Below are 401,046 nucleotides of genomic sequence, written 5' to 3'. Positions count from 1 at the left end.
GCCGAGATTCGACAAGCCGTGGAGGATTACGTGTACAATTACAACTACCGACGCTTTCAAGCCAAACTCAAACAGCGCGCACCGATTGAATATCGTTGCGCGCTGGCAGCATAGCTTTTTTTCATCTGTCTACTTGACAGGGGTATGACCACTAGGCGGCTTTTCTGCTGAATAATTATCTTAATATTCTCCGAGGAAGATCACCTCGGTTTCCAATTCCACCTGGAACGTATCCCAGACCTTTTTTTGAATAAACTGAATCAGGTCCTCATAATCCTTGGCTGTTGCATGATCGACATTCACAATAAAGCCTGCATGCTTCATCGAAATTTCAGCCCCACCGATGCGAGTGCCCTGCAAGTTACAATCCTGAATCAGCTTACCGGCAAAGTACCCCTCCGGGCGTTTGAATACACTTCCACAAGACGGATATTCCAGTGGCTGCTTCGATTCCCTGAGAAATGTCAATTCTTCCATCTTGCTCGCGATTTCCTGCTTGTCACCTTGGCGAAGTGTAAATTCAGCATCGAGTATAATATAATGATCCATCTTGAAGAGGCTGTTGCGGTAACTCAGCTTCATCTCTTCACGCGGGATAACGACAACCTTGCCTTCACGAGTAATGACTGTTGCCTGTTCTATCACATCAGCAATTTGGCCGCCATACGCGCCGGCATTCATGTACAGCGCGCCACCGGTACTGCCAGGAATGCCGCAAGCAAACTCCAGCCCGGTCAGGCTATGTGCCAAAGCTGCTCGGGACACATCAATAATATCCGATCCGCTCTGTGCTATAATACGCGTTTCGTCTACCTTGATCTGATCAAAGTGGCTTAACGAGATCGTTACACCCCGAATGCCCCCATCCTTGATAATTACGTTAGAGCCTTTGCCAATGACGGTCAGCGGCAGCTGATGGCTGTTCGCAATCTCTACTACTTTGGTGATCTCCTCTACCGTAGTCGGATGCACGAGAATGTCCGCTTTGCCTCCAATTTGAATAAACGTATGATTTTTTAAAGGTTCATTAAATTTCACTTTTTCTTTAGGTATGTGATTCTCAAAAATGTTCATGATTTTCTCTCCCTGCGTTCTTCAAAAAGAACATGATTCCTACATTGTAAATCGAAACACACTCCGATGACAATCTATCCTCATAATTCCCTGTACAGACCGATGAAATTCAATCGGTTAATATAATGATATTCGCCTGTTTGCTGAATAGGTACTCAAGTACACGTTAAATTACAAATGAACAAAACTTTCAGATCGTCAGGCATAAAAAAAGCAATAGCGCTGCGGATTTATCACCCGCAGCGCTTAAACATCTTACCACATATTCTTGAAATCCTCTACCTTATAAACAAGAGCCAGGTTCATTTCTGGCCATCGACTGGAATATTCGTATGGGTCAATTCCGCTGATAGCGCCCATAACCGGGTAGCTTGCTCTGGATCAATGGCGTATGGCTTCACACCGTAAAACGCACCGCCCTCGGGAGCGACTTCACTGATATCACAATCTTCACAGTACACACCGCCCATGCCTTCAAGCTTGGGCGACGTTGCCGCCCATACTTGAGTAGCCGCCCCTTGTTCAGGTGATTTAAAGGCCGGGTTCGCTACGTTGCCAGCTTCATCAATCCAACCGAGAGCAACCATCTCCTCTTTAGGCATATGGCGCTGTAATGGCGTTATAATGCCACCCGGATGAACCGCAAATGCACGAACTCCATGCTGCTTCCCAAGTCTGTCCAGCTCCACCGTGAACAAGCTGACGGCTGTTTTGGACTGGCCATAGGCCGGGAACTTCTCGTATCCCTGCTCAAAATGCATATCATGCCAGCGAATCGGCGAGAAATGGTGTCCTGTAGAGGAAAGAGACACGACACGCGCTCCACCCTCACTAATCAGAGCAGGCCATAACAGATTGGTCAAGGCAAAATGACCCAGATGATTCGTTGCAAATTGTGCTTCCCACCCTGGACCCACTCGTGTCTCCGGGCAAGCCATAATGCCTGCATTCAGAATCAACATGTCGATGCTGCGTTCGCTTGCCAGAAATCGCTCGGCAAATGCACGTACACTGGACAGATCGGCAAGATCAAGCTCATCTACCTCCACATTTTGCACATCCATCAAGGCTTCCCGCGCAACCTCAGGTCTGCGTGCTGTTACAACAACCTGTGCGCCCGCACGAACCAGTGCACGAGTTGTCTCCAGCCCCAGACCGGAATATCCTCCAGTCACAACCGCAAGACGTCCAGACAGATCCAGCCCATGTAAAACCTCATCCGCTGTACTGCTCTTATCAAAACCTGAATTCATTTTTTGCTGTAATGCTGTTGTATTTTTATTCATATCCATTCAATTTAGCTCCTTATACTCTCATTAGTAACGGTAATTGCTTTATAGTATTGATCCCGGTTGGGACTAATATAAACAGTCTACACCTTAGAGTAAACTCGAAGTCAAATGATGCCCGTTAAGAGCGAACGACGAAAAAAGCCGCCATTACGGCAGCTTTACTCTACTTCAGATGAATCTGGAAGACATCACCGACGTTACCACCAAAAACGATAAATTCGTTCTTCGGAAGCCTGGTTGTCTGTTCACCAGTTGCGATGGAGAACTGCAGCACCTGACCTTGAAGCTTTTAATCAGCTGCGATGGGACAAGATAGAAGAGCGATGGGATTTTTTCGTCCAGCGCAAAATATTGCAAACCGTTCCGTGCAGACCCCTTCTCTTGCGTGACCGCATCCAGTTTGTTATGCTCCAGCTTCTGATAATCATACGTACTCATCCCCATCTGTCCCAGTCCCGGCAAGCTAAGATATCCTTGAACCTTCACATAGGTTTTGGCATTGCGTTCTTTCACAAAGCTCACCTTCACAATTCCATTCTGAATATTGATTTCCATGGTTGCACCAACGTTCCCATACAAACCGGAGTAATCTTTCAGCTCGGCAGGCATCTCGGTTTGAACTGGCGCAAAGAAGGTGCGGATCCGGTGTAATGTTATCAATGATGCCTACTTAGCCCACTCACGCGCTCGACCAGAATCTCCAGCAATTGAAAGCCGTCATTACAATAGACCGAGTATTCACCAGGCTTGGATTTAAGACGTTCGGCCTGAAGTTTGATCAGTAATTCATCATGATTACGTGTATCTTCATCATCAAAGAGTATGCTGTTTCCATAGTGCGAACCATATAACCCCGATGAATGATTCATTAACATTTGGAACTTTAGTCTCATTTCACCAATTGAGCATGATGTTTACTTCTGATACTTTTGTTGAACCAGCGCTAAGGTTGGTTTGTAACTTACTTGATCCATTACACCACCTGACTACCCCTCCACGATATCTGCATGCAGATGCGATGCTGCTTCCACCATCACCGGAACGATGGCCTCATTCGAAATAGCAACGTATAACTCCCCCATATATAATCGGAACGGATATTGTTGTCCTTCATGCTCCCACATAAAGAAATCCCCTTCAATGGTCATCGTACTCTCCGCTCCAACAATATGAAGTACTGTCGAATAAGTGAATTCCGGCTTGGAGGCAAAGTAAGCTTTGCATTCTTCCAGAGAGATTTGTTGTTCCGCATTGTTTTCCTGCATTGATCTGGTTATTTTAAAGCGTTGATTCATTTTGTTATTCCCCCAACTTCATTTTTTGTGTTCTCTGCTTCATTTCATAACAACGTATTTTCTCATTTCGTTCAGCCTATGTCAAAGCACAGATCATGATTGTTTATTTGTAACTTGAATCTCCCAATTTGCATCATAATGAGCGCTCGTCCATACGAACGTGCTCACATTGAATATAGTATGTTATCTCATTGATAAGGAGGGAATGTCACATGACCAAGTTTCTTGATGAGAGAATGTCAGTAAATGCAGATACATTTAATTCCATCGCCACTCCTATTCCAGTCATCAATACACCTACATTATTTGCACAGATCGGGCTATTGACTGCGGGCTCAGGTTCCAATCCGAGAGTTTCTCTGGAAGGTACGATTACAGTCGAGCTTCCACGCGCTCTTTTTCAAGTCCGAATTACGATTGTACGAGGGACTGCCGCAACCGATCCTCTCATTTATTCCGCCAATCACACGTATGGCCTGGATGGATTACTTGTGCCGGAGGTTATCATGTTTTCTACCACTGACTATAATCCCCCTATTGCTCCACAGCTAACCTATACTGCATTTATCAGTACCAATCTGCTTGGTACCATCCGGGTAGGTCCCGAAAATTTTAATGGATTTATCGTTTCAGATTAAGCTTGGGTTATGACCCCTCTATACTTCCTCGCACCCCTGCCGATAAACTTCTTGCTGCTCCCGCCATTTCCGTTCAACTGGATCAAGTACGTTGAAGTTCGATGCTGCGCCACGTATTGATCAGGGGGTAACCTATGTTCCATTCCGCACTGTCGGAGAAGCTCTCGGCATTGAGATCAGCTGGGATAGCAAAAAACAGACGGTAACTGCAGTGAGTACGTCCAGAGGGAAAACAACGGAGGTTGTGCTTCAGGTGGGAAGTAAAACAGCCGCTGTAAATGGTGCCAGCGTGCAGCTTGCTGCTGCCCCTGTGCAGCGTGAGGGTCGTGTGCTCATTCCGCTCAGCTCGTTTAGCAGCCAGTTCGGTGTACGTACTGGATGGAATCAGTCTACACGAACGGTCTCTATGGTGTCACCTCAGCGGGAGATGCACCTTAGAGCATTCTATGCCGTGAAATCATATCACGAGATTGATCTGTTACCCTCCATGAATTCGGTTGCTTTTGGCTGGAGCCGGATTGATCGGGAGGAACAGTTTACACTGGAAGGCAAAGAATATCAGATTCCGCCCGCTGCTGGTGAGGTCACACCTCAATCTATCGTAGCTGGTGCCGCTGAACAGCAAATTCAGCCGAGCCTGATGGTTTATGGTCTCGATGGAAGCGGCGAATTAACGAAAATGCTGAGTGACAGCACGTTACGACAAAAATCGTTGGATGGCATTCAAGCAGCTGTACAGGAGTATGGCTTTGGCGGTGTGGTGCTTGATTTTGAGGGACTTGGCTTCAAGCTGGATGCATCCAAGCAGCAGCAGTTGCTTAATCAATATGTAAAGCAGCTCAGAGAGGTGCTTCCGTCCAACATTACCATTTCCCTGGCCCTTCCTCCGCTTAATAGTGCTTATAAAGGATACGAGTACAAAACACTTGCTTCCATCGCAGACGACCTTATCATTATGGCGTATCAATACAATCCTGTGGGGACCAAAGCTCAAGTGCCTGAACCGAACAGTCTGGTCGATCAAGCCATTCAGCTTGCGCTGCAGGCAGGTGCACCGAAAGAGAAGCTGCTGCTCGGTATCAATTTGAACAGTGAAACATCTTCTTCCGTGAATGACAAGCTTGGACTTGCCAAACGTTACGATCGTCGCTACGAACGTGTGATTCTCTTTTGCATGTAGTATTTTTCTATTTCATCATCTTGTCCACACCACCAAATAACAGCTTGACTACTGCACTCGGTCCCGGCAAACGTGGATTAAAGAGCAGCAGGATACCAATAACTGCGCTGATTGCTGTAATACCTGCTGTAATCCACCTGACCTTGTTCTCTTTACTACTTTTCCATTCGACATATATGATGGTTGCTGCCACCAGCATCACTCCCAAGACCGAGCTAAACAAAATCATGCCACTCCCTGCCTTTCCCATCTACACTTCATTGAAATGTCCTTATTTTTCATTTTCATCAGGAATGCCCTGTGGTCCAGTTGACTTTCCTGAGCGCACTACTTTGGCCTTTACCTGAATCTGCACATCAAGATCAGGGTAAATTTTGTCCCAGTTCTTCTCCTGCTTTTTCCATTGCTGCGGATAGAATCTGCGAAATTCAACAGCGAAATGGTACAAGTCTGTCCGCATCTCCTGCTGTGACAGCTGCAACGCAGCCTGAGCCAGCTCCTGAAGCTTTTTGCCCCACTCCTTCTCCAGCTCTTTCAGAATAGAAGGGTCTGTCAGGTCACCGTCCGTTGTATTCAGCACCACTTCTCCCTGGGTCTCAATATCAACCAGCATTCGCCAATGTCCGCCTGAGATTTTCGGTTTTAAATTTGTTTTAATATCTAGTGGCTGGATAGAAAAAGAACCTTTGGAGGATCGGAATTCCACGGGCATGATAATGTTGTTAAGATCTTTGGCAAGCAACAGCACACCGACGGTTAACGGCTCTGTTATTGTGCGAACATAACGATCTTTCTTATACAGGCTTAATCCTTTAATGTAAGGTGTCGTTGCGAGTTTGTCCTTTTCATCTAACGGTGGCAATGTCAGCATACGCGATAAAATGACCGATTCGCTGGGCCCTTCAATGGATTTTGCCAAATCCAGCACCGTTGTTCGTGTACCCAGCCTTAAATTAGCCATCTCACGCAAGGATTCAGCAGAGCTTCTCTCCAACGGATCTAGCAAGGCCAGTATTCCTTTGGCCGACTCTGTTGTGGAAAATACATAAGCATGCTCCCTGATCTGCGGGTATCGCAGAAAAAAGTCAATATACTCCCGAATTCCATGTTTGCCCGCATCCTCATTAATGACGATCACTTCACAGTGCCCCCAGAACATATTCCGCGGGACCTTGCGCTGCAGACGATTCAATGCCTCGGCGATATTCTGACCATCAGCTGTGCGAATTAATGTCACCCCACTTGGTGAGCCCCCGCCTCCTGTACTATCGCCCCCACCAGCTTTGCGGGGAACGAAAATCTGAGCGGTAAGCTCCACTTTATCGTCTCGATAATCGACTCCTGTTGCCAGCACAATCGCCAGATCATTAATCTCGATGCGGTCCCAACAGCCACTTAATAACGTGCAGACAATGACAGATGTGATGCAAATGTGCAGCATTCGTGCTGCTCTACCCGTTGGACTAGTTCTTCGCGTGTTTCTGCCGAACATGCGACCACCCCTTCTTCAACCATGCAATACCGTAAGTGAGGCCGGGCAGCACCAGCAGTATACAGATCGTATAGAGATTGGCAGATGCTGTAATCAGGCTGGATAAACCCGAGCCTTCCGTAGACACCCAATAAGCAAAAATTAAGGACATAAAGGACAGAGGCCATACCAGCGGTTTATAATCTTTTATGGCGAACCACTCCGCGGTTGAAGTAACCGATATATATAGAAACACCGATATTTTCACAAAGATGCCAAAAATCCATATGGCAATAATAATGGATTCGATATGCTGCAAGAAATCTGCTATTGTAATATATCTGGCAGCAATCATAACCGGGAAAACAAATGTATCCGTCAAATCCCCGATCAAAAAAAGACAGAACACATTGGTGACTGTCATCGCTATCGTTGTCAGAACTAGAGAACCGAAAAGAATGCGCACTGTTCTTTTTTTCCGATTCACGTAAGGCATTAGGAAAGCAATGACGATATATTCACTGAACCATGCCCCCGGCGCCATAGCTCCTTCAAGGACGGGGAGTGGGCCATTTTCCATAAAGGGAAAAAGCTGGGCAGGATTCAGTTCACCGATTAATAACACAAAGATTAATGCCAAAAGAACGATGACCAACGTAACAAAAACTTGTGCAGTCCTTCCCACCACTTCAATTCCGAGTCTAACATTGATTGCGCATACGAGAATCATCGTACCCATGATTACAAACATCGGAGTGCGTGGCAGCGCATTGTTCGAGATGAATTCGCCATACTCACGGACAATGATACCTGTGATATGAGGCATGTAGAGTATGTATATCAGCCCCAGCAGCTTACCGGGAATACGACCGGTGATTAATACACTGGATTGAATCAGTGTTTTTCCCGGGTACATTCGGTGCAATCCAAGCGATATAGCAATGCTGGCAATGCCGAGTATGGACCCCAATGCAGGTGTCATCCACATATCATGACCGGCGTAATGCATCGTGATTCCCGGTACAGACAGAATCGCTGTCGCAAGGATTGCCGGGAAAATCATGAACGCCAGTTGGGTTACAGATATCCTTCCTTGATCGGGTAACATGATTTCCCCTCCCTTTGATTCCTGTGTTCTACATTAACGTGTTTTGTTCCAAGGTGATGGACGCCACCATACATCCTTGACCTCCTTGGACATCGTCGGGGCAAGCGGTGACAGATAAGGTGTGCCAAACGAGCGCAAGCTGCTGAGATGGATAACGATGACGATAATGCCCAGCATAACACCAGTCAGTCCCAGTGTTCCTGCCAGGATCATGACCGGAAACCGCAGCAAACGAGTAGCGATACTGGCGGCGTAACGTGGAATCATAAAGGAGGCAATTCCCGTAATGGCCACAATAATAATCATTGGTGCCGATACTATACCTGCTGTGGTGGCTGCCTGACCAATAATCAAAGCTCCAACTATGCTGACAGCAGAACCGACCTGCTTTGGCAAGCGAACCCCAGCCTCACGCAGCGCCTCAAAAGCGATCTCCATAATCAGTGCCTCCACTAAAGCGGGAAAAGGAATCTCCTCTCTCGCCTTGGCGATGCTGAGCAGCAGTACAGTTGGAATCATCTCCTGATGATACGTCGTTATCGCTACATAAGCAGACGGAAGCAATAAAGATAATACATAAAATGAGTATCTCAGCCAGCGCAGAAACACACTCATCAGTGCATATTGATAGTAATCTTCAGGAGATTGCAGCATGGAAAACAACGTCACAGGGGCAATGAGCGTAAATGGAGTACCATCAACAAAAATGGCAAACCGACCTTCAAGCAAATTGGAGGCAACGACGTCCGGCCTCTCCGTGGCAATCATCTGTGGAAACGGGGAGTGACGTTGATCAATAATGTCCTCCTCAATGTACTGACTTTCCAGAACATCACGAACTCTAAGCTGATCGAGCCGTTTTTCCACTTCCTCGACCAGCTTGAAATCAATAACCCCTTCCACATATGCCAGCGTAACACTTGTATTAGAGCGTTCACCTATCGTGCGTGTTCGAAATTTCAGCGAAGGTGTTTTCAGCCGTTTGCGAATCAGAGATAGATTGGTTGCCAGCGATTCTGTGAAGCCATCCCTGGCACCACGTACAGTAGATTCCGCCAGAGGCTCCTCGGTGGAACGATTGGCCGCCTTGTAGAGCGGGTACGTTGTAGCTACATTGGAGCCCTCCAGCAATAACAACGCTTCTCCCTCCAGTATCGCTTCGGCAGCCTGCGTTGATGTTTCTACCGTTTTAACCGATGCCATCGGCACCTGGGCGGCTTCAATGCCAACCTCCTGTATAGGGGTTAACACCTGTCGCTCCAACCGTTCTGCATCACAGAGCCCAAAGCAATATACGCAAAGTGCCGGGGTAAAACCCGCCGTCTCGAAGGAATGAAATATGACATCCGAGCAATCAGCAAATACAGCTCGCAGCGTTTCTTCATCGTGTACAAGATGTCCTGTCAAGGGCAGATCCAGATATGCCGCTTGATCTCCCTGCTTGCCTTGCTTGCTGTCCTCGTTGGAGGAGCTGAATTTTTCATTCCCCTCTGTTGTTTGTTTCGTCTTTTGGTCTGATGCTTGTTTCGTCTCTTGGTCCGAGGCTTGCTTCGAAGCTTGATTGGCACCTGCCTTAGAGCTTTGATTCGCACCTTTCACGGGCTCTCCCCCCTTTCTTCCGTATCGTCCAAGGATTCTCAGTAAAAGATATCATTTGCTTCCGGGGCCGGAAATATGCAGTAAAACGACGAAAAGAGCCGCACGTGAGCGACTCCCTTCAAGCATATTGATATACCTGAGTAATCAAGCTAACCTTTAACAGCACCTAAAGCTACACTTCCGATAATTTGCTTCGAGAAAACCGCGAACACAACGATGATTGGTAAAATAGAAATCGCCACCCCGAGATATAACAAGCCATAGTCCATGCCATAATATCCCTGAACAAGTGCAACCAGCACCGGCAGCGGATATTTATCCAGCGAGAAAAACAATACGAGCGGGGTCAGGAAATTATTCCATGATCCGATAAACGTAAAAATACCGAGTGCCGAGATGGCGGGCCCAAGGATGGGCAGCACAATCTGGTTAAACGTCCTGAACTCACTTGCACCATCTACCCGGGATGACTCAATAATCTCGTCAGGAATGCTGCTTTCCATAAACTGCTTGATAAAAAAGACATTAAATGCATTGGCCGCCGCAGGTAAAATAATTGCCGCGTAGCTGTCGAGCAGGCCGAGTGTACTGAATAGCCGATAGACCCCGATGAGTGCCAGCTGGCCCGGAACCATCATGGTTGCAAGCAGGAACAGGAACAGACCGGTGCGGCCTTTAAAATGAAACTTGGCAAATCCATAGGCGGTCAATGCCCCGATATACAGCGACAATACCGTTGAGCTGCCAGCGATAAAAAAGCTGTTGGCGAAGCCGCGCCAGATATTGATTTTGGATGCCATATTCACATAATTGTCCAGCAGAAATGTGCCTGGCAGAAACGTAAAGCTGGAGGCAATGGATGCATTGTTATGTGTAGAATAGATCAGCATGAGGTAGAACGGAATCACACACAAAACAGCGAGGGCGATGAGAAACAGATAAATGAGGATTTTCCCCAATGTCAGCCGCTGGCGAAAAGCATGATGTTGAAGCACGGCCTCTCGCTGCCCGGCAACCTTAGCAGTTTGCATACAATCTCTCCCTCCCTATGAACGGCTCTTCCGTTTGGTCATGATGAACGATGCAACAGATAACAAAATAATGATGACAAACAGACAGAACGCTATGGCAGCTCCGTAACCAAATCTTGTGCTCTGGAACGCAACATTATAAAGGTACATTATACTGGTCATTGCGGCCCGATCGGGTCCACCGTTACCATTAGTCAGTGTAAACGGCTGATCGAAAATCTGAATGCCCCCGATGATTGACGTAATAATCTGGAACAAAATAATCGGTCGGAGCATAGGTACGATAATGTGCAGGAAGATATGCTTTTTCTTCGCACCATCAATTTGAGCCGCTTCCTGTAGTGCCGGATCAATCCCCTGCAGGCCTGCCAGATAGATTACCATCGAGTAGCCAAAGTATTGAAAGAACAGGATAGATGATACGATCAGGCGCATAAACCAAGGGTCATTTTTCCAATTGATCGGATCTTGAATCAACCCGGTCTGCACGAGAAAATGATTCAGTCCACCCGACTGCCAATCAAAAATCAGACTAACCAGCAAGCCAAGCGAAGCCGCCGTGACGATATTCGGGAAAAAATAGACTGCCCTGAAAATATCCCGTCCCTTCAGCAGCTTGTCGTTCAGAATAAATGCCAGAACAAGCGACACCGTCAGCTGTGGCACTACCGAGACACCCCAAATGAAGAGCGTGTTAAACAATGTTTTATAAAAGAGCGGGTCTTGAAGCACTGCAACGTAGTTACCGATCCCTACGAATTCCGGCGTGGTTATACCATCAAAATTCGTGAAGCTGATATACAGCGAGTACAGAATCGGATACAGTCCAAAGATAGCAAATATGATAAAAAACGGTGCGATAAAGTAATAGCCATAGTGATCCTTGCGAAGTGTTTTGGCAAACATGCGCTGTCCTCCCCATGATCAAATGTTTTTACTCTGCTATCAAGTAAGTTAAACTTACTCCACCTCTAGTTCCGGGAATCTCAGGCGCACATCACGTTTGATGCGTTTCACCACGTCCTCCTTCGTCTGGATATCACCGTTCAGATAGAGCTGCAACAGGTTTCGATAAATATCAGTATTGATAATGCCGTCATATTTGGTGCGTTCATACACCGGGACCTGCTTGGCTGCCTCCGAGAAAAACTCAAAATGCTTTTGTCCGCCCAGGTAAGCCGAGGTCAGCGAGTCTGCCAGCTCATCATTTACCACCATGTTGCTCGTAAAATAGTCCTGCTCCTTCGCAAGTCCTTTCAGAAACTCGTGATTAAAGTTGTAAAACTCAATGAATTTCCAGGCGGCATCCTTCTTGTCACTCTTGTTGTACATCGCAATATAAGTTCCTCCTGAACTGAAGGAAGACGGCCCATGGGCCAACCCCCATAACCCTTCGGTATCGGGTGCATTCGCCTTGAATGTAAACTGTAGTCCCCAAGTGGCAGCCGGATAAAACATTACTTCACCTTTTTGCATGGACGCGGCATAACCTGCACTTCCATCCTCGTATTCAGCAAGTACCCGTCGCTCACGCGCCTCACGTACCAAGTCGAGCACCTTCAGATACGTCGGATCAATAACCAGCTTTCCTTCCATCACCCAGGGAATGCCGTCGTACGAGTTCGCGATACCATTCCAGTTGGCAAGTGCATGCACCTTGTTGCCACTCTGCTCCTGCACCTTCTCTCCAATCGCAAAAATGTTCTCCCACGAATTAATCTGTGCACTCACCTTCTCCGGGTCATCCGTACCCAGATATTCCTTGGCCAGATCCCGGCGGTAATAGATTCCTCCAGGTGTTCCCTGATAACCAATCGCTCTGACATTTCCCTCACTATCCTTCTCATTGGCCTGTACAAAAGGATATTGCTCTTGGATCAGCTTGTCGGCATTATAAGGCGGCGGTGACAGATTTTCCAGATAGGGTACATCAATCAGTTCCCTGATATTTCCGTTCTCAATCATAAATACGTCCGGGGCCTTGGAGCTGGTCTGAAGTGCTGATTTGAGCTTGGTTAGATAGAAGTTGCCCGGTATATTCACAAAATTCACCTTGATATCCGGGTATTTTTCTTCAAATTTCTCAATGGCATAGCCTGCCTCATCCGTGAAACTCCAGACCGTAATTTCCTGCTGCTTTGTTTGATTGGATGCCCCCGTTTGGCAGCCCGTACACACCATGACTGCACCTGCAAGCACCATAACCGGCATAGCCCATCGCTTAAACCATCTCTTCATAAGTACCCTCCCCAAAAAGGAAACGCTTACAATTTATTTGAGTATATGAATTTGAGCGAGAGCTTTCTCCACAAATATTGTCAATCATCCTTGATATTTTGCGATATTGGACCGGTGACGCTTGCGGAATTCGGAAGGTGTGCAGTGATTGTATTTTTTAAAAAGACGATTGTACGAGTTCACATTGTTGAAGCCGTGACTGATCGCGATCTCCAGAATAGAGTCTTGACGGAACAACAGTGCCCACTCCGACTTGATAATGCGAAAATGATTCAGATATTCCATCAGCGTGATGCCCTTGATTTCTTTGAACAGCTTGCAGATATGGAATTTGCTGAATTTCATATGCTCTGCTACCTGCTCCAGCTTGATCGGCTCAGCGTAATGCTCCTCCAAATATTCACAGACCGCTTCAAGAAACTCGAACTTTTTGGATGAAACGCATGGCCAGCATGGCGCATTCTCATTCTCGGCAGCCGGAGGTGCAGTTCGCAGCAGCAGCACGATCAGATCATACAGCCGGGATACCATGAGCCAGCGATACCCGGGCTTCTGATTTTTTTTCTCAGTAGCGATGGCTTCTACATACTCACCCGGATTGTGCTGACTGTCGAACGGTATAATTGTTGTTTGATTAAAAAGCGCTCCAAGCTCCTGCATCTCCGCTTCACTGGTGAAGCTCCCGGTCAGCAGTTCAAGACGAAACAGCAGAATCGTCAGCCGTTCGGTTCCAGGCATAAAATAATGCACGTCCCCCGGCTTGATCAGAAGCATATCGCCTTGTTCCAGCTCCAGAATCTGCTCGTTCACACCAATCCGTGCCTGCTTTCCATTTACGACTACAAGCTCTACCTCATCATGCCAATGTGCAGCATAATTGAATTGTGCACCTGTATAAATTAACCGAATGGGAAAGCCGTCGGCCATGTGACCTGTTTCCAGAAAAGTAGGTACGCCCATATGCTTCGCCTCCTCTTTTTTCCACACACATCTGCCTTACGTTTCTATTCATATGCCTGAATGTACTCACCCTGCTCTCCTATTCTAACTAAAATTGGGCTGCATATCCAAATGAACAACCCTTAAAGCGCTCCAGTTAGGGGGTTGCCATTCAGACGTGATAAGATAAGTAAAGTGAACATTTGATAAAATCGGAGTGGTGGAACATGAAGTTCAGCAAATTCAAAGTGGGGCAGTGTTACAAGACGGCGGAGGTCACACTGAGCAAAGAGGATATTATGCAATTTGCGAATATGTATGACCCCCAATATATGCATCTTGATGAGGAAAAAGCAAAAAAGGGACGTTTCGGCGGGCTTATAGCCTCGGGGATGCAGACGCTGAATGTATCGTTCAGACTATGGATTGATGTGGGCATCTATGGTGAGCATATCATTGCCGGGACAGGCATGAATCAGCTTCAATTTCTCAAACCTGTATATCCGGGCGATACGCTTCACGTTGTAGCAGAGGTTATTGAATTACGTCCCAGACGAGCAGGCAACGGTACAGTAACCGTACTGCTGAGCACCTACAACCAGAAGGGACAGAACGTATTTCGGGCAGAACTGAGCGCACTGGTGGATAATTAGGCAGCAAAAGAGTCATCAACTTGTAGTCCAATATTGCCCGCATGTGCTGAAAAGCTAATAAGCCGCCCGTGGGCGGCTTTCGTCATGCGTTTGTTTTTACGAAAACGAGCTGCGCATTACTTGTCCAAGAATCTCCACACCTTTGACAATCTGCTCGTCAGACGGTGTTGAGAAATTGAGACGAATCGCATTACAAGGGTCCTGCTCATTCACCAGAAATGCATTACCAGGCACGACAGCTACGCCTTGTGCAGCCGCAGTTTTGGCATAATCCACCATCGGCACATGCGCTGGAAGATCACACCACAGGAACAGTCCGCCATCAGGGCGGGTATAGGTCACGGCGTCACCCAGATGCTCCTGCAGGTTCTCCATCATCAAGGTCGCCTTTCTCCGATAGACGTCGCGAATATGGTTAATGTGACCGGCATAATCGTATTGTGTCATGAAACGATGTGCCAGAATCTGCGGAAGCATCGCTGTATGTACATCCTCGCCCTGCTTGGCAACAACCATTTTCTCCACCACTTCATGTGGGGCTTGCACAAAACCAACGCGCAGACCCGCTGATAATATTTTGGAGAAGGAGCCTACATAGATTACAATTCCCTCTTCATCCATTGACTTGATGGTTGGCACGTCCTCACCGCTGAATCGAAGCTCGCCATATGGATTATCCTCCAGAATCATCACGCCATATTTCTTCGCCAGCTCATAGATCGCTTTGCGTTTCTCCAGACTGGTTGTTACACCTGTTGGATTCTGAAAGCTTGGAATTACATAGATCATTTTCACATTCGGCTCCGTTTGCAGCGCATGCTCCAGCTTCTCAATGTCCATACCGTCCATCTCCATCGGCACACCTGCCAGCTTCGCGCCGGAAGCCCGGAAGGAGTTCAAGGAGCCGATAAAGCTTGGACTTTCACAGATAATCGTGTCTCCTTCATTACACAGCACTTTACATGCAAGCTCAATTCCCTGCTGTGCACCTGACACAATAAAGAGCTGGTCAGACGGCTTGCCTGTGTTGAAATTACGCTCCAGATGCTGCTGAAGTGCTTCACGCAGCGGAACATAGCCTTCCGTAATGCCATATTGCAACGCAGTAACCGGGTCCTGCTCCAGAATAGATTGGGTGAAGGTGCGAATCGCTTCGATCGGGAACGTTTCCGGTGCGGGGTTGCCCGCTGAGAACGGAATGACATTTTGACCTGAAGAGGCCTTCAAAATTTCACGAATAATGGACGGCTGTAATGACGCAATCCGGTTGGAAAAAGTATAATTCATCTTCAATAACATCCTCTCGGCATCTGATCTGTCTTCTGTCTCTCCATGATACATTAGACTCTATTATACGAGTATTTTTCGATTTGCTAAACAGTCATGTATTCGTTTGGGGGCTTTTTTTTGTCATGATTACGTTGAATAACAGCAAAAAAGCCACCTCCCGGCAGCTGGATGATCTCATCTGTGAAGCTCTTCTTAACGCATGGGTCGTCTTCTCATCTGATCTTTCTTAGCTTCTCATCTCATGGAAGACAACCTCGTGGCCTTCACTACATATGATGCAAGCCGGGGAAACATTCGGACAAGAGCCGGATAGAAACGATGGGTTTTGGCAAAAGCAAGCTGTTGAATGGTTCTGGCTCTGCGCAGCAATGGGGCGAATTCCCGCTTGGCTTCCCGTGTATATCCGTTTTGCCACGCGTCATACTGTAACTCATCCTTTAAATATGCGTCAGTCCACCTTGCACACATGATTGCGGAACGAAGAGCAATCGACATGCCGTCGCCGCATAGCGGTGGAATCACCAGCATCGTATCACCAATGTGGGGGTAACTCGACCATGGTTCAGGTACAATGGACAGTTGTAGCGGTGCAACAGATACCTGTGTTCCCTGAACCGTACTGCCTTCCATTAAACGGTCGGCCAGCTTGCGGTTGGTAAGCGCTGCAGCCTGCAGAATCTCAGGCACGGACTTGCCACTCCCTTGCACTGAATCCAGTGTTAATAATGCCGCTACATTTACCATGCCATTTTCAATCGGTGAGATCCCTACATAACCACCATTGCAAAAATAAAGCTCCACTCTCGCAGGGATGCGAATGCCCCTGTAATGGGACTTTACACCGACATATATCGTTTCATCCCGTAGCCCTGCTTCGCTATGCGTTCCCCGCAGCTTTTTGCTGCCGTGGGCCCCGATAACAGCCTTCGTTTGATAACGTATATATTCGTCGCCTTGCTTGACCTCGACTTCATATTGTTTATTTTCAAGCTGCCGGGTGGCCGTAATGTTCGCTTTGGTGATGATGCTGGCCCCGGCTTCCTGCACCTGATGATGCAAAAGCTGATCCAGCACATACCGGCTTATGCCATATGCTGTACCAGGCAAGGGCGCTTCGATCTCACCGCCATCAGGCAGTATAATTGTTGCATGATCCATAAGGCTGGTTGCCTGCTCAGCTTCAAGTAAATTCAAATCTAAATGCTCCAGCATCTCTCTAGTTTCAGGTGACATAAACTCACCGCAGGTTTTATGCCGGGGGAACTGTTGCCGATCCAGCAGCAGTGTACGATGGCCCTGCCGTGCCAGCTCGATTGCACAGGCACTGCCTGCAATACCGGCTCCGATAATGATGATATCCGTTGATCTTGTCATGTTATCCCGCCTTCCTGCTGAGGGATGACAACAGAAAAACGAAATAATGGCTTCCATTCATAGGTCATCGTCTCATGATTCAAGCGCTGTCTGAGTTCCTGCCAATCCTGGCTGGTAAAGCCCTTCGCTACCGAAAGTGGTCCATCATGACGAATATAGCGATTACGCGAGATTAACCGGGTGGTGATCCAAACAGCCTTATAGGATACGGTATGACGATGAATATCGTTAATCACTACACCATATCGTGATACCCGCAGCATATGGCCCACCATATTCACGAGCTGCTCTCCTTCAAAATGATGAATAAATTGCGAGCCTGTCACAATATCCGCCGAAGCATCCGGTAGCGTAGTTAGATCCGCACGCTGTACACGAATACGCGGCTCATTCTGGAACAGCTGCCGGGCTTCCTGACAAGCTTCCTCGGTCATATCGACTAACGTAATCCGCATATCAATGCCTTGTTTCTTCGCCCATCTCAGCAACCTCTTATTTACATCTCCTGAACCCGCTCCGACATCCATCAGGGTAAGCTTTTCCGGCATGCCGATAGACTTCCACAGCTTGGCTACGCCAGACAGCGTTGGACCAGACGCAGCAAACAGCTTATTGAGTCGTCTCAGATGCCGCAGCGCTTCATGCAGTTCCTCTCCACCCGTTGAGAAATCATCCATCAGCTCTTCTTCCTTGGCCCGACGATGCAGCGTTCTAAAAAAAGACATGATTCGTCTCCTCCGTTACCGACGACAAGCACGGAACATATGTGAATTTCATCAGTTCCGCTGTAAGTCCAGGACCAAAAGCCATCGCCACCCCTTCGGTAGCTGACTGTTCACGTATTTTCATATCCATCCGCATGGCCTGAAGCACAAACAAGATTGTATTCGAAGACAAATTGCCGTAATCTCTCAAAATATCGCGGCTATACTGCGTCTGCTCCTGCCTTAGATGCATCACTTCCTGAACAGAATCTACGATTCCACGTCCACCCGGATGTATCGCCCATAGTTCCGGGAACTGTTCATTTTGCAGCAGCAAGCGCAGCTCTTCTTCCAGATGTAAACCGAGCAGCTTCGGGATTCGCGGTGACAAATGTAAATCATACCCGTAATCCGCCACTTTCCAGGTCATATCTTGCGTTGAGTCTGGTAGCAGCACCGAATATCCGATCCCCAGACTCAAATAGTCTGTGTGCCGAGCATCAGGCGTACCAACAATGGATGCGGAGGCTGCATCCCCAAAGAACGATGCTGCGAACAACGCTTCCCGATCCTGCACCGGCTGGAAATGAAGAGAGCATAACTCCACGCAGACCACCAGCACTTGAGAGCCGGGTGCACCTTGCACGACATCACGAGCCATCTGAATCGCTTTTAATCCGGCAGCACAGCCCTGAAAAATTAACGGCAATCGGTTTACTCGCGCGGATAAACCCAACTGGCGAATCAATTGCACATCCAGCCCCGGCAAATATTGCCCCGTGCAGCTGACGGTAATCAAATGAGAGATGCTTTCGGGAGATGCTCCCGCGTCCAGCATCGCCTGCTCCGCAGCCCTTACCGCCAAAGGCAGTGCTTCCAGCTGGTATGTATCCATTCGTTCCCTGGTTGTGGGAATGTCCTTCTGTTCATCCGTGGCTGAGGGCAAATAACGACAGTTTTCAAGCGCGCCAAGATAACTCGGTTCCACGGTGTATCGTGTCTCAACCCCGCAGGATCTGAAAATACGCTTGGCAAAGCGGGCCAAATCCGGGCGATCCTGCACGGAAGCAGCGATAAGCTCTGCAATGTCAGCCTGATCTACAACGTGTGCCGGTAGAGCAGTTCCCATGCCAAGAATGGCAGCATCACCTGAAAGGTGGTTTACATTTGAATTCATATGAACCTCCTGATTCGGGATATTATCAAGGCTGTGACCCCAAAAATAATATTGATCCATATAAATTTACGTCACACACTGTCTCTCGATGACTGCTTCACTTCTCGTATTTGTATATTTTATTAGCCCATCTGCTCACTCAGAAGTCTGCTTCAGTAATTTGTACGATCATATGAAAAAAAACACCTTCTAGATACAGGATGACCATGCTTCACACATGGGGCTTGTTATCTGTAGAAGGTGTTTATATATCGGTTCCTCGATTATATCAATGGGTAACGGCTTATCTAGCAAAAACCGCCTGCAACGTGTCACTCATCAAATACCATGCATCTTCAGCCATCTGGATATCGCCATGATGTGTGAAGCCGTGAGCTACGCCCTCGTATTCCTTATGAGTTACATGTACGCCGCTTGATTCCAGCTTCGCAGCGTAATTACGTGCTTCCTGGGCAAGAGAATCTCTCTCCGCAGTAATGATCAGTGCTTGAGGTAAACCCGCCAAAGAAACCGCGAGGACAGGAGAGGCCAATGGATTCTGTGCATGCTCCGGTTTCGACAGATACATGGCATTAAACATACGGGCGATATCTGCAGGAATGGCTTCTGGGAAATCCGGCTTTTCCGCCGGGTCTGTAGCTACATCGAGGACAGCATAATCAATAATCTGCAGCAGGATTGGAAGCTCATCTCCGCGTTCACGATTCAGCAGACATACGGCTGCTGCCAGATTACCTCCTGCACTATGACCGCCTATTGCCAAGAGAGAAGCATCTGCAGAGAACTGCCCCGCATGATCATGCACCCATTTCACCACATCATAGCACTCATAGACAGCCGCAGGAAATTTATGCTCAGGTGCCAGCTTGTAATCTATGTTTACCACCAGACATCCTGCACGATCTGCGATCAAACGGCACCAGGCGTCATCCCCGTCCGCTTGTCCAAGCACAAATCCTCCGCCATGCATGTTAAAAAACACAGGCAAACTTGCAGACGTATCCTTCCTTCGGTTGGGTGTATACACCAGCACCCGTGTATCTCCAGCACAGGTGGTGATGAATTGCTCTTTGACCATAACATCATATGTAAGACTTGGTTGTAAGGCTTGACCCATTCCCGAGCTCTGCTCCCGCATATGCTGCACCATTGCTATCTGCTGCTGCTCCTGATCCATTCTCATGCACTCCTTCGTATTGGTTTCATGCGATAAAAACACCTCAACCACTCCACTGCTCTATGGCACAGATTGCCTAACTTTTAACTTTATTCGCTCAGCGTTTCCTGAATCCTCTTCGGCAGCTTCTGTACAACCAGATTGTAGGAATGATCAATCATGGCATAGATGTCCTCGTTTGGTAAAGAATCATCCAGCATGACTGTATTCCAATGCTTTTTATTCATGTGATAGCCCGGTTTGACCGCCGCATGCTGCTCTCTCAGGTTTTCCGCGATAATCGGATCACACTTCAGATTGATACGACGATCTTCTCCATTCCCCTCAAACAGAAGGGCAAACATTTTGTCCGCTACCTTGATCACAGCCGTCTCGGGCCCGAACGGATATTCCTTTACGGCACCTTGTTTAGCAAGACAATAGCTCAGCATTGTTTCTGTCAACGATTCTCCCCCTCGCCGTAATCTAATACACTTTATATTATCGAATGTGCGTTTGCCTGTAAATGACATTTGGCATCATGCCAAAAAACCTTCCCCAACATTTGGAGAAGGCAGGTTATATTGTTACATCAGCTAGTTAGCCTGATTACTATGTGTTTTGGCACGGCGCTGCTGACCCTGCACCGAAGATCGGCTGTTAGTTTTGCTATGCTCCGCTTTACGCGTTGCTCCAGATGTCGGCCCACCTTTAGCATGAGACAGCTCGCTCCGTGCAGAACGTGAGCCACTCGCATGACGCTCAGCCGATTTACCACCGGATGCCGCTTTATCCCGTTTCGTAAACCACTCGGATTTCGGCTTGCGAGCAGGATTCGTCTTGGATTTACCGGGTCTGTCAGCAGCGGAACGATGCGAACCAGACTTGCCACCAGGCGTTTTGGAAGTCTGTTTCGTGGGATGCATCTGTGCAAACACAGGCATGTTGTTCATCGGATACGGATGATCCTTCACCACGGGAATAGACTTTTTAATTACTTTCTCGATATCTTTCAGGAAAGCAAGCTCATCCTGTTCACAGAACGAGATCGCCATGCCACTTTTCCCTGCCCGTCCCGTGCGTCCAATTCGGTGAACGTACGTTTCAGGAATGTTGGGCAGGTTGAAGTTGATGACATGTGTCAGTTCCTCCACATCAATGCCTCTGGCAGCAATATCGGTAGCTACTAATACACGGGTGACACCGCTTTTGAAATTGTTTAATGCCCGCTGGCGTTCATTTTGCGATTTGTTGCCGTGAATGGCCTGTGCGGTTACGTTAACCTTTGCCAAATCCCGGGTAACCCGGTCTGCTCCACGTTTCGTACGAGTGAACACCAGTGCCGAAGCAATCGTCTGATCCTGCAAAATAAGATTAAGCATGCTCTGTTTCTTGCCCTTCTCCAGCAAATATACAGATTGTTGAATACGGTCCACGGTTGAAGATACCGGGGTAATCTCTACTTTGACCGGGTTGACCAGCAGAGTCTGCACCATTTTAACAATCTCTGGCGGCATCGTAGCCGAGAAGAACAGAGTTTGTTTCTTGTTTGGCATCTTGGCAATGATCCGTTTAACATCATGGATAAAGCCCATATCCAGCATACGGTCCGCTTCATCCAGTACGAGAATCTCCACCATGCTCAGATCAATCTGCTTCTGGTTCACAAGGTCCATCAAGCGTCCAGGTGTAGCAATGACGATATCTGCTCCTTGCTGCAAGGCACGCTCCTGCACGCGTTGAGATACTCCGCCCACGATCGCAGTAGAACGAATGTCCGTATATCTGCTGTACACTTTAATATTATCGGATATTTGAATGGCGAGCTCGCGAGTTGGTGACAAAATAAGCGAACGAATTGCACGCGTTGACTTTGCCTTTTTATGGACAGAGTTGCCTTGTCTCGCTTGGCTGCCTTCACTTAATAATTGTATGATCGGCACCGAAAATGCAGCCGTCTTGCCTGTTCCCGTCTGAGCACAACCAAGCAAGTCTCTACCTGCAAGTACAGCTGGTATGGATTGCTCCTGAATGGGAGTGGGCTGGCTGTAATTTGCTTTTTTTAACCCTTCCAGTATCGGAGGGATGATGTTTAATTCCTGAAATGTCATGTTATCTCCTTCATTTACGCACATCTATACATAAAAACAAGTCTTTATGTCACACGTAACAGTTAAGGATAACATTAAAAACAGGTTCTGTATACGTCCATACGTTCATTTGATAATAAGTCCCATTAATCCGGCGAAGGTCGCTGCTTGATGAGGAGCAATAGCACATCCGGCCAGATCCTCCATTGTAAGCACCAATGCGTCGAACTCACTATCACTCAGATCCATGCCCTTCATCGCTGTTCCGGTGAATGCAACCTGATCCAGCCTGCAAGCTGCAAAGGCGATTTTCTGTAATTTCAAATAGGCGAAGTCCGCTCCGATCAAGCTACAATCCGCGTATTCGACCTGCTTGAGATGTGCAAAACGAAAGCTGCTGTAGTCTCCTATACTCTGCGTAATGCATACATTCTGCCACCGGCTGCTTGAAAAGTCTGTTCCCACCAGTTTACAGTGCTGCCACTCCGTTCGATGCATAAACGAGCTCTGCAGATTCACATTGGAAAAGTCACAGTGCTCGAATCGTACATCCGTAAACTCACATTGCTCAAGCGAAGACTCCATAATAGTCACATGGCGGAACACTACGTTTTCAAACGATACCTTGCTCGCCTCCAGCACGTCCAGCGTCACATTCTCAATCAGCCTGTTCTTGTACTCTGTTTTCGAGTCCAAAGAATAGATCGGTTCAGCTTCAAGCAGCTGCGGCTGTAATCTGGGATTCTCTATTTTCATGCCCTTCTCCTTTGGACGTATGGATTATAATTTGACTGCAATAACTCGCAGTCTGGAAATATCCAGGCTCCACTGCCCTTCATGAAGGAGCAACGGCTCTACTTTCTTTTCGACAGCCTCCATTATGGAATCCTGCTCGTCTGTGGAAATATCACGGAAAAGATAATGGGCAAAGCTGCTCATCCAGCTGCGTACCCCCTGCTGCAAGGGTCTGCGTGTATCGGTATGCTGGATGTATGACACCTGAAATCCATGCTGCTCCAGCAAGCTTGAAAACTCTCCAACACTGGGGTGATACCACGGATTACGCGCTTCCCAAGTGTATCCTCGTGCTAACAGCTCCTCCCGCACCGCATGAAGGATAATCGCCGTGTTCCCCTTCCCCGCAAACTCTGCAATCAGACGTCCTCCCTGCTTCAGTGCAGCGTGCATGCTCTGGATCACAGCAGAGGCATCTGCCGTCCAGTGCAGTACCGCATGTGAAAAGACAGCGTCATAACGCTCTATCGTTCGATAATGACATGCATCCGCTACCTGAAAGTCAAGTTCAGGATATTTAAGCACAGCTTGAGCGATGCTCTCTTCCGATAGATCAATTCCAGTGGTAATAGCCCCCAATGCCGCAATCCGGGCCGTTAATGATCCGTTCCCACAGCCCACATCCAGAATGCGCTCGCCCGGAGCTGGCTGAAGAGCCGTTAAAATCGGTGTATTCTCAAAAATGGAACGCTGTTCGGTATTCATTACATCTCTCCTTCACATTAAGGATATTAAGTATCTTTAAAACCTTAATTTATCTACGGAGAGTTGTCAATCTACTTTGATCGTTCATCGTACGAATTATATGTATATGTGCGAAAATAAAAAAAGCGCTAACGATCACCAGAGATGCTATTTGCATCATATCAGGCAATCTCTAATTCTAACGATCAGCAGGAATGTTATTCCGTCAAATATCGCCGTTTTTCAGGATCATAAGCCATTTTACGATGAAATAAGACTCCTGAGGATCGTTAGAATTTTTTTGCCCAACTAATGCCCGAAATAAGGTTTCTCATGATCGTTAGCGCTCGGAGCAGAGATTACACCAAGTCCTCTTCGATATCCCGCTAGCTCCACGTGTTCTCACTCCGCAACATACAGCATCTCCCACACTGCTGACTCTCACTCAGCACCATTCGGTACTTAGCATAATTCGGTATTCAGCACCATACAGTATTCGCCACCACCAAACCCCCGACTATTCGTTTACATTAAAGTATCCAGCCATTGGCTGCACTTTACACCGTTGCCGCTGTCTGAAATACAGCTACCGGTTCATCCTGACCCTCATTCCCTTGCAGTAGTCTAACAATATCTCGGGTCAGCGCATCTACATTTTCTTGACGAGTCGCCCAGCTTGTGCAGAACCGAACAGCACTGCGGGAAGTGTCAACCTTTTCCCAGAACGTGAACGTATACTGACTGCTGAGCTGCTGCAGCAGAGCATCAGGAAGAATCGGAAACTGCTGATTCGTCGGGGAGCTGTAGAGGAACTCTACCCCGTGCTGCTCAAGAGTATCATGGATTCTCACAGCCATGTCCACGGCATGCTTCGAAATCTCCAGATACAATCCGTCTTCAAACAGCGTCTCAAACTGAATACCCAGCAACCGGCCTTTAGCCAGCAAGCCGCCTTTTTGCTTGATGATGTAACGAAAGTCACGCTTGAGCGCATCGTTCACAATCACAACAGCCTCGCCCATCAATGCGCCAATTTTGGTGCCGCCAATATAGAATACATCACACAGACAAGCAAGATCTGCCAGAGTCATATCACATGCCTTGGATGCCAGAGCATACCCAAGACGCGCTCCATCAATAAAAAACGGCAGCTCACATGCCCGGCTTACTTCATATATAGCCTCAAGCTCGGCCTTACTGTACATCGTACCATTTTCAGTCGGTTGAGATATGTAGACCATGCCTGGCTGAACGCTGTGCTCGGGTGACGATTCCTGCACATGTGCATCATAGACCGCCTTTACCTGTGCAGCTGTAATTTTCCCATCCAGGCTTGGTACCGTCAGCACCTTGTGACCTGTAGCCTCAATCGCTCCCGTCTCATGAACCGCAATATGACCAGATACCGCTGCAATGACTCCTTGATGCGGACGAAGAATGGACGCAATGACTGTGGTGTTCGTCTGCGTACCCCCTACGAGAAAATGGACATCTGCCCCCTCGTTGCCGCAAGCCTGCCGAATCAGCGTGCGCGCTCGCTCACAATGTGCATCCGTCCCGTATCCGCTGGTCTGTTCCATGTTTGTCTCCATCAATCGCTGCAAAATGCGTTCATGCGCACCTTCGTTATAATCACATTCGAATCTAATCATCGTACTGTCTCTCCTGCCTTCTTGTTCAGCTTCTCTTGGATGTTCATCATGGAGGCATATACCTCTCGAATCTCTTCTTCATTCAAGTTTTGCATTAGTTTTACAATCTGCTCATCAGACCGAGCGTTAAGTTCAGCGTACAGCTCCTGCCCTTTATCCGTCAGACGAATCAGACTGACCCTGCTATCTTCCGCGGAATCCACCTTGAGCAGTAGTCCTTCCTTTGTTAATTTAGTAACAATCCGGCTCATATAGCTGCGATCAATCGTGAGGGTGTCCACGAGGTTATTGGCGATGCTCTCCCCGCGAATCCCGATCTCGATAATGACCCGTGCTTCGGCAAAAGAATACCCTGTCCCGAGAATGTGCTTATCCAGCACCCCGAGTATATTCGTATAGAACCGGTTGAAACGCCGCATATCTGCTAAAATCTCCGGTGAAATATGCTCAGAGTTCATATCGGAGCCCCCTTTTAGTGGACATTGTCAACATTATACTAATCAGGTTTGTGGACATTGTCAACAATATTCTTATGTATGTTTTCTCGACGATAAAATAACAAAAAAAGCCGCACCATGTGCGGCCTCAGCTAACGATTTCAATCCACGATGAAGCGGAAACAGAGCCATATCCGTCTCCAGCATGTTATGAGTGATTATGCTGCACTTGATGCAAACGGCTGTAAATCCCCCCAGCAGCCACTAACTGCTCATGATTGCCTTGCTCGGCAATACCGTCAGTATTTACTACGATGATGCGATCCGCATTTTTGATTGTGCTCAGCCGGTGAGCAATTACGAGAGTTGTTCTGCCGACAGACAATTCAGCGAGCGATTGCTGAATGAGCGCTTCCGTTTCCGTATCAAGAGCAGAGGTTGCCTCATCCAGAATCAGAATTGGTGGATTTTTGAGGAACATACGTGCAATGGACAGACGCTGCTTCTGACCTCCCGACAGCTTTACGCCCCGTTCCCCGATAATTGTGTCCATGCCGTCAGGCAGGCTCCGAATCAGTTCCTCCAGTGAAGCGCGTCGTGCCGCATCCCAGATCTGATCCTCTGTCGCTGTCAGATCACCATATGCAATATTTTCTTTGATCGTACCCGAGAACAGAAATACATCCTGCTGTACGATCCCGATCTGTTTACGCAGGGAATGCAGCTTGATATCACGAATATCAACACCGTCTACGGTGATCCTGCCCTTCTGCACTTCATAAAAGCGCGGTAGCAAGCTGCAGATCGTTGTTTTACCTGCACCGGAGGGTCCAACAAAAGCAACCGTTTCACCCGGACGCACCGACAAGCTGATCTGATTCAGGATGCGACGGCTCGATTCGTAGCCAAATGACACATTTTCGAAGCGGATCTCTCCCTTTACCTCATGTAATTCAACCGCATCTTGTCGATCTGCGATGTCAGGCTCCGTGTCGATGATCTCCAGATACCGTTTGAAGCCTGCGATGCCCTTGGGGTAGCTCTCAATTACCGCATTAATTTTTTCAATTGGCCGGAAAAATATATTGGATAGCAGCAGGAATGCCATGAAATCTCCCATATTAATTTTGCCGTCAATGTAAAACCAGGCCCCGGCGATCATCACAAACACGGTGACAAGACGCATCATCATATAGCTGACTGAGATGCTTTTGGCCATCGTCTTGTACGCAAGCAGCTTGGTCAGACGAAAATTGGCGTTATCCACTGCAAACAGCTTCTTCTCGTGCTCTTCATTGGCGAAGGACTGAACGACACGCATGCCCCCTACATTGTCTTCAATCCGTGCATTGAAATTACCAACATCTCCGAACAATCTTCGATACGTCTTGGTCATACGACCACCAAATACGATGATAACCCAAGCCATAACAGGAATAATGATAAATGTCAGCAGAGCCAGCTCCAGATTAATGTTAGCCATTAGCCAGAATGATCCAATCAGTGTCATCACAGCAATGAATACATCCTCCGGGCCGTGGTGCGCGACTTCACCGATGTCATTAAGATCATTGGTAATATGACCAATCAGATGACCTGTTTTGCGATTATCGAAAAACCGAAAGGACAGCTTCTGGAGGTGAGCAAACATTTTCTCCCGCATATTTGTTTCAATATTAATGCCCAGCATATGCCCCCAGTAAGTGACAACATAATTTAATAGCGAATTCAACGCATAAATACTTAGCAGCACAACACATGCGAGTAAAATAAGCGGCCAATCCTGCCCGGGCAGGAGCTCGTTAATAAATTTACTGACAGCAAGCGGAAATGCAAGCTCCAGCAAACCTGCAATAACCGCACAGCCAAAATCAATTAAAAACAGCTTTTTATACGGTTGATAATACGAAAAAAAACGACGAAGCATTCCTATTCACGCTCACTCTCCACATTCAAATTCGTTTGTACAGTGAATATCATTTTATACATTCTTCCAAAACATGTAAACCCGTTCTCTCATCCACAGCCAAAAAGCCTTCTCCACATCATAGAGAAGACCTTTCGTATAATAATCCCAACAATACGAATTAACGTTATCATGTTCTTATTTTATTTGTTCAATGAAACTTCAAACACTGAATCAGGCTCACCTGCAAATACGATACGGCCGTTTTCAGGTAAGACAACCTCATTCTTCCCACTGATCACAGTATGATGAATACAAGCACCTCTTTGATCATACACAGCGAAGGAGCCCGTGGCAGGCATCTTCACTGTCATTACCTTACCGCTAACCGCAGCCGGTACCGAGAACCATCTCGCATAACCGTCCAACTGAATCGTTACTCTGGATTGCTTGCCGCTGTATAGTGATTGTACTATACCTTCACTGGCATATACGGGACCTGCTGCCGTAATATACTCGATTCCGTTTTGGCTCAAAAACTGGATATCCGTTGTATCCCGACCAGCCAGACCGGGAATCTGGACTTGATTCACTGCCCGATTAGCTCCAATGATTTTACTGCTGCCAACATACCCTGGAACTTGCTTGTCGAACTGCATAGGAATAATTGTTGAAGCATGCAGATAGGCCATTGAAGTATATTTTTCATTGAGCAAATAGTACGTATTCCCCTCACGCTGATTCCATGCCGCCTGAATCTCGCTCGACAATTCATTGCTTTCGAGTTTTTGCGCCGTATATTCCGAGAAAGCGAGCTGACCTAACCCTCGTATGGACATATAGGACCGGGACCACAAGTAGATCTGACCGTTAGACTCCTCAACAAACTTTAACTTTTGTGTTCCTTCCTTGTTTACAAATGTCCCATCGGACGTGTAGATATATTGATCCGAAGTACTATTTGAAGCAGAAGAAATCAGCAGTTGCCCAGACGGATTCACCTCCACCTTCTTCACCGGTTTATTGCCGCCATAATTCCCTGCATACTTTAACAACTCTTCAGGCATATCAGCCTTTACAGGTACTCCAAACGTTTTTGCCGGCTTGCGTTCTTGAATAATGTCCTTGGCCTCCAGTGCGCTGAGCAACAGTTCGCTCGCTATCGTTTGATCCAGCGCACTTGAGCCTCCTGAAGAGGTAACGGCTGCCGCCAGGTTGTGCTCTGGAAGTACGACCAGAGATGAATGGTATGATACCGTATCTCCACCTTTTGTAACCGCCTTGATGCCGTATTCACTGAATGGATACAAGTCCACGCTATCCCATCCTAATCCGTAAGAGATAGACGCATCACTGTCCTCTGGCCACATGCCCTTTTTGTATTCTTTTTGTTCCATGGCCTGTACTGATTTGCTGGATAAAATGCCCTTGACCTCTCCAGTGAAGATTTGTGAGAATTTCACCAGATCTTGAGCCGTGGAATAGATGCCTCCTGATGCAATGATATTATAATTCTCTTGTGGAAGCTGGCCTTCATATAACGGCGAATAGATTCCTGCCATATCTGCCGGGTTAACCACATCTTGTGGTGTTTTCGTATGCTCCATGTTCAGAGGCTCTGTGAAGTGCTTGTGTATAAAAGCCGTAAAACTCATGCCACTCACCCGCTCAACCAAAATCTCAGCTAAAGTAAACCCGTCGTTCGTATAAACGGAATACGCACCAGGCTCTGCCTTCAGATTCTGTGCAGTCAATTGTTCTAAAAAGGTATCATGCGCAAAGGTATCATTGTCTCCATACAGCGATGCATTGTGGCTCGAAGTGCCCAGAAGACCAGCCGAATGGTTCAAAAGCATGCGTGGTGTGATTTGCTTATATCGCTCATCTTTCATCTTGAATTCTGGAATATAGGATGTCACTGGCAGATCGAGATTCACCTTGCCTTCATCCACCAGCTTCATTACCGAAGCTGTAAGAAACATTTTACTGGTTGACCCTATGCCATAGATCGTATCGGATGTAAGAGGAACTTGCCCTTGCAAGTCATTCTTGCCCGTCTGCCCGGAGACAACAATCTCTCCTTGATCCATCAGTGCATACTGCACACTTGTGATCCCATATGTCTCGGTAAGAGACTTGGCCTTCTCGATCACCGTTTGCTTGGTTTTTTGATAGGTTAGATCACTACTGTTCGTATTAGAAGATTCAGCCATAACCGTCCATGGTGTTAACAGGGTTATCACCAGACTGAGCGCGGTGATTGAAGTTCGTCTCTTGATGACTCGTTTGATCATGCTCTTACGCATGCTCCGTTTGTCCTCTGTATCTTGTATGTTCATTCACATCTCCTCCTGATTTGTGTATGCTGCATCGTTCAATTATCCCTCGGGCACAATTACAACTCGCTTGATTCCACGAATTTCACTTCCGGATACTTGCCGTTTGGCCCCTGAATCAGATCACCTCCCGTTCCTTTCAGATACGTATTGAAAAAATCGAGAACATACTGATTTACGATATTTGATCCTCTTTTACCGTCTATATCTCCTGTAATGCCTGTCAGTTTAATCAACGGGGAATAGAATTGCAGATCTGTAAAATTAAAATGCTCGGTGCCCTCTACATAAATCGCATTCCCCCCTTGCCTGATCACATTTTTAATAATGTGCAGTTCATCTGAAAGCTGTTTATTCACCTCATCATTTACCTTGTTATGCGACTTTTTCTTTTTAAAATCGACTAGCCAATCTTTAAAACTTCCCGACCGGATGAACATAAACGGCTTGCGTATATCCTCTCTGTTCACCACTTCAATTAATGACCCGTCCATATTAATTCCGGCCTTGATTCGATCATCCACATAAGCTGTATTAAACGCTGTTGCGCCACCAAAAGAATGCCCCATCACACCCATGTGACTTACATCCATTTTCCCTTTAAATTGACTCTCGATTGCACCTGAATTAAGCTTTTCCACTTGATTGATGACAAACTTCACATCTTCAGTCCATATCTCCCCGATTGTTCTGCGTTCATCTATTGTTTTGACCTTGGTTTTATAATCCGTTACACGGCCATCCGGGAAAATAGTAGCAAACGTGCTATACGTATGATCAATAGTTACCACGATATATCCATGACTGGCCAGATTCTCCGCCTGTGATGCATGCAGAACTCTACTGGTTCCCATACCATGTGATAACAGCACCAACGGATACGGGCTTGTTGAGGGTACTATTTCTGCATTTTCATATGTGTTGGTCCTGCTGTACTTCCAATAATCGAATACAAACTCAGGAAGGTGCAACGAGTTCGCGTAGGTCTGAATATATTTCTTGAACATCTCTTTATCTTTTGGAAAAAGAAATTCACTCTTGCTGTTATCTTTGCGTTCAGCAGGGTACCAGATCTGAATCATGAGCTCTCTCTTATCACTTTGATCCGCAGTCAAAACCTCATCTCTGCTTAGATCCGTCCAATGAAAGGTTTGAGTGCCCACTTGCTCCGGGCCATCCGGTTTTGGCAAATGAAAGACGGGCATGTATACGGATAAACCGACAGATACCACCATAAGCACAACGATGATGGAGGCCAAACTGTATTTCAACAGCTTCCCTAATTTGTAGTTCCTGCTCTTCTGAAAATACCTTGATGAAACGATGACTATGAGCAGACCTGTCGTGATATATATCAAGAGCATCTGCCATCTGTACCCCTCGCTTAACAGGTGCACTACAAATATAACGCTGCTCCCCATGGCTATAGCCAAGTCTGTTTTCTTTGTATTTCTTCCAACAAATAATACATTCATCATTAAAGCGAAACAGGATAGAACTAAAAGCATTTCAAATAATCGCATTTGTATCCCTCTCTTTTCTCAGATGCCTGGCTTCATCAAAGCCGCCAATCTATGTTGCTGCATCAGCTTCTAAGCCGATTTTAATCCTCAAACATGTACTGCCCATGACGTCTCTATGAACTAAACATGAATAAAGCAAAAAAATGCTGCGCTTATCTACAAGCGAACTTGTACATAAACGCAGCCTTCTGAAATCTCATGAAACGTATTCACAACTGGAAAAGTGAAGCTATTCGGCCGTTGGTGGGCTGGTTGGCAAACTGATGATAAACGTTGTTCCTTGACCCACTGTACTAGTCACCCGGATATCCCCTTGGTGTAACGACACAATCTGTTTGGTGATAGCAAGCCCCATTCCGCTGCCATCATATTTACGACTGTGAGAACGATCTGCTTTAAAGAACCGCTCAAATATACGTTTTTGATCCTCCAATGCAATACCAATCCCCTGATCCGATATTTTTACCGTTACATTTCTGATATCTCGCTCCATCCTGACGTGAATCACACCACTATCTTCTGAAAACTTAATTGCATTGCTGAGCATATTCGTCCATACCTGATTCAATTGATCATGATCTGCGAGAACAGGAACCTTCTGCAAATGCAGCTCAAAACGAATATGCCGAGCAGACCATTGAGGCTGTAATGCAACGATAACCCGTCTGATCTGCTCATCCAGATCACGTGTAGACAGCTGTAGCTGATGAGACTGTGATTCAAGCACACTAAGCTTGAGCAGGCTATCGCTCATTTTGGACATCCGCTTTGCTTCAGAAATAATAATGTCAAGATACCGCTCTCGATCCTGGTCCGGTAAATCTACATTTTTCAGAGCCTGGGCATACCCTGATATGGATGTGAGCGGTGACTGCACCTCATGTGAGACGTTGGCTACAAACTCTCTTCTCATCTGCTCCAGTTGCTGCAAATCCTGCATCATCTCTTCAAAGCTGCGAGCAAGTGTGCCCAGTTCACTCGTTTGCTTAATATTTAGCCTTACATTAAAATCACCTGCTGCAATACGTTTCGTTGCCCGGGTCAACGTTTTGATCGGCCTGACCAGAAATACGGAGGCAATCAGGATGATCAGGCTTCCGGTAGCAAGGGATGAAAGAGCAAATATTGTGCCCCATGTGATTACAGTAGAAGCAGCCGGTGGTGACAAGGTTTCCAGAAACATGGCCCGGGTCCCGCTCGTGGTCTGAACCTGCAACCCTAGTAGCACTGTACCCAAGCCACTGGGAGTCAGCTCCAAAACGTTCCCAGCCAGCACCTTCTGTATCTGCTCCGCCGTCACTGGAATCGGCCGGTGATCTCGTTCCTTGCCAAACGTAAGGAGCTGACCGGAAGGCTCATACATGCGAATATAGTACAAATCCAGCTGCTTCATCTTGTTGATGAATGCATCAGCTTCCGATAACGGAAGGGTTTGGTATATTTGGATGACATCCTGACCAAAGTTACTTATGTTGATCTGTGCATTCTTATTTAGTCGATCTTCAAATATCCAGGTCGATAAGAAAAAAGCAATCAACGTCCCGGCAATTACAGAAACCAGGAAGGTCACAACAACCCGAATGTACAGCGACTTAATCATGCTTGACCTCAAGCCGATATCCTAATCCCCGAACTGTCTCGATCTGAAAATCGGAAGTCTTCGCAAAACGTTCGCGTAAACGCTTGATATGTACATCCACCGTTCGATCATCACCTGTATAGTCGAGCCCCCAGATCTGATCTATTAACTGTTCTCGCGTATAGACTTGTCCCGGTGTGCCTGCCAGCTTGAACAACAGTTCGAATTCCTTGAGCGGCAGGGTTAAGGACTCTTCACCAGCGATGACCTTATAGCTCTGACGATCCAGCGTAACGTTGCCAAACTGTATCAGGTGTGTGGAGCCAATTTTGTAACGCTTCAGCAACGCCTTGACACGTGCCGTTAGCTCCAAAGGGTCAAACGGTTTTGTTAGATAATCATCCGAGCCCAATTCGAAGCCCTTAACCTTCTCCCAGGTCTCACCTCTCGCCGTTAACATGAGCAATGGCAGGTCAGCATTCAATCTCCTCAATTCCTTACAAAGGCTCCATCCGTCCATCACCGGCATCATAATGTCCAAAACGACCAGATCAACGGGGGTTTGCAGGTAGAGATCAAGCGCCTGTTTCCCGTCCACAGCCTCGACAGTGGTAAACCCATCATTTCTAAGAAACAAACAGACAAGCTCACGTATATTCGCATCATCGTCTGCAACTAATATGGTAGCCATATACTTCTTTCTCCTTTGACTTGTGATATACGTTTTTAATCGGCATCCCCCAGCGATATCGTCAGCATGATATGTTTTTTTATGACGCCTTGAATAGGCACATCATGTGAGCCTGTTTCCCGAAAGCCTGCTTTCAGAAGAACACGGATAGAACCTTCATTATCGGGCACAGCACCAGCCACGAGCTGCTTAATATCCGTCTCTTCTTTGGCGAACTGTAAAAGACGCTTCAACGCTTCACTCATATATCCTTGACCATTGTGCAGCCGATCTGTTGCATATCCGACCATCCAGGTGGCTGCGCCATTCAGTTCAATGAGAAAAAGTGAGATTTCACCCACCAATTCATCCGTATCATTTAGAAAAATACCGAAAGAATACCGTTTTCCAGCTTTTCTTCTCTCAAGCCAGTCCTGAATCAGCTCGGTCTGTGCCTGTAAACTATAAAATGCCTCATCTCGTTTATTGGCGGTAATCCTTTCGATCTGTTCTCGATTGTGAAGCTGAAAATGTTGGAGCAGTACAGCATCTTCTGCCGTCCAAGCTCTTAAATAGATTCGGTCAGACTCATACTTCATCCTTAATCCTCCTGCAGCCAGCGTGAAAACGGCTTAATCTCCAAGCTGCTCCAGAGCCAGCTCCAACTCGTTAAGCTGTGCTGTCAATGTATTAACCAGCGTTTGCGCGGCTTCGAGTTTAACTTGAATAGCCTGTCTTTCCGCAGGCTCTAGGAATAGTTCACCTTTGTGCAGCTTAGATGTATACTCGGTCCATTGCTGTTTATATTGTTTCAGACTTTCGTCAGCAGTAGCCTGCTTTTCTTTTACTTGTGTAATCTGATGCTCCAAATGCATGATTTCAGACAGACTAGCTGCACCGGATAAGCGTTGAGAATACGTCATTGGTGGACTCCCCCTTTATCGCATCAACTTTTCATTCGATCTCCATCGCTTTGCTCACATCATACGCTTCTATATTCATATCGAGCTCCATTCCAATAGCCAATTTTGCCAGCTGACTGCCGATATAAGGGCCCATCGTCAAGCCGGATGCCCCTAGTCCATTGGCTGTAATCAAACCCGGTCTTCCCTTAACATGCCCCAGCACAGGCAGAAAACCTGGCGTGAATGGACGAAAACCGACACGCACCTCATCGAGTGTACTAAGCGCCAGTTCCGGTGCAAGCTCCAGTCCTTTGTTCAAAACCTCCTGCATACCGCCCGCTGTAATCCGTGTATCATATCCCTCGACATCGTTTTCGTGTGTTGCACCAATGACCATTTTCTGTGCCTTAAACGCTAGTAAATACTGGTCCGAAGGAGGCATAATGACAGGCCACCCACCTGTATCTGCTTCATGAGCCGTACGCAAATGTATAATCTGAGCCTTCTGGTAGTGTACTTTAAAATGAATGCCTAACGGCTTCATCAGCTCATTGCCCCATGCACCCGTGCAGACAACAACCTGATCTGCCCTATGATGCTCCGTATTCACTATCGCTCCGATTACTCGTTCTCCTTCAGTAGCAAGGCAGGCATCACCTTGAATTACACGCGCTTCATGCCTTTGAGCTGAGCGAATCAACGCATCACGCAGTGCTCTCCCGTCGACGCGGGCACCTCCACTAATGTACACCGAATGATAACCTTCCCCAAGCAAGGGGAAGCGTTCACGGGTTTCTGCTTCATCCAGACAAGTGATTGTACCGATCTCCGGTGCATCCTGCCTGCGGAGCATGGCCCGCTCAGCCATCTTCTGAATCTTGTTGATATCGGTATGAATGCTGAGTGCACCTGTCTGTGCGTATCCCGTATCCGTCTCCCCTTCGCGCTCCAGCCCGGCAATAAGCTCGGGGTAGTAACGCGCACCCGCCTTTGCAAGCTGATACCAATCCTGATTCCGGCGTTGGGACAGCCACGGGCAGATAATGCCTGCTGCCGCGTCCGTGGCTTGCCCAGCGTCTTTCCGATCTATAAGCAGAACCTCCACGCCTGATTTCGCCAAATGATAAGCAGTGGAGGCTCCTAATATTCCCGCTCCGATCACGATAACTTTCTTCAATATAAGCATTCCCTTCTTGATTCGTACAAAGTATGACCTTCATTCATAAACTCATTCCCTATAGCGTATCTGTTTCACATTCCATTGGCAAGACAAACACCGCTCAGCGCAGGTTCAATCCACTGCAAACGAAGCGTTGGATATATTTAAAATAATTCCATTTATGTAATATAATTTCTCTTAGTTTATTACAGGCTTCTGTTCTTGTTCTATCCAAGCTCTGCGCATAAGACCCTTTAACGAAGAGAGGAATAATTCAACAATGTCGCAACCTAACACGGAGAGTCCGCTGGAATCCGATATGCCCCTTATCATCACAGGGCAGAACCGGTTGACCGTTAATGAATTAATAGATTGGAGCCACCGTTCACGGGATTACACCATCGTACAGTGCATCGGAGGAACAGGGCGCATCGCAGCAAAGAACCAGGAGTTCTCCATTCGAAAAGGAACCACCCTGATCATGTTCCCGGAAGTCACATATCATTATAACAATCCAAGCAGTAAGCTACGATTTGAGTGCCTTTCCTTTAATGGCTACATTGTTCCAAGATTTCTACATTCCTTGCAGATCGGTGAGCTTCGGGCTTTCAAGCTGGATGGCATGCTCGGCATTCTGCTGCGTGAAATCACCATTGCGTTGAAGTCGAGACATCGAGACCAGATTTGGCACGGCTCCGCACTTCTCTACATGCTTCTGGTCAGGCTGACCATTGACGGTGAACGATACAGCGAGGTTGAACGAAATGAAGGCCGCTTACGACTGGCAGAACTTGTTGCTTTCATCAAACAGAACTATCAGCAAGACCTGTCTCTCTCCATACTGGCTAATCAGATGAAGGTGACTGAGCAGCATTTGAACCGGATATTCAAGAAGGAGTTTCATATGACACCTCTTGAATATCTGGTTCGCTACCGTTTGTTAAAGGCCAAGGAAATGCTTGTACAGCAGAAGGATATCACAGCACATGATATCGCGAGGGCTGTCGGTTTTAACAGTGCAAGTTATTTCGGTTCAGTATTCAAAAAATATGAAGGAATTTCCCCCATTGAGCTGCGCAAGCAATTTCAAGGATAGAAAATCACAGTAGAAGGGACAAACTCAGAAACGTGCAGTCAAGTCCGGCTGGGTCATGCTTACCGATAAAAAGTGACATGTGCAGCCTGTTCCCGTTGGTGACTGCGCAACAACTCCTGCCCGAAGCTCTCCTTCCATCGACATGCCAAAATATCGAATCAGCTTCCATTCTTCCCCGTCGGGGGAGTAGAAAAAGGACATGCAGCCCTCTACTTTTCTTATACGCAAATACGGATTAGCTACAGGAACCTCCATCGAATTACAATCATCTGATGACCCATCTCGTGTAACAACGGAAACGATCGTTGCTGCTTTACCGTCATATTCAAAACACAGCTTGCACCAATTGCGTTCATCGACCATAACCATCAGGCAGCCGGAATCATATTGATGTTTCATATCCACTGTCAGCTGCGCGGTCATCTCAAAATCACCCGATACAGGCATCGACAGGAACGGCGCAGTCGCTCTTATATGCTTGCCTGCCGGGTCCTGAAAGAAATCAGAGTCTGCTTGTGCTTCTACGATCAGTCCACCTTGATCTGTATAGGACCAGTTGCACGGCTCATTGATCCAGGTCAGCTGTCCTCTTGCTTCACTTGCCATTACATTCATCATTAAGTCCTCCCAAAAATATGTGTGATATACTGTATTTTTCCTGTATTATACATTCGGTTTCTATACAGAAAAGCCCTTCTTCTACATATTTTTGTAGGAATTGATCGCTTGGGGATGCTGCTTTGGGTCATGTAAAAACAGCATAATAATCATCAATACGATGTACAAACCCAGAATAACACTGAACAGCCATAATGGATTGTAATGGTACAGTAGTCCCGTCAGATACCCGGAAGGGATCGCGGTTAGCGTCATGACCGTCTGTACAGCCGAAAACATATCGGCCTTCTCATGCGTGCCCAGTCGGTTCATCAGCAGCGAATCGCGATACGTTTGCAGAATAAAGTTTCCCGCTGCAAGCACAATGAGTGTGAGAAATAGCATCGCTATATTTCCGGAGGGTATCAGCAGAAATAACACGGCACCCACAGAGCTGAGCACAATGGAAAAGCTGACATACTTTTCTTCCGAACGCCGTCTCAGACGTGGAATAATAACCAGATATAATAACATCACGGTGATTGCTGTTACTACGGGAATGAAGGAAATGACACGATCATCAAAGCTCAGCTGCTCCTTGAAATAAATCACCTGAAAAAAATTCAACTGCAAAACGAGATTGGACAGCACTGTAATTAAAATGATCGGCAGCAATCTGCGCTTGTAGCACGACCGCCCGAACAGACGCAGACTGGCAACAAGGCTGCGAAATACACGGGTGTTGTTATGCAGCCCCATGAGTTCCTTACCCACTTGAGTTTCTTCCGTGTAGCGGTTACGTATAAGAAACATGGCCGTCATTAACAGGCCACCTGCAAAATAAATGCTCGCCAGCGTTGGTCCAATACCAAAATCCGCAATAACAACACCAGCAATGGGCGTTAACACCCCCGCACCCGTAATCATCATATTCAAAATGGCAAATACCTTGGATCGTTTATGCTCCTCCACATCTTCGATGATCAGGCAATTGAACGAGACGGTAACAAACTTCGAGGTTGCATTCAGCAGATAAGCGATGAGGAACAGCCAGAAATTTTGTGAAAATGCCCAGATGAACATGGGGACACTCCAGGCGAGCAGATCAAAGATCAGTGTCGTTCGTTTACGACCCAGTTTATTGGTCACAGCCCCTGCGAACAGCTGAAAAATGAAGGCAAAATAAAGATTCACCGAATTGATGATGCCAATCTCAATGTCGGACAAGCCTGCCTCTTTCATATACAAAGGTGCGTAGAACAGGACTATCGTTCCTGGAATAGCCCACACTGGCTCAAGTAAAATGGAATACCGCGGATTTCTCGGCAAATCCTGTAGCAGCTTCACTCCATATCCCTTCTTTCTCTCTGCGAATCTCCCCGCCGTGACCAGTAGCTCGGCATATAGATGCACCAAATCCTGAGCAAAACAGGTCATATGCCACTGTTCACAGCGGAGAACCCGCAAATATCTACATGCTTACAGAATGAGAGCTGTTTTCACCGAATTCATCGGCAGCTTCTCGCCACTGCGAAGATCATATCCCATCGTTCCACTAAATGCCTGTTCATAATCAGTCAAGTACTCCTTGGCGGTTACCATTTGCTCCAGCTCCGGGATGCTCTGTGCAAACTTCAAGGCTGTACTAATCATGGAGTGCACAGCTACCGCACCAATGATGCTAAGTCCGTCGTTAATCACCTGAGTTGATTTGAATGTCACTTCATAACTATCGTCATACCCCATCGGAATAATGCGGCCACCTTTAGCGATAAGCTCCAAGCCAACATGAAGCTGGTTGCCGACAGCATCCACAATGATATCGAATTTTTTATTGTTATTGATCTCGTATACTTTCTCAAGGGTAAGTTCCTCCGGGTAACAAGCATAATCTGCAATGCCTTCAGCAAATTGCTTGCGATAAGGATCTATTTCCGTACCCACGGTGAGTCTTGCCAATCTTTTGCTCACCAGCTGACACAACGAGCCAATCGCTCCTGAACCAAGCACGAGCACAGAATCGCTGGGCTTCACGCCTGCTTTCATGAACGTTTGCAGGACGCAGCCGAGAGGTTCAATCATCATTGCCGTTTCCCAGCTCATCGTGTCAGGAATGGGATAGATATACTTTTCGTCTCCGACAAAATATTCAGCAAAGGTCCCGTGTGTTGTCATGCCTACCTGATAATCATCGAAATTTTCACAATAGATGAATAACCCTTCCCGACAATAAGAGCAGTGACCGCAAGCTTGAGTCGGATCCACAAGAACCCGGTCCCCGACGCGAATACCATGGACATCTTCTCCGACCTCAACTACAGTGCCCACGCCTTCATGACCGATAACCGTGCCTTTACTCGCAGCCACTTTACCTTTGACAATATTCAGATCCGTGCCACAGATGCCTGATCCATAGATTTTCACCTTGACTTGATTGGGTTTCTGAATGTTAGGCTCCTCAATGTCCTGCAATTCCACCTTTTTCAAATCCTGATATACGAGTGCTTTCATGGGTTCTCCTCCTGGTCATATAAATGAATTAACGTGCTCCTCCGTCATGCATTGGTAGCTTCAGATGCTCTCGCTTTTGCTTTTCTTTCCAGTCTGACAATATTTGGAGCAGCGCTTCCTCCACCCAAATCAATTCCTCCCGTGTATGCGTATCAGAGAAAATAAAATAACCTTTCGTAAAGATGCCGTAGTAGGCCATTTTCTTCACCATAAATTCACGGAACGGGTCAGTTTGAAAGTTTTGCTCGTCTATTGACTGAATATAGAAGCTTGCATAGGTTCCCTTCAGAGCTAACTCATCGGTAAGACCTAGCAATACCAGCTCAGATTCCAATCGCTTCATGATTCGGGTTGCCGGTTCGCGCCAGGTAGGCCACACTTTGGTATTTTTCATCAGCCGTTCGCACGCAATGGCCGCTGCAAGGGCTATCGTTTCACTGGAATGTGCGTTGCTGAATCGAACCTGGCCTGCAAGGGACATCATGTGCTCAGGTCCCAGCACAGCTGCAAGCGGAAGTCCATTAGCCATGCCTTTGGATAGGCAGAGCAAGTCCGGCCAGATATCATATTCGCCTGCAGTCGCCTGCTTGCCCATCCGTATACCCGAAGTAACCTCGTCAAAAATAATAATGATGTCCTTGGAGGAACATAACGTCACTACGTCAGCCAGCTCCTCCTTCTCCCACTCATTCGGACACAGAACGATACACGCCACATCCTCCTGAGATGAAATTTGTTCCCTGATTTGCTCATAAACAGGTTTCTTGATCCAGATCGTGGAGCGCTCAATATCCTTCGGAATGCCACGTTCCTTCGTCTGGCTACCGTAGTAACCGTATGCTGACCAGTCATGCCATCCATGATAAGCTGTTGCAATCACCTTGCTTTTACCATTCGCCGCACGGGCGATACGAACCGCGCCACTTACTGCATCTGCTCCGCTTTTGGTGAAACGCAGTGATGCATAGCGCCCCTCAAACCGCTCCAGGATCAACTCGGCACATTCCAGCTCAATATCTGCAGGAATGGAGAAGCTTGTCCCCTTCTTCAGCTGGTGAATAACGGTGAGTTGGATTTCACGTCTCGCATGACCCCAAGGTGCTGTTCCCATGGCCATCTCACAATCCAGCCATTCATTACCGTCAATATCTGTAAAGCGGGAATGGTAGGCTTCTGCACAGCAGACGGGTGTATGGCCTGGAAATAATCGTTCCGGCGCTTTGGCTAGTGTACTGCAACCGCTCGGTATAACCCTTTCGACCTGTTCCAACCATTCCAGATTCCGTGTGAATTTTGTGGCATTGTCCAGCGTACTCATTTTATTATTCACTTTGAAGCACCTCCCATTTCGCGATGTTTGGTCAACTACACAATCGTGGCTTAACGCACTTTAGTGCCAGGCCAGCAGCCATCGTAGATCCGATCCATCGTGATCACATTGCCATACAGATCTATGATTAAATCCTTGGCCCGATGAGCATGCCTCATCTCGATCCAGTAACGGTTCTCCAGCAAACGCGCGAAATTGTCTACCAGGAACAGCAGTCGATTCTCGCTATGAATCAATTCCTTGCCTAACACTTGCGGCAGCCAGATCGCTCCATTCGAGTTGAATCGGTTGGAGTAGTCCCGAATCTCGGCAAGAGGTGCAATCTGAGCCTCTTCTAGCTGGCTCCAGAAGGTATCTGCATCACTGCGAACCTCGGCAAGGTCTATGCCAACCATGGGAAGATGCGCATAGTCGCGCTGTTTATCGAGCTGCACCTTCAGATGGCTGAACATAAAGGGCCATACATCGGCCTCAATGTGGCTTCCCCACTTTTTCCAAAATCGTGCCAGATTGTTTTTACGGTTAAAATTGCGATGAATGCCGCTGCTGCGTTCCCAGTGATATGCCTGAATTTGCGGATTTATGACGGTGTCGTACCCTGCTGCTCTGGCCCGCATCTGATAATCAAAATCTTCGTATCCGTTAAAAAATTTCTCATCAAGGTTGCCAATCGTCTCATACACTTCTCGTTTCATGCCAAACATGGCAAACACAACGAGCTGCACAGAGAAGGTCTCCTTCGGAATATCTTCAGGAGATGCATTAAGGAACAAGTGCCGTCCAATCGTATCCGCAAATGCAATTCCGCAATGCTGCACTCCTCCGGTTTGTGGATATAACAGAACCCCTCCAATCATGCCGATGGTCACATCCGTGTCCAGCGTTTCTTTCATCATCGGTTGCCAATCGGGCTGGAGAATGGTATCTGAATCGAGGAAAAAAATATACTCTCCTTCAGCAAGACTCAACGCTCTGTTAATAGATACGGCACAGCCAAGTGGAAAATCATGCTGAAGAATCTCGATCGTTACTCCCTCTCTGACCTCCTGTTTGAGCTTGTCCAGATGCTGAAAGACAGCCGAGCCGGAACCGTCATTAATGAAGATAATCTGAGTTGATGGACATACAGTCCGAAGCAGTGAGTCGGTGAACAGGTTCAAAATGTTATAGTCCTGATTAACGGGTACAATAATCGTATAAAGCATGTAATCCCTCCAGATTATGTTGGTGTAAGTACAACAAAATAACAATGGAACCTGAACAAGTGCTGCGATATAGTGATCTGCCCGCTATCGACCTCCTTCGCTCTTTTTTTGTATTATTTTGGATTAATTATGAATACAATAGAAATTTATATCTTTTTGGGGCAGAATTAAATCTCAAATTCTGAACACTGTTAAATTCTGAATCCTGGTCCATTAAATATCTGAATCTTGGTTAATGCAAAAAAGCACCTCTGATGCCTTCTCCCGCATATTTGAACGGAAAACACATCAAAAAGTGCTCTATGAAATAACGTATGTTCGCTTCTTAATTCCCCGCTCGCGCGGTCAACCATTCTGATTCTTTCGCTCCCAGGTTGGCAATAAACTGGTGCAAAGCATGGGAGATCCATTTACGCGTATGAATGACCAGCTGAATCTCCAGTGTGAATTCGGTATGCTCCAGAGGTAACACGGTTAATTCCCGTCTGCGGATTTCGTCCCGTGCAGTCATCTGCGGCAGCAGAGAAATGCCCGAGCCTGCCATAATGCTGCGTTTAATTGCCTCAGGACTCCCAAGCTCAAGGCCCACCTTGTAGGCAATTCCATTTGTTCTCAGCACCTTCTCCAGCAGTTGTCTGTAGTTGCACGAATCCTCTGGCATAATCCACTCCTCATCGGCCAGATCACTCAATACTACCTTGGACTTAGCCGCAAGCGGATGATCCGAGTTGACGATAAGCACCAGTGGCTCCTCGCGAATTGTGATCCATTGCAAACCCGTCTCCGGTGATGCATTCGCCAGAATAAGGCCAACGTCCGCTTCTCCTTCTCTTACTTTTTGCAAAATGAGATCCTCACGATCCGTCTGTAGCCGAATCCCCAGCTCGGGATATTGTTTACGTGTCGTCTGTATAGGCACCGGCAGAAAATAGGAGGCAAGCGAGTCCATCGTTGCAATCGTAAGTGAACCGCCGCCTTGCTTGGTCAGCTTTTCCTGTGAATGTTCATATATTTCGAGCAGTTGCCCGGACAGCTTGAATAGCTCTTCTCCAGCGGAGGTCAGCCGGATTTTATTGTTATTATAACGTTCAAACAATTTGACCTGATAGATTTTCTCCAGCTTCTGAATCTGGGTTGTGACACTGGATTGTGCATACCCCAGCTCTTCTGCTGCTTTGGTAAAGCTTTGACGCAATGCCACCTCTCGAAAGGTTTGAAAATAATTTAAATCCATAATGGCTTCCCTCACATCATCAAAATTATTGATAACACCCATCATCTATTATAGCTAACTATGATACCTTTTCCCATGGTAAAGTGAATGAAATGGAATTCCAACATACATTTGGGGGTTATACGATGTTAACCGAACAACAGATTAAAGGTATTTATATCCCTGTCATTACGCCTTTTACCGACGATCATGAACTCGATCTGTCTTCATTTCAAAACTACATCAAAGTTATGGCAAACAGCGGCATTCATGGCTTGGTGATTAACGGCACGACTGGAGAATCACCTACAGTGACATGGGATGAGGTAGAGCAGCTGGTGAAGGCAGCCAAGGAGACACTGAGCAGCATCAACTCGTCCGTACCCATAATGGTTGGAACTGGAACCAATGATACCGCTTCAACGGTGGCAAGAACAAAGAAAGCTGCTGCACTCGGTGCTGACGCTGTTCTTGTCGTTACTCCATACTATAACAGACCAACGGAAGAGGGCATTTACGAGCACTTCCGCATGGCAGCCAGCGTGGGCATCCCCGTGATGGTATACGAAATCCCGGCGCGTACAGGGGTTAGAGTTTCCATTGAGATGATGAAAAAAATCATGAGCATTGATGGCGTTATTGGTCTTAAAGATAGCACAAATAACCTTGACCTCATGACCGAACTGGTACGTTGCGGCTCGAAGCCCATTTTGTGTGGAGATGATACCTTCTTCTACGATATGTTAACGAAAGGCGCAGCCGGCGGTATGATGGCTTCAGCCAGCATCAACCCGGAACGTTTTCTGGAAGTATACAATCGCTTTGCAGCAGGTGAAAAGGAAGAAGCCTATCAGCTCTTTACTCCTTTGCTGCCATTCATCAAAAACCTGTTTGAGGAGCCCGCTCCAGCTATGCTGAAGCACCTGCTTGCCAAACAGGGCATAATCGCTTCTGCTCAGCTGCGTCTGCCTTTGATGCCCGCATCAGAGCAGCTCATTGCAAAAATTGCACTCTAAAGTTCACACTTCGACCTGTACCTTTCGTAAATATCTATAGATATAAAAACACAAAATAAAGCCACAGCTTCTGCTGCGGCTTTTGTTCTGTCCTAGGCTTACGATACTTTGAAATTCACTCCACAGCACATTGCACTTACGTTAAGCTTTCCTTGGTGCATGATCATTCATTTCGCAACAAAGCCATGATACAACGTGTCCACTACAAGAGCAGGCGCCGCGTTTCTGGCTAGATTGCCGCTAACCACTTGCTGCCATGTCAGAAAGAGTACAGAATAAAGCACTTCAAAAATCCACGTTTTATCCATATCCGAACGGAAAAAACCTTTCTCTTGAAGTACCCCGATGGCATGCAACACCGGCTCTCTCAGCTTCCAATATGCCTCTTCAATATCTGCGTTATAGTTGACGGTTGCATCGTGCGCCAGAAAATACATTTTGTCCCCCAAGGGGATCAGCGCTTCAATCAGCTCGGGGATATATTGTTCCGCCCGATCTTCATGCAGTTGGACATGTTGCAACGTTTCGTTAACAACCTCAATCGCCCGCATCGCCAGATGAATCATCAGCTGCTCACGACTCTCGACATACCTATGTAATGTTGCAATTCCGATGCTCGCCGCTTCAGCGATGTCGTTCATCGACGCATTCGGCTTCTCTATAAGTAGTTTGGTAGCTTCATCCAATATGGTATTCATTCGGTTTTGCTTGAATGACAACTTCTCTTTTTTCATAGCGAACTGCACCTCAGTACCATTATAATATTACCTTTATTTCGGGACTTGGATAACCAGATCTCCTAAACATAAGACAAGCTCCATTATATCATAATCTATAGCCAAACTTACGTCTGAGTAGTCATATCACATGTTATGAAGACAATCACAAGTCAACAGCAGACTAATCCACCTTGGCACCGTAGGAGCGTGCAAGCAGCACCGCTTGTTCGCGATCAATGCGTACCCCTTTCCAATCCAGCGATTTCAGATCTATTCCATCCAAAGTAGCCCCTCTCAGATCAGCCCCCTGCAGCTTCACCCGACTCATGGACACCCTTGTCAGATCACAATCACGCAGGTCGGCTTTGGTGAGGTCACTCTCGCTCAGATCAGCTTCAAAAAAACGGATGCCGCGTAAATCCTGTTTACCAAGCCGAGTATGTCTTAGATTCGTATAAGACCAGTCGCCCTTCGTAAGGGTAATGCCGTCCATCTGCGCACCGGAGAAGTCTGATCCTGTCATTTTGCAGGCAGTGAATTTGGAAGCAAACAGGTTCGCACCACCAAACATACAGTTCTCAAACGCAGACTCCATATGTATTGATCCATTCATGTACACTCCCTTGAAGTCACATTCAATGAAACGACAATGACTTGTCTCCACCTCTTCCATGGAAGCATTCATGAAGGTACAGCTCTCAAACACACAGTTCATCAGCTCTCCGTAACGCAGATCACGTCCTTCAAAGTGAACCGAATGATACTCTTGATCCTTGTATTGATACATTAATCACACCTCGTTTGATATGAAGTTGAAGTTGCATGCAACCTGTCGTTGACGTCACATGCCTTTGTCGAATCCCTTCATTCTACTATACCATACGGATGTCAAGTCTATTACATTTACACTAGCAATTTAGACATTCGGTACATGGATACGGCTGGTTTGATGATTTCTCCGACCTTCTGATATCCAAGACGTTCATACAGCTTGATTGCACCGGCATTCTCCTGTTTGACGGTTAAAGAGGATTTGGCGAAGCCTTGCAAAACCGCCTGCTTCTCTGCATGAAGAATTAATTCAGTTCCAAGCCCCAGTCCTCTGCTCTCCGGCAGTGTGGCAATCGTTCCGATATGATATTCATCATTCTCTCCTTCTTTTAACGTTAGCATCGTATAACACTCTTTCCAGTTACGAAGGTTGTATCCAATGAGGTTCCATTTGTGTAAATTGAACAGTTGGGAGAACGTTGGCATCGCGAGTCTATTCATGAGTGTTGTCGGATAACACATAATCATACCGAGTGTTTTGCCCTCCCGAACCGCTTCATAAGCATATTCGTGACTAAAACGATTATTCCGAGCCCTCCATAGTTGTTGAAAGGTTTTATCTATAGTCGCAGATTCTCTCGAACCGGCCAGGGAAAATTTCATATAATCAAGCGCCATTTCTGTTAATTTTCCTCCAACTTTAGACTCTGGACTTGCTTTTTTAATGATGGTTTGGCTCATAACTCTCACTCCTGTAATTTTCTCTTTGTATGTGTGTTTAATATTTAGCAGACGTCTGCGGGGGCGTTATAGCTTCCACGATGACATTCACCGCTTGGATGGTTAAGCCTGTAAAATGCTCAATCTGCTCGATGACTTTATACTGCAATTCTCTGCATACCTCATGTACCTTGCTGCCGTAACGCATAATAACTCGCACATTAATCTCCACAAGGTCATCTTTTCGCCGAATAGCTATGCCATTCGTCAGGCTGCGGCCGCTCCATATTTTGCTGATGCTTTCAACCAAACCGGCAGACATCGACGTGATCTCACAGGTAGCGCTGGTAATTTCACCAACCATTTTGGAGATAACGTCATCCGATATTTGGATATGACCTATCGTTTGCTTCAGTTCCATATGAATCACCTCTGCATTATTTGATAGTATAATGTATCATTTAATTAAAATATATATCATCCTATATTCAAAATCAAATTTTTTGCACAAAACAAAAAAAACCGCAAGCTTCTGCGGTTTCGAGTTCTACAAATATTGTTTAAACCAGGCCTTCACCTGTTCAAAGCTGTCCACCCGTAATGAAGGCTTGCCGCTTTTCAGCAAAGAGTGGTTGGAGCCTGGATAACGGATCAGTTTTGTTGTTTTTCCATAACGCTTCAGCGTCGTATAGAGCTCTTCAGCCTGGGCAATCGGTGTTCGATAATCCTGTTCACCGTGCATAATTAACAGTGGCGTTTCGATCTGGTGTGCATGAGCCAGCGGAGATCGGGACCACAGGTATGCTGCATGCTCCGCCGGATTGCCCCCAATTACCCCTTCAACATAAGAGATGCCGATATCACTTGTTCCGTACATTGAAAGCCAGTTGGAAATACAGCGCTGTGTGACTGCTGCCTTGAAGCGGCTGGAATGAGCGATAATCCAGTTCGTCATGACGCCTCCATAACTGCCGCCTGCCACACCCATACGTAATTCATCCAGCTTATCATTCGTTGCAAGCGCATAATCCACCGCTTCCATCAAGTCTCGATAATCTCCACCTGCAAAGTCTCCGCGGCATGCCCTGGCAAAATTCTGCCCATATCCTATGCTTCCTCGGGGATTAATCCATAAAACGGCATACCCGTCAGCCAAAAGAGTCTGCATCTCATGGCTGAACGTTCCGGCATACATTGCGTGCGGACCACCATGAATCTGCAAAATCAAAGGGATTTTCCCCTCAGATCTTACATCAGGTATAGCCAGCCAGCCTTGAATCAACCAGCCGTCTGATGATGTGAATTCAATTCTTTGGGGTACGTTGACCAGCTGCCCAGCCATAAATTCATCATTTCGGCGGGTGAGTTGCTTCATTTGTCCAGTTTCGACCTCCACGATGTATAGCTCTCCCGGATGCGAGTCCGTCAACGCCGCGACCACCAATGTTTTCTCATCTGCCGCTATCGTATATTGATACACATCCTTCTCACCTGCCGGGGTAACTACTTCGGAGCTTCCGTCTGCATGAACTCGATATACATCCACATTACCGTCATGCGTGCCCAGAACGTAAACACCTTGCTGCGGAAAAGATTGACTGATTACTGGCGAAGGTGAAGCACTGACCGATTTCATGTCGCTTAAAGCCGCATTGCCAATATGCATATCTAGTTCAGGCGCCATTAGCCTGGGTATGCCCCGCTCCAACGAGATAGTAAACAGTTGGTTGTGACTTCCGCTTCCATATTGACGGTCACTGGCAATGAGAATGAGCTGCTTCCCGTCAGGCGTAAACGAATACTGACTGATCTGGAGACTGGAATCTGTAACTTGGTAAGGCTTGGCTTGCTTCGCATCATCTATAGAGATAATATAAACGTCTGTGTGATAGAGCAGATCCGGGTCTAGATGCTCTTCCTTGGTTTGCTTGGACATAAATGCGAGCTTCAGACTATCAGGAGACCATACCGGCATATTAACGCTCCAGTAGCCAGAAGTCATCTGTGTGATTTGTCCACTGTCAATCTCGTAAACAAATAAATGGGTGTATTGACCATCCCACCAGCCTGCTCCTTCAGCCTTTGGCGTAGTTCGTTCATAGACCTTACCACGGAGTACAGAAGCTGGTTCGACAGCTAATACTGCATTTGACTTGTTCAGCGATTCATCGTCTACACATCCATCGCGATGTTGAGCCTTGCTTGATTGAATTTTACTGGTAAACGCAATATATTTCCCATCGGGTGACCAAACATAACTCATGATTTTACGTTCAGGAGATATGAGCATTACCGCTTCCGGCTCTCCCGTCTGAAGGGCCCACAGCCCTTTGCCAGCCTCAGCCGAACGCAGGAAAGTCAAGCTGCTTCCGTCGGGTGACCATGCAGGGAAGCTGTCTTTTGTGCCCCCGGTCAACTCAACATCTTCCGTTCCATCCAGTGAGATTCCCCGAATCTGTGTGTGATATTCATTTTTCATCTGATCAATGGTCTGTTCAACGTAGGCAACCTGTCCGTTTGAACTAATCACAGGCTGACTAATCCACCGATAATGATACAGGTCCTCCGGCATAATCTGGCCTTTGTTCATAACCCTAACTCCCTTCCGTTTTATTTATGAGTAGACTCCGTTCGAGGATCGAGCACATCTCGCAGCCAATCACCGAGGAAAATAACGCCCAGCACAGTAAACGTAATCGCAAGCCCAGGGAAAGTAGCAACCCACCAGCTTGTAGCTACATACTGCCTTCCATCACTTAACATGCCTCCCCAGGATACGTCCGGCGGTTTGATCCCCAGTCCGAGAAAGCTGAGCGAGGCTTCCATAATAATGGTTGTGCCCACATTCATACCACAGATGACGATAAAGGATGATAATACGTTAGGCAGAATATGCTTTAATATCAACCGACCATTTTTGGCTCCAATGGATCTCGCAGCAAACACGAAATCTCGTTCTTTGATACTGAGCACTTCACTTCGGACTACACGGGTGAATGGAACCCAGTTCGTTACACCTATCACCAGGATTAATGTTGTCATGCCAGGTCCTACAATGGCCATCACAACAAGCATGAACAGAATCGTCGGGATTGCCATAAATGCATCGCCCACCCGCATAATGATGGCATCCACCCATTTTCCATAGAATCCTGAGATCAGGCCCAGAACCGCCCCAAGTATACCGGAGACAATGACTGCCCCCATACCCACAATGAGTGATACACGAGCACCATACACGATACGGCTCCACATGTCTCTGCCCAGGTTGTCGGTTCCCAGCCAGTACTCGGCTGTCCCGCCTTCAAGCCAGGCAGGCGGTTTGAGACGGTTCAGCGGACTAACGGCTGCCGGATCATGACTTGTGAGCAGAGGTGCGGCGATAGCAATCAGGACAACCACCAACACCAGCACAGCACCGAATAATCCGGTCTTGCTAATCAGCAGCTGCTGCCATATGGAACGAAAGCCAGCAAATGTCTGTTTATGATTATGGTCTTCTCCGCTATGGTTATTGCTCGTTTCTGCCCCCTGAATGGACACTTCTTTGCTGTCTCTCATGAATCGCACCTCCTTCTTAGTCATATTTGATACGTGGGTCCAGCAGTCTGTAAGATACATCCGTCAGAATGTTGACGAGCACCACGATCAATGCAATCACAAACACGGCCGCCTGTACGATAGCCATATCATGTGTATTCACGGCTACAACCAGCAACTGACCGAGACCTGGCCAGGAGAATACCGTTTCGGTAATCAACGTACCGCCAATCAAGCTGGTAAACTGAAGGCTCATAATGGTTACAACCGGAATCAGGCCGTTGCGAAAAGCGTGCCTAACAATCACGGTCAAGCGACCAAGCCCTTTGCTGCGTGCTGTGCGAATATAGTCCTGATTCAAAATTTCAAGCATGCTGGAGCGAATCAGTCGTGTCATCTGAGCTGCCAAACCGACACCCAGAGTAAATGCGGGCAGAATCAGATGTGACAAGCCGCCCCTACCCGAAACAGGCAGTACGCCCAGCATGACTGAGAATAACAGAATAAGCATAATGCCCATCCAGAAGTTAGGCATTGCCTTGCCAATAACCGATATGCCCGAAATAAGGAGATCGGTAAATGTATTTCGTTTCACCGCAGAGATCACGCCCAGGGGCACAGCCATTAATACGGCAAAAAACATGGCCGCAGCAGCGAGCTCAAAGCTGGCTGGCAGTCGCTCCAGTACAAGTTCAAGCGCAGGCTGTCCGTAACGGAAAGATTGACCGAAATCACCCTGAATCGCATTGCCCAAAAACTTCACATATTGTGTGTACAGAGGCTGATCCAGGCCCAATGCCTGCGTTAAAACGGCCCGATCTTCCGCTGTAGCTGTCTCGGGCAACATGAGAGCAACAGGATCACCTGTGACTCGAACCAGCACAAATACGATTAAGGACACAATAAAAAGCACCGGAATAATCTGTAATAAAGATTTAAATACGTATTTGCCCACTCCCGGTTCACCTCCCTTTTTCAAAAAAAGAACGGCAGGAACTTGTTCATCCAGTCCCTGCCGTTCACGGCTTACTCATGCAATGACAGGTGGTATAAGCCTGATGTTACTTTGCAGCAGGTGTAATCTCGTCAGCGTAGAACATCTCATCACTGCGCGGCGCAAAGCTCACTTTGTCATTGGTGCCATAGACGCCTTCCATCTGATACAGATACACAGCCGGACGCTCTTCGGCAAAAATTTGCTGTACTTGCTGGTACTGCTTCTCACGGGATTCAGGGTCCATGTTCACCAGAGCAGATTGCAGCAGCTTCTCTACTTCCGGATTATTGTAATCCGATTCACCTTTGGCTTCTTCCACCATGTAACGGTTGTAGTTATTCGAAGCATCGAACAAAGAGTTACCAATACCAATCATGAAAATTTCCTTGAAGGATTTGGAGCTGTAACGCTCGCTGAATGCACTTGGCTCAAGCACGTCCAGATTGATTTTGAATCCAGCTTGGTCAAGCATCGCTGCTACGACTTCAGCCTGTTCCTTGTACTGGGAGGATACGGAAATGGTCATCGTTGCTTGCCCTTCGGCATAACCCGCTTCCTTCAGCAGCTGCTTCGCCTTGTCCAGATCATACAATGACGTTTTGTACAATGACGGATCGGCACCAAAGTTGCCTGGTGTCACGGAAGTCCGGGTAACGATACCTGCTCCGCCAGCAATGCTGTCAACAATGCCCTGTTTGTCAATCGCCAGATCAATCGCTTCACGCACTTTAGGATCAGCTGTAATGCTGCCTTCGGTCTGACGGAAGATCAGCTGAAGCACGCGCTGGATCGGTGCTTTCACAATTTTTTTGTCTGCTTCGCCTTCAATACGGGCAATGTCAGTAGACGGGATAGCGGCTGCAACATCAACACCGCCAGCCAGCAATTCGGATACACGGGTAGATGCTTCAGGAATGACACGGAAGACAACCTCATTCCACTTCGGCTCACCACCGAAGTATTTGTCATTTTTCACAAGCTCGACACGGTCATCTTTGGTCCACTTACTGAATTTGTAAGGCCCTGTACCTACCGGCGCTTTCAGGAACGTATCCATGCCCTTGTCTGCAATATATTTTGCAGGCAACATGCCGGCACCCATTTTGGACAAGCGATTAAGAAGCAACGGGTCTGGTCCTTCTGTAATAATGTCAACGGTATGCTCATCTACCGCTTTAACTTCAGCAATGTTTTTGAAATAACTGTTTTGTTTCAATGTGTTGTCTTTGGCTACGCGCTCCAAGGTGAATTTCACATCCGCTGATGTGAATGGATCACCATTGTGGAAGGTCACACCTTCACGCAGCTTGAATCTCCATGTCGTATCATTCACTTGCTCCCATGATGTAGCGAGTGCAGGTACTTTTTTCTGCTGGCTGTCATTTTTGACCAAATAATCAAACACATTTACAAGCACAGCTTCGCTGGCTGTATTGTTGTTGTTGTGCGGATCGAAGCTTTCAATATCTGTTGCCGCCGCAATTGTTAATGTGCTGCTGGCTGCTGCTCCACTGCTGCTTCCCTCTGAGGCTGTATTGTTCTCCGTTCCTTTGCTGCCTCCACCGCAAGCACTTAACACCATCACCACTGCCAGCAAGGTAATCCATAGACCTGTCCATTGTCTCTTTTTCATTATGATGCTTCCCCCTTAGAAGTTGTATTTCTTGCCAGAAACTCAAGTGCTACTGCGGATAATAAACCTACGCCATAAGGCATAACCTGCTCATCCAGATCAAACATCGGATGGTGAAGCGGATATCGTGTGCGGTTCTCTTCATTGCCCGAACCGAGCCGGAAAAACACACCTGGCACCTGCTCACAATAAAAAGCAAAATCTTCACCGCCTGTAGACGGCTTGATATAACTCCATCCCTTCTGCGCATTCACCTCTTCACAGACATCCGTCAGCAGGTCAACCATGCCCAGATCATTCACAACGACAGGATAACCGTCACCATAGATCACTTCACATCCGGCACCAAACGAACTGCATACACCATTTACCACTTGTTTGATCAGATCAGGCATTCGCTCACGTAATGCCGGTGATAAGGTACGCACAGTACCCACCATCTCCACTTCGGGTGCAATTGCCGTTCCCATGTATCCTCCGTTAATTTTACCTATGGTCACCACAACAGGCTCCAACGGATCAACCATACGGCTGGCTACATTTTGCAATGCGGTAATGACTTGCGCAGATACAGCAATAGCATCAATGCCTTCATGCGGACGGGCAGCATGTCCACCTTGACCATGAATCTTGATCACCAGCCGATCAGCTGATGCAAAGGCAACCCCCTGGCTCACGCCTACAGTTCCTGTATCCTGACCGGGAGTCATGTGCAAGCCCGCAATGGCATCCACTCTGGGATTCTCCAGCACTCCGTCCTGTATCATCGCCCTTGCACCCGCAAGACCCTCTTCCGCAGGCTGAAAAATAAACTTGATATTGCCCGACTTTGGTCTTCCAAGACTTGTAAGCAGTTCGGCTGCCCCCATCAGAATAGAGGTGTGTGCATCATGACCACAAAGATGAGCCTTGCCTTGAACTGTCGAACGGTATTCAACATTCTTCTGATCCTCAATAGGCAGAGCGTCCATATCAGCACGCAGTGCAAAGGTAGGTCCATCCGTCTCTCCGCGAAGCAGACCTGTCACACCGGTCCGTCCCACATGACGTGTTACCTCCAGTCCAAGCTGCTCCAGATGCTCAGCTACAATCGCAGAAGTACGATGTTCCTCATAACCAATCTCCGGGTGGCGATGCAGATCTCTGCGCCAGGCACTTAACTTGGCTTGCAGCGGTTGCGCAAGCTCTATTAATTCGGATTGTTTCATTTATACTTCATTCCTTTCCTTTTCCTCAGACTCAGACACCAGCCGGGCATAGATTGCATCGGCCGAAAACTCGATATGCCTTTTCATCGTCTCCCGTGAATTCATGCTATCCCTAGACTTCAGCGCTTCGAGAATTTCCATATGTACCTCGTAGTTCACTGAACGAATTTGCTCATTATAAGGCATCAGATCAAGCGCCGGGTTAATCTTGGTTCGGATCTGCCTCACAGCTCTTTCGCAGTAGGGATTCCCTGAAGCTTTAGCTATGGTCAGGTGGAATTTAACATCCAGTGCCCTGAACCACTCACGCGTACAGTCCGGCTCAATACTTTGCTTCATATAGTCATACAGCAGCTCAAGCTCGCCTGCGGTGATCCGCTCAGCAGCCAGGAAAGCCGCTTCCGGCTCAATGATTGTGCGATATTCAAACACCTTGAGCATGTGAGCCCAATCCCGCTTGATCTCTTCTCTTGTACGTTTATGGGAGTTAGCTGTCAGTGGCAGGACAAATGATCCACCTTTAGCCCCCACTCTTTTCTCGATTAATCCCTTATCCTCCAGTGCAGAGAGTGCTTCGCGTACAGTAATACGGCTTACATCAAACATCTCCGCCAAATCTCGCTCCGACGGGAGCTGCTCTTCACTCATCAGCTCTTTTAAAATGATAGCTTCCTCGAGCTGTTCCCGAATAAATTCACTAACCTTTTTCGTTGATACTTTTTCGAAACGAAAGGAGAATGGATTAAACATTTGAACACCCCGATCTGTTTATGGTCTAGACCTTATACCATTAATATAATTCCGACTAAACTGATATGCAATACTTTTTTCATAAACAACAACATTTATTTCGTTTTCCGCTTCAAATCCACTCTCTTCATGTCGAGATACACCTGGTGAACAGAGTATAAAAGGGCTGCTGCTACTGTGCAAAGCCTCATTACCATAGTGCAGGCACTTGTTCATTACACTAACAAAAATGAGTTAGCGTTCTGTCTGCTTGCAGATGGGACGGCTCCTCTGCTCTCTATACTTCTTAACAAATGCACAAAAAACCCCTTCCCTTGTGAAAGGGACAGAGGTTTGGGAATAGCGAATCAGTTATTAAAGTAAACTGCTTTGCCCGTCCGTGCAGACTCGTAGATGGCCTCCAGAATCTGTGAAACCACCAGCGCCTGTCTGGGTGTAACCACCGGCTCGATATCCTTGTCGATCGCTTCGATCCATTTTCTCATCTCGATGTCCGGCGCATCTTCAGAAGCTCCTTCATAGAAATCAACACCGCCCGAGCTTAGTTCAATCTCGTTAGTGTACAGGCGACTGAACTTCTCACCATTAATTCGAAGTCCATTTTTCATGTCCGCACCTGCTTCGGTACCACTCAGGCTGCATTTGGCCTCATCCACATCCAGAGAGTTCAATGCCCAGCTGGATTCCAGCATGATGGTTGCCCCATTTTCCATCACGATCATACCAAAAGCCGAATCCTCAACCGAGAACTGCTGAGGGTCCCAGGGGCCCCATGCATTCGCCGCATTTTCTCTCTGGGAAAGTTCGTGATGTGTCGTGCCAAGCACCACTTTCGGCTGATAATTATTCATCATCCACAACGTGAGATCCAGTGCATGTGTTCCAATGTCGATCAACGGGCCCCCGCCCTGCTTCTCTTCATCCAGAAATACACCCCAGGTCGGCACAGCTCTTCTTCGAATGGCATGGGCTTTGGCAAAATAGATCGAACCAAGCTCACCTGCATCACACAGCTGCTTCAGATACAGACTGTCCTGACGGAAACGGTTATTGTATCCGATGGTCAACTTTTTCCCCGTACGTTCTGCGGCTTCCAGCATAAGCTGCGCTTCTGCTGCCGTCTTTGCCATCGGCTTTTCACACATGACATGTTTGCCTGCCTCAAGCGCCGCTATGGAAATCTCCGCATGGGAAATGTTCGGTGTAAGCACATGCACAATATCCAGCGAAGCGTCCTGCAGCAGCTCCTTATAATCCGTGTATACCTCTGCCCCTTCGGAACCGTACTGCTTCTTCGCCTGCTCTGCACGCTCCTTTACAATGTCACAGAAAGCAGCCAGTTCAACGTTATCCAGCTTACTCAGGCTCGGCAGATGTTTGCCATTTGCAATGCCCCCACAGCCGATAATTCCAATACGATATACTTTACTCATCCTGATCACCCTCACTTTAGTAATGGTTATATTATTTTACGGAGATTGGTTGCTTCATTTTGCGAAAAGCCGACGGGGTCATCCCGAGACGCTTGCGAAACACAGCATGTAAGTAGTTGGCGTTGTTAAAGCCGGAGGCCAGTGCAATCTGCTCAATGGAGGCATTGCTCTCCTGAAGAGTATGGCACACTGCGCGCAAACGAATATCTTCCAGCACGCGGCTGAACGGCATATCTGGCTGCACCTGGTAGAAGATACGTTGCAGCTGACGACTGCTGATATGCAGCTTCTCGGCGACATGCTCCAGTGTTACAGCCGAAGCATGATTAGCCTCCATGTATTGCACTGCAAAATCATAACGATATGCCGTCATGTCCCGCACAGGTGCTTCAGCCCGAATGCCGCCGTTATCATACGCGCGAACGGTTTTGAGCAGGATGCTGACTACCAGCTGCTTGATCGAGGTATAATATCCGACCATTTTATGATCGCAGGCTTCATAGGCTTCAAGAAAACACGACATCGCACGGTGATAGTCCTGAACGGGAATATGTGGCAGTGTGCTCAGCTTTTCAATCGTCTCCTCCGATTCCGCAGCCTCCCATGGATCGACATGCTCTCGAGGCTTATGTACAATGTCCACGTGAAGACATAGCTCATCCATATCCTCCTCCGCGTCCGCCTCCTGATAATGAATAACACCAGGTCCGGTCAGATATAACATGCCTTCAGATAATGCATGAGACTGATCATCAATAATCACCTTGCCTTTGCCTCTGGGGATCAGATGGAATTCATATTCCGCATGGTTATGAAAATCCACAATACGTCCCGCTGGAAACGTCGTCAGATGGAAACGCAGCACACGAATTTCGTAATGTCCCCATACCACGATAATATCAAGCCGTTCCAGCAGATCCTGCCGGTCGAGCATTTTCCCATACGGATATAGACTCAAGACCCCTTCCTCCTTAACCTGATCTAGCTCTCCAGCTCATCGAGAGCAACACGTCGGCCTTCCTTCGCTGAACGATTCGCTGCTTCCATCAGGCGAGTTAACTCCATCGCCATATCCAGGTTATCGCTGGCTTCTGTATCCTGCTGGATATGCGACACCCATTGATTGAATGCGCTTTCTACATTTTCGGCAACAGGAAGCTCTGTCCATTCGCTATACGCTTTCTCCCCTTCCTTCGTGCGAATCAGCAATTTATCCTCAGGTGTACCATACAGCATTGTGCCCTGTGTACCATGTACCTCAATAGTAAATGGCGAATAGCTATTCACAAACCCCGCCTCCACTACTCCAATCGCTCCCGAATCGGTCGATAGTGTTGCCACTGCATTATCCTCAACTTCTTTGCCTGTAATATATCCAAAGCTTGCGTTTACCCCGGTAACTTCCTGATTCAGAAACAAGCGGGTCAAGTACATCGGGTGACAGCCCAGATCAATCAAAGCCCCGCCCTGGCAGTCCTGCAAGCTGTAGAAATGCTGTGGCAGCCAGTCTGTAATTGCGCCATCGTGAGATAACCGCACCCTTACATACGTAATTTGTCCAAGCATTCCCCGTTCAAGCACTTCCTGAATCGTAGCCGTATAACCAGCATAGAGACGCGGTAAAGAAACCGTCATTTTCACCTGATTCGCCTGAACCTCTTTCAAAATAACATTGGACTCCGCTTGTGTAGCTGCAATGACTTTTTCGGTAAAAATATGTTTGCCTGCCTTGGCGGCGGATGTAATGACTTCTCCATGCAGACGTGTTGGTGCATCTACAATAACCGCATCAATGTTATCCTGAGCCAGCATATCGTCAAGAGATGCATAAAAGGGAACCTTCAGCCGGTCAGCCGCTTCCTGCCCCCGCTTTGCATCTTCATCCCAAACAGCCGCCATAACGGTATCCTGATGCTCCTGTACTTGTTTGATGTAATCCCATGCATGAACATGCCACAAGCTGATTTTACCTATACGAATGGTCACGAATGTCTTCCCTCCATAGTATACAATATTCTGACATTTACCTATAAGGTATCATATGGTGCATCTATTTTTAATCGAAACTCACGACAATAAATATATAATATTACGACATATGTTTACATAAATAATACTAAAGCTGTTTATACCAATTCCTCGCTCATCTCTAGCAACCCCAAAAAGGCCAGCCAGTAATTACTGGCTAACCTGAAAATACGAGAAGCCGCATATTAGCAGCTTCCCGTATTTTGGAATGCTCAAGCTTCATACTAATGATGACGGGCCCTTCACGGACTTAACACAGTTGATATCCCTGGGTAACAATCTTATGTCCCGATACCATCTGTAGCTTCTCTTCCAGCGTATCCTTTACCCGTTCAAGCACATCACTCTCATACACGGCAGTACATTCGAAACCTGTCTGTGCCTGTAGCTCAGCCGACTCAGCAGTTAAGTTAAACCAACGCGCAATAACATCACCCGTTTCTTCAGCAATCTTGAAGGTGGAAAAAGCGAGTGTGGAATGTTCGCTGTTCCAGTCAAGCCACTGCTTGTACGGTGGTAATGTCGATTCGCCTGCCTTGACTCCATCTATCGGCAGAGCTTCCTTGGCGTACGTATGAGCAAGAGTCCCGAGTTGCACCGTCGTCCATGGTATAGGGTACACATAGGCGCTTGCGCAAGCTCCAGACCTCGCTGCATCTCCTGCAAACGGAATCAGTGCATATTCCACTGATTGGGGCCCTTGGCACTGGGCTTCCGGTGTCTCGAATACCCCCCAATCTCCCAGCTCGGACGAAGCGCGAAGCAAGGTGACAGCAATTGTGCTCCCTGAGGACGTCTGCAAAATCTCGTATTCATTCAGCCCTTTGTTAGCAACCATCAGTCCTGTTGCTTCATCCGTCACATATACGAATGCCTGCTGATGCTGTGCATTGCTTGGGTTCACCCACTCCTTCGCCGGAGTGTTCGGCCGTTTGGCGACTTCAAAGATGGAATCAGCAGAATGACTGTCGGTCACCAGGCCGGACGGAAATAATGCACGCAGACGATGATCCCTTGCCTGATTATTAAACTCAGTTCTCACTTTGACCATATCACTCTCTGCTTCAAGTGTATACGTTGTGGTGATTGTGAGAGGAACCGTATCCTGAACACGCTGCGCCTTGCGCTCCGTAAACGGAATCATATACCGCTTCTCCTGCTCAAACAATTCATCTGCCCCGGCCGGAATGTGCCAATGCAGCACACTTTCCATGACAGCACGATAAGGTGTATGTTCCAGGAGACGCAGCTCGGCTTGGAGGTGCTCCGTAGTAATTGCCTGCTCCCCATCCGGCTGGCGATACACATATTCATTACCGATATCACCCGTATTCTCATAGGCATTCAGTCCAACATATTCCTTACCTGATCGTTTATCCAACAATGTAACCGTTCCGTTATCCAGCACGGCCAGACGCAAATATTGATTTTCCATCACATTTCCCTCAGCCTGAACGCCGTTCACCGAACTGCTCTTCTGTTCTCTGGCCGGTACCAGACCATAGGTCTGATAACCAAGAGCGGGAACCTGCCTCGCCTGGAAAGTCACCTTAACTTTACGGGCCATATATGGCTGTCGGAAACGGTCTTTGGGCAGCTCATAACCGAAGTGAACCCCGAGATCAACAATCTCTGCCTCATAAATATTGCCTGCTGAATCGACGATCTGATATGCTGGCAGCGCGGCTTCTTCAAGTTTGCGCGCAAGCGCCTGCGGATTCGGTCCTTCCGGGAAAAAGGCTTTATCTACAATCAGCTCCTGCTCAATGATGCCATTTCTTGTCCATCCCGCTGTATTCAGAACGGTGAACAGCACCGCATCCTCTCCCCAGGCTTCGCTCGACTTTACATCAACGGATTCGCCAATGGCCTGAGCCGTCTGGGACACAAGCTTCTCGGCCAGCTGTCTGCTTTTGGCAAACCGGGTCACCATCTCGCGGTGCACCTCATCCACACTGCAGCCACAGATGCTGTCATGTGGATGGTTCTGCATAAGCATCTTCCACGCATGAGTGAGCAGATGATGCGGGTATGCTTTGACGCCCGCAGCATGCGCCATCGCTGCAAGGGGCTCCGCTACCTTTTCCAATAACGTCTGTCCTTGCTGATTCAACTGTTTCAGATACACACGCGCCGAGGCCGTATTCACCAGCGTTCCCCAACCGTCCGTGTGCTGACTGCGGAGCTCACCTTGGATCGTCGCCAGATTGTCCGGGACATGCCGGGACACCGCCTCGATGTAGTCATCGAAATTGGAGTGTACAAAATGAATATCAGGATACAGCTCAGAGGCGGTTCGAAGTGCCGCAGGCAGGTCCGTCTGTATCGGCTGGTGGTCACAACCATTCATGAAAAGCAAATGCGGTGTTGATGCGAATTTCTCGGCATCCTGCAGATTTTTGTCCCAGTACACTTTCGCTTGCTCCGGGTCCACAGGCACTTCCATTCCATTGCAGTACCAATTCGCAAACAGAATACCAAGCACCTCCGAGCCATCCGGTGAACGCCAGATCATCTCTGAATAAGGGGATTCATACGCTTCCGCATCCACAACAGCGTTGTTGAATCCGGTAGGCTTTACCCCGCGCCCGAAGATGGCATTCTGAATGTCCGCCTGCTGCAAAATCTGTGGAGCCTGTCCCATATTACCGAAGGAATCCGGGAAATATCCGGTTTTGGAGATCACTCCGAACGGTTGGGCATCCCGATGCCCAATCAGCAGATTCCGCAGGTTGGCCTCACTGCTCGTCAGAAATTCATCCTGTAACACGTACCACGGTCCAAATTGAATGCGTCCTTCACGAATGTAACGATCCAGCCTCTCCTGCTGGTCCGGTCTAACCTGTAAATAATCCTCACGAATAATCGTCTGCCCGTCCAGATGAAAATAACGATATTCCGGGTCCTGATCAAGCGTATCCAGCAGCGTATCCATGAGTTCAACCAGCAACACATGATGATGCTCATATGGCATGTACCATTCCCGATCCCAATGCGTGTGTGAGATCAGATGTGCTGTTTTGGGGTTTGTCATCTGTGTTTCCTCCTATCCTTTTGTTGCTCCGCCCATGCTGAAGCCTTTGGACATATACCGCTGGGAGAAGATATAAAGTACAACGGAAGGCATCGTGTATAACATCGAGAAGGCAGCAAGTCTGCCGTACTCTACCATGCCGTGACTGCCGAAGAATTGATAAATCGTAACAGAAGCAGGCAGTTTCTCCGGGGTCTGAAGCAGTATATACGGTACAAAAAAGTTGCCCCAGCTGCCTGAAAAGGTAAAGATGGCGATCGTGGCAATGCCTGGCAGCATCAGTGGAGCGACAATGCTGCGCAAGCCTCTCCAGACGGAAGCACCATCAATCCACGCGGATTCCTCCAGATCAATCGGAACCGAATCCATGAAATTCTTCATCATCCAGATTCCATAAGGCAGAGATGAAGCGGTCAGAAACAGCATCGTGGCAATGATGGAGTTCTGCATTTTGAAGAATAGAAACATCTGAAACACGGGAACCATCACCGCTGTAATCGGCAAAGCCGTCATAAACAGAATGGATAACAAGAAGCTTTTCTTAAACCGCATCTCGTAGCGGGACAACGGATAGGCTGCCAGTACAGATACAGCAACAACAAGTATCGCCTGCCCTCCTGACAGAACCAGACCTACACCGAACGAGCGCAGATTGCTTTCATCACTAAGAACATCCTTGAAATTTTGCAGCGTCCAGGTTGAAGGCATCTTGATGCCTTGCTGTGCATTGGGATCAAAGGATGCGAGAATAATCCAGAGCAGCGGCAATAGAAAGCAAAGGCCGAGGAAGACCAGAATGCCATACTGGATTTTACGTTGAATACCGTGTTTGACCATCATAAGCACACCTCCTTCATCATTACACTTTCACTTTCATGGAACGGATATAGAACAGGCTGGCGATAATACCGATAAAGAGCAGCACAAGCGATATTGCCGTTCCGTAGCCAAATTGATAGTTTACAAACGCCTGATTATACATAAAGATAGGCAAAGTCTGCGTGGATGTGCCCGGTCCACCACCTGTCATCGTATAGATCAGGGTAAACACACCTAACGTCTGCAATGTCACTAGCATCATGTTGGTTACAATAGAGCCTTTCACCATCGGAATGGTGATATGGCGAATAATCTGAAATCCGGTGGAGCCATCAATAATGGCGGCCTCCTCGACTTCTTTAGGAATATCATCCAGTGCCGACTGGTACACCATCATGGAAAACGCCGTTCCGTGCCAGATGTTGGCGATAACGACACTGACCATCGGGAAGCTGAACAGCCAGGAGATGGGGCTCACGCCGAACCAGCCCAGTATCTGATTCAACGAACCGTTATCACTGAAAAAGGCAACCATACAGAACGCCACAACAATCTCAGGCGTTACCCAGCCGGCGATAACGATAATGCCGATGATGCGGCGAAACGTTACATTTTTTTCTTTCATAAGCAGGGCAAGGATAAAGCCAAGCACGACCTGACCGATAACCGCAGAGAAGATCAGAAATACAAGCGTACGCCACACGCTGATTCGAAAATCCGGGTCCTGAAACATGTTTACAAAGTTCTGAAACCCGACGAATTCCAGATTTTTGGCTGCTGCACCGGTCAAAGCCATATTGGTGAAAGCGAAACAGATTGTTAATACAATCGGTACGATAAAAAACACCAGCAGCAGTGTTACGGAAGGCATCAGAAACAGAAATGCTCCCGGGGCTTTTCTTTTCATAGGTCACTCTCCATTCGAAACGGAAAAAGGGGAGTTGTTCGCTCCCCCTCCGAATATATCACTGTTTTTCACCCAACATCTTGTACCAAAAACTTATTTCTCTTCAATATGCTCGGCTCCAACTGAACGTGAGACATTATCCTTGAACTGTTTGATCGCATCTTCTGGCGTCAGTTTACCGGAAGCGATGCTCTCCACAATGCTTTGCAATTGCGCGGATACCGCCGCATATTGATCGTTTGTCGGGCGGAAGTGAGCAACATTCAGCAGCTCTTGCGCTTCCTTCGTATATGGACGATCCGTGTATCCTTGTACTTCTGTGGAATCACTTCGTGCACTCAGACTGCCTTCGGCAACCACACGTGCTGTTGCATTCTCCTTATTCATCAGAAACTCCATAAACTTCCAGGCTGCTTCCTTGTTTTTCGCTTGAGCCGGAATCGACCATGCCCAGCCGCCTGACATTGTAGTTGCTCCCGGCTCCTGACCATTCTGTGTCGGGAATGGCGCAAATCCAATTTTGTCCTCCACATTCGGAATTGGAGCAGCTCCATTCTCCGCCCATGTCGAACCCGCCCAGCTTCCGTCTACCGCCATCGCAAGCTTGCCTTGCGGAAACTGCTGCTGGAATGCTATGCTTCCGGCTTGTCCGTTAAGCGCCACTTGCATGGTAGGTCCTGTTTTATCCTTATTGAACACTTGATCAATGAATTTGAATGAATCCAGCAAGCCAGGGCTGTTCACGATCCATTTCTTGGCAGCATCGTCATACAGCGTGTCGGTAGTACCGTACAGCAACATTTCCAGCGTCTGCATCGTAACGCCTTCACCGTTTGCTTTGCCCACAATGAGATTAAGAGGTGTTACGCCCGGAAGCTTCTGTTTGATTGTGCGAGCAGCTTCCAGCACTTCATTCCAGTTCGCAGGCTTGAATGGAACAGGTAGTCCCGCTTGCTGGAACAGCTCTTTGCTGTACCAGATGCCGCGTGTATCGGAGGTTGCCGGTATACCGTAAACTTTGCCATCCTGCCCGGTGACTCCGGCCTTCAGGTTGTCAATGATTTTGCCATTCCAATCGGACCATCCTTTCACCTGCTCGTCCAAAGGCTGCAAATAACCTGCTGCTGCATCCGATTTAAGGATGGAGGTATCCTCGGCAATGACGTCAGGCGCAGTATCCGGCGACTTCATCTGTAATACCATTTTGGAGGTGTAATCGCCTTCGCTTGCAAGCACTGGTGCAATGTTGATTTCGATATCGGGATTGTCCTTCTCAAATTGCTCTACCAGTCCAGACTTGAAAAATTTCGTAAGTGTGTCCTCCGACCCCGAGGAACGGAATGACACGGTCACTTGTTTTTTTCCATCGCTGGCCGTGCTTGTGGAGGGGCTGCCGCTCGAGCAGGCAGTCGTCAGAATAAGCAAAGAAGTCATTACAGCTGCCACTGGCATTTTCATCGAAAATTTTCTCATGTCTTGGTCTCCTCTTGCCCGGAATTATTCAATTCCGAACGATATGATATACTCGCAGGTTCTCTTCTTTCCGCTTTACAGCTTCTCTTTCTCCAATTTAACTAAAAACAGCTATGTCTATGCGTCAGTCAGCCGTATAGTTCCGGCTCCTATCAGCTATTTCTTAATGCGGAAGCCGCAGTAATCCATAACAAGCTCGCTGTATAACATGTTGGACCAGGAAAACCACGGGCGTGTATACTCATGCGGATCGTTAGCCGAGAAGCCCTCATGTGTCAGCCCCGTGCCTGCATCCGTCTGCTGGATAAGCTCCAGCATTGTCATTTTCTCCTGCTTATCCGCGGAGGTTAATCCCTGCATGGATAAAGCGATATGCCAGATATATCCTTCGGGCGTGTGCGGACTTCCAATACCGGAAGCAGCCGAGCCTTCATAGAAATAAGGGTTCTGAGCGGACAAAATAAATCGGCGTGTATTCTGATAGATCTCGTCATCTTCCGTAACATAACCAAGATAAGGCAGAGACAGCAGACTTGGCACGTTGGCATCATCCATCAGGTTGTAGTTGCCTTGGCCATCCGTTTCATACGCGTAGATCGTTCCATATTCGGGATGCTCCACCATACCGTATTTTCGAATGCCCTCATCAATCTGTTCTGCAAGCTCCCTGGCTGTTTCAGCCATTGCATTGTCCTGCAATACCTTGATCGCTATCTCCTGCACATATCGCAGTGCCACAACCGCAAACATATTCGATGGAATCAGATAACCATATTCACAACGGTCATCACTTGGACGGAAACCAGACCAGGTCATGCCCGTGTACACAGTCTCTGTTCCGCGCCCTTCTCTGCTCAGCGTGTCTGTCTCAGGTGCGTCTAAACGCTGGAATGTGTATGGAGAACGAGTCTCATGATGCTGCTCCACTTGCCATAAAGCCATTATCCTGCTCACAGCATCGCGGAACACCGTATTAAACTGATCGACTCTGCCTGTGTTTCTCCAGAGCAAGTAACTAAGCTGAATCGGATATGCCAATGAATCAATCTCATATTTTCGTTCCCAGATCCAGTCATTCATTTCCGTAAGATCCGTTTGATGTCCGTTACCGCTCTCTGTCTCGTTAAAAGCGTTTGCATAAGGGTCCAGCAAAATGTATCTCAGCTGCCTTTCGACCAGCCCTGCAATCATGTCCGACAGCTCCTCATCCTCGGATGCAAGAATGAGATACGGTCTGACCTGCGCCGCAGAATCTCTGAGCCACATCGCAGGAATGTCCCCGGTAATCACAAAGGTTGTGCCATCGTCCTTACGCTGAATTGTGGTTGTTAATGTATTGGTAAAACAGTTTCCGAACATCTCCACAAGCTTGGGATGATCCGGCAGGTAAGCCTTTACTTGATTGATCATCTGCTGAATGGAAGGAGAAATATCCTGTTCTTTTCTCGTTGTCTCCATAGGTCCTCCTTTTGTAAAAGCCTAAATATTGAACCGCTTTCATTATCCTAAAACGAATTAAATGTTATGTCAATATATTTATTTGTATATCATCATGTTATTTAATAAAAAACACATTAAATGATATGTTAACTTTTGTAAGTAAAGGTAATCTAATCTGCATAACCGTCAAAAAGAGACTTCGTCACCGAAGTCCCTTTCTAATAAATGTAGCTTGCATCTATTTATTTGGACTGAAATACTGCATGTTCCCTTACCTTGCCAGTGGATGTTCCCTTCACGAGCATTGCAGGCAGCACGATGCGCTTGACACCGCCTGCTTCCTGTCCCTGCATATGCTGCAGTACCATATTAAATGCCTGCTCTCCCATGGAAAACTGGTTTTGCTTGAGATGGGTGATTCGGCTATGTCTATCCGTGTGCGGACTGTCAAAGCACAGAATGGACAGCTGCTCCGGCACGCGCATTCCAACCTGCTCCGCGGCTTCCAAAGCAAGTAAAGCAATGTCATACTCAGCAGCAAAAACGGCAGTAATCTGCGGATGCTTCTGAAAATGTGCAACCAGTGTCTGCACATCACGAACCTTGGCTTCAGGATCAAATTCACTAGGCAAGGATGACAGCATAGATTCTACCCACAGCTCGCGGTTCACCAATATTCCCTGATCATTATGGGCTTCAATAAAGCCTTCAATCCGTTCCTCAATCGTCGTTGTATTCACTGGGGGCTGCGTCAGAAAAGCGATATGCTGATGCCCCAATTCAAACAAATGTGCAGTGCCTTCTCTCGCTGCTCCAACATTGTCCGTGCTGACAGAAGAAGCTGGAATGCCCTTCAAATAGCGGTCGATCATTACAAACGGAAACTTGCTAACGACCAGCTTCAAAATTTCGTCGCTGAAATACTCTCCCTGCGCCGGGAAAATAATCATACCATCTACCCCGAGCTCCAGCAGCTCTCGAATGCACTGCTCCTCCTGCTCGGGTATGCCAAAGGAACGCCTGAGCACCAGAAAGCTGTCATGCTGCCGCGAAGCCTCCTCCATCCCGTACAACAGCTCCGTACCATACATATCACTGAAATTGGTGATGACCAGACCGATCAGCAGCTTGCGATTCGGCTCTTTCCCGGTCATCGGTGAAGCACTACGCCCAAGTCCATCCAGGGTTACAGCAGTATCCGCTACGAAGGAACCACGTCCAGGCTGGCGAACAATCAGCTGCTCATTCGCCAGCATCTCCAGCGCTTTCTTCGTTGTAATGCGGCTTACACCAAACTCGTCACATAACTCTTTTTCCGATGGAACACGATCTCCAACTTTATATTGTTGTAGCTGGATTCGTTCTCTCAACGATTCAAAGATCTGTTCATACATCGGCTTGGAAGCCGAGTCTTTCCCCAATACAAGCACCTCCATAAACACCTTAACTGCATAAGTCTTATATCCTAATATATCATGTTATATCATTAAAGTGAAGAAAAGATCCATATTATTGTATGTATGCGTACTTTTATCCTTGGAATAGCTCATTCATTGGAGCTCTATACAAGTTGAACTAACGATTTTACACATTCCACTCCGATGACAGAATAACCTTCTAATCGCTGTTATCCCCAGATTTTTTCGATCCCCCTCTCCGTTCTCGTGTAAATGAATCGTTTAACTGCTTGGACAAAAAAGAAACGGCACAGGACTTTTCCCATACCGTTCGGTTCAGATTCATTTTTACTCAGAGTTTTGTGTTTGGGCTAAACTTAATGACATTGCTTTGTTAACATATATTAAATTCAAGATTGCAGATTGTTTTGGATACTGTATCTGCTATGTTATTTAAAAATATAGATTCTCTTTGAAAAAGTATACCCGAGATTCCCCCAGAGAAAATATGAAATAACACCAACAATTAAACTAAAAATGTAAAGGTTTGAGTAAACTGCTATCAAAATAAATATCATGGATAAAGATATTGTTATCGCGCTTAAATTTAGCAAAACTCTATTTGAAGGGAGTGGCGTATTTTTTTTGGGTAATGGTAAAAATGCTGGATATAACCCAACCAAAAATCCAAGAACACAAAGAGGTAACATTGGATTCACAAGCCTTATTAAGCTACTGTTTGGATACTCAATAGTTAAATATATTTGATAACGTATAGAAAAATGCAAAGCATACAATAGAATAACTAGAAATAATATAATTTTAAAAACATTTATAATAAGATTTGATATCTTCAACACCGCCTTCAAAGCAAAATATTTAATTAATATACCATATTTTGTTATTACTTTAAAGGAATGAAAAGTAAATTTAGGGAGGTATATATATTGCCGATGCAAATTATAGCTACATCAAGCTTATTGGTAATTATGCGGGACACTTCGAAGTTCGTTTTACTGGTACAGGTAACTGGTATATGCATAATACATATATTGGTGACTCTCATTATTGAGTATACGCAATTGATTAAAATAGGCTGTCTCAAAGTCATAATGTGGCTAGGGACAGCCTATTGCTTTTGGGGCCAAACTTAGCAGTGATATTTGGTTCAGAGTCAGCGCATGCAACTACGCGCCGTGCTTCAAAGCATGCCAAAATGGAGTATAAAGACACGTCAAAGGCCCTGTGATCCTGCATACTAAATGCAATCTTCCTGTGAAGCTTATTGTCGCAACCGAGATAGCTGACTATTTTAAGCATAGACGTCATAATAATTTGTATTTGTGACACCTCATCGTTCCAGTAAAAAAAACGGCACCCTGTTTCCAGAGTGCCGGTTTTAGTTTCTACTGCTGTTATCCATGTATCACCGATTCAGCTTTTCAGCAGCGTGCTGCATCTTCTTCTTGTTCCGAACGTTCACATGCACGCCGATTGGTTCAGGACTCCAAGATGTCAGCAGCACGTGTATCTGAATTTGCATCCGCTGGTGCTGTTTCAGTCCCCGTTTCTTCTTCTACAGCAGGCGTCCCTTGTCCCGGTTCTACTCCTTGCGGGGCACTAACGAACAAACGCCCTGCTGCCTGAGCCTCGACTTTGTTTCCAGCTTCATCCTGCGCACGAATCACAATGATTCCGCCTTCAAGCACAAGAGATGAAGGTGCTGTATATGTGCCCGAGTACAATCCTGGCTCCGTTTCCACGAGCGGAACTTCCCCCGCAGCTTCCGCGTTCAGATTCAGCGGCAGCTGAATTCGGAACGAAGCTTGCAGTCCAGGCTTGCTTTTGAACGAAACGGTAACACTCTCTCCCGATGTAATATTTACGTCCTCCACAGGTGTAATATCCCTCAATTCGGGTGCATCCGTCTCGACAAATATGGTACGTGTTACCGTTGTTTTATTGCCCGCAAGATCGGTTGCTGTAATTGTAATTACATTCTCGCCTTCATTCACCAATACGCGATGACTAAACTTCTTGTCTCTGTCCACTTGCACGGTCTGACCATTCACCGTGACCTTGTCAAGGAAGGTTTCAGCAACACTGCCTGTCACATGAACCACTTCGGTATTGATCCGACTTCCTTCCGCGGGACTGACAATCGTCAGCTGCGGTTTCGTTTGATCGAGAATAAGGATTACGGGAAGCGACCGTGCTGTCACTTTACCATCAATGATCGCTTCAGCTGTAATGACATTAACCCCTGCCTTTAATTTCACTCCAGATGAGAATTTGCCATTGTTTACGGTTGTGGTTCCTGCGGCATCTTTCCCATTATAAAACTTGATCTGCGCCCCGGAAGCAGGAGATGTTCCCGAGATCGTATAGGTGGACTGATTCGTGTACGTATTCACAGGCTGCGTAAGCACCGGGGCGTTGACCGGATATTTAACAACCGCACGAATCATGTAATTCCCCTCTTCAGCAGGTGATGCGCTCCATGCCCCACTTACACGTTGCCAGCTCCGAGCTGCATATTCTCCATCTTCATCGGTGGCTAGACCAGGTGCACTTGTACCAGCCAAGGTTTGGATATAGACAATATAGAAATCACCTGTCACAACCACAGGCTCAGGGAACTCGACTGTAGTCCACTGATCATTACGCAGCGCAGTGCCATCGAACGGACCGGCGAGCAATTGGCCAGGCGCACCAGCTGCTCCAGTTGCATCGTACACAGCATACTTGAACGCTGTTCCACCAGGTACAGGCCATTCAGTATTCCAGAATCGGAATGAGGCTCCTGTTACTTGTGCCGTCTCCATCTCAGGAGTCATGCGAACAGCCCAGGCGTTATTCGCTGCATTAAATGCTCTTGCATTCTCTGCTGACCCATCATCGTAAGCAATTTCACCAGGGAAACCGATGAACGGCTTCAAGGCAACGTCCTTCTCTGCTGTGCCGTTTCCAGGTACGGTTACAGTAACCGTTTGGCTGTAATAATCTTTCGCCCGAACCGACAAGGTATAACTTCCTTCCAGCACTTGCAGCGCGAATCGCCCATCTGCTCCAGTACGAATCTCTGCAACCTTGGCGTCTTCAACCACAAGCACCGAAGCATCAGCTACAGGTTGGCCTGTTCGCTCATCCTTCACAACACCTTTAATCTCCCCGTAAGGAATCTCTTCCAGATTAAAGTTGGCTTTGGCTCCTGTACCATCCGAGATGGTCACCGTTTTCGTTTGCGGATAATACCCGTATGCTTCAGCCTTTAATGTGTATTCTCCAGCAACATGTGTGAAGCTGTACTTGCCTGTGGACGAATCGGTTTTCACAGAACGCCCGGTTTCTAATACAGTAACGGTTGCGCTGGCCGGCAGACTCTGCGGCTGAACCACGCCTGTTCCCGGTTTTTCAACAGCCGGCTCCTGCGCTTTGGTTTTGTTGAATTCCGCTTTATCTGTTCTTGTAATTTTGTACCACGGGTTATCGTAAGCTGGTTTAGGCTTGTCCGTAGCCAGCACAACAGCATCATCCGACGTAACGGTCTCCGCTGTTACACCCAGCACCCGGAAATCATCAATAAACCATCCTGTTTTTACAACACTGTTATCTGAGGTTAAACGGAAACGGAATTGTACTTCATGGCCAGTCAAAGCACTCAGTCCATAGAAAACAGGCGTCCATTGTTTTCCGTTTGTGTTATGCGAGAACTTGCCGAGCTCCGTCCAGGTCGCTCCTCCATCCTTGGTTGCTTCGACATATCCGAAGTCGTAACCGCTCTCGATCTCATACCAGTGATTAAACGTCAATGTTGCACTGGATGCATTCGTCAGATCAATAACTGGTGATACGAGTGAGTAGTTGGATCCATTCTCATACGTGTTATCCAGATCGGTTGCCCATACGTTAGGCGGAGATACCGCACTCATCGGGCCAGTTTTCGGAACACCTCGTTCCCACTCATCCTTCGTTCCCGCATGTGTCCAGCCATTATCATCATCTCCATCAAACTGGTCGATATAGATATCCTCAGGCACTTCGACCTCGATGGAAACTTCATTGGATTTATCACTTTCATTGCCGCTATAATCCAGTGCAGCTACAGTGTAATAATACGTTTTGTCTGACGCTGTCGTCGTATCTATATACGATGTGCTTCTTGCGGTGCCTATTGGCTCATCATATGAACCCGCCGATTCAGAACGATAAATCACATAAGATTCAAGATCCTCATCGTCAGAACCCGTCCAGTTCAGCGTTACATTACCCAGAATATCCGACGATGCCGTAAGTGCTGAAGGCGCTTCAGGCGCGATGTCGTCCAATTCCTGCACTGCAAAGTCATCAATATACCAGCCCGCTTTCTGCACAGAACCGTCACTGGTCAGATTAAACTGGATAAATACCTGCTGACCGGCATAAGGACGCAGGTCCACATACTGTGTTCTCCATTCACCGCTTGTGCCCGTGTAGCTAAGCAGCTCCTCAAATACATAATCACTAGACTCGGAAGCGATATATACCTTGCCAAAGTCGAGATTATTCTCCAGATCGTACCAATGCTTGAATGTTAACAAGGCACCTTCAGGACTCTCGGTCAGGTCAATCGGCGGAGCAGTCAAATAAGCATTGCTGTTCGGCAGATATGTGCCCTGCAGATTTGTCGCTATAACCTTATCTCCCGAATACGCCGCCCGCGGCCCGCTTACAGGTTTGCCCCACACCCATGTGCTTCCCGTACCACCGGTAGTAAAGCCGAGCTGGTCCTCTTCAAAGTCCTGCAAATACCCAGGCCGGACCCCGTTGGAAACCGCTATGCTATGAACCGCACTCTCAAAACCGTTATTGCCGTAATCATTCACCCGAATATAGTATTCCACGCCCGCAGGCTCAATGAGAAAAGCCGGGATGGTCGCCGTATATGTGCCATCCTTGCTATCTCCGTTAATCAGTTTCATCGGCAGGTAAATGTACTGCTTTGTGCCTTTGGTTCTGGCAAAGGCTTCAACAGATACCACCGCCACATTATCCGTCACATGAGCCGTAAGTGGAATGTCCAGACCTGTGAAAGCCGAATTTACAGGTGTATGCTGCAGCACCGGCTCTTCCAGATCATCTCCGGCTGTAACCACTCTTCCGGATACGGTACCGATGCCTTCGAGGACCGAACCGACGGCATCCAGCGCATTAATAATTCCATGTCCGTAACCGTTGTTCGGGGATACCGGATACTGGCTGTCGGTTCGTGGTATAGCTGTATCCATAATAATCTGCTCCAGTTGATCCACAGTAAGCGAGTGGTTCGCTTGAAGCAGCAATGCAGCAAGTGCCGTCGTATGCGGCCCTGCCATGGATGTGCCGTTCCATCCACCTTCATATGTACCTCCCGGCACGGCTGAACGTATGTTCACACCAGGGGCGGATACCTCCGGTTTAATCTCATCATACGGAGATGGACCCAGTAGTGAGAAGGAGGCTAAATTCCCGTTAATGTCCGTTGCACCTGTAGCAAAGCTCTCAGGATAGTTTGCAGGGTTGGCTACCGAACCGGGGCCGCCCGGATTCGTCAATCGCACGTTGCCCGCAGAGAACTCGGGGAAAATCTGGGCATCGCGCCAAGCCTGAACCATGGGACGAAACCATTCATCCAGACCTGCTCCACCGCCCCATGAATTGTTCACAACGTCGGGCGCAAGCTCAGGATGCAGATTGCCATCAGCATCCACTGGAGCAATCAGCCACTGGCCACCATCGAGAATAATCGCATCCGTAGTTTCTGGATTGAAAATACGTACTCCGATCCACTTCGCACCGGGTGCAACGCCGATGTGATTCGTGCCATCTGCTTCAGAGCCAACCATCGTTCCCATCGTGTGAGTTCCGTGTCCATCTGCATCAGCAGGAAGTGTAGAGCCGCTGTGCGGATCATACCAACTCAGCTCAGGATCAACAACATTGCCCGAAGCGTCCAGTCCACGCCACTTGCTACGCAGTGCCGGATGAGTGTAGTCCACCCCGCTGTCCAGATTGGCAACCACGATGCCTGTTCCGTCAATGCCTCGCTCCCACACAGCAGGCGCATTGATATAATCAATGTTCCATTCTACATTTTGCGTCTGCTTTTTCACCTTGGAGTCGGCTTCTTTGACCGCAGCGGACTGTGCAGCTGTTTCGTTGACATCTGTGTCCTTAACCGCAGCCTCCTTCGCCGAGGATTGTACCGCACCCTTCGATGGAGCAGCAGCTGAAGTCTGATTCTCAGGCTGCTTGCTGACTTCCACCTTTTGCAGATAACGTGTTTCATTTGGCAGAATCTTCTCTACCTCTGGCAGCAGGGCAATCTGCTCCATCACTTCTTTGGTACTCGTAACCGCAAGAGAATTGACGATAAAATAGCTTTTATATTCTTTGACTTTGCCTGAATTGACTTCCTTCTCTAGATAGTGTTCAATTGAATATTGCGTCCGCGAAGCCGTTTCACGCAGTGTGCTAACCACGGAATTACGTACAGACAGCTTGGTTGCCGACGGAGTTTCTTTGGCAATCGTAGCCTTCTGCATCGCTTGTTTGGATACTGCTGCGGTATCCACCTGCTCCTTCATTTTGACAAGATAAGTGACATACTCACTGCCCTCGAATTCTTTGGTTAACTTTGCATTCACTTTGGAGGTTGAAACCTCGGCCATACTGGACTTCATATCCATTTTAGATGAGCTTCTATCTTGTGCAGCAACCGGTTGTACAATTGAAAATGCAAGGAGAAGCGACAGTCCCATAGAGACGGGCTTGCGTAATCGTTTTAACTTTATCAAACTTTTCCACTCCTTTTACCCGGTTTTATAATTTGCTCTAGTGCAATTACCCTTCTCTGTGAATGAACTCACAAGATGATGGAACGGCAAAATGTCCAGTAATCAGGTCATGCCTCTTCTGTTTATGTCACATACAGCCTCACCCCCTTTGCAGTTTCAATGAAGGAAAATAAGGAAATAGAACCCTTTTAATTGTCCATTGGTCAAAAGAAAGGCTCAGAAAGTCATAGGATCATAGATCACATGTGAGTTACAACATCGCAGGCTTATGCAGTATCGTGAGAGAGTAAATGGAGTGTCTATAAGCATTCTTGTGGAGGATATTCAGTAGCGTTAGCAGAACGCTTGCCAAGAAGTGGTGAGTGAATCCGGGTAAACATAACGGGTTGGTCAATCGTATGTATCGACATTTTCCTATAAAAGTTAATTTTAACTCTAAATTGGATTTTATTAGTATAGTATAGATTTAAAGATTGATATGCACAAGTACTTTCTTGAAAAAAATAGAAAATAAGTCTTTTTCATGCTTTCAAATGCCTATTTTCATCAAGAGTGCTGCCTACCGCTTTCGCATATGCGAAAACTTTATGGAATCTTAACCTATTTAAACTGTGTCCAATTATCTATATAGTTACAATTTTCTTTTACACGCTAACCGAAAGGACAGAACTAACAAAAAGCACGGAGCACTTGTCTAGAGATAACGGCAAAATGCTAATTCGGAAGCACAGGCTTAGTGATCGAACAAAAAGAACCGACGTATCCGCCGATCCTCGTCATATTCACTGCTGCATTAGTTACCCTTAATCCAGTTCAATCTTGAATACCACAGGGGCTTTGGATTTCACACCCGTTGCAGTTATGGTCAGTGCATCTTCATTTCGCTCCCAATGTAGTTGTTCTTCATGCCCCAGCACCTGAACCCCTTGAATCATTCCGTGAAAATGTGTAGAGCCTTCCTTCAAGGCTTTAATATGCACTACGCCGTTGTCCGGGTAGACCAGCACCGTGGCATAAAGATAATGGTCTTTCACCGTAAAGCGAATATCCTCACTCGTAAAAGCCTTGGTATGCCCGTCCGTAAACTGCCCTTCCTTCACCTCCGTCGGCCCTTCGCCATAGGTGCGCCAGAACGATGTATCGTAGATTGCCTCACCGTTCATATCCAGCCATTTGCCGATGCTTAGTAAAATGTCACGATCTTGTTCGGGAATGGTTCCGTCTGCTTTCGGACCGATATTCAGCAAGAGACTTCCATTTTTGCTTACGATGTCCACGAGATCCCGTATAATCTCTTCTGCTGTTTTGTAGTGATTCTGTTCGGTGTAACACCAGGAATTTCGTGCGACGGCTGTGTCTGTTTGCCAAAAATAAGGCTTGAGGTCCGCGAATTGTCCACGCTCCACGTCGGGAACAGCTGTGCCAAACATATACGCTTCATGCTTGTAATTGATGGCCACCGGGATGCCCCATTCCTCGCCTTTGTTGTAATAATACGCCGCAAATTTTTTGAGATAGGGCTTGAAGGCAGCATTTTGAATCCACCAGTCAAAGTAAAAAATGCTTGGTTGATACGCATCCACCAGCTCGCAGCATCGAATGAGCCAGTCCTCCAGATACTCTTCTGAAGGCGGCGAGCCGTATAAGTCCTGATGATCCGGCTCCGGCATCGCCGGCCAGTAGAAATCTCCACGCTGCATCGGCTCCCCGATGTCGGACTCAAACTCTTTTCCGTGGGACATAAAGAACCAATGCTCGGCACGATGAGAGGATACACAGAAGGTCAGTCCCTGCTTCTCATACGCCTCCTTCATCTCTCCAAGCAAATCCCGTTTGGGTCCCATTTCATATGTGTTATAGTGAGAGATAGAGCTCTTGTACATCTGGAAACCGTCATGGTGCTCTGCCACAGGCATAATATATTTGGCACCTGCCTTTTTGAACAAAGCAGCCCACGCATCTGCATCAAAATGTTCTGCCTGAAACATCGGAATAAAGTCCTTATATCCAAAGTCGCGATGCTCTCCGTAAGTTGCGAGGTGATGCTCGTATGCTTTGGAACCCTGAATGTACATATTACGTGGATACCATTCATTATCATAAGCCGGAACTGAATAGACGCCCCAATGGATGAAAATGCCGAATTTCGCCTTTTGATACCATTCGGGCACGCCAAATTGACGAAGTGAAGTCCAGTTATCCTTGAATTTCCCGCTGGCAATCTTGGCCTCGATATGCTGTAAATATTCGTTTTTGTTCATGTACTGTTCTCACCCTTCCCTTATTGGCTACATCTGTATTGTAGTGTGACAGGGATGTGATGCGAATGCAGAACATTAACCATTAGATGGACGATAATAACCTTCAGGGAGAGGTGCGCATGGATCATCAAACACTGCTCGCCAACTACTTATCCAACCTTCAGGTTGATCTGTACATGGTGAACTATAACCGCTGTGGACCGGGTTGGAGAGATCTCGACTATACGCCGGACTATAGCAAATTGTACTGGATCTGCGAGGGTGAAGGCTGGCTCAAGATCGGGGATCAGGAGTATTATCCCAAACCGGGACAGCTTTTTCTGATGCCGGAGGGGGTCACGCAGTCGTATTCCTCAATCAGTGACCAGCCTTTCCTTAAATACTGGTGTCATTTTTCTGCCAAGGTTGGAGGCATCAATCTGTTTCAGATTCTCAGGTTTGCACATTTTGTAGAGGTGAATCAGCCTGTACAGTTCGAGGACACGTTCAAGAGCATGCTGATGTATGCGAATTCAGGCGAGGTTTATGCTCATATGATGGCCAAAAGCAAACTGACAGAGCTTCTCTCGCATTACATCATGAGCCTCGATCTCGAGCAGATTACCTATCTGAACGTGCCTGTTGTAGAAAAGCTTTCGACCGTGCTCACCTATATCGACACCAATATTGAAGATAACATGTCCGTTCAGGATTTGGCCCAGATGCTGCATATGCATCCGAACTATTTCATTCGTTTTTTCAAGCAACAGGTCGGCATGCCGCCTATTCATTACATTACCAGCAAAAAAATAGATAAAGCCAAAGAGATGCTTCGTTGCACCTCTTTGACCATGACCCATATTGCCGATAATCTCGGATTCAGCGATTCCTACTACTTTTCCAGACAGTTCAAGAAACATACCGGGTTGAATCCGACCGAATATCGCAAGCAAATGACAATCACGACAACCACATGAAGTCAAAATCAATTTATGAGCGAAAAATCCCCCACATTTCGTTTATGGGTTAGATGCATACTTAAAGCATGCTTACTGCTCCCACTCAAATTAATGCACAAACAACCTCCTGTCATTCGTTCAGGAGGTTGTTTCGATGAACACGACTATTTCCACTCTCTCTTTCGAAGATAGGCTTCGAAAATAAATGTTCCAAACGGAAGCAAGCCTGCGGCTACACCCATGATCCAGCGTGAAACCTTCCACTTTTTGACCAGACCGAGATGCACCAGGGCAATCAGATAAAGCGGAAATAAAATACCGTGAATCATACCAAGAACAGCTACAGCTGAAGAGATATCGGCAAAATATTTCAGTGGCATGGCTATACATACAAGCAGCAGCAAGGATACCCCCTCCCATATCCCCGCAATTCTGAACCGGCCTGTAATTGTGTTCATTCGTTGATTCCTCACCTTTCTGCAGCTTTATTTGTGAAATATGTAACTTACAACATTGAGATTTACAACGCTGTATCTCCATGCATACAACGTATGTAAGCTCGTTCTAAGTATAAGGCATGAGCAGGATTGCGTTTTACTTTAAATTTGAATAATTATTGAATTGACGAGCCCCTCTGCGCAGAGGCGGCTTTGAAACTCGGTTTAGTCCACTTATGTTGTTTTACGTTCAATCAATCGGTAATCCAGCGCTGTCGGCATCAGCTCCAGCCTCTCCTTGCCGAGCACACGCCACAGGTGGTAAAACGCCTGCTTCGCTTGCTCAGCAATCGGATTATGAATCGTCGTTAATTCAAGCACTCGTGACAATTCCGTATCATCAAAGCCAACAATGGCGAGCTGCTCTGGGACTCGAATACCCTGCCTACGCGCCTCACTCATAATGCCTATCGCAGCATAATCATTAGAGCATAGCACGGCCTGCGGCCTCTCTCCTTGTTCCATCATATGGCGGAAGGCCGCCTCACCGTCTGAAGAAGAAAACACCGAATACTGATAAGCTTCTCGCCAAACAGGCAAACCTCGGCTGTTCATGAACTTCTCGTAGGCTTCACGTCGACTATGCGTATTCAAACTGCCACTTCGGCCAAATACATTGGCAATGCGTATGTAGCCCTTGGATACCAGGTGCTCTAGCGCCAGCCTGTACCCTTGAGCCTGATCCATCGCAACTGAAGGAATGTCGTCATTCCCCATCCGCTGCCACGATATGATCGGTCCATAGTGCATATAACTCTTCAATTCATGTGGATCATTAACACAGGTTACAATAAGCAGACCATCCACTCGTTTACTCCGCAAATCCTCGAAAGCCTGCATCTCGGTCTGCTGATCCCCACGCGACATGTACACAATCGTTTGAAAACCATAGTCCATCGCCGTATCCATAAACTGATTAATGAAGGTCAGGCTAAGCTCGTCAATCATCGCTGTAACGATGCCGATCTGTTTGGTTTGTCCCGTAGACAATGACACTGCATTTCGATTCGGAATATAATCCAGTTCATTCATAATTTCAGTAATAATGCGTCTCGCTTCATCGCTAACATGAGGTGAACGATTGATCACGCGGGATACTGTGGCCCTTGAATAGCCGGAACGTTTTATAATTTCATCAAATTTGGACATGCCGATGCTCCTTTTCTACGAACAAACTGCCATTCCTAGTATGCCTTAACTGCTCAGCAAAAGTAAAACTTGACGTGTAACCCGTTACAACGTTTAAGCTTTTTCTAACAGGACGAGTACATTCATGGCGTCCAGAATGAAATTTATGAAATGGAGCGATATACTTGAGCAAATTATTGAACCAAACCTATTCATTTCCCGAAAATTTTCTATGGGGCGGCGCTATTGCGGCCAATCAGGCAGAAGGTGCTTACAATCAAGGGGGGAAAGGTCTCTCCACTCAGGACGTAGCACCCAAAGGGGTTATGGGCCCCATCACGGATGAGCCTACAGCAGACAACATGAAGCTGATCGGCATTGATCTGTATCATCGCTATCAGGAAGATGTGAAGTTGTTTGCGGAGATGGGGTTCAAAGTATTCCGCACATCCATCGCTTGGTCCCGCATTTTTCCAAAGGGTGATGAATTAGAACCGAATGAAGAAGGCTTGCAATTTTACGACAATCTGTTTGATGAATGCCTTAAATACGGAATCGAACCTCTCGTTACATTATCACACTATGAGACACCGCTACATCTTGCTAAAGAGTACGACGGCTGGGTGAACCGGAAGATGATTGCTTTCTATGAGCGCTATGCGACCACTGTTTTTAACCGTTATAAAAACAAGGTAAAATACTGGCTCACGTTTAACGAGATCAACTCCATTCTTGAATTTCCGTTCATGAGCGGCGGGATCTACACCCCTAAGGACAAGCTGAGCAAGCAGGACCTGTATCAAGCCATCCACCACGAATTGGTGGCAAGTGCATCAGCCGTTAAGCTGTGTCATGAGATTATCCCGGACGCGCAGATCGGCTGTATGATTCTAAGTATGCCAACATACCCTTTGACTCCGAACCCTGACGATGTGATCAAGGTTATGGAATATGAGCATAGCAACTATTTCTTCGGTGATATGCATGTGCGCGGCCGTTATCCCGGATATATGAAGCGTTACTTCCGCGAAAACGGAATTGAGATTCATATGGAGGAAGGCGACCAGGAAACGCTGCTGAACACCGTGGATTTTGTCTCCTTCAGTTATTACATGAGTACATGTCAGACAGCCGATCCTGCCAAACAAATCGCTGGTGAAGGTAATCTGATGGGCGGTGTGCCCAACCCGTATCTTGCCGCTAGTGAATGGGGATGGCAGATTGACCCGCAGGGACTTCGTTATGTACTGAATATGTTCTATGACCGTTACCAGAAACCGCTCTTTATCGTTGAGAACGGGCTTGGTGCCGTAGACGAATTAACCACAGGTGCTGACGGTGAGAAAACAGTTGAGGACGACTATCGCATTCAGTATCTGAATGACCATCTCGTTCAGGTTGGCGAAGCGTTGGAAGACGGTGTGGACATCATGGGTTATACCTCATGGGGATGCATTGATGTTGTCAGCGCTTCCTCTGCCCAGCTGAAAAAACGTTACGGTTTCATCTATGTTGACCGTCATGATGATGGCTCAGGTACATTGGAGCGTTACCGCAAAAAATCCTTCCACTGGTATAAAGAGATTATCGCCAGCAATGGAAAAAGCCTGAAGCGTTAAGCTTCAGGGCTTAGGTTACAGACCTTCTTACAGGAGGAGCGTCAGGAAAGCTGTGATCGCTAACTTCACGGTGTTCCTGACGCTCGGTCTTCTGTTCGAAGGTCTTTTTTCTGACTTAGAAACTATTGTTTGCCTCCGCACATGTCAGCTTCAATTGTTCAGGCCATAGCATGAACATGCTTTTCTTTCATGTTGACTGCAAGCACGGCGGAACCCAGTCCGATACACACCAGGATTGAGCCAACCCACCCCGTATTCATAATAGAAGAATGATCAATGACGAGCCCGCCGATATAGGTCCCCAGCGCAATACCTGCATGTGCTATACCCGAGTTAGTGCTAATCAGAATTTCCGAGGTTTCCGGTGACGTCTTGATAATCAGACTGTTCTGTACAGGAGTTACAGTCCAGCTCAACGCTCCCCAAATACTTAACAGCAACAGAAAAGGAATCAATGGCAGACCGGTACTAAACGGGATCACAGCCATACTTAACATGAAAGGAATGAGCACCATCACAATTGCTTTGGCTGGATGCAGACGGTCCGATAACATGCCTCCCATCCCTCCTCCTGCAACGGCAGCGAGTCCAAACATCATATAGATCAAGGTAATCGCCGTTGGACTGGCGCCTATGGCAGCCTGAAGAAACGGTGTGAAATACGCATATAACGTCAAGTGCCCCGCTAGTACAAGCAGTGTCGTCATATGAATAGCCAGCATTTTCGGATTCCATAACGCCTTGAGCTGATTTTGAAGACTTACCGCGGGAGCAGGCTGTACACGATTCATCGCCACACCAATGGCTACCATCACACATACAGTCAGAACGGCAATCAGTATAAACACTTCACGCCATCCAAAGGCGTTGCCTACAAAGATACCAAGAGGCACACCAAGAATCAGCGACGCACTCCCCCCCATTGTAATTGTGCCAACCGCACGTCCTTTATACTCGGGCTCCACAATACGAGAAGCCAGCGTCAGAGACAGCACAAAAATAAGTGACCCGGCGGCAGCTCCCAGCATCCGTCCGGCCATCAACATGTAAAAGTTCACACTACAAGCGGAGATCAGATTACTGATCAGAAACACAAGCAGCGTGTACATATATACTTTTTTTCGCTCGAAACGCGCCGTCACATTAAGCAGAATTGGAGCAGACAACGCATAGACCAGTGAAAAGATTGAAATTAAATATCCTGCTTTTGCCAGAGACAAATGCAAATCCGTTGCAATCAGATCCAGAATGCCGCCCAGAATCAGTTCAACCGTTCCCACTACAAAGGCTGCAATCGCCAAAACATATACCTTTTTATTCATTGTTTCGAATCCCCCTAACAAGTTACAACTACGATAGTAACCCAATAAGAAAGAAAGATCAATGTATACTTTCAATATTTTTCGAAAACCTAGCAAAAAAACTATTCTGCAAGAGAATAGTTTTTAATAGATCAATCGGGTCAGCAGGCGTTCCATTTCTTCATCCTGCAGCAGCTGTTCCCCATATTTTTTCGTAATCTGTGTCAGGGCCACATCATGATAGAAATAATCGGTCATCGCTTTAACAATGGGCTTGGACATCGTTTTGATCGCTTTCCACGATTCATGCTCAACACCGGCAAACAGCAGATACATGTGATCCACAATAAGCAGCTGTGAGGGCTCAGGGGCATCGAGCAGCGGGATAAGTGAATATTGGCGAGTAAGAGAGCTTTCCAGGCCGCCTACGGCAAGCACTTCTACATACACTCCCTGTCTCTCCTTCTTCTCCAGCAGCTCGCGATATCTCTCCATGCTCTCGTTCCATGCCAGAAAAAGAATCGACGAATCGGCCTCCTCAAGCAGCTGCTCGATGTTTGAAGCGATGGAGGACTCATCCTTTAAAGTCCAGATATGTTCATCCGTGAACGTTCGCTTGATTTTATATTGTTTCAGGGCTTCAATGTCATTTTCAAAATCAAGCTTGATCTTGTGAATGACCGTCTGCAGATCAACCGCCATGTACAATTTCTTCTTTCCGTCCATTGTAGTAAGCACGATGCCCTTATCTATCAACCGATTAAGCACTTCATAGATTTTGGCCTTGGGCACATTCGAGGCGCCTACAATCGTTGTTGCATCAAGCGGTTCATCCTGCGCCATTATAGCCTCATAGACCTGACTTTCATATTGGGTAAATCCGAATTTTTGCAGCATATGCAGTTCAAGACGTCCCTTCTGTTTGTTCTGCGCTTTCCGTTAACCTGTAACTGATAGCTCAACCTGTTTATAGTTTAAATCCCGGCCCTTTGGCTGTCCAGTTTCCCTCTGCGGTCTTAATCAAACGGCCTTTTTTTCAATATAACGTTCTCCCGACCGATTAATGCTTATGACCCGCATAGTAAATTACCATGCTTAGTTGGTTGGTACTTCGCCCCGGATTAAAGTATGTATGCGACTGATCTGCCTTGAAACGGATCGAATCCCCCTGTCGCAACGTGTGTTCTGCTTCCCCTACTCTAATAGTAACCTCCCCTTTACATACCGTGATGAATTCCTCTGCTCCTTCAACATGCGGCTCAGCACTCAACGATGCTTGCTCATCCATCTCCATCATGTACATTTCAAAACGCCTTCCCTCTTCAAATGAGAAATGTGGATAAATCCGAATGCGTCCCTCATCCTCCTGTAATACTTTGATATGCTCCTTCATGAGCACGGTTGTATCCGACTTCGGTTCATCAATTAGGGTTGTGAATGAGATTTTCAATCCATTCGCAATTTTCCATACTGTTGCGATGGACGGATTGGATTCACCTCGCTCAATCTGACCAAGCATGGTTTTGCTTATACCTGACAATTCGGCTACCTTGTCCAAGCTCAGTTTTCTTTGTTCCCTGATTAACTTCATGTTTCGGGCCAGAATCAAATTAATATTTTCCATCAACATCCACCTCACTCAAAATAATATAATTATTGTGCTTTATAGAGCACATATTGTACAATCATAAAGAACAAACGCTATAACGCACTTATTGTGCATTATAACACACATTCTATTCATACAAGGAGGACATATGGATCTCTCAGCTATAATCACTTACGCCATGGTGGCTTCGTTTACACCTGGACCCAACAATATCATCTCCATGACACATGCAAGAAATCAGGGATTCCGAAGCACCTTTCCTTTTATCAGCGGAGTTGCTGCCGGATGCCTTCTGATCATGTTGATGTCCAGTTATTTCAATCTTGCTCTCTATCACTATATTCCGAAGATCACGCCCGTTTTAAACGTATTCGGATGTATCTACATGCTCTATCTGGCCTTCATGATCATGAAGAAAAATGCGTCCACTGGGCGTGAGAGCAAGAGCGAGCAAAGAAAGCATTTTTCCTTTTGGTTCGGATTCACCCTCCAGCTGATTAATCCCAAAGTGATCTTATACGGGCTGACAGCTTTATCGGTGTTTGTTCTGCCCCATACTCAGTCCCATCAGCAGTTCCTGTACTACTCGCTCCTGCTCACACTGATCGGTATCAGTGCGAATCTAAGCTGGGCTTTGGGCGGACATTTGCTTCAGCAATTTCTGTTAAAATACGAACGCCCTTTTCATATCTGCATGGGTCTGCTGTTAATCCTTACCGCGTTCTCATTGATAAAATAAAACAAAAGCGTTCACTCGTCTGCCGAGCTGAACGCTTTCTGCGATTACTCCTGATTTTATCTCCACCAGGGTCTGGTTGTGATCCCTTGTGCGTTGACTACCACCGTCTCGCCTATTTTGGGAGTAGCTATACGCACATGAGCCGTTCTTGCCGCACGGGTGACCCGCTCTGCCGGTTCATTCCAGGCATGATACGCAAGTGTAAATGCTCCCCAATGAATCGGAATCAATAACTCCCCGCCTACATCCAGATGAGCTTGTACCGTTTCCTCAGGCATCATGTGAATGTTGGACCAGCGCTTGTCATATTGACCGCATTCCATCAGTGTCAGATCAAAGGGGCCATACTTGCTTCCAATTTCCTTGAAATGAGGACCATATCCACTGTCACCGCTGAAAAACACCTTTGTTTCCTCTCCAATAATAGCCCACGAGCACCAAAGGGTCGAATCCCGATCCAATAGACCTCTTCCGGAAAAGTGTCGTGCCGGGGTACATGCAAATGTTAACCCCTTGAAGGTAAATTCATCTCCCCACTGATGCTCTGTGATCTGATCCGCAGGCACGCCCCACTTGATTAACCTTTTGCGCACACCAAGTGGAACGATGAAACGTTTGGTTTTATTTTTCAATCTGCGAATCGAAGAAACATCAAGATGATCATAATGATCATGGGAGATCACGATGGCGTCCAGTTCAGGAAAGTCCTCGGGCTGCATCGGCAGCTCGCGACTGAAGCGTTTCGTTCCGGCCCAGGATACAGGTGAAGGACGCTCACCCAGCATAGGGTCAAAGAGCAGGCGATGTGCCTCTATCTCAAGCAAAAAAGCGGAGTGTCCAAACCATGTCACCTGTGGATGCTTGGAGGCCTCCGACGTTATAGGATGCGAATATCGCTCAACGGGTATGCTTCCAGACGGCCTGCGCTCCACATTTTTACGCAAGGAATCCCGCAATATGCTGGTTAAGGACTTGATGCTCATTCCGGCGGATGTTGGAATCTGATTTTCGTATTTCGTCATGTGCAGCCCTTCCGATCCTCGTATCTCACGGTTGGCCCGTGGAATATCATTATTATCTTCTCATCTTAATTCATCGCGTGGCGATATTCAATTTTGTACCAAACAGACACAATTGGAGCAGTTAAGCTAGAATTAAGACCCCGTTTTCACTCGTATAAGACTGAGCCTATATGATATAGAAAAAACAAGAGAGAGTGTGAGAGCATCCATGAGCAAAAAATGGCGTACAAGACTTGTTAAGTTTCTACTCTTTGATCTGTTCCTGATTATTGTTTTGCTAGGTTCCGGTGTGATCTATCAGCAGGTCGGTGCATCGCAAGATGAAAAATCATTTACACCACCTGGCAAACGGTATGAAGTAGACGGCAATAAGATGCACCTGTATACGGGAGGAAAAGGCGATGTAACCGTCGTGCTTGCCTCAGGCTGGGGAACAGCTAATCCATATGTAGACTATTATCCTTTATACGAAAAGCTCGCCCCAAATGCAAAGTTTGCTGTGTATGACCGCTTCGGGTATGGCTACAGTGACAAGACCGATAAAACGCGCGATGTAGATACGGTTGCTGATGAACTACACGAATTGCTACAGGTTTCCGGGCAAAAGCCGCCTTACGTGCTTGTCGCTCACTCCCTTGGCTCATTAGAAACACTTCGTTTTGCACAGAAATATCCCGATCTTGTCAAAGGCATTGTCATGATTGACGGTGGAAGTCCTGAATACTATGAAAAGGATTCGGATAACCCCGCGGACACTATTGGTGGTTTCGGCAATCAATTCCGCATCAGAAGCGGGCTTTTCCGACTGATCATGCAAAATCAACAAGTGGTTGATACATCAAACGCCAATCGGAATGAACTAAAACTGGTGCCCGATGATCTGAAAAAAGCAGATCAAACAGCACTTCTGCTGAACTATGGCAATGCTGATACGGTCAATGAGTTACGCGAGCTGCATGCGAATGCCCAGGCTGTTATGGCCAATAAAAAGCCGTTTCCCTTTCCTCTTACGATTCTGACCGCAGATTATTTTGGTAAAGCAGAACCCGATTGGACAAAAACACAAACTGAATTCAAGTCCTGGTCCGCATTATTCAAACAAGTACATGTCAAGGATACCGAGCATTACATTCATCAATACCACCCGGACATCGTAGCCGATGAGATTTTGGATATTGTTAAGAAATAACCGCCCAGGTGGACTGCGGAGCAACATTATCATCTGAAAGCATACTATTAGTGCATAAGCAGAAGAGCGATGCCCCCTACATACGGGGAGCATCGCTCTTTTTTAATCTTGCATTTAGTGCGTCGCGCTTTGTGATTTCTCAGCTGAGCCTACCTTTACTCTTTTTACAAATACGGCAATGAGTAGTCCAGCCAGGGCCAGAATCAATGCAAAGACAAACGCATTCTGCACACCAGATGTGAAGCCTGCCAGAATATTTTCAGGACTCTGTGGATGATCCACACCCTTCAAGTAACGCGCCTGACCTGCACTGAGAATACTTACTGCAACAGCTGTACCGATAGCACCTGATACCTGCTGCAAAGTATTCATAATTGCTGTACCGTGCGGGTAATATTGACGCGGCAGCTGGTTCAGACCGTTTGTTTGTGCAGGCATCATCACCATTGAAATACCAATCATCATGAATACATGCATCATAATAATGTTGATCAGCGGCGTTGTTGGCTCGATCGTAGTGTACAGGAACAATACAATCGCAACAATAGAAATACCGATAATAACCAGCCATCTCGGACCAAATTTGTCAAACAAACGCCCCATGACCGGAGATAAAAATCCATTCAACAAACTGCCTGGCAGTAGAACCAATCCTGCAGTAAGTGGTGTAACCGCCATACCCTGCTGCAAATACATCGGCAATACCAGCATGGAGGACAGAATCATCATCATACAGATAAAGACCAGTAGCAGTCCCAGGGTAAACATCGGATACTTGAATACTCGCAGATCCATCACAGGCTCTTTCATACGCAATTGACGTATGCTGAACAAGAGCAATGAAACTACACCAACCACCAGCGTTGCAATGACAATCGGACTAGTCCAGCCACCTCCCGCTTCTCCATGTCCGCCGGCACTGCTGAAGCCATATACAATACCGCCAAAACCGAGTGTTGACAGCACAATAGACAGCACATCAATTTTGGGCTTGGTCAATTTGGAAATGTTCGGAAGGAACATCAAACCGCACACCAGGGAGATCAGGAAAAAGGGTAATGAAATCCAGAAAATCCAGTGCCAGCTCAAGTTGGCCAAAATCAGCCCTGAAATACTCGGACCACTTGCCGGTGCAAACATAATAACTAGGCCGATCAGGCCCATAGCCGCACCACGCTTCTCAATTGGAAAAATAACCAGAATGGTGTTAAACATCAGCGGCAGCAATAGTGCTGTTCCCACTGCTTGTAGCACACGGGCTACTAACAAAATTTCGAAATTCGGTGCAAGTGCAGCAACCAATGTGCCCGCAATGGAAAACACAAGCGAGGTCGTAAACAGCTGTCTGGTCGTAAACCATTGCAGCAGCAAACCCGACACGGGAACCAGAATACCAAGCACAAGCAAATATCCTGTAGTTAACCATTGTATCGTTGTTGGTCCAACCTCAAGCAGACCCATTAACGGTGTCAAGGCTACATTCAGAGCAGTCTCACCAAATAAACCTATGAATCCGCTCAGCAGCATGGCGAACAAAATCGGGAACACCTTATACTGTTGTGTTTCTTGTTGATTCTTTTCTGATCCAGCTTTCATGGAAGCTTCCAAAGTTCCATCCTCCTCAATCTTATCCAACGGTTTCTTTTCTCTCTACTCTTGAGATAATTTACTGTTTCTGTTCAGCATTCTTTGCTACAACTGACAAATAATCAGCAGCCGTCAGCAGGGGCTGTTTATCCTGATTGGTCAGACTGATAATCAATGCACCTTCCATTAGGGATACGACCAGCATTGCGGTTTCTCGAGCCCTCTCCTCACCAATGCCGTCCTGTATGAGATGACATGCAATAACCTCCTGCCAGCCAGCAAACACATCCTGTGAAGCAGCTCGCAGCTGTTGACTGATACATGAAGTTTCTACAGCAGCCCAGAAGCTGAACGGATAGAATCCCGTATAACCTGAAGCTTCAGCTTCATTGGCTGTTTCATAGATGAATTGCCTGATTCCCTCCGAGGTTGTTTCATAGGACTGGAACGTTTCCTGGAACTTCTGAAGAACATAAGCATTGGTCGTTTGAATACATTCGAGAGCCAGCTCCTCCTTACCCTGTGGAAAATAATGATATAACGAACCTTTCGGCGTGTTACTCTCCTTAATGATCTGATTCAGACCGGTCGCATGATATCCTTGTGAAAAAAACAGTCTGGCTGCTGTGCCAATAATAAGATCTCTGGCATTCGACTTTTCACTCAAAGAAAGCCACTTCCTTCAATAAATTATAACAATCGGTCTATATAATTAAAATCGCTTAAAGACGAGATGTCAATGATTTTAATTAAAATTTTACAGAAAGATAACAACCTTCTTTCAAAACAAAGCAATGAAGCGTTTGACTGAACATGAGCTCTTTGTATAAAAATGCATGTGAATACTTCTCTAGTCCCACGGAATACACATAGTAAACAGGATTCATAATGCATTTGCATTTATTTTCAAAAACAAAGGAGGAGATGTTATTGTCTGTATTGATAACAGGCCCTATTGATAACACCCCTGTTAATGGAGTTAGGCCTACGCAGACTGTATCCATCAAGATTGAAAATGAAAATCCAGTATCGGCAGCCACGGTGCTCATTCAAGGCTATGTACTTAGTGGAGTACGTACGTTGTATGTGAGTGAACAAATTACGATTTTGCCAAACGCTGTACTGACACGCAATTATTATGCTGACCTGGACAGTTTTGATTATGTCATTACCGTAACAGAACCTAGTCCTGAAAGTGTGCTTGTTTCCTTCTGGGGCAAGAACAGTGCCGGAGCGCTGATTGCCGCCCACCGGCTCGTATACTCCGAATTGTTCGGGAGCGAAAACGCGGTTGGAATTACAGGGGCGACGGGGGCGACGGGGGCCACAGGCAATACGGGAATCACAGGTGCTGCGGGTACAACAGGTGCGACTGGTGCGACAGGGGCGACTGGTGCCACTGGTGCTACGGGCGTTACAGGTACTACGGGCGTTACAGGTACTACGGGCGCGACTGGAAGTACCGGAATAACTGGCGCAACGGGCGCGACGGGAAACACAGGTGAAACGGGCGCGACTGGAGATACAGGACCTTCCGGAGGTCCTGAGGGACCGACAGGCGCGACTGGTACGACAGGAGCGACTGGAGCCACTGGTGAAACGGGTGTAACCGGGGCGACTGGAGATGTCGGTACAACGGGGGCGACCGGCCCTACTGGACCTACAGGTGCGACGGGGGCGACTGGTGCTACCGGGGCGACTGGGGCTACTGGGGCCATAGGTGTGACAGGTGCCACCGGCTTCACAGGCGCTACAGGTACATTTGAACCTAATCCGTTTAACGTATATGTCTTGCAGGGAGCAGTTGGAGGAAACGGGACACAAGCCAGTCCATTTGGAACGATTCAACAGGGGGTAACCGCCGTTTCACCAACAGGTACAGTTCATGTCCTCGGTGCAACATATCCAATTACATCAAACATTACGATTAATAAGGCCGGAGTAACTCTCCAGGGTTACCCGAATACAATCATTCTCCTGCAAGCCGCCGTCATCCCATTTACCATCATCGGAAGCGGAGTAACGGTAGACGGCTTCACAATGACAAGTGACAACCCCTATGCAGTAGAGTTTATTCAATTAGGAGGTACCAATCATACCGTGAAAAATAATACGATATTCGGTCCTCCCCAAGCCGGCCCGTCTACGGGGTGGATTGTCAATCGTGGGATTGTAACCCAAATTGGCAACATGACCGGACTCATCGTAAGAAACAATATCTTCTACTCCCTGCGTCAACCAGCTTACTTTAATCCAAATACTACGGGAGAGATCATTAGTAATGTCGTTTATAATACACGCGGATTTGTCAATGATCAGGCCGTTATGGTGTTCTCCGGCAATTCTTGGGGAAGTCCTCAGAATGCAGTAGACATCGCTTTGCTCGTGGGAACCATCACTGGCCCTCCTTTTGATCCTATTACTGCACTCAGTGCAAACAACAGTACGGCAACCATACAGGATTCCAGATAGAACGATACAATTGATGAAAACCGTCAGCATCATACCATGCCGTGGGATGGATGACTCGCTGACGGTTTCCCTTTGAATTGAAGTTACCTTTATTTTGTTCCAGAGTCCCACGCTTCAAAATTCAATTCATTATTTATACTCACCGCCGTTAACGAGCCTAACGAAGCGGCTGTAATCGCTTGATACAATTCGGATGCAGCATCTCCCGCACTGAAAACACCTGGCACAGACGTTTTTCCTTGTGCATCAACAACGATGGTCCCCGAATCTGTCACCTCACATCCAAGCCCCATAGGAACCTCCGAACCCGCCTGGAGTTTGGGCTGAAAGAATATTCCTGTACAAGAGATCAGGGTTCCATCCTCCAGCTCAACTGCACGAACCATCCCTTCTTGAGACAAAATCGAGTGAATAGGCGCTTCATAAACCTGAACCCCATGCCGAGAAAGCTCTAACATCTGTTCTTCTGGCAAGGTCACATCTCCGTTTGTACACAGTACATAATTCTTGGTCCAGCCAGCGATTAATTTAGCCATGTACAACGCCTTTTCCGCACTCATAATCATGACTAGCTTCTGATCCTGCAGCTCCCATCCATCACAATAAGGGCAGACAAAAGCACTTTTCCCGTAAACCTCTGATAATCCATCAATGTGCAAAGGCTGGTCCCTTTTACCAACAGCAAACAAGATTTTTCGGGCGTAATAAGCTTTATCCTCAGCCGTTTTGACTATGAATGCTCCATCCTTCCCGTTCATCTTAATTACCGTATCGGATGTAAATTGCACAGAAGGATAGGCCTTGATGTCTTCTGCAGCATATTCACGAAATTGCTGAGGACTAACCCCATCTCTCGTAAGAAAACCATGCGTCTCACGCGTAACCCAATTGCGAGGTTTCTGATTATCTATAACAAGCACATGCTTTCTAGCTCGGCCGAGCACCAATGCAGCGTTCAAGCCTGCTGGTCCTCCCCCCACAATCACTACATCGAATTGATCCTGATTTTCATTCATTCCAAAACACCCTTTCCAGATATTTAATATCTTTAATTAAACAACAAAAGATTGCCTCCACTCTGCATTAAAGCCAGCCATGTCACATGGGAAGGTTGGAAGGACTGTGATAATTCTAATAGCATGACATGCTTTTATTAAATGAAAGTCCTTTTTCATCATTCTAAACAAGTCTATTAGAGATATCTTATATCTACAATACAATGTTCATTATGTATTTGCAATATGTTTATTCTATTTCTACAATGAATACATGACAATCCAATGAAAAAGAGCTCGTAGCACAGAATTGTTGTTTTAACAATTAAAAAAGATCTTGTTTTTAAATTGTTCACAATCAATTGACATTATTTTAAATACTAAAACGTTATTCAAAGCACAACGTGATTTGGATGATATAATAGGTACATATAATATGAAGTTTACACAAGTATATATATTAGGAAGTGAGTATTTGAAAGCATTGAATAACGAACCACAGACGACAAATATTAGCCTTGAGTACAACTCGATTCCAAAAGTATTTTTCGATACAATCAAAATTGGAATCATCAAGTCCAACTTGATTGCCATGTTTGCAGGTTTAAGCTTAGCTTTATATGTATTTAATGCCTCTGTTCTTGCCAATATTGTCCCGATTGTGCTGTCTTTCCTCGGATCTTCCTTGATTATCGGGGCAGCCGGAGTGTTTAACAATCTGTATGACCGGGACATTGATGCAATAATGGAGCGTACCAAAAAACGTCCTACGGTAACTGGGCGGGTCGATACCAAGTCAGGTTTGATTCTAGGTATTACCATTACGTTAATTGGGGCGGTTATGCTGTATATTGCTTCACCCTCAGCCGCTGTTTTTGGTATTTTGGGATTGCTGCTGTATGTGTTCCCTTATACGATGTGGACTAAGCGTACAACGATCTATAATACCGAGGTTGGCAGTCTGTCAGGTGCAGTTCCACCACTGATCGGTTGGGCAGCCATTTCTCCAGACCTTGGCCATTTCGAAATCTGGGCACTGGTTGTAACGATGTTATTATGGCAAATGCCTCACTTCTACGGCATCGCCATTCGCCGTTTTGATGAATACAAAGCTGCTGGTGTCCCTATGCTGCCTGTAGTGAAGGGCATTGGACGAACTTACGTTCAATCTAACGTATATCTTGTATTGCTGCTACTTTCAAGCTTCTTGTTTTGGCCAATGAGCCCGTTTATCGCTATTGTAGCTTTTCTGGTGACTCTAGCTTGGCTGATTCTAAGTGTCACTACTTTTGATCCGAAAGACACCAAGAAATGGTCCCAGCGGATGTTTATTTTCTCCATCAACCATATCACCATTATCTTCCTTGTTATCATTGCTTACTCTTTGATTGCTCAATTGATGAGATAAGATAGGTACAGGGTTTGGGAAAAAGAATGAACACAAAACCGTACAGAGCATTGCCTGTAATCAGGCATGAATCTGTACGGTTTTGTGTTTTACCAGGCGTATAACGTGCTTGAAAACGCTAATAAAGCAAATTTTGCCTCAGGCATACTAGAGCTGGAGCACTTCAGTAGGCTTCAAGACACGTCCCAGGCAACATTTATGCTCACCCAGCCTTTACAGGCATTTGCTCTCCCTGCCACAGCAGTTGCATCTCTTCATTGCTCTCAAGCAGCTCCACCAGATTCCCTTCGGCTTCAATACGTCCATCCTTCATGACGATAATATGATCCGCTTTGGTTAAAGCAGCTTTGCGGTGAGATACAGCAATACAAGTGACATCATTCTCCTGAAACAATCCCTCCCACACCTTTTGCTCCGTTTCTACATCGAGGGCACTGGACAGATCATCGAAGATAAACAGGTCTGCCTCCGTCATTAACATTCGCGCAGTTGCTGACCTCTGAATCTGCCCGCCGGATAACATGACACCTCTTGGTCCCACCGGAGTCTCCAGTCCTTGATCCAGTTGTTGAATATCTTGATCCAGAACTGCGAGACGAATGGCCTTTTCCATCGCCTGATCTGTTTCTCCCACCTTGCCTTGCACAATATTCTCCCTGAGTGTATCACTGAAAAGCCTTGGAACCTGAGGAGTATATGCGGCTCTTGGCGGCATAAGAAATGTTGCTGGATCTACATGCTCTCCATTCCAGACAATCTCGCCCTCTTGCTTGGGCAACAGTCCTAGCAATGTTCGAACAAGCGTTGATTTACCAGATCCGATCCGCCCGGTGATGACCAGAAATTGGCCGCGTTTCAGCTTGAAATTAATGTCATGTATTCCGTTTGCAGATGACCCATACCGATAACTAAGATGTTTCACTTCAAGCTCATGAAACTTCTCGTTCATGTTTCTTCGTTCATGCTTCAGCTCTGGTGGATCTTCATACAGGTATATTTCCCTGCTCTCCATAATCTGATCCTCTTCGCCTGGACGAAATAATGTACGCATGCGGTCATACGATACCTTGAGCCTTTTATGCTGGAATACCATATACCCGAACAGTGAAATACTAAATCCAATGTTAACGAGATAACTGGTAAACAGAGCAAAATCTCCAACCGTGAAGTGGCCTGCCTTCATCTCGGCAGCACACATCAGCAGAATGAGCCCCGTACAGATGCTTAGCACATGCTGATTGAGCGATTTCATCCACTGTTTAAACAGACTGTCGCGCAAGGCTGCTTGACGACGTTCTTCATTCAGCAGATTAAAACGTGCTGCCACATTCTCTTCGGCCTGACCGAGCTTCAGCGCCTGCACAGCCCCGAAGGTCTCTGCAATAAAACTGGTAATACGACCTGTAGCTTCCCGGTTCACTTGCGCATACTTCCTTGCGCGGTTGCCTGAAAGGTTGTTGAGAAGTGTCACGATAACCAGGGGCAGCACAGCAACCAGCGTAATCTTCCAGTTAATGTTCGCCATAATGATAATTGAGACAACTGCAAAAACGAGCCGTCCCCAAAAATCCACCCAGGATTCAATGTATTCGACCACTTCATCGACGTCGTCGCGAAAACGGCTCATTGCCTCGCCTGGCGATGCAGGTAAATTCCGTCCAGGCCAGCGCATGATGCCAGCAAGCATGTTGGTCCGTAAAATAGCTTGAATGTGATACATATACGTCACCCAAGCGTAAAATGCTACAAAAAACGTTCCCACCCGGGTTAATCGAAACAGCGCGATTACAATTAAAGGTACAGCAAGCCACATGTAGTCGACCCGTCCCGTCGCTGTTCGATCAAAGAACCACTGCATACCCAGTCCCATCGCAAGCGGAAGGGAATGAAACACACACCATAACAAACCATTGATAAAAAACAAATAAGGCTTATAACGAAACAAACGCCCTATAAATCCTGTTACATTCATGCCAGTTCCTCCTCTCGGCCTGTAACCAGAAGCCGTGCATAGTGAGAGGACGAATCATTAGCCAGCTCCTGTCTATCTCCGAACTCCAGCAGCTTACCCTCACCCAGCACCATGATTTTGTCTACTTTCTCCAGTGTGGCAAGACGGTGCGCAATAATAATTCCTGTAGATCGCTTCATTAATTCATCTATGGCAGCCTGAAGCATGCTCTCAGTGGCAGCGTCCAGCCGTGAGGATGGCTCATCCAGAATTACCAGACTCGGCTCTGTGAGAAACACACGGGTTAAAGCGAACAGCTGGGCTTCTCCTGCGGATAAAGAGGCTCCTCCTGCATGAAGATGTGTATCCAGTCCATCAGGCTGTGTATCAATCCAATGATGCAGTCCTAACCGTTCTGTCGTTTGTTTGATCATCACATCAGACACTTCTGAATTAAACAAGGTTAGATTGTCACGCAGCGTTCCGTCAAACAGCTGTACATCCTGTGTAACCATCCCTACCCTGCGATAGAGTGCCTGCATAGATAGCTTGGTAATGTCTGTTCCCCCAATGTGAATTGTTCCTTGATCCAGATTGTACAGACGCAGCAATATACGGCTCAGACTTGATTTACCGCTGCCGGTACGGCCGATGATGCCTAGACGCTCTCCCGGCTTCACCTCAAACGTAATATTTTGAAGCACTGGCTTCTCTGCATTGTAACTGAAATGAACTTGACTGAATTTCAGTCCAAGTGGTCCGTCAGGAAGCTGTTCTTCTGTTCCATCCTCAATCTCGCTTCGCATGGATAACAGCTCTCGGGAACGAAGCATGCCTGACTTCGCCTTCTGGAATTCCTGTACCTGATCGCCAAGCAGCTCGATAGGCTCATTCAGCATCTGACTGTATTGGTAGATTAGAAACAGGGTGCCCAAGCTGATCATGCCTTCAATGTAGTAGTGAACTCCAAGAAGCAGCACCACCGTAACCGAAATAATAAACATAATGACCGTTGTATTCCATGGAACAACCCGCAGCAGCCACGCTTTTCGTCCTCTGAGGAAGACAGCACGCATGGTGCGGTAAAAGCGATTCATTACATACGGCACATGTCCGTTGGCCTGCACATCCTCAATACCGGCAATACGCTCCTCGATCAGACTGAACAAGGAGGCACTGGCGGCACGCTCGTTTTTGGAAGACTCCACTCCGAGGTTGCGGATAATGACCATGAACAGTATAGATAACAGTGTGAACGCCGTCATAACGATCGCTATCGGCACATTAATGGTGAACATAAACCCTAGAATGCCTGCCAGCAGCACAAAGCTTCCAATGACCTGAACGATAAACATAGCGAAAAAATTGGAGATACTTGTCACGTCTCCATCTACTCGTTCGATCATCTCGCCGGGTGTTTTCACATTATGAAAACGCATATCCAGCCTGAGACAATGCTTTAGCAAATCTCCACGCATCCGGTTTGTAGCCCTCCAGGCAACATCATTACCCAAATAACTTACAGCTATGGTAATGAGCTGATTCATAACAGCAACAAGCAGAAAGAGTGCAGCCAGCTTGATCAAGTCACTCAGAACACCTTCCGTTGCAGCTGTATCAATAAATCGCTGTATGATTTGTGGATTAAGCAGCTGCAGCCCTGTTGACGCAAGCAGCATAATCAGGAGCACTGCCAGCTTTCCCTTGACCGGTTTTAAATATTGCAGCAGCCATGCCATCGAGCGTTTCTCTGTTTTGGGCATCGCCCTCACCCCTTCAAATTGGACCGTGTCTTGAAGCGTATTGAAGTGCATTTTGTACCAACTTGTCGCCCTCTGCTGCGTCACTTTCCCATGACGTATCTCTGCACGCCTGCGGAAACTTCCTGGCTCGGAACGAAAATTCAGCAACACCTGCTTCCTTCAGCGTTTTCAGGCACGCCCTAGTTAATATTTAGCCCTAGTTTGTCATGCTCGCCTTGCCTTCGTTCGCTATGATGAATCATGCAGCAGCTTGCTGTAATCCATAATGCCTTGTGCGGAAGCTAATTGTTTACATCGTTTTACCATCGTACACTCTCCCTTTCTTGTCCTTAAATTAAGTCATGAACAACCACATGTGCTTATAAATGCTCGCGGATTTCTGCTCCTTTCCATGTGAAGCGTTCAGGAGGAATGCAAAAAAGCCATAGATGAATGAAGTTCATCTACAGCTTGATATGAATGAAAAGTCAGCAAGGACAGGTAAGTTCCAGCTTCTTCTCCGCATCTCAGTATGAATGAGCGTCCAGACAGGGTAGCAATGAGCCTGACTGTCCAAACGTGGTCAACACTCTACCCGAATAACGTCGATATGCTCATGCATATTCAATTATCGCAATGCGTACCTGTCGTAGCTGACCGTTCATTCGTTATCCCACCCGTTTCACATATTTGTTGTTTATTCTATTCGCTCATTCTTTATACGTCAACATAATTATTAACTGAATTGTTATTTACTTCATCCTTAGGCTCCCATTTGAACAGACTCGGTGTGCTGCTTTTCTCTTATAACAAGGCGTTTATGTGCTATAAGTAAAAAAGGAACGCCTATTGCCGTAGTCAACGCGATTGGGATAAATACGGATAGGCCATCCGCCGCACCAAACTGACTTAACAACAGTCCACCCATCACCGGAGCCACTACATTGCCGATATTATTGAAACCGATGGTGCCAAAATATGTGCCTTTCCATTCTGGCTTTGCAATGCGATCAATCAGCATATCCATCATCGTAAACAGCAGCACTTCTCCTATCGTGAATAGAATAACACTAACCATCATCAGAACAATTCCTTGCGCTACACCAAACAGCAGCAGGCTCGAAGCAACAAGCAGATTACCCGATATAAGCGGTATAAGCGGCGGTGCATTGCGGAATGTGCGCACAAGTGGATACTGGACAACAAGCACAGTAACAGCATTCAACGAGAGCATATATGAGAACAGCTGGCCCCCATTTTCAAAAACAGGACTTCTCGCCAAATACTGCGCAAGTGTGGAGCTAAAGTGACCATATCCTAGCACACAAAAAGTCGTACCGATCAGCACTGGCAGGAATACACGATCCCGCCCGGTTGTCATTAGTGCTTCTCGCAGACGAGGTGCAATAACCTCCAGACGCACGGGCAGATTCGCATGATGCAGCCTGAATTGTAAATACAAGATCAGGCCATACACGATATATACCAATCCAGAGATGACAAAAGGAAACGTAGACTCCGAGGACCCAAGCTGGAATCCGATAATGGGTCCAAATACAACACCCAGGTTGATCGCAGCATATCTCAGATTAAACACCAGCAGCTTGTTCTGCGGCGATGTAATATCTGATAAGAGTGCTCTGGACGTTGGCTCAAATACAGCGCGGCACAACCCGTTTAACGTATTGGCAACAAAGAAGACCCACAGATGCTCTGCTATCGAGAAAATAAAAAATACGGCGGCCCAGCTGAATACCGACACCAGCATTACGATTTTACGACCGATCCGGTCAGAGATATATCCCCCATAAAAGCTGACCAGAACTCCGGCGAGCGAGCTTACTGCAACAGTGACGCCCGTTTGAGTCGGGGTTGCTTCAAGCACGCGGGTCAAATAGATGGACAGAAACGGAATGCTCATCGACGTGACCAGCCGTCCAAACATCGTTCCAATAATAATCGTCCAGGCCAAGGGGTGAATTTGCTTTAAGTATGTCTTCATCTTCATGTCTCCCATCTTGCTGCTCTTCTCTCTATCTCTCTTTTTATTTTGTGAAAATAGATGAATTCCGTCATCCTCATAGGTATAATTGTATGGATAAAAGGGGGAAGTAAAAGTGTAAACATTCGTTGTTACTTTTCACCTTTATGAAGGAGCGGTGTTTGTGGATACGATCTATACTCATTTTCTAAGACTGGCTGACGCCGAGCAGCTTACATTCAAGGTGAATGAACCCGTCCGTGTGACGATTGATACGCTCTCCGCTGTGCTGTGCTGCACTCCCCGCAATGTCAAATTTATTCTGCGCAAGCTGGAGCAGCAGCGCTTTATCAAGTGGCATCCAGGACGTGGCCGCGGGCATCATTCCGAGCTGACACTGCTGAGAAGTCTGAACGAAGCATTGGAGGTGCAATTCACCGAACTTCTGTGCAGAGGCAAGCTGAAAGAAGCTATCGAGCTGATCGGAAGTGTGCGAATCGACGATGTGCTGCGGGAGAAACTCATGCTTACGCTGCATCAACAGATGGGCTTTCGCAGTCACGTGGAAACAGACTCTGGACAGGATATTCTTCGCATGCTGAGATCACGTCAGCTTGGCGATCTGGACCCTGCTTCTGTGTACACATCCTTTGAGACTTATTTGCTGGGTCAAGTATGTAGCACACTGATTTCATACGATGCTAACACGGATACCTTTCTGCCGGCGCTCGCCCATGCATGGGAATGCAGCAGTGATCACCGGGAATGGGTCTTTTATTTACGTAAAGGCGTTCGGTTTCATGATGGCCGTGTGATGACATCTCAGGATGTCCAGGCTTCCTTGAACCGGTTGTTCGAGATGAACTGTTCCTCTCTGTGGCTGTACCGTGATATTGAGCGGGCAGAACGTATTGGCGATTATAACATCCGGTTTGTGCTGAAACGGGCCAATCGTTTCTTCCTTCATCTGTTCAGCTGTATTCGCATGACCGTGCTGCCTGCTGATCATGATTCGAACCGGACGCTGGTGGGCACAGGTCCATTTCAGATCATGGAGATGAGTAAGGATGTCATTAAATTAAGCGCCTTCGACGGTTATTATGGCATTCGACCTCATCTGGATCAGGTTCACATCTGGTTTCTTCCCGAGTCCGCTTCCAATGACGGTTATTACGATCTCCCCGTTAGCGACCGGCTTAACCTGACTGAAAGCAATCCACAACAGCCTCAATTTATTGACTATCCTTCACTTGGGTGTCAGTATATGCTGTTCAATTTTCATATCCAAGGCTTACATCATCATCTCGCCTTCCGTCAAGCGATGCGTATCGTGTATGATCCGCTCACACTGGTGAATGACTTGGGCAAAAATCGCATTACACCTGCCAGCAGTTTTCTGCCCTGGCGAAGTGCTACCGAGAACTGGAAAGCTGCATCTTTGCACGATGCCAGAGCATTGCTCGAACAATCCGGTTATGATGGTGAGTCCTTCATGCTGTCCTATAAAAAGAATAAGGACTCCGATGTGGCGGAGTGGCTCCAGCGCCGTGCACTTCAGATCGGGCTCAAGATTGAGCTGGAGCCGTTTGATGATTATCTGGATGTCGTGAAGGCTTCACACGCACCAATCGTTCTAAGAGAAGAAATACTGGAGGATGACTGGCAGTATGGCATGATTCATTTTTTCAAAAACCAGTCCAACTCCTTGCATGATTACTTAACGCCCGAGTATCAAGCAATATTGGATGAGGTGTTAGATCCTTTTCCCCAGCTTGCTCAAGCTGAGCGCACGTTACTTCTGGAGCAGGCTGAAGGCTTGCTACGAGAGAACGGCTGGTTGTTACACGGATGTCATATGAACAAAAAGGCCCAGCTGCATCAGAGCATCTATGGCATGCAGACGTCGGAGTTCGGTTTTCTCGATATCTCCAAGCTGTGGATCAAAAATCCGTAACATTGCATTCGCCAGCAGCCGCAGGACGTGGACATTAGGACAAAGACATCACAACCCCCTCGCACCGTTGCAACGGGAAGGGGGTTGTAGATATTTTGATATTCTCGTATTGTATTATCATTTCGTTCACCTTAACGTTCGCGGCCAACAAGATAGTCCAGCAGATATTTGAGGAAAGGAATCGGTTGCGGCATCCGGCGCAAGGCATCATACGCGAAACAATAGTGTTCCCACATGGCCTTTTGTGCCCCCTGTTCTCCTAAAATAGATACAAAGGTGGAGTTATTATTGCGTTCATCCTGTCCTGCCGGTTTGCCAAGCACTCGTTGATCCCCCGCATAATCCAGAAGATCGTCCCTGATCTGAAAGGCAATGCCTGCATGATACGCAAATGCCTTGAGCTCAGCGATCTCCTCATCCTTCACTTGAGCCAGAATCGCGGGCATGACCAGAGCCGCCTCGAAGGCAATGCCTGTTTTGTAAAAGCAGATCGCATTCAGCTCCTCCAGCGTCAGGGACTTCCCTCTTGACCCCAGATCCATAGCCTGCCCCGCGCACATGTCCTCCGCTTTGACAGCAGAATATTGAATCAGCTTCAGCACCGCTTGCTCATCAAACCCCTGTAACGAAGACTGCTCACAAATGGCTCGCTGGATCAGGAATAGCCCGGTCAGCTCTGCAGTCGAGCTATTATGGAGCTGATGAAGCGTTGAACGCCCTCTTCTTGTGGAGGCATTGTCCTGGGTGGGCAGATCATCAAAGATCAGTGAAGCTGTGTGCATGTATTCCATAGATCGTAAAAGGGGCATTAAGGACGACTCACGCAATCCGTACTGCTCCACGCCCATCACCCATGTCAGAATTGGACGCAGACGTTTACCGTCGCCCTGCAGGCTGTAATTCGCTGCATCAATAAGTACACCTTTCATATCTGGTCCTTCACCGGGTTTGCTGATCTGCAGCTCGACATTAATCCGTTCACGAACCGTCTGAAGCGTTTGCTGGAACATTTCCTTCTGCTGCTTTTCGTTATTAAGCTGCTGTACCACTTCATCACGTAACAATTTGTCCAGAAAATCCACATCATGCGCTTTGCGCACCATCTGCTGCACGATCTGATTGAATTCTGGCTGTCCTCCTGCAAAAATATCCATAACCTCATCATATTTTGCCTGCCCAAGCCGTTCTCTACAGCGCTTTAGCCCATTGATGGCACGATCCAGTATCACATCACAAGATTTGGGATTGGACTGGTAAACCTCATGAATCAAGTAAGAGATAACAGCCCAGTAAAGCTCATACGGATTAATCAGATCAGGACGAAGATCGCGGTATTTCAAATAATACGTGTAAGGTGTCACTGCCCCATCCCGCAGATCATCAAACATATCGGCAAAATCATCCGCAAGCTGATTATATATCCCGTAATGGAAGGTGCGCAGATCAAAGCCTTCATCCTCCGCCGCGCTAAGAACAGAACGTACGATTAACCGGGAAGAAGCCGATTTAATGATGATTGGAATGTATAACGCCTCGTTGGAGTAGTGTGCATTGGATATTTTTTTAGCACGGTCAATCTCTTGGGATTGAAAGAAAACATAGGATTGTTCGAAAAAAGTTTGCTGCATCTCCACACGCTGATAGCTCCGAATATATTCAAACGCCTCTCGAAGCTCAGCATGGACATATCGAATCACTTCAAGCTGCGGGCCCTCCCATTCTTCTATATCCGGTACAGCACCTGTAAGGAGCGCCTTCTGAATCATGGAGGAGTATTGTTCCTTCTGCTGTGCGTTCAGCACCTGAGAATCGAGAAGATCATCTACAAAAGGATACGTCAGCCCGTAGGAATAGCCAAGCCGAATCGCTGCATCCAGCCTCTGGATTCGTTCCTCCCTTGGCGTCTGCTCCGTCAACTCGTCATACACATGTAGTACAACGCCCAGTATAATTTTAATTAGCTTTCGCTGTGCCTGTGCGGCATCCAGTTCCTCTGGAATATTGGCTGCCACATGTTTTAATTTGTCCATCACCCAAATGACAGCTTCTTCAACCTGTTCTCGCTGGCCCCATCGGTACAACGCTACAGGACTGATATAATCTGGCTGAGGCTCATGTTCACTTGCAGTCTTCGTAAAATATTGTTGAGTGTCCTTGACTGTACGGCGAATGTTTTCTTGGGTTTTGGGCGAATCCAACGCCTGCCCGAGATCGCGCATATAAATATAGGAAATGCTTCTGTCCAAATAATCCTCCAGCTTGCCCGCCACATTCAGCCAGTGCATATATTTCTGAACATTTCGTGTGTCCGGCTGTCTTTTGCCTGGTAACCAGGACAACCAGTCGAATGGGTGAATATGCTTCTTCTGCCACACGCTGAAGTCTTCAGTGAGTACAGTGGTATGTGTATTGTTCAGCAGCCGCTGTGAGAGAGTAGTAAAATATTGAGACGCCTTCTGCTCCGCAAGCCGATAAGCTGCACTAGCTTTTGCATTCGTGGCAGCTTTATCGTTAGTCTCATCTACAAGCAAGTTATTCATCGGTAGCATCCCTCAACTTCGGTTAAAGTTAAACATGGTCCGGTCATGTTCATATCCTATATACGGGCACACAGCCTTTTGGTTACGCTAATTAAAAATAGAGGACCAGACTTTAAGCGCCGTTATAGCAATCAGCACCAACAAAGCGTACCTGAGGAAACGAACATTGATCATGGAACTTACTCTGGAGCCAAGCGAAGCACCAATCAGGCTTCCGAGCACTGTATAAATAATCGGCTCCACAGGGATATCTCCGGCAAATATTTTGCCAATTACACCACCGATGGCAGAGATGAACACAATAGCCAGTGATGATGCGATAGTCGTCCGCACCGGGATTTGTAAAACCGTAAGCATGATCGGAATAAGCACAAACGCCCCGCCAGCTCCGACAATTCCTGATACGATACCAACGGCAAATGAGGTGCTCGCCGCAACAATTTTATTAAATGATAAAGGCTCGTTGACATCCATTCTGCCCTTGCTGGGAATTAGCATCAATACAATAGCAATCACAGCGAGAATGCCATAGACCAGATGAATCATTCGTTCATCCAGCATACCTGAGATAAAGCCGCCGATCAGGCTCCCTGCCAGAATGCAGCTTCCCATAACCAGCACCAATTCAGGATGAATGACTGCTCCACCCGCTTTATCGGTTTTTACTTTTCTGCGGAATGCGAGTACACCTGCCAGTGAAGCGAAAAACACCTGAAACATGCTAATCGCCGACACCTGATGAGCCGTGAAAGGTGCAAGGCCAGCCATCTCAGGTACATAAAGCAAAAGCGGGAAGTTAATAATTGCTCCTCCGATACCCAACAGCCCCGAGAAGAATGAACCGATCAGACCCAGTATAAACATGATGAAAAACAGCAGAAGATCCATCGGTTATACGCTTCCTTTCAGATGATATTACAGTGAACTGAAATAAAATCACATAAAATAAAATTACATCGCAAAACAGACAAAACGTATACATCATACTTGATTTCAGGTATAATACTTTAAAACCAAGTAAATTAATCAGAAATGAGTGATTAAGCATGTTCAACGTGTTGAAGACACTTTTCGTTAATACCTGTCCTCGTTGTAACGAAAAATTACAAACACACCACGATGCGCTATGCTCTGTTAAAGCCTGCACTCATTGCCACTACAAAGAAGAAAGCTATAGCTCCCTTGGGGTCCGTATTGTATATGACAGCACCACAAATGGATAAAAAAAGAGACACATATGCTATTCTAGCACGAACCGGGAAATTACGGGATAATTCGACATTTAGAGGTTTGTATTGTATGTATAGAAAAAGGCACCGAATGTATGCATTCGGCGCCTTTCTTGTGTTTGATCCCATTTATTTGGTTTTGAAACTGAGGAAACCATCGTCAACAGCTACCGTTGTGCCATTCATCGCACTCGCTGCATCACTAAACAGGAACGTGACTACACTTGCCACTTTTTCCGGCTGAATCAATTCTCCACGCATGTGCTGCGTTGCCAGTGCATCCTTCATCGCTTTGTCATTCCCTAATATCGGGGTTTCAATAAAGCCAGGCGCAACCCCAACAACACGAATGCCGTGCTCAGCCAATTCCAGTGCACCAGACTTGGACATCATTACCACCGCCGCCTTCGCAGCATTGTAATTGAAGCTTCCTACAGCTGCCACACTTCCGTAGATGGAAGCCGTGTTCACAATGGTGCCCTGCACGTTCAGCTCTACCATTTTCTTTGCACCATAGTACATGCCGTAGTATACGCTATGCTGATCAACATCAATGACTTTATGATAGGATTCCGGGTCCATCTCCAGAAACGGCTTTACAAGCCCAATGCCCGCATTGTTAAAAATGCCGTTGAATGTACCGTATTTCTCTACAGTCCAGTCAATTAACGCTTTAACTTCATCACCTTTGGATACATCAACTTTATAAGCTCCAGACTTGCCACCAGCTGCTTCAATCTGAGCCGCAACCTGCTTGGCTCCCTCCTCGTTGAAATCTGCGACAACAATCGTTGCCCCTTGGGCAGCAAGCTGCAGTGCTGTTTCTTTTCCTATTCCGCTTGCTCCACCTGTGATAACAATTACTTTCCCTGTATGTTCAGACATAATATAGCTCCCCTTCGTTATATTATTTCGATATAAAGTGAGTAAAAGTTAGTTTATAACTTTTACTCACACAACTATACTAATCTGTTTCTCTTTTGTCAAATCGCACAGCCATCATCATTATGTAGTTTTTCTTTTTAATGAGCAATTATTCAAATAAAGACGAGTTAGTCCTCACCGGTCAAGATTACTCGTCTTGTTATACTATTATTTAAACAAACTATACGCTTTGCAAACCGCTAAGCGCTTCCCTCAAGCTATTCATGTTGTTGATTTATTCAGGAAACCCCGTCTTTCGCCAGTTCCCTTGCGGTGAAACCCTGCCACCCCGGACGCGATTGCAAATGTGTCTGCAAACCACTGCATAACGATGTATAATAGGAGAATCACACGATAAAGGGATGTCATCCTATGCTTCAAGCCTTGAATCAACGCTTGAACCGCATCATGCCACTGATCACTCCCAGCAGTATCATCATTGGTGTGTTATGCGGCAGTTATCTATCTTCGTACACGTTTTTGTCACCATGGCTCTTTGCCTTCATGACTTTTGCTGGAAGTATCAGTCTGAGCATACGCGATTTTGTGAATGTGCTGAAGAAGCCACTGCCTTTGTTTGTTTGCTTGCTGATCCTGCATCTGGCGATGCCACTTGTAGCGCTGGGCACAGGCCATCTGGTGTTTCCAACGGATGCCTACACTATTACAGGCCTTGTTCTCGCTGCGGTCATTCCCACTGGAATTAGCAGCTTCATATGGGTGAGCATCTACCGTGGGAATATCGCACTTACGCTTTCTATTATTCTTATTGATACCTTACTTGCTCCTTTTGTTGTGCCCGGCGTGTTATCTCTGCTTGTGGGTACAAGTGTCTCCCTGGATATCGGAGCCATGATGAGCAGTCTGTTCTGGATGATCGTATTCCCATCCCTTCTGGGGATGCTCCTGAATGAGTGGACCAAAGGACGCATCGTTCCCGTATGGGGACCGCGGCTGAATCCATTATCCAAGCTGTTCATGGCTTCCGTTGTGGCGATCAATGGCTCGGTTGTCGCACCCTATCTGGCTGACTTTAATCTCAAGCTGGCAGGTCTGGCTGTAATCATTGTCTTTCTTGCTTCCTTCGGTTATGCAATGAGTTATTTTATTGCGAAGTGGCTTGGCTGGAACGAAGCAGACCAAGTGGCCCTTGTCTTTAACGGAGGCATGCGCAACATTAGTGCTGGTGCTGTACTTGCAGTCACTTATTTTCCACCACCGGTTGCTGTGCCCGTTGTGCTTGGAATGGTATTTCAACAGATGCTCGCCTCTCTTTCAGGATATCTCCTTGGCCGTCGCTCCCAGCTTCTGCACAACTCGGATAAAACTTCGGCGGCGTAACCAATATCAATATATTAGAAAACGCCGATCCAATGGGTCGGCGTTTTTGATATTGCTCTGTTGCTATTGGAGCTATGAGCTAAGATGTTACTTGGGTAAAGCTTAATCGTTTAATCTTGAAAATTCTGCTGATATGCCTAGAACGATAAGAATGATGTAAATAACGATTCCGATAAGTGCCCACATTAATGTTGCTTTTGCATAGTTTGCCTTGGATGGATTTGAACCGCCGAAAGCCCAAACAAATAACATAATCAGGTTAACAAGCGGGATCATCATAAGAAACAACGTAAGCATCCAACTTCCAAAACTAACGGGCTGCGAAGCCGGTTTATGTATCGCTTGATTAGGAGCTGCTTGCATAAAATAAAGGTCCTCCCTTCTATTCATTATTGTAAAATCTATATGTTGGTTTTCCATTCAAAAAAACACTGAATGAATTGCCATTAGTAAAAATACCTTATTTTTCTGTAATTTACAATGCAATTTTTTCCATGTTTGCAATTCTATCTCCCCCTTAATTTTGGAAAGCAAAAGCGAAAAGAAGCCGACACGATGTCGGCTTCTTTTGCTTACATTTTTCGTTGATACACAGGTTCAGGGCAGATGTTCCTTTATTTCGGTTGGATATATCCTTCGGCTTTGAGCAATTCAGCGATCAACACTGCACCGCCCGCTGCTCCGCGAAGTGTGTTATGGGACAGCCCCACAAATTTGTAATCATATAACGAATCCTCACGCAAACGACCTGTCGATACGCCCATACCGCGCTCGATATCACGATCCAGCTTCGTCTGTGGTCTGTTCTCTTCTTCAAAATACGTAATGAATTGCTTTGGTGCACTTGGCAGCTCAAGCTCCTGCGGACGGCCTTTGAACTGCTGCCAGCGCTCGAGAATTTCATCTTTGCTTGGCTTTTTCTCAAAGTTCACAAAGACAGTAGCCAAATGTCCGTCAGTTACGGGTACACGAATACATTGTGTCGTAATCAGTGGTGCAGACGCTTTAACAATCTGATTGTTCTCTACACTTCCCCAGATCCGAAGCGGCTCCTGCTCACTTTTCTCTTCTTCGCCACCAATGTAAGGAATTACGTTATCGAGCATTTCAGGCCAGTCCGTGAAGTTTTTGCCTGCACCGGAGATCGCTTGATACGTGGAAGCAACCACTTGTGTCGGATTAAACTCACGCAACGCGTGCAGAGCTGGCACATAACTCTGGATAGAGCAGTTTGGTTTCACTGCAATAAAACCGGTGGTTGTACCCAGACGTTTTCTTTGGGCTTCAATAACAGCCAGATGACCCGGATTAATCTCAGGGATTACCATCGGCACGTCAGCTGTCCAGCGATGAGCCGAGTTATTGGATACGACAGGTGTGCCTGTTTTGGCGTAAGCCTCTTCCAGCGCCTGAATTTCATTTTTTTTCATATCCACCGCACAGAAAATAAAATCAACCTGGCTCGCAAAAGCTTCAACCTGGGATGCATCCTGCACAATAATGTTTTTCACCGGTTCAGGAATCGGAACCGCAAGCTTCCATCTTCCTTGGACGGACTCTTCATACGTTTTGCCTGCCGAGTTGGCACTCGCTGAAATTGCGGTTACTTCGAACCATGGATGCTGATCCAGCAGGTCTACAAAGCGTTGACCCACCATTCCTGTTCCTCCGACAATACCGACTTTTAATTTTGCTGACATGGAATCATCATTTCCTTTCGATTTAAGTTAGATCGTCTGTTGTTGTCATCGTACATGGGATACTGGAAGCTTTCATTCCTCTATCCTTCACACTATTCAGGCCAGTTCAAAGCGTGTAATCACAGCTCCGAAAAAACCAAAAAATCCCATCCCCAAGACAATGTCTCAGGGACGAGATTGAACACTCGTGGTACCACCCAGATTCGCAAATATGTCGCCATATCCGCCTCTTCAAGTACAACCATGAGAACCTTCTTCCTGATGTCAGGCTGCTTCTCCTCCGGTTTGTACTCCAGCTCTGTAACAGGAGCTCCTGTCACACCATCCTCCAGGGAAACAGATTCCGATGTGCTGCTCAGAGTCTTTATTCGATAAAAGCTTCTTTGCCCCTTTTCAGCTACCGGAGCTCTCTGATGAAAGAATGGGTTTTATCTACTCGTCTCTTCTTCGCATTTGATATTGCGATTATAATATCAAAATTACAGTACGGAAGTAAACAACTATTTTTCTTTTCTCTGCGCTTGCGCCATAAATTCTTCTTTCGTCAAACCAAATAAAATGAGATCATGATATCTGCCATCGGTATACACCACTTGGCGCCGTAACCCCTCCTGCACACATCCAAGCTTCCGCATCATTGCGGCAGAGGGCTCGTTGCCCTCAAGGACCGCGTCATTAAATTTGTTCAGCCTGCGTTCAAAGAAAATGCATAACATTCAACGTACCTAAGAGAACAGTTCAATAACTCATGCAATTATATCCAAAAAGATAGAATCAAAATAGCCTCCGTACGGAGTATTTCCGCCGAAGGCTGTATATAGATGATGCTTGTTTGTTTCAAATATAAAGAACCATCATTCCATTCTCCCAGGATACTGCGGCTCGTGCACATCATCTGGTACCGTTTCATCAAAAACATCCTGACCCGGATAATCCCGAACCTCTCCCTCATGCAGCTCATGATTCTCATAATCAAAACGGTGCGCAGTCCTTTGATCCACCCGCCAAGGGGAGCTCTTGCCAAGAGACTCAGATAACAAGGATGAGCCGTAGGGGCCTTCCGGGAACTCCTCAAGAGTAATGTCATTCCGCTGCGATTCCACGGTCGATACGTCCGTATACTCCTGCCTGTCCTCCTGCAAAAACTTTTCCTTCATCACTCGTGCCTCCCATCGTCTTGAGATGATCAACGCATCTTTAAGATGAGCGAAACAGGAAGAGCTTATGCATTTTTCTTGGAAAACACTGCGTTTCAAGTGCCGATCCTCAACGAATCTGCACAACCCTCCACGCGGTCAGAGCCATCGCATGGATACAAGCATTGCAAACACCAGCAGACCCATGATGCCAATCCGGGTATCCCGCCTGCTCCAGACCAGAAGGGAGGAACGAGCGCCAAACGCGTTGTTCTCTCTCACCTTACGCATCTCCATCGCAATCGTCATATCCTCTGCGCGCTGAAACAAAGCCATGAGCAACGGAATAACCATGGGCCCCAGATCCCGTATGCGCACTGCATTTGGCTTCATAGCTGCTTTCCCCCGCGACCTGACAATCAGGGAAAATCGCTGCCATTCACTCCAGATCATCGGAATGAACCTGAAAATTAAAGATACAGCCAGGGCAAACGACGCAACTGGCAACTTGATCCTTCGACCATAAGCCATCACCCAGTTCAGTCCTTCAACCATACGACCATACGGTGTGGTCAACGAGAACCACAAGCTTGCCAGGGTTACAATAAACAAACGATACAGGTTCAGTAGCGTTCCTTCGGCCTGACTCAAGGAAAAACCAAGCTGCATGCCACCTTCACCGGTAGTTAGTGTGCTGCCCGATAACGCCGTGGACAGGACAAAAAACAATACGAGCGGCTTCATCAGCTTGATGCAACCCATTAACATCTGACGCGGCAACACAGCCAGAGCACCTGCCACCGGAATCAAGGCTAAGGTCAGACCAAGCCAGTTCTGCTGAAGCATCGCTGCGGTCACAAGCAATACGTACAATACCCATTTTAGACGCGGGTCGAGCACACTATATGCTTGGGCTTCAGCTACGGTGTGCGGGATTCGGGAAGAAGCTGCATGGGGAGCTGCGGCTACTGCCATTTCCTTCACCCCATCCTTCGTTTCGGAACCCGCTGCAAAGCCCCTATCACTTGTCAATTGATCATTAACATGCTCTATCTCTGGCATAACAAAACCAGCAGCGGAGGCCTTTTCCTCCCCTGATCGAATAATGGCTTCAGCCATCTCTTCTGCCGTCATCGCTGGATAAGGAAAATCCATCCCAGCAACTCGTAGCTGCTCTGCAAGGCGCATTGAAGGAGGCAAACCCATTCCAGCCTGCACCAGCAGCTCAGGATGTGTGTGTAATTCCAGCGGCGTAACATCCGCAATCAAGCGACCTTCTTGTAGCAAAAGCACCCGGTCTGCATGCGGCAGAAACGTATCCAGATCATGTGTAGCAATAACCGCTGCACCACCTGCCATGCGATGCTTATCGAGAGAATCCAGCAACAGCCTCACGCTCCGCGCCTCAAGGCCCGCGCTGGGTTCATCCAGCAGCATCCAGTCTGGATTAGTTACCTCACCTAGCGCAAGTCCTAGTCTTCGCTTCTCACCACCGCTGAGGGCAAAGGGCGAACGCTCCAGTTGGAACCGCCGCTCCCCCTGATCCCCACGTGGCGGGTCCCAATGCGCCAAGGTAGCTTCAATCCGTCGTTCGCGCTCGGCTGCATTCAAACGATATGGACGTATGGAGTACAGCATCTCTCGCTTGATATCACGCGCAAACAATTGCTGCTCCGGAAATTGAAATACAAGTCCGATCTGAAGCAGCACCGATTGAGGCACTCTGCCATCACGCCAGATTGGTTCACCCTCCAGTCGTATATCACCGGAATCGGGCGCTTTCAGGCCAGCCATAGTTTGCAGCAGTGTTGTCTTGCCTGAGCCAGTGCAGCCCAGAAGAAGCGTAAGCTCACCCCGTCGCAGTGTGACTGTAACGTGATCCAGCAGGGTGCGTCTGGTCTCATCCGAGACACGCACGCAAATATTCTTCAGTTCCATTACCAGCGAGAAACCTCCTTTGCAAGCTGCTCGGGCCTTAAAGGCATAACATGCTGCAGCTTCCCCTGCTGCTTCAAGATCAGGCACGTCTTTACTGTAAAAGGAGGCTCCAGTCCCAGCTGCTCACAAGGGGATTGCAGTGCTTTTTGCTGCAGGACATCGCCTTGTATACTCGCTTCTGCTGTTAAGGGATAAAAAAAAGCCATCGGTGTGCCGTCATAGACACATCGTCCTCTATCCATAGCGATGATCCGATCACTAAGAGTGGCTTCCTCCAGATGATGCGTGATCCAGATTACCGCTGTGCCTTTGCTCGTTACGGTCTGAACAATATGTTCCAAGCGATCTCTCGCATCAGGATCCAGCATTGCTGCAGGCTCATCCATAATCAACACATCCGGCCTGGCGGCAAGTGCGGTTGCAATGTTAAGCAGTTGCTTCTGTCCACCAGATAACTGTGCCACGGCTGTAGCAGGAGCATGGTGAAGACCTACAATATGCATAGCTTCCCTTCTGCGACTCTCCTTGTCCTGATTGGATATATGTAAATGCGACAACGCAAAATGGAATTCTTCCTCAATGGTGTCTCCCAGCACCTGTGCATCAGGCTGCTGTAATACCCCGCGAATGATTCGCTTCGCCGGAATATTCCGTTCTCCACCGGACAAGGGTATGAACCCCATCAGTATGCCGGCAAGGGTGCTTTTTCCGCTCCCGTTCGCACCAACAATACTTAACCATTCCCCTGCTTTAAGTGCAACGGAGACCCCGTCCAGCGCTTTCTTCACCTCACTGCCCTCAACAGTATAGTAAACACTTACGTCTTTTAAAGAAATGATAGGCAACTTGTCTTGCATTTCAAAATTAGTCCTTTCCCGATCTGAAGTTATGTGATAATATGCTAATCGTTAACCAAATAATATTTTTAGGTTAACAATAATTTTATCAAAATCGAAAGGATTGTTCAAACATGAAATTATCTTTGCGAGGCATCGTATTCAGCGCGCTCATGGCGGCTATACTCGTTATTTTTGGATACATAAGTATTCCCCTTGGATTCTCACCTGTGCCGATTACATTGCAAACCTTAGCTGTCATGCTGGCAGGAGGACTGCTGGGGCCGCTTTACGGATTTCTCAGCATTGCCTTGGTCGTTGTGCTTACTGGACTTGGTTTTCCTCTCCTGCATGGCACAGGTGGACTTGGCGTCCTGCTCGGGCCTACCGGAGGATATGTAGTTATCTGGCCGTTTGCCGCATTACTCATCGGACTGTTGCTTTCCAAAGTGCAAATTCGCGGCTTTAAAGGGTATTTCCTTGCTTTTATCATCATTGAATTGTTTGGAGCTCTGTTAATCTATGTTACAGGTGTCCCTTGGCTCGCTTACCGTTTCAGCATGTCCTTATCGGATGCGATGATTCAAGGCTTCTATCCTTATATTATTGGTGATCTGATCAAGGCGGTCTTTGCCACACTCATCATTGCTCCGGTTCGCATGGTGTATCCGCCTCATCGCCTGACAAGTCATATGCATTCTAATGTAGTTAAGGCGAGCTAATGATCATTAGCCGCCTTCAGAATATGGCAACCAAATCAGTACAGAAAAACCGCCAAAGTGAGCCTTTGGCGGTTTGTGGCATTTCTTATTCGCTGATCTTTATCTCGTTCTGCTCTGCCTGCTTAGGAAGCATAAATTTTCAACAGCATATCCTTGCTGCTCACCTGTCCTGAAGCTTGCGGAAGGACATCGTTGTAGTCTGCGGAGTTGGTTACGATAATAGGCGTTACCGTATGATAACCTGCGGCTTTAATCTGCTCAATGTCAAATTCCAGCAGCAAATCACCCGCTTTCACTCTGTCCCCTTCCTCGATGTAAGAGATAAAATGCTGCCCATCCAGCTTGACCGTGTCTACGCCTACATGTACCAGAATCTCGGCTCCTGAATCGGATACGACAGCAAGGGCATGTTTCTTTTTGAAGGCAACGGTTACTGTACCATCAAAGGGAGCCACAACCCGACCTGTCGATGGCTCAATTGCAATCCCTTTTCCCATAGCGCCAGAAGCAAACGCCGGATCTGGAACCTCAGACAAATCTACAATCTTACCTTCGATTGGACTTAATACTTCTTGATCCGTCTTAGAGATAGCTTGAGCAGATGGCTTGGAAGCGTCTTTGTTCGATGCAGTTCCAGCAGCTTGAGCTGTATTGACCTCCGTCTTTGTGTCTTCATCATCCACAGGGTCTTTGAAGCCCATGATATACGTCAAGACTGCAGAAACGATAAAGGACGCGGCAATACCCATGATCATGCCAGGGAAACCTTGTCCACCTGGTCCATAGAAGATTGGCAATGTCAGCAAGCCCGGCGCACCGGAAGCAAATGCCTGCGTACCCGCCTGACCGATAATTGCACCACCGACTGCACCACCAATAACACCAGCAATAAACGGACGTTTCAGCGGCAGTGTTACACCGTAGATTGCGGGTTCAGTAATCCCGAACAATGCTGTAAGTGTAGATGATCCTGCGAGTGTTTTCAGTTTTTTATTTTTCGTTTTGAGCATTACACCGAATGCGGCGCCCGTTTGGGCAAAGACCGAAGCGGTTGCAGCCGGTTTCACACCATCCTTGCCGTATACAGCAATGTTGTTGATAAATACAGGAATCAGACCCCAGTGTACGCCGAAAATAACGAGCAGCTGCCAGCTTGCACCCATGATCGCTCCGGCAAGCAGCGGACTGAATCCAAATGCAGCAACGAGCGCGTCAGCGATGCCATTACCAACGTATACGCCAAATGGTCCAAAAACAAGTAATGTGAGCGGAACCATGATTACAAGCAAAAATAGTGGGGTAACAAAGTTTTTGATACTTTCATGCAGAAGCTTGTTGAAAAGCTTCTCCAGCTTGCTCATGACAATGACGGCTAGAATAATCGGAATAACCGTGGATGAATAGTTCATCAGCACCACCGGAATACCAAAGAAATCCGTTGGTGTGCCTTCTGTTTTCAACTGAATAATGGTTGGATAGATTAACGCTCCAGCAATAGTTAAGGCCACAAACATATTCCCCTGGAATTTGCGTGCCGTTGTAACCGCTAACAGCAAGGGCAGGAAATAGAACAAGCTGTCTGCTGCCGCATACAGAATGATATATGTCGTTTCTGTCTTTTCCAGCCAGCCCACGTTGTTGGCAATGAGCAGCAAGCCTTTTAGAATACCGGCTCCCGCCATAACACCAAGAAGCGGTGCAAAAATGCTCGATATGACGTCGATAATACCGCCAAGCCCTTTGACCTTTTTGTTGCTCTTTTCTTTATTTGATGAATCATCCAGAATATTGCTGATCTGACCAATCGCCTCATAAACCTCTGGAACCTTGTTGCCTACAACAACCTGGAATTGCCCGCCGTTCTCCTTCACGGCAATGACACCTTCCGTTTTCTCGAGACCCGCTTTATCGGCCTTGGAATCATCCTTTAATACGAACCGCAATCGTGTTGCGCAATGAACGAGTGACTCGACATTTTTTTCACCGCCGACCCGTTCCACAATCTCTCTGGCCAATTTCTCTTGACTCATGATATGCCCTCCCCAATTTTATCCAACAGGCCGTACACCGATTTTTTGCACACAAAAAACCTAAGCCTTGCGCAAGTGGAGATACATATCCCAACATGCACATGACTTAGGTTTTGCCTGCATAACCAGTAACAATCCCAGTTAAATCGTATTTATTTCCTGTTAACAACATAATAATATAATATAACCATTTATGTCAATCATTAAATGTTAGCGATTCACGACACGTTCCATGTGCACCGTGAGATACAGCTTCTCCTCATTAGTCAGCTCATGATCGTATTCCTTTTTCACAAACAGCGCTATTTTCTCTACACACGCCGCCGCATCTGGATGTTTCTCCTTAATCATGTCATAGAAATGATCGTAGTCTTTGTCATAGTGTGTGCCATTCAGCACACGCTGTGAGAAAAATTTGAGATGTGTGATAAAGCGGAAGTAGCTGAGCGACTCCTCATCAAACTCCATTTTAAAATGATACTTGGCAATATTAATAATCTGCTGGATAAACTTTGTAATATTCATTGTGGTGATGACTTCTTCGTTCATCTCGGCATTGACGATATGCAGTGCAATAAAGGCAGCCTCATCCGGTGGAAGCTGGATCTGCATGCGCTTGTTAATTTCTTCAATCGTACGCAGTCCCAGCCCGAACTCCGCCTTGTACAGCTGCTTGATCTCCCACATTAACGCGTTTTTGATCTCAATGCCTTCATGATATCGTTCAATCGCGAAATTAATATGGTCTGTCAAGGATACATAGATGTTCTCATTCAGTTTACGACCCAAGCTGTCGCTCGCATGTGCGATCATTTCCTCCACAATTTCAACCAGCTCCATCGGAACCTCTCGCAGCAGCATTTTGAAGTTATCGGATGTCTGTTTATTTTTCAAAGCAAATACTTTTTGAATGCGGGTCTCGTCTACTTTATCTCCCGGCTTTTTCTTAAAGGCAATCCCACGTCCCATCACCACAAGCTCTGTACCGTCGGCCTGATAGATGCTAATGACGTTGTTATTGATAACCTTTGCTATCTTCACTTCAATCCCCCCGTCAAGTTCCACTCTCTAGTCGCGCTGATATATCCATTAATGAGCATAACAAAAAAACCTGGAGCATCACAAAATAAACAAGACATGACCGTCTGCTTCTTTTGGTGCTCAGGTTTTGCCTACGTGTGGTGTAGTAACAATCCCAGAAACGATATATTTGCGTCAAGTATACCTTGAACCGCAATAGATGTCAACGCTTTCAATGAGCAGACATCAAGAAGTTACATGGATCCATGCAACTTCCGATGTGGAGCAACCTACAGATGTTTACGTCACAGACTACTCGTCTCCAAGCTCTGTGCCGCGGGATGCAATGACATTTTTATACCATTCAAAGCTTTTCTTTTTCAGACGAGTCAATTCACCCTTGCCTTCATTGTCACGATCCACATAGATGTAACCGTAGCGCTTTCTCATTTCACCAGATGATGCGCTGACGATGTCAATCGGCCCCCAGCTGGTATAACCAATGATGTTACAGCCGTCCTGAATCGCTTCACCCATCTCGGCCACATGGCGTTTCAGATAATCAATGCGGTACGAATCATCAATCTGCCCAGCAGCATTAACCTCATCGTTCGCACCAAAGCCGTTTTCCACCACAAACAGCGGTTTCTGATACCGGTCATGAAGCTGGTTTGCCGTAATACGGAAGCCTTTCGGATCAATGGTCCATCCCCACTCGGATTTGGCCAGATACGGGTTGGCTACCGAGCCAAAGACGTTTCCGCTAGTCATGTTTTTAACAACTTCAGGATCGGTACTGGTGGTACGGCTGGAATAATAACTGAATCCGATGTAGTCTACCGTATGGTTTTTCAAGATGTCTGCATCCTGCGGCTCCATCACAATATTCAACTGGTTGTCCTTGAAGAAACGTTTGGCATAACCCGGATATTCTCCGCGTGACTGTACATCAATGAAGAAATAGGACTCTCGATCCTTCTCCATCCCCTGATAAACATCTTCAGGATTACATGTGTACGGATAGAAGCTTCCTGCTGCAAGCATACATCCAATCATCGCGTCCGGGATGATCTCATGACAAGCTTTAACCGCAAGAGCACTTGCAACCAGCTGGTGATGCGCCGCTTGATACTGAATTTCTTTGATATTATCACCCTCGTTAAAGGCCAGTCCTGCGCCTAAGAACGGAAGGTGAAGCAGCATGTTGATCTCGTTGAACGTCATCCAGTATTTCACCTTGTCTTTGTAACGGGCAAATACTGTTTTGGCATATGTCTCAAACAGCGTCACCAATTGACGACTTCTCCAGCTGCCGTATTTCTCAATCAGATGGACAGGTACATCAAAGTGAGCCAGCGTGACAACCGGCTGGATGCCATGTTTCAGAAGCTCATCGAACAGATCATCGTAAAATTGTAATCCTGCTTCATTCGGCTGCGCGTCCTCACCCGTTGGGAATATGCGTGCCCAAGCGATAGACACACGTAAAGCTTTGAAGCCCATCTCTGCAAACAGAGCAATGTCCTCACGGTATCTATGGTAGAAATCAATGGCTTCATGGGATGGGTAGAACTCGCCTTCAAGCGGTGTAAAGGCAGGAACATGACCCTTCATAATATTTCTGCGCTTCTCTCCAGTTGGCAAGAGATCAACAATGCTCAGTCCCTTGCCATCCTCAAGGTACGCCCCTTCTGCCTGGTTGGCTGCAATAGCTCCCCCCCACAGAAAATGTTCAGGAAATTCAAATGTCGTCATCCATATTCTCCTTCCAAATATATAGTGCAATGATCCGCTAGTCTCTATCGTTCAGCTGTATCACTAGGTAAATAGAAAAAACCCGAACCAGCCTGTATACACTTTGACATGTATCACAAGCCAGCTCAGGTTATGCCCGTATTCGGTAACATTCCCAGACTACATTATGCGGATTGGGTAAAACTTTACCAAGAAACAGGAAATCTGTCAACATCACAAGTCATGCACAGAGGCATTCTCCCCTGTTCACAGACCATAGAAAGCTGCACAATTATCACCAAAAATCATCTGCTTCTCTGCTGCTGACAACGTGTTAACATGCGTCTGAAGCAAGTTGTGTACCTGAGTATATGTCCCGGCCACTGTGCATACAGGCCAGTCCGAACCATACATTACCCGCTCTGGTCCGAATGCTCGCAGAACCGTATCCAGATAAGGTGTAACATCTTCTTGTGTCCACGTGTTCCAGTTTGCTTCGGTTACCATACCAGACAACTTGCAATGTACATTTGGATGTACTGCAACTGCTTCTATCGCTTCCTTCCACGGGGACTGAATACCGGCTTTGATATCAGGTTTAGCCAGGTGATCAATGACAAAACGCTGTCGTGGAAATTTATGTACCAGCTCCGCGGTATAAGGCAGCTGCTCCTTGGATACGAGCAGATCATAGGCCAGATTATGTTGCTCAAGAAGTGCAATTCCACTCTGAAAATCCTCACGCAGTACAAACTTCACATCCGGCTCATCCTGTATGACATGACGGACACCCTTCAACCAAGGGTTAGAGGCATACCTCGCCAATTGAGCAGCAGCATCCTCCGAACATAAGTCTACCCAGCCCACAACGCCTTGAATGAACTCATGTTTATCCGCCAGCTCCAGTAGCCACTCGGTTTCCTCCAGATTTTGCCGTGCCTGCACAGCTACACAGCCGGATACTCCGGCCTCTGTGAGGATTGGCTCCAGATCTTCCGGTAGAAATGAGCGCCTGATCACACTCATCTCTTCTCCGATCCATCCATACTCGCGGACATTATAATTCCAGAAATGTTGATGTGCATCCAGTTTCATGATATGTACCCTCCTGTGTCGCCATCGTTTGCCTTGAATCCAATGCTTCAACTATAAATATAAAATAAACCCAAGCAATAAGCACCCATTTCTCCATAACAATTAAACATTGAATAACGTACAAGTCAGCTTTCATACCTTTACAGTAATGAGAGTTGAGGAGGAATTTGACATGTTTAAACGTGTAGACCGCCTTGCCATTGAGCTGCCCATTTCGAAAAATCCAGACCCCAATGGTGCTAGTGCAGTACAGGAATTGCTAGGCGGTAAATTTGGCGAGATGTCCACACTGAACAATTACATGTATCAATCATTTAACTTCAGAGGAAAGTCCAAGCTGCGTCCCTTCTATGATATTGTCGCCAGTATAACGGCCGAAGAATTCGGTCATGTTGAACTCGTTGCTAATACGATCAATCTAATGCTTGAAGGCACGACTTCTCCGGGTGCACCGGACACCACGCCTCTCCGTGTAGGTAAGGATCTGCGAATGACCTCACATTTCATAGAATCCGCACAAACGGCTCTGCCCTATGATTCCATGGGAAGACCATGGGATGGTTCGAATGTGTTTAGCAGCGGCAACCTGATTCTCGATCTGCTGCATAACTTTTTTCTGGAATGCGGGGCAAGAACGCACAAAATGAGAGTATATGAGATGACCGACAACAATACAGCTCGTGAGATGACTGGTTATCTGCTTGTGCGTGGCGGAGTACACGTTCTGGCTTATGCCAAAGCGCTGGAGATTGCAACAGGCGTAGATGTAACCAAGCTGATTCCGATCCCTTCTCTCGATAACAAAGCCTTTGACACCACACACAAATGGGAAGCGATGGGTGAACAGCGCCGGCTGTACACGTTCAGTGACAAGGATTACCAGCAGATCGCCCAGATTTGGAAAGGTGTACATCCTACCGATGGCGGTAAACTGGAAGCCTTTGCGGGTTTACCGGGTTACAGCGGGCCGATTCCCGAGCTTCCAGACCTGCCGGAGGAATTCGCTCCCGGCATATCCCCAGAGGATTTTTTACAGATCGCAGAACGTCTGAAACGAAGTGCAGGACTCTAATCACAAAAGAATAAGAAAAAGAAAAAGGAAAACGACTGGAGGATATCTCCAATCGCTTTCCTTGCTTCTGTCTAATCTGGTGTTTAATCGAGACATGTCTCATACACTTCATTTGTACGTTATTGCGGCTCGGTAAACTCTACCTCCACCACTTTTTTTCCATTCGCTTTAACATGTCCGCTTGATATTGCTCTCACCGAAGAAATCATTTCGTTACCGTTCGGGATCAGGACAGGTGTAATCTGTGGCAGGCCGGCACTCTGAATAATATCGCTATCAAACTCAATTAATAGCTGTCCCTCAAGCACAGAGTCTCCGCTTTTCACATGGGCAACAAAGCCCTTACCTTTCAGTCCAACCGTATTAATACCAACATGCACCAACAATTGCACCCCTGTCGCGTGCTCCAAAATAACAGCATGTTTACTCTTATCCATGATATGGGCAACGACACCATCAAACGGAGCATACACTTTACCTTCTGATGGCTCTATGGCAAAGCCTTCTCCCATATGTTTTTCCGAAAACGCCGGGTCAGGCACCTGCTCCAAAGCAACAATTGTACCGTTGACTGGTGATGCGATCTCCAGCCGTTTCAGCTTGGGACGAGATGTATCGTTACCCGGAACTGCACCAAGGGTTTGAACATCCGAAGGAGCGCTCTTTCCACTGCTGTCAGAGACGCTGGATGCTTCTACCACGGGTTGATCTGTATAACCAAAAAACCAGGTCAGTGCAAAGGCAACGGCCATCGCTGTAACATTCGCCACAATATACAAAGGCAGTTGACTATTCAGATACAGCAGGGTCCCTGGGATGACCGTGACAGCCATACCCGTTCCTTGCAGATGGAATAACGATGCAATAAAGCCGCCCACTGCGCCCCCGATCAGACCCATTACAAACGGTTTCATATAACGCAGATTTACACCAAAGATCGCTGGTTCAGTGATCCCGAGAAATGCAGATAATGAGGACGGCAGCGCAAGCGCTTTGAGCTTCGTATTTTTCGTTTTTAAACCAACAGCCAGACAGGCTGCTCCTTGTGCAGCCATAGCACACGTAATAATGGCATTGAACGGGTTAAACCCCGTTTTCTCCAGCAATTGAATTTCCAGAAAGTTGAAGATATGATGCACACCCGTAACCACGATAATCTGATGGAAAAAGCCGATAATAATACCTGCGATGCCGAAAGGTAAATCCAGCACAGCTGTTGTGCCATGCAGCACCCATTCTTCAAGTGAGTGAAATACCGGACCAATCGCAAACAGTCCAAGTGTAATCATAACCGTTAGCGTAATAAATGGCGTCAGAATCAAATCCAGTGCCTCTGGTACACGTCTGCGCAGCATCTTTTCAAACTTTGCACCGATCAAGCCGACGAAAAATGCTGGCAGGACCGAGCCTTGATATCCGACAACCGGGATAAACCCGAACATATGCAAGGGCTGTGCCGAGCCATCGGCTACAGCATAAGCGTTCGGCAGCGCTGGATTGACCAGCATCAGGCCGAGCACAATGCCGAGAACGGGACTTCCGCCGAATACACGGAATGCAGACCAGGCGACAAGTGCAGGCAAGAACGCAAATGCCGTATCCGTCAGAATCTGCGTAAAGAGCAGGAAGTTTGGTGATATATCCTCTGGTGTTGCACCAAACCAGGCCAGAATTTCATTTTGTGTAAGCAGCCCACGCAGCCCCATAAACAGCCCTGTTGCAACAAGCACAGGAATAATTGGAACAAAGACGTCGCCAAACGTGCGAACAGCCCGCTGGAACGCATTGCCTTCCTTTTTCCCCTGACTCTTTACCTCATCCTTCGACGTTCCTTCAATGCCAAGCCTCTCAACCTCTTCAAAGATTCGATTCACTGTTCCAGTACCGAAGATAATCTGATATTGCCCGGAATTGAAAAAAGCACCCTTGACCTTGTCAATGTTCTCGACCTTCTTCTGATCAATCTGCTCTTTATCCTTCACCATAATGCGAAGTCGTGTCGCACAGTGTGCAAAGGAAGCAATATTGTCTTTGCCCCCGATGGCCTGAATAACCTCTTGAGCAATTCGTTGATTGTCCGACATGCTGTCTCATTCCTCTCCCAGTTAATCTAATAATCCCACTTGACCGCTGAAAATTCAGCCCTTCCCCCGTATGCAAAAAATCGAATATCCGTACTGTCACAGCTCGGAAAAATTCGGCTCGTAAACACCTCTTGCCCGTTGTTGACAAATAGTTCAACCGAGGACGAATCTACAAACATACGCAGTTGAATTACATCAGCCTTCAGCGTACATTGACGAATCGTTCCATTGGCTTCGGACAGCGCTGCTCCCGATTGACTGCGATCCAATATCAGCTTGTGCTGCAGCCGATTATACTGAATGACTGTTTTTTCTGTAGCGCTCGCCCGGAATTCGATCCCAATGCGTTCTGCACCCTTCAGTTGAATCTCGCATTCAAGTTCATACGTGATACCGTGAAAATGTGCGACAGCCTTGCACTCATCGTCAAGCCTAACCTTCGCCGAGATTCCCTGTTTCTCTCTGCGAAGCTGTTCCATTTCTGCAACAGGCTGCTGGATCAGCTTGTTATCTTGAATGGACAATTGCCGCGGTATCGTTATACAGTGCGCCCAGCCACTGTTATCGGTGGGATATGCCAGATCGGGAAGTCCCATCCACGCTACCAATATTCGTCTGCCATCAGGTGAAAGCATCGTTTGTGGAGCATAGAAGTCAAAGCCACGGTCCAGCTCTTGAAAATCACCATGGGCAAAAGCTCTCGTTTCCAAATTCAAAGGCGGTCCCATGAGGTACCCGGATTGATAAATGTTCTGGTATAAATCTTCCTCCGCCTGAATGCCCTGTGGTGAGAAGATCAGTACTCCTTGCCCATCCAGTTCTATATAGTCCGGGCATTCCCACATGTATCCCAAAGCTGGATATCTCGTATTGATCTCGCCAAGAAACTGCCACTGCTTCAGATCAACCGAGCGATAGAGCACTGTACATCCCGTCTTATCCGTACGCTGAGCTCCAATTACACAATAATAAGCATCTCCACGCTGCCACACCTTGGGATCTCGGAAATGCTCCGTATATCCAGAGGGTACTTCACGAATGACAGGTTGCTCATATTTGGTGACGACATTCTCCTCATCCATAACCGCCAAGCACTGATACGGATGTCTGATCCAATTTTCATCCCGCGTGTTGCCGGTATAAATCATGTTCAACCTGCCGTCCTTCTCCACCGCACTGCCTGAATACGCACCATGAGAGTCATAGCGGCCCCCTGGCTCAATTGCAATACCGATATTCTCCCAATCGACCAAATTGCGTGAACGGGTATGGTACCAATACTTCATGCCATGCTCTGTGCCAAGTGGAAACCATTGATAGAACAGATGATAGTAACCGTTGTAATAAGAAAATCCGTTAGGATCATTAAGCAGACCCGTGACAGGCTGAATGTGGTAGCTTTGTCTCCAGGGACATACTGCAATCTGCATCTCAAGCTTTGCTATTTCTCCAGGCTCGGCCTGCTCAATCCGCCGATAGAGCTGCGATCTAGTCATTTTCATATGTCATCTCAATCTCCATTCATGCTGCAAAATCATAAGCCCCTCGAAAGGAACCGGTTCCACAAAAGATAAAAAAAATAATTCCATGCAATGCTTACCGCTGTCCTTTATCCTCATTTCAGATTCAGAGGATGTTTTGGAACCGGTTCGATGGAATTATCATAAAGGATCATTTTATAATTTGTCAACGCTTTCTCGGGAAATCAGTTCAACATCCAGAATCGTCTTCAGTCTCACGCTCTGCCCTTCTACAAGCTGGCTAATGTGACCTGCCGCAAGCTTTCCTGCCTGGGAATAATGATATTTCACCGTAGTCAGTGTTGGATGAATCATCTCCGTAATATCATAATCACCGAACCCTGTCACCGATAACTGCTGCGGAATTGAAATGCTCCGAGAAAATGCTGTTTTCATTACGCCCATTGCAATATTGTCTGTCGCTGCGACGATCAGCGTAGGCATGTTTTTTCCCAAAATATTCTCGGCCGTTACGACTGCTTCTGACATCTTAAAGCTGGTCTCATAATATCTAACGTTACAGTCATTGCACTCGGCAATAGCACGCTGAAATCCACGTTTGCGATGTATACCTACAGCTTGGTCTTTCTCGCTAACTCCGAGGTAAACGATGTCCCGGTGTCCCTGTTCAATGACGTGTTTGCCCATGACATAACCAGCCTGATCATCGTGATGAATCAGACTGTGCAGCGATTCGTGCTGCTGTCCCACGAGTAATACCGGAATTTGAATGTCCTCAATAGCTTTCAAATGAGCATCGGTGATTTCAGCCGCCAGCAGAATAATTCCTGACACCTTTTGTCTGGCAAAATCATAAATGGCATCAATCTCGCGCTGCATGTCCTGACTTGTATTGGCAATGAGCATCTGATAGTGGAGCTGTCTCAATTCCTCATCAATGCCCATCAAAGTCTGGGATGTTGCATACGAATCGAGACGCGGAACAACCGTACCGATAATACTCGTTTTTTTCGCTTTCAGACTTCGTGCAAAGGTATTCGGAACATAATTGTATTGTTTAATGATACGCTCAATTTTCTGGCGGGTATTCTCACTAACCGAGCCGCCATTTAGGAAACGGGACACGGTGCTCTTCGCCACACCTGCCATCTGAGCGATATCCGCAATCGTTTTATTCATCAAGAAACTCCTCTGGGTCTATATAATTGTTCATATATGTATTATAACGCGAATCACAAGGCTCAGCGAATACGAACAAGAATCTTATACCCAAAAGCCCGGCATATGCCAAGGTTCACACAGCATTGTGCCCCATCGGATACCGGGCTTGCACAGTTGTCAAACCTCAATAATAATTGGCAGGATCATCGGTCTGCGTTTCGTTTGCGCGTAAATATAATGACCGATCTCGTCCTTCAGCTTACGTTTGATCACATTCCACTGATTCATGCCAGCACCCGTCAATTCTTCCATTCGGCTGATCACCCGCTCATGAAGCTCCTTCATGAATTGCTCTGAATCCTTTACAAACACAAATCCTCTAGAGATAATCTCGGGGGGAGCAACCATATGCTTCTCTGTTTTGCTTAGTGTGGTGACGATGACCAGCATACCGTCCGACGATAGCTGCCTGCGATCCCTGAGTACAATATTGCCCACATCACCGATAAGCAGCCCATCGACCAGACTGTTGCCTGAAGGGATTTTAGGACCTAAGGAGGCTGCGCCATCCCTGTACTCCACCATCTCTCCGTTGTTCACAATGAAGACGTGACTTGGTTCAATACCGACAGATTCAGCAAGCAGCCTGTGTTGATACAGCATACGGAACTCACCATGAATCGGAACCAGATAATCCGGTTTCATCAAGGTGAGCATCAGCTTCAGTTCCTCCTGACTGCCGTGACCTGACACATGCATGCCTGCTGCTCCACTCGAGCCATAGATGACACGTGCTCCCAGTACATACAGGTTGTCAATCACATGCGCCAGGTTTCGTTCATTCCCTGGAATAGCACCCGCAGCAATAATTACAGTATCGCCAGATTCAATGCTGACTTGCGGATGTTTGCCAGCAGCGAGCCGGGACAACGCCGCCATCGCTTCACCCTGGCTTCCCGTGCATAACACAACAACCTGCTCGCGCGGAAATTGTCCAGAATCCGCTGCCTCAATTAACAGCCCTTCTGGCACATCCAGATATCCCAGTTCACTTGCCACACTCACCACGTTAATCATACTCCGTCCCAACAGCGCCAGCTTGCGCCCGGTCTGAAATGCAGCGTTCACAACCTGCTGTACTCTGCTGATATTAGAAGCAAAGGTAGAGATGAATACCTTTTGCTTGGCCCGGATAAACGCATCCAGAATGTGATCTCCAACCACACGCTCCGAAGGGGTAAACCCTGCTCTTTCCGCATTCGTACTCTCCGAGAGAAGCACATGCACTCCCTGCTTGCCTATCTCGGCCATCCGGTGCAAGTCAGGAAATGGACCGTTCACAGGAGACATGTCGAATTTGAAATCCCCGGTATGTACAACATTGCCCGCAGGCGTCTGAAAAAAAATCCCCAGACAATCCGGGATGCTGTGACTCGTCGCAAAAAAAGATATCTCCATGCTACCCAGCGTTAACCGGGAATTCGCATCAATGGTATGCAGATCGGTCTGTCGCAGTAGGTTGTGCTCTCTCAGCTTCAATTCGATCAGCCCACATGTCAGTCTGGAGGCGTACACGGGAATATTCATTTGTTTTAACAGATAAGGTATCCCGCCGATATGGTCTTCATGTCCGTGGGTGACAACCAGAGCCTTCACCTTTTCGAGGTTTTCGAGCAGATATGTGACATCTGGAATGATAAGATCAATGCCTGGCATCGTCTCATCAGGGAATTTGGAGCCACAATCAATCACAACAATGTCCTGATCGTACTGGATCAAATACATATTCTTTCCGATCTCGTTCACACCGCCAAGTGCAGCGATATACAGTTTGTTATGGGCCAGCTTCAAAGTGCATTCATCCTCCTAACATAGAAGTCCTCGATTTGTTGTCTATTTCCAGTCTCCATTTCTTGTCTATCCCTAGTATGGAAAGAAACGCCTTGGTTATGCACATGTGAGCGTGTACGCCAAAAAACCACTTACGGAACTTTCCTTCCGCAGTGGCTCATTCACAGAATCACTATCTTTTAAATCCCAATATATTACTTTTTATGCTATAAAATGATATAATGACAATAAAATAAAGGGGGTGAATATATGAAAAAGAAATGCACTCTACTTGGAATGATCGCTGTCTTGACTCTTTCAATGTCTTCGCTTATCTCGGCAGCACCTTCTGAGCCTGTAGGTCCTCATGGGACTTGCCCGCTTCCGCATAAGGCATGCGCGGAACCTTATTAATATTTTTTTGAATTTAGCTGGCTAGGATTACTAGCCAGCTATTGAATTTCAGCTTTGATGTTGATCTACGCTGTCATTCTTTCAAAAAGGGATTCACTTTAAGCGTATAACAAGGTTTCCCAATATTTCACCTTGATTGAAGAACCTCCTGCTCGTAAGATTTGACTTCCTTGATCCATTGTTCACGAACAGGCACGCCCTGCTGGGCGCAATAATAGTCCCACACTGCACCAAACGGATAAGATTTGAATTCTTCCGTCAGCGCAAGGCGTGTCGTATAATCACCTGCCACTTCCGCCTGCTTTAGCGCATCCACTGGCTCCAGCATCGCCCGTAGCAGAGCCTTGATTGTATTACGCGTACCAACAACCCATGCCGCTACGCGGTTAATGCTGGCATCAAAGAAGTCCAGGCCGATGTGTGTCGTACCGAGTAGCTCATGCCGTACCAGTTCACGGGCGATTTCAAGCAATTCATCGTCCATAATAACTACGTGATCACTGTCCCACCGCATTGGACGGCTGACATGAAGCAAGATGCCGCTTGTGAATAAGGCCAGCGAGGACAGCTTGCCTGATATCACTTCTGTCGGATGGAAATGCCCTGCATCCAGGCAGATCAACGTATTATTTTGCAGACCATATCCCATATAGAACTCATGTGAGCCCACAACATATGCCTCTGAACCAAGGCCAAACAGCTTACTCTCAACTGCATCCAGATTGTGCTTCGGATTCAGCGGCTCAGCAAACACTTCGTCCAATGAATCCTTCAGGCGTTTGCGTGGCGACATGCGGTCTACCGGGTTATCCTTGAATCCATCCGGTATCCAGACGTTCGTTACACAGGTCTGTCCCAGCTGCTCGCCAAAGTAAGCGCCAATTCGTCTTGATGCCTTGCAGTGATCAATCCAGAATTTGCGGATCTCCGGGTCAGGGTGACTGAGCGTGAAGCCATCGCTTGATTTTTCATGAGAAAAACACGTCGGGTTAAAGTCGAGTCCCAGTCCCTGCTCTTTGGCCCACTTCACCCAGTTCTCGTAATGCTTCGGCTCGATCTGATCCAGCTCCACCTGCTCGTCTGTATCGGTGTAGATCGCGTGCAGATTCACTTTGTGTTTACCAGGAATAAGTGCAAACGCCTGCTCCAGATCGGCCCGTAGCTCCGAAGGCGTTGTTGCTGCTCCCGGATACTGACCTGTAACGGATATGCCACCCGTCAATTCACCCTCCTGGTTCAAAAACCCTTTCACATCGTCTCCTTGCCAGCAGTGCACAGACACTTTAATGTCTGCCAGCTTGTTGAGCATCGCATCCGTATCAATACCATGCTGTGCATATAAAGCCTTGGCCGCTTCATATGCCTGTTTCACCTGCTTATCCATCCGCCAAACCTCCTTATTAACGTGTGAATGCTGCGGGTACACCGCCATCAATGGTCAGCATACAGCCGGTTGTTTTTTCCGATTTGGATGAGGCGAAGAAAGCAATCCCCTCCGCAATATCTCTCGGATATATATTGACGAGCAGTGTTGTACGTTTACGATAATATTCTTCCAGTTGATCCGGCTCAATGCCGTATGCTGCGGCCCGTTCGTTTCTCCAAGATCCGTTCCAGATCGCTGACCCTTGCAAAATCGCATCCGGCAGAATCGTGTTGACACGAATGCCATATTCTCCGCCTTCCGCTGCAATACAGCGAGCCAAATGTGCTTCCAGTGCCTTGGCCGAGCTGTAAGCCGAAGCGCTTTTACCTGCATATACCGAGTTTTTGGAGCCGATGAAGACCATGCTTCCACCAATGCTCTGCTCCTTCATCAATTTAAATGCTTCGCGAGCGACCAGGAAATAACCGGTGCCCAGCACGCTGATGTTCAGGTTCCATTCCTTCAATGAAGTTTCATCAAATGGACTGGACGTCGCAAGACCAGCATTGTTCACAATGATATCTACACCACCGTATTGCAGAGCCGATTCAGCATAAGCAGCCTGTACTGCTTCCTCATCCGTGACATCCATCTTGAGTGCAAATGCGCGATTGGCACCATATTGGTCGTTAATTTCCTGTGCAACCTTCTGTGCACCCTCCAGATTCAGATCGGCAAGCACCACATGCGCTCCCTCCGATACCAGTCTGCGTGCAGTTTCACTGCCAATACCGCCTGCGCCGCCAGTAATAAACGCTACCTTACGTGAAAACTCGGTTTCTGCCGGGGCCAATGACAATTTGTACAGCTCCAGCGGCCAGTATTCAACATTATAAGATTCGTTTGCACTCAGTGAAACAAATTGTCCAAGGCTGGTCGCTCCGCGCATAACCGCTATCGCCCGGTGATATAAGGCACCGCTTACTTGAGACAACGCCCAGCTCTTGCCAGTATTGATCATGCCTACACCCGGAATGAGAATGACACGCGGGGCCGCTTCAAACATCACGTCGCCTTCATTTTTGTTGCTTTCAAAATATTGCTTGTATTGCTCCTTGTACGCAGCAATGCCTGCGGTCAGCTTGGCTTTGAGTCCATCCAGATCTTCCGCATCTGGTGTCCAGTCAATATAAAGTGGCACTACTTTCGTATGCACCAGATGATCCGGGCAGGCTGCACCAACCTGGGACAATTGAGCCGAATCCACTCCACCTGCAAAAGCAAGCACGTCGTCCTGATCATCAAAGGACAAAATCATCTTTTTGCTGTCCGATACCGCTCCGCGAATCACAGGCATGACCCGAGCAGCAATCTGACGACGAATGTCTGCCGGAAGTGCCGGATTTTTAACACCGCCAAACAGCTTATCTTCATTCACACGTGCCTCGATAAAGGCTTCCGCTTCATTAATCATTTTGATCGTCTGCGCGTAGCATTCCTCCGAGGTTTCACCCCATGTAACCAGACCATGCTTCTCCATTAGCACAAGCTCGGCATTGGGATTAGCGAATACGCTTTCAGCAATCATTTTGGAGAGTGTGAACCCCGGACGAACATAAGGGACCCACACAAAACGGTCACCATATATTTCACGCGCCAGCTCTTTCCCGTTATCTGCACAGCACAGGCTGATAATGGCATCTGGATGAGTGTGGTCGACATGTTTGTATGGAAGGAACGCATGCAGCAGCGTTTCGATGGAGGCACGCGGATGTTTGGCATCAATCATGCAATGTCCAAGGTATTCCACCATCTCTTCATCCGACATCGAATCACGCTCCATAAGAGGGCCAATATCCTCAAGTGCAAGTCCAGTAAAATGCTTGGCCTCCATGGAAGCCAGATCGGAGCCGCTTCCCTTCACGTACATCACTTCGACATCACGCCCGCGAAAATCCTTCACCGTTGTTTTGACAGAGGTATTACCGCCATAAATATTGCATACCCGGCGATCCGTTCCGATTAGATTGGAACGATAAACCAACTGCTCCAGTCCTGTCCTTTTCTCCGATGCCTGCGCTTCATTCCATAAACTCTGTACCATGTGTTCCCCTCCGATAATGTTTGTTTTCTTCCTGAATTGAGTTTATCATCTTTGTTTTATTTTGAAAACAAAAGATTTATAATAACAAACAAAAACATTCAAAAATTTATTTAGATTATTGTTTTATAGCGCAGGGAAGCCCCTATATCCATTCTTATGGAAAAGAGGTTTCTCGAGCTCTGATTGAATCTCAGCATAACGCCAGAGTAACCCGATAATGCGGAACGATACGAATCTATTCGTTTTCAATAATAATGATGCGGTACACTTGCAGCTTCGACTCGTCCTCAATGCGATCAATGACGGGATAAGGATACACTTTGCCTGAGCTGCCCTGATAGATTCGTTTTTCCAGAAACATCGGATTTGGATCCGGCTTGCCTGTACCGTACGTTGGAATTCCTCTCTGCTGCTCCCACACTCGAGCCTTTAATGCTGCAGAAACCTGTTCCAATCCCACTCACTCCTTGCCTCGTAATAGGTTGATCATACGCTGGCAGCAGCGAGTGTAACATTGACATTCAGCGGTTCTTCATGGACGATCTTCGGAATGTTCGCTCTGCTATGGAATGCAATAAAGCATCATGATAATCAAAGAGAGCACCATGTCACTGCTGGTTGCAGTGACATGGTGCTCTCTTCTTTACATACTCAATTGGTGGAATCCGTTCTGTTCACTCTCTACTGGCGTTCCATGTTTATTTACGTCTTGCAAAATCCACAAATATAAACTTGTCCGGCCGATGTCGTGACTCGGTATACTGGAACTGGCTGGTGTCCTCAAGATAGACCTTGCTTCTGACAACAACAACATTATGAAACCCTTCCAGATCCAGCAGCTCCCGGTCCTCCGTGGTAGGCTCCTCGACCAAAATTTCTTTTTGGGCATAGGAGATGGATAACCCCAGGCTCTGCTCAATATATTCGTAGATGGAATCTTGGCAGATGTCTTCGTTAAGCCCGGAAATTAAGCGCTGGCTAATATAATCTTTGTCCAGAATAACCTGCTCCCCATCCACCTTGCGAACACGATTAATCTGCCACACTTGCTGCTTCTGAGCAAAACCCGTCTTTTGACCCAACGCCTGATCCACCGCTTGTTCTCGGAAAAGCTTTACAACCGTCTGTGCACGGTGTCCCATCTTTTGCGCCAATTCTTTAAAGCTGACCAGTCCTGATACAGGGAAGTCAATTTTACGTATATCCAGTACAATGGAACCTTTACCCTGAATCTTCTGAATATACCCTTCCTCGTACAGCATCTTGAGCGCTTTACGTATCGTTTCCCTGGATGTTTGATATCGTTCTGACAGATCCAGCTCCGATTGAAGCAGTGTTCCCGCCTCAATGTCTCCATTCCGAATACGTTCCGCAATATCTTCGTATATTCGGATAAATTTATTGTTCATTTTTCATCACCATAGCTCATTACCCTTTTTATCATATTGGCAACCTATACAAAATGAACGAACACAGATGTTATTTGTTCAATTTATACAGTCCAATCATACCATTAAAACATACTCATAGGGAATCTGTGCTGTCAGCTATAACCTGCATCAGCTTGTTTAAACGGAAGATCAATGCAGCTGCCTCAGCTCTGCTTAATGCCTGTAGAGGACGAAAACTACCATCTTCATACCCGTTAATCAAGTAGATGCCAGCGAGCTCCTCTACCTCATCTTTGGCCCAATCAGAAATGTCGAGCTGGTCAGTAAACGTTTTACGCATCGTCAATGGTTCAGCCCGAAGCTGACGAACCACATTGGCAACAATTTTGGATGCCTGCTCGCGTGTCACCAGAGCATACGGAGCAAACGTACCGTTCCCCATCCCTTGCACCACATTATGCTCAGCTGCAGTACTGATCTCTGGAGCAAACCAGTCGGTACGATGCACATCCTGAAATCCGTGTGAGTGGTTCATCGTAACATTCAAGCCCAATAAACGTACAATGAGTGCAGTAAACTCCGCTCTGGTAATGGGACGACGTGGTTCGAAGTGAGTGGCACTTACCCCCTGAATGATGTTATGGTCAGCCAGCCACGTAATCTGATCCTTATTGAACGTTTGGCTGATATCCACAAAGATCACCCTTTGGGCTGCTTGGCCCTCGGCATGATGATTCAACATATTTTTCTCCTTGGCGTCCTTATCATCCTGCGCATCATCTTTCTTGATGTCCTTGCCGATATCTCCGTTTGTACCTGCACTCCCTCCACTTGAAGGCACTGCCGGGTACCGCCCAGTTGTCGCTGCGGCTATTTGCTTCTCACTCATTTCACCAGCTTCATTTTCTGTCCAGGCAGATATCTCATAATGCTGTTCTGCTTGTAATCCACTCCAGACATAATTCCTATTTTTGCCGCGATAGATCTCCTGCCCCTTATATCCGAGAACGATGATCTCATTTTGAGTATCCAGCTTCCACGTAATGACGATTTGTTCCGACCCTTGTGCTTTAGCGCTGACGGATTCAAGAGACGCTGGCAGCGTTTCAAACTCTGGCACCTGCGTACCTTTTCCCTCACCCGCCTCATTATAAGGAACAAGAATATAATCCTCATACGTTGTTGCACTTGTTAATTCGGCGAGTTGCAAGGCCGTTTCCGTTGTAGCTGCAACTTCTTTTTCATCCCGATAGAGCCTGTACCCCTCCACACCCGGTACAGGCTCCCAGATGAGCATCGCACCAGAGGTTGATCGCTCCTGAATTACAGGTGGCTTATTTAATTTATCTGGCAAAGTCATGGCATGAAACGTATATCCGCGATCACTTGTACCAGAGATATTGACAGCTCGAATGTTGTAGCTATATTTCGTTCCCGGCTCAAGCCCTGCATCCTCGTACCTGGCTTCACCAGCGTGTATTGTTGCAATTTCCACTCCATCTCTTTCAATCAGATACTGCTCTGCACCGGCAGCATGAGCTTGCTCCAACAGGAGATGAACCTGATTGTGCGTCGATTCATACGATACTTTTTCCGGGATACCTGGCTTGGTTAATAAGGAAATGATCTTGAGGGCGGATGCCGATTGCTCATCATTCTCCGTATGCATCTCCAGCTGATACTCTTTGCCCGCCTCCAGACCATCCACGACATATTTCTGATCCCGTCCCCGGTAAAGCTCCCTACCATCCAGTTTAATAACAAAAATTTCATTTGTGTAAGGAAAGCTCCACTCCAGCCTGACATGATCTGATTCTGGAAGCATCCGCACATCTAAGGAATCAATCCGGGGAAGTGTATACCATGACGCGCTGGAAATGGCCGTACCTTCTCCCGCAGCATTGTACGGAATGACTTTTACATTGTCATACAACGCTGCACTGGCTAAGCCTGTCAAGACAACCTCCGTCGTATCCTGCTCATGTACTCTCTTGACTTCCCTATCGTCAATACGAATAATGTAGCCTTCCGCACCTTGTACCTTGGGCCAGGAAAGTGATGCCTGCTCCTCTTCAATATCATATGCATGCAACGTATCAGATACCGTTGCCGGGAGCATTCCCACTTCGAGTTCAAAACCGTCCTCACTCTCTCCTGCCCTATTCAATGTATAGATGGAGTAGTTATAATGCTCTCCTGGCACCAATTCACTATCCTCATATTCTCGCTGATCTGCGTCTATCCGACCTATTTCAACACCATCACGACAAATCACAAATTGCTCTGCCCCGCGAACAGCATGATCAGATAAATCCAGCTTTACTGTGCGATCTGTAACCTGTACTACACTTACGCTCTGAGGAGCTGCCGGTTTGGTTAACGTTTGGATCTCGATCGGTTTGGAGCGCTGCCCTTGTTCATTGATTGCTGCAAGCTCCAATGGATACACCGTTCCATCCATCATACTAGCGAGATGCACTTTCGGCTCGGATACACTTGTGATCTCGCCCGTCTCCATATTTCGAATTTCATAAGCAACGGCTCCCTGTACTGCTTTCCAGCTTATATCTTGTGAATACGTGCCAGCCTTTACTTCTACTGTGTCTGCTGCAAGCGGCAACGTTTGTGTCATCGTTCTTATCTTGAGCGGCGAGCCAGAACCGCTGGCATTCATCGCTCGGATGGCATACGTATACACTGTACCCGGCTTCAATCCTTCTTCGACATACAGACTTTCGCTCGCATCCATACGGGCAACCTCTCGCCCGTTACGTTCGATCACATATTGGTCGGCTCCCACTACACCCGTAAGAGTCAAATCAAGAGAAAGTCCCGTCTCGGTCACATTGCGAACATCTATCCTTTCTGGTGCAGCGGGCAATGTCAGCAACGATACGTCAACTGCTTCCGAACGGGTAGACTGCCTGTTCATTGCATATAACTCATAATGCTGCAGGGTTCCAGCTTCAAGACCTGTAATGGTAGCCTCCGTCTGCATACCTCTATATATTTCCGTATGATTTTGCAAAATGACGTATTCGGAAGCCCCGCGGGAAGCGGACCATAACAGCTTGCCACCATGTACACCGGATATCACCTCAATTGCCGTTGGGCGAGACGGCTTGGACAGCCGTACAAGCTCGGCAGCAGCCCCTACACCCGAAGCATTCATTGCCAGAACCTGCAGCGTATATCGCTCCCCAGGAAGTAGGCCTTCCGCTCTGTATTCCAAGCTTGAAGTTCTTCCTGCCTCAACCCCGTTAATCATAACAATGTACATCTCTGCCGTCGGAACAGCCTGCCACTGAATACCAATCTCCGTCTCTTCAGTAGAGATGACCTGTAAGCCCTCCGGTCTTCCCGGAAGGGTCAGAAGCTTGCCTACTGCCGATTCACTATATCCGGAAGTGTTGCCAGCCTGAACTTCATACTTATACAAACTGCTGTTTGATAAATGCTGTACCGCAAGCTGAGTGTCCGAAACTTCATAGGTGTGTCCATCAATCACAACCCGGTACTTATCAGCTCCAGTTGAAGCCTTCCAGCTCAGAATCGCTCCATGCTCCGTAATCTGCGCCATATGAAGACCTGATGGACTTTCAGGGATTGTTGTACCCGTTACCGAGCTGCGTCCCCCTTGTCCACTTCTGTTCACCGCCTGTACTTCCAGTTGATACACAGTTCCTGGATTCAGATCAGTCAATCTCCATTCGTTATCATCTGCTGATGCCTCTCCTGCTTTTTCACCATCCCGCCACAGTATATAAGCTTCTCCCCCTCGAACAGGCTCCCAGTTCAAAGTCAGGCTTGTATTGGTGGACTCTGAAACATGTAATTGCTTCACCTTCTCTGGTAACGTTCTCAGCATTGGCAAGCTTGCAAGCGGACCCTCACCTGTCTCGTTGACCGCAGTTAGTGTGTAGCTGTAATCCGTCCCGCTCTCAAGTCCGGCATCCTGATAATGAAGCTTTTCTCCCTCGTAGAGTTCAGCCCCATCTCGTGAAAGTTTATAATACACTGCAGATGTAACCGACTCCCACATCATGGCAATATCCCGCTCACGAATCTGCACAGCTGCAAAATCACCTGGTGCAGCAGGCAGGCTTAGAAAGCCGGCCTCACTGCTCTCCCCAGTTCCGCTCTCATTCATCGGTATAACTGTGATGGTGTGAACCACTCCCGGAACCAGATTGCTAATATAATCGAGACTGCCTGGATCAGTAATCGTTTGATCAAAAACAATGCTGCCTTGAGCATCAGTGGCTGTGATTCGATACGCTTCGGCCCCCGGAACATGATCAAACTCCAGTTGGGCCAGATTTGGTTGTGAATCTACTTTTTGGATACGCAACTCTCCAGGAGATGGCGGTAATGTTAATGCTTTTATAATTGCTGGCTCACTTATTCCCGTATGATTTCTCACTCTCACTTCATACTCATACATATGTCCGCCTTGCAGAGAATCATTGACAAGACTATGGTTAGGATAATCAAGCACCCAGGATTGGCCTGTTGTTCTATTTCTGATTTCGTACTGGTAACCTGCCGTATACGTGTTACCTGACGGTAAATCTACTGCAAGTTTTATCGACGTTTCCTTCAGATCGCTGATGCGGACTGTAATTGGCTGATCGGGCTTCCGCTGAATCTGATAGGGAGCTGAAGTTGTCTGATATGTATTGCCTGCTCTATCCGATGCCTTCGCATGGATATACCAGATGCCTTCAGTAGTTAGAGAAATATGCTGTTGATCGGATTGAGCCTCAAGCCAGTTCGCTGGAGCCTGCGCCTCATTTGTAATTTGGTAAAATCGCTGCGTTTCGTCAATCCCCGAATGAGTGTCATCAAATTGTACAATCGATGTGATGTCCTCATCTGACCAAGATGCTCCTTCAGGACTAAAGCTGATGCCCGGCGGAGTCTTATCCACATAAACGGATCTGCTAACCTCCTCACTTACATTGCCCACCGCATCTCTGGCGCGAGCATAGATCACAGTTATCCCATCTGTACTGACCTTGCCTGAATCTCCGGTAGCATAGGCCCCATTATCCAGCCGATATTCATATGTAATCTCCTGTTCATCTATACTTCCAGAGAGCATAAACTGAACATCCTCTATACTCCAGCCTGATTGACGAACATGAATGACCGGTTCGGTTGGAGCCGTCTTGTCAATTCGAGCTGTAGCCTGAGCAAGAGGGCTCACGTTGCCTACACGATCAAGCGTCCGGGCATAGATGACCGTCTCCCCTTCATCAGAAAGAGTCACTTCTCCTGAATAATCAATCCAAGGTCCTTGTTTCGTTAACCGATACTGCGTTTTACTTGTTCCGCTCCCATCATCGGTACCGCTGGTAATGACAAAATATACATCCTGATTCGTCCACCCATCTTCACTTAATTGGATACTTGGTTGCTTAGGTGCAGTTTTGTCAATTCGGGCTATGGTTGACGTTAGTGCGCTCACATTGGAAGCCCGATCTATACTTCGTGCATAGATTTCAGTTATGCCTTCTTCATTAAGCGTAAACGGTGTCTGATAATCCACCCATTCTGTGTGCTCTCCTATTTTATATTGTGTCTGAGCAATGCCACTGGCTTCGTCCATGCCCGCAGTCAAGGTAACAACAACCGCATCTCTGGTCCAATCCGACGGATTAACACGAATCATTGGCGGGGTCGGGGCTGTCCGATCCACTTTCACCGTTACACTGCTTTCCTGACCGATGTTGCCAAACTTGTCGATGCTTCGTGCAGCGATGACTGTGTGTCCTTCATGTCCGACCGTAAATGGAGCGCTATAATTTTGCCATTCTCCTGCGGTACCGATCTTTACTTCTGTCTTCTGAGTGCCACTCCCTGCATCCGTTCCTGCTGCAACAGCGACTTCAACCTCTTCCTTCGTCCATGTTGACGGACTCATCGTGATCGAAGGAGCAGACGGTCCGGTGGTGTCTTTCAGAATCTGTCCCGCAGAAATAAAATTCGTCTGCACACCTTCGTTGTTTAAAGCAGCTACGTACACTTCATACACTCCGTCTTCCAGTCCTGTCAGAGCCACAGATGTCTGGGTTGAAGTTGTGGTTGCCGTATGAAGTACCTGCCCCTTGCTGCTGCGGGCCTCCAATTTATACACTGTGCCTGCGGGGTTTCCGTTGCTATTCCAAGTTACAACGGTGTTGTTGCCCGTTTGGGATGCCTTGGCCTCCACAGGCGGATTAGCATGTGTATATTGGGAGGAAGTGGTGGAATAACCCGTATAAGCTCCGCTTGAATTTTTGGCACGTACCGCGAAGGTGTAATTTGTATTTGGGGTCAGACCCGTCACCTGTTTGCTATTCGCTGTGCTGGTATCAAAGATCTGATTCGTTGTAATATTTTTGAGCTCATATGTCACCGATGCGTCATTCACTTTTTTATCCCAGTTCACCGTCAGGTGGTTGTCATGAACTTGGGTGTACGTTGGAATACCGGGCACAACGAAGCTTCTTATCAGAAAGTTAACCGTGCTTGCTGAAGATACTCCTCCCTTATCGTCCATAACCCATACCTGCAAATAATGCGACCCATCCAAAAGTGTATCCGGCAGTGTATATCTGGTGTTAAAGGCCTGATCCGTCCCGGTTGCAGTCATCTGTGTCAGAATATTTTCAGGGCCTCCGTCAATAGACCATTTCACTGTTAACAGATCGCCTGCATCATTATCACGTGTGGTGCCCGAAATCTGGAGCTGTTCCCCTTTATAGTAGGTTTGGCCCGATGCAGGTGCCGTTAAGCTAAAAGAAGGCGGAACGTTCTGTGGCCCGATACCCACAATAGTTGAAAATTTACGTGATGCCTGATTGGCCGTTGATCTGGCATCCCACCAGAACTGTGCCGCTGTATCACTCGCATTTACAGTTTGTCCAGGTAAATAAGCCGAGGGTGCTGAGCCGCCAGTAAGCTGGGCGCTGTCCGGGCTTTGGTACTGTCCCATAAATATGCGGTCCGCATTAACGACATTGTATGTATTGGCATAAAACGCGGTAACCTGCACACCCCCGCTGTAATTCCTCCAGCCATTTTGAATCACCTCGAATGGAGAGGCATCATTGCCATTAACCATCGTATCCCAATAAAAGGTTCCCCCCAGGTTCAGCGTAGATCCACTTCGATTAATCGCCTCCAGCTCCACTTTCATATAACCGCCTTGAGATGTTGCATTCACGATGGATACACGCAAAATGTACTCTACATTATCCTTCTGTCTGGACATCTCGATTACATTGTTGTTGATGCGATAATAATTTAGCGGCAAAGATTTAAAATTCACTGCAATGCCATTGTGATCAATAATTGTGGACACGTTCCCCGTATCGCCGCCGTAAAAAACATTCGTATTAGGCAGTAATACAATCCGATACTTGCCATCACTGTTCATTTCCACCTTGACCTTGGAGGATTGTATTGCCTTCAGATTGGAGGTATCTGACACAATTCCAATACTCTCCACTGCTGCAGCCAGCACTGAAGAGCCAGCTTCCCAGCTCGATATGAACGCTTGAGGGGACAATAATGCAAATGCAAGCACCACTTTAGTCATCTGATCAGCCTGTTTTCTCATACGTTTCCTTGAATTCTTCAATACCTGCTCTCCTTTGGTGTACACAAAAAAAGGAGGCACCCCAACCAAGGATCAATGTCCTGAGTTGGGGTGCCTCCCCTAAAGTGTCATTTTTTTATTGATTATAGCGATTCCATTCCTGAATGTAAATAGCTGGAATATACTTTTGGAAAAGTATACTCTTGATGCCAGTCCTACTTGTTATCTCTGATTTTGACTAAGGCTTCGTCTAAAGCAAGTATAACTTTGTCACACCATTGATCGAACTCAGGATCATCAATCTGTAATTCCGGGTGCTCCATGATGTGCCTGATTGTGCTGCGAATTCCTTGATCCGCCCTTGTGGTTGCTACAAATTCAGGGACGAGACGTTTCAGCTTGCTGTTGTCAAATACAACTGTATTCGCTTTATCTCCAAGCAAGCCGCCGCGAAGATCCAGGCCACTGCTGGCCGCCAAAAACTCGGAGGGCACATGAACAGCATGCAGCTTGACGCCAAGCGCATCCGCAATAATCTCATGGATCTGGTTCCATGTGACAGACTCATCCGAAGTGATATGTACAGCTTCACCAATCGCATGAATGTTGCCCATCAATCCGATAAAACCTTTGGCAAAATCGGTATGATGTGTAATCGTCCATAACGAGGTACCGTCACCGTGAATGATCACCGGTTTATTTTCCAGCATACGCTTGAGAACCTGCCAGCTTCCCTTCGCACCATGTACGCCAAGGGGCACCGATTTGTTGCTATAGGTATGGCTCGGACGAACAATCGTTACAGGAAAGCCTTCATCCCGGTATAATTTCAACAGATAGTCTTCACAGGCAATTTTGTTTCGGGAGTATTCCCAGAAGGGGTTGCTTAAAGGCGTGCCCTCGGTGATTCTGTAGTCAGATAGCGGGGTCTGATATGCCGATGCAGAGCTGATAAAGATAAACTGCTTTGTTTTGCCCTTGAACAAACGATAATCTCTCTCCAGCTGCGACGGCACAAAGGCAATAAAGTCTGCAACTACATCAAATTCCAGATCGGCGATCAGCTCAGCTACACGGCTCTCATCATTAATGTCAGCCTGAAGCACCCGGACTTCTGCGGGCAAATCATCATTATGGTTACCCCGGTTGATCAAATACAATTCACAGTCCTGCTTCGCAAGCATCTCTGTAATCGCCGTACTTATGGTGCCTGTGCCTCCAATAAATAGCGCTTTCATATTTGCACCTCCAGATCGTTTTGGCTCCCTCGTTCATGATAGCATGCAGTAGAAAAAGGAGCAAAGTTCGATTGACCGAACCCTGCTCCTGTGATGCAAATCAAACCACCTTGATCGTTCCGTAAATCATATACATTCCGCAGTGAATTTCGTATTCTCCCGGCTTGACGTTCTGATCCACTGTGTAATAATTGTCTCCCTTTTGCATATACAGGTCCATGCCTAGCTTCTCTGCAGCCACAGATTTAACGTGAGTCACGCTCCGGGTCAGAATGAAATTGATTTTCGTAGGCACTCCGGCTTTCACCTCAATCACATTAGGCTCGAATCCATCGTTGCTTACGTTGACATCAATGACCTCATATCCTTTCAAATCCTCTGGTGTCTCGGCTTGAGCAGTCGCTGCTTTGCCTGAGCCCGGGGATACGTCCTTACCCATAAAATATACAAAAAACGATCCAAGCAGAGCAACCACGGCCACACCCAAAGTTAATAAAGGCCATGCTTTCTTAAACCAGCTATTCATATAAACACTCCTTATCCCTTTGTCCCATCTTCATTTCAGAGGTGGATGGATGTACTTTACAAGCATACCCCATTCGCCACTTAATGAGAATGCCCCCTCTGGGCTATTCCCCGACTAACCTGTGAACAAAATGAGAAAAGACCTGATTTCTCAGGCCTTTTATGATATTGCGCATAGACAGCAAGTTACAGCAGAACCCTCAGGAATATAAAGGACTACTCTGGCCTTCGCTTCTTCTCATTCGTATTTTTTTAATCAACTCTGGCAGAGCGACACCGATTAACACGATGATCACACCAAACCACTGCAGACCGCTAACATGCTCATGTAACACGAACGAAGATAACAGCACCGCAACCGGAAGCTCCACCGCACCCAGAATGCCTGCCATATCTCCACCGATGTGTGGCACTCCGATTGCAAACAGTACAGGCGGGATAAAAGCGCCGAAGAATCCCAGCAACAATCCAAACACGAGCAGCTGACTCCAGATCAATCCGTTAAAGAGGAATGTCGGCGGGAAAAGAATACATAAGAGAATCAAGCCACCTGTAACCATCCAGGCACTGCGAAATGCCGGGTGTGCAGAAGGAACAGCTTTACCGCTGAATAGCACAAACAAGGAATAACTGACCGCTGCCATTAGCCCGAGAACAATACCTAGACCGCTGAATTCACCAAGCCCCTGCTCCAGAAAGCCTGCTGCCAGCAGTGTACCGCCAAACAAAATGATAAGGGTCAGAAACGTTACTTTATCCGGGCGCTGACGCTTGCTAATCGCCTGAATCAGTACGCTGATCCACGTGAATTGAAAGAGCAGAATAATAGCAAGTGAAGCCGGAATATAACGCAACGATTGATAATAAACAAGCCCGGTAATGACGGTGGGTGTACCGGCCGCCATCAGCAGCAGACGCTGCTTCCAGGTCAAACGTGTAAACACAGTTGAAGCCGACGAGGCCGACGATTGTTCATTACGTTGTAAACCGCGTTTGGCTCTGCGTCCAGCTCTGAAACGAGTGTATAAGGCCAGCATCCAGGACAGAATAAAGCCGGTGATCAGCTGTGTTCCCACCACTTCGCCAAGCTGGTATCCCTGCCCGTAAGCCAATACAACAATCGTAGATAGGATGCCGTAACTCATCGCCCCTGCCAGGACGGACAAATAATATTTCATATTTCAATAAACCTCCTGATCTTCCAAAAAATACTCCCCAAGCTGGGTTAAGTAAGGTCACAACGATGCATCTGTCCAAAATGCAAAAAATCCTAACTCCGTGCAAGGAATACGTTGATTCCTTGGCATCGTAGTTAGGAAGTATAGGCTTCCCGTAGAGACCCTCGCCCTGTGTACACTATCGGCCTGCGAGGTTATACGAAATAAAGTATGCAATTTGAAGTATCGCTCATGTGACGACTTTTCATATATTACATGTGGAGTGAGATCATGTCAACCCCAATTCACCACATCACCTTGACGGCCTCAGCACGATCCCACTCCAGTGTCTTCTGAAGCCCTGCTTTTAACCCTTCAACATCCAGCCCATCCACAGCAAAGGCTTCCCGAATCAAGGACGGTGCGATAAACTCATCATATTTACCAAGATAAGGTGCTTCGTCCTCCGCTAACAGTGCAGAAGCGTCTTGCGCCATACGGCATTCACTCATCATCTCGGCTAACAACGCTCGTTCATCCACTTTACCCGAAACGACAAAATAATATGGCTCCATCGGCACGACCGAACGCAAAGCCAGCCTTTCCGACAGATTATGCTTCATCAGCCGCTCCAGTGTACGGAACGCCTTGCTGCCTACCCACGGCAATACATACATGGAATCCCCGCCTGCCGGAATGACAACCTGCTTGAGCAAGCCGCTCTCGCGTGCAAGGCGTCTTGCACGCTCCAGGCGGTTGACGGCTTGGGGTGACAGATACGGGTAGATGACAGATTCGGACAGCACCTCACGCATTTTTTGAACAACAGCGGTATGAACATCTCCCCCGGCCCCCAGCCACAGCGTATCGACTTTGCCTTTTGCCGGCTTCACATACACGGCCTTATGCTTGTGATCCACCTCTTCAACCTTCCACAGCTTGCCCGCGAGCGAGAAGCAGTACCCCGGCGGCGGAACCGTTGTAATAGACCCGATCTCCTCCGATCCGTTCAGCACTTTATGCTCCTCGTCGTCCTTGAACACAGCATAGAAACGGTAGTTGTTCACAATTTTCTCACCCGTAAGTCCGATAATCAGCGTCTGCTCCTCGGTCCATTGTAGATGATCTGTCTCAATCAGATAATGGAGAAAGGTTTGATACTGATCCGGAGTAATCTCTGAAAATGGCGCCAGAGTAAGAATAGCTGCTGCAAGCTCTCTGGGCTCCGCCTCGCCCATACTTTTCAGCATACTCATCGTCTGGTGATACAGGACACCTATGGGCATTTTACGAGCCTCCAGCGGCTCTACCCATTTCGTTTTAACATACAGCTCAATCACCGCAATGGCACGCATTAATGTCCATGGCATGCGGGCAGGTAGCTGTGCCTCCTCGTCCTCCTCCTCGGGGCAGACAAAAAGCATTTCCGAGGCCATGTCATCACGTCTTCCTGAACGGCCCAGCCGCTGTACAAAGCTCGACGCACTGTAGGGCGCCCCAAGCTGAACGACCCGCTCCAATTCGCCCAGATCAATTCCCAGTTCAAGCGTAACTGTCGCCGCTGCCACAGCGGGACCAGCACCTGTGCGCAGCGCAGCCTCCGTTTCTTCTCTCAGCATCGCAGAGATGCTTCCATGGTGCACATGGAACACATCCCGCTCCTCTCTGCGCGCAGCGACACGTCGCATCTCCAGAATCGTCACTTCCGCATCAGTGCGGCTGTTGGTAAAGATTAACGCTTTTTTGCGATGTGTGCTCTCATATATAAAGTCATAATAGGCTTTACGCGCATGATGCAGCTGCTCGGCCTGCTCTTCATTCTGTGCATCCGGGAATGAAAAATGCTCCACGCGCAAACGCAGCTTGCGTCCACCCGGTGAAGAGATGACTTCCACGCCTTGCCGCGTCCCCGCAGCCAGCCAGGCAGTAGCTGTATCATAATCACTCAATGTGGCTGACAGCCCTACTCTGCGTGGAGCACATCCGGCCATACGTTCGATCCGGGCCAGCTGACTCAGCACCTGGATGCCACGATCCGCTCCCATAAAAGCATGTACCTCATCAATGATAACGTATCGCAGATCGTGAAAAAGTGCAGGAATTGCATTCGGCCGATTCATCAGTAAGCCTTCCAGCGATTCGGGTGTGATCTGCAGCACCCCTGACGGGTTCTTCATCAGTTTGGTTTTCTCCGCCTGAGGTACATCTCCATGCCAGTGCCAGACAGGGATATCGCCTTCGGTCAACAGGTCTTTGAGACGTTCAAACTGGTCATTAATGAGTGCCTTCAGCGGCCCAATATAGAGAATCCCCACCGACTTGGAGGGCTGATCGTACAGCTCGGTTAATGCAGGGAAAAAAGCAGCCTCCGTCTTGCCCGAGGCCGTGCCTGCCGCAATCAGCATATGATGTGAGGTGTGAAAGCAAATATTGCACGCCTCGATCTGGGCAGGACGCAAGGCTTCCCATCTTTTTTTATAAATAAACTCCTGCACAAACGGCGCCAGTCTGTAGAATGGATTGTCACTCATAGCTCAAACTCCGCCAGAAAATCATCCAGCTCATCCCCTTCGGTTAAACCCGTTCTTCCCTGAATGGAGGCTTTGGCCTGTGCTGTTCGCTCACCTAACAGCCGCTCATAAGTGACTTCAGGATTCTGATGCAGCGTATGCAGCACATCCATAAAGTCGCGTACCACTTCCCGTGTTGTCAAAAGCTCCTCCGCTCCCAGACGGTTCACCGCCATTTGCATAAAATCAACTAATTGTTCATCGCTCAAACTCGCTTGGTACGTAAAATGAAGCGCATGAATCTGGCGCAGCTTCTGCAATAAAATCAAAATCTCTTCATGCGAAAGCATCGCGAGCTTGATGATTGGCCCGGTATAATTCGCATAGGCACTTGCCGCATAACGACCGTCAACAAGTCTGGAACGCAGCGCTTCATAGCTGTACAGACCGCGACGTTCATCCTCTACAAACTGTGGGGTTCCTCCCACAAAAACACCAAGGTGCTCTGCCTTGCCCTGCATCGTATCATTAAACATGGTGAGCAGCTTCTCATAATTGCTTTGCCGGGAAACGCTATTTGTAATCTTATACAGATTCACCGCTTCGTCGATGAAGAGCAGCAGACCCTTGTAACCGATACGTGCCGTAAATTCAGACCATAATTTGAAATAGTCGTACCAGTTGTCATCATCAATAATGACGCCAACGGACAGCTCCTTTTTCGCCTCCGTTTTGGTCGCATATTCCCCCCGAAGCCAGCGAAGTGCCGACTGCTTCTGGTCATCATCCGCATGTTTGTAACCATTCCAGTACGCTGCCAGCACCTTCGCAAAATCAAAACCGTGAACCAGATTCTGCATTTCACCTGCCACCATAAAAATCTGCTTTTCTACCTCTACTGGAAGGGCAGGATCATCAGGACGCATATTCAGGTTACTCATTGTCGTTTGTTGCAAACCTGCAATCCATTTCTGCAAAATAGGCTCCAGCGCCCCCCCATCAGGGCGTGTACGGGTAGACAAGCGTGTCATCAGCTCCCGATACGTGGCCAACCCCTGGCCTTTTGTACCCACAAGCCTGCGCTCAGGGGATAAATCCGCATCCGCAACAACAAATTCACGATCCATCGCATAGTTACGAATCATTTGTAGAAGAAAGCTTTTACCGCTGCCATATCTGCCTGTAATCAGCTTAAAGGCAGCACCGCCTTCAGTGATATTATCCAAATCCCGCAGGATGGCCTCCACTTCCGGCTTACGTCCGACAGCAATCTGCTCCAGCCCGATGCGTGGAACAACCCCCGCCGTTAAAGAATTAACGAGTGCGGTGGTTAAACGCTTTGGTATTTTAAGTTCGGGCATGCTCGGGTTGCCCATTTTAAGTTCTGTCACAGCTCACACCTCTTCACATGTTCAAATACATCCATATAATCAGGAGCAATCCGATCCCCGTCAATGAGCAGATCACCAATCGTCTCCATTGCAATATCATTGATTTCATCCAGTAAAAGTGCAGGCATGGTGCCTATCTCATTCGCCAGACATATCAGCTCAGCATCCACCCGATCCCCAAGCAGCACATGAATGGCCTTCACATGCCGTGGCTCCAGCTGCTCCGCAAACTCATGCCATTCTTGCTGCAAGCTTGCTTCGGCAGACTCGTGCCATTGCAGTTCGATCTTTGCCGAGGATATGTCGTCTTGCCGCTGGAGCTGCACTTCTGACTCTGCTGTATCTTTTGCTTGAGCTTGAAGCAGCTCGTTCATCTCTGCTCCCTCATCTGAGGCTGCAGCTATTGCCTTGCTTTGTTCCTGATTCGGTTCATCATGTTGCTCCATGGACCATGGCGCAGCAACCATCTGCTCCCGATATGGTTCAATAGCTTCTGGTTCGAAAGCAGCGGAAGCAGCATCATATTCGGATGGTGCAGTTTCCTCAATAGTCAGTGCCCTGCGCACATATTCACTGTCCTCCTGCAAGGAGGCTAGCTTTGCCGTATCAATCTGAATGACTGGTGCATGCTCAGCGTCGGTTTGTTCCAGCGAATACATTTTCTCTATGTACCGCTCAATCACGCGGGCAAGCTCAGGTTCCAATGTTTTGCCACGCAGCCGACCTCTGAACCCTAACAGCTCTCGAAGCTTGTTCTCCGTACAGCGATACATTCGGGTTAACCTTTGCACAAAATCCTTCTGCTCGCCAAGCGGAAAATAGGTGAACGAAACGGATCTGCCGTAGATGGATTCGTCATATACCGCTTTGCGAAACAATGTACGCTCTATCGTTAGCTCAGCCTCCGGGTTCATCTCCGGCAGCAGTCCATGTGACCGGGTTCGCTTCAAATATGCATGCGCTACAGCCATGACTTGAGGAATGAACCGTTCCATCACCTCTTTGCCCCCATCCCGATAAAAGGTGTTGAGCGAGATATCATAGTCATAATATCGTTGCAGCATTTCCAGCGTAAGAACAGGAGTATTTTCTTGCAACATCCGCTGTAACTCCTTGTCCAGCACGGGGGCCGGCAAATAACCGCCAGCGAGCTGCATAACCTCTTGCAGCCGTGGCTGAAGCTCATGAACGAGTACAAAATCAACCATCCACTCCTGCATATACGGGTTTAGCTGAGGGAGATGTTCACGATAATGAATCCACAGCTGCTTTAATTGCTCGTAGCCCTGCTCGGGATACAGCCAGCCTATGCCATTGATCAATTCATAGATATGAACAAACAGATAGGAGAGGTCAACATCAAGATAATTCCCCTGACGGACCTCTGTTCTCCAGTACAAATACCATCTGAGCTGCGCATCATTCATCACGCCATAGGTTGGCCAGTAGCTCATAAACGGAACAGGAAGAGTCTCTTCTTCGGTAGTCTCTGCCAGCCTTCGCGCTTCCTCCACAAATCGCTTCTCCGAAGATAACACGGAGCCGGGCAGTACACGCGGTTCACGACTCCGGGGTGCCAAGGTAGAGCGATCGGGTATGCGAACGGATGCAGGCTCTATTTCATCACTCATCTCAATTTCCATGAATTCCAGCTGTTCAGAATGATCTCTCATCGGAATGGAACCCACCTCTTTCACAACAAAATACGAACACGTGTATCCATACGCATCATTATAACACTTGTCCGTGCTCTGTGGGCGACAAATTAATACATTCTTTTGACACTAAAAAAGAAGGCATGTCTGCCCTCTTTTCAATGTATAATTCACCTTCTAATGGTACAAGCAGCGCATTCATTTTTCTTGATATTCCGTTCGGACGTCTCGCTTACCTTGCCATATTAATCCACTGATCCAAAAGACGAAATGTCTCTGAAGCCGTATGCACGATAATGTCATGATCTTCGGGTGCATGAATGGATTCCTGAAGTAACCGCATAAACTCGCCCCATCTTATTCGCGTCTCCGCACCATAAGCATTGAAATATTGAAGTCCACGCTCCGCTTCTATAGGCAAAAATTGTGACAAACGTTTGCTCAATATCTGACCTCCATTCGTTGAGCCTTCAATCACATACATATACCCGAACAGTCGGGCTGGCGCTGATATATCGGGAAGCTCGGTGCTACGTGGAAGCTGCCTGATCTGCTCCTCGCTTGCTCCAAGACTTAGCAAATCCTGCTCCAGCAAGCTTGCCTTTCCTCTCACAGTCATATCCAATCCTGTCTCTGCCCAGAAAGGCAACCTCACTGCCTGCTCCTCCAGCGGCTTCAGGAATCCGTAAAATTTCTCAAGGTACTCTCTATATTGGTCCATCGTTATCGTGCGATCCATCATAGCTTTCGCGTAAACATTCTGTTCCACTTGTCTATGGTGATGTGCTGTCTCCTGCTTCAGACGTTCCATAATCGTAGTTGCCGTCATATCAAGATCCCCTTTCCTTCTGTAATTCCTTACTGCCTGAACTATCAATCTGGCATAAAACCCTATTATTCAAAGACTCTATGTAAGTATACTTCCTCTTCTACCAGAAAACTACATGCCTTCAACTGGTATGGTCGGCACCATTTGTAGTGCTTTTAAGAGTCGCCGGCTGAAAACTAAACCATCCGATTACCCGATATATCACTGGTTTTTATATGTAAAAATGGTACACTAACGCTATATCCTTATATTGGAGGAAGGAAGCTGATAGACATGACGGATCAAATCTCAACCAAGAAATCGAAGGAACTTCAGGTGCAGAATGTTATACTTCACCTTACGCAAGGCATAACGCTGCCAGAAAACACAGTGGACCAGCTGATTACGGGAACTCCAAGTCAAGTTATTACGGGTATTGTTGTCACATTTATGCCCACACACTATGTCATTGAGAAGGCCATTCAGCAAGGAGCCAACCTGATTATTGCCCATGAATCCCCTTTTTATAATCATCATAGTGCTACCGATTGGCTTGCAGACGACCCCGTCTACATGCACAAAAGAAATATGCTTGATCAAGCAGGCATTGCCCTATTTCGCTGTCATGATATTATTCACCGCTACAACCCGGATGGCATTACGGATGGACTTATCCAGGAGCTCGGATGGAATACATACTTGAGTCAACGTACAGCAGACACAGATATCGTTGTATTTCCGAAGGGAACTACGGTTCATACTGTTGCGCAGCAGCTCAAGGAACGTCTGGGCATAAATTATGTTCGCATTGCGGGAAATCCTGAAATCGCTTGCACTCGTGCTGCTGTCCTGGTTGGATTCCGCGGTAACGGACATGTCACGATTCCTCTTATGCAGAACGAACAGGTAGATCTGATTATTGCAGGGGAAGGGTTTGAGTGGGAGACGCCTGAGTACATTCGTGATGCTGTGCAGCAGGGCACATCAAAAGCTCTGATCATGGTGGGACATGCCGAGAGTGAAGCACCGGGCATGAAGCTTCTTGCAGACAGACTGGCGATCGCGTTTCCAGCGGTTGAGGTTTCTTTTGTAAAGGAACGCCCGGTGTTTGAGGTGATTTAATACGTTGAGAGTGATAAGCTGATTGGATAAGGTGAAAGTGTTCTGCTGGATCACTGGGCTTTTTTTCTCATACCTCCCCATGCTCCCACACTTCTGCACAAGGTTACTGGAGTCAGCTACTATCTACAGATCTCGCCTTCCGGGCTTACGCTAGATATCGTCATTCTTCGCTCATCCAACCATGCTTCCCTTCTGCTATTATCTGCTTCTCAGCCTTCTTTGGCCTAACACCAACCTGACCCACCTGCTTCAGCATGCAGCACCCGGTTCCAGCACTTCCCGAACTCATATCCTATCCGTTCTGGATTTTACCAAATCTTTATAGTACGCTAAATGCTGTGAATTTCAGATTCAGGACATTTGTCCTTGGCGAATATGATGAATTTATCTTTTAATAGAAGTCGAAGTCTTGCAACGAAGGAGCGTACGAAGAAGGATGAGAGGAATTATTTTTGCCGTGCTGGGCGGAGCCTGTATTACACTGCAAGGGGTTGCCAACGCCAGAATCAGTACAGATATAGGTACATGGCAAGCCGCTACCATTACCCAATTGACGGGGTTTATTATTGCCGCTATCATTTTGCTGTTTACACGGGATACCAACGTACAAGGAATCAAACAGGTCAAACCGATGTATCTGGCTGGCGGAGCTTTCGGAGCCGTCATTATTTTCAGCGAGGTGACAGCGATTCAGCAGATCGGCGTGACCTTCACGATCTCGGCTCTGCTGATTGCACAATTGTTTTTGACGTTTTTGATCGACAGCAACGGATGGTTCGGCGTGCTTAAGCAAAAGATGAAACTGCCGCAATTCATTGGCATCGCATTAATGATCACCGGCGTCATCATTATGAAGCTGTAAATCCGAAGGAACGCAGGGGTGAAACCATATGCACGAAATTCATAATACACAGCACATTATGCACTATTTGAAGCAGTATCAACTGGAGATGGTCTTTCACGAGAACCTGCGGTCACATATGACCCTGTGTCAATTTGAAAAATGCGAGCTCATTTGCCGCGAAGGCGAAGCTTCTGAATACTTATATGTACTGGTTGAGGGGAAAATCAAAATTTTCACCACCTCCCCGCAGGACAAAACACTGGTGCTCTGCTTCAAAACACCACTCGAGGTGGTCGGGGATATCGAATATGTTCGTGAAAGCAACACGGTGAACACCGTTCAAGCGGTGTCGCCTGTTGTTATGCTGCGCATTCATTACCGCTGGCTCACCGAGCTGGCCAGTGATTATGCACCTTTATTGCAATTTTTGTTAAAGATCATCTCACACAAGTTTTACATTGATTCGAACTTCTCCAATTTTAATCTGATGTACCCGGTGGAGGTCCGATTAGCCAGCTATTTGCTTTCGATTTCGACGGATGAAGGCGGCACGGTCATACATGAGGAACTGGATGCCTTTAACCTGACGGACATAGCCAACCTGATCGGAACCAGCTATCGACACTTGAATCGGGTGATACAGAAACTCTGTTCAGATGGGTATATTGAACGGCATCAGGGATTGATTCAGATTAAAAACCGCGCGGGCCTGCGTGACATTGCGGGTCACAACATTTATGAATAAGGAGTCTGACTACACGTATGATCATCACTGGAGTTTTGCTAGCACTTCTGGCGGGTGCACTGGTAAGTCTGCAAACGATATTTAATAGTAAAGTCAATGAACGCACTGGGTCATGGTCCACTACAACGCTGGTGCTGTTTACGGGATTTATCGCTTCTTTTCTGATCTCCCTGCTTGTTGAAGGGAAACATACATTCAGTCTGCAGCATATGCAGCCGTGGTACTGGCTCAGCGGTGCAATCGGCGTTGGTGTTGTATTCTGCCTTGTACAAGGCATGAAGCTGCTGGGCCCGACCTATGCCATTTCCATCGTGTTAACCGCTCAGCTGAGCTTTGCCTTATTGTTTGATTCCATGGGCTGGCTGGGTCTGGAGCAAATTCCATTCTCTTGGAACCAGCTGCTCGGTGTACTCGTCATTGTTGGCGGCATTGTGCTGTTCAAGTTTGGCGGGCTGAAAAAGGAATCATCCGATTCATCGGATAAGTCACCTCACACAGTTCCGAGCAAATCCTGAGAATAACACAAAAAGAGTGCCTGACCGATCCCGCTGAATGGATTGGATAGGCACTCTTTTCGTTTAAATTAAAATGTACGTAAGATTGTAAAATCTGCTTGCTTACACAAACTCCACGTTATGATACACCTGCTGCACATCTTCCAAATCCTCGAGCGCGTCGATCAGCTTCTCGAACTGAGCTTGTGCATCGGCAGGCAATTCAATGTGGTTTTGCGCCAGCATCGTCAGCTCGGCTACCGTGAACTCTGTCACGCCAGCAGCCTTGAAGGCTTCCTGTACCGCATGGAATTGATCCGGTTCTGCGTATACGATGACCGCTTCGTCTTCATCCACGATGTCACGAACATCTACATCTGCCTCCAGCATGATCTCCAGCACTTCTTCCGCATTTTTACCTTCGATACCGATCACCGCTGTTGGATCGAACATATAGGCAACAGAACCGCTGACACCCATGTTGCCTCCATTTTTGTTAAACGCCGAACGCACTTCAGGTGCTGTACGATTTACGTTATTGGTAAGAGCATCCACAATGACCATGGCACCGTTTGGTCCAAAGCCCTCGTAGCGCAGCTCCTCATAGTTCTCATCGCCGCTGCCTTTCGCTTTTTCCATCGCACGGTCAATGATTGCTTTAGGGACATTATACGTTTTGGCACGCTCCAGAACGACCTTCAGTGCACGGTTTGCTTCCGGGTCCGGCTCGCCCTTCTTGGCCGCTACATAGATCTCAACGCCGAATTTGGCGTAGACCCGGCTAGTGTTTGCATCTTTTGAAGCTTTCTTTTCCTTAATATTATTCCACTTACGACCCATATCGTTTCCGCTCACTTTCAACATGTAATCTGCATTCTACTTTGTCATTATATCTCGTTGTGTCTTGTTCAACAAGTTCACTGCCATGAAATCATGGGAATACTTACGGCGATGATCCCACCGCTTCTACGGTCTGACGAAGCAAAAAGCACTCCGTAAAGGAATGCTTCGTTCAGGACACATCAAGTTATGCGTGGAACTGTCTACCGTCCAGCACCTCAGGTACATAACCTGCACGGATCACAAAGTCTCCAAAATGCTCGCCCTCATTACGCTCTTTGGCATATTGATGAATCATCGGTGTCAGCGTCTCCAGAATCTCATTTTCACCGATATTTTCACGATACAGCTTGTTCAGACGATGACCCGTGAAGCTGCCGCCGAGGTAGAAATTATACTTGCCCGGTGCTTTCCCGATAAAAGCAATTTCGGCCAGCATTGGTCTGGCACATCCATTTGGGCAGCCCGTCATACGAATGACAATCTCTTCATCTCTCAGGCCTGCTTCATCCAGCACAGGCTCCAGCTTGTCAATCAGCGACGGCAAGTAACGCTCGGACTCAGCCATGGCAAGGCCACAAGTCGGAAGTGAAACACAAGCCATAGAGCTTCTGCGCAGCGCAGAATAATGAGCACCATCCGTCAGATTATATTGCTGAATCAGCGCTTCAATCTTTTTCTTTTTCTGGCTGCCAATGTTGCCAATAATCAGGTTCTGGTTTGCCGTCAGACGAAAATCACCTGTGTGTACTTTGGCAATTTCACGCAATCCCGTCATAAGCGGATAACCGTCCACATCCTTGACCCGACCATTCTGAATGAACAGGGTGTAGTGCCATTTGCCGTTGCTGCCCTTCACCCAGCCATAGCGATCTCCGTTATGCTCAAAATGATACGAACGTGCCGCTTCCAGACTCCAGCCCAGACGGCTGGTCAGCTCCTCGGTAAACCATTCCAGACCGCGGTCATCCACTGTATATTTGAAACGCGCATGCTTACGGACCGCACGATCCCCGTAGTCCCGCTGGATCATCACCGTTTTTTCAGCGACATCAATCATCTGCTCTGGCGTACAGAAGCCAATCACCTTGGATACCTGAGGATATGTCTTCGAATCCCCATGCGTCATGCCCATGCCCCCACCGACCGACACGTTGAAGCCTTTCAGCTTGCCGTTCTCTACAATCGCGATAAATCCGAGATCCTGTGAAAATATATCCACGTCGTTGGAAGGAGGCACTGCGATCCCAATCTTGAATTTACGCGGCAAGTACACCTTGCCATAGATCGGTTCAACCTCTTCATCGGATTCCTGGGAGTCAATCACTTTCTCCCCGTCCAGCCACAGCTCATGATAAGCACGAGTACGAGGGTCCAGGTGGTTGCTCACCTGACAAGCCCATTCATACACTTCAGCATGAACTTCAGACTGGTTCGGATTCGGGTTGCACATCACGTTACGATTCACGTCTCCACATGCAGCCAGTGTGCTGAGCAGGGAATCGTTGACCTCACGAATCGTATTTTTGAGATCCCATTTCAATACACCATGGAGCTGAAACGACTGACGAGTGGTCAGACGAATCGTCCGATTCGCATATTTATGGGCCACACGGTCCATCATCAGCCATTGCTCTGGCGTTACAATACCGCCGGAAGCTCTTACGCGCAGCATGAACTGGTAAGCAGGCTCCAGCTTGGATTTGTTGCGCTCGTTACGCAGATCACGATCATCTTGCATATAACTGCCGTGGTGCTTCATCAAACGGTTGTCGTCTTCAGGAATAGACCCTGTAATGCGATCAGCCAGTGTCTCGGTGAGACTGCCACGCAGGTAATTACTTTTGATCTTTATGTCTTCCACATCGCTGTTTGTGCGCTGCGGGTTAAGTAAATGGTTATAAGCCATGCTGCTTGCTCCTCTCGTCTCTGCAGAAAATACGCCTTCGGCTCAGCCGGGGGATTAATACACGTCCCGCTGATAACGCTTCTCGTGTTGCAACCGTGTCATGTAGTCCGCTGCCTGCTCAGGCGACAGGCCGCCTTCCTGCTGCAGAATGGTTATCAACGCTGCATGCACATCATGGGCCATTTTTTTCTCATCACCGCAGATGTATATGCTTGCTCCTTCTTGAAGCCATTGATATAACTCTTTGCTGTGCTCCAGCATGCGATGTTGTACATATACTTTCTGTTCCGTATCACGGGAAAAGGCCACGTCCATCTTGGTCAGCACGCCATCTTTGAGCCAGCGCTGCCACTCTGTCTGGTAAAGGAAGTCTGTAGAGAAGTGCTGATCTCCGTAAAACAGCCATGCTTTGCCTTCCGCACCGATTTCTTCTCGTTCACCAAGGAAGGCTCGGAATGGGGCGACCCCTGTTCCAGGTCCCACCATAATGATTGGTGTATCCGGGTTTTGAGGCAATTTAAAGTTCGGATTATGCTGAATATATACAGGTAATGTATCACCAGCTTGGATTCGTTCAGCCAAATGCACCGAGCATACCCCGTACCGCTCTCTACCGCGTGCTTCATAACGCACAGTGCGAACCGTTAGATGCACCTCGTCCGGGAAGGACTTGGAACTGCTCGCGATGGAATACAAACGTGCGGGTATTTTACGCAGAACTGCCAGAAACGCCCCCGCATTAATGCCCTTCAAGGAATAATCCTGAACCAGATCCAGCAGATCACAGCTGTTCATGACATTACGGAATTCCGAGTCATCCGCCAGCAATGCGGCTAACCCACTCTCTGGATTCAGCTTGGCAAGCTGCTCCACCACCGGTTTGGTCACTGCAGTAATCTCGTAATGACGCAGCAAGGCTTCATAGACAGATAACTGGTCTCCATTTTTGTTCACGGTAACACGTTCGTCTGCCTTCCAGTCCATAGCTGCAATCAATTCGTCAACAAGACGTGGATGATTTTCCGGGAAAACCCCAAGGCTGTCACCCGGCTCATAATCCAGATTAGAGCCTTCCAGAGACAACTCAATATGACGCGTCTCCCGGTCTGATCCACGGCCATTCAGGTTCAGATTTTCTAATACCTCGGCCTTGAACGGATGGGTACGGTTGAATTCGGATTCCCCACTGCTGACCGCGGCTGTGATAGCCTCACTGCTTACTGTTCCCGTAGCAGCAGATGTACTGCTCAGCGAAGCCAAAACATCATTCATCCACTCCGCAGCCGGCTCATCAAAATCAACATCACAGTCTACCCGTGGAACCAGCGCTGTACCGCCTAATTCCTGAAGTCGCTTGTCGAAATCCTTACCTGTCTGGCAGAAAAATTCGTAAGACGTATCTCCCAGCGCTAATATGGAGTAACGAAGCCCGTCGAGCTTGGGTGCTCGCTTGCTATTCAGGAACTCATGGAACGAAATCGCATTATCCGGTGGTTCCCCTTCACCATGTGTGCTGACGACAATCAGGAGATTCTCAATTTTTTTCAGTCCGTTCGGCTTGAAATCTCCCATGGAGGACAGGCTCACCTGCAATCCTTGTTCCTCCAGCTTTTTGGCAATTTTTTTGGACAATCCAATGGAGTTGCCTGTCTGTGAACCGTATAGTACCGTAACCTCACGGGATACGACCGGAGCGCCAGCTGCTGGAACGGGTTCAGCCTGCAAGGCCAAACCCGTCTGTGGTGCTGTCGCTACACCAGCCTGAAATGCCGCAATATATCCGCCAAGCCACAATCTTTGTCCGTCCGTTAATGTAGGAATAAGACGATTGAGCAATTCTACCTGCTCTTGATTAAAAGGGCTATTTGTCACTTGAAGTTCCACCATCTGCCACCTCACGCATTGCTTCGATTTTAATTCCTACTAAATTGATCATATTAATTTCTTCTATCTAGAACCTAACACACCGAAGGTTAAGGGTCAATTTCAATGATTTTATACCATTTATCAGTTTCTCTAATAAAGGAACAAAACGTACGAAATTCGTGGTCTGCACTACAAGAGTTTCATTCCTCTGCAGAGTACAACGACTATGACAAAGAAGCTTGCTTCAACCTGAAGCTCAGGCCAAAGCAAGCTTTTGTCTATTTTACAGGTACATCCTGCATTATATAGTGGCGCTACGAAAGTCTAGCATGGCTATACAACAATAGAGCAATGCATCGTCACTTTTTCCAGACAAGCTTGCTCATCATCGCATAGAGCAGTGCGGCAGACTCTGCCCGATTGGCTTCAGCCGCAGGTTTAATCTCACCCTTATACCCACTTACGATGCCCAAATTCAGAAGTACGGCTACACTGTCCTTTGCATAGGAATGGATCTTGCCTTCATCCCTGAATTCAACAAGCTCTCCTGTAGATGCCTTCTGCGCTTCAAGGTCAATGACTCCGCCCGCTTCAAGTGCTCTCACCGTTAACACCATCATCTCCTGACGGGTGATCGTAGACTCTGGCAGAAAACGTCCATTTCCAGCTCCATTTGTAATGCCCAGGGATCGTGCAACATTAACTGCATTATAATATGAAGACTGCTCGGCTACATCCTTAAATGGATCAGCAGATGCCGCTTTTAGTCCCAGCGAAGACACGAGCCATTGCACAAATTGTCCGCGTGTCATATCCTCTTTCGGATGCAGCTGCTTTGTTCCCTCGCGGTCTGTCGCATCAACCACGCCTCGAACAGCAAGTGCCTCCATCGCTTTCTGTGCCCACGGTACATCTGTCACATCAGTATATGGTTCTTCCACAGCCACAACAACGTATGCACCATTTAAAGAAGTGGAGGAATCGGAAAATACAACCTCACCACGCTTTTCATCATAATAGCTTTGTGGCAGTGGCGTGATGTCACCGTTTGGCCCAATGTACATTGCGATAACTTTATCTGTGAGGATCTCTTTCGATGGAGCGTACGGCAATTGCAGTGAGATGTTGCGATCCGGCACGAGTGCTTTATCATTCAGACTGAGCTCAAGCTGCACGCCTTGCGTTGTACCCAAGCGATCCGCAGCAGCTTGTGGCAGTGCTGCACGAACGAATCGCACAGCAACGGTGCCTTCCCGTGTTGCATTCTTAACGAGCAAGTCAGCAGGAAGCTCAACCGCGCCAAACTCTGACACGATCCTGAATATACTGGATACCTTCTGCTCCAGCAATGATGATACTGGCAACGTCATCTCATAAACAGCCGCCTTTGAAGCCGCCTTCAGATTAAATTCAACCAGGCGTGTGCCATCTCCCGTCAGCGGCGCGGCTTTCACTGCCGCTTCAATAACAGTGGCGTCCACCTTGGACTGCGCGACCCCATTGGAATCCACAGAGGGCTGCAGCTCTAGAATCGCGCGATCCGTTCCTGTCTCAGGAGACGCCGATGACTGTCCTGAACCTGAGCTGCTGTTCCCTGTCTGGCTGTTATTGCTACCTGAATTCGAACCATTTCCACTCGTACCGCCTGAGCTATTCCCCGTTCCGCCACCTGAACTTCCTCCCGAATTGCCCCCTGACTCCCCACCCGAGTTACCGCCAGGTGATGTGGTGCGTGCGGGCACCTTAACTGATAAAGGAATGGTTAACGCCTTACTTCCATCCGAAGTGCGTGTGATCTCCAGTTCAATCTGAACTGTCGTTTCACGTGCTGGCAGAGTTATCGTGCCATCTAGCTGTATAATCGACGGTGCTGTAGTGGAGTGAATGGATGCTGTAAAACCTTGCGGCAGCTCAGGCAGCTTTATTTTGGAAGCGACCGTTGTTGGCTGGTCAAGGGTTTTAATGCCTGAAGCCACCTCCGCTGCCGACTTCAGGGTCGTTGTGACCGAATACGGATCAGACAGTCCTTTAAGTGAAACACCAGCCTCGTCCAGCGCCTCGACTTTATAATAGTATGTCGTATCTTCGGTCAGCCCTAAATCGGTGTACTCCTGCAGCGAGCCAGAATAGATCGTCTCATAAGTGCCCTGCTCCTGATTCGAGCGATAAAGCTTATAGCTTGCTGCGTCCGGAAGTGCATCCCATGCGAGCGTCACACTGGAAGAAGTAGCAGAAACGCTATGCAACCCGCCATTACCGTATACAGGAGGTTTTGCATCTGCTTTTACAACCATGATCCAACTGATCATCGGGTCCTGGGACGCCGTATTGCGCACGGTGATGTCAATTTTGCCGCCCGACACCTCTATGCCTTTATGGGCTCTGACACTTGCAGGAATATACGTAACTGCTCCTGTGTTTGTACCGTTAATCAGAAAATCCGCACGGCGTGAGTTATTTGTCCACGGGTCGTTGAATCCTGCGTATACATCATATACACCATTCTGGACTTCAAAGCTGTAGGTCAGATCCTTGCCTTTGGACGAGTTGCTAACATTACCTCCGTTTAAATAACGCACAGTCGAGAAAATATCTCCCCCATTCGAACCGGAGGGCAGTGCATCCGCACTGACATATCCCCATGACCGCCCATCTGTCGGAGCATACATCTGATCCACCACTCCCGGATGAACCAGCGTATCTGTCATGTAATCACTCATCAGTTTGTAATCCGCTGTCTCATAACCACCACTGTTCACAAAATATAAGGTGTGGTCAGGGATGACATAGACACGGACTGACTGCGTTTTGTTGTTATACTCAGGTGTCGTGATCTGCAACGTGAGCGGACCCGGCTTGGCAAAATCCTCAGCAGTCATTGCCCGATGATTAATCGTCCAAACCGCTGGCGTTGACACCAGCTGATCACCGTCACGTACCTTTACGGTAGAAGGCAAAGTCGGAACTTGACCAAGCTTCACTGCTTCTGGAAGCTGGTCTACAATATCCACCTTACCCATAGAATTCAGTAAATCTGGTGTCCAGCTGTTATACCATTTGATCGCGATATCCGACCCGATGCCAAATTCAATCGGCAAAAACACATACTTGGCTGCATCATTCGCGAAATTACCCCCGTTCCAGATATCCCCCACATAAATAAACTTGCCCTTCGCCGGGTCAACCGGAATAACTGATGTCGCCTGTGTGCCAAACGCCTTTCCAGGATCAGGGTCACTTGAAAGTGTACGGACAAACGGATTGCTCATTGCCGACCACGGTCCGAAGATGTCGTCTGCAACCGTAACTTTGTTCTCATTGGGAGCCCACCCTGTAGCCCCTGATGTTAAAATATAATATTTCCCCTGATATTTAAACATCGCCGGCGCTTCGCGCTGTCCACCGGGGAACACACGCACATAGTCAACACCATATTGCGCTTGATACACGCTATCGCGAACCGGATTGCCTTTATCGTCCGTACGCCCTTCCTTATGCCAGCCTGTGACATCACTGTAATCATCGGTCAGCTTGGAAATATAGAGCGTCAGATTTTCCTCGCTGGAATAGATCAGATAACCTGTGCCGTCATCATCCTTGAACAGTGTCATATCACGAGCCATGCCCTTGTCACTCGGAAAGTAGTCCTTCTCACCTTCTGGAGCCATGTCCATCCGATAACTTTTCTGATATACAAAGGGTCCTGTTGGTGAGTCACTGATTGCATAACCCGCCTTCGCCTTACCGTAGTTAGCATTGTTGTTATATGGGTCCTTGTCTCCATCCATATGGGCCCACATCACATATTTCTTCGTTTTATCATTGTAAATCACTTTCGGCCGCTCGATGATTCGTCCCTTGCGAATGTCTGCCCAAATATCCACACGATCCTCGCGCCCGGCATACAGCTCTTTAATTAGCGGGTTCGTGTCAAAATCATCCATGGACTGCAGCATCGTGAGAGCCATGCCTTCGTCTGTCCAGTTGAGCAAGTCCTTGGAGGAATACACACGTACGCCCATAGCGGGCCAGCCGCCTGTATGATATTCGCCATACCAGTAGTATTTTTCGGTTTGTTCATCGTAAAAGAAACCTGCACCATGGGCATCAATCGGTTTGCCGTTCTGATCCGGCCACAGCTGCCCTGGCGTTATACTTGTGCGCACTGTGGATACACCCAACGGCATGGAAGCAGGCGTATCCTTGCCGTCCACGTTGGCCTGAATCGTATAGAAGTAACCCGTGCCCATCGTCAGACCGGTATCTTCCATCGTAGTCGCGTTTCCTGTATAGACTTGCTGATACGTTCCTGAAGCACTTGTCGCTCTCGACACGGTATAGATGACTTTTGAGCCTTGCAGGCCGTCCCACCCTAAGGAAACGGATGTATCTGTTACAGCGGAGACAGCAAAGCCCGCAGGAGAATCGAAGCTGTACGTTTGTGCTTCCACTGTGCTATATGACGATTCACCCGCAGCATTGGTAGCGGTCACACGATAGCTGTAACTTTTTCCAGGCACAAGTGCCTGATCGGTAAACGACAAGTTATCGCCCTCGTATACCTGTTCATATAATTCCGTCCCTTGCTCGGCACGAGTGACCCGATAACCCGTCGCTTTATTCACTGCATTCCAGGTCAATTTGACACTGCTGGATGTGAGTGCTGTTGCTTTGAGATCAGCTGGAGCCTGCGGTGCTTCAGCCGCTGTTTTGGCTTCAAGCGGAGCTGACCATTGCGACTCGGTTAACCCTCCATAGTTGTAGGCAAGCTTGTAATAATAGGTTGTATCCGAGCTTAACCCTTCATCCACATAAGTAGATGATGTTACCTGATTTACTAGAGCGTATCCCCCTTCTCTGGTGTTTGAACGGTACAGATGGTACCCTGATGCACCTTCAATCTCTGGCCAATGAAGTGCAATAGAAGATGCCGTCACTCCATCACTTGTCAGCTCAGCTTCATTCACACGCGGCGGCTCCGCAATGACCACATCATCAATATGTACGGTCTGCCATTTGTTGCGAATGCCAACAGTACCTGTTGCAATGGAGGCATCATCCAGATCAAACACCAATCGGTCCGTTCCGTTATCGACAATGTAAGCACGAATGGATGTGCCTGAAAGCACCGCTTTGAGCGTGTACCACGTATTTTTGCTGAACGTATAGTCCATCGATTGTAGCGTAGTATCCTGTCCATTTATTTTTTTGGTAAAAAAGAGTTTATTGTTAGGCACCTGCATTTGAAAATAGTAATAATTGCTCTTGTCCTGAAAGCGCGGCAAAATGCCGGGGAACCCCTTACCTTCTCCTGTGTAAAAACGCATCGTCACCGTCTTGTCGGCGACTGGCTCTCCGGTTGTAATGAAGCCTTCACCCGTATCGCTTTGGAAAAGAACCTGATTGGAGCCATCCGCCGGATCGGATCTGACTTCCCAAGTGCCCGAGATGACATTCCATTCAGGTGAAGCTGTATAATCTCCATCGGAAAAATCATCCTGTATCCATATACCGGTATTCGAGGCTCCATCTGCGTGGGCTCTGTTCGGGTACATGAACGGTCCTGATGATAAGAGCAGTGCAGCAGATAACAGGACTGAAATTGACTTGTTCAGTTTATCCAATATCGATTCGCTCCTTTGCAATTTTAATGAAACCGGTTTCATTAAAAACAAAAAAAAGACCTGTTTTTATCTGCCAAGCGCAATTACGTAACGTTACGGAATTCCGTATCTTTCTTGCCCATGCATATTCAAACAGGATTTTGCCTACAAAATGTAACCGCTTTCTAAACATAGAATATCGTTTGCTTTTCAGACTGTCAACCATTCTTTTGTCCTATTTCCACTCAACACTCACATGACAAAAAACGCGTATCCCCCTGCTGTTAGCAAGCAAAATACGCGTCCTCGTTATGCTATAGCTGTTTAATAAGCTACTTTATATGTTGGTTCAAGCCGTTTGTATATTAGAATACTTTTGTTGTCCAGGACTCACAGTTCCAGGTGTCTGTTACAACATCACGGTAAAATTCCGGTTCGTGCGAGATCAGCAGGATGCTGCCCTTGTACGCTTGCAGTGCACGCTTCAGCTCATCCTTCGCATCAACATCCAAGTGGTTGGTCGGCTCGTCAAGGACCAGCAGGTTAGTTTCGTTGTTGATCAGCTTGCACAGTCGCACTTTGGCCTTCTCTCCACCACTAAGCACAGCAACTTTACTCTCAATGTGCTTGGTCGTAAGTCCACATTTTGCAAGAGCAGCACGCACTTCAAACTGGGTGTAGGAAGGGAACTCCTGCCAAATTTCTTCAATACATGTATTATAGTTGGCTTCCTTCATCTCTTGCTGGAAATAGCCGATTTCAAGATTTTCACCACGCTGAACGCTTCCTTCCAGAGGCTGAATTTCCCCCAGGATGCTGCGCATCAGCGTTGTTTTACCGATACCGTTGGCGCCGACCAGTGCAATCTTCTGCCCACGCTCCATCCGAAGATCCAGCGGTCTGGACAACGGCTCGTTATATCCGATCACAAGACCTTTGGTTTCAAAAATAAGCTTGCCGGACGTTCTTGCATCGCGGAAGTTGAACTGCGGCTTCGGTTTTTCTTTGGCCAGTTCGATAACATCCATCTTGTCGAGCTTCTTCTGTCTGGACATCGCCATGTTGCGGGTCGCTACGCTGGCTTTGTTCCGCGCTACGAAGTCTTTCAGATCGGCAATCTCTTGCTGCTGACGCTTGTACGCCGACTCCAGCTGCTGCTTCTTCATCTCGTAAACTTCCTGGAAGTGGTTGTAATCGCCCACATAGCGGGTCAAATCCTGATTTTCCATATGGTAAATGAGGTTGATGACACTGTTCAGGAATGGAATATCATGCGAGATCAGAATGAAGGCATTCTCATATTCCTGCAAATAACGCTTCAACCACTCAATGTGTTGTTCATCCAGATAGTTTGTCGGCTCGTCCAGAAGCAGAATATCGGGCTTTTCCAGCAAAAGCTTGGCAAGCAGAACCTTTGTCCGTTGTCCCCCGCTCAGATCATTTACATCCTTGTCCAGACCGATATCGGTCAAGCCCAGACCACGCGCGGTTTCGTCCACTTTGGCATCAATCATGTAAAAATCCTGATTCGTCAGTGTATCCTGGATCGTACCAACGTCCTCCAGCAGCTGCTCCAGCTCTTCAGGCGTAACCTCGCCCATTTTGCCATACATTTCGTTCATTTCCTGCTCCATGTCGAACAGGTACTGGAATGCACTGCGCAGTACATCGCGAATCGACTGTCCCTTACTCAGCACCGCATGCTGGTCGAGATAACCAACACGCATCCGTTTGGACCATTCCACCTTACCCTCATCCGGCTGCAGCTTGCCTGTAATAATATTCATGAAGGTCGATTTACCTTCACCATTCGCCCCGATCAGACCGATATGCTCACCCTTGAGCAGGCGGAATGACACGTCGTTAAAGATGGCACGATCACCAAAACCGTGACTTAATTTTTCTACATTTAATATACTCATTCATGGCACCTTTTCTATATAGACTTAATTCTTTGTATATTATAAGCGTTATCTCCCGTACAACTCAACGTCCTATTTTAAAATTGTTATATTTGCCTTATGCCTGCGTATAGGGTAAAATTTTGCCTTAGCTGAAATGCAACCATTATATAGAACGGAGCTCTACCATAGAGCATCAGGTGAATGCGATGATTGAAGTAAGACAGTCCAAGCTGGGCGACGGCGGTGAGTTTAATCGCGGAGTGTTCGCCACAGAAGATATTACCAAAGGCCAGTTAATCCATCAGGCACCCGTTGTGCCTTATCCGAATGAGGATCATGAGCATATCGAGAAAACCATTCTGGAGGATTACGTTTTTGAATATGGTGCTAATCATACCGCCATCCTGCTGGGTTACGGCAGCTTGATTAACCACTCGTATGAGCCTAACGCCACGTACGATATTAATTTTGACAATCATACCTTTGATTTCTATGCTTATACCGACATTAAGGCTGGTGAGGAAATTCTCATCAACTATAACGGTGAGGAAGATAACATGGACCCGCTATGGTTCCTGGATGATTATGAAGAGCGTATGCGGGAATTACAGGAGCAGGAAGAAGCAGAAACGTCGCCTAAAAGCGAACAAACAGATGCAGACAAGCAGTAGCAGAAAAGCGTAAAGATGGAAAGTCGTCATGCATGGATACGGATGGCTGATTCATCCCTTTTCCACATGCACTTGAGGTTCAAGCATTATACAGAGCAAAAGAAGCAAGTTTCCTTAGGAAATTTGCTTCTTTGTATGCATGAAAATATCTCGACCAGTCACTAATCGCAAATCGGCGGATCGGCATGCAGGTCTTCATCAGGTGCAGTATAGGCCCATCGTGTAAAAGCAACCTCGAACCCGGCTCGCTTGGGCGAGCAAAGGAACGGCCCAGCCTGCTTGTGCTCGGGATAAGCAAATCTTGCCACACGTATCGTACGCCATGGGTGTTCATCCGTCCGCGCGCGAATCACGACGGACTCCTGATGGTATGATGCTCGAATCGTAACAATTCGTGCTCTCCACTCCGGTACAGGAGACAGCGACCAATCCGAAAACCGATCGGTTACGACGGCTCCAACATGTACAACACCATCATTCACTTCAACCCCCGCTTTGATCCATTGATGCTCTGCATGCCACAACATTAACCCTGCCTGATCATAAAGTTCAGTGAAGGAACTCAGATCAAACGATACCTCTACTGCCTCTGATCCGTCCCAGGGAGCAAGCATCGCATGTCCATTCCGATGGCAGAAGCCGTAAAACGTCTCTTCCCAAAAATCACTGCCCTCCTGCGCCTGTACAAGCAAACATTCCCCGTCATGCTGTGCATGAACCGGCTCGGTTGTCCATTTCCCTTGATGAAGCTGAACAAAATTGGATGACATCGTGTTGTTCCACCCTTTCTTGTATGGTATGTAAATGTCTACGTGCATGTATAACCTATTCGACATCTGTAGTGGACTTCCCTCGTACTGAAAAAGCGAACCATGTTTTCACTTTCGACAAAGTGGTATACTACCACTAGAAACACAACATATTTTTCCGATTCATAATCATACTCATCAATATAGGAGTGAAACGATATGCATATGCAAATTACAGATCTGGCAGCCCAACGTTTAAGCGAAAGCCTGAACGATCAGCCCGGATATTTCAAAGTATTTTATGATATGGAGGGCTGCGGTTGTAACGGAGTGGTGGTGCTGTTAATTGTAGATGAACCGGCTGCGCTGGATGAGCAAATTGAAACAAATCTCGTTCCGTTCTACGTTGACCCCAAGCATCAGCTCAATCTTGAATCCAGCATGAAGCTGGATGCACAGGCAAACTATCCCGCCTACACGCTGAGCAGTGATTCAGGTGTAATCAGCAGCAATCTCCGGCTTCGTGATGCGCGTGCAGCCGCTGTCGGAACCGGAAGCGCTTCTGACGCTTGCATGTTATAAATAAAAGCAGATGTGCCGGGCTTTTCATGCACAGGTACAGCCCACACAGGACTACTATGTCCAATTTTTAACGATCTCCAGAAGTCTTATTTAGCCTAAAACGAGCTGTTTGAAAATCTAACGATCCTCAATAACGTTATTTCAAGTGAAAGCTACCTTCGGGGCCGAAAAATGGGGCTATTAGGCTCCAATAAGCTCTCTGGAGATCGTGATTTTTTTTGCAAACCCGCATGATTTAGCTTAACCTTTTCCCCCAGCGCCATGTCATAACAACACATCCAGAGCAATCTCCAGTCGTACGACGATTCCCCTTCTGAGCGGCATCGAATTCGACGAGAATCACCAGGGGGTGACGTTGACAGCAAGTGACACCGATATCTCCATTCACCCTTTTCCAATTCACGCTTCTCTATGCTGATATATATCCGGCATCTAGCTCACGCTCACGATTCTATGTTTCTGCTGCTCACTCTACTACATTTGTTTACAAGTCGGAAACATTTGGAGAACCTATGGATATATTCCTCGAGTATACTTGGTTTATAGATTGATATATTCCAAGGAGGAACATCCAACATGTCATCATTTACTCGTAAATCCATCATATCCACGATGCTGCTCGGCTCTGTGCTTGCAGGCACAGCCTTTACAGCACTTCCGATGAACCAGCCGCTTATTCCTGTCGCTTCAGCCGCAAGCTCAAGCTTCTCCCAATTTCTGCATGACAATGCACCAAGCCGTACCGTCACCACAAACAGCAAAGGTGTTGCTACCGTAACCAATCTCTCCAGCACGGTTGTGCTTGTAAATAAAAAAAGAAATCTGCCCTCCACTTATGAGCCTAACGATCTGGTTGTACCTAACATTCCCTTCAGCTTCTCTGGCTCCAGTCCGAAAAAGCAAATGCGCAAGGTCGCTGCATCGGCTATAGAGAAGCTGTTTGCCGCAGCGAAAAAGGATGGCATTGATATCAAGGCCGTATCCGGTTATCGCTCATACGCTACCCAAAAATCAATTTTCGACCGCAATGCCAGCATTAAAGGTGAGGCTGTAGCGAATAAAACCAGTGCCCGCCCCGGACAGAGTGAGCATCAAACCGGGCTTGCGATGGATATTTCCAGCGCTTCAGCAGGGTATGACCTGCAGCAGAGCTTTGGCAATACCAAAGAAGGCAAATGGCTGAAAGCCAATGCCCACAAATACGGTTTCATCATTCGTTACGGCAAGGATCAGGAGAAATTAACCGGGTACTCTTATGAACCGTGGCATGTCCGTTACGTGGGAGTATATATTGCTGGCGAGATTACCAGCCAGAAGCTGACATTGGAGCAATATCTGGAACGGGGAAAATAAGAAATTATCGCCATCAGGAAGAGGGGGAACTACTCCCCTCTCCAAATTCTGATCTAAACTCCGGCAATACGCCGGAATAACAGCGGAAGCCGTTTAACCCCTTCAGTTCCCGCCCACGAACTTGCCCCTGCGATCAAATCGTTATGGCACACATAAAGGGCCATTTTGTATACAAGATAACCCAGTACGAACTCCACTACCAAAAACCGCTTAACGGCAGAGGATTCGATCACATATACGCGAAATTCTTGATGCTTCCATGCCGACTTTAATCTGCGGACGAATGCTTCCATGACTCACCTCGGCTTTTTATTTCTAGCGTATGGCGAGTACATCTTGTCTTATTCAAAAATAATACTTACATAAAGTAATTAAGTATGTTATATTCACTTTAGAAACAAGCAAACTATACATAAGTGAGGGAAACAACCATGAGCGAACTGGATCAATTGATTAAAAATCGTAGATCGGCTGTTATTTTTGAAGAAGGCATTGAAATTTCAGAATCGGAACTGGAAGACATGTTTGCCTTGAATAAATTCGCACCTTCCGCATTTAATCTGCAGCATACACATTACCTTGTGTTGACCGGCGCAGATCAAAAAGACAAAGTATATGAAGCTTCGCAGCAATATAAAGTGAAAACGGCATCCGCAGTGATCGTCGTGCTCGGTGATGTTAATGCACACCATCATATTCGGACCATCAACGAGGGACTGCTCAATCTGGGCGCCCTGACACCATTCCAGTATGAACAGGAATCGCAAAGTGTGACGGAATTCTATGAAACGCGCGGTAGATTTTTCCAACGCGAGGATGCAATTCGCAACGCCAGCCTGTCAGCTATGCAATTCATGCTGATCGCACAGGATCGCGGCTGGGACACCTGTCCAATGATCGGTTTTGATGCCGAGGAGCTCCAGCAGAGCCTGAACATTCCTGACCATTACGTACCGGCGATGCTGATCACCATTGGTAAAAAGTCGGAAGCCAAGCAGCGCCCGCGCGGATATCGCAAGCCAATTCACGAATATGTCAGCTTTAATAAAATGAACGCTGAATAAATGATGATGTGAGTGAATCAAGTGATCGAAATTTGAAATGAATGTATGGAAATGTTTAAGTTCATCTTGTTATGAAGTTGAGTGGAGTTACCATAATGAATTGATGAGAAAAGCCACGTAATGTGGCTTTTTTGGCGTTACATACATTCCCTTGTTAGCCTTTGTTTGATCTATTTTGTCAAAAAAGATTATGCAAATATTTTTATAACATGTTAGCATTCTTCAAGTAAGCTACTTTACATAAAAAGGGATGATATTTGTGAGCCTGAATGAGATGTATGTTGAACACCTTGCCTCCGCCACAATCGCTTATGTACGTCAAGTTGGACCCTATGGGCCCTCCAATGGTGAGGCAATGGAAAAGCTTAAACAATGGGCAAGTCGAAATCACTTGCTTGATGAACAGGCCACTTTACTTGGTATTCCTCAGGATGATCCGTCATCAACACGACCACAGCACTGCAGGTATGACGCGTGTATCGTGCTAGATCAAGATTTTAAGTTTGAACATTTCGAAAAAGAGCATGGTCCTGCAGTTCACATAGGCACCCTGGCGGGAGGACAATACCTGATCTTCACGGTTCCGCATACGGCTGAAGGCATTCAGAATGCCTGGAATGACATGATTTCACATGTGCATGCCAGGGGGTTTCAGTTGGATCTTAAACCTATTATCGAGAGGTATCGTCCCCATCTGCTGGCTCAGCATCTATGCGAGCTTTGCATTCCTATAACAATGGATTGAACATTTTTAATATTCGAAGTTGCTCACTTGAGCATTACACATAATGGGATACCTTTCTCATCCAATCAAATCCATTCACGCTGTATTCAGATAGTAAAAAAAGTGACTTCGAATTCGAAGTCACTTTTTTTACCGCTGCGATTAGATGATGATGTTTATATTACCTCACTTACGATCCGATCCGAGGTATCTTTTTATCTCACGTCTAACACTTGCCATTCATACTTGTCTGTCATCACTTAAAATGCCCAGTTCCCTTTGCGGAATAACGGTTCAATCGTGCCGTCCTGCAGCTCTCCGTCGATATCCAGCTCCGCAGAACCAATCATGAAATCGACATGTGTGAGACTGACGTTACACTCATGCTTCAGTAGCTCCTCATTGGACATCGTTGTACCATCCTTCATATTAAACGGATAGGCACTTCCGACCGCCAGATGGCAGGATGCATTTTCATCAATGCCGGTATTGTAGAAGATACGGTTCAGATTGGAGATCGGGGAATGATGCGGCACAAGAGCCACCTCTCCCAAATAACGTGCGCCTTCATCTGTCGAAAATAAATTCTTCAAATGCTCTTCACCTGAAGCCGCTGTGTATGCAACAACCTGACCATCCTTAAACGTAATACGCATCTGATCAACCAGCTGCCCGTTCAGGTTCAGTGGCATGGTGCTGCTCACATAACCGTTCACACCGCTGCGCTTGGGCATTGTGAATACCTCTTCGGTCGGCATGTTCGCTACCGTATACACACCTTGTTTGTTTTCACTGCCGCCACCGCCCCAGATATGGTTGTTCACGAGTTCGATCTTCAGATCGGTTCCTGGTGCGCGATAGTGCAGGCTCTTGTAATTTTTCTGATTCAGCAACTCACTCATCTTGTTCAGCGTTTCCAGATGCTCTTTCCAATTCTGCACAGCATCTCCGCCATCCACACGATTCATCTTGAAAATAGTATCCCACATCACACGAATGCGATCCTCTTCAGGAATATCGGCAAATACCTTGTTCGCCCACGCCTTCGTTGGCGCCTTGATCAGACACCAGCTGATCTCATGGTTACGTGTGTATTTGGCATATCCTTTGCGCGCTTCTGCTGCTGCCTTGGTTGCACGCGACACTTTGGTAGCCTCAATACCATTGTACAGATCCGGGTCCGGTACTTTGATCGTCAACGTAGCCCCGCCAGCTTCAGCGAATCGTTCCATCATGTCGCCTTTCCAGGCAGGATAATAGTCAAAGCTGTCGTCCGAGCCATGCTCAAACCGGCTGCGTGTAATTGTGTCGTCTTCCAGATCAACCTGTACATAATTCGCTCCCGCAGCGTACGCCTTTTCAACAACCAGACGGGTAAACTCCAGTGTTTCTACAGGAGCTGTCACCAGCAAATCTTGTCCCTTCTGAATGTTGACACCTACTCTGACCACCAGTTCAGCGTATTGCTCCAATGATTTTGCAAAAGACTGCTCAAATGAACTCATATGTTTACTCACTCCTGCTTCATTTAGGTTCTACATGTTGCTATCCGTTGCGCTTTTCCTGCTCACGAAGTTCGATCCGGCGAATCTTGCCTGAGTTGGTCTTTGGCAAGTCCGTCACAAATTCAATTTTACGCGGATATTTATAAGGTGCGGTCCATTCCTTCACATGTCTTTGCAGCTCATGTGCAAGTTCTGGCGAAGCCTGGGAGGCGTCTCTCAGTACAACAAAAGCTTTGACAACATTGCCGCGAATCTCATCCGGGCTTGCCACAACTGCACATTCCTTCACGCTGGCGTGTTTCATGAGCGCTTCCTCCACCTCGAACGGCCCAATCGTATACCCCGAGCTGATGATAATATCATCACTCCGACCCTCAAACCAGAAATATCCTTCCTCGTCTTTGCTTGCCCGATCACCTGTGACAAAATATTGGCCGCGCTGATTCGCTTCCTTACGCCCTTCATCTTGATAATACGCACGGAACAGGGCGGGCATGTCCTTATGCACTGCAATATCTCCGACTTCACCCGCAGGTAGCGGCTGCCCGTCTTCGCCGATGATCTCAATGAGCCCCGGAGTAATTGACTGCCCCATCGAACCGATACGTACAGGCGCATCCTTCAGACTGCCGATTAAGAGTGTGCTTTCCGTCTGTCCGTAACCATCCCGAATCGTCAGGTCGAAATGACGCTGGAAAATCTCAATCACTTCCTGATTAAGCGGTTCGCCAGCAGATACTGCACTGCGCAGATGGGATAAATCATAGTGACCAAGATCATCTGTCTTGGCCATCAGACGATATTCTGTTGGTGTACAGCAAAGCACGTTAATCTGATGCTCCTGCATCAGCTCCAGATAACGCTTGGGCTGGAATGAACCGTTGTATACCAAACCTGTCGCCCCTCTACCGAGCACGGACAGGAAGGGACTCCAGATCCATTTTTGCCAACCTGGTGCTGCTGTTGCCCATACGGTATCCGACGGCTGAATGTCCAGCCATAATGATGATGCTATGCGCAGGTGAGCATATCCCCAGCCGTGACTATGCACGACACCTTTCGGATTGCCCGTTGTACCCGACGTATACGCCAGAATAGCCATATCATCACGATGTGTCTGCACAGCGGTCATCTCTTCCGGCTGGTTCATCATCAGTTGATGTACATTAACCCAGTCTGCCCCCGGTACGTTGTAGTCTCCGTTTGGAGAAGCTACGATGCGGTGTGCAAGCGCTGGCAGATCGGAATTCATTTTTTCCACTTCAGCCGTCGTTTCAGACCACACAATCACTGCACGAGCGGACGAATGCCGCAAACGGTACTCCAGATCCTTGGCACGCAGCATCTCGGATGACGGAATGACCGCAATACCCAGCTTCAAACAAGCGATATATATAACATAGGCGATAATTCGGCGTGGTACCATGACCAGCACCCGATCACCCTTCACTAGTCCAAGCTCACGCAGCCCTCCAGCCAGACGATTAGCCTGTTTCAATAATTCACCATACGTGATCTCTTCTACTTCCTTCTGATCGCTGAGCCATCTAAGTGCAATCCGGTCTGGCGGGTGGTTCTCCATCTCGGATGTCAGGTTATAGGTTTCAGGCGAAATCCACTGTTCAAAATTCACATGGAGCCTCTCCTTTGTCATTCAAATATATATAAATTAAACTAAGCATGATTTGCACAGACACTCCGATGACAGAATAACCTTCCAATCGCTGTTATCCCCAGATTTTTTGATTATCTTTTAACAATGGTTAAAATCAGGTGATAAGCGTATGCTCCCGATGTAGCTTTCTTTCAGAAAGCTTTCAGGCGACCGCTTCGCTTTTCCAGGTTTTTTCTGTCCTCTCCGTTTCAGTACAAAAAAATAGTTCAATTTATATAACATCTTTATATTATACATTAAATCCTAGGACCAGGTACTATGAACAACATAACTTTTTTTATAAAAGGGAACAAGGCTCTATCTCACGAACTCCTTCCGACCGAATCAACAGTTCTTACTGGCATATATGCGGAAGGTGTTAGCACCTCGCTCTCAATTACAATTGCCATCAAGCCCGTCTCCGTTTTTGTTTCATGCCATTCCCCTTTTTCCCAGAAAACAGCTTCTCCTGCCTTCACATGCACAGCATCATTTTCTCCGCTTCTCACTTGCCCTGCTCCCGATACAATTGCCATCAGCTGCGGGCAAACCGCCTCATGGTATCCTACAACACGATTAGCCGATAGATGCATGCAGCCTACATGTGCGTTCTCGCTTGTCTGAATGATACGAGACATCACAAAGTCGGAATCGAATCTCGTGATCTGTTTACCGCTCTCTGGATCAAAACGATAGATCTGCATTACAACATCCCCTCTATAATGACGAATTATTCCAGTATAAAGATAATCCAGCATCAGCGCCACTTCTTCCTTCTTCCTCCGTTCAAAACAAAACACAAAAAAAGCACCTCCTCTCCCGAAAGAAAAGGTGCTCGTTGTTCTCGCTATAGAATTACCAAGGATAATTACCGATTCCAGTCAAGGCAGCTTCGATTTCGTTCAGCTCTTCAGCCGTGAGTTCAGGAGCCTTGAGCGCGGCCACGTTCTCTTCAATCTGGGAGACCCGACTTGCTCCGATTAATGCAGACGTGACCCGATTTCCGCGTAACACCCAGTTGAGTGCAAGCTGGGAGATCGTCTGTCCTCTACGTTCTGCCACCGCCTGCAGCGCTTCAAATTTGGCGATGCGTTCATCGGTGTACGATTCTTTTTTCAAATTACCTGTCGGATTCGCTCGTTCTGCCTTGATCTTGTCCACATATTTATTGGTTAACTGCCCGCGCCCGAGCGGACAGAACGCAATGGAGCCTACGCCTTGCTCGTGCAGCACATCCTGCAGCTCATCCTCGATCCAGCGATTCAACATTGAATAGTTCGGCTGATGAACCAGACATGGTGTGCCCAGACGGCGCAGAATTGTCACAGCTTCCCGGGTCTGCTCTGCATTGTAGTTGGACAAGCCGACATATAGTGCTTTTCCTTGCCGTACGATATGATCCAGTGCTGTCATCGTTTCTTCCAGCGGTGTCTCCGGGTCTGGACGATGATGATAGAAAATATCGACATAGTCCAGTCCCATACGCCGCAGGCTTTGATCCAGACTCGCAATCAGATTTTTGCGGGAACCCCATTCACCATAAGGACCGCTCCACATATGATAACCTGCTTTTGACGAGATCAGCAGCTCATCCCGGTAGGCACGCAGATGTTTGTGATAGATTACACCAAAGTTCTCTTCCGCTGAGCCCGGAGGAGGGCCATAGTTGTTGGCAAGATCAAAATGGTTGATGCCCAGATCGAATGCACGCAAGATCATCTCTTCCTGAATATCCAGCGTACGGTTGCCGCCAAAATTCTGCCATAACCCGAGCGCAATCTGCGGCAGTTTAATGCCCGACTTGCCTGAGCGTGCATAGTGCATGTCATCATATCGTTGTTCATTTGCAATATAGGGCATATTGTTCACTCTCTTCTGTAAGGTTGGATTGATCCGTTGACACCCTTTTATCTTAGTCATTTTATCAGGGGAACGATATGGCTTATCACTACAATGATATAGAAAAATGATCGTTATCAACCTGGGTTGACTTTCAATAAAGCACCAATTAATCCGCCATATATGTTAAAATGCAAGAATCAACGCACACATACAGGAGTGACCATCATGATTACGTATATGTTCAAAAACACTCATTTTCAGGAGCTGCAGCTGCTTCATTATGGAACAGAGGTGTGTACACCCGGCCACCACTTTGGTCCAGCCATGAGAGATTATTATAAAATTCACTATGTATTAAACGGCAAGGGCACGTTTGAAGTAGCGGGCACTACCTATCATCTGCGCAAGGGCCAAGGCTTCCTCATTGTGCCTCACTCCGTAGTGCACTATCAAGCGGATCTGCATGATCCGTGGGAGTATAGCTGGGTTGCCTTTCAGGGCACGCATAGTTCTTCCTTTCTTGAGCAGGCTTGTTTAACTGAGCAGCAGCCGATCTTTGATCTTGGTGACGAAGACGATGAGATGCGCTCCTGTCTGCACCGAATCATTCATTCCCGCACGACCCACAAGGGATGGGAGATCAGCATGACCGGCTGGTTATATCAGTTCTTCGCTATTCTGATTGATCATGCACATACCGCAAACCTGCAACCCGCTGTAGAGCATGGCAAAGACATGTACGTTACACAGGTGATGGATTTTATCGAAATGAACTACGCTAATGCGATTACAGTTCAGTCTATCGCCTCGCATATCGGTTTACAGCGCAGTTACTTATGCTCACTCTTCAAAGACCAGATCGGCAGCAGCATCCAATCCTATCTTGTGCATTACCGCATGCGCAGAGCAGCCGAATTAACGATGGATCTGAACCTCAGCATCGGTGATATCGCACGTTCCGTCGGTTACACAGACCAGCTTCTTTTCTCCAAAATGTTCAAAAAGGTTATGGGCGAGGCTCCAACCCATTATCGCAAAAAGAAAGCAGCAGCTTCTCTGTAGTTATCTACAAAGAGCTGCTGCTTGAAATAGAACACATTTACACGTAGTCAAAACCAATGACACGTTTACACGTTGTCAGGCATTGCAATGCCGACAACCTGCACTTTAACCTCCTTCACCATCACACCTGCCAGCTGCTCCACGGCCTGCTGTACATTGTGCTGCAGATCGTGGCACACTTCATGCATTTTGCTGCCATACTGCACATTAATACGGAGTTGAATCGACGCTTCATCATTTTGAATATGTACGTCAATTCCCTTTTGCATACTCTTGCCGCTGATGCTTTTGGCAAGTCCCTCCGTCAATCCAACATACATGGATGATACGCCTTCCGTCGTCTGTGCTGCCATAGCTACAATTTTGGACACAACATCATTGGAAATATGAATTGTTCCCAGCTGAGCTGGAGGTGCAATATATTCCGCTTCCGGAGCATTTTTCTCGATAATTTCAGACATAAGTTCCTCTCCTTATGATCTTTTATTTTTAATTTGTAAGCATGGGTGCTGTCCCTTCTATTCTACCATGGTTTGCGAGCAGTTACATTTCCAGCATCAGATAACGATTAATACGAGCTTAACTACACAAAGAAGCCCTGACCTCCCGGCCAAGGCTGATACAAAGTAATAAATGTACAAGATAAATTTGATGTTTCACACAAGCTTTGAACACATATGACGCAGATAACGCAGCATACCAGTGCAAAGAAAACAATCTGCATCGAGACAAATACTATAAAAATTTGAAGGCTATATTCCAGTACAGAAGCCGGCTAAGCCCCATTTTACCAATCATACGATACTGCGCCTCATCCCGCTCCAGATCGGCATACAGTCTAAAATAGGTCCAGCTTGCCGCGAAGGTGAAGAACACAATACCGATCAAACCGCTTACAATAAGAATAATGCCGGCAGCATCTGCACTTGTACATACTGCCCTAGCCAGATCATGACACAGCATTATTCAACGAGCATCGAGCTGTTTGCGCCAGCTTCGAATATCTGCATTTAACTGCTTAACCTCTCCGGTTGCTTGCTGATCATCAGCCAGCTTGTACTGCTGTTTTAATGTGAGAATACGGTACACACTTTCATCAATACGCGATTCCTTGATTTTGCCTGACTTCACTGCACGGATCAATGTATCAAAAATCGTCTTGGCACGTTCATAGCTATGAGCCACCAGCAAAATATCACTTCCCGCCTGAACGGTTGCCACCGTTGCTTTTTCTAACGAATAATTTTTGGCAATAGCACCCATGCTCAGATCATCTGTAATCACTACACCTTTATAGTTGAACTTCCCGCGCAGATGTTCTCCAATGATCACACTCGACAGCGATGCCGGATAGTCCGGGTCTACTTTGGGAAACAAAATATGCGCCACCATAACCGCTTCCGCCTGATCCTTCACTGCGGCCTGGAACGGAATCCATTCCAGTTTTGCAAGCTGCTTCTCCGTTTTGTTCACCACAGGAAGGTCCAGATGGGAATCCACCGACGTATCTCCATGACCGGGGAAATGCTTAACGACCGGTATGATGCCTTCCTGCCGTAGTCCCTTCATTTCGGCCAGTCCCATGCGAGTAACCAGATCGGCGGTTGTGCCAAAGGAACGGTCGCCAATCACCGGATTTTGGGGATTGCTGTTAATATCGAGCACAGGAGCAAAATCGACATTAAATCCGGCAAGCTTGATCTGTCTCGCCAGCAATGCCCCCATCTGCTCGGCAAGGGCAGGATCATTGGTTTTGCCTACTATGCGATTGGAAGGGATGGCTTCAACCGTATCCGGCATACGGCTCACCTTGCCGCCTTCTTGATCCACACTCATCAGCATAGGCACCGGGTTGGATTGATTCGCCTGTTTGATTGATTGCACAAATGCTGCGGTGCCTTTCAGTGTCGTCACATTGTTCGCATAGAAAATAACGCCGCCCACCTTCTGATCTTTAATCATCTGCTTGGCTTGTACATCCAGCGTTGTGCCCTGCACACCAGCCAAGATCATCTGTCCCACCTTCTCGTCCAGACTTAACTGTTCAAGCTGCTTCCTGACCGGGTCTGCTGCTTCCTGCGCTTCATTCTTGGAGCCTCCCTGCGTTCCCTCCTGAGGCGCCGCCGTATCGTTTCCCGAAGAAGATGTATTCGGACTTGTCGTTGCGTCGCCGTTACTGCTCCCGGCAGGAGAAGGTGTTGCAGTCTGACCACACGCTGCTAAAAGCGTAATGATAACTACGAGCAGACACAGCATCTGCATTCGTTTTAGAATTCGGTTTATATGTCGTGCTCTACTTGTATACTTGTTCAAGGATATTGGCCTCCTCTTGTCCCTTGTAAATTCATTCGAAGCTTGAGACTGGCTCACGGCTACCTTACCATAAGGTGCATCAATTTCAAAATAGGTGTTCGGTACGAAAATAATTGTATCTTTGAGCATGGAGGTGTGGTACTTATCGTTGTTTAAACGAAGCGGGCGCAAACGAATCTTGGAGCAGAAACAGGGATGCGGAGGAAGTGATTTTCTATTGTGAATTTTTCATATGTTGAAATATTCATTTTTAAGTTCAAAGATCGTTCGAAAATCGCATGGAAAGAAGTGCCTACATCTACATCTACAGCAAAAAACCGCCTTACGGCGGCTTTCGTTCCCATATCATACATGTTATTGATGGATATTTCGTTATAACATTTTCTACAATTATATAATTTGATTCGTTAAATCAATATGCTCATTCTGTTGTGAATTTTTCATGTAATGAAATTTATTAACGTTTTAATTTAGTACAGTCTCGTTAAAGCTTCGTTTGTGAATGGAATAATATCGGAGGTGCGTCCTTCCTTCACTTTGAGCGGCCATTCTGGATCACTGAGCAGCACACGCCCCAGAGCGATCAGGTCAAACTCCCCATGCTCCAGCTTCTCGTTTAATACATCAAGATGTGCATCTCCAGTCCCTTTGTTCTCCGCTGTCCGCTCCACAAATTCTGCCTCAAGGCCTACGGAGCCTACGGATATGGCAGGTTTTCCAGTGATTTTACGAGTCCAGCCTGCAAGGTTAAGATCCGAACCCTCGAATTCCGGCAGCCAGAAGCGCCGTGTAGAACAGTGGAATATATCTACACCAGCCGCACTCAGCGGCTTCAGAAACTGCTCCAGCTCTGCGGGTGACTCAACAAGTCGAGCCTCGTAACTCCCCATTTTCCACTGTGAGAAACGAAGCACAATCGGGAAATCAGGTCCTACGACAGCCCGGCATGCCTCGATAACCTCGACCGCAAACCGTGTCCGGCTAACCAGATCACCGCCATATTTGTCCGTTCTTCGATTGGTCTGTCCCCAGAAAAATTGGTCGATCAGGTATCCATGCGCACCATGCAGCTCAATACCGTCAAACCCGATGCGTTTGGCCTCGGCTGCCGCTTGGGCATAAGCCTGAACCAGCTCCTGAATCTCTACCTCGGTTAATGGCTCATATGCAGCTTCACCCGCCATGCTGACACCCGAAGGACTTACAGGATGAGCGTCCGGATTAGGCAAATCTCCAGCACGACGTGCCGTACCGACATGCCATAGCTGAGGCATAATTTTACCGCCAGCCTCATGCACAGCCTTGACCACATTAGCCCAGCCCTGTAAAGACTGTTCGCCATGGAATAGCGGAATGCTCTCCCCACTGACGGAAGCAGGATGATTAATGCCCGTGCCTTCCGTAATAATCAACCCCACACCACCCGCCGCTCTACGACGATAGTAGTCGGCCACTTCGGGCCCAGGCACACCGCTCGGGGAAAATCCGCGTGTCATCGGTGCCATAACGATTCGGTTAGGCAAGGTAAGCTTGTCGGAAGTGAATGGTTTGAATAAAGTTGAAGATACATTCATGATTTAGTCTCCTTTGCTATGGGAAGTATACTTTTCTCACTTACCTTGAAATGTGACATGCTTCGGATGAATACAGCAGTCATACGCCTGTCGACTGTCATGAATCTTGTTCTTTATCCATTTTATAGATTCTTATTTTTATTTTCAAACAAATTTCTCACGTACAAGGTTAGACAAAAAAAAGAACAGCCCTGTACAAGCCGCTGTTGAATAAGCTAAATGTCACAAACTGCCTTGCACAGAAGGAGTACAATCTGCACCTCTCGTGGTCACCAATAATGTGGATGCAGCATAGTATATAATCCATAATATTCCTTCTTTTTCAATTTGAGTTTACAGGGATATTCGCCCGTTTCACCCGCAAAAGCTTTCCAGAAGAAGGAGACAAAACGTCCGGGTCCGTGCCCAGCCCAAAATAAAAATCTCCACCATGCTCCTCGAACGACTTGGCATACGTATCCTGGGTAAATCGTAAAATTTCACTCCATGTGTTCAGATCACTGCTTTGATAAACACGGCTTACGTAAAGGCTGGTTTGCTTCCTTGTATACGTGAGCACATACACCTTATCGTCACGCACCAGCAAATCAGTAGGTAACGCATTGGGATCAGGCAGCATGACACGTCTCGCCTGATTAATATCCGTCATCACATTCAGTGATTTAGGCAATAGCTGCGAATCATTAAATATACTGCCTGCGATATACACGAGTTTGTCTTTATAGTTAACATTTTTGCCGATTTTGTTATAAGGAGTTGTACCTTGCTGGTACGTCAGCCCTGGAAGTATTTTACTTCCGTAAACGACCACATCTCTTTTCTCCAAACGTTCATTAATCTCAAGCAGATTCGTCTTGTCACCCCATAAGTTGTTCGCAGGGTACATCATCGTTGAAGCATATAATTTACCCTTGATTTGAAACATCGTATACACTCTGGCACCCATACCGTTAACTGTAGCAAACTGTTGCCAGCTTTCCCCGTCATCATGGGAGATCAGTACGAGCGGTTTTTTCTCGGTGCCCAGTGCAGCAAAAAGCTTGCCTTGATAAGAAGCCATATCATACACATGCACACCTAATGGCAAATTGCGATACTTGGTCCAGACCTCTCCATCCAAGCGATAGAAATTGCCCCAATCCCAGCTCTCGCCGTCGGAATCATTGCCCGGAATGTACAGCTTGCCATTGAGCACTTTGTAGATATCAATCTGCTCTTCATCCACAACCTTTTTGGTTGAAGGCAAGATGCTCGGATTGCTGTTAGTGACCGACTGTGTCTGAATTGCTGCGCTGGCTGTATCGTAATAAATGACAGGTATCGGCCCCGCGTTCTGCGCCGGTCCTACATTACTGCTGTTTCCATGACCCAGATAGATTCGGCCCTTGTAGAGCTGCATGTCCCAGACGTTGTTCGCGTAAGGCGACTTCTTAAAAGGCCTGTCGAGTAGTTCAAGCTTGTTTGTCACATCTGCCGACTGTAATGGTGCACTTGCCACATGGACGGTACCTCGCTCGTTTGAAACAGGTCTTGCCGCCGGTGCAGCCGCCTTGTGCTTGGCACTCCCCATAAACATCCAACCTGCTCCGGCGAGAAAAGCCAGTGCGATGGCTGTCCATGTTACTTTCCTTTGCATGTCCGTTCCCTCCTCCAACATGATGGCTCACGTTAATATGAAACGATACATTTTGTATCCTTTTATAGTATGTAAAATGTACTGAAACTGCAACAAATTCCGCCCTTTTTAGCAAAAAAAGTAGACACTCCCATCCAAAGATGAAGGTGTCTACCTAGGTTATAATCAACTCAAACTCAAGACCTACTCGGCCTTAACCAGAATTTTCACTTGATTTTTCTCTTTCAGCAGCGCTTCAAAACCATGCTCCACAACGTCATCCAGAGCAATTCGTTTAGTCACCAGCTTGTCTGCCGGGAAGAAGCCCTTTTCCATCAAGCTGATTACAGCCGGGAACACATCGCGATAACCGATAATACCGTTCACCGTGCGCTCTTTCATGACAACAGAATTCGGCATAATCGGCGCTTCCTGTTCAAAAATACTCACAATCATCAATTCGCCACCAATTCGCGTTGAATCAATTGCTTGCTGCAGAACACGTGGAACACCCGTTACTTCATAAGCCACATTCACCCCGCCCTGCGTGCGCCGATGAATCTCTTCAACAACATTATATTCTGTAGGATCAATGACGATAGCACCCAGTTCCTCTGCTTTTGCTTTGCGTTCTTTCGACAGCTCCACGACATAAATATCGGAAGCCCCGGACGCTTTAAGCGCTTCGATCACAAGCAGACCGATTGGACCTGCACCAAACACTGCCGCAGTATCACCCACTTTCAGTTTGCTCTGACGCACAGCATGCAAAGCTACTGCGGAAGGCTCAACCAAAGCCCCTTGCTCATAGGAGATTGATTCAGGAATGGGATGCAACATGCTCTCGGCTGCAGTTACATATTCGGAAAATCCACCACCGCCTCCTGCAAGCCCCAGAAATCCCATCTTGTCACACAGATTGTATCTGCCCTGTTTGCATGCTTCGCAATGACCACATGCATAGATCGGCTCTACAACTACACGATCACCAACCTGAAAACGAGTTACGCCTTCTCCCACCTCAACAACTTGTCCAGAAAACTCATGTCCCATAACGATAGGCGCTTTCTCCCCTGTTAGAGGATGTGGATCTTGAGCAGGGATAAAAATAGGGCCGGCTGTGTACTCATGCAGATCGCTACCGCAGATCCCGCACCACTGTACTTTTATTTTCACTTGGCCTTGTTCAGGCTGAGGTTCAGTAATATTTTCCAAACGCAAATCTTTAACACCATGCCAACGTAATGCTTTCATTCAATTCATCTCCCAAATGATTTTTCAGCATATTCGGAAACGTTTCCGTAAATTAAATATGTCACATTTGAGATACGCTGTCAAACAAATTCCCTTGCAAATATGTCAAAACTGTGAGGAAACGCAGTAGCCGCGCCTTGATCTGAAGCTAAAATACTCGCTTATTTCGAACATCCATTTGCTTTTTCGTTTATTTTTGATAATTTATTAGAAAAATAAACATAAAAATGCATCATTTTACATGGTTTTCGTTTTGCAGGCGGGCTGATGCCCTTTACCAATGGTATAATCAAGTTATATGCCTACCTTGCAAAACATACATAAGCCGAAAATACGGAATCGTTTCCGATGAAGTGAGGTCAAATACAAGTGAGTAAAGAACAGAAAATCACGATTAAGGATGTCGCTGAACGTGCCGGTGTAGGAATTGCAACGGTATCCCGGGCCATCAACAATGCGGAAGGGATTAGCAGTGCAACACGAGATAAAGTGATGCAGGCCATTGAAGAGCTGGGATTTGTGCCCAACACCTCTGCACAGAGCCTGAAAATTCGGCAAACGCACCAGATTGCACTCGTTGTTCCTGATATCCGCAACGCCATCATCCCGGAAATTTCCTGGTCTGTGGAGCAAACTGCAAAGCAGCATGGATATCACATCGTGCAGATCAATACTGCGGGTAATGCAAGAACGGAACTCGAAACGATACGTAATGTAAAAAAGCTGCACGTGGACGGTCTTATTTTCATGCCGCTGGCCTATCCAAAAACGTTACCTGCACTAATTAACAAAGCTTCGATCCCGATCTCGATTATTAACTACGGCAAAAAACTGGAGCCAGGCATTCAGGCTGACATCGTGTCCTTATCACAGCCTGAAGGTAAACTCGTCATGGAGCATTTGTTTAAAATCGGACGCACCCGTATTGCCTATGCCGGCGCCCCTAAGGATATCATTGAAGAGCGCTATCGCGCTTACGAGCAGGCTGTGGGACATGTGGATATTTCACTCGTTTATTTCGGGGAAGACTTCTCATTAGCTACGGGAGCAAGTGCAGCCGACTACTTTTACGGCTTAACCCATATGCCGGATGCGGTGTACGCCATCAATGACATGGTTGCTATTGGGCTTGTGAATCGCTTCAAGGAGCTGGGCGTACGTGTGCCGGAAGACGTTGCTGTGGTGGGCGTGGATAACAATCAATGGACAACCGTTTCCTCACCTCAGATCAGTTCGGTATCCATTATGGGCGAAGAAGTGTCTCGGCTTGCTACCGAACTGCTGCTCAAACGAATTCGCGAGATGAGTACGACGGATTATGAGCACATTCAGTTTGAACCACGCCTGATTGTCCGCGAGTCCAGCGTAGCCATGATTCGCTCCTCATTGCGTTGAAGGAACTTCCTATGACAAACAAAAGAGCGCTTAGTCGAGTCAGTACAACGACTTGACTAAGCGCCGTTTTTTTGCATTCAACGAACAGGGAGAGTCCTATTTCACCCTATTGCTTCATGTTTTCGACAATGGAAATTGAATCGTAAATGCAATGCTGAGATGCAGTATCTTACTCTTACTCTTACTCTTACTCTTACTCTGATACAGTATATCGCTCAAGCATAGCTTTAAGCCTCTCATTACGACTTTCCAGAAAAGCCTGCATGTATCTTTGCAGGATAAGCCGTTCTACAGCCCATCCGAGCACTCCAAGTGGCGCTTCAAATCGCAGTGTGTCTCTCATACAGGTCTCCTGCTCCCCGCACACGCTGAAATGATGCTCATGACACATGCTCTTGAACGCTCCCTTCTGCATCTGATCAACAAACAGGTAAGGGCGATCATACGCTGTGATACGTGAAGTTAGCGTTTGTCTTATTCCAAAATGTACAGCCTCAAAGGTCACTGTATCTCCAGGACCAATCCTGCCGTTGGTGACACCAGCAATCGCTCGTTCCTGCGTATGCTTCCATACTGTACGGGTATGTACATCAATATCACGTGCAGTATCAAAGCAAAGTTCTATCGGAGCATGTATTCGGGTCACTGTGGTCACTTCGATCATTCGCAAGCCTCCTCTAACACGCTATTGCAGCACAGATAATGCCGCCTGAATGCTTTGCTCTACAAACTGACGATCCGGGCCTGATTTCATCAATACCGTTAATCCAATCATAGACATCACGAGTGAGTGTGCCGCAAGACCTGCATTAAGGTGCCCTTCCAGCTCTCCGCTCCGCACCCCTCTTTCGACAACCTCTCTGAAAATAACGGCCAGGTACATCTGATGCTCCCGTGTTAAGACTGCAAATTTGGGCTCGTGAGGAGCAAGTTCAACCATTGTGTTGATACAAAAGCACCCGTAAGCAGGATCACCGGCCCGGCCCTCGGCTGCAATCTGCTCAAAAACCTCTCGTATTGCTTCTATGACGGATTCTCCATGGCCCAGCCGTGCTCTAATCTCTGCCGCATGAACGTTCGTATATCTACGAAGCACACGTTCAAACAACTCCTTTTTATCGCCAAACGCTCCATACAAGCTGGGCCGCTGAATCCCCATCGCTGTAGTTAAATCTGTGAGTGACGTCGCTTCGAACCCTTTAACCCAGAATACGTGCATGGCAGCGTCAAGCGCCTCATCTGTGTTAAACTCCCGTTTTCTAACCATAACACCGCCCCTTTATTTATCGAACAGTACATTACTATTTTAACTCGAATTATACAAAAATCAAAATGATAATCCTTCATCCCCCTGTGCCATTATGTGTTCTCATTAAGAAAGCAGGCTTGTCCTTCCCTTATTTTACAATCTTATACTCATATTTCTCTACCTTGCTGTCCCAATATCAACTCTAAATCTCCTATCTAACATTATGCGCCAGAAATTCCTTGATTGACATCTTTAGAAAAAAAATATAGTGTTAATCCCGATTATAACATACTGATCAGTACATAATAGAAGGGCAGGTCTTTCGAATGCAAACCCCGCTTCAAAATTCACAATTATCTACACCCAAAAAACAAGGTATAACCCGCACACTCGCTTGGGTATTTGCGGTGTGTAGCGGCCTATCTGTAGCCAATATCTATTATGCGCAGCCCTTGCTGGATTCTATTGCCCGGGATTTTGATCTGTCTACTGGAGTGATTGGCATCGTAATTACGGTTACACAGATTTGGTATGCTCTCGGTCTGCTGTTGCTTGTTCCGCTTGGCGACCTTATCCCTCCTCGCAAGCTGATCATTGTGCAAATGTGTCTTTCGGCCGTTGCCTTATTAGGCGCAGGCACTGCTGCTTCACATGCTGTTCTATTCACAGCTCTTGCCGCGATCGGTTTATTAGCCGTTATTACACAGACATTTGTTGCGTATGCAGCCCATCTGTCAGCCGAATCTGAGCGGGGAGCGATCGTCGGCCGGGTGACCAGCGGTATAGTTATCGGCATTTTGCTTGCAAGAACTGTCGCAGGTGTAATGAATGACTGGCTTGGCTGGAGATCCGTTTATTTATTGTCAGCCAGCTTGACTTTAATCAGCGTTGTCGTCTTAATTCACATGCTTCCGAAGCAATCATCCAGCCCGTCCAAGCTCAGCTACTTGCAGTTGCTTCGCTCCACCCTGCAATTATACGCAGAGTTGCGTATACTTCGTATCCGCGGGCTACTTGCCATGCTCATATTTGCGGCCTTCAGCATGTTCTGGACTTCCATCGTACTGCCGCTCAGTGCACCCCCGATATCGTTGTCACATAGTGCTATTGGGGCGATGGGCTTTGCGGGTATTGCAGGCGCACTTGCCGCCGCGAAGGCAGGGAAACAAGCGGATCGCGGATATGGTCAGAGAACAACAGGCCTTGCACTCGTTATTTTAGTCTTGTCCTGGGCATGTATCGGAATGTTACACACTTCATTGTGGTTCCTCATCGTGGGTATTATTGTACTCGACCTTGCTGTCCAGGCTGTACATGTCACCAATCAGAGCTTGATCTATCAGGTCAGACCCGAAGCCCAAAGCCGCTTGACTGCATCCTATATGATCTTCTATTCCATCGGTAGTGCAGCTGGCTCCATCATATCCACTCAAGGATATGCCTACGCAGGCTGGACAGGCGTTTGCTGGTCAGGTGCAGCTGTGAGCACCCTCGCTTTGCTGGTTTGGCTGATAGATCGCAAATCCGATTGTCTTGCTTGACTCCTAACATGAGTTTGATGATCCTTGAACACATCAAACAGCTCAAACAAGCCTCTTATCGAATGACACGAGGCTTGTTCACAGGATTTATTTTATTGAACCCACGCCATTGGAGACGTCATGGAACACTTCATTGCAACGTTACTAGATCAACAGCTCATGGATTGAAAGAGAACGCTCCTTGGACAGATCGCGGTATTCTTCGGACTCCACTTTAATTAGCGGCTTGAAAATATCGGAAGCATTGTTCATGACAATGACACCTTTTTCCCCATTGCTCAGCAGCACCTGCTTACCGATAAAGTTAGGCAGCAAATGCTGCATTAACGCCTGAACCGCCTTCTCGTTTAATTTACCAAAACCCATCCCGTAAATATCTCTAAGATTGTTAATCAGGTTTGGATTACTTGCTCCATGATTGCCGGATCGCATGCCAATATAAATATCTGCTACAGAGACGATTTGAGTATAAGGGTGTATCTCGCCCTTTCCAAGCTGCATCGGATAGCCTGAGCCGTCTTCCCGCTCATGATGCTGCAAAGCGACCAAAGCAGTCGCTTCATCTGTCATGGAGTTTTTGATAATTTCATGTCCATATATCGTGTGACGCTGTAGTTCAAGCTGCTCCTCCGGGGTCAGAGCCTCTGTTTTATTTCGAATCCGATGAGAGACCTTACATTTTCCGATGTCATGCAAATACCCCCCGCGGCTGATCTTATAGCTTTCGGCCTGGGAATACCCCATCCAGTTTGCGATATAAAAGGATAACAGACCTACCTGGATGGAATGGGTATAGTTGTTCACGTCATCTCGCTCCAGCATCATCAGGAGATGCACAACGTCCTTTTGCTCATCAAGCCCTTCGACCATTGGCTGCAATGCATCGTCAACCATGGATACGTTAAATTTGCCTACAGTCAGCGCTTCCAGAAAAGCATTTTGATAATTATGTACAGTCTGAAGGAATTGAGGCTTCATCTCTTCCTCAGGCAGTTGTTCTTTAGTGCTCGCGCTGGTGCTGGCGCTTGATCCAGCTGCATGTTTCAATGAAGCTGCAAAAAATTCTGCTTCGCTGATCTCTTCATTACGCGCTTCGATATCTACGTAATCTACCCGATGCTGCATAAGCAAGGTAATATCCTCGCTTCGAATCACAGTCCCCTTCCCGAGAATGTGCAGTCCTGCTTCGCTGAACGTATCTGCTGTCAGACGGTCCCCGTCCTGCAGGTTCATAATATGGATTCTCAATCGGAACTCCCCCTGAACACATGATTATAGTTAACAGCTCCCGGATGGAACGGGGCCAAGACATACCTATACTTCTTAATATCGTTTAAATTCCAGATTTTTTACATAGTCCAAACGACCTTAATCATATAGATAAATATGAACAAGTGAGACTTTATCCTTATAGGTAAAACGTCGATTTGTCCCGGTTATTTAAACACGAAGAGGGCTCTGATCTGCTCTCCAGACTTTTCCACAACATCAACGCATAAAAAAGGAAGTCCAACCTGGTTCGGACTCCCTGTACTTCCTGTTACAAAGTGCTGTTACAGTTTAATGGATTCGAGACTTGCACCCTTTGCAAAAAAGCGTTCGATACCCTTCTCTACAGATGGATCGGCAACAAGTGGTGGAGCCTGATGGGGCTTCACTCGTGCATCAATAATGACCTGGTCACAGCCCCAGTGCTTGTGAGCATAACTGCTGTTTACCCCATACATATCATGGGATGGATTACTACGTGTGAAGGTAGCCCACAGAAAATTGTTAAGATTTGCACTCATAAACGCGCTGTCGTCACACACGATAATCATCGGACAAGTCTCCAGCCCGCCATGCTCCTGCAAAGCAGCCGCAAACTCTTGCATCTCTCGCGCGGTATGTTCATAAGAAGTGAAGGCCGTAGCCTGAACGGAAACTATGCCAGGCATGATGAGCTGTGCATTTTCGTATCCGCGCACATTCTTTAAGGCTTCCGGCACTTCCCTGCACAGCTCACGAATCTTGTCCCCATATGCAGCCATCACTACTTTGCTGCCGCTATTGAGTCCTGTTCCTGAATAATCCAGCGTATCTATCGTCGTATGGGTATAGAAATGAATATCACGCTGCAAATCGATACGCTCCAGCATATAGGTCAGGAACTCCACCTCTCGATGTGTATCCAAAGGTTGCTTGTCCTCAGCTGTGATGAAGAGATACTTCGCCAGACTGAGCTGACCTGTACCCAGAATACGATTGGCAATGGTCAGAAGCTCTGTCGGTTGCTTCACATCGGTATACGGGGTATAACGCTCACTGCCTATCGCAAACAATAACGGATGCACACCAGCAGCATCTACAGCGTGAACCTCCTTTACACCCGGAATTTCCTGCTTGATCGCATCTCCGGTAATCTCATGAATCAGATCACCAAAGGCGGTATCCTCCTGCGGCGGACGACCTACAACCGTAAACGGCCAGATTGCATTCGGTTTGGCATATACTTTATGCACACGCATCAATGGGAATTCATGTGTCAGGCTGTAATACCCCAGATGATCCCCAAACGGCCCTTCCGGCTTTGTCTCGCCAGGGTAAATCTCCCCCGTAATGACAAAGTCCGCATCATTACTGATGCAGTAGCCATCCCTATAGCTGTAACGAAAACGGCGGCCGGCCAGCAGACCTGCAAAGGTCATCTCGCTCAGTCCTTCAGGCAGCGGCATTACCGCAGATAGCGTATGTGCGGGCGGCCCACCGATGAAAATGCTGACTTTGAGCGGTTCACCTTTTTTCACGGCTTTAGCCTGATGTATACCGATTCCCCGATGAATCTGGTAATGCAAGCCAATCTCCTTGTTCATCTCGTAATCATTACCACTCAGCTGCACACGATACATGCCCAGATTGGAATTCATAATGCCCGGTTTGTCTGGATCTTCCGAATACACCTGAGGCAGCGTCACAAATGCGCCTCCATCCATGGGCCAGTGCTTGATAAGAGGCAGATCGGAGATCTGGATCTCCTGAGCTGACACAGGAAGACTGATGGATTTCTGCTTAGGCAAGGCCTGCCAGGCCGCAAGTCCCGTACTTATATGTTTCAGTGGGGTTTTGAGTGCCTTCATCGGATCGTCCCGCACGGCCATAACACGCTGAACACCTTCTAGTGTATCGCGAAACATGAACTTACTGCGTTCAACTGTGCCGAACAGATTGGAAACGGCTTTGAACCTGGAACCTTTTACATTTTCAAATAATAGCGCCGGGCCCTTGGCTTCATGTACCTTCATGTGGATCGCAGCCATCTCCAGATTCGGATCGACCTGCTCCTTCACCCTGATCAGATGTCCATGCTGCTCCAGATCGTTAATGCAATCTTCCATATTACGATATTTCATCGGATGGCTCCATTCTGTTTATAATAGAATAGCTTGATTATGTTCATATATTCACATACACGTACAATGCGATATGACAAAAGCGCCTGCTGTAACAGGCTGTATGCCTTCTTCTGTTCTAACTATATTAAAATATGCACTGCACGTCTCTTCTATTTTATCAAATGATCTGCCGGTAAACAAAGAAAACTATACAACAAATGCAGAACACACCTCGGTCCCGGTTTATCGGAACTGGCAGCTCTGCATCATTAACAGCCTTACCTCTCATTACGTTATTGCTGCTCATTCTCACGAAGCATCATAAGCACAATCGCTTTCGCGGAATCGTTATCACCATCTCCGTACCTTCACCCACAGCACTTGTGACATCAATGGTACACTCATGCAGGTTCAATATTTTGATGACAATGGATAAGCCTAGTCCGTTGCCCTTGAGAGAGCTGCTCCGCGCCTTATCCACCATATAAAACCGATCGAAGATATGTGGCAATGCCTCCTGCGGAATACCTTTTCCCGTATCCCGAATGTGCACGTTCACACCAGAGGGCCCTTCCCTCATATCAACATATATACTTCCGCCTACATCTGTATATTTGATGGCATTGCCTAATATATTTTGCCAGACCTGATCAAACAAATCTTCATCTGCCTCTATGGTGCAGGGTAACAGCTCCAGCTCCATATTTACATTTTTCGTTGACCACTGCGGCTCTGCCAGCACAATAATTTTTCGCAATTGCTCATCCAGTTGAAACAGCCTGAAGCTCGTGGGATGATGCTCGGAATCCAGCGACGCCAGGCGAAGCAGATTATCGCTAAGTCTCGACAACCGCAAGGTCTCCTCGTAGATAATCTCAAGGTGCTCCTTCTGCTCCTCGGGAGGAATCAGACCATCCTGAATCGCCTTCGTAAAGCCCCGAATCGAGGTCAGCGGAGACTGCATTTCGTGAGAAACGTTACTGACAAAGTCCTCTCGTATTGAATCAATCTTTTGCAGTTCTCTCGCCATCTGGTTAAAGCTCTCCATCAATTCTCCGAATTCATCATGATTCCTGTACTTTAGCCGCACGGTGAGATCCCCTGAAGACATTTTTTGTGCCGCAGCTGTCAGCTGTTTGATGGGCTTGACAATAAATCTCGACATCAGCAGAATGAATAGGCTGCCAATGATCAGCACGGTTAACAGAGAAGAGAGAAGGGTTTGTCTTAATGTATGAAACAGGGGGGAGAAGTCATTTTGAATCAATACGGCATCCCCTTCACTCCGCCCCGGAACCCCTACTGTAGCTACACCATTTTGATTTTTGAAAATGACTGCCTTCGTTCGGCCAGGTTCAAATAAAGTCCTAACCTGCTCTTCAGGTAAAGAAGCAAGCACCTCACTTTGCTTGTTCACCAGCGTAATGTTCATGCCATACTTTTCAAACACTCGTAAGCCCGTTTGCAATTGATGCGGATCATCCATGAGAAGAATCAATGCTGCAACATCCTCTGCTACATTAGACATAGCGTCGTTTGGCGTATTTTTTCCAAAGTCATTTTGCACAATAAAGGTTAACACCAGACTGACGACAACAATGCCGATAAAAGTAGCAACAATGCGAAAACGTAAACTGTTCCTTATAAATTTCATGTGAGCTCCAGTCGATATCCCAGTCCACGGACGGTTGAAATCGTAAATTGCGAGACCGATTCCAGCCTTTCTCTCAAACGTTTAATATGCACATCCACGGTCCGCTCATCCCCTTCATAATCCATGCCCCAGATATCATATATGAGCTGATTACGAGTACATATTTTACCCGGCTTGCTGGCGAGCGAAAATAACAGCTCACATTCCTTTTTTTTCAGATCAATCGTGCTTCCGTTTGCTTCCACGGTCAAACGATCCAGATCAATCTTCACTCTGCCAAGCTGAATGATATGCGACAGACTTTTATTATATCTTTTCAATAAGGACTGTACCCGCAGAACCAGCTCCACAGGATCAAACGGTTTAACCACATAGTCATCCGTACCAACACGGAAGCCTTTAACCTTGTCTCGGGATTCTCCCTTGGCTGTCACCATCAGAATGGGAATATCCATATAGGAGCGAATATCCTGAGTCAATTCAATTCCGTCCATCCGGGGCATCATCACATCCACGATTACCAGATCAACCTTGGTGGTGGATAGCAGGTTCAGTGCCTCCTCCCCATCAGAGGCTTCCAGCACGGATAGCTGATTTTTCTCAAGATAAATTCGGATCAATTTACGGATATGCGCATCATCATCCACGACAAGAACGGTGTTCATCTGTACATGTTCCTTCCCGACATAAACTTTATTCGTACCGTAGAGATTCCATGGGGTCCAGCTTTGCAGCTTTTGAAGATGGCATCAGGCCAGCTATTACGCTAATTCCTGTGCTTACAGCGAAGCCAAACAGCATATAGCTACCCGATAGATGAATTAATTCTGCCCCAAACGCTTGTTTGAGCAAAATATTGAGCACATAACTGATGCCAAGTGCCGCGATTACCGCAATAATACCACTAAATGCACCCAACAGGGCAGACTCGGAGAAGAAGATTCGCCGAATATCCTTTTTCCTTGCACCGATGGCTCGTAAAATTCCAATCTCTTTGGTCCGCTCCACGACACTGATGTATAACACAACCAGAATCATAATGCCTGATACAATCAGCGATATGCCTGCTATACCTGCCAGTACGATGGTCGCCATACTGACGTATGTTGTGATATTCTCCATTATTTTGGCCATCTGAGAACCTGTAAACCCTGCATCTACTGCCTCTTTATTAATATCATTGACATATTTCATATCAGTTGCATAAGCATTCACCTGAATAGGACCTATTGTAATATTATGATCTGAATATAACTTCTCAAGTGTTTGTGAAGAGATGTATCCTGGCGTCTGCTGCATAGGTGATCGCGGCTCTGCTGCATCATACAACCCGGAAACCGTCAATTTTTTCTCTAAAGTAACCGGTTTATGATTCGCATCCATATCAGTGATATATAAGGTGACTGTCTTACCAAGCATGGAGTCAGCCTGGTTACCGCTTAACTGATCAGCAGCAGTCTTCGGCAGTAACATTTGATTATCGGCAGGCAGCGCTCCCTTTACAAGCAAAGCAGGGTCGAACGAATCGGTAAGGGTTGTAAGCTGTGCGAGTGCCCTGCTTTGCTCGTTATACAAAAGGGTTGATTTTCCTGTAATGGAAGTGATCGTTTCAACATGCTCTACATTCGGGAACCGTCGTATCGTTTCGATGTCATCCTTGGTAAACGTTTCTCCCGGCGCCATTAAAGCCTGTGGGCCCCGCAAGTCCTGGGATGTCGCACTTGGTTTCGTAATATCCACCAGTAAAGGGTCCATACTGGCATTAATCTCATCGTTCATATAGGTGGTGATGCCATTACCGAGCGATAACATCAGAAGCACACTTAATATCCCGATAGAACCACCTAAAGCAACCAACACATTTCGTTTCATGTTAAGTTTCATATTTTGGAGTGCCATTCGAAAAGATGCGAACAGACCAAGACTGCGGGAGGAGGCATGCTCCGACTTGTTTACTGCATCGGAGCGTTCTCTTAATTGAATGTCCTCTGCAATGCTTCCCTCCTCCATCCTCACAATTCTTGTGCCGGAATCTGCAACTTTCTGGGAGTGGGTTACCGCCAAGACCAGTACCCCTTTTTGCGCAATGTTATCCAGCAGCCTCAGAATCTGATCTCCATTCTCCCGATCCAGCGCCCCTGTAGGCTCATCTGCAAGAATAATATCAGGATTATTGGATAAAGCACGGGCAATAGATACTCGCTGCTTCTGTCCCCCGGACAGCTGGTTAGGGCGTTTGTGCAGATGCTCTTTCAATCCGACTTCAGTCAAAATATCAATGGCTCGCTGTGTTCGCTCCTTAACATCGGTATCTGTCATCTGCATCGCAATGGTCACATTTTCAATTACGGACAGATGGGGAATCAAATTAAAATTTTGAAACACAAAGCCGACATTGTTTTTACGATAATCATCCATCTCTTTCTCGGTCATCTCACTCAGGTTTTGCCCCCGAACCACCACGTTCCCCTCGTAATCGGAGTCCATTCCCCCAATGATATTCATCAGTGTGGATTTCCCGCATCCCGATTCACCAAGAATTGACACAAACTCTCCAGTCTGAAAACTCAGGCTCAAGCCATGTAGAACAGGCACTTTTTCTTTGCCGTATAATGTGTATGATTTACGTACATTTTCTACTTCCAGTATTCTCATGTATTCTTCCACTCCTGTTTCTGTAAAATAAAATCTTGCTTGTGAACACATCCTATCACTCGTTTGTGAACTGATTATGAACTGGAGCATCGGAGCACAAAAATGCACCCGCAGCGGCTTGAAGTACATCTTCAAGTCACCACAGGTGCATGGATTACAGAATCAACAAAGTAAAAGCTTATTTGATATCACAAAAAATTAAATCAATCCCGCTTTGGTCAGCAAACGCTTCACCATCGATGCTGTCTGTGCACGGCTTACGTCTGTATCCGTCATCAGCTTACCATCAGCCCCCTGTACCAAACCTTGCTTGATGGCCGATGCTACAGATTCAGCAGCCCACGGCTGAACTTTGTTACCATCGCTGTATTTCCCAAGCAGATTCGCTGTTTCAGAAGCATCCGCTTGCGCCAGCTCCACCAGCTTCATAGCACGTGAAACGATGGTCATCGCTTCAGCTCGGGATATTTCGCTGCTCGGATGGAAGCTGTAACAGTTCCTCCCTTTGTGTTATTGATTCAAGCAAGACAATTTTTAAATTCCCTCAACAATACGCTTCGCTCGCACATTTACCTCACGGTACAGCTCATCCTCATCCAGCGTTAGCAGCTTTCGATCACGCATCAGGATCTGTCCATCCACAATCGTGGTATGCACATCCGCTCCATTCACACTATAAGCCACCAGTGACTCCACATTGTGTATGGGCTGGAGATGAGGTTTGGCAAGGTCAATCAAAATAAGATCGGCTTTATATCCAGGCGCCAGCATGCCCACTTCATCGTGAACCGACAGCAATTTTGCACTGCCGCGGGTTGCCATATGCAGCACATCAGGCGCAGGCAGACGTGTTGGATCACCGTAATCCAGCTTTTGCAGCCAGCATGCCGCCTTGATCTCCTCAAACATATCGAGTGTTGTTGCGCTTCCTGCTCCATCTGTGCCAAGCCCCACCGTAATGCCTTCGGTCCTCATCGCTTCAATCGGTGCAATGCCGCAACCAAGCTTGAGATTACTCACCGGATTATGAGCCACACCACCGCGCATGCCCTTCAACCTGCGAACATCACTTGCGCTAAGATGAACCGCGTGAGCCAGCAGCACATGGGTCTGCTCAAACATACCAGCTTCCACCAAATACTCCGTTGGTGTCATGTTATAACGGCTGTGAATCTTCTGCACTTCTTCTATCGTTTCCGCGAGATGAATATGCAAGGGAATATCGTCCCTCACCGCCATCGCAATCACTTCACGCAGCGGTTCCACCGGACAAGTATACGGAGAGTGCGGCCCAAACATCGTCGTAATCCGCCCATTCGCTTTTCCTGACCAGCGCTGCACCAGGTCAACCGCTTCCTTCAGTCTGCGGCCCCCATCTTCCTCCATAAAGACCATTCCACGTGTCAACGATGCACGAATGCCTGTCTCCAAAACCGCTTCTGCAATTTCATTCATGTGAATGTACATATCTGCAAAAGCGGTCGTTCCCGAACGAATCATCTCCGCTATGCATAGTTTGGCCCCCCAATAAATATCTTCGGGTGTCATTCTTGCTTCCGCGGGCAGCATCTTGCGGTCCAGCCAGTCCATCAGCTTGAGATCATCGGAAAAACCACGCAATAGGCTCATCGGCGAATGCTGATGTGCGTTCACCAGACCGGGCATGGCAAGTTTACTGCGACCATCCAGCACATCATCTCCGGGCTGAACAGCAATATGACCTGCGATCTGCACAATTCGATCTCCTTCAATACGAATATCCCCCATAAAGGGGGATTCGTTATCTTGCATCGTTAGAATTGTAGCTTGCTGAATCAAAATACTCATATCACACACATCTCCTCTGGATTGGCTGTATTTATTGCTAATCCAGCGTAAGGCTTGACGCAGCGGTAAGGTCAATCATTTTAAGCGGGCAATCGACACTTGCTGAAAAATACGTATAAACGGCTCAGGATCAATCTCAACCATATACGGGAATACACCCGTACTGGTATGCAGATAGAAGAAACCACCTTCATCCCCCATCCGGCGGAAAGACATGTCAAACACTTCAGTAATAAGGAACTCCCTGTACTTGGTCACGATTCGATCCGAATAAAGGGTCATGGTACGGGCGTTCATCTCAATCTCTTGCGCAAGGCCAGTCACTTCTCGCTGTATTCTGTAATACGGCAATACGGCGATATGATCCATGTTTCCCCTCCAATCGTGCTATAGGTCATAGTTCCATCATAGCAGATTGGAGCTCGCGGGCAAAAATGACTTTATCCCTGATGCTTTTCAGAATCATTCAGCTGATCTTCGTAACTACCTTCAACTGCTTGGCAAGCTCATCCTGAATATCCTTCAAAGTGAAACACTGCTCCACATGATAAACACCTGCCTGGTGAGGGGTAGCATAGACTCTTTTTGCCACAGCTGCAGCCACGTCTGCGGTTACCACAGCTTCCTTATCACCTACGATACGCTGTTCCACATGGGTGTACTGCCCATTTTTCCAGCCTGTAACATCCACCTTTACCGCGAACATCGGTTCACCGCCTGGTATCCAGGCAAAAGCGTTGACCGCTGCCTGACGAACCCAAGGCAACCGTAGCAGTTTAAGCAGTCCCGCCCGTCTGGAAACCGACAGCGCTCTTGTAATCCAGCGGGAATCCAGACACAGTCTGGTTGAAACGTTGGGAATATGCAGCGTTCGAGCGACAGCCCGTTGATCCGAAAACGGGAATCGGTACGCCATTCGCTGCCCCAGTCCATCTCCAAAATCAATCTTCTTCCCACCGCTGAGACTCTGAACGGGGACAAGCTCTCCTTGCCGCATAACATCGTATGTGATGCTCATATGATCCACAGTCCATTCAACTGCAGCTTTGCCATGCTTCTCTCCAAGCCCGAGCATTATGGTGATATCCGCTTCCTGCATCTGATCCAGATGTGCTGCGGCCTCACGTACAAGCAAATTTGTGATGCCCGGAGATAATCCCACACTGAGAATCGCCGTGGAGCCTGAAGCTTGCAGCATGGAATGCAATCGCTCCACCTGTGTCAAAAAATCAGCTTTAGCAGAAATATCTACATAATCCGTTCCAGCCTTGGCACAGCTTTCAACAAACCGGGTATCGTGCTGATCGACGCACATGATGACCATTTTAACGTTTCGCAGCATGCCCGAGTCCACCGATTTCGTAATATCCAGCTGTAGTGGTTTAACAGCTCCACCCGTTTGACGGCTGAATTGTTCGGCTCTTTCCCGCCTTGTACCCGCTGCCCATACTTTGCCCGGAAATTCCGCCGCCAGTTGAGTACAGATCATCTGTCCTACTTGACCGTACCCGCCAATGACCCAGATCTGATCCTTCATGCTCGTCCGTTTCTGTTCAGTCTCTGATCGCATAATATGCCTCCACCCAGAACGCTCCGAAATAACGTGTCATCCCGCAAAAACCGCATTCTCCAAGCAGTTCCACCATGAGTTCGCCGGATACAGGGTCAGACTGTTGACCGAGTGAAGCCGTAAATCTCTCCCATTCCTCAGCAAGAATACCCGCTTGCAGCATATGCTCCCTCCACGCCTTCATCATGACTGGATAGGCCGGAGATGCAAGGTCCGCGTCAACTGCCGCAATGATTAGAGGTGCGCCAGGCTTGAGCCTTTGGGCCAGATGCTGCAAAAATGTTTTTTTCGCCTCCATCCCCTGGATAAAATGAAGCATAAGCATACACGTTGCACCATCATATAAGACTGTCGCGGGCAACTGTTCAATCGTGCCTTGAAGCAGTGTAGTCCGTCCCGTGATCCCGGCTTCCTCTGCCTTTTGCTGTGCCAGCTTCAGCATCCGGGAAGACGTATCCATGCCTGTCAGCTGCCAATCCAGATGATTCGCACCAAGCAGCGCAAGCTCCTTGCCGCCTCCGGCACCCGTGACGAGGATGTGAATATCGTTGTTATTTGTAATCGAAGCCGCAAGCAGCTGTTCCATCATATGGTGCATGTGATCGTAACCGGGAATTTTGAGTGTTATAGATTGTTCATATCGACCCAGATCTGCCGCGTCCCAGCTCATAGCCTGGCTTCCTCCCAAATGTGTAACTTTGTCATATATATGTTCTTTCATCGCTACTGCACCCCTCTGAATAGGAAGTTAGACTTGACTCTACATTCGTCTAATTTCATTATAAAAGGAAGCGAGCAGACCACCATCCCAGAAGTATGGGATATAGAAAAACTCGGATAACCAAGAGAGAAGAAGAATCGGGAAGGAGCGAATCCGCTTGTCAAGCTTGCTTACTCACCAGAATCTAAACCGTATGACTTCACTTGAAAAAGGAAACTGGACCTCCCGTACCTACCGGGAAGCTGTATTGAAACAAATTAAAACAGTCATCACTTACGATGCTTACTGCTTCAACACCGTAGATCCTTCGACACTTCTCTCCACAGGCGCAGTCACAGAGGATGGCATAGAAGCTATTCATAAACAGCTGTTTCTCAATGAATATATGGAAGATGACATCCATAAATATGCGGATTTGATTCAATCCGGCCAGCATACCGCGATTTTACAAGCTTCACTTCCAATGCGCTCTGAGCCCAGCTCTCGTTATACGAATATTTTGTTGCCTGCCGGAATCGGTGATGAGCTGCGCGCCGTTTTCGTGGATCACGGTGCTTGCTTTGGACATCTCACGTTATATCGCAGACAGAACTCTCCTGCCTTCTCGGAAGAAGAACGTTTGCTTATGCAGCACTGGGCAGCCTCAATTGCACTCATGCTTCGCACCACTCGCCTGTCCCTTACGGACGAGCTGACAGGTAAAAGTCCCGAGGAGCCCGGCATTATGCTGCTAGATACGTCATTTGAACCTGTCATGAACAATGCTGCCGCACGTTACTGGTTATCGGAGCTGCATCGACTGGAGCAAGTTGGACCCGATGTGCTTCCGAGGCCCATCCGTGCAGTATGCTCTCATCTGCTGCAATCGGATCGTATAGGAACGAGGACGGTTACCGAAGCAGGTGCGGAAACTGATTATGCCGGGAGTGGTGCTGGAAAAGATACTGAAACGAGCGCCAGTACTGCTTCCACATTCGGTCATACAGCTTATCCTTTGTCCAAAGTCTGTGTTCAGCTGTTAGACGGACGATATCTCCTGCTTCATGCAAGTTGGATGCAGCAGCCAAAAGACACTCAGCCCGCCATTCAGCGCGAGCATATCGCAGTTTGGCTAGAGCAAGCTCTGCCTCAGGACGTACTGCCCCTCCTGTCCGAACGTTACGGATTATCTGCACGGGAGCGCGAACTGCTCGCTTACGTACTGCGCAGTTTTTCTTCAAAAGAAATTGCGGCGGCTATGCATATCTCGGTATACACCGTTCAGGATCATCTCAAGTCCATCTTTGCCAAAACAGAGGTGTCCTCACGCCGTGAATTAATCTGGCATTTTGTTTCCCGCTTTCAATTATCCGGGGAACTGTAGTGATAAAACTACAGGTATATAGAGAAGAAGCCTATCCCTAAGGACAGGCTTCTTCTCTATGATTTAGCAGGTTTGGCCGGTTTCGCAGTAGGTTTGGCAGAAGCAGCATTTTTGTTGCTGCTGCCATTTTTCTTTGATTTAGTGGCCAGTTTATTATCCGTTTTTGCCATAGTCGGGCTCACCGCCACCGCTTCCTGAGGATGCTCCACTGGATACAGTTTACGGAACAACAGTGTCTGCAGCACCAGGAATGATCCGCCTACCGTCCAGTACAGTGGCATCGCTGCCGGTGCGGACAACGAGAAAAACGCCATCATGAGCGGAGAGATGTACCCCATAATTGCAAACTGTTTGCGCTGCTCTGGCGCCATATTAGCCTGCGATATTTTGGCCTGAATCAAATAGATCACCGCTACAACAACGGCCAGCACATAGTCCGGCGCACCCAGCTTGAACCATAAAAACGAATGGGACGACAGCTCTGGCGTTAGCCGGATAGCGGTATAAATACCTGACAGAATTGGCAGTTGAATTAACAAGGGCAGACAGCCAATATTAAGCGGATTAAACTTGTGCTTTTTGTATAAAGCCATCGTTTCTTCAGACAGCTTCTGTCGGTCGGCTGGGTCATTTTTGCCCTCATATTTTTTCTTGAGCGCATCCATCTCGGGTTTCATCGCGTTCATAATCACTCGTGTCCCCTGCTGGGACTTGGCTTGACGCATCATCAACGGCAGTAACGCAAGACGAATGACCAATGTAATGATGATTATCGCTACCCCGTAGCTGCCGTTAAATGCACTGGCAATATGCTGAATCAGGTAAGACAACGGAAATACGATGTAATGATTAAAGAATCCCGGTGTCGAAGAATTTATCTCTGATACGTTATTACTGCAGCCGGCAAGCAGCATGACTGCGAATACCATCACAATCAGGCCATAGATCCGTGCCCTGCCAGCCGTGAAAGTGAACCCCTTGTTTGTCTTATGTTCCATATATATCCTCCTCGTTGATGGGCTGATTCACGTTTCAACGAGGAATAACAGTCTGGTTCATCTTCATCCGGTGCTTCTTTTCGTCTGACCATGCGACTCCAGTCTTCCGATCTGTGCTGTCTATTCAAGCCCAATGCCGGAAACACAGGTTCAATGCCATCCCCGGCGCCGCCCTCCATCCAGTACTCTGTCATGCCGCAGTGTAGGTGGGCAATATAAGCGTAACTGACTGTGAAGATAAGCCCAATCGAGAATATATACGGCAGTAGTTCATGTAATTCAAACAAGAGATTCACCCCCTTCATACGTTTATTTTTACATTATAGCACTTACATATGACGTTTGCACAAAGGAACTGATGGCAAATGCAGACGCTGGTCTATTCCGTTCATCATTTGGACAATTTCAGCTGTGCTCGATACCTCGCCAGATTAAGCAGCACTGGCTGTACAATTGTACCTGAAGACTTTATTCTCTCCATCATGGAAATACCTCCAACACTCTATCTGCTTTGTATTTTAGATGATAATATAGGAAGATAAGTATGAAGATGGATGAATAAAACTTCTTATTTTATGAAGTAGACTGGAAAAAGCGTCGAGGAGGACGGTTTTGTTGAAACTTCATCAGCAATATTTGCTGCTTCACAGCCAGCTTGGGGATACAACCGAGCATACACTGACACTCTCTGATCTCGCCGAATTGCTGGACTGCACCCATCGGAACACGCTGACGATTGTGAAAAAAATGGCTAACCTGGGCTGGATTCATTGGCATGCCCAGCGGGGACGCGCACGGCGTTCGGTTCTGTCTCTGCTCGTTCCAGCGGATCAGATTGCCGCTGAATATATGATGCAGACGATAAATCGCCGGGAATTACAGGAGGCTGCCGATCAGGTCAGAGCGTTCTCCGGCTCACCGTCAATGCAGTATTATCTCAACCAGTGGCTGCTCGGTTATACAGGCTATCATACCGAGGCGGGGACCAGCAATGAATCCATTGATACGCTCCGTCTTCCCATTCGCCAGCAGCTTCACGCACTCGACCCGCTATATATCAACCTGCTTGCCGAGTCATTTGTAACCAGCCATGTGTACGATGGTCTTGTGCAGCGGGATGAACACGGGCAGATTTTGCCTGCTCTAGCACATACGTGGGATGTGTCGGATGACAGCCTGACATGGACTTTTCATTTGCGGAAAGGGGTTCATTTTCACAGCGGCAGATCTCTCTCTGCTTCCGATGTTGTCTTTACATTTGAACGACTGCAATCGACAGCACGCCGGACACTATATCGCGAGGTCAGTAAACATATTCATTCGGTTGAAGCAGCCAGCCCTTTAACTGTACGTTTTCAATTGAATACACCGCATGAATTGTTTCTGTCCTTCTTGACAACCAGCCGCGCAGTCATTGTGCCTTCAAGCCAGAGCGCTCATACAGCGATGAATCAATCAGAACGTGAACACATGCAGTCACGACAGTTACCAATTGGTACAGGGCCCTTCAAGGTGACCTTGTGGGATAATCATATGTGCAGATTGGAGGCATATCCAACGTATTTTCAGGGCAGAGCGCTCATTGATCGGGTGGATATTTTACAAATTCCATGGAGCACCTCAAAAACTTCTCACAAGAGCAGTCAGGACTTGAATACCACCGCAGATGAAAATATTGAGTCACCCTTCTTCCACCTTATGCACAATCCATCTAATGCATCCGGCACGGGCTGGACAGAAGCAAGCTCGGGCGTGTCCGTGACAAAGCTGCTCACATGCAACACCCAAAAGCCCGGACCGTTAAACGATCCGGGTGTACGCGCATATTTACAGCGATGCATTGATCTGATACAACAGCCAGTTTCAGAGACAAGTAACACGGAACACAAGACGGATGTAATCTCAGAGCCACTCGTTGGTACCACGGACCTGATGGACTCCTTTGTCCGCTCACCTGACAAACAAGAGATTGTCCTGAACATTGCCACCATTCCGCAATATCGACTGGACGCGGAACAGCTTGCATTCGCTTTGGAGCAATTAGGCTTTTCATGCACCATCCATACGGGTGACATGGAGCAATTCAAAGGCGATTGGCGACTGGAATCGGACCTGATTCTCTTCTCACTAATTCAAGATCGGGACGAGGAGCTTCGCAGATACGATCTGTATGCCACCTTGTCCGAGCATCTGGAGCCTTTTTCGAAGGAAATGGTTAAACACATGTTACAAACCGTCGCTATATCTCCACTTGCTACCAAACGCAAGCAGACACTGGATGAAGTTGAAGGCTATCTGGTTAGTGAGCATCTGATGTTCAGCCTTTCTCAAAAGCCTGTTGAAACAGCCTACCTGCCTTCCGTTCGCGGATTGTCATTCAACAGCCAAGGCTGGGTTAATCTACGGCATATCTGGTTTCCCTCGAAGGAGCTGGAGTGAAAATGTATGCCAACCTGAAGTAGGAGTATTAACAGACTGAACAACCGAGTGCGGGCAGCTTGGGACAGTTATGCTCTGCCTTGTATCCGGGTATGGTTTCCGTTACCGCTTATTGAAACCGTGTCCTTGCGGCGATAGACACCAAGAAGCAGTTCGACCATGGCATAATTAAAGAACGAAGTTATACTACAACTACTATAGCCAATAAAAGGGATTATGATAGAATACTACTCATATCTTGTTTTCATTTCATCAGCACCGTTAGCAACAGAGCATTAATTGATATCACGAATGAAGGAGACACGGGCTCATGAGCAAAAGTAAACTGATTTTCTTCCTCGGCGGAGCGGGAAGTGGCAAAACAACGCTGGCCAAAGCTCTTTCCCGCAAATATAAAGCCGCCTTTCTCGATATGGATATCCTGCTTCGCCCTGCCGCTGAAGCCATCATGACACTTCAGGGTCTCGACCCGTCAGACCGCGACTCACCAGAGTATAAAGCGCTGTGCCGTGACCTCGGATATCGAATTACGATGGACGCAGCTTTGGATAACGTACAGCTTGACGTCGATACTCTCGTCATTGGCCCCTTCACCAAAGAGATTGAAAATCCCGATTGGATCCAGCAGGAACTGGCACGGATTGGGCGCTCTCTGGATGATACGGACGTTCGGGTTGCTTACATCTATTTGCGGGACGTAGCACTCTATCATGAGCGTATTACCGGAAGACAATCTCCCCTAGATGAGTGGAAGCTGGCAAACTGGGGAGCGTTCAGTGCGTCCCTTGCCCGCAAAAACGTAGCCTGGCCGCTGCCTGCTGAAGCTGTAGCGTATATCGACAATTCCAGCGACGATGCTGGCATCGCCTTTGCTGAACTGGAACGGCGTATGTACAAGTAATCATGCAGGGTTACTTTTCAAGAAAGACTCGGCTCGTAACAGTTGTCACTAGCATCAGCCATTTCAGAACATCCTGAAAGGACGTGTTTAAACATTGGGTAGTGAGCATAAACTCATCATTTCTCCGTTAACTGCGGACCGCATCGAGGATATCCATAAGACAAATGATACGTTCACGCTATTTGGTAAAGTGGTTCCCCATTTACAAGCAGGAACGTGGTCTTATACAGAAGTTCTTTGGGATGAAACGCGAGAAATACGTTTCCCGGAGGATCAGCTCAATTGGAGTGAATATATAAATCAAGACGATAAAATTTTGTTCTTAGCGTATATGAATCATACCTGCGTAGGACAGATTAGAGTGATAAAGGACTGGAATCGCTTCTGTTATATTGAAAACATTGCGACTAAACAGGAGTATAGAGGCAGCGGAATCGGAGCGTTGCTCTTGAATAAAGCAGAAGAGTGGGCAAAAGAAAAAGAGCTTATAGGAATGTCCCTTGAAGCACAAGATGATAATCTGGGCGCTTGCAGATTTTATGTCAAACAAGGCTTCATCCTGGGTGGAGTTGACACACTCAAGCAGTCATACACTCCTAATATTGAAGCCACTTTATACTGGTACAAGTTATTCAAGTAGAGCAGACTTGGATTCCTAATTACTAGATGTCGTGTCAGGTAGATTGTAGCGGAAAACAAAGCAAAAGGACCAGTCTCTTGCAGCCTGTAAGGCTAAAGATTCTGATCCTGCTCTATTTCTGCTTATCTCTGACGTTCGGCAATACGAGCTACAATAAGGTTATGGCTTTCATCAATCTCCTCAGGCGTGCAGGCAGCTTTCAGCTCATATACCTTCACAGGAGAGCGATCAATGATATCCAGAAATGCATCGAAGAAGCTCATATCTTTACTATGAATATAAGGGCACCAATGATCGGACAAGCCTACCGTTTCATGGATGTGCACACCCACAACGTGATCAATCAACGCATTGGCCTCGCGCACGTTATCATAGAGCCCCATTCGGTCCATCATCATGCCATGACCGATGTCGTACCATAGCCCAAGGGGAGCTCCCTTCATCTGACCAATAATCGTGCCGGCTTCCTGCAGTGTAGGCATCTGATAACAGCGGGAACGGGTTTCAATGCCAAAGCTTACACCGTACCCACGCTGCTCCGATACATTACACACCTCTTCCAGGCTCTCCTGAATCCGCTTGAGATAGTGCTGACTTCCCGCCTCACGCTTTTCCAGCATCTCCTGCCACAAGGCCTGATAGGCCGGCGAATCCTTGCCTTCATCGTGATAGATTTTTTTCAAGGCCTCATCAATGTTATACGCAAACGGCACTTCGCCCGGATGCACAACAACCGCCTTGGCACCGTAGCGATGAGCATACTCGGCCGAACGTAATAGCAGTTCAATCGCTCGTTTGCGCCGCGGCTCATCATCGAATCCAAGCAGCACCGAATCTGTGCCATAGTCTGGATCAGCTACATGCGGGAAGGTGTTATGCACACTCGATATGCCCACTTCTCCGCGCTCAATCATCGGTTCAATCGTCCGCAGCAGCTCATCGTTCACATTATAGTTTAATTCCACCTGTCTGAAGCCGAGTGACAGAATTTCCTCAACCATGCCCTGACCCGTTGTATGACGTTTAATATTCCAGCATGTGGAGAAGGAATACTGCTCCTTGTCTGTATACATCCCTGCCCCTCCAATCTTCAAGTTTTTCGTTCACTTGCCCTTTCATATTCCACTCGTCTCTATCTGTATAAACAAACATTTTTGTAGCGGTTCAGCTCGCGTGCTCATCGAACTCCATCGTTCAACTTATGTGTGAAGCTGTACCTGATTGAAGCTATACCTGATCCTAGTCGATCCCGAGTTCAAACCTCATTCGCTTCTCCGTTACACCCGGCACATAACGATATATAATTTCAGCATAATCGGTGTACATCAGAACGGTAGGTTCCGGCGCTTCGACCTTTACTGAACAGGTAAGTCCCGGAAGATCCCAGCGCTCCGGCTGTAACTGCTGAGGGCGAAGGGACGGTCCTTTGATCTCAAAATAAACCTCAATCTCTTCCTCCGTATCCAGCTGTACATCAATAGTCAGCGACCCCGATGTCACCTCTGCTTCATAGGTAATGCCCCGCAGATGACTGTTCCAGTCCCCTCCCGTTTCGCGGCGTACCAGACGCAGGTAATATCGCTCTCCTGTTGCCGTATGCCAATGAATGGTCGCGGGATGCATCTGACCGTTGGTATTGCGGCTCCCCGACATTGCACCCATCATTCGGTTCTCACCGATCCAGGCCGAGGCCGTACACAGATTACGATTTGCTTTTGGATCATTGCGTTCACACAGCTCAAGGAACTGCTTCTGCACCAAACGGTCACCCTGATGCGCTTTGAAATACGGTACCGCTTCAGCAGGAACATCAATGCCAAGCAAGGCAATCATCGGATCATGCCCGGATTCACAATTTATTCCAGTTAAATGCTCGTAGCCCTCTCCCAGCAAAAGATAAAGAAACACACCAATGGAGCTGTGCTCCCGCATCTCCATATCGTATGCCCGCGCGAACGGGCCTGACAGATTTTCCAGATTCGCATTGTAATACAGTGCAATATTATTCCATAGTCCATGCTCAATCCGATGAGCAATTTCTTTCATACGTCCCGTGAGCGAATATCTTCTGAACATACCCAGTACAGCAAGATCAACCCCATAATAGGTGGTTGTATTAAACTCCGCAAACGTACCATCATATTGTTCAAATTCCTTCAGCAACCTTTCGGCCTGCTCATCCGCATGCTGAATCCAGTCCGTCCGCTTGAACCGATGACCATAATAATGAGTGATAAAAATATGCATCAGCTCGATGTTTGTGTTCATCGGAATCACATCCGCCAGCCTGCGATCCACGGAGCCCAGAACAGCTCGTTCCATCGCCACATCCATTCGCCGAACAAGCGCAGCAGGCAGGAGCTCCCGAAACTCTGCAGTGGCAATCACACATACACATGCGATAAACTCCCTCCAGTTTGGATCATAGCTGATCCAGACGGGTGGCAATATAGTGTTAACCGCTTCGTGGAACAGCCGTTTTAACCGCTTCCCCTCCGCACCTTCCTTCAATACATCCTTCTCTTGCTGCAGATTATGAATAAACTGCGCAGACACCTTCTCAAGGGTGCGTTCCAGAAAATAGGCTGTGCCTGGCGCAAATGATTTCCATGCATAGTGACCCGCGGGTGGATGCACATCATTCGACTGGGTCATGAAGGTTCCATGATAGATTTCATCCGGCGCATCATATTGATACTCCAGCACCTTATCAAGCACCAGAGCCGCTCGCTCCACATCACCAGGCTCCTGACGAATCAGCAGGCCGAGTGCATAATGCGCACTGCCTCGTGTCTCGTGTTCTGATGACTGCTCTTCAGCACCGCGGAGCAAGCCAAACTCTTCATCATACAAGCGATCCATCATCACCATCGACTGGTTCACCAGATATTGCTGTTCCTTCGACATCTTCTTTACCATAGGTTGTGTCATGCCATAAGACCTCCTGAGACGTTAACCTTTTACAGCACCTACCATTACACCGCTGATGAAGTAGCGTTGCAGCCACGGATATACAAGCAGGATCGGCAACGTCGAGAATATAACACTGGCTGCTTTCAAGCTTTCCGGCAACACATGTACTGCGCCGATGCCTTCATTTTGCATCAGCTCTGTGATTTGATTCTGCTGTATCATCTGATATAACTTCAATTGTAATGGATACAACTCTGGTTTGGTAATATACATCAACGCATCCTGAAATCCATTCCAGCGTCCAACGGCATAGAACAGGCTGAGTGTTGCCATTACCGGAAGTGACAGGGGCAAAATAATACGAATCAATGTGCCAATCTGTGTACTGCCGTCAATATCCGCAGCTTCCTCCAGACTTTCGGGAATTCCCCGGAAGAAGGTGATCAGAATAATCATATAGAACGGGCTAATCAGTCCCGGCAGAATCAATCCCCATGTGCTGTCAAGCAAATGCAAATTTTTGATCAGAATATACTCTGGAATAATGCCGCCGCTGAAAAACATCGTAACCACAATCACCATCATAAACCATTTGCGCCCTCTCAGACTGCTTTTGGCAAGAGGGTATGCTGCCATAATCGTCATAACCATGCTCAGCACTGTGCTAAGAACAGTTAACCAGATGGTGTAGAGCAGGGATCGAATCATGGAACCATCACCAAATACTTTGCCATAAGCCTCCCAGGTAATCTCTTTCGGGAAAAAGGAAACCTCCCCCGAACCGATCGCCCGGTTCGAGCTTAGCGAGATGGAAATGATATGGATAAACGGTGCAAGACACAGCACCATTGCAATAACAATCAGAATGACATTTACCGTGTTGAATATTCGATTCGCCGTGTTTTCCGACATCTCACTCACTCCTTACAGATCATAGATGAACTCCGTGTTGATCAAGCATTCCGTCCGTTACATAATGCTCTCGTCTGTTAATTTTTTCGATGCATAGTTTGCACCCAAGATAAAGATCAGTCCAACAACAGCCTGGAATAAACCTACTGCGGTTGCCAGCGTCACCTGACCGGATTGCAAACCCATACGGTACACAAATGTACTGAGAACATCCGAATATTCACGAACAGCTACGTTGCCAATAATGAATGGACGGTCGAAGCTAATGGAGATCATATTGCCGACATTGATGATCAGCAAGGTAACAATCGTTGTTTTGATGCCTGGCAGAGAGATATGCCAGATTCTGCGTAAGCGGCTTGCTCCATCGACCTCGGCAGCTTCATATAACTCACGGTTAATACCTGTAAGAGAGGCCAGATAGAGTATGGTGCCCCAGCCTGCACTTTGCCACACACCTACAGCCAAATACGTAAAGAGCCAATAATTTTTATCCGTGAGGAATGGAAGTGGATCGAGCCCGATGCTCATTAACATATTGTTAATGAAGCCAGACTGCGTGCCGAACACCTGTAACACGATCCCGCCAATAATGACCCATGAGATAAAATGCGGAATATATAGCAGTGTCTGTGCCATCTTTTTGAACCAGGCCACCCGTAATTCAAAGAGTAGAATTGCCAGAATTAACGGTGCCGGAAACGATACGAGCAAATCCAGGAAATTCAGAACAATCGTGTTACGCAGCGCGGTGTAGAACCCCTGATTCTCAAACACCTCTTTGAACGCATCGAATCCAATCCACTTGCTGCCCGAAATGCCCTGGAAGAAGTTAAAGTCCTTAAACGCAATCTGCACACCATACATTGGACCATACTTGAAAATGATGAAATAGATCATTGGCAGCACGAGCAAAGCATACATTTGCCAGTTTCTGCGGAAATACGTGCCCGTCTTCATAAATGTTCCCCCCAAGTCATGCAGGATGTTTCATGGAGTACGATTCATACATCGCCCCCATGAAATCCTGTTCTATGCTGTCAACTCATCCAGCGCGATCAGCTCAGCCTATTTCATTGCTTTATAAGCGGCTGTACGCTCATCCAGAATCGCTTGACCCCCACTTGCCATGTAATCCTTCATCATGCTGTCATAGGTTGCTTCAAAATCCGCTGGCTTGGAAATCGTTGTTTTCACAACGAACTCCATGAATTTGTCCTGCAGACCATTGCCATAACGAGCTTCCGCTTCAATCGGTTTGGAGAAACGTACTGGCTGAATTGTATCTGTATTCGAGATTGCCACTGATTTACGCATGTCATCCCGGTACTTGGATTCAACCTGAACGACATAAGCCTCTTCATTTTTTTTGTCATCGCCCACGTATTTCCCGTTCACGATAATAGCGATGTCACCCGAGTTGTAGATTCGTCCAGCAATTTCAGGAGAAGCATCCTCTTTGATCTGAGGTACACCGTCCACCAGTTCATAGTTCTCGTCTTTTACACCGAATTGCAGGTCAAACAGGTTGTTTCCAGATGCCATCCAATCCAGATATTTCATCGCCGCTTCAGCGTTTTGGCTGGACTTCGGAATCATGACATACATCGCATTCGGAGCATAAGCCGGTTTAGCGAATTTGCCTTCGGAGTTTTTAAACGCATCAATCGGTGTCATGACAGCACCCGGCTTGTTGGTTTGCAGGTTTTTATACGTACCCGAGATGTAGATTTCACCTGCATCCTCCGTATAGAAGCCTATTTTGCCATTGGACACATCTTCCCACAGCTTTTTCTTGTCTTTATCCAGTCCAAAGTCCTTACTCATTAATCCCTCGTTATACAAAGTGTTCATGTATTTCAGCGCATCCTTAAAGCCAGGCAAAAGTGTCGGATAGTCATTAGAGCCCAGCTGCTGTGTGAGTGTGTATCTTTGTTCTTCAGACAGCGGCTGAATGAAGGACCAGATCAATGGCTCGTATTGCGCAGGAGCAATGGACATGCCCATCGGAATGAGTGCTGAACCAACTTTACCAGGATCTTTCTCTTTAAAAGCTTTCAGGGTTGTGTGCAATTCTTCAGCTGTTTGCGGCACAGGCAATCCCAGTGCATCGAGCCAGTCCTGACGTACATAAGAAGCATATTTCCCCAGTACCAGACGTTTACCCGGAATGGCGAGCTGCTGTCCATCATATTGACCGTATGCCAGCGTTTGATCCCCGAGCAGCTTTTTCAGGTTGGTACCGTCTTTATTAATGAGATCGGTCAGCTCGGTCAGACCGCCTTGTTCAGCGTAGCGGTTAAATGTACCGGAATCATACGTAAACACGATATCTGGAACCTCTGAGCCACTTGCCATCAGTACATTAAGCTTCTGTACTTCCTCCGAGCGTGGTACCGGGACAAACTGGACATTGATGTTGTTCGGGTCGCCAAACTCCTTTTGAATGAAGCGAGTCAAATAACTGTCCGAGATGGTGTACCCCGCCGGAGTATTACCCCGGTCAAAAATTTCTACTTTCAAAGTTGTTCTGTTCCCTGCACCCGTTCCCCCGGATGATGAAGCTGCTGATTCACTTCCAGATGAACACGCAGATAATAATAGAGTAAACGCGGTTACCACTGCGAGAACCGAACTTGCCTTGCCTGCCTTGCGTCTTTGAAATAATCTCATTTGACCTTTCCCCTTTCGCACACCTTCTGAATGATTCACATGATCGCCACTCCGATATAGTTGCCCTATGTTGCTGCACCTGTGAATGTCACTAATTATTACATTGTTTTCTGAAAACCGACAATAAACTATTTTCAAAATGAGATAAACGTCGATTTTACGTCAAAAAACCTAACTTATAAACTATTTTCCTACTGATAAACTGTTTTCAGTTCATGTATGTTATATAAACTAACACAAAACAAGCTATTTACACTGTTTTCATGTGGTAATTCGCTCTAAATCGACACGTAACGACATGTATTAATCTATTTTCCCGATGATCCTTCTCCCGGTAAAATAAAAAAAGACCACGCTTTTGGTGGTCGATTCCGTTTGTAATGATTATTATGACAGATTTATCCCTTCAGTTTAGTCCCTCGGTAAAAGATTAAAGCGCACTTCGCCAAATATCAGTTCTGCCGCCTTCCCCTTGAATCCATCCAGCACATGCTCTTGGCGATTATCGAGATGCTCTACAATTAAGACATTATATTTCTGATCATAGTGCATACCGCCTAACTTGAACTGTACAGGCAGATTCAGATTCGCTGCTGTCTTTGTCATGACTTGCACGAGCTCTGATTCATGTCGCTCTCTACTGGTATTGTACTTCCCTGGTGGAATGGCCAGCGAGAATGACAAACCATCCACATTAAAATCAAATGAATTGTTATCTACTGAAATATTAACCTCACTGTCAAGCTCCACCGAACCCCAGGCTTGTTGCCCATATCGACTCATAATGAAAATCCCCCCTGTGTTTTTATATATGTGTGTAGTATAGTTCATGTCCTTATTTTTCTAACGATACTCCCTGAATACATTTCGATCATTTCATAACAAAAAAATCCCCTATGTCAAGCAGCAGGAATACACCTTATGCTCTCATAGGAGACTTAGATTCAACTCACAAATGTTCACATTCAACGTTTATTTCTCTTCCGATCTGTCAAACTGCTTACGATAATCTCCCGGGGTAACATTCATCACACGTTTAAATACTCGCCCGAACGAGATTGCATTCGCATAACCGACCTGCTGGGCAATGTCCTGAATCGCTGTATCCGATGAGGCAAGCAATCGGCAGGCCTTTTCTACTCTCAGCTTCACCAGAAAATCCACAAACTTCATATCAAACTCTTCCTTGAACAGATAGCTTGCATATTTACCCGAGATCTGGAATCGATCGCTCAGATGCTTCAGCGACAGATCAGGATCATCAAAATGCTCTTCAATATATACACGCAGCTCATTAATCATAGCCCGATGACTTTTGGTTTCGTTGACTGCAACGTAATTGCGATAGACCTCCTTCAGCCACTCCAGCAAAATCGCACGGATGCGCTCAAGTGTGTCGGCTTCCTGAATTTGTGCACGGAGTCTTGCCAACGTAGGTTCATCGAACTGATGTTGCAAACGTTCAGACAGCTCGCCAAATTCACGCGCTAACATCTGAATAAGCGACTGCACCAGCATACGAATATCCTTGTCATTCATCTGATCCTCACTGAACGCAATAAACAGATGATCAAGCTGCATTCGCCATTCATCTCCGGTCAGTCTGAACTCACGAACGATATCTGCAAGCATCTGGAGATATTTATAGGAATGCATCTCGGTCTGATCAGGCAATTGCTCACTAAGCACAATCGCATCCTGACCAAGTGTCAGCCGGTGCTGTAATCCTGCATCAGCACTGGCGTAGGATCGGGTAATATCTTCCCATCCACTGACCGTTTGTCCGATGCCAAACGTAAATCGAATGCGAAAATGCTCAGCAATCCACATATGCATCTGTTGGGCCAATTCGATCAGCAGCTCGCGGCTAAGTCCTTCCTTTTCATCCGAAGCCACCACAATGATCAGACGACGATGACCAAACCATTCTGCCCAAGCACCAAGCCTGCTCTCCCTCTGGACCAGTTCCTTGAATACATTCATCAACGCCATTTTCAAAATATTCTGATTACCTGGCAGATCTGTTCCATTCATCTCAGCCACCAGCACAGCTGCACTTTCAGGCTCCAGAAAACGCTCCTCCAGCGGCAGCAAATGACGAAGGCGCTGACGGAATGAATCCATACGCTCACCTTCCATCAGATCCACCAGCAGCTGCCTGCGATGAATGAGCAGATTCTCATGATGCTGCTTCTCATAGTCCACCGTTTGAGCGATGAGATGCTCGAGGGCCCGGTCAATCAAGGCCAGCTCATCCTTGACGGACGGTGCCGCCTCCTCCTCATGCACACGGGGCTGCAACTCCTGAATACGATTCATCATAAGCTGAATGGGTCGTACATTTCGGCGCGTAATATAGATCAGACCCGCAACTGCACCCGCAATCGTCAGAATACCAATGCCTATCCATACATACGAAACCAGTGACACCCATGAGTACAAATGTCCTGTCTGAATGCCGCTTTCGAAGGTCAGCCCAAGCTTCTCGGCTTGCACCCGATTCAGAACATTCCCATCAGCAGGGACAATCTGGTGAGCCGAATACACAAGCTGGTCATCGTTGTCCTTCACCTGTAAAAAGGAAAGATCCCCATCCGTCATATTGTCAATTTGTCTCTCCAAGGCATACAGCCGGATGGATATGACAAGTAGCCCCTCTCCGCCCCAAGGAAGCGGCAGCCATTTGTTCATGCTGATGACCTGTGAAGGAACATCGAAGGAAAGCTCTTTGTACGATCTGGGCTGATTCCAGCCGAGATTTTGTCTATTTTTCAAGGCCTGCTCAATATAAGCGCGGTCCTCAAATTCCTCCAGACTCACCATACCTCTGGGTGTCAGAATGCGGGAATCCGACAGCCGATACAGATAAATGGACTGCACCGTGCCCTGCTGATCCAGCATTCGTCCCAAACCGCTCGCAGCATCATAGAGAAATGCACTGGACAGCTGTGAATCCTGGGTTTCCAGAAAGCGGCTGTACATTTTATTGGTGCCGATCTCATCAAGCAGTCTCATCTCAATGTCACCCAGAGACCGCTCCAGTGTACTTACAATATAACGTGTGGAGATCATATCCGCTTTTTTGGTTTCATTCCGTGACAACTCGCTAACAATCAGGAAGGAGAGAACGATCAGAATGGAGATCGTAAGCAGAAATAGGGGAAAATACGAATAAATCAACTTGGTGTGCCAGCTCCGCTTCAGATTCACCTTCATAGGCCCTCAGCTCCTTCCATTCAAATCTAGTCAATACACTCTTGGCAGCTAATCCGGCGGATATCTCCTTCATCGCTATTCGAGGGAGTACGCCCTTCTCTGTTCTCTCGCTTGTCTGCTGACGATGTATAGAATGATCGCCCCCAATGCGGCACTGATCGTGCAGGACAGATACATTACGGAAGGTCCGCCCGTATCGAGCAGGTATCCGTTCAGCATGTTGCCTACAATGCCACCAAGACCTGCAAACACCATGTTAAACAAGCTCTGACCTGTCGCCTGCATCTCACGACCAGTGACGGAAGCCACATATTCTACAGCCGCAATATAGAAGAACCCAAAGGATAATCCATGCAGCACCTGAACACCCAGCATCACTTCCGGGGTAGGCCACAGCCACTGAATTCCCCAGCGTAGCATATATGCACCGGCAGCCAGAAGCATGGTACGCTCGTGCCCCCACCTGCGAAGCACATAAGCAGCTACCAGCATGGATGGTACGTTTGTGATAGAGGCAAGCAAGAGTGCTGTGCCTGTCAGAGCGACCGAGCCGCCTGCCATCTGAAACGAAATAACGAAAAAGGAGTTAAACGCCGTCAGCGTTTGATTCACCAGAAAACAACCGGTGAGAAAGAGAAGGAACGTACGATTTCGAAGCAATCTTGCCAAACCTACGGAGAAGGTTACCGAGGACGAGGAGATGCTCGTCTGCTTGGGGAGTGTGCCCGCCAGTATTGCGCTCAACATGTTAAAGAAGAGGAAAGGCAGCCATAACATATGAATGGAAAACTGGGAAAGATACATCCCTGCAGCGAATCCGCCAAGTCCTGTCCCCAGGCTGCCAAAGAGCCGAATCATACCATAAGAGGTGTTCGCCGCTCTTGCTGCTGTTACCGCATAGGAATCAGCTACAGGTATCTGTGTCACTTGAAATATAGTGCATAAAGTATAAATCAAAATTAATATAATGTACACCTGAATATTATAAAAATACGCCAGCAACGCCGGAATCATTAAGCTAATCACAAGCACCAAGCGTGTTTTCTTAAATTTATCCACCAGAACTCCCCACACCGGCTGGAGGATAATGGATATTAATGTACCAAAAGCCATTATAAATCCAGTATCTTTACTTGAAAAGCCCTGTGACACCAATATGGGATTAATGTACGGGTTAAAAAAACCTCCCGCAAGCCCCATAAACAGATACAGGCCTTGCAATTTAATCAACACACGTCTTGCCTCTGAAGCCTCGGCTGTTTTATTTTTTGTATCAGCCATCATATGTCTATCTCTCATCCGGATCTCCATCCTTTTTATTTCTTTAGTCTCTGTGTATTGGTTCTACCGATCCGTGCGTTGAAGGTTACGTCTGATGGATGCCAGCGCTCCGATCGCCCCTGCTTTATTGCCAAGCTCGGCAATCACAATCTCGATCGGAAGTACAACATAACGTTTCAACCGGGCCTGAACCTCGTTGAGATAATAGGTTGGATTGGATGCGGCAACGCCCCCGCCCAGTACGATGACAGATGGGTTCAGCAATGCCGTAATATTAGCGAGTCCTCTGGCCATATAACGCAGGGGCAGCTCCAGAATCTCAAGTGCAGCCACATCGCCTGATTCGGCTGCCTTAAATACATGCCTTGCTTCAATCTGTTCCGCTTGCCCGCCAGCAAGACTCCAGATCAAGGAAAGTTCACTCCCTTTTCCCGCTGCAAAATAATTCCTTGCCCGCTCGGTAATGCCCGTGCCCGACGTGATCGACTCAAATACCCCGAACGCATCGCCATCTGCTGCATACCCGGGATCAAGCCCTTCATCACCTGCGATAAAATGACCGATTTCGCCCGCGGCTCCGAGCTGCCCGCTGTATAATTCTCCATTCAGTACAAGTGCAGCGCCAATACCTGTGCCCACAGTAACCATGACACTATGGCGATGTCCACGAGCCGCCCCCTGATCCACTTCTCCCATCGCCGCCATGTTGACGTCATTGTCCAGAACGATATTCCCATTGTAAAACTTGGCAATGATCGCCCGGATATCCTCCTCAGGCCACTGGAATGCAGGCGCATTGCGTAATACTCCTTCATCCTGCAGGATAACACCAGGGAATCCTAGCCCTACACCAGCAAGCTGATTCCACGAACACCCTGAGTCCTCACAAAATGTTTTTAGTTCGGCAAACAGCCAGCGAAAAAATGCTTCGGGCTGCTCAGCAGCTTGAGTTGGCAATCTACATTCGTGAACTTGCCCATCTCCGTCTCGGGTAGATAATAACATCAACGTTTTGGTACCGCCAATGTCAATGCCGGCAACCCAAGAAGCCTTTTGCTGCATCTCACCTTGAACCGTTTCTTTCATAACATTTCCTCCTTATTCGAGATAACCCCCGGAGTCCGAACGGTAACCTCGGTCTGCTCACACAGAGCTTCAACATAATCGTACTGATTTTCCACTCATCTATTCTTCTAACGTTCCTTGCTGAAGATTCAGCAGGGTTCGCTGCAACGCAACCTGCACAGCACCCGTAACAACAGCCCGTTCTCCAAGAGCGGAGCAGAGCAGCTGCGGCTTCACCGGAAAATGCTCATCAGCCATTTCCCTTAATACAGGCAATAACACATCCCCGTTCCCGCCAATTCCTCCGCCAAGTACAATCAGTTCAGGAGCAAGCACCGTGCTGATCTGACGCAGCGCTCCAGCGATCATATGACTATATTGCTTCATAACACTCATGGCCTGAACCTCTCCGATGCGTGCGGCTTCGAAAATCATCTCGGGTGTCAGAGCCTCGGAAGCATCTACAACTATATCTGTCCTGTCATCTGTACCTTCTCCTGCACCGGAAGCAAGAGCATCCGAACCATTCAAATTCTTCAACTCTGGCGTCAGCCCTTGATGCTTCGCCAGCTGCAGCAGTCCGTCAGCAGACAGCGCATCCTCCAGGCGGCTTCCATTCTCCAGTAGCATCTCGGCTACTTCACCAGTCATACCACCTAAACCGTGCAGTAATTGACCCTGAATCATAATGCCCGCTCCTGTGCCTGCCCCAATGGAGAAAAAAACAAAGAATGGAGAACCCACCGCAGCACCACTTCGGTACTCACCTAGTGCAGCCAGATTCACATCGTTGTCTAGAATGACATCACATGGAAAAGCACGCGCTAACGTATCCCGAGAGAATGCTCTCTCCATACCAGCGAGCGGTTCAACAATACGCCTGATCTCCCCTGATTCGGGCAAAACAACTCCCGGAATCCCGAATCCGATGCAGCGAATATCACTCCACTCTAAACCATTCTCCTGCAACATCTGGTTTACATAGCCTTGTAACAGCTGCAGCACAGACTGTTCAGAAGTTTCATTCAATTCCTGTACACCCTGCCCTTGGTTCATATCTCGTGCAATCGGTGGATAGGTTGCATAAGCCAGCAACTGACCGTTAAGGTCTGCCAAAGCAATCCGAATTCGCGTGGCCCCAATATCAACACCGCAGACATAATACGCCGTCTCATTGAATTGAATCAACGTAGCCTTACGACCTTGAGCGTTATCGGCGCGACCTGTTTCCTTGACCAGATTACGTTCCATGAGATGCTCCACCGCGGATGACACCGTTGGTTTACTAAGTCCTGTCTGACGGCTGATATCCGCTCTTGACATGGCACCTTGAGTAATCAAGGCATCCATAATCAGATTTTCGTTCAGATTGCGGATATATTGCGGTGTGCCAGCCATCATATCACCTCCAGCTTATAATTAGTTAACTTTCTTAACTAACTTTTTTAATATATCATTCCGGTTGCAGCGTGTAAAGCTCCGCTTGTGCAGGGCGCCACGCAAAAAGGGCGAAACAGAATCATCTTCTGTCTCGCCCTGCTTCTCTCCTATTCATAGCACTCTGGCCAGCTTCCCAGAGCTTTCACCTAGGACTTCGAAAGCTCAATAAAGCCTTCTCCGAATACGTCACGTACATCATGAATGGTAATAAATGCAATCTCATCTTCGGCCCGCACAATTTTTTTGAGCATCGGAACCTCTTGTTTACTGATGACAATATACAGAATCTCCTTCGGATTTTTCGTATAATAGCCGTGACCGGACAGAACCGTAACTCCGCGATCCATTTTCTCGATAACCTGCTTCGCAATCTCATCCTGCTTGGAGGAGATAATCATCACGGCCTTTTTCGGATTCAGTCCTTCAATAATAAACTCCATCGTTTTGGTTCCAACAAACAGCAGCACGATCGTACACATTAGACCCTGCGGTCCAATAATAAAATAGGAGGAAAACGCCACAATCAGATCGAAGAACAGCAAGCCGTAGCTGATGCTCCAGTCCAGATATTTGTTTGCCAGCCGCGCCAGAATAACCGTTCCCGCTGTAGTGCCCCCCACTTTGACGATCAAACCAATCCCCAGACCCGCAAAGACACCCGCGAAGATCGTGTTCACCCACAGCTCATTGGAAGCAATGCTCCAGTTCTCCGTCAAATGCAAAAACAAGGAGTTAAAAACAACTGCGATAATGGTGTATACCGTTGTTGTTTTATCCAGAAACTTATAACCTACAATTAATAAAATACCGTTAAGAATCAGGTTCATCAGCCCCGGAGACCAATGGAACAGATAATACAGAATAATCGTGATCCCTGTTACGCCGCCCTCTGCAAGATCGTTAGGAATAACAAACAGGTTGACCGCCAGCGCAAATAAAAATGCACCCGCCATAAGAAATAAAATATCCGTAATTCTTTTTTTCATTTAAGCGCTCCATCCAATCCATACAAAATATACTCTTGATCTAGGGCGTGTCTGAGCCTGCTGAAGAAAGCCGAGTTTGCTGAATCTTCGAATCCTCGTTCCCAGCCAGAACGTCTTCAACGTCTTCAGCAGGTTTAAAGACACGCCCTAATGCAGCCTACGATGTCATATACACTCAAGGTTTGATTTTACCATGCTCTTCGCAAAATTTGTATACAAAATACAAATTGTTGCGTAATTTGTGCAAAGGAAATATGAAAACGTCATCTTTTCACCCGACTGTATCCACGCATTCCCCCATAAACCATGACAAATGTCATGCTCCATCCTTGATATTTATCATTACAACAGGCTGACACTTATGACTTACGGTCACGGGCGCATTCTTTTACAATGATAAAAACGCTTCCCAAAAGGATACATCACGGGAAATGTGCTGATGCAGCGAATCACCGTTGTATCATATAAGGAGGAACATGCATGAGTAGAAGCAAAGAAATGGCTCTTAAAAAAGAAGTAACCCCTTTTGAAAAAAATGATCTCAAACTTAGCATCCGTCAATTAATCAATACATTGCTTCCCCTCTTTTTACTGTGGGCAGCAGCTTATTACAGCTTATCCATCTCTTACTGGCTAACATTCCCTATCGCACTGGTGGCATCGGGGTTTGTCCTGCGGACGTTTATTATTTTTCATGACTGCTGTCACGGCTCATTCTTCAAAAGCAAACGTGCCAATGATATCCTTGGTACGATCACTGGAGTATTGACCCTCACCCCTTATCAACAATGGAAAAACGAGCATTCCATTCACCATGCCACAAGCGGCAATCTCGACAAACGTGGTGTAGGTGATATCTGGGTAATGACTGTAGACGAATACAAAGCGGCGACACCGTGGATGCGTCTATTCTACCGTGTATACCGGAACCCTTTGATCATGTTTGGCATCGGACCTATCTATGTGTTTTTGTTCGCTTACCGCTTTAATCGCAAAGCGGCTAGACGTAAGGAACGTATCAACACTCATGTAACGACCGTGCTAATTATTGCTCTGTACAGCTTTATGTGCTGGCTGATTGGCTGGCAGGCCTTTGTCATGGTTCAAGCACCTGTATTTTTCTTCTCCGGTTTCTTCGGCATCTGGCTGTTCTACGTGCAGCACCAGTTTGAAGAGACGTATTTCGAGCATGAGGACGAATGGAGTTACGTCAAGGCTGCTGTAGAGGGTAGCTCCTATTACAAGCTGCCTAAGCTGCTGCAATGGATCAGTGGTAACATCGGATTCCATCATGTGCATCACTTGAGTCCACGGGTACCGAATTATTATTTGGAGGAAGCACATAACGCCACACCTCCTCTGCAGAAGGCAACGACGATCACATTACGTTCCAGCCTGGTTGCGCTGCGCTTCCGTCTATGGGATGAGCAGAACAAAGAATTTATCAGCTTTAGACAACTGAATCGCAAATCACGCAAAAACTACGTTCCGAGAGCTCTATCCGAGTAGCCAAATAAACGGGTCTGACAGACAAGCCTTTACTCTGTCAGATTCGTTTTCTTGTATTCAGGCGGCAGTCATGCTACAGTCAGGCTAAAGTTGTGTCAGCTATAACTGCAAGGAGGAGAATCATATTCAGAAATGGTCACAAGTTTTTTATAAAAATACAGGCTTGAACCCATACGTGTGGCTCGCTTTTTTCATCCTTCCCTTTTATTACATCTCTCAGTATTCCAAGGTTTGGACGCTGGTCACCGGCATTATCATTATCCTTGTCTTTTTTGTATGTTATCTGCTTGCCTTTATCACCAAAGGATGGCAGGTCTACATGTGGATTGGACTGCTGATTGCCATATCCATTACGATGACGATTGCATATGACTATGCTTACTTCTCATTGTTTCTTGCTTTTTTTATTGGCAATATTAAAAATAAAGCCGGATTTTTCACCCTCTACTCGGTGAATCTCGGCGCAAGCTTCCTGACGGTCAACTATGGCTTTATCAATCAAAGCTCATTGCTGCTTAGCCAGTTTCCGTTTGTATTCATCAGCCTGATGGCTTCCATCCTGCTCCCGATCAGCACGTATAATAAAAACAAGCGTGAGCAACTGGAGGGCCAGCTGGAGAGTGCCAACAAACGTCTGGATGATCTGGTGAAAATGGAGGAGCGACAGCGCATTGCACGCGACTTACATGATACGCTCGGTCAGAAACTTTCGCTGATCGGTCTCAAAACCGATCTGGCGAAACGATTGATTCGTAAAAATCCGGATCAGGCGATCATTGAATTAAATGAGCTGAGACAAACGGCCAGCACCGCGCTCAAGGAAGTTCGTGATATGGTGACAACGATGCGGGGAACGCAGCTGGTGGATGAGCTGTTCCGTGCAGAGCAAATTTTGAAGGCCGCGTCCATTCAATTTATTTTACAAGGCAACCCGAAGCTGCAGGACACGTCACAACTGAATGAAAATGTGCTCGGTATGTGTCTGAAGGAAGCGGTGACCAATGTTGTCAAGCACAGCCAGGCATCGTCATGTACCATTACAATAGAAGAAACACCCTCTCATAACGTATTAACGGTGCAGGATAACGGGCTTGGTATCGAACGTACACGCAAGCAGGAGCGCCGGGGAACCGGTATCCTCGGAATGAAAGAACGTTTGGAATTTGTAAATGGCTGCATAGACATTCAAACAGGTCCGGAGCGACAAGGTACAGCCGTTATTATTCATGTACCCAAGCTGGTTCGCAAACCTATGAAGGAGGATGAAGAATGATCAGAATCGTCATTGCTGAGGATCAGCGCATGATGCTCGGTGCGTTATCTTCCCTGCTTAATCTGGAGGATGATATGGAAGTTGTTGGACAGGCCAGCAACGGTCAGGAGGCACTTGCGCTTGTGCAGCAGCATGCTCCCGACATCTGTTTGATGGATATTGAAATGCCCGTCAAGAGTGGCCTCGAAGCAGCAGAAGAGCTGAAAGGCATGAACTGTAAAGTCATCATCCTCACTACGTTTGCCAGAACCGGATACTTCGAGCGAGCGCTTAAGGGCGGCGTACGAGGTTATCTGCTCAAGGATAGTCCAATTGAAGAGCTCGCCGAGGCGATCCGTCAAGTCATGAACGGCAGACGTATTTTCGCCCCTGATCTGGTGGACGAGGCTTATGTCGAGGAAAATCCGCTCACTGAACGTGAGCATGCCGTGCTTGGTCTGATGGCTGATGGGAAAAACACCAAGGAAATTGCCGGCCATCTGTTCATTACGACGGGAACTGTTCGGAACTACATCTCCATTATTCTGAACAAGCTCAATGCCAGCAACCGCATTGAAGCCATCACCCGTTCCAAGGAAAAGGGCTGGTTCAAGTAAGCAGACAGGCTTAAACAGGCAGCAGAGAATAGCAAAAGCTTGGTACAGGGGGCGTTCCCTATACCAAGCTTTTTTGTGAGATGTCACATCAATGATGTATCTATAAAGGTTGTACTCCATTATTGGACCCGATACCACCATGGCAAGAGCGTCCAGAGGCACACGACTTGTTTGCAACTGATGAATTTGTTTGCCGTCCTGCCACGAGATGGTCACCTGAACTGCCTTACCTCCACTTGCATAGTGGACCTGGGCAAACCCTTTGTCTTTGGGAACAGGCAGCTTGTGTGCTTCCAGATATTGCACCATTTTCTTGGCAATCGCCGGGTTGTTCATCTGATCCTCAGAGAAGGAGCGAATCTGCAATGTCCAGCGCCCCTCCTGCCAAGTCAGATACTGGCTGCCCGCCGCACCTTCTGCCAAGCCTTTGATGCCATGGCCCAAGTCCACGGTCATATCTTCAGGCATGTTTTTCAGATCCGTTTCTGGAAAAATATCGGTTTGATTCGGATTGCTATAGGCCTTGACCAGCTTCTGCGTCGCTTCTCTTTAATGCATCTTAACGCTTGTCATCCCAGAAATTGACCGGCTGCACGTTCTTCGTTAATATTTCAAATTGATATCCTTCAGCCTTCAGCGTTTTCAGCACTTGAGGCAATACTTTCAGCGTAGCTTCCTGATCATGCATCAGCACAATCGGTGTAGTGCCCTTCTTCTTCACATTGTGAACCTGCTGCATCACGTTATTATATACCTTCTGATGATCCTTCTTGTATTTCCAGTCCAATGAATCGACATTCCAATCCCAGAGATGAAATCCACCCTGCCCCAGAAGCACATTGCGATATGCAGGTTTAAGATACGGCTTGCTGCCATAAGGTGTGCGCACAAGGCTTGTTTTGACTCCGGCCACCTTGTTAAGACTTTCATTCGCTTGCTGCATTTCCTTCAATCCGCTATAAGCTGATTTGTAAAATTTCCCTGGGACATGAGTTACTCCATGCAGCCCAAGTCCATGACCTTCTTTTACAATTCGCTTGGTCGCTTTCTGATATTGTTCCATATGAGGCCCGAGCATGAAAAATGTAGCTTTCACCTTGTACTGATCCAAAATGTCCAGAAGCTCGCCCGTATGAGCTGTAGGGCCATCATCGAATGTCAGATAGATCATCTTGGAGCCGGCCTTACTTGCAGCTTTGTCAGCAGACGCTGCTGCCTCAGTGGACTGCGGCAGGAACAACAATGGAAACATAAGTAAAATAGCAAGTGTAGTTATTAGTTTTTTGCGAATATGCAACATAGTGAAACGTCTCCCTTGTGTGTGTTTTTCCCCAGGTGTGTAATCCTTCGTACTCGTATCCCATGGCGATTAATGTTAATAGTATCAGAGATTCATCATGCTCTTCTCGCTCAAAAGGCTACGGTAGAGTTACACTTTTGTCAGATAAACTTAAAAATTAAAACGATTTTGATAGATTTAAATCATTGACAGACGCCCGTAAGAGTAAATCATAACATTATATCTATTATGACATATTGTCTATTACCCCAATTAGGCCATTTGATAGACTCCACTTCGTTTTATTTAACAAACAGCAAAAAAAGCTTGCACGCATGCAAGCTTTTTTCCGCATCATGTCACCACGGAAGAGGATTGTGCTTTTTCTCTTTCATTGTTCAATGACTAAGCTGTACAAGCCACCTTTCGTAGCTCCGTAACATGATTTACGGTATGTATCAAAAACAGGCTTACTCCGCAGGAGCCGTAAATGAACGCTTAGCAAACTCGGCATCCAGCATGTAGAAGGCGTTGCTGTCATTTTCAATACGGCGCAGTTTCTGAATGATGTTATCAAACAAAGCTTCCTCTTCTACCTGCTCGTCGATAAACCATTTCAAGAAATACATCGTAGCGTGTTCACGTTCATTCAGCGCGATATCCGCAAGAGCGTAGAACTTTTTGGTGTTCTGCTGCTCATGTGCATAACCGTGCTCAAACACATCCAGCATCGAGCTGTATTCGTTCTTAGGCTCAGGCATCGCTGCAAGTGTAGCGCGGTGTCCGCGGTCGTTCAGGAATTTGTAGATTTTCATACCATGGAAACGTTCCTCTTCCGCCTGCACAAGGAAAAAGTTCGCAAACCCGTCAAGGCTTTTGCTGGAACAATATGCGGCCATCGCCATATATACATGAGCGGAATAAAATTCAAAGTTCATCTGCTCGTTTAACGACGCAGTCAGTTCTTGACTCATTGTGGAGCACCTCTTTCTTTTCGTTGGAATAGCTTTATTTTACCATAACGTGAAAGGTGTTTGCATGCGAAATTCTACAAATTTCGTCAAATATCCTGTTGGAGCAGCCCATGCAGTCTAAACAAAACAAAAAAAAAAGCCCTACCCTCACGGTAGAGCCTCTTTCGATCATGGGTTGAAACATTATACCAAGAACGCTTTGGAGATGATAACCAACAGGATGAACAGAACCAGAATCGCGCCTACAGAAGTAAAACCACCGTAGCCGTAACCTCTTGTGTCTCCACTTACAACTTCGCTCATTGACTGTACCTCCTCTGCAACAGGTATGGGTTATCTTATGCAGAGAAGCGAACTTTGACAGGGCGAATGCCCTATAGTTCAAATGCGGTTTGCTTCTTTTTGAATTAATAACGTGGCGACTGGACCTGCATGATATCCATAAAGGGTACTTTCGCCGTGAACTCCTCTTCCGTATGCTCCACATGAACGAGCCGGGTACGGGAATCCATTTTTACAATAATGCCCTGCACCTGCTCTTCCTTGCCCCAAACAGTTAACAATACTTCAGAACGTTCATGAAAAGCTTCTACCAGTTGATTCCCCAGCTCCTCCAGTTCAAACTCATCCCGTGTGGGTCTTTTTGCAACTTTTGCTTTGGCCAATGCGGCTGCCCCCTTTACTCCGACGTCCCGATTCCACGGTTGATTGCCGAGTGCATATTCAGCTAGTATACCATTCATTTACGTTTGTGTAATGCCCTTACTCCTCCCTGTCCTCGATCAGAATGCTATACTCGTTGGATCTGGATTCGCCTGGGCCTGGGCGTTTATGTTCGTTCAACTCATATGTTTCCGAAAGTTGGTATATTCACTGGGTATATATGTAAGGTTTCTTGTCATGTTTTAAATAAAATCGCTTGCGTTTTGCTAATTGTATCTTATAATCAACTTATACGAGAGCAGTCTGTCGTATCATTTCTATGCAGTCAGCGGTGATATATGAACAGTTCATCATTACATAACGGTCAGATCCCGACAGAATATGAGAGTAAGCATTCCAAATGGATAAGAAAAATGCTCCATGCCTATTGGGTTGTTGTCATTGTTCACTTTTTAATTCAGCTTGGTTGTTATCTTTTTCTAAAATATGACCGTACCCTTCTGGATTTTATAGTCAACGTCCTGTTTTGGCCTACCGCGATCAGCATTTTCTGTATTTTGCTCGCCAGCTATGTAGATCGGAAACATCCTTCCTGCTCGTTCACAACGATGTCCGTTACCAGCACCGTAATTGCCTGGACCATTATTCATGTCAATTACGATATACGAATTATGCTCGCTATATGCCTATTGCCGATTTACGCTTCTGTGCTTTTCTTCAACAGCAAACGGGTGTGGTTTGTTTTCTCCTTGCAAATGGTCGGGTACGCGCTTCTGCTGTTCGATCCGGCCTATCGTGCATATTTAAGTCCGTTTGACATGGTATCTATTCCGGCGTTCCTGATTGTGGCCACTTATGTTGCACAAATCATTGTGACCAGCGGTGTCGAGGTGCTGGAGGATTTACAGCAGAGTATGGAAGCCAAGCAGGAGCTTATCGTACGAAATGCCATCATTGCCAAGCAGTCAAAAACAGACGGGTTAACTAACCTGTACAACCAAAGCTCGTTTAAAGACTTTTATGAAAAAGCATTTGAATATGCCAATAGTGGAATGAGCCTGCATCTGGCCTTGATTGACATTGATAATTTCAAATTTGTTAATGACACTTATGGACACCGGGTTGGGGATATTATTTTGGAGAAGGTATCCCTAATTATTCAGGAGAGCATTACGGCAAGTGATATTGCAGCTCGGTATGGTGGCGAGGAGTTTGCTTTGTTGATGCTAGAGCAATCCTTTGAACAGTCGTATAACTTGGTGGAGCAAATCAGGCAGAAGATTTCGCTGATGGGCCATCTTGAGCTTGAGGGGGCTTCAATTACCGTCAGCATTGGTTTGAAAGGATACAGTCTCAATCTGAGTAAAGAAAAATTGTTTGAAGAAGTGGATGCCTGTCTGTATGCTGCTAAACGTACGGGCAAAAATAAAACGGTGACGTCACTGATCTCAGCCTGACGCACCGTCAATATGTACAAAAAAGTTGTGTTGTATCCCGTGGCGAGTACGGTGGACAGCACAACTCTTTTTTGTTATCTCTGACAATCCTCACTTCGCCAAACCTGTGTGCAGCGTTAAACCGCCCACTCCCACCGATGTTTATACTGTTCCAACTTGGGATGCATTTCTCCAGGCTGCCCATCAATAATCAATCGTACTTGTTTGATCCATTCTGTGAACGAGTCAAACGAGGCCCATAGATTAGCCATCTTCGCCGTCATATATAGAAAAAGAGGCGCGGCATACTCTGTTTGCATATGCCTCAGCGCTGAATCAATAGGTGTATACTTTTTTCGTTTCCCTTCCAGTCCCTCCACCCGAATGGCCATTAACGAGTGATCCCGCCGCCATTCATGAAGTCGATCCTGCCTTTGATAAAAGGGCTGCACCGCATCCCGGCTCATTCGCTTCACCGTACTCTCATGTAACGGGTACAACACAAGCTGTTTAAAAGCTCGTGCATCCAGAATAGCAGCCGCTCGTTCCAGTTGCTCGTCTGTTACATGCTGGAACGAGTCGTAGAATATCAATGTACCTTTACGGCTGGGTGTTGCCGGCTCGAAGCCGTACGGCACGTTGGTGTATTTTCCAGACAATTCTCTTCCTCCCTACTCTAACTCTTGTTATTTACGTCTGCGGCGTGCTGATTGTCAATCCATATCTCTATTATATGCTAGCTGGTTTCATCCAACTCGGAATAAAAGGTCACTCTGTTTTTACCCGTGCGCTTGGATAGATATAACGCTTCGTCTGCCATACGAATAATATCACTTGGATTCGAGCTATTCGTCGGATATTCAGCCCCTCCGATGCTACAGCCGATGTGCACACGCTCATAATCAATGATAAACGGTTTGTTCAAGCTTTGGATAATATCCTGAGCATATTGAATCGCTTCTTCCCTGGGGCGATCTCCAACAGAACGAAGCACAATCAGGAATTCGTCACCCCCGAGACGCACCGTAATTCCCTGCTCATGACTAAGAGCAGTTAGGCGCTGAGCTACCTTTTGCAGCAATATATCACCGGACTGATGGCCAAGCGTGTCATTGACACTTTTGAAGCCGTCCAGATCCAGATATAGAAAGGTAAGTGCGTGGTCTTCACTTTCCATCTCCAACGAATCCTCAAGGTACACCTCAAGTGCTGTTCGATTTTTTAATCCGGTCAACTGGTCAACATGAGCCAGATTTTGCATCACGACCAGTTCTGTGTCTTTATCCATGATTGAAGCTACCATGTTGCGCAAGGAGCGAGACAGGTCCTCAATCTCTTTGACCCCTTTGTTGTCCGGAATTTCAATATTCTCGCCTGCACCCAGCCGATTGGCTACTCTCGTCAGGCGAACCAGCGGTGCTGATATCCATCTGGATATTAACCAGCCGATCAATACAAATAGCAGCGTCACGGCAAGACCCGTCCAGATGTTAAACCACATTAGATCAATTACGGAAGCATACGCCGTAGATTTCACCTGTCTTATGATGATCGTCCAGCCTAATCCGGGGTAATCCCGATATCCCTGACTATATGCAATTCCTGTGACGTATTCCTTGCCATCCGGCCACTTCTCACTAGACCAGGTGCTTTTGTCATAGCGGGCTTGATTAATGCCTTGTAGCATCAACGATTTTCCAATCCATTCCTTTGGGCCAAGCAGCACTGTATTCTCTTTTTTGCTAACGATAAAAAATTCAAGGTCCTTCTCTCCGCGTTCCAGCGGAACAAGAACGGATTGCTCAACTTCTTTGGCCCACGCCCAGCTCAAATGTGCCGCTAAGACTCCTCGAATCTCTCCCTTACTATCCTTCAGCGGGAAGCTGATATCAACAAATTGCAGCGGCTCTCCCGAAGGATTAGGCAGCAGTTTAGCCAGCAGGACTGCATTATGTACATCCCCTATAAACTTCCCCTTCATGCCCTCCTGAAACACAGGCCGTTCAGCCAGATTTTTGCCTAGCAATACCCCGTCTGTAGCAGCAAGTACATTCCCCTTGGGGTCCATGTATCCAACCCATGAAAAAGTGGGAAAGCTAACTTGCAGCTGGTCTAACATAATCTGAATATTAACCGGGTTAAATTCATCATTTAATGAGGACATGTTGCCCAGAAGATGCAGCTCCCCTGATCGGGCATACATAAACCGATCCAGCTTGTCCGTTGCCTGGGCAGCCGTGCCCTCCAAAGAATGACCAATCTCTGTTTCTATGGCTACAAATGATTTTTTACTATATATAGATCCAATCGTTATGATTACCAGCAGAGATAATGCAGCGAAAATAACGGTGAGCACCGTTCTTAGTTTAAATGACATGATGGCCTCCTGCACATACGATGAACATTCTTACTATTTTACCCGTTCAAACTCTCAATTGTAAAACGGCAAGACATCGCTTTCACTTATTGTGAACTATATCGGCTTGATTCATCACGTTTTTTATATATGTGTCCATATAATTATGACAAATCAACTTCGAGTTCCTTCCATTCAAAGAATAGTCACGATTCTGTATATACATACTTGGGTTATGAATATAGAGAGCAAGCATATCCTTAAAGAATTGCGCCTGTAATGTCACATACAGAGAATGACGAGAAAATAAACACTGGGGGTGTAATGTTGAGCCTGCTTCATGCTGCTGTTATTTTTCCTTTTGCGGCTGGATTACTGATTGCCATGCTGCACAGATTGTTCCGTAACGTGCATCTGGGATGGGCGGTGCTGCTTGTACCGGCATCCTTATTCATTTATTTCATGAGCCATATCTCTGCTGTATCACAGCGTCATGCCATCACGGGTCAGATCCCCTGGATTCCTTCCCTGGATATCGGTTTTAATCTGTACCTTGACGGTTTGAGTTTACTTTTGGCACTGCTGATCAGCGGAATCGGTATCCTTGTTGTCTTCTACTCCATTTTTTATATGAGCAAAACTGAAGCCTTGCAGCGCTTTTATCTGTATCTGCTAATGTTCATGGGCGCCATGCTTGGCGTTGTACTATCAGACAATATGATCGTGCTGTATGGATTCTGGGAGCTGACCAGCATTACGTCATTTCTGTTGATCGCATTCCATTACAAACGCAAGGCGTCGACCTCTGGCGCTCAAAAATCATTCCTGATTACGGTTTTTGGCGGTTTCGCCATGCTGGCCGGATTCATGCTGATGTACCTCATGACAGGAACCTTCAGCATTCGGGCTACCATTACCGAGTGGGGGCAAATTCAGGACAGTTCACTTTTCCTGCCAGCCCTTGTACTGATTCTGATCGGAGCCTTCACTAAATCGGCACAATTTCCATTCCATATCTGGTTGCCCGATGCAATGGAAGCTCCTACACCCGTCAGTGCATACCTGCATTCCGCTACAATGGTCAAAGCCGGACTCTATGTGGTTGCTCGCTTTACCCCGATTTTTGGTGGACAGGGTCTCTGGTTCTGGCTTGTCACAGGTGTTGGACTGCTGACTCTGGGATACGGATCATTCCTCGCTGTCAAAAAGACTGATCTCAAAGCCATTCTCGCCTATTCAACAATCTCACAACTGGGTCTGATTATGTCCCTCTTCGGGATCGGATCTGCAGCTCTCTATTTCGGATATGGCGACTCTTCAGCAATGTACACTGTTGCGATTACGGCAGGTCTGCTGCACCTGTTCAACCATGGAACATTCAAAGCCGCGTTATTTATGGTTGTTGGTATCGTGGATCATGAGACAGGAACACGGGATATTCGCAAGCTCGGCGGTCTGGCCGCTTTTATGCCGGTAACCTTCAGTCTTGCTCTGATTGGCTCGCTTGCCATGGCAGGCATCCCGCCCTTTAACGGGTTTCTGAGTAAAGAATTGTTCTTTCAAGCGATGGTGCAAATGACGGACCTGCGTATCTTCGGACTTGGTTCCTGGAGCGTCCTGTTCCCTGTTATCGCCTGGCTTGCCAGCGTGTTTACGCTGATCTATGCCCTGATTATTGTGTTCACAACATTCCTCGGTCGTAGCCGAAGTAAGTTGCCAGCCGAGAAATTACACGAAGCGCCTGCCGGCCTGCTTATTCCGCCGTTCGTTCTGTGCATTCTGGTTATCGGCTTTGGACTCTTTCCAGATCTGCTATCCGGGTCACTGATCGAACCGGCCATGGCTGCCGTTCTGCCTTCCCTTCTGAATGGGAACGAACGCTTTGATGTGCATTTCTCATTATGGCATGGATGGACTCCTGAATTGTTCATGACCATTGGGGTTGTCGTAATCGGAGTCCTGCTGTATAAGCTGCTGCCACGATGGAGGAATATTTATGAGCACTACCCTCAAGGGCTAACGATTAACAATATGTATCATGTGGTGCTGGACAACGTGCAGCATTATGCCCGCAAATGGACGGAAGCCTATATGAACGGCTCGGTTCGGAGTTATCTAGTTTATATTTTCTCATTCACGGTGGCACTGCTGGTCTATGCCTTCTTCCGCTCAGGGCAAAATATTACGTGGAATGTGCAAGATAATGCGCCTTATTCCTTCTACGAGGTCGTACTCCTGCTCACTCTGATTGCAACCGCTGTTTCTATTCCTTTTGCCAAAAACCGCTTGTCCGCTGTCATTATGACCGGAGCTGTCGGTTATCTGGTTACGTTGCTGTTTGTGCTGTTCCGGGCACCCGATCTGGCGCTGACGCAGATGATTGTGGAGACGGTATCGGTAGCACTGTTCCTGCTCTGCTTCTATCACCTGCCTGAATTGCAGCGGGGCAAATCCAGCCGTCGTTATCTCACCGTTAATATGATCGTAGCCATCTCCGTGGGTGTTGTCATGACACTAGTTGCTCTCGCTGCAAGCGGAACAGTATCGCTGGATAGCATCTCCGCATTCTTTTTACAGGAAGCCTATCGTTCAGCGGGAGGTAAAAATGTCGTAAACGTGCTGCTTGTTGATTTCCGCGGTTATGATACCTTGCTTGAAATTATGGTTCTCGGTGTGGCCTCTCTCTCTATCTACGCCATGATCAATCTCAATCTGGAGGCGAAGGATCTCGGTGCCAGACTCAAGTTTCGCAAAAAAGAAGAGAAAACGGATGAGGAGCCCGAGCTTGATGATGAAGCAGACAACACCATAAAATACGGTAATCGCGAGCGCAATACATTGTCGTGGGATACCGTTCCTTTGCAAAGCAATGATGTGTTGCTGCAAACGACGACAAAGGTGGTCGTATTCATTATTCTGACGTTTGCGATGCACCTGTTCTTTGCCGGACATCATAATCCGGGGGGCGGGTTCATTGGAGGTCTGGTGACCGCAGCAGCGCTGGTGCTTATTGCTCTCGCCTTCAGCACAGATACAATACGCAAGGCTCTGCCCATTGATTTTCGGACTCTAACAGCCATAGGTCTGGGTATCGCCTTGCTGACTGGCGCAGGCTCGTTTCTATTCGGTGCTCCGTTCCTCAGTCAGACGTTCGGATATTTTGAATTACCTTTGCTGGGTGAAACCGAGCTTGCAACAGCTATGGTATTTGATCTCGGTGTGTACCTTGCTGTGCTGGGTGTTACGATGACTATCATTTTACAGATCGGGGAGGATCGTTGATATGGAGATATTGATGTGTGTGGCCGTGGGCATTCTGTTCGCGGTTGCCGTCTTTTTAATCTTGTCACGGAGCCTGCTCCGTATCGTGCTTGGCATGTCCATACTTACGCATGGCGTGCATCTGCTTCTGATTACAATGTCACGTCTCAAAACCGGCGCACCTCCGCTGCTGGGAGAAATGGCTGAGAAATACGTTGATCCGCTTCCACAAGCACTGATTCTGACGTCTATTGTGATCAATTTTGGACTGACCGCTTTCTTCTTTGTACTCTCCTATCGTTCATATCTGAAGCTGCAAACAGACGATATGGAAGAAGTCAGGGGGCGGCCATATGAGTAATCTTGTCGTTCTGCCCATTCTGTTTCCACTGATCACAGGCGTCATTGCATTGCTGTTCTTCCGCAAAATAAATGTGCAGCGTTTCGTCAGCGTGATTGGCCTTTTGGCCACCGCCACCGTATCCACCCTGCTCATTACACGTGTCACACAGTCTGGCATAGTTACGCTAAACATGGGTGGCTGGGCGCCTCCGTACGGTATTGTGCTTGTTGCCGATATGGTTGCAGCCCTGCTCGTTGTGGCTTCTTCGATTATTGCGCTCGCCTGCCTGCTCTACGCATTTCGAAGCATCAACAGGGAACGAGAGCAGCATCACTTCTACCCCTTCTTTCATTTCCTGATTGCAGGTGTAAACGCATCATTTCTGACAGGCGATTTGTTTAATCTGTTTGTCAGCTTTGAATTGATGCTCATCTCCTCCTATGCACTGATTGTACTCGGAGGTACAGAGAGGCAGCTTCGGGAAACAATCAAATATGTATTGATTAACATCGTGTCCTCTGCCTTGTTTGTGGCCTCGATTGGCTTCCTGTATTCCATTACAGGCACACTAAATATGGCCGACTTGTCGGTTCGCATTGGCGAAGTGGGACAGAGCGGAGTCGTCACGTTAATTGCAGTCCTTTTCCTGATCGTATTCAGTATCAAAGCCGGGTTGTTTCTGTTCTTCTGGTTGTCCGGCTCTTATGCGGCGCCGCCAGCTGTTGTTACAGCACTATTCGCCGGATTGCTTACGAAGGTCGGGCTGTATGCGATTGTACGGACGTTTACGTTGATCTTCTATCATGATCCCGATTTCTTCCATGCCTTGATTGGCTGGATGGCCGGAGCAACGATGGTTCTGGGCGTCATCGGGGCGATCTCGTATCGTGACGTGAACAAAATTTTGATCTATAACGTCGTTGCCGGGGTTGGATTCGTTGCATTCGGCATGGCTGCTGCAAGTCGTTCCGCTCTGGAGGGTCTGCTGTTCTATATGCTGCATGACATGCTGATCAAAACCTTGTTATTTCTGCTTGGCGGTGCCTTGATTGCAGTAGCGGGCACATCCAAGCTCGACAATATGGGCGGGCTGATCCAGCGTTATCCGATGCTCGGCTGGATGTTCTTCATCAGCGCACTTGCGCTTGCCGGCCTGCCGCCGTTCAGTGGCTTCCCTGGCAAGCTGCTGCTCTTTGAAGGCGGTCTGGAGGCCGGGCTGTATGGTCTGACCGGGATAGCCGTGCTGTCCAGCCTGCTTATGCTATATTCGGTATTACGCATCTTCATTCAGGCGTTCTGGGGTGAACCTCCTGCGGGAATGACACGCCGACCTTACGCGGTGAACGGGCTGCTTATCCCCGCCGGCATCCTATTTGCATTTATCATCGTCATGGGCTTGGGCGCTGAAGGCATGTTCCAGCTGACCTCCCGCGCAGGCGATATTCTGCTGCATCCCAATATTTATATTGATGCGGTATTGAAGGAGTAGATGTCTATGGCCTTTCAGATTGTGCTCAATCTCATCATTGCCTTTGTCTGGATGTTTCTGAACAATACATGGAACGGGATCGGTTTTCTCATAGGATATATGCTCGGACTTCTCCTGATCGGAGGCATGCGCCGTTTCTTCCCGCAGCGCTTCTACCTTGTACGGGTCTGGGCCATTTTCAAGCTGCTGCTTCTGCTTTTTAAAGAACTTGTTCGGGCAAGCATCGGCGTTATTCGCGAGATTATCAAGCCCAGACTGGATATTCGTCCAGGGATCTTCACCTATCGGACCCAGCTGTCCTCCGATTGGGAAGTCACCCTGCTCTGCCTGCTGATCTCGTTAACACCAGGATCGCTGCCCCTTGAAATTTCCGGCAATCAGCGCAAGCTCTTTATTCACGCACTGGATATCAAGGACGAGGGAAAAATGAGAGACGACATCCAGAACACGTTCGAAAAAGCAATTATGGAGGTGACACGTTAATGTTATCCTCGCTGCTGTTTATTTCACTACTCATTCTGTCTCTGGCTATTCTGGCTTGTCTGTATCGCGTGCTCCGCGGCCCTTCCATGGCTGACCGAATAACTGCGCTGGATACGATTGGAATCAACGTTATCGCGATTGTAGCTGTATTGTCGATGATGCTGCAAACGCAGGCATATCTGGATATCATATTGCTAATCGGCATACTGGCTTTTTTAAGCACGGTTGCATTTGCACGTTATATCGAACGAGGGGCGGTGTTCAAAAATGAAGGAGATCGTTAGCGGAACCGCTGAGACAGCGATTGGTCTGCTGGTACTGCTTGGCGCCCTGCTCAGTGCGCTCAGTGCCTTCGGACTCCTTCGCCTGCCAGATGTATATTTAAGGGCACATGCAGCCACCAAAAGCATGACGCTTGGTGTATTTTGTGTTCTGAGCGGTGCATTTTTCTTCTTTTGGTATTTTGACAATTACATCAGCGCACGCCTGCTGCTCGGAATTTTGTTTGTATTCATCACAGCTCCTGTGGCGGGACACCTGAATGGCCGGGCAGCTTATCGTACCGATGTGCCACTCTGGGAGCAAAGTGTGCAGGATGAGTTGGAGCCGTTATTAAAAGGCAAAAAGATGAATCACGAAGCAAAGGATATGATGGAGTAGTCTAATAAACTGAATTAGGAGGTTCACACTGGACACTCCGATGACAGAATAACCAACGCTTCGCTTCTCCAGGTTTTTTCTGTCCTCTCCGTTAATGTGTAAAAAATAATTCAACTTATATAGTAGCGAATATAAAGTAAACAAAATCCCCCGGAGGTACCGCTCCTATGCGGCTTTCCACCGGGGGATTTCCGTTATAACCTAAATATTAATATTGTTTGTATACTTCGATACAGATAGAACTTACCCACCAAACTACTCTCTTATCAGAAGCCGCTTAATCCTTGACGTTTCAGGTCCGCAGCTACGATTCGCGCCAGCTGCGCTGCCCCTTGCCGGTTCGGATGCAGACTGTCACCATTCATATACAAGGCGAGTGTTGCAGCGGGACCAATAGAAGTAAAGTAAGCCGAGCTTAGCTTGTTCAAATCCACAAGCGTAACTCCTTCTTCCATTGCCAGAGCACGTGTAGAGGCATTATACCAGCGATTCTCTGCCTGATGCACATTGGATGCATTAAAGTCAGTAGCTCGACCTTGAGGGGTAGAGAGAACGACTGTTGCCCCTTTGCTCTTCGCTTTTTGGACCATCTCCCGCATAATTTCTTTGAACTGCGCTTCCGTCGTATTGTTCTTGGTGTTAGTATCGTTGATGCCAAGCTGCAAAATGAAGTAATCACCCGGTTTAATATACTTCAGGATGGCCTCCATCTGACCATCATCGCGAAATCCTCTGGCAATCTGACCGCTCGTTGCCATATTTCGCACCTGAAAGGTCGTATTGTTTACATAAGACGGCAACAGCTGCCCCCATCCTCCTTGTGTGCTGCTGCTCAGTGGATAATAGTTACATACTGTAGAATCCCCGCCAATGTAGATCGTACGATTCGTAACGGGCTGATTCGAAAGCTTGCGAATCTCCAGTGCGCTCAGTGTAAATGCCGTACCCGCTTTGCCCTCAGTCACCAGCAGATTCAATTGTCCGTCTGTGATCGGAATCTGGAATTGATCGGTTGCCCCGTTGCCCGTCATATTCATGATCTGGTATACCCCTTCTGCTGCGACACTGGCTCTCGCGGTGTTACCCAGAATCACTTTAACTTCATACAGTCCATTAGGAAGATCAACGTTAAATGTGTTATTGCTTTTGGTACCAAACGTCATGAATTGAACCGCATCACTTCGAACACCGCTACCTGATGCCGATACATTTCTCATATTCGCCGGTGTATTGAAGCCGTACCCCTTCGAAGGCGTGTAAGCCTCCGTTGCCGATACCCCTGTATATCCGTTCTCTACCGCCCCTGCACCAAAATCAAATTTGTACTGATCTCCAGCAGCTTCGGCAACCTGTCCACCCTTACTTCCCCATCCAACTGCAATCACACTTGTTGCAAGAACCGTACACAGCATCATTTTTAAAGAGGTTGACCATCTCACCCTTCACCGCTCCTCTCAAATTTTAGATACTTCCATGGGTGCATTTGAGCTTGCTCAAGCTTTTGCCCAACAACCTACAACACCTTGTCAAGCCAGTCATAGACCTTCGCACCGCTAATCTCATGTCCACCGTCAAAATAATCTGCATCCAGTGCTTGCTCAGCCCCGGCATGGGTATAGATCATTTTCAAACGTTGATGAGCCTCATGTGCCGAATGAAGGGGAAAGACCTTATCCTCGCTGCCAATCTCCAGAAATAGTGGGCGCGGAGCGATCAAGCCGATGATGTCTGGCAACTCGGCTTCCTGCAAAATCCCTGGGATATAATTGTCAAGACAATGGTTGCGATCCAGAATGCTTCCGTGGAATGTGCTGGCGTAACCACTGACAACAGCGACTTGACAACGTTCATCCAGTGCGGCTGTAAAGGCTGTAACCAGTCCACCCCCAGATATACCCATGCTCCCGATCCGATTGGAGTCTACTTCTGACCGAGTCGACAGATAATCCAGCACACGTGTTGTTTCGTATACCCGATGACCGGCGAGGGTTTGGCCTGCCATGAGCAGATGGGCTGCAATTTTCGTACAGGAGCTTGCTCCCGGGGGCGCATCACGATCCTCCTCCAGCCTGCGATCACCAAATCCGAGCAGCTCCGGCGCTGCAACGACATACCCCCGCTTCACAAGAGCAACCGCAAAATCCTTGTGCAATCCGGGTTCTCCGACCCGAGGTGAGCCGTCAGGCTCCAAACCGCAGATTTCCCGGCTGCCATACCCATGTCCATGACATGCTACAATCGCGGGCAGACCCTTTTCGGTAACGCTTACATTATTGGGGATCAAAACATACACAGGCATTCGCAAGCCTGCATAGGTTGTAATCTCTACCCGTTCACGGATATAACCGTCACACGTCACACGTTCAATTGGCACCGGATTTAAGGCTGCTGCTACCGCCGGAATATTTCCCAGTCTCTCTTGTACATGGTGGCGCAGCTCCATACGCCATGACTCCAAAGACAGGTCTTCATGATAAGCAGAACGGCCGCGAATTTGGGTTTGTTGCTGCAAATAAGCTTCGATCTCGGACATTGTGCGTGTCCCTCCTATGTTTGCTGGAATAGTACAGAGCGTGATTTGAAATATTTGGTAACCTCTGTCTATTATAGTATCAGAATGGACAGCAGCGCTACCTTTGATCTAAAAAAGGTATCCTCGGCCAATGCACTGCTCAGGAATACCGTTTATTATTATGAATCCCATCAATGGCGACCCGGCAGCCACCAGTTCCATCTCCCCATCAATTTCATCAAGGATGGGACCAGCACCAGCCGAATGATCGTTACGTCAATGAGTACGGCTGCCGTAATGCCTATACCAAGCTGCCGTACCCCCTCTACTTCGGCAAAAGCAAACGGGACCGTTACAGACAATAGAATGCCAGCAGCCGATGTAATTAAACGTCCTGTAGAAGCTAGTCCCTGCTGAACAGCCAGATCACTCTCACCCGTCTGTCTGTAAACCTCCTGAATGCGGCTTAACATAAATACGCCATAATCCATGGATATGCCAAATACCAGTCCTGCTATAAATACGGGGATCATAATGGCAACAGCGGAAGGCTGCATCCCGAGATGCCCTTCATTAAATACCCATACCAATATACCGAAAGAAGCGGCGAGGCTGAGCAGGTTCATCGCAATTGCTTTTAACGGAATGAGCAGTGAACGAAAGGCTAGCAGCAGCACCAAATAATTACTTACAACGACAAATACGAGCACTTTTGGCAACCGCTGAAAAACCTCCTGTATAATCTCATCCTGATGTACTGCCTCACCGCCATAACGGATCGGGATGCCTTCAAGCCCTGCTCCCAAATCAGCCGCTCTGGCCTGCTTCAGCCAGTCTCTCATCTCGTCTGAACCTGGCTCCCCTTGTACACCAATCGTTAATTGCATATAGGAGCCAGAGATGTTCCACAGGGAATGAATACTTGTGACCCTCGGGTCCTGCTTTAGCTCACGTAATTTGTCAGCAGCTCGCTCCAAATGAGAGGCTGTTAAAGGTTTTGCTTTTTCACCAATCACGATATCTATGACCGACATCCCTGCCTGACCAAAATTACGCTGTATCTGCTCCGCTGCCTGACGTGACTCCATTGTGGCAGGCAAGGATGAAGCATCGGGAACTGCTAGCTCCATCCGTATAACGGGAAACACACACCATAACAAAAGTGTTGTACCTGCAAGTCCCATCCATACGGGATGTTTCATGACCATCGCTGACCAGCGGTGCCAAAAGCTGTCTTCAAGCCCTGCCTCCGCTGCTGATTGGTGTGGGCTGCTGTTTTTCAATAAAAAGCTTCTGAAGATCCGGTTTGCATTCAGTGAAAGAATGGCAGGCAGTAGTGTCACATTTAACAGCAATGACAGAACGAGAACGATGGTGGCTCCAAGGGATACACTTAGAAACATCGGCAGTCTGATCCAGAGCAAGCCCAGTAAACCGAGTAATACACAGGCCGCCGAGAACAATACGGCACGTCCGGCTGTACGCAAGCTTTGCTGCAGCAGTTCACGCTGAAGCGTACTGTTGCTCCCTAGATGAAACTGACCCTCTCTCTTATAAATCCGCTGGAGCTCCTCCCTGTACCTGCTCAAAATAATTAACGCAAAATCAATGCTAAGTGCCATGCCTACCATCGGAATGACGTTGATAATAAAATTGGACAGCTCCAGATGATAGCCAAGAAGAGACGTCACACCCATCGCTGTAATAACCGCACTGATGCCCATCATAACAGCAATGCATGCCGCATACAGACCCCTGAATGCAACACAGAGAACGATTAGCGCAATCGGCACCCCCACGATCTCGGCACGCTCCAAGTCACGAAAGCTTAGCCGGTTCACATCCTGTTGCACGACAGCCTTACCTGTCAGATGAACGGTTCCCGGTACATATGTGTGCTCGTCCGAGCTAAGAAGTTCACGGAGCTGCTTCAGTACAGAGCCTATTTGACGTGGCTCAGCATTCATATGAAGCAGCGCATAAGCCTGATCTTCATGCAGCATCCTCCCCTGTGTATGAGCATCAAGAGGAGAAATCACTGCGGATATGGCTGGCAAGGTGCGGACTGCGGAAAGACTTTCGGTGAGCCAATCTCTAAACATCTTCATCGAAGTATCCGGGTGTTTATGAAACAGTAGCACAACCGGATCAGGTGGAAAATTATACTCCTGCTCCATGATCTGCTCGACGGCTTGCGCTTGCCCCTGAACCAGCTTTAATCCATGATCCTGAACAATATCAGGCAGCTTCCAGGCCCAGACGGCTGACATCCCGATGACCAGCACCCAGCTGAGAATAATAAACCACGGATATCGACTGATCAGGGCAGCCAGGCTCCGATATCCCATACCGCAACTCCTCTGCAACCCAAATTATATTTTTCTCCGTTATGAACAGAATGACATGTGTTTTGTGTAGTACAAGTCTATTCCAGCTGAAACAGAATTATGTTTCTGACGAACGACCGCCTGAACACAAAAAGCCCCATATGCATGAGCTGCACATGGGGCATCCTTTTGCAATGATTCCATCGGATGCTCTACTCGGGCCGAATAATGGTGAACCGTTCACCAAGCTTGGCATAATCATTACCTGCCAACCGACTGACAGGCTTTAACTGATCCATCAGAATATAACCTTTGTCTGCAAGGTAGACCCGTTCGCTGAAATGATACTGCACAATCCGCACCAGAAGCAGATCGCTCACAGGCACGCCTTCATCATTTGAGATCGGAATATGCTGATACAGCTTGCATTCCATACGAATCAAAGCCTCCCGAATCCCCGGTACAGAGACAATTGAACTTGAAACTGTCGTCAGCCCGGTTCGTTCCAGTTCACTTTCATGCGGCTCCAGAATCGCTGCTGTCTCATTCACCTCGTTAATAATATGCTCATCACAAATATGCACAACCAGTTCAGGATGCCCAAGGATGTTGCGTGCAGTATCTTTCATGATCCCGTTCTTGCGTCCAACCGCGATGGATAAGAGCGGAGGATCAGAGCTGACCACATTAAAAAAGCTAAACGGCGCCGCGTTGATGACCCCATTATGATCGGACAACGTAGTTACAAAGGCAATCGGACGCGGTACGACAGATCCACTCATCAATTTATAGTTTTCTTTGGCTGTTATCTCTTCCGGGTTCAATGAATACATATGTAAATCTCCTCCCCTGTTGCTTGTACGTTGGTTTGCATTCTTCTTTCTCGTATTTCTTCATCGTTATTATATATGTATACCGAGCAAAAGAACAAAAAACGATCAAATTCATGATCCCTCCAGGACATCTCCTTCATTATTCGGTGTTCCTCCCCACTCTCCAGACACATGCTCCCTCCAATCACACATGGGCGAATGTCACCATATGCTGTTGGCAGAATACGATGACAGGAAGGATGTTTTGATATGAATTATGGATATTTCCCTTACGCTGGCGATTATGATTATGGTGATACGGCTGGTCGGTCATTTCAATTACCTCCGATCTTTCCCGGCGGAGGAAGCATTCCAGGCGCTCAGACTCCGCCAGGCATTCCAGGGGGCCCAGGCTCGTATCCTCCGTTTATTCCAGGGGGTGGAGCACCTCTAGGTCCATATTTTCCGGGTCCCGGACCGGGTCCTGTTCCAGGTCCAGCCCCCGCTCCCGGCGTACCTCCACAGCTCGCCCAAGGGAATTTACCTTCATTACTGAGTGCGTATCCTCGTCCCGTAGGTCAGCCGCCAGCAGAGATGTTATTTTTATACAACCTGATCAAAAGCAGCCCCGGCCTGCTTCCACTCTTTATCCAGCAGCAGCCGCAGAGTCTGACTCAAGCGGTTCAATTCGCACAAACTGGCGCAGCCGCCCCTCGTGATCAGGAGCAGCGTGTGCTGCAAAACTTCTGTTATAACCGCTGGTCCCTGGTCTTTACGTATAATGATGTATATTTAATGTGGCCTGCGGTGAATTTGTTCGGCTTTGTCGTCGGTTACTTCTATCCGTTCCAGACTCCAGGCATTTTGTTGAATACGCAGATTTTATTTGCCCTTTGTTAAAGGCAAGCGGAACTTATATCAGCGAATGAAAACCGCCCGCATAGACGCTGTTAGGTCCATGCGGGCGGTTCGTAATTAAACCTTGGCATTACACTATGGTATGAGTGCTCTGCTTCGGTTTACTTTTCCCAATCATAACGAAGTACAGACCCAAGGCTCCCAGATCAGCACAGGCAATCACAATGCCCATCGGCACAGCCGTATGCTCCCCGCCAAGGCCCACAAGAGGCGCAACGATGCCGCCAAACAAAAAGGTCATGACGCCAATCAATGCTGACGCACTTCCTGCGGATTTGGCCTGATTTCCCATAGCAAGCGCAAACGAAGCTGTATTAATCAATCCGACACTGGAGACGACCAGAAATAGCGGAATCAGTACAGTAATCAGTCCGCCTCCAGCCAGAATCGAGAGCAGCAGGGATGTTCCTCCAGTAGCCGCTGTAAGCAGACCCGCAATTAACAATCGAGATTCCGAAACTTTGCCCGCAAGCCGTCCTGCAATCTGACTGGCGAGAATAATACCCAATCCATTCACAGCAAAGCACACACTGAACATTTGCGGCGACACGCCATAAATTTTTTGCAGGACAAACGGTGAGCCTGATATGTAAGCAAACATGCCTGCAGCTGCACAGCCTTGTGTAAGTGCGTACCCCATAAAACGACGATCTCTTGTTAGCCTGCCAAACGTCAGCAGCGTTTGTTTGAGCCCTCCGCTGGACCTTCGTTGAACAGGCAGTGTCTCGCCTAGACCAAGGATCACCGCCAGAAGCGCCAGCAAACCAATCAGACCAAGCAAAATAAATACGGCACGCCACGAGGCATATGCCAGCACTTGCCCTCCAATAATCGGTGCTGCAATCGGAGCCACTCCGTTAATAAGCATTAACAAAGAAAAAAAACGTGTGAGTTCAGGTCCCTCGTACATATCTCTGACCACTGCGCGCGAGATGACAATGCCAGCAGCTCCAGCCACACCCTGAATGAATCGCAGCATAACAAATGAGCCCATCGTTGGGCTCACCAGGCATAATACTGAAGCAAGTGTATATAACACCAGTCCGGCGATCAGCGGCATTTTGCGCCCTCTTACATCACTTAGTGGTCCAGCCAGCAGCTGCCCAAGTGCAAGCCCGATCATACAAGCGGTTAAGCTAAGCTGGGCGTAAGAAGCAGACGAGCCAAATTCATCCGCCAGCGCTGGCAAGGCTGGCAGATACATATCCAGAGACAGCGGTCCGAATGCAGAGAGTGTCCCGAGAATAAGCGCCATTCTCATACGTGGTGCAGTATGGGGCTGTATTGAAGCCAGATTACTTTTCATCCAGAAAACAATTCCTTTTCCATCAAGTCGAGTTATTGTGCAATTTTCGGGCTTTTAATTCTCTCCATCTCCCAGCAATCGCAGCAGATTGTTTGGCAGTGTAAATTGTTGATTATTTATAATAATACGGCGTAATTCCTCTTCATCCCGCTCGTTATCGGCGTCTTTGATCTCTTGGATCTCGCGGTGCAGCCGTTCCATCTGATGATCCAAGGCATTGGCAGAATCCGCTGCATTTTTGAGTTCTCTTGTTAGATGCTCAGGAACATCCTTATTGTATTTGTAAAAGATTTTATGCTCAAGGCTTGCCCAGAAGTCCATCGCAATCGTACGAATCTGAATCTCCACACAGGCACGCTCTTCACCATTGGACATGTACACCGGGACTTCAACGAGCAAATGCAGGCTTTGATATCCGTTTGGCTTCGGATTTTGGATGTAATCCTTCACTTCAAGCACGCGCAAATCACTCTGATTGCACAGCATATCCTTGATTCGGTATATATCGGAGATAAACGAGCATGTAATCCGCACGCCGGCAATATCTTTAATATTCTCCTTGATGCTTTCAAATGTCAGCTCATGATTTTTACGGAACATCTTATTCATAATGCTCTCGGGAGACTTCAATCTTGACTTCGTATGCTCGATCGGACTGTAGTCATGCAGAGATTGAAATTCCTCCTTGAGCACTTCTATTTTGGTTTCCATCTGATCCAGTGCAAATTTATAAATCATCATAAATCGGGTAATTTCGTATTTAAATTTCTTGAATTGGTCTATCGGATGTGGTGCATTCATCATCAGTTTCTTCCTTTCTTCTCACATGTCATCCATACCATTATAAATCATCTAACCCGAATAAACGAATTTCTGGTCATGTAACTGTTTGTGCGTTAGAATTTTCATTTTGATGAAGACAGGAACATCGCTGTATACTGAAAGAGTTATTGTTTACCTGAAAGGACGGAACACGATGAAACAGAATCTTCTCCAGAAATACGCCATGCTGCTGCTTTGTATGTCTGCCGGTATGGTCGATGTCATTGGATATCTTGGACTGGGACACGTACTCACGGCCAATATGACAGGAAATATTGTACTGCTGGGCATTGCGATTGCCCGTGCTCAAGAGTTTGTCGTATTGCGCTCACTGCTTGCACTTCTCGGATTTATCGCGGGTAATGCCATCGCAGCACATATGATTGGACATGTAAAAACCAAAAATGGCTGGTCGCCGCGAGTCACCGCTGTACTTACCGTCGAGAGTGCATTGCTTCTGCTCTTTGCTATTCTCATAATTAGCCCGCTCTCCGGGCAACTATCCTATCTTCTGATTGTACTCTTAGCGATAGCGATGGGTATGCAGACTACAGCAGCAAGACGCATCGGCATTGCAGGCATCTCCACCACCGTGCTTACAAACAATCTGGCCGCCGTGGTTGAGGATGCTGCAAGCCTCCTGCAACGGATCAGACACGTCAATATTCGCTCATTGGCCAGCTCATTATCAGCAGACTCGTATCTGCGTGCAGGCGCGGTTGTGATTTACCTGGCTGGTGTTATCCTGGCCGCACTCCTTTTCCATCATATTCCAAAGATCGCTGTCTGGATTCCCGCACTTGTCGTTGCCGGAGTAACCCTTCAAGCACGCATCGCTGCCTGGGGCAAATCGGAGCACTTGCAAAGTGATGCAGACAAGTCATAAGGGCTGTTACTGTTAAAATGTCAAATTAATGAAGCAGGACAGCCGCAGTTTGAACGTTTATTCATGCTGCATCACAAGTGACTCCTGCCTGATCCACTGCACAAGCTGACTTGCCGCTGGTGACAGCTTCTCTCCTGCCCGTGTACAGATAGCTATCGTATTCTGAAGCTTTACGTTATCAACAAATACACGAGCAAGCCTGCCTTGCTGCACATCTTCTCTCACAACAAGAGACGAGATGAAATTGGCACCATAACCTGCTTTTACTGCGCTGATCGTTTCATTCAACCCATCGAATTGAAGCGCAATCCGAGGAGAAGGCAGGTTATTGTTGGTGCACAGGGCAGCCAGTCGTTCACGCGTTGCACTGCCCTGCTCACGCATAATAAATGGCTCGGCCACCATCTGCTGCAATGAAATCGTTTGGCCTGCATAGGCATGATCTGGATGCACCACAAACCACATTTCATCCTCAAACAGCTTATCCCAATGAACACCCGGATGACTGACCCCACTCCCTCCATAGATAGCAATCTCTGCCTCGTAGCGCAACAGCTGATCAAAAGCCATCTGGGTATTGCTTGTGCTCACAATAATCTCCACATCCTCATGCGCCTGCTTAAAGCGAGCAATCCAGCTGGGTAGCAAAAAATTGGAGGGCAGGTATGTGGCCGACAGACGAATCAAGCCTTTTCTGCCCTGAATCATATCCTCGACGAAATGCTCCACTTCCTGTTCCAGCATAAACAAACGCTCGGCATACGTTATTAACTGTGTACCTGCATCTGTAAGCACCAGTTTTCGCCCTTCAGATACGAACAGCTGAATGCCAATCTCACGTTCAAACCGCTTTACCTGTGAAGATACAGCAGGTTGACTAATGTTAAGCTCTTCCGCAGCCCGGGTAACTCCACCGTAACGTACAATCGCGTGAAACAAGCGTAATCCATGCAAATTCATCCCTGTTCGCCTCTTTTATCTCTTTTTGTGCTTCTGATGTTTATACCGGCAATTTTTTACGACCCTATTTTTACCGCTTTCCGCACATAACTTAATTATATATTTACATACAAATTATATATTTTATTTATACAAAAATCTCAACTATAGTTCAATTATAGCCATTCAATATCAGCAAGTGGAAAGGAAGATGTTTGATGAGTATGCAGCATTGGAACAATAGCCACACCGCTCAGTCTACGATATGGGATCAAGTAGATGAGTATATGAACGCACTGCTTATCCCAGGCGACAAGGCTCTGGAGGAAGCATTGGAGGCCAACGCCGAAGCAGGATTGCCCTCCTATGATGTCACGCCAAATCAAGGTAAATTTCTTCAATTACTGCTGCAAATCCAGGGGGCGTCACGAGTGCTGGAGATTGGCACATTAGGCGGATACAGCACGATCTGGATGGCAAGAGCACTGCCGGAGCATGGACGAATCGTTACCCTTGAATCCGAAGCCAAACATGCAGCGGTTGCCGAGTCCAATCTGACCCGAGCCGGATTAATGCATAAAGTGGACCTTCGAACTGGGCCAGCGCTTACAACCCTTCCCGATGTGAAAGAAGACTACGCTGAACCTTTTGATCTGATTTTTATTGATGCCGATAAACCAAGCAACCCGGATTACCTGAGATGGGCGCTACGCTTGACACGTCCGGGCAGCCTGATCATCGGAGATAATATCGTGAGGGATGGAGAGGTCATCCATGCTGGAAGCACAGACCCGCGGGTTCAAGGCGTTCGAACCTTTCTTGAGCACATCGGCAATCACCCTAGGCTTGAAGCGGTAGCCCTGCAAACTGTGGGCGCTAAAGGCTACGACGGATTTGTGATAGCCCGTGTCACCGATGCTCCTGTGACAAAATAAACAGTGGTCAATTCTTCCGAAAATCTGCCTTTCCTGTTAAACTGGAGTCACTGCACAGGCAGACTGGAGGGAATCATTTGAGAGCTTTACGACAGATACAGGTTGAAATTAGCGGTTGGTCCCGCAATATTCAGCTCTTCTTTCTGGCAAGTCTGCTGTATCAGATCGGAAACGGCATGTTCTCGGTCCTGTATAATCTGTACATTCAGGGGCTGGGTTACGACGACACGATGAATGGTCAGATTGTCAGCATCCAATCTCTGGCTACAGCGATTATGTTTATTCCTATCGGCTTCAGCGGCGACAAGTTCAGCCGCAAAAAACTGTTGATCATTGGAGCGCTGTTCAGCGGTGTATTTCTGATCGGGCGTTCTTTTGATTATGCTTCGAGCGGACTGCTCTGGTTCGCTGTTTTATCCGGCTTGTTTGCTAGTGTTTTTCAGGTGCTGGCCATCCCCTATCTCGCGGAAAACATCAAAAAAAGTCAGCGCCTCAAGATGTTCAGCTTGTACTCATCTCTGGTGCTGGCTTCACAGGTTCTCGGAAGTCTAGGCGGCGGTGTCCTTGCAGACGTGCTTCATTCTGCCGGAATGGCGAAGGTGACCAGCCTGCAGACGGTGCTGTTTATTGGCGGTGCGGCAACACTTGCTGCCTTTATTCCACTGCTTTTTGTAAGCGAAAAACAGATGTCTCCGGTAGAGGCAGACTCTACGTCGTTACAGCCCAAGGCTCAACGATCCGAGGGCGGACTTGAGACCCAAGAGGATCGAAAGCAATCCATGATGTCCACAGACGATGAACGTGCCTTAAAAAAGCGGGATTCCAAGCTCATCGTTCAGTTTGTTGTAACACAGCTGCTGATTGGTCTGGGCTCGGGACTGGTTGTACCGTACCTTAATCTGTATTTTACGAATCGTTTCGCGGTATCGTTAAGCGGCATGAGCCTTCTCATTGCACTGGGTCAGATTATGACCATTGTGTCTATGCTGATCGGCCCGACTTTAGCTGCCAAAGTTGGCAGTGTACGGGCTGTCGTTATTTTTCAGGTATTATCGCTGCCCTTCCTGTTATTAACAGGCTTTACGAACCTGCTTCTTGTTGCGTCCGTCAGCTTTTTGTTCCGGCAGGCACTCATGAACGCAGCTAATCCGATTCAATCCGCAATTCTGGTTGATCGCGTTTCGGACAAACGTCGCGGCATTGCCAACTCCATGATGCAAACCTCATTTATGATCGGCTGGGCCACGATGGGGCCTGTACAATCTTATCTGGTCACGACATACGGGACATATTGGGGATATGCAATTACCTTTAGCATCACAGGAAGCCTCTACGTCATATCATCACTAATGTACTTTTTCATGTTTAAAGAGCCTCGGCCTTCGGCAACTTCTCTTGACAGCAGAGCTTGATATCAAGGCAAAACAAAAAAGAGTATCCTCTCTGCTCCGGCATGACGGGATACTCTTTGATATTGCTTCTATGCTTGTTTCTTACACCTCTGTACTACCAATACTCGGGATTATAGATAATAACAACGATGCTCAGGGTCACGACCGCTGCCAGAACGACAAAAGTGTAATATTTTGATTTATGCTCTGCATCTGGAGCCTGTTCATCATAGTTATCCGAATGACGGCGATAAGAGCCCATCCACAGATCACTTAACATGCTGCCAACAACTTTGATCAGGCGTTTAAGCCATTCCACATGCACATCTCCCCTCTCAAATATCAACATTCATATTAAGTATAATTATCCTAATATCTCAAAAAAGTTAATACACCTTTCCTGGCGCGGTTTGATGCTCCAGCTGTGCCAAACGTTCAAAGGCCTCCTGATTCGTGCTTCCGCACATCTCTTCCTCAGCCTGTAATCCGCTGCATACTGGAGGACGATCCGGCTGACCGAAGATAGCGCAGCGGTTATCCTCCGTCAGCTGTACACATCGTTCTCCTGCCGGTTTGCCTTCGGGCATGCCCGGGATCGGTGATGAAATGGATATGGCAATACAACATGCGGCACAGCCAGCCCTGCATTCCATGATGTTCCCTCCTTCTCAGTTGTCGCCGTATATTATTTCATTGATTCATTCTGCGGTTCACCCATGTCCACGTCCGCGCCAGTCCTTGCGCAATTCTGTAATTCATGCTCTCGCTGGCAAAATATCCGCCGTGACTCAGCGGGTTCCAGCTGGTCGCTGGCCCGCCCACACGCACCTCTATATCTTCCTTCACCGCAGCCGCATATGCCGGGTCAATGGGACGCAGCGGATAACCCAGAATATCGTTCGGTTCATAAAAATTGATCCATTCACCCGCAAGCCCCGGAAAGTACTGAACGGCCTGCGAGGGGGGCACCTGAATCGGCCTGCTGAAATCAGCATAGCGCAAGCTCCATAAGGGCAGTGTTGTACCAAATGTATAAAAATTAGTCAGCGTATCTCCCCGCTCCAACGCAGCATTTACATCCACAATCTCGGGGCTTCGGCTGGACGGGTACTGCAAATCGTAGAAAAAGTTACTCGCAATCACTGCGCCAAGACTATGAGCAACGACACAGAGCGGAGCTTCCGGTCCATTCCGTTGTGCGAGCGTATGCATAGCGCGGTTCAACGTCCGATGCACAGCATCATAGTTATGTCCCTGCTTCTCCACAGGCTGATAGGCAACAGCATCCGCTAGATAATGAATCACAAAACGACGCAAGGTCTGATAGTTTAATCCGGGTGCACGTACCAGCTGCTGGAACAGCGCCTCTTCCCGTTCCTCGAACACGTCGGCCCAGAAGACGGGTTCAATATCCAGCATCTGTTCGGCGGCGCCTGGCTGCACCATGACCCGATCCATTTCCTTGCTCAAGCACGTCATTAGCTTGTCAGCATAATCCTCTTTTTGCATACCCAGTCCATGAATGACCATCACCGCTACCCGAGTCATGGCTTTCCTCCTTATCAATCGACTAGGATTAACCCTCACGCCCACAATCCCAGAAGGTTTAATTGAATTGTATGCCTGAAGCCTGATGTCCATGTTATAACCAGATGTATACAGCTCTATATAATTATAACCAGTGTACCATGAACTCTGAAGCAATCGCAGTAAATCTGAATACAAAGAACCGACAACGGTGCTTCCCGTCATCGGTTCAAATACTGGATCTGCCCTCTGCGAACAGTTCAGAACATTCTGAGTTGTAACGTTATGATCTCATAAGGCGCAATCTCGAAGGAGAGTGGCAACGACTGCATCTCACCTACCGGCTTCTCCATCATGTCACACATCGCCCAGGACAGAATATCATAATCGCTTTGCAAATTCACTCTGGTCCGAATGCCCGCATACTCATGTAAACGGACAATGACGGTGTGGTCGTCCTCTGCTTTTTTGATCGCATCCACCATCACATGTGCAGCATCCGTCCGCATAAACGAGAGCGCTCTTCCTCCCGCAACACTGCCATTGAAGCTTGCCGGCGGGTTGTTTAATGCCCATGCCTCCTGTACCGTTCCCGCTTCATACCAGTCCCCCGCATGTGGCAGCAGCGCATACGTAAACAGATGCTGTCCCTGATCGGCTGTCTCATTCGGATAGTTCGCACTTTTTAGCAAAGACAACCGCATCACATGATCCTTGATGTCATAACCATATTTGCAATCATTCAGCAGACTGACACCATACCCTCGCTCCGACAGATCCGCCCACTGATGCCCCACCACCTCAAACCGTGCATAATCCCAGCTGGTGTTCCAGTGTGTTGCACGTTTGACATTGCCAAACTGGATATCATATGTCGCCTCGGTCGAACGCACCTGTACCGGAAACGCCACCTTGAGCAGCTTCTGCCGCTCCTGCCAATCTACCTCTGTCTCAAAATCAATCCGTCGTCCTTCCGCATACACACTCATCCGCTGGGTAAATGACGATTTTCCGTAGGCCCATCGGAATTCCACCGTTGCCGCCACATCACCTGAATGCAGCAGTTCGACTGAAAGCAATTGTTGAACTTCATGCATCTTTTCCTGATAAAAAATATCAATATCCCACGCATCAAAGTTCATCGGCTTGTCTTCAAATATCTGCAGCACATTGCCACGGCTACTCGGTGCGAGCACCTCGCGTTGAACGTGCCGATCATAGATTTGCGTCAGATGCCCCTCCGCATTCCAGCAAATCTCATAATGTGGTGTAAGCAGTCTGCCCTCTTCATATTGAAAGACAGCATTCACCGGAGCTTCTGCCGTCGTATCCGCCGCTGTGTAACAGATGGCAGCCATACCAAGTGCAGGCACCTCTACCGATCCGACAAGCCACTCCCCATCCAGCCGCTGGGCAGGAAGCACCGCTCCCTCCAGTGTTGTCCATCTCACCTGTTCTGGCAGCAACGCTGCCGCCATGCGCACAGGCTCCTTCAAAGCCCAGGATGAGCTATTGACCACTGTGATTGTGCCGCTGTCACTGTGACTATGTCTGTCCGCAATTTCGTTGTACGTCCCCTCAGCCCTGTCATCGACTCTGTCATGCGCCTGCTCTTCTGCCTGCTCTTCTGCTTGCTCCTCTGCTTTGTCATTGAAGTTTGCTGCATTATGAGCTCTGCCGTCCTCACTAAGCTCCGCCTCCTGTTGCAGCTCATTGATTTGCCGTGACCAAACCTTGCGCGCAATCGCCTCGGCTTCTGCGTATTCTACAGTGCTGTCCTCATACACTTCCCGAATGGATGAACCAGGAATAATATCATGGAACTGATTGCGCAGCAAAATTTTCCAGCCCTCGTTCAGCAGCGACTGATCATATGCTTGCCAGCTCTTGTCCTGCACACCAGCCAGTACAGCGATCCATTCCGTCTCGCGATACAGCAGCTCCAGCTTGCGGTTCATCCGTTTGTTGTAAGCCTGACTGGTGTACGTTCCACGGTGATACTCCAGATAGAGCTCCCCATCCCATGTATGCACATAACGATCCGTATGCTCGAATGTACGACCCAAACGTTCAAAATAAGCATCAGCTCGCCCTGTCTGTACATTAGGCATACCCGGCATCCGATCCAGACGGCGACGCTGCTCCAGCATCTCGCGGTTAACTCCACCGCCACCATCCCCGTAGCCATACGACAGCAGCAATTCCTGATTCACATCCAGGTCCCGGTAAGCTTGCCAGCTCCCTTTTACCGTCTTCGCTTCAACCAACCCGTTGTAGGTGTAAAAGAAGGAATTGGCCTCCTCCCAGTCATCCGGTGTTGTAATAAAATGGGTCAGTACCTCCGTTCCGTCCATCCCCCGCCACTTAAACGTATCATGCGGCATCGGATTGAACTGGTTCCAGCTAATCTTTGTGGTCATAAATGTATCGAAGCCCGACTTTTGCAAAATCTGCGGCAACGCCCAGCTATATCCGAACACGTCCGGTAACCAGAGATAACGACTCTCTACACCAAATTCCTGCTGAAAGAAACGTGTTCCAAACAACAGCTGACGCACCAGTGATTCCCCACTGGTCAGATTACAGTCGGCTTCCACCCACATCCCGCCGCCCGCTTCCCAGCGTCCTTCCGCAATACGCTGCTTGATCTGTTCGTACAACTCCGGGTAATCCTGCTTCATGTATTCATACAGCTGTGGCTGTGTTTGCAAAAAAGTATAGTCCGGGAACTTCTCCATCAAACGAAGCACCGTTGAGAACGAGCGGGCCGACTTCTCACGCGTATGCTTCAGTCGCCAGAGCCAGGCCACATCAATATGTGTGTGTCCGATACAGGTCACGGTGACCGGATGCTTCGGCTTCACATCGGCCAGTTCATCGTTCAGCTTCCGCAGAGCTTCACCCAGCGAAGCATAGAACATGTGCGAGCCCGGATCGGACCAGTCAATCAGGAAAAGACTTCGATCCAGCGCTTGCGTAAGCAGCAGCCGCTCAGGCTGCTTTTCATCAAGACATTGCATCGCTTCAAGTGCTGCCCTGGACGTGTAATACAGATCATCTGCCGGTTCATCCAGCCAGCACAGCTCTGACATCCGAATCGTATGTGTAAGCTCACGCGGTTTGCCACCGCCCTCCAGACCAGACCACAAGCGAAAATCAAGCCGTACCGTGCGACCAGCCGCCTCCTTGGGCAGAAAAACCTCCATATGATTGGAATCCACACCCTGATAAGCAACACCATCTACATAACAGAGCGATTCAAACCCGCCATTATTGCCACCTTCGGTTGTGCCGAAGTCAAATCGCCCCAGCACCTGCTTGCCTTGCCATTCCTGTGGAATGTCTACCTGAGCCTTCAGCCAGATATATCGGTCACGCCCCTTCCAGACGTCACCAATCTGCATTGCTCTGGCCCCTTCCACCTCGGACGGCTTCTCATAAGGTTTCGCACCAATGATACCTTCCGGGTCCTCTACTGCAACATATGGGCCGATTGTTCTGGCATCACGGTAACGCAAGCCTTCCAGCTCGGCGATCCGTTTCTCAAACTTTTGCATCGCAAAAAACATAAGAAACTACCTCCAGTCCGACAAATATTCAGGATAAGCTTTGATATATGCATGTACCAGACTTTTGGCAATGGAGTAAGACCCCACAAGCGGATGTACCATCAGCGCTTCCACCGCCAGATCAATCGACTTCTCCCGAACCGCATCCACCGTTAATCGTTCGAAGCGCTTTACTCCCTTCATGAGCAGATACATATCCTCCGGCACTTCGGATACAGGGATAGGTCTTGGGCCATCGGCGCTAATTTCACAGGTCACCTCCACCACATCGTCATGCTCAAAGCCGGGAATGCTGCCTTCGTTCGGCACGGACAGCACCATGCGATTCGTCTTCCCGGATTGAATAGACTCTACAAAATCCAGCATGACCCCCGCATACCCGAGCGATTCGGGTAATTCCAGCGTCGTTGGCATCTCTTTGGCGGCTGCGGCCGTTTCGATGGCCATGTAGGAGACTTCCCTTTTTTGTGTATAGTACAGATAGGTCTGGATCGCTTCCTCCGGGTTATTTTCAATATCCATGGATTCAAGCCGAGCCAGCATTTCTTTATTGTTCAGCGCGATCATCTCACCACGCGTCATATCCGAATTCAGTATATTTTCCAGCGCCTTCTCACGGTGGTAGTAATAGTACAGGTACTCGTTCGGAAGGTATGGCAGTGCTCGCAGCAGGTCGGGATCAAACATCTGGAATTCGGACACGGCTGCGATCAGTTCGGGATCACTTTTCAAGCGGTCTAACAGATCCTGACCTTGATAGGAAACATGATTAAACCAGGATAGATGATTCAGCCCGAATAATTTTACATCGAGTTCCCCCTCCTGAAGCCCCAGTGCGTGCTCCATCCGAAGCTTCGTATGGCTGGGAGTGTCACATATGCCGATCACACGGTCATATCCCGCACTACGCAGAGCCTGTGTCACCAGACCGGACGGATTGGAAAAATTGAATATCCATGCATTCGGTGCAAGCTCCTGAGCCAGTTCACAGTACTCCAGCAGCACCGGAATCGTACGAATAGCCATGGAAAAGCCTGCTGGCCCCGTCGTCTCCTGACCAATCACGCCATGCTCCAGCGCAATCCGCTCATCCGTGTAACGTGAGATTTCCTTGCCTACTCTTATCGTCGTCACAATCAAATCTGCACCACGAATGGCCTCAACACGATCCGTGGTATAGCTTAACTCCAGACGTACACCATTGCGGTCAATCACCGCCTGGCATAACTGGCGAATGATGTGTAGCTGATGCTCATCGTTATCATGAAGCACAAGTCTGGTGATGCCGAGTGATGCCGCTTTGAGCGTCAAACTATGGGTAAATAATACGGCACGAACGCCGCCTCCGCCAATCAATGCAAGCTTCATAGTGTAATCCCCCAATGATCCGTTATGGATGATGACCTTTCCTGCATAAAATGCTCCAGTTCTGCTTTATCGGGAATACCGCTGTTCCCGCCGTAAGCTGTGACCGACATGGCACCACAGGCATTGCCGTATTCCAGCGATTGACCTGTGTCCATGCCCTTCAGATATCCATAAATATACCCGGCATTGAAGCTATCTCCAGCTCCTGTCGTGTCCAGGGCCTGCACTGCATAACCGGAACGATAGGTACGCACACCATCAATCATAGCAACAGCACCATGGGGTCCCATTTTACAAACGATATGTTTGCCTGCCCTGGACAGGCGTTCCATACTCTGCTCCATCGTTGAACATGCGGTATATTGCAACGCCTCACTCTCGTTCAGGAAAAATACATCCACATGACTCATAATTTCAAATACACCCTCGTACCACTCGCCAGTATCATCCCAGCCCACGTCACAGGATATCGTTGCTCCGTGAGATTTCACCCGCTGGATCAGCGTCATAAATTCAGCATGATTGCGTCGTCCCTTATATCCGGTCAGATGAATATGACGGCCTTGGGCGAGACTGTCCTCCTCCAGCTGCGACAGCTTCAGTTCTTCATTAGAACCCGTATAGGTTATGAAAGAACGATCCCTGTCCGGGTGAATAGCGATGGTAATGCCGGTGTTGCTTGACGAACTGATTTTCATATGCGAGGTATCTACAGCCAGTTCTCCGAAATGCTCCAAAATATAACTGCCATAATAATCCTCACCCAGTATACCGTTGAAGGAAATTTTCAGCCCCAGCTTCGCCAGAGCCATCGTAAACAACGCTGCGCCTCCGCCAATATGAACAAACATATTATCCGCAATCACTTCTTGCCCCGGCAGCGGAAGCTCGTAACGTCCAGCGACGATCAGATCAATATTGACATCTCCGATTGCGACGACATCGTATGGTTTCACAGGCCATCCCTCTTTTTCCGTTACTGTATGGGTTGATCAACCCTTCACTGAACCAATCATGATTCCCTGTACAAAATACTTCTGAATGAATGGATAGATACACGCGATTGGAAGCACAGAGACCATAACTGTTGCCATTTTCATTGATTCTCCAGTTACAGACAACCGGGGATCGGCTGCGCCGAGATTCATGGACAGATTTTTGCGCATGGCCTCAGCAGAGGTGAGCATCTGTTGCAGAATCGTTTGCAGCGGCCGCAGTGTTTCCTTGTTCACATAGAACACACCCGAAAACCAGTCATTCCAGTGCATCACCGCATTAAACAGGCAGATTACGGAGAGCACAGGCAGACTTAACGGCATAATGAGGCGGAACAATATCTGAAAATCATTCGCACCGTCGATCTTGGCCGACTCTTCCAGGCTTCCGTCAATGGATTGAAAAAAAGTGCGAATCAAAATAATATTCCAGGCACTATATAAGGTTGGAATGATAAACACCCAGATGCTGTTCGTTAAATGTAACGTCTTGAGCACCATATAATATGGTACAAGTCCGCCATTAAACAGCATTGTGAACACAATCAGCAGCGTAAACACATTACGCCCGGGCAGATCCTTTTTCTTCAACGCATAAGCCGCCATGGCGGTAAGCAATACACTGAGCAGCGTGCCAACAATGGTGCGAAACAGTGTGATCTTCAGGCCGCTCAGAATGTCGGGATTGCTGAACACCTCGGCATAATTCGCCAGACTGAACTCCCGTGGCCAGAACGTGATTCCGCCAAGAGAGGCATCCTTGCCATCGTTGAAGGAAAGTGCCAGTACATTCAGAAAAGGCAAAATAATGGACAGGCTTAATACCGTCAGAATAACAACATTAAACACGGCAGCGATTTTCTCCCCGACAGGCATTTTACCTAATGTCTGATTCATGCTCCATACCTCCAGGATTACAGTTTAGGGAAAAGGCCTGACTATGCAGGCCCTCTGCCCTGTTGATCCGTCGTATATCGTCCTAGAATGTTGCGTCCATATAAAAGACAACCGAGCCTGGATCTTTATCATATTTCTCCTGCAAATATTGCTCGAACTGCTCTACACCAGCACTCTTGAGCTGCTGCCTGTACTCATCCAGATATTTCTTTGCCTCATCCAGTGAAGGGGCGTAGAACGATTTCACCAGTACATCCTTGTAGGTATCCAGCACCGGCTTCAGACCCGCCTCGATCTCTGGCACCTCTGAGAGGTAGGAAATGGCTGAGTATCCATCCCAATATTTGTACGTTGGATTGCCGTAGTTCATCAGCTCAAACATCAGCTTGAACTTGTCCGGCTGCGAGTTCTGACCCAGCACGAGCTCACCGAAATCTTTTACATTATTCATATCCGTTCTCCCCAGCAGTCCACCCCAGAAGGTTGGAATGACATCCTTCACCTTCTCAGGCGAGCGGGTCATCATCTGCACAACATCGTTACTGTAGATATACTTGCCATCCTTCACGCTGTAGTCCTGACCCTCGATCCCGTATTGCCAGAGGGCTTTGCCCTCCTTGGAAGCCAGATAATCGGCAAACTGTACGATCTGCTCCGGATTTTCAGTAGTTGCCGGAATAGCCCATACCTGGCTGCCCGATTTTTCTTTTTCATAGATAGCCGTTTCGCCCTTGTAATTCTCCAGCTGATCCATCGGCAAATACTTCACCTTCTCGTATAACGCGAGTGAATCCAGCGCAATGTTGGCGTAAGAAATGATGCCGTACGAGCCGTTGTTCATGCCTTCCTCTGCACGTACGCCGTCCATGCTGAAAGCTTCCTTATCCAGCAAGCCTTCCTTCAGCAGCTTTTGTACAAATTCAACCTGCTTGAGTGCATAATCCGTTTCCGCTACATGTTTGACCTTCCCGTCCTTGTCTACATCGAAACGTGTTCCGTTACCGAAATCATCATTTTTGAAAAGTGTGCTGACGATATCACCGCCCCATTTGCGCGGACCGATCGGTGTAATTGGCTTGCCGTTGTTATCCTTGAAGTTGCCTTGTTTGATGCGAACGGCAAGCTGATATAATTCATCCTCTGTCCGAATTTTGCTCGGATCAACCTTGAGCGCCTCCGCAATATCCGCGCGAATCCACATGCCTGCACGATAGTGGTACCGATCTGCGTCCGTCGTATCTTCAGCCGGGATATTCATATGAATGAAATACACTTTGCCATCAAATTCAGGCCGGAACATGACATTTTCCCGGGTATCTCTTGGCAGAAAATTGGGGTCTAAATATTTTTTGAGCACTTTCGTTTTTTCCAGATAAGGCCGCAGGTCCGTGAACAAACCTTCCCTCGCGCCTTTCAGCAGCACTGCCATTTCCGGGCGACCCCCATGATCGAGGTACGCTTCGATCACATCCGGCAAATCTCCAGTTGCCAGCGTAACGGTCAGCTCCTGTAAACCATCTGTAGCACCTGTAGACTGCCAGTCCAGCGTCATGCCTGTTTTTTCTTTAATTTTCAGCGCAACCGGGTTACCGGTCTGATCGGCTGGAAGCTGTGCCCCGTCATTTTCCAGAAATATTCGGCCCTTCAGATCACGATTGGCAATAAATCCATTCTCCCCGGCTTTGCGGCCATCCGCTGCCACCTCGCTTGCAGGATCTTTACTGCTATCGCTGGAAGAACAACCACCTAACACAACAACAAAACAGAGAACGAACCCAATTGCGAGTGAACCGAATTTCTTCGTCATTTTCATGGATACCACTCCATTTTCGCGAATTTTCGTCCTTACCATAAGCTGGCTTCATTCTGGCTGTATTTACGAACGAGCTTGTTCACCGTAATAACTAGAATGAGCCCTACGATACCTTGCAACAATCCAACCGCTGACGCGTACCCGTATTGCCCCTGCATCATACCCACTCGGAGTACGTACGTATCCAGAATATCCGCATATTCCGCATTGCCTGCAGTGCGTAACAGGAAGTTCTGCTCATATCCCGTTGATAACAAACTGCCAATCTCCAGAATAAAAAGTACGCCAACCGCAGGGCGGATACCAGTGAGTGTGATGTGCCATATTTTTCTCCATTTACTGGCTCCATCCATCTCGGCCGCTTCGTACAACGTTGGATCAATGCCAGCAATGGCTGCCAAATACACAATTGATCCCCATCCAATATTTTTCCAAAGGTGTGTCAGAAACATAATCGGGTAAAAATACTTGCCTTCCATTAAATAAAAGGTCCCTCCATCACCTCCCAACGCTGCAATGAGCTGATTAAATATGCCACTGTCGGGCGCAAGCACTTTATTGGTGAACGCAACGACCACCACCCAGGAAAGAAAGTACGGGAGATAAGAGATCGTTTGCGTAACCGACTTGAAACGTTTGGAACGGAGCTCATGCAGCATGATAGCCAGAATGATCGGAAACGGGAAATACAGCACAATTTTGATAAAGCCCACCATAAACGTGTTCCATATTAACTGCCCTGCCTCCGGATATGAGAAAAATAACTTGAAGTAACGAAGCCCCACCCACGGCCCGCCGAACATGCCCTCATTAAACTTGAACTCCTTAAAGGCCATTACCAGCCCCGCCATGGGAAGATAGGAAAACAAGATGAAAAACAGTAGACATGGAGCCAGCATGATGTAAAGCAATTTGTTCTCAATCAGCCTTTTCTTCAGCCCTGACGAGGTCTTGCGCTTTTCGGTCATCGTTACATTTGCCTCTGCTGTTGGTTGCATCCGATTCGACTACCCCTTTCCCTGTTACAGCTTTAACTATGTCAAGCCTTGTGTCTCCAACCAGCGGTTCAAATACTGAAGGCTTTGTTCCAAACTGTCCATCGGACTTCCCATGCACTCATCCTGCTCCACAGCGTACCACTCGACTCCATGTTGTTCTCCCCATTGCAGAATGGGTCCGAAGTGGATGCACCCATTGCCGAGCTCAGCAAATTGCTGCTCCTCATCCCCGGTCATATCCTTCAGATGCAGAATCGGCATTCGGCCGCCAAACTTCTGTATATACGTCAGAGGGTCCTGACCCGCCTTCTTCAGCCAGTAGGTATCCAGCTCTGCATAGATCGGACTGCACTCGTCCCATTCCAGCACATAGTCCAGCGCATATTGATCACCTATCCGAGTATGGAATTCGAAATCATGATTGTGATATCCAACCCTGTAACCTGACGCACTGACCTCAAGTGATACCTGCCTCAAATCTCTGCGAACGCTTTCATATCCTGAACGGTTCATCAGTTCATCGGGCAGCGAGTGGCATATGAAATCCCGGGTCCAGAACAAATCTGCTTCGCGCAATACAGCAGGCAGATCGAACTTCATTCGTTCCAGTCCCACATGCATGCCTGCGGTTTGCAATCCAAGCTGCTTCATCCACCCTGCGACCTCGGCCGGGTCATGACCATGCAGTCCATCAATCTGCACAGCAGCCCATCCCATCTTCTTCAGCTCTCGTAACGTACCGTGAAAATCCAGCTTCAGCTCGTTCCTCAGTGTATATAGCTGCGCGGCCCACTTATGTCTCATCTTCAACCGTTCCTCCTCAGCTGTATGAATTTACTTCTCCAGATTGATCCAGGCCATTTCATCCGCAGTAAGGTGCAGCTTCTCTGCCTCGAAGGATTGTAGCAGCTCCTCGGGTCTGCGAGGACCAATAATAGCACTGGTCGGGAAACGCTGGTGCAGAACAAAAGCCAAGGCCACCTGTGTTGCAGAAACACCTTTCTCTGCTGCCAGTTGCTGCGCCCGGCGTAATCGCTCCCAGTTATCCGGCGTGTAATAGACACGAGTCATATCGAGATTGTCCTGCGTACGCTCCGGGGTGAATGCACCTGAGAAAAACCCTCCGGCTTGCGCCGACCAGGACAGCAAAGGCATCTGGTTGCCACAATGCCATTCCACGGTATCCTTGGCTGCCGACACACACCCTGCCCACATCGGTTCTAACGCACGAGCTAACGAGAGCTGCACACTGCTGAATTGAAACCCCTGCAAGCCCGCTGCTGCTGCGTAGTCATTCGCTGCCTGAATCCGCTGATGTGTCCAGTTGGAAGCACCGAAGGCACGGATGGAGCCAGCTTCAAGATGTTTATTAAGCTCTTCTATGATGGGTTCAACCGGCTGCTCAGGATCATCACGATGAAGGGCAAGCAAGTCGATATAATCGGTTCGCAGCGCCTCCAGGCTGTCGTTCAGATCTTCGGTGATGGCTTCAGGTGTGACTCTGGAAATGAATGAAGCATCATCACGAGGATGAGCACACTTGGTAAGAATGCGAATGACATCACGGTTGCACCTTTTCTCCATCCACTCGCCAATACGCTTCTCACTTTGGGTGTACTGTCGTGCGGTATCAATGGTGTTGCCGCCGGCATTTACATAGCGGTCTAACAGATCTTCATGATCCATTCTCACGAGATCACCTGTGCCCAGGATCAGCCTGGACAGTTGAATTCGTGAAGTGATATTCGTATACATGCCTTATGCCTCCTTATATGGTAACGATACCAGATTGATCATGAAGACGCATGATGCGGTTAAAATAATGAATGAGCCTTGGGAACACTGTACAAACAGAAAGAGTAAGGAAAGGAGGGAGCGATAAAAGAGAAGAAAAACAGGTTTCGTATGGCATCTGGTACCGATACCATACGAAAATTTAAAGTCTGGTACCGATACCAGACCGTTGATTCATGGATTGAATCCTTGAGTTGATTGATGCAAAGATTAGATGAGCTCTTGGTTGACTTGTGTCAAATTATATTACCAGAATTTCAAAAGCACAAGTATTATTTTTTAAATAAATCGCTTACATTTCGAGGGCAGACATATATCTATCTTAATTTGTCTTGTTTGTTGACAACGGGAGACAGCTTTCTCTTTCGACTAACTGATGTGATAATATAAGATCCTTCCGTACAGCTTTTCCAGGTCTCATAATCATCTCATGTAATGTCTCCAACGACACCTTACCCATCTCACGAATTGGTTGCTGCATTGATGTAAGTGCCGGACGCACGACTTCTGCAATGATGCTGCCGTCAAAACCGATCAGTGACATCTCTTTCGGGACGTCCAGCCCTTGGTCAAGCATACAATTCAGCGCCCCCACTGCCATATCATCGCTCGCCGCAAACACCACGGTCGGCCATTCACTCAGCTGCAGCAATTCTGACATCTGCTCTCTTCCGCTCGGAATTTTATAATCGCCAAACCGAATCCACGCTTCATTAGGTGTAATGCCATGGCGAAGCAGCCCGGCACGAAAGCCTTCATACCGATACTGGCCGGATGTAATATCCCTCATATCTCCACCGATGTAAGCAATCCTGCTATGCCCAAGGGAAACGAGATACTCCACGGTCTGAAAGGCAGCCTGATAATCATCAATGATGACGGATACAAAGTCAGGATCAGGTGATTTCACACTGGAATACAGGATCGGAATACCGGAATTCTGAATAAAGGACAGCAGCTCTGGACTGCTTTTCTCATGCATAATGATAATGCCGTCCACTCTCATCTCACGGAATATATTCAGATATTTCAGTTCCTTCTCCAGATCTTCTGCAATGTTGCATACCAGCAGATTATAACCGTAATACGTGGCCGTCTCTTCAATGCTGCTCAGTATGGTTGAATAAAAGTTGGACGTCAGATCCGGCACAATGACGCCGATGAGATCTGTTTTCTGCCGTTTCAAACTTCTTGCAATGTGGCTTGGAGAGTATTGCAATTCTTCAATCGCCTTTTGCACCCGCTGTAAAATATCCTCACTTACGTATTTCTCTCCATTCAGCACCCTGGACACACTGGTAACGGATACACCCGCGCGCTGTGCCACATCTTTAATTTTGACAGCCATTGTAATCACCTTCTTTATCTCTGTGGAATATGGATATAGGTTGCACTTGCACTTGCACTTGCTCTATCTTTGCTGCCAAGTATAATTCCAGTGTAGACGATTCATGTTTGAATACGCAACTGATCTGGATAAAAATTGAAAAATTGCAACCAATCCGTACGCATATATGCAAAATGAGGAGCCTGTCTCCTTGCCTGCATCATTCCTGCTCAGGTCAAACTTCATTGACCCGGTAGGCTGATTAAGCAGTTCGAGACAGCTCCCCATCTGCAATTTCTGTTATCCCTTCAAATGAACCTTCAATACACCACTCTGACCGGAAGTGACATCCCCTGTCGAAGTCTCCACCCGTTCCACCATATCTTGACCATCTGGAATAATAACAGGTGTAATGAGCGGATAACCCGCATCTGTAATGACCTTACGATCAAATTCAAGCAGCTTCTGTCCGGCCCTTACGTGCTCGCCAGTCTGCACATGCATAGCGAAACCTTCGCCTTTAAGGGATACCGTATTAATCCCGACATGAATCAGAATCTGAAGGCCGCTGGCATGTTCCAGAATGACCGCATGTTTGCTCTTGATGACATGAGCCACTGTTGCGTCAAACGGTGCAACCACCTCATTGCCCGATGGCTCAATGGCTATACCTTCGCCCATCTGTTTCTCGGCAAAGGCCGGATCAGGCACTTGCTCGAGCGGTACGGCTTTACCTGTCAATGGCGCGATGATTTCAAGCGTGTTCACGGACTCGTGTCCTGCTCGCGCACTTGTGTGAATGCGCTCAGCCGTCTCTGTTCCCGCTGCCGCCTCAGTGGACGCAGCGTTCTTTCCTTGTTTTCCTTGTGCTTCGGCAGATTCTCCATTTGCAGCACGTCGGTCTTCTTTTCTCAGCTTCGCACGGCCAAACACAACGGTGAGCAGAAATGGCACAATCAGCACAATCGCCATGCCGATGAAGAAGACACCCCATTTATCCGGGAAAATGGACAGGAAGCCAGGCACTCCACCTACACCGATTGATGTGGCCTGAACGTTATTCATCGTAAGCAATACCCCGCCGATGGCTGAACCGACCATACCGAAGATAAACGGATAGCGATAACGAATATTTACACCAAAGATAGCCGGCTCCGTAACCCCCAGGAAAGCGGATACGGAGGAGGTTGCCGCAAGTCCTCTCATTTTTTTCTCACGGAGCACCAGCATCATCGCAAGCGCCGCCGAGCCTTGTGCGATATTGGACAGAGCCAGCATCGGCCACAGAAATGTACCGCCCTGACTGCCGATCAGCTGCACATCCACCGCAAGGAATGTATGGTGCATACCTGTGATAACAAGCAGTGCGTACAGACCACCATAGATCAAGCCACCCAGCGCTGCATAGGAATCATAAATGTAGATCAAACCAGATGTGATCGCGTTTGCAATCGAAAATGTAACCGGGCCGATAATCGTAAAGGCCAAAAATCCGGTAACGAGCAAAGTGACGGGCGCAACAACCAGCAGTTTGATCGAATCATGCACCCTTTTGTTCAGGAAAATCTCCAGCTTGGCCAGCAGATAGGCCGATACCAGCACAGGCAGCACTTGACCCTGATAGCCAATCTTCTCAATCTCCCACCCAAACAGATTCCAGGTCGGAACGGTACCTTTGTTCACCGCATCAGCGTAACCATATGCACTCAGCAGATCGGGATGAACCAGAATAAGACCGAGCACAATCCCGAGCAGCGGACTGCCCCCAAAGCGTGTCACAGCTGACCACCCGATCAGAGCAGGCAGGAACGTAAAGGCTGTGCTTGCAATCGTGTTAATCATGGAGGCGAAGTCTTTCCAGGCAGGATACACGTCCACCAATGATTTTCCATCATAGAAAATGCCTGGTCCTGTCAAAATGTTGTTAATTCCAAGCAATAGACCCGCGGTGATGATCGCCGGCAGGATCGGAATAAAAATGTCCGATAGTGTTTTGATCGCACGCTGTAGCGGGTTTTGCTTTTTGCCCGCAGCCGCCTTCACATCATCCTTGGAGGAACGCTCCCCGCCCGTAATCTGGATCATCTCGTCGTAGACCTTATCTACGAGTCCGGGACCGATAACGACCTGAAATTGGCCCTGAGAGGAGAATTGCCCTTTGACCAGCTCATTCTGATCAAGCAGCTCTGTATCTACTTTATCCTCATCGTATAAAGCAAACCGAAGTCGTGTTACACAATGGGTTGCCGCTTCAATGTTCTCCTTGCCGCCAACGGCACGAACGATCTCCTCGACCTGTTTTTTATCAATTGCCATAGTGTCACTTCCTATTTTATAAAATGGGATGCACTGCTGCTGTTACTGTTGTATCAACCACATATAAGAGGCATACGGGCTGAGCGCAATGTCCTGAGTCAGACGAGGCTTTGCATCACTGTTTCCAACAAGCAGTTCAGAACCTTTACCTGCAATATGTTCATTCCAGACGGCATCCGGCAGATGGAAAACGGTATCCTGCTTGCGGAAGTTCGATACGACAACTAACGTCTCTTTGCCATTGGTACGGGCGTAAGCATATACGTCCGGGTGAGCCTCATCAAGCCGTTCGTACAATCCATCCGTCAGAACATCAACCTCTTTGCGCAGCGCAATCAGCCTGCGATAATGCTGATAGATGGAATCCGGGTCATTCATCTGATTCTGAACATTAATGGAAGGATATCTCTCATCCACCTTGAGCCACGGTGTACCTGTTGTGAAACCCGCATTAGCGCTATTATTCCACTGCATCGGCGTCCGCGAATTATCCCGGGACCGCTCCCTCACGATCTGAAATGCTTCTTCGGCTGATTTACCCCGCTCTTCCTGAAGCAAACGAATCATATTCGTGGATTCAATATCGCGAAACTCGCTAATATCCCTCCAGACCGGGTTAGGCATACCAATCTCTTCACCCTGATAGACATATGGCGTACCTTGTAAGCCATGCAGCGTTGTCGCCAGCATTTTGGCACTCTCGGCACGGTACTGCCCATCATCTGCGAAGCGTGACAACGCACGCGGCTGATCATGATTGTTCAGAAATAGCGCATTCCAGCCACCGCCAGCCTGCATGCCTGTCTGCCATTCACTGAACAGCTGCTTCATCACTTCAAAATCGTAGGGCATCAGCTCCCATTTCTGCCCGTTCGGATAATCCACCTTGAGATGATGGAAGTTAAAGGTCATCGAAAATTCTCTCGAAGCCGGATTGGAATAACGTATACAGTGCTCCAGCGTCGTCGAGGACATCTCGCCTACCGTCACCATGTTGTAAGGTCCAAACACATCATCATACATTTCCGTAATGTACTCATGCACACGCGGTCCGTCCGTATAGAACCTGCGACCATCCCCTGGCGGCACACTTCCATCGTCATCAGGGAAACGCTGGTCTTTGGAGATCAGGTTGATGACATCCATTCGGAAGCCGTCTACTCCTTTGTCTGCCCAGAACTTGATCATATCGCGCACGGCTCGGCGAACCTCTTCGTTTTCCCAGTTAAGATCCGCCTGGGTTTGATCAAACAGCGTCAGAAAATACTGTCCAGTCTGCTCATCATACTGCCAAGCTGGTCCGCCGAATTTGGACTGCCAGTTGTTCGGGACACCGCCGTCCGGTGCAGGATCTCGCCAGATGTAATAGTCCCGGTAAGCATTGTCCTTGGATGAACGAGACTGCTTGAACCATTCATGATCTGTAGAAGAATGATTGACAACGATATCAATCATCAGCTTCATATCCCGCGCCTTTAATGCTGCAAGTAATTCATCGAAATCCTCCATCGTGCCATAGTCTGGATTAATTCGATAATAGTCAGCCACGTCATATCCGTTATCTCGCTGCGGCGATACGTACACTGGCTGCAACCAGACAATGTCGATCCCCAGATGCTGCAAATAATCGAGCTTCTCAGTCAAACCGCGAATGTCACCGGTTCCCGACCCTGTGGTATCGTTGAAGCTCTTCGGATACACCTGATACACCGTAGATCTCTTCCACCACGATGACGGCTCTGTATTCTTCGAACTCATGTTAACGCCTCCAATATATGTTGTAATGCTCTCACCAAACCCCTCGGCTATTTTCATCATCTATATTACATAACTAAACATGTATATACAAGTTGAAACAATAAAGTGTATGTTCTTCATCTCTTCTACCCATTCCCCATTAATGTTTTCGCTGTAACATGTGCTGGAAAATTTGTGTTGCTAGCTGCATGATATCTGTATTACATAAAAAAACCGTCTGTTCTCCCGGATTAATTCATGCCGGTGATTCAGACGGTTTAGAAATATCTGTTCTTGGATTAATATCTTAGGGTTGCATCGCTGCGATCTGCTTTATCACTTATGACATCTCTGGTGCCGACAGGGATTGGCCCTGCTTCTCTCGAAGATTCAACTTCAAAGCAGACCGGGCAGCCTTTTCTTCTGCCTCCAGTTCAGCGGCGCTAATCTCGCCGGAGAGCACGGCGCGCATCCGCTTCTGATCCAGCAAGCCTTCCCATTTCGCAACTACAAATGCCGCTACGCAATTCCCCATCAAGTTTGTGAAAACCCGCATCGTATCCATAAAGCGGTCTGCTCCCAGCAGCAGGGCTACCGCTGCCACCGGAAAAGCATTCACTGCCGCCGCCGTAGCCGACAGGGCAAGAAATGCTGAACCAGGAACACCCGCCATGCCTTTGGAGCTTAGCATCAGCACAAGCAGGATTGTGATCTCCTGACCCAAAGTCAGATCAATCCCAACAGCCTGCGCAACAAAAACTGTCGCTAACGATAGATAGATTGAAGCCCCATCCAGATTAAATGAATACCCCGTAGGCACAACCAGTCCAACCACTGCACGGTCGCAACCTGCCTTCGTCAGCTTGTCCATCATCCGTGGCATCACGACTTCCGAAGAGCCTGTGCCAATCGCAAGCATCACTTCCGAACGGGTGTATCGGACAAACTGCATAAAGTTCAGACCTGTAATCCACCAGGCAGCCAGAGCTAACAAAACGAGGAACAACAATGCCGCACCGTAACAAGCCAATATCAACAGGCCAAAAGACGAAAGCGTGGACGCTCCATACGCACCCACCGTGTAAGCCATTGCGCCAAACGCGCCTACAGGTGCCAGCTTCATGATGTAACCGATCATACGAAACACGATACCAAGCAGCTGCTCCACCAGATTCAGCACATTTTCCTTCGCCTTACTCTCCGTAGCTGCCAAGGCAACCCCGAACAGACAGGCAACAAGCAACACCTGCAGCAAGGCATTCTGGGCAAAGGCGTCCACAACACTTGTAGGAATAATGTTCATAATAAAATCAACCGTGTGCGGAAGCTCAGAGCCCTTTGTTTTGGCTTCAATTCCGCTGGCATCAATGGTGGAAGGATCTACATGCATTCCCGCCCCCGGATGAAGCAGATTCGCTGTGCACAAACCGAGCACAAGTGCAACCGTCGTAGCAAGCTCGAACCACAGGATGGCTTTAAGCCCAATTCGTCCAACAGACTTCAGATCGCCCATTTTGGCGATGCCTGTTACGATGACCATAAAAATTAACGGGGCAATCAGCATCTTGATTAGCTTGATAAAGCCCGTACCCAAAGGCTGCAAAAGACTTCCCAGATCGGGCCATAGAATACCTACCCCAATGCCGATAATCACTGCTGCAATGATCTGAAAAAATAAAGATTTCACAAATGTCATGAACGCTCCCCCGTTTGCAATCGTTTCGGATCTCCGGTTGGTTTCCGTGTAACCTTTTATATCATTAGCGTCTCTCCAGCTACAATGCCATTTCGTTCATTTTGTGATTTTGACCAATGATTGACCTCAAAATTGAATGCTCAGCACAAAAAAAGCGAATGACGCATCATCTTTCTTGACGCATCATTCGCTTTTTATAATTTTTATAAGGATGGAACTGGTCTCAAATCTGCTTCCTGCTTACAGGGAAATGGAGTCCCCCGGTGCCATCACACGCCCCTCCAGCCCTCTGGCAGCGAGCTGCTGCACAAATCGCTCTGCATCCTGACGAATGGCAGGGAAGGTATCATAGTGAACCGGGATGGTCAGCTTGGCATTAAACCATTCTGCCGCCTGCAATGCATCCTCAGGTCCCATCGTATAATGCCCGCCAATTGGAAGAAATGCAACATCAATCTTGTGACGGTCCCCAATCATTTTCATATCCCCGAATAGACTTGTATCTCCGGCATGCAGCACCGTTTTGCCACCAATATCAATAATAAATCCGGCAGGTAATCCCGCATACATAATGCGTTGCTCCTCTTCCAGCACAATGCCGGATGTATGGAAGGCCTGAATCATTTTTGCTTTGGCAAAGTCAAGATCGACCGTACCGCCCATATTCATGCCAATGGTATCCAGCCCTTTCCACGACATATATGTAGCCAGTTCTACAATTGCCACGACCTTGGCATCATTGGCTTTCGCAATGGGTTCCGCATCCAGAATGTGATCCATATGTGCATGGGTTAACAGAACAACATCGGTCTTGATATCATCCGGTTTGTTCACCGCAAGCTCATTACCTCGCAGAAACGGATCAATAATAAGTGACTTCTCTTCTGTGCCCAGCTGTACACTGGAGTGTCCGTGATACGTAATGTTCAACAACTTAGGTTCCTCCTGACATCTGAGTGATGTATTTTTTTTAGCTATATTATAATTCACAACGCTGCGCATGCGCAAAACTGTCATACTTGCGATAGCTGTCCGTCTACTATATAACGCTAAGGTGTAAGTGCAAGAGAAGCAGCGTACAGCAAGGAGAGAAGAAACAAAGCAGTATCCGCAGTATAAACCGCAGCCCGCTACGCCCGTTTCACTCCCCGCTCACCCCCTGTTTACGGTACACCCTCGCTTCATACGGCTGTAGCAGAATAGCCCCTTCATCTGTGGAATAACGCCTGCTGACGTTGCACATCATACATTTGGCCTCGGCTGCATTCCAGCCCTCCGGCCAAGCCATTTCGGGCTCGTTAGCACTAAAGTTCATCACAATCAACCACTGCTCATCCTCCAGAGTACGCGTATAAGCATAGATTTCCGGGTGATCTGGCAAAAACAGTTCGTACGCTCCATAGATCAGGACATGATTCTGTTTGCGCAGTGTAATCAGCTTGCGATAATAATTCAGAATGGACTGCGGATCACTTTCCGCTTCTGCCACATTGATCCCGGTATAATTGCCGTTCACTTCCATCCACGGCTCGCCTGTCGTAAAGCCTGCGTGCTCCGAATCGTCCCACTGCATAGGCGTACGCGCATTGTCCCGACTTTTCCGCCAGATGGCCTCCATCACTTCATGCTTGGATTTCCCTTGCCCGATGTAATGATTGTAATAGTTTTTCGTTTCGATATCCCGATACTGCTCAATATCCGGGAAGGCCACGTTGGTCATGCCAATCTCTTCCCCTTGATAGATGTACGGCGTACCTTCCAAGGTGAACATCCACGTTGCAAGCAACTGAGCCGACCGTGCCCTGTATTTGCCATCATCACCAAATCGCGACACTGGACGCGGCTGATCATGATTGCCCATATAATTGGCATTCCAGCCCCGCCCGTGCAGCACCGTCTGCCAGCGGCTCATAATTTCTTTTAACTCCGTCAGCTTCCACGGCTTGTAATTCCATTTGCCAATGCCCGAAGATCGGGCATCAATAAACATATGCTCAAACTGGAATACCATGTTTAATTCATCCCGATCTGTACCGACATAAGCCAAAGCCTGCTCAGGTCCAAGCCCGGAGGTTTCGCCCACAGTCATCGGGCCATACGGCTTGAGAATCATGTTGTTCAATTTGCGCAGGATGGTGTGCACTTGCTCCAGATTGGAAAACAGCTCATACGCCTGCACCACAGGCAGATTGTTCGGGTTATGAGCATTGGGCAATCCATCTGCCTTGGCGATATGGGCCACTGCATCGAAGCGAAAGCCATCCACCCCCTTTTCCAGCCACCAATGCACCATCTTGTACATCTCTTCCGCCATCTCCGGGTTGTTCCAGTTCAGATCAGGCTGATGCTCCGAGTATAAATGCAGATAATATTCATTCGTTTCCGGGTCATGCTTCCATACCGAGCCTCCAAAATAAGACTCCCAGTTGTTCGGCACCTGCCCGTTTTTACCTGAACGCCAAATGTAGTAGTCACGCTTCGCATTGGTCTTCGAGGATCGAGATTCGGCAAACCACGCATGTTCATCCGACGTATGATTGAGCACAAGATCCATCATGACCTTGAGTCCGCGCCGATGTGCCTCCGCAAGCAGACGATCGAAATCTTCCATCGTGCCGTATTTTCGTAAAATGGCATAATAATCACGAATATCATATCCGTTATCATGACCCGGCGAATCGTAGATCGGACACAGCCAGATCACATCCACACCGAGCTTTTCCAGATAATCGAGCTTTTCATAGACTCCCTGCAAATCACCATAACCATCTCCGTCAGCATCCTTGAAGCTGCTCGGGTAAATTTGATATACCACGCTTTCCTTCCACCAAACGATAATGCCCACCTCGCTTTCCTCTCTTGTGAAGTAATTCACCCGTTAATATGTTTTATCCGAAAAGAAACCCTTGTAAACACCCGAGCCCGGTTCATACGCAAAAAAGACCCGAAACCTTCATCGCATTCAAGCGATCCGCTTCAAGTCTTGCTTGCAGAACATATAAATGCAGCAGGCTGACAACCACGCGCACAATTAATCCATTCATCCGGCCCCGAAACGATGCTTTCAAACAGGCACCGTATCAAGCTCCCCTGCGATAAACAACGTGATCAGAGGTCTATTGCAACGGGATGTATATCTTCATATCCAGCCGTTCCGGCGTTGATTTCCACACATCGGTCACCTCGAAATCGGGACCTTCACGGTGCTCGTATTTGGATGCAGGCAGCCAGCTTCCGTAGATCATTTTGCGAACGTCCTGCTCGGAGCCTTCGGTAGTAAACTCGGCATACAGTCCACCCGGAATCTCCAGGCTGGTATACCCCGGTTCAAGCTGGAGAGATTCCAGAGAATCACTCCTTCCACTGCTCTCCTCGCCTACAATAAACGAAAATGCTCCATCCTCCTGAAAATGAGTCGCAATCCCGTACGCCATATCCGGGCGAAGCCGATCAGGTATGCTCATGAACCTTTGCTCACGACCAAATTCATGATAGAATCCGGGAATTTCCCCGTAGTGCTGCGCCCCGCTCAGATGTGTCTGATATTCATAACCTACAATGCGGATCGGCTTCAATGTAACCAGACGTGGCGAGTTCATATGGAACGCAGTGTCAAGCTGTGAGCGGAATTCGTTAAAATTGATGCTGCACTGCATTTGTGTCTCAGCAGCGGGTTCTTCTGCTTTTCGAAAACGCGCTGGTGTCGTTCCAAAGTGAGCATCAAATGCCCGGGTAAAAGCTTCCTGAGATTGATAACCGTAGTTCAGAGCAATCTCCAGCACCCCCATCGCTGTATTCCGCAAAGCAGAAGCCGACTCTGTTAATCTGCGCCGACGCACGTATTCCAGTACAGTAAAACCGGTAATTGCCTGAAATAATCGTTGAAAATGGAACGCCGAAAAGCTTGCTGCAGCAGCCGCCTCCTTTATATCAAAGGGCTCTTGCAGATGGGCTTCCAGATGATCAATAGCAAGCTGAATACGTGAGTAATGATCCATAATATTTACGTCTCCTGTTCCTGAATAGGATATGTACTTTATTGGTCTGTCTCTTTACTTAGTATGACTGAAGCACACGAGCTTTTTTTGATGCTGAATGCGAACTTACTCCCTGTATGGGACAATCCTTGCTTTGTTCAAATGGTGACCAGAGCAAGTCGTGGGGAACTGCTCACATGATCTAAGGGTATAGCAAAAAATCTCTTGTCCGCAGCTGCTTCCTGCGGCAGACTTGGCTAACCACAGGAGGCAGACATCGAACAAGAGAGAACAGATTTCCTTTGAAACTTCTAATCTCCCAGGCAACTAACCTTTCCAATACCCCGACACCGGCTGAATGCCCCATATGTCCGAAGCATACTCGCTAATCGTGCGGTCACTGGAGAAAATGCCTGAATGTGCTGTATTTAACACGGCCTTGCGGGTCCAGCCCGGAACATCCCGGTATGCCAGATCAATGGCCGCATGTGCATCCGCATAGGCCGCAAAATCACGCAGCACAAAATATTCATCCCCGTGGGCAAGCAGCGAATCATAAATATCCCAGAACTCCCCATCCCGATAACAGAATGCTCCCGGATGCACCAGTTGCTCTACGACTTCACGGATGCGCTCATCCTGCTCGACAATCTCGTTTGGCCGATAGCTGCCCGTACGATAGTACTCCAGCACTTCATCCGCACGTAGACCGTAGATGAACATGTTTTCTTCACCTACCTGCTCTGCCATCTCCACATTGGCACCATCCATCGTACCAATGGTTAACGCGCCGTTCATCATGAATTTCATATTGCCTGTACCGGACGCTTCCTTGCCCGCCGTGGAGATCTGTTCACTTACATCAGCCGCAGGAATAATCTTCTCGGCCAGTGAAACGGAATAATTTTCGAGGAAAAATACCTTTAACCGATCATTCACCGCTGCATCGCGGTTCACGGTATCGGCCACCGTGTTAATCAGCTTGATAATTTTTTTGGCAAAATAATAACTCGGCGCGGCCTTCGCTCCAAAGATAAAGGTTCGCGGCACCATATCAAACGTAGCATCACTCTTCAGCTTGTTATACAGATGCATCACATGCAAAATGTTCAGCAGCTGTCTTTTGTACCCGTGCAGCCGTTTTACCTGTACGTCAAATACGGAATCCGGGTCAACTGGCGTTCCCGTATGATCCAGAATGTACGCCGCCAGGCGGTTTTTGTTATCGCGTTTGATCGCACGGAACTGCTCCTGGAAGGAGGCTTGATTCGCAAAATCTGCCAGCTGCTCCAGTCTGCCCGGCTCGGTAACCCATTCATTGCCAATCGTTTCTGTAATGAGATTTGCCAGCTTCGGATTGGCATGCATTAACCAGCGACGGTGTGTAATACCATTGGTTTTGTTGTTAAAACGCTCCGGGTACAAGGCGTAAAAAGAGGCCATCTCCCGCTCCTTCAAAATCTCCGTGTGCAGTGCGGCTACACCGTTCACGCTATGACTGCCCACGATGGCGAGATGAGCCATGCGAACCTGATCATTCGCAATAATCGCCATATGCTGAACCCGATCCGAATCCCCCGGATAACGATCCAGCAGCATACCGCAGAAGCGTTTGTTGATCTCTTCGATAATCATATAGATTCGTGGAAGCAGCTTGCCGATCATGGATACAGACCATTTTTCCAGCGCTTCACTTAGCGTTGTATGATTCGTATAAGATACGGTGCGTGTTGTAATATCCCACGCCTCATCCCAGCCATACCCCTTGTCGTCCATCAGAATACGCATCAGTTCAGGAATGACCAGCGTCGGATGGGTGTCATTAATATGAAATGCTGCTTTGTCTGGCAAACAAGCATATGGAAGCCCCAGCTTGTTGAACGTACGCAGGGCACTCTGCACACCAGCCGAGCACATAAAATATTGCTGCTTCAACCGCAGCAGCTTGCCTTCATACTGGGAATCGTCCGGGTACAGAAATTCGGAGATGGATTCTACCGAACGGCTGTAATCGAGATAACCATAATAGTTCGATGGGGTGTCCATCGAGGTTTCGCGCTTTGGCTCGGCGCTCCAGAGACGCAAGGTATTGACATGCGGATGACCATAACCGATAACAGGCACATCATAAGGCACAGCAATAACCGATTCGGCATCCTTTGTTGCAAAATGGTACCGCCCATCCTGCTCATAAGTCTCGACCCGGCCCCAGAACTGCACCTCTACCTTCTTGTCTGCACGCCGGACTTCCCACTCATTGCCCTTTTCCAGCCAGTTATCCGGCAGCTCTACCTGGTTGCCATTAATAATTTTCTGCTCAAATAACCCGTATTTGTATCGGATACCGCATCCATGTCCCGCATAACCAAGTGAGGCCAAGGAATCGAGAAAACAGGCTGCGAGTCGTCCAAGACCACCGTTACCCAAACCTGCATCCGACTCCTGCTCCTCAATAGATTCCAGCGAAAAGCCCAGCTCAGCCAGACTGTCACGAACCAGTTCCAGTTCATTCACGTTCAACAGATTGTTGCCGAGCAGACGTCCAATCAGAAATTCCAGCGAGAAGTAATATACCTGTTTATCCTGACGTTTCTTGAACCCCTGATTCGAGGCTGCCCAATCTTGACCTACATATTCGCGAATCATGCTGCCGAGCACGTGGTACACGTCATCCTGCGTAGCTTCTTCAATCGGTTTGCCCAGTTTGCTGACGAGATTGCGTTGAAAGATCGACTTGAACGTTTCCTTGTTGTCAAACAAAAGTAGGTTCCTCCCGGTGAAATCACTGCGAGCTTGTGCGGTTCATGGCGTTAAGTACACTGGCGTTTCTGCAAAGTGACCGTTCCGGTTACGAATCGTTCTTTCGATCGCTGTTGTCTCTTCCATTTCTTGAATTACCTTTTACAAGGTTGAAATGGAGAGACCAGGGCGAGCGCTTCGCTTCTTCAGAATCGATTTCGTCCCCTGCACTACGCTGCACGTTGGCAGGAACTTGAAACTCAGAGTACCTTTATAACACACGAACCCGAAAACGAACCTGCAGGATTTTATTTTTATGTTTGGATATAGAATGATATCGGACAGGCTGGAGCTTTAAATAATAGTGCTTTTTGCCAAAATATACGGGTTGGACGGGGCACCGATTAACGTCTGACCGCCCGTCAGCTTCACGTCTTTATCCAGAATGACGTTTTCCAGCACAGTCCCTTCGCCAATGTAACATTTCTGCATAATAATCGAGCCCTTGATCCGCGCACCCTTGGCGACATGCACACCCCGGAACAGGATGCTGTCCTGCACCTCACCGCCTACGATGCAGCCGTTGGCAAGCAGAGAGTGCTTGACATCAGCCGATTCCAAATACTTGGCAGGTGCTTCGTATTTGATCTTCGTTTGCACCGGATCTTCCTTGAATAGCTGGTCGTACTGCCCTGTATTCAGCAGATCCATACTGTTGCGGTAGTAGCTGTCGATGGAATTAATGACGGCATGATAACCTTCGTAGGCATAGGCCGCGATCTTCAGACCACTCGGGTTTTTCTGAATCGCGTCACGGAAGAAATGAGTTTCGCCATGTTCAATGCAGCGCTGCACCTGCTTGAGGAACAGCCCCTTTTCCATAATAAAAATCTCCGTATATATATTCGTATGGTCCGCACATTGGTGAATGTCCACCACATTGCCGTCTTCATCATGATCCACTTTGATGCAGGCCTCATGCTCAGGCAGCAGCTGGTCTACTTTTTTGCAAACGAGTGTTACGTCCGCTCCTGTACGGATATGATGCTGATAGACATCCTGAAGATCGGCTTTAGTCACATGCCGGCTGCCCGCGTGAACGACATACTGCCCGGCACCTCTGTGGAAGAAATCCAGATTGTTATGAAAATGCTGCAGGTCTCCCTGCGAAGTATCGGTCGGATCGTTCCAATCCGGGGGAAGAATAAACATGCCGCCATGCTTGCGGTCCAGATCCCACGGCTTGCCGTCTCCCAGATGGTCCATCAGCGAACGATATTTACGGCGAACAAACACACCGATGCTTTCAATACCTGCATTCATCATGTTGGACAAGACAAAATCAATCAGACGATAACGCCCCGCATAAGGCACCGCAGCTCCGCAGCGAAAATACGTCAATTCCTTCAATTCTTCAAGCTCATGGTCCAGGTTAATAACTCCGATCAATGATTTCATCGCGCGCACCGTCCTTTTTGAAACAAAATGGTATAAACAGCTTCTTGTATTCACCCATGATGGAAGCTGCCAAAGGCTCAGTGTGTTTGCATCATGGGTTACAAGAATTCATTCACGGTCTCGTCAATGGATCAGGGTGTAATGCCTTGGCGCAGCTGACGCTCCAGCTCCTCCTGATCCACCAGCAGAATATCACTCTCGTCTCCAGGTGCCGGTGCAATCCGGGTACCATCTGGTATCACCAGCCCTTCGGAAATAATCGCTCTGTGGATGGATACGTTCCGACCAATGCGAACCCTCGGCATAACCACTGAATCAATAACGGCGCTATACTCGCCCACCTCGGTGCCATAGAACAGGACAGAGTGCTTCACCTCTCCGTGCACGATACTGCCCTCACTGATGATGCAGTTACGCACCTTGGCAGCAGGTGATATATATTGAGCAGGCTGATTTGGATTCCGGGTGAAAATACGCCAGTTCGGATCATTCAGATTCAGCGGCGTCTCCTCATCCAGCAGGTCCATATTGGACTCCCACAGACTGCGAATCGTTCCCACGTCTTTCCAGTAGCCTTCAAACGGATAGGCGTATAAGGATTTGTCATTTTCAAGCAGCAAAGGAATGATGTCTTTACCAAAATCATAGGAGGTGGACGGCTGTTGTTCATCCTGGATCAGGAATCGTTTCAGCACATCCCATTTGAAGAGATAGATGCCCATGGAAGCAAGTGTGCTTCGGGGCTGAGAAGGTTTTTCCTCGAATTCATATATGCTGTAGTCTTCATTGGTATTCAAAATGCCAAAGCGGCTTGCTTCCTCCAGCGGTACATCAATGACTGAAATGGTGCAGTCGGCATTTTTTTCCTTGTGATACTGGAGCATCTTATCGTAGTCCATCTTATAAATATGATCGCCGGATAGAATCAGCACATGTTCGGGATCGAATTGTTCAATAAAGTTCAGGTTACGGTAAATCGCATCCGCCGTGCCCCGGTACCAGTTGCTTCCATCTTCGCGTTCATGGGGAGGCAACACGAAGACCCCACCATTTTTGCGGTCCAGGTCCCAGTCACTGCCAATACCGATATAGGAATGCAGCACGAGTGGTTCATATTGCGTCAGAACCCCCACCGTGTCAATTCCCGAATTGGAGCAATTACTGAGTGGGAAATCAATAATACGATACGTTCCTCCAAAATAAACCGCGGGTTTCGCGAGTGATTTCGTCAACCCTTTCAACCGTTTGCCCTGCCCTCCAGCCAGAAGCATTGCGACAACCTCTTTTTTTGCCATCATTACAGCCTCCTCCACATGCATTCATTCTGATTCATTTCAGAGCCTATAATCGTAATATTCAGTTGTAATACACACGACTGTCATGATCAGGAGCGTGCTGTACCGATCAGATGTGTGACGAAACAAGACATCGCTCCTATGTAACGGGAAGTCTTTGTCCGAGATCATGAAGATGTTGATGTTGGTAAAGTTAGTGCTGGTGTTGTAATGCTTGATTCAGGGTGAAGATGTTTGATGGTCTTTGTACTGCGGATCATGTTAATGGTGTTGAAGGTGTTGCAAAGACAGGTATCAAAAATTGTCCTAATACCCATTAAACAGGAATGTAATCGAGGAAACTTGCGGTAACTGCGGCTTTAGAAAAAAATACTGCTTTCCATGCTTGAGAACAAGCATTTTCTGCGCTTTCCTTCCTGACCACTGTTATTTTAATGTATTCGCTAAACATGAATTAAAATCCTTTTGGTAATATTCTGGAAAAAACATTAAATATGAGCCCATTATCCTACCAAAACCAAAAAATCGGGTCTTATGAATCATAAAATGGCAATTCACTTGTAAATTTTTAGAGGAATATATATAAATGTGTCGAATGATATAGAGAACTATGAAATAATTAGTTCGAGCTGATTGTGAGAGATTACATACTAATAACTATAAATTATTTGGAGGTTCTTATGAGTGAGATAACAAAATTCAGAAAATTCATTGATAATCAGAGCTTGACTCGTGAAAAGGAAGACCTGACATATACAGTGTTTGAGAAGCTTAATTTTATTGACGAGCTACCTCAGATCTCGTTTTTCAGAAGTGATTTTAGAGGATCTAAATTTGTCGAAGTGCAGTTCTATAAAAATAATTTCGATCGAGCTGATTTTATTTCAGCTGTCTTTGACAGCTGTTTATTCAAAGAAGTTAATATAGCAGCTTCCGAGATAAAAAATTGTTATTTTAACAATTGTGAATTTAGTTTAAATGATTATGCTAATACATCAATTCAAGAATGCACCTTTGAAAATTGTAATTTCGAGAATGAACAGTTTTTGGTGAATATGAAAAATTGTAAATTCATCAACTGTACTTTACATAAATGTCAATTTGAAAGATCTACTACTGAAAAAATGGATTTCAACCATTGTCATATTAGCGAATCTAACATGGCAACTATGCATGCCGAAAATTATAGCTTTAGTTTTTGTAAGTTGGAAAATGTTAGTTTTGGCATCAGTTATATTTTTGGATATTTGTTTCATGAAACAGATATCTCAGGACTTGATGTACTGTATAGGGGCAATTCAGTGAAAATGAATATTGAAAACTTTTCTGAATATATTATTTCTTTATTATCTCATCAACGATTTTACGAGTTTATAAATGCGAACATCTTCTTATTTAAAAAATTTGATGAAATACCCGACCATTTCAGTCATGCATTGATTGAACTTTCAAAAATAAATAATTCAACGCGAAAATTACAAATAACATATATACTGGATATGATTTCATTTTACACTCTTAATAATCAGTTACCATATAAGTTTATTTGTGAAATTTTAAAAAGGTTAGACCAGTTCGATTGGTCTATTTTTCCGTTTGATGAACAATTAGTGTACATGTCCTTGCATAAGAAAATTGAGATGATAATAACTAATTTCCAATACGATTATTCATTTATTGAAAGTTCAGCTAATAGCACGTTATTCTTGACTTTCACATGCAAAACGGACGAATATCAAGAAGCGTTTGAGATAACTAGTAACATGCTTGATGAACTTCATTCAAAGCTCGGCTTCCCTAAAAAATATAACTTAATTTTAAAAGAAAAAGGGTCTTGGATCTTAACCTTTGTAGTAGCAAGTACAGTAGGGTTGATGCTACCTAAATTATTTAATGATTATTCGAATATTTATTTTAATTTTGTATTAAAAAATCGTTTGTTGAAGAAAGCAGAGTTGCTACTTGATAATGTTACGGTAAACACTGAAAACATTTCTACTGTCATTGAAACACTTCAATTAAGCTCAGATCTATTCTCGAAAGCGGGGCTCACCAACCAGAAACTAGATACACTGACAGCTAGTGAAGCTTTCAAAAAAATTGTTAGTCGTGTAGACATAAATGTCTAATATCTTCTAGAGAAAGTAGTTCTACTATTTTTTTTATTGCGGGTATTAGTCTAGATTGTTCCATTGAGAGATTAATTCTAAAATAGTAGTGGCTCGTGCTCTTCAGAAGATAACGATCGTGTGGTATGGTTAGAACATTAATCTGCTCGATTAATGTTCTGGCGATATCCAGATTATTGTTTGAATTTAATTTGTTAAATGGAATTCCCATTAAACAAAAATACCCACTCGAGCAATCGCTCAAAATATAATCACTACAAATCAACATGGTTTGAATTAGCTCAAAGTTTTTTTTGGCATAGGAAATATTCTCTTTAATTGTATTAAGAACGTATGCTCTATTTTTTCTATCATAAAGTTGTGTTAGTAATGTTAACTGTGAGTACACAAGTGATCCTAAAGTATGTACTGAGGCTTTTTCAAAAAAATCAATGTTCTCTTCATTCCCGTACACAATACAGTTTTTTATGCCATTCAAAAATAATCTTTTGGAAATAGACTCAGTAACGATGATATTTGAATAAATATTAAATAAATTCAGTATGTCGTAATTAACAATATTTAAAGTGTCTATGTCCCAGTCCATGCCACCGTACATAAAATCTATATACAATATTATCTCGTGATTCTTACATATATTCACAATTTTTTGATAGATATCCTTTGTTATTTTCACTCCACTTCCAAATAAAGGGTCATTCATTATTAATAAGTTAACCTCGTTTTTAACAATACTTCTTTCAAGTTCTTCAAAATCAATATGAAGTTTCCCTTCTTTCATTCCTTCAACATAGTAGGTTTCAGCCTTTAAATCAGTTAACACCTTGATATATGTGAAATAAATAGGTGCAATAAAAAGCACTTTTAATTTCTTTTTTATTCTAAATAGATTGAGTAGTAAGTATGATGTTGAAGTGCCGTTTGATGAAATTGCGAAACTGAAATTTCTTTTTTTAATTTTATCAATTTCAAAAACTTCTTTAGCCAACCATTGTTTAGTTTCGAGCATTTCATCCATGAAATAGTAGTTATTTTGATGGCTTGAAACATTCTTAGCCACAGCATTTTGTATAATTTCTGGAGGGAAATTTAAATTATCGTTTTCCTTATTCCAATCAGATAAAAAACAAGTATCCGTGTTCAATTTATGTAAAAGTGACTCTATGTTAGTATCATGATATATCGGTACTCTCACCACAAAACCTCCAAATAATTTATAGTTATTAGGAGGTTTTTCGCTACACCTTCAAGTTATTTCGTGGGTTAAATCTCGATAGTACGTCCTTCTTCCGCTCCACCGAAACCTCTGTATAGATTTGTGTTGTACTCACATTCGTGTGTCCCAGAATCTCCTGCACCGATCGGAGGTCTGCACCGTTGTTCAACAGATGTGTCGCAAAGCTATGACGAAGATAATGGGGAGTTGAATTTTTACTTACTTTAGATATGTCTCTATATTTCGAAAAAATGTCTTCGATGGAATAAATGGAGAGTCTATGACCGTATTTATTCAGAAAAAGAGCGCTGCTCTGAGGCTGGAAATGCTCACGAGCTTCAAGCCAGCTCTTAATTTTTTGAATAACCTCTTCACTTGAAATATACAATAGTCTTTCTTTACGGCCTTTTCCAAAGATCAATACCGTCCTCTCTTCAAGATCGATATGTTCCAGATCAATATTGACCAACTCACCGATTCTGATTCCTATAACATATAACAGTTCAATGATCGCGCTGTTTCGCAGGTTTATTCTTTTTCGAAAAATAGTGCGTAATTGTTTCATATCCTCTTGCGGAGCATTTAATAATTTTTCAATTTCATTGACGGAAAGTGTCTTTGGAATACGCCTTGCCGTCTTGAACTTCTTTCCGTAACCATATATAGGCGACTCCACGAGATCTCCGTTCTGGACGAGATAATTGAAAAACGCTTTGAAACATATGTATTTCCTCTTAATCGTAGAGTCTTTCAGCGTCTGTTCACTCGTTAATTGTTCAAGGTACATGCGCAAATTTTCTCGGGTCACTTCGATTATATCGTTGGAATCCAGCCACTTTACTAGTATGCCGAGATCAGAGAAATAGGCTTTAATGGATTTATGGGATAGGTTGCGCTCCACGCTCAAATAGATCTCGTACTGCCTTAGATAACGGCTTAGATCGTTTGTACTGAGTTTCATGTGACCTCCTGATGTCATGTCATATGCTGCCAATAGTCCGACCTACATTATTACGCATTACATCTGATTTGTGAAGATGTCCACAGCCAGACTTCATTAAAAGTACACATCAAAAAAGCCGGATTTCTCCGGCTCGATACCTAACCTATCTTACATTTCAATTCACCCTCATAGCTTACGTATGCCTTGAGATCATATACAACATTGCTCAGCACATACTGCCCCTGATTCACAAAAATCTCAATCAAATTGGGCTCCACAAAAATATCAAGCTGCCACTCCCCATGCCATTCTGGTGTTTGAAAGTGGAGATTGTACTGCTCCAGACCCTGAAATACGTCCGTACGATCCGTATGCAGGCTGCCACCTTCCAGCCATATGCGATAACCGCCAATATCCAGAACATGATGCTCATGCAGCGTAGTTTGCAGATGAAACGGCTCAGCATAATCAAGCTGCTCCAATGATATATTATTTGTGAAATACTGCTGTACCTCAGGATGCACACGGAAGTAAATATGCTCCTGCTCTACCTCGATCACACGCGGTAATGCCATCATACCAATCCACGGCCTCTCTCCGGCTTTCTCCACAGGTTTCGGCATTCTCATCCAGGCTACCATGACTCGGCGTCCTGCCTCATCCAGATTCGTCTGCGGGGCATACAGGTCCTGACCGTAATCTACCAAGTGAAGCTTGTCGGGAATAACGATCTCACAGCTTTCCTCCTGAAAGGAAACCAGACTGCACATCGCATGACTAGGATATAACATCCCCGGTTGAATTCCTTCTGGAGACATCAGCAGCACATGCTCCTGCTCCCCACTTGTCCGATCCGTCAAGCTGAAAATATCCGGGCATTCCCACATGTGGCCCAACCCTGACTTGGTGTAGGTGTTAACGATCGACCAGTTTAACAGGTCCATACTATTGTAAAACAGCAATTTCCCCTGCTTATCCGCTGTCTTCGTGCCTATAATCATGTAATACTGATCCCGATAACTCCAGACTTTGGGGTCACGCGTATGTGTGCGATCCCCTAATGCAGCGTCCGTTATGGGCGGGATAATCTGCTGCTTTGAAGCAAGATTGTCAAACGTGTACCCGTCCTCCGAGATCATCAATGCCTGACTGGACTCGAACTGATCCTCCACAATCACATGAACGTTCTCTTCATTGATGACTTCATACCTGACAGCTGTATAAAATAAAACCAACTTCTCCTGCACCTCCAGCGCTGTGCCTGAGAAGCAGCCGTTCTGATCGTACGCTTTGCTTGGAAACAAAGCGACAGGATGGTGTGTCCATTTTACCAGATCTGTACTGGTCGCATGCCCCCAATGCATCGTGCCCCACTGCACACCATACGGAAAATATTGATAGAACAAGTGGTATTCGCCACGATAAAAAATAAAGCCGTTCGGATCATTCATCCAATTGCCTGGTGCTTTTACATGTAACATATCCTGCTTCATAACAGCCTCCATCACACAATGATTTCTCTTGAAACTCTATCATAATATGGAATGCTGTTCACGTTAACTTTTTTATCTTACGGTACTCACTTCGAGTGTAGCTATCGCAATACATCGCAGCAGCAGAGCAAAAAGAGCAAAAAAAGCCGCCAAGGTTGGCGGCTTCCATGACTGCACAATTCAAATAACATATTAACAGCAGGATCAGATTATTTTGCGGAACAGGTCCATAACTTCATCCTTGGATGGCTGATACGGATTGCCTGGTGCGCAAGCATCCTTCATCGCATTGCTCGCCAGCAACTCCACATCGGGGTTATATACGCCGAGTTCAGACAATTTTTCAGGAATACCTACTTCCCTCGCCAGCTCACGAATCGCTGTAATTACATAGTCGGCGCATTCCTCATCCGTACGTTCCTTCACATCCATACCAATCGCCTTGGCAATATGACGGAATTTGTCCGGCACATGCTTCGCGTTCAACTCTTCTACATAAGGCAGCAACATCGCATTGCATACACCATGTGGCAGATCGTATACACCGCCTAATTGATGCGCCATAGCATGAACGTAACCCAAGCCCGCATTGTTAAAAGCAATACCTCCAAGGAAACACGCATAGGTCATATACTCCCTGGCTTCCAGATCCGTACCATCCTTCACCGCGCGTGGCAAATATTCAAAGATTAACTTCACCGCCGCCGCAGCTGTTGCACTAGTAACCGTAAAACCACCAGGGGTTACCATCGCTTCTACCGCATGGGTTAACGCATCCATCCCGGTTGCTGCGGTCAGACTGGCAGGTTTATTCAGCATAAGCTCGGGATCATTTACCGACAGATCAACAAGGCAGTTCCTATCCACCATCACCATTTTCACTTTTCTCTCCTCATCTGTTATGACATAGTTCATCGTTACCTCGCTTGAGGTGCCTGCTGTTGTGTTCACAGCTACAAGCGGTACAGATTTATATTTCGATTGATGCAATCCTTCATATTCACGGATGTGCCCACCATTCGCAGCAACGATGCCTATCGCTTTAGCCGCATCCTGAGGTGAGCCCCCGCCTATGGATACAATGGCGTCACAGCCATGTTTCTGGAAAACTTGTAATCCTTCATGCACCTGATGACATGTTGGATTGGGCTGTACCTCATCATATACGACATAGTCTACCCCTGCCGTTCGCAACATAGACAATACACGCTCAGCAACACCTGATATGACCAATGTATGATCCGTAACAACCAGCGCCTTACGTATAACCATCTGTTCAATCAATGGAGCTGCATCCTGCAAACAGCCTATTCCCATTAAATTCACGGGTGGGACATAATATGCATGTGTTGCCATCTGAATCAGCCTCCTACAACCTGAGTTACTATTTTCATTGTAACTGAATCCGCTTGCAATAATAGTGAATTAAATCACAATCATTGGATAATTGTTACACATGTCCTTTCCTGATAGGAGGAAGCTTATGTTTTACTGGTTTGTTTTTTTATTTATTTTGCATACTGCTCCATTGTAAAATTACGTGATGAAGAAGACAATTTGTACACCCCAAGGTGCAGGTCGCCTTCTATGCTCCCATTCCAAAAAGAATCGCTACTAAGCTATATAGAGTGTTACTCGTTCTATGTAGTATTACTAAGCTGGGGTAAAGTTAGTGAACCTATGTAAAGTTACTGTCGAGAATAATGTGATCGCTGCGAATTACTTTTTTATAAGGCCTGCTCGCCCTGCCCTGCTATTTCTAACGAGCACCAGAAGCCTTAATCGCCCCCATTCGCGGATAAAAAAAATTCTAACGATCCCCAGCGACGCTATCTCGCTCCTTTTACTGAATCAAAGGCCGAAACGGGTTAGAACCCGCAAATAGCGTACCACAGATCGTTAGAATATAATTTCACGCCAAAATGGCTAAATAAGCGCTGTGGAGATCGTTAGCCCCCGCTCCTGTTAGGCTCCATGTGCATCCGAACACGTCACGACCTCCGACTCAGCTATATATTGGCTGCCTCTTACTTACAATGCCTTGTCGTTTACACCATCAAGCCATGCTTCAATGTCACCAATAACGGAGGAAACACAACCATCCTCAAATGGTGAGTTTAATCCAGCCAGCTCAACCAGTCCTGTGAAGGACAGACTACCGCCAGCCTTACACAGTGTCAGATAGTCCGCCCACGCCGATTTCATGTCCTCATTGTTGCGTTTCCAGAACTGGAATGCACAGATTTGCGCCAGCGTGTAATCAATGTAATAAAATGGCGACGAGAAGATGTGACCCTGCTTATGCCAGAATCCGCCCTGCTCCAGATACGTATTATCCTTGTAGTTGATATGTGGCAGATAAATTTTCTCGATATTGCGCCATGCCTGCTTACGCTCTGTTGGTGTAGCATTCGGGTTCGCATACACAAAGTGCTGGAATTCATCTACAGCTACTCCGTACGGAATGAACAGCAGAGCAGAGGAGAGATGATCAAACTTATACTTGTCTGTATCTTCCTTGAAGAACAGCTCCATCCAAGGCCATGTGAAAAATTCCATGCTCATTGAATGAATCTCTGCGGACTCAAACGTCGGCCAGTTATATTCCGGTACAGCAAAGTTGCGGCTTTCATACACTTGGAACGCATGGCCTGCTTCATGTGTCAGCACATCAATGTCACCCGACGTGCCGTTGAAGTTGGAGAAAATAAACGGAACTTTATAATCGTTCAGGAAGGTACAGTATCCTCCGCCCTGTTTGCCTTTTTTGCTCACCAGATCCATCAGTTCATTATCCGTCATCATCTGGAAGAAGACATCCGTTTCCGGGGAAAGCTCGGCGTACATCTTTTTGCCGTTCTCCACAATCCAGTCTGCATCTCCTTTCGGTGTAGGGTTGCCCGTCTTGAAGCTGAAGCCTTGATCGTAAAAATAGAGCGTGTCTACGTCGATCCGGCTGCGCTGACGCTCTCTGAGCTTGGTAGCCACGGGCACGATATAATCCCGAACCTGTGCACGGAAATTAGCCACCATCTCCGCATTATAATCCGTACGATTCATGCGATCGTAGCCCAGCTCCACATAGCTTGCATACCCGAGCTTCTTCGCAATCTGTGTGCGCACCTTCACCAGTTCATCATAAATACGATCGAATTCAGCTTCATGCTCCGCCATGAAAGCATATCGAGCGACGGAAGCACGTTCCCGCATCGAGCGATCTGTGGACAGCTCAAATGGATGCAGCTGTGGCAGTGTGCGCTCTTCGCCTTCAAACGGAATTTTGGCCGAGGCGATTAATTGGTTATATTCCGTAGAAAGTTTGTTCTCCTTCTGCAGCTCCTCAATCACTTCCGGACTGAACGTTTTCAGGGAAAGCTCTGCAAGCTGGAACAGCTGTGAGCCCCACTTTTCTTCCAGTGCCGCACGAAACTTGGAGTTCACAAGTGCACGGTAAAAATCAGTAATGTACTCCTGCACCACTGGCAGATTTTCATCCAGAAACTCATTCTCCGCTTTATAGAACTCATCGTTCGTATCAATGGAATGGCGGATGTAGACCAGTTGTGCCTGTGTTTCAAAATCACTGCGCATGGCATTGATCTTGTCCATGAATTCACTTTGCTCTTCCACCGTAGTCGCCGCTTCAAATCCCTTCAGCAGCTCAACGAAAGAGGTCTTGATATGTTCCAGATCGGGACGTGTATACGTGTATTCACTAAACTTCATTTATGTACACCCTTTCCTGTTTGGCAAATTTCGGGAGAAACCCGAGAAGCTTATCCCCTATTATACAAAAGAGAAGCCTAAAAATCCCAACTTTACGAAAAATATTTGTCCATCGGTCAAATGTTTTCAACTGAAATTCGATGCGCTTACATCATGACGTAAGGTATTTTTATCCTGAACTATTTTACCTAAATACAAATAAGCCCGCCTCGCATCAGCGAAGCCAGCTTATAGGCTTGTCTTTGTCTTTGTCATAATCTGCCGGAACACACAGCGCTGCCGAATTAGAACTAGTGCTGGTCCTTATCAACGATCTGATAGAACCATCCCATTCCAATCATGCCCACAACCATAACAGCTGCCAGAATAATAATATAAGTCATGAATGTAACCCCCTTGCCCGTATATTCATCTCTATACCAGTTTACACGCGGAACGGCTGTTTGAATTGACGGAACATTGACAAAAATACGAAATCTTTAATTTTAATCAACCTCATATGTCACTTTAAGGATATTCGCTCCGCAAAATCACAATTTCTTTTCTTTTTCTTAGCTTACCGACCAGATTTCTTAGGGTCATGTGGTATTCGCATCTGCAAACATTCCGTTGTATACTAGATTTCTAGATTGGATGGACGAATATGGACATTACGCAATAGCACTTACGCAGAAAGGCAGGAGCACATGTCAACTCGCAATACGATACGTCAATTATTATTAACTTGTATGCTACTCTTCATGCTTGTCTTGTTATCTGCCTGTGCGAATGGAGAAGCCCACGTTACCGTAAATACGGACGGATCAGCTGATCTGGCGCTGGACCTTAGTGTCTCAGACTCCGCTCTTGGCAAAATAGGACAGGACAATGTTATGCCTTTGCTGGCAGAAGCGCTGGAGCGAAACCATTTCAAGGCTGAAATCACCAAGCAGGGTGATCAGAACGTGCTGAAAGCAACCAACCACTATGAAAGAAGCAGCATGACTGCCTTTGATACCTCCAAGCTGCCAACTGGTATTCATATCGAACAATCCACGGTTCCAGGCTTTTTTTCGTCCAAAATGCATATTACTGCCGATGCCGACCTTATGGAATCCATGCCGGATGGGGATATTAAAGAACAGATCAACAAAGTTCCAGGCTTTCTCAAACGCCTGCTGTTGAAGGATATGAATTTTAATTTCAAGCTGTCCCTCCCCATCAAGGCAGATGCTTCCAATGCAGATGAGGTTCAGGATGGCGGTAAAACGCTGATCTGGAACATCTCACCCCTGCAGAAGAATACGCTGGATTTAACCGTACAAATTCCGAATATCCGAAATATTCTGCTGGTAGCCATTCCAGGTCTGGTGCTGATTCTGGCGCTGCTCATCGGGTTCTTCATTCGTCGTAAGCGGATGAGACGGCAATAACGTCGCCATGCATAGCACGCTAAGCCATCTAATTTGTAACTTGCCAAACCGTGTTATGGGTAGTAGAATACATCCGTACTGTGTGAACGGTTAATATTTGGAGATTTAAGCAAACGTTAAAGAGGTGAACAAGTTTCATGAATATCCGGGAATGCGCCCTGCCTGGTATCGGGGTGAAGTACCAGTTCCATACAAAAGGCGGCAATCAGCTTGTTATTATCAAGCATGAGGACGGACGCCGTGAATTATTTTCGGTGAATCCGCAGGATGACGAAGATCTTACCCTGATTGCAGAATTGGAAGATGATGAGTGTGTAACACTCTCCGGCTTAATTGGCGGATGGTCCTGATCACGTTGTATAACACGGGACGCCGGTCCGAAATGCTAATAATTTGAGCGACGCTGTAGCTCCCAACGACAAAACCTGTACCTCCACTGGAGATACAGGTTTTTTGGGCAGAATGCACATATCAGCTTGATATATGGAGCAGCATGACACGTTATATCGGTTTTATATGAGTCGTTTGGTCTGAATGTATGGCACCCACGTATGGAGTACACGAATGATCTCTGCAGAATGAAACGGCTTGCTAATAAAGTCCTGCATACCACATTGCAGACAGGCTTCCCGATCACGTTCTCCTGCAAAGGCCGTAATCGCAGCGATCACTGGGATTTCAGGATGTTTTTTTCTAATCTCGCAAGTGGCTTCGATTCCGTCCATCACCGGCATTTGAATATCCATAAAGATCAGATCATATGACCTTTTTGCGAGCAATTCCACAGCCTGTGCACCGTTTTCAACAATATCACACACACCGCCGAATTTACGAAGCATCTCCTCCAGCAGATGACTGTTCACGGCCTGATCCTCCGCTATCAATATGCGAATGTCTTGAGCGAGATGGCTGTGGTCCAGCACCGCACGGGTTGCTGCAATCTCCTCTTCCTCAGCTGTAACCCCTGCGCCTCTCCACTTCTCCAGCACAAGGGTAAACTGAAACGCTGCGCCTTTGCCAATCTCACTCTGAACACCAATAGCTCCGCCCATTAGCTCCACCAGCTTTTTGCTAATCGCCAGCCCAAGCCCTGTTCCACCAAACTTGCGATTGATAGATGGGTCCAGCTGCGAGAAGGATTGGAACAACTGGTGCTGCTTGTCCAGAGCAATGCCAATCCCCGTGTCCTTCACGTTAAACGACAGCATGAGATGATCAGGTCCATATTCTGACGAATCAACGGTCTCAACGCTAACGGTGATGCTTCCTTGCTCGGTAAATTTAACGGCATTACCAACCAGATTAATCAGAATCTGACGAATTCTCGTCTCATCTCCACAGACACATTTCGGAATCTCGCCAGCGACTTCACTGTAAAGCTCAATATTTTTCTCCGCTGCTTTGACCGAAAACAATTCAATTACACAGTTCAGCGTATCCCGAATATCCAGCGGCCCATAATCCAAATCCATTTTACCTGCTTCAATTTTGCTAAAGTCCAATATTTCATTTAATATGCATAGCAGCGACTCGCCGCTGGCAACCATGATCTCGGCAAACCCTCGCTGCTCCTCATCCAGCTCTGTATCCATCAACAAATGGGCCATACCCATGATGCCGTTTAACGGTGTACGCAGCTCGTGGCTCATCACAGCCAGAAATTCGGATTTCGCCCGGTCGGCATGCTCGGCAGCTTCCTTGGCTCTTATAATTTCTTTGACCGACGTCATATCACGGAATACGAGCACAGCTCCGCGTGTCTGGCCCTGATCCATGATAGGCTTTAATTGAAACTCCGCGAGAAAGCTGGACCCATCCTGACGCCAAAATACTGACTCTGTACGCGGTAGCGCTCTACCATCACGCACGGCTTGCAGCATTGGTGTACCCTTTCCTGGATAAGGTATACCTTCACTCTGCATTTGAATCATCATCTTCTCCAAAGATTGGCCGTTCATCTCGTTCGGACAGATGTTCATCATCTCCGCCGCTGCCGGATTGGCAAAATTCACGTTTCCATCCAAATCAAGCCCGATGACTCCTTCAGACATGCCGTTAAGAATAAGCGCCCGCTCATAACTTAAATTTTCGATCTCCTCCACATAACGCTTCGCTGCAGTTACATCACTTGTGATGCCGTACACCCCGACCACTTTGTCTTCCAGCAAAATCGGAACATTAATGACACTCGTTTCAATCCGCTGACCGTTTTTGTGAATCAAACCAATCTCGTAGCTCTGCGCGTTTCCCTTCACCGTTTCTTCAAAATGATAACGCGTCTTCTCCAGATCCACCGGATCAATGAGATGATCAAAGGGGCGGCTTAATAGCTCTTGTCGTGTATGCCCTGTCAATTGCTCCTGCCCGATCAAGGGATGCAACTCCAAGCGGATTGCAGTCAAATAACGATTTATACTCCTGTAGATTCAGCTGCTGCTGTTTGCTTTGTGTAATATCACGCGTAACCGCAACCATCTCCTGCACCGCACCAGCTTCATCATACACATAATGGGTCAGTGTGTCTGCCCATACGATCGAGCCGTCTTTGTGCTGCAGTCGATAACTGAACCGCTCCGGCGCCAGCCCCTTCATCTGTTCACGGATGTAAGCCCGTAAGGCCGGAGCATCATCAGGGTGTATACAGAAGATGCCGGACTGTCCCACCATTTCTTCCGGTTCGTAACCAAGCATGCTTCTGCTGGCATCCGATACATATTTAAACGTACGCTCGGCATCTGCTTGATGAATCGCAATCAGGTCCATGGAGGATTCAGCCAGAATACGCGAAATACGACTGCTCTCCTCCAGCTGTCTGCGTTGTTCAAGCAGGCTTTGCTCGGCTTCCTTCTGCTTGCTGATGTCCGCAGCCTGTACTAACAAATATAACGGCTCACCGCTTTCCTCGTCCCGAACGATGCAAGCTCTGATCGTGGTCCACAACAGTGTGCCGTCTTTTCGTTTCAGACGCACCTCCGTTTCATACATCGGCTGTCCGCCACTTGTCATGTTCCAGAAATTGTTGCGAAATTCCTCGTACCTGAAGTCTTCTTCATAAATCATATGTACGATTGAGGTATTCAGCAATTCCTCCTCCGTTGCTCCGATCATCCCGCAAAAAGCGGGATTTAACTGCACCCACAATCCATTAACGTGAGAAGCGACAGCAATGCCGATTGGCGCATGTGTATATAATTGTTCGAACAGAGAGCGACTCTGTGTGATGGCGTTCGACACTACGTATCCTCCTTTGATAAGAAGATGAAATGTTATTCGTATGAACAGATCATTCTGATCATAACTTTATCTATAGAGAGTAGTACCCCAAATACCACAATCCTTAAACGAAACCGATGTAAAAAATCTCTCGCATCAATCGACATGTTTAGATCTAACCTTACTCCTGCTATATCGCGAAAAGCAAGTTAAGAATGGAGGTTATTGCACCATGATTATTGTTGCTAATCAACCAGTTCAGCTATCACCCTCTGATTGGTCTACCTTTGAATGGTATTGGTTACAGCAGCTTCAGAACCGTACTGCACGATATGTTTATCAATCTATGGATCATCTGCACTTTGAATGGAATTTAAGAGAATCTCTCGTCCATGCAGCGGAAGAGCTGGATCGAAGCGGAGTCAGCTTTGCCTCCTTTGAGGATTCACGATGTAATCCTGTGTTCTGGAATCGAAATGCCGAGGGTGGCTTTGAGCTTCGACCCGATGTAACTCCTGCAAACGGGATTAGAGATATATGGAGAAACGGGCATTTATACGCATTTGAATGTGCGACTGCGGCCGTCATTGTGCTGTATGGAGGGGTGCTTGGTAGTATTCGCGAGGACGCCTTTAATTCTTTATTTCGTAACCTGCTGCTGTTTGACTGGCATTATGACAGTGATCTTCGTTTGATTGAAAAAAATGGAAAGGAAACGGCACTGCCTGGAGATGTGCTATATTTCAAAAATCCTGATGTATCTCCCGCAACACCTGAATGGCAGGGTGAAAACACAATTATGCTACGGGAGAATTGGTACTACGGGCACGGCATTGGCATTGCAAGCGGTGAACAGATTATTCAAACCTTGAATCAGTTTCGCTTTCCGGGCAGCAGGGTATCCGCTTATTTAATGGATATGGTTATTTATCCCGACTTTCTGTATTTATCCCGCTATGCCAAAAGCAGCACAGGTGACAATCCAGATGCTTTCTCACCTGTGCTACCTGGTCAATTATATGTGAGAGTAGGCGGCCGACGTTATTTGCGCATCCCGGGCTCGGAGCCTTTTACAAGTGTTTAAATGCACTACACACTTCAGCCTATCGGATCAAGCTGCACAACCACTTGCTTGCCGCTGACCTGGATACCTGTCGTTCTGCTTCCAACATCTTTCAGCGCTTTGCACAGCTCTTCGGCCCAGACCTTACCTGCTTCGCCCTCTTTGGCACCATGAACCTGAATAACAAACTTCACGGAGTCACCCTTTTTCAGAATACGCTCTGCCTGTGACTGCTTTACATCACGGTCATGGTCCTCCATCTGCAGTTGCAGCCGGATTTCCTTTACTTTGCGCTTGTCTGGAGACTTGCCTGCCTGTTTCTTCGCCTGCTGTGCCTCATCACGCGCCGCACCTGCTCCAATGAGCTTGCAGGGAGGCGGGCTGCTCATCAGGGACATGCATACGAGGTCTACTTTATACTGCTTGGCCAGTGCCAGTGCTTCCCGTGTGGACATGACTCCCAGATCTTCTCCATTCAAACCTGTAAGCTGTACCTCGGCTGCTTTGATTTTTTCATTTTTGATGATCTGCGCCATCCTTGCTTCCTCCTTGACATGAAAAGCCTGTCCTGATCCATGAAAGATCAGAGCAGGCTTCATTATTGTGCTGCTTGTTATCCGATTATATCGCTCTGCGTATTACAGCGTGTTGAACGCTTCCGTCAGCACAGGTACAATCTGCGATTTGCGGGATACGACACCTTTCAGCAATGCTTTGTTGTCTGCCAGTGTTACGTTGTATGCTTTCTCTACCGCTTGGGTTGATGCACCGTAAGCCAATGCAACAGAATCGTTGTTCAGAATGTCTGTGACAACAAACAAGAACAGATCGAGTCCCTTACTGGAGATGATCGCTTCAATGGCCGCTTGAAGCTCTGGCTGTTTGACTAGCACATCATTGACGTCAACCGCATTCACCTGCGCGATTTCAACCTTAGCTGTACCCATAGCGAATTCCTTCGCATCCAGAGAGATCAGCTCAGCAATTGTTTTCTGGCTCAGATCTGCTCCGGCTTTCAGCATGTCCAGACCGTAGCTGTCTGCATCTACACCAGCAATAGCTGCCAGCTCACGTGCCGCTGCAACGTCCTGCTCTGTGCATGTCGGGGATTTAAACAGCAGGGAATCGGAGATGATTGCCGACAGCATCAGACCCGCAATCGGTGCGCTGATTTCTACGCCGTTTTCTTTGTACATTTTATTCAGTATGGTTGCAGTACAACCTACAGGCTCTGCACGGAAGTACAAAGGCTGACTTGTCTCAAAATTCGCAATGCGGTGGTGATCAATAACCTCAACAACCGTTACATCTGCAATATCGCTTACGCTTTGCTGACGCTCGTTGTGGTCCACCAGAATGACTTTGTTCACTTCATTTGCAGCTGTTTTGATCAAACGTGGTGCAGCAACCTTGAACTGATCCAGTGCATATTGTGTTTCACCGTTCACTTCGCCCAGGCGCACCGCTTCAACATCCTGTCCCAATTTGCTTTTCAGGTCTGCATAAGCAATCGCTGAACAGATCGTGTCTGTATCCGGGTTTTTGTGGCCAAAAATTAATGCTTTTTCCATATTCATAGCCCTCCGTCAATTCGAATTCAAGTTCAATTCTAGTCTATTTTGAATCATACCTTACTGATTATAGCGCTTATACGTCTTAATTCCAATCCCTTTACAGCGAATTAATTTGAGATCATTCTGTGCACGTTAGAATAAGAAAAAAAAGAACGTGATGGGCTTTAATTGGCTGATGCCTTGACTACGTTAGCAATCAGATGTTTGTCCAGTTTATCGCCGTTGCACAGAGCCTGAACGAGTTCCCGGCCAGATTCCGGCGTCATTTTACCGTACCAATCGCCCTGCGGATACACAATCGTTACACAACCGTCGTCACAGCGGCCATTACATTTTGTGCGCGTTGTATGAATAAATCCACCCGCCTGCTGCTTCGCGATTTCATCCCGCACCGCCTGAGTGACCTCTTCCCCCTCATTACGCATGCATGTTCCGCCGTTACAAAGCAAAATATGGTGTTGCAGTTGATCCAAATTGTAGATAGCCAAGCTCGCTTCATTCCTCTCACATCAATTTAGTATGTATCTGATAGATTACACAAGCCACATGTACAACACTCTAAATTAGCACATGAATCCAGGTTCATGCAACGATATTTAGCGTTATTTTTCAGGCTTTGAAGCCTGCTGCCCTTTTTGCACATAAAACGTCTCTATCCTGCCCGCTTCGTCAATCTGTAGCAGATTTAACTGTGCGCCATAGGCACAACCGCCGTCGATCCCTATTTTGTCTCCTCGCGGGTCCATCCAGATCCCAGGCTTATCATGCAGGTTCATGACAGGTGTATGTCCAAAGATAACTACTTCCTGAAGCTTGGTCGGTCTGGTGTAAAAGGCTTCCCGAATCCAGATAAAATCACGTTCCGACTGGCTTCTCCAATCAGCTTCATCCGGGTTAATCCCGGCATGTACAAAAATGTAACCCGGAATCTCATGCGACAGCGGCAGCTCGTCCAGGAAATGCAGATGCTCACTATAATGTGAACGCATCCATTGTTTATCCTGAGCATAAGCCTGCCAATCCATCGTTTCTTGATCATAGGACACGTTCCGATAACTGGCCAGCGTCTGCAGGCCCCCATTACGAATCCAGTGAAGATCATACTCCTGCACATCATGCTTCAGAGCCTTAACCATCATGGCATCATGATTGCCTTTGAGTACAACGACCCCATGCTCCTGCCTTAGCTGCATAATCTGCTCAATAACCTGCTTGCTCTTTGGACCACGATCCACATAGTCACCCAGTAAAATCAACTCATCCTGCGAAGCATTATAATGAACCTGCTCCAGCAGTGCATTGAATTCATCATAACAGCCGTGAATGTCACTTATGACACATCTGCGCAAGGTAATCTCCTCTCTCTCTGATGCCGCCCAAAAAGTAATAACTGGAACGCTGCTGACCTGCACCAGGACAAGGCAAGCAGTATTCCAGTCTATCCTTATATATCATTCCCGCTTTGAACCGGTTACTCCTGCTGGAGCCCAAATGCTTCTGCAATCAGACTGAACGAGCGTAGTCGCGCTTCAAACGAATGAATGGCAGATGCAATAATGACCTCATCGGCTTCATGGCGTTCAGCCATAGCGATAATTTGGTCCTTCACCTGATCCGGCGTGCCAATGATCGAAAAAGAACGGCGCTGCCGAATCTGCTCCAGCTCCATCGCGGTGTACGGATAATTTTTCACCGTCTCCAGCGAAGGGAAGGAGCGCTGTTCCAATCCCCGCCCAAGGCGCAAGAAAAACAGCTCATTGCTGCGGGCCAGCTCGGCAGCCTCTTCTTCGGTCTCTGCACAGAAGGCCGATACTGCAATCATGCTGTGCGGCTTGTCGTTCAGAATCGAAGGTTTGAAGTGACGGCGATAATGCTTCATCGCCTCCTCTCCACCCGGCGTTCCAAAGAATTGAGCAAAAGCATACGCTGTACCTTGTGCCGCAGCAATTCTTGCACCTTCCGAGCTGGACCCGAGCAGCCATACCTCAGGGACTGTAGTAACAGAAGGCCCGGCTACAAGCGAAGCAAACCGGTGGTCCTCAGGCAACTGCTCATGAAAATAACCGCCAAGGTCCGCAATCTGCTGCGGGAAAAACTGTACATTCGAGGATTTGCCCTCATTTAACGCTCTGCTGGCGATTGGCATGCCTCCCGGGGCACGTCCGATACCCAGATCAATCCGCCCCGGATGCAGGGCTTCCAGCAGACGGAAATTCTCGGCTACCTTATACGCACTGTAATGCGGCAGCATCACGCCTCCCGAGCCGACCCGAATACGTTCCGTATGAGCAGCCACATGTGCGATCATAACCTCCGGGCTGGAGAAGGACAAGGCTCCACCGCCGTGATGCTCTGACATCCAGAATCGGGAATATCCCAGCTGCTCGGCATGACGAGCCAAGGTAACTGCCTCCTGTAGAGCATCCTGTACCTGACGCCCCTCGCTGATGTGTCCATGCTCCAATACGCTCAGTTTCATATATATTCATTCCTCTCGTTGATGAAATATGTCGTCTTTATCTTTCTTACTTGTCCATTGTAACATTAAAAATTACAGTTTCAAACGTTATGTCTCTGGATGAAGTCTAGCCAAAACATGCACACGCCCACTCTGAAGAGAGCACACCTGCATTCCTTCGTGCTGAAAACATAAAAAATGCTGCCAGCATTCCTTCTGGCAGCATTCGTGGTGATCCTGTTCCCATTGCTGGTGATGATCCCGTTCACGCGTGTGTTGTAGTTGATTCTGATTGCATCATTGAATCGCATACCGTTTGTTCACTTATGGTGTTCGTTTCGGCAGCAGCTTCACGTACTCATCAGAAAGCTTCATCAGATTGAGCACATGCTCATAGTCGGCGCGGTATGGTTCCAAATCCGTCACCTGCTCATACGTTTTAAGCGAATACGCTGTTCCATCATCAAAACCTGCACCAGGAATAAACATGATGTCATTGTTGACAAATGATCCTGTGGGCAAGTAATAACGAATCCCGAATGCGTTATGATCCATATTCAGCAGATCATGCCCAAATGCGGTGAAGTTTTCCTGCTTCAGCGACACTCCCATCAGATTCATGACGGTTGGCAAAATATCAAGCTGTCCTCCCGGCTGCTCTATCACTTGCCCTTTCGTTTGCTTAGGGGTATGAATCATCAGCGGAATGTTGAAGCGGCTTACTTTGCCGTCATATGGAATGCCAAGGTTTTCCTGAATCTGCTGTGTGATCTCCTGCTCCTCAGGTAATCCAAAGTGATCTCCGTAGAGGACAAGGGTGGTGTTATCCCATAAACCATTTGCCTTCAGCTCCTGAATGAGTTGGCCTACCGCATAATCGGTATAATTGATCGCCTGCAAATAGTCATGCAGCAGTTTGTTGGTAATCGTCTCGGGGATTTCAATCCGTGCGCGGTCTGCCGGCACCGTAAACGGCGAATGGCTTGAGGCCGTAATAAACTGAGCATAGAACGGCTGTCTGGCAGCCTGATGCGCAGTCATTTTCTCCACACCAACCCGATATAACTCTTCATCCGATGGACCAAAATCGTTAAATTTGTCATTCGTGAAGCTTGGTTTGTCAAAGTAACGTGTAAAACCAAGGGCAGGATACATTTTGTTGCGGTTCCAGAAGGTCACGTCGTTCACGTGGTACGTTTCCGACTCATACCCTTCCTTGGCAAGCAGCTTGGGCAGGCTCGGAAGATCACGGTCACTGTAGCCCGCTGACATCGGCACAACCCCCGTAGGATAGATGGATGTATTCGACATAAACTCCGCGTCCGACGTATTGCCTTGCCCGATCTGTTGGAAGAAATGATTGAAATAATAGCTTTCTTTCGCAAGATTATTCAAGACCGGCGTTAATTCCTGACCATTCAGCGAAGCATGAATCGGAAAGTTTTGAAAGGATTCCAGTTGAAGCACAATCAGATTGCTGCCTTTGGCCTGACCGAAATATCTCGCTTTTACGGCAGCACCGTTCTTTGCTTTGTCCTGATAAGGATACTTGCTGACCAGAGCGTTAATTTTGGCAATCGTTTCGTTAATGTTACCGTTAGCGATAGCTTCATTTTCCTTGCTCGTCAGAATAGCCGAAGATACCTGGTAGTTCAGAAAACCGAGATTTTCGGCCCGTACCAGCTCGTTGTCAATCGTTTCACCTTTGACGATAAAGCTGCCTGAACATACGATACAGAAGGCCGCAGTAAGTGCAACACCTAGCTTGCTCCAATAGCTGCTGCGTCTTCTGCCAAATGTCAGATGGCTGTCGCCATAACTGCTGCGATACGCACTTCGGCTTCTGTTGCGTCGGCGTCTGATCCACCAGACAGGCACTGCAAGAATGATATCTGCAAAAAATAAAAAGTGCGTTGGCCGAACCAGCGGCCCTATGCTTCCTCTGACCTGTGCAACCTGACCCAGCTCACTAAGCGCGGTGTAGGTAGGAACCGAACTGAAATGTGCATTATACAGTGTGGCTGCAAACAGGATTAGTGAAAAGAGTACATTAAATATCGCATACACTGTGCGTTTCCAGCTAAGCGGCACAATCAGATCAAGCACACACACGATGGTGAGCGCAGCAAGTGCATCCATTAGCAGCCCTACGCCCGACAGTCCGTTGAAAAAGAAATACCGCAGAAGCGATAACTTCAGCAGCATTAAAATAAACAAGACGGCAAATAAGGTCCGTGATGACGTCTGCCCGCTTTTTTTAGTCGATGTAAACATGGTCGTTTTCAACCCTTATCTGAAATATTTTACGTTCATTTTACAAAACGCATATTTCAGTATAACAGTTTTCGGGTCACTGTTCCATCAAGGTCGTGCTACACTGTTCCATCAAGATCGTGCTCTATGGTTAATTTGAATCATTTACACTTGCACTCCGATGACGGCATTACCTTCTATTCGCTGTTATGAAGATTTAGGCGATGGTCGATATATCCTCATCTTCGGAATTTAATTTGTCCCTCGACGTTCGAATGACCGCCTGTGCTGCTGCAACCCGGGCCCATGGAATGTGGTCTGGTCTGACACATACTGCGTCAAGTCCGATGTGCTGAATAAATGTCATGGACTCCAGTATTCCGTTATGGTCACCTGACAGGAGCGTTTTCAGATGAGGCTTGCGCAATCGGCTCTGGGCCACTGCATTTTCAACCCAAGGACCAACGCCTTCAATATCAGGTTTATGAACAGCACTCGGCTCTGTCTGCCCGTTAATCGCGTCCCTCTGCTCTCGATCCTCTGCTTCCTCACGCTTGTAGCTCTGAGTTGAATCACTCAACTCATCTCCAGCAAACAAAATCAAGTCCGCATATCTTGCAATCTGTGAAGCTGACAACGCTGCTTTTGATGAGGCCATCACAGCTCCTACCTTATATATGCAGTGCCTTCTTTCTTCACCAAGCACCTGTCCAGCCACATGATCAGCAAGCTCTCTTATGTCCTGCATCTCTTGTGTGTGCTCCACGTGCGGTATGAGAATTTCGGGACGCACCCATAGCCCTGCACGAATACTTCGAAGTGCGGCCCGGAAAATAGCTTCAAGCTGCATTTCATACAACTCAGCCATAGGAGCGTGAAATCTCTCGCCACGCTGATCTCGCCTATCTTGACCCGAAAACAGCTCATACAGTGAAATATCAAACAATTGAATCGCTACCGTACGACCGTTCATTGCTTCAAAAAGAACTTCCAGATCAGACTGCTGCATCGGCAGCAATCGTTCCAGACCACGCCTGCGTTCTTCTTCCGTATTTGCCATCATCATCTTCTGTACAAAAGGTTTTCTGTGCTGTGACATGAACATCGCTTCTGTTACACACAGGCCAATTCCGTCGGCCCCCCAGGCCTCTGCTTGCCAGGCATCTGCGGTTTGTTCTACTTTGGCCAGAATTGAGATTTCTTTTATTCCATTGGCCCATTCCAGCAGCCGTTTCATTTCGGGTAACGCCTGTTTCCTGCCCTCCGCCAAGTCCTCTGGTCTCATGCGCAGAATGGCATGCTCAGGTTGTATCACTCCCTCCAGCACAAGGTCTACCGCGCTCTTGATCGCGGCTGCCGGACTTAACATCACGGGCCGAATATACTCTAAACCAATGCAGGCCGAGTCTATCGTGTAGGCGATCTCCAGCACCGCCCCTATTCGTTGCTCCATTTCCATACAGATCGTCTCAAGCTCTGCATATCGTGCTGAATTATTTCGTTTTAAATACGAGAGCGCATGCAGCATGCCAGACTGGCTTTCAGCCGGCAAGTAGTCTCCCATCATGCCTTTTTCTCCTGTGACCGGGTTACGTGTATATAAGCTGCCTTTACCTTTAAAATCGTTATATTGGCCTTGTCTGGCTGCAAGGATAAGCACAGGCCATGCTCCAGACTCCTGCTGTGGTGCCGAAGCGTCTCCGAGAATTCCCCTCTCATTGTAAACGGATAACCCTTGTTGCGATGTGAGAAAAGAAACCCCTTGTATCGCGCCTTGAAGCTGAAGCCTCACATCCTGTGGAAACGGATGACCACTCTTCTCCTCAATCCGTTGCTTCCACTTGGCGATGCACCATTCAAGCTCAGCTTCTCCAGAAGAACGCCGATGGTCAATGGGCTGCACTGTCACTGGATAAGCAATACCATGAGCGATAAGCCCATAGTGCTGTATTTGAGACAGGTAACATTGAAGCGCATACACTCGATTGCCTGTCTGACGGGCGAAGCCTTCCACGGTATCATCATTCAAACCGATATAGGGTATGGCACATGCTTCAGCCGTAACAGGTGAAACCACCTGATCTGACTGTACATGGAGCAACAATGGATCATCCGTCTGACCAAAAGCCTTGCCCGTTAGCTGCTCCAGGTGCCAGATGGCATTGTGCAGTTCCTCGTTCATCTCATCCGAAAGATACCCGGAACGGGCGCAGCATGCGCGGCAGCCATCCGTCGTGACGACCATTCCCGCTGGAACAGACCATCCTGCATGCATTAGCTCTGCAAGAGCAGCTCCGATGCTGGGATTCATTCCTTTCATCTCCGCCGTACCGTCCTCTAACAGCATTACCCGTTTTATCATTGCAGCTCTCCCGTCTGCCGTCCGTGGCTGTGATTGATTGGCAGTCTCGCTTATGCATATCTGCCTTCTCTCTAATGTTATGTTGCACTACCAGCGTCAAGGACTATCGGTTCAGGTTTTTATCTGCGTAATTTCATTTATTTGTAAAATAACGGCTCTTATTGAAAAGAACAAGCAAAAGGCTCTCTCAGCCGATGCTGAGAGAGCCTGGATGACAGCCTGGATTCCTTAGCCCATGAATCGCAGCATATCGTCGATTTTCTTGCCATGGGAGATGACACCGTAATTCATCCATGGCATAAAATCCACCTCATAAACGTTGCCGCGCCTCACGGCAGGAAGCTGCTTCCATTCCTGCCTGTCCAGCAGGCGGCGTTCCTCTCCATCAACAGAATCCAACGCATCAAAGGTAATCAGAAGGTGATCTGCTTGAAGTTGACATAACTGCTCAAGCTCAATTCGAACTCTGCGCTGGCGATGAGTCCATTTTTTCACACAAATATGTGGCGTAAGGCCAAGATCCTGATACAGAATTGGCCCCACGTAACCGAAATGCTCCCCATAAAGTGTAATTTCTGATGCTGAAATGCGCAGGAATGCAAACGTTTCGCCCCGGGTATAGCGTTGCAGGCGACCTCTGGCTTCTGCTGCCTTGTCTTCGTAGCTGGCAATAACCTCTTGCGCACGGTTGGTTTTACCAAGCAGGTCTGCCGTAACCTTTAAAATTTCACGCCATTGCTCTCCCTCCTGATGGATATAATAGACAGGAGCAAGCTGCTCGAACCGCTCCAGGTTCCATTTCTGGTATCCACGATCCAGCATAATAAATTCTGGCATGTATTCTTCATGCAGAAGGCTATGCTGCTGACTTATATCAAAGTCAGGCACATCATCAACTTCCAGATAATGCTGTTTGCCCCATGCTCGGTGATACCCAAGCAACACAGGCTTAACTTCCAAGGCCAACAGATAGTCCTCCAAAAAGGGCGCAAATACCTTTATATCCTTCCGATGATGCCGACGATACACACCTGGGGAGATACCCGCATATTGCTTGAATTTCCGACTGAAGTAGTATTCATTGCTAAACCCTACCTGGTGGGCGATATCGTGCAAGCGATCATCTGTCATTTGCAGCAGCTTTTTAGAGTGATCCAGACGAATGCCATTGATATAATCAAGTGGAAGCTTGCCCGTAAGTCGCTTGAATTGGCGAGTATAGCTGCCTCTCGAAAGCCCGATTCTGGAAGCAAGCTCATCCACAGTGAACATCTTATGATAATGAGTTTCAATATAACGGATCGAGCTATGGATGCGCTTGCGTTCATCTACTAACTGGAGATGGGGATCATTTTGGCGAATCAGGCTTCGAAACCATTCCTGAAATCGAGCCTGGATCTCCCACTGCTCATGCAGACTATCCGCATACTGATAGCGTAATAACTGTTTCATATGATCAAGGCAAACACCCCAAGGGATATATGAAAACTCCATAACCGGAAGTGGCGCTTCATATGACTCGATGTCTAGAACTCGATCAGGCTCAGCTTTGTTTTCTTCATGCCTCTGATCCGGCATCTGGCCACATGGAATGGGACCTGCATCTACACGCACTTTGTAAAACTGCAACGTCTCCTCATGATCAGCTGATGCAGTTATGGAAAAAGAAACGCCTGCCTGTACAAATTGGATGTCCCCTTGAGCGAGTCGGGTTCTTCGATTACACCACGCCAGCTCACCCTTACCTTGTATGACAACGATGAACATATGACTTGTACTGTGCTCGAATGGATCTACTGCAAAGGTTTTACAAGATTCGACCTGGATATGATCAATACCCTGCAGGGAGCATAACCAAGGCTTGATCAGAAAAGGATGCACGGTCGCAAACATGAATTAGCCCCCTTGGTAAATGAGAAATGTTATCATTGAACAAAAGTGTACTTAAAAAAAGAAAGTTCTTCAAGTAGCATGAAGAGCTTTCTTTCTGCCGTCCCCTGTTATGGAGTCATCTGTTTTAATAGATCATCCATTTTCATTGAATTTGCAATTACTGCACCAGATTGCCAGTGGGATCGCTCCATCCGGTATACATGATTATTTTTGATCGCTGGAAGGGACTGCCACAGCTTTCCGTCCAACAGACGAATTGCCTCCTGATTTTCTTGGGATTCCCATGTTCCATTAGAAGGAAATACAATGATGTGATCAGCGTCCAGACTCGGAATGGCCTCTTCGGACAAGATCTGTTGAGGATTCTCCATATCACGAGCCATAGGGTGAGGGGTCAGACCAAGTTCAGAGTAGATGAATCCCGTGTACGCATTATTTACTCCGAACAAGGCCAATCCTTTTTCCTCAACATTCAACCTGACTACTGCTACGGTCTCATCGCCAACTGCTTTTTGCAATTCAGCTTTGGCATGCGCAATGTTCTTCTCGTAAGTGCTTAGATACGCAGCCCCTTTCTCCGGCTGGCCTACAATGTCAGCAATGGTTGTCAACATCTGCTTGGAATCGTTCAGAGCCTGTTCAGGCATACGATATGTGGGAGCCACTTTGGAATAAACCTCGTATTTCGCTGCATCCACCCCGCCATCCACAATGATAAGATCAGGATTATATTGCATCAAAGCCTCGACGCTACCTGTAAAATCAAATTTGGGCACATCCAGATTCAAATAATCCTGTACTCCCCAAGCTGGATGATACCATTGTGCAACAGGAGTAATATCCAGTGCCTTGAGGTAATCTTCTACATAGATTCCTACAATGCGCTGGGGATGAACAGGGATAGTCACCTTTCCAAACTCATCCTGCACCACTCGCGTTTCCACATCCGATGTTCCAGTCTCAGCACTGCTGTTCTCCTTCAGAGTGGCGCTTTCTTCTGTTGCTTTTGAGGATTGATCTGTACAGCCGGATATCAATACACTAACCATCAGCACCAGAAACATCCATGATTTCATAAATCCACCTTGCCTAAACATAGTTACTCTTCACCCCTATGTATAATCTACGATGTTCCTATTCACAATGACTCAACCTATAATGATAATCATTATCAATAAGCATCTTAATGAATTCTACCTTATTCTGCACCGCACTTACAATACACATTTGAAGCCTCTTTTTTATACAAATAAAGCAACCTGATGAAAACAAACAACCCCTGTTATGAACACAGGGGCAGTTTGCCTAAACGATAACTCCCGAACAATTTCCATACAAAATCATTCTGTTCTTCCTTCTGCAACAAGTAACAACCAATCAGCCCAAAATCATCGCTGACATATCCGGCTAACTCCGGCTCACCGGTTAACGTAATCGTGCGTTTAAATGCTGTCTCTCGAATGTTTCGCAGCACCTCTTGTTCGGCCAATGCTGCATCACCGGCATATCGTTCGTAAGCCCGCATCCATTCATCAGCAAATAAAGCCTCATCACGTTCATCCAGATATGCGTCTACATCCAGCCCTCTAAAATTTTGTTCACCCAGCAGATGTCCTTCTTTCAAATCCGCGAGCAGGCTGTGCACATCGTCTCTGCTCATTCGGACAGTTCTCCCTTCTCTTTCGTCAGATACATATCTGGAATGACAAAGCGTTTCATCCTTTTTTCTGAATCCGCTATAAAATGATCCAACCCACGCTGCTCATATTCCTCCAGTACACATTCAAAAATCCGGGCAATGATTCCGCAATCCTCCAGTGCATCATGCCTGTGAATGCCTTCTGTATCGAGATCGTAATAATGAATCAGGAAATCCGTTGATACCACATCTGTTACCTCGGGATGAATATAAGTGAACATTGCTTTCGTATCCAGCACTTTATTCGTGAACATCGTTAATCCAAACTGCTCGCAGTGATGCTCCAGCATAGGCAGATCATATTCATACCCCGCATGAGTCACCAGCACCTGATCTCCGATATAACTGCAAAATTGCTTGTACACCTCATCAAAATGTAGTGCCTGCTGCATCGCTTGATTCGTGATGCCTGTGAGCTTCTCCACCGCTTCCGGAATCGGTTTGGAGGCTCGAACGAGAGAGACAAAGCTTGTCTTATCGGCCCCTTCTCCCCTTTTGTAATAAATCGCCCCAAACTGCGTTACGCTCTCCACAGCCGTATCAATCCCCGTTCCTTCGAGATCAAATATACAGTAGGTCCTGTTTAGCAGAGGTGTTACACTAACGCCTTCGACCGTATATGTACCCGGTTCAAACGTAATTTTCACAAGCGCTCCCCCATTCTGTAGTTCATTTACTGCCACATTCGAGCAATCCGCAGCATTTGATGATCTATGTCCAGATCGAGCCTGTAAATATCCGGCATCGTTGTGCTCTCCCAGAATTCAAACCCGTACGCCGGGTCGTAATTCTCTGTTATAACCGTGTAAGCACTGCCCGGCTCATGAAAGCACCCTTCCCTTCTTTTCAATCACAATCAGACAGGTGCTGTCCGGCAAGGCCACAGGCTCACCATGCTCATCCAGCATAACGATCCGTTCTGCCAAGGCTTCGGTATAGCCCTCTTGCAGAAAATGACGCAGCATCAGAATATCTGCCTGTTCACCCAGCGTCTCTCGTATGCATTGCTCGTAAGCCTGAGGTGTAAATATGCCGAACTGTTCCTGAATCTCATGCACATAAGCTTCCTCGCCCCAAGTATACGTGTACAGAAACTCCATCGCATCATTAATGGGAAGAATCACCTCATTATCCGATAAACGTTCATACGTAATCACACGACCTTTGAAATCCGCAGCATAACGTTCCAGCCATTGCATGCCATCCGGCTCCAGAAAGCGAATACGCCGTTTCAATGACTCCGGTTCACTCATAATACCGTCCCGAATAAGAATCCTTCCGCCCGGAGAAAGCACCTGAAAAGCACTGCGTAGCGCAGCGGCCACGGTATCTGTATTAAATCTGACTCCATCCCACTCAATATATGAATACAGCTCATGCAGAATGGAGGAAAATATGACCGTATCTATTGTGCCAGCCTCGACATATTGATCCAGTTGCAGGGCGTCCCCCTTCATTACATGCCAGCGATGAGATTCCATCTGCTTCTTACGCTCCAGCGCTTCAATGACATTGGACGAAATATCAATGCCGATCGGCTCAACCTCCGGCTTTTCCTGTTCAATTAAGTCCAGCAAAACACCTCCGCCAGGACCGATGTCAAGCACTCGCTTGCCAACAATATAGTCCAAGAGCACCTTCTTGTAGTCCCCTGAGCTGTTCATATCTGCAAGATATGTTTCTTCGTTGTGAAAACGGTCATACGCATCCCGGCGCAACCCAAACAGATCAAATAACATAAGCACAGCCTGCTCGTACAACGGGGATTTCTCAGCCTCGATACAGAAAGCGATCAGCTTTTCCGCAGCAGAAGAAAATTCAAACGTCACAAACAGCGTATCTGGCACGTCCGGGTATTGTTCAATGCGATGCCCAAGATGTGGATAGGGCAGTTGCTGCCCGGTAACGAGCTGTTCCCACGAGTACTGCTCCAAATATTTTTCAATCATACGTTTCTTATAAATATTCAGCTTTTTGACACCCTTGTGGTCGTAATACATCGTGTTCATTAATGGTTCAAAGCTGACATGACGAATTGAAGTCGCAGAGAAACGTTCAGTGTGCTGCCTTATCTCCGAGCTTTCTGAGCTTTCCTTGTTCTCCGCGTCCTTCCTATTGGTGCAATTGTTCATATTTCCTTTGCTCCACGCTTCACTATGAAGAGCCAGCACAAACACTTTGACCATCTCTTCCAGCGAAAAATCAAGCATGGCTGACTCGACGTACCATAGGGTACGCGAAGCAAGTGGTTCAAGCTCTTGCTCTACAGCAAACTGCTTACCAAGCTCGGCATAGGTTTTATCCATAGCTTCGCCGTGGCGGATCGAATCACTTCTCAGACGGGTTAAACGCTCCTTCACCGTCCAATCCGTGTGCTCCGTCCCATCAACAATCCAGCCTATGATTTGTTGCACCTCATCCTGAACCTGGTCCCAGAGTTCTTCATGCACCCCTGTAATGATGCATTCATTCAAGGCCATCAATATTTCACGCAGTTCATCATCGTTAACCCAGCCTTCGGCAGTAAGTGAGCGCAGAGGGGTATTCTCCACAAAGGGAATCTCACCTCGAATATACTGTCCAATGAGTCCGTGCGTTGCAATCAGGGTACGAATGATCTCATGCCTTGGTGATCGAGTCGCAGATACTACATACAGCTCATATAACTGGGCTGAGCCAATATTATGTACAAACAGATTGATACCCTGTTGCTGCCAGGCTCTGCGCTGTTCTAGCGAACCACCCTTGGCGGTCTCCGACCAGGCCAGCACCTCCTCCAGCAGCTCACGGACCCAGAAGGAAAGCTGAAGGCCGTCCAGCACCTGAAGTGTACGCTCCGTATAATCTATTACCGCATTTGTGTACTCAAGCTCAGCCATGGAATGAATCCGCTCCAGATTAATCCGCGGCTTCTCTGCCGCTGCCAGCAATTGCAGCCACTGCGGCTCAGCGGTTATATGTTGTTGTGTATCCATTGATTTATACCTTTTGATTGCTTTCAACGCGTGCAGCATAAAGCCTCACCTCTTTATATCATGATGTTGTTGATCTTGATTCAGGCAATAGCCGTATCCCGGTTCGCACAAATTCAAGCAACTGTGCTGCTTCCGAGGGCAGCAGACCTTCATTATAATATAACCTGATGTAAAAAATGGAATCTGTTATCACTGTGCACCACTAGCTCATTGGGGCCAGTATTTGATTCTATCTTCCTGACTCTCCATCACGCTCTTCGAACGCCTGCCTGTAAGCTCTGGGCGACTGCTGTACGATGCGCTTGAACATCTTGCCAAAATGCGAAAAATTCCCAAACCCGGCAAGCAGGGCGATATCCGTGACAGACTGCTCCGTTTCACGCAGCAGACGCTGTGCCTCCTTCACGCGCAGCAAATTTAAATAATCACTGAAAGTGAAGCCCGTCGTTTGCTTGAACAGTCGGCTAAGATAATGTGGACTGATTCGAAACCGGGCCGCAGTTTCCGGCAATGTCAGTGCTTTTGCATAATTCCCATTCAGATATCGAACCACAGTCTGAATCTTGGGATGAAGGACGGGAGCTTGTTCATTCATATGTATGCGGCCCAAGTGACGGTAACGATACGTATGAAGCATCAGCTCCAATACCCGGTGACGCAGCACCATGCCTGTTCCCTCGTCAGGATGAAGCATTTCCTTCACCATCTCCATCACAATCCCGTCCGTTACCTTCGCACTCTGAGCCGGCAATCTGACAATTGGTACGTCCCAGCGAAATGGCTCTGTTAACGCTTCTGTCAATTCAGATGCAATTGCCATAGCTGCAAACAGCTCAGGCTTTACATACAGCACAATCCGCTCATGGTCAGGCATGCCACTTTCCAGTGTTTTATGCACCGTGTTGCGGTCTACAAACACCAGGTCACCTGCTTTCACCCGATACGAACGATCCTTGATAAAATAAATGCGTTCACCAGACAGCAGGTAATACAGCTCATAATGATCATGGAAATGATCGTCCAGCATGGAGAAATACCCGATACGACGATCGTATTCCATATGTAAATAACCCGTTTCATCCCGGTATTCCGCACGAATAGCTTCTGTCATATCCGCCCTCTCCTTTTTCACAATTATAGCAAAATATGCGGTGTTTGAAAGCGATTACGCAAAAAACGCGGCGAAAGAAGTGTTCCTTTGTTATAGGCTAGACCTATATTCAAGGAGGCGATATACGTGGGTAACAAGAAACGATATGTATTGGTCGGTACCGGCGGACGGGCAGAATTTTTCTATGGAGCCTTGACCCGGGATTTCAGTGAAACTTCCGAACTTGTCGGCTTTTGTGATATCAATCAGGTTCGTATGAATTATGCCAATCAGCTGCTGCGAGAAAAATATAACTATCCTGAAGTGCCGACATATACGGCAGATCAGTTCGATCAGATGATTCAGCATGAGAAGCCTGACTACGTCATTGTTACCAGCGTGGATCGGACGCACCACAAATACATTATTCGTGCGATGGAGCTGGGATGTGACGTCGTAACCGAGAAGCCGATGACGATTGACGAAGAGAAATGCCAGGAGATTCTGGACGCCGTTAAACGTACAGGACAGCACGTACGAGTAACCTTCAACTATCGTTACGCACCACATCACACCAAAATCCGGGAGCTAATCCTGAACGACACGATTGGAAAAGTAACCTCGGTGCACTTTGAGTGGCTGCTAAATACACGCCATGGCGCAGACTATTTCCGGCGCTGGCATCGGGACAAGCGCAATAGTGGCGGTCTGCTGGTGCACAAATCCACTCATCACTTTGACCTCGTGAACTTCTGGATTGGTTCGCAACCGGAGACGGTATTTGCCTTCGGAGATCTAATGTTCTACGGCAGAGAAAATGCCGAGGATCGCGGCGTAACACAATTTTATAACCGTGCGACAGGTAACCCGCTTGCACAGGAAGACCCGTTTGCACTGCATCTGGATTCGGATGACCATCTGAAATCCATGTATCTGGATGCCGAGACGGAGGACGGTTATCAGCGGGATCAAAGTGTATTCGGGGATGGCATCAACATTGAAGATACGATGGGTGTTCTTGTCAAGTATCGCAACAAAGCGATTCTGACCTACTCGCTTGTCGCCTACCAGCCATGGGAAGGTTATCGCATCGCCATTAACGGCACGAACGGCCGGATCGAGATGAACATTGTAGAACAGTCCTACGTTAACTCGTTGGGTGACAAGAGCAAGGAAGGTGCACTAATCGGAAAAACACTGCGTGTGCTCCCTATGTTCGGTGCACCTTATGACGTGGAAGTGGAGGAAAAAGAAGGTGGTCACGGCGGTGGTGACCCTGTGCTGCTGAACGACCTGTTCGGTGAACCGGCAGAAGATCCATTCCATCGCGCAGCAGATCACGTGGACGGCGCCCGTTCAATTCTGACAGGAATTGCAGCCAATCGTGCAATTGCAACCGGACTTCCGGTCAAGGTAGATACGCTCGTTCAATTTTAGGGTTTTATGAATCATCTCAAACCAAATAGAGGTGCAGGCTGTAGAGACGCTTTATCTCCAGCCTGCACCTTTTCTTGTTTGTTTGGTAACATGCTCCATATAGCCACGAACATGGGCTGTCAATTGCTCACCTTCCTCCCCTGTTCATTCATATACTAGCTATAAATGATGAACGGAGGATGACTTATGAGCTGGCATCATCTTCGTACAGGCAAAACGCTGCAGCAGCGCTTAGCGCAATTCCAGGGACATCTCGCTGAACTGAACACCCCGCGGTCGGGTCTGGAGCCTGGACGCATTCGCAGGGTATTCCCGCGTAATTTTATCAAAGTGAATCATCAGTTATTTATTCCGCTAAGCCTGAATTCCATTCGTGTCTTCGATATTCCACGGACACGGCGAGGGGTAAACGTAGGGATTCGTACGACCTTCCCTTCCCGCAATGTGTTCCGAAATATGAGACTGGTCGGTGTAGGAATCGACTATATTGAGTTGCAGGGCAGAGGCAGAGTTCCCTCCCGTATTCTGTTTCCACTCTCCAGTGTCGAGTCAATCTATCGTCCCTGCCGAAGAAGCTACAAGCTGAAGCGTACTTGTATCCGCCGGCGTTAGAACGGGGGCGTTTCCAGGCTCAATGGAAACGACTCCAGCAAAAAGCGGTGAGAACCGGTTCATTCCAGTTCCCACCGCGCGGCAGGTTGTCCGTCGTTCTTACACAACAGGCAACAATGTGTGATTCTACTGCTTCAACACACTCTTTAAGCTAATCTCCGCTCAATTACCTGCCCACACATCCTTGGCATAACGGCCTTGCTGCTCCAGCTGCTCAAACCAGCCTTGCGCTTCTTGAGAAGTCTTGCCTTGAACCTCGGCATAAGCTTGCTTGAGTGTTGCTTCTACATCAGGAGCCATATGGCTGCCATCTCCACAGATATAGAGGTGCGCTCCGCTCTCCAGCAAAGGAATCAGCAGATGTGCATCATCCTTCATTCGATGCTGTACATAACATTTCTCTTCCCCATCCACGCGAGAGAAGGCCGTATGAAGCTGTACAAGCCCTTCTTGCTGTGCAGCCTCAAGCTCGTTTTTGTACAGATAATCATGCTCGGGATTACGGCAGCCAAAGTAAAGATGGGCCTCGCCAACCTGCTGTCCTTGCTGCTGCATCACATATCTGGCCTGCAAGAAACCACGGAATGGCGCCACACCGGTTCCCGGCCCTACCATAATGATTGGCACCTCTGGACGTTCTGGCAGCTGGAAGCCGGATTCAGGGGTTCGTACAAACATCACAACCTCATCCCCCGCCTTCAGACTGGATAGATAATTGGAGGCCACCCCTTTATAGATCCCTTTTCCGCTCCATGCAGGTGCCTGCACTACACTGACAGTAATACTCGCCTGCTCAGCCTGTACCCGCGGTGAGCTGGAGATTGAATAATATCTGGCCTTTAAGGAAGGCAGCAACTCAAGGAAACGTTCAAACGGCAGCTCACAGGCTTCATACTTTTCCAGAAAATCAAGCATGGATATGCGTTTGTTACGCACCTCCTGCATATACAGTGATTCATCCAGCAGCGCCTCAAGTTCCTTTTTATGCGGAGGACAAACGGTATAAGCGGCAAGCTCTCGCAGTTGTGCGCGCGTTGCAGCTTCTTGTAGCTCTACACTATGGCTGAGCAGATCATACAGATTCACTGGCTGCTGCAGTGGAAGATGTGCCGCACTCCGGCCTGAGGCGTCCAGCACCAGATGCTCGGTACCCGTGAAGCCATAACGGCGAAGCACACGCTCTACAAGCTCAGGTGAATTCTTCGGCAATATACCCAGATGATCGCCTTCCTGGTAGGTGATCCCCTCCGGCAGCCGAATCTCCAGATGTCTTGTACTGCGTTCACTGCCTGCATCATGAAGCTCTCTGTTCTCCACTACGGAAGCTACATGAGCATCATACGTATCCACCAGCGGCGTAACTGCCATCCCGGTCACAAATTGTACCGACAGGGAGCTGCGCTCGCTCGTTGAGTTCGTGTTCAGCTTCAGCTCCAGCGTGCGTGCAAGGTCAGGCCACATTTGCTCTGTCCAGTCCTCCACCTGTTTCTCAAAATCACCGCTGGCATCCGATTCACCAAGGGAGGAGAGCCGCTTCGCCCCGCGTGAGGATAATTGTTCATCAATCAGACGCGGAATGCGCTGATACGTGCTGGCCCAGTTATGGTCCCCACAACCCAGCACCGTGTACTTGACACCTTCAAAGGCATCGGCATCTGCCTGTTCAATCCATTCTACGAACCTTTTGGCATTACTTGGCGGCTGACCATTATACGATGCACTAACAATGACGACAGCCCCTTCTTTGGGCAGCCTGCCAACCCGGTCATCCAGGGCAGCCACTTCACTGCGGAAGCCTTGATCAGTGGCGGTATCCGCAATCTCACGAGCAATGCCTTCCGCTGTACCCAGATTGGACCCGTACAATACAAGCATGGGGGTACCGTGTGATTCTACAACCTGCAAGTCGCTCTTTTTGACACTCGAAACCTGCTCTTGAACTGCAACACCAGGCACTGACATCACCGCTTGGCCCGCACGTGCACGTACACGAATGATGAAGTTATCCGGTTTAAGCGTCAAGGATTCCTTGACATTCAACTGATAATTGGTGTGATCAATGAAATCAAAATGCTTCAGAACCATGCCCAGTACAAGTGTTGCTTCCTGAAGAGCAAACTGCTGACCTATGCAGGCGCGTTGACCGTTACCAAAAGGTTTATAAGCGTTATGCGGTACTTTGCTTGGGTCCTCAAACCGCTCTGGCCGGAATTCGTCCACATCGTCTCCCCAGGCTTCCTTGTCCCGATGCAGTCTGGGGATCAGTACGTTAACGCTGTCGCCTTTCTGAAGTGGATATTGACCCCCAAGCACCGTATCTTCCTTCGCGTACAGTGAAAATGCCGGAGCCGTTGGCCACAGTCGCAGCGCTTCGTTCAGCACCATACGAACATATTTTAATTGCCGAACCTGATTATAGGTCGGAACCGGATCTTTCAGAATCTGATCTGCTTCCGCCTGAGCCTTCGCCAGCTTATCCGGATTTTTCATTAAATAATATACGGCAAAGGACAACAGACCACTTGTCGTCTCATGTCCTGCAATCAGGAACGTAATGATCTGATATCGGATATTTTCGTCATCCAGCGTTTCCCCGGTTTCAGGATCTTTACCACTAAGCATATGGGACAGCAGATCGTCCGCATTTTCCTGAGGATGCGCCTTGCGCTCTGCAATGATGTGATCCACCAGCTCGAACATGGCGCGAATGTCCTGCTCGAATTGCTTCTTTTTGGCGAACATAAGCTTATCCTGCAATGGCAGTCGCTGTAGCGAGCTCATTGATTCATCAAGCGCGCGAACCATGCTTGTAATAAAGGGATGCGGCTCTTCCCGATAAAAGCTGTTAAAGCGGTAATTGAATCCGCACAAGCCGATTGTATCCAAAGTAAGCCGAGTCATGTCATCAGGCACATTGACTGTTTCATCCGGATTGAGTCTTGCCCATTTCTGGACGAGCTGCACAGCGAGGTCCACCATTTTTGTATGATATCCCTGCATTGCGCGCTGACTAAAGCTGGGGAGCAGCACATTATGTGCTTTTTTCCAGTTAGGTTCCTCTGTCCGGCTCGTGAACAGCCCGTCTCCAGCAAAAGCACGTACCTTGGCAAGAGGTGCCCATACCCTTTTATCAAATCTGGATTCATCCGAAGCTTCCGCTACATACTTCTCACTGGAAATGTACAGTTCACTTCGCCCTGCGTACTCCATTCGAAAAATTGGACCATGTTCTTCCGCTAACCTGACTAGAGATTGTGTTGGCTTTTCCAAATCCAGATGTGGCAAATTACCCAATGGACCGTATTTCTTGGGCTGAGGCACAGAAACAGATGGCATAACGCTCACTCCTTCTTTTTCTCGAAAATGTAAATGACGAGTGCTACGACACAGCAACCTTCCTTGCATTTCCCCTTCGGCTCATAGCATGGTGACTCCCATTGTACTTGAATCCATGTTGATCATAGTTCCAAATTGTTACAGGTGGTACTAACTGACCAAAATCGTAAATTGGTCATTTTAGAATAAAAAAAATGGGCTTTTCTCTTTATGTATCTCTACAATAGCATCTCCAATTTCATTCTTCAACTCTACCCAAGTCGCAGGTCTTGAAGAGAGGCTTCACATATGTAAAAAAATGCAAAAAACTGTCCCTGGCTAAAAAACACCTTCAGGACAGTCGTCGAATCCAATCTATATACGCCACTCAGCCTTGCTAGCCTACAATTAAACCGTATACAATCCCGGGTCCGTGAACCCCGATCGTCAGATCATTTTCGATATCAGAGGAGCGACTGGGACCTGATATAAAATGAATGCCTGCGGGCAGCTGCTCTCTTCCCGCCTCGTCGAAACGATCCAGTGTCTCACCCAATCTGGTGTGCAGCCTCTCGGCCGGAATAATTAGAATCAGCACCGTTGGCAGCAAGCTGACCGAGCGGCCCTTCTCTGGCGAAGAGAGCACCGTAACCGAACCTGTGTATGCTGTAGCATAATCAGCCATCACTACGCCGATGTCCGCTTCTGCTGCCCTGGCTTTCCAGTCCACATCAGGCTCACTATTCCAGACGGAAACCTGTACATCCGAAAGACGTTCCTCCAGTCCGAGAGCTGTCAAAGCCTGCTCATTCTGACGAATCAGATATCTGGCGCTTAATTCATGTGCTTTATTTGTAATAAACTGCGCTACCTCATCCATGCTTTGAACCCGGGCAATATGAGCACCAACACTGACAAAGTTATCTGTGAAGGCCTGAATTCGCTGCTCCACATCCCATTCAAGCTCGATCCAAAAGTCCGGGGCCCCTCGATAGGCATGAGTTGGCGCACTGCGCTGTCTGGGTCTTCTCAGCTTGGCAGCGATGTCGTCCATGAACTGCTCCTGCCGGCGCCTTGATTTTACCTCCATAGCTTCAAGCCATTGCCGCTGTTCACTTTCCATGCTTCCTTCCCCCTTCCCCACGCTTGCGGATGATCTGCTGCATTCGCTCATGTACAGCCGCATCCATAGTCTCAGGCTGCTGGCTCAGTTCCTGCTCGAGCTTGCTCCATTGCTGCCGGAAGGAACGCTTCGCCAGACTCGGAGCCACTCTGTAGGTGTTCCAGCCTTTCAGCGGTCCGAGCTTTAATGTAATGCCGCCATTCCGCACAATGGCCTTCTGTCCAAGCTGTCCGAGCCGAATCGCAGCGGCGAAACGCTTGGAGCTTGCCGCAACGGCTGCGAAGCCCTTCATACCCATCGTTTCCAGCTTGTTGCCATGCCCGTCCTCCACCTTGCGTCTGCGCAAATAAACGAGCATGTCATGCAGTGGAATTTTGACAGGACACGCTTCATAACAAGCTCCGCACAAGCTGGACGCACTCGCGATATCGTTCCACTCCTCAATGTTGCCGTTCAATGCGGGGGTCAGCACCGCCCCAATTGGTCCACTGTACGTGCCCCCGTAGGCATGACCGCCAATATGACGATATACTGGACAAGCATTAAGACAGGCTCCGCAGCGAATACAGTTCAGCAGCTCCTGAAACTCGGGATCACCAAGCTGCAGCGATCGGCCATTGTCCACGATGATGATATGCATCTCTTCCGGGCCATCTGCATCGGCCGAGCGGCGAGGACCTGTAATGCCAGACATGTACATCGTCAATTTCTGCCCTGTAGCCGAGCGCGGCAGCAGAGTTGCCATCACCTCCAGATCCGCCCAGGACGGAATAATACGCTCCATCCCCATCAGGGTGATCTGCGTTTGCGGAACGGTAGATACCATGCGGGCATTGCCCTCATTTTCAAATAAAACCATCGAGCCCGTCTCTGCTATGGCAAAATTACAGCCCGTCAAGCCAATATCGGCCTCCAGAAATTTCTCGCGCAGCTTCTTGCGCACGAACCCGGCCAACACCGTCGTATCCGGCTCCAGCACCTCTCCTGCTTCCTTGGACAGCAGCTCCGCAATCTGATATCGGTTTTTGTGAATCGCCGGAATGACGATATGAGACGGCGCTTCACCTGCAAGCTGGATAATATATTCGCCAAGATCCGTTTCGATGGCTTCAATACCAGCCGACTCCAGCACATGATTCAGATGTACCTCCTCCGACACCATGGATTTGGACTTAACCACGGTTGAAGCCTGCTTGTGCGCCGCAATATCGAGTGCAATGGATGCCGCCTCAGCGGAAGTATCTGCAAAATGAATATGCACGCCGTTTGCACGCGCGTTATTCACAAATTCATTCAAATAATAATCGAGATATGCGATAGTATGCAGCCGAATCTGACGTCCGCGCTCCCGCCACTCCTCCCAGTTGCCATGCTCTTCCGAAGCGGCTTTCTTCCCGTTACGCAAACGCTCTGTTGTAAACTTCACCGCTTTGCGGAGAAAATCATCATTCAGCGCCAAATCCGCTCGGGATTTGACCGTTTCAGCCATAACACCAGGCACGCTCATCTTGCCTGCACCCCCTCATATAACAGCTCAGCCAGATGCATCACGCGCACAGGTTCATTCCTGTGACTGAGGTTGCCCGCAATATTCATCAGACAGGCCATATCCAGTCCAACGAGCACCTCCGCTTCGGTTTCTTTGACATGATCGACCTTCTCAGTCACCATTGCCCCGGAAATATCCGCCATTTTGATAGCAAACGTTCCTCCGAATCCGCAGCAATCTTCAGCGTGGGGCAGTGGAATTAATTCCAAGCCCTTGACTCGGGAGAGCAAGGCAAGCGGTTCATCCTTCACCCCAAGCAGCCGGCTACCATGGCAGGAAGGATGGTACGTTACTTTATGTGGAAAAGATGCCCCGATATCGGTTATGCCCAGCACCTGCACTAGAAACTGCGTGAATTCATACGCCTTGGCTTCCAGCCGCTTCGCTTTCTCCAGCCAGATCGGCTCTTCTGCAAACAGCTCGGGATAATGGTGAATCATATACGTACATGAGCCTGACGGACAGACTACAAAGTCACTGTCATCAAACGCTTCCAGAATGGTCTTCGCTGCTGTTCGTGTCTCATCCCAGTAGCCGCTGTTATAGGAGGGCTGACCACAGCAGGTCTGCACCTGCGGGAACTCCAAACGAACACCATGGGCCGCCAGCAAGCGTACCATCGCCTCCCCCACTCGGGGATAGATGGCATCGCTAAGACAGGTTATAAACAAGGAGACCTTCATTCTTCCACCCCCAACTTAAACAAAATATTTTGCCTGCTTTTGATACTGAAAAGCATTTGCTCATTGCTTTATCCACGCCAAGGCCTATCCAAGTCCATCCAGACTACATCCTTCTTATTACCATTAAACCGTATGAACCTCCAGATGATAGGTGCTGCATAGCGACTTCTGCTCTTCACTCAAGGGCTGATCAGTAATGACTGTATGCACCGCCTCCAGTCCCGTTACGCGAGCAAATGCCCGAATGCCAAACTTGCTTGCATCTGCCAGCAGAATGACCTGATCCGCGCTCCCCACCATCTTCTGTTTCAATCTGGCCTGAAGTTCACTTGATTCACTGATGCCACCGCTCTCAATATGCACTCCCTTGCAGGACAGGAACAATTTGTCGACATGGTAGGTTTCCAGTGAACGCTCAGCCAGCGGGCCAACAAAGGATAAAGAGCGTGCTGCCAGTTGTCCTCCAGTGGAGATTACCTCGATGTTGTCCCTGCTGCTGAGCTCCGTAGCGACTTGAATCGAATTGGTTAGCACCGTCAGCGGCATATCCGGCATATTGGCTGCCATGTACCCTGCCGTTGTGCTGGCATCCAGCAAAATACGATCTCCGGCTTCAATAAAGGCCAAGGCTGCATCTGCAATTCTTTTTTTCTCCAGAGCATGTGTCGTTTCCCGAATACGATAAGGAATCTCCGGCTGATCCTCCTTCACACTGACGGCTCCCCCGTGTGACCTGCGCAGTCGCCCGGCCCGCTCCAGCCGATCCAGATCCCGGCGAATCGTTTCCTCCGTTACGCGGCAGCGCTCGCTGAGCTCGGATACACGCATGCTGCCCTTAATATTTACAAGCTCCACAATCCGGTCATATCGCTCTGCCGCCAGCATGTCTACACCTCATTCCCGGTGTCTGAGGCCTGCGATAAAGGCGGTGAAACAGCCGTAATACGCAAAAATCGTTCATACGCTTCCGCCCATACCGATCTGTCCTTCGGCTCATATTCCGTAATCGGAAACGAATCGCGAATGACCCGTCGTGCTTCCCATATATCCTTCAATTCTCCACTTGCCATCCATTGTACAGCCATGTTGCCGATGGCACTTCCTTCTGCAGGTCCGGCCCATACCGGCTTGCCGATGGAGCTTGCCGTCCACTGGCACAACAGCTGGTTCTGAATGCCACCGCCCACCATATGCAAGCCATTAAATGACTGACCTGACAGCTGCTCTGTCCATTCGAGAACTCTCCGGTATTTGAGCGCAAGACTCTCCAGTATGGCACGAGCAATACTGCCCTGATCGTCAGGAACCTTCTGCCCCGTACTTCGGCAATACTGACGAATGCGCTCCGGCATATCGCCCGCAGGCAGAAACAGCTCATCATCCGGGTCAAACAGGCTCGCAAATGGAGGCGCGGTATCTGCCTTCGCCAGCAAGGCTGCATAACCAATGCCTTGTCCTTCACGCTCCCACTGGCGCATGCTTTCCTGCAAAATCCAGAGCCCCATAATATTTTTGAGCAAGCGATACGTACCTCCCGCTCCGCCTTCATTTGTAAAATTCAGCGCAAGGCTCTCGGCACTTATCGCAGGCTGATGCAATTCGGTGCCCATCAGTGACCATGTTCCACAGCTAAGATAAGCAAACGCTCGTTCCGTTGCCGGAACCGCCACGACTGCCGAGCCGGTATCATGCTCCGCTACCGCAATGACAGGAATGGATGCAAGCCCTAGCTCATGGCGTATTCCGCTGCGCAGCTGTCCAACCGATGTGCCCGGCATGACAACTTCGCCAAAGCATTGACTCGAAACACCAATATGATCCAGCAATTCCTCATCCCACTTGGCAAGCACCGGATTGTACAGCTGTGTGGTGGTCGCATTGGTAAACTCATTCACCGCTTCTCCAGTAAGGAAATAACGCAGCAGATCAGGAATCATCAGAAAACGCTCAGCCTCACGCAGCAGTGGAGAAGCGCTGCGCTTCAACGTTGCCAGCTGATATAAGGTGTTAAACGGAAGAAACTGTATGCCTGTACGTTCAAAAATACGTTTTGCCGATAATTCCTGACAGATCCGCTCCATCATGCCATTGAACTGTGTGTCACGATAGTGATATGGATTGCCGAGCAGTTCACCGTTGCCGCCCAGCAAACCAAAATCCACCCCCCATGAGTCGATTCCCAGACTCTCAGGCACTTCTCCATGCTGTTTTACGAGCGATAAGCCCTGGAGCACCTCATGGTGCAGACGTAAAATATCCCAGTACATCCGCTCGCCAGCCTTCACCGGTTCATTTTTGAAACGATGAATTTCACGGGTTTCCATGCCTCGATCGTTCAGATGCCCGAGTATGGCTCTGCCACTGCCTGCACCCAAATCATAAGCCAGTACACTCACTGCTTTCCCCACCTTTTCGGCACGTTATAGTTTCACTGCGTCAGCGCCCGTAACTCTTTACTTCAACCTTTAAATATTGTTTGTTTATGTTTGTTTAATACTGTTTTGTTTTATTTTACGAGTATATCATCATTGTAAGCGTTTGAATACCCATGAATTCGCTTTTTCGATCCTATGACAAAACGGCCCACTCCCTGTTCGGGAGGAGCCGCCGCATGCTTTTACATATGAAATTGTCCGCTCCTGGTCCCGGTTTGCCCGGACTGTGGCTGGATATCTCGTTCAAAATGTTTGAAGCGTGTGCCCTGATAGGTCAGCATCCCCCGATCCTGTTCCACCAGCATACCGTACATTTGCCCGCCAACATTCAGCTCCACACGTTCTCTGTTATCAAACTCAAACGTTGCATAGTACATCGTTGTGGCACGGCTATCCCCGCTTCCCCCGCTGACTTCGGTTCGTTTCGTAACCACCGTGGAATACAGGGTCAGCACCGCAGTTGCATTGTTCGAGGACCAGGTCCGCACACCGGAAAAAACACCATAAACGATACCACCCGCTACCACCAGAAACACAATGGCGATAAAAATTTGAATGAATGCGCCCATGGCTCCAAATTCATTAAATCCCGAAAAAAATCCGCTCTGATTGCCCTCAAATCCCGGTACACCACTCATATTATCAAAACCTCCGAAGCCATCCACACTCAATCGGCCCAAGGATGAGAATAGGTCTGTTACCGCCATAACACATCGTTCCTTTCCACGTACAAAATAAGCGTTTACCCCTTCCCGTTCAGGGAACGGTTCATCGTAAGCACCTGTCCCAATCTTGTCTACATACTATATGAACCGGATCACGAATACAGACGTTCCAGTTCGTCAACAAGTGTGCCGACATAGGCAACGGCTGTACGAATCGGCTCTGGCTGTGACAAGTCCACGCCTGCCAGCTTCATCAGCTCCAGCGGCTCCAGGCTGCCTCCTGCCTTCAGTGCTTGCAGCCAGCGCTCTACCGCAGGCTGACCTTCTTCCCTGATCTTCTGAGCAACTGCTGTTGACGCGGTTAAACCGGCAGCATACGTATACGGATACAGCCCCATATAATAATGCGGCTGTCTCATCCAGGTCAGCTTGGCACCTTCGTCAACAATGAGTTCAGGCCCCCAGAACTCCGAGAGGATTTCACCTTTCAGCTCACTTAACAGCTTCGCCGTGATGGGTGCATCCTCCGTGGCCAGTGCGTACACCCTGCGCTGCAGCTCACCTTCCAGCAGATGTGTCACAAAGTTGTGATAATACGTATTCAGCAATTGTAAAATGACCCAGCGCCGCATTCTCGGGTTGTCGGAACGCTTGAGCAAGTGATCCGCCAGCAGCATCTCGTTCATCGTCGAAGGCGCCTCTATAAAGTAGAGCGAAGGACGTATATTAATCAGTCGTTGATACTTACCAGCCAGCATAAAGTGACCTGCATGACCTACCTCATGGGCCAACGTAAACGCACCGCGCATGTTATTCGCCCACGAGATCAAAATGTAAGAGTGTGCACCATAGATCGACGAACAGAAGGCTCCCGTAGATTTGCCCGTATTGTCCGCGTAATCCACCCAGCGTTCACTAAAGGCACGTTCAACAATCCCTCCATACTCTGGCCCGAGCACTTCCAGCGCTTCACGGATTAACGTACAGGCCTCCTCATATGTAATCGCTGGACTGAATTCGGGATCAAGCGGAGCCTTGAGATCACAGAACATCAGCTTATCGAGTCCAAGCTCCCGCTTTTTCAGCGCAGCCAGTCTGCGCATATGCGGAGCAAGCTGTTCTTGAATAATATCAAGCACATTATCGTACATCTCTCTGCTCACTTGCTGTGGAGCAAGCAACATCTCGGTTACATCGCCGTAGCCGCGCAGACGGGATAACACCACTTGTTTCTTCACTTCGGCGGCGTATCCTTCGGCAAACGTGTTTTTGTAGTTATTCAACGATGCGCTGAAAGCAGCATAAGCCGAGCGGCGCAGCTCCGTATCTGCTGACATCTCGTAATCATTCTCGTACAAAGACCATGACAGGGGACGTGACTCCTGTTCACCATCCATTGCCTCATCAAACGTCATATCCGCCAGCTTGCCTCGCTGATAGATTCGATATGGCGAACCCAGCACCTCACTGAGTGAAGCAAGCACCTTCTCGGTTTCAGGCGCAAGCCGATGTGCTTTTTCCGCAATCAACCGATCCAGGCTGCGCTTGTATGGCTCCAAAGCTGGTAGCTCCTGCACATACCGCTCTATCGTACCTTCCGGCAGCGAGACGATCTCGGAGGAGATAAAAGACAAACTGGAAGACAGACCGGATACGATATCTCCTGCTTTAGCAGCATTCACAATATTCACCGGATTGATGCCGTCCTCCGATTGCTTCAAATGGGCATAAGCAGCAGCTTTGCCTATTCGCTCCTGCAGCGTTTCACGGGCTTCCAGACAAGCGAGCAATTGCTGTGCACTTTGACCTAATGCTCCTTGCATAGTCTCGATATGAGCAGCAGCTTCAGGCAAGGACATAAGCTCCTGTTCCCATTCCGCATCTGTTGCAAACAAGTCACGCAGATCCCAGGTAGTTTCCTCCAAAACCTCCGCGCGTGTACGTATTTTTACCATCTTCACTTTCTACCTCCCCAAATGACTCATCATCTACCTTCAATCATTTCCAATATCTCTCATCGTATCATACTCCGTCTGGCTATACATGACATTTCCTGATAATGAGTCTTTTGGTTGACAATTGCAGAAATCCATCCGGCTTGAAGATGAAAAAAAACGCCGAGCGCTGGACGTGTCCAGTTCCCTGACGTTTGGTTAAATCGTTTCATAACCTTTAATTAATCCGTTTCCTTAGATATTCTTCCAGATCACATTCTCTCCATAGTTTTTGCCCCAGTTATACATGGCGTGCAGCACAGGCATCAGACTCTCCCCATGATCTGTCAGGGAATATTCCACTCGCGGCGGCACCTCGGCATACACCTTGCGCTCCACCAGCTTGTCCTCCTCCAGCTCACGTAGCTGGTTGGTCAGCATTTTCTGTGTAATATGAGGAATTAGACGTTTCAGCTCACTGAATCGCTTCGTGCCCTCAAGACCCAGATGCCACAAAATAATCAGCTTCCACTTGCCGCCAATCACCGCCAGCGTCAGCTCCTTCTCACAGTTGATTTCCTTCAGATTAATCCGTTCCTTGACCTCAGCTGCCATCATCCAAGCCCCCTTTATTTTCTTCCATGGATCACCATAACAATTCTCTATTATTCCAGCCGCTAAACCATGCTGATTTTCAAGCCTGCCTTACTGCCGTATGGCATGTGTTCATTTAGTCACACCTAATCGTTTATTTTACTATAGCAGCTCCGCAATGAAAAGGAAGGCAGAGCCCCCTGTTCATTAGAAAAGGCCGCAATCTTTGCAACAGCAAAAGATCGCGACCTGCTTCTTATTTGCACAGCCCCATCCTGCTCAGAGCGTTCCAGCCTTATTCCAGATTGGCATGTTTGCTGAACATGTCGGCACCTGTCATGCCTTTCATCTCCATGATCGTGAGAATCAGGGCATCCATGCTGACGAGCAGACTTTGCTCAAACAAGGAGCCCATCGGCTGCATCGTCACATCCGCTCCGACGGTTGCTGCATCCTCTTTGGCCGAGGCCGGAAGCACAACAACAGTCTGTGCCAGCTGGGCAATGGTGGACTCGGGTTTGATCGTAACCAATCCTACAGCCGCATCCGCTCCAATCGCTTTTCGGGCCATAGCCACCAGACTGCCCGTCTCCCCGGAACCGGAGCATAACAGCAGGAAATCCGCTGAGCTGATGCCTGGCGTTACTGTTTCGCCTACCACGTACACTTCAAGTCCCATCTGCATCAATCGCATTGCAAGTGCCTTGCCCATCAGACCCGAACGGCCTGCCCCGGCTACAAAAATTCGCTTCGCCGCCAGTAGCTGCTTCGCCAACGTCCGCATCTCGGCATCATCCAGCTGACTTAACGTGCGTGCCAACTCCTTGAGAATCACTTCAGCATATTGTCTGCTGCTCATGAGCTTAACCTTGTTTTACAAGACGCTGCATTTCAGAGGCCACCGCTGCCTTATCCGCTTGTCCAGTAATGCCACCGCCAACGATTACAAGATCAGGCTGTGCTTTGATTACTTCTGGCAGAGTGTCCAATTTGATGCCACCAGCAACTGCGGTTTTAGCATGTTTCACGGCACCTTTAATCGTTTGTAAATCTTCAAACGGACTTTGTCCAACCGCCTGCAGGTCATACCCCGTATGAACACAGATGTAGTCAACACCAAGAGCGTCAACTTCACGTGCACGTTGCTCCAGGTTAGGGACATTAATCATGTCCACGAGAACTTCCTTGTTTTGTTTCTTCGCTTCCTCTACCGCACCTTTAATCGTCATGTCGTTGCTTGCGCCAAGAACGGTGATCAGGTCTGCGCCAGCCTCGGCCGCCTTCATAATCTCATAACCACCAGCATCCATAATTTTAAGGTCTGCAAGCACCTGAAGATTAGGATAGGCCTCCTTCATCGCCTTAACAGCGTGCAGCCCTTCGTTAATAATAATCGGTGTGCCAATCTCGACGATATCAATATAGGATTCAACCTCTTTAACCAGTGCAATACCTTCAGGGATGTTAACCAGATCAAGCGCGAGCTGTAATTTCATTATTTTCGTTCTCCTTTGTTGTTCGAGTATGACTAAATTGTAGAGCCAAGCCGTCTTTTCAGGAAGTACGCACTTTGAAGTGAGGTAGTTACGTGGGGGATACTAATGGAATTAATCAGTTGTTATATGAATTTATTGTAGAAGTTCGAGAATGATGCCCCGAACGCTTCGATAGCTTTTTTCCTCGATACAAAGAAACCCCCGCCTTATTAGGGCAGGGTTCACGCTCCATCTTCATAGAGCAGTATAAGCTACGGTGTAGTGATGCATTTGTGCATATGATGTCAATTATAGATACACGGGTTTCACACATACTGGCTTGGATACACCTGTGCTGTGACCTGTATATTTCAGGCGACCGCTCTCCTGATCGACGGTGAACGTAACCATGTTGTTCGTATCACGGTTCGCTGCAATCAGCATTTTACCGTTTGGTGTCAAAGCGAAATGACGCGGGTGCTGTCCTTCTGCAGATACATGCTCCACCAGTGTCAGATGGCCTTTGTCTGCATCTACAGCGAACACCACGATGCTGTCATGTCCACGGTTGGAACCATACACAAAGCGACCGTCATTGGAAACGGTAATCTCAGCTGTTGTGTTCTCGGCGCCATCATAACCGTCAGGCAGAGTGGATATGTTAGAAATCTCTGTCAGCGTACCTGCTGCTGCATCATACTTGTAGGATGTGATGGACGAATCCACTTCATTGATTACATACGCAAACTGAGCGCTTGGATGGAACGCCAAGTGGCGTGGTCCTGCGCCTGGATGAGTTTTCGTTTCACTGTGCAGCACAAGTTCATTTTTATCGGCATTAATGGAATAGATCGCAATTTTATCTGCGCCCAAATCCTGCACCATCATATATTTTCCGTCCGGGCTGAAAAATGCGGAGTGCACATGCGGCTTGTCCTGACGTTCAGGGTGTGCCCCGTGACCTTCATGTTTCTTCTCGTCGAGAAGCGCTCCAACTTCGCCATTGTCAGTGAGCGCCTGAAGACCAACCAATCCGCCGTGATAGCTGGACAGGATCAAATAGTTACCCGAAGGGTCACGCTGGATGTGACAAGGCGGAGCGGAGATGGAATTCTTGCGATTCAGCAAAGTCAGCTTGCCAGTCGAAGGCTCAACGCTCAGCGCCACCGCCTCTGACATTTTATTGCCTTCGGCGGATGCCGTTTCACCAATTGCATACAGCTTGTTTGCCTCTGCATCCACGTTAACAAATGTCGGATTCTTCACACCTGCAATGCCGTCCAGCTTCGCCAGACTTCCAGTGTCCTCATTTAATTCATATGCGTAAATGCCCTCATTTTCCGCTTCGGCATAAGAGCCAACTAATACGAGCAAGCGTTTTGATTCACTCATTACAGTTTCCTCCTCTATGTGTATGTAGTCTTGTTGCACCTCTTCTATAATAAATCTGCCTTATCAAAATAGCAATCCGAGGCCGATCGTTACTGCCCTCAGCCAATGCGCCTCCAGCGAGAATATTTGCATTCTGGCACAGGTCAACAGTCATGCATTCAACTAAAGTGTAATTCCTGATATGATAAGATAGGTTTTTCATCCAGAAGGGACTGAACAGATTGTTTACCTCATTTGTAGTAACGCTTTACCATGTATTTCTTCCCATATCCCTGCCCGTCATTGGCGGAATGCTGTTAAAGCATTTCAAAGGCTGGGATACAAGGCCACTTTCGGCATTTTCACTCTATATTTTGAGTCCTGCACTCATCTTCCATACCCTGCTGCATGCAGAGATTACGTGGACCGATGTTAGCAGCACCTTTTGGTTCTCGATCCTGAATCTGATTGCTCTCTGGGCCCTCGCCGAACTGATGAGTCGAATGTTCAAGCTGGACGCACCAGAAAAAGCAGGCCTTACCCTTGTCTCCACGTTTACGAACTGTGTCAATTACGGGCTCCCGCTAGTGCTGCTTGCCTTCGGTCAGCTTGGACTGGACAAGGCCTCTGTATATGTGATTGGACAGATGATTATCGTAAATACGGTGGGTATTTTCTTTGCGGCAAGGTCGGAATTTACCGTCAAAAAGGCCATCGGGTCCGTTTTCCGCATGCCTACCCTATACGCAGCTGTGGTTGCTATCATACTGAGAAGCTCCAGCATCAGCTTGCCTGAGGCACTTGATGGAGGCGTGTCCATGCTTGCTTCGGGTTACGCACCGATCGTGCTCGCCATTCTGGGCGCACAGATGCTTCGCTCCAGTGGAGATCGCGAGCCATGGCAACTCAACGTTCGCCGGGCCTTCTGGGCCGGACTCATCGTACGGCTGGCAGCAGCACCGCTCCTGTCCTGGCTAATTCTGAAGGCACTGCAGGTTGAGGGCACCTTGTTCCCGGTGCTGCTTATTCTGGCGTCCATGCCGACGGCAGTGAACGCGGTTATTTTGGCTGAACAGTTTGCAGCATCCCCACAGTTTGTTTCTCGCTGCATTCTGTGGACAACGGCTGCATCCATGCTCATCCTGCCGATTATGATTGTGATGTTTTCCTGATCAGTACAGGCGCTGCGGCAGCACTAGAGGCGTTCGCTGCCTGGCGGCGCTTCTCCACCCGGCGTTCGTGCCGCCGATGCAGCGCTCTGACGTAGAAAAATTTAACGACAAAGTATGAAATAAAGCCCAAAAGCAGACCAAACACACTCATACCTGCCAAAATATCTAACCCCCCGAGCAACAGCTCACTTACAGCTGACAAGTTCCCGTGAAACAGTTCCATCCATGCACTCTCATGCACAGGGCCTTGCCCCATACTGTGAGATGGCAAAATCCATGAACCGATCTGCTTCGCAAGCGGCATCAGAAGAAGGGGCAGAAACGTCAGCTTACCCACCACATTACCAACAATGGCCGCTGGCATGGAACCTCCCGACAAACGAACAATCGGATAAAAAACGAGATAAATCAGGGATGCGGTTGAGATGACAATCAATTCCAGACCGAAACCTATGGCAAATCCGACAGATACCTTGTGAGCACCTCCCGGAGCACGTAAAAGCTTGAGAAAATTCAGTTTCATCGCACGAGTCAAACGTGCCAGTCGATTAGGTTTGCGCTTCCGGTTTTTCATCCTGAATTTCTCCTTATTTTGCACAAATGACGAATATTGTCGCCTATTCCCCATTATATCACACTGTGTCAGCACCAGTGGTTACAATCACGGGGCGGGTTTCCAGCGCCACATTCCCTGCTACAGCACGAGATATCATGCAGGAGGCTTCTGCCTTATGCGCCAGGCGCTCCGCCTTGCTCTGATCCGACTCGGATGCATCCAGCGGTAGTACAATCCGCGGCCGATGTACGATCCGTTCATACGTAAATACGTTATCCGTTACATCCACCGTTGCTTCCGACTCCAGCGTCAGTTCATCCGGGCTGATGCCTGAACGCTCCAGCATTGCAGCTAAAGTAATCAGATAACAGGTTGACGCCGCACCCAGCAGCATCTCGTCTGGATTGGTTCCAGTACCTGGACCGCCCATCTCCTGAGGGATAGAAATGACTGTTTTCAATCCCCCTGCATCAATCGTGCCCTCACTGTTACGACCGCCATTCCACACTGCTTTTAAGTGAAAAGGATGTTTCATTGTCATCGTTCCCTTCTATACTGTTTATCTCGATGAACGGAGAAATTTAGATCTGCAAGTTATTCCGCCTACACACGTATACACGTAATATGAAGCTCCCTCAGTGCATCAGCATGCTCTTCCAGCACAGATTGATCTGTAATTACCTTATCGACGCTTTCCATCGACGCCACCCGGGTGAACGCCTGAATATTAAACTTGCTCGAATCGGCAAGCAGAATCACTTCATCTGCAATATGAATCATCTTCTGCTTCACCAGAGCCTGCAATTCATTCGACTCGCTGATGCCTTTGCTCAGATGCACCCCTTTGCAGGACAAAAATACTTTATCTACATGATACGCATCCAATGAGCGCTCTGCGAGCGGACCGACGAAAGACAGCGATTTCGACGCAAGCTGCCCGCCAGTGGCAATGACACGAATCTGCTCCTTCGTGCTCAGTTCTGCTGCAACCTTAATCGAATTGGTTAGCACCGTCAGCGGAATGTTCGGCAGTCCTGCAGCCATATACCATGCCGTTGTGCTGGCATCCAGGGCAATGCGATCCCCCGGCTCCACCAGCTTCACCGCTTCCTCTGCGATCCGGCGTTTCTCCTCTGCATGGGCAACCGCACGTTCCGGATATGGAACCTCGGACTGAAGCTCATCCTTGTACCTCACACTTACCGCCCCGCCATGGGAGCGTCTAAGCCTTCCCGCCTGCTCCAGCTTGTCCAGATCACGGCGGATCGTCTCTTCCGTTACGCCACAGCGTTCACTAAGCTCGGTTACACGCATGCTCCCCTGCGCATCCACCCATTCCACAATTTTCTCATATCGTTCTGCAACGAGCATATTCCTTCACTCCAAACCGTTAAAGTTCCACTGCATCCTGTTCTCCATCATACCATAGAGACGTTATTAAGGAGAATTTCACGCAATCATGAAACAAGCCTCCGGCTTCTATGTAAAAAGAGGAGGCATTCGCCCCCTCTACTCTGTCATTACGATCAATTATTTATCGTCAGCCATAGGGAACCAGCCCGGTGTGTGGATAATGGCATTCCACAAGCCGTCAGGGATGACCAGACGCTCCTGATCCGATTTGGTCAGCACCGTCTCGATGTCCTCTTCCCGTCCGCTCTCAATCTTCTCGACCCAGTCCGGCTCGATAATCAGCTCACGTCCGAGCGCCAGCATCGGCACCCCAGTCTCCAGCGCTTCTGCTGCCTCGTCAGCGGTGTGAATGGCTCCGACACCAATAACAGGCAGTTTGCCGCCAACACGATCCAGAATGTATTCGATTCTGGCGCGTGTATCCGCTTCGCCACGTCTTGGCTTGGACCAGAACTCATTCAACGAAACATGCAGATAGTCGAGATTTTTTTCTTTTAACGCATCGACCAGTGCATACGTGTCTTCCATCGTCAATCCTGGTGTTTCAGGCTCTTCCGGTGAGAAGCGGTACCCTACAATGAACGGAAGCTTGGTATGCTCGGAAACGACACGCTGCACCTCGTCCACCACTGCAAGCGGGAACGCCAAACGTTTCTCTACATTGCCACCCCAGCGGTCTTCACGGCGATTGGAGTGTGGAGAGAAAAATTGCTGAATCAGATAACCGTTCGCACCATGGATCTCCACGCCGTCAAAGCCCGCTTCAATCGCACGGCGAGTCGCTTCGCCGAAATCACGAATGACCGAGGTGATCTCTTCATCCGTCATTTCTCTTGGCTCGGGAGAGCCTGGACGTTCACTTGCAACCGCACTCGGTGCAACCACCTGACCAGCCGGAACAGCCTGTTCTGGAGTCAATCGGCCTGCGTGAAACATTTGCAGCACTGCAACGGAGCCTTGCTGCTTGATCGTGTCAGCCAGGCGTTTCAGACCTGGAATATAACTGTCATCAAAAGATGCGAATTGTGCCGGGAAACCGATACCGTTCGGGGTAACATGAGTTACCGCTGTAACCGACATCCCTGCACCGCCCGTACGACGTGCATAATACGCCAGCTCTGCGTCCGATACCGTACCGTCTGGATTAGAGGACATATGAGTCATAGGAGCAAGCACGATCCGGTTTTTCAGTGTAATGCCGCTAGGCAGTGAAACAGGTTCAAACATTTTTGAATACTTTGGATTCATTCGTGGTTCCCTCCTGATTTATATCTCTTTAAATAGATATATGGATATATACATTCCGTACTGTAATGATTATAGTTACGTTTCGGATCAATTGCAAATGTTGCTTTCTGCACACCACACAAGGGCCCGATGAGATGCAGCACGAAAAGGACAGAGTGTCCTCGGACTCCCCATCCTGTTGTTTTACGTTTTATGCATTGCTTCAGAAGCTTCGAACATACGCCAGCCTTTGCTCCATCTCTTCCACGCACTCATAGCAATCATGCTCATCGTTAGCCACCATAGGTGTGACTGGATACAGATTCATGTCGGTGCGATCGTACGTCTTGAGCAACGGAAGCAGTTGTGTCACCCGTGTATTGGCAGGGTCCAGCCAGGTATTGATTTCATCCTCAGACAGAATTGCCGGCATTTTATTGCCAAACTCACGAGTCACCAGGTTGGCGCCAGCCATGAGCATCGTGCAGGTGCGAAGTGGTTGCTTGCGTGTGTCTCGCCAGATTTCATACAGGCCGGCAATGCCAAACAGCCCCCGATCCGGCATTACAACACGCACCGCATAACGCTTCTTGCCTTCCTGCCGCCAGTAATACAGCCCATTGCATGGAATGACACAGCGTTTCGTTTCAACCAGCTTGTAATACGCAGGATTTTCATGCACCGTCATCAGGTTTGCGTTGACCGCATCCCTTCCCCAGAACGGAATAAATCCCCAGCGGAATTCGTCCAGCACACGTTCCCCGTCCTGATGCAGAATAATTGGCGTATGCTGCGTTGGGCTGATGTTGTAGCGGTTTTTATAGTAATACATCACACGTTCAATTTTAAAATGGTCCCGCACCTCGTCCAGATCGGCCGCAAGTGAAAAACGTTCGCACATATTCTACACTCCTTTTTCCTGTTAGGTTGAGTGTATTGTTTGTAAATGGAGGGAATTTATGCATGAATTCCACCAGACAGAAAGCGACTTGTTGTGACAGGCCTTCCCAGACAGCTCAAGCTTTTTCCTTTTTCCCCCGACAAAAACAACGACTTAGGACTCATTCCATTCCTCCATTTCCTTGCTACGATTATAGAGAAAATATACATTTATTGGAGGTTTTTAGTATGAAAAGGAAGTTGTTGATGAGCATCATGTTACTCTCTGCCCTTGCAATGTTTGGAAGCACCGTCTTTGCAGCCACCTTTTTGAGTTACGGTTATCCGAGCTCCACCATCCCGATCCGTTCCTACAATTATGCTTCAGCATGGCAAGGACCGATGGATGCTTCGATTGCCAACTGGAACAACGCCGGGGCCAAGGTACGATTTGTCAAAACCAATAATTCACCCAACACCATTACTGCTGGCAACTTCAACAATACCGCTTATGGTGTCAACTACGCCTCCGTCTCCGGCAGTCAGATCGTGAGCTTCCGTGTTGAACTGAACGCCTCCACCATCACCGCTGACGCTTCCAACCTGTCCAACTTCATCCAAAGTGTGTTTGTACATGAGCTTGGTCATTCCATATGGCTGGGTGATAACCCGACAACGAACAACCCCTCTATCATGTCTTATACGCGTAACCGAAATTCCATGACCCAGCCGCAAGCCTTTGATATCAACAATGTCAAATCCCGTTATTAATCGTATGGGCTCCAAGAATCGCATGATATGAATTGGCAGGTCTAACACCTTATATATCCAAGGAGGATTCCGTTCCATGAAAAAAAATAGAGCACTTGTGCTGCTTGTTTCATCCATCTTCATTTTATCTGCTGTTGGCTGCTCTTCCCTAACCCCAGCCGCATCAACCACCGATGCCCCCGTCACGATCATCGCATCCGAGGATTATCCCAGCTATAGCAGTGTAGATGCCTTGTCTGAGCGAGCCGATACGATTGTGAAGGGCAACGTAATTCAGACCCGAGTTGAAGCCCTGAATGACCTGGCTGCTGATGAAGGCGCAGCGAACGACCCGGTTTCTTTTGACAAAATCTATACGATCTATACGGTGCAAGTAACGGATTCCTACAAAGGGCGTTACACCGCCGGGGATCAGATCGAGGTCAAGCAGCTCGGCGGCCAGTTGGGTCATACTGAAATTGTGAATGATGACAACGTCAAGCTGATGCCCACCAAAGACTACGTGCTGTTTCTTGAAACCTATGAGGACACACCTGCAAGCCTGCTGAACACCGTTCAAAGTCTGTATGTGATCAAACCTGCTCCGAAGTCAAGCCAGCCTAGTGAACAGAGCGCATCCGACGTGATCGTCAGCGCGAATCCGGAGAATGATCTGACATTAAGCCTGAGTGAGCTGCAGCAGATCAAAGACGAGCAATCCAAGCCATAATGTTTCTTCTGGCCCTCCGCTTGGTAAGGCTCATGCTTCATCCCGCTCTACATACAAATACCAAAACGTGCGCCCGGTAAACCGGGCAGCACGTTTTAGTTTTTGTATGTTAGTTATGAGATCGAGGCATAACGCAGGATAGGCCATGACATGCTACCTTCCTGCCTAACACTATTCAATCAAGGATAACAAATAACCATACCTCTCCTGCCCCATTTGGTCCAACGGAACAAAGCGGATGGAGGCACTGTTGATGCAATAACGTTTGCCGCCACGATCCTGCGGTCCATCATCGAATACATGCCCAAGATGAATATCACCAGCCCGGCTTCGAACCTCCGTGCGTTCCATCCCAAAGCTCGTGTCTTGCTTATAGGTTACAACCTCGGGCACAATGGGCCTTGTAAAGCTCGGCCAGCCACAGCCCGAATCATATTTATCGCGACTGCTAAACAGCGGTTCTCCTGTTGCGATATCCACATAGAGACCTGGCTGCTCGTTGTCCCAATATTCGTTGCTGAATGCATGCTCTGTATCGTTATTAACCGCTACTGCATACTGTTCATCCGTTAGCTGTTTTTGGAGCTGTTCATCTGTTGGACGCGGATATTGAGCGGGGTCTATAACGATCTCTTGCTCATCAAGCACACTCATGTCTATGTGGCAGTAGCCGTTCGGATTTTTTTCCAGATAATCCTGATGATACTCCTCTGCCAGATAATAGTTCTCTAGTGGCATCACTTCGGTTACAATCGGCTGCTTGTAGTGGGTCTGCTCCTTTGCCACAGCCTGCTGAATTACTGTCTCATCCTCAGGCGAAGAATAATAGATGCCTGTGCGGTACTGAATGCCACGATCGTTGCCCTGTTTATTCAGACTTGTAGGATCAATGACGCGAAAATAAGCCTCGAGCAGCTTCTGCAAAGAAACCTGACGTGGATCATACTTCACATGCACTGTCTCTGCAAACCCGCGATCACCGCGAATGACATCCTCATAGGTTGGATTCTCTCCTTCACCGTTGGCATAGCCGGAAGTCACGTCCTGAACTCCCAGGATACGGGCCATATAAGCCTCGACACCCCAGAAGCAGCCACCCGCCAGATACAGGTCACGTAGCTCTTCATCTGGAATATTGGATATTTGAACAGCTTGAGCGGGTGCAGACGCTGAACGCGGCTCCATCTTCGCACCGCAGGCTGACACGATCAAAGCTATCGTAAGGAGACACAGGCCTAACCATGGACCCTTCATGCTTATTCCCCCTTCCTCACATCATCTCCTGTACCGTCTCCATAATCTGCTCATTGGAAGCATGGCCCGGCACAGATTTCACTAACCTGCCTTCTGCATTAATATAGAACGAGCTGGGATATGCACGTACGCCGAACTCTTTGGCCCATACTCCCTTTTCATCCAAAAGAACCGTTACATTTTTATAGGGCTGCCTGTTAAACCATTCGGTAAATGCTTCGGTCGATTTCTCTCCTTTATAATCCGGTGTTACAATCGTAATCACTTGAAAATCATTCTTTTGACCTGCTAACGTATTCAAATCCTCCAAACCTGCAAGGCAGATGGAGCACCAGGAAGCCCAGTATTTCACATATACCTTCTTGCCTGCTAAGTCCTTGAGTGCAACCGGGTTGCCTGCCAGATCGTGCAGCTCAAAGGGCGGGGCTTCTTTCCCTTTGTTTGTTTGATCCGACGATTCCATACCCGATGAAGCTGCTGGCGCTGCTTCTGCCCCATCCTGCTTCTGCGACCCGCATGCCGTCATGATCAGCAAGGCAGCACCTAGCAGTAATACATACGCCATATATTTTCTTACGTTCTTCATGTTCAGCTCCTCCAAAAATTATTGAAACCAGGTTACCAGGTTGTTTAGCCGATCTGTCATGAGCAATAATCCCATCACAATCAAGATACAGCCGGACTCTATTTTGATCACGCCCATATATTGGTTTACACGCCGTATTCGCTTCATAACATAATCCGAGAAAAGCGATATAACCAGAAACGGGATCGCAAGGCCTAGCGTGTATAACAACATCAGAAACCCGCCATATGCGGGGGAGCCTTCTCCCGCAGCAATACCTAGAATGGCGGCCAATACAGGACCAATGCAGGGTGTCCATCCGAAGCTAAATGTCAAGCCAAGCAAGAACGCTCCAATATATCCGCCCCGCCTGGCAGGATTACTGGATAACTTTCGCTCACGCTCCAGCCAGGATAAGCGGATAAGCCCGGTCTGGTATATGCCGAACAGCACAACAATCGCCCCGCATACTGCCATAAAGGCAGGACTTGAGATGACATTGCCCAGAATTCCCGAACCAAAACCGAGTAAAACAAAGACCACCGACAGTCCGAATACAAACAAAAGTGTTCTTGCCACAAACGCAGATCGTGGTTGAATGGAGCGAGTGCCGTCAGGCCCCGGATTCATTCCACCCACCATGCTCCCTGACAAATAAGACACATATACCGGAAGCAACGGAAGGATGCACGGTGAAAAAAACGATAACACCCCCGCACCAAAAACTCCGAAAAGAAATACCCAATCACCCACCATGTCCTTCACCACCTGAATTCATACTGCCGATTCTATCCCCAAGGCTAGCGACTGACATATACCGGAAGTGTAAACCAGAAGCAGCTCCCTGCTCCCTTGGTGCTCTGCACCCCGATTTCACCTCCATGCCGTTCAACAATGGATTGAGCTATAGCCAGCCCGAGTCCCGCTCCTCCATTATTTTTACTGCGGGATTTATCAATACGATAAAACCGTTCAAATATACGTGTGGTCTCCTCCGCTTCAATGCCCTCCCCTTCATCAATCACTGCAATACGTATATCTTCTCCCTGTTCAGTAGCGCTCAGGATGATCCTGCCCTCCACAGGAGAATGTTGAATTGCATTTTGCAGCAAATTGGACAGAACCCGCTTCATCTGAGCAGGCACCATCAAGGCAGCAGGCATTCGATCAGGCAAGTCGATCTCCACGTTCAGCTGCTTCTCCGCAAGGTGAAACGAAAAGCTCTCCAATGTGCCAAGCAACAACTCATCCACATGACTAGGCTGTGGATCAAATTGCTCCCCTTTCGCTTCCAGACTGGACAAATCAAACAAATCCTGAATAAGTCCACCCAATCGCTTCGTTTCCAGTCGAATAGTGTTCAGATACCGTTGAAACGTTGCTTCATCTTTGATCACATCATCCTCCAGGGCTTCGACAAAGGCCTGAATAGAGGCGAGGGGTGTGCGCAGGTCATGGGAAACATTCGCAATCAGCTCCCGTCTGGCTGATTCGGAGTGATGCAGATGGTCAAAGCTTTCCTTCAGCCTGGCGCTCATTTCATTAAATTGCTGTGCCAGCAGCTTGAATTCCTGCGGACCGACGAGAGGGACTTCCGTATGGAAATCCCCTTCGGCCACTCGCATGGTGCGCTCCGTAATTCGTGCTATGGACTTCTCCAATGGCTTGGTCAGTACATATTGAAGAACAAATGATAACAATCCAACACCGGCACTTATGCCCGATAACCAGTAAAATTGTTCAATCGTGAGCAGCATTTTGGAATAACTGATAAACAAACAGATTAACAATACCCCTATGCCTGTAAGACTGGACAACACCAGATACGTACGCAGCTTCATGAGAAGCCACCTGCAAACTTATAGCCTATGCCCCAGACGGTCTTGATATATTTCGGATCTGAAGCATTCTGCTCGATCTTCTCCCGCAATCTCCGTATGTGCACGGTCACTGTGGTCGTATCTCCCTCATAGCTGAAATCCCAAATTTGGCTTAACATCTGGTTACGTGAAAATACCTGTCCAGGGTGACTTGCCAGCAAATACAGCATATCAAATTCGGTAACTGTCAAGTCAATGACCTGTCCGCTGATCTCCACCTCACGTTTCACAAAATCAATCGTGAGCCCTTCATAACTGATCGTATGTGCGGGGGCCGCAGCAGGTGTTGCCTGTACCGTTCGCATTCTCCGCAGTATGGCCTTGACACGCAGAACAAGCTCTCTCGGACTGAACGGCTTAGTCAAATAATCATCCGCCCCCATGGTCAGCCCCATCAGTCGATCCTGTTCCTCCCCGCGAGCCGTCAGCATCACAATCGGCACATCTTCGGTTTGCCGAATCTCGTTGCATACCTCCCAGCCATTTTTATGCGGCATCATCAGGTCCAGCACAATCAGACCCGGTGTGTGACTGCGCCACAGTTCAATTGCCTCCGCACCGTCTTTTGCGGTCACAACCGCATAACCCTCCCGCTCCAGATACCTGCGGCAAACGTCTGTAATATTGCTATCATCATCGGCAACCAATATACATTCGTTCAATCAATCCACCCCCTATTCCAAAACACTCATTGGACTAATCATATCACAGGGCGATGGTCATGCTTCGTTCTGTGTTCTTCTTTATTATCCCGAGCTTTGTTACTTCATCGCCTTCATAGGCATCATATACTTGGAAACGACCATATCACTCACATACGTATTTCCTTCATGTATAGAGGGCATCGACTTCAGACTAACCTGCATGCCGTCAACCATCATTTTTTTAGAACCTATCCACACTTTAATGGTTTTAGCCGCCGGCATCGTCGCTTCTTCCATCATCATGTCGTCCTTCATCGTACTGTCATCCTTCATCTTCATGTCATCCTTCATCATGCTGTCATCCTTCATCTTCATGTCGTCCTTCATCATGCTGTCATCTTTCATCTTCATGTCGTCCTTCATCATCTCATCCATTTTGCCCATGTACATGAGAGTAACAGAGCGATCCTTGCTGTCCCACATAATGCTGTAACCGTACATTTTTGCCGCCTGTCTCAATTGAACAAGCTCCATACCATCCTTCTTCATCGTTTTCATATCCGCAGCACTTGCCAATCCCGAAAAAGTTAAAGACATCATTAATACCGCTGCTACGATCGTTTTTTTGCTTTTGCTTGTTTTCATCATCATTATCACTCTCCATCGTTTAATAGCTTGCAAGGACTACAATAATAAGAACAACTTACGATTCTCTAAGCAAAATATTACGAAACGATTACGATGTTAAATTTTGTCTATCTCCACATAGAAAAACGGTTGAAATCCCTATAGCAGAGAATCCAACCGTTAGTTATTACTGTATAAAATCACACATAGAACGAACCTCAACCGTTCCCGGATCTGAGATAACACCCGCATGCTGTAATGCTTCTCTGGAGGTGAACCTCACCTTCACAGGCAGGCCAGGGATCAGATCGAAGAAGTTATCCGAAAACACGCCTTCGGCCTGAGAAGATATCCACACCTGTTTGGCAAGCACATCGCTTTCCAGCACCAAATGTACACCCTGCTCATCTTCTCCGCCAGTGACCTTAATGCTGGCAAGCTTCAATTCGAGGTCTTTCGTCGGCACAAAATAATGCTCCTGCACAAGATCTGCCTCACCGTGTTGACTCAGCTCCAGTCGCAGCAGCGTCGCTGCGGGATCATGGCCTTGGAGCCATTCTGCATGGTTTAGAGATACGAGCTCTTCACCTGAATTTGGCGCAAGCTCCACTTCATAAGTCTCTTCCCGATGCACCGTTCCGTCGAATCCGATCAGTCGGAGCTTCAGTTGTCCATGTACCTTCTTTAATTGATCCGAGATCACATAAACCTCCGTTACATCCGGCTTCGTCCCGTCCACGGATATCAGCACATCACTAAAGCTGCGCTTGGCATAATATTGCATTGCCTTCCAGCGGCCAAGATAATCCATCCCCGCCCATGAAGCGACAGGCCAGCAATCATTCATCTGCCAATAAAGCGTGCCCATGCAATACGGCTTACGACGTCGATGAGCTTCAATGGCCGTTTTCATCGCTTCCGCTTGAAGCACCTGACTCATATAGAGGAAGGACGGGAAATCTTTCGGTTCCGGCAAATACATATCCATATATTGCTTGATTAGCCGATTGCCTGCTCCATTTTTTTGATGTGCGAGCATAACCTCTGACTCCAGTGCCAGGTCCTCTTCCTCCGCATAGGTGCGAACTGACTTGTATTCCGGGAACGACTGGAACCCGTATTCACTCATAAAACGGCCTACATACACATTATAATGTTCAAAAGGCTCAACGTTGTGCCACACGCCCCAGTAGTGGATGTCTCCTTCAGATGTAGACGGGTGGGCGTGCTGCTTCTCGTCACCTGTGAGTGATACAATCGGCGAGGAAGGCCAGTAGTCGATACCAGGTGCATAAGCTTCAACCACTTCTGGCAGGAGATGATGGAAAATGGCCTCATAATCCGCCCAGATGCGTTCGCGCTGCTCGGCGTTGTACTCCTTTTTCCAGCCCCATCCTCCATTCTCGATATAATGCGCCCAGGCCGAATCAATCTCGTTATTACCGCACCACAGCACGATGCTCGGGTGGTTACGCAGACGCTTCACATTGTCGATAGCCTCATGTCTGACACTATTCAGGAAGGCCTCATCCCCCGGATACATGCTGCATGCAAACATAAAGTCTTGCCACACCATGATGCCGTATTCATCACACAGGTCGTAAAAAACATCTTCCTCATAGAAGCCGCCGCCCCACACACGAAGCATATTCATGTTGGACTCCGCCGCAGAAATAATCTCATGCAAATACCGCTCCCGTGTCACCTCTGTAATAAAGCTGTCGTTCGGGATATGGTTCGCTCCTTTGGCAAATACCGCAACTCCGTTCAGTTCAAAATAAAAGGATGCACCCGCCTCGTCCTGATCGCGGACAAGACGAATGGAGCGCAGGCCTGTTTTCACCTCGGCTTCGGCTAAAGCTCGTTCGCCCTGGAGCACTTCAGCAGCAAAGGAATACCGGTACGGATCACCCAGTCCCCGGCTCCACCAAAGCTTAGGAGCTTGTATGGAGATTGGCAGCTCCACCGTCTGCGTACCTGGCTGCAAAGCTGCCGCTATCTCCCAGCACTGACCTGCCGCTCCGATACGAATCACAGTATCCATAGCTTGAGAGGTTTCAACCTCCACCATGGCAGTTAAGCTGGCCAATGCAGCATTCACTTCATTTTGCCGGATAAACACATCCGTTATTCGAACATCATTCCAGCCTTCCAGCCTTGCCTCCCGCCAGATTCCACTCGTTACGAAGCGTGGTCCCCAATCCCAGCCATAGTGATATGGCGCCTTGCGTGCAAAAATGCTAACACGTTTATCCCCCAGACCGCCCACATCGGATTGGTCATTGGACGCAGGTAATGCATACCCCAGCTTCTCAAGCTTAGGTAAGTCCTCCTGAATCGGAGAACGAAAACGAACACAGAGCACATTCCCCTTTTCCTTCACCAACGCTTTGACATCTGCCTTCCACACCCGGAACATGTTGTCCGCAGACAGCACATGAACTTCATTCACATATACATCCGCATATGTATCCAATCCGTCAAAAACAAGCTCCAGATGATCCTGCGTATACAGTCCAGCACCCACATCAAATGTGGTTTGGTACTCCCAATCCTTCTTGTCGATCCACTGTACTTCCTTCTCATTGGTCCCGTAGAACGGGTCGGGAATATGGCCTAGTCTTAACAAGTCGGTATGCACGCATCCAGGCACCTGAGCCGGCATCCATTCCTGATCTTCACATGCTTTGAACGTCCAGTTTTCAAATCGCTGCGATTGGTTCATGCCCATGATAGCCTCCAGTATGGTTAGAGTAATGAAGAATAAAACCCGTTTTGTTAGGTTTTGTTATCATAAAAACAAACAATTAACAAAACAAAATTAACATGTTATCTATGTTTGAGTCAATGTGTTTGGTCGAAATAGTTCGGAACAAATCTTCGATAAAATAAAAAAAGACATCGAGCATCCCAATGTGAACTGCTCCATGTCCTGTACGATATAACACTGCCTTGTCTTCCCTTGTCCTGTTTTGCTCTGTCTTTTTCTTCACTCACGAAGAGAGTGGTACTCCTCACGCATGATCCATTCGGCATGAATCAGCTTGCGTTCATACGGAGCCTCCAAATGCTCCATTCGCCATAACAGCTGATCCACCGCTCTCGCACCAAGATGCTGCTTATGAATATGTGCAGTAGCCAGAATAGGATCTTCTGTACGTGTATTATCAAATCCCGTCACTGCACATCGTTCGGGCATCTGAAGCATCCGATCTTGCAACGCCTCGATTATAATCGAAGCTGTATGGTCATTCGCACACACAAACACCTCCGGGAGGTCCTCAGGCTGCATGTCCTTAACCACCTGCTGCATCTTTGTATATTCCTGCACCAGTAATCCTGGATGCTGTTGCTCTTGCAGTCCCAACTCCTCAAGGCCCATCCGATAGCCTAGCCAGCGCTCCCTGAAGCTCACTGCATCGGGCAGTTGCCCGGCAAATTGCAGCCTCCTGTATCCCTTTGCGCCAAGCATAAGCACCAGCTCTGTCATACATTTCACGTTGTCTGTGAATATGGCATCGGCATGAATCGCCGTATCCTCATGATCGACCATCACAAGCGGAATACGCAAACGATATATTTCGAGCAGCACTGATGTTGAAATTGTGCCCACTGTGATCACGCCCCGGATAGCCTCAGGATTGAGGACGGAAAACATATGATCCGAAGACGGCTCTGTCAGTGTCAAAATATCCATGCCCAGCTCATTCAAGCGTGATGAAATGCCATCAAACACCGGGCCCCAATACAAGGAAGAGCGATTCTGGGAGCGTATATTCGGAAAAAGAACCAATATGGTCCCTTGCCCCTTCTCCCCAGCCGCCTTTGAGCTGAATCCGGTATGTGACTCTACCGAATAACGCTTCGGTTCCATTTTAAAATACCCCAGCTGCCCTGCGGTCCTGACAATCATCTCGCGTGTGTGCTCACTAACGCCCGACTTGCCCGTCAATGCACGCGATACTGCAAATTTGGATACCCCCGCAGCATCTGCAATTTGCTGCATCGTTACTCTTTTGCCCATCCTGCTCACCCGATTTTTCTGATTTTCCATTCAGTGTAGCACAAAAGCCCTGATTAACAAAACATGTTTTGTTAATCAGGGCTTTTGTTAGTTTTTGTTAGGGTGAATATTAAGCAGTAAGCATATATCTTCTTTACCGCTCTCTTTGCTTTATTGGAACTCAACCTTCCTGATCCGAAATGCATATATTAAATCGCCGGACGTTTACCACGTCTAAAGACCGGCTGCGAAATCTTGATCTCCGTAATCAATACGCCTGCCAGCATAAAGGCTGCTCCAATGTATCCCTGTAGTGTCAGTGTTTCTCCCTGAAAAGCAAAAGCAAATGCAGCGGCAAACAGCGGCTCCAACGAAAAAATAAGACTTGTTCTTGTTGGAGAGGCATGGCGTTGGGCCAAGGTTTGCAAAATATAACCCAAACCACTGCACAATACCCCCAACCCCAGAATCGCTGCCCAGGATTGAGGAGTATCCGGCAAAGCAGGGGTTTCAAACGCGAAGGTAGCGGCAGTGCCCCACAATGCTGCTACTCCCAGTTGCACCGTTCCAAGTGTCAGCGGATCATGCTTCGGAGTATACTTGCTAGCAAGCATAATATATACGGCATAGATCAGAGCCGCAACAATACAGAGCACGTCTCCGGTATGCAAGCTTAATTCATGCTGAAGAGTCAACAAGGCAAGCCCTGTTACAGCGACCAGAATGCTGACCAGCAATCGTTTATCCGGCATTCGTCGGCGCAGTATCGTCGTTAATATCGGAACAAAAATGACAGCCAGACTGATCAAAAATCCCGCCTGTGATGCCGTCGTTCGCTGCACACCATAGGTAATGAACACAAATGCAGCAAATAAAGCTGTTCCCAATATAGCTCCAGCGGCCAGCGTTCCACGCTCCACCTTCCTTAATTTCTTGTGAAAGAAAAGGGCTGCCGCTATAAAAGCAATCCCGAATCGCAAAGCGATCAGATTCAGTTCCTGAATCGAAGCAAGCCCCGATTTCATAAATAGATAGGACGAGCCCCAGATTACTGTCGCAAGCAGCATCTGCATGTCAGCTCTTCGTGATGCATGAATCTGTTTTCCGTGTACCCCGTTCATCCTGCTTCTACCTTCATTCTTCTAATAGTCTGAGCTGCGCCTGTATGTAATCAGCAAACTAACTCGCCTTGGCAAGTATAAACGATCTCTTTTCATTATAAAAATGAATATTTATAATAGTTAATATGAAATCTGCTCATGAATAAAACAAGTTAATGCTGAGAGGAGGTCACTGTGTAATGTCACTTATCAAATATGAAATATTAAATGCTGTTGTTGAATACGGCAGCCTGACCAGAGCCTCCGAAGCGCTGAACATCACACAGTCTGCCGTGAGCCATGCCATCGCCAGTCTGGAGAGCGAGTATGGCTTCTCCCTTCTACATCGGAGTCGCTCCGGTGTACGTGTTACCGCTGAAGGGGAACGGATATTGGGATACACCCGTGAAATTATGCGGTGGACGGAACGGATGAAGCAAGAGATCTCTCTCATCCGGGGGGCTGAGATTGGTACTGTGCGTATCGGTACATTTGCCAGCGTCTCCACCCAATGGCTTCCCGGAATCCTCAAACAATTCAGGCTGAGCCATCCCGGAATTGAAATTAAGCTTTGGGAAGGCGACTATGCCGAGATTGAGCACTGGCTGGCCAGCGGCGCAATCGACCTTGGCTTCCTATCCCTCAGTGACACGTCTCCATTCGAAACGATCTCATTACAAAAAGACAGGATGATGTGCATCCTGCCTCTTGACCACCCACTTGCGTCAGAAAAATCGGTCACGTTTGAGCGTTTGCTGGAACAGCCTTTTATATTACCCAAATGGGGGGGCGACAACGAAATTGAACGTTTGATACGTCAGCATAATGCCAAGCTGAACGTCGTCTACGAAGTAGCCGAGGATCAGGCCATTATGGCCATGGTTCGCAACGGACTTGGCATCAGCCTGCTTCCTGAGATGGTGCTGCAAAATCATACCGATTCACTCGCACTCGTGCCACTTGAAGGTGATCCGTATCGTAAGATTGGACTGGCTTGTGCTTCTCTTCGGAATCTGTCACCCGCATCTCGCCGATTCATTGAAGAAGTAGAACAATGGCTTCATTCACCAAAAACACCGGGCTAACCTATACTCACATCTCTACTGTCCGTTTACTCCCATACTCGATCAAGCTGATCTGCGTAGTACCGGATGGCCCGGCTATAATCACTTATTCCCCGATCAGTAGACGTATCAGCAAGCTGGATGAGCAGTCGCTGCATCGCCTCGGCATGCTCACCCAGGTTATACAGCACCATCGCATAGAACACTGCGAATTCGCGGCGCTCGGGGAATTCACTTATGCCGGTGAGCAGCCATCTTTTGGCCTGTTCATATTGAGCAAGTGTGCGATACGTGCTGCCGAGACCTAGAATTGCGCCTGCCCGATCTTCTGCGGAAAGCTGAAGTTGTAATGCTTTTTCATAATAAGGCACTGCCTCGCGCTCCAACCCAAGGGAATCATGGGCCCATGCGAGCTGATACCACGCTTCTCCATTGTGAGGTTCCTGGCCGGTAATCTGATGCAGAAGCTCAATGGCCTCCTGAATGTTACCTTCCTGTCGCCAGGCTATTGCTTGCTGTAGATTACTCATGTGCTCACATCCAATAACAGAATAATATGCTCCATAACTCTTTTCCTCTTGATCATTGTACTATATTTCTTCCTAAATTTAAGAGATTTGCCCCATAACAAAAAGCACACCTTGAAATGATGGATTCAACCGAGGCTGAGCTCTCAATCATTCAGAATGTGCTTTCTGATAAATATACATTACTGTCCATGCTTCCCTAAGACCAGGTTGTATTGGCTACCATTACAATGAAAATTAACATGAGATAATTGACCGAGATCAAAAAATTGATCTTTGCCCATTTTTCATCATTGTCTGTTTTCAAACCGCTGATCGTATGTACAAACCAGATGATGCTGCTAATCAAGGAGATGATCAGAAATACCAGCCCAACGTAATTGTAATAATACAGCAGAAATACGGCAGGAATCAGCAGAAATACATACGGAATCATCTGCAGCTTGGTACGCTTCACACCTTTCACGACCGGTAGCAACGGGAAGCCCGCAGCACGATACTCTTCGACCCGGCGAATACCGAGCGACCAGAAATGTGGAGGCTGCCATAGAAATAACAGTGCAAACAACAGCCATGCTCCTGCATCAATCTCATCCGTTACAGCCGTATAACCGATGACCGGCGGCATCGCCCCGGCAATTCCACCGAGCGACGTGCTCCAGGTAGAGCTGCGCTTCAGCCACATCGTGTAGATCACAATATAAGCGAACCAGCCCAGCAAAGCCATCCAGCCAGATAGCGGATTCACCCATAGAAACAATACTGCTAATCCCGCGATGCCGAGGACCAAGCCATAGGCAAGCACAAACCCAGGCTTCAGATGGTTAATGTACTCCATCCTTTTCTTCGTTCGTTCCATCTTTTGATCCAGTTCTCGATCCCAATAGTTGTTAATGACACATGCTGAAGCAATAACCAACGTTGATCCAAGCACAACCAGCAGCAATGATATCCAATCAATATCCCATTTTGAAGCGACCCAGAAACCCACGGCTACCGCAAACACATTCAGCCTTAATAGTCCGGGCTTGGTTAATGCAATCATGTCTTTAAGCATCAGAAGCCTCCTGAATGATGTAAAAACGCCATTCCTATAATGATACATGGACCAACCCTGAAATACAATCGCTTTCATTGATTTGTCATAACAAAAAGCATTCTTATCCGCTTCGTTTACGGAAAGAATGCTCGTTTTATCGTTTCTATTATATTGCATCCAATTTGATGATTCATACATGTTTACGGGATATACTGCTGTACAATTTGAATCACTTTACCATCCTGAATGGTAAGATGATACGGGAAGACCGACAAATCCATGATTCGTGTATCTCCATATAATGCTTCGAACTTGGACAATGACACAGGTTCATTCCACTTAATCTCTGCTCCCTGCATAGTACCATCGTGATCGTACAGCTGCATCAGAACCTTGGCATCGGCCTTAACCTCAACCTGCTCCTGCTCTTTGTTATCATTCACAATATAATAACCATCGGGTGCTTCATCTATGCCCGCATCGGGATTCCGTTGTTTGAAAACCGTATTCGCTTCCTCGCCCTGATACCAGCCGATCTTGTCAACAGACAGCATTAATTTGCCGTCTTCGACACGCATTCCTTCGATATACGCCGTGTATACCTCGGAATTGGCAAGTTGTGCTTTATTCGCTGAAGGTGACTGAACATTCATACGCTCCTCTGCATTGGCAGGCGGGAGCAAATATGTAGCCAGCACGATAATGCCTACCAAAGCTGCTGCTGCACCAATCATCTGTAATCTCCACTTTTTCGCCGCGTTTTTCATGCCAGCATCTCTCCTTATTTCACTATAGCTTTTCACCTGTACAATTCGAAGTGTCAATGCATCGTTCCGTACATATGATTATTAACCGGAAGCTTTTCTCCTCAAACGGAAATGTTGCTTGTCATGCATTCACTGGTTATGTACTCATTGTACGTCAAAGCTCTTCTGCAAAAGTTTCATCCATATTAAAAATAGTTACAATTTACGTCATCAATTCAAGCTTGTCCGTTCATAAACCAGCAAAACCGCGAATGAGCCTGCTTCAGAGCCTCTGCCTGTCTGTTTATACACTGTCTGTTTATACACTGTATGCTTGTACCCTCACTTTATGCCTAGTGTGGCCTCTCCTCAGCTGCCAGATCATCAGCCCGTATTTGCACGAGACTTGATTTCGGCTCAGAATCCACCGCTTGCGTTTCAAAAAAGCTCATCGGGTTAATCGTTTTACATATACATGATAATGTTTGGTTATGTTAGTAAGCATCGTCATCACTACGTAAAACAAGGAGGAATTCTCATGAATCGCGACTCTGAATATGACAAAAGTACCGAGGAACTCAAGCCGGGCGTTAATACTGTAATCGAGCCTGACCAGAGAAATCCCGGGCCAACCGATATGATTGAAGATGCCGTGGGAGATATCGTAGATAACATTCGCCAGGATTTCACCCGCAAATCGGAAGATTCCTCAAATAAAAAATAAACAGACCATACCGTCTCCTAGAGTGTGCATATGTTTCAAAATAATCAAAAAACAAGTCCTGCCTGCGGCCCATTGGCTTTAGGAGGACTTGTTCTCTTATCCATACCTTTTTTTCATAAGCTGCAGCTCTTTATGAATCCAGATTGCGGCGATTGAGCCTTCCCCCATCGCAACGGTGGCCTGCTCTGCATGCAGACCCAAATCCCCTGCAATCCACACCAGAGGTGCTGCCTGCATACTACGCGGATTAGCTTCCACATGTTTATTGTCCGCGATCACTGCCCCCAGCTGCTCAGCCAGCTCATAGTGCACCCGATTGCCGCCAAAGGCAATAAATCCACGCTCCGATTCATAAATCTGCCCGTCTTCTGTCAGCACACCTGTAATATGTCCATCCTCCATCTGCTGCACCTCCTGCACAGCGGCCTTCAGATAACGTACCCCTGCTTGCTTCATCTGTCGATGCAGGTCTGCCGAGATGGGAGTCTGATCATGATTGATATATAACAGATCATCTGTGCGTTCAATCAGAATCATTGCCATATTGGCTCCGGCCTCGCCAGCGCCGAGCAGTATCGTGCGCTGCCCTTGAATTTCGTAGCCATCACAATCGGGGCATACATACACCGTTCTGCCCAATGTAGGCTTGAGACCGGGAATGTCAGGTACTCGATCGGATAACCCTGTTGCCAGCAGCACCGTTTTCGTCTCATATATGGTGCCGGAGGAACCTTTCAGTCTGATGCGTTCCTCTGACATACGTACAGCCTCAATGATACGATCCTGCTCGAATTGAACCCCTGTACCTTCGGCCTGCATACGACCGCGTGCTCGGAGCTCTTTCCCCGATATGCCGTCGGGATAACCAAGAATATTATGATAGGTCCGACACCGTGTGGATCGGCCCTCTCCTGCATCCACCACCAGGATCTGGTGTGCAGAATAACGCCCAAGCTGGATGGCGGCTTGAAGCCCTGCGAGCCCTCCACCCACAATAATGCAATCAACCTCTCGCATGCTTCCTCTCCTCCTCAATGTCCAGTACTCTCACTCCATAGCTTAAACCAAAATGAAAAGACCCAAACCTCCGCCTATATAAGCGAGTGATCCGGGTCCGTTATAAGAATACACGTTTGATTCGAACATATGACATTATAAAGTGCTGTTAAAATATATACGAGTTGAACCGCATCGCATTCGTAATGGCATTCCACACATCCGCTGTCTCACCGCCCATATACCAGTAGGCCAGACCCGCAATGTTTTGCTCGCTGCTCATCAGCACCTTGGCTGACAAGGAACGGCTATCCTCTGCCCAAATCTCTCTCGCCGCATGAGCTGCAGTATAATTAACCCTGTACTGACTCAGGCGTGTGTCCCATTGTATTCGAGAACCGGCTGCGGCTGCCCGAATCGCTTGTTCGCCTAGCGTAATATCCCATGAGGCCGTCTCTGGACTTGCCATGGACCAATCTCGAGTATATAGCGGCAGAGCCAGAATTGTTTTGTCATTTGCCACCTCGGTCAGCATCGATACCAGTGCCCGTTTCACCCAAGGCAGCGAAGCCACTGAGCCTGGCTTCGGATCACCGCTCCAGTGCTCCTCATAGCTCATTAACACCATATAGTCGGATATCTCAGCCAGTTTGACGTAATCAAAGGCAGCCGTCCAATCTGTGCCCAGATTGGGCGATACATCCACTGAAACAACGGCTCCCAGCTTATGCAGAGCGTTCGTTAAGGAAGTCACAAAAGCGGTGAAGCCTTCGCGATCGGAAGGATCTACATTTTCAAAATCAACGTTGATTCCGCCAAGCTTGTAGGTTTTGACGAAGCTGGTAACTTGCTTGACCACTGCTTCCCGATTGGCCGAACTCGACAACATCTGATGCGTGGTCTCTTTATTGGAACGATTGCCGAGCAAGGGCCAGAGCTTGCGATCTGTACGGGATGCCCACGAGATGAGGGTTGAGTTAACATGATTGGACACACTCATATCCCCATTCAGGAAAAACCAGCGCGGCACCAGTGTATTTACAGGCGACTGCTGCACTTGCTTCATAAACTCCGCAGTGGATGAATTATATTGCCATCCCAACTGAATGCCATGTGCCTGCTTTTGCTTGAACTGCGCGGCCCATGCATTTTTCTGTAGTATAGCATCCAGCATCACGGCTGCCTCCTCCCTCGTGACTTGGTCACCAGGTCGAAATAAACCGTCGCTGCCTCTCATTAAACAAAGCTTATGCACCGTCTGCACATATGGCTGAGCCCAGGTCGAAATCTCTGCGGCATCCGTATATGTATCAGACAAGTTGTTCAATTCTACGGGACGCTGTTTAAGCATGCGCGCGATCAGCGCCGCTGCCTCCTCGCGAGTAATAGATGCATTGGGTCGAAACAGACGCTGCCCCTTCCCTTCCAGAAGAGATACATTCGTCATAGCTGCCACATTGCCATAATACCAAGCCTTCGCAGATACATCTCCATAGGGATTAATACTGTTATTGACCGGTTTTAATCCAAGCAGGCGTATCGCAAACGAAGCAAATTCTGCCCTTGTAACCGCCTTTTTCGGTTCGAATAAATGCTCCGTCGTGCCAGCGGCAATGCCTTGGCTAACCAAACGATCAATGGCTGCTCTTGCATAGCTTGTATGAGTATCCTGAAAATCCGGCTTATTGCCTGCTGCATGAGCAGGACCGCAATTCCCCGCCAATGAACCTAACATCATAGCGCCGATAAAGACCGTTTTCCACAACGGACAAATCGTTTGTTTCACATCTATTTTTTTCACAGTAAAAAGCCTCACTTCAATAATTTACGATAATATTCATCGTATCAAATTGAAGCAAGGCCGTATGTGGTTAAATATTGGAAATGACGATGTTTATTTGTGTACTTTAACGCGTTCCTGAATCGGTTGGAATTGCTTCTCGCCTGGTGTTGCTGTTGGTTTACCAAATGGCATCTGAGCAACAAGTCTCCAGTTCTCTGGAATATTCCATTCCTGCTTCACTTTTTCATCAATCAACGGATTGTAGTGCTGCAAGGATGCGCCTAATCCCTCTTGCTCCAATGCAGTCCAGATAACAAGCTGCAACATGCCGTTTGATTGGTTCGCCCAGATCGGAAAGTTATCTGCATAAGCTGCAAAGTTCTGTTGAAGCTGTGCAATCACATTGTTGTCTTCGAAAAACAGCACTGAGCCGTAGCCATTGCGGAAACTTGCCATTTTCTCAGCTGTAGACTGAAAAGCCTCTTCGTTGCCAACAACTTCACGCAAAATTTCTTCCGTGTGATTCCACAGTTTATCATGCTGCTCGCCCAGTAATACCACTGCGCGGGAGGTTTGTGAGTTAAATGCAGTTGGTGTATACTTGACCGCTTCTTCGACGATTTCCTGAATTTTCGCATCCGAGATCGTGGATTCCTTACTGATTCCATAATAAGATCTTCTGTTCTTCAAAGCATCAAAAAAAGTAGACATTCGTATACGCCTCCTAAGTAATTGGTTAATTCATTCCTTGCCAACACAGTAACTATAATATAGTAACATACATTAGTCAATAAGCTAATTAATATTCATGGAAAATATCTCAAGCAAAAACGGAATTTCAAGCCTTTGCTCATCGCACTTCCCTCACCGTTCCTCCTTCATTATGCTTCCAAAAGGACTTCATTTATTCATCTGCTCCTAGACGTGAAACTAAAAACACTTCAGCACCATATCTAATTCTGCCACTCTACCTTTCTTTACCTGTTCACATGAAATTCTAAACATCCGATGCGCCCCTTGCAGCTTTCCCCCATTCTCCATCGCATACAAAAAGGCCAACCAGTAAGCACTGGCTGACCTGTTAATACAAATCCGACCTGCCGGTCGACTTGAGAGAAACAACATAGGATTTTAATTTAATACTTTGCATGCTCAAACGTACTGTGACTACATCTGGCGATGAAGCTGACTTCGATACAGATCGGGGGAACACCCCACACTTTGTTTAAATATTCGGCTAAAATGGGACAGGCGCTTGAAACCAGACAATCGACTGGCCTCCGTCACACTCATCTCCGGCTGAAACTGAAACAACAGCTTTGCCTGATTGATACGCCGATCATACAAATATTTGAATATTGTCAGCCCCGTCATTTCTTTGAACATGCCTGCCAAATAGGGCTTGGATAGATGTAACTCCTGTGCCAGATCATCAAGCCCGATATCCTGCATATAATGGGTATCCACATACCGGATTATATGCTGGACATGCCGTTCTTTTTCCGAGGATACACGCTGTTCCTGTACATGCCCTTGGCACAGTTCCGCCACACAATAGAGCAGGTCACATACCCGGATATGCATACGCTCCTCCCTGAACCTGGAGGTGTGACCGGATAGATGATGTAAATCCTGCAAGAGCGCTTCAAACTCTAAACGAACCTCCCCCGCAAGGTTCACCCGACAATTACCTAGCTCGTCGAATGGCTTCAGCACCTCCTGAATGCGATCCGGGTGCAGGCTGCTGCGCATTGCGGAAGGATCAAAGTGGAGGGTTGTTCGCACATACGGTTTGCCAGCTTTGGGATGCGGCCGGTGCAATGTCATTCCGTGCATTAACACCAGATCTCCCGGCTCCAGATTGTATACCCGGTCCCCGATGATATAAGTACATTCTCCGTCGTGGAAATAATAGATTTCATAATGTGGATGCGAATGGAAGCCGTCTGAATTTCCAGGGTCAAACTGACTTGTCGCTCGGTAGGTATACGCCAGTGGAGCAGTAAACTGCATCATGCTAGGCACATCATCACCTCCTGTCCATAACGAAAGCGGGGAATCATATTATGGCTTCACTCTCCCCGGTGACATTTTACCCTTTTTTTATAACAGCTCCTGAATGCTTGCTTTGATCTCATCCATAGGTGCAACCGGCTCAAAACGACGAACGACCTGTCCTTCTGCATCAATCAGGAATTTCGTGAAATTCCATTTGATCGCGTCACCATGCAGCCACTCTGGCGCTTTATCCGCCACCATCAGCTTGAGCAGCTTGGCCTGAATGTCGCTCTCGTCAAAGCCGGCAAACGGACCTGACTTTTTCAAAAAGTCGTACAACGGATGAGCTGTCTCGCCGTTTACATCCAGTTTGGCAAACATCGGAAATTTCACCCCGTAGTTAATCTGGCAAAATGACTCCGCTTCTGCACTGCTGCCTGGCTCCTGCTCCGCAAACTGGTTGCACGGAAAACCGATAATCTGCAGGCCCTGATCTTTGTACTCATCATAAAGCTTCTGAATATCATCGAATTGATGCGTATATTTGCATTTGCTTGCCGTGTTCACAATCAATACAGGCTTTCCTTCATATTGATAGAGCGGAAAACGCTCTCCACTTGTTCTGGTTACGGTGAAGTCATAGATGGTTGGCATAAGTCTGAGTGCACCTCGCAATAGTTATGTAGTTACTAATTTTGTAGAGTCACTTTTTATTATATACGAAGTGGGTCCGCTTGTATTGAGGAAGCTTTAGCAAAATAGCCCTGATACGTCCTATTCACCAGAATCTCAGTGCTAACCTCAGAATGTAGTCTTTGCTCTCCACCAGCTTGCGGTAATAACTTTGGCGCAGTCCTGCCTCTAGCTCCTCCACCGTAGCTTTAATCATCTTATCCAGCAACGTATAACGCAGGTAAAGATTATTTGCGTTTCTATAAATAAGCACGTCCGTATACACAAATTGGACTTGATTCGTCTATTTGGCTAGAGTCAACTACATCCAGTCCCGCCAATGCTGCTCCAGAAAAAGCACCTCCTGCTCATAGTGAGCCAAATGCCCCTCTTCAACCATCTTAATAAAGGCAGCCTCTCCAGCAGCTGCGCGACCTTTTAAGGTTTGGCACATAAAGCGCATGCGGGCCAACACCCAATCTTTCATATTCGGTGGAATCTTCAATCCATAGGCATCCATAAACAGCTTTATACGTCTCTTCCGAACGGCGGCGTGACTATCTTTATCATAGGACGTAACCGCTCTCTTCCCTGGATCTGAAGGCGATGCAAAGGCGAAAAATTCGCAAGCGGAACACAGGTATACAAGGTATAAGCAATATCCCACAAACGCGGGCCTGGACCAGCCATATCGAAATCAATGATTCCCTGCGGCAAACCATTCCTGAATACGATATTGTACAGGGCAAAATCATTGTGGCAAACGACCTCCGTTGTTGCTGACGCTTGATCGGATAATCCCTTGCCCATGCCCTCTATATCTGGAAAAGGATTGCCTGAACGGGCCGTCGTTGTAAAATCAACCGAAGCATCGTGGTAGGCCCTCAACAGATGAGCAGCTGCAATCAATGATTCGTCTGACCACATATATGCATCAATCTCTGGATAATCATTACCTGGCACATCTCCCTCCAGATAAGAAAGCATCTCTCTTCCCTCTTCATCCATACCGAGATATTGCGGTGCCTGATGGAAGCCCTGCTTTTCCAGATATAACAGCAGTTCATGCACATAACGATTCGGCTTGGTGCTCCGGCGAACCGTATCTCCAACACGCACGACTTCGTTCACATTACCACCAGCCAGCCGTTCCTCCTGATGTTTAGACAGGTCAATTCCTCCTTTTTATGATTCTAAAATTAATTCCTGATTTTCTTTATCCCCGCTCCTTATTCTTGTAGCTGCCTGGGGAGCTATATATTTCCAGCAAACATGATCCTCTCCTTCATTGGACTTGCTCTTAGTATAATCCATCTTCTTCCATTCGTGAATTAAACTGCTACGATACAGCCTTATTTCCGCATATCAAACAGCGTCGTCATCACTGACGGCGCTGATGTACTTTTTTGCGTATACCTTTCAATTGGCTACACCTTGTCATTAATAAGCTTAGGTCACCATCATGTGCTGCGGCTCCAGGCCACTTGCGAGAAATAAGGTCCGATCAACATGATACAAATCGAATATTGGCTGCTCCATATTCATGGCTCTGGCGACTTCCGGATACAGATCATGGGCGAGACTGACATAAGGCAGTTTTTCCACCGCTTTGCGGGAGCGTACATTTTGCTTGCGTATTTTCATAAAAACCGTCTGCATGCCATGCTCAAGAAATAGTTCTGTCAAAAAGGCTGACTTCGCTCGCTGGCTGTACCCGTTCCCGAAATAGGGCGCACCGATCCACGTTGCCAGAAATCCGGTGTGATTCACGATGTGATACAGATCAATGGTGCCGATGGCTGTACCTGTTTCATTCAAAATCGTGCGTGAAATGACGGTTCCCTGCTCTTCTTCGGCGATGATCTGCCGGGTTAGAAACAACAATTCTTCTTGCGACTGACATGCATAACGAACATAAGGAGAAACTGCGGGGTCTATCATCAAACTGTACAGCGATTGACATTCATGCAGCTCACGCTTCTTTAACATCTGTCTACCACCCAATCCTTAAAGTTCGCTAGATCAAAGCAAAATTAAGTATAACCATGGATGTGTAGATTTTCGTGAATTCTGCTCAAGGCTTATGTAAAATCCATAGACAGAAATGTGATCAAAGTTGAATGTCTCGACCGTTCTTCTATCGTTTACGGGTATGCGATGACAAGCATTACTTGACGGTTTAGAAGACATTGAAAGGACGCACTCCTCTTATTCTGGAGTACGCCCTTTTTTATCCAATGAAATGAATGTAATTACTGCATGCCCTGCATGATGGCATTAATAATATTTTGCTGAGTTACCGTATTGTTAAATCGGTTAAACAGGGCAAATCCATGCTGTCCGTTAAAGCCATTGTCCCAATAAACAGGAACCAGCTTGTACTTTTTGGCTGTAGCCGTAACCGCCTTGGCATACACGGCACGATAGTTATTATTGCTGGAGTCATAGGAAGACTTATCAATAGAACCGAACTCTCCCATCACAACAGGGTAGCCCTGCGTTACAAACTTGTCGTACATAGATTTGAACTGGGAATCCAGATAATCCTCCTGCCCCCATGTTGACCGTTTGGCAGGATTGGTCGCTGTTGCACCCCATTGCGTAATGTTTCCATTTTCTTCACCGGCAAAATCCCACGGCGAATAGTAGTGCGCCGAGATCATGATGCGTTTCTGCGAGCTAGGAATGGCAGAGGAACGGAAATTATCCGTTGGAACGACAAAGCCATAATTCCCTACCGTGTAATCAATGTTCGTGTTCCAGCCTGGAACGAGCAGCCATCTGGCATTGTTGTTGCCCCCCGTCTTCCGAACGGTATCTACAAAAATCTGATTATATGCATTCAAGTTGCCATAATATGATGTATTCGGGTTGTTATAATTGCCGTCAAACACCTCATTCATGGACTCGAAAATGAGACGTTCATTATACGCGCTGAACCTGGTAGCAACTTGTTGCCATACCTTTTGATACTTGTCCCGAATTACGTTCTGATTACTACTGTTCACATGCAGCCACGAACCTGGAATCGAGTGGAATCCGTCGCCATGCATATTAATGACGACATAAAGTCCTTCATTATAAGCGTAATCTACGACCTGCTGGATACGATTAAGCCATGACGCATTCACAGTGTAGTTGGGAGCGCTTCCAATATAATTGAGATAAGAAACGGGAATACGAATCGTTTTGAAGCCTGCCGCTTTTACTTTTTTGATCAGTTCAGGTGTAATTGTAGGATTGCCCCATGACGTTTCATTCGGTGTTCCATTTACCGTCGCTTCAAGCTGATTGCCCAGATTCCAGCCTGCGCCCATCTCCGCTGTAATCTGAGCAGCCGTTAACGATCTCATATCCGCAGCCGATGCCTTGGTGCTCCAGCCAGCGAATGCCGCTGTAGCCATGAAGAGCAGTGCTAAACCGGCGATACTAAATTTTTTAAACGTTTTCGTCATAACCTAACCTCCGCTTATTTTATTGGTTAACAAGCAGTGCCGTTGCCTCTAGTCTAACGAAACCTCTAAACCTCTGTTCAGCATGTAAATGGAGATGTAATCCTCCCTTCTCAATGGATATCAATCCATAAGCGAAAAAGCGGTCCGCTAACAACATAATAACACATTTATGGAAAATAAAGTTCATATTTTTGTCTATTTTGACATGTTACTACACCTTTTTTTAACTCGATCCGAAATATTCATACAGCCAGGCGGTAAATCTATCATTCTCTTCGAATTGCGGATAATGCGCAGAATGATGAAAAACAATCAGCTCTTTCTTGGGAGCTTTCAGCTTGTTTAAGTAAACGTCCGCCTCTTTCAATGTAGTCATGTAATCATACTGACCCATCAGCAAATAGACTGGGATGTGAACCTCATCTACCTGCTCAGGCAAAGGCTGCTCCAGTGCTTCTCGCACGAGACGGTCCTGGGATTGGAGAATTCCTGTATAAAAGCGGATGACATCCAGCCCGTTATACTCTGATCCGAATAGAAAGCCTGTAGCATAATCACCGTTCTCGTTGATATGTCTAGCTGACCCACCATATTTTTGTACAAAAGTTCGAGGTGTAAGGCCCTCCCCATGATGGATAGATTCTCTCAAGAGCTCCAACTCCCGCATATCGTCCATATTTCCGGCCATGTTTGCCTGCTTTATCGTATAATCTAACGTTTCAATCTCACTTTGAACGGTATCCCCCATCTGTCCGATGCCAATATAAGCCTGGAACTGTTCAGGTGCTTTCGCAGCGGCCTTCATCCCGATATATGTACCAAAAGAGTGGCCGATAAGCACAACCTTATCCTGCTGCAGCTCCTCTGTGATATGCTTCGTTAGAGCAATCAAATCGTCGACAAGTATATCTGTTGTCAGGTTTGAGTAGTCCTCTGTAAAATGATAAGACTTGCCGCTCCCGCGTTGATCATAATGAACAATGGTAAAATGCTTCTCCAGTTCACGCTGGTATTTTCGGACATACGGAATCTCGGAACACCCCGGTCCCCCATGAACAAAGAGCAGCACCGGATTACTTCGGTCCGCTCCTCTAATCATGACTTCATGCCCTGTACCGTTAATATCAATCTGCTCAAGTCTGCTTACACTGTTCTCTCCTTGGATACTCGGTGTCCAGGTAGGAAAAAAAAGCGCAATGGCGATCATTCCTAGCATGGTAAAGAGGCTATACTTCATGGCTTTAGCTATCTTTTTTCGCATAGTCTCTCCTTCTGCTAACTGTTGTCATGAACCCAGCTCCTTTATCATGTGAACATCTTTGGGCTCTTTGGCAAACAATTCTTTATCCACGTTTGTTGTTATCCGACTTCCCTGGCTTTGATAAAAAGATACGGCGGATCTCGTCTCTGTGGACGAGATATACAATGATTTGGCCCCGCGTCTTCTCGCCTCTGCACTCAAATAAGCCAGAATTCGTCTACCAATCCCCTTGCGTCTATACGGTCTGGAGACATACATAAGGTCCAACTGTAGCTGGTCCTTATCTTCGCCTCTGAATGGATGAGCAAGCACTCCGAAGCCTACTAATCTCGCCCCGTCAAAAGCACCATATGCCACACCGCCCTGCTGTAGCTCATTAGTGTAACGAGCCTGAAGCTCCTGCAGCTGCTCCCCATCCCAGCTCGCGCACTCGTGGTCCTGTTTGTGCTCAATTAATTGCTGTTCATTAACCTCATAGATCAGGTCGATGTACTCCGAACGATCGACTTCTTGCAGCTGCTTCACATGATCCAGGTTCATCATTTTATATGTAATCATCTTATGACATTCCCCACTTCTCTTGTGTCTGGTGTTCATGCAGTGAAATTTGTAATGCTTGTTCCCAATTATCTCGTGTAACAGGTTGAATCTGGACGATGTTAGTTTTCATGAAATCTCCTATTTCAAACGTTTAGCGCTTGCCTGCTGCAGGCTTATATGTACGTTCAATCTTTGTTATAGCTTGCCTTGTATTCGTAACAATAACTGCATTCTTGCCGTATCGACTCGTCATCTCGATGACATCCTGAACAGGATATTTATGGTTCCATTTCACAATCATTTTGCACAGATTGCTGAAGGACTGCTTATAATTCCATGCTTGCAAGCCTGTTCTGGAGAGCACAAACCTTCTAACAATCCGATAATCTCTCACCAACACATGGGGATGCAGCACCAGCACCACGTCCGCTTCCAGAATAGATGGAGAAGTCCAGGGTTCAAGCTGAGCACCTTCAATAATCCATGCTTTCGAACTCACAATGGCTTGCAAGGCTTGGTCTCTCACCTTTTCAGGGTATCGCAAATTTACTGCGCTTCTGTCCCAGATCAGATTGTCCAGTTCGTGGCTGGCGATATCGTATTTTCGGGATAATGCTCTCGCTAAGGTTGACTTTCCGCTTCCACAAGCGCCAATAATCCGAATTTTCATTGTATGTCACACCTCTAGCGAAAATACGGCCACCTGTTTCCCGATGATGTCGACATCCTTCTCATGAACCATGCCATTTTTTTGCGCGATGCGCATTGAACCTGTGTTTCCGTGCTGGATTAGAGAAATCAAGCGTTTATGCCCCAGCTGTAGCCCCTGTTCCTTCCACGCCTTGGCTTGCTCGTACCCATAACCCTGTCCCCAATACTGCTCTCGCACCCAATAACCGACTTCAAGCTCCTCCTTGCCTTCAATCACTTGTGGTATGAGTCCTGATGTCCCAACAAGCTGGTTATCTTCCTTGTTAAAAGCGAGCAAAAGCCCTTTGCCTGCCTTGTTCCATTGGATAAATTTTTCAAGCGTTTGCAGCGTCTCTTCCTTTGTCCATGGACCGCCGTGCCGGATATACCTCATTACATTGGGTTCTCTTGTCATCGTATACAAATGCTCAAAATCATTTTTGGTATAATCGCGAAACACCAGTCGTTCTGTCTCCATACTCCCCACCACTCCTTGTTGTTTAATCTTAATTAAGAATTGTCTGATCCCGATCCACCGTCGAGGGAAAAAACTGCTGCTGATTATAATTTGAAGCGGCACCCTTCAAACGGAAGATCAGCTTCAATCAGCCTGACCGTCTGTGAGATTGCATTCTTTTGATGTTCAGACAGGCTGTCCTGATTCCCGTTCCAATCTTTCAACCACCAGAAGAACGAGCTTATATTTCTATACTCCATAAACAAAGGAATGCGGGATATCCACTCCTGTGAGATGGGCTGTTGTTTCACATACCCTTCCAGAAAAGCAGTCAAAAATGTTTGTGCAAACTCATCCTTCGTTCCCCACTTCGCATCATGTGATCCCCACCATATCGCATGAACTGCTGCTACCCCAATGTCTAGAGCGTACCAGCCGCGTATCGCATCATCAAAATCAAAAACCGTAAGCTCACCCTGATCAATCATAAAATTATAAGGATGAAAATCATAATGAATTAAACCGTAACTATCGGCCCTTTTCGGTAAATCCGTTAGCTGCTGCTCGATTGCTCGAAGCTTACCGGTTAACAAGGCAACATTGCCTGCATGGAGATGGGGATTATCTAATTGCAGCGGATTCCAACCCGCTCTTATTAACTTTGGATCATCGGGCTGATAGCCTTGCGTTAAATGGTGTATCTTTCCCATAGTGCTTCCCCACTGGCTAAATAAATCCGTGTCCCATACACTCCAGTCATAATCAAAATAATGTCCTGCTGCTCCCTCGAATACCGTCGCAACATAACATTTCTCCTGATCCCGGCATACCGTGGTTAACTTCCCTTCTTTGTTAAGAATGGGCAAAGAAGCACGAACACCGTTAGACACCAGGTAACGAATCCATTGCACTTCTGCTTGTATGGATGTTTCATATACAGGTGCTTTTTCAGATAATCGAAGAAAATAAGTTTTATCGTTCTGAATAAATCTGTACACCACGTTAGTGGTATCACTTACCAATGTCAGTGAGTCAGGAGCAATGCCAAATGATTGAGCTGCTTGAGAAAGTATTGCTGTAGACACCATCTTATGTCACTGCCTTTCCTCAGCATATATGCCATTTATCGTGCCACGATTCCACTCGTGATTTTCATATTCGGCGCATAGGTCATGCACACATTTTCGTTGAACTCCCTCGCGAATCTCTCTTCTGCTTCGTATTGTTGATTGGCCTCTTCGTGGGTCAACCCCCGACCTATAAGCTGGGCAATAACTTCGGGCCGGTTACCGGGAATTGCACCTAATCCTTCTTCTTTTAATGCATGAACCAGTCTCTGCTTGTCCGCATCAGGCATATGTAATAAAAAAGCATGGCTCATCGCTATGTCGTAAGCACGATCCACCTGCATCGTTTCTATGTCACCCTCAATAAAGTCGGCTCGATACGATGTATGTTCATAGATTTCTTTAGCATGTTTGATCAGTTCTGTTCCCTTATCTACTCCCGTGTACTTTGATCCCTCTGGCAGGAGTGGAAGCAGCTTCAAGCCCATGTACCCGAAACCGCATCCGTAATCCATGATATGTACGGCTTTCTCAATCTTCCAGACTCTTTGAACCAGAAATTCCAAATAGTCGTCGTTATAATATAACCAGCGTGTATTCCTCAGGTATTCGATCTGTTGATCCCAGTAATATTCGGACAATGCACAGCCCCCTTCAGATGTAATCGCATTCAAAACACCCAGACAAGCTACACTTTCATTCCAATTCCTTACATCCTATTGTACTGCTAAACTTTATTCTGGTCTATCCAACCTCAACCCTCCACTTTCTCCAGAATGATATCAATCACATCGCCAGTCTCCAGTTGGTCGGTGCAAATACGGGTTTCGAATACATCCGCCTTGAACGCTTCAACACACTTGGGAGCTTGTTGATACTGCCAGCCACCGAATTGATCCCCTCGCTTGGCAAGACGCTCAAATATTTTATCTAAAGAGGCTGTCAGACAAAAATGATGCAGGTCCTGATCCATTTCCTTCAACCCACTGTAGATGTAATCAAAGTTTTCTTTTTTATAGATGGTCATGGGAATGATGAGATGTTTATTGTATTTCTGCTTCACCTCTCTGGCAATCTTCACCGTCAAAACTCTCCACAGCTCGATATCCTGAAAATCGTCAGTACGCTCCTGCTCCTTCCGATGTTCTTCTGGAAGCAGCTTGCGAAGCATATAACCGATCTCTTCCGGGTCATAGACCATACTGTTTGCAATTTTGGGCTGCAGTGCTGCTGCAGCTGAAGTTTTTCCCGCACCAAAGGCGCCATTAATCATGATGATCATACAAGCACTCCTCTTCAGCATTATCGTATTATAATTACTAGAATCTACGATGAAGCATCTCACGGCTGGCACTTTCCCGCGTAAAAATATCCTCTCGGGGCACCATACGTTTGGGCAGTGTACGCCCTGCAATAACCTCTTTCACTGCCTGCATCAACTGCGGCCCCAGCAGCGGGTTGCATTCAACCACCGCATTAATCTGCCCATCGGCCAGAGTTTGCAGCGCTTTGCGCGAACCGTCTACCGATACAATGATTATATCCTCCCCAGGCTTCAAGCCAGCTCTCTGAATTGCCTGAATCGCACCAAAGGCCATTTCATCATTATGCGCAAAAAGAACCTGCGGCCTTTCTTCTTCAGGCACTTGGAGAAAACCATGCATCACCTGCCGGCCCTTGTGTTCTGTAAAATCAGCAGGAGCACTTTGCGAGAATAAAATATGATTTTTCTCACCCAAGATGCTTCTAAAGCCTTCACCACGCTGAATGGAAGGCGTTGAGCCACTAGTTCCCTGCAGTTCAGCAATACGTATCGTGCCCGGAACATTGCGCAGCCGATCCTGAATATACTTTCCTGCCTTTACGCCCTCTTCATAGAAATCCGAACCAATCGTGGTTACAAAAAGAGCGGAATCCTCAACATCGACGGAGCGATCTACAATAATGACAGGAATGCCTGCACGCTTCGCTTCTTGAAGGATGTCATCCCAGCCGGATTCCACGACGGGTGCGATAGCAATCACATCAACCTTTTGCCGGATAAAAGAACGAACAGCCTCAAATTGTTTTGTTTGAGACTGCTCTGCATTTTTTATAACAAGCGTAATGCCTGATTCCTTGGCAGCATCCTGAATGGATGTTGTATTCGCCATACGCCAGGCACTCTCTGTGCCCAGCTGCGAGAATCCTACAACGATTGATTTCTTGAGCGGAGTCACATACTCAGCAGATTGCATCCATTCCTCTATTGAAGGTAGTGATTCATCGGTAGTTGGAACAGGAGACGGCTTCGACTCGGACTCATATGTCGTGCAGCCAGTGAGACACAGTAGAAGCAATATACACAACCAGCTCGCCATTTTTCCCAACGGTTTTCTCCCTCCTCCAACTCGATTGAACAGACCTACCCGTCTATACTGATTATAAGGCCCCACTTGACCTATACAATATTCCGGAGCTAATTTAAAGACTTGGCAGAACTTCGTCGTTCACTAAGAAGACGCTGAAACAAGATAAAGACAAACAGCATCAGGCCAATCACAATTTTAGTCCACCAAGAGCTGAGTGTGCCTTCGAAGCTAATTATAGTTTGGATAACTCCCTGGATCAATACGCCGAGGAATGTACCTGCCACATAACCGACACCTCCTGTGAGCAGAGTACCGCCAATCACAACTGCCGCAATCGTATCCAGTTCAAGCCCCATCGCGTGTAAGCCGTAACCGGATAACATATAAAATGTGAAGACAACGCCTGCAAGCGCAGAACAAAAACCGCTGAGTGTGTATACCAGAATTTTGGTACGGGCTACGGGAAGTCCCATCAGCATCGCTGATTGTTCACTTCCGCCAATGGCATACACATTACGCCCGAAACGGGTGTAGTGAGCCAGGAAAATAGCAAGCAGCAGCATAATGACGGCAAGCAGCACGTTGATGGACACAAAGCTTCCTCCCGGAAGTGAAATTTTGGCCTGTGCAACTGTAGTATAGAAAGAATTCGTTATTGTGATGGTATCGGTACTGATGACATAACAAAGCCCGCGTGCCAAAAACATACCTGCCAGCGTGACGATGAAGGGCTGAATTTTAAAATAATGAATAATGGCCCCCATCATGGTACCAAACAATGCGCCCATCACCAGCACCATCGGAATGACAACCGAGGGCGACCAGCCTTGCTTTTCCACCAAACTGGCACTGATGATCGTTGTCAGCGCAATGACTGAGCCTACAGACAAATCGATTCCCCCGGACACAATGACAAAGGTCATGCCAATCGCCGTAATGATGAGAAATGCATTATCAATCAGCAGATTAAACAGCACCTGTGTAGAAAAGAAGCCCGTGTAACGGAATGAACCGATAGCAATCATTACGGCGAGCAGACCAAAGGTAACCAGGACCGGTAGAAGTTTTCGGTTAAGATACATGGCGATTTACCCCCTGCTCAGCTGGAAACTTCCGCTTTTTGAGACGCTCGGTCATCGTTTTACGGAAAGCTTCGGATTGAATTAAACATACAGCAAGTACAACAAAGGCTTTAACTACAAGTGTAACCTCTGGCGGTACACCAATCATGTAGATTGTGGTTGTTAACGTCTGAATAATCAGTGCTCCAATCACCGTACCCATCAGATAAAAACGTCCGCCATTCAGTGAAGTTCCACCGATCACGACCGCCAGAATCGCATCCAGCTCGTACCAGAGACCTGCGTTGTTTCCGTCCGCACTGGATACATTGGAGCTGAGAATCAAGCCTGCAATGCCTGCACATAGACCGCAAAATACATACACCGCAAGTATGACCGTTTTGGAGCGAATGCCTGCCAATTGGCTGGCACGTGCATTGTTGCCTACCGATTCAATAAACAGCCCAAGTGCCGTTTTTCGTGTGAGCAGCACAGCAACAAGCAATACAGCCAGTACGATGAAAATGGAAAATGGCAGTGCGGCCAAAGAACCTGCACCAATGTATTGGTACTGCGTATTGGACACCGTTATAATCTGTCCACTAGTAATCAATTGAGCAATGCCGCGTCCAGCCACCATCAGAATCAGTGTTGCAATAATAGGCTGAATACGTGCAACAGATACCAGCGCTCCATTCCATACGCCAAGGACCAGCGAAAGACCGATGGATAATGCAAGAGCGCTCAGAATGAGCCATAGCGAGCTTTGATCCGTGCCTTTACTGATTGTCAGACAAGCCATCGCTCCCGAAATGGCAACGATGGAACCTACAGACAGGTCGATGCCACCCGTCGCAATAACCAGTGTCATGCCGATGGAGACGAGCATGAGAGGAGCTCCAAAATTGAGAATATCAATTACACTGCCATATAAATTGCCCTCACGCATCACCAGGGAGAAAAAATCCGGTGAATAGAGCAAGTTAAATAATAAAAGAAAACCGAGCATACATAACGGCCAAAACAAATGATGTTTGCGCATCCTGCTGATCATCACTTAACCTCCTGCCATAGCTTTCATGATTTGTTGCTGATTGATCTCTTCTCCAGTCAGCTCTTTCACCTTTTTACGGTCGCGCAGTACGGTTACCCGATCACTGACCCGAATCACTTCCTCCAGCTCGGAGGAAATAAACAGCACACCCATCCCCTGCTTCGATAGCGATAGAACCAGCTTCTGAATTTCTGCCTTTGCCCCGATATCAATGCCGCGTGTAGGCTCATCCAGAATCAGCAGATTCGGGTTCATTAACAGCCAGCGTGCAAGCAGAACCTTCTGCTGATTGCCGCCGCTCAGATTTTTGATCAGATGCTCCGGGTTCTTCGGATGGATCTGCAGCAGGTTCATATATTTCTCTGCAAGTTCATCCTGCTTTTTGCGCGAAATCGGCCTGGACCAGCCCCGTGTGGCTTGATAGGCCAGAACAATATTTTCACGGATTGTCAGATCATCAATAATGCCCTCCGTTTTTCGATTTTCGGAGCAGAACGCGATATGCTGATCAATTGCGTGTCGTGGAGACTTGACGGTATTGCCTGTATCTGCAACGACCAGTTTCCCTTCATCTGCACGATCCGCTCCAAACAACAGACGGGCCATCTCGGTTCGTCCTGAACCCAATAAACCAGCCAGACCAACCACTTCTCCTTTACGGATGGTCAGATCAAACGGCTCAATGGCGCCCTTCCGTCCCAGACCCGTTGCAGTAATCAGGATGTCTCGTGAACCGTCAACTTCCGTCTCTGTCGCTGATGCTCCTTGGTCAACCTGCTTTGGCAGATCTTCCAGCACTTCAAGCTCTTTGCCAATCATCTTGAGCACCAGCTCCATACGTGGAAGCTCTGCGGCAATGTATTCCCCCTCCAGTTCTCCGTTGCGAAGCACGGTCAGACGATCGGACATCTCATACACCTGATCGAGAAAGTGGGTCACGAACACAATCGCCAGCCCTTCACTTTTGAGCTTGCGCATAATCTGAAACAGCTGCTGCACTTCATTTTTATCCAGACTGGAGGTCGGTTCATCCAGAATAAGCACTTTTGCCGAGATGCTCAGTGCCCGTGCAATGGCAATGAGCTGCTGAATCGCAACGGAATACGACTGCAACGGGGCCTTCACGTCAATGATCAGATTTAATCGTTCCCGTAAAAGGCTTTCCGCATCTTTGTTCATCTGTTTCCAGTGGATGCGGCCAAATTTCATCGGCTCCCGGCCGATAAAAATATTTTCTGCCACCGTTAAGTTCGGGCATAGATTCACCTCCTGATACACCGTGCTGATCCCTGCTTTCTGAGCCTCGAGCGGCCCCGATATCGCCAGAGCATGATCGTCCATCGTCACGGTTCCCTCATCAATGGAGTAGACACCTGTAAGCACTTTGATCAGTGTTGATTTTCCTGCTCCGTTCTCACCCATCAGCGCATGAATCTCGCCCGGAAACAGGCGAAAGCTGACATTGGAGAGCGCCTTGACACCCGGAAATTGCTTCGTAATCCCGGTCATTTGCAATATGGGGGTGTGAACAGCATTCATGAAATCCTCTCCTTTTTCATAAAATCAAGTTGAACTCAAGATCTTACATAATCCACTACGATGACAGAATAACCTTCCAATCGCTGTTATCCCCAGATTATTTCTATCCTCTCCGTTAACGTGTAAATGAATAGTTCACCTTACATAGTCAAATCAAATAAAGCGTTCATCAGGTATATGCCAAAGCTGCTACAGAAAAAAGTCATTTAGCGACAGTCAGGTCGAAAAATGACTTTTCTTTGTTATTCGCATTTGCTTTTAATATTCACGTGTTGGCAGTGCTTCTTTGGCTTGATCGGATGTGAAGGTTGTTTCGTCGGTGACGATCCGGGCTTCAATCTCTTTGCCATCTACAACGGCCTGCACCGCTTCCATTAATTGAGGTCCGAGCAGCGGATTACATTCGACGATAAAATTGATCTTGCCATCCGCTGCTGCCTGCATTCCATCCTTTACGGCATCAACAGAAATAATTTTGATATCTACGCCCGGCTTCAAGCCAGCTGCTTCAATCGCCTGAATGGCCCCAAGTGCCATATCGTCATTGTGAGCATACAGAACATCAATCTTTTTATGTGCTTTGAGGAAGGCTTGCATAACCTCTTTGCCTTTGGCACGCGTAAAATCACCCGTTTGTGACGCAATGACTTTTAACTTGGCATTCGAACCGATAATCTCCATAAAACCTTCCTGACGGTCATTGGCTGGTGCAGAGCCTGTTGTACCTTGCAATTCAACAATATTTACGTCCTCTTGGGTATCCTTGTATTGATCAGCCAGCCACTGTCCCGCCTTGCGACCCTCTTCCACAAAGTCTGAACCAATAAACGTTTTGTATAAGGATTTATCTGGTGAATCCACCGCGCGGTCCGTCAGAATAACCGGAATGCCTGCATCCTTGGCTTCCTTTAATACCGTATCCCAACCGGACTCTACTACAGGCGAAAAGGCAATCACCGTTACCTTTTGCTGAATAAAGGAGCGCAGGGCTTTGATCTGATTCTCTTGTTTCTGCTGCGCATCCGAGAATTTCAGATCATAACCCGCTTCTTTAGCCGAATCCTGAATGGACTTCGTATTTGCTGAACGCCAGCCGCTCTCCGCACCTACCTGAGAAAAGCCAAGGGTAATGGTCTTTGCACTGGCAGGTGTACTCCCCTCTCCCGCGGCCGGATTCGCCGAATCTGTATTGGATGCTCCTTTGCTGTTACAAGCTGTGCTGACAAGCATGACCATCGCCAGCGTTATAACCAGTCCCCACTTTTTTTTGCTTCGCATCAGTTGATCCTCCCTTATTAAGTTCACCTTGTATGGTGTGATCACATTATAAAACGCTTACAATGCGAACTAACATGGAATGTGATTCGGTTTTTATGTAATAATTTAGTAATTTTAGAGGACTTGCTTTGAAAATGTGGAATTTCTTTGGATATTGGTGTACTATTTTGCGATCATCTGTAATGCTTAAAATTCATGTTATAATAATGCTACCTAATTATTCCTGATCCCTTCAGATGGAGTGGAAGACGTTGAAACTTGTCCAATGGATCACTTCAAGCCTCAGACTTAAATTACTCAGCATGTTCATCATCCTCAGCTCTGTACCACTCATCGTTGTTGGGTTAATCTCTTACCACAAGTCCTATACGGTTGTATCGGATCATAACAAAGCTGCCACACAGCTGGCTGCTGACCAGCTTGCCAGGAACATTGACATCATGTTTGAGGATACCGAACGGCTGCTGGAGCTCGGCAAGAATCCACAAGTGCTTCAGTATTTGTACTCCCAGTCCGAGTCCTATGCCGAAGCCAAAGCCATTTTACAGACATATAATCTCTATCGAGAAACGTACAAGTATGATAAGGTACTCAATATTTCTTTTGTTAATTTCTATGGCAAGGGTCTCAGTGAACGCAAAGGGGTATTCAAGCTGGAACGCAATCCGCTTCGAAATCCCTATTTTCAATATTTGGTGCAGTATCCCAATGCCATCTTACGCATCCCACATGCCGCACCTTACGCTGAACAGAATCAATTGGACGGATTCGTGTATCCAAAGCAGAATGCGCTTTCAATTATGACCACTGTCAAAGAACGCATTACACAGGAGGTCATCGGTTTTATAGTGATTGATATGAATGACTCATTCATTGATGATTTTTTGACAACAACAAAGATCAAGGATTCCGGCTTCTTTTATATTAATGATCAATATGGTCAGACACTGTTCCAGCCGCCAACGGAGCAAGCCTCCCCTGCCGTCATAGAGCAGCTTAATGCACTGTCCTCACACGCTCAGCAGGACAGCCTTAATCCGACCACAGGCGCTAAACCCCAATTTGTCGTATACAGCACGTCGAAGCAAACGGGATGGAGGATCGTTGGGGCAGCTCCATTTCAAGAGATTCTTGCGGAGGCTAACAGCATTCGGCAGTTAATCATTATCAGCGTTTTGTTAAGCGCATTCTTTGCTATTTCTTTATATTTTTTCCTGAATAATCGACTGATTTTTCCCATTCAGATTCTGATGAACAAGATGCGTAAAGCGGCAAGCGGTTATCTGGAGGCCAAGGTCTCCCCTGCCGGCTCAGACGAAATCGCGGATCTCGGTCAAAGCTTCAATACGATGCTGGAGCAGATCAAAGCACTGATGGAACAGAACATTAAGGAGAATGAGCAGGTAAAAATAGCCGAGCTGCGCACATTGCAAGCACAGATTAATCCACATTTCCTGTATAACACACTGGAGTCGATTATCTGGATGGCTGAAGCCGACAAAAAGGAAAGTGTGATCAAGCTTGTCCAGGCTCTCTCCAAATTTTTCCGTTTAAGTCTGAACAACGGCTTCGATTGGGTAACAATCCAAACCGAGCTCGAGCATGCCCGCAATTATCTGGTGATTCAGCAGATGCGCTATCACGATATTTTGGCTTACGAAATCAAGGTTGACCCTGAGCTGCAGCATTATCCGATTCTGAAAATGACACTGCAGCCTCTGATCGAAAACGCCATCTACCATGGCATCAAAAACAAACGTGGTCAAGGGCATATCCTCATCCAGGCCTGTGCTGATGAAACAAGTATTGTGCTGACCGTACAGGACAACGGGATCGGCATGTCGGAGGAGCAACTGGACCAATTAAGAGAAGCACTGGAACAATCCTCAGACTTCCATTCCCCTCCCAAGCAAGAGCAGGAAGGCGGATTTGGTCTGATGAATGTACATCACCGGATTCGGCTCTATTTCGGTCCTTCCTATGGTGTCGAAATGGAAAGCACATATATGGAAGGTAGTACGTTTAAAATTCGAATTCCAAAAAGCAAGGAGGCTCGGCATTGAAAAAGGTGATGATTGTGGACGACGAGATTGCTATTCGGGAAAACATACGTAGCAGCGTTGATTGGAAGCAGGAGGGTTTTCACTATTGCGGGGATGCCCCTGATGGAGAGATGGCTTTACCTCTAATAGAAGAATGGGCCCCGGATATTCTGATCACCGACATCAAAATGCCGTTTATGAACGGATTAGAGCTTGCCTCCATCGTCCGTGCGCAGAAGCCTGAGATCAAGATCATCATTATGAGCGGTCATGATGAATTCAGTTATGCTCAGGAGGCGATCCGGCTAGGCGTGACCGAGTATTGCCTGAAGCCTGTCAGCGCGGCAGAGCTTCTTCAGATTTTGCATCAGGTCAGCCAAAAAATGGATGAAGAGGAGCAACGGCTGATGAGCCTTGCCATGACTAAGGAAAAATTGCTGGCCGATCTGTGTGGTGGCCTCATTGGTACAAGTGATGCTATCGATTCAGCCAAGAAGCTGTCACTCCCCCTTTCAGCCAAATTCTATGCCATCGCCATCGTTGACGTGAGATTGGAGGAAGATGCGCAGCACACGGAGCAGCTATTGAACAAAATGCTCTTTGTCCTACAGGAAACCTGCAACGCCCATGCCGAGCTTCTTCCTTACATTCGAAGCCGTACCGAACTAGTGCTGCTGCTAAAATCCAACTCGGAAGACAGCATAACCACTTGTCTGGAAGAGCTACGAGGGCACATCCGTCTGGAACTGGAGCAGCAGTTCACCTGTAGTATCATTCTAGGGATTGGAAGCAGGCAGGAGCGTCTGCAAGGCATTCATATCTCCTATCTGGAAGCGGATGAAGATAAATACATTACACGTCTGACCCTGCAAAATAAAGCTTCACTTCGCAGGATTCAGCTTGATGAGAAAATGGATATCTTTCTCGACCGAAATCAATTCCTTGAATTTCTCAAGCTTGGCAGCCCTCATCTACGCAATCATTTTGTACAAGAGTTTGCTGCCCCGCTGAAATCTGTTGACTGGCAAAAATCAACCTATGGCTTTTATTTGTTAAATGATCTGACCCTTGAGTGCTTTCGCATCGCAAATCAGCTATTTCGTATGGGAGCCGATGCAGATGAAAGTATCAGGAGTCTGCAGGAGCGGATTCAGCGGATTGGAAGCTGGGAGCATTGTATGGAATACTTGTTCACTTTGCTGGATCAATTATGGCAACGAAGAGCGGCATCCTCTGGCAAATACAGTGATGTCATTGATCAGGTCAAATCTTACGTAGCAGAACAGTATAATAATGAGCAGGTTTCATTGAAAACCATCTCTGCCCACGTTCGTATCAGCTCCAGCCATCTCAGCAAAATTTTCAGTCAGGAAACAGGTCAGACGATTACCGAATATTTAACTCAGGTGCGAATCAACAAGGCCAAGGAACTGCTGAAAACGACGAGCAGCAAGACCTTTGAGATTGCATACAAGGTAGGTTATAACGATCCGCACTATTTTTCCAATATTTTTAAAAAAACAACGGGCTGCACGCCCAAAGAATTTCGCTCGCAAGGAGCTATGCCATTTCATGAACCGCCATCGGAGCAGATCGAAGAGCCACTGTATGAATAAATTCAGATGGACCTGCTGGCTCCTCTTTACGATGCTGCTTCTATTCACACTCACTTCTTGTGCGGTCATGACTTCTGATTCAAGTGTGCCTGCTGGCTCTACAACGTCTTCCCGTTCAAGTGAATCAGGTGGATTACAGCCCTCAGGGAAGGAAACCCGTCTGCACGCTGCGGCATCCACAGATCAACCTGAGAAGAACAAAATCTTCGGTATGATCTACCCGATGACTTATCCAACCTATGAGATGATTACGATGGACGCTGCCCAAGCCGCTGGAAAGCATCATGTCACCTTGAACGTCAATGCGCCAGATGAAGCCAATACGGAGCAGCAAATCCGTATTGTGGAGAACATGATCAAACAACACGTTGATGGCATCGCCATATCACCGGTGGACGCGGCCGCTCTCACACCAGTTATCAATAAAGCAATAGCTGCCGGTATTCCTGTGGTAACGTTTGAATCCGATGCTCCTTCCAGCAAGCGCACTGCTTATATCGGTGCTGACAACTATCGTACGGGACAACAATTCGCAATCACCACCTCAAGACTGCTGAATAATCAAGGTATGATTTTGGTCGAGAGCGGGCTGCAAGAGATGCACGGGCTGCAGCAGCGGCTGAACGGATTTATTGATTATATTCGCAATGATACAGCGATTGAAGTGCTGGAGGTCAACTACAATCAAGGCAATGAAGCTCGAGCTGCAGCCGATATTGAAGCCGTGATTGATGCTCACCCACATTTTAATGCAGTGGTCGGGCTGGATTTTGTATCTGTCTCGGCCTCTGTTCTCGTCTGGAAAGCCAAAGGGTTAAACAGGCATCTCATTGCGTTAGGTGACACCTCCACCAGTGAAAAAGGGTTGGTGAATGGGCAAATATCTGCTGTCATCTCGCAGCATGAGCGGAAATGGGGAGTTGAAATTATTGAAACGCTGCTCCGTGCAAGTGACGGGCTTGCTGTCGGGGATTTTATAGATACGGGGATTATTGAAATCAACCAGTAATTCATGATAATTACGTATTTCAAACATTAAACTAGAATACTTCCTAATAGCTTAATATCAGGAAGTATTCTGCTTGCAAGCGATGTAGCGATGCAACAGGGGTTGCACAAGCTGTAGGCATACAGTAGGAGCATACAAATGTGAACGGATACCGAACTTCAGTTGCACTTCAAAGCTCGAACAACCTCACCTTCGATAAGCTCTTCACTTACCCGGTAAAAACCGAGAGATTCATACAATTCACCTGCCACCCGATTCTCAGGTCTGTGTCCAATCAGAATACGCTTACAGCTCAGCGTTGTTCGCATCCCTTGGATTAAAGCCAGCAGTGCTTCTTTTCCATATCCTCTGCCTTGAAACTTACTGTCAATCATTAGAGCTGGAAGCCAGTAGTCACCCTTATCATCAGCTTGATTGGAATACACTGCAAAACCAACCAGATTCGTATCGTTGTAGATCGCCATGGGTTGAAAGTCTGTGACAAACCTGGATTCAGCCAGCCAGTAAACGACAGGTGCAGGGAACGTGTTTTTCTGTTCTTCACTTACTTCTAATTGAGTACAAGCAAACCAATCATCCATCGAAACAGGTTTGACCTGAACAGTCATTGGATATTCCTCCTAAGCGTTTCCTTTGTTTTCTTCCTCTTGAAAACTTAACACCGCCGTTTGAATATTGTATGTTGAACGCAGATCACTCATATGTTCTTCCTCCCTAGAAAAAGAGCAACCTTGTGCTGTTTATCGATCGTTCCACCTTCACCATCAATGGAATGTTTGATTCGCTCCAGAAGTGAACGCCGAACATCCTCAGCCAGCTGTTGATGCTTGGAATTTGTATTTCATAACGCGACATATTCGTCGCTGGAACAAGTCTGTATCCAGTTATACTCCTTAACCTCAATATCCGTGAACAAGCCGAATTGTTCTGTAATTTCTTTACGCTCCTGAATAACTTCATCTGGCGAAGGATAGTGAGAATCATCCAGATGAGGGGCTAATGCAGTGTAGTGGGAACGAATTTCATTATGCAGCGAGTCAAAGGTCGGAACATGGATCGTCCAAAACAGACCGATGCCGCCTTGATCCTTGAGCAACTCCCAAGCCCGGCGATAACCGATTTCCGGTTTGATGAAATGAAATGCTTATATGCATTCTGTTATGATTTCTTTCATTGACTGACCAGATTGGCAGGTAATATCCGTAGTTTATTGGTTTCTGGATTAAACGCCAAATACAGCGTTCTTCGTTCTCCTTTTTTCACATGCACATAATCTGTTCCCATACCGAATAAACTTCTGCCAGGTATCCACTGCGATCCCATAATTTTTAGATTGCGATACACAACCAAATATTCCTTTGCTTCAAACATACTTCCTTCATCCAGAGCCAGTGGGGTTTTATTCCAGTTCGTACGAAGGATTTTCAGGGTGGTGAACACTTGATCATCTGAAATTTGCTGCTTTCCTGTTCCTTCAATGAACACCTCAGCATCAGGCGATGACCGAACAAAATCATATTCCCCCAACGCTTGATCAGTTCGATCCAGAACAATGAGCGGATCTAATACGAAATAAGAAGCGATGATTATGAAAAAAGTATACAAAATCATCATTCTCTTTCTCCTGATTTCCATGAATCCCCTCCCTTTCAGATGAATTGATTGGGTTACAATTTTAAAAAAAGCCCATGACAGAATTTAGCTTAATAACACATTTCTGCATGTATCAAGCTCCATTATATCATGGGCGATATCGAGTGAAACTCTGAATATTTACTCATTTACTTCTTACTTTTTACACACTGCCAGTGAAGGTCACAACAGATTTTCCCGGAATAGTCAGGACAAATGACTGCTCTCCTGTCTCGGCTGTAACCGTCTCCTGAGAAGCTAAATCAAGTTCAGCACTGGTTACATAAGACTCCATTGTGGTAATTGGTCCTTTCAAGCCCAGTTCCCGAAGGTTTACTTGAATACACTTATCGTGTTCACCATGGTTGACGAAAACGGCTGTAACCGTCTGCTCTTCCTCATGAATGTAAGCAGAACCGAGCAGTCCGCTGTCCGCTTCCTCTCCTAGTCCGTTGAGTTCAACCCGTTTTGCTCCGGGACGGATGAATCGACTGTAGTTGCCGAGCACCCACAGCATTTTCGAGGTCAGAATATTTTGCTCGTCTCCGGCTTCCTCATAATCCGTATAGAGTAGTCCATCCTTATAATCCACCTTGGAGACAGCCGTCCACCACTGCCAGGCGGCGGCATGGGCTTCAACCAGGTCAAAGTGAATCGTTCTTGCGACATGCAGCGCTGGTTCAATGCCTAAATCACGTCCAGGGCCATAATCCCCCAAAATGCAATATTCCGTGACCCAATATTTGCTGTCTTGATCGTAATGGATAAGGTTGTTGTGAAGCAGCTGCCTGAGCTTCACCAGTCGATCATCTCCCGGATTACTGTAGTCGGACCAGTAGGAGTGGGATGCGATTTTATTGCCAATGGCTTCTTTCATCTGAGGATCGCCAATCAGGTCTTTTATGTACTCCCGGTATTTGCCCGTTCCCAGCTGGTTTGCACCACTGGAATAGGTTCCGCTGCCCGCAAACTGACGATAATATTCATCATCCAGCAGTGAAGTAAGCTCCACACCGTCCGGTGCGCTGATTTGCGTGTGCAGTTCACTCTGCTGCAGCTGACGATACAACTCAAGAATGACTTGTTTCAGATCATCGTTATTGTAGCGATTGCCCTCCTGCCAAGCCTGGTTCCAGTCCCAGGTTGGCTCGTTGATTGGACTGATGTAATCAAAAGCCAGCCCTATCTGCTTGAAATGTGCCAATACATCCATAAGATAGGCTGCAAATTTACCTTCATACCCTGCTCTCAGGTTAGTGGAACCGACTTCAAGATCAGGCTGGGCATGACCATTTTTGGTCATCCATACCGGTGGGCTGTTTACAAAGGCGATAAGTGTCTCCACACCCCGATCATAAGCTGCCTTCAGAAACCATTGCTGACCTGACTGCTTGCTCCAGTCATATTCTCCTTCCTCCGACATTTTGAAGGCCTCCGCACGTCTCCACGGGTCAGGAATTCGAGCCTGATCGGTTTCTGCTGAGCCAGCGCCGATGTTGAAACGCCAAGCGGATAATCCGATCCCCTTTTCTCTGGAAAACAAAAGATCAGCTACCCGCGCTTTGTTCTCTTCATTCCAATACTTCCCGAGTGGTTCCATCGACCATGCATCTGAAGCCCCGAAGTTGTCTATACGCTGATAACGTATCCTTCCGTCAATCGTTACCCTCTTATCCAGTACCCCTTGTGTTTCTCGTGTATTACTCTCCATTCCTCTTCCCCTCTTCCTGACCTGTGCAGCCAACTTTCATTGCCAGCAGTACCTCTCGGACGACCGTCTGTATAGACAGGTCGCCCCGAATGGCCTGCAAACTTTCCTACAGCAGCCTCGTGCTTTACCAGCCTCTTCGCTGCCGTTTTGTCTCTCCTGTATCACCGCTTTGGCTCATCGTTATCCTACAAGACCGGAGCGTTCTACACTCTCTACGAAATGTCGCTGAACGAACAGATAAATAATAATGAGTGGCAGTATCGCCATCAGCACACTGGTATTCATCATCATTGACATGAAAAACGGATCTTGCGTGTACGAGGCAGCAGCCTGACCACCGCCTGTCAAATAGGTTGCAATGGTGAACCCGGACGATGACATCATCGACGACATCACCTTGGGTTCATTCAGATACATATTGGTGAAGAATGAATCATTCCACTGCCATACAAACGAAAACAGCATGACGGTAATCATGGATGGGATCGCGTTTGGCAGAATAATTCGGCCGAATGTTCTGAAGTATCCCGCTCCATCTACATACGCTGCCTCTTCAATCTCACGCGGAATACCTCTGAAAAACTGGCGGAAAATGTACACATACAGTCCTGTTTTGACCCCCATACCAAGGGCTGCCGAGATCAGGAACGGCCAGTACGTGTTGATCAGATTGGCAGGACTGCCTCGAAATAGCTCAATCAGCCCCAGCACATCAAAGTTTTTGAAATTCAGGTACAGCGGAATCATAATCGTTTGCGTGGGCACCAGAATGGTAAAGATCACGGCTGCAAACAGCAAACCACTGCCTTTGAACCTGATTCGTGCAAACCCGTACCCTGCAAGCACACAGGTTATCGTCTGCAGCAGCATAACCGCTGAAGATAGCCACAAGGTGTTCATCAGCACGCTTGGGTAATTCATCGCTGTGAAAACCAGCTTGAAGTTCTCCAGCGTAAAGGTTCGCGGAATCCAGATTACCGTTGGATCATACAGATCGGACATGCTTTTGAATGATATGGAGATTTTCAATAAAATGGGATAAAGAATTACAAATGATATGCCAAAAATCAGCACAAACCGGACCAGAATCCATGCCCACTTCTTGATCCCTTCAAACCAGTAGGCCGTGGAACCCAGGCGCTGCAGCCATTCCTTTTTCACAGACGGCTGCCCTGCTACGGTTTCTGTCTTCATGTCAGGCCTCCCTCTCCGTTTTTGTGTAAACAAGTAGTTTCACTTAGATAGCGCGGCTAATTTTGATAGAAGACCTTGCGGGACACCATCGCAGTGGTTACCCACAGAATCAGTGCAATGACGGCAAAATAGATCCAGGACATCGCCGCGCTGAGTCCAAAATTAAAGCTTTTGAAGGCCGTATCCACCACAAGTCGGCTCGTCTGATCACGGATGAAGCTGTCCACAATGGTATAGACCAGATTCGTCAGAATCAGAGGGCTTAGCATTGGAAATGTGATTTTCCAAAAGGCCTCGTATCCCGTTGATCCTTCAATCTTGGCAGCTTCATATAGAGATGGTGAGATCGACTGCAAGCCCGCAAGGAAAATCAGAATCTGAACACCAGACTGGCTGACAATTTCGTAAATCCGGCTTACGGCACCTGTCAAATATTCAACCAGAATCGGACTCATACCAGACTCGAGCAGCATGATCGTCAGATCCAGATTTTTCATAACTGACAGACCGCCGCCCGTCATATCGTTTGCATTACGTACAACGGATTGCATCAGGTCGCCGTTTTCGATGCTTGCAATAATGCCCGAAGCCAGAATAACCGGAAGAAAAAAGATCGCTCTCGCCAGCACCCTTCCATGAAACTTCTGATTCAGAATAACGGCAAAAAACAGGCTGAAAATAATAATCAATGGTGTATTCACCACGATATTCAGTACCGATTCCGTCAACATGCGTACATAAGATTCGTGAGAGAACAGAGCCTCGCGGAAATTGGCCAGACCAATATACTCCAAACTGAAACCTTCATTGGACACCTGCAGATTGCTCAGACTGTAACGGAACGACGAGATCAGCGGCACCATGAACAGAAACAGGAAACCGAGGAACCAGGGCAGGATGAAGTACAGACCGTAATATCTGTTTTTTTGCTCCAAGGATAATTTTTTGATTTTCATTCCGGCGTGTCACCTCCTACCTGGTAGCTCTCTGCTGCCACACTTACACCGTTCACCTTCACAGCAGCAGCATTGTAATTCACAATGACGGTTTTTCCTTTTTCATACGTCGTCTGATAGACACCCTCACTGAGCTTTTCATGTTTAACAATGGTTTGATTCTGCACGTCATGCAGCACCTCGTTTAGCTCAGCATACCGCTCAGCCGATTCCTGAATCCAGCGCCGATAATCGGCAGAATACAACTCATCAAAGCCCGTCAGCTTGATCGCAGACGGATCAGCATGAAACCATGTATAATAAGGCGCTGAGCCCGTTTCAATCGCTCGCAGCATCTGCTTGAGAGAATCCTGATCCTCAGCCATATTCCATGCTTTGCCCGTGTATTGAATGTAGCCGTGATAGACCAGCTGGAAAAAGGGAATTGTCTCATCCGTGATGTTAAAGCCGCTGCTGCTCGTCGGTGCATCCACGATATGTCTGGCATAAGGACTGGCGTACACATTGCCACCTTCCAGTAGTAGAGATGCATTCGAGGACGCCTTCACGTGCTCAAGCTGCTGCACCACAACCTGCTTGGCTTGCTCCCGGTTGATCACGTTAGCCCGATTGTAATCAGAATGAAGCTGATCACCCAGATCGCGCAGCGATATGCCCTTAAGTCCAAGCGGTGCATAGTCCTGCATAAATCCGTTCATAATGCCCGGTACGGAATCGGGACTAAGAACATAGCCCGGTGGAGACTCCTCATCCCGCATAAACGTGGACATGCGATAGGGGAAAACCACCGCCAGTTTGCCCGTAATTTGACGTGACGCATACGATTTCTTGAACGCATCCGCCTCCGGGAACACCTCGAGAAAAGACACATCCGGGTATAACCCGAAGCCATGTTCATCCATATACGTCTGAAGGCTTTGCAAGCCTTTTGTACCCCCCAGCTTTTTGTCAACCTGGATGGACTTCGGCAAATCGTGATGTATTCCTCCGTTGAACCATCCCGAGTATTGCAGCTGAATATCCTTTACTCCAAGGTCCTGCATCTCTTGTACAATATCCTGTGCCTCTTCAAACGTGGTCAGCGGCTCATAGGCATTGTACGGAATACCGAGGAAAAACTTTTTCTTCGGAATGCCACCGATCAGTTCCACATAGAAAGGCAGTTTGGTGTCATCTGCCAGGCGTGTGAGCTTCTTTTGCCCAATCAGATAATCCCGATACTTGGAAGCCATCCCCGAATAACTCGCTTCGTCCGCATTCAGAAATTCATAGACAACGGCCATCTCGTTATGAAAAGGCTCTATCTGAAAGCGCTTGACGGTGCTGGAACGCCAGCCATTCGTAAGCGTAACCTCCTCCAAACTGCTTAGCGTGAAGCTCGGATGCACCGTGTTGTACTGATTCAATCTGCCGCTGATATCCGCCTCAACAGAGGCAACGGCATCTCCTTTATCAATGACAGCGAGGTAGCCTTTATCTCCGTAACTCATACCAAATACGGGCATTCTCGCCTTCTGCTCCTTCTGAATCTGTGTAAGCTGGTTAATCGCATGATCGCTGCCGTACAGAGCCGTACTGTAAGGTGATGCATATGTCTTTTTGTTGTTAAAATAAATCAGAGATCCCGACCCGTCAGGCACCAGACTGTAGCCTTCCTCCTTAGGACCGCTTGCTCCGAAGAACGGCAGCAGGGACAAGGATTGAATTTTCATCGCTTCAGGATACTGGATACCGTTCTCGGGTATGGACACCCTCAAGCGTCCATCTTCGAGTCGATAGTGAACGGGTACCACCACATTGGCGCCCCCGCTTTCTTCCTCACCGTAAGCTGCTTTGTCGATGGCAATCTGCGCCTCATCGTAGCCGATGGAATCAAAAATGCGGGTGACCTTCGACAACCCCACGCCCTTCAGAGAGGAGTCCCGTCTCTCATAACGTTTATTCTGCTCATCGTGACGAAAGCGCTTCTCAATCTCCTTCTGATCCTTCTCCTTCAGCTTTGCGAGAATCAATGTGTTAAAGCGTTCCTCGCTAATATATTTCGGGATCGCTTCAATATCACTTTTGACTTCGCCCAGCGTGTATACGATGTTGAGTCCGTCCTCTACCTTTTCAATCTCGAACTGACCGCTTTGCACGCTATGTGTAAAATTATCGTATTTGAGGGCATTGCCCGTATTATCGTAATACGTCAGCTCAAACTGCACATTCAGTTGGGACTTGTTATACCCTGTAGCGATGGCATCCTGCTCCCGATCCTGTGGATTGGAGAACCACACTACACCGCTCTGCTTATCCTTGACTGCAATTTCTGTCGTCTCCGGCTGTAAATACAGCGTCAGCCCATCCTTCTCAGCAATCGCTTCCATGCCCTCAGGAACAGTCATTTCGGCTTGAGCAGATTTGCTTGCAGCCTTTGCCGCTGGAGTCTTTGCAGCGTCTGAGCTCACAGCTCCATCGGATGAACGATCCTGTGATTTATCCTTGCCTGCGCGATCGGTTTGAACTGCTCCAACGCCAGCAGCCTGAGTATCCGCCGTCTGTTGCTCTGTAACCGCCGGTGTTTCGCCCTCTGCATAATTCACACTTTGAGTAATTAATAGACTGCTAACGAGCATGACTGCTACTACAGCGCTACGTTTTCTTTTCATCTCCGGCACCTCCTTCCTCTCCTATTCGCGCAGCGTGATCTCTTGATAGAGGGTATAGCCAAAACTGATGATCTGCTGGATCAAGCTGAAGAAAAGCAAGCCCAAGAAGATGACAACACCCATTACAACCAGAGTAAGCAGCATCGTGGTAATCGTTTTCATAACCGAATATTGATGCACTGTCTTGGTGCCGATAAACAGCAGCCATACAAACCAGACCATACCGAACGAATCCAGCAAGTAATAAAAGGAGGATTCACGCAGTGTAATGACATTACTCAGCACAATATTGGGAATGTTGACCAGAATCAGTGGAAGCATTGCATATCCGGTCGCAATCACAATATCTTTGAATTTGCCCTCCCCATCCATCAGCGTGGTCAATGACCAATTGGCGATACACCAGAGCAGAAAAGGGAGCACGATATACTTGAACTCGTTGATGCTGTTTAGCGACAGCGGATAGTTGTCATTCACGACATACCCTGCGTACTGGCGTTTTACAATCATCGTTACCGTGACTGCAAGCAGTACCAGAAGTGCCACACGCAGCCTGCCTTTATTTTCATATTTCAGATCCCAATATCCGTCAAAAGGGCGTACAGCTACATGCAGAGAATACTTGAGCTCCTTAATTAGCGACATCTCCGATCCTCCTCTCATTTCTTACTCTGGCGATGCGGCGCCATGCAATCACTGCAATCAGCAATCCGATTGCTACGGTCATATACATGCCAAAATATTCCCGCATATATTCTCTGCGATATTTCGCCAGTGCCTTGGAATAATATTCACGATCATTGCCAAGCTTCAGATACGTCATCGCTTCCTTGTATTTCCCTTCGCGCAGCATCGACTTGCCGATGCCGACATAGGCCATTTCATAGTTGGCATCCAGACGTAATACTTCCTCCCACAGCTTCGCGGCTTCCGAATGTTTTCCCGAACTGTATAGTCGATTGGCTTCATTCACCAGGCTTCCGAAGGTGGTCGCCTTGAATTCGGTAATCCGGCCCAGATCACGATCCAGCACATAGATGGCATCACCGTAGCTTTCCACCGCCACCGGATTTTTGAACGTACCGACCTGATTGCCAAGCTGACCAATAACATACAGCAAATTGCCGTCTTCGTTATACGTGAACACACGTCCTCGCGTGGAATCCAGCGCGCGGTAAACTCCGTTACTGGACACCTTGATATCAATGAAAGAGGAACGATTTATACTCAGGTCCCCAACGGGTGCAAACTCACCATTGACCCTGAGCACGTCGATACCGGAAGGATTTAATCTTTTGACCGCAGATGCCGTGTTTTTGTCCGCTGTTGTTGTGTAGATAAAACCTCCATCATCTACATCCGCATTGTTGAATTCCAGCGGAATGAAACGAATCATTTTCTCCCGCTGCTCCTTGGTGGACACCGTTTTCCAGAACAGATCAACCGGGTCAAACTGCACTCGGTTCGTGCCCATGAAGCCGGTAAAACGTCCGTCACTATCAAACTCAATCAAGCCTTCATAGACACCGCGACCAACCACATAGATGCGCCCCGCTTTGTCCACAATGACTTTTCGCGGGAAATATTCAAACGAATCGCTGAGCACATCCGACTCTGGTGCACCGATGGCACGCACAAACGTACCGTCCTGATTCAGTTCAACAATTCGTTTGTTTTCGGTATCCGCTACGTAAATTTGGCCCGCCTCCGTAACGAAAAGCCCCTCTGGATTCAGAAAGCCGTCCTGTTTGCCTCCATGCTCGAACTGTTGAATCACACGTACCGTTTCCCATTTGTCGTTTAACACAACAATTCGTGCATTCCCTGAATCCAGAACGTAGAGCAAGCCATCCTTCGCAGCATATAAATCCAGTGGTGATTGCCATGTTCCTGTTCCTGCCTCATCCCCTGTGATGACTCTGGAGGGAAGAAATGCAATTGGTGATTTAACTGCATCCCCCCAGTAGTTGTAGGTATATCCCTCATACGGTGCCGCATGAGCCTGGTTATGTCCGAGTCCGGCAATCAGCAGGGAAGCTGCCAGTACGATCAGCCATGATTTCACTCTCATCTCTAACACCCTCTCCCTTAATCCTTCATGCCGGATGATGCCATCGTTTGAATGACATTGCTTTGCGATAATACAAACGTGACGATTGGCACTGTCATCATAATGACAGCTACAGCCGCTCCTACCCCTGCACGAGCAATTCCGCCTTGTACAATCTGTCCCATAGCATAGTGCATCGTTTTGAGCTGCTCGCTGTAGATGAAGCTTCCACCGTCTGTTCCCCATAACATCTGCATCATCAGAATGAGCAGGGTCAGCCAGGCCGGTTTGACGAGTGGCATCACCACCTGAAAGAAAATACGATATTCGCTCGCACCATCCATTTTTGCCGCCTCAAGCAGCGCATCGGGAATCTGCTCCATAAACTGCTTCATCAGATACAAGCCGAGCGGATACGCAAACGCCGGGATAATGATCGCTTGATACGAGTCGAGCCAGCCGAGAGTTGACATGATCATGTAATTCGGGATGGCTGTTACATGCGGCGAGAACATCAGCGACAGCACGATAATTGTGAACAATACTTTATGACCGCGAAACTTGTGTTTCGCCAGCGGATACGCTGCCGCCGAGGCCAGAATAATATGACCAAATGTTCCTGCCGCTGTAATGAACACCGTGTTAAAAATGTATCTTGAGAAGGGAACCCATGAATTTTTCATAACCTGAAGCAGGTCGGAGAAATTTTCGAACGTTGGATTCCTTACAAACAGCGTTGGCGGGAAAATGAACAGCTCATCCAGCGGTTTGAACGCATTGTTGATGACATAGATGAGCGGCACCGCCATAAATGCGCCGAATCCGCCAAGCAGCAGGAACAGCAGAATGTCGACCTGCCAGGATCGGTTGATTTTTCGTTTCATACGCAGGGCTATCTTCATCTGCTATTCCCCCACTCTCTTCAGAAGCTTTTGAACGAGCAGGTTCGAGCCCAGCATCAGACCAAACAGCACCGTGGCAATGGCCGATGCATAACCCATCTCGAAGCGGATCGTTCCGTAATCCATCAAGTGTGTAACAATCGTATGTGCCCCATACTGCACACTTGGGAAACCTGCCAATGCAGTTGCCACTTCAGCAACCGCCAGTGACGCCGTAATCTGAATCACTGCCCCAAACATCAGCTGAGGACGCATCGAAGGCAGCGTAATATACCACAGCTCCTGCCAGCGATTCTGAACCCCGTCAATCGCCCCTGCTTCATATAGCGTGCGATCCACCGTTTGCAGACCGGCGATAAATGCCAGGAAGCTCGTTCCCAGACTGAGCCATAACTGTACAAGCATGATGATGGCAAGCATATATTTCGGGTCCTGAAGCCACAGGATCGGCTCATAAAGAATGCCTGTTTTCATCAGAAAACCGTTCATAATGCCGTAGGAATCCCCGGAGAAAATAATCTGCCAAATAAAAAACACGTTGCCCGAGATCGAAGGCGCAAAAAAGATCAGGGTCATAAATGCTCTTACCTTCGGATTCAGCTCATTGATGAGCCACGCAAAGACAAAGCAGGCGATGTAGCTGATTGGGCCGGTAACGACCGAGAAAATAATTGTATTTTTGAGACCAATCAAGAACACATCATCATTCCAGAGCAGCTTGGAATAATTCTCCCAGCCGACCCATTGCGGAAACTCCAGCATGTTGAAGTTCGTAAAACTGAAAAAGATCGAGATGATGACTGGAAATACAGTGAATAGCAAAAATAACAGCATATATGGGGATAAAAGAATGTATAGATGTTTATCCCGCTTCATGTCTCTGACAAAGAGTTCCCATCTCCCCGGCATGCCGGCAGGCGTGCGCTTGGGCTGAGAACCGGCTTTGGTCACAAGGTTTGCCTTTTGCAAAAGAGTCCCTCCCTAGCGCATTCCGTCCAATTTAAACTCTTTTCGTTTCTGCTGAATTTCGTAGTTGATTTCCTGCACATAATCGTATAAAGCATCGGTAGAGTTCGTACCGTTGTTGACGACCTCACGCAGTGCGTTATCCAGATGACGGCCCGTGAAGTAACCTCCGGGAACCTCGGGTACCCCTTGTACCCACTCCCACTGTTCTTCCAGACTGCGATAATCGCGGATCGGCCAAGGCAGCTCCTGCAATGCTTCAATATTGGCTGTCGGGTAACGCGCAGCAGCACCCATCAGACCTTCCATCTCCCGTCCGAATCGAACCTGGGCATCCTTGCTGACCCACCACTTCATGAACTCCCATGCCGCATCCTTATGCTTTGACTGCTTGAGCATAACGGTCGCAGTTCCACCGCTCGCAACGTCACGTTTGATGCTTCCATCCTGCTGTTTGAGGCCTGGCACCGGGTTAAACTCCCACAGCCCTTTAATCTCTGGCGCGGATACGGACAAGTAGTTATAGAAGGTGTAATCCATAATGCCTACAGGCATTTCACCTGTTCTGAAGCGCATCGGGAAATCAAAGGTGAGCGGAAGCTTGTAACTGGTATAAAAATTCGTCCACTCTTTGAACGCTTCCAGTCCCGTTTCGGTATCCATGCCACTTCTCGCACCATTGTCTAAGTAAAATGAACCACCCATCTGATACAGCAGCATCGCATACGCACGGTTGACTTCCAGTACAGGTACACCTGTTGTCTGTGCGAGCGGCAGCGCCATCTCCATATTGTGCTTCTGCAGCACCGGGATCATCGCATACACGTCATCCCAAGTTTGCGGCGGCTCCAGCTCAAGCTGCTCCAGAATATCTTTCCGATAAAATAACATGTTGAAGATCTGCTGCTCCGGCAGCGCAAATACCTGATCCTCGAACTTATACGGAACCATCGCACTATCCCTGAATTGTTTAATCAGTTCGTTGTATCCAGGATATGTGGACAAATCCTCTGCTGCGTGCCGCATTCCGAAGTTGACCGGCACATCGTTGCCAACCTGCATGGCTACATCCGGCCCTTCTCCTGCCAGAGAGGCGCGAAGCAGCACGTCTGCATTAACCAGCTTGAGATTAACGCTGATGCCTGTCAGCGGTGTAAATGTATCATCAATCATTGCCTTCAATACCTGTGCCTGGTCGCGGCCTGTACCAATCCAGACGGTAACGGACTTGTCTTCATCCGCTGTGCTGCCAATCGTGTCATAATCTTCGAAGAAAGAATGAAAGAAGGACGACACCTCGTGTCCGGCCTTGCTGAACACTGAATCATTCGCTTTCGGAAGCTTCTCATCAGGTGAGGCCAGCAGCAGATAGTCAATTTCGAGCGGCTGCTCACGTACTTCCAGAAGCCAGGAGCCAACACTTCCGACGTTGATTTTGAACTGGGACAGTCGTTTCTGAACGGTTTCCGGTTTATTCGCCAGATCAGCCAGCTGATAGGCGGTTTTATTCAAGATCGCTGTTTTGTCGCTTTTCTCCCCTGTCAAACGAATTAACTCTTCAGAGACTGCGTTCAGAATATCACTCTGCTCTCGAAACACGTCCACCATATCAGGAATCTGTTTATCTAATTGATAATCACGATACGGGTCTGGTACATTGCCCGTGATCATCAGAATTTTTCGATACATCGCATTGATCTCGAGCACGCTGGCTTCGACCTGACGGATCAGCGGTGCGATTGAACCCAGACTCACCTCAAGCTGCAGTTCATGTTTGCCCTTCGTCAAATAAAACAAATACGGCTCTTCTTCATTGCCAAGCACATTCATCTGCCAATCAGCGTCATAAAAGAACGGGATCTGCATCATTTCCTGGAAAGGAACCTGATCATCAATCTGCAGTGATCGCGTTGAATAGATGCCTCTCAGCAATTCCTGTCTGCCCTTGATCGCAATCTTGTATAAGCCATCCTCAGGTACTTCCATCTCCCACGCAATCCATTGTCCCGGCACTCGCCAGTTGTTTCCACCAATCGTGTTCATTCTGATCTTGGAAACATCGTACGGCTCCGTCGATGTGCTGGAGCGATCGGTAATGGGATACAGTGTCGGTGAAGACTTGTATGCAGCCTGTTCTCCTTGCACCTTAATCAAATGTCCGTTTGTTGCCTGGTATCCCTTTGTCTTATACTCCTGCTTGAGCTCCGCATAGGATGGCGGAGCCTCGTAATGATACAGCTTGATGGTATCAATAACCACGGGCTCGCGCGTCGAGACAAGCTTGATGGAATGTTTCCCGGCTGAAAAATAAAACTGGTACGGCTCTTCATAATAGCCTTCTTTATCTCTCAGGATCGACTCCTGCCACATTGGCGCCTCTACTTGGCGCGGGCGCAGGTCATTGCCTCTGTTATCCTGTTCGATTTCGGATTTTTCATTGACCCATACCCGGTGGAAGCTCATGTTACGTGCACTGCTGAACGGTAGCTTCCCATCAATCCACAATTCCCGTTCAATGGCAGAGCTTTTCCCTTGAATCGGGTAATAACGTAATGACATATGATACATTCCTGACTCAGGAACATTAACTTCCCACTCTACCGAACCACTTTCCTCTGTTTTGATGAACTCGCCTACCTCGCCGCCGAGCTCCTTGATCGTCTGTGGGTTCATTCCTTCGGCAGCTGTGTATTCAGCTCCACGGATGACAATCTCCCTCGAGGGCCGCTTCTCGTTCTGGAACTGCTTCAGATAAGTATCATAGCTATCCTCAGCAGCAGATTGAGATATCGGCATGACACGACTCGGATCTGATGATCGACTTCCGGTCTTGGCATTGCCACTCGCATCGGAACTGGATATCGCATACACCACGACGAGCATTAGTGCGACGACGATAATCGTCACTCGGGATAATGTGAATTTCACCCAATGCCCTCCCTTTAGCTGACTTTCGTAAAAATAATGAGATGCGGCCAGCATGAGCGTTGTCCCCGGCTAACTTCGCTCGAGAACAGACATGAGGCCGCGCTATTACTGTTTAGCTACCTTGCCTTATTTTTTCTTGTCCTGCTCTCCGCTTAGCACTTTCTTCACGGCCGCCTGCGCTTTAGTGATAACTTGGGCAACACCTGTTGAAGGTGTAATCTCGCCTTTAACAAACTTTTCGGTTACGCTATCCAGCTGATCCTTGATCCCCAGACCGCCGAAGCGTCCGCCAAACAAGCGCTGTACTTTGCCATCATCGTTCATTGCATTGGCAATCGAGGTTTCATCCGGCAATATATTTTCAAGTGACAGTCTGCGATTATCCTGCCAGTTATCAAAGTCCTGCAGGTCTTCCCAGATTTTAACGATGGCATCTGCATCCTTCACACCTTTTGGAATGACATAAGCTGCTGTCTGACCAAAGGGTTCATAATATGACTTCGCTTGCGGACCTTTGGGCATATAAATATAACCCCACTCATCCTTGAGCTTATCCAGAATTCGTCCTTCAATCTCCCACAGCCCGCCTGGATACATCGCAATCGTGCCTTCTCCGAAATATTTGGCTGGATCTTCCCAGTCGTTACCTCCATTGGCTTTGATTACTTTATGCTCGGTGTACAAGCTATGCAGGAAATTAAGCGCTTCCATTGCTTCGGGCGAGTTAAATGTAACTTTGCCTGTCTGCTCGTCATATAACTTGCCACCATTGCTCGCGATCAGCATCTCGGACAGCACGTAATGTGCTCCAGCCAGGCCGTATTGATCCATTTTACCGTCGCCGTTGCGATCCACCGTTAACTTTTTGGCCGCATCCAGCATCGTATTCCAGTTCCAGTTATCCTCATCCATCAATTGCTGCGGGTCTTTCAAGCCAGCTTCCTTAAAGATGCGTTTGTTATAGAACATGCCGCTTTCATTGGGTGTATACCAGCTCTCCAGTCCATATACCTTGTCACCACCAAAGCGCATCGAATCTATAACATCCTTCTCGACCCGAGTGTCCTTGAGATAATCATCCAGCGGTGTAAGGAATCCGCCATGCATTAGCCCCCAGATGAATCCGTCGGGAATACGCACAATTTCTGCAAAAGGCTCGTTAGCCAGCACAGAGGAGGACAGCTTTTCAGAGGTAGACCAGTATTCTGTATTCAGATATTTGATCTTCACGTTATATTTTTCTTCCACCATTTTGATCCGCTCGCGTGCAAGCTCATCCGACTCCGAATCGCCTTTTGGTGTGGCATCCCACCAGTGAGAGATTCGAATAACACGGCCGTTCAAGTTCGGAGCTGGCTCTGCCTCCTCCACCTTTTCTTCCTTTGCTGGCGTTGTGCTCGTCTCGACTTCAGCTGGCTTAGCAACCGGCTCGGCTGGCTTCTCACTTGTACCTGTGCATGCAGACAAAAGAGTAATTAATGCGGCAAACAAAACAAACAACATGATTTTGCTGGTCATCATTTTTTTCAACATGGGCTGCCTCCCTCAAATAAATGATCTGTCCTTGTTATGCATACTGCTCTACTTTTGATACCCACCGTTACCGTTTGAAGCTCCATAGCCGATTCTAGTTGCATTTTACTTACGCCTTATTTGCTCTTCTCTCCCTTCAACACCTTCTGGATGCCAGCTTGAGCAGGGCCGATAATCTGTGCAACGCCGGTAGATGGCGTCACTTCACCTTTCACAAACTTCCCAGTTACACTGCCGAGAGCCTCCTTGACACCCAATCCCCCGGCACGCGCACCATACACACGTTCAACCGCTCCATTGTCGTTCATGGCGTTTGCTATGGAAGTCTCATCAGGTAGAATGTTCTCCAGCCACAGACGATGATTTTCCTGCCAGTTATCGAAGTCCTGAAGCTCCTCCCAGATTTTCACAATGATGTCTGCATCCTTAACGCCTTTGGGTATGACAAAACTCTCTGTACTATTTACCGTATCCAGGTAGGTAGAAGCTTTGGGCCCTTTAGGCATGTAAACATAACCCCAGTCATCCTTTAACTTGTCAAGAATGCGGCCTTCCACTTCCCATAATCCGCCGGGGTACATCGCAATGTTGCCTTCCGAGAAATATTTGGACGGGTCCTCCCAGTCATTACCTGCGTTAGCCTTTACGACTTTATGATCGTTGTACAGGCTATAGAGGAAGTTAAGCGCTTCCAAAGATTCAGGTGAGTCAAACGCTGCCTTCTGCGTTGCTTCATCGTACATCTTGCCGCCGTTGCTTCCGATGAGCATCTCGTGCAGCACATAATACGCACCCGACAGACCATACTGATCCATCTTGCCATCTCCATTTTTGTCCACGGTCAGCTTCTTGGCCGCATCCAGCATCGTATCCCAGTTCCAATGATCCTCATCCATCAATTGCTGCGGGTCTTTCAAGCCAGCTTCCTTAAAGAGACGCTTGTTGAAAAACATGCCGCTGTCATTCGGGGTATACCACCCTGTCAAACCATATACTTTGTCACTGCCAAACCGCATGGATTCAACAACATCCGGCTGGATCTTCGTATCCTTCAAATATTCATCCAGTGGTGTCAGGAATCCGCCTTGCATCAGCCCCCAGATATTTCCGTCTGGTACACGCACAATCTCAGCGAAAGGCTCGTTCGCCATGACAGATGAAGATATTTTCTCCGACGTTGCCCCATAGTCTGTATTCAGATAAGAGATTTTGACGTTATATTTCTTCTCTACATTTTTGATTCGTTCACGGGCACGTTCATCTGCCTCGGAGTCTCCTTTGGGGGCCGCATCCCACCAATTGGATATACGAACAGCTCTGCCCTTGAGATCGACGGCTGGCTCCTGCTTCTCTTCAGCAGGCTCTGCTGCCGGTTCCTTCTTCTCTTCAGCCGGTGCCTTATTAACGGCTTCAGGCTGTGCCCCTCCACCGCTGCAGCCAGCGATTACGGTGACAAGTAAAGTGAACATCACAAGCAAGGTAAATCGTTTCTTACTCATAAACTTCATCTTACGCACGCTCCCCCTAAGTTAGATAAAGATGAATCGGGAACCTGAAAACCAGCAATCACACCTCCAATAGAAAGCGCTTACCAATTTGGTCAGTGATAATGAAATGGATTTCATGAAACCCATTTCATTATAGTATTGCGAAAAGCCTTGGGTCAATACTATTTATGTTATTATTTAGAATATTTTGATTATTGCGGTTTCATTCCTCACTTTTTAAAGATATTGAAACATTTGAATGGGATAAAAATAATATAACCCTATGCGATAAAAATGAATTTTATAACATAAGGTTATATTTAAATTTTAGATGGAGCGATGTCTTATTTTATTTAAAAGCATCGTGGGGCAAAAAGGCATGTACGCCCTTCACACCATTCACAATCTGGGTAATACGCAGGTCCACTACCGCGCTTCCCAGCGCAATGGCCTCCACACGCTGCAAGCCGTACAGCTCCCCCATCAGGTTTAACATACCATCCAACGCTTGAACCGTTGCCTCATTCAGATCTTCATGAAATCCGAAAGTAATCCAGCCAGATGGCGTATACGCACGAGGATTATTCAGCGGCATATCGTCGATGACATTCACTGTGATATCAACAAGCTCCATCGGACATTCTATCGCCTGACAGCTGACTTCCCCGTCACCTTGACGTGCGTGCCCATCACCGACAGCAAGATAACCACCATCTACGGGAATAGGCAAGTACAACTTACTTCCCTGCACCAGTTCCTTACAGTCTATATTGCCTCCGCAGAACCGTGGCGGCCACGTCGTATGAATTCCTCCTGATTCCGGCGGCATACCCACGATCCCCAGAAATGGACTTAATGATACCGTATAAACTCTTCCCTGCACTTCACAGGAACCGCTCATCGTTTGTCGATCAAGTGTCCAGTTCAGGGACAGTTCTTCCACCTGTGTTAGATGTAGCTTTTGGTTCTGCCAGTTCGGATACCCGCCGGCGGAAGTAAACCCGTAACTCCCTGGTACGATTTCATTGAAAATAATCTCGAGCGTTTTTCCCTGCTTTGCTTCTTCAATGTAAATCGGGCCGATTAGGGCATGACCTCCATCCTTTTCACCTTGCCGTTCAAAAGGCTTCAACCGTTCCGCATAACTCACACCCGTTCCCCAGCCCGCATCCAGCGTCTGAAAACGGATGGAGTCACCTGACTTTATGCTTAACACGGGATTTACCTCATTCGTAAAAGAACCGATCAGATTCTCCTGGCGTAACGTTATCGCATGCATACTCATAACAATGCCTCCCTAGCTGATTAGGATAAATATAGCTCGACGTATGCCACTCCATTAGCTGTATTCTAGGTACCGATCTCCTATCTGCTATTCCCTAGGGACTTCAATCTTCAAGACTGGCAAGATACCTTATTAACGGTTCCATATGATGCTGATCATGCCATATAAAATCTTTGAGGTATTGTGGAATATAAAATACGTTACCTTCTGCATCCAAGTACGTCTGCTGAAGCTGTTCCTCGGATAATCCACGAATATCGTTCATGATTTTATGACGGTATGTGATGGCTTTATCTACGATTTCCGCTGTTTCTGTACGGTTACCATACTCCACTGCTTTGCGATTAAATAGATCAAAATCGAGATGTTTCAGTGTAATGGGCTGATTCAGCGCGATCTTCTCAATGGCTTCCTTGTAAAAATATCGATCCCACAACATGATATGACTTACGATTGATTTTATCGTCCACTTCCCTTCTTCCAAGCTGGAATTCCAGATCTTCTCTTCAAGATGAGTCAACGTTCTGACAAAGAGCGTCCATTCTTCAAATGCTTGAAGCAAATGTTCCATTTCCTTGGTCATTGTACTTCCCCCTTCTCTTTTTTGAAGATGAGTTACTATTCTATATGTCTATGTTATCCATTAAATTAATGAGCATGGTTGTACATAGTAACTTCCCGCTGCTACGGCTGCTTGGCATGATTAAAACGATGTATCCCGAAGTCCTGGAAATCAGACTTTAACACCGCATCTCTCAGAGGATACAGATTGGTTGTTAATCGCAGCTCAACCCCTCTGGCAATAAGCCTATCCATCAAATGATCTATTCTCTCTATGCAACTTGGTGTAATCACTTGATCGGAGATATAATATCCCGCAGTCTCATCAAAAAGCCGGAAAGAAATCTCCGGAAAGTGATAGCGATGCAACGTCTGATTCACGATCCTCGAATACCACTCGCTCTCAACCGTTACAATGATATCTGCATCCGTATACTTAAAGAATAGATCCTGATGCTCATCGCTGATCTCTACGTTCCTTCTAAGCACAATTCGAGGGCAGTCTCTCGGAAAATAATAGCTGTATTCATGCTGCTCATCAATCGCCCAGACAACCGCCGGAACATCAGGCTGATTCTGCTTGGCTCTCGGTACAAAAACGTCGATGTGTGCTTCTTCACTAAAGTGATAGAGCATTAGATACACCTCTGTTCACATGTAATTAAATCTCTACCAAAGTGTGCAGCCCTGCTCGCCCGCTGAATAGTCAAGAAGCTGGAACATCATGCTCACTACGCCCCAGCTTCTTTCTTTGTTGCATAACTTCGATTCACGCCATAAATGAACCATTATTCACTTTTAAACAGTGTGTTGATAATCATCTCGGCACATGCTTCAGGCGTATGCAGACTCGTATCTACCGAGTACGTATACTGAATGTCGGAAGCCATGATACGATGCTGCTCCTCGGATTGATTTTCCCAGCGATCACCACGCTCAAGATTACGCTGACGGCAGATATCGAGAGGACAATATAGCTCGACAATATCCAGTGGATACCCTTCAAACATCGTTTTAACTTGTTCATAATGCGGTGCAAGCTCTGGTCTTTCCACCAGAATACCGTCAATCAGCACATGCTTGCCATGATCCGAAAATACTTTTGCTGTGTGATACATCATGATGATGGCCTCACTCAGATACTTCCAGTAATCGGTCTGGAGATGCTTGTCTCCTATCGTATTCTCAAATAAATCATTCGCCACCACATAGAAAAAAGGTTCATCATAGGACTGCATAGCCTCTACAATCGACGTTTTCCCAGAGCTCGTTACCCCATTCAGAAAAATAATTCTGCCTTTATGCATTATGTTATCTTCCTTTGCTAAAGTATGATTAGATAAATATTTTACAGTGTGTACTGATACACGCATTCCAGTTCTAACCCAGTGAGGATCGTTTACGACAAAGATTGGTCAGCTGCCGTACAAGCCATTGCTTAATGTCTGAACATGTTGTTGTGATGTTGCCGACTTACCGACCCCTGCAGGCCCGAAGATAATATATGGTGTTATTCATATTAGCTCACCTTCTATCTGTACATCTGGGTATACCACATCTGAAACCCTAGTTCCTCGTAAAATGTCGCTGTGTCTTTCTATCTTGGATTGGATGATCCACCCAAAGCCAGCTCACTCTTATTCCGCTTAAAGCTTATTTTCTAAAAGTTCAACTCACAATCGTGGTGCTCCCACACATCAAATAGATTGCCATCCAGATCCTCTAACACAAAAAACTTTCCGTATTTCCCCTCATCACTAATGCTACCAACCTTTACATGTTCAGATGTTAGGTATTGATGTAATCCTGTAATGTCATCGGTATAAAAGGTAATAACCCATCTCTTTTGCTGACTTACCTGGAATGTCGCTCTCGTTTCATTGTCGCTCTGGATCAAGTCCAGTATCGGTCGTTCCCCCCTGAACAAGCTCAAATATCCATCGCGTTGGTGGCGAACGTTAAATCCAAAATGCCTGACAAACCAGGCAGCCGATACTTCAATGTCTTTCACAGGAATGACATTATAAGCAATGCCTAAGATTTTTCCATTTCTCATAAAACAACCTCCGCCACTTCATCGTTCAAAACCTACCATCCCTGTGCCGCTTTGAAAGATTTAATCTGAGCGATATGATGCTTCCCATGCCAAACAAATCGTTGTTGTAGAGCAATATCCAATGAGATCAGTTAATGCTCTTTTGAATCTTATGTAAGCGTTCATATCATTGTCTGCAAGGTGATGCACCATTTGTGTGATTGTCCAACCACCTGTGCGATAAGGGGTATGCAGCTGCTCATCATGAAGATGCTGTGTAACTTCTCTTAAAGCTTTCGTGATGCCGGGAATTTGATCTATGAAGCCTCTTCGAAGCTCATCGGTGAATTCAAGATAAGGAACAAAATGTCCGATCGGAAAACGAAAATGATCATCCATGGTTGAACACCTCACCATTTCTCTACTAGAGAACCAAGTCATATCCAATATAACCCACAATGTTCCATTTGCGAAGTGCAAAATCAGAAAAGAAGCAACCTTGTTCTATGGCTGCTTCTTCTTCAATCAATCCGTCTGAGTTCACCACGCATCATTCAGCACAAGCTCTCCCGTTGTATCCCGAATATGAGCTGGGCCTATAATGAGTGTATAGATATTCCCTTGCACTCCCAAGTCGATTTTTTCTTATATGCATCCTATCAATCACTCATTAGAAATCCAGTTACTCGATTGGAGTACATGGATGTCAGCTGTTCTCCCATATACGATGCAGTATATTTAAAGTCGGATCTAATCCAGTATTTAATTATCCCAATAATAGAATGAATATAGTAGCTGATGATAAGATCATTGTCACCATCCGTTTCATGGGGACTGGATTCTCTTACAAACACAACTTCTTTTTCCTTTAACAACGAATAAAACATCATTTCAAATCTTTCATACAGACTGTGCTTCAAATCTAGTAGATCGAGCGCAGCATACAAGCTCTTATGCTCTTCAATATGTTCAAATATACATTTGGTTGAAGGCAGAATCCCTTCTGCTTTAATACGCTTCGTGCCTATTGGTGTTAATTCCTTGAGCTTTGTAGCTATTTCATCAATCGCATCCGCAAACAAGGCTGTTGTTAGATCATACTTATCATTGAAATGAGTATAAAATGTTCCCCTATTAAGGTTGGCCCTGTCTGTAATATCTAATATTGTAATATTTTCAATAGAACCCTTCAGGATAATAAGGTCAATGAAGGAGGACTTTAGTTCACGAATCGTCTGTTGCTTTCTGTTCATCTGTCTTGGAGAGAGTTTCAACAAAACCGCTCCCATCTGTTTGATTTGTCACTTCTAATTTAACATAATTATTGCTTTTGTTGAAACTCCAACACAACTAGACATATTGATTATTGAGATTCCGTGTCATTCTTTCTATTCTATACATGTAAGTGAAATCAGTAATACAGAGGTAAGCCTATACTGCAGATGAGAGGACGAAATTATTTATGACGAACAACATTAGCTATGCAGGAAAAACTGTAGTTGTCACAGGAGCTGCATCAGGTATGGGTCAAGAAACAGCCAAATTGCTCATTGAGCTTGGCGCTGAGGTATATGCTTTAGATTTAAAAGAACCTTCTTACCCGGTAAAAGCATTCGTTGAGGTCAATCTCAGCCAAAGAGAGTCCATTGATACCGCTATCTCTAAACTTCCAGAGAGCATTGATTCCATATTCGCTTGTGCTGGTGTCGCTGGTAAAGGCATGACACCGCTTAGTGTAGCAACAATTAATTTTGTTGGCCATCGCCATTTAATTGAGAACCTCATTCCAAGAATTTCTGAAAACGGATCCATTGGCTTTATTGCTTCAATTGGTGGTATGGGTTGGTTCGCTAACCTTCCTAAACTACTTGAATTTTTATCCACGCCTGATTTTGATGCGGCTGTACAATATTTGTCGGAGAACCAAGAAGATCCTTCTGTTTTGGGTGGAAGTGTGGAAGGGAACAACCGTGGTTATACCTTCTCCAAAGAAGCAACCATCGTATACGTCAAACAGAAGTCCTGGGAACTGTCTGCTAAAAAAATCAGAATTAACTCTGTAAGCCCTGGAGCAACAGCACCCCCTATGCTTTCTCAGTTTGGAATCACCGAAAATGACGGCGCAAAAAATGTCTCTTTGATTGGCGTACCATCTGAACCTTTAGACCAAGCGAGAGCTTTAATCTATATCAACAGTGATGAGGCTCGTTACATCAGTGGTACGGACTTGGTCGTAGATTACGGATTCTCTGGTGGCATTCTGACTGGACAAGGAAATTTCCACGAATAAACAAGAAGCGGCTAACCATGCCGCTTTTTTTGTGTTTTACTTTTATACTGATCCCACTCCTTATCCAGCACAAGTTCTTGATACATCTCATGATTATCCGGATTACCCATGTGGATTCCTCATCCTCATCCCCGCCATACAGCGCCAGCCGCTATATGGAAAATCTAGGCCTCGTTCTTCCTTATACTGACCATAAATACACGAAAAAGCAGTCCGTTGAACTGCTTCGTGTCATCATTTCAAATCCATATCCCTTATTACTGTAATTATTCACAAGCAAAAATCACAAATGAACCCGGATGTATTCTCTTTTTCATACCAGATAAAACCGAATTTATGTAAATTATGATTGCTTATGACGTACAACATGAATTTCTGTCATCTTTATAATTTTATCATTTCTTACGTCGACGCGACAGAGAAAGTCCACCAAAACCACTAATTACAGCGATGTAAAAACCTAAATCATACCACCATCCGATGTTATTGATTTCATAAATCCGAATATTGTCCTTGAAGATACCGATAATCAGAGATATAGGTGCGATCCAGCCATGCCAAATTCCCCAGAAAAAACCGGCAAGATGCTCCTCATTATTAGCTCCATCTCCAGGCACGCACCCCGTTAAAGAAAATACTAAAACAAGGAGAAGTAACGCTAGTAAAAAATATTTCTTTTTCATGTTTACCACTGTCCTTTCGTTTATGATCAACCCATACCAAAGTAATTCTGTCATAATCTGATAAAATCCTTCTGAAAATCAATAAATCCAGAGTTTTATCCAGTATCCTTTAAACGTTAACTCTATTTCACGAACCTCCGAAGGGGTTATATGCTGAAGTCCCTCCGAAATCTATCCGCAGACCAAGGCTTCAAAACTACCATCGTACAGATCCGTTAGGACAGTCCATGACGCAGATAGGATAGTGCGGACGTGTTGCTTGATTAGCTTCACGCCTATACTTCTGCCGACTAAGATTTCCTCGAGTCCAAATTCGGGAATGTAATGTTAGGAGAAGTCCAGGTATAGTACTTAGAGGTTATACTTTATAGTTTCATTTGGCTTTACAGATATATAAACTTCTTCGATTGTTGACTCTGGAGTTAATATTATTTCTTTGTTCGTTTCTTGAGTCAGCTCTTTCATGAAATCCAGTAAGATATCTGCTCCATCACCGAGTTGCTTAACTTGAGAAGCTTCGTCAGGCTCCCCTAATATATGCACTACTGTCTTTTCATCATCTCTCAGTTGAACTAGGGATTGTTTATATTTGATTGAATAATATTTATCTTCTTTAATATTTCCTAATTCAGGAGTTGAAACTGGCGGATCAGTGAATACAGCCTCTTCTATAGAATCTGATTCTGAATTTGCAATTGTCGTTGGGGGTTCGATCGAAGGATATGTAGCAGCAATTAGGTTCTGTCGCATACCGTTCCTGTATTCACGACCCGACACATGTCAGGTGTCCGGCCAATGCCGGACCAAGGGCCTATGCCCGTAGCGTGAGTATCATGTTATGTTATGTTATGTTATGTTATGTTATGTTATGTTATGTTCAGCCCTTCTTCGAGTGCTTATTTCAAATCATCTCTTGGCCCGTATCTCAAGGTCTTTCCAGTCCAATCACTCACCTCTCTCCATTTCACTTTCTTGGAGCAAATCCAGTTTATGTTAGAGAATTTATAGGGTTCATCTGGATTCCATTCACTATCATTGGCCCAGTAAAACAAACCATCCCTATGAAAAAAAGTCGCTCCGTAGATAATCGAATCGTAATTCTCCGGACTCGGATTAACAAATAATTGAACCAATTCATCAAATATAAATTCAATCGCTGTTGGATCTGTGTTTTGTCTTTGAAGGAATAGTCTAACTCTATGATCACGGTTTGCTGATACCGACATCGAAAGATCCTCATTAACATAATGATCTGTCCACATATAAAGCTCCTTAATACATGAGTCGTGAAACCCACCAAACAATCTCATTAATTTATCAATATCGTTTTGATTATTTATTTCTTCCCATCGTTTTTTTGTCATTTATTCATCTCACTTCGATGTTGTTTTAAAATGTGTTGCTGAATGTCACATAACGTTTCTTGTATTCACGACCCAGCATATGCTGGGTATCCGACGAATGCCGAACCAAGGGCGTATGCCCGCAGCGTGAGTATTATGTTAGACGGAGTACACTGTAGGCTCAGATACTAAGAGCCTCCCTCATAAATTGATTCGGGAATTTTTTTAGCTTTACTAATGGAGTGCCGTTGTTTATTTTATTTAATTCGATGATATTCATTTCTTGTATTGGTAAATAATCTTCAATCATGAATTCAGTCATTTTAACCATATCTGTCATTGATCCAAGGACGCTTCTATCATACGTTTTGATGAACTTCATACTGTTCGCATTACTAGTGTAATTGTTAATTAAGGGTTCAGAGATTCCGTCCGCCTTTAAGTTTTCTATAAGTGCATTGAGGAATATCTCTTTAAAATTCTTATAGTGCTCCTTCCTTATTCCAAACAAAATAAAGCAATACCTTGTCTTATTATTCATAATAATTAAGTTATTCTTTTTAGCCATTCGAAATACATTGGCATGCCATTTGTAGAGTTCATCCTCTAATTCATTGTCTTGTTCCTCGATAAAAGCACTAGAATCAAATAACTTTTTAGTACATGAGATTGTTATCATATATATATATATCCTTTCACAGTCTATTTCTGCTTAGTGATCTTTTCCCCTATAAGCTTATCTAACTTAGTCTCAACATCAATTATTTGTTCCCATAATACCATTTCATTGTTCTGTATGTATATGTGATGTTTTTGGACTAATAATTTTCTAATGAGTACTCATATTCATCTTCAATGGGCTCTCAATACATATGAAGATGTCTTTTGAAATTTCGCCCTTGCTTCACTTGCGGTTGGATCCCGACCGGCCGCGACGCGGTTAGGTGGTGCAAAGTTATTTGCTAATTTCGCTTCCCCGATAATCCTCTTGCACACCAAGAGCCTTCAGGCCCACAGCGTAAATACGGCGTTAGGTAATGTCCCTGCCATCTTCGATAAGCTAAACATATTTATTCAGTTCTTGCAGCTCCATAAGTATTAATTATTGCACTTTTGTAATCTTCCCAACTAAAATAAAAAGGCCCGATATCAATCGATTTATTATCTGGTTCTAGTTTAAAATCTCTCCATATTATTAGATCTTCTTCTCTCTCTATAAATACGGATATAAAACCACATTCTTCATCTCCGCACCAAGGACAAACTAGTATTGGATATCTATAAAATAAGTAAGCATGCAATTGATTTAATAAGAAGTAGTCAATCATTTGTTTTTGATGCTCTTCACTACCCCAACCTAGTGACGGGACCCTATCATACTTTTTAAGCATTTGATAAAGAGATCTGCCGTCAATTATCAAATCAACAAATTTAGTATTCTTATTTCCTTCTTGTTCGCGATCATGGTCATCATATCGACAAGAAGGTACTGTTTGTAAGTAGTTTATGTGTTTCATTAGTTCCTCCAAGTTCTTGCAGGGATTTCCTCTAACGTTTTCGTGTTAACGACGTCCTGGCACCCTAAACTGCTCGTCGTACGGCTAGTTCGATCGACTGGCGGCAACCGCAGTTGGGTGGTAAGATGTATCGCCTGAATCCACTTCTCTGACTTATCTCCTGGCGACCGAGGTGGATTGTCTGCCGATGCGTGAACACATTGCTATATGATGGTTATATCTTCCTCGACTACGCTAACTTAGAAAATCGATCTTTTATTAAATCATTAATTGATTTGTGTTTGACTTTACTTGTATATAGTATTGTAAGATTCTGACCATCATTAAAATAAATAAAGTAATTTTCCTTGTCACTTCTGATAGCTAGTTCCCCAATCTTCCTCAGCAAATTAAAGTCAATCCAATCATCTTCAAAATGTATTTCCCATTCATATTTCTGATCATCTAAAATAAACGATACTTTAGCATCTTCATTATCAAAATCTACATGGCTTTTTACCTGTTGTATTTGCAATTTACCACGGGTTAAACTTACGAGTTCATTAATGATTGAAGAATAAATCTCTTCGTTCTCAACGCATTCGGTATCAAAGCTCCAAACATCCTTCGACAACCTAACTTCATTATCATTTTCATCAACAAGATCTGAACCGATCATCGAAAGTAAGAGAGAATAGAAATCGTCTTCGTAAGTTTCTCGATCAAAATGATGCAACAACTCTTTAACAACACCATCATCATCAGTTGTGAAAGATATACCAATATCTTTGAGTGCCTCTATTTGGTTTTCTAGTGAAATCTTTGTTTCTTTCGATTTCTTACGAAAAAAGTTAAACATCCTTGATTCCCCCTTAATATTAGAGCGTCCCTTTCATCTAACGTTGTTGTATTCATGAACACCAAAGGGGTTGTCTGCCGAATACCCTCTTCGAAATGCATCCAGCAGACCAAGGCTCCAGTGGAGCCGCTGCTTAAATATTATGTTAGCCGGAGTTATTGTCTTCTTCGAGTTAGCTACTCAAAGCTTTATCATCCCTTCTTTCCATAGAGCAAGAACGACATCCATTTG

The 401,046-nt window shown here is 47.3% G+C and carries 334 protein-coding genes, 5 pseudogenes, 1 riboswitch and 1 other annotated feature; of the genes and pseudogenes, 63 read left to right on the top strand and 276 right to left on the bottom strand.

The genetic code is table 11. From position 1 onward, the window contains the following. Positions 1-6 precede the first annotated feature (6 nt). The gene (locus DFQ00_RS30310; protein ID WP_425271016.1) at positions 7-114 is read left to right on the top strand and encodes an IS3 family transposase; all 108 of its coding nucleotides are present in this window, start codon (positions 7-9) and stop codon (positions 112-114) included. A 66-nt stretch (positions 115-180) separates the two neighbouring features. On the opposite strand, the gene murB is transcribed toward DFQ00_RS30310, so the two are convergent. The 5 genes and pseudogenes from murB to DFQ00_RS09330 all read right to left on the bottom strand — a co-directional run bounded on the left by murB (position 181) and on the right by DFQ00_RS09330 (position 3,661). After that, the gene (gene murB, locus DFQ00_RS09350; protein WP_110896199.1) at positions 181-1,074 is read right to left on the bottom strand and encodes a UDP-N-acetylmuramate dehydrogenase; all 894 of its coding nucleotides are present in this window, start codon (positions 1,072-1,074) and stop codon (positions 181-183) included. A gap of 302 nt (positions 1,075-1,376) precedes the next feature. Next, positions 1,377-2,366 (bottom strand): SDR family NAD(P)-dependent oxidoreductase, encoded by a 990-nt coding sequence (locus DFQ00_RS09345; RefSeq protein WP_425271012.1) that lies wholly within the window; start codon positions 2,364-2,366, stop codon positions 1,377-1,379. 168 nt (positions 2,367-2,534) lie between these two features. After that, a complete protein-coding gene (locus DFQ00_RS09340; protein ID WP_110896198.1) occupies positions 2,535-3,026 on the bottom strand; it encodes a hypothetical protein in 492 nt (163 codons plus the stop codon). A gap of 8 nt (positions 3,027-3,034) precedes the next feature. Then, positions 3,035-3,244 (bottom strand): annotated as a pseudogene (locus tag DFQ00_RS09335) (serine hydrolase); the annotation flags it as partial. Between the two features lie 108 nt (positions 3,245-3,352). Further along, positions 3,353-3,661, bottom strand: a complete 309-nt coding sequence (locus DFQ00_RS09330; RefSeq protein ID WP_110896197.1) for a hypothetical protein — start codon at positions 3,659-3,661, stop codon at positions 3,353-3,355. A 212-nt stretch (positions 3,662-3,873) separates the two neighbouring features. Between DFQ00_RS09330 and DFQ00_RS09325 the strand changes: the two genes are divergently transcribed. Together DFQ00_RS09325 and DFQ00_RS09320 are read left to right on the top strand one after the other, a co-directional pair. Continuing rightward, positions 3,874-4,299: a hypothetical protein gene (locus DFQ00_RS09325; RefSeq protein WP_110896196.1), complete on the top strand. Its 426-nt coding sequence runs from the start codon at positions 3,874-3,876 to the stop codon at positions 4,297-4,299. A gap of 91 nt (positions 4,300-4,390) precedes the next feature. Next, positions 4,391-5,479, top strand: coding sequence for a stalk domain-containing protein (locus tag DFQ00_RS09320; protein WP_244213752.1), 1,089 nt, complete (start codon positions 4,391-4,393; stop codon positions 5,477-5,479). A gap of 7 nt (positions 5,480-5,486) precedes the next feature. Here the strand turns inward: DFQ00_RS09320 and DFQ00_RS09315 are convergent, their stop codons facing one another. The 8 genes from DFQ00_RS09315 to DFQ00_RS09280 all read right to left on the bottom strand — a co-directional run bounded on the left by DFQ00_RS09315 (position 5,487) and on the right by DFQ00_RS09280 (position 13,886). Continuing rightward, positions 5,487-5,729 (bottom strand): hypothetical protein, encoded by a 243-nt coding sequence (locus tag DFQ00_RS09315; RefSeq protein ID WP_146236140.1) that lies wholly within the window; start codon positions 5,727-5,729, stop codon positions 5,487-5,489. Positions 5,730-5,750: 21 nt separating this feature from the next. After that, positions 5,751-6,971, bottom strand: coding sequence for a Ger(x)C family spore germination protein (locus tag DFQ00_RS09310; protein WP_110896194.1), 1,221 nt, complete (start codon positions 6,969-6,971; stop codon positions 5,751-5,753). Then, the gene (locus DFQ00_RS09305; RefSeq protein ID WP_110896193.1) at positions 6,943-8,058 is read right to left on the bottom strand and encodes a GerAB/ArcD/ProY family transporter; all 1,116 of its coding nucleotides are present in this window, start codon (positions 8,056-8,058) and stop codon (positions 6,943-6,945) included. Before DFQ00_RS09305 ends, DFQ00_RS09310 begins: the two co-directional genes overlap by 29 nt. A 33-nt stretch (positions 8,059-8,091) precedes the next feature. Then, positions 8,092-9,657, bottom strand: coding sequence for a spore germination protein (locus DFQ00_RS09300; protein WP_244213751.1), 1,566 nt, complete (start codon positions 9,655-9,657; stop codon positions 8,092-8,094). Positions 9,658-9,806: 149 nt separating this feature from the next. Continuing rightward, positions 9,807-10,688, bottom strand: coding sequence for a carbohydrate ABC transporter permease (locus DFQ00_RS09295; protein ID WP_110896192.1), 882 nt, complete (start codon positions 10,686-10,688; stop codon positions 9,807-9,809). Between the two features lie 15 nt (positions 10,689-10,703). Continuing rightward, entirely contained in the window at positions 10,704-11,594 is an 891-nt protein-coding gene (locus DFQ00_RS09290) for a carbohydrate ABC transporter permease (RefSeq protein ID WP_110896191.1), read from the bottom strand. Between the two features lie 54 nt (positions 11,595-11,648). Next, the gene (locus DFQ00_RS09285) at positions 11,649-12,926 is read right to left on the bottom strand and encodes an ABC transporter substrate-binding protein (RefSeq protein WP_110896190.1); all 1,278 of its coding nucleotides are present in this window, start codon (positions 12,924-12,926) and stop codon (positions 11,649-11,651) included. A gap of 84 nt (positions 12,927-13,010) precedes the next feature. Then, a complete protein-coding gene (locus tag DFQ00_RS09280) occupies positions 13,011-13,886 on the bottom strand; it encodes an AraC family transcriptional regulator (protein WP_110896189.1) in 876 nt (291 codons plus the stop codon). A gap of 206 nt (positions 13,887-14,092) precedes the next feature. Here DFQ00_RS09280 and DFQ00_RS09275 point away from each other — a divergent pair, with 206 nt between their 5' ends. Then, positions 14,093-14,518 (top strand): MaoC family dehydratase, encoded by a 426-nt coding sequence (locus DFQ00_RS09275; RefSeq protein ID WP_110896188.1) that lies wholly within the window; start codon positions 14,093-14,095, stop codon positions 14,516-14,518. Positions 14,519-14,614: 96 nt separating this feature from the next. Here the strand turns inward: DFQ00_RS09275 and DFQ00_RS09270 are convergent, their stop codons facing one another. The 19 genes from DFQ00_RS09270 to DFQ00_RS09180 form a co-directional block, all read right to left on the bottom strand. Then, positions 14,615-15,805, bottom strand: a complete 1,191-nt coding sequence (locus DFQ00_RS09270; RefSeq protein WP_110896187.1) for an aminotransferase-like domain-containing protein — start codon at positions 15,803-15,805, stop codon at positions 14,615-14,617. Positions 15,806-16,042: 237 nt separating this feature from the next. Next, on the bottom strand, positions 16,043-17,182 hold the full coding sequence (locus DFQ00_RS09265; RefSeq protein ID WP_110896186.1) for an NAD(P)/FAD-dependent oxidoreductase: 1,140 nt from the start codon (positions 17,180-17,182) through the stop codon (positions 16,043-16,045). Next, positions 17,179-17,907 carry an SAM-dependent methyltransferase gene (locus DFQ00_RS09260; protein ID WP_110896185.1) on the bottom strand — a complete coding sequence of 243 codons (729 nt, stop codon included), beginning with the start codon at positions 17,905-17,907 and terminating at the stop codon, positions 17,179-17,181. Before DFQ00_RS09260 ends, DFQ00_RS09265 begins: the two co-directional genes overlap by 4 nt. Next, positions 17,894-19,063 (bottom strand): type III polyketide synthase, encoded by a 1,170-nt coding sequence (locus DFQ00_RS09255; protein WP_110896184.1) that lies wholly within the window; start codon positions 19,061-19,063, stop codon positions 17,894-17,896. The genes DFQ00_RS09260 and DFQ00_RS09255 overlap by 14 nt, the downstream gene beginning before the upstream one ends. A 283-nt stretch (positions 19,064-19,346) precedes the next feature. Next, positions 19,347-20,240 carry an alpha/beta hydrolase gene (locus tag DFQ00_RS09250; protein WP_244964909.1) on the bottom strand — a complete coding sequence of 298 codons (894 nt, stop codon included), beginning with the start codon at positions 20,238-20,240 and terminating at the stop codon, positions 19,347-19,349. A gap of 89 nt (positions 20,241-20,329) precedes the next feature. Then, the gene (locus DFQ00_RS09245; RefSeq protein WP_110896183.1) at positions 20,330-20,683 is read right to left on the bottom strand and encodes an MmcQ/YjbR family DNA-binding protein; all 354 of its coding nucleotides are present in this window, start codon (positions 20,681-20,683) and stop codon (positions 20,330-20,332) included. Positions 20,684-20,815: 132 nt separating this feature from the next. Further along, a complete protein-coding gene (locus DFQ00_RS09240; protein WP_110896182.1) occupies positions 20,816-22,330 on the bottom strand; it encodes a DEAD/DEAH box helicase in 1,515 nt (504 codons plus the stop codon). 105 nt (positions 22,331-22,435) lie between these two features. Then, the gene (locus DFQ00_RS09235; RefSeq protein ID WP_110896181.1) at positions 22,436-23,065 is read right to left on the bottom strand and encodes a pentapeptide repeat-containing protein; all 630 of its coding nucleotides are present in this window, start codon (positions 23,063-23,065) and stop codon (positions 22,436-22,438) included. A 24-nt stretch (positions 23,066-23,089) separates the two neighbouring features. Then, on the bottom strand, positions 23,090-23,809 hold the full coding sequence (locus tag DFQ00_RS09230; RefSeq protein WP_110896180.1) for a class I SAM-dependent methyltransferase: 720 nt from the start codon (positions 23,807-23,809) through the stop codon (positions 23,090-23,092). Positions 23,810-24,345: 536 nt separating this feature from the next. Beyond that, positions 24,346-25,440, bottom strand: coding sequence for a threonine aldolase family protein (locus tag DFQ00_RS09225; RefSeq protein WP_110896179.1), 1,095 nt, complete (start codon positions 25,438-25,440; stop codon positions 24,346-24,348). Further along, the gene (locus tag DFQ00_RS09220; protein WP_244213750.1) at positions 25,437-25,898 is read right to left on the bottom strand and encodes a MarR family winged helix-turn-helix transcriptional regulator; all 462 of its coding nucleotides are present in this window, start codon (positions 25,896-25,898) and stop codon (positions 25,437-25,439) included. Before DFQ00_RS09220 ends, DFQ00_RS09225 begins: the two co-directional genes overlap by 4 nt. 187 nt (positions 25,899-26,085) lie before the next feature. Next, complete coding sequence (locus DFQ00_RS09215) at positions 26,086-27,804, bottom strand: ABC transporter ATP-binding protein (RefSeq protein WP_110896178.1); 1,719 nt, start codon at positions 27,802-27,804, stop codon at positions 26,086-26,088. Between the two features lie 182 nt (positions 27,805-27,986). Further along, positions 27,987-30,122, bottom strand: coding sequence for a serine hydrolase domain-containing protein (locus DFQ00_RS09210; protein WP_244213749.1), 2,136 nt, complete (start codon positions 30,120-30,122; stop codon positions 27,987-27,989). A 56-nt stretch (positions 30,123-30,178) separates the two neighbouring features. Further along, positions 30,179-31,597: an alpha/beta hydrolase family protein gene (locus DFQ00_RS09205; RefSeq protein WP_244213748.1), complete on the bottom strand. Its 1,419-nt coding sequence runs from the start codon at positions 31,595-31,597 to the stop codon at positions 30,179-30,181. A 274-nt stretch (positions 31,598-31,871) separates the two neighbouring features. After that, positions 31,872-33,242 (bottom strand): sensor histidine kinase, encoded by a 1,371-nt coding sequence (locus tag DFQ00_RS09200; protein WP_110896176.1) that lies wholly within the window; start codon positions 33,240-33,242, stop codon positions 31,872-31,874. Next, positions 33,235-33,912 (bottom strand): response regulator transcription factor, encoded by a 678-nt coding sequence (locus tag DFQ00_RS09195; RefSeq protein ID WP_110896175.1) that lies wholly within the window; start codon positions 33,910-33,912, stop codon positions 33,235-33,237. Before DFQ00_RS09195 ends, DFQ00_RS09200 begins: the two co-directional genes overlap by 8 nt. Before the next feature lie 35 nt (positions 33,913-33,947). After that, on the bottom strand, positions 33,948-34,490 hold the full coding sequence (locus DFQ00_RS09190) for a GNAT family N-acetyltransferase (RefSeq protein ID WP_110896174.1): 543 nt from the start codon (positions 34,488-34,490) through the stop codon (positions 33,948-33,950). Positions 34,491-34,523: 33 nt separating this feature from the next. Next, the gene (locus DFQ00_RS09185; protein ID WP_110896173.1) at positions 34,524-34,814 is read right to left on the bottom strand and encodes a hypothetical protein; all 291 of its coding nucleotides are present in this window, start codon (positions 34,812-34,814) and stop codon (positions 34,524-34,526) included. A 31-nt stretch (positions 34,815-34,845) separates the two neighbouring features. Then, positions 34,846-35,973, bottom strand: coding sequence for an NAD(P)/FAD-dependent oxidoreductase (locus tag DFQ00_RS09180; RefSeq protein ID WP_110896172.1), 1,128 nt, complete (start codon positions 35,971-35,973; stop codon positions 34,846-34,848). Positions 35,974-36,235: 262 nt separating this feature from the next. Between DFQ00_RS09180 and DFQ00_RS09175 the strand changes: the two genes are divergently transcribed. Then, positions 36,236-37,051 (top strand): AraC family transcriptional regulator, encoded by an 816-nt coding sequence (locus DFQ00_RS09175; RefSeq protein WP_110896171.1) that lies wholly within the window; start codon positions 36,236-36,238, stop codon positions 37,049-37,051. Between the two features lie 24 nt (positions 37,052-37,075). Here the strand turns inward: DFQ00_RS09175 and DFQ00_RS09170 are convergent, their stop codons facing one another. The 6 genes from DFQ00_RS09170 to DFQ00_RS09145 form a co-directional block, all read right to left on the bottom strand. Then, positions 37,076-37,669 carry a DUF1349 domain-containing protein gene (locus tag DFQ00_RS09170; protein ID WP_110896170.1) on the bottom strand — a complete coding sequence of 198 codons (594 nt, stop codon included), beginning with the start codon at positions 37,667-37,669 and terminating at the stop codon, positions 37,076-37,078. 81 nt (positions 37,670-37,750) lie between these two features. Next, complete coding sequence (locus tag DFQ00_RS09165; protein WP_110896169.1) at positions 37,751-39,085, bottom strand: MFS transporter; 1,335 nt, start codon at positions 39,083-39,085, stop codon at positions 37,751-37,753. Between the two features lie 42 nt (positions 39,086-39,127). Further along, positions 39,128-40,159 (bottom strand): zinc-dependent alcohol dehydrogenase, encoded by a 1,032-nt coding sequence (locus DFQ00_RS09160; protein WP_110896168.1) that lies wholly within the window; start codon positions 40,157-40,159, stop codon positions 39,128-39,130. Positions 40,160-40,187: 28 nt separating this feature from the next. Next, the gene (locus DFQ00_RS09155; RefSeq protein WP_110896167.1) at positions 40,188-41,489 is read right to left on the bottom strand and encodes an aminotransferase class III-fold pyridoxal phosphate-dependent enzyme; all 1,302 of its coding nucleotides are present in this window, start codon (positions 41,487-41,489) and stop codon (positions 40,188-40,190) included. A 50-nt stretch (positions 41,490-41,539) separates the two neighbouring features. Continuing rightward, positions 41,540-42,694, bottom strand: coding sequence for a glycosyltransferase family 2 protein (locus DFQ00_RS09150; RefSeq protein ID WP_110896166.1), 1,155 nt, complete (start codon positions 42,692-42,694; stop codon positions 41,540-41,542). A gap of 325 nt (positions 42,695-43,019) precedes the next feature. Next, positions 43,020-43,973: a LysR family transcriptional regulator gene (locus DFQ00_RS09145; protein WP_244213747.1), complete on the bottom strand. Its 954-nt coding sequence runs from the start codon at positions 43,971-43,973 to the stop codon at positions 43,020-43,022. Positions 43,974-44,053: 80 nt separating this feature from the next. Between DFQ00_RS09145 and dapA the strand changes: the two genes are divergently transcribed. Beyond that, positions 44,054-44,923: a 4-hydroxy-tetrahydrodipicolinate synthase gene (gene dapA / locus DFQ00_RS09140; RefSeq protein ID WP_110896165.1), complete on the top strand. Its 870-nt coding sequence runs from the start codon at positions 44,054-44,056 to the stop codon at positions 44,921-44,923. Between the two features lie 167 nt (positions 44,924-45,090). On the opposite strand, the gene DFQ00_RS09135 is transcribed toward dapA, so the two are convergent. From DFQ00_RS09135 to DFQ00_RS09045, 19 genes are all read right to left on the bottom strand, one after another. Further along, positions 45,091-45,657, bottom strand: a complete 567-nt coding sequence (locus DFQ00_RS09135) for a TetR/AcrR family transcriptional regulator (RefSeq protein WP_110896164.1) — start codon at positions 45,655-45,657, stop codon at positions 45,091-45,093. A gap of 166 nt (positions 45,658-45,823) precedes the next feature. Beyond that, positions 45,824-46,429, bottom strand: a complete 606-nt coding sequence (locus tag DFQ00_RS09130) for a pentapeptide repeat-containing protein (RefSeq protein ID WP_110896163.1) — start codon at positions 46,427-46,429, stop codon at positions 45,824-45,826. A 116-nt stretch (positions 46,430-46,545) separates the two neighbouring features. After that, a complete protein-coding gene (locus DFQ00_RS09125; RefSeq protein WP_110896162.1) occupies positions 46,546-47,154 on the bottom strand; it encodes a GNAT family N-acetyltransferase in 609 nt (202 codons plus the stop codon). Positions 47,155-47,191: 37 nt separating this feature from the next. After that, positions 47,192-47,554 carry an Asp23/Gls24 family envelope stress response protein gene (locus DFQ00_RS09120; RefSeq protein ID WP_110896161.1) on the bottom strand — a complete coding sequence of 121 codons (363 nt, stop codon included), beginning with the start codon at positions 47,552-47,554 and terminating at the stop codon, positions 47,192-47,194. A 126-nt stretch (positions 47,555-47,680) separates the two neighbouring features. Beyond that, entirely contained in the window at positions 47,681-49,723 is a 2,043-nt protein-coding gene (locus DFQ00_RS09115) for an alpha/beta hydrolase family protein (RefSeq protein ID WP_110896160.1), read from the bottom strand. 20 nt (positions 49,724-49,743) lie between these two features. Continuing rightward, positions 49,744-50,694, bottom strand: coding sequence for an ABC transporter permease (locus DFQ00_RS09110; protein WP_244213746.1), 951 nt, complete (start codon positions 50,692-50,694; stop codon positions 49,744-49,746). 16 nt (positions 50,695-50,710) lie between these two features. Beyond that, positions 50,711-51,628 (bottom strand): ABC transporter permease, encoded by a 918-nt coding sequence (locus DFQ00_RS09105; protein WP_110896159.1) that lies wholly within the window; start codon positions 51,626-51,628, stop codon positions 50,711-50,713. 106 nt (positions 51,629-51,734) lie between these two features. After that, a complete protein-coding gene (locus tag DFQ00_RS09100; protein ID WP_110896158.1) occupies positions 51,735-53,303 on the bottom strand; it encodes an ABC transporter substrate-binding protein in 1,569 nt (522 codons plus the stop codon). Next, positions 53,303-54,511, bottom strand: a complete 1,209-nt coding sequence (locus DFQ00_RS09095) for a M20 metallopeptidase family protein (protein ID WP_110896157.1) — start codon at positions 54,509-54,511, stop codon at positions 53,303-53,305. The genes DFQ00_RS09100 and DFQ00_RS09095 overlap by 1 nt, the downstream gene beginning before the upstream one ends. Then, positions 54,512-55,261 carry a FadR/GntR family transcriptional regulator gene (locus tag DFQ00_RS09090; protein ID WP_110896156.1) on the bottom strand — a complete coding sequence of 250 codons (750 nt, stop codon included), beginning with the start codon at positions 55,259-55,261 and terminating at the stop codon, positions 54,512-54,514. Between the two features lie 347 nt (positions 55,262-55,608). Beyond that, entirely contained in the window at positions 55,609-56,694 is a 1,086-nt protein-coding gene (locus DFQ00_RS09085) for a Gfo/Idh/MocA family protein (protein ID WP_110896155.1), read from the bottom strand. A gap of 31 nt (positions 56,695-56,725) precedes the next feature. After that, positions 56,726-57,652, bottom strand: coding sequence for an AraC family transcriptional regulator (locus DFQ00_RS09080; protein WP_244213745.1), 927 nt, complete (start codon positions 57,650-57,652; stop codon positions 56,726-56,728). Between the two features lie 23 nt (positions 57,653-57,675). Further along, entirely contained in the window at positions 57,676-58,680 is a 1,005-nt protein-coding gene (locus DFQ00_RS09075) for a Gfo/Idh/MocA family protein (RefSeq protein ID WP_110896154.1), read from the bottom strand. Between the two features lie 292 nt (positions 58,681-58,972). Further along, positions 58,973-61,756, bottom strand: a complete 2,784-nt coding sequence (locus DFQ00_RS09070) for an alpha-mannosidase (protein WP_110896153.1) — start codon at positions 61,754-61,756, stop codon at positions 58,973-58,975. Positions 61,757-61,768: 12 nt separating this feature from the next. After that, a complete protein-coding gene (locus tag DFQ00_RS09065) occupies positions 61,769-62,593 on the bottom strand; it encodes a carbohydrate ABC transporter permease (RefSeq protein ID WP_110896224.1) in 825 nt (274 codons plus the stop codon). 22 nt (positions 62,594-62,615) lie between these two features. Beyond that, positions 62,616-63,482 carry a carbohydrate ABC transporter permease gene (locus DFQ00_RS09060; RefSeq protein ID WP_110896152.1) on the bottom strand — a complete coding sequence of 289 codons (867 nt, stop codon included), beginning with the start codon at positions 63,480-63,482 and terminating at the stop codon, positions 62,616-62,618. Positions 63,483-63,575: 93 nt separating this feature from the next. Further along, positions 63,576-64,955, bottom strand: coding sequence for an extracellular solute-binding protein (locus tag DFQ00_RS09055; protein WP_110896151.1), 1,380 nt, complete (start codon positions 64,953-64,955; stop codon positions 63,576-63,578). Between the two features lie 156 nt (positions 64,956-65,111). Then, positions 65,112-66,413 carry a glycoside hydrolase family 125 protein gene (locus tag DFQ00_RS09050; protein WP_110896150.1) on the bottom strand — a complete coding sequence of 434 codons (1,302 nt, stop codon included), beginning with the start codon at positions 66,411-66,413 and terminating at the stop codon, positions 65,112-65,114. Positions 66,414-66,637: 224 nt separating this feature from the next. Then, a complete protein-coding gene (locus DFQ00_RS09045) occupies positions 66,638-67,825 on the bottom strand; it encodes a GntR family transcriptional regulator (RefSeq protein WP_341866259.1) in 1,188 nt (395 codons plus the stop codon). 543 nt (positions 67,826-68,368) lie between these two features. On the opposite strand from DFQ00_RS09045, the gene DFQ00_RS29485 reads away from it, so the two are divergent. Then, positions 68,369-68,560 (top strand): hypothetical protein, encoded by a 192-nt coding sequence (locus DFQ00_RS29485; protein ID WP_146236139.1) that lies wholly within the window; start codon positions 68,369-68,371, stop codon positions 68,558-68,560. A 731-nt stretch (positions 68,561-69,291) separates the two neighbouring features. On the opposite strand, the gene DFQ00_RS09035 is transcribed toward DFQ00_RS29485, so the two are convergent. After that, positions 69,292-74,607, bottom strand: coding sequence for a S8 family peptidase (locus DFQ00_RS09035; RefSeq protein ID WP_110896147.1), 5,316 nt, complete (start codon positions 74,605-74,607; stop codon positions 69,292-69,294). An 803-nt stretch (positions 74,608-75,410) separates the two neighbouring features. Then, positions 75,411-76,868: an alpha-L-fucosidase gene (locus tag DFQ00_RS09030; RefSeq protein ID WP_110896146.1), complete on the bottom strand. Its 1,458-nt coding sequence runs from the start codon at positions 76,866-76,868 to the stop codon at positions 75,411-75,413. A gap of 119 nt (positions 76,869-76,987) precedes the next feature. Between DFQ00_RS09030 and DFQ00_RS09025 the strand changes: the two genes are divergently transcribed. Then, positions 76,988-77,824, top strand: a complete 837-nt coding sequence (locus tag DFQ00_RS09025) for an AraC family transcriptional regulator (protein ID WP_110896145.1) — start codon at positions 76,988-76,990, stop codon at positions 77,822-77,824. A 146-nt stretch (positions 77,825-77,970) separates the two neighbouring features. On the opposite strand, the gene DFQ00_RS09020 is transcribed toward DFQ00_RS09025, so the two are convergent. After that, entirely contained in the window at positions 77,971-78,264 is a 294-nt protein-coding gene (locus tag DFQ00_RS09020) for a DUF3817 domain-containing protein (RefSeq protein WP_110896144.1), read from the bottom strand. A 213-nt stretch (positions 78,265-78,477) separates the two neighbouring features. Continuing rightward, positions 78,478-79,452, bottom strand: a complete 975-nt coding sequence (locus DFQ00_RS09015) for a LacI family DNA-binding transcriptional regulator (RefSeq protein ID WP_110896143.1) — start codon at positions 79,450-79,452, stop codon at positions 78,478-78,480. Between the two features lie 176 nt (positions 79,453-79,628). Here DFQ00_RS09015 and DFQ00_RS09010 point away from each other — a divergent pair, with 176 nt between their 5' ends. Continuing rightward, positions 79,629-81,050, top strand: a complete 1,422-nt coding sequence (locus tag DFQ00_RS09010) for a glycoside hydrolase family 1 protein (RefSeq protein WP_110896223.1) — start codon at positions 79,629-79,631, stop codon at positions 81,048-81,050. A 158-nt stretch (positions 81,051-81,208) separates the two neighbouring features. Here the strand turns inward: DFQ00_RS09010 and DFQ00_RS09005 are convergent, their stop codons facing one another. From DFQ00_RS09005 to DFQ00_RS08995, 3 genes are all read right to left on the bottom strand, one after another. Further along, a complete protein-coding gene (locus tag DFQ00_RS09005; RefSeq protein ID WP_110896142.1) occupies positions 81,209-82,372 on the bottom strand; it encodes an MFS transporter in 1,164 nt (387 codons plus the stop codon). Between the two features lie 123 nt (positions 82,373-82,495). Further along, positions 82,496-83,248: a TrmB family transcriptional regulator gene (locus DFQ00_RS09000; RefSeq protein WP_110896141.1), complete on the bottom strand. Its 753-nt coding sequence runs from the start codon at positions 83,246-83,248 to the stop codon at positions 82,496-82,498. A 163-nt stretch (positions 83,249-83,411) separates the two neighbouring features. Further along, positions 83,412-83,975, bottom strand: coding sequence for a helix-turn-helix domain-containing protein (locus tag DFQ00_RS08995; RefSeq protein ID WP_110896140.1), 564 nt, complete (start codon positions 83,973-83,975; stop codon positions 83,412-83,414). A 133-nt stretch (positions 83,976-84,108) separates the two neighbouring features. On the opposite strand from DFQ00_RS08995, the gene DFQ00_RS08990 reads away from it, so the two are divergent. Continuing rightward, complete coding sequence (locus DFQ00_RS08990) at positions 84,109-84,699, top strand: LysE family transporter (protein WP_110896139.1); 591 nt, start codon at positions 84,109-84,111, stop codon at positions 84,697-84,699. Positions 84,700-84,755: 56 nt separating this feature from the next. Here DFQ00_RS08990 and DFQ00_RS08985 read toward each other — a convergent pair whose 3' ends face one another. Continuing rightward, positions 84,756-85,721, bottom strand: a complete 966-nt coding sequence (locus tag DFQ00_RS08985; RefSeq protein WP_110896138.1) for an MBL fold metallo-hydrolase — start codon at positions 85,719-85,721, stop codon at positions 84,756-84,758. 208 nt (positions 85,722-85,929) lie between these two features. Between DFQ00_RS08985 and DFQ00_RS08980 the strand changes: the two genes are divergently transcribed. Then, positions 85,930-86,910 (top strand): alpha/beta hydrolase, encoded by a 981-nt coding sequence (locus DFQ00_RS08980; protein ID WP_110896137.1) that lies wholly within the window; start codon positions 85,930-85,932, stop codon positions 86,908-86,910. Between the two features lie 114 nt (positions 86,911-87,024). Here the strand turns inward: DFQ00_RS08980 and DFQ00_RS08975 are convergent, their stop codons facing one another. Then, on the bottom strand, positions 87,025-88,506 hold the full coding sequence (locus tag DFQ00_RS08975; protein ID WP_110896222.1) for a DHA2 family efflux MFS transporter permease subunit: 1,482 nt from the start codon (positions 88,504-88,506) through the stop codon (positions 87,025-87,027). Between the two features lie 70 nt (positions 88,507-88,576). After that, positions 88,577-89,164, bottom strand: a complete 588-nt coding sequence (locus tag DFQ00_RS08970) for a TetR/AcrR family transcriptional regulator (protein WP_110896136.1) — start codon at positions 89,162-89,164, stop codon at positions 88,577-88,579. Positions 89,165-89,427: 263 nt separating this feature from the next. On the opposite strand from DFQ00_RS08970, the gene DFQ00_RS08965 reads away from it, so the two are divergent. Next, entirely contained in the window at positions 89,428-90,969 is a 1,542-nt protein-coding gene (locus DFQ00_RS08965; protein ID WP_110896135.1) for a right-handed parallel beta-helix repeat-containing protein, read from the top strand. 89 nt (positions 90,970-91,058) lie between these two features. Here DFQ00_RS08965 and DFQ00_RS08960 read toward each other — a convergent pair whose 3' ends face one another. Beyond that, entirely contained in the window at positions 91,059-91,985 is a 927-nt protein-coding gene (locus tag DFQ00_RS08960; RefSeq protein ID WP_110896134.1) for an NAD(P)/FAD-dependent oxidoreductase, read from the bottom strand. A 463-nt stretch (positions 91,986-92,448) separates the two neighbouring features. Between DFQ00_RS08960 and cyoE (DFQ00_RS08955) the strand changes: the two genes are divergently transcribed. Beyond that, positions 92,449-93,372: a heme o synthase gene (cyoE, locus tag DFQ00_RS08955; RefSeq protein WP_425271015.1), complete on the top strand. Its 924-nt coding sequence runs from the start codon at positions 92,449-92,451 to the stop codon at positions 93,370-93,372. Positions 93,373-93,574: 202 nt separating this feature from the next. On the opposite strand, the gene DFQ00_RS08950 is transcribed toward cyoE (DFQ00_RS08955), so the two are convergent. The 3 genes from DFQ00_RS08950 to DFQ00_RS08940 form a co-directional block, all read right to left on the bottom strand. Continuing rightward, positions 93,575-95,344: an ABC transporter ATP-binding protein gene (locus tag DFQ00_RS08950; protein ID WP_110896132.1), complete on the bottom strand. Its 1,770-nt coding sequence runs from the start codon at positions 95,342-95,344 to the stop codon at positions 93,575-93,577. Further along, a complete protein-coding gene (locus DFQ00_RS08945; RefSeq protein WP_110896221.1) occupies positions 95,341-97,086 on the bottom strand; it encodes an ABC transporter ATP-binding protein in 1,746 nt (581 codons plus the stop codon). Before DFQ00_RS08945 ends, DFQ00_RS08950 begins: the two co-directional genes overlap by 4 nt. 742 nt (positions 97,087-97,828) lie before the next feature. Then, positions 97,829-99,133 (bottom strand): MDR family MFS transporter, encoded by a 1,305-nt coding sequence (locus DFQ00_RS08940; RefSeq protein WP_341866260.1) that lies wholly within the window; start codon positions 99,131-99,133, stop codon positions 97,829-97,831. 97 nt (positions 99,134-99,230) lie between these two features. Here DFQ00_RS08940 and DFQ00_RS08935 point away from each other — a divergent pair, with 97 nt between their 5' ends. After that, positions 99,231-101,000, top strand: a complete 1,770-nt coding sequence (locus DFQ00_RS08935; RefSeq protein WP_110896130.1) for an ABC transporter substrate-binding protein — start codon at positions 99,231-99,233, stop codon at positions 100,998-101,000. Positions 101,001-101,131: 131 nt separating this feature from the next. Here the strand turns inward: DFQ00_RS08935 and DFQ00_RS08930 are convergent, their stop codons facing one another. From DFQ00_RS08930 to DFQ00_RS08920, 3 genes are all read right to left on the bottom strand, one after another. Further along, entirely contained in the window at positions 101,132-103,540 is a 2,409-nt protein-coding gene (locus DFQ00_RS08930) for a polyprenyl synthetase family protein (protein ID WP_110896129.1), read from the bottom strand. A gap of 87 nt (positions 103,541-103,627) precedes the next feature. Further along, a complete protein-coding gene (locus DFQ00_RS08925) occupies positions 103,628-104,428 on the bottom strand; it encodes a sulfite exporter TauE/SafE family protein (protein ID WP_110896128.1) in 801 nt (266 codons plus the stop codon). A 470-nt stretch (positions 104,429-104,898) separates the two neighbouring features. Further along, positions 104,899-105,654, bottom strand: a complete 756-nt coding sequence (locus DFQ00_RS08920; protein WP_110896127.1) for an SDR family NAD(P)-dependent oxidoreductase — start codon at positions 105,652-105,654, stop codon at positions 104,899-104,901. Between the two features lie 411 nt (positions 105,655-106,065). On the opposite strand from DFQ00_RS08920, the gene DFQ00_RS08915 reads away from it, so the two are divergent. Continuing rightward, complete coding sequence (locus tag DFQ00_RS08915) at positions 106,066-107,034, top strand: bile acid:sodium symporter family protein (RefSeq protein ID WP_110896126.1); 969 nt, start codon at positions 106,066-106,068, stop codon at positions 107,032-107,034. A gap of 102 nt (positions 107,035-107,136) precedes the next feature. Here DFQ00_RS08915 and DFQ00_RS08910 read toward each other — a convergent pair whose 3' ends face one another. The 6 genes from DFQ00_RS08910 to DFQ00_RS08880 form a co-directional block, all read right to left on the bottom strand. Beyond that, positions 107,137-107,397, bottom strand: coding sequence for a hypothetical protein (locus DFQ00_RS08910; RefSeq protein ID WP_174812084.1), 261 nt, complete (start codon positions 107,395-107,397; stop codon positions 107,137-107,139). Between the two features lie 251 nt (positions 107,398-107,648). Beyond that, a complete protein-coding gene (gene asd / locus DFQ00_RS08905; protein ID WP_110896125.1) occupies positions 107,649-108,734 on the bottom strand; it encodes an aspartate-semialdehyde dehydrogenase in 1,086 nt (361 codons plus the stop codon). 164 nt (positions 108,735-108,898) lie between these two features. Further along, positions 108,899-109,191, bottom strand: a binding site (T-box leader). Positions 109,192-109,234: 43 nt separating this feature from the next. Next, positions 109,235-109,450 (bottom strand): GNAT family N-acetyltransferase, encoded by a 216-nt coding sequence (locus DFQ00_RS29480; protein WP_244213743.1) that lies wholly within the window; start codon positions 109,448-109,450, stop codon positions 109,235-109,237. A 138-nt stretch (positions 109,451-109,588) separates the two neighbouring features. After that, positions 109,589-109,891, bottom strand: coding sequence for a hypothetical protein (locus tag DFQ00_RS08890; protein ID WP_110896123.1), 303 nt, complete (start codon positions 109,889-109,891; stop codon positions 109,589-109,591). Between the two features lie 138 nt (positions 109,892-110,029). Beyond that, positions 110,030-111,808: an ATP-binding cassette domain-containing protein gene (locus tag DFQ00_RS08885; protein WP_110896122.1), complete on the bottom strand. Its 1,779-nt coding sequence runs from the start codon at positions 111,806-111,808 to the stop codon at positions 110,030-110,032. Further along, positions 111,808-112,665, bottom strand: a complete 858-nt coding sequence (locus DFQ00_RS08880) for an energy-coupling factor ABC transporter ATP-binding protein (RefSeq protein ID WP_110896121.1) — start codon at positions 112,663-112,665, stop codon at positions 111,808-111,810. Before DFQ00_RS08880 ends, DFQ00_RS08885 begins: the two co-directional genes overlap by 1 nt. A gap of 113 nt (positions 112,666-112,778) precedes the next feature. Here DFQ00_RS08880 and DFQ00_RS08875 point away from each other — a divergent pair, with 113 nt between their 5' ends. Next, on the top strand, positions 112,779-113,366 hold the full coding sequence (locus DFQ00_RS08875) for a biotin transporter BioY (RefSeq protein ID WP_110896120.1): 588 nt from the start codon (positions 112,779-112,781) through the stop codon (positions 113,364-113,366). 122 nt (positions 113,367-113,488) lie between these two features. Here the strand turns inward: DFQ00_RS08875 and DFQ00_RS08870 are convergent, their stop codons facing one another. From DFQ00_RS08870 to DFQ00_RS08855, 4 genes are all read right to left on the bottom strand, one after another. Continuing rightward, positions 113,489-115,396 (bottom strand): beta-glucoside-specific PTS transporter subunit IIABC, encoded by a 1,908-nt coding sequence (locus tag DFQ00_RS08870; protein WP_110896119.1) that lies wholly within the window; start codon positions 115,394-115,396, stop codon positions 113,489-113,491. A 210-nt stretch (positions 115,397-115,606) separates the two neighbouring features. Continuing rightward, positions 115,607-116,437, bottom strand: a complete 831-nt coding sequence (gene licT, locus DFQ00_RS08865; protein WP_110896118.1) for a BglG family transcription antiterminator LicT — start codon at positions 116,435-116,437, stop codon at positions 115,607-115,609. A 291-nt stretch (positions 116,438-116,728) separates the two neighbouring features. Then, entirely contained in the window at positions 116,729-118,171 is a 1,443-nt protein-coding gene (locus DFQ00_RS08860) for a 6-phospho-beta-glucosidase (RefSeq protein ID WP_110896117.1), read from the bottom strand. A gap of 246 nt (positions 118,172-118,417) precedes the next feature. Beyond that, entirely contained in the window at positions 118,418-119,245 is an 828-nt protein-coding gene (locus DFQ00_RS08855; RefSeq protein WP_110896116.1) for an amidohydrolase family protein, read from the bottom strand. Positions 119,246-119,417: 172 nt separating this feature from the next. Between DFQ00_RS08855 and DFQ00_RS08850 the strand changes: the two genes are divergently transcribed. Then, positions 119,418-120,317, top strand: a complete 900-nt coding sequence (locus tag DFQ00_RS08850) for a manganese catalase family protein (RefSeq protein WP_110896115.1) — start codon at positions 119,418-119,420, stop codon at positions 120,315-120,317. 119 nt (positions 120,318-120,436) lie between these two features. Here the strand turns inward: DFQ00_RS08850 and DFQ00_RS08845 are convergent, their stop codons facing one another. The 16 genes and pseudogenes from DFQ00_RS08845 to DFQ00_RS08770 all read right to left on the bottom strand — a co-directional run bounded on the left by DFQ00_RS08845 (position 120,437) and on the right by DFQ00_RS08770 (position 149,038). Beyond that, positions 120,437-122,401 (bottom strand): sucrose-specific PTS transporter subunit IIBC, encoded by a 1,965-nt coding sequence (locus DFQ00_RS08845; RefSeq protein ID WP_110896114.1) that lies wholly within the window; start codon positions 122,399-122,401, stop codon positions 120,437-120,439. Between the two features lie 26 nt (positions 122,402-122,427). Further along, entirely contained in the window at positions 122,428-123,903 is a 1,476-nt protein-coding gene (locus tag DFQ00_RS08840; protein ID WP_110896113.1) for a glycoside hydrolase family 32 protein, read from the bottom strand. Between the two features lie 174 nt (positions 123,904-124,077). Then, positions 124,078-125,061 (bottom strand): LacI family DNA-binding transcriptional regulator, encoded by a 984-nt coding sequence (locus tag DFQ00_RS08835; RefSeq protein ID WP_110896112.1) that lies wholly within the window; start codon positions 125,059-125,061, stop codon positions 124,078-124,080. 159 nt (positions 125,062-125,220) lie between these two features. Continuing rightward, the gene (locus DFQ00_RS08830) at positions 125,221-126,894 is read right to left on the bottom strand and encodes a ribonuclease J (RefSeq protein ID WP_110896111.1); all 1,674 of its coding nucleotides are present in this window, start codon (positions 126,892-126,894) and stop codon (positions 125,221-125,223) included. A 520-nt stretch (positions 126,895-127,414) separates the two neighbouring features. Further along, the gene (rhaA, locus tag DFQ00_RS08825; protein WP_110896110.1) at positions 127,415-128,671 is read right to left on the bottom strand and encodes an L-rhamnose isomerase; all 1,257 of its coding nucleotides are present in this window, start codon (positions 128,669-128,671) and stop codon (positions 127,415-127,417) included. 16 nt (positions 128,672-128,687) lie between these two features. Further along, complete coding sequence (locus DFQ00_RS08820) at positions 128,688-130,757, bottom strand: bifunctional aldolase/short-chain dehydrogenase (RefSeq protein WP_110896109.1); 2,070 nt, start codon at positions 130,755-130,757, stop codon at positions 128,688-128,690. Positions 130,758-130,995: 238 nt separating this feature from the next. After that, a pseudogene (locus DFQ00_RS08815) lies at positions 130,996-131,217 on the bottom strand (hypothetical protein); the annotation flags it as partial. A gap of 238 nt (positions 131,218-131,455) precedes the next feature. Further along, positions 131,456-132,166, bottom strand: a complete 711-nt coding sequence (treR, locus tag DFQ00_RS08810) for a trehalose operon repressor (RefSeq protein WP_110896108.1) — start codon at positions 132,164-132,166, stop codon at positions 131,456-131,458. A 115-nt stretch (positions 132,167-132,281) separates the two neighbouring features. After that, complete coding sequence (locus tag DFQ00_RS08805) at positions 132,282-139,775, bottom strand: fibronectin type III domain-containing protein (protein WP_146236138.1); 7,494 nt, start codon at positions 139,773-139,775, stop codon at positions 132,282-132,284. Between the two features lie 173 nt (positions 139,776-139,948). Continuing rightward, positions 139,949-140,971: an SDR family oxidoreductase gene (locus tag DFQ00_RS08800; RefSeq protein WP_110896106.1), complete on the bottom strand. Its 1,023-nt coding sequence runs from the start codon at positions 140,969-140,971 to the stop codon at positions 139,949-139,951. Between the two features lie 100 nt (positions 140,972-141,071). Then, the gene (locus DFQ00_RS08795) at positions 141,072-141,497 is read right to left on the bottom strand and encodes a cupredoxin domain-containing protein (RefSeq protein ID WP_110896105.1); all 426 of its coding nucleotides are present in this window, start codon (positions 141,495-141,497) and stop codon (positions 141,072-141,074) included. A gap of 199 nt (positions 141,498-141,696) precedes the next feature. Beyond that, on the bottom strand, positions 141,697-142,674 hold the full coding sequence (locus tag DFQ00_RS08790; RefSeq protein WP_110896104.1) for an EamA family transporter: 978 nt from the start codon (positions 142,672-142,674) through the stop codon (positions 141,697-141,699). Between the two features lie 111 nt (positions 142,675-142,785). Next, a riboswitch (purine riboswitch) is annotated at positions 142,786-142,896 on the bottom strand. Positions 142,897-142,958: 62 nt separating this feature from the next. After that, complete coding sequence (locus DFQ00_RS08785) at positions 142,959-145,184, bottom strand: DEAD/DEAH box helicase (RefSeq protein WP_110896103.1); 2,226 nt, start codon at positions 145,182-145,184, stop codon at positions 142,959-142,961. Then, positions 145,181-146,524, bottom strand: coding sequence for an ATP-binding protein (locus DFQ00_RS08780; protein WP_110896219.1), 1,344 nt, complete (start codon positions 146,522-146,524; stop codon positions 145,181-145,183). Before DFQ00_RS08780 ends, DFQ00_RS08785 begins: the two co-directional genes overlap by 4 nt. A gap of 26 nt (positions 146,525-146,550) precedes the next feature. After that, the gene (locus DFQ00_RS08775) at positions 146,551-148,227 is read right to left on the bottom strand and encodes a TerB N-terminal domain-containing protein (RefSeq protein WP_110896102.1); all 1,677 of its coding nucleotides are present in this window, start codon (positions 148,225-148,227) and stop codon (positions 146,551-146,553) included. A 214-nt stretch (positions 148,228-148,441) separates the two neighbouring features. Further along, positions 148,442-149,038 (bottom strand): biliverdin-producing heme oxygenase, encoded by a 597-nt coding sequence (locus DFQ00_RS08770; protein ID WP_110896101.1) that lies wholly within the window; start codon positions 149,036-149,038, stop codon positions 148,442-148,444. A gap of 273 nt (positions 149,039-149,311) precedes the next feature. On the opposite strand from DFQ00_RS08770, the gene DFQ00_RS08765 reads away from it, so the two are divergent. The 4 genes from DFQ00_RS08765 (at position 149,312) to DFQ00_RS08750 (ending at position 152,243) form a co-directional block, all read left to right on the top strand. Beyond that, positions 149,312-150,139 (top strand): Nif3-like dinuclear metal center hexameric protein, encoded by an 828-nt coding sequence (locus DFQ00_RS08765; RefSeq protein ID WP_110896100.1) that lies wholly within the window; start codon positions 149,312-149,314, stop codon positions 150,137-150,139. A gap of 436 nt (positions 150,140-150,575) precedes the next feature. After that, positions 150,576-151,001, top strand: coding sequence for a DMT family transporter (locus DFQ00_RS08760; protein ID WP_110896099.1), 426 nt, complete (start codon positions 150,576-150,578; stop codon positions 150,999-151,001). A gap of 28 nt (positions 151,002-151,029) precedes the next feature. After that, positions 151,030-151,728 (top strand): Crp/Fnr family transcriptional regulator, encoded by a 699-nt coding sequence (locus tag DFQ00_RS08755; protein WP_110896098.1) that lies wholly within the window; start codon positions 151,030-151,032, stop codon positions 151,726-151,728. A 17-nt stretch (positions 151,729-151,745) separates the two neighbouring features. Beyond that, the gene (locus DFQ00_RS08750) at positions 151,746-152,243 is read left to right on the top strand and encodes a DMT family transporter (RefSeq protein ID WP_425271011.1); all 498 of its coding nucleotides are present in this window, start codon (positions 151,746-151,748) and stop codon (positions 152,241-152,243) included. A gap of 102 nt (positions 152,244-152,345) precedes the next feature. Here the strand turns inward: DFQ00_RS08750 and DFQ00_RS08745 are convergent, their stop codons facing one another. The 5 genes from DFQ00_RS08745 to DFQ00_RS08720 all read right to left on the bottom strand — a co-directional run bounded on the left by DFQ00_RS08745 (position 152,346) and on the right by DFQ00_RS08720 (position 164,362). Continuing rightward, positions 152,346-153,062 (bottom strand): YebC/PmpR family DNA-binding transcriptional regulator, encoded by a 717-nt coding sequence (locus DFQ00_RS08745; protein WP_110896217.1) that lies wholly within the window; start codon positions 153,060-153,062, stop codon positions 152,346-152,348. A 187-nt stretch (positions 153,063-153,249) separates the two neighbouring features. Continuing rightward, the gene (gene cysI / locus DFQ00_RS08740) at positions 153,250-154,971 is read right to left on the bottom strand and encodes an assimilatory sulfite reductase (NADPH) hemoprotein subunit (RefSeq protein WP_110896097.1); all 1,722 of its coding nucleotides are present in this window, start codon (positions 154,969-154,971) and stop codon (positions 153,250-153,252) included. 54 nt (positions 154,972-155,025) lie between these two features. Further along, entirely contained in the window at positions 155,026-156,855 is a 1,830-nt protein-coding gene (locus DFQ00_RS08735; protein ID WP_110896216.1) for an assimilatory sulfite reductase (NADPH) flavoprotein subunit, read from the bottom strand. A gap of 341 nt (positions 156,856-157,196) precedes the next feature. Beyond that, positions 157,197-162,461, bottom strand: a complete 5,265-nt coding sequence (locus tag DFQ00_RS08730) for an S-layer homology domain-containing protein (RefSeq protein WP_110896096.1) — start codon at positions 162,459-162,461, stop codon at positions 157,197-157,199. A gap of 344 nt (positions 162,462-162,805) precedes the next feature. Continuing rightward, a complete protein-coding gene (locus DFQ00_RS08720; RefSeq protein ID WP_110896094.1) occupies positions 162,806-164,362 on the bottom strand; it encodes an ABC-F family ATP-binding cassette domain-containing protein in 1,557 nt (518 codons plus the stop codon). Positions 164,363-164,550: 188 nt separating this feature from the next. On the opposite strand from DFQ00_RS08720, the gene DFQ00_RS08715 reads away from it, so the two are divergent. Further along, positions 164,551-165,015 (top strand): SET domain-containing protein, encoded by a 465-nt coding sequence (locus DFQ00_RS08715; RefSeq protein WP_110896093.1) that lies wholly within the window; start codon positions 164,551-164,553, stop codon positions 165,013-165,015. A gap of 161 nt (positions 165,016-165,176) precedes the next feature. Here DFQ00_RS08715 and DFQ00_RS08710 read toward each other — a convergent pair whose 3' ends face one another. Next, positions 165,177-165,785, bottom strand: coding sequence for a DUF1349 domain-containing protein (locus DFQ00_RS08710; protein ID WP_110896092.1), 609 nt, complete (start codon positions 165,783-165,785; stop codon positions 165,177-165,179). Positions 165,786-165,983: 198 nt separating this feature from the next. Here DFQ00_RS08710 and DFQ00_RS08705 point away from each other — a divergent pair, with 198 nt between their 5' ends. The 3 genes and pseudogenes from DFQ00_RS08705 (at position 165,984) to DFQ00_RS08695 (ending at position 167,699) form a co-directional block, all read left to right on the top strand. Then, positions 165,984-166,346: an iron-sulfur cluster biosynthesis family protein gene (locus DFQ00_RS08705; RefSeq protein ID WP_110896091.1), complete on the top strand. Its 363-nt coding sequence runs from the start codon at positions 165,984-165,986 to the stop codon at positions 166,344-166,346. A 271-nt stretch (positions 166,347-166,617) separates the two neighbouring features. Further along, positions 166,618-166,740: pseudogene (locus DFQ00_RS30115) on the top strand (DNA polymerase III subunit beta); the annotation flags it as partial. A 182-nt stretch (positions 166,741-166,922) separates the two neighbouring features. Continuing rightward, the gene (locus DFQ00_RS08695) at positions 166,923-167,699 is read left to right on the top strand and encodes a M15 family metallopeptidase (RefSeq protein ID WP_110896090.1); all 777 of its coding nucleotides are present in this window, start codon (positions 166,923-166,925) and stop codon (positions 167,697-167,699) included. A gap of 53 nt (positions 167,700-167,752) precedes the next feature. Here the strand turns inward: DFQ00_RS08695 and DFQ00_RS08690 are convergent, their stop codons facing one another. Further along, positions 167,753-167,992 (bottom strand): hypothetical protein, encoded by a 240-nt coding sequence (locus DFQ00_RS08690; protein WP_110896089.1) that lies wholly within the window; start codon positions 167,990-167,992, stop codon positions 167,753-167,755. A 138-nt stretch (positions 167,993-168,130) separates the two neighbouring features. Between DFQ00_RS08690 and DFQ00_RS08685 the strand changes: the two genes are divergently transcribed. Both DFQ00_RS08685 and DFQ00_RS08680 read left to right on the top strand, forming a co-directional pair. Then, complete coding sequence (locus tag DFQ00_RS08685; RefSeq protein WP_110896088.1) at positions 168,131-168,763, top strand: nitroreductase family protein; 633 nt, start codon at positions 168,131-168,133, stop codon at positions 168,761-168,763. 259 nt (positions 168,764-169,022) lie between these two features. Further along, complete coding sequence (locus tag DFQ00_RS08680) at positions 169,023-169,508, top strand: AraC family transcriptional regulator (protein WP_341866258.1); 486 nt, start codon at positions 169,023-169,025, stop codon at positions 169,506-169,508. Between the two features lie 239 nt (positions 169,509-169,747). Here the strand turns inward: DFQ00_RS08680 and DFQ00_RS08675 are convergent, their stop codons facing one another. The 4 genes from DFQ00_RS08675 to DFQ00_RS08660 form a co-directional block, all read right to left on the bottom strand. Beyond that, positions 169,748-170,992 (bottom strand): aminopeptidase, encoded by a 1,245-nt coding sequence (locus DFQ00_RS08675; protein WP_110896087.1) that lies wholly within the window; start codon positions 170,990-170,992, stop codon positions 169,748-169,750. A 40-nt stretch (positions 170,993-171,032) separates the two neighbouring features. Further along, positions 171,033-172,646 carry an acetate--CoA ligase gene (locus tag DFQ00_RS08670; protein WP_110896086.1) on the bottom strand — a complete coding sequence of 538 codons (1,614 nt, stop codon included), beginning with the start codon at positions 172,644-172,646 and terminating at the stop codon, positions 171,033-171,035. Positions 172,647-172,969: 323 nt separating this feature from the next. Beyond that, on the bottom strand, positions 172,970-173,350 hold the full coding sequence (locus tag DFQ00_RS08665) for a cupin (RefSeq protein ID WP_110896214.1): 381 nt from the start codon (positions 173,348-173,350) through the stop codon (positions 172,970-172,972). Between the two features lie 151 nt (positions 173,351-173,501). Continuing rightward, positions 173,502-174,506, bottom strand: coding sequence for an aldo/keto reductase (locus tag DFQ00_RS08660; RefSeq protein ID WP_110896085.1), 1,005 nt, complete (start codon positions 174,504-174,506; stop codon positions 173,502-173,504). Between the two features lie 207 nt (positions 174,507-174,713). Between DFQ00_RS08660 and DFQ00_RS08655 the strand changes: the two genes are divergently transcribed. Next, positions 174,714-175,550 (top strand): AraC family transcriptional regulator, encoded by an 837-nt coding sequence (locus DFQ00_RS08655; RefSeq protein ID WP_110896084.1) that lies wholly within the window; start codon positions 174,714-174,716, stop codon positions 175,548-175,550. A 65-nt stretch (positions 175,551-175,615) separates the two neighbouring features. Here the strand turns inward: DFQ00_RS08655 and DFQ00_RS08650 are convergent, their stop codons facing one another. The 6 genes and pseudogenes from DFQ00_RS08650 to DFQ00_RS08625 form a co-directional block, all read right to left on the bottom strand. Beyond that, positions 175,616-176,011, bottom strand: a complete 396-nt coding sequence (locus DFQ00_RS08650) for an Asp23/Gls24 family envelope stress response protein (RefSeq protein ID WP_110896083.1) — start codon at positions 176,009-176,011, stop codon at positions 175,616-175,618. 195 nt (positions 176,012-176,206) lie between these two features. Next, positions 176,207-176,462 (bottom strand): annotated as a pseudogene (locus DFQ00_RS30255) (ABC transporter permease); the annotation flags it as partial. 54 nt (positions 176,463-176,516) lie between these two features. Next, positions 176,517-177,863 (bottom strand): beta-N-acetylhexosaminidase, encoded by a 1,347-nt coding sequence (nagZ, locus tag DFQ00_RS08640; protein ID WP_244213742.1) that lies wholly within the window; start codon positions 177,861-177,863, stop codon positions 176,517-176,519. Between the two features lie 470 nt (positions 177,864-178,333). Beyond that, positions 178,334-179,437, bottom strand: a complete 1,104-nt coding sequence (locus DFQ00_RS08635; protein ID WP_110896082.1) for an NADH:flavin oxidoreductase — start codon at positions 179,435-179,437, stop codon at positions 178,334-178,336. A 322-nt stretch (positions 179,438-179,759) separates the two neighbouring features. Further along, positions 179,760-181,073, bottom strand: coding sequence for a hypothetical protein (locus DFQ00_RS08630; RefSeq protein WP_110896081.1), 1,314 nt, complete (start codon positions 181,071-181,073; stop codon positions 179,760-179,762). 183 nt (positions 181,074-181,256) lie between these two features. Continuing rightward, a complete protein-coding gene (locus DFQ00_RS08625) occupies positions 181,257-182,306 on the bottom strand; it encodes a 2,3-butanediol dehydrogenase (RefSeq protein ID WP_110896080.1) in 1,050 nt (349 codons plus the stop codon). A gap of 369 nt (positions 182,307-182,675) precedes the next feature. Between DFQ00_RS08625 and DFQ00_RS08620 the strand changes: the two genes are divergently transcribed. Continuing rightward, positions 182,676-183,701, top strand: a complete 1,026-nt coding sequence (locus tag DFQ00_RS08620) for a LacI family DNA-binding transcriptional regulator (RefSeq protein WP_110896079.1) — start codon at positions 182,676-182,678, stop codon at positions 183,699-183,701. 193 nt (positions 183,702-183,894) lie between these two features. On the opposite strand, the gene DFQ00_RS08615 is transcribed toward DFQ00_RS08620, so the two are convergent. Then, positions 183,895-184,365 carry an SRPBCC family protein gene (locus DFQ00_RS08615; protein ID WP_110896078.1) on the bottom strand — a complete coding sequence of 157 codons (471 nt, stop codon included), beginning with the start codon at positions 184,363-184,365 and terminating at the stop codon, positions 183,895-183,897. A 21-nt stretch (positions 184,366-184,386) separates the two neighbouring features. Beyond that, positions 184,387-184,968, bottom strand: coding sequence for a TetR/AcrR family transcriptional regulator (locus tag DFQ00_RS08610; RefSeq protein WP_110896077.1), 582 nt, complete (start codon positions 184,966-184,968; stop codon positions 184,387-184,389). A gap of 308 nt (positions 184,969-185,276) precedes the next feature. Between DFQ00_RS08610 and DFQ00_RS08605 the strand changes: the two genes are divergently transcribed. Continuing rightward, on the top strand, positions 185,277-186,491 hold the full coding sequence (locus tag DFQ00_RS08605) for an MFS transporter (protein ID WP_110896076.1): 1,215 nt from the start codon (positions 185,277-185,279) through the stop codon (positions 186,489-186,491). A gap of 144 nt (positions 186,492-186,635) precedes the next feature. On the opposite strand, the gene DFQ00_RS08600 is transcribed toward DFQ00_RS08605, so the two are convergent. From DFQ00_RS08600 to DFQ00_RS08555, 10 genes are all read right to left on the bottom strand, one after another. After that, positions 186,636-187,739, bottom strand: coding sequence for an HD-GYP domain-containing protein (locus DFQ00_RS08600; protein ID WP_110896075.1), 1,104 nt, complete (start codon positions 187,737-187,739; stop codon positions 186,636-186,638). A gap of 305 nt (positions 187,740-188,044) precedes the next feature. Beyond that, complete coding sequence (locus DFQ00_RS08595) at positions 188,045-189,880, bottom strand: UbiD family decarboxylase (protein WP_110896074.1); 1,836 nt, start codon at positions 189,878-189,880, stop codon at positions 188,045-188,047. Between the two features lie 301 nt (positions 189,881-190,181). Beyond that, complete coding sequence (locus DFQ00_RS08590) at positions 190,182-191,516, bottom strand: HAMP domain-containing sensor histidine kinase (RefSeq protein ID WP_110896073.1); 1,335 nt, start codon at positions 191,514-191,516, stop codon at positions 190,182-190,184. Beyond that, positions 191,513-192,181: a response regulator transcription factor gene (locus DFQ00_RS08585; protein ID WP_110896072.1), complete on the bottom strand. Its 669-nt coding sequence runs from the start codon at positions 192,179-192,181 to the stop codon at positions 191,513-191,515. The genes DFQ00_RS08590 and DFQ00_RS08585 overlap by 4 nt, the downstream gene beginning before the upstream one ends. Before the next feature lie 28 nt (positions 192,182-192,209). After that, positions 192,210-194,171 (bottom strand): ABC transporter ATP-binding protein/permease, encoded by a 1,962-nt coding sequence (locus DFQ00_RS08580; RefSeq protein ID WP_110896071.1) that lies wholly within the window; start codon positions 194,169-194,171, stop codon positions 192,210-192,212. Between the two features lie 198 nt (positions 194,172-194,369). After that, positions 194,370-194,621 carry an S-layer homology domain-containing protein gene (locus tag DFQ00_RS08575; protein ID WP_110896070.1) on the bottom strand — a complete coding sequence of 84 codons (252 nt, stop codon included), beginning with the start codon at positions 194,619-194,621 and terminating at the stop codon, positions 194,370-194,372. Between the two features lie 84 nt (positions 194,622-194,705). Then, positions 194,706-195,998 carry an amidohydrolase gene (locus DFQ00_RS08570; RefSeq protein ID WP_110896069.1) on the bottom strand — a complete coding sequence of 431 codons (1,293 nt, stop codon included), beginning with the start codon at positions 195,996-195,998 and terminating at the stop codon, positions 194,706-194,708. A 75-nt stretch (positions 195,999-196,073) separates the two neighbouring features. Continuing rightward, positions 196,074-196,367: a hypothetical protein gene (locus DFQ00_RS08565; RefSeq protein ID WP_110896068.1), complete on the bottom strand. Its 294-nt coding sequence runs from the start codon at positions 196,365-196,367 to the stop codon at positions 196,074-196,076. Between the two features lie 97 nt (positions 196,368-196,464). Then, positions 196,465-197,568 (bottom strand): saccharopine dehydrogenase family protein, encoded by a 1,104-nt coding sequence (locus DFQ00_RS08560; protein ID WP_110896067.1) that lies wholly within the window; start codon positions 197,566-197,568, stop codon positions 196,465-196,467. Further along, positions 197,552-198,289: a class I SAM-dependent methyltransferase gene (locus DFQ00_RS08555; protein WP_244213741.1), complete on the bottom strand. Its 738-nt coding sequence runs from the start codon at positions 198,287-198,289 to the stop codon at positions 197,552-197,554. The genes DFQ00_RS08560 and DFQ00_RS08555 overlap by 17 nt, the downstream gene beginning before the upstream one ends. Before the next feature lie 166 nt (positions 198,290-198,455). Here DFQ00_RS08555 and DFQ00_RS08550 point away from each other — a divergent pair, with 166 nt between their 5' ends. Beyond that, on the top strand, positions 198,456-199,652 hold the full coding sequence (locus DFQ00_RS08550) for a helix-turn-helix transcriptional regulator (RefSeq protein ID WP_208643770.1): 1,197 nt from the start codon (positions 198,456-198,458) through the stop codon (positions 199,650-199,652). A gap of 56 nt (positions 199,653-199,708) precedes the next feature. Here DFQ00_RS08550 and yidC read toward each other — a convergent pair whose 3' ends face one another. Further along, the gene (yidC, locus tag DFQ00_RS08545; protein WP_110896065.1) at positions 199,709-200,650 is read right to left on the bottom strand and encodes a membrane protein insertase YidC; all 942 of its coding nucleotides are present in this window, start codon (positions 200,648-200,650) and stop codon (positions 199,709-199,711) included. Beyond that, a complete protein-coding gene (locus DFQ00_RS28755) occupies positions 200,587-200,937 on the bottom strand; it encodes a hypothetical protein (protein ID WP_146236136.1) in 351 nt (116 codons plus the stop codon). The genes yidC and DFQ00_RS28755 overlap by 64 nt, the downstream gene beginning before the upstream one ends. 328 nt (positions 200,938-201,265) lie before the next feature. Between DFQ00_RS28755 and DFQ00_RS08540 the strand changes: the two genes are divergently transcribed. From DFQ00_RS08540 to DFQ00_RS08530, 3 genes are all read left to right on the top strand, one after another. Then, positions 201,266-203,089 carry an ABC transporter substrate-binding protein gene (locus DFQ00_RS08540; protein WP_110896064.1) on the top strand — a complete coding sequence of 608 codons (1,824 nt, stop codon included), beginning with the start codon at positions 201,266-201,268 and terminating at the stop codon, positions 203,087-203,089. A gap of 310 nt (positions 203,090-203,399) precedes the next feature. Continuing rightward, the gene (locus DFQ00_RS08535; protein ID WP_110896063.1) at positions 203,400-203,990 is read left to right on the top strand and encodes a P-loop nucleotide/nucleoside kinase family protein; all 591 of its coding nucleotides are present in this window, start codon (positions 203,400-203,402) and stop codon (positions 203,988-203,990) included. A gap of 94 nt (positions 203,991-204,084) precedes the next feature. Next, a complete protein-coding gene (locus tag DFQ00_RS08530; RefSeq protein WP_110896062.1) occupies positions 204,085-204,630 on the top strand; it encodes a GNAT family N-acetyltransferase in 546 nt (181 codons plus the stop codon). Between the two features lie 122 nt (positions 204,631-204,752). Here the strand turns inward: DFQ00_RS08530 and DFQ00_RS08525 are convergent, their stop codons facing one another. From DFQ00_RS08525 to DFQ00_RS08475, 11 genes are all read right to left on the bottom strand, one after another. Continuing rightward, complete coding sequence (locus tag DFQ00_RS08525) at positions 204,753-205,703, bottom strand: sugar phosphate isomerase/epimerase family protein (RefSeq protein ID WP_110896061.1); 951 nt, start codon at positions 205,701-205,703, stop codon at positions 204,753-204,755. A 166-nt stretch (positions 205,704-205,869) separates the two neighbouring features. Further along, positions 205,870-207,561 carry a hypothetical protein gene (locus DFQ00_RS08520; RefSeq protein WP_110896060.1) on the bottom strand — a complete coding sequence of 564 codons (1,692 nt, stop codon included), beginning with the start codon at positions 207,559-207,561 and terminating at the stop codon, positions 205,870-205,872. Positions 207,562-207,582: 21 nt separating this feature from the next. Beyond that, on the bottom strand, positions 207,583-208,455 hold the full coding sequence (locus DFQ00_RS08515; protein WP_110896059.1) for a carbohydrate ABC transporter permease: 873 nt from the start codon (positions 208,453-208,455) through the stop codon (positions 207,583-207,585). Positions 208,456-208,512: 57 nt separating this feature from the next. Further along, entirely contained in the window at positions 208,513-209,415 is a 903-nt protein-coding gene (locus DFQ00_RS08510) for an ABC transporter permease (RefSeq protein ID WP_110896058.1), read from the bottom strand. A gap of 108 nt (positions 209,416-209,523) precedes the next feature. Then, positions 209,524-211,128, bottom strand: coding sequence for an extracellular solute-binding protein (locus DFQ00_RS08505; RefSeq protein WP_110896057.1), 1,605 nt, complete (start codon positions 211,126-211,128; stop codon positions 209,524-209,526). Between the two features lie 411 nt (positions 211,129-211,539). Next, complete coding sequence (locus DFQ00_RS08500; RefSeq protein WP_110896056.1) at positions 211,540-211,911, bottom strand: hypothetical protein; 372 nt, start codon at positions 211,909-211,911, stop codon at positions 211,540-211,542. Between the two features lie 189 nt (positions 211,912-212,100). Continuing rightward, complete coding sequence (locus DFQ00_RS08495; RefSeq protein WP_110896055.1) at positions 212,101-214,344, bottom strand: helix-turn-helix domain-containing protein; 2,244 nt, start codon at positions 214,342-214,344, stop codon at positions 212,101-212,103. Between the two features lie 75 nt (positions 214,345-214,419). Continuing rightward, the gene (locus DFQ00_RS08490; RefSeq protein WP_244213740.1) at positions 214,420-215,643 is read right to left on the bottom strand and encodes an MFS transporter; all 1,224 of its coding nucleotides are present in this window, start codon (positions 215,641-215,643) and stop codon (positions 214,420-214,422) included. Positions 215,644-215,688: 45 nt separating this feature from the next. Further along, the gene (locus DFQ00_RS08485) at positions 215,689-216,711 is read right to left on the bottom strand and encodes an ROK family protein (protein ID WP_110896053.1); all 1,023 of its coding nucleotides are present in this window, start codon (positions 216,709-216,711) and stop codon (positions 215,689-215,691) included. Positions 216,712-216,810: 99 nt separating this feature from the next. After that, positions 216,811-218,088 (bottom strand): ROK family transcriptional regulator, encoded by a 1,278-nt coding sequence (locus DFQ00_RS08480; RefSeq protein ID WP_208643769.1) that lies wholly within the window; start codon positions 218,086-218,088, stop codon positions 216,811-216,813. Positions 218,089-218,276: 188 nt separating this feature from the next. Further along, the gene (locus DFQ00_RS08475; RefSeq protein ID WP_110896051.1) at positions 218,277-219,116 is read right to left on the bottom strand and encodes a YitT family protein; all 840 of its coding nucleotides are present in this window, start codon (positions 219,114-219,116) and stop codon (positions 218,277-218,279) included. A 480-nt stretch (positions 219,117-219,596) separates the two neighbouring features. Between DFQ00_RS08475 and desA the strand changes: the two genes are divergently transcribed. The 3 genes from desA to DFQ00_RS08460 all read left to right on the top strand — a co-directional run bounded on the left by desA (position 219,597) and on the right by DFQ00_RS08460 (position 222,494). Further along, positions 219,597-220,625, top strand: coding sequence for a Delta(5) desaturase DesA (gene desA, locus DFQ00_RS08470; protein WP_110896050.1), 1,029 nt, complete (start codon positions 219,597-219,599; stop codon positions 220,623-220,625). A 124-nt stretch (positions 220,626-220,749) separates the two neighbouring features. Further along, entirely contained in the window at positions 220,750-221,898 is a 1,149-nt protein-coding gene (locus DFQ00_RS08465; protein ID WP_110896049.1) for a sensor histidine kinase, read from the top strand. Then, on the top strand, positions 221,895-222,494 hold the full coding sequence (locus DFQ00_RS08460; RefSeq protein ID WP_110896048.1) for a response regulator transcription factor: 600 nt from the start codon (positions 221,895-221,897) through the stop codon (positions 222,492-222,494). Before DFQ00_RS08465 ends, DFQ00_RS08460 begins: the two co-directional genes overlap by 4 nt. Before the next feature lie 559 nt (positions 222,495-223,053). Here the strand turns inward: DFQ00_RS08460 and DFQ00_RS08455 are convergent. The 4 genes from DFQ00_RS08455 to DFQ00_RS08440 form a co-directional block, all read right to left on the bottom strand. Then, positions 223,054-223,794, bottom strand: a complete 741-nt coding sequence (locus tag DFQ00_RS08455) for a polysaccharide deacetylase family protein (protein WP_110896047.1) — start codon at positions 223,792-223,794, stop codon at positions 223,054-223,056. 449 nt (positions 223,795-224,243) lie between these two features. Next, entirely contained in the window at positions 224,244-224,747 is a 504-nt protein-coding gene (locus DFQ00_RS08450; RefSeq protein ID WP_110896046.1) for a ferritin, read from the bottom strand. Positions 224,748-224,930: 183 nt separating this feature from the next. Then, entirely contained in the window at positions 224,931-225,050 is a 120-nt protein-coding gene (locus DFQ00_RS08445) for a dihydroorotate dehydrogenase (protein WP_110896045.1), read from the bottom strand. A gap of 104 nt (positions 225,051-225,154) precedes the next feature. Then, the gene (locus DFQ00_RS08440; protein ID WP_090920584.1) at positions 225,155-225,412 is read right to left on the bottom strand and encodes a YolD-like family protein; all 258 of its coding nucleotides are present in this window, start codon (positions 225,410-225,412) and stop codon (positions 225,155-225,157) included. Between the two features lie 411 nt (positions 225,413-225,823). Here DFQ00_RS08440 and DFQ00_RS08435 point away from each other — a divergent pair, with 411 nt between their 5' ends. Continuing rightward, positions 225,824-226,867, top strand: coding sequence for a GGDEF domain-containing protein (locus DFQ00_RS08435; protein ID WP_174812294.1), 1,044 nt, complete (start codon positions 225,824-225,826; stop codon positions 226,865-226,867). Between the two features lie 116 nt (positions 226,868-226,983). Here DFQ00_RS08435 and DFQ00_RS08430 read toward each other — a convergent pair whose 3' ends face one another. Both DFQ00_RS08430 and DFQ00_RS08425 read right to left on the bottom strand, forming a co-directional pair. Next, positions 226,984-227,505: a hypothetical protein gene (locus DFQ00_RS08430; protein ID WP_110896043.1), complete on the bottom strand. Its 522-nt coding sequence runs from the start codon at positions 227,503-227,505 to the stop codon at positions 226,984-226,986. A 77-nt stretch (positions 227,506-227,582) separates the two neighbouring features. Continuing rightward, positions 227,583-229,223: a sensor domain-containing diguanylate cyclase gene (locus DFQ00_RS08425; protein ID WP_110896042.1), complete on the bottom strand. Its 1,641-nt coding sequence runs from the start codon at positions 229,221-229,223 to the stop codon at positions 227,583-227,585. A gap of 306 nt (positions 229,224-229,529) precedes the next feature. Between DFQ00_RS08425 and DFQ00_RS08420 the strand changes: the two genes are divergently transcribed. Genes DFQ00_RS08420 through mnhG form a run of 6 tightly spaced genes read left to right on the top strand, consistent with a single transcriptional unit; the run spans position 229,530 to position 235,438 of the window. Continuing rightward, positions 229,530-232,484, top strand: a complete 2,955-nt coding sequence (locus DFQ00_RS08420) for a Na+/H+ antiporter subunit A (protein WP_110896041.1) — start codon at positions 229,530-229,532, stop codon at positions 232,482-232,484. A gap of 1 nt (position 232,485) precedes the next feature. Next, entirely contained in the window at positions 232,486-232,824 is a 339-nt protein-coding gene (locus tag DFQ00_RS08415) for a Na(+)/H(+) antiporter subunit C (RefSeq protein WP_110896040.1), read from the top strand. Then, the gene (locus DFQ00_RS08410) at positions 232,817-234,295 is read left to right on the top strand and encodes a Na+/H+ antiporter subunit D (protein ID WP_110896039.1); all 1,479 of its coding nucleotides are present in this window, start codon (positions 232,817-232,819) and stop codon (positions 234,293-234,295) included. Before DFQ00_RS08415 ends, DFQ00_RS08410 begins: the two co-directional genes overlap by 8 nt. Before the next feature lie 6 nt (positions 234,296-234,301). After that, positions 234,302-234,778 carry a Na+/H+ antiporter subunit E gene (locus DFQ00_RS08405; protein ID WP_110896038.1) on the top strand — a complete coding sequence of 159 codons (477 nt, stop codon included), beginning with the start codon at positions 234,302-234,304 and terminating at the stop codon, positions 234,776-234,778. Continuing rightward, a complete protein-coding gene (locus tag DFQ00_RS08400; protein WP_110896037.1) occupies positions 234,778-235,062 on the top strand; it encodes a Na(+)/H(+) antiporter subunit F1 in 285 nt (94 codons plus the stop codon). The genes DFQ00_RS08405 and DFQ00_RS08400 overlap by 1 nt, the downstream gene beginning before the upstream one ends. After that, positions 235,046-235,438 carry a monovalent cation/H(+) antiporter subunit G gene (gene mnhG / locus DFQ00_RS08395; protein WP_110896036.1) on the top strand — a complete coding sequence of 131 codons (393 nt, stop codon included), beginning with the start codon at positions 235,046-235,048 and terminating at the stop codon, positions 235,436-235,438. Before DFQ00_RS08400 ends, mnhG begins: the two co-directional genes overlap by 17 nt. 266 nt (positions 235,439-235,704) lie before the next feature. On the opposite strand, the gene DFQ00_RS08390 is transcribed toward mnhG, so the two are convergent. From DFQ00_RS08390 to DFQ00_RS08375, 4 genes are all read right to left on the bottom strand, one after another. Beyond that, positions 235,705-236,877, bottom strand: a complete 1,173-nt coding sequence (locus DFQ00_RS08390) for a rhamnogalacturonan acetylesterase (protein ID WP_244213739.1) — start codon at positions 236,875-236,877, stop codon at positions 235,705-235,707. Positions 236,878-236,951: 74 nt separating this feature from the next. Beyond that, positions 236,952-237,971, bottom strand: coding sequence for an alpha/beta hydrolase family protein (locus DFQ00_RS08385; RefSeq protein WP_110896034.1), 1,020 nt, complete (start codon positions 237,969-237,971; stop codon positions 236,952-236,954). Between the two features lie 170 nt (positions 237,972-238,141). Beyond that, the gene (locus DFQ00_RS08380; RefSeq protein ID WP_110896033.1) at positions 238,142-240,298 is read right to left on the bottom strand and encodes an MMPL family transporter; all 2,157 of its coding nucleotides are present in this window, start codon (positions 240,296-240,298) and stop codon (positions 238,142-238,144) included. A gap of 191 nt (positions 240,299-240,489) precedes the next feature. Beyond that, a complete protein-coding gene (locus DFQ00_RS08375) occupies positions 240,490-241,110 on the bottom strand; it encodes a flavin reductase family protein (protein ID WP_110896032.1) in 621 nt (206 codons plus the stop codon). A gap of 249 nt (positions 241,111-241,359) precedes the next feature. On the opposite strand from DFQ00_RS08375, the gene DFQ00_RS29100 reads away from it, so the two are divergent. Continuing rightward, entirely contained in the window at positions 241,360-241,989 is a 630-nt protein-coding gene (locus DFQ00_RS29100) for a hypothetical protein (RefSeq protein ID WP_167433640.1), read from the top strand. An 88-nt stretch (positions 241,990-242,077) separates the two neighbouring features. On the opposite strand, the gene DFQ00_RS08365 is transcribed toward DFQ00_RS29100, so the two are convergent. Both DFQ00_RS08365 and DFQ00_RS08360 read right to left on the bottom strand, forming a co-directional pair. Continuing rightward, the gene (locus DFQ00_RS08365; protein ID WP_110896031.1) at positions 242,078-243,313 is read right to left on the bottom strand and encodes a multidrug effflux MFS transporter; all 1,236 of its coding nucleotides are present in this window, start codon (positions 243,311-243,313) and stop codon (positions 242,078-242,080) included. Between the two features lie 54 nt (positions 243,314-243,367). Then, positions 243,368-244,114 carry a GTP pyrophosphokinase gene (locus DFQ00_RS08360; protein ID WP_110896211.1) on the bottom strand — a complete coding sequence of 249 codons (747 nt, stop codon included), beginning with the start codon at positions 244,112-244,114 and terminating at the stop codon, positions 243,368-243,370. 175 nt (positions 244,115-244,289) lie between these two features. Between DFQ00_RS08360 and DFQ00_RS08355 the strand changes: the two genes are divergently transcribed. Then, positions 244,290-245,021, top strand: a complete 732-nt coding sequence (locus tag DFQ00_RS08355; RefSeq protein ID WP_110896210.1) for a YoaK family protein — start codon at positions 244,290-244,292, stop codon at positions 245,019-245,021. A gap of 57 nt (positions 245,022-245,078) precedes the next feature. Here the strand turns inward: DFQ00_RS08355 and DFQ00_RS08350 are convergent, their stop codons facing one another. Continuing rightward, complete coding sequence (locus DFQ00_RS08350; protein WP_110896030.1) at positions 245,079-245,981, bottom strand: LysR family transcriptional regulator; 903 nt, start codon at positions 245,979-245,981, stop codon at positions 245,079-245,081. A gap of 203 nt (positions 245,982-246,184) precedes the next feature. Here DFQ00_RS08350 and DFQ00_RS08345 point away from each other — a divergent pair, with 203 nt between their 5' ends. Both DFQ00_RS08345 and DFQ00_RS08340 read left to right on the top strand, forming a co-directional pair. Continuing rightward, positions 246,185-246,895: an O-methyltransferase gene (locus DFQ00_RS08345; protein WP_425271014.1), complete on the top strand. Its 711-nt coding sequence runs from the start codon at positions 246,185-246,187 to the stop codon at positions 246,893-246,895. Between the two features lie 77 nt (positions 246,896-246,972). Continuing rightward, complete coding sequence (locus tag DFQ00_RS08340; protein ID WP_110896028.1) at positions 246,973-248,307, top strand: MFS transporter; 1,335 nt, start codon at positions 246,973-246,975, stop codon at positions 248,305-248,307. 94 nt (positions 248,308-248,401) lie between these two features. On the opposite strand, the gene DFQ00_RS08335 is transcribed toward DFQ00_RS08340, so the two are convergent. The 22 genes from DFQ00_RS08335 to DFQ00_RS08235 form a co-directional block, all read right to left on the bottom strand. Further along, positions 248,402-248,605 carry a hypothetical protein gene (locus tag DFQ00_RS08335; protein ID WP_110896027.1) on the bottom strand — a complete coding sequence of 68 codons (204 nt, stop codon included), beginning with the start codon at positions 248,603-248,605 and terminating at the stop codon, positions 248,402-248,404. A gap of 67 nt (positions 248,606-248,672) precedes the next feature. Further along, on the bottom strand, positions 248,673-248,939 hold the full coding sequence (locus DFQ00_RS08330) for a YkgJ family cysteine cluster protein (protein ID WP_110896026.1): 267 nt from the start codon (positions 248,937-248,939) through the stop codon (positions 248,673-248,675). Between the two features lie 37 nt (positions 248,940-248,976). Beyond that, on the bottom strand, positions 248,977-249,834 hold the full coding sequence (locus tag DFQ00_RS08325; protein WP_110896025.1) for a chemotaxis protein: 858 nt from the start codon (positions 249,832-249,834) through the stop codon (positions 248,977-248,979). A gap of 239 nt (positions 249,835-250,073) precedes the next feature. Then, positions 250,074-253,382, bottom strand: a complete 3,309-nt coding sequence (locus DFQ00_RS08320; RefSeq protein WP_110896024.1) for an alpha-mannosidase — start codon at positions 253,380-253,382, stop codon at positions 250,074-250,076. Positions 253,383-253,388: 6 nt separating this feature from the next. Further along, positions 253,389-254,750, bottom strand: coding sequence for a family 4 glycosyl hydrolase (locus DFQ00_RS08315; protein WP_110896023.1), 1,362 nt, complete (start codon positions 254,748-254,750; stop codon positions 253,389-253,391). Beyond that, complete coding sequence (locus DFQ00_RS08310) at positions 254,747-255,706, bottom strand: carbohydrate kinase family protein (RefSeq protein ID WP_110896022.1); 960 nt, start codon at positions 255,704-255,706, stop codon at positions 254,747-254,749. The genes DFQ00_RS08315 and DFQ00_RS08310 overlap by 4 nt, the downstream gene beginning before the upstream one ends. Before the next feature lie 36 nt (positions 255,707-255,742). Further along, positions 255,743-256,642 (bottom strand): carbohydrate ABC transporter permease, encoded by a 900-nt coding sequence (locus DFQ00_RS08305; protein ID WP_244213738.1) that lies wholly within the window; start codon positions 256,640-256,642, stop codon positions 255,743-255,745. 82 nt (positions 256,643-256,724) lie between these two features. Continuing rightward, complete coding sequence (locus DFQ00_RS08300; protein WP_110896021.1) at positions 256,725-258,494, bottom strand: extracellular solute-binding protein; 1,770 nt, start codon at positions 258,492-258,494, stop codon at positions 256,725-256,727. After that, complete coding sequence (locus DFQ00_RS08295; protein ID WP_244213737.1) at positions 258,488-259,453, bottom strand: ABC transporter permease; 966 nt, start codon at positions 259,451-259,453, stop codon at positions 258,488-258,490. Before DFQ00_RS08295 ends, DFQ00_RS08300 begins: the two co-directional genes overlap by 7 nt. A gap of 36 nt (positions 259,454-259,489) precedes the next feature. Then, positions 259,490-260,257 carry a sugar phosphate isomerase/epimerase family protein gene (locus DFQ00_RS08290; RefSeq protein WP_110896020.1) on the bottom strand — a complete coding sequence of 256 codons (768 nt, stop codon included), beginning with the start codon at positions 260,255-260,257 and terminating at the stop codon, positions 259,490-259,492. A gap of 30 nt (positions 260,258-260,287) precedes the next feature. Next, positions 260,288-261,208, bottom strand: coding sequence for an aldo/keto reductase (locus DFQ00_RS08285; protein WP_110896019.1), 921 nt, complete (start codon positions 261,206-261,208; stop codon positions 260,288-260,290). Between the two features lie 361 nt (positions 261,209-261,569). Continuing rightward, entirely contained in the window at positions 261,570-262,595 is a 1,026-nt protein-coding gene (locus tag DFQ00_RS08280; RefSeq protein ID WP_110896018.1) for a LacI family DNA-binding transcriptional regulator, read from the bottom strand. 279 nt (positions 262,596-262,874) lie between these two features. Then, positions 262,875-264,890, bottom strand: a complete 2,016-nt coding sequence (gene treP / locus DFQ00_RS08275; protein WP_110896017.1) for a PTS system trehalose-specific EIIBC component — start codon at positions 264,888-264,890, stop codon at positions 262,875-262,877. A 42-nt stretch (positions 264,891-264,932) separates the two neighbouring features. Then, a complete protein-coding gene (gene treC, locus DFQ00_RS08270; RefSeq protein WP_110896016.1) occupies positions 264,933-266,648 on the bottom strand; it encodes an alpha,alpha-phosphotrehalase in 1,716 nt (571 codons plus the stop codon). Positions 266,649-266,967: 319 nt separating this feature from the next. Then, positions 266,968-268,323: a C4-dicarboxylate transporter DctA gene (gene dctA, locus DFQ00_RS08265; protein WP_110896015.1), complete on the bottom strand. Its 1,356-nt coding sequence runs from the start codon at positions 268,321-268,323 to the stop codon at positions 266,968-266,970. A 240-nt stretch (positions 268,324-268,563) separates the two neighbouring features. After that, positions 268,564-269,256, bottom strand: a complete 693-nt coding sequence (locus DFQ00_RS08260; RefSeq protein ID WP_110896014.1) for a metal-dependent hydrolase — start codon at positions 269,254-269,256, stop codon at positions 268,564-268,566. Positions 269,257-269,464: 208 nt separating this feature from the next. Further along, a complete protein-coding gene (locus DFQ00_RS08255; RefSeq protein ID WP_110896013.1) occupies positions 269,465-271,168 on the bottom strand; it encodes a glycoside hydrolase family 13 protein in 1,704 nt (567 codons plus the stop codon). An 82-nt stretch (positions 271,169-271,250) separates the two neighbouring features. Then, on the bottom strand, positions 271,251-271,391 hold the full coding sequence (locus tag DFQ00_RS29475) for a hypothetical protein (RefSeq protein ID WP_174812082.1): 141 nt from the start codon (positions 271,389-271,391) through the stop codon (positions 271,251-271,253). 48 nt (positions 271,392-271,439) lie between these two features. Beyond that, entirely contained in the window at positions 271,440-272,321 is an 882-nt protein-coding gene (locus DFQ00_RS08250) for an AraC family transcriptional regulator (RefSeq protein ID WP_110896012.1), read from the bottom strand. Between the two features lie 306 nt (positions 272,322-272,627). Continuing rightward, positions 272,628-275,060 (bottom strand): glycogen/starch/alpha-glucan phosphorylase, encoded by a 2,433-nt coding sequence (locus DFQ00_RS08245; protein WP_110896011.1) that lies wholly within the window; start codon positions 275,058-275,060, stop codon positions 272,628-272,630. Between the two features lie 333 nt (positions 275,061-275,393). Continuing rightward, positions 275,394-276,497, bottom strand: coding sequence for a glucose-1-phosphate adenylyltransferase subunit GlgD (glgD, locus tag DFQ00_RS08240; RefSeq protein ID WP_110896010.1), 1,104 nt, complete (start codon positions 276,495-276,497; stop codon positions 275,394-275,396). 131 nt (positions 276,498-276,628) lie between these two features. Beyond that, positions 276,629-277,792, bottom strand: a complete 1,164-nt coding sequence (locus DFQ00_RS08235; protein WP_110896009.1) for a glucose-1-phosphate adenylyltransferase — start codon at positions 277,790-277,792, stop codon at positions 276,629-276,631. 680 nt (positions 277,793-278,472) lie between these two features. Between DFQ00_RS08235 and DFQ00_RS08230 the strand changes: the two genes are divergently transcribed. Further along, positions 278,473-279,921, top strand: a complete 1,449-nt coding sequence (locus DFQ00_RS08230; protein ID WP_110896008.1) for a pentapeptide repeat-containing protein — start codon at positions 278,473-278,475, stop codon at positions 279,919-279,921. On the opposite strand, the gene DFQ00_RS08225 is transcribed toward DFQ00_RS08230, so the two are convergent. From DFQ00_RS08225 to DFQ00_RS08205, 5 genes are all read right to left on the bottom strand, one after another. Next, positions 279,896-281,116: an aminotransferase class I/II-fold pyridoxal phosphate-dependent enzyme gene (locus tag DFQ00_RS08225; RefSeq protein WP_167433638.1), complete on the bottom strand. Its 1,221-nt coding sequence runs from the start codon at positions 281,114-281,116 to the stop codon at positions 279,896-279,898. The genes DFQ00_RS08230 and DFQ00_RS08225 overlap by 26 nt on opposite strands. 43 nt (positions 281,117-281,159) lie before the next feature. Beyond that, entirely contained in the window at positions 281,160-282,098 is a 939-nt protein-coding gene (locus tag DFQ00_RS08220) for a tyrosine-type recombinase/integrase (protein WP_110896006.1), read from the bottom strand. A gap of 140 nt (positions 282,099-282,238) precedes the next feature. Beyond that, positions 282,239-283,573 carry a glycoside hydrolase family 32 protein gene (locus DFQ00_RS08215; protein ID WP_110896005.1) on the bottom strand — a complete coding sequence of 445 codons (1,335 nt, stop codon included), beginning with the start codon at positions 283,571-283,573 and terminating at the stop codon, positions 282,239-282,241. A gap of 204 nt (positions 283,574-283,777) precedes the next feature. Next, a complete protein-coding gene (locus tag DFQ00_RS08210) occupies positions 283,778-284,929 on the bottom strand; it encodes an iron-containing alcohol dehydrogenase (RefSeq protein WP_110896004.1) in 1,152 nt (383 codons plus the stop codon). Positions 284,930-285,604: 675 nt separating this feature from the next. Then, entirely contained in the window at positions 285,605-287,299 is a 1,695-nt protein-coding gene (locus DFQ00_RS08205) for a M3 family oligoendopeptidase (RefSeq protein ID WP_110896003.1), read from the bottom strand. A gap of 686 nt (positions 287,300-287,985) precedes the next feature. On the opposite strand from DFQ00_RS08205, the gene DFQ00_RS08200 reads away from it, so the two are divergent. Further along, positions 287,986-288,711: a DUF3153 domain-containing protein gene (locus DFQ00_RS08200; protein ID WP_110896002.1), complete on the top strand. Its 726-nt coding sequence runs from the start codon at positions 287,986-287,988 to the stop codon at positions 288,709-288,711. A 137-nt stretch (positions 288,712-288,848) separates the two neighbouring features. Beyond that, the gene (locus DFQ00_RS08195; RefSeq protein ID WP_110896001.1) at positions 288,849-289,061 is read left to right on the top strand and encodes a cation:proton antiporter regulatory subunit; all 213 of its coding nucleotides are present in this window, start codon (positions 288,849-288,851) and stop codon (positions 289,059-289,061) included. A gap of 162 nt (positions 289,062-289,223) precedes the next feature. Here DFQ00_RS08195 and DFQ00_RS08190 read toward each other — a convergent pair whose 3' ends face one another. Together DFQ00_RS08190 and DFQ00_RS08185 are read right to left on the bottom strand one after the other, a co-directional pair. Beyond that, positions 289,224-291,113, bottom strand: coding sequence for a PAS domain-containing hybrid sensor histidine kinase/response regulator (locus DFQ00_RS08190; RefSeq protein WP_110896000.1), 1,890 nt, complete (start codon positions 291,111-291,113; stop codon positions 289,224-289,226). Beyond that, positions 291,022-291,945 carry a PAS domain-containing protein gene (locus tag DFQ00_RS08185; RefSeq protein WP_110895999.1) on the bottom strand — a complete coding sequence of 308 codons (924 nt, stop codon included), beginning with the start codon at positions 291,943-291,945 and terminating at the stop codon, positions 291,022-291,024. Before DFQ00_RS08185 ends, DFQ00_RS08190 begins: the two co-directional genes overlap by 92 nt. A 211-nt stretch (positions 291,946-292,156) precedes the next feature. Between DFQ00_RS08185 and DFQ00_RS08180 the strand changes: the two genes are divergently transcribed. Further along, the gene (locus tag DFQ00_RS08180; protein ID WP_110895998.1) at positions 292,157-293,008 is read left to right on the top strand and encodes a protein-glutamine gamma-glutamyltransferase; all 852 of its coding nucleotides are present in this window, start codon (positions 292,157-292,159) and stop codon (positions 293,006-293,008) included. Positions 293,009-293,022: 14 nt separating this feature from the next. On the opposite strand, the gene infC is transcribed toward DFQ00_RS08180, so the two are convergent. From infC to DFQ00_RS08110, 14 genes are all read right to left on the bottom strand, one after another. After that, entirely contained in the window at positions 293,023-293,514 is a 492-nt protein-coding gene (gene infC, locus DFQ00_RS08175) for a translation initiation factor IF-3 (protein WP_110896207.1), read from the bottom strand. Positions 293,515-293,625: 111 nt separating this feature from the next. Next, on the bottom strand, positions 293,626-294,558 hold the full coding sequence (locus tag DFQ00_RS08170; RefSeq protein ID WP_110895997.1) for a manganese-dependent inorganic pyrophosphatase: 933 nt from the start codon (positions 294,556-294,558) through the stop codon (positions 293,626-293,628). 167 nt (positions 294,559-294,725) lie between these two features. Then, positions 294,726-295,049: a (2Fe-2S) ferredoxin domain-containing protein gene (locus DFQ00_RS08165; RefSeq protein ID WP_110895996.1), complete on the bottom strand. Its 324-nt coding sequence runs from the start codon at positions 295,047-295,049 to the stop codon at positions 294,726-294,728. 114 nt (positions 295,050-295,163) lie between these two features. Beyond that, positions 295,164-295,910 (bottom strand): metallophosphoesterase family protein, encoded by a 747-nt coding sequence (locus tag DFQ00_RS08160; protein WP_110895995.1) that lies wholly within the window; start codon positions 295,908-295,910, stop codon positions 295,164-295,166. 122 nt (positions 295,911-296,032) lie between these two features. Continuing rightward, positions 296,033-297,040: an LLM class flavin-dependent oxidoreductase gene (locus DFQ00_RS08155; RefSeq protein ID WP_110895994.1), complete on the bottom strand. Its 1,008-nt coding sequence runs from the start codon at positions 297,038-297,040 to the stop codon at positions 296,033-296,035. Positions 297,041-297,343: 303 nt separating this feature from the next. After that, the gene (locus DFQ00_RS08150) at positions 297,344-299,293 is read right to left on the bottom strand and encodes an LTA synthase family protein (RefSeq protein WP_110895993.1); all 1,950 of its coding nucleotides are present in this window, start codon (positions 299,291-299,293) and stop codon (positions 297,344-297,346) included. Positions 299,294-299,489: 196 nt separating this feature from the next. Continuing rightward, a complete protein-coding gene (locus DFQ00_RS08145) occupies positions 299,490-301,634 on the bottom strand; it encodes a putative PEP-binding protein (protein ID WP_110895992.1) in 2,145 nt (714 codons plus the stop codon). Positions 301,635-301,862: 228 nt separating this feature from the next. Next, entirely contained in the window at positions 301,863-303,527 is a 1,665-nt protein-coding gene (locus tag DFQ00_RS08135; protein ID WP_110895990.1) for an AraC family transcriptional regulator, read from the bottom strand. Between the two features lie 107 nt (positions 303,528-303,634). Then, positions 303,635-304,603 (bottom strand): ABC transporter substrate-binding protein, encoded by a 969-nt coding sequence (locus DFQ00_RS08130; RefSeq protein ID WP_110896206.1) that lies wholly within the window; start codon positions 304,601-304,603, stop codon positions 303,635-303,637. 206 nt (positions 304,604-304,809) lie between these two features. After that, positions 304,810-305,187, bottom strand: a complete 378-nt coding sequence (locus DFQ00_RS08125) for a hypothetical protein (protein WP_110895989.1) — start codon at positions 305,185-305,187, stop codon at positions 304,810-304,812. Further along, complete coding sequence (locus DFQ00_RS08120) at positions 305,184-305,909, bottom strand: 3'-5' exonuclease (protein WP_174812293.1); 726 nt, start codon at positions 305,907-305,909, stop codon at positions 305,184-305,186. Before DFQ00_RS08120 ends, DFQ00_RS08125 begins: the two co-directional genes overlap by 4 nt. Next, positions 305,900-306,076, bottom strand: coding sequence for a hypothetical protein (locus DFQ00_RS29470; protein WP_174812292.1), 177 nt, complete (start codon positions 306,074-306,076; stop codon positions 305,900-305,902). The genes DFQ00_RS08120 and DFQ00_RS29470 overlap by 10 nt, the downstream gene beginning before the upstream one ends. After that, positions 306,048-308,240 (bottom strand): class I SAM-dependent methyltransferase, encoded by a 2,193-nt coding sequence (locus DFQ00_RS08115; protein ID WP_110895987.1) that lies wholly within the window; start codon positions 308,238-308,240, stop codon positions 306,048-306,050. Before DFQ00_RS08115 ends, DFQ00_RS29470 begins: the two co-directional genes overlap by 29 nt. Before the next feature lie 190 nt (positions 308,241-308,430). Further along, positions 308,431-309,312, bottom strand: coding sequence for an AraC family transcriptional regulator (locus DFQ00_RS08110; RefSeq protein ID WP_110895986.1), 882 nt, complete (start codon positions 309,310-309,312; stop codon positions 308,431-308,433). Between the two features lie 126 nt (positions 309,313-309,438). On the opposite strand from DFQ00_RS08110, the gene DFQ00_RS08105 reads away from it, so the two are divergent. Together DFQ00_RS08105 and DFQ00_RS08100 are read left to right on the top strand one after the other, a co-directional pair. Beyond that, a complete protein-coding gene (locus DFQ00_RS08105; RefSeq protein ID WP_110895985.1) occupies positions 309,439-310,728 on the top strand; it encodes a Gfo/Idh/MocA family oxidoreductase in 1,290 nt (429 codons plus the stop codon). Between the two features lie 186 nt (positions 310,729-310,914). Beyond that, entirely contained in the window at positions 310,915-311,340 is a 426-nt protein-coding gene (locus DFQ00_RS08100) for a hypothetical protein (protein ID WP_110895984.1), read from the top strand. A 162-nt stretch (positions 311,341-311,502) separates the two neighbouring features. Here DFQ00_RS08100 and DFQ00_RS08095 read toward each other — a convergent pair whose 3' ends face one another. From DFQ00_RS08095 to DFQ00_RS08040, 12 genes are all read right to left on the bottom strand, one after another. Further along, on the bottom strand, positions 311,503-314,676 hold the full coding sequence (locus tag DFQ00_RS08095) for a bifunctional cytochrome P450/NADPH--P450 reductase (protein WP_110895983.1): 3,174 nt from the start codon (positions 314,674-314,676) through the stop codon (positions 311,503-311,505). Between the two features lie 376 nt (positions 314,677-315,052). After that, positions 315,053-315,778 (bottom strand): LutC/YkgG family protein, encoded by a 726-nt coding sequence (locus DFQ00_RS08090; protein WP_110895982.1) that lies wholly within the window; start codon positions 315,776-315,778, stop codon positions 315,053-315,055. Beyond that, positions 315,768-317,285, bottom strand: a complete 1,518-nt coding sequence (locus tag DFQ00_RS08085) for a LutB/LldF family L-lactate oxidation iron-sulfur protein (protein ID WP_110895981.1) — start codon at positions 317,283-317,285, stop codon at positions 315,768-315,770. The genes DFQ00_RS08090 and DFQ00_RS08085 overlap by 11 nt, the downstream gene beginning before the upstream one ends. Then, positions 317,282-318,010, bottom strand: coding sequence for a (Fe-S)-binding protein (locus tag DFQ00_RS08080; protein WP_110895980.1), 729 nt, complete (start codon positions 318,008-318,010; stop codon positions 317,282-317,284). Before DFQ00_RS08080 ends, DFQ00_RS08085 begins: the two co-directional genes overlap by 4 nt. Positions 318,011-318,133: 123 nt before the next feature. Further along, entirely contained in the window at positions 318,134-318,895 is a 762-nt protein-coding gene (locus DFQ00_RS08075) for a DeoR/GlpR family DNA-binding transcription regulator (RefSeq protein ID WP_110895979.1), read from the bottom strand. 2 nt (positions 318,896-318,897) lie between these two features. Then, entirely contained in the window at positions 318,898-320,406 is a 1,509-nt protein-coding gene (locus DFQ00_RS08070) for a rhamnulokinase (protein ID WP_110895978.1), read from the bottom strand. A 221-nt stretch (positions 320,407-320,627) separates the two neighbouring features. Then, the gene (locus DFQ00_RS08065) at positions 320,628-321,152 is read right to left on the bottom strand and encodes a DUF2500 domain-containing protein (RefSeq protein ID WP_244213735.1); all 525 of its coding nucleotides are present in this window, start codon (positions 321,150-321,152) and stop codon (positions 320,628-320,630) included. Positions 321,153-321,262: 110 nt separating this feature from the next. Continuing rightward, positions 321,263-323,065: an oligoendopeptidase F gene (gene pepF / locus DFQ00_RS08060; RefSeq protein WP_110895977.1), complete on the bottom strand. Its 1,803-nt coding sequence runs from the start codon at positions 323,063-323,065 to the stop codon at positions 321,263-321,265. A gap of 234 nt (positions 323,066-323,299) precedes the next feature. Beyond that, positions 323,300-323,659: a transcriptional activator HxlR gene (gene hxlR, locus DFQ00_RS08055; RefSeq protein WP_110895976.1), complete on the bottom strand. Its 360-nt coding sequence runs from the start codon at positions 323,657-323,659 to the stop codon at positions 323,300-323,302. A 274-nt stretch (positions 323,660-323,933) separates the two neighbouring features. Further along, on the bottom strand, positions 323,934-324,497 hold the full coding sequence (gene hxlB, locus DFQ00_RS08050; protein ID WP_110895975.1) for a 6-phospho-3-hexuloisomerase: 564 nt from the start codon (positions 324,495-324,497) through the stop codon (positions 323,934-323,936). A 4-nt stretch (positions 324,498-324,501) separates the two neighbouring features. Continuing rightward, the gene (gene hxlA / locus DFQ00_RS08045) at positions 324,502-325,134 is read right to left on the bottom strand and encodes a 3-hexulose-6-phosphate synthase (RefSeq protein WP_110895974.1); all 633 of its coding nucleotides are present in this window, start codon (positions 325,132-325,134) and stop codon (positions 324,502-324,504) included. 288 nt (positions 325,135-325,422) lie between these two features. Further along, a complete protein-coding gene (locus tag DFQ00_RS08040; RefSeq protein WP_110895973.1) occupies positions 325,423-326,505 on the bottom strand; it encodes a lactonase family protein in 1,083 nt (360 codons plus the stop codon). 221 nt (positions 326,506-326,726) lie between these two features. Between DFQ00_RS08040 and DFQ00_RS08035 the strand changes: the two genes are divergently transcribed. Beyond that, positions 326,727-327,656, top strand: a complete 930-nt coding sequence (locus tag DFQ00_RS08035) for an AEC family transporter (protein WP_110895972.1) — start codon at positions 326,727-326,729, stop codon at positions 327,654-327,656. On the opposite strand, the gene DFQ00_RS08030 is transcribed toward DFQ00_RS08035, so the two are convergent. From DFQ00_RS08030 to DFQ00_RS08010, 5 genes are all read right to left on the bottom strand, one after another. Further along, on the bottom strand, positions 327,634-328,230 hold the full coding sequence (locus DFQ00_RS08030; protein WP_110895971.1) for a DUF2062 domain-containing protein: 597 nt from the start codon (positions 328,228-328,230) through the stop codon (positions 327,634-327,636). The genes DFQ00_RS08035 and DFQ00_RS08030 overlap by 23 nt on opposite strands. A 58-nt stretch (positions 328,231-328,288) precedes the next feature. After that, complete coding sequence (locus DFQ00_RS08025) at positions 328,289-328,747, bottom strand: OsmC family protein (protein ID WP_110895970.1); 459 nt, start codon at positions 328,745-328,747, stop codon at positions 328,289-328,291. A 68-nt stretch (positions 328,748-328,815) separates the two neighbouring features. After that, the gene (locus tag DFQ00_RS08020; RefSeq protein ID WP_110895969.1) at positions 328,816-329,583 is read right to left on the bottom strand and encodes a DeoR/GlpR family DNA-binding transcription regulator; all 768 of its coding nucleotides are present in this window, start codon (positions 329,581-329,583) and stop codon (positions 328,816-328,818) included. A 159-nt stretch (positions 329,584-329,742) separates the two neighbouring features. After that, a complete protein-coding gene (locus DFQ00_RS08015) occupies positions 329,743-330,873 on the bottom strand; it encodes an NADH-dependent flavin oxidoreductase (protein ID WP_110895968.1) in 1,131 nt (376 codons plus the stop codon). 202 nt (positions 330,874-331,075) lie between these two features. Continuing rightward, positions 331,076-331,753 (bottom strand): SOS response-associated peptidase, encoded by a 678-nt coding sequence (locus DFQ00_RS08010; protein ID WP_110895967.1) that lies wholly within the window; start codon positions 331,751-331,753, stop codon positions 331,076-331,078. A gap of 227 nt (positions 331,754-331,980) precedes the next feature. Here DFQ00_RS08010 and DFQ00_RS08005 point away from each other — a divergent pair, with 227 nt between their 5' ends. Both DFQ00_RS08005 and DFQ00_RS08000 read left to right on the top strand, forming a co-directional pair. After that, positions 331,981-332,502: a zinc metalloprotease gene (locus tag DFQ00_RS08005; RefSeq protein WP_110895966.1), complete on the top strand. Its 522-nt coding sequence runs from the start codon at positions 331,981-331,983 to the stop codon at positions 332,500-332,502. A 76-nt stretch (positions 332,503-332,578) separates the two neighbouring features. After that, entirely contained in the window at positions 332,579-333,211 is a 633-nt protein-coding gene (locus DFQ00_RS08000) for a hypothetical protein (RefSeq protein WP_110895965.1), read from the top strand. 171 nt (positions 333,212-333,382) lie between these two features. Here DFQ00_RS08000 and msrB read toward each other — a convergent pair whose 3' ends face one another. The 9 genes from msrB to DFQ00_RS07950 all read right to left on the bottom strand — a co-directional run bounded on the left by msrB (position 333,383) and on the right by DFQ00_RS07950 (position 343,305). Beyond that, complete coding sequence (gene msrB / locus DFQ00_RS07995; RefSeq protein ID WP_110895964.1) at positions 333,383-334,465, bottom strand: peptide-methionine (R)-S-oxide reductase MsrB; 1,083 nt, start codon at positions 334,463-334,465, stop codon at positions 333,383-333,385. 16 nt (positions 334,466-334,481) lie between these two features. Further along, a complete protein-coding gene (locus tag DFQ00_RS07990) occupies positions 334,482-335,051 on the bottom strand; it encodes a TlpA family protein disulfide reductase (protein WP_110895963.1) in 570 nt (189 codons plus the stop codon). An 18-nt stretch (positions 335,052-335,069) separates the two neighbouring features. Next, a complete protein-coding gene (locus tag DFQ00_RS07985; RefSeq protein WP_110895962.1) occupies positions 335,070-335,786 on the bottom strand; it encodes a cytochrome c biogenesis CcdA family protein in 717 nt (238 codons plus the stop codon). Between the two features lie 44 nt (positions 335,787-335,830). Continuing rightward, on the bottom strand, positions 335,831-336,871 hold the full coding sequence (locus DFQ00_RS07980) for a sensor histidine kinase (RefSeq protein ID WP_110895961.1): 1,041 nt from the start codon (positions 336,869-336,871) through the stop codon (positions 335,831-335,833). Then, on the bottom strand, positions 336,868-337,572 hold the full coding sequence (locus tag DFQ00_RS07975) for a response regulator transcription factor (protein ID WP_110895960.1): 705 nt from the start codon (positions 337,570-337,572) through the stop codon (positions 336,868-336,870). Before DFQ00_RS07975 ends, DFQ00_RS07980 begins: the two co-directional genes overlap by 4 nt. A 99-nt stretch (positions 337,573-337,671) precedes the next feature. Continuing rightward, on the bottom strand, positions 337,672-338,202 hold the full coding sequence (locus DFQ00_RS07970) for a stalk domain-containing protein (RefSeq protein ID WP_208643768.1): 531 nt from the start codon (positions 338,200-338,202) through the stop codon (positions 337,672-337,674). Positions 338,203-338,368: 166 nt separating this feature from the next. After that, positions 338,369-340,906, bottom strand: coding sequence for a beta-mannosidase (locus tag DFQ00_RS07965; protein WP_110896204.1), 2,538 nt, complete (start codon positions 340,904-340,906; stop codon positions 338,369-338,371). 264 nt (positions 340,907-341,170) lie between these two features. Further along, positions 341,171-342,235 (bottom strand): LacI family DNA-binding transcriptional regulator, encoded by a 1,065-nt coding sequence (locus tag DFQ00_RS07955; RefSeq protein ID WP_341866256.1) that lies wholly within the window; start codon positions 342,233-342,235, stop codon positions 341,171-341,173. Between the two features lie 158 nt (positions 342,236-342,393). Further along, positions 342,394-343,305, bottom strand: a complete 912-nt coding sequence (locus DFQ00_RS07950; RefSeq protein ID WP_110895956.1) for a DMT family transporter — start codon at positions 343,303-343,305, stop codon at positions 342,394-342,396. A 179-nt stretch (positions 343,306-343,484) separates the two neighbouring features. On the opposite strand from DFQ00_RS07950, the gene DFQ00_RS07945 reads away from it, so the two are divergent. Next, positions 343,485-344,369, top strand: coding sequence for a LysR family transcriptional regulator (locus DFQ00_RS07945; RefSeq protein ID WP_110895955.1), 885 nt, complete (start codon positions 343,485-343,487; stop codon positions 344,367-344,369). A 26-nt stretch (positions 344,370-344,395) separates the two neighbouring features. On the opposite strand, the gene DFQ00_RS07940 is transcribed toward DFQ00_RS07945, so the two are convergent. From DFQ00_RS07940 to DFQ00_RS07930, 3 genes are all read right to left on the bottom strand, one after another. Then, entirely contained in the window at positions 344,396-344,878 is a 483-nt protein-coding gene (locus DFQ00_RS07940) for a tetratricopeptide repeat protein (protein WP_110895954.1), read from the bottom strand. A gap of 196 nt (positions 344,879-345,074) precedes the next feature. Next, complete coding sequence (gene cyoE / locus DFQ00_RS07935) at positions 345,075-345,932, bottom strand: heme o synthase (protein WP_110895953.1); 858 nt, start codon at positions 345,930-345,932, stop codon at positions 345,075-345,077. A 182-nt stretch (positions 345,933-346,114) separates the two neighbouring features. Next, positions 346,115-346,681 (bottom strand): hypothetical protein, encoded by a 567-nt coding sequence (locus DFQ00_RS07930; protein ID WP_110895952.1) that lies wholly within the window; start codon positions 346,679-346,681, stop codon positions 346,115-346,117. 517 nt (positions 346,682-347,198) lie between these two features. On the opposite strand from DFQ00_RS07930, the gene DFQ00_RS07925 reads away from it, so the two are divergent. Continuing rightward, positions 347,199-347,384, top strand: coding sequence for a hypothetical protein (locus DFQ00_RS07925; RefSeq protein WP_110895951.1), 186 nt, complete (start codon positions 347,199-347,201; stop codon positions 347,382-347,384). Positions 347,385-347,480: 96 nt separating this feature from the next. Here DFQ00_RS07925 and DFQ00_RS07920 read toward each other — a convergent pair whose 3' ends face one another. From DFQ00_RS07920 to DFQ00_RS07820, 22 genes are all read right to left on the bottom strand, one after another. Continuing rightward, positions 347,481-348,401 carry an NAD(P)/FAD-dependent oxidoreductase gene (locus DFQ00_RS07920; protein ID WP_110895950.1) on the bottom strand — a complete coding sequence of 307 codons (921 nt, stop codon included), beginning with the start codon at positions 348,399-348,401 and terminating at the stop codon, positions 347,481-347,483. 148 nt (positions 348,402-348,549) lie between these two features. After that, on the bottom strand, positions 348,550-350,166 hold the full coding sequence (locus DFQ00_RS07915; protein WP_244213734.1) for an S-layer homology domain-containing protein: 1,617 nt from the start codon (positions 350,164-350,166) through the stop codon (positions 348,550-348,552). A gap of 108 nt (positions 350,167-350,274) precedes the next feature. Beyond that, positions 350,275-350,874, bottom strand: coding sequence for a nitroreductase family protein (locus DFQ00_RS07910; RefSeq protein WP_110895949.1), 600 nt, complete (start codon positions 350,872-350,874; stop codon positions 350,275-350,277). Between the two features lie 456 nt (positions 350,875-351,330). Then, complete coding sequence (locus DFQ00_RS07905) at positions 351,331-352,179, bottom strand: AraC family transcriptional regulator (protein ID WP_244213756.1); 849 nt, start codon at positions 352,177-352,179, stop codon at positions 351,331-351,333. A gap of 87 nt (positions 352,180-352,266) precedes the next feature. Beyond that, a complete protein-coding gene (locus DFQ00_RS07900) occupies positions 352,267-352,815 on the bottom strand; it encodes a glutathione peroxidase (protein WP_110895947.1) in 549 nt (182 codons plus the stop codon). A gap of 124 nt (positions 352,816-352,939) precedes the next feature. Next, positions 352,940-353,107 carry a hypothetical protein gene (locus DFQ00_RS29465; protein WP_208643767.1) on the bottom strand — a complete coding sequence of 56 codons (168 nt, stop codon included), beginning with the start codon at positions 353,105-353,107 and terminating at the stop codon, positions 352,940-352,942. 48 nt (positions 353,108-353,155) lie between these two features. Next, a complete protein-coding gene (locus tag DFQ00_RS30250) occupies positions 353,156-353,338 on the bottom strand; it encodes a hypothetical protein (protein WP_341866255.1) in 183 nt (60 codons plus the stop codon). Between the two features lie 23 nt (positions 353,339-353,361). Next, positions 353,362-353,964 carry an aminoglycoside phosphotransferase family protein gene (locus DFQ00_RS07890; RefSeq protein ID WP_341866254.1) on the bottom strand — a complete coding sequence of 201 codons (603 nt, stop codon included), beginning with the start codon at positions 353,962-353,964 and terminating at the stop codon, positions 353,362-353,364. Between the two features lie 318 nt (positions 353,965-354,282). Next, positions 354,283-354,822, bottom strand: coding sequence for a GNAT family N-acetyltransferase (locus tag DFQ00_RS07885; protein WP_110895945.1), 540 nt, complete (start codon positions 354,820-354,822; stop codon positions 354,283-354,285). 263 nt (positions 354,823-355,085) lie between these two features. Beyond that, a complete protein-coding gene (locus DFQ00_RS07880; RefSeq protein WP_110895944.1) occupies positions 355,086-356,288 on the bottom strand; it encodes a glycoside hydrolase family 5 protein in 1,203 nt (400 codons plus the stop codon). A gap of 223 nt (positions 356,289-356,511) precedes the next feature. Next, positions 356,512-357,549, bottom strand: coding sequence for an alpha/beta fold hydrolase (locus DFQ00_RS07875; protein ID WP_110895943.1), 1,038 nt, complete (start codon positions 357,547-357,549; stop codon positions 356,512-356,514). Positions 357,550-357,573: 24 nt separating this feature from the next. Then, the gene (locus tag DFQ00_RS07870) at positions 357,574-358,107 is read right to left on the bottom strand and encodes a GNAT family N-acetyltransferase (protein ID WP_110895942.1); all 534 of its coding nucleotides are present in this window, start codon (positions 358,105-358,107) and stop codon (positions 357,574-357,576) included. Positions 358,108-358,240: 133 nt separating this feature from the next. Then, positions 358,241-358,759, bottom strand: coding sequence for a P-loop NTPase family protein (locus DFQ00_RS07865; protein WP_110895941.1), 519 nt, complete (start codon positions 358,757-358,759; stop codon positions 358,241-358,243). 6 nt (positions 358,760-358,765) lie between these two features. Further along, a complete protein-coding gene (locus tag DFQ00_RS07860) occupies positions 358,766-359,257 on the bottom strand; it encodes a GNAT family N-acetyltransferase (RefSeq protein ID WP_110895940.1) in 492 nt (163 codons plus the stop codon). A gap of 83 nt (positions 359,258-359,340) precedes the next feature. Continuing rightward, the gene (locus DFQ00_RS07855) at positions 359,341-360,321 is read right to left on the bottom strand and encodes a phosphotransferase enzyme family protein (protein WP_208643766.1); all 981 of its coding nucleotides are present in this window, start codon (positions 360,319-360,321) and stop codon (positions 359,341-359,343) included. Between the two features lie 38 nt (positions 360,322-360,359). Then, the gene (locus tag DFQ00_RS07850; RefSeq protein WP_110895938.1) at positions 360,360-360,944 is read right to left on the bottom strand and encodes a methyltransferase domain-containing protein; all 585 of its coding nucleotides are present in this window, start codon (positions 360,942-360,944) and stop codon (positions 360,360-360,362) included. 113 nt (positions 360,945-361,057) lie between these two features. After that, the gene (locus DFQ00_RS07845) at positions 361,058-361,585 is read right to left on the bottom strand and encodes an AAA family ATPase (RefSeq protein WP_110895937.1); all 528 of its coding nucleotides are present in this window, start codon (positions 361,583-361,585) and stop codon (positions 361,058-361,060) included. 37 nt (positions 361,586-361,622) lie between these two features. After that, positions 361,623-362,663 carry an ABC transporter substrate-binding protein gene (locus tag DFQ00_RS07840; protein WP_244213755.1) on the bottom strand — a complete coding sequence of 347 codons (1,041 nt, stop codon included), beginning with the start codon at positions 362,661-362,663 and terminating at the stop codon, positions 361,623-361,625. Positions 362,664-362,761: 98 nt separating this feature from the next. Continuing rightward, the gene (gene yjfF, locus DFQ00_RS07835; protein ID WP_110895935.1) at positions 362,762-363,736 is read right to left on the bottom strand and encodes a galactofuranose ABC transporter, permease protein YjfF; all 975 of its coding nucleotides are present in this window, start codon (positions 363,734-363,736) and stop codon (positions 362,762-362,764) included. Then, positions 363,726-364,769 carry an ABC transporter permease gene (locus DFQ00_RS07830; protein WP_110895934.1) on the bottom strand — a complete coding sequence of 348 codons (1,044 nt, stop codon included), beginning with the start codon at positions 364,767-364,769 and terminating at the stop codon, positions 363,726-363,728. The genes yjfF and DFQ00_RS07830 overlap by 11 nt, the downstream gene beginning before the upstream one ends. A gap of 3 nt (positions 364,770-364,772) precedes the next feature. Further along, on the bottom strand, positions 364,773-366,308 hold the full coding sequence (locus DFQ00_RS07825; RefSeq protein ID WP_110895933.1) for a sugar ABC transporter ATP-binding protein: 1,536 nt from the start codon (positions 366,306-366,308) through the stop codon (positions 364,773-364,775). A gap of 258 nt (positions 366,309-366,566) precedes the next feature. Continuing rightward, positions 366,567-367,586 carry an ABC transporter substrate-binding protein gene (locus DFQ00_RS07820; protein ID WP_110895932.1) on the bottom strand — a complete coding sequence of 340 codons (1,020 nt, stop codon included), beginning with the start codon at positions 367,584-367,586 and terminating at the stop codon, positions 366,567-366,569. 251 nt (positions 367,587-367,837) lie between these two features. Between DFQ00_RS07820 and DFQ00_RS07815 the strand changes: the two genes are divergently transcribed. The 3 genes from DFQ00_RS07815 to DFQ00_RS07805 are packed head-to-tail and all read left to right on the top strand — an operon-like array spanning position 367,838 to position 372,253. Beyond that, complete coding sequence (locus DFQ00_RS07815) at positions 367,838-369,649, top strand: cache domain-containing sensor histidine kinase (RefSeq protein WP_110895931.1); 1,812 nt, start codon at positions 367,838-367,840, stop codon at positions 369,647-369,649. A gap of 5 nt (positions 369,650-369,654) precedes the next feature. Next, a complete protein-coding gene (locus DFQ00_RS07810; protein ID WP_244213754.1) occupies positions 369,655-371,244 on the top strand; it encodes a response regulator transcription factor in 1,590 nt (529 codons plus the stop codon). Next, on the top strand, positions 371,237-372,253 hold the full coding sequence (locus DFQ00_RS07805) for a sugar ABC transporter substrate-binding protein (protein ID WP_244213733.1): 1,017 nt from the start codon (positions 371,237-371,239) through the stop codon (positions 372,251-372,253). Before DFQ00_RS07810 ends, DFQ00_RS07805 begins: the two co-directional genes overlap by 8 nt. 158 nt (positions 372,254-372,411) lie before the next feature. On the opposite strand, the gene DFQ00_RS07800 is transcribed toward DFQ00_RS07805, so the two are convergent. The 21 genes and pseudogenes from DFQ00_RS07800 to DFQ00_RS07700 form a co-directional block, all read right to left on the bottom strand. Further along, positions 372,412-372,861 (bottom strand): GNAT family N-acetyltransferase, encoded by a 450-nt coding sequence (locus DFQ00_RS07800; protein ID WP_110895929.1) that lies wholly within the window; start codon positions 372,859-372,861, stop codon positions 372,412-372,414. Positions 372,862-373,094: 233 nt separating this feature from the next. Further along, on the bottom strand, positions 373,095-373,349 hold the full coding sequence (locus tag DFQ00_RS07795) for a hypothetical protein (protein ID WP_110895928.1): 255 nt from the start codon (positions 373,347-373,349) through the stop codon (positions 373,095-373,097). A gap of 74 nt (positions 373,350-373,423) precedes the next feature. Beyond that, positions 373,424-373,864, bottom strand: coding sequence for a hypothetical protein (locus DFQ00_RS07790; protein ID WP_208643765.1), 441 nt, complete (start codon positions 373,862-373,864; stop codon positions 373,424-373,426). Positions 373,865-374,048: 184 nt separating this feature from the next. Then, positions 374,049-375,596: a glycoside hydrolase gene (locus tag DFQ00_RS07785; protein WP_110895926.1), complete on the bottom strand. Its 1,548-nt coding sequence runs from the start codon at positions 375,594-375,596 to the stop codon at positions 374,049-374,051. Positions 375,597-375,776: 180 nt separating this feature from the next. Then, a complete protein-coding gene (locus DFQ00_RS07780) occupies positions 375,777-376,790 on the bottom strand; it encodes a carbohydrate ABC transporter permease (protein WP_110895925.1) in 1,014 nt (337 codons plus the stop codon). Positions 376,791-376,846: 56 nt separating this feature from the next. Beyond that, entirely contained in the window at positions 376,847-377,746 is a 900-nt protein-coding gene (locus DFQ00_RS07775; RefSeq protein ID WP_110895924.1) for a carbohydrate ABC transporter permease, read from the bottom strand. Further along, positions 377,743-380,397, bottom strand: coding sequence for a DUF5696 domain-containing protein (locus DFQ00_RS07770; protein WP_110895923.1), 2,655 nt, complete (start codon positions 380,395-380,397; stop codon positions 377,743-377,745). Before DFQ00_RS07770 ends, DFQ00_RS07775 begins: the two co-directional genes overlap by 4 nt. 21 nt (positions 380,398-380,418) lie before the next feature. Beyond that, positions 380,419-381,042, bottom strand: coding sequence for a Yip1 family protein (locus tag DFQ00_RS07765; RefSeq protein ID WP_110895922.1), 624 nt, complete (start codon positions 381,040-381,042; stop codon positions 380,419-380,421). After that, positions 381,029-382,468, bottom strand: coding sequence for a gluconolactonase (locus tag DFQ00_RS07760; protein WP_110895921.1), 1,440 nt, complete (start codon positions 382,466-382,468; stop codon positions 381,029-381,031). Before DFQ00_RS07760 ends, DFQ00_RS07765 begins: the two co-directional genes overlap by 14 nt. Positions 382,469-382,485: 17 nt before the next feature. Further along, complete coding sequence (locus tag DFQ00_RS07755) at positions 382,486-383,331, bottom strand: carbohydrate ABC transporter permease (protein ID WP_244213732.1); 846 nt, start codon at positions 383,329-383,331, stop codon at positions 382,486-382,488. Positions 383,332-383,352: 21 nt separating this feature from the next. Further along, a complete protein-coding gene (locus DFQ00_RS07750) occupies positions 383,353-384,258 on the bottom strand; it encodes a carbohydrate ABC transporter permease (protein WP_110896201.1) in 906 nt (301 codons plus the stop codon). Positions 384,259-384,330: 72 nt separating this feature from the next. Continuing rightward, on the bottom strand, positions 384,331-387,198 hold the full coding sequence (locus tag DFQ00_RS07745) for an extracellular solute-binding protein (protein ID WP_425271013.1): 2,868 nt from the start codon (positions 387,196-387,198) through the stop codon (positions 384,331-384,333). Between the two features lie 171 nt (positions 387,199-387,369). Further along, positions 387,370-388,776 carry an ABC transporter substrate-binding protein gene (locus tag DFQ00_RS07740; RefSeq protein ID WP_110895918.1) on the bottom strand — a complete coding sequence of 469 codons (1,407 nt, stop codon included), beginning with the start codon at positions 388,774-388,776 and terminating at the stop codon, positions 387,370-387,372. 116 nt (positions 388,777-388,892) lie between these two features. Next, positions 388,893-390,284: an extracellular solute-binding protein gene (locus DFQ00_RS07735; RefSeq protein ID WP_110895917.1), complete on the bottom strand. Its 1,392-nt coding sequence runs from the start codon at positions 390,282-390,284 to the stop codon at positions 388,893-388,895. Between the two features lie 328 nt (positions 390,285-390,612). Continuing rightward, positions 390,613-391,548, bottom strand: a complete 936-nt coding sequence (locus tag DFQ00_RS07730) for an acetamidase/formamidase family protein (RefSeq protein ID WP_110895916.1) — start codon at positions 391,546-391,548, stop codon at positions 390,613-390,615. A 103-nt stretch (positions 391,549-391,651) separates the two neighbouring features. Further along, positions 391,652-392,131, bottom strand: coding sequence for a DinB family protein (locus DFQ00_RS07725; RefSeq protein WP_110895915.1), 480 nt, complete (start codon positions 392,129-392,131; stop codon positions 391,652-391,654). Between the two features lie 101 nt (positions 392,132-392,232). Further along, positions 392,233-392,745, bottom strand: coding sequence for a DUF6886 family protein (locus tag DFQ00_RS07720; protein WP_110895914.1), 513 nt, complete (start codon positions 392,743-392,745; stop codon positions 392,233-392,235). Positions 392,746-392,897: 152 nt separating this feature from the next. Continuing rightward, entirely contained in the window at positions 392,898-393,416 is a 519-nt protein-coding gene (locus DFQ00_RS07715; RefSeq protein ID WP_110895913.1) for a phosphotransferase-like protein, read from the bottom strand. A gap of 353 nt (positions 393,417-393,769) precedes the next feature. Continuing rightward, positions 393,770-394,165: a VOC family protein gene (locus tag DFQ00_RS07710; RefSeq protein ID WP_110895912.1), complete on the bottom strand. Its 396-nt coding sequence runs from the start codon at positions 394,163-394,165 to the stop codon at positions 393,770-393,772. A 126-nt stretch (positions 394,166-394,291) separates the two neighbouring features. Then, positions 394,292-394,543, bottom strand: a pseudogene (locus DFQ00_RS07705) (DinB family protein); the annotation flags it as partial. A gap of 260 nt (positions 394,544-394,803) precedes the next feature. Then, positions 394,804-395,397, bottom strand: coding sequence for a TetR/AcrR family transcriptional regulator (locus tag DFQ00_RS07700; RefSeq protein WP_174812291.1), 594 nt, complete (start codon positions 395,395-395,397; stop codon positions 394,804-394,806). Between the two features lie 209 nt (positions 395,398-395,606). Between DFQ00_RS07700 and DFQ00_RS07695 the strand changes: the two genes are divergently transcribed. Further along, positions 395,607-396,434 (top strand): SDR family oxidoreductase, encoded by an 828-nt coding sequence (locus DFQ00_RS07695; RefSeq protein ID WP_110895910.1) that lies wholly within the window; start codon positions 395,607-395,609, stop codon positions 396,432-396,434. Between the two features lie 395 nt (positions 396,435-396,829). Here DFQ00_RS07695 and DFQ00_RS07690 read toward each other — a convergent pair whose 3' ends face one another. From DFQ00_RS07690 to DFQ00_RS07665, 6 genes are all read right to left on the bottom strand, one after another. Then, a complete protein-coding gene (locus DFQ00_RS07690; RefSeq protein WP_110896200.1) occupies positions 396,830-397,117 on the bottom strand; it encodes a hypothetical protein in 288 nt (95 codons plus the stop codon). 351 nt (positions 397,118-397,468) lie between these two features. After that, positions 397,469-397,894, bottom strand: coding sequence for a hypothetical protein (locus DFQ00_RS07685; protein WP_146236135.1), 426 nt, complete (start codon positions 397,892-397,894; stop codon positions 397,469-397,471). A gap of 119 nt (positions 397,895-398,013) precedes the next feature. Continuing rightward, the gene (locus tag DFQ00_RS07680) at positions 398,014-398,481 is read right to left on the bottom strand and encodes a hypothetical protein (RefSeq protein WP_110895908.1); all 468 of its coding nucleotides are present in this window, start codon (positions 398,479-398,481) and stop codon (positions 398,014-398,016) included. A 160-nt stretch (positions 398,482-398,641) separates the two neighbouring features. Beyond that, a complete protein-coding gene (locus tag DFQ00_RS07675) occupies positions 398,642-399,139 on the bottom strand; it encodes a DUF6933 domain-containing protein (RefSeq protein ID WP_110895907.1) in 498 nt (165 codons plus the stop codon). 391 nt (positions 399,140-399,530) lie between these two features. Continuing rightward, the gene (locus DFQ00_RS07670) at positions 399,531-399,977 is read right to left on the bottom strand and encodes an oxidoreductase (protein WP_110895906.1); all 447 of its coding nucleotides are present in this window, start codon (positions 399,975-399,977) and stop codon (positions 399,531-399,533) included. Positions 399,978-400,206: 229 nt separating this feature from the next. After that, positions 400,207-400,815, bottom strand: coding sequence for a hypothetical protein (locus tag DFQ00_RS07665; protein ID WP_110895905.1), 609 nt, complete (start codon positions 400,813-400,815; stop codon positions 400,207-400,209). Positions 400,816-401,046 lie beyond the last annotated feature (231 nt).

The sequence above is a fragment of the Paenibacillus barcinonensis genome (assembly GCF_003217495.1).
In the GTDB taxonomy this organism is placed as follows: Bacteria; Bacillota; Bacilli; order Paenibacillales; family Paenibacillaceae; genus Paenibacillus; species Paenibacillus barcinonensis.
The sequence above is the reverse complement of the archived record's forward strand: the minus strand, read 5'-3'. Positions and strand labels throughout refer to the sequence as shown.

Excerpts from the sequence above, each read along its gene's own strand:
- murB (WP_110896199.1), bottom strand. The coding sequence starts at position 1,074 with ATGAACATTTTTGAGAATCACATACCTAAAGAAAAAGTGAAATTTAAT.
- DFQ00_RS09345 (WP_425271012.1), bottom strand. The coding sequence starts at position 2,366 with ATGGATATGAATAAAAATACAACAGCATTACAGCAAAAAATGAATTCA.
- DFQ00_RS09330 (WP_110896197.1), bottom strand. The coding sequence starts at position 3,661 with ATGAATCAACGCTTTAAAATAACCAGATCAATGCAGGAAAACAATGCG.
- DFQ00_RS09325 (WP_110896196.1), top strand. The coding sequence starts at position 3,874 with ATGACCAAGTTTCTTGATGAGAGAATGTCAGTAAATGCAGATACATTT.
- DFQ00_RS09315 (WP_146236140.1), bottom strand. The coding sequence starts at position 5,729 with ATGGGAAAGGCAGGGAGTGGCATGATTTTGTTTAGCTCGGTCTTGGGA.
- DFQ00_RS09310 (WP_110896194.1), bottom strand. The coding sequence starts at position 6,971 with ATGTTCGGCAGAAACACGCGAAGAACTAGTCCAACGGGTAGAGCAGCA.
- DFQ00_RS09305 (WP_110896193.1), bottom strand. The coding sequence starts at position 8,058 with ATGTTACCCGATCAAGGAAGGATATCTGTAACCCAACTGGCGTTCATG.
- DFQ00_RS09295 (WP_110896192.1), bottom strand. The coding sequence starts at position 10,688 with ATGCAAACTGCTAAGGTTGCCGGGCAGCGAGAGGCCGTGCTTCAACAT.
- DFQ00_RS09290 (WP_110896191.1), bottom strand. The coding sequence starts at position 11,594 with ATGTTTGCCAAAACACTTCGCAAGGATCACTATGGCTATTACTTTATC.
- DFQ00_RS09285 (WP_110896190.1), bottom strand. The coding sequence starts at position 12,926 with ATGAAGAGATGGTTTAAGCGATGGGCTATGCCGGTTATGGTGCTTGCA.
- DFQ00_RS09280 (WP_110896189.1), bottom strand. The coding sequence starts at position 13,886 with ATGGGCGTACCTACTTTTCTGGAAACAGGTCACATGGCCGACGGCTTT.
- DFQ00_RS09275 (WP_110896188.1), top strand. The coding sequence starts at position 14,093 with ATGAAGTTCAGCAAATTCAAAGTGGGGCAGTGTTACAAGACGGCGGAG.
- DFQ00_RS09270 (WP_110896187.1), bottom strand. The coding sequence starts at position 15,805 with ATGAATTATACTTTTTCCAACCGGATTGCGTCATTACAGCCGTCCATT.
- DFQ00_RS09265 (WP_110896186.1), bottom strand. The coding sequence starts at position 17,182 with ATGACAAGATCAACGGATATCATCATTATCGGAGCCGGTATTGCAGGC.
- DFQ00_RS09260 (WP_110896185.1), bottom strand. The coding sequence starts at position 17,907 with ATGTCTTTTTTTAGAACGCTGCATCGTCGGGCCAAGGAAGAAGAGCTG.
- DFQ00_RS09255 (WP_110896184.1), bottom strand. The coding sequence starts at position 19,063 with ATGAATTCAAATGTAAACCACCTTTCAGGTGATGCTGCCATTCTTGGC.
- DFQ00_RS09250 (WP_244964909.1), bottom strand. The coding sequence starts at position 20,240 with ATGGATCAGGAGCAGCAGCAGATAGCAATGGTGCAGCATATGCGGGAG.
- DFQ00_RS09240 (WP_110896182.1), bottom strand. The coding sequence starts at position 22,330 with ATGACATTTCAGGAATTAAACATCATCCCTCCGATACTGGAAGGGTTA.
- DFQ00_RS09235 (WP_110896181.1), bottom strand. The coding sequence starts at position 23,065 with ATGAAAATAGAGAATCCCAGATTACAGCCGCAGCTGCTTGAAGCTGAA.
- DFQ00_RS09230 (WP_110896180.1), bottom strand. The coding sequence starts at position 23,809 with ATGAATACCGAACAGCGTTCCATTTTTGAGAATACACCGATTTTAACG.
- DFQ00_RS09225 (WP_110896179.1), bottom strand. The coding sequence starts at position 25,440 with ATGATTAGATTCGAATGTGATTATAACGAAGGTGCGCATGAACGCATT.
- DFQ00_RS09220 (WP_244213750.1), bottom strand. The coding sequence starts at position 25,898 with ATGAACTCTGAGCATATTTCACCGGAGATTTTAGCAGATATGCGGCGT.
- DFQ00_RS09215 (WP_110896178.1), bottom strand. The coding sequence starts at position 27,804 with ATGCTTCGTCGTTTTTTTTCGTATTATCAACCGTATAAAAAGCTGTTT.
- DFQ00_RS09210 (WP_244213749.1), bottom strand. The coding sequence starts at position 30,122 with ATGAACATACAAGATACAGAGGACAAACGGAGCATGCGTAAGAGCATG.
- DFQ00_RS09205 (WP_244213748.1), bottom strand. The coding sequence starts at position 31,597 with ATGATGAATGTATTATTTGTTGGAAGAAATACAAAGAAAACAGACTTG.
- DFQ00_RS09200 (WP_110896176.1), bottom strand. The coding sequence starts at position 33,242 with ATGATTAAGTCGCTGTACATTCGGGTTGTTGTGACCTTCCTGGTTTCT.
- DFQ00_RS09195 (WP_110896175.1), bottom strand. The coding sequence starts at position 33,912 with ATGGCTACCATATTAGTTGCAGACGATGATGCGAATATACGTGAGCTT.
- DFQ00_RS09190 (WP_110896174.1), bottom strand. The coding sequence starts at position 34,490 with ATGAAGTATGAGTCTGACCGAATCTATTTAAGAGCTTGGACGGCAGAA.
- DFQ00_RS09185 (WP_110896173.1), bottom strand. The coding sequence starts at position 34,814 with ATGACGTATTCTCAACGCTTATCCGGTGCAGCTAGTCTGTCTGAAATC.
- DFQ00_RS09175 (WP_110896171.1), top strand. The coding sequence starts at position 36,236 with ATGTCGCAACCTAACACGGAGAGTCCGCTGGAATCCGATATGCCCCTT.
- DFQ00_RS09170 (WP_110896170.1), bottom strand. The coding sequence starts at position 37,669 with ATGATGAATGTAATGGCAAGTGAAGCAAGAGGACAGCTGACCTGGATC.
- DFQ00_RS09165 (WP_110896169.1), bottom strand. The coding sequence starts at position 39,085 with ATGACCTGTTTTGCTCAGGATTTGGTGCATCTATATGCCGAGCTACTG.
- DFQ00_RS09160 (WP_110896168.1), bottom strand. The coding sequence starts at position 40,159 with ATGAAAGCACTCGTATATCAGGATTTGAAAAAGGTGGAATTGCAGGAC.
- DFQ00_RS09150 (WP_110896166.1), bottom strand. The coding sequence starts at position 42,694 with ATGCTTTATACGATTATTGTACCCGTTAATCAGGACTATAACATTTTG.
- DFQ00_RS09145 (WP_244213747.1), bottom strand. The coding sequence starts at position 43,973 with ATGATGGGTGTTATCAATAATTTTGATGATGTGAGGGAAGCCATTATG.
- dapA (WP_110896165.1), top strand. The coding sequence starts at position 44,054 with ATGTTAACCGAACAACAGATTAAAGGTATTTATATCCCTGTCATTACG.
- DFQ00_RS09135 (WP_110896164.1), bottom strand. The coding sequence starts at position 45,657 with ATGAAAAAAGAGAAGTTGTCATTCAAGCAAAACCGAATGAATACCATA.
- DFQ00_RS09130 (WP_110896163.1), bottom strand. The coding sequence starts at position 46,429 with ATGTATCAATACAAGGATCAAGAGTATCATTCGGTTCACTTTGAAGGA.
- DFQ00_RS09125 (WP_110896162.1), bottom strand. The coding sequence starts at position 47,154 with ATGAGCCAAACCATCATTAAAAAAGCAAGTCCAGAGTCTAAAGTTGGA.
- DFQ00_RS09120 (WP_110896161.1), bottom strand. The coding sequence starts at position 47,554 with ATGGAACTGAAGCAAACGATAGGTCATATCCAAATATCGGATGACGTT.
- DFQ00_RS09115 (WP_110896160.1), bottom strand. The coding sequence starts at position 49,723 with ATGAACAAAGGCCAGATTATGCCGGAGGACCTGTATCATTATCGGTGG.
- DFQ00_RS09110 (WP_244213746.1), bottom strand. The coding sequence starts at position 50,694 with ATGAGAGACAGCAAAGAAGTGTCCATTCAGGGGGCAGAAACGAGCAAT.
- DFQ00_RS09100 (WP_110896158.1), bottom strand. The coding sequence starts at position 53,303 with ATGAAAAAGAGACAATGGACAGGTCTATGGATTACCTTGCTGGCAGTG.
- DFQ00_RS09095 (WP_110896157.1), bottom strand. The coding sequence starts at position 54,511 with ATGAAACAATCCGAATTAATAGAGCTTGCGCAACCGCTGCAAGCCAAG.
- DFQ00_RS09090 (WP_110896156.1), bottom strand. The coding sequence starts at position 55,261 with ATGTTTAATCCATTCTCCTTTCGTTTCGAAAAAGTATCAACGAAAAAG.
- DFQ00_RS09085 (WP_110896155.1), bottom strand. The coding sequence starts at position 56,694 with ATGAGTAAAGTATATCGTATTGGAATTATCGGCTGTGGGGGCATTGCA.
- DFQ00_RS09070 (WP_110896153.1), bottom strand. The coding sequence starts at position 61,756 with ATGACAAACCCCAAAACAGCACATCTGATCTCACACACGCATTGGGAT.
- DFQ00_RS09065 (WP_110896224.1), bottom strand. The coding sequence starts at position 62,593 with ATGGTCAAACACGGTATTCAACGTAAAATCCAGTATGGCATTCTGGTC.
- DFQ00_RS09060 (WP_110896152.1), bottom strand. The coding sequence starts at position 63,482 with ATGAAAAGAAAAGCCCCGGGAGCATTTCTGTTTCTGATGCCTTCCGTA.
- DFQ00_RS09055 (WP_110896151.1), bottom strand. The coding sequence starts at position 64,955 with ATGAGAAAATTTTCGATGAAAATGCCAGTGGCAGCTGTAATGACTTCT.
- DFQ00_RS09050 (WP_110896150.1), bottom strand. The coding sequence starts at position 66,413 with ATGGAGACAACGAGAAAAGAACAGGATATTTCTCCTTCCATTCAGCAG.
- DFQ00_RS29485 (WP_146236139.1), top strand. The coding sequence starts at position 68,369 with ATGGATAAAGATATTGTTATCGCGCTTAAATTTAGCAAAACTCTATTT.
- DFQ00_RS09030 (WP_110896146.1), bottom strand. The coding sequence starts at position 76,868 with ATGAACAAAAACGAATATTTACAGCATATCGAGGCCAAGATTGCCAGC.
- DFQ00_RS09025 (WP_110896145.1), top strand. The coding sequence starts at position 76,988 with ATGGATCATCAAACACTGCTCGCCAACTACTTATCCAACCTTCAGGTT.
- DFQ00_RS09020 (WP_110896144.1), bottom strand. The coding sequence starts at position 78,264 with ATGAACACAATTACAGGCCGGTTCAGAATTGCGGGGATATGGGAGGGG.
- DFQ00_RS09015 (WP_110896143.1), bottom strand. The coding sequence starts at position 79,452 with ATGTCCAAATTTGATGAAATTATAAAACGTTCCGGCTATTCAAGGGCC.
- DFQ00_RS09005 (WP_110896142.1), bottom strand. The coding sequence starts at position 82,372 with ATGAATAAAAAGGTATATGTTTTGGCGATTGCAGCCTTTGTAGTGGGA.
- DFQ00_RS09000 (WP_110896141.1), bottom strand. The coding sequence starts at position 83,248 with ATGCTGCAAAAATTCGGATTTACCCAATATGAAAGTCAGGTCTATGAG.
- DFQ00_RS08995 (WP_110896140.1), bottom strand. The coding sequence starts at position 83,975 with ATGGAAAATATTAATTTGATTCTGGCCCGAAACATGAAGTTAATCAGG.
- DFQ00_RS08990 (WP_110896139.1), top strand. The coding sequence starts at position 84,109 with ATGGATCTCTCAGCTATAATCACTTACGCCATGGTGGCTTCGTTTACA.
- DFQ00_RS08985 (WP_110896138.1), bottom strand. The coding sequence starts at position 85,721 with ATGACGAAATACGAAAATCAGATTCCAACATCCGCCGGAATGAGCATC.
- DFQ00_RS08980 (WP_110896137.1), top strand. The coding sequence starts at position 85,930 with ATGAGCAAAAAATGGCGTACAAGACTTGTTAAGTTTCTACTCTTTGAT.
- DFQ00_RS08975 (WP_110896222.1), bottom strand. The coding sequence starts at position 88,506 with ATGAAAGCTGGATCAGAAAAGAATCAACAAGAAACACAACAGTATAAG.
- DFQ00_RS08960 (WP_110896134.1), bottom strand. The coding sequence starts at position 91,985 with ATGAATGAAAATCAGGATCAATTCGATGTAGTGATTGTGGGGGGAGGA.
- DFQ00_RS08950 (WP_110896132.1), bottom strand. The coding sequence starts at position 95,344 with ATGAATGTAACAGGATTTATAGGGCGTTTGTTTCGTTATAAGCCTTAT.
- DFQ00_RS08945 (WP_110896221.1), bottom strand. The coding sequence starts at position 97,086 with ATGCCCAAAACAGAGAAACGCTCGATGGCATGGCTGCTGCAATATTTA.
- DFQ00_RS08930 (WP_110896129.1), bottom strand. The coding sequence starts at position 103,540 with ATGAATAACTTGCTTGTAGATGAGACTAACGATAAAGCTGCCACGAAT.
- DFQ00_RS08925 (WP_110896128.1), bottom strand. The coding sequence starts at position 104,428 with ATGGATCTTCTGCTGTTTTTCATCATGTTTATACTGGGTCTGATCGGT.
- DFQ00_RS08920 (WP_110896127.1), bottom strand. The coding sequence starts at position 105,654 with ATGTCTGAACATACAGGGAAAGTAATTGTTATCACAGGTGGAGCAAGC.
- DFQ00_RS08915 (WP_110896126.1), top strand. The coding sequence starts at position 106,066 with ATGCTTCAAGCCTTGAATCAACGCTTGAACCGCATCATGCCACTGATC.
- DFQ00_RS08910 (WP_174812084.1), bottom strand. The coding sequence starts at position 107,397 with ATGCAAGCAGCTCCTAATCAAGCGATACATAAACCGGCTTCGCAGCCC.
- asd (WP_110896125.1), bottom strand. The coding sequence starts at position 108,734 with ATGTCAGCAAAATTAAAAGTCGGTATTGTCGGAGGAACAGGAATGGTG.
- DFQ00_RS29480 (WP_244213743.1), bottom strand. The coding sequence starts at position 109,450 with ATGTTATGCATTTTCTTTGAACGCAGGCTGAACAAATTTAATGACGCG.
- DFQ00_RS08890 (WP_110896123.1), bottom strand. The coding sequence starts at position 109,891 with ATGAAGGAAAAGTTTTTGCAGGAGGACAGGCAGGAGTATACGGACGTA.
- DFQ00_RS08885 (WP_110896122.1), bottom strand. The coding sequence starts at position 111,808 with ATGGAACTGAAGAATATTTGCGTGCGTGTCTCGGATGAGACCAGACGC.
- DFQ00_RS08880 (WP_110896121.1), bottom strand. The coding sequence starts at position 112,665 with ATGCAAGACAAGTTGCCTATCATTTCTTTAAAAGACGTAAGTGTTTAC.
- DFQ00_RS08875 (WP_110896120.1), top strand. The coding sequence starts at position 112,779 with ATGAAATTATCTTTGCGAGGCATCGTATTCAGCGCGCTCATGGCGGCT.
- DFQ00_RS08870 (WP_110896119.1), bottom strand. The coding sequence starts at position 115,396 with ATGAGTCAAGAGAAATTGGCCAGAGAGATTGTGGAACGGGTCGGCGGT.
- DFQ00_RS08860 (WP_110896117.1), bottom strand. The coding sequence starts at position 118,171 with ATGACGACATTTGAATTTCCTGAACATTTTCTGTGGGGGGGAGCTATT.
- DFQ00_RS08855 (WP_110896116.1), bottom strand. The coding sequence starts at position 119,245 with ATGAAACTGGATGCACATCAACATTTCTGGAATTATAATGTCCGCGAG.
- DFQ00_RS08850 (WP_110896115.1), top strand. The coding sequence starts at position 119,418 with ATGTTTAAACGTGTAGACCGCCTTGCCATTGAGCTGCCCATTTCGAAA.
- DFQ00_RS08845 (WP_110896114.1), bottom strand. The coding sequence starts at position 122,401 with ATGTCGGACAATCAACGAATTGCTCAAGAGGTTATTCAGGCCATCGGG.
- DFQ00_RS08840 (WP_110896113.1), bottom strand. The coding sequence starts at position 123,903 with ATGAAAATGACTAGATCGCAGCTCTATCGGCGGATTGAGCAGGCCGAG.
- DFQ00_RS08835 (WP_110896112.1), bottom strand. The coding sequence starts at position 125,061 with ATGAATAAAACGATTGCGGATATCGCTCAGATGGCAGGTGTGGCGAAG.
- rhaA (WP_110896110.1), bottom strand. The coding sequence starts at position 128,671 with ATGGATAAGCAGGTGAAACAGGCATATGAAGCGGCCAAGGCTTTATAT.
- DFQ00_RS08820 (WP_110896109.1), bottom strand. The coding sequence starts at position 130,757 with ATGGTACAGAGTTTATGGAATGAAGCGCAGGCATCGGAGAAAAGGACA.
- treR (WP_110896108.1), bottom strand. The coding sequence starts at position 132,166 with ATGAACAATAAATTTATCCGAATATACGAAGATATTGCGGAACGTATT.
- DFQ00_RS08800 (WP_110896106.1), bottom strand. The coding sequence starts at position 140,971 with ATGAAAGCGCTATTTATTGGAGGCACAGGCACCATAAGTACGGCGATT.
- DFQ00_RS08795 (WP_110896105.1), bottom strand. The coding sequence starts at position 141,497 with ATGAATAGCTGGTTTAAGAAAGCATGGCCTTTATTAACTTTGGGTGTG.
- DFQ00_RS08790 (WP_110896104.1), bottom strand. The coding sequence starts at position 142,674 with ATGAAATATTATTTGTCCGTCCTGGCAGGGGCGATGAGTTACGGCATC.
- DFQ00_RS08785 (WP_110896103.1), bottom strand. The coding sequence starts at position 145,184 with ATGAGTGACAATCCATTCTACAGACTGGCGCCGTTTGTGCAGGAGTTT.
- DFQ00_RS08780 (WP_110896219.1), bottom strand. The coding sequence starts at position 146,524 with ATGCCCGAACTTAAAATACCAAAGCGTTTAACCACCGCACTCGTTAAT.
- DFQ00_RS08775 (WP_110896102.1), bottom strand. The coding sequence starts at position 148,227 with ATGAGAGATCATTCTGAACAGCTGGAATTCATGGAAATTGAGATGAGT.
- DFQ00_RS08770 (WP_110896101.1), bottom strand. The coding sequence starts at position 149,038 with ATGACGGCAACTACGATTATGGAACGTCTGAAGCAGGAGACAGCACAT.
- DFQ00_RS08765 (WP_110896100.1), top strand. The coding sequence starts at position 149,312 with ATGACGGATCAAATCTCAACCAAGAAATCGAAGGAACTTCAGGTGCAG.
- DFQ00_RS08760 (WP_110896099.1), top strand. The coding sequence starts at position 150,576 with ATGAGAGGAATTATTTTTGCCGTGCTGGGCGGAGCCTGTATTACACTG.
- DFQ00_RS08755 (WP_110896098.1), top strand. The coding sequence starts at position 151,030 with ATGCACGAAATTCATAATACACAGCACATTATGCACTATTTGAAGCAG.
- DFQ00_RS08750 (WP_425271011.1), top strand. The coding sequence starts at position 151,746 with ATGATCATCACTGGAGTTTTGCTAGCACTTCTGGCGGGTGCACTGGTA.
- DFQ00_RS08745 (WP_110896217.1), bottom strand. The coding sequence starts at position 153,062 with ATGGGTCGTAAGTGGAATAATATTAAGGAAAAGAAAGCTTCAAAAGAT.
- cysI (WP_110896097.1), bottom strand. The coding sequence starts at position 154,971 with ATGGCTTATAACCATTTACTTAACCCGCAGCGCACAAACAGCGATGTG.
- DFQ00_RS08720 (WP_110896094.1), bottom strand. The coding sequence starts at position 164,362 with ATGAGTATATTAAATGTAGAAAAATTAAGTCACGGTTTTGGTGATCGT.
- DFQ00_RS08715 (WP_110896093.1), top strand. The coding sequence starts at position 164,551 with ATGATTGAAGTAAGACAGTCCAAGCTGGGCGACGGCGGTGAGTTTAAT.
- DFQ00_RS08710 (WP_110896092.1), bottom strand. The coding sequence starts at position 165,785 with ATGTCATCCAATTTTGTTCAGCTTCATCAAGGGAAATGGACAACCGAG.
- DFQ00_RS08705 (WP_110896091.1), top strand. The coding sequence starts at position 165,984 with ATGCATATGCAAATTACAGATCTGGCAGCCCAACGTTTAAGCGAAAGC.
- DFQ00_RS08695 (WP_110896090.1), top strand. The coding sequence starts at position 166,923 with ATGTCATCATTTACTCGTAAATCCATCATATCCACGATGCTGCTCGGC.
- DFQ00_RS08690 (WP_110896089.1), bottom strand. The coding sequence starts at position 167,992 with ATGGAAGCATTCGTCCGCAGATTAAAGTCGGCATGGAAGCATCAAGAA.
- DFQ00_RS08685 (WP_110896088.1), top strand. The coding sequence starts at position 168,131 with ATGAGCGAACTGGATCAATTGATTAAAAATCGTAGATCGGCTGTTATT.
- DFQ00_RS08675 (WP_110896087.1), bottom strand. The coding sequence starts at position 170,992 with ATGAGTTCATTTGAGCAGTCTTTTGCAAAATCATTGGAGCAATACGCT.
- DFQ00_RS08670 (WP_110896086.1), bottom strand. The coding sequence starts at position 172,646 with ATGACAAAGGAGAGGCTCCATGTGAATTTTGAACAGTGGATTTCGCCT.
- DFQ00_RS08665 (WP_110896214.1), bottom strand. The coding sequence starts at position 173,350 with ATGCAGATCTATCGTTTTGATCCAGAGAGCGGTAAACAGATCACGAGA.
- DFQ00_RS08660 (WP_110896085.1), bottom strand. The coding sequence starts at position 174,506 with ATGCCCTATATTGCAAATGAACAACGATATGATGACATGCACTATGCA.
- DFQ00_RS08655 (WP_110896084.1), top strand. The coding sequence starts at position 174,714 with ATGATTACGTATATGTTCAAAAACACTCATTTTCAGGAGCTGCAGCTG.
- DFQ00_RS08650 (WP_110896083.1), bottom strand. The coding sequence starts at position 176,011 with ATGTCTGAAATTATCGAGAAAAATGCTCCGGAAGCGGAATATATTGCA.
- DFQ00_RS08635 (WP_110896082.1), bottom strand. The coding sequence starts at position 179,437 with ATGAATGTATCTTCAACTTTATTCAAACCATTCACTTCCGACAAGCTT.
- DFQ00_RS08630 (WP_110896081.1), bottom strand. The coding sequence starts at position 181,073 with ATGCAAAGGAAAGTAACATGGACAGCCATCGCACTGGCTTTTCTCGCC.
- DFQ00_RS08625 (WP_110896080.1), bottom strand. The coding sequence starts at position 182,306 with ATGAAAGCATTACGTTGGCATGGTGTTAAAGATTTGCGTTTGGAAAAT.
- DFQ00_RS08615 (WP_110896078.1), bottom strand. The coding sequence starts at position 184,365 with ATGATCGAAGTGACCACAGTGACCCGAATACATGCTCCGATAGAACTT.
- DFQ00_RS08610 (WP_110896077.1), bottom strand. The coding sequence starts at position 184,968 with ATGGTTAGAAAACGGGAGTTTAACACAGATGAGGCGCTTGACGCTGCC.
- DFQ00_RS08605 (WP_110896076.1), top strand. The coding sequence starts at position 185,277 with ATGCAAACCCCGCTTCAAAATTCACAATTATCTACACCCAAAAAACAA.
- DFQ00_RS08595 (WP_110896074.1), bottom strand. The coding sequence starts at position 189,880 with ATGAAATATCGTAATATGGAAGATTGCATTAACGATCTGGAGCAGCAT.
- DFQ00_RS08590 (WP_110896073.1), bottom strand. The coding sequence starts at position 191,516 with ATGAAATTTATAAGGAACAGTTTACGTTTTCGCATTGTTGCTACTTTT.
- DFQ00_RS08585 (WP_110896072.1), bottom strand. The coding sequence starts at position 192,181 with ATGAACACCGTTCTTGTCGTGGATGATGATGCGCATATCCGTAAATTG.
- DFQ00_RS08580 (WP_110896071.1), bottom strand. The coding sequence starts at position 194,171 with ATGAGAATACTGGAAGTAGAAAATGTACGTAAATCATACACATTATAC.
- DFQ00_RS08575 (WP_110896070.1), bottom strand. The coding sequence starts at position 194,621 with ATGACCATCGTTTCACGTGCTATGAAGCTGGTGGAGCTGGCGCAAGCG.
- DFQ00_RS08570 (WP_110896069.1), bottom strand. The coding sequence starts at position 195,998 with ATGAGTATTTTGATTCAGCAAGCTACAATTCTAACGATGCAAGATAAC.
- DFQ00_RS08565 (WP_110896068.1), bottom strand. The coding sequence starts at position 196,367 with ATGGATCATATCGCCGTATTGCCGTATTACAGAATACAGCGAGAAGTG.
- DFQ00_RS08560 (WP_110896067.1), bottom strand. The coding sequence starts at position 197,568 with ATGCGATCAGAGACTGAACAGAAACGGACGAGCATGAAGGATCAGATC.
- DFQ00_RS08555 (WP_244213741.1), bottom strand. The coding sequence starts at position 198,289 with ATGAAAGAACATATATATGACAAAGTTACACATTTGGGAGGAAGCCAG.
- yidC (WP_110896065.1), bottom strand. The coding sequence starts at position 200,650 with ATGGAACATAAGACAAACAAGGGGTTCACTTTCACGGCTGGCAGGGCA.
- DFQ00_RS08535 (WP_110896063.1), top strand. The coding sequence starts at position 203,400 with ATGAGCAAAAGTAAACTGATTTTCTTCCTCGGCGGAGCGGGAAGTGGC.
- DFQ00_RS08525 (WP_110896061.1), bottom strand. The coding sequence starts at position 205,703 with ATGTATACAGACAAGGAGCAGTATTCCTTCTCCACATGCTGGAATATT.
- DFQ00_RS08520 (WP_110896060.1), bottom strand. The coding sequence starts at position 207,561 with ATGACACAACCTATGGTAAAGAAGATGTCGAAGGAACAGCAATATCTG.
- DFQ00_RS08515 (WP_110896059.1), bottom strand. The coding sequence starts at position 208,455 with ATGTCGGAAAACACGGCGAATCGAATATTCAACACGGTAAATGTCATT.
- DFQ00_RS08510 (WP_110896058.1), bottom strand. The coding sequence starts at position 209,415 with ATGAAGACGGGCACGTATTTCCGCAGAAACTGGCAAATGTATGCTTTG.
- DFQ00_RS08505 (WP_110896057.1), bottom strand. The coding sequence starts at position 211,128 with ATGAGATTATTTCAAAGACGCAAGGCAGGCAAGGCAAGTTCGGTTCTC.
- DFQ00_RS08500 (WP_110896056.1), bottom strand. The coding sequence starts at position 211,911 with ATGAGTCGATATGGGCAACAAGCCTGGGGTTCGGTGGAGCTTGACAGT.
- DFQ00_RS08495 (WP_110896055.1), bottom strand. The coding sequence starts at position 214,344 with ATGAAGGTGAATCTGAAGCGGAGCTGGCACACCAAGTTGATTTATTCG.
- DFQ00_RS08490 (WP_244213740.1), bottom strand. The coding sequence starts at position 215,643 with ATGAGAGATAGACATATGATGGCTGATACAAAAAATAAAACAGCCGAG.
- DFQ00_RS08485 (WP_110896053.1), bottom strand. The coding sequence starts at position 216,711 with ATGAAAGAAACGGTTCAAGGTGAGATGCAGCAAAAGGCTTCTTGGGTT.
- DFQ00_RS08480 (WP_208643769.1), bottom strand. The coding sequence starts at position 218,088 with ATGGCTGGCACACCGCAATATATCCGCAATCTGAACGAAAATCTGATT.
- DFQ00_RS08475 (WP_110896051.1), bottom strand. The coding sequence starts at position 219,116 with ATGAAAAAAAGAATTACGGATATTTTATTTCTTATGGCGGGTGCATTT.
- desA (WP_110896050.1), top strand. The coding sequence starts at position 219,597 with ATGAGTAGAAGCAAAGAAATGGCTCTTAAAAAAGAAGTAACCCCTTTT.
- DFQ00_RS08460 (WP_110896048.1), top strand. The coding sequence starts at position 221,895 with ATGATCAGAATCGTCATTGCTGAGGATCAGCGCATGATGCTCGGTGCG.
- DFQ00_RS08455 (WP_110896047.1), bottom strand. The coding sequence starts at position 223,794 with ATGTTGCATATTCGCAAAAAACTAATAACTACACTTGCTATTTTACTT.
- DFQ00_RS08450 (WP_110896046.1), bottom strand. The coding sequence starts at position 224,747 with ATGAGTCAAGAACTGACTGCGTCGTTAAACGAGCAGATGAACTTTGAA.
- DFQ00_RS08445 (WP_110896045.1), bottom strand. The coding sequence starts at position 225,050 with ATGAGCGAAGTTGTAAGTGGAGACACAAGAGGTTACGGCTACGGTGGT.
- DFQ00_RS08435 (WP_174812294.1), top strand. The coding sequence starts at position 225,824 with ATGCTCCATGCCTATTGGGTTGTTGTCATTGTTCACTTTTTAATTCAG.
- DFQ00_RS08425 (WP_110896042.1), bottom strand. The coding sequence starts at position 229,223 with ATGTCATTTAAACTAAGAACGGTGCTCACCGTTATTTTCGCTGCATTA.
- DFQ00_RS08415 (WP_110896040.1), top strand. The coding sequence starts at position 232,486 with ATGGAGATATTGATGTGTGTGGCCGTGGGCATTCTGTTCGCGGTTGCC.
- DFQ00_RS08410 (WP_110896039.1), top strand. The coding sequence starts at position 232,817 with ATGAGTAATCTTGTCGTTCTGCCCATTCTGTTTCCACTGATCACAGGC.
- DFQ00_RS08405 (WP_110896038.1), top strand. The coding sequence starts at position 234,302 with ATGGCCTTTCAGATTGTGCTCAATCTCATCATTGCCTTTGTCTGGATG.
- DFQ00_RS08400 (WP_110896037.1), top strand. The coding sequence starts at position 234,778 with ATGTTATCCTCGCTGCTGTTTATTTCACTACTCATTCTGTCTCTGGCT.
- mnhG (WP_110896036.1), top strand. The coding sequence starts at position 235,046 with ATGAAGGAGATCGTTAGCGGAACCGCTGAGACAGCGATTGGTCTGCTG.
- DFQ00_RS08385 (WP_110896034.1), bottom strand. The coding sequence starts at position 237,971 with ATGTCCGAGATCGAAGCTTATTTGCAGCAACAAACCCAAATTCGCGGC.
- DFQ00_RS08380 (WP_110896033.1), bottom strand. The coding sequence starts at position 240,298 with ATGGGATATCGGAGCCTGGCTGCCCTGATCAGTCGATATCCGTGGTTT.
- DFQ00_RS08375 (WP_110896032.1), bottom strand. The coding sequence starts at position 241,110 with ATGTATTCATTGAACCCGGAAGAGATAACAGCCAAAGAAAACTATAAA.
- DFQ00_RS29100 (WP_167433640.1), top strand. The coding sequence starts at position 241,360 with ATGAATTATGGATATTTCCCTTACGCTGGCGATTATGATTATGGTGAT.
- DFQ00_RS08365 (WP_110896031.1), bottom strand. The coding sequence starts at position 243,313 with ATGAAAAGTAATCTGGCTTCAATACAGCCCCATACTGCACCACGTATG.
- DFQ00_RS08360 (WP_110896211.1), bottom strand. The coding sequence starts at position 244,114 with ATGAATGCACCACATCCGATAGACCAATTCAAGAAATTTAAATACGAA.
- DFQ00_RS08355 (WP_110896210.1), top strand. The coding sequence starts at position 244,290 with ATGAAACAGAATCTTCTCCAGAAATACGCCATGCTGCTGCTTTGTATG.
- DFQ00_RS08350 (WP_110896030.1), bottom strand. The coding sequence starts at position 245,981 with ATGAATTTGCATGGATTACGCTTGTTTCACGCGATTGTACGTTACGGT.
- DFQ00_RS08345 (WP_425271014.1), top strand. The coding sequence starts at position 246,185 with ATGCAGCATTGGAACAATAGCCACACCGCTCAGTCTACGATATGGGAT.
- DFQ00_RS08330 (WP_110896026.1), bottom strand. The coding sequence starts at position 248,939 with ATGGAATGCAGGGCTGGCTGTGCCGCATGTTGTATTGCCATATCCATT.
- DFQ00_RS08325 (WP_110896025.1), bottom strand. The coding sequence starts at position 249,834 with ATGACTCGGGTAGCGGTGATGGTCATTCATGGACTGGGTATGCAAAAA.
- DFQ00_RS08320 (WP_110896024.1), bottom strand. The coding sequence starts at position 253,382 with ATGTTTTTTGCGATGCAAAAGTTTGAGAAACGGATCGCCGAGCTGGAA.
- DFQ00_RS08315 (WP_110896023.1), bottom strand. The coding sequence starts at position 254,750 with ATGAAGCTTGCATTGATTGGCGGAGGCGGCGTTCGTGCCGTATTATTT.
- DFQ00_RS08305 (WP_244213738.1), bottom strand. The coding sequence starts at position 256,642 with ATGAATCAGACATTAGGTAAAATGCCTGTCGGGGAGAAAATCGCTGCC.
- DFQ00_RS08300 (WP_110896021.1), bottom strand. The coding sequence starts at position 258,494 with ATGGTAAGGACGAAAATTCGCGAAAATGGAGTGGTATCCATGAAAATG.
- DFQ00_RS08295 (WP_244213737.1), bottom strand. The coding sequence starts at position 259,453 with ATGCAACCAACAGCAGAGGCAAATGTAACGATGACCGAAAAGCGCAAG.
- DFQ00_RS08290 (WP_110896020.1), bottom strand. The coding sequence starts at position 260,257 with ATGAGACATAAGTGGGCCGCGCAGCTATATACACTGAGGAACGAGCTG.
- DFQ00_RS08285 (WP_110896019.1), bottom strand. The coding sequence starts at position 261,208 with ATGTATACGAATATCACTTCACGAATTCAACTGTCCAGGCTGATCCTG.
- DFQ00_RS08280 (WP_110896018.1), bottom strand. The coding sequence starts at position 262,595 with ATGGCTGTCAAAATTAAAGATGTGGCACAGCGCGCGGGTGTATCCGTT.
- treP (WP_110896017.1), bottom strand. The coding sequence starts at position 264,890 with ATGGCAATTGATAAAAAACAGGTCGAGGAGATCGTTCGTGCCGTTGGC.
- treC (WP_110896016.1), bottom strand. The coding sequence starts at position 266,648 with ATGAGTTCGAAGAATACAGAGCCGTCATCGTGGTGGAAGAGATCTACG.
- dctA (WP_110896015.1), bottom strand. The coding sequence starts at position 268,323 with ATGACATTTGTGAAATCTTTATTTTTTCAGATCATTGCAGCAGTGATT.
- DFQ00_RS08250 (WP_110896012.1), bottom strand. The coding sequence starts at position 272,321 with ATGGATCATTACTCACGTATTCAGCTTGCTATTGATCATCTGGAAGCC.
- glgD (WP_110896010.1), bottom strand. The coding sequence starts at position 276,497 with ATGAAATCATTGATCGGAGTTATTAACCTGGACCATGAGCTTGAAGAA.
- DFQ00_RS08235 (WP_110896009.1), bottom strand. The coding sequence starts at position 277,792 with ATGGCAAAAAAAGAGGTTGTCGCAATGCTTCTGGCTGGAGGGCAGGGC.
- DFQ00_RS08230 (WP_110896008.1), top strand. The coding sequence starts at position 278,473 with ATGAGTGAGATAACAAAATTCAGAAAATTCATTGATAATCAGAGCTTG.
- DFQ00_RS08220 (WP_110896006.1), bottom strand. The coding sequence starts at position 282,098 with ATGAAACTCAGTACAAACGATCTAAGCCGTTATCTAAGGCAGTACGAG.
- DFQ00_RS08215 (WP_110896005.1), bottom strand. The coding sequence starts at position 283,573 with ATGAAGCAGGATATGTTACATGTAAAAGCACCAGGCAATTGGATGAAT.
- DFQ00_RS08210 (WP_110896004.1), bottom strand. The coding sequence starts at position 284,929 with ATGGCAACACATGCATATTATGTCCCACCCGTGAATTTAATGGGAATA.
- DFQ00_RS08205 (WP_110896003.1), bottom strand. The coding sequence starts at position 287,299 with ATGAAGTTTAGTGAATACACGTATACACGTCCCGATCTGGAACATATC.
- DFQ00_RS08200 (WP_110896002.1), top strand. The coding sequence starts at position 287,986 with ATGTCAACTCGCAATACGATACGTCAATTATTATTAACTTGTATGCTA.
- DFQ00_RS08195 (WP_110896001.1), top strand. The coding sequence starts at position 288,849 with ATGAATATCCGGGAATGCGCCCTGCCTGGTATCGGGGTGAAGTACCAG.
- DFQ00_RS08180 (WP_110895998.1), top strand. The coding sequence starts at position 292,157 with ATGATTATTGTTGCTAATCAACCAGTTCAGCTATCACCCTCTGATTGG.
- DFQ00_RS08170 (WP_110895997.1), bottom strand. The coding sequence starts at position 294,558 with ATGGAAAAAGCATTAATTTTTGGCCACAAAAACCCGGATACAGACACG.
- DFQ00_RS08155 (WP_110895994.1), bottom strand. The coding sequence starts at position 297,040 with ATGAAACTGAGCGTATTGGAGCATGGACACATCAGCGAGGGGCGTCAG.
- DFQ00_RS08150 (WP_110895993.1), bottom strand. The coding sequence starts at position 299,293 with ATGTTTACATCGACTAAAAAAAGCGGGCAGACGTCATCACGGACCTTA.
- DFQ00_RS08145 (WP_110895992.1), bottom strand. The coding sequence starts at position 301,634 with ATGATAAAACGGGTAATGCTGTTAGAGGACGGTACGGCGGAGATGAAA.
- DFQ00_RS08135 (WP_110895990.1), bottom strand. The coding sequence starts at position 303,527 with ATGTTTGCGACCGTGCATCCTTTTCTGATCAAGCCTTGGTTATGCTCC.
- DFQ00_RS08130 (WP_110896206.1), bottom strand. The coding sequence starts at position 304,603 with ATGAAATCATGGATGTTTCTGGTGCTGATGGTTAGTGTATTGATATCC.
- DFQ00_RS08125 (WP_110895989.1), bottom strand. The coding sequence starts at position 305,187 with ATGAGCAGAGACGATGTGCACAGCCTGCTCGCGGATTTGAAAGAAGGA.
- DFQ00_RS08115 (WP_110895987.1), bottom strand. The coding sequence starts at position 308,240 with ATGCTGCACGCGTTGAAAGCAATCAAAAGGTATAAATCAATGGATACA.
- DFQ00_RS08110 (WP_110895986.1), bottom strand. The coding sequence starts at position 309,312 with ATGACAGAAGCTATTCGTGCGGAATACCGGGATGAAACGGGTTATTTA.
- DFQ00_RS08100 (WP_110895984.1), top strand. The coding sequence starts at position 310,915 with ATGAGCTGGCATCATCTTCGTACAGGCAAAACGCTGCAGCAGCGCTTA.
- DFQ00_RS08095 (WP_110895983.1), bottom strand. The coding sequence starts at position 314,676 with ATGCCATCTGTTTCTGTGCCTCAGCCCAAGAAATACGGTCCATTGGGT.
- DFQ00_RS08090 (WP_110895982.1), bottom strand. The coding sequence starts at position 315,778 with ATGGAAAGTGAACAGCGGCAATGGCTTGAAGCTATGGAGGTAAAATCA.
- DFQ00_RS08085 (WP_110895981.1), bottom strand. The coding sequence starts at position 317,285 with ATGAGCGTGCCTGGTGTTATGGCTGAAACGGTCAAATCCCGAGCGGAT.
- DFQ00_RS08080 (WP_110895980.1), bottom strand. The coding sequence starts at position 318,010 with ATGAAGGTCTCCTTGTTTATAACCTGTCTTAGCGATGCCATCTATCCC.
- DFQ00_RS08075 (WP_110895979.1), bottom strand. The coding sequence starts at position 318,895 with ATGCTGGCGGCAGAGCGATATGACCGGATTGTGGAGCTTGTAAATATT.
- DFQ00_RS08065 (WP_244213735.1), bottom strand. The coding sequence starts at position 321,152 with ATGGCGGTAACAGACCTATTCTCATCCTTGGGCCGATTGAGTGTGGAT.
- pepF (WP_110895977.1), bottom strand. The coding sequence starts at position 323,065 with ATGGTAAAAATACGTACACGCGCGGAGGTTTTGGAGGAAACTACCTGG.
- hxlR (WP_110895976.1), bottom strand. The coding sequence starts at position 323,659 with ATGGCAGCTGAGGTCAAGGAACGGATTAATCTGAAGGAAATCAACTGT.
- hxlB (WP_110895975.1), bottom strand. The coding sequence starts at position 324,497 with ATGAGCAGCAGACAATATGCTGAAGTGATTCTCAAGGAGTTGGCACGC.
- hxlA (WP_110895974.1), bottom strand. The coding sequence starts at position 325,134 with ATGAAATTACAGCTCGCGCTTGATCTGGTTAACATCCCTGAAGGTATT.
- DFQ00_RS08040 (WP_110895973.1), bottom strand. The coding sequence starts at position 326,505 with ATGAGTGAATCAAAACGCTTGCTCGTATTAGTTGGCTCTTATGCCGAA.
- DFQ00_RS08030 (WP_110895971.1), bottom strand. The coding sequence starts at position 328,230 with ATGAAAAACCGGAAGCGCAAACCTAATCGACTGGCACGTTTGACTCGT.
- DFQ00_RS08025 (WP_110895970.1), bottom strand. The coding sequence starts at position 328,747 with ATGAAACATCCTTTTCACTTAAAAGCAGTGTGGAATGGCGGTCGTAAC.
- DFQ00_RS08020 (WP_110895969.1), bottom strand. The coding sequence starts at position 329,583 with ATGCTCGTTGCAGAACGATATGAGAAAATTGTGGAATGGGTGGATGCG.
- DFQ00_RS08015 (WP_110895968.1), bottom strand. The coding sequence starts at position 330,873 with ATGAATCCAAAGTATTCAAAAATGTTTGAACCTGTTTCACTGCCTAGC.
- DFQ00_RS08010 (WP_110895967.1), bottom strand. The coding sequence starts at position 331,753 with ATGTGCGAACGTTTTTCACTTGCGGCCGATCTGGACGAGGTGCGGGAC.
- DFQ00_RS08005 (WP_110895966.1), top strand. The coding sequence starts at position 331,981 with ATGAAAAGGAAGTTGTTGATGAGCATCATGTTACTCTCTGCCCTTGCA.
- DFQ00_RS08000 (WP_110895965.1), top strand. The coding sequence starts at position 332,579 with ATGAAAAAAAATAGAGCACTTGTGCTGCTTGTTTCATCCATCTTCATT.
- msrB (WP_110895964.1), bottom strand. The coding sequence starts at position 334,465 with ATGAAGGGTCCATGGTTAGGCCTGTGTCTCCTTACGATAGCTTTGATC.
- DFQ00_RS07990 (WP_110895963.1), bottom strand. The coding sequence starts at position 335,051 with ATGAAGAACGTAAGAAAATATATGGCGTATGTATTACTGCTAGGTGCT.
- DFQ00_RS07985 (WP_110895962.1), bottom strand. The coding sequence starts at position 335,786 with ATGGTGGGTGATTGGGTATTTCTTTTCGGAGTTTTTGGTGCGGGGGTG.
- DFQ00_RS07980 (WP_110895961.1), bottom strand. The coding sequence starts at position 336,871 with ATGAAGCTGCGTACGTATCTGGTGTTGTCCAGTCTTACAGGCATAGGG.
- DFQ00_RS07970 (WP_208643768.1), bottom strand. The coding sequence starts at position 338,202 with ATGATGAAAACAAGCAAAAGCAAAAAAACGATCGTAGCAGCGGTATTA.
- DFQ00_RS07965 (WP_110896204.1), bottom strand. The coding sequence starts at position 340,906 with ATGAACCAATCGCAGCGATTTGAAAACTGGACGTTCAAAGCATGTGAA.
- DFQ00_RS07955 (WP_341866256.1), bottom strand. The coding sequence starts at position 342,235 with ATGGAAAATCAGAAAAATCGGGTGAGCAGGATGGGCAAAAGAGTAACG.
- DFQ00_RS07950 (WP_110895956.1), bottom strand. The coding sequence starts at position 343,305 with ATGAACGGGGTACACGGAAAACAGATTCATGCATCACGAAGAGCTGAC.
- DFQ00_RS07945 (WP_110895955.1), top strand. The coding sequence starts at position 343,485 with ATGTCACTTATCAAATATGAAATATTAAATGCTGTTGTTGAATACGGC.
- DFQ00_RS07940 (WP_110895954.1), bottom strand. The coding sequence starts at position 344,878 with ATGAGTAATCTACAGCAAGCAATAGCCTGGCGACAGGAAGGTAACATT.
- cyoE (WP_110895953.1), bottom strand. The coding sequence starts at position 345,932 with ATGCTTAAAGACATGATTGCATTAACCAAGCCCGGACTATTAAGGCTG.
- DFQ00_RS07930 (WP_110895952.1), bottom strand. The coding sequence starts at position 346,681 with ATGAAAAACGCGGCGAAAAAGTGGAGATTACAGATGATTGGTGCAGCA.
- DFQ00_RS07925 (WP_110895951.1), top strand. The coding sequence starts at position 347,199 with ATGAATCGCGACTCTGAATATGACAAAAGTACCGAGGAACTCAAGCCG.
- DFQ00_RS07920 (WP_110895950.1), bottom strand. The coding sequence starts at position 348,401 with ATGCGAGAGGTTGATTGCATTATTGTGGGTGGAGGGCTCGCAGGGCTT.
- DFQ00_RS07910 (WP_110895949.1), bottom strand. The coding sequence starts at position 350,874 with ATGTCTACTTTTTTTGATGCTTTGAAGAACAGAAGATCTTATTATGGA.
- DFQ00_RS07905 (WP_244213756.1), bottom strand. The coding sequence starts at position 352,179 with ATGATGCAGTTTACTGCTCCACTGGCGTATACCTACCGAGCGACAAGT.
- DFQ00_RS07900 (WP_110895947.1), bottom strand. The coding sequence starts at position 352,815 with ATGCCAACCATCTATGACTTCACCGTAACCAGAACAAGTGGAGAGCGT.
- DFQ00_RS07885 (WP_110895945.1), bottom strand. The coding sequence starts at position 354,822 with ATGTTAAAGAAGCGTGAGCTGCATGAATGTCAATCGCTGTACAGTTTG.
- DFQ00_RS07880 (WP_110895944.1), bottom strand. The coding sequence starts at position 356,288 with ATGACGAAAACGTTTAAAAAATTTAGTATCGCCGGTTTAGCACTGCTC.
- DFQ00_RS07875 (WP_110895943.1), bottom strand. The coding sequence starts at position 357,549 with ATGCGAAAAAAGATAGCTAAAGCCATGAAGTATAGCCTCTTTACCATG.
- DFQ00_RS07870 (WP_110895942.1), bottom strand. The coding sequence starts at position 358,107 with ATGATTACATATAAAATGATGAACCTGGATCATGTGAAGCAGCTGCAA.
- DFQ00_RS07865 (WP_110895941.1), bottom strand. The coding sequence starts at position 358,759 with ATGAAAATTCGGATTATTGGCGCTTGTGGAAGCGGAAAGTCAACCTTA.
- DFQ00_RS07860 (WP_110895940.1), bottom strand. The coding sequence starts at position 359,257 with ATGGAGACAGAACGACTGGTGTTTCGCGATTATACCAAAAATGATTTT.
- DFQ00_RS07845 (WP_110895937.1), bottom strand. The coding sequence starts at position 361,585 with ATGATCATCATGATTAATGGCGCCTTTGGTGCGGGAAAAACTTCAGCT.
- DFQ00_RS07840 (WP_244213755.1), bottom strand. The coding sequence starts at position 362,663 with ATGGCGAGCTGGTTGTGTATATTGCTTCTACTGTGTCTCACTGGCTGC.
- yjfF (WP_110895935.1), bottom strand. The coding sequence starts at position 363,736 with ATGTATCTTAACCGAAAACTTCTACCGGTCCTGGTTACCTTTGGTCTG.
- DFQ00_RS07830 (WP_110895934.1), bottom strand. The coding sequence starts at position 364,769 with ATGATCAGCAGGATGCGCAAACATCATTTGTTTTGGCCGTTATGTATG.
- DFQ00_RS07825 (WP_110895933.1), bottom strand. The coding sequence starts at position 366,308 with ATGAATGCTGTTCACACCCCCATATTGCAAATGACCGGGATTACGAAG.
- DFQ00_RS07820 (WP_110895932.1), bottom strand. The coding sequence starts at position 367,586 with ATGCGAAGCAAAAAAAAGTGGGGACTGGTTATAACGCTGGCGATGGTC.
- DFQ00_RS07805 (WP_244213733.1), top strand. The coding sequence starts at position 371,237 with ATGAATAAATTCAGATGGACCTGCTGGCTCCTCTTTACGATGCTGCTT.
- DFQ00_RS07800 (WP_110895929.1), bottom strand. The coding sequence starts at position 372,861 with ATGACTGTTCAGGTCAAACCTGTTTCGATGGATGATTGGTTTGCTTGT.
- DFQ00_RS07790 (WP_208643765.1), bottom strand. The coding sequence starts at position 373,864 with ATGATTTTGTATACTTTTTTCATAATCATCGCTTCTTATTTCGTATTA.
- DFQ00_RS07785 (WP_110895926.1), bottom strand. The coding sequence starts at position 375,596 with ATGGAGAGTAATACACGAGAAACACAAGGGGTACTGGATAAGAGGGTA.
- DFQ00_RS07780 (WP_110895925.1), bottom strand. The coding sequence starts at position 376,790 with ATGAAGACAGAAACCGTAGCAGGGCAGCCGTCTGTGAAAAAGGAATGG.
- DFQ00_RS07775 (WP_110895924.1), bottom strand. The coding sequence starts at position 377,746 with ATGAAAATCAAAAAATTATCCTTGGAGCAAAAAAACAGATATTACGGT.
- DFQ00_RS07770 (WP_110895923.1), bottom strand. The coding sequence starts at position 380,397 with ATGAAAAGAAAACGTAGCGCTGTAGTAGCAGTCATGCTCGTTAGCAGT.
- DFQ00_RS07765 (WP_110895922.1), bottom strand. The coding sequence starts at position 381,042 with ATGTCGCTAATTAAGGAGCTCAAGTATTCTCTGCATGTAGCTGTACGC.
- DFQ00_RS07760 (WP_110895921.1), bottom strand. The coding sequence starts at position 382,468 with ATGAGAGTGAAATCATGGCTGATCGTACTGGCAGCTTCCCTGCTGATT.
- DFQ00_RS07755 (WP_244213732.1), bottom strand. The coding sequence starts at position 383,331 with ATGAAACGAAAAATCAACCGATCCTGGCAGGTCGACATTCTGCTGTTC.
- DFQ00_RS07750 (WP_110896201.1), bottom strand. The coding sequence starts at position 384,258 with ATGCCGGGGAGATGGGAACTCTTTGTCAGAGACATGAAGCGGGATAAA.
- DFQ00_RS07745 (WP_425271013.1), bottom strand. The coding sequence starts at position 387,198 with ATGCTCGTCGTGGTGTATGCGATATCCAGTTCCGATGCGAGTGGCAAT.
- DFQ00_RS07740 (WP_110895918.1), bottom strand. The coding sequence starts at position 388,776 with ATGTTGAAAAAAATGATGACCAGCAAAATCATGTTGTTTGTTTTGTTT.
- DFQ00_RS07735 (WP_110895917.1), bottom strand. The coding sequence starts at position 390,284 with ATGAAGTTTATGAGTAAGAAACGATTTACCTTGCTTGTGATGTTCACT.
- DFQ00_RS07730 (WP_110895916.1), bottom strand. The coding sequence starts at position 391,548 with ATGAGTATGCATGCGATAACGTTACGCCAGGAGAATCTGATCGGTTCT.
- DFQ00_RS07725 (WP_110895915.1), bottom strand. The coding sequence starts at position 392,131 with ATGACCAAGGAAATGGAACATTTGCTTCAAGCATTTGAAGAATGGACG.
- DFQ00_RS07720 (WP_110895914.1), bottom strand. The coding sequence starts at position 392,745 with ATGCTCTATCACTTTAGTGAAGAAGCACACATCGACGTTTTTGTACCG.
- DFQ00_RS07715 (WP_110895913.1), bottom strand. The coding sequence starts at position 393,416 with ATGCATAAAGGCAGAATTATTTTTCTGAATGGGGTAACGAGCTCTGGG.
- DFQ00_RS07710 (WP_110895912.1), bottom strand. The coding sequence starts at position 394,165 with ATGAGAAATGGAAAAATCTTAGGCATTGCTTATAATGTCATTCCTGTG.
- DFQ00_RS07700 (WP_174812291.1), bottom strand. The coding sequence starts at position 395,397 with ATGAACAGAAAGCAACAGACGATTCGTGAACTAAAGTCCTCCTTCATT.
- DFQ00_RS07695 (WP_110895910.1), top strand. The coding sequence starts at position 395,607 with ATGACGAACAACATTAGCTATGCAGGAAAAACTGTAGTTGTCACAGGA.
- DFQ00_RS07690 (WP_110896200.1), bottom strand. The coding sequence starts at position 397,117 with ATGAAAAAGAAATATTTTTTACTAGCGTTACTTCTCCTTGTTTTAGTA.
- DFQ00_RS07680 (WP_110895908.1), bottom strand. The coding sequence starts at position 398,481 with ATGACAAAAAAACGATGGGAAGAAATAAATAATCAAAACGATATTGAT.
- DFQ00_RS07675 (WP_110895907.1), bottom strand. The coding sequence starts at position 399,139 with ATGATAACAATCTCATGTACTAAAAAGTTATTTGATTCTAGTGCTTTT.
- DFQ00_RS07670 (WP_110895906.1), bottom strand. The coding sequence starts at position 399,977 with ATGAAACACATAAACTACTTACAAACAGTACCTTCTTGTCGATATGAT.
- DFQ00_RS07665 (WP_110895905.1), bottom strand. The coding sequence starts at position 400,815 with ATGTTTAACTTTTTTCGTAAGAAATCGAAAGAAACAAAGATTTCACTA.